General features: G+C 72.2%; 397 protein-coding genes, 8 tRNA genes, 21 pseudogenes and 2 riboswitches (1 of these 428 cut by a window edge). Of the genes and pseudogenes, 177 read left to right on the top strand and 249 right to left on the bottom strand.

All coding sequences use genetic code 11. The features are described 5' to 3' along the window. Positions 1–1312, bottom strand: partial view of a non-ribosomal peptide synthetase gene (locus QP939_RS38750; RefSeq protein WP_285451445.1) — the beginning only. It extends 4076 nt beyond the left edge of the window; only the first 1312 of its 5388 coding nucleotides appear in the window; it begins with the start codon at positions 1310–1312; the stop codon falls past the left edge of the window. Positions 1313–1427: 115 nt separating this feature from the next. After that, positions 1428–13442: pseudogene (locus QP939_RS38745) on the bottom strand (amino acid adenylation domain-containing protein); the annotation flags it as partial. A gap of 727 nt (positions 13443–14169) precedes the next feature. Here QP939_RS38745 and QP939_RS38740 point away from each other — a divergent pair. From QP939_RS38740 to QP939_RS38725, 4 genes are all read left to right on the top strand, one after another. Beyond that, entirely contained in the window at positions 14170–15207 is a 1038-nt protein-coding gene (locus QP939_RS38740) for a FecCD family ABC transporter permease (protein WP_285451444.1), read from the top strand. A 1-nt stretch (position 15208) separates the two neighbouring features. Continuing rightward, positions 15209–16252, top strand: a complete 1044-nt coding sequence (locus tag QP939_RS38735) for a FecCD family ABC transporter permease (protein ID WP_285451442.1) — start codon at positions 15209–15211, stop codon at positions 16250–16252. 2 nt (positions 16253–16254) lie between these two features. Beyond that, positions 16255–17058, top strand: coding sequence for an ABC transporter ATP-binding protein (locus QP939_RS38730; RefSeq protein WP_285451441.1), 804 nt, complete (start codon positions 16255–16257; stop codon positions 17056–17058). Positions 17059–17136: 78 nt separating this feature from the next. Then, on the top strand, positions 17137–17622 hold the full coding sequence (locus tag QP939_RS38725; RefSeq protein ID WP_285451439.1) for a DinB family protein: 486 nt from the start codon (positions 17137–17139) through the stop codon (positions 17620–17622). On the opposite strand, the gene QP939_RS38720 is transcribed toward QP939_RS38725, so the two are convergent. Continuing rightward, positions 17609–18907 (bottom strand): lysine N(6)-hydroxylase/L-ornithine N(5)-oxygenase family protein, encoded by a 1299-nt coding sequence (locus QP939_RS38720; RefSeq protein ID WP_285451438.1) that lies wholly within the window; start codon positions 18905–18907, stop codon positions 17609–17611. The two genes, QP939_RS38725 and QP939_RS38720, sit on opposite strands and share 14 nt — an antisense overlap. Before the next feature lie 113 nt (positions 18908–19020). On the opposite strand from QP939_RS38720, the pseudogene QP939_RS38715 reads away from it, so the two are divergent. After that, a pseudogene (locus tag QP939_RS38715) lies at positions 19021–19966 on the top strand (methionyl-tRNA formyltransferase). A 555-nt stretch (positions 19967–20521) separates the two neighbouring features. Here the strand turns inward: QP939_RS38715 and QP939_RS38710 are convergent. Then, the gene (locus QP939_RS38710; protein WP_285451437.1) at positions 20522–22159 is read right to left on the bottom strand and encodes an ABC-F family ATP-binding cassette domain-containing protein; all 1638 of its coding nucleotides are present in this window, start codon (positions 22157–22159) and stop codon (positions 20522–20524) included. Positions 22160–22304: 145 nt separating this feature from the next. Here QP939_RS38710 and QP939_RS38705 point away from each other — a divergent pair, with 145 nt between their 5' ends. The 5 genes from QP939_RS38705 (at position 22305) to QP939_RS38685 (ending at position 27914) form a co-directional block, all read left to right on the top strand. Further along, a complete protein-coding gene (locus QP939_RS38705) occupies positions 22305–23216 on the top strand; it encodes a PaaX family transcriptional regulator (RefSeq protein ID WP_285451435.1) in 912 nt (303 codons plus the stop codon). Positions 23217–23218: 2 nt separating this feature from the next. Continuing rightward, on the top strand, positions 23219–23998 hold the full coding sequence (locus QP939_RS38700; RefSeq protein WP_285451434.1) for an enoyl-CoA hydratase/isomerase family protein: 780 nt from the start codon (positions 23219–23221) through the stop codon (positions 23996–23998). Between the two features lie 160 nt (positions 23999–24158). Further along, on the top strand, positions 24159–26372 hold the full coding sequence (locus tag QP939_RS38695) for a glycosyl hydrolase family 18 protein (RefSeq protein ID WP_434219687.1): 2214 nt from the start codon (positions 24159–24161) through the stop codon (positions 26370–26372). 178 nt (positions 26373–26550) lie between these two features. Beyond that, positions 26551–27723: an alginate lyase family protein gene (locus QP939_RS38690; protein ID WP_285451432.1), complete on the top strand. Its 1173-nt coding sequence runs from the start codon at positions 26551–26553 to the stop codon at positions 27721–27723. A 117-nt stretch (positions 27724–27840) separates the two neighbouring features. Then, positions 27841–27914: transfer RNA gene (locus QP939_RS38685), tRNA-Pro, on the top strand. Between the two features lie 77 nt (positions 27915–27991). Here the strand turns inward: QP939_RS38685 and QP939_RS38680 are convergent. The 5 genes and pseudogenes from QP939_RS38680 to QP939_RS38660 form a co-directional block, all read right to left on the bottom strand. Further along, positions 27992–28519 carry a DUF4142 domain-containing protein gene (locus tag QP939_RS38680; RefSeq protein WP_285451431.1) on the bottom strand — a complete coding sequence of 176 codons (528 nt, stop codon included), beginning with the start codon at positions 28517–28519 and terminating at the stop codon, positions 27992–27994. A 96-nt stretch (positions 28520–28615) separates the two neighbouring features. Further along, a complete protein-coding gene (locus QP939_RS38675; protein ID WP_285459946.1) occupies positions 28616–29194 on the bottom strand; it encodes an aminotransferase class III-fold pyridoxal phosphate-dependent enzyme in 579 nt (192 codons plus the stop codon). A gap of 67 nt (positions 29195–29261) precedes the next feature. Further along, positions 29262–29816 (bottom strand): annotated as a pseudogene (locus QP939_RS38670) (aminotransferase class III-fold pyridoxal phosphate-dependent enzyme); the annotation flags it as partial. Positions 29817–29956: 140 nt separating this feature from the next. Then, a complete protein-coding gene (locus QP939_RS38665; protein WP_285451430.1) occupies positions 29957–33973 on the bottom strand; it encodes a Pls/PosA family non-ribosomal peptide synthetase in 4017 nt (1338 codons plus the stop codon). Further along, entirely contained in the window at positions 33970–35175 is a 1206-nt protein-coding gene (locus QP939_RS38660) for an aspartate kinase (protein ID WP_285451429.1), read from the bottom strand. The genes QP939_RS38665 and QP939_RS38660 overlap by 4 nt, the downstream gene beginning before the upstream one ends. Positions 35176–35682: 507 nt before the next feature. On the opposite strand from QP939_RS38660, the gene QP939_RS38655 reads away from it, so the two are divergent. Beyond that, positions 35683–36066, top strand: coding sequence for a nuclear transport factor 2 family protein (locus tag QP939_RS38655; RefSeq protein WP_285451427.1), 384 nt, complete (start codon positions 35683–35685; stop codon positions 36064–36066). Then, positions 36063–36698: a ScbR family autoregulator-binding transcription factor gene (locus tag QP939_RS38650; RefSeq protein ID WP_285451426.1), complete on the top strand. Its 636-nt coding sequence runs from the start codon at positions 36063–36065 to the stop codon at positions 36696–36698. The genes QP939_RS38655 and QP939_RS38650 overlap by 4 nt, the downstream gene beginning before the upstream one ends. A 146-nt stretch (positions 36699–36844) precedes the next feature. On the opposite strand, the gene QP939_RS38645 is transcribed toward QP939_RS38650, so the two are convergent. After that, entirely contained in the window at positions 36845–37891 is a 1047-nt protein-coding gene (locus QP939_RS38645) for an alpha/beta hydrolase (RefSeq protein WP_285451424.1), read from the bottom strand. A gap of 264 nt (positions 37892–38155) precedes the next feature. Beyond that, positions 38156–39763: an AMP-binding protein gene (locus QP939_RS38640; RefSeq protein WP_285451423.1), complete on the bottom strand. Its 1608-nt coding sequence runs from the start codon at positions 39761–39763 to the stop codon at positions 38156–38158. Between the two features lie 134 nt (positions 39764–39897). Between QP939_RS38640 and QP939_RS52290 the strand changes: the two genes are divergently transcribed. The 8 genes from QP939_RS52290 (at position 39898) to QP939_RS38595 (ending at position 49865) form a co-directional block, all read left to right on the top strand. Then, positions 39898–40770 carry a GAF domain-containing protein gene (locus QP939_RS52290; protein WP_434219600.1) on the top strand — a complete coding sequence of 291 codons (873 nt, stop codon included), beginning with the start codon at positions 39898–39900 and terminating at the stop codon, positions 40768–40770. A gap of 106 nt (positions 40771–40876) precedes the next feature. Then, on the top strand, positions 40877–41449 hold the full coding sequence (locus QP939_RS38625) for a TetR/AcrR family transcriptional regulator (protein WP_285451422.1): 573 nt from the start codon (positions 40877–40879) through the stop codon (positions 41447–41449). A gap of 118 nt (positions 41450–41567) precedes the next feature. After that, a complete protein-coding gene (locus tag QP939_RS38620; protein WP_285451420.1) occupies positions 41568–43433 on the top strand; it encodes a CocE/NonD family hydrolase in 1866 nt (621 codons plus the stop codon). Between the two features lie 33 nt (positions 43434–43466). Beyond that, the gene (locus QP939_RS38615; protein WP_285451419.1) at positions 43467–45008 is read left to right on the top strand and encodes an ABC transporter substrate-binding protein; all 1542 of its coding nucleotides are present in this window, start codon (positions 43467–43469) and stop codon (positions 45006–45008) included. 1 nt (position 45009) lies between these two features. Beyond that, a complete protein-coding gene (locus QP939_RS38610; RefSeq protein ID WP_285451417.1) occupies positions 45010–46362 on the top strand; it encodes a GH1 family beta-glucosidase in 1353 nt (450 codons plus the stop codon). Then, positions 46350–47291, top strand: a complete 942-nt coding sequence (locus QP939_RS38605; RefSeq protein WP_285451415.1) for an ABC transporter permease — start codon at positions 46350–46352, stop codon at positions 47289–47291. The genes QP939_RS38610 and QP939_RS38605 overlap by 13 nt, the downstream gene beginning before the upstream one ends. After that, positions 47288–49192: a dipeptide/oligopeptide/nickel ABC transporter permease/ATP-binding protein gene (locus QP939_RS38600; RefSeq protein ID WP_285451414.1), complete on the top strand. Its 1905-nt coding sequence runs from the start codon at positions 47288–47290 to the stop codon at positions 49190–49192. Before QP939_RS38605 ends, QP939_RS38600 begins: the two co-directional genes overlap by 4 nt. Next, complete coding sequence (locus QP939_RS38595; protein ID WP_285451413.1) at positions 49179–49865, top strand: ABC transporter ATP-binding protein; 687 nt, start codon at positions 49179–49181, stop codon at positions 49863–49865. The genes QP939_RS38600 and QP939_RS38595 overlap by 14 nt, the downstream gene beginning before the upstream one ends. Before the next feature lie 47 nt (positions 49866–49912). On the opposite strand, the gene QP939_RS38590 is transcribed toward QP939_RS38595, so the two are convergent. The 3 genes and pseudogenes from QP939_RS38590 to QP939_RS52015 all read right to left on the bottom strand — a co-directional run. Next, the gene (locus QP939_RS38590; RefSeq protein ID WP_285451412.1) at positions 49913–51208 is read right to left on the bottom strand and encodes a glycosyltransferase; all 1296 of its coding nucleotides are present in this window, start codon (positions 51206–51208) and stop codon (positions 49913–49915) included. After that, positions 51205–51609: pseudogene (locus tag QP939_RS38585) on the bottom strand (phthiocerol/phthiodiolone dimycocerosyl transferase family protein); the annotation flags it as partial. The gene QP939_RS38590 and the pseudogene QP939_RS38585, both read right to left, overlap by 4 nt. 28 nt (positions 51610–51637) lie before the next feature. Further along, a pseudogene (locus QP939_RS52015) lies at positions 51638–51964 on the bottom strand (phthiocerol/phthiodiolone dimycocerosyl transferase family protein); the annotation flags it as partial. On the opposite strand from QP939_RS52015, the gene QP939_RS38580 reads away from it, so the two are divergent. Next, positions 51948–52277 carry a hypothetical protein gene (locus QP939_RS38580; protein WP_285451409.1) on the top strand — a complete coding sequence of 110 codons (330 nt, stop codon included), beginning with the start codon at positions 51948–51950 and terminating at the stop codon, positions 52275–52277. The pseudogene QP939_RS52015 and the gene QP939_RS38580 sit on opposite strands and share 17 nt — an antisense overlap. 115 nt (positions 52278–52392) lie before the next feature. Here the strand turns inward: QP939_RS38580 and QP939_RS38575 are convergent, their stop codons facing one another. From QP939_RS38575 to QP939_RS38535, 9 genes and pseudogenes are all read right to left on the bottom strand, one after another. Continuing rightward, on the bottom strand, positions 52393–55392 hold the full coding sequence (locus QP939_RS38575; protein WP_285451408.1) for a beta-ketoacyl-ACP synthase 3: 3000 nt from the start codon (positions 55390–55392) through the stop codon (positions 52393–52395). Positions 55393–55414: 22 nt separating this feature from the next. Further along, positions 55415–55633: a DUF5988 family protein gene (locus tag QP939_RS38570; RefSeq protein ID WP_285451407.1), complete on the bottom strand. Its 219-nt coding sequence runs from the start codon at positions 55631–55633 to the stop codon at positions 55415–55417. Positions 55634–55659: 26 nt separating this feature from the next. Then, positions 55660–56439 (bottom strand): ABC transporter permease, encoded by a 780-nt coding sequence (locus QP939_RS38565; protein WP_285451406.1) that lies wholly within the window; start codon positions 56437–56439, stop codon positions 55660–55662. Further along, positions 56436–57401 (bottom strand): annotated as a pseudogene (locus tag QP939_RS38560) (ATP-binding cassette domain-containing protein). Before QP939_RS38560 ends, QP939_RS38565 begins: the two are co-directional and overlap by 4 nt. Positions 57402–57604: 203 nt before the next feature. Beyond that, positions 57605–58510, bottom strand: a complete 906-nt coding sequence (locus tag QP939_RS38555; RefSeq protein WP_285451404.1) for an AraC family transcriptional regulator — start codon at positions 58508–58510, stop codon at positions 57605–57607. Positions 58511–58789: 279 nt separating this feature from the next. After that, positions 58790–59434 (bottom strand): response regulator transcription factor, encoded by a 645-nt coding sequence (locus QP939_RS38550; protein WP_285451402.1) that lies wholly within the window; start codon positions 59432–59434, stop codon positions 58790–58792. Between the two features lie 250 nt (positions 59435–59684). Next, on the bottom strand, positions 59685–60041 hold the full coding sequence (locus QP939_RS38545) for a ClpX C4-type zinc finger protein (RefSeq protein ID WP_285451401.1): 357 nt from the start codon (positions 60039–60041) through the stop codon (positions 59685–59687). 25 nt (positions 60042–60066) lie between these two features. Continuing rightward, a complete protein-coding gene (locus tag QP939_RS38540) occupies positions 60067–60456 on the bottom strand; it encodes a hypothetical protein (RefSeq protein ID WP_285451400.1) in 390 nt (129 codons plus the stop codon). Positions 60457–60509: 53 nt separating this feature from the next. Next, positions 60510–61757, bottom strand: coding sequence for a GDSL-type esterase/lipase family protein (locus QP939_RS38535; RefSeq protein WP_285451399.1), 1248 nt, complete (start codon positions 61755–61757; stop codon positions 60510–60512). 125 nt (positions 61758–61882) lie between these two features. Here QP939_RS38535 and QP939_RS38530 point away from each other — a divergent pair, with 125 nt between their 5' ends. Next, positions 61883–62122: a hypothetical protein gene (locus QP939_RS38530; protein ID WP_285451398.1), complete on the top strand. Its 240-nt coding sequence runs from the start codon at positions 61883–61885 to the stop codon at positions 62120–62122. A 106-nt stretch (positions 62123–62228) separates the two neighbouring features. Here the strand turns inward: QP939_RS38530 and QP939_RS38525 are convergent, their stop codons facing one another. From QP939_RS38525 to QP939_RS38515, 3 genes are all read right to left on the bottom strand, one after another. Continuing rightward, entirely contained in the window at positions 62229–63014 is a 786-nt protein-coding gene (locus tag QP939_RS38525; RefSeq protein ID WP_285459944.1) for a lysozyme, read from the bottom strand. 337 nt (positions 63015–63351) lie between these two features. Then, a complete protein-coding gene (locus QP939_RS38520) occupies positions 63352–64800 on the bottom strand; it encodes a radical SAM protein (RefSeq protein WP_285451397.1) in 1449 nt (482 codons plus the stop codon). Then, positions 64800–67385 (bottom strand): glycosyltransferase, encoded by a 2586-nt coding sequence (locus QP939_RS38515; RefSeq protein ID WP_285451395.1) that lies wholly within the window; start codon positions 67383–67385, stop codon positions 64800–64802. The genes QP939_RS38520 and QP939_RS38515 overlap by 1 nt, the downstream gene beginning before the upstream one ends. Before the next feature lie 137 nt (positions 67386–67522). Between QP939_RS38515 and QP939_RS38510 the strand changes: the two genes are divergently transcribed. The 4 genes from QP939_RS38510 to QP939_RS38495 all read left to right on the top strand — a co-directional run bounded on the left by QP939_RS38510 (position 67523) and on the right by QP939_RS38495 (position 71051). Further along, entirely contained in the window at positions 67523–68617 is a 1095-nt protein-coding gene (locus QP939_RS38510; RefSeq protein ID WP_285451393.1) for a sensor histidine kinase, read from the top strand. Next, a complete protein-coding gene (locus QP939_RS38505; RefSeq protein ID WP_285451392.1) occupies positions 68614–69273 on the top strand; it encodes a response regulator in 660 nt (219 codons plus the stop codon). The genes QP939_RS38510 and QP939_RS38505 overlap by 4 nt, the downstream gene beginning before the upstream one ends. A gap of 147 nt (positions 69274–69420) precedes the next feature. Next, positions 69421–69741, top strand: a complete 321-nt coding sequence (locus tag QP939_RS38500) for a hypothetical protein (protein WP_285451391.1) — start codon at positions 69421–69423, stop codon at positions 69739–69741. 2 nt (positions 69742–69743) lie between these two features. Beyond that, positions 69744–71051: a DJ-1/PfpI family protein gene (locus tag QP939_RS38495; RefSeq protein ID WP_285451389.1), complete on the top strand. Its 1308-nt coding sequence runs from the start codon at positions 69744–69746 to the stop codon at positions 71049–71051. Here the strand turns inward: QP939_RS38495 and QP939_RS38490 are convergent. Further along, positions 71033–72589 (bottom strand): alpha-L-arabinofuranosidase B, encoded by a 1557-nt coding sequence (locus tag QP939_RS38490; RefSeq protein WP_434219599.1) that lies wholly within the window; start codon positions 72587–72589, stop codon positions 71033–71035. The two genes, QP939_RS38495 and QP939_RS38490, sit on opposite strands and share 19 nt — an antisense overlap. A gap of 271 nt (positions 72590–72860) precedes the next feature. Between QP939_RS38490 and QP939_RS38485 the strand changes: the two genes are divergently transcribed. Next, on the top strand, positions 72861–76505 hold the full coding sequence (locus tag QP939_RS38485; RefSeq protein WP_285451388.1) for a family 78 glycoside hydrolase catalytic domain: 3645 nt from the start codon (positions 72861–72863) through the stop codon (positions 76503–76505). Between the two features lie 96 nt (positions 76506–76601). Here QP939_RS38485 and QP939_RS38480 read toward each other — a convergent pair whose 3' ends face one another. Next, positions 76602–77933 carry a cytochrome P450 gene (locus QP939_RS38480; RefSeq protein WP_285451387.1) on the bottom strand — a complete coding sequence of 444 codons (1332 nt, stop codon included), beginning with the start codon at positions 77931–77933 and terminating at the stop codon, positions 76602–76604. A 148-nt stretch (positions 77934–78081) separates the two neighbouring features. Next, positions 78082–78426 (bottom strand): hypothetical protein, encoded by a 345-nt coding sequence (locus QP939_RS38475; RefSeq protein ID WP_285451386.1) that lies wholly within the window; start codon positions 78424–78426, stop codon positions 78082–78084. 146 nt (positions 78427–78572) lie between these two features. Here QP939_RS38475 and QP939_RS38470 point away from each other — a divergent pair, with 146 nt between their 5' ends. The 10 genes from QP939_RS38470 (at position 78573) to QP939_RS38425 (ending at position 85172) form a co-directional block, all read left to right on the top strand. After that, a complete protein-coding gene (locus QP939_RS38470; RefSeq protein ID WP_285451385.1) occupies positions 78573–79832 on the top strand; it encodes a cation:proton antiporter domain-containing protein in 1260 nt (419 codons plus the stop codon). 39 nt (positions 79833–79871) lie between these two features. Continuing rightward, positions 79872–80327, top strand: a complete 456-nt coding sequence (locus QP939_RS38465; RefSeq protein ID WP_285451384.1) for a Na+/H+ antiporter subunit E — start codon at positions 79872–79874, stop codon at positions 80325–80327. Next, complete coding sequence (locus QP939_RS38460) at positions 80324–80578, top strand: hypothetical protein (protein ID WP_285451383.1); 255 nt, start codon at positions 80324–80326, stop codon at positions 80576–80578. Before QP939_RS38465 ends, QP939_RS38460 begins: the two co-directional genes overlap by 4 nt. Then, on the top strand, positions 80575–80868 hold the full coding sequence (locus QP939_RS38455) for a monovalent cation/H(+) antiporter subunit G (RefSeq protein ID WP_285451382.1): 294 nt from the start codon (positions 80575–80577) through the stop codon (positions 80866–80868). Before QP939_RS38460 ends, QP939_RS38455 begins: the two co-directional genes overlap by 4 nt. Next, positions 80865–81101, top strand: coding sequence for a Na(+)/H(+) antiporter subunit B (locus tag QP939_RS38450; RefSeq protein WP_285451380.1), 237 nt, complete (start codon positions 80865–80867; stop codon positions 81099–81101). Before QP939_RS38455 ends, QP939_RS38450 begins: the two co-directional genes overlap by 4 nt. Beyond that, entirely contained in the window at positions 81098–81832 is a 735-nt protein-coding gene (locus tag QP939_RS38445) for an MnhB domain-containing protein (RefSeq protein WP_285451379.1), read from the top strand. Before QP939_RS38450 ends, QP939_RS38445 begins: the two co-directional genes overlap by 4 nt. After that, entirely contained in the window at positions 81829–82179 is a 351-nt protein-coding gene (locus QP939_RS38440; protein ID WP_285451378.1) for a sodium:proton antiporter, read from the top strand. Before QP939_RS38445 ends, QP939_RS38440 begins: the two co-directional genes overlap by 4 nt. 4 nt (positions 82180–82183) lie before the next feature. After that, positions 82184–83983 (top strand): complex I subunit 5 family protein, encoded by a 1800-nt coding sequence (locus QP939_RS38435; protein WP_285451377.1) that lies wholly within the window; start codon positions 82184–82186, stop codon positions 83981–83983. Between the two features lie 60 nt (positions 83984–84043). After that, the gene (locus tag QP939_RS38430) at positions 84044–84226 is read left to right on the top strand and encodes a CsbD family protein (RefSeq protein ID WP_285451376.1); all 183 of its coding nucleotides are present in this window, start codon (positions 84044–84046) and stop codon (positions 84224–84226) included. Positions 84227–84287: 61 nt separating this feature from the next. Continuing rightward, positions 84288–85172: an alpha/beta fold hydrolase gene (locus tag QP939_RS38425; protein ID WP_285459942.1), complete on the top strand. Its 885-nt coding sequence runs from the start codon at positions 84288–84290 to the stop codon at positions 85170–85172. Here the strand turns inward: QP939_RS38425 and nrfD are convergent. From nrfD to QP939_RS38395, 6 genes are all read right to left on the bottom strand, one after another. Beyond that, positions 85150–86064, bottom strand: coding sequence for an NrfD/PsrC family molybdoenzyme membrane anchor subunit (gene nrfD, locus QP939_RS38420; RefSeq protein ID WP_285451375.1), 915 nt, complete (start codon positions 86062–86064; stop codon positions 85150–85152). The genes QP939_RS38425 and nrfD overlap by 23 nt on opposite strands. Further along, positions 86061–86888, bottom strand: coding sequence for a 4Fe-4S dicluster domain-containing protein (locus QP939_RS38415; RefSeq protein ID WP_285451374.1), 828 nt, complete (start codon positions 86886–86888; stop codon positions 86061–86063). The genes nrfD and QP939_RS38415 overlap by 4 nt, the downstream gene beginning before the upstream one ends. Then, complete coding sequence (fdh, locus tag QP939_RS38410) at positions 86881–90105, bottom strand: formate dehydrogenase (protein WP_285451373.1); 3225 nt, start codon at positions 90103–90105, stop codon at positions 86881–86883. Before fdh ends, QP939_RS38415 begins: the two co-directional genes overlap by 8 nt. 153 nt (positions 90106–90258) lie before the next feature. Continuing rightward, complete coding sequence (gene selB / locus QP939_RS38405; protein WP_285451372.1) at positions 90259–91980, bottom strand: selenocysteine-specific translation elongation factor; 1722 nt, start codon at positions 91978–91980, stop codon at positions 90259–90261. Then, positions 91971–93254, bottom strand: coding sequence for an L-seryl-tRNA(Sec) selenium transferase (gene selA / locus QP939_RS38400; RefSeq protein ID WP_285451371.1), 1284 nt, complete (start codon positions 93252–93254; stop codon positions 91971–91973). Before selA ends, selB begins: the two co-directional genes overlap by 10 nt. Next, positions 93254–93348 (bottom strand) — tRNA-Sec (locus QP939_RS38395). Before QP939_RS38395 ends, selA begins: the two co-directional genes overlap by 1 nt. A gap of 54 nt (positions 93349–93402) precedes the next feature. Between QP939_RS38395 and selD the strand changes: the two genes are divergently transcribed. The 3 genes from selD (at position 93403) to QP939_RS38380 (ending at position 95855) form a co-directional block, all read left to right on the top strand. Next, the gene (selD, locus tag QP939_RS38390) at positions 93403–94395 is read left to right on the top strand and encodes a selenide, water dikinase SelD (RefSeq protein ID WP_285451370.1); all 993 of its coding nucleotides are present in this window, start codon (positions 93403–93405) and stop codon (positions 94393–94395) included. Positions 94396–94430: 35 nt separating this feature from the next. Further along, positions 94431–94643, top strand: a complete 213-nt coding sequence (locus QP939_RS38385) for a DUF2795 domain-containing protein (RefSeq protein WP_285451369.1) — start codon at positions 94431–94433, stop codon at positions 94641–94643. 87 nt (positions 94644–94730) lie between these two features. Next, a complete protein-coding gene (locus tag QP939_RS38380; protein WP_434219669.1) occupies positions 94731–95855 on the top strand; it encodes an IS701 family transposase in 1125 nt (374 codons plus the stop codon). A gap of 169 nt (positions 95856–96024) precedes the next feature. On the opposite strand, the gene QP939_RS38375 is transcribed toward QP939_RS38380, so the two are convergent. Next, positions 96025–96306, bottom strand: a complete 282-nt coding sequence (locus QP939_RS38375; protein WP_285451368.1) for a hypothetical protein — start codon at positions 96304–96306, stop codon at positions 96025–96027. A 54-nt stretch (positions 96307–96360) separates the two neighbouring features. On the opposite strand from QP939_RS38375, the gene QP939_RS38370 reads away from it, so the two are divergent. Beyond that, positions 96361–96927, top strand: coding sequence for an isochorismatase family protein (locus QP939_RS38370; RefSeq protein ID WP_285451367.1), 567 nt, complete (start codon positions 96361–96363; stop codon positions 96925–96927). Positions 96928–97446: 519 nt separating this feature from the next. On the opposite strand, the gene QP939_RS38365 is transcribed toward QP939_RS38370, so the two are convergent. Then, positions 97447–98340 carry a serine hydrolase gene (locus QP939_RS38365; protein ID WP_285451365.1) on the bottom strand — a complete coding sequence of 298 codons (894 nt, stop codon included), beginning with the start codon at positions 98338–98340 and terminating at the stop codon, positions 97447–97449. Continuing rightward, positions 98340–99208, bottom strand: a pseudogene (locus QP939_RS38360) (LysR family transcriptional regulator). The gene QP939_RS38365 and the pseudogene QP939_RS38360 overlap by 1 nt, the downstream one beginning before the upstream one ends. 107 nt (positions 99209–99315) lie before the next feature. Here QP939_RS38360 and bla point away from each other — a divergent pair. After that, positions 99316–100221, top strand: a complete 906-nt coding sequence (gene bla / locus QP939_RS38355; RefSeq protein WP_285451364.1) for a class A beta-lactamase — start codon at positions 99316–99318, stop codon at positions 100219–100221. A gap of 31 nt (positions 100222–100252) precedes the next feature. Here the strand turns inward: bla and rimO are convergent, their stop codons facing one another. From rimO to QP939_RS38295, 12 genes are all read right to left on the bottom strand, one after another. After that, positions 100253–101623 (bottom strand): 30S ribosomal protein S12 methylthiotransferase RimO, encoded by a 1371-nt coding sequence (gene rimO, locus QP939_RS38350; RefSeq protein WP_285459941.1) that lies wholly within the window; start codon positions 101621–101623, stop codon positions 100253–100255. Then, a complete protein-coding gene (locus QP939_RS38345; RefSeq protein WP_285460049.1) occupies positions 101620–101937 on the bottom strand; it encodes a hypothetical protein in 318 nt (105 codons plus the stop codon). Before QP939_RS38345 ends, rimO begins: the two co-directional genes overlap by 4 nt. 94 nt (positions 101938–102031) lie before the next feature. Beyond that, a complete protein-coding gene (locus tag QP939_RS38340) occupies positions 102032–102652 on the bottom strand; it encodes an NAD(P)H-dependent oxidoreductase (RefSeq protein ID WP_285451362.1) in 621 nt (206 codons plus the stop codon). Then, a complete protein-coding gene (locus QP939_RS38335) occupies positions 102649–103587 on the bottom strand; it encodes a TauD/TfdA family dioxygenase (protein WP_285451361.1) in 939 nt (312 codons plus the stop codon). Before QP939_RS38335 ends, QP939_RS38340 begins: the two co-directional genes overlap by 4 nt. Then, on the bottom strand, positions 103584–104846 hold the full coding sequence (locus QP939_RS38330) for an ATP-grasp domain-containing protein (RefSeq protein WP_285451360.1): 1263 nt from the start codon (positions 104844–104846) through the stop codon (positions 103584–103586). Before QP939_RS38330 ends, QP939_RS38335 begins: the two co-directional genes overlap by 4 nt. Beyond that, positions 104843–106105, bottom strand: coding sequence for an ATP-grasp domain-containing protein (locus QP939_RS38325; protein WP_285451359.1), 1263 nt, complete (start codon positions 106103–106105; stop codon positions 104843–104845). The genes QP939_RS38330 and QP939_RS38325 overlap by 4 nt, the downstream gene beginning before the upstream one ends. Further along, positions 106102–111513: a non-ribosomal peptide synthetase/MFS transporter gene (locus QP939_RS38320; protein ID WP_285451357.1), complete on the bottom strand. Its 5412-nt coding sequence runs from the start codon at positions 111511–111513 to the stop codon at positions 106102–106104. Before QP939_RS38320 ends, QP939_RS38325 begins: the two co-directional genes overlap by 4 nt. Continuing rightward, entirely contained in the window at positions 111510–114269 is a 2760-nt protein-coding gene (locus QP939_RS38315; RefSeq protein ID WP_285451356.1) for a non-ribosomal peptide synthetase, read from the bottom strand. Before QP939_RS38315 ends, QP939_RS38320 begins: the two co-directional genes overlap by 4 nt. Before the next feature lie 240 nt (positions 114270–114509). Beyond that, on the bottom strand, positions 114510–119819 hold the full coding sequence (locus QP939_RS38310; RefSeq protein WP_285451354.1) for a type I polyketide synthase: 5310 nt from the start codon (positions 119817–119819) through the stop codon (positions 114510–114512). Further along, positions 119816–123268 (bottom strand): amino acid adenylation domain-containing protein, encoded by a 3453-nt coding sequence (locus QP939_RS38305; protein WP_285451353.1) that lies wholly within the window; start codon positions 123266–123268, stop codon positions 119816–119818. The genes QP939_RS38310 and QP939_RS38305 overlap by 4 nt, the downstream gene beginning before the upstream one ends. Before the next feature lie 57 nt (positions 123269–123325). Further along, complete coding sequence (locus QP939_RS38300; protein ID WP_285451352.1) at positions 123326–126760, bottom strand: beta-ketoacyl synthase N-terminal-like domain-containing protein; 3435 nt, start codon at positions 126758–126760, stop codon at positions 123326–123328. A gap of 349 nt (positions 126761–127109) precedes the next feature. After that, entirely contained in the window at positions 127110–127799 is a 690-nt protein-coding gene (locus QP939_RS38295; RefSeq protein WP_285451351.1) for a type 1 glutamine amidotransferase domain-containing protein, read from the bottom strand. A gap of 121 nt (positions 127800–127920) precedes the next feature. Between QP939_RS38295 and QP939_RS38290 the strand changes: the two genes are divergently transcribed. Beyond that, positions 127921–128826 (top strand): LysR family transcriptional regulator, encoded by a 906-nt coding sequence (locus QP939_RS38290; protein ID WP_285451350.1) that lies wholly within the window; start codon positions 127921–127923, stop codon positions 128824–128826. Positions 128827–129017: 191 nt separating this feature from the next. Here QP939_RS38290 and QP939_RS38285 read toward each other — a convergent pair whose 3' ends face one another. Then, complete coding sequence (locus QP939_RS38285) at positions 129018–129266, bottom strand: hypothetical protein (RefSeq protein ID WP_285451349.1); 249 nt, start codon at positions 129264–129266, stop codon at positions 129018–129020. Positions 129267–129351: 85 nt separating this feature from the next. Continuing rightward, on the bottom strand, positions 129352–130617 hold the full coding sequence (locus QP939_RS38280) for an RsbRD N-terminal domain-containing protein (protein ID WP_285451348.1): 1266 nt from the start codon (positions 130615–130617) through the stop codon (positions 129352–129354). Positions 130618–131057: 440 nt separating this feature from the next. Here QP939_RS38280 and QP939_RS38275 point away from each other — a divergent pair, with 440 nt between their 5' ends. Further along, positions 131058–131483 (top strand): DoxX family protein, encoded by a 426-nt coding sequence (locus tag QP939_RS38275; RefSeq protein WP_285451347.1) that lies wholly within the window; start codon positions 131058–131060, stop codon positions 131481–131483. Here the strand turns inward: QP939_RS38275 and QP939_RS38270 are convergent. Together QP939_RS38270 and QP939_RS38265 are read right to left on the bottom strand one after the other, a co-directional pair. Continuing rightward, positions 131480–131995: a VOC family protein gene (locus QP939_RS38270; protein WP_285451345.1), complete on the bottom strand. Its 516-nt coding sequence runs from the start codon at positions 131993–131995 to the stop codon at positions 131480–131482. The genes QP939_RS38275 and QP939_RS38270 overlap by 4 nt on opposite strands. Before the next feature lie 74 nt (positions 131996–132069). After that, entirely contained in the window at positions 132070–132705 is a 636-nt protein-coding gene (locus tag QP939_RS38265; RefSeq protein ID WP_285451344.1) for a TetR/AcrR family transcriptional regulator, read from the bottom strand. A gap of 50 nt (positions 132706–132755) precedes the next feature. On the opposite strand from QP939_RS38265, the gene QP939_RS38260 reads away from it, so the two are divergent. Then, complete coding sequence (locus QP939_RS38260) at positions 132756–133190, top strand: YybH family protein (protein WP_285451343.1); 435 nt, start codon at positions 132756–132758, stop codon at positions 133188–133190. Positions 133191–133386: 196 nt separating this feature from the next. Here QP939_RS38260 and QP939_RS38255 read toward each other — a convergent pair whose 3' ends face one another. Together QP939_RS38255 and QP939_RS38250 are read right to left on the bottom strand one after the other, a co-directional pair. Continuing rightward, on the bottom strand, positions 133387–134154 hold the full coding sequence (locus tag QP939_RS38255; RefSeq protein ID WP_285451342.1) for a D-Ala-D-Ala carboxypeptidase family metallohydrolase: 768 nt from the start codon (positions 134152–134154) through the stop codon (positions 133387–133389). Between the two features lie 119 nt (positions 134155–134273). Next, the gene (locus tag QP939_RS38250) at positions 134274–134672 is read right to left on the bottom strand and encodes a nuclear transport factor 2 family protein (RefSeq protein ID WP_285451340.1); all 399 of its coding nucleotides are present in this window, start codon (positions 134670–134672) and stop codon (positions 134274–134276) included. A 57-nt stretch (positions 134673–134729) separates the two neighbouring features. On the opposite strand from QP939_RS38250, the gene QP939_RS38245 reads away from it, so the two are divergent. After that, complete coding sequence (locus QP939_RS38245; protein ID WP_285451339.1) at positions 134730–135599, top strand: alpha/beta fold hydrolase; 870 nt, start codon at positions 134730–134732, stop codon at positions 135597–135599. A 4-nt stretch (positions 135600–135603) separates the two neighbouring features. After that, positions 135604–136194 (top strand): TetR/AcrR family transcriptional regulator, encoded by a 591-nt coding sequence (locus tag QP939_RS38240; RefSeq protein ID WP_285451338.1) that lies wholly within the window; start codon positions 135604–135606, stop codon positions 136192–136194. Here the strand turns inward: QP939_RS38240 and QP939_RS38235 are convergent. The 6 genes and pseudogenes from QP939_RS38235 to QP939_RS38210 all read right to left on the bottom strand — a co-directional run bounded on the left by QP939_RS38235 (position 136191) and on the right by QP939_RS38210 (position 141966). Next, positions 136191–136739, bottom strand: a complete 549-nt coding sequence (locus QP939_RS38235) for a dihydrofolate reductase family protein (protein WP_285451337.1) — start codon at positions 136737–136739, stop codon at positions 136191–136193. The genes QP939_RS38240 and QP939_RS38235 overlap by 4 nt on opposite strands. Positions 136740–136840: 101 nt before the next feature. Further along, positions 136841–137962 (bottom strand): S1 family peptidase, encoded by a 1122-nt coding sequence (locus tag QP939_RS38230; RefSeq protein ID WP_285451336.1) that lies wholly within the window; start codon positions 137960–137962, stop codon positions 136841–136843. 391 nt (positions 137963–138353) lie between these two features. Beyond that, positions 138354–138683, bottom strand: coding sequence for a hypothetical protein (locus QP939_RS38225; RefSeq protein WP_285451335.1), 330 nt, complete (start codon positions 138681–138683; stop codon positions 138354–138356). 156 nt (positions 138684–138839) lie between these two features. After that, positions 138840–140522: an alkaline phosphatase family protein gene (locus QP939_RS38220; protein ID WP_285451333.1), complete on the bottom strand. Its 1683-nt coding sequence runs from the start codon at positions 140520–140522 to the stop codon at positions 138840–138842. 320 nt (positions 140523–140842) lie between these two features. Then, positions 140843–141037 (bottom strand): annotated as a pseudogene (locus tag QP939_RS38215) (pyridoxamine 5'-phosphate oxidase family protein); the annotation flags it as partial. Continuing rightward, on the bottom strand, positions 141034–141966 hold the full coding sequence (locus QP939_RS38210; protein WP_285451332.1) for an NmrA/HSCARG family protein: 933 nt from the start codon (positions 141964–141966) through the stop codon (positions 141034–141036). The pseudogene QP939_RS38215 and the gene QP939_RS38210, both read right to left, overlap by 4 nt. Before the next feature lie 208 nt (positions 141967–142174). Between QP939_RS38210 and QP939_RS38205 the strand changes: the two genes are divergently transcribed. The 7 genes from QP939_RS38205 (at position 142175) to QP939_RS38175 (ending at position 147667) form a co-directional block, all read left to right on the top strand. Beyond that, positions 142175–142369, top strand: coding sequence for an antitoxin (locus QP939_RS38205; RefSeq protein ID WP_285451331.1), 195 nt, complete (start codon positions 142175–142177; stop codon positions 142367–142369). Between the two features lie 75 nt (positions 142370–142444). Continuing rightward, positions 142445–143608, top strand: coding sequence for a VanZ family protein (locus tag QP939_RS38200; protein ID WP_285451330.1), 1164 nt, complete (start codon positions 142445–142447; stop codon positions 143606–143608). A 101-nt stretch (positions 143609–143709) separates the two neighbouring features. Then, complete coding sequence (locus QP939_RS38195; protein WP_285451329.1) at positions 143710–144096, top strand: STAS domain-containing protein; 387 nt, start codon at positions 143710–143712, stop codon at positions 144094–144096. After that, positions 144093–144515: an ATP-binding protein gene (locus tag QP939_RS38190; protein ID WP_285451328.1), complete on the top strand. Its 423-nt coding sequence runs from the start codon at positions 144093–144095 to the stop codon at positions 144513–144515. The genes QP939_RS38195 and QP939_RS38190 overlap by 4 nt, the downstream gene beginning before the upstream one ends. Beyond that, a complete protein-coding gene (locus tag QP939_RS38185) occupies positions 144508–146277 on the top strand; it encodes a PP2C family protein-serine/threonine phosphatase (protein WP_352248426.1) in 1770 nt (589 codons plus the stop codon). The genes QP939_RS38190 and QP939_RS38185 overlap by 8 nt, the downstream gene beginning before the upstream one ends. Next, the gene (locus QP939_RS38180) at positions 146274–147323 is read left to right on the top strand and encodes a cobalamin B12-binding domain-containing protein (protein ID WP_285451327.1); all 1050 of its coding nucleotides are present in this window, start codon (positions 146274–146276) and stop codon (positions 147321–147323) included. The genes QP939_RS38185 and QP939_RS38180 overlap by 4 nt, the downstream gene beginning before the upstream one ends. Then, entirely contained in the window at positions 147320–147667 is a 348-nt protein-coding gene (locus QP939_RS38175; protein ID WP_285451326.1) for an STAS domain-containing protein, read from the top strand. Before QP939_RS38180 ends, QP939_RS38175 begins: the two co-directional genes overlap by 4 nt. On the opposite strand, the gene QP939_RS38170 is transcribed toward QP939_RS38175, so the two are convergent. After that, on the bottom strand, positions 147664–149727 hold the full coding sequence (locus QP939_RS38170) for an MMPL family transporter (protein ID WP_285451325.1): 2064 nt from the start codon (positions 149725–149727) through the stop codon (positions 147664–147666). The genes QP939_RS38175 and QP939_RS38170 overlap by 4 nt on opposite strands. Before the next feature lie 73 nt (positions 149728–149800). Here QP939_RS38170 and QP939_RS38165 point away from each other — a divergent pair, with 73 nt between their 5' ends. Further along, a complete protein-coding gene (locus QP939_RS38165) occupies positions 149801–150235 on the top strand; it encodes a MarR family winged helix-turn-helix transcriptional regulator (protein WP_285451324.1) in 435 nt (144 codons plus the stop codon). Between the two features lie 289 nt (positions 150236–150524). Here the strand turns inward: QP939_RS38165 and QP939_RS38160 are convergent, their stop codons facing one another. The 6 genes from QP939_RS38160 to QP939_RS38135 form a co-directional block, all read right to left on the bottom strand. Further along, complete coding sequence (locus QP939_RS38160; RefSeq protein ID WP_285451323.1) at positions 150525–151151, bottom strand: DUF4360 domain-containing protein; 627 nt, start codon at positions 151149–151151, stop codon at positions 150525–150527. Between the two features lie 184 nt (positions 151152–151335). Then, a complete protein-coding gene (locus tag QP939_RS38155; protein ID WP_285451322.1) occupies positions 151336–152199 on the bottom strand; it encodes a spermine/spermidine synthase domain-containing protein in 864 nt (287 codons plus the stop codon). Further along, positions 152199–152558 carry an adenosylmethionine decarboxylase gene (gene speD / locus QP939_RS38150; RefSeq protein ID WP_285451321.1) on the bottom strand — a complete coding sequence of 120 codons (360 nt, stop codon included), beginning with the start codon at positions 152556–152558 and terminating at the stop codon, positions 152199–152201. Before speD ends, QP939_RS38155 begins: the two co-directional genes overlap by 1 nt. Next, complete coding sequence (locus QP939_RS38145) at positions 152551–153690, bottom strand: type III PLP-dependent enzyme (RefSeq protein WP_285451319.1); 1140 nt, start codon at positions 153688–153690, stop codon at positions 152551–152553. Before QP939_RS38145 ends, speD begins: the two co-directional genes overlap by 8 nt. Positions 153691–153712: 22 nt before the next feature. Beyond that, positions 153713–156244, bottom strand: a complete 2532-nt coding sequence (locus QP939_RS38140) for a glutaminase domain-containing protein (RefSeq protein ID WP_285451318.1) — start codon at positions 156242–156244, stop codon at positions 153713–153715. 269 nt (positions 156245–156513) lie between these two features. Beyond that, positions 156514–156990 carry an MSMEG_6728 family protein gene (locus tag QP939_RS38135; RefSeq protein ID WP_285451317.1) on the bottom strand — a complete coding sequence of 159 codons (477 nt, stop codon included), beginning with the start codon at positions 156988–156990 and terminating at the stop codon, positions 156514–156516. Positions 156991–157040: 50 nt separating this feature from the next. Between QP939_RS38135 and QP939_RS38130 the strand changes: the two genes are divergently transcribed. Beyond that, positions 157041–158630 carry an amidohydrolase gene (locus tag QP939_RS38130; protein WP_285451315.1) on the top strand — a complete coding sequence of 530 codons (1590 nt, stop codon included), beginning with the start codon at positions 157041–157043 and terminating at the stop codon, positions 158628–158630. Here the strand turns inward: QP939_RS38130 and QP939_RS38125 are convergent. The 3 genes from QP939_RS38125 to QP939_RS38115 all read right to left on the bottom strand — a co-directional run bounded on the left by QP939_RS38125 (position 158599) and on the right by QP939_RS38115 (position 160812). Further along, positions 158599–158904 carry a DUF1883 domain-containing protein gene (locus tag QP939_RS38125; protein ID WP_285451314.1) on the bottom strand — a complete coding sequence of 102 codons (306 nt, stop codon included), beginning with the start codon at positions 158902–158904 and terminating at the stop codon, positions 158599–158601. The genes QP939_RS38130 and QP939_RS38125 overlap by 32 nt on opposite strands. Positions 158905–159006: 102 nt before the next feature. Continuing rightward, entirely contained in the window at positions 159007–160146 is a 1140-nt protein-coding gene (locus QP939_RS38120; protein ID WP_285451313.1) for a hypothetical protein, read from the bottom strand. A 177-nt stretch (positions 160147–160323) separates the two neighbouring features. After that, a complete protein-coding gene (locus tag QP939_RS38115) occupies positions 160324–160812 on the bottom strand; it encodes a MarR family winged helix-turn-helix transcriptional regulator (protein ID WP_285451312.1) in 489 nt (162 codons plus the stop codon). A gap of 28 nt (positions 160813–160840) precedes the next feature. Here QP939_RS38115 and QP939_RS38110 point away from each other — a divergent pair, with 28 nt between their 5' ends. Then, positions 160841–162286, top strand: coding sequence for a phenylacetate--CoA ligase family protein (locus QP939_RS38110; protein WP_285451311.1), 1446 nt, complete (start codon positions 160841–160843; stop codon positions 162284–162286). Here the strand turns inward: QP939_RS38110 and QP939_RS38105 are convergent. The 3 genes from QP939_RS38105 to QP939_RS38095 are packed head-to-tail and all read right to left on the bottom strand — an operon-like array spanning position 162283 to position 165558. Beyond that, complete coding sequence (locus tag QP939_RS38105) at positions 162283–164841, bottom strand: tetratricopeptide repeat protein (protein ID WP_285451310.1); 2559 nt, start codon at positions 164839–164841, stop codon at positions 162283–162285. The two genes, QP939_RS38110 and QP939_RS38105, sit on opposite strands and share 4 nt — an antisense overlap. A gap of 52 nt (positions 164842–164893) precedes the next feature. Next, a complete protein-coding gene (locus QP939_RS38100) occupies positions 164894–165202 on the bottom strand; it encodes a DUF4326 domain-containing protein (protein WP_285451309.1) in 309 nt (102 codons plus the stop codon). Between the two features lie 59 nt (positions 165203–165261). Continuing rightward, positions 165262–165558 (bottom strand): putative quinol monooxygenase, encoded by a 297-nt coding sequence (locus tag QP939_RS38095; protein WP_285451308.1) that lies wholly within the window; start codon positions 165556–165558, stop codon positions 165262–165264. Positions 165559–165653: 95 nt separating this feature from the next. Here QP939_RS38095 and QP939_RS38090 point away from each other — a divergent pair, with 95 nt between their 5' ends. Together QP939_RS38090 and QP939_RS38085 are read left to right on the top strand one after the other, a co-directional pair. Beyond that, positions 165654–166610: a GlxA family transcriptional regulator gene (locus QP939_RS38090; protein WP_285451307.1), complete on the top strand. Its 957-nt coding sequence runs from the start codon at positions 165654–165656 to the stop codon at positions 166608–166610. 163 nt (positions 166611–166773) lie between these two features. Beyond that, a complete protein-coding gene (locus QP939_RS38085) occupies positions 166774–167160 on the top strand; it encodes an STAS domain-containing protein (protein WP_331661216.1) in 387 nt (128 codons plus the stop codon). 44 nt (positions 167161–167204) lie between these two features. On the opposite strand, the pseudogene QP939_RS38080 reads toward QP939_RS38085, so the two are convergent. From QP939_RS38080 to QP939_RS38025, 12 genes and pseudogenes are all read right to left on the bottom strand, one after another. Next, positions 167205–167531: pseudogene (locus tag QP939_RS38080) on the bottom strand (response regulator); the annotation flags it as partial. 11 nt (positions 167532–167542) lie between these two features. Continuing rightward, positions 167543–168982 carry a PAS domain-containing sensor histidine kinase gene (locus tag QP939_RS38075; protein WP_285451306.1) on the bottom strand — a complete coding sequence of 480 codons (1440 nt, stop codon included), beginning with the start codon at positions 168980–168982 and terminating at the stop codon, positions 167543–167545. Positions 168983–169034: 52 nt separating this feature from the next. After that, on the bottom strand, positions 169035–169433 hold the full coding sequence (locus tag QP939_RS38070; protein ID WP_285451305.1) for an ATP-binding protein: 399 nt from the start codon (positions 169431–169433) through the stop codon (positions 169035–169037). Positions 169434–169505: 72 nt separating this feature from the next. After that, positions 169506–170153 (bottom strand): response regulator transcription factor, encoded by a 648-nt coding sequence (locus tag QP939_RS38065; protein ID WP_285451304.1) that lies wholly within the window; start codon positions 170151–170153, stop codon positions 169506–169508. Between the two features lie 68 nt (positions 170154–170221). Further along, entirely contained in the window at positions 170222–170674 is a 453-nt protein-coding gene (locus QP939_RS38060; RefSeq protein ID WP_285451302.1) for a DUF6292 family protein, read from the bottom strand. 48 nt (positions 170675–170722) lie between these two features. Then, positions 170723–171424 carry an RraA family protein gene (locus tag QP939_RS38055; RefSeq protein ID WP_285451301.1) on the bottom strand — a complete coding sequence of 234 codons (702 nt, stop codon included), beginning with the start codon at positions 171422–171424 and terminating at the stop codon, positions 170723–170725. A 17-nt stretch (positions 171425–171441) separates the two neighbouring features. Beyond that, entirely contained in the window at positions 171442–171765 is a 324-nt protein-coding gene (gene cutA, locus QP939_RS38050) for a divalent-cation tolerance protein CutA (RefSeq protein WP_285451300.1), read from the bottom strand. 300 nt (positions 171766–172065) lie between these two features. Next, entirely contained in the window at positions 172066–173607 is a 1542-nt protein-coding gene (locus QP939_RS38045) for an Hsp70 family protein (protein WP_285451299.1), read from the bottom strand. 1 nt (position 173608) lies between these two features. After that, positions 173609–174799, bottom strand: a complete 1191-nt coding sequence (locus QP939_RS38040; protein WP_285451298.1) for a hypothetical protein — start codon at positions 174797–174799, stop codon at positions 173609–173611. Continuing rightward, entirely contained in the window at positions 174796–178101 is a 3306-nt protein-coding gene (locus tag QP939_RS38035; protein WP_285451297.1) for a dynamin family protein, read from the bottom strand. The genes QP939_RS38040 and QP939_RS38035 overlap by 4 nt, the downstream gene beginning before the upstream one ends. Positions 178102–178127: 26 nt before the next feature. Beyond that, the gene (locus QP939_RS38030) at positions 178128–179192 is read right to left on the bottom strand and encodes a glycoprotein (RefSeq protein WP_285451296.1); all 1065 of its coding nucleotides are present in this window, start codon (positions 179190–179192) and stop codon (positions 178128–178130) included. Between the two features lie 129 nt (positions 179193–179321). Then, positions 179322–181895, bottom strand: coding sequence for an AAA family ATPase (locus QP939_RS38025; RefSeq protein WP_285451295.1), 2574 nt, complete (start codon positions 181893–181895; stop codon positions 179322–179324). Positions 181896–182186: 291 nt separating this feature from the next. Here QP939_RS38025 and QP939_RS38020 point away from each other — a divergent pair, with 291 nt between their 5' ends. Together QP939_RS38020 and QP939_RS38015 are read left to right on the top strand one after the other, a co-directional pair. After that, positions 182187–183593, top strand: coding sequence for a PI-PLC domain-containing protein (locus QP939_RS38020; protein ID WP_285451294.1), 1407 nt, complete (start codon positions 182187–182189; stop codon positions 183591–183593). Positions 183594–183645: 52 nt separating this feature from the next. After that, a complete protein-coding gene (locus tag QP939_RS38015; protein WP_285451293.1) occupies positions 183646–184797 on the top strand; it encodes an FAD-dependent monooxygenase in 1152 nt (383 codons plus the stop codon). Here the strand turns inward: QP939_RS38015 and metH are convergent. Beyond that, entirely contained in the window at positions 184779–188417 is a 3639-nt protein-coding gene (metH, locus tag QP939_RS38010) for a methionine synthase (protein WP_285451292.1), read from the bottom strand. The genes QP939_RS38015 and metH overlap by 19 nt on opposite strands. A 14-nt stretch (positions 188418–188431) precedes the next feature. Further along, a riboswitch (S-adenosyl-L-homocysteine riboswitch) is annotated at positions 188432–188510 on the bottom strand. Positions 188511–189059: 549 nt separating this feature from the next. On the opposite strand from metH, the gene QP939_RS38005 reads away from it, so the two are divergent. Beyond that, positions 189060–189932, top strand: coding sequence for a TIGR03619 family F420-dependent LLM class oxidoreductase (locus QP939_RS38005; RefSeq protein ID WP_285451291.1), 873 nt, complete (start codon positions 189060–189062; stop codon positions 189930–189932). Here QP939_RS38005 and QP939_RS38000 read toward each other — a convergent pair. The 5 genes from QP939_RS38000 to QP939_RS37980 form a co-directional block, all read right to left on the bottom strand. Continuing rightward, on the bottom strand, positions 189922–191307 hold the full coding sequence (locus tag QP939_RS38000; protein WP_285451290.1) for a sugar porter family MFS transporter: 1386 nt from the start codon (positions 191305–191307) through the stop codon (positions 189922–189924). The genes QP939_RS38005 and QP939_RS38000 overlap by 11 nt on opposite strands. A 762-nt stretch (positions 191308–192069) precedes the next feature. Beyond that, positions 192070–193800: a zinc-binding dehydrogenase gene (locus tag QP939_RS37995; RefSeq protein WP_285451288.1), complete on the bottom strand. Its 1731-nt coding sequence runs from the start codon at positions 193798–193800 to the stop codon at positions 192070–192072. Further along, the gene (locus tag QP939_RS37990) at positions 193797–194600 is read right to left on the bottom strand and encodes a carboxymuconolactone decarboxylase family protein (protein WP_285451286.1); all 804 of its coding nucleotides are present in this window, start codon (positions 194598–194600) and stop codon (positions 193797–193799) included. The genes QP939_RS37995 and QP939_RS37990 overlap by 4 nt, the downstream gene beginning before the upstream one ends. Before the next feature lie 34 nt (positions 194601–194634). Further along, positions 194635–195474, bottom strand: coding sequence for an AfsA-related hotdog domain-containing protein (locus QP939_RS37985; protein WP_285451284.1), 840 nt, complete (start codon positions 195472–195474; stop codon positions 194635–194637). Then, positions 195471–196928 carry a hypothetical protein gene (locus QP939_RS37980; RefSeq protein WP_285451282.1) on the bottom strand — a complete coding sequence of 486 codons (1458 nt, stop codon included), beginning with the start codon at positions 196926–196928 and terminating at the stop codon, positions 195471–195473. The genes QP939_RS37985 and QP939_RS37980 overlap by 4 nt, the downstream gene beginning before the upstream one ends. Before the next feature lie 572 nt (positions 196929–197500). On the opposite strand from QP939_RS37980, the gene QP939_RS37975 reads away from it, so the two are divergent. Beyond that, a complete protein-coding gene (locus QP939_RS37975) occupies positions 197501–198637 on the top strand; it encodes a cellulose-binding domain-containing protein (RefSeq protein ID WP_285451280.1) in 1137 nt (378 codons plus the stop codon). A 6-nt stretch (positions 198638–198643) separates the two neighbouring features. Here QP939_RS37975 and mgrA read toward each other — a convergent pair whose 3' ends face one another. Both mgrA and QP939_RS37965 read right to left on the bottom strand, forming a co-directional pair. Further along, positions 198644–199636, bottom strand: a complete 993-nt coding sequence (gene mgrA / locus QP939_RS37970) for an L-glyceraldehyde 3-phosphate reductase (protein ID WP_285451279.1) — start codon at positions 199634–199636, stop codon at positions 198644–198646. 33 nt (positions 199637–199669) lie between these two features. Further along, on the bottom strand, positions 199670–200833 hold the full coding sequence (locus tag QP939_RS37965) for an AGE family epimerase/isomerase (RefSeq protein ID WP_414641956.1): 1164 nt from the start codon (positions 200831–200833) through the stop codon (positions 199670–199672). 174 nt (positions 200834–201007) lie between these two features. Between QP939_RS37965 and QP939_RS37960 the strand changes: the two genes are divergently transcribed. Beyond that, the gene (locus QP939_RS37960) at positions 201008–202096 is read left to right on the top strand and encodes a lytic polysaccharide monooxygenase (RefSeq protein WP_285451275.1); all 1089 of its coding nucleotides are present in this window, start codon (positions 201008–201010) and stop codon (positions 202094–202096) included. Positions 202097–202126: 30 nt separating this feature from the next. Here QP939_RS37960 and QP939_RS37955 read toward each other — a convergent pair whose 3' ends face one another. Beyond that, on the bottom strand, positions 202127–203200 hold the full coding sequence (locus QP939_RS37955) for a LacI family DNA-binding transcriptional regulator (RefSeq protein WP_285451273.1): 1074 nt from the start codon (positions 203198–203200) through the stop codon (positions 202127–202129). A 128-nt stretch (positions 203201–203328) separates the two neighbouring features. Here QP939_RS37955 and QP939_RS37950 point away from each other — a divergent pair, with 128 nt between their 5' ends. Together QP939_RS37950 and QP939_RS37945 are read left to right on the top strand one after the other, a co-directional pair. Further along, a complete protein-coding gene (locus tag QP939_RS37950; RefSeq protein WP_285451271.1) occupies positions 203329–204600 on the top strand; it encodes an ABC transporter substrate-binding protein in 1272 nt (423 codons plus the stop codon). A 48-nt stretch (positions 204601–204648) separates the two neighbouring features. After that, positions 204649–205167: a GNAT family N-acetyltransferase gene (locus tag QP939_RS37945; protein ID WP_285451270.1), complete on the top strand. Its 519-nt coding sequence runs from the start codon at positions 204649–204651 to the stop codon at positions 205165–205167. Positions 205168–205218: 51 nt separating this feature from the next. On the opposite strand, the gene QP939_RS37940 is transcribed toward QP939_RS37945, so the two are convergent. From QP939_RS37940 to QP939_RS37925, 4 genes are all read right to left on the bottom strand, one after another. Further along, positions 205219–207024: a glycoside hydrolase family 6 protein gene (locus tag QP939_RS37940; protein ID WP_285451269.1), complete on the bottom strand. Its 1806-nt coding sequence runs from the start codon at positions 207022–207024 to the stop codon at positions 205219–205221. Between the two features lie 26 nt (positions 207025–207050). Further along, the gene (locus tag QP939_RS37935) at positions 207051–208595 is read right to left on the bottom strand and encodes a cellulase family glycosylhydrolase (RefSeq protein ID WP_285451267.1); all 1545 of its coding nucleotides are present in this window, start codon (positions 208593–208595) and stop codon (positions 207051–207053) included. Between the two features lie 10 nt (positions 208596–208605). Continuing rightward, positions 208606–211533, bottom strand: coding sequence for a glycoside hydrolase family 48 protein (locus QP939_RS37930; RefSeq protein ID WP_285451266.1), 2928 nt, complete (start codon positions 211531–211533; stop codon positions 208606–208608). A gap of 364 nt (positions 211534–211897) precedes the next feature. Then, positions 211898–212893 carry a LacI family DNA-binding transcriptional regulator gene (locus QP939_RS37925; protein ID WP_285451265.1) on the bottom strand — a complete coding sequence of 332 codons (996 nt, stop codon included), beginning with the start codon at positions 212891–212893 and terminating at the stop codon, positions 211898–211900. 250 nt (positions 212894–213143) lie between these two features. Between QP939_RS37925 and QP939_RS37920 the strand changes: the two genes are divergently transcribed. The 6 genes and pseudogenes from QP939_RS37920 (at position 213144) to QP939_RS37895 (ending at position 220489) form a co-directional block, all read left to right on the top strand. Further along, positions 213144–214448, top strand: coding sequence for an ABC transporter substrate-binding protein (locus QP939_RS37920; protein WP_285451264.1), 1305 nt, complete (start codon positions 213144–213146; stop codon positions 214446–214448). A 4-nt stretch (positions 214449–214452) separates the two neighbouring features. Continuing rightward, positions 214453–215443 (top strand): annotated as a pseudogene (locus QP939_RS37915) (carbohydrate ABC transporter permease). After that, complete coding sequence (locus QP939_RS37910) at positions 215440–216297, top strand: carbohydrate ABC transporter permease (RefSeq protein ID WP_285451263.1); 858 nt, start codon at positions 215440–215442, stop codon at positions 216295–216297. Before QP939_RS37915 ends, QP939_RS37910 begins: the two are co-directional and overlap by 4 nt. Further along, positions 216294–217706 carry a GH1 family beta-glucosidase gene (locus QP939_RS37905; protein WP_285451262.1) on the top strand — a complete coding sequence of 471 codons (1413 nt, stop codon included), beginning with the start codon at positions 216294–216296 and terminating at the stop codon, positions 217704–217706. Before QP939_RS37910 ends, QP939_RS37905 begins: the two co-directional genes overlap by 4 nt. A 636-nt stretch (positions 217707–218342) precedes the next feature. Next, positions 218343–220277 carry an IlvD/Edd family dehydratase gene (locus QP939_RS37900; RefSeq protein ID WP_285451260.1) on the top strand — a complete coding sequence of 645 codons (1935 nt, stop codon included), beginning with the start codon at positions 218343–218345 and terminating at the stop codon, positions 220275–220277. After that, complete coding sequence (locus QP939_RS37895) at positions 220193–220489, top strand: DUF3040 domain-containing protein (protein ID WP_285451259.1); 297 nt, start codon at positions 220193–220195, stop codon at positions 220487–220489. The genes QP939_RS37900 and QP939_RS37895 overlap by 85 nt, the downstream gene beginning before the upstream one ends. Here the strand turns inward: QP939_RS37895 and QP939_RS37890 are convergent. Both QP939_RS37890 and QP939_RS37885 read right to left on the bottom strand, forming a co-directional pair. After that, complete coding sequence (locus QP939_RS37890) at positions 220486–221613, bottom strand: NAD(P)-dependent malic enzyme (protein WP_285451258.1); 1128 nt, start codon at positions 221611–221613, stop codon at positions 220486–220488. The genes QP939_RS37895 and QP939_RS37890 overlap by 4 nt on opposite strands. Before the next feature lie 44 nt (positions 221614–221657). Further along, entirely contained in the window at positions 221658–222074 is a 417-nt protein-coding gene (locus QP939_RS37885) for a CBS domain-containing protein (RefSeq protein WP_285451257.1), read from the bottom strand. 89 nt (positions 222075–222163) lie between these two features. On the opposite strand from QP939_RS37885, the gene QP939_RS37880 reads away from it, so the two are divergent. Then, positions 222164–222796: a UdgX family uracil-DNA binding protein gene (locus tag QP939_RS37880; protein WP_285451256.1), complete on the top strand. Its 633-nt coding sequence runs from the start codon at positions 222164–222166 to the stop codon at positions 222794–222796. Here QP939_RS37880 and ligD (QP939_RS37875) read toward each other — a convergent pair. The 4 genes from ligD (QP939_RS37875) to QP939_RS37860 are packed head-to-tail and all read right to left on the bottom strand — an operon-like array spanning position 222789 to position 225792. Further along, entirely contained in the window at positions 222789–223652 is an 864-nt protein-coding gene (ligD, locus tag QP939_RS37875; protein ID WP_285451255.1) for a non-homologous end-joining DNA ligase, read from the bottom strand. The two genes, QP939_RS37880 and ligD (QP939_RS37875), sit on opposite strands and share 8 nt — an antisense overlap. A 2-nt stretch (positions 223653–223654) precedes the next feature. Further along, positions 223655–224599: a non-homologous end-joining DNA ligase gene (ligD, locus tag QP939_RS37870; protein ID WP_285459938.1), complete on the bottom strand. Its 945-nt coding sequence runs from the start codon at positions 224597–224599 to the stop codon at positions 223655–223657. 44 nt (positions 224600–224643) lie between these two features. Further along, the gene (gene ku / locus QP939_RS37865) at positions 224644–225570 is read right to left on the bottom strand and encodes a non-homologous end joining protein Ku (protein ID WP_285451254.1); all 927 of its coding nucleotides are present in this window, start codon (positions 225568–225570) and stop codon (positions 224644–224646) included. 24 nt (positions 225571–225594) lie between these two features. Continuing rightward, positions 225595–225792, bottom strand: coding sequence for a hypothetical protein (locus QP939_RS37860; protein WP_285451253.1), 198 nt, complete (start codon positions 225790–225792; stop codon positions 225595–225597). A gap of 187 nt (positions 225793–225979) precedes the next feature. Here QP939_RS37860 and QP939_RS37855 point away from each other — a divergent pair, with 187 nt between their 5' ends. Then, entirely contained in the window at positions 225980–226189 is a 210-nt protein-coding gene (locus tag QP939_RS37855) for a hypothetical protein (RefSeq protein WP_285451251.1), read from the top strand. A gap of 79 nt (positions 226190–226268) precedes the next feature. Here the strand turns inward: QP939_RS37855 and QP939_RS37850 are convergent, their stop codons facing one another. After that, complete coding sequence (locus tag QP939_RS37850) at positions 226269–226994, bottom strand: ANTAR domain-containing response regulator (protein WP_285451250.1); 726 nt, start codon at positions 226992–226994, stop codon at positions 226269–226271. Positions 226995–227291: 297 nt separating this feature from the next. Here QP939_RS37850 and QP939_RS37845 point away from each other — a divergent pair, with 297 nt between their 5' ends. Then, complete coding sequence (locus QP939_RS37845; protein ID WP_285451249.1) at positions 227292–227657, top strand: STAS domain-containing protein; 366 nt, start codon at positions 227292–227294, stop codon at positions 227655–227657. A gap of 231 nt (positions 227658–227888) precedes the next feature. Here QP939_RS37845 and ctaD read toward each other — a convergent pair whose 3' ends face one another. Next, positions 227889–229649 carry an aa3-type cytochrome oxidase subunit I gene (ctaD, locus tag QP939_RS37840; RefSeq protein ID WP_285451248.1) on the bottom strand — a complete coding sequence of 587 codons (1761 nt, stop codon included), beginning with the start codon at positions 229647–229649 and terminating at the stop codon, positions 227889–227891. An 83-nt stretch (positions 229650–229732) separates the two neighbouring features. Beyond that, the gene (locus tag QP939_RS37835) at positions 229733–230695 is read right to left on the bottom strand and encodes a TIGR03557 family F420-dependent LLM class oxidoreductase (RefSeq protein ID WP_285451246.1); all 963 of its coding nucleotides are present in this window, start codon (positions 230693–230695) and stop codon (positions 229733–229735) included. A gap of 62 nt (positions 230696–230757) precedes the next feature. Here QP939_RS37835 and QP939_RS37830 point away from each other — a divergent pair, with 62 nt between their 5' ends. From QP939_RS37830 to QP939_RS37815, 4 genes are all read left to right on the top strand, one after another. After that, the gene (locus tag QP939_RS37830) at positions 230758–232698 is read left to right on the top strand and encodes an aconitate hydratase (protein WP_285451245.1); all 1941 of its coding nucleotides are present in this window, start codon (positions 230758–230760) and stop codon (positions 232696–232698) included. Positions 232699–232749: 51 nt separating this feature from the next. After that, entirely contained in the window at positions 232750–233079 is a 330-nt protein-coding gene (locus QP939_RS37825) for a plasmid stabilization protein (RefSeq protein ID WP_285451244.1), read from the top strand. Between the two features lie 62 nt (positions 233080–233141). Then, on the top strand, positions 233142–233591 hold the full coding sequence (locus tag QP939_RS37820; RefSeq protein WP_285451243.1) for an ATP-binding protein: 450 nt from the start codon (positions 233142–233144) through the stop codon (positions 233589–233591). After that, positions 233588–234379 carry a SigB/SigF/SigG family RNA polymerase sigma factor gene (locus QP939_RS37815; RefSeq protein ID WP_285451242.1) on the top strand — a complete coding sequence of 264 codons (792 nt, stop codon included), beginning with the start codon at positions 233588–233590 and terminating at the stop codon, positions 234377–234379. The genes QP939_RS37820 and QP939_RS37815 overlap by 4 nt, the downstream gene beginning before the upstream one ends. 36 nt (positions 234380–234415) lie before the next feature. On the opposite strand, the gene QP939_RS37810 is transcribed toward QP939_RS37815, so the two are convergent. Beyond that, positions 234416–235930, bottom strand: coding sequence for a CYTH and CHAD domain-containing protein (locus QP939_RS37810; protein WP_285451241.1), 1515 nt, complete (start codon positions 235928–235930; stop codon positions 234416–234418). A gap of 125 nt (positions 235931–236055) precedes the next feature. Here QP939_RS37810 and QP939_RS37805 point away from each other — a divergent pair, with 125 nt between their 5' ends. Both QP939_RS37805 and QP939_RS37800 read left to right on the top strand, forming a co-directional pair. Then, entirely contained in the window at positions 236056–236592 is a 537-nt protein-coding gene (locus tag QP939_RS37805) for a hemerythrin domain-containing protein (protein WP_285451240.1), read from the top strand. 27 nt (positions 236593–236619) lie between these two features. Further along, positions 236620–237441 carry a GAF and ANTAR domain-containing protein gene (locus tag QP939_RS37800; RefSeq protein ID WP_285451239.1) on the top strand — a complete coding sequence of 274 codons (822 nt, stop codon included), beginning with the start codon at positions 236620–236622 and terminating at the stop codon, positions 237439–237441. On the opposite strand, the gene QP939_RS37795 is transcribed toward QP939_RS37800, so the two are convergent. The 3 genes from QP939_RS37795 to QP939_RS37785 all read right to left on the bottom strand — a co-directional run bounded on the left by QP939_RS37795 (position 237398) and on the right by QP939_RS37785 (position 239320). Then, on the bottom strand, positions 237398–237871 hold the full coding sequence (locus QP939_RS37795; RefSeq protein WP_285451238.1) for a hypothetical protein: 474 nt from the start codon (positions 237869–237871) through the stop codon (positions 237398–237400). The genes QP939_RS37800 and QP939_RS37795 overlap by 44 nt on opposite strands. A gap of 70 nt (positions 237872–237941) precedes the next feature. Then, positions 237942–238778: an aldo/keto reductase gene (locus QP939_RS37790; protein WP_285451236.1), complete on the bottom strand. Its 837-nt coding sequence runs from the start codon at positions 238776–238778 to the stop codon at positions 237942–237944. 80 nt (positions 238779–238858) lie between these two features. After that, positions 238859–239320 carry an SRPBCC family protein gene (locus QP939_RS37785; protein ID WP_285451234.1) on the bottom strand — a complete coding sequence of 154 codons (462 nt, stop codon included), beginning with the start codon at positions 239318–239320 and terminating at the stop codon, positions 238859–238861. A 119-nt stretch (positions 239321–239439) separates the two neighbouring features. On the opposite strand from QP939_RS37785, the gene QP939_RS37780 reads away from it, so the two are divergent. Genes QP939_RS37780 through QP939_RS37770 form a run of 3 tightly spaced genes read left to right on the top strand, consistent with a single transcriptional unit; the run spans position 239440 to position 240418 of the window. Further along, positions 239440–239853, top strand: a complete 414-nt coding sequence (locus QP939_RS37780) for a phage holin family protein (RefSeq protein WP_285451232.1) — start codon at positions 239440–239442, stop codon at positions 239851–239853. Then, positions 239850–240155 (top strand): DUF3618 domain-containing protein, encoded by a 306-nt coding sequence (locus QP939_RS37775; RefSeq protein ID WP_285451231.1) that lies wholly within the window; start codon positions 239850–239852, stop codon positions 240153–240155. The genes QP939_RS37780 and QP939_RS37775 overlap by 4 nt, the downstream gene beginning before the upstream one ends. Continuing rightward, positions 240152–240418, top strand: a complete 267-nt coding sequence (locus QP939_RS37770; protein WP_285451229.1) for a DUF4235 domain-containing protein — start codon at positions 240152–240154, stop codon at positions 240416–240418. Before QP939_RS37775 ends, QP939_RS37770 begins: the two co-directional genes overlap by 4 nt. Before the next feature lie 101 nt (positions 240419–240519). Here the strand turns inward: QP939_RS37770 and QP939_RS37765 are convergent, their stop codons facing one another. Next, entirely contained in the window at positions 240520–240894 is a 375-nt protein-coding gene (locus tag QP939_RS37765) for an STAS domain-containing protein (protein WP_285451228.1), read from the bottom strand. Between the two features lie 166 nt (positions 240895–241060). On the opposite strand from QP939_RS37765, the gene QP939_RS37760 reads away from it, so the two are divergent. Genes QP939_RS37760 through QP939_RS37745 form a run of 4 tightly spaced genes read left to right on the top strand, consistent with a single transcriptional unit; the run spans position 241061 to position 245833 of the window. Beyond that, on the top strand, positions 241061–242350 hold the full coding sequence (locus QP939_RS37760) for an NAD(P)/FAD-dependent oxidoreductase (protein WP_285451227.1): 1290 nt from the start codon (positions 241061–241063) through the stop codon (positions 242348–242350). 5 nt (positions 242351–242355) lie between these two features. Then, complete coding sequence (locus QP939_RS37755) at positions 242356–242910, top strand: hypothetical protein (protein ID WP_285451226.1); 555 nt, start codon at positions 242356–242358, stop codon at positions 242908–242910. A 29-nt stretch (positions 242911–242939) separates the two neighbouring features. Beyond that, positions 242940–244907 carry a thiamine pyrophosphate-requiring protein gene (locus QP939_RS37750; RefSeq protein ID WP_285451224.1) on the top strand — a complete coding sequence of 656 codons (1968 nt, stop codon included), beginning with the start codon at positions 242940–242942 and terminating at the stop codon, positions 244905–244907. Then, on the top strand, positions 244796–245833 hold the full coding sequence (locus QP939_RS37745) for an Rv2629 family ribosome hibernation factor (RefSeq protein WP_285459937.1): 1038 nt from the start codon (positions 244796–244798) through the stop codon (positions 245831–245833). Before QP939_RS37750 ends, QP939_RS37745 begins: the two co-directional genes overlap by 112 nt. 10 nt (positions 245834–245843) lie before the next feature. Here the strand turns inward: QP939_RS37745 and QP939_RS37740 are convergent, their stop codons facing one another. From QP939_RS37740 to QP939_RS37720, 5 genes and pseudogenes are all read right to left on the bottom strand, one after another. After that, positions 245844–246119 (bottom strand): muconolactone Delta-isomerase, encoded by a 276-nt coding sequence (locus QP939_RS37740; protein ID WP_285451223.1) that lies wholly within the window; start codon positions 246117–246119, stop codon positions 245844–245846. A 1-nt stretch (position 246120) separates the two neighbouring features. Beyond that, on the bottom strand, positions 246121–247242 hold the full coding sequence (locus tag QP939_RS37735; RefSeq protein ID WP_285451221.1) for a muconate/chloromuconate family cycloisomerase: 1122 nt from the start codon (positions 247240–247242) through the stop codon (positions 246121–246123). After that, positions 247239–248087, bottom strand: coding sequence for a catechol 1,2-dioxygenase (catA, locus tag QP939_RS37730; protein WP_285451220.1), 849 nt, complete (start codon positions 248085–248087; stop codon positions 247239–247241). The genes QP939_RS37735 and catA overlap by 4 nt, the downstream gene beginning before the upstream one ends. A 13-nt stretch (positions 248088–248100) precedes the next feature. Continuing rightward, positions 248101–249658, bottom strand: a pseudogene (locus QP939_RS37725) (4-hydroxyphenylacetate 3-hydroxylase family protein). Between the two features lie 34 nt (positions 249659–249692). Further along, the gene (locus QP939_RS37720) at positions 249693–250253 is read right to left on the bottom strand and encodes a flavin reductase family protein (protein WP_285451219.1); all 561 of its coding nucleotides are present in this window, start codon (positions 250251–250253) and stop codon (positions 249693–249695) included. 110 nt (positions 250254–250363) lie between these two features. On the opposite strand from QP939_RS37720, the gene QP939_RS37715 reads away from it, so the two are divergent. Then, on the top strand, positions 250364–251158 hold the full coding sequence (locus QP939_RS37715) for an IclR family transcriptional regulator domain-containing protein (RefSeq protein ID WP_285451217.1): 795 nt from the start codon (positions 250364–250366) through the stop codon (positions 251156–251158). 9 nt (positions 251159–251167) lie between these two features. Here QP939_RS37715 and QP939_RS37710 read toward each other — a convergent pair whose 3' ends face one another. Beyond that, positions 251168–251362 (bottom strand): DUF2630 family protein, encoded by a 195-nt coding sequence (locus tag QP939_RS37710; protein ID WP_285451215.1) that lies wholly within the window; start codon positions 251360–251362, stop codon positions 251168–251170. An 85-nt stretch (positions 251363–251447) separates the two neighbouring features. Here QP939_RS37710 and QP939_RS37705 point away from each other — a divergent pair, with 85 nt between their 5' ends. Then, the gene (locus tag QP939_RS37705) at positions 251448–252944 is read left to right on the top strand and encodes an amidohydrolase family protein (RefSeq protein WP_285451214.1); all 1497 of its coding nucleotides are present in this window, start codon (positions 251448–251450) and stop codon (positions 252942–252944) included. A gap of 3 nt (positions 252945–252947) precedes the next feature. On the opposite strand, the gene QP939_RS37700 is transcribed toward QP939_RS37705, so the two are convergent. Then, entirely contained in the window at positions 252948–253823 is an 876-nt protein-coding gene (locus tag QP939_RS37700; RefSeq protein ID WP_285451212.1) for a LysR family transcriptional regulator, read from the bottom strand. An 81-nt stretch (positions 253824–253904) separates the two neighbouring features. Here QP939_RS37700 and QP939_RS37695 point away from each other — a divergent pair, with 81 nt between their 5' ends. The 3 genes from QP939_RS37695 to QP939_RS37685 all read left to right on the top strand — a co-directional run bounded on the left by QP939_RS37695 (position 253905) and on the right by QP939_RS37685 (position 258035). Beyond that, entirely contained in the window at positions 253905–255218 is a 1314-nt protein-coding gene (locus QP939_RS37695) for a type III PLP-dependent enzyme domain-containing protein (RefSeq protein WP_285451210.1), read from the top strand. Positions 255219–255384: 166 nt separating this feature from the next. Further along, positions 255385–256818, top strand: a complete 1434-nt coding sequence (locus tag QP939_RS37690) for a glycosyltransferase family 39 protein (RefSeq protein WP_285451209.1) — start codon at positions 255385–255387, stop codon at positions 256816–256818. Between the two features lie 32 nt (positions 256819–256850). Continuing rightward, positions 256851–258035, top strand: a complete 1185-nt coding sequence (locus QP939_RS37685) for a 4-hydroxybenzoate 3-monooxygenase (protein ID WP_285451208.1) — start codon at positions 256851–256853, stop codon at positions 258033–258035. Here QP939_RS37685 and QP939_RS37680 read toward each other — a convergent pair. Further along, on the bottom strand, positions 258032–260383 hold the full coding sequence (locus QP939_RS37680) for an alpha-L-fucosidase (protein WP_285451206.1): 2352 nt from the start codon (positions 260381–260383) through the stop codon (positions 258032–258034). The genes QP939_RS37685 and QP939_RS37680 overlap by 4 nt on opposite strands. Positions 260384–260613: 230 nt before the next feature. Here QP939_RS37680 and QP939_RS37675 point away from each other — a divergent pair, with 230 nt between their 5' ends. Beyond that, positions 260614–260877 (top strand): hypothetical protein, encoded by a 264-nt coding sequence (locus tag QP939_RS37675; protein ID WP_285451205.1) that lies wholly within the window; start codon positions 260614–260616, stop codon positions 260875–260877. 304 nt (positions 260878–261181) lie between these two features. Next, the gene (locus QP939_RS37670; RefSeq protein ID WP_285451204.1) at positions 261182–262402 is read left to right on the top strand and encodes an SGNH/GDSL hydrolase family protein; all 1221 of its coding nucleotides are present in this window, start codon (positions 261182–261184) and stop codon (positions 262400–262402) included. On the opposite strand, the pseudogene QP939_RS37665 reads toward QP939_RS37670, so the two are convergent. From QP939_RS37665 to QP939_RS37630, 8 genes and pseudogenes are all read right to left on the bottom strand, one after another. Continuing rightward, a pseudogene (locus tag QP939_RS37665) lies at positions 262360–263686 on the bottom strand (MFS transporter). The gene QP939_RS37670 and the pseudogene QP939_RS37665 overlap by 43 nt on opposite strands. Next, positions 263683–264234 carry a GNAT family N-acetyltransferase gene (locus QP939_RS37660; RefSeq protein WP_285451203.1) on the bottom strand — a complete coding sequence of 184 codons (552 nt, stop codon included), beginning with the start codon at positions 264232–264234 and terminating at the stop codon, positions 263683–263685. The pseudogene QP939_RS37665 and the gene QP939_RS37660 overlap by 4 nt, the downstream one beginning before the upstream one ends. 40 nt (positions 264235–264274) lie before the next feature. Continuing rightward, the gene (locus tag QP939_RS37655; protein WP_285451202.1) at positions 264275–264790 is read right to left on the bottom strand and encodes a YbaB/EbfC family nucleoid-associated protein; all 516 of its coding nucleotides are present in this window, start codon (positions 264788–264790) and stop codon (positions 264275–264277) included. Next, positions 264787–265137 (bottom strand): type VII secretion target, encoded by a 351-nt coding sequence (locus QP939_RS37650; RefSeq protein WP_285451201.1) that lies wholly within the window; start codon positions 265135–265137, stop codon positions 264787–264789. The genes QP939_RS37655 and QP939_RS37650 overlap by 4 nt, the downstream gene beginning before the upstream one ends. A 4-nt stretch (positions 265138–265141) precedes the next feature. Beyond that, complete coding sequence (locus QP939_RS37645; protein ID WP_285451200.1) at positions 265142–267067, bottom strand: WXG100 family type VII secretion target; 1926 nt, start codon at positions 267065–267067, stop codon at positions 265142–265144. An 8-nt stretch (positions 267068–267075) separates the two neighbouring features. Further along, positions 267076–267498, bottom strand: a complete 423-nt coding sequence (locus QP939_RS37640; protein ID WP_285451199.1) for a hypothetical protein — start codon at positions 267496–267498, stop codon at positions 267076–267078. A gap of 20 nt (positions 267499–267518) precedes the next feature. Then, complete coding sequence (locus QP939_RS37635; RefSeq protein WP_285451198.1) at positions 267519–268361, bottom strand: ESX secretion-associated protein EspG; 843 nt, start codon at positions 268359–268361, stop codon at positions 267519–267521. A gap of 153 nt (positions 268362–268514) precedes the next feature. Continuing rightward, positions 268515–269438 (bottom strand): 2-dehydropantoate 2-reductase, encoded by a 924-nt coding sequence (locus QP939_RS37630; protein ID WP_285451196.1) that lies wholly within the window; start codon positions 269436–269438, stop codon positions 268515–268517. A gap of 100 nt (positions 269439–269538) precedes the next feature. Between QP939_RS37630 and QP939_RS37625 the strand changes: the two genes are divergently transcribed. Continuing rightward, positions 269539–270432, top strand: a complete 894-nt coding sequence (locus QP939_RS37625) for a serine hydrolase (protein ID WP_285451195.1) — start codon at positions 269539–269541, stop codon at positions 270430–270432. A gap of 390 nt (positions 270433–270822) precedes the next feature. Here QP939_RS37625 and QP939_RS37620 read toward each other — a convergent pair whose 3' ends face one another. From QP939_RS37620 to QP939_RS37595, 6 genes are all read right to left on the bottom strand, one after another. After that, positions 270823–272052 carry an HNH endonuclease signature motif containing protein gene (locus QP939_RS37620; RefSeq protein WP_285451194.1) on the bottom strand — a complete coding sequence of 410 codons (1230 nt, stop codon included), beginning with the start codon at positions 272050–272052 and terminating at the stop codon, positions 270823–270825. 198 nt (positions 272053–272250) lie between these two features. Then, the gene (locus QP939_RS37615) at positions 272251–272934 is read right to left on the bottom strand and encodes a flavin reductase family protein (RefSeq protein ID WP_285451192.1); all 684 of its coding nucleotides are present in this window, start codon (positions 272932–272934) and stop codon (positions 272251–272253) included. Between the two features lie 100 nt (positions 272935–273034). Beyond that, the gene (locus tag QP939_RS37610; protein ID WP_285451190.1) at positions 273035–273844 is read right to left on the bottom strand and encodes an FAD binding domain-containing protein; all 810 of its coding nucleotides are present in this window, start codon (positions 273842–273844) and stop codon (positions 273035–273037) included. Then, positions 273841–274311 carry a (2Fe-2S)-binding protein gene (locus QP939_RS37605; RefSeq protein WP_285451188.1) on the bottom strand — a complete coding sequence of 157 codons (471 nt, stop codon included), beginning with the start codon at positions 274309–274311 and terminating at the stop codon, positions 273841–273843. Before QP939_RS37605 ends, QP939_RS37610 begins: the two co-directional genes overlap by 4 nt. Continuing rightward, complete coding sequence (locus QP939_RS37600) at positions 274308–276563, bottom strand: xanthine dehydrogenase family protein molybdopterin-binding subunit (protein WP_285451187.1); 2256 nt, start codon at positions 276561–276563, stop codon at positions 274308–274310. Before QP939_RS37600 ends, QP939_RS37605 begins: the two co-directional genes overlap by 4 nt. 55 nt (positions 276564–276618) lie before the next feature. Beyond that, positions 276619–277383, bottom strand: coding sequence for a sulfite exporter TauE/SafE family protein (locus QP939_RS37595; protein ID WP_285451186.1), 765 nt, complete (start codon positions 277381–277383; stop codon positions 276619–276621). A 108-nt stretch (positions 277384–277491) separates the two neighbouring features. On the opposite strand from QP939_RS37595, the gene QP939_RS37590 reads away from it, so the two are divergent. The 3 genes from QP939_RS37590 to QP939_RS37580 all read left to right on the top strand — a co-directional run bounded on the left by QP939_RS37590 (position 277492) and on the right by QP939_RS37580 (position 282356). Beyond that, the gene (locus QP939_RS37590; protein WP_285451185.1) at positions 277492–278076 is read left to right on the top strand and encodes a dihydrofolate reductase family protein; all 585 of its coding nucleotides are present in this window, start codon (positions 277492–277494) and stop codon (positions 278074–278076) included. A gap of 116 nt (positions 278077–278192) precedes the next feature. Continuing rightward, positions 278193–281276: a discoidin domain-containing protein gene (locus QP939_RS37585; protein WP_285451184.1), complete on the top strand. Its 3084-nt coding sequence runs from the start codon at positions 278193–278195 to the stop codon at positions 281274–281276. Positions 281277–281351: 75 nt separating this feature from the next. Continuing rightward, positions 281352–282356 carry a LacI family DNA-binding transcriptional regulator gene (locus QP939_RS37580; protein ID WP_285451182.1) on the top strand — a complete coding sequence of 335 codons (1005 nt, stop codon included), beginning with the start codon at positions 281352–281354 and terminating at the stop codon, positions 282354–282356. On the opposite strand, the gene QP939_RS37575 is transcribed toward QP939_RS37580, so the two are convergent. Further along, a complete protein-coding gene (locus QP939_RS37575) occupies positions 282347–284053 on the bottom strand; it encodes a discoidin domain-containing protein (protein ID WP_285451181.1) in 1707 nt (568 codons plus the stop codon). The genes QP939_RS37580 and QP939_RS37575 overlap by 10 nt on opposite strands. A gap of 471 nt (positions 284054–284524) precedes the next feature. On the opposite strand from QP939_RS37575, the gene QP939_RS37570 reads away from it, so the two are divergent. After that, on the top strand, positions 284525–286738 hold the full coding sequence (locus tag QP939_RS37570) for a discoidin domain-containing protein (protein ID WP_285451180.1): 2214 nt from the start codon (positions 284525–284527) through the stop codon (positions 286736–286738). Between the two features lie 42 nt (positions 286739–286780). Here QP939_RS37570 and QP939_RS37565 read toward each other — a convergent pair whose 3' ends face one another. Together QP939_RS37565 and QP939_RS37560 are read right to left on the bottom strand one after the other, a co-directional pair. Beyond that, on the bottom strand, positions 286781–288277 hold the full coding sequence (locus QP939_RS37565) for an FAD-dependent monooxygenase (RefSeq protein ID WP_285451179.1): 1497 nt from the start codon (positions 288275–288277) through the stop codon (positions 286781–286783). After that, entirely contained in the window at positions 288274–289236 is a 963-nt protein-coding gene (locus tag QP939_RS37560) for an MBL fold metallo-hydrolase (RefSeq protein ID WP_285451178.1), read from the bottom strand. Before QP939_RS37560 ends, QP939_RS37565 begins: the two co-directional genes overlap by 4 nt. A 285-nt stretch (positions 289237–289521) precedes the next feature. On the opposite strand from QP939_RS37560, the gene QP939_RS37555 reads away from it, so the two are divergent. Continuing rightward, the gene (locus QP939_RS37555; protein ID WP_434219686.1) at positions 289522–290001 is read left to right on the top strand and encodes a MarR family winged helix-turn-helix transcriptional regulator; all 480 of its coding nucleotides are present in this window, start codon (positions 289522–289524) and stop codon (positions 289999–290001) included. Here QP939_RS37555 and QP939_RS37550 read toward each other — a convergent pair. Continuing rightward, complete coding sequence (locus QP939_RS37550; RefSeq protein ID WP_285451174.1) at positions 289998–290609, bottom strand: GTP cyclohydrolase II; 612 nt, start codon at positions 290607–290609, stop codon at positions 289998–290000. The genes QP939_RS37555 and QP939_RS37550 overlap by 4 nt on opposite strands. Before the next feature lie 159 nt (positions 290610–290768). Here QP939_RS37550 and QP939_RS37545 point away from each other — a divergent pair, with 159 nt between their 5' ends. After that, entirely contained in the window at positions 290769–291401 is a 633-nt protein-coding gene (locus QP939_RS37545; RefSeq protein WP_285451172.1) for a LysE family translocator, read from the top strand. A 3-nt stretch (positions 291402–291404) separates the two neighbouring features. Here the strand turns inward: QP939_RS37545 and QP939_RS37540 are convergent, their stop codons facing one another. After that, positions 291405–292466 (bottom strand): cobalamin-independent methionine synthase II family protein, encoded by a 1062-nt coding sequence (locus tag QP939_RS37540; protein WP_285451170.1) that lies wholly within the window; start codon positions 292464–292466, stop codon positions 291405–291407. A gap of 288 nt (positions 292467–292754) precedes the next feature. Between QP939_RS37540 and QP939_RS37535 the strand changes: the two genes are divergently transcribed. Continuing rightward, complete coding sequence (locus QP939_RS37535) at positions 292755–293018, top strand: DUF3040 domain-containing protein (protein WP_285451169.1); 264 nt, start codon at positions 292755–292757, stop codon at positions 293016–293018. Between the two features lie 23 nt (positions 293019–293041). Beyond that, positions 293042–294070, top strand: coding sequence for a DNA polymerase IV (locus QP939_RS37530; protein ID WP_285451168.1), 1029 nt, complete (start codon positions 293042–293044; stop codon positions 294068–294070). 43 nt (positions 294071–294113) lie between these two features. Here QP939_RS37530 and QP939_RS37525 read toward each other — a convergent pair whose 3' ends face one another. Continuing rightward, entirely contained in the window at positions 294114–294776 is a 663-nt protein-coding gene (locus tag QP939_RS37525) for a TetR/AcrR family transcriptional regulator (protein WP_285451167.1), read from the bottom strand. Between the two features lie 86 nt (positions 294777–294862). Here QP939_RS37525 and QP939_RS37520 point away from each other — a divergent pair, with 86 nt between their 5' ends. From QP939_RS37520 to QP939_RS37505, 4 genes and pseudogenes are all read left to right on the top strand, one after another. Beyond that, positions 294863–295753, top strand: coding sequence for an AurF N-oxygenase family protein (locus tag QP939_RS37520; protein ID WP_285451166.1), 891 nt, complete (start codon positions 294863–294865; stop codon positions 295751–295753). A 41-nt stretch (positions 295754–295794) separates the two neighbouring features. Continuing rightward, entirely contained in the window at positions 295795–296277 is a 483-nt protein-coding gene (locus tag QP939_RS37515; RefSeq protein WP_285451165.1) for a GNAT family N-acetyltransferase, read from the top strand. A gap of 32 nt (positions 296278–296309) precedes the next feature. Further along, positions 296310–296387: riboswitch (S-adenosyl-L-homocysteine riboswitch) on the top strand. 83 nt (positions 296388–296470) lie between these two features. Continuing rightward, positions 296471–297932 (top strand): annotated as a pseudogene (gene ahcY / locus QP939_RS37510) (adenosylhomocysteinase). 118 nt (positions 297933–298050) lie between these two features. Beyond that, a complete protein-coding gene (locus QP939_RS37505; RefSeq protein WP_143168636.1) occupies positions 298051–298206 on the top strand; it encodes a hypothetical protein in 156 nt (51 codons plus the stop codon). Positions 298207–298237: 31 nt separating this feature from the next. Here QP939_RS37505 and QP939_RS37500 read toward each other — a convergent pair whose 3' ends face one another. The 9 genes from QP939_RS37500 to QP939_RS37460 all read right to left on the bottom strand — a co-directional run bounded on the left by QP939_RS37500 (position 298238) and on the right by QP939_RS37460 (position 304660). Beyond that, positions 298238–298891 carry a cation efflux transmembrane domain-containing protein gene (locus QP939_RS37500; RefSeq protein WP_285451160.1) on the bottom strand — a complete coding sequence of 218 codons (654 nt, stop codon included), beginning with the start codon at positions 298889–298891 and terminating at the stop codon, positions 298238–298240. Then, on the bottom strand, positions 298888–299223 hold the full coding sequence (gene cmtR / locus QP939_RS37495) for a Cd(II)/Pb(II)-sensing metalloregulatory transcriptional regulator CmtR (protein WP_285451158.1): 336 nt from the start codon (positions 299221–299223) through the stop codon (positions 298888–298890). Before cmtR ends, QP939_RS37500 begins: the two co-directional genes overlap by 4 nt. Positions 299224–299469: 246 nt before the next feature. Then, a complete protein-coding gene (locus QP939_RS37490) occupies positions 299470–299679 on the bottom strand; it encodes a hypothetical protein (protein ID WP_285451157.1) in 210 nt (69 codons plus the stop codon). 80 nt (positions 299680–299759) lie between these two features. Next, positions 299760–300635: a non-homologous end joining protein Ku gene (gene ku, locus QP939_RS37485; protein ID WP_285459936.1), complete on the bottom strand. Its 876-nt coding sequence runs from the start codon at positions 300633–300635 to the stop codon at positions 299760–299762. 85 nt (positions 300636–300720) lie between these two features. Beyond that, a complete protein-coding gene (locus QP939_RS37480) occupies positions 300721–301947 on the bottom strand; it encodes a styrene monooxygenase/indole monooxygenase family protein (RefSeq protein WP_285451156.1) in 1227 nt (408 codons plus the stop codon). Between the two features lie 23 nt (positions 301948–301970). After that, complete coding sequence (locus QP939_RS37475) at positions 301971–302591, bottom strand: GTP-binding protein (RefSeq protein WP_285451155.1); 621 nt, start codon at positions 302589–302591, stop codon at positions 301971–301973. Next, positions 302566–302940: a DUF742 domain-containing protein gene (locus QP939_RS37470; protein WP_285451154.1), complete on the bottom strand. Its 375-nt coding sequence runs from the start codon at positions 302938–302940 to the stop codon at positions 302566–302568. The genes QP939_RS37475 and QP939_RS37470 overlap by 26 nt, the downstream gene beginning before the upstream one ends. 23 nt (positions 302941–302963) lie before the next feature. Then, complete coding sequence (locus QP939_RS37465; RefSeq protein ID WP_285451153.1) at positions 302964–303401, bottom strand: roadblock/LC7 domain-containing protein; 438 nt, start codon at positions 303399–303401, stop codon at positions 302964–302966. Continuing rightward, positions 303398–304660 (bottom strand): sensor histidine kinase, encoded by a 1263-nt coding sequence (locus tag QP939_RS37460; protein ID WP_285451152.1) that lies wholly within the window; start codon positions 304658–304660, stop codon positions 303398–303400. Before QP939_RS37460 ends, QP939_RS37465 begins: the two co-directional genes overlap by 4 nt. Before the next feature lie 529 nt (positions 304661–305189). Here QP939_RS37460 and QP939_RS37455 point away from each other — a divergent pair. The 4 genes from QP939_RS37455 (at position 305190) to QP939_RS37440 (ending at position 310771) form a co-directional block, all read left to right on the top strand. Continuing rightward, entirely contained in the window at positions 305190–305858 is a 669-nt protein-coding gene (locus QP939_RS37455; protein ID WP_285451151.1) for a TetR/AcrR family transcriptional regulator, read from the top strand. After that, positions 305852–307585 carry an ABC transporter ATP-binding protein gene (locus QP939_RS37450; RefSeq protein ID WP_285451150.1) on the top strand — a complete coding sequence of 578 codons (1734 nt, stop codon included), beginning with the start codon at positions 305852–305854 and terminating at the stop codon, positions 307583–307585. Before QP939_RS37455 ends, QP939_RS37450 begins: the two co-directional genes overlap by 7 nt. Further along, positions 307582–309591 (top strand): ABC transporter ATP-binding protein, encoded by a 2010-nt coding sequence (locus QP939_RS37445; protein WP_285451149.1) that lies wholly within the window; start codon positions 307582–307584, stop codon positions 309589–309591. The genes QP939_RS37450 and QP939_RS37445 overlap by 4 nt, the downstream gene beginning before the upstream one ends. 103 nt (positions 309592–309694) lie before the next feature. Further along, positions 309695–310771, top strand: coding sequence for a DNA polymerase ligase N-terminal domain-containing protein (locus QP939_RS37440; protein WP_285451148.1), 1077 nt, complete (start codon positions 309695–309697; stop codon positions 310769–310771). A 47-nt stretch (positions 310772–310818) separates the two neighbouring features. Here the strand turns inward: QP939_RS37440 and QP939_RS37435 are convergent, their stop codons facing one another. The 6 genes from QP939_RS37435 to QP939_RS37410 all read right to left on the bottom strand — a co-directional run bounded on the left by QP939_RS37435 (position 310819) and on the right by QP939_RS37410 (position 318356). Continuing rightward, positions 310819–312285, bottom strand: coding sequence for an MFS transporter (locus tag QP939_RS37435; protein WP_285451147.1), 1467 nt, complete (start codon positions 312283–312285; stop codon positions 310819–310821). Between the two features lie 126 nt (positions 312286–312411). Then, positions 312412–313296, bottom strand: coding sequence for a non-homologous end-joining DNA ligase (gene ligD / locus QP939_RS37430; protein ID WP_285451146.1), 885 nt, complete (start codon positions 313294–313296; stop codon positions 312412–312414). A 205-nt stretch (positions 313297–313501) separates the two neighbouring features. Then, positions 313502–313891, bottom strand: coding sequence for an SPW repeat domain-containing protein (locus QP939_RS37425; protein ID WP_285451144.1), 390 nt, complete (start codon positions 313889–313891; stop codon positions 313502–313504). Positions 313892–313980: 89 nt separating this feature from the next. Further along, the gene (locus QP939_RS37420; protein WP_285451142.1) at positions 313981–314490 is read right to left on the bottom strand and encodes a hypothetical protein; all 510 of its coding nucleotides are present in this window, start codon (positions 314488–314490) and stop codon (positions 313981–313983) included. A 100-nt stretch (positions 314491–314590) separates the two neighbouring features. Further along, positions 314591–317551 (bottom strand): AfsR/SARP family transcriptional regulator, encoded by a 2961-nt coding sequence (locus tag QP939_RS37415; RefSeq protein WP_285451141.1) that lies wholly within the window; start codon positions 317549–317551, stop codon positions 314591–314593. Positions 317552–317651: 100 nt separating this feature from the next. Then, positions 317652–318356 (bottom strand): DJ-1/PfpI family protein, encoded by a 705-nt coding sequence (locus QP939_RS37410; RefSeq protein ID WP_285451139.1) that lies wholly within the window; start codon positions 318354–318356, stop codon positions 317652–317654. 98 nt (positions 318357–318454) lie between these two features. Between QP939_RS37410 and QP939_RS37405 the strand changes: the two genes are divergently transcribed. The 3 genes from QP939_RS37405 to QP939_RS37395 all read left to right on the top strand — a co-directional run bounded on the left by QP939_RS37405 (position 318455) and on the right by QP939_RS37395 (position 321657). Next, the gene (locus QP939_RS37405; protein ID WP_285451137.1) at positions 318455–319432 is read left to right on the top strand and encodes a GlxA family transcriptional regulator; all 978 of its coding nucleotides are present in this window, start codon (positions 318455–318457) and stop codon (positions 319430–319432) included. Positions 319433–319506: 74 nt separating this feature from the next. After that, on the top strand, positions 319507–321345 hold the full coding sequence (locus QP939_RS37400; protein ID WP_285451136.1) for a YibE/F family protein: 1839 nt from the start codon (positions 319507–319509) through the stop codon (positions 321343–321345). A 72-nt stretch (positions 321346–321417) separates the two neighbouring features. Continuing rightward, positions 321418–321657: a hypothetical protein gene (locus QP939_RS37395; RefSeq protein WP_285451135.1), complete on the top strand. Its 240-nt coding sequence runs from the start codon at positions 321418–321420 to the stop codon at positions 321655–321657. Here QP939_RS37395 and QP939_RS37390 read toward each other — a convergent pair. Together QP939_RS37390 and QP939_RS37385 are read right to left on the bottom strand one after the other, a co-directional pair. Next, positions 321629–322277: pseudogene (locus tag QP939_RS37390) on the bottom strand (hypothetical protein). The gene QP939_RS37395 and the pseudogene QP939_RS37390 sit on opposite strands and share 29 nt — an antisense overlap. Next, the gene (locus QP939_RS37385) at positions 322274–322840 is read right to left on the bottom strand and encodes an MBL fold metallo-hydrolase (RefSeq protein WP_285459935.1); all 567 of its coding nucleotides are present in this window, start codon (positions 322838–322840) and stop codon (positions 322274–322276) included. The pseudogene QP939_RS37390 and the gene QP939_RS37385 overlap by 4 nt, the downstream one beginning before the upstream one ends. Before the next feature lie 147 nt (positions 322841–322987). Between QP939_RS37385 and QP939_RS37380 the strand changes: the two genes are divergently transcribed. From QP939_RS37380 to QP939_RS37365, 4 genes are all read left to right on the top strand, one after another. After that, positions 322988–323860 (top strand): peptidylprolyl isomerase, encoded by an 873-nt coding sequence (locus tag QP939_RS37380; protein WP_285451133.1) that lies wholly within the window; start codon positions 322988–322990, stop codon positions 323858–323860. A gap of 189 nt (positions 323861–324049) precedes the next feature. Then, entirely contained in the window at positions 324050–324640 is a 591-nt protein-coding gene (locus tag QP939_RS37375; protein ID WP_285451131.1) for an aminotransferase class IV, read from the top strand. 74 nt (positions 324641–324714) lie between these two features. Next, the gene (locus tag QP939_RS37370; RefSeq protein WP_285451130.1) at positions 324715–325491 is read left to right on the top strand and encodes a LysM peptidoglycan-binding domain-containing protein; all 777 of its coding nucleotides are present in this window, start codon (positions 324715–324717) and stop codon (positions 325489–325491) included. Between the two features lie 95 nt (positions 325492–325586). Then, positions 325587–326183 (top strand): cytidylate kinase family protein, encoded by a 597-nt coding sequence (locus QP939_RS37365; protein WP_285451129.1) that lies wholly within the window; start codon positions 325587–325589, stop codon positions 326181–326183. Here QP939_RS37365 and QP939_RS37360 read toward each other — a convergent pair. Next, positions 326170–326949, bottom strand: coding sequence for an enoyl-CoA hydratase/isomerase family protein (locus QP939_RS37360; RefSeq protein ID WP_285451128.1), 780 nt, complete (start codon positions 326947–326949; stop codon positions 326170–326172). The genes QP939_RS37365 and QP939_RS37360 overlap by 14 nt on opposite strands. Positions 326950–327022: 73 nt before the next feature. On the opposite strand from QP939_RS37360, the gene QP939_RS37355 reads away from it, so the two are divergent. Then, positions 327023–327877: an alpha/beta fold hydrolase gene (locus tag QP939_RS37355; RefSeq protein WP_285451127.1), complete on the top strand. Its 855-nt coding sequence runs from the start codon at positions 327023–327025 to the stop codon at positions 327875–327877. A gap of 62 nt (positions 327878–327939) precedes the next feature. Here QP939_RS37355 and QP939_RS37350 read toward each other — a convergent pair whose 3' ends face one another. Beyond that, positions 327940–328959, bottom strand: a complete 1020-nt coding sequence (locus tag QP939_RS37350; protein WP_285451126.1) for a helix-turn-helix transcriptional regulator — start codon at positions 328957–328959, stop codon at positions 327940–327942. 88 nt (positions 328960–329047) lie between these two features. On the opposite strand from QP939_RS37350, the gene QP939_RS37345 reads away from it, so the two are divergent. Together QP939_RS37345 and QP939_RS37340 are read left to right on the top strand one after the other, a co-directional pair. Beyond that, a complete protein-coding gene (locus QP939_RS37345; RefSeq protein WP_285451125.1) occupies positions 329048–329461 on the top strand; it encodes a cupin domain-containing protein in 414 nt (137 codons plus the stop codon). Then, positions 329458–329859: a DUF1304 domain-containing protein gene (locus QP939_RS37340; protein ID WP_285451123.1), complete on the top strand. Its 402-nt coding sequence runs from the start codon at positions 329458–329460 to the stop codon at positions 329857–329859. The genes QP939_RS37345 and QP939_RS37340 overlap by 4 nt, the downstream gene beginning before the upstream one ends. Here QP939_RS37340 and QP939_RS37335 read toward each other — a convergent pair. Then, entirely contained in the window at positions 329856–330152 is a 297-nt protein-coding gene (locus tag QP939_RS37335) for a MarR family winged helix-turn-helix transcriptional regulator (protein ID WP_285459934.1), read from the bottom strand. The two genes, QP939_RS37340 and QP939_RS37335, sit on opposite strands and share 4 nt — an antisense overlap. 185 nt (positions 330153–330337) lie before the next feature. Here QP939_RS37335 and QP939_RS37330 point away from each other — a divergent pair, with 185 nt between their 5' ends. After that, entirely contained in the window at positions 330338–331585 is a 1248-nt protein-coding gene (locus QP939_RS37330; protein ID WP_285451122.1) for an amidohydrolase family protein, read from the top strand. Here the strand turns inward: QP939_RS37330 and QP939_RS37325 are convergent. The 8 genes and pseudogenes from QP939_RS37325 to ruvC all read right to left on the bottom strand — a co-directional run bounded on the left by QP939_RS37325 (position 331582) and on the right by ruvC (position 340642). Further along, positions 331582–333912: a RelA/SpoT family protein gene (locus tag QP939_RS37325; protein WP_285451121.1), complete on the bottom strand. Its 2331-nt coding sequence runs from the start codon at positions 333910–333912 to the stop codon at positions 331582–331584. The two genes, QP939_RS37330 and QP939_RS37325, sit on opposite strands and share 4 nt — an antisense overlap. A 202-nt stretch (positions 333913–334114) precedes the next feature. Then, positions 334115–334634: pseudogene (locus QP939_RS37320) on the bottom strand (adenine phosphoribosyltransferase). Between the two features lies 1 nt (position 334635). Next, the gene (secF, locus tag QP939_RS37315) at positions 334636–335862 is read right to left on the bottom strand and encodes a protein translocase subunit SecF (RefSeq protein WP_285451120.1); all 1227 of its coding nucleotides are present in this window, start codon (positions 335860–335862) and stop codon (positions 334636–334638) included. 1 nt (position 335863) lies between these two features. Continuing rightward, on the bottom strand, positions 335864–337645 hold the full coding sequence (gene secD / locus QP939_RS37310; RefSeq protein ID WP_285451118.1) for a protein translocase subunit SecD: 1782 nt from the start codon (positions 337643–337645) through the stop codon (positions 335864–335866). A 218-nt stretch (positions 337646–337863) separates the two neighbouring features. Continuing rightward, complete coding sequence (gene yajC / locus QP939_RS37305; RefSeq protein WP_285451117.1) at positions 337864–338268, bottom strand: preprotein translocase subunit YajC; 405 nt, start codon at positions 338266–338268, stop codon at positions 337864–337866. A 119-nt stretch (positions 338269–338387) separates the two neighbouring features. Then, entirely contained in the window at positions 338388–339455 is a 1068-nt protein-coding gene (gene ruvB / locus QP939_RS37300; protein ID WP_285451116.1) for a Holliday junction branch migration DNA helicase RuvB, read from the bottom strand. A 9-nt stretch (positions 339456–339464) separates the two neighbouring features. After that, entirely contained in the window at positions 339465–340061 is a 597-nt protein-coding gene (gene ruvA / locus QP939_RS37295; RefSeq protein ID WP_285451115.1) for a Holliday junction branch migration protein RuvA, read from the bottom strand. Further along, a complete protein-coding gene (ruvC, locus tag QP939_RS37290) occupies positions 340058–340642 on the bottom strand; it encodes a crossover junction endodeoxyribonuclease RuvC (RefSeq protein ID WP_285451113.1) in 585 nt (194 codons plus the stop codon). The genes ruvA and ruvC overlap by 4 nt, the downstream gene beginning before the upstream one ends. A gap of 75 nt (positions 340643–340717) precedes the next feature. On the opposite strand from ruvC, the gene QP939_RS37285 reads away from it, so the two are divergent. Next, complete coding sequence (locus tag QP939_RS37285; RefSeq protein ID WP_285451111.1) at positions 340718–341158, top strand: cupin domain-containing protein; 441 nt, start codon at positions 340718–340720, stop codon at positions 341156–341158. Here the strand turns inward: QP939_RS37285 and QP939_RS37280 are convergent. The 5 genes from QP939_RS37280 to QP939_RS37260 form a co-directional block, all read right to left on the bottom strand. Then, positions 341155–341706: a DUF4262 domain-containing protein gene (locus QP939_RS37280; protein WP_285451110.1), complete on the bottom strand. Its 552-nt coding sequence runs from the start codon at positions 341704–341706 to the stop codon at positions 341155–341157. The genes QP939_RS37285 and QP939_RS37280 overlap by 4 nt on opposite strands. 86 nt (positions 341707–341792) lie before the next feature. After that, on the bottom strand, positions 341793–342548 hold the full coding sequence (locus QP939_RS37275) for a YebC/PmpR family DNA-binding transcriptional regulator (RefSeq protein ID WP_285451109.1): 756 nt from the start codon (positions 342546–342548) through the stop codon (positions 341793–341795). A gap of 41 nt (positions 342549–342589) precedes the next feature. Further along, positions 342590–343210: a pyridoxal 5'-phosphate synthase glutaminase subunit PdxT gene (pdxT, locus tag QP939_RS37270; protein ID WP_285451108.1), complete on the bottom strand. Its 621-nt coding sequence runs from the start codon at positions 343208–343210 to the stop codon at positions 342590–342592. 189 nt (positions 343211–343399) lie between these two features. After that, complete coding sequence (locus QP939_RS37265) at positions 343400–343720, bottom strand: AzlD domain-containing protein (RefSeq protein WP_285451107.1); 321 nt, start codon at positions 343718–343720, stop codon at positions 343400–343402. After that, positions 343720–344412, bottom strand: a complete 693-nt coding sequence (locus QP939_RS37260; RefSeq protein WP_285451106.1) for an AzlC family ABC transporter permease — start codon at positions 344410–344412, stop codon at positions 343720–343722. The genes QP939_RS37265 and QP939_RS37260 overlap by 1 nt, the downstream gene beginning before the upstream one ends. A 68-nt stretch (positions 344413–344480) precedes the next feature. On the opposite strand from QP939_RS37260, the gene QP939_RS37255 reads away from it, so the two are divergent. After that, positions 344481–345044 (top strand): helix-turn-helix domain-containing protein, encoded by a 564-nt coding sequence (locus QP939_RS37255; protein WP_285451105.1) that lies wholly within the window; start codon positions 344481–344483, stop codon positions 345042–345044. A 74-nt stretch (positions 345045–345118) separates the two neighbouring features. Beyond that, complete coding sequence (locus QP939_RS37250) at positions 345119–345820, top strand: hypothetical protein (RefSeq protein ID WP_285451104.1); 702 nt, start codon at positions 345119–345121, stop codon at positions 345818–345820. Positions 345821–345990: 170 nt separating this feature from the next. Here QP939_RS37250 and pdxS read toward each other — a convergent pair whose 3' ends face one another. From pdxS to QP939_RS37235, 3 genes are all read right to left on the bottom strand, one after another. Continuing rightward, the gene (gene pdxS / locus QP939_RS37245) at positions 345991–346914 is read right to left on the bottom strand and encodes a pyridoxal 5'-phosphate synthase lyase subunit PdxS (protein WP_285451102.1); all 924 of its coding nucleotides are present in this window, start codon (positions 346912–346914) and stop codon (positions 345991–345993) included. A gap of 88 nt (positions 346915–347002) precedes the next feature. Further along, complete coding sequence (locus QP939_RS37240; RefSeq protein WP_285451100.1) at positions 347003–347986, bottom strand: ArsR/SmtB family transcription factor; 984 nt, start codon at positions 347984–347986, stop codon at positions 347003–347005. Between the two features lie 31 nt (positions 347987–348017). Further along, positions 348018–349463, bottom strand: coding sequence for an FAD-binding oxidoreductase (locus QP939_RS37235; protein ID WP_285451099.1), 1446 nt, complete (start codon positions 349461–349463; stop codon positions 348018–348020). A gap of 129 nt (positions 349464–349592) precedes the next feature. Between QP939_RS37235 and QP939_RS37230 the strand changes: the two genes are divergently transcribed. After that, the gene (locus tag QP939_RS37230) at positions 349593–351701 is read left to right on the top strand and encodes an elongation factor G-like protein EF-G2 (protein ID WP_285451098.1); all 2109 of its coding nucleotides are present in this window, start codon (positions 349593–349595) and stop codon (positions 351699–351701) included. 61 nt (positions 351702–351762) lie between these two features. Here QP939_RS37230 and QP939_RS37225 read toward each other — a convergent pair whose 3' ends face one another. From QP939_RS37225 to QP939_RS37160, 14 genes are all read right to left on the bottom strand, one after another. Further along, positions 351763–352266, bottom strand: coding sequence for an XdhC family protein (locus tag QP939_RS37225; RefSeq protein ID WP_285451097.1), 504 nt, complete (start codon positions 352264–352266; stop codon positions 351763–351765). Between the two features lie 12 nt (positions 352267–352278). Next, complete coding sequence (locus QP939_RS37220) at positions 352279–352548, bottom strand: hypothetical protein (RefSeq protein ID WP_285451096.1); 270 nt, start codon at positions 352546–352548, stop codon at positions 352279–352281. Between the two features lie 33 nt (positions 352549–352581). Beyond that, positions 352582–352839: a hypothetical protein gene (locus tag QP939_RS37215; RefSeq protein ID WP_285451095.1), complete on the bottom strand. Its 258-nt coding sequence runs from the start codon at positions 352837–352839 to the stop codon at positions 352582–352584. Between the two features lie 4 nt (positions 352840–352843). Next, entirely contained in the window at positions 352844–353116 is a 273-nt protein-coding gene (locus tag QP939_RS37210; RefSeq protein WP_285451094.1) for a hypothetical protein, read from the bottom strand. 1 nt (position 353117) lies between these two features. Next, complete coding sequence (locus QP939_RS37205; RefSeq protein WP_285451093.1) at positions 353118–353600, bottom strand: NUDIX hydrolase; 483 nt, start codon at positions 353598–353600, stop codon at positions 353118–353120. Further along, entirely contained in the window at positions 353597–354745 is a 1149-nt protein-coding gene (locus QP939_RS37200) for a glycosyltransferase family 4 protein (protein ID WP_285459933.1), read from the bottom strand. Before QP939_RS37200 ends, QP939_RS37205 begins: the two co-directional genes overlap by 4 nt. A gap of 17 nt (positions 354746–354762) precedes the next feature. Next, a complete protein-coding gene (locus QP939_RS37195) occupies positions 354763–355680 on the bottom strand; it encodes a phosphatidylinositol mannoside acyltransferase (RefSeq protein ID WP_285451092.1) in 918 nt (305 codons plus the stop codon). After that, positions 355677–356303 (bottom strand): phosphatidylinositol phosphate synthase, encoded by a 627-nt coding sequence (gene pgsA, locus QP939_RS37190; RefSeq protein WP_285451090.1) that lies wholly within the window; start codon positions 356301–356303, stop codon positions 355677–355679. Before pgsA ends, QP939_RS37195 begins: the two co-directional genes overlap by 4 nt. Before the next feature lie 88 nt (positions 356304–356391). After that, entirely contained in the window at positions 356392–356910 is a 519-nt protein-coding gene (locus QP939_RS37185; RefSeq protein ID WP_285451089.1) for a MarR family winged helix-turn-helix transcriptional regulator, read from the bottom strand. Positions 356911–356973: 63 nt separating this feature from the next. Then, positions 356974–357516, bottom strand: coding sequence for an HIT family protein (locus QP939_RS37180; RefSeq protein WP_285451087.1), 543 nt, complete (start codon positions 357514–357516; stop codon positions 356974–356976). Next, positions 357513–359540: a threonine--tRNA ligase gene (thrS, locus tag QP939_RS37175; protein WP_285451085.1), complete on the bottom strand. Its 2028-nt coding sequence runs from the start codon at positions 359538–359540 to the stop codon at positions 357513–357515. Before thrS ends, QP939_RS37180 begins: the two co-directional genes overlap by 4 nt. Positions 359541–359673: 133 nt before the next feature. Beyond that, positions 359674–360288: a malonic semialdehyde reductase gene (locus tag QP939_RS37170; protein ID WP_285451084.1), complete on the bottom strand. Its 615-nt coding sequence runs from the start codon at positions 360286–360288 to the stop codon at positions 359674–359676. A gap of 178 nt (positions 360289–360466) precedes the next feature. After that, on the bottom strand, positions 360467–361999 hold the full coding sequence (locus QP939_RS37165; protein WP_285451082.1) for a sugar transferase: 1533 nt from the start codon (positions 361997–361999) through the stop codon (positions 360467–360469). A gap of 704 nt (positions 362000–362703) precedes the next feature. Next, positions 362704–362775: transfer RNA gene (locus QP939_RS37160), tRNA-Val, on the bottom strand. A gap of 395 nt (positions 362776–363170) precedes the next feature. Here QP939_RS37160 and QP939_RS37155 point away from each other — a divergent pair. The 4 genes from QP939_RS37155 to QP939_RS37140 all read left to right on the top strand — a co-directional run bounded on the left by QP939_RS37155 (position 363171) and on the right by QP939_RS37140 (position 363976). After that, positions 363171–363596, top strand: coding sequence for an SsgA family sporulation/cell division regulator (locus QP939_RS37155; protein ID WP_033293569.1), 426 nt, complete (start codon positions 363171–363173; stop codon positions 363594–363596). A gap of 136 nt (positions 363597–363732) precedes the next feature. Further along, positions 363733–363805 (top strand) — tRNA-Gly (locus QP939_RS37150). A 24-nt stretch (positions 363806–363829) separates the two neighbouring features. Beyond that, a tRNA-Cys gene (locus QP939_RS37145) sits at positions 363830–363900 on the top strand. Between the two features lies 1 nt (position 363901). Then, a tRNA-Val gene (locus QP939_RS37140) sits at positions 363902–363976 on the top strand. 859 nt (positions 363977–364835) lie between these two features. Here the strand turns inward: QP939_RS37140 and QP939_RS37135 are convergent. Then, entirely contained in the window at positions 364836–365249 is a 414-nt protein-coding gene (locus tag QP939_RS37135) for a RidA family protein (protein WP_285451078.1), read from the bottom strand. 382 nt (positions 365250–365631) lie between these two features. Continuing rightward, positions 365632–366459, bottom strand: a complete 828-nt coding sequence (locus QP939_RS37130) for an LLM class flavin-dependent oxidoreductase (RefSeq protein WP_285451076.1) — start codon at positions 366457–366459, stop codon at positions 365632–365634. 164 nt (positions 366460–366623) lie between these two features. On the opposite strand from QP939_RS37130, the pseudogene QP939_RS52010 reads away from it, so the two are divergent. From QP939_RS52010 to QP939_RS37120, 3 genes and pseudogenes are all read left to right on the top strand, one after another. After that, positions 366624–366704 (top strand): annotated as a pseudogene (locus QP939_RS52010) (ArsR family transcriptional regulator); the annotation flags it as partial. Next, positions 366705–367109 (top strand): hypothetical protein, encoded by a 405-nt coding sequence (locus QP939_RS37125; RefSeq protein ID WP_285451075.1) that lies wholly within the window; start codon positions 366705–366707, stop codon positions 367107–367109. 11 nt (positions 367110–367120) lie between these two features. Continuing rightward, positions 367121–367297, top strand: coding sequence for a hypothetical protein (locus QP939_RS37120; protein ID WP_285451074.1), 177 nt, complete (start codon positions 367121–367123; stop codon positions 367295–367297). 17 nt (positions 367298–367314) lie between these two features. Here the strand turns inward: QP939_RS37120 and QP939_RS37115 are convergent, their stop codons facing one another. From QP939_RS37115 to QP939_RS37100, 4 genes are all read right to left on the bottom strand, one after another. Further along, positions 367315–368250, bottom strand: coding sequence for a hypothetical protein (locus QP939_RS37115; RefSeq protein WP_285451073.1), 936 nt, complete (start codon positions 368248–368250; stop codon positions 367315–367317). A 102-nt stretch (positions 368251–368352) separates the two neighbouring features. Beyond that, entirely contained in the window at positions 368353–369081 is a 729-nt protein-coding gene (locus QP939_RS37110; protein WP_285451071.1) for an SWIM zinc finger family protein, read from the bottom strand. Next, the gene (locus QP939_RS37105; RefSeq protein WP_285451070.1) at positions 369074–372091 is read right to left on the bottom strand and encodes a DEAD/DEAH box helicase; all 3018 of its coding nucleotides are present in this window, start codon (positions 372089–372091) and stop codon (positions 369074–369076) included. The genes QP939_RS37110 and QP939_RS37105 overlap by 8 nt, the downstream gene beginning before the upstream one ends. Before the next feature lie 69 nt (positions 372092–372160). Further along, positions 372161–373156 carry a LacI family DNA-binding transcriptional regulator gene (locus QP939_RS37100; RefSeq protein WP_285451069.1) on the bottom strand — a complete coding sequence of 332 codons (996 nt, stop codon included), beginning with the start codon at positions 373154–373156 and terminating at the stop codon, positions 372161–372163. A gap of 97 nt (positions 373157–373253) precedes the next feature. Between QP939_RS37100 and QP939_RS37095 the strand changes: the two genes are divergently transcribed. The 3 genes from QP939_RS37095 to QP939_RS37085 are packed head-to-tail and all read left to right on the top strand — an operon-like array spanning position 373254 to position 375590. Beyond that, positions 373254–374105 (top strand): phytanoyl-CoA dioxygenase family protein, encoded by an 852-nt coding sequence (locus QP939_RS37095; protein WP_285451067.1) that lies wholly within the window; start codon positions 373254–373256, stop codon positions 374103–374105. Between the two features lie 32 nt (positions 374106–374137). After that, positions 374138–375391 (top strand): hypothetical protein, encoded by a 1254-nt coding sequence (locus tag QP939_RS37090; RefSeq protein WP_285451066.1) that lies wholly within the window; start codon positions 374138–374140, stop codon positions 375389–375391. Between the two features lie 25 nt (positions 375392–375416). Then, positions 375417–375590, top strand: a complete 174-nt coding sequence (locus tag QP939_RS37085) for a hypothetical protein (protein ID WP_285451064.1) — start codon at positions 375417–375419, stop codon at positions 375588–375590. A 9-nt stretch (positions 375591–375599) separates the two neighbouring features. Here QP939_RS37085 and QP939_RS37080 read toward each other — a convergent pair whose 3' ends face one another. Then, positions 375600–376442 carry a helix-turn-helix domain-containing GNAT family N-acetyltransferase gene (locus QP939_RS37080; protein ID WP_285451063.1) on the bottom strand — a complete coding sequence of 281 codons (843 nt, stop codon included), beginning with the start codon at positions 376440–376442 and terminating at the stop codon, positions 375600–375602. A gap of 98 nt (positions 376443–376540) precedes the next feature. On the opposite strand from QP939_RS37080, the gene QP939_RS37075 reads away from it, so the two are divergent. Beyond that, a complete protein-coding gene (locus QP939_RS37075) occupies positions 376541–377857 on the top strand; it encodes an FAD-dependent oxidoreductase (protein WP_285451062.1) in 1317 nt (438 codons plus the stop codon). A 2-nt stretch (positions 377858–377859) separates the two neighbouring features. After that, positions 377860–379095 carry an MFS transporter gene (locus QP939_RS37070; RefSeq protein ID WP_434219598.1) on the top strand — a complete coding sequence of 412 codons (1236 nt, stop codon included), beginning with the start codon at positions 377860–377862 and terminating at the stop codon, positions 379093–379095. Here QP939_RS37070 and QP939_RS37065 read toward each other — a convergent pair. After that, positions 378987–379367, bottom strand: a complete 381-nt coding sequence (locus QP939_RS37065; protein ID WP_285451060.1) for an ArsR/SmtB family transcription factor — start codon at positions 379365–379367, stop codon at positions 378987–378989. The two genes, QP939_RS37070 and QP939_RS37065, sit on opposite strands and share 109 nt — an antisense overlap. Positions 379368–379529: 162 nt before the next feature. Between QP939_RS37065 and QP939_RS37060 the strand changes: the two genes are divergently transcribed. Next, on the top strand, positions 379530–380774 hold the full coding sequence (locus QP939_RS37060; protein WP_285451058.1) for a M28 family metallopeptidase: 1245 nt from the start codon (positions 379530–379532) through the stop codon (positions 380772–380774). 142 nt (positions 380775–380916) lie between these two features. Here QP939_RS37060 and arsB read toward each other — a convergent pair whose 3' ends face one another. Together arsB and QP939_RS37050 are read right to left on the bottom strand one after the other, a co-directional pair. Further along, positions 380917–381987, bottom strand: a complete 1071-nt coding sequence (gene arsB, locus QP939_RS37055) for an ACR3 family arsenite efflux transporter (RefSeq protein WP_285451057.1) — start codon at positions 381985–381987, stop codon at positions 380917–380919. 21 nt (positions 381988–382008) lie between these two features. Then, on the bottom strand, positions 382009–382413 hold the full coding sequence (locus QP939_RS37050) for an arsenate reductase ArsC (RefSeq protein ID WP_285451056.1): 405 nt from the start codon (positions 382411–382413) through the stop codon (positions 382009–382011). A 109-nt stretch (positions 382414–382522) separates the two neighbouring features. On the opposite strand from QP939_RS37050, the gene QP939_RS37045 reads away from it, so the two are divergent. Continuing rightward, positions 382523–382930 carry an ArsR/SmtB family transcription factor gene (locus QP939_RS37045; RefSeq protein WP_285451055.1) on the top strand — a complete coding sequence of 136 codons (408 nt, stop codon included), beginning with the start codon at positions 382523–382525 and terminating at the stop codon, positions 382928–382930. Between the two features lie 52 nt (positions 382931–382982). On the opposite strand, the gene QP939_RS37040 is transcribed toward QP939_RS37045, so the two are convergent. Together QP939_RS37040 and QP939_RS37035 are read right to left on the bottom strand one after the other, a co-directional pair. Beyond that, positions 382983–385892 carry a tetratricopeptide repeat protein gene (locus QP939_RS37040; RefSeq protein WP_285451054.1) on the bottom strand — a complete coding sequence of 970 codons (2910 nt, stop codon included), beginning with the start codon at positions 385890–385892 and terminating at the stop codon, positions 382983–382985. Between the two features lie 761 nt (positions 385893–386653). Then, entirely contained in the window at positions 386654–387664 is a 1011-nt protein-coding gene (locus QP939_RS37035) for a Rieske (2Fe-2S) protein (protein WP_285451053.1), read from the bottom strand. Between the two features lie 170 nt (positions 387665–387834). Between QP939_RS37035 and QP939_RS37030 the strand changes: the two genes are divergently transcribed. From QP939_RS37030 to QP939_RS37000, 7 genes are read left to right on the top strand one after another with little or no spacing between them, the layout of a single operon-like run. Then, on the top strand, positions 387835–388917 hold the full coding sequence (locus tag QP939_RS37030; RefSeq protein ID WP_285451052.1) for a polyprenyl synthetase family protein: 1083 nt from the start codon (positions 387835–387837) through the stop codon (positions 388915–388917). Continuing rightward, on the top strand, positions 388914–390386 hold the full coding sequence (crtI, locus tag QP939_RS37025; protein WP_285451051.1) for a phytoene desaturase family protein: 1473 nt from the start codon (positions 388914–388916) through the stop codon (positions 390384–390386). The genes QP939_RS37030 and crtI overlap by 4 nt, the downstream gene beginning before the upstream one ends. Continuing rightward, positions 390383–391327, top strand: coding sequence for a phytoene/squalene synthase family protein (locus QP939_RS37020; RefSeq protein WP_285451050.1), 945 nt, complete (start codon positions 390383–390385; stop codon positions 391325–391327). Before crtI ends, QP939_RS37020 begins: the two co-directional genes overlap by 4 nt. A gap of 1 nt (position 391328) precedes the next feature. Next, positions 391329–391685, top strand: coding sequence for a lycopene cyclase domain-containing protein (locus QP939_RS37015; RefSeq protein WP_285451049.1), 357 nt, complete (start codon positions 391329–391331; stop codon positions 391683–391685). After that, positions 391685–392002 (top strand): lycopene cyclase domain-containing protein, encoded by a 318-nt coding sequence (locus QP939_RS37010; RefSeq protein WP_434219597.1) that lies wholly within the window; start codon positions 391685–391687, stop codon positions 392000–392002. The genes QP939_RS37015 and QP939_RS37010 overlap by 1 nt, the downstream gene beginning before the upstream one ends. Further along, positions 391999–392700 (top strand): class I SAM-dependent methyltransferase, encoded by a 702-nt coding sequence (locus QP939_RS37005; RefSeq protein ID WP_285451048.1) that lies wholly within the window; start codon positions 391999–392001, stop codon positions 392698–392700. Before QP939_RS37010 ends, QP939_RS37005 begins: the two co-directional genes overlap by 4 nt. After that, positions 392697–394199 (top strand): FAD-dependent oxidoreductase, encoded by a 1503-nt coding sequence (locus QP939_RS37000; RefSeq protein ID WP_285451047.1) that lies wholly within the window; start codon positions 392697–392699, stop codon positions 394197–394199. Before QP939_RS37005 ends, QP939_RS37000 begins: the two co-directional genes overlap by 4 nt. A 5-nt stretch (positions 394200–394204) precedes the next feature. Here QP939_RS37000 and QP939_RS36995 read toward each other — a convergent pair whose 3' ends face one another. From QP939_RS36995 to QP939_RS51995, 8 genes and pseudogenes are all read right to left on the bottom strand, one after another. Then, positions 394205–394690 (bottom strand): hypothetical protein, encoded by a 486-nt coding sequence (locus QP939_RS36995; protein ID WP_285451045.1) that lies wholly within the window; start codon positions 394688–394690, stop codon positions 394205–394207. Then, complete coding sequence (locus QP939_RS36990) at positions 394687–395250, bottom strand: DUF2231 domain-containing protein (protein ID WP_285451044.1); 564 nt, start codon at positions 395248–395250, stop codon at positions 394687–394689. The genes QP939_RS36995 and QP939_RS36990 overlap by 4 nt, the downstream gene beginning before the upstream one ends. 9 nt (positions 395251–395259) lie before the next feature. After that, positions 395260–396123 carry a DUF3553 domain-containing protein gene (locus QP939_RS52005; protein WP_352248295.1) on the bottom strand — a complete coding sequence of 288 codons (864 nt, stop codon included), beginning with the start codon at positions 396121–396123 and terminating at the stop codon, positions 395260–395262. Between the two features lie 313 nt (positions 396124–396436). After that, a pseudogene (locus QP939_RS52000) lies at positions 396437–396823 on the bottom strand (DEAD/DEAH box helicase); the annotation flags it as partial. Positions 396824–396963: 140 nt separating this feature from the next. Beyond that, a complete protein-coding gene (locus tag QP939_RS36980; protein ID WP_285459931.1) occupies positions 396964–397428 on the bottom strand; it encodes a MarR family winged helix-turn-helix transcriptional regulator in 465 nt (154 codons plus the stop codon). 44 nt (positions 397429–397472) lie between these two features. Beyond that, positions 397473–398084, bottom strand: coding sequence for a hypothetical protein (locus tag QP939_RS36975; RefSeq protein WP_285451043.1), 612 nt, complete (start codon positions 398082–398084; stop codon positions 397473–397475). Beyond that, a complete protein-coding gene (locus QP939_RS36970; RefSeq protein ID WP_285451042.1) occupies positions 398081–398380 on the bottom strand; it encodes an alpha/beta hydrolase family protein in 300 nt (99 codons plus the stop codon). Before QP939_RS36970 ends, QP939_RS36975 begins: the two co-directional genes overlap by 4 nt. 266 nt (positions 398381–398646) lie before the next feature. Next, positions 398647–399201 (bottom strand): annotated as a pseudogene (locus QP939_RS51995) (alpha/beta hydrolase family protein); the annotation flags it as partial. 119 nt (positions 399202–399320) lie between these two features. Here QP939_RS51995 and QP939_RS36960 point away from each other — a divergent pair. From QP939_RS36960 to QP939_RS36930, 7 genes and pseudogenes are all read left to right on the top strand, one after another. Next, entirely contained in the window at positions 399321–400253 is a 933-nt protein-coding gene (locus tag QP939_RS36960) for a cupin domain-containing protein (RefSeq protein WP_285451041.1), read from the top strand. 68 nt (positions 400254–400321) lie between these two features. Beyond that, a pseudogene (locus QP939_RS51990) lies at positions 400322–400609 on the top strand (FAD-dependent oxidoreductase); the annotation flags it as partial. Positions 400610–400739: 130 nt separating this feature from the next. After that, on the top strand, positions 400740–401705 hold the full coding sequence (locus QP939_RS36950) for a dihydrolipoyl dehydrogenase family protein (protein ID WP_285451039.1): 966 nt from the start codon (positions 400740–400742) through the stop codon (positions 401703–401705). Positions 401706–401725: 20 nt separating this feature from the next. Further along, positions 401726–402550, top strand: coding sequence for an alpha/beta fold hydrolase (locus QP939_RS36945; RefSeq protein WP_285451038.1), 825 nt, complete (start codon positions 401726–401728; stop codon positions 402548–402550). A 154-nt stretch (positions 402551–402704) separates the two neighbouring features. After that, positions 402705–402884 carry a hypothetical protein gene (locus QP939_RS36940; protein ID WP_285451037.1) on the top strand — a complete coding sequence of 60 codons (180 nt, stop codon included), beginning with the start codon at positions 402705–402707 and terminating at the stop codon, positions 402882–402884. 47 nt (positions 402885–402931) lie between these two features. After that, positions 402932–403867 carry an AraC-like ligand-binding domain-containing protein gene (locus QP939_RS36935; RefSeq protein ID WP_285451036.1) on the top strand — a complete coding sequence of 312 codons (936 nt, stop codon included), beginning with the start codon at positions 402932–402934 and terminating at the stop codon, positions 403865–403867. 40 nt (positions 403868–403907) lie between these two features. Then, positions 403908–404474 (top strand): flavoprotein, encoded by a 567-nt coding sequence (locus QP939_RS36930; protein ID WP_285451035.1) that lies wholly within the window; start codon positions 403908–403910, stop codon positions 404472–404474. Here QP939_RS36930 and QP939_RS36925 read toward each other — a convergent pair. Beyond that, positions 404459–404962 carry a YkgB family protein gene (locus tag QP939_RS36925; protein WP_285451034.1) on the bottom strand — a complete coding sequence of 168 codons (504 nt, stop codon included), beginning with the start codon at positions 404960–404962 and terminating at the stop codon, positions 404459–404461. The two genes, QP939_RS36930 and QP939_RS36925, sit on opposite strands and share 16 nt — an antisense overlap. Before the next feature lie 191 nt (positions 404963–405153). Here QP939_RS36925 and QP939_RS36920 point away from each other — a divergent pair, with 191 nt between their 5' ends. From QP939_RS36920 to QP939_RS36900, 5 genes are all read left to right on the top strand, one after another. Next, positions 405154–405441, top strand: coding sequence for a hypothetical protein (locus QP939_RS36920; RefSeq protein WP_285451033.1), 288 nt, complete (start codon positions 405154–405156; stop codon positions 405439–405441). Between the two features lie 68 nt (positions 405442–405509). After that, positions 405510–406517 (top strand): outer membrane protein assembly factor BamB family protein, encoded by a 1008-nt coding sequence (locus tag QP939_RS36915; RefSeq protein WP_285451032.1) that lies wholly within the window; start codon positions 405510–405512, stop codon positions 406515–406517. A 59-nt stretch (positions 406518–406576) separates the two neighbouring features. Continuing rightward, complete coding sequence (locus QP939_RS36910; RefSeq protein ID WP_285451031.1) at positions 406577–407536, top strand: AraC-like ligand-binding domain-containing protein; 960 nt, start codon at positions 406577–406579, stop codon at positions 407534–407536. An 85-nt stretch (positions 407537–407621) separates the two neighbouring features. Further along, the gene (locus QP939_RS36905) at positions 407622–408629 is read left to right on the top strand and encodes a carbon-nitrogen hydrolase family protein (protein ID WP_285451030.1); all 1008 of its coding nucleotides are present in this window, start codon (positions 407622–407624) and stop codon (positions 408627–408629) included. Continuing rightward, a complete protein-coding gene (locus tag QP939_RS36900; RefSeq protein WP_285451029.1) occupies positions 408626–409651 on the top strand; it encodes a phenylacetaldoxime dehydratase family protein in 1026 nt (341 codons plus the stop codon). The genes QP939_RS36905 and QP939_RS36900 overlap by 4 nt, the downstream gene beginning before the upstream one ends. Positions 409652–409777: 126 nt before the next feature. On the opposite strand, the pseudogene QP939_RS36895 reads toward QP939_RS36900, so the two are convergent. Continuing rightward, positions 409778–410218 (bottom strand): annotated as a pseudogene (locus QP939_RS36895) (lytic polysaccharide monooxygenase auxiliary activity family 9 protein); the annotation flags it as partial. A 274-nt stretch (positions 410219–410492) separates the two neighbouring features. On the opposite strand from QP939_RS36895, the gene lexA reads away from it, so the two are divergent. Further along, on the top strand, positions 410493–411146 hold the full coding sequence (lexA, locus tag QP939_RS36890) for a transcriptional repressor LexA (protein ID WP_285451028.1): 654 nt from the start codon (positions 410493–410495) through the stop codon (positions 411144–411146). A gap of 6 nt (positions 411147–411152) precedes the next feature. On the opposite strand, the gene QP939_RS36885 is transcribed toward lexA, so the two are convergent. Continuing rightward, complete coding sequence (locus tag QP939_RS36885; protein WP_285451027.1) at positions 411153–412358, bottom strand: cytochrome P450; 1206 nt, start codon at positions 412356–412358, stop codon at positions 411153–411155. Between the two features lie 140 nt (positions 412359–412498). On the opposite strand from QP939_RS36885, the gene QP939_RS36880 reads away from it, so the two are divergent. After that, positions 412499–413950, top strand: coding sequence for an MFS transporter (locus tag QP939_RS36880; protein WP_285451026.1), 1452 nt, complete (start codon positions 412499–412501; stop codon positions 413948–413950). A 146-nt stretch (positions 413951–414096) separates the two neighbouring features. On the opposite strand, the gene QP939_RS36875 is transcribed toward QP939_RS36880, so the two are convergent. Then, positions 414097–414348 (bottom strand): DUF4287 domain-containing protein, encoded by a 252-nt coding sequence (locus tag QP939_RS36875; RefSeq protein WP_285451025.1) that lies wholly within the window; start codon positions 414346–414348, stop codon positions 414097–414099. Between the two features lie 59 nt (positions 414349–414407). Next, on the bottom strand, positions 414408–415160 hold the full coding sequence (locus tag QP939_RS36870; RefSeq protein ID WP_285459930.1) for a class I SAM-dependent methyltransferase: 753 nt from the start codon (positions 415158–415160) through the stop codon (positions 414408–414410). A gap of 113 nt (positions 415161–415273) precedes the next feature. Between QP939_RS36870 and QP939_RS36865 the strand changes: the two genes are divergently transcribed. Then, positions 415274–415873 (top strand): TetR/AcrR family transcriptional regulator, encoded by a 600-nt coding sequence (locus tag QP939_RS36865; RefSeq protein ID WP_285451024.1) that lies wholly within the window; start codon positions 415274–415276, stop codon positions 415871–415873. Positions 415874–416046: 173 nt separating this feature from the next. Here the strand turns inward: QP939_RS36865 and QP939_RS36860 are convergent. Together QP939_RS36860 and QP939_RS36855 are read right to left on the bottom strand one after the other, a co-directional pair. Beyond that, positions 416047–416118, bottom strand: a tRNA-Val gene (locus QP939_RS36860). A gap of 37 nt (positions 416119–416155) precedes the next feature. Then, positions 416156–416230: transfer RNA gene (locus QP939_RS36855), tRNA-Val, on the bottom strand. Between the two features lie 174 nt (positions 416231–416404). Here QP939_RS36855 and QP939_RS36850 point away from each other — a divergent pair. Continuing rightward, positions 416405–417859, top strand: coding sequence for a DHA2 family efflux MFS transporter permease subunit (locus tag QP939_RS36850; protein ID WP_285451023.1), 1455 nt, complete (start codon positions 416405–416407; stop codon positions 417857–417859). A gap of 223 nt (positions 417860–418082) precedes the next feature. Here QP939_RS36850 and QP939_RS36845 read toward each other — a convergent pair whose 3' ends face one another. The 15 genes from QP939_RS36845 to QP939_RS36775 form a co-directional block, all read right to left on the bottom strand. Continuing rightward, complete coding sequence (locus QP939_RS36845; protein ID WP_285451022.1) at positions 418083–421424, bottom strand: serine hydrolase; 3342 nt, start codon at positions 421422–421424, stop codon at positions 418083–418085. Positions 421425–421448: 24 nt separating this feature from the next. Beyond that, positions 421449–422381, bottom strand: a complete 933-nt coding sequence (locus QP939_RS36840; RefSeq protein WP_285451021.1) for an ABC transporter ATP-binding protein — start codon at positions 422379–422381, stop codon at positions 421449–421451. Beyond that, positions 422378–424282 carry a dipeptide/oligopeptide/nickel ABC transporter permease/ATP-binding protein gene (locus QP939_RS36835; RefSeq protein ID WP_285451020.1) on the bottom strand — a complete coding sequence of 635 codons (1905 nt, stop codon included), beginning with the start codon at positions 424280–424282 and terminating at the stop codon, positions 422378–422380. Before QP939_RS36835 ends, QP939_RS36840 begins: the two co-directional genes overlap by 4 nt. Further along, the gene (locus QP939_RS36830) at positions 424282–425259 is read right to left on the bottom strand and encodes an ABC transporter permease (RefSeq protein ID WP_285451019.1); all 978 of its coding nucleotides are present in this window, start codon (positions 425257–425259) and stop codon (positions 424282–424284) included. Before QP939_RS36830 ends, QP939_RS36835 begins: the two co-directional genes overlap by 1 nt. Next, positions 425256–426848, bottom strand: a complete 1593-nt coding sequence (locus tag QP939_RS36825) for an ABC transporter substrate-binding protein (RefSeq protein ID WP_285451018.1) — start codon at positions 426846–426848, stop codon at positions 425256–425258. The genes QP939_RS36830 and QP939_RS36825 overlap by 4 nt, the downstream gene beginning before the upstream one ends. Beyond that, positions 426845–427735, bottom strand: coding sequence for a serine hydrolase (locus tag QP939_RS36820; protein ID WP_285451017.1), 891 nt, complete (start codon positions 427733–427735; stop codon positions 426845–426847). The genes QP939_RS36825 and QP939_RS36820 overlap by 4 nt, the downstream gene beginning before the upstream one ends. After that, the gene (locus QP939_RS36815) at positions 427732–429117 is read right to left on the bottom strand and encodes a serine hydrolase domain-containing protein (RefSeq protein ID WP_285451016.1); all 1386 of its coding nucleotides are present in this window, start codon (positions 429115–429117) and stop codon (positions 427732–427734) included. Before QP939_RS36815 ends, QP939_RS36820 begins: the two co-directional genes overlap by 4 nt. Before the next feature lie 102 nt (positions 429118–429219). After that, positions 429220–429429, bottom strand: a complete 210-nt coding sequence (locus QP939_RS36810; RefSeq protein ID WP_285451015.1) for a hypothetical protein — start codon at positions 429427–429429, stop codon at positions 429220–429222. Positions 429430–429458: 29 nt separating this feature from the next. Further along, positions 429459–430565 carry an o-succinylbenzoate synthase gene (gene menC, locus QP939_RS36805; protein WP_285451014.1) on the bottom strand — a complete coding sequence of 369 codons (1107 nt, stop codon included), beginning with the start codon at positions 430563–430565 and terminating at the stop codon, positions 429459–429461. After that, entirely contained in the window at positions 430562–431443 is an 882-nt protein-coding gene (locus QP939_RS36800) for a GNAT family N-acetyltransferase (protein ID WP_285451013.1), read from the bottom strand. The genes menC and QP939_RS36800 overlap by 4 nt, the downstream gene beginning before the upstream one ends. A 32-nt stretch (positions 431444–431475) precedes the next feature. Beyond that, positions 431476–432597 (bottom strand): M20 family metallopeptidase, encoded by a 1122-nt coding sequence (locus tag QP939_RS36795; protein ID WP_285451012.1) that lies wholly within the window; start codon positions 432595–432597, stop codon positions 431476–431478. Then, positions 432594–434066: an amidohydrolase family protein gene (locus QP939_RS36790; RefSeq protein ID WP_285451011.1), complete on the bottom strand. Its 1473-nt coding sequence runs from the start codon at positions 434064–434066 to the stop codon at positions 432594–432596. Before QP939_RS36790 ends, QP939_RS36795 begins: the two co-directional genes overlap by 4 nt. Positions 434067–434278: 212 nt before the next feature. Then, positions 434279–434920, bottom strand: a complete 642-nt coding sequence (locus tag QP939_RS36785) for a TetR/AcrR family transcriptional regulator (protein ID WP_285451010.1) — start codon at positions 434918–434920, stop codon at positions 434279–434281. Positions 434921–434945: 25 nt separating this feature from the next. Next, positions 434946–435128: a hypothetical protein gene (locus QP939_RS36780; RefSeq protein WP_285451009.1), complete on the bottom strand. Its 183-nt coding sequence runs from the start codon at positions 435126–435128 to the stop codon at positions 434946–434948. After that, positions 435119–435949 (bottom strand): SDR family NAD(P)-dependent oxidoreductase, encoded by an 831-nt coding sequence (locus tag QP939_RS36775; RefSeq protein ID WP_285451008.1) that lies wholly within the window; start codon positions 435947–435949, stop codon positions 435119–435121. Before QP939_RS36775 ends, QP939_RS36780 begins: the two co-directional genes overlap by 10 nt. A 121-nt stretch (positions 435950–436070) precedes the next feature. Here QP939_RS36775 and QP939_RS36770 point away from each other — a divergent pair, with 121 nt between their 5' ends. Both QP939_RS36770 and QP939_RS36765 read left to right on the top strand, forming a co-directional pair. Continuing rightward, entirely contained in the window at positions 436071–436475 is a 405-nt protein-coding gene (locus tag QP939_RS36770; RefSeq protein ID WP_285451007.1) for a DUF6010 family protein, read from the top strand. 21 nt (positions 436476–436496) lie between these two features. After that, complete coding sequence (locus QP939_RS36765; RefSeq protein ID WP_285451006.1) at positions 436497–436694, top strand: hypothetical protein; 198 nt, start codon at positions 436497–436499, stop codon at positions 436692–436694. A 78-nt stretch (positions 436695–436772) separates the two neighbouring features. On the opposite strand, the gene groL is transcribed toward QP939_RS36765, so the two are convergent. The 9 genes and pseudogenes from groL to QP939_RS36720 all read right to left on the bottom strand — a co-directional run bounded on the left by groL (position 436773) and on the right by QP939_RS36720 (position 446015). Beyond that, a complete protein-coding gene (gene groL / locus QP939_RS36760; protein ID WP_285451000.1) occupies positions 436773–438464 on the bottom strand; it encodes a chaperonin GroEL in 1692 nt (563 codons plus the stop codon). A 9-nt stretch (positions 438465–438473) separates the two neighbouring features. Then, entirely contained in the window at positions 438474–439499 is a 1026-nt protein-coding gene (locus QP939_RS36755) for an NAD(P)-dependent alcohol dehydrogenase (protein WP_285450999.1), read from the bottom strand. Then, positions 439496–440194, bottom strand: coding sequence for an iron-sulfur cluster assembly protein (locus QP939_RS36750; protein ID WP_285450998.1), 699 nt, complete (start codon positions 440192–440194; stop codon positions 439496–439498). Before QP939_RS36750 ends, QP939_RS36755 begins: the two co-directional genes overlap by 4 nt. A gap of 126 nt (positions 440195–440320) precedes the next feature. After that, positions 440321–441229 (bottom strand): annotated as a pseudogene (locus QP939_RS36745) (amidohydrolase family protein); the annotation flags it as partial. Positions 441230–441369: 140 nt separating this feature from the next. Then, the gene (gene mimD, locus QP939_RS36740) at positions 441370–441741 is read right to left on the bottom strand and encodes a propane 2-monooxygenase effector subunit MimD (protein WP_285450997.1); all 372 of its coding nucleotides are present in this window, start codon (positions 441739–441741) and stop codon (positions 441370–441372) included. Beyond that, positions 441738–442907, bottom strand: coding sequence for a ferritin family protein (locus QP939_RS36735; RefSeq protein WP_285450996.1), 1170 nt, complete (start codon positions 442905–442907; stop codon positions 441738–441740). Before QP939_RS36735 ends, mimD begins: the two co-directional genes overlap by 4 nt. 7 nt (positions 442908–442914) lie before the next feature. Continuing rightward, on the bottom strand, positions 442915–444006 hold the full coding sequence (locus tag QP939_RS36730) for an NADH:ubiquinone reductase (Na(+)-transporting) subunit F (protein WP_285450995.1): 1092 nt from the start codon (positions 444004–444006) through the stop codon (positions 442915–442917). A gap of 13 nt (positions 444007–444019) precedes the next feature. Continuing rightward, complete coding sequence (locus QP939_RS36725) at positions 444020–445672, bottom strand: ferritin family protein (protein WP_285450994.1); 1653 nt, start codon at positions 445670–445672, stop codon at positions 444020–444022. Between the two features lie 103 nt (positions 445673–445775). Further along, positions 445776–446015 (bottom strand): hypothetical protein, encoded by a 240-nt coding sequence (locus QP939_RS36720; RefSeq protein ID WP_285450993.1) that lies wholly within the window; start codon positions 446013–446015, stop codon positions 445776–445778. A gap of 137 nt (positions 446016–446152) precedes the next feature. Between QP939_RS36720 and QP939_RS36715 the strand changes: the two genes are divergently transcribed. Both QP939_RS36715 and QP939_RS36710 read left to right on the top strand, forming a co-directional pair. Next, a complete protein-coding gene (locus tag QP939_RS36715) occupies positions 446153–447946 on the top strand; it encodes a sigma-54-dependent Fis family transcriptional regulator (protein ID WP_285450992.1) in 1794 nt (597 codons plus the stop codon). A gap of 21 nt (positions 447947–447967) precedes the next feature. Next, positions 447968–448459 (top strand): GNAT family N-acetyltransferase, encoded by a 492-nt coding sequence (locus QP939_RS36710; RefSeq protein ID WP_285450991.1) that lies wholly within the window; start codon positions 447968–447970, stop codon positions 448457–448459. A gap of 67 nt (positions 448460–448526) precedes the next feature. Here the strand turns inward: QP939_RS36710 and QP939_RS36705 are convergent, their stop codons facing one another. Further along, a complete protein-coding gene (locus QP939_RS36705) occupies positions 448527–449681 on the bottom strand; it encodes an FAD-dependent monooxygenase (RefSeq protein WP_285450990.1) in 1155 nt (384 codons plus the stop codon). Between the two features lie 134 nt (positions 449682–449815). Here QP939_RS36705 and QP939_RS36700 point away from each other — a divergent pair, with 134 nt between their 5' ends. Next, the gene (locus QP939_RS36700; RefSeq protein WP_285459929.1) at positions 449816–450337 is read left to right on the top strand and encodes a TetR/AcrR family transcriptional regulator; all 522 of its coding nucleotides are present in this window, start codon (positions 449816–449818) and stop codon (positions 450335–450337) included. Here QP939_RS36700 and QP939_RS36695 read toward each other — a convergent pair. After that, positions 450319–450714, bottom strand: coding sequence for an ectoine synthase (locus QP939_RS36695; protein ID WP_285450989.1), 396 nt, complete (start codon positions 450712–450714; stop codon positions 450319–450321). The genes QP939_RS36700 and QP939_RS36695 overlap by 19 nt on opposite strands. A gap of 72 nt (positions 450715–450786) precedes the next feature. Here QP939_RS36695 and QP939_RS36690 point away from each other — a divergent pair, with 72 nt between their 5' ends. After that, positions 450787–451683: a helix-turn-helix domain-containing protein gene (locus tag QP939_RS36690; protein ID WP_285450988.1), complete on the top strand. Its 897-nt coding sequence runs from the start codon at positions 450787–450789 to the stop codon at positions 451681–451683. A gap of 2 nt (positions 451684–451685) precedes the next feature. Here QP939_RS36690 and QP939_RS36685 read toward each other — a convergent pair whose 3' ends face one another. Continuing rightward, a complete protein-coding gene (locus QP939_RS36685) occupies positions 451686–452378 on the bottom strand; it encodes a DUF4142 domain-containing protein (protein ID WP_285450987.1) in 693 nt (230 codons plus the stop codon). Positions 452379–452579: 201 nt separating this feature from the next. Between QP939_RS36685 and QP939_RS36680 the strand changes: the two genes are divergently transcribed. The 4 genes from QP939_RS36680 to QP939_RS52280 are packed head-to-tail and all read left to right on the top strand — an operon-like array spanning position 452580 to position 454428. Then, positions 452580–453044 (top strand): MarR family transcriptional regulator, encoded by a 465-nt coding sequence (locus tag QP939_RS36680; protein ID WP_285450986.1) that lies wholly within the window; start codon positions 452580–452582, stop codon positions 453042–453044. Further along, positions 453041–453475 carry a DUF5655 domain-containing protein gene (locus tag QP939_RS36675; RefSeq protein WP_285450985.1) on the top strand — a complete coding sequence of 145 codons (435 nt, stop codon included), beginning with the start codon at positions 453041–453043 and terminating at the stop codon, positions 453473–453475. The genes QP939_RS36680 and QP939_RS36675 overlap by 4 nt, the downstream gene beginning before the upstream one ends. Positions 453476–453518: 43 nt before the next feature. Continuing rightward, on the top strand, positions 453519–453926 hold the full coding sequence (locus tag QP939_RS52285; RefSeq protein ID WP_414641854.1) for a transposase: 408 nt from the start codon (positions 453519–453521) through the stop codon (positions 453924–453926). 40 nt (positions 453927–453966) lie between these two features. Continuing rightward, entirely contained in the window at positions 453967–454428 is a 462-nt protein-coding gene (locus tag QP939_RS52280) for a transposase (protein ID WP_414641853.1), read from the top strand. 169 nt (positions 454429–454597) lie between these two features. On the opposite strand, the gene QP939_RS36665 is transcribed toward QP939_RS52280, so the two are convergent. The 3 genes from QP939_RS36665 to QP939_RS36655 form a co-directional block, all read right to left on the bottom strand. Further along, positions 454598–455722 (bottom strand): IS701 family transposase, encoded by a 1125-nt coding sequence (locus tag QP939_RS36665; protein ID WP_434219669.1) that lies wholly within the window; start codon positions 455720–455722, stop codon positions 454598–454600. Between the two features lie 87 nt (positions 455723–455809). Further along, positions 455810–457039 (bottom strand): pentapeptide repeat-containing protein, encoded by a 1230-nt coding sequence (locus QP939_RS36660; protein WP_285450984.1) that lies wholly within the window; start codon positions 457037–457039, stop codon positions 455810–455812. Between the two features lie 50 nt (positions 457040–457089). Beyond that, positions 457090–458337 (bottom strand): YncE family protein, encoded by a 1248-nt coding sequence (locus QP939_RS36655; RefSeq protein ID WP_434219596.1) that lies wholly within the window; start codon positions 458335–458337, stop codon positions 457090–457092. A gap of 166 nt (positions 458338–458503) precedes the next feature. Between QP939_RS36655 and QP939_RS36650 the strand changes: the two genes are divergently transcribed. Genes QP939_RS36650 through QP939_RS36640 form a run of 3 tightly spaced genes read left to right on the top strand, consistent with a single transcriptional unit; the run spans position 458504 to position 461281 of the window. Continuing rightward, on the top strand, positions 458504–459628 hold the full coding sequence (locus QP939_RS36650; protein ID WP_285450983.1) for a helix-turn-helix domain-containing protein: 1125 nt from the start codon (positions 458504–458506) through the stop codon (positions 459626–459628). A 22-nt stretch (positions 459629–459650) separates the two neighbouring features. Beyond that, positions 459651–460100 carry an HIT family protein gene (locus QP939_RS36645; protein ID WP_285450982.1) on the top strand — a complete coding sequence of 150 codons (450 nt, stop codon included), beginning with the start codon at positions 459651–459653 and terminating at the stop codon, positions 460098–460100. Then, the gene (locus QP939_RS36640) at positions 460097–461281 is read left to right on the top strand and encodes an FAD-dependent monooxygenase (protein WP_285450980.1); all 1185 of its coding nucleotides are present in this window, start codon (positions 460097–460099) and stop codon (positions 461279–461281) included. The genes QP939_RS36645 and QP939_RS36640 overlap by 4 nt, the downstream gene beginning before the upstream one ends. The last annotated feature ends 92 nt before the right edge of the window (positions 461282–461373 follow it).

The raw sequence follows: 461373 nt of genomic DNA, 5'->3' as shown, positions 1-461373 counted from the left end.
GGAGGCTCGGCACCACGGTGAGCACCTGCGCTCCGGAATCCCGCACAAGTTCGGCGAGCTCGATCGGGTCGGTGGCCGTGGCGTCGTCGGCGAGAACCACCGGGTCGCCCGCGACGAGCCCGCCGAGCAGCTCGGTCGAGCCGTCGATGAACGTCAACGCGCTCTTCGCGACACGCACGCCCGACACGAGGTCACGACCCCAGTGCAGCCGGTTGGCCAGCGCGCGCTGGGTGCCCGCGACCGCCTTCGGCCGCCCGGTCGACCCGGACGTGAAGATGACGTACGCCGGGTGGTCCGGGCCGGTCTCCGGCCACGCGGCCGGTTCCTCGGCTGTCGAATCCGGGCGCACCAGGCGGTCACCGAAGCCGTCCTCGGCGACGACCAGGTGCGGTGCCGCGTCGGTGAGCATCAGCTTGAGGCGTTCGGCCGGGTGGTTGAGGTCCAGCGGCAGGTACGCGGCGCCGGTCTTGAGCACCGCCAGCAGCGCGACGACGAGGTCAGCCGACCGCGGCAACGCGACCGCCACGACCCGCTCGGGTCCCGCACCTCGCGCCAGCAGCGCGCGAGCCAGCGCTGTCGCGCGGGCGTCCAGCTCCGCATAGGTGAGCCGCTCGGTGCCGAACACCAACGCGGTCGCGTCCGGCGTCCGCGCCACCTGCGCCGCGAACAGCTCGGCGGGCGTCTCCGCCGGAAGAGGAGTCGCCGGGTCGGCGGCGAGCTGGTCGTGCTCGGCGTCGGTGAGCAGGTCGACGGCGCCGATCCGGGTGTCCGGGTCGGCGACGACCGCCCGCAGCAGCAGCCGGAGCCGCTCCAGGATCGCGTCGACGCTCGCGCGGTCGAAGACGTCGCTGTTGTACTCGGCCGTGCCGCGGATCCCGGCCTGGTTGCCGGGCCGCTCGCCGACGAAGAACACCAGGTCGGCCCGCGCGGTGCCGGTGCGGACCGGCTCCTCCGCGACGCTCAGGCCGGGCAGCGCGAGGTCGGCGACGGCGTTGTTCTGCCAGGCGAGCATCGTCTGGAACAGGGGGTGGTACGCCAGCGACCGGACCGGGTTGAGCGCCTCCACCAGCCGCTCGAACGGGACGTCCTGGTGGGCGTAGGCGTCGAGGCTGCGGTCCCGCACCCGGGCGACGAGGTCGCGGAACGTCGGGTCCCCGCCGGTGTCCACGCGCAGCACCAGCGTGTTTACGAAGAAGCCGACGAGGTCGTCGAGGGCCTGGTCGGTGCGCCCGGCGATGGACGTGCCGATCGGGATGTCCGTGCCCGCGCCGAGCCGGGTGAGCACCGCGGTGAGCCCGGCGTGCACGACCATGAAGACGCTGGCGCCGCAGGCGCGGGCCAGCTCGACGAGTCCGCTGTGGAGCTTCCGCGTCCCAGCCGAAGGCGAACTGCTCGCCGCGGTAGGACGCCTCCGCCGGGTGCGGCCGGTCGGTCGGCAGCTCGATCCGCTCCGGCAACCCGGCGAGGGCTTCGCGCCAGTAGGCCAGCTGCGGCTCGATCACCGGCTCGCCGAGGACGTCCCGCTGCCACAGCGTGTAGTCCGCGTACTGCACCGGCAGCGGCGTCCACTCGGGAGCCTCGCCGGACCGGCGGGCGGTGTAGGCCGTGGCGAGGTCCCGCCACAGCGGCGCGGTCGACCAGCCGTCCGAGGCGATGTGGTGGAACACGAGCACCAGCACGTGCTCACGGGCCCCCAAGCGCAGGAGTTCCGTGCGCAGCGGGATCTCCGACTCCAGGTGGAACACGGCGCGGGCCGCCTCGGAGACGGCGTCGGCCAGGGTCGCGTCGGTGACCGCGTGCACGGGCAGCGGGATCGTGACGTCGTCGAGGACCAGCTGCCTGGCTTCGCCGTCGACCTCGGGGAAGACCGTGCGCAGGGCCTCGTGGCGGTCGACCACATCGGACAGTGCGGTGCGTAGGGCGTCGACGTCGAGGTCGCCGGTCAGGCGGACCGCCGTCGGCATGTTGTAGGTCGCCGATGGGCCTTCGAGCCGGTGCAGGAACCACAGCCGCTGCTGGGCGAACGACAGCGGCAGCACGTCCGGCCGCGGCTCGGCGCGCACCAGCGCGGGCCGTGCGCCTTCGGAGTCCGCTGTGGACAACAGAGCGGCGAGCCCGGCCACGGTCGGCGTCTCGAACACCGACCGGACCTGGAGCTCGACGCCGAACACCGCGCGCAGCCGCGCCACCAGGCGGGTCGCCATCAAGGAATGGCCGCCCAGGGCGAAGAAGTCGTCGTCGACGCCGATCGAGGGCGCGTCGAGGACTTCGGCGAAGAGTCCGCACAGGACCTCTTCGACCGGGGTCCGCGGTGCCCGGCCGGCGGTGACGGCCTGCTTGTCCGGGCTCGGCAGCGCGCGGCGGTCGAGCTTGCCCGAGGCGAGCAGCGGCAGCCGGTCGAGCACCACGAACGCCGAGGGCACCATGTACTGCGGCAGCCGGTCCCGGACGTGCGCCCGCAAGGCCGTGACCAGGGCACTCGTGTCACGCTGTCCGGCCGGGTGGTTGCCCAGCGCGGCCAGTGCGGCACGCACCGGGCGGGTGCGGTGGATCCGCGTCGGCTCACCCGTGGTGAAGACGACTTCCAGCGAACCCTCGTCGGCGGTCAGCGTCGCGTACACCCGGTAACCCCGGCGGGCGCCCAGTTCCTGCAGCGTCTCGGGATCCACGCCATCCCGGCCCGCCAAAGAGGACAGTGCGGCCTCGGCGTCCCCGTCGGCGAGAGCGCGGACGGCGGCCAGTTCCCCGGACAGCCGGGCGTTCGGCACGCCGGTGACGCGCAGCCGTGCCGGACGCTCGTCGAGCCGCCGCTCCAGGTCGGCCAAGGATTCGAACGCGACGACGTCCTCGGCGGCCGGAGCCGGTTTCGGCGCCTTCCGCAGGACGACGTCGTAGCGGTGACGGGTCAGCTCGTTGTGCGCCTTCCCGCGCTTCACCCAGAGGTCGACGTCGTCGAAGCCGTCCAGCTCGCGGGCCAGTGCCGCGAAGAAGTCCGGGTCGAGCACCAGCTCGCCCTCGCGGGCGATGGCCTGGTCGACCGCGGCCGGATCGCGGCGGCCGTGCCGCAGCTCGGTCGCCGTCCGGAACGCCCGCAGCGAGCGGAGGTTCCGGATGTCGCCCAGGAAGATCACGCCACCCGGCCGGACGTGGGCCGCGGCCGTGCGGACGACCTCGGCGAGGTAGTCGACGCTCGGGAAGTACTGCGCGACCGAGTTGATGATCACGGTGTCGAAGTCGGGCAGCTCACCCAGGTCGTGCGCGGGCCGCGCGGCCAGGTGGACCTTGTCCGCGTACGGCGTCGCCGCGAGTTCGCGACGGAGGTTCGCGATGGCGCGCTCGGACAGGTCGACACCCCAGTACGCCTCGGCGTCCGGGGCGATGCGCGACAGGATCAGGCCACTGCCGACGCCGATTTCCAGCACCCGCTTGGGCTGCAAGGCCTGGATCCGCTCGATCGTCGCCGCGTGCCACTCGCGCATCTCGTCGAGCGGGATTTCGGCGCCGTCGTAGCTGGAGTTCCAGCCCGTGAAGTTCTCTTCCAGACCACCGGAAGCGGCGTCGGTGAAGACGTTCTCGTGCAGCTCCCGCCATTCGCCGACGTGGTCCAGCTCGGCTTCTTCGTCGCGGGCCGCGGCCGGGACGGCGTAGGCGATGAGCCGCCCGTCCTGGGCGAGCACGACGGACTGCCCGACGGCCGGGTGCTCGGCGAGCACGGCTTCGATCTCACCGGGCTCGATGCGGTAGCCGCGGATCTTGACCTGGTCGTCGGCCCGGCCGAGGAACACCAGGCGTCCATCCGGCAGCCATTTGACGAGGTCACCGGTGCGGTAGAGCCGTCCACCCGAACCGAACGGGTCGGCCACGAACCGCTCCGCCGTCAGCCCCGGGCGGCCGAGATACCCGCGCGCCAGCCCGGATCCGGCGAGGTACAGCTCCCCCACCACGCCCGGCGGGACCGGCCGCAGCCCGGCGTCGAGGACGTACGCCCGCGTGCCGGGGTCGGGGATGCCGATCGGGACGACCGTCGCGTCCGCCAGCTCGACCGGGTCGCTCTCGCCGAGCGTCGAGTTGGTGGTCGCCTCGGTCGGGCCGTAGGCGTTGAACATCCGCCGCCCCGGCGCCCACCGCTTGATCAGCTCCGGCGACACGCGTTCGGTCCCGGCCAGCAGCACGCTGTCGCGCGGCAGGTCGCAGTCCTCCGGCATGGCGTCGAGCAACGCGGGCGGCAGGATCATGAAGTCGACGTCGTGGGCGAACGCGTACTCGCTCAGCGCGGGCCCGGCGACGCGGCGCTCGGCCGGGACGACGACCAGGCGGCCGCCGGAGAGCAGGCCGAGGCACAGGTCCCAGAACGCGACGTCGAAGCTCGGCGACGCGAACTGCAGGACCCGGCTGTGCGGGCCGACGCCGAACCGTTCGACCTGTGTGGCGACCAGCTTCGCGACGCCGGAATGCTGCAGGACGACACCCTTCGGCCGTCCGGACGAGCCGGACGTGTAGATGACGTACGCCGCGTTCTCCGGCTTCACCACCACCGACGGGTCCTCAGTGGACATTCCGGCGAGCGCAGGATCGTCGAGGAGCACCCGCGGCACGTCGGCGGGCAGCTTCGCGTCGGTCTCGCGCGTGGTCACCACACAGACCGGGCCCGCGTCCTCCACCATGTAGGCGATGCGGTCGCCCGGGTAGTCGACGTCGACCGGCAGGTAGGCGGCCCCGGCCTTGAGCACGGCCAGCTCCGCGATGATCATGTCGAGCGACCGCGGCACGGCCAGCGCGACCACCCGCTCGGGCCCGGCACCCCGCTCGCGCAGCAGGTGCGCGAGCCGGTTGGCGCGGGCGTTCACCTCGGCGTACGTCAGCTCGACGTTCTCGAACACGAGGGCCACCGCGTCGGGCCGTTCGGCCACTTGACGGGCGAACAGGCCGGGGAACGTCTCCGTGCCGGCCGGTTCGAGCGAACCGGCCCACCGCTCCAGGACCCGCTCGCGCTCGTCCCCCACGAGCAGGTCGAGCGCGCCGACCGGCCGGTCCGGCTCGGCCAGTGCCGCGCGCAGCAGCACCTCCAGGCGGCGCAGGATCGCGTCGGCGCCCGGATGGTCGAAGACGTCGGTGTTGAACTCCAGCACGCCCGCGATCCCGGCTTCGCGCTCGGTCAGCGAGATCGACAGGTCGAACTTCGACGTCCCGGTGGTCACCGGGATCTCGGTGACGGTCAGGCCGGGCAGGGTCACCTCGGCGCGGGCGTTGTTCTGCCCGGCGATCATCACCTGGAACAGCGGGTGGTACGACAGCGACCGCGCCGGGTTGAGCAGCTCGACGAGCCGCTCGAAGGGCACGTCCTGGTGGGCGTACGCGTCGAGGTTGCGCTCGCGGACCCGGGCGACCAGGTCCCGGAACGACGGCTCGCCCGCCGTGTCGACGCGCAGGACGAGCGTGTTCACGAAGAACCCGACGAGGTCGTCCAGCGCCTGGTCGGTGCGGCCGGCGATGGGCGAGCCGATCGGCACGTCGGTGCCCGCGCCCAGCCTCGTGAGCAGGGCGGCCAGTGCCGCGTGCACGACCATGAACACGCTCGCGCCGCACTCGCGGGCCAGCGCGGCCAGCCCGGCGTGGAGGTCGGCGTCCCAGGTGAAGGTGTGCAGCTCGCCGCGGAAGGTCGCGGTCGCCGGGTGTGGCCGGTCCAGCGGCAGCTCGATGCGGTCCGGCAGGCCGTCGAGGGTGTCCCGCCAGTAGTCGAGCTGCGCGTTGAGCACGCTGTCCGGGTCGTCCTCGCTGCCGAGCAGATCCCGTTGCCACAGCGTGTAATCCGCGTACTGCACCGGCAGCGGAGTCCAGTGCGGACGCTCACCCGAGCGGCGGGCGGCGTAGGCCGTGGCGATGTCGCGCCAGAGCGGGGCCATCGACCAGCCGTCGGAGGCGATGTGGTGGAAGACCAAGGCCAGGACGTGTTCGCGCTCCCCGAGGCGCAGCAGCTCTACGCGCATCGGGGCGTGGTTTTCCAGGTCGAACGGACCACGGACGAGGTCGGTAAGCGCACCGTCGAGGTCGCTGACCTCCCGGACGGGCAGCTCGACTTCACCGGCCGGGAGGACGTCCTGGTACGGGACGCCGTCGCGCTGCGGGAACCGCGTGCGCAGGGCTTCGTGCCGGGCGACCACATCGGACAGTGCGGCACGCAGGGCCGCGACGTCGACCTCGCCTTCGAGGCGCATGATCAGCGGCACGTTGTACGTCGCCGACGGGCCTTCGAGGTGGTGCAGGAACCACAGCCGCTGCTGCGCGCCGGACAGCGGCACCAGCTCGGGCCGAGCCATCCGGACCAGCGGCGGGCGCGCGGCCCCGCTGCCGGTGGCGAGCAGCTCGGCGAGCCCGGCGGCGGTCGGCGTCTCGAACACCGACCGGACCTCCACCTCGGCGTCCAGCACCGTGCGGATCCGCGCGATCAGGCGGGTGGCCAGCAGCGAATGCCCGCCGAGGGCGAAGAAGCTGTCGTCCGGACCGACCCGCGGCAGGCCGAGGACGTCGGCGAACAGCTCGCACAGCTGCCGTTCGACGGGCGTGCGCGGCTCCCGGCCGGACGTCGGCACGACCGGGTCCGGGGACGGCAGGGCACGGCGGTCGAGCTTGCCGTTGGCGGTCACCGGCAGAGCGTCGAGCACGACGATCGCCGAGGGCACCATGTGCTCCGGCAGCCGGCCGGCGGCCAGGGCCCGCAGGTCCGCGGTCAGCGTGCTGATCCGGCGGAACCGGCCGGGGTTGCCCGTGTAGGACAGGAGCGGCCCGCTGCCGGGCCGGAACGCCCCGGCGGGGTCGCCGGTGGTGAACACGACGTCGACCGAGCCGTCGCCTTCGGCGGACCAGGTCACGACCGTGCGGTAGCCGTGCGCCTCGCCGAATTCGTACCAGTCTTCGGGATCGACGCCGTCCGGTGCGGTGCGGGCGTTCGGAACCCGCTCGATCCGGCTCGGCCCGGTGACCTCGTCCACAGTGGAGAGATCGGCTCCCCACACGAGCTTGGGGACCTCGGGTGCCGCAGCCGAACCCGCCCGCAGCACCACGTCGTAGCGGAACTGGGTCAGCTCGTTGACCGCCCGGCCGCGCTTGACCCGGATGTCCGCGGTGACGCCGTCGAGTCCCGCGAAGAACTCGGGCGCGACCAGAAGCTCCTTCTCCCGCAGGAGGTTCTGGTCGACGTCGCCCCCGCGGGCGTCGGCCACCGCAGTGTGGAACGCCCGCACCTGACGCAGGTCGCGGACATCACCGACGAACAGCGCCCCGCCCGGCGCGAGCAGGTCGAGTGCCTTCCGCAGGACGTCCAGAAGGTAGGTCCCGCTCGGGAAGTACTGGACGACGGAGTTGAGCACGATGGTGTCGAAGAACCCGGACGGCAGCCCGGAGACGTCCGCGGCATCGCCGGTACGCAGTTCCACCCGATCGGCGAGCCCGGGGTCGGCCGCGACCCGGCGCCCCAGCGCCGCGATGACCTCGGCGGAGAAGTCCGTGCCCCAGTAGGTCTCACAATGCGGCGCCAGTTCCCTGAGCAGCAGGCCGGTGCCGACACCGATCTCGAGCACGCGTTTCGGCTTCAGCGACCGGATCCGCATGACGATCGCGTCCCGCCACTCCCGCATCTCGTCGCGGGGAATGGGTTCTCCGGTGTAGCTGGAGTTCCAGCCCTCGAATTCGTCTTCGGCGCCGGAGTACATCGCGTCGTACAGCTCGCGCCACTCGCCGACCTGCTCGGTCTCGTCCGGGGGTGACAGTTCGGCGGGCACGACGTACCCGACCAGGCGGACGTCCCCCGGCCGGTCCTCGCGGGCCACGACCACGGCGTGGGCGACGTCGTCGTGCGCGGCGAGGGTCGCGGCGATCTCGCCAGGTTCGACGCGGAAGCCGCGGATCTTGATCTGCTCGTCGCCGCGGCCGAGGAACTCGAGCACCCCGTCCGGGCGGAAGCGGGCGAGGTCGCCGGTGCGGTACATCCGGGACCCGGGCGGGCCGTACGGGTCGGCGACGAACCGTACGGCGCTGAGCCCGGGGCGGCCGAGGTAGCCGCGCGCCAGCTGGACCCCGGCCAGGTACAGCTCGCCGGGGGTGCCGGGCGGGACGGGCCGCAGCTCGGCGTCGAGCACGTAAGTCCGGGTGTTCCACACCGGACGTCCGATCGGGACCGAACTCTCTTCCGGCGAGGTGGGCCAGGACGTGACGTCGACCGAGGCTTCCGTGGGGCCGTACAGGTTGTGCAGTTCGGCGTCCAGCACCTGGCCGAACTGAGTCACCGCGTCGGCCGGGAGGGCCTCGCCGCTGCAGAGCACCCGGCGCAGGCTCGTGCACTCCCCCGCCGTCGGCTCCTGCAGGAACACCTGCAGCATCGACGGGACGAAGTGGACGGTCGTGATCCCGCGGTCGCGGATCAGCCGGGCGAGGTAGGCGGGGTCCTTGTGGCCGTCCGGCCGGGCCAGCACCTCGGTGGCCCCGGTGATGAGCGGCCAGAGGAACTCCCACACGGAGACGTCGAAGCTGGACGGCGTCTTCTGCAGCACGCGGTCGTCGCCGGTCAGGCCGTACTCGTCCTGCATCCAGAGCAGCCGGTTGACGATGCCCGCGTGCGGCACGACGACGCCCTTGGGACGCCCCGTCGACCCGGACGTGTAGATGACGTACGCCGGGTTTTCCGGCCGCAGCATGACATCCGGCAGCGGCTCGGCCGGGACTCCGGCGAGCGTGGCGGGGTCGTCGAGCAGCAGCGCGCCCGCCACCGCGGTTTCCGCCGTCGCCAGCACCAAGGCCGGTCGCGCGTCGTCGAGCATGAACGCGATGCGGTCGGCCGGGTAGCCCGGGTCGAGCGGCAGGTAGGCCGCGCCGGTCTTGAGCACCGCGAGGATGGCCGTCACCAGGTGCGTCGAGCGCGGCAAGGCCAGAGCCACCACGCGCTCGGGCCCGGCACCCCGCTCGGCCAGCACGCGGGCGAGGCGGTTCGAGACGGCGTCCAGCTCGGCGTAGGTCAGCTCTTCGTCCTCGAAGACCAGGGCGACCTGGTCCGGCGTCCGCGCGACCTGGGCGGCGAACAGCTCGGGCACGGTGACGGCGGGGACGTCTTCGAGCGCGCCCGACCAGACCGCCTCGAGCCCGGCCCGTTCCGCCGGGGTGAGCACGTCGAGGGAACCGAGCCGACGGTCCGGCGCCGAAACCACTTGGCGCAGCAGGACTTCCAGGCGGTCGAGGAGGCCGGTCACGGTGGCCCGGTCGAACACCTCGGCGTTGAACTCGGCCTGGCCGTCGATGCCGTCGGCGCGCTCGGTGAAGGAGAACCAGAGGTCGAACTTGGCCGTACCGGTGCCGACGGGCCGCTCGGTGGCGGTCAGCCCGGGCAGCTCGACGCCGCTGCCCGGCGTGTTCTGCCAGGCCAGCATCGTCTGGAACAGCGGGTGGTGCGCCAGCGAGCGCACCGGGTTGAGCACCTCCACGAGCCGCTCGAACGGCACGTCCTGGTGGGCGTAGGCGTCGAGGCTGCGCTCGCGCACCCGGGCGACCAGCTCCCGGAAGGACGGGTCGCCGCCGGTGTCCACGCGCAGCACCAGGGTGTTGACGAAGAACCCGACGAGGTCGTCGAGCGCGGGGTCGGTCCGGCCGGCGATCGGCGTGCCGATCGGGATGTCGGTCCCGGCGCCCAGGCGTGACAGCAACGCCGTCAGGCCCGCGTGCACGACCATGAACGGGCTCGCGCCGCACGCGCGCGCGAGGTCGACGAGCCCGGCCTGCAGGCCCGCGTCCCAGCCGAAGGTGAAGAACCCGCCGCGGTAGGCCGACACCGCCGGGTGCGGCCGGTCGAGCGGGAGGGTGATCCGCTCGGGCAGCCCGTCGAGCGCGTCCCGCCAGTAGTCGAGCTGGGACTGCTCTTCGGCGGCCAGGCGGTCCCGCTGCCAGAGCGTGTAGTCGGCGTACTGCACGGGCAGCGGCGTCCACTCGGGAGCGTCACCGCGCAGCCGGGCGCGGTAGGCCGTGGCGACGTCGCGCCACAGCGGGGACAGCGACCAGCCGTCGGCGGCGATGTGGTGCACGACGACGACCAGCACGTGCCGCCGCGGGTCGACGGTCAGCAGCGCGGCCCGCACCGGCACCCCGGCGCCGAGGTCGAAGACGCCCCGGACCAGTCCGTCCACCGCCTCGTCCACTTCGGACTCCGCGACCACGTGGACCGCCAGCTCCACCGTGCCCTCGGGCAGCACCCGCTGGTAGGGCACGCCGTCGGCGGTCGGAAACACCGTCCGCAGCGCCTCGTGCCTGCCGACGACGTCGTTCAGCGCGGCCCGCAACGCCTCGACGTCCAGTTCGCCGGACAGCCGCATGACGAGCGGGACGTTGTAGGTCGCCGACCCGCCCTCCAGGCCGTGCAGGAACCACAGCCGCTGCTGCGCGAACGACAGGGGCAGCCGCTCGGGCCGTTCGGCGACGCGGGTGAGCGGGCGGCGCTCGGTCCCGTCGACGGACCCGGCCACCAGGTCGGCGAGCGCGGCCGGGGTCGGCGCGTCGAACACCGCGCGCACCGGCACCTCGGCGCCGACGGCCGCGCGGATCCGCTGGATCAGCCGGGTCGCCAGCAGCGAATGCCCGCCGAGGGCGAAGAAGTCGTCGTCCGGCCCGGCCTGCGGCAGCCCGAGCACGTCGGCGAACATCTCGCACAGCAGCTGCTCGACCGGGTTGCGGGGCGCGCGGCCCGGCCCGCCGGTGAACCGCTCCGGGCTCGGCAGGGCCTTGCGGTCGAGCTTGCCCGAGGCGAGCACCGGCAGCTTGTCCAGGAGGACGAACGCCGACGGCACCATGTACTGCGGCAGCCGGTCACCCACGTGCGCCCGCAGGGACGCGACCAGCGCGCCGGTTTCCCGCCGGGCCGCCGGGGCGTTGGCGTACGACGCCGGGCTGCCCGCCGGGCGCACCGGGCGGTAGGCGGCCCCACCCGAGCGCCCCAACGTGGCGTTGGGTGCGCTGGACGCACCCAACGCCACATTGGGGCGCATGAAGACGGCCTCCAGCTCGCCGGGCTCGGCGGCCCAGGTCACGGCGACCCGGTAGCCCGCGCGGTCGCCGAGCCGGTGCAGGGCCTCCGGGTCGACGCCGTCACGCTGCTCGAGCGCGGCCTGCGCACCCTCGACGTCGCCCTCGTCGAGGGCGCGAACCGCCGCCAGCTCGCCCGCGAGCCGCGCGTCTGGGATGCCGGTGACCCGAAGCCGCTCCGGCGTCTCGGCGGCCAGGAACCGTTCCACCGCACCGAGATCGTCGAACGCGACCACCTGTTCTGCCGCCGCGGCCGGTTTCGGCGCCCTCCGCAGCACGACGTCGTAGCGGTGCCGGGTCAGCTCGTTGTGCGCCTGACCGCGCTTCACCCACAGGTCGACGTCGTCGAAGCCGTCCAGCTCGCGGGCGAGTGCCGGGAAGAAGTCCGGGTCGAGGAGCAGCTCGCCCTCACGTGCGATCGCCTGGTCCACCGCGGCGACGTCGGCCCGGCCGTGCCGCAGCTCCACCGCGGTGCGGAACGCCCGCAGCGAACGCAGGTTGCGGACGTCGCCGAGGAAGATCGTGCCGCCCGGTGCGAGGTGCCCGGCGACGGTACGGACGACCTCGGCGAGGTAGTCGGCGCTGGGGAAGTACTGCGCGACGGAATTGATGATCACAGTGTCGAAGTCCGGCAGCTCGCCCAGGTCGTGCGCGGGCCGGGCGGCCAGGTGGACCTTGTCCGCGAACGGCGTCCCGACGACCTCGCGGCGGACGTTCTCGATCGCGCTCTCGGAAAGGTCGACACCCCAGTACGCTTCGGCGTCCGGGGCGATCCGCGACAGGATCAGCCCGCTGCCGACACCGATCTCGAGCACGCGCTTCGGCCGCAGCGACCGGATCCGCTCGACCGTCGCCGCGTGCCACTCCCGCATCTCGGGCAGCGGGATGTCGGCGCCGTCGTAGCTGGACGTCCAGCCCGCGAAGTTCTCCTCGATGCCGGTCGTCCCCGCGAGCATCTCCTCGTGGACCGCGTGCCACTCCTCGACGTGCCCCTGCTCGGCCGCCTCGTCGCGGTCGGGCACCGGCACGGCGTAGGCGACGAGCTGCCCGTCCCGCGCCACGACGACCGACTGGCCGACGCGGGGGTGCTCGGCCAGCACCGACTCGATCTCGCCCAGTTCGATGCGGTAGCCGCGGATCTTCACCTGGTCGTCGGCCCGGCCCAGGAACACCAGCCGCCCGTCCGGCAGCCACTTCACCAGGTCACCGGTGCGGTAGAGCCGTCCGCCGGAACCGAACGGGTCCGCCACGAACCGCTCCGCCGTCAGCCCCGGCCGCCCGAGATATCCCCGTGCCAGGCTGGATCCGGCGAGGTACAGCTCCCCCACGACGCCGACCGGGACCGGCGCGAGGTGCGCGTCGAGGACGTAGGCGCGGGTGCCGGGATCGGGGACGCCGATCGGCACGGCCGAGCCCGGCGCGATGTCCGGGTCGCACAGCCCGAGCGTCGAGTTCGTCGTGGCCTCGGTCGGGCCGTAGGCGTTGAACATCCGCCGCCCCGGCGCCCACCGCCGGACCAGTTCCGGCGACACGCGCTCGGTCCCGGCCAGCAGCACACTGTCGCGCGGCAGGTCGCAGTCCTCGGGGAACTCCGCCAGCAACGCGGGCGGCAGGATCATGAAATCGACGCCGTGGGCGTGGGCGTACTCGGCCAGCTCGGGGCCGGGCACGCGCCGCTCGGCGGGGACGATCACCAGCCGTCCGCCCGAAAGCAGGCCGAGGCACAGGTCCCAGAACGCGACGTCGAAGCTCGGCGACGCGAACTGCAGCACGCGGCTGTGCGGGCCGACGCCGAACCGCTGCGACTGGGTCGCGACGAGCTTCGCGACGCCCGCGTGGGAGACGACGACGCCCTTGGGCCGCCCGGTCGAACCGGACGTGTAGATCACGTAAGCCGCGTTGGCCGGGACGATCGCCGCGGCCGGGTCGGTGTCCGGGACGCCGTCCAGGCTCAGCTCGTCGAGGAGCAGCACGTCACCGTCGAAGCGGTCGGCGAGGTCGCTCGTGGTCACCACGCACACCGGGCGCGCGTCGGCCACCATGAAGGCGATCCGCTCGGCCGGGTAGTCCTGGTCCAGCGGCAGGTACGCGGCCCCGGCCTTGAGCACGGCCAGCTCGGCCACGACCATCTCGACCGAGCGCGGAACGGCGAGGGCGACGACGCGCTCCGGCCCCGCGCCCCGGCCGATGAGGACGTGGGCCAGCTGGTTCGCGCGGGCGTCCAGCTCGGCGTAAGTCAGTTCCTCGTCCTCGAAGACGAGAGCGACGGCGTCCGGTGCCTCCCGGACCCGATCGGCGAACAGCTCCGGCAGGGTCGCCAGCGGCGTCGCGAGGTCCGTGTCGTTCCAGTCCTCGAGGAGCTTCCGCAGCTCCGTCTCGCTCATCAGGTCGAGCCGATGCACCGGCCACTGTGGACGGTGCCGCGCGTCGGCCAGCAGGTGCTCGAGGTGGTCCAGCATGCGGTCCACAGTGGACGCGTCGAGGACGTCGGCGCGGTACCGCGCCACCAGCTCGTCGCCGTCGACGCTCAGGTTCAGGTCGAGCGGGAGGTCGGTCTCGGCGCCGAAACCGACGTTGACGAGCACCGATCCCCCGCGTCCGGGCTCCGGATCCACCTCGGCGACCAGCTCGCCGAACGGAACCTGGTGCGCCAGCGCCTCGTCACGGGCTTCGCGCACGCGCGCGACGACGTCCGCGAACCCGGGCGTGCCTCCGAGATCCACCCGGAGCGGCACCAGCGAGCCGATGCCGAGGACGACGTCGGCCGTTCCCGCGTACCGGGACAGCAGGACGGTGAACGCCGCCAGCAGCGTCACCTCGTCGGCCGCGGGGCGCGGCCGGGCGCGCCGGGCCACGACGGGCTCCGCGGCATGCGGCCGGTCGACCGGCAGCGGCAGCTCCTTCGGCGCCGAGGCAAGGCGATCACGCCAGAAACCGAGGTCCGCGACCTGCTGCACAGCGTCACCGTTGCTCACCGGTAGACCAGCCTCCCGCTGCTCACGGCGCCCGGAACCGGGCGCGGACTTAGGCGAACCTAACAAACGGATGGTGAGAATGCACTCCTGTACCATCGGTTAGCCTTACCTAAAATCAGTACCAGTCGGAGGTGCGGTGCGAACAGACCCCGGAGGGATCGCTCTCACGCGACGCCCGCCACATTCGGGCCGCGCACTCGGCCTCCTGGCCGCCCTCGCCGTCCTGGTTTTCCTGTGCCTGCTCAGCGTCTGGCTCGGCTCGAAGGAGATCTCGTTCGGCGCGGTCTGGCAGGTGCTCTGGCACGACGACGGCTCCGCGGACGCGGTCATCATCCACAGCGTCCGGATGCCGAGAACCCTCCTCGCCGTGCTGGTCGGCGCCGGGCTCGGGCTGGCGGGCACGGTGATGCAGGCGCTGACCCGCAACCCGCTGGCCGACCCGGGCCTGCTCGGCGTCAGCGCCGGGGCCGCGTTCGCGATCGTCTTCTCCATCACCGTGCTCGGCGTCAGCTCGCTCTACGGCTACATCTGGTTCGCCTTCGCGGGTGCGCTCGCCGCGACCGCCGTCGTCTACTTCCTCGGCACGCGGGGCCGGGCCGGGTCGAGCCCGGTCAAGCTCGCGCTCGCCGGGGCGGCGGTGACGGCGTTGCTCGCCTCGTTCACCAGCGCGATGGTGCTGGCGGACCCGGTGGCGCTCAACCGCTACCGCTTCTGGTCCGCCGGTTCCCTTTCCGGCGTCGACGGGACGGCGTTGCTGCAGGTCCTGCCGTTCTTCGCGGTCGGCGTCGTACTGGCGATCGCGAGCGGCCCGGCACTGAACAGCCTCGCCCTCGGTGACGACGTCGCCATCGCGCTCGGCCGCAAGCTGGGCCCGCTGCGGTTGCGCGGCGCACTGGCGATCACCCTGCTGACCGGCGCGGCCGTCGCGGTCGCCGGCCCGATCGTGTTCCTGGGCTTGATCGTCCCGCACGCGGTGCGGTTCGTGATCGGCCCGGACCACCGGTGGCTCCTGCCCTACACGGCTGTCCTCGCACCCTGCCTGTTACTCGCCGCGGACATCCTCGGCCGGATCATGGCCCGGCCGGGCGAGATCCGCGCGGGGGTGATCGTGGCGTTCCTCGGCGCGCCCTTCTTCATCTACCTCGTCCGCCGCCGCAAGCTCGTGGAGTCCTGACATGAGCCTGCTGCAGATGCGGCGCGACCGCGTCACCTTCCGCGCCGGTTCGGTGTCCGGCCGGGTCCGGCCCCGGCTGCTGCTCGTCTCGATCGTCCTCGCGGTGCTCGCGTTCGTGCTCTTCTGCGTGGGCATGACGATCGGCGACGTCCCGATGAGCGTGTCCGAGGTCCTCTCGGGGCTCTTCGGCGGCAGCGACAGCTACATCGTGCAGGAACTGCGGTTGCCGCGAGCCCTCACCGGGTTGCTGGCCGGGCTCGCGTTCGGCGCGTCCGGCGCGGTGTTCCAGACGATCACGCGCAATCCCTTGGCCAGCCCGGACATGATCGGCATCAACGCGGGCGCGGCCACGTTCGTCGTCGCCGGGATCGCGTTCGGCTTCGGCGACGGGCTCGGCACCACCACGCTCGGCCTCCTCGGCGGCCTGCTCACCGCGGTGCTGGTGTACGCGCTGGCGTGGCGGCGCGGCACCACGGGCTACCGGATCCTGCTGGTGGGCATCGGGATCTTCGCGATGTGCACCAGCCTCACCGACTACCTGCTGAGCAAGGCGCAGATCACCGAGGCGCAGGCGTCGCTCGGCTGGCTGGTCGGCAACCTCGCCAACCGCGGCTGGGAACACGTCGTGCCGCTGTTCTTCGCGCTCGTCGTGCTGCTGCCGGTGGTGCTGGGCCTGGCCCGGTGGATGAGCACGCTGCTGCTCGGCGACGACGTCGCCGCCGGGCTCGGCACGCCGGTGCAGCCGGTCCGGCTCGGCCTGCTGCTCGCCGGCGCCGGGCTCGTCGCCTTCGCGACGGCGTCCGCGGGCCCGATCTCGTTCGTCGCCCTGACCGCACCGCAGATCGCGCAACGGCTCGCGCGGCTGTCTTCGCCGCCGATCACGGCGTCCGCGCTCACCGGCGCGGTCGTGGTGCTGGGCAGTGACCTCATCGCGCGCTCGCTGACCGCGTCGCCGCTGCCGGTCGGCATCGTGACCGGCGTGCTCGGCGCCCCGCTGTTGCTCTGGCTGCTGGCCAGGGCCAACCGATCCGGCTCCGGAGGCTGAAGATGACACCGTCCCTGCGCGTGCGCGACCTGCGCGTCGCCTACGACGACCGGATCGTCATCGACGGCCTCGACCTCGACGTCCCGGCGGGGCAGATCACCGCGATCGTCGGGCCGAACGCCTGCGGGAAGTCGACGCTGCTGCGCACCCTCGCCCGGCTGCTGACGCCGAAGTCGGGCGGGGTCTACCTGGACGGCCAGTCGATCCACGACCTGCCGACGCGCCAGGTTGCCCAGCGGCTCGGGATCCTGCCGCAGTCGCCGGTGGCCCCGGAAGGCATGACGGTGGCGGACCTCGTCGGCCGCGGCCGCGCCCCGCACCAGAGCTGGTGGCGCCAATGGTCCACTTCGGACGAAGGCGCCGTCGCGTCCGCGTTGGCCGCCACCGAGATGACCGACCTCGCGGACCGCCCGGTGGACGAGCTGTCCGGCGGCCAGCGGCAACGCGCGTGGATCGCGATGGCCGTCGCGCAGGGCACGCCGGTGCTGCTGCTCGACGAGCCGACGACGTACCTCGACCTGGCGCACCAGATCGACGTGCTCGACCTGGTCGTCGACCTCAACCGCGCCGAGGGCCGGACGGTCGTGATGGTGCTGCACGACCTGCCGCAGGCGTGCCGCTACGCCGACCACGTGATCGCGATGAAATCGGGCCGGATCGTCGCTTCGGGCAAGCCGGTCGAGGTGATCACCGAGGACCTGGTGGACGAGGTCTTCGACGTCCGCTGCCAGATCACCCCGGACCCGGTGAGCGGGACACCGCTGGTGATCCCGATCAGCAGGCACCACCCGGCACCGGTCGAGTAGCGCTATCCTGGGCGTGGCCCGCCTCGTGCCGTCCCGAGGTCCGTCCGGCCACCACCCCAAACCCAGGAGAGCAGACCTGTGTTCGTGCTGCCCGAAATCACCACCGGCCCCGAGCGTCACCTGCTGGAGGCCACGATGGACCGCAACCGGCGCGCGGTGATCGACACCGTGCGCGGCCTGTCGGAGACCGACGCCCGCGCGCGGCTGGTGACGTCGCTGACCACGCCGATCGGGCTGGTCAAGCACGCCGCGATGGCCGAGCGCCGGTGGTTCCAGCTCTTCCTGCTCGGCTTGCCCGAGGCCGAGTGCGACGGCCCCACGACCCCGGGCGACCCGAGTTTCGTCGTCGCCGACGGCGAAACCGTCGCCGACGTGATCGCCGACTTCGAGCGGGCCAGCGCGCGCTCCCGCGAGATCGCCGCGGGGTTCGACCTCGACGACACCTGGACCCACGACGTCCTCGGCGAGGTCAACCTCCGGTTCGTCTACCTGCTCCTGGCCGAGGACTTCGCCCGCCACGCCGGCCACGGCGACATCCTGCGGGAGCAGCTCACCGGGCGCTGACCGCGTACTCCCCCGCCGGTTCCGCGACCACCCGGCGCTCCACAATGGACTGGAGGATCTCCCCCACCCGGACGGCGGTGTTCGACAGCAGCGACGACGTGATGCCGTGCGTGTGCTCGGTCCCGCCCTGGAGATAGATCCCGCCGCGCAGGGGCGAGTCCGTCGCGAGGCGGTAGTCGCGCTCGACGCGGAGGCGGCCGGACTCGTCGCGCAGGAAGCGCGCGCCGAGGTCGCCGAGCAGCGGCGTCGGGTCCGCGGGCCGGTAGCCCGTCGCGTAGACGACGGCGTCGGCGTCCAGCACCGTGCGCTCGCCGGTGGTGAGCGACTCGACCGTCACCGTTCCCGAGGACGTGACCTCGACCGGGCGCGAGACGTTGAACAGCCGCAACCGTTCGACGCCGAGCACCTTCTCGCGGTAGACGCGCCGGTAGAGCTCGTCGATCAGGTCGATGTCGACGGCCGAGTAGTTCGTCGCGCCGTGGTAGCGCATCAGGCGGTCCTTGACCGGCTCGCCCGCGCGGTAGAACTGGTCGACGGCGTCGGGGTCGAAGATCCGGTTCGCGAACGAGCTGTCGTCGGCCGGGCTGTAGCCGTAGCGCGCGAAGACAGCACACACCTCGGCGCGCGGGAACTCGTCGTGCAGCAACGCGGCGACCTCCGCGGCGCTCTGCCCGGCGCCGACCACGACGAACCGCTTCGGGTCGGCGTCGCGCAAGGCGTCGACACGGAACAGCAGCTCACTGTTGTGCCAGATCCGCTCGCCCGCGGTGACGCCCTCGGGCAGCTGCGGCCGCAGACCGGTGCCGACCACGAGGTTCCGAGCACGCAGGGACGAGCCGTCGGAGGCCTCGACGTCGAAGTAGGCCACTTCGGAGCCGTCGTGCACCGGCTTCACGGAGACGACTTCGGTGCCGTACGAGACGACGTCGTCGACCTTCGCGGCCGCCCACTCGAAGTAGTCGTGGAACTCGACCCGCAGCGGGAAGAGGTTCTTGTGGTTGATGAAATCGACCAGCCGCCCGGCCGCGTGCAGGTAGTTGAGGAAGCTGAACTCGCTGGTCGGGTTCCGCATGGTGACCAGGTCCTTGAGGAACGACACCTGCATGGTCGCGGTGTCGATCAGCATCCCGCGGTGCCACCCGAAGCGGGGCTGCCGCTCGAGGAAGTGCGCGGTCACCGGCTCGCCAGGGCCGGCGTTGTGCTCGGCGAGGGCGATCGCGAGTGCCAGGTTCGACGGTCCGAAGCCCACACCGACGATGTCGTAGATCGGGACCTCTGCAGTCATGTTGCTCCCTCGCGCGCTCCGGTACCGTTCAGGGAACCCTAACCTAACTTAGGCGAGCCTCGCCTAGTACGTTCGTGGTGATGTTCGTCCCCGATCATGAAAGGCACCTTCGAATGCGCGTGGCGATGTTCGGCTACCAGACCTGGGGGCACCGGACCCTGCGGGCGCTCATCGACGCCGGTCACGAGGTCGCCCTCGTGGTCACGCACCCGAAGAGCGACCACGCGTACGAGCGGATCTGGGCCGACTCGGTCGCCGACCTCGCCGCGGAGAACGGCATCCGGGTGCTGCTGCGCACCCGCCCGGACGACGCGGAACTGCTCGCCGAGCTGAAGGCGGCGGACCTCGACCTGATCGTGGCGAACAACTGGCGAACGTGGCTGCCGCCGGAGATCTTCGAGCTGCCGCGCCACGGGACGCTGAACATCCACGACTCGCTGCTGCCGGCGTACGCGGGCTTCTCGCCGCTGATCTGGGCGATGATCAACGGCGAGCCCGAGGTCGGCGTGACCGCCCACATGATGGACGGCGAGCTTCGACGCGGGTGACATCGTGCTGCAGCGGGCGATCCCGGTCGGACCCACCGACACGACGACGGACCTGTTCCACCGCACGGTGGACCTGATCGCGCCGATCACGGCGGAAGCCATCTCCCTGATCGAGACCGGCTACACGCCGGTGCCGCAGGACCGGTCGAAGGCGAGCTTCTTCCACAAGCGCGCGGCGCGGGACAGCCTGATCGACTGGACGTCGTCGCCGTCGGACATCGAGCGGTTCGTGCGCGCGCTGTCGGACCCGTACCCGAACGCGTTCACCTACCACCGGGGTGAGCAGCTGCGGATCCTTCGGGCGTCCGTGTCCCAAGGCCACTACGGCGGAACGCCGGGCCGCGTCTTCATCCGCGAAGGCGACGGCGTGGTGATCGTGGCCGGACCGGACGCGCGGCGCGGCCAGTCGCCGGGGCTGGTGGTCGAGCGCGTCCGCACGGCCGACGGCACGGACCTGGCCGCGACCGAGTACTTCAAGACGATGGGCGGTTATCTCACCGATCGGCCTTGATCGGTGCGCGGGACATCCCTTGGCCGCCGGGCGGCCCGGCGCCGGGATGTCCCGCCGCCCGACTCGCGCCCGCGAAGCCACCCCACGCGGGCCCCGCCGCCCACTCGCGACGTGCGGCCGCCGCGGAGCCCCTCCAGCCGCTCGCGGAAGAGAGCACCACCCAATACAGAGAGCACTGCTCACTTACTTACTCCGCGGGCACCGTTCCGAATCGAGAGCACCGCTCACAACCGTGAGCAGCATGGCCCACCCGGAGCACCGCTAGCTGACCTTGCCCCCGTCGACCTCGAGCCGCCGCGTCACGTGCACCGCGTCGACCTGGGCGGCTCGGCGGCGGGATGTCCCGTCGCCCACCTCGCGACCGTGAAGCCACCCCGCGCGAGATCCCCGCCGCCCACTCGCGACGTGCAGCCACCACGCGGAGCCCCGCCAACCGCTCGCGTTAGAAAGCACCACCCAACACAGAGAGCACTGCTCACTTAGCCGCCCCGTGGGCGCCGTTCCGAATCGAGAGCACCGCTCACAACCGTGAGCAGCATGGCCCCACGCGGAGGCTCACCGCTCGCTGACCTTCCCCCCGTCGACCTCGAGCCGCCGCGTCACGTGCACCGCGTCCAGCATCCGGCGGTCGTGCGTCACCAGCAGCAGCGTCCCAGGGTACTTGTCCAACGCCGACTCGAGCTGCTCGATCGCGGGCAGATCGAGATGGTTCGTGGGCTCGTCCAGCACCAGCAGGTTCACCCCCCGAGCCTGCAGCAAGGCAAGCGCGGCCCGGGTCCGTTCCCCCGGCGAGAGCGTCGCAGCGGAACGAAGCACATGCGCGGCCTTCAGCCCGAACTTGGCCAGCAGAGTCCGAACCTCGGCGTCGGCAAGCTCCGGCACCTCCCGCGCGAAGGCCTCCGCGAGCGGAACATCCCCGAGGAACAACCGCCGAGCCTGGTCGACCTCACCCACGACGACTCCCGGCCCGAGCGCCGCGGCACCGGAGTCCAACGGGACCCGGCCGAGCAGGGCGGCGAGCAGCGTCGACTTGCCGGAACCATTGGCACCGGTGATGGCGACCTTGTCCGCCCAGTCGATCTGCAGGTCGACCGGCCCGAGCGTGAACCCGCCCCGCCGGACGACCGCGCCGCGCAGGGTCGCGACCACCGCGCCCGCTCGCGGGGCCGCGGCGATCTCCATCCGCAGCTCCCACTCCTTGCGCGGCTCCTCGACCACCTCCAGCCGCTCGATCATCCGGTCCGTCTGGCGCGCCTTCGACGCCTGCTTCTCCGTGGCTTCCGTGCGGAACTTCCGCGCAGCCTTGTCGTTGTCGGGCTGCTTCCGGCGCGCGTTCTTGACGCCCTTCTCCATCCACGCCCGCTGCATCCGCCCCCGAGCCTCCAACGAGGCCTTCGTGTCGGCGTACTCCTCGTACTCCTCGCGCGCGTGCCGCCGCGCGACCTCGCGCTCCTCGAGGTACGCCTCGTACCCACCGCCGTAGACGTTCACCTGCTGCTGCGCCAGGTCCAGCTCGACGACCCGGTCGACCGTGCGCGCCAGGAACTCGCGGTCGTGGCTGACCAGGACCGTCGCCGCCCGGAGGCCGGAGACGAACCGCTCCAGGCGGGCCAGCCCGTCCAGGTCGAGGTCGTTCGTCGGCTCATCCAGCAAAAAGACGTCGTAGCGGCTCAGCAACAGCGACGCGAGCCCGGCGCGCGCCGCCTGGCCGCCCGACAACGACGTCATCGGCTGGTCGAGATCGACCGCGAGCCCCAGGTCGGCGGCCACTTCCGCGGCGCGGTCGTCGAGGTCGGCGCCGCCGAGGGCGAGCCACCGGTCGAGCGCGGCGGCGTACCGGTCGTCCGCGCCGGGTGAGCCCGCCGTGAGCGCCTCGGTCGCCGCGTCGAGGTCCGACTGGGCCGCCGACACGCCGGTGCGCCGTGCCAGGAACGCCCGCACCGACTCGCCTTCGCGCCGCTCGGGCTCCTGCGGCAGGTGGCCGACCGTCGCCGTCGGCGGGTTCAGGCGGATCTCGCCGTCGTCCGGTTTCGCGAGGCCCGCCAGGGTGCGCAGGAGCGTCGACTTGCCCGCGCCGTTGACGCCGACCAGGCCGACGACGTCGCCGGGCGCGACGACCAGATCCAGTCCGGAGAAGAGGGTGCGGTCACCGTGGCCGGCGGCCAGGTCCTTCGCGACGAGAGTTGCGCTCATGAGGTAGCCGAGTCTACGACCCCGTGGTGAACTGTCAGATCATGGTCAAAGACACCGACTGTGTGTGTCCGGTGGCGCTTTGATCACTCAGTGTGGGTAACCTGTTCGGTTGTCAGTCCCGCAGCAGTGAGGTCGGTGAAACAGCATGGGCGAACCCGCTCCCCCGGTCACCCTCGGCCGCAGGCCGAAGCCGAGGGAAGGCCGCCCGTCCGCGCCCCGGCCCACGGTCAGCCGGCGCCGCGAGGTGAGCCACGCCAGCGCGCGATCGTTGCTGATGACCGTGCTCGGCGAGTACGCGTTGCCGCGCGACAAGCCGGTCTGGACGTCGATGCTGGTCGAGGTGCTCGGCATCCTCGACATCGAGGAGAAGTCGGCGCGGCAGGCGCTGGCCCGCTCGGCCGCCGAAGGCTGGGTCGTCTCCGAGCGCGTCGGGCGCCGCGTCCGCTGGTCGCTGACGCCGCCGGGGCGCCGCCTGCTGACCGAGGGCGCCGACCGCATCTACGCGTTCGGCCGCGAAGAACGCCGTTGGAACGGCCAGTGGCTGATGCTCATCGTCTCCGTGCCGGAGGCCAAGCGCGACCTGCGCCACCGCCTGCGCACCCGGCTGACCTGGGCGGGCTTCGGCTCGCCCGTGGCCGGCGTGTGGGTCAGCCCGGACCTCAGCCGCCAGCGCGAGGCCCAGCAGATCGTCAGCGAACTGGGCCTCGACGCCCAGGCGATGTCGTTCACCGCCGCGTACGGCGAGGTCGGCGAGCAGGAGACGATGGTCGCCCGCTCGTGGGACCTCACCGAGCTCAAGGACCGCTACGAAGACTTCATCGACCGCTTCACCGGCCTGCACCCGACCGGCGGCCGCGCGGTGCTGCGCGCGCAGACCGAGCTCGTGCACGAGTGGCGGCGGTTCCCGTTCCTCGACCCGCAGCTGCCCGCCGAGCTCCTGCCGGCGAAGTGGAGCGGCACGAAAGCGGCGGAACTGTTCCATCACAAACACGTCGACTGGCGCCCCGAGGCCCAGCAGTATTGGGACGACATCGTCGCCGCCGAAGAAGCAGGGTGAACATGACGCAGCAGGTCCGCCTCGACCGTGACGGCGGGCTCGCCGTCCTGACCATCGACGCCCCGCCGTTGAACCTCTACACGGCTTCGCTGCAGTCGGACCTCGCCGAGGCCATCGGCTCTCTGGAGGACAACCCCGCGCGAGCGCTGCTGATCCGCGCCGAGGGCAAGATCGTCAGCGGCGGCGTCGACGTCTCGCTGTTCGACGCCCAGGGCTCGCCCGCCGAGGCGAAGGTCCTCTTCGACGAGATGCTGGCGGTGCCGGACCGGATCGCCGCGCTGCCCTTCCCCACCGTCTTCGCCGCGCACGGCCTGTGCCTGACCTGGGCGTTCGAGGTCGCGGTCGCGTGCGACGTCATCCTCGCCGCCGCGCGCGCGAAGTTCGGGCTGGTCGAGAAGGTCGTCGGGCTGACGCCGACCATGGGCGGCACCCAGCGGCTGGCCGCGCGGGCCGGGGTCGGGCGCGCCAAGGAGTTCGTGATGACCGGCGACACCTACGACGCCGCGACCCTCGAACGCTGGAACGTCGTCAACCGCGTCCTGCCGGACGAGGGCTTCGACGCGGCGGCCCGGGAGTTCGCCGCGCGGCTGGCGGAGGGCCCGACGCGCGCCCACGCCGCGACCAAGCGCGTCCTGGACCACTTCGCCGCGGGCGGCGTCCCGGAGGCGAACGCGCACATCACCACGATCGCGGCGGAGCTGTTCGAAACCGAAGATCTCCGGAACGCCGTGAAGTCGTTCCTGGCCGACGGGCCGGGGAAAGCCACCTTCTCGGGGCGTTAACAGTCCGTTCGGACACCCGTTTCCGCCGTTCGGGCGTGCGCGGTTCTCCCGGCACCGGATTACATTCGATGTGGTCTAGACCACATCGTCCCCGCCTCGTGCCGCTTGGAGAACCGCCATGAGACGCACTCCCGCACGACTACGTTCCGCACTCGCCGCCTTGCTGATCGCCACCGGCGGCGTCGCGGCGCTCGCCCCGCCCGCCGCCGCGGCCGGTTCGCTGACCGCCACCCTGGCGATGAACGGCACCACCGGCACCTACACCGTCGCCAACACCGGCACCTCGTCGGTGAGCAACTGGGCGATCACCTTCACCCTGCCCGCCGGCGTCACCGCCAGCACCGGCGAGAACGGCACGGTGACGCAGAACGGCACCCAGGTCACGCTCACCCCGGCCTACTACATCGCGACGCTGGCGCCGGGCCGCACTACGTATCCCTACAGCCCGACGTTCCGGCTCAGCACGGCGGCGACGCCGACGCAGTGCCGCGTCGACAACGCCAACTGCGACGGTTCACCGGACACTCCCCCGAGCGCGCCGACGAACCTGCACCTCGTCGCGAAGACCACCAAGAGCGTCGCACTGGCCTGGAACGCCTCGACCGCCGGTTCGCTGCCGGTGACCGGCTACGACGTCTACCAAGGCGCTTCCCTGACCACGTCGGTGACCGGGACCAGCGCCACGATCAGCGGGCTGACGCCGGGCACGGCGTACTCGTTCACGGTGAAGGCCAAGGACGCCAAGGGAACTACGTCCCCGGCGAGCGCGGCGCTGGCGGTGACCACCAACAACCCGGCCGACGACACGCAGGCGCCCTCGGCGCCCGGTTCCCTGCGCTCGACCGGCGCCGACTCGGGCAGCGTGACGCTGACGTGGGCGGCGTCGACCGACAACACCGGCGTGGTGAGCTACGACGTCTACCGCGGGTCGGCGTTGGCCACCACGGTGACCACGACGTCCGCCGTCGTGACCGGGCTGGCACCGTCCACTTCGTACACGTTCACGGTCCGCGCGCGCGACGGCTACGACAACGTTTCGGCGCCCAGCAACGCCGTCACCGCGAAGACCGGCGACATCGTCTCGGGGTACGCGAAGGTCGGGTACTTCGTGCAGTGGGGCATCTACGGGCGCCAGTACTTCGTGAAGAACCTGGAAACCTCCGGCGCGGCGGCGAAGCTGACGCACCTGCTGTATGCGTTCGAGAACATCGACCCGGTGAACCTGACCTGCCTCTCCGGTGTCACGAAGGGCACCACGGCGAACCCGCAGGACCCCAACCAGGGTGACGGCGCGGGTGACGCCGAAGCCGACTACTCGCGGCCGTTCTCGGCGGCGCAGTCGGTCGACGGCGTGGCCGACACGGGCTGGGAGTCGTTGCGCGGCAACTTCAACCAGCTCAAGAAGCTCAAGGCGAAGCACCCCAACCTGAAGGTGCTGGTCTCGCTGGGCGGCTGGACGTATTCGAAGTACTTCTCGGACGTCGCGGCCACGGACGCGTCGCGCAAGAAGTTCGTCTCGTCGTGCGTCGACACGTGGATCAAGGGCAACATCGCGCCCTACGGCGGCGCGGGCGGGCCGGGCACGGCGGCCGGGATCTTCGACGGCATCGACATCGACTGGGAGTGGCCCGGCAGCCCCGACGGCCACCCCGGCAACCACTGGTCCCCCAATGACAAGGCGAACCTGACGGCGCTGCTGGCCGAGTTCCGCACGCAGCTCGACGCGTACGGCGCGACGACCGGCAAGCGCTACCAGCTGCACGCGTTCACCCCGGCGGACCCGGCGAAGGTCGCGGCCGGCTGGGACGTCCCGCGGATCTTCGACTCCCTGGACGTCGCGAACGTGCAGGGGTACGACTTCCACGGCTCGGGCAGCGACAACTCGTGGGAGCCGAACCGCACGGGCCACCAGGGCAACCTGTACGCCGACGCGGACGACCCGTACAACTTCCACTTCAGCGCCGAAGTGGCGATCAACGCGTACACGAACGCGGGCGTCGACCCGCGGCGGCTCACGCTCGGGCTGGCGTTCTACGGCCGAGGCTGGCAAGGCGTCGCCGACGGCGGGAAGTACGGCGAATGGCAGTCCGCGACCGGCGCGGCGCCTGGCCAGTTCGCCGAGGAGGCGGGCACCCGCGGGTACGCGAACCTCGTGGCCAGCGTGCCGGGCTGCACGGTGCACCACGACACGGCCGCGGTCGCGACGTCGTGTTACACGGGCAACGGCGGCCAGTGGTGGACGTTCGACGACGCGTGGTCGATCGGGCTGAAGACGACGTGGCTCAAGTCGCGCGGCCTGCTCGGCGTGATGGCGTGGGAGATGTCCGGTGACACGGGGGCGTTGCTGAACGCGGTCACCGCCGGGCTCGGCTGAGTTCGTTCAGCCCGCTGAACGGAAAAGGCGCTCCGTTCAGCGGGCTGAACATTTCCGGCGCTATTTCTTCATAACGCGAACAAAGGACTCTCCCAGGGTTGACGCGCGGTGGTCTGGACCATGAAACTGAGCGCAGCGCGCGCAGGTGCCCCAAGACACCGTCGTCTCGAGGAGAGCCATGTCCCGCTTGAGAAAAATCGTCACGCTCGCCGCCATGGTCCCGCTCGCACTGGGCCTGGCGGCCACGCCGGCGCCCGCGGCACCGGCGACGTTCACCCACCCCGGCGTGCTGGTGAGCCGCCCGCAGCTGGACTTCGTGAAGGCCCAGGTGAAGGCGGGCGCCCAGCCGTGGAAGGCGGCGTACGACCAGGCGCTGGCGAGTTCGTACGCGTCGCTTTCCCGCACCCCGAAACCGCGCGCGGTCGTCGAATGCGGGTCCTATTCGAACCCGAACTACGGGTGTACCGACGAGCGGGAAGACGCGATCGCGGCGTACACGGACGCGTTGATCTGGTACATCTCCGGCGACGCCCGCTACGCACAGAAGGCGATCGCGTTGATGGACGCGTGGTCGGCGACGATCACGAGCCACACCAACAGCAACGCCCCGCTGCAAACGGGCTGGGCGGGCTCGTCATGGCCCCGCGCGGCGGAGATCATCAAGTACACCTATTCCAGCTGGCCGAATTCGGGCCGGTTCGCCACGATGCTGCGCAATGTGTACCTGAGCAAGGTGATCAACGGCAGCAACAGCAACGGCAACTGGGAACTGTCCATGATGGAGGCCGCGGTAGGGATTTCGGTGTTCCTGGAGGACAAGACGAGTTACGACAAGGCGGTGGCCCGCTACCGCAACCGCGTCGCGGCGTACGTGTACCTGTCATCGGACGGCGCGCTACCGAAGACGGTGCCGGGCAGCGGCCTCGACACGCGCGACGAGATCGTCGGCTATTGGCAGGGCCAGTCGACGTTCGTGGACGGCCTGTCCCAGGAGACGTGCCGCGACTTCACCCACACGGGCTACGGCATAGCGGCGATAGCGGACGTGGCGGAGACGATGCGCATCCAGGGCGAGGACGTGTACGGAACGGACGTCGGCGAGCGGCTGCGCCAGGCACTGGGATTCCACTCGAAGTACCAGCTGGGCACGGCGCCGCCGTCATGGCTGTGCGGCGGTTCGCTGAAGCTCGGCCTGGGCCCGGTGACGGAGGTGGGGTTCAACGCGATGCACACGCGCCTGGGGATCGCGATGACGAACACGCAGACGTTGACGGAGCGCCAGCGCCCGGCGGGCACGAACAACCTGTTCGTGGCGTGGCAGACGCTGACGCACGCGGGCAACACGGCGTGATCTTCCCGGCCCCATCCGCCTGGCCTGTTTGCGCAGGTCAGGCGGATGTGGGCCCCGGCTGCAGGGGTGGTTCGGGGGCACGCTAGAGTACTCGTACGCACTTACGGAGTGCGGGTCCGGGCTGTGGCGCAGTTTGGTAGCGCACTTGACTGGGGGTCAAGGGGTCGCAGGTTCAAATCCTGTCAGCCCGACGGACAGGCCACGTTTACGCAGGTAGACGTGGCTTTCTTCATGTCTGGGACACGCTGGAGCGCCGCCGAGCGCGTCCTCACCCCGGGGTGCACTCCGCCATCGCGGCCACCACCTCCTCCAGGTGGTGGCGCAACACCGGCGCCGTCCGGGCGGCCAGGTCCTTCACCTCCGGTGACCACCCCGACCGCGTCTCCACCTCGCCCTCCGCGAGCCCCCGCAGGTGTGCCGCCAGCTGGTCGCGCAGCCAGGCCGTGTCGAAGTCGTCGCCCGACCGGGTTGACAGGTCCGCGATTCGCGTCAGCTGGCCGGGATCGGGCACCGAGTACAACGTTGTGTCCGTGCGGGTGGCGACGCCGATCAGCTCGGCGTCCAGTGCTGTGTGGTGCGCGGCGAACCGCGGCCCCAGCTCCCGCACCCTGGCGCAGCCGCCCCGGTCCACCAGATTCCCCGCGACGATCTCGAACAGGTTGTTCTGGTGCGCCTGGTTCAGGTACGCGCGGTCCTGTGCGGACACGTCGACCCGGACCGCGGCCGCCGCGGCGGGCGCCGTCGCCAGCAGGACACCCAGCGCCGCTGCGGTGACCACTGTGGACCGAACATTCATCGCGTTCTCCTCGCTCGGGGTTTCGGGGCAGTCCGATCGTCGGGGATCCGTTGCGGTGCGGGCAATCCATGCCCCGAACCCGCGCGTCCGAACCGGTCACTCCGGTGCGCAGTGGTCGAACGCCTCGACCAGGATCCGGCTCGCCGTCTCGACCACGTCGGCCGTCACGTTCAGCGGTGGCAACAACCGGACTACGGCGTCGTCGCGGCCGCCCAGCTCGAGGATGAGCCCGTTCCGCAGGGCGTGCGCTCGCACCGCGCGGGCGTAGCCGCCCGCCGGACGGCCGTCGTGCGGGGAGGACAGCTCGATCCCCCACATCAAGCCGATTCCGCGGACTTCCCGCACCCACGGCCGGTCCCGCAGCACCTCCAGCAAGCGGGCGAGCTGCTCGCCCCGCCGCCGGACGTTGGCGAGGACGTTGTCGCGCCGCATGATCCGGACCGTCTCCGCGCCGGCCGCGAACGCGGCCTGGTTGCCGCGGAACGTCCCGGTGTGCGCGCCGGGCGTCCACACGTCCAGGCGGCGGTGGTACAGGATGACCGCCACCGGCAGGCCCATCCCGCTCAACGCCTTCGACGCGACGACGACGTCGGGCTCGATGTCGTACCGCTCGAAGGCGAACCAGGTGCCGGTGCGCCCGCCGCCGGTCTGGACTTCGTCGACGACGAGCGGGATGTCGAGCTTCCCGGGTCACCGCGCGGACGCGCCGGACGAACTCGCCGCTCGCCGGGACCACCCCGCCCTCCCCCTGCACCAGCTCCATAACGACAGCGGCGGGCCGGGGCACGCCGCCGAGCGGGTCGCGCAACGCGCGTTCGAGCAACACCGCGCAGTTGGTCTCGCAGCTGTCCGGCGTCAACCCGAGCGGGCAGCGCGCACACGACGAGTACGGGAAGAAGTGCACGCCCGGGACGCCGTTGGCGATCGGCTGCTTCTGCCGGACCAGCCCGGTCAACGCCATCGCCGCGTGGCTCGCGCCGTGGAATCCGCCCTGGAACGACACCACGTCCCCGCGTCCGGTCGCGGTCTTGCAGAGCTTCAGCGCGGCGTCCACCGCGTTCGCCCCGGCCGGGCCGCAGAAGTGGATCTTCATCTCCGACCGCATCGCGGCGGGCAGCATTCCCAGCTGCGCGTCGACGAACGCGCGTTTCGCCGGGGTCGGGAAGTCCAGCCCGTGCGTGAGCCGCTCGAGCTGCTCGCGGGCGGCGCGCAGGACCTCCGGGTGGTTGTGGCCCAGCGCGAGCACCCCGGCGCCGGAGAGGAAGTCGATGAAGACGTTCCCGTCGACGTCCCGCACGTGGCTGCCGTCCCCTTCGGCGAGGGCGATCGGCAGGTTCCGCGGGTAGACGCGGGCGTTGGACTCCCAGCGTTCCTGGTGGGCCAGGTACTCGGCCGAGCGCGGGCCGGGCAGGTCACCCGCGACGCGCGGCCCGGCGATCACGACCGCCTCCCAGGGACCGGCCGGACAGCCGGTTCCGTGGCCGGGTTGCCCCGCCACCGCGTGCGCGGCGGGGTGGCGAAACCCTTCATCAGGAACGCGTCGGCGTCGACGACGCTCTCCTCACCCATCGTGACTCCGTAGTGGACGAACGCGCCGACACCGATCGTGCAGCCGGCGCCGATGCTCGTGCGGTCGGACTTGAACGTGCCGTCCTCGAGCGAGTGGCACTGGATGACGCTGCCCGCGTTGAGGGTGGCGTCGTCGCCGACGGTGACCAGCGACTTCTCCGGGATCGCGCACCCGTCGTCGAAGACGCGGCGGCCGATGCGGACCCCCAGGAGCCGCCACAGGAGCGGCTTGGCCGGCGTGCCGTCGAACAGTCCCAGGTAGCGACCGGGACTCAGCTTCCAGAAGCGCTCGTGCCGCCAGAAGACCGGGTCGTAGATCGAGCAGAACCGCGGCCGCAGCCGCCGGAAGCCCTGCGCCGCGCGCTCGGCCAGCACCAGGAACAGCACCGAGAACACCAGCGCGGCCATGATGCCCCCGGCCGTCGCGGCCGCCCCGAACCGCGGGTGCAGGGCGCCCGCGACGGTCCCGATGCCGACGATGCCGGTCAGGTTCAGCCACTGCGCGGCCACGTACCAGCCGAGGGTGAGCGTGTTGTGGCGCAGCTTGGCGGCCAAGCCGCACCGGCGGGCGGCGCCGGTCCACAGGTGGTCGAAACCCCGGTCCCGCCGGACCGACCGCGGGATCTCGAACGGCGGCGAGCCGAGCAGGCCGACGTCCTCCCGCACCGGCCCGTCGAGCGGCACCAGGACCTTGGTCGCCAGCAGGCAGTTCCGGCCGACGCGGGCGCCCGGCGGGTAAGCGATGTCGTTGCCCAGGAACGCCTCCGGCGCGACGACCGTGCGGCGGAGCCGGAACGACGACCCCGAGAAGTCCGCGTTGAGGAGGGAAAGCCCGTCGGAGACCATGGTCCCGGTGCCGACCGTGCTCAGGAACGGCGTCTCGTGCTTGACTTCGACCCCGAAGTTCGACCCGGTCTGGCGGACCGCGGGCAAGTCGTACCCCAAGGCTTTCAGGTAGTGCACGATGTAGCTGCTGTCGCCGAACAGGTAGGTGAACGTGCGGATGTTCGTCAGCCGCGCGATCGCGCGCTGGACGGCGTGCCGGAACCCGTAGAGCGGGTAGACCCGGTCCGGGACCAGGAACCGCGTCAGCAGCCGCGGCACGGTCACTGCCACGGCGAGGCCGCCGATCAGCCCGCCGAAGTAGAGCACTGTCGATTCGAAGAGCTGGGCCCGGGCGAACGCCCAGCCGGTGAGCTCGGTCGACGGCTCGGCGAAGCGGGCTACCGCGACCGCGACCGCGAGCGTCGCCGGGGCCGTCACCAGCAGGAAAGTCGCCAGCTGCGCCACGGCGAACGCCGCGCGTCGCCACCGGGGGGCGAGCCCGGCGGGCAGCGCCCGGTAGTCCACTGTGGAGGGACGGCCGGGTGAGCCGTGCCAGGACTCGCCGGGCGGCACGGTCTGTCCGGCGGCCAACGACGACGAGTGGCCGAGCTGGGCGTCCGCACCGACCACCGTGTCGACGTCGAGAATGGCTGTCTCACCGACGAACGCGCGGTGTCCCACGGTCACCCGGCCGGTCCGGATGCCGCCCGCTTCGGCGCGGTAGCAGGCGAAGGAGCTGTCCTTCCGGATGACCGCGCCCTCGCCGACGGTCAGGAGGTCGGTACACACCGGCGGCGTCCGCGACAGGATGACCGCGCCCGCGCCGATCTTCGCTCCGAGCAGCCGCAGGTACAGCGAGTACAGCGGAGACCCGGCGAACATGGCCAGCGGGCAGAACCGCATCGCCGTCTTGACGGTCCAGAACCTCAGGTACGCGAGGCTCCAGAGCGGGAACTCCCCCGGTTTCCAGCGGCCGACGAGAAGCCACTTCACGGCGATCGGCGCGACGCAGAGCGCGGCGAACCCGGCCACGGCGGCGGTGACCGCGCGCAGGTACCCGTCGAGCGGGCCGCTCGCCACCGAAACCCACGCGTACGCGGCGTCGGCGAGCACCGCGGACGCGGCCACGTAAGCCAAGAAGAGCAGGAGCTGGTACAGCCCGCACAAGGCGTGGGCCGCGGCGCCAGCCCGGTGCGGAGCCACCGCCGGGGCCGCCGGGACGAGCGCGGGCCCGGCTGCCGAGCACGCCAGTTCGCGGACCGTCGGGTGCAGGTACAGCTGCTTCACCGGCAGCGGGGCCAGCTCGCCGGACTCCCGCACCCGTGCGCAGAACTTCGCCAGCAGCAGGGAATCCGCGGCGAGGTCGGCGAAGAAGTGCGCGGTGACCGAGACCCGATCGAGCCGGAGCACCTCGGCGAGCGCGTCGGCCAGGATCCGCTCGGTCCGCGTCTCCGGCGGCACGTACGCGGCTTCGCCCGCCGAGGCCCGCGGACCGCTCGGCGCCGGGAGGTTCGCCCGGTCCGCCTTGTGGCTCGGCGTCATCGGGATGCGGTCGAGCCGCTCGAAGTACACCGGTACCAGGTAGCCGGGCAGGCACTCGCGCAGGAGACGGCGCAGCTCGCCGACGTCGACCGCGGTCGTGTCCCCGCGCAGGCTGTAGTACGCCACCAGTTCCGTCGTGCCCGGCTCCGGCGAATGCGTACCGACGACCGCCTGCGCGATCCCCGGCGCCCGCAGCAGGACCGACTCGATCTCGGTGAGCTCGACGCGGTAGCCGCGCACCTTGACCTGCGTGTCGGTCCGGCCGTGGTATTCGAGCTCACCGTTCGCGGTGATCCGGCCCAGGTCGCCGGTGCGGTAGATCCGCCCGGACGGGTTGTCCTCGATGCCGAGGAAGTCCGGGACGAACGCCCGCTCGGTCAGGTCCGGCCGGTTCAGGTAGCCCGCCGCCAGCCCGATCCCGGCGATGCCGATCTCGCCGAGCTCACCGGCGGGCAGCGCCCGCGGCGCGTCCGGATCGAGGACGACGACGGAGTACGTCGGCAGCGGCACCCCGATCGTCACCGGCCGGTCCGGGTGCAGGACCGCCCAGGTCGCGGTGACCGTCGTTTCGGTCGGGCCGTAGACATTGAGGAAGCGGCGGTCCGGCCGGTACCACCGGGCGACCAGATCCTCCGGGCACGCCTCGCCGGAGACCAGCAGGAACCGCAGGCCCGGCAGGTCGTCGTCGAGGGTGGCCAGCAGCGTCGGCACGCAGCACAACGCCGTGACGCGCCGGTCGCGCAGGAAGTCCCGCAGCTCGGCACCGGCCAGGGCGGCGCCGCCGGGGCGCGGCACCAGCGTCGCCCCGGACAGCAGGGGCACCCAGATCTCCTCGACCGAGAAGTCGAAGGCGATGGTCATGCCCTGGTAGACGCGGTCCCCCGGCTCGAGGCCGTAGCCGTCGGCTGCCACGCGCGCGAAGTTGGCGATCGCGGCGTGGTGGATCGGCACGCCCTTCGGCCGCCCGGTCGAACCGGACGTGTAGACGACGTAACAGAGGCCGCCCGCCGCGGCACGGCGGTCCGGCCGATCGCCGGAGCGGGCGGCGATCCGGTCCGCCTCCTCGTCGAGGCATAGCAGGTCGACGTTCGCGAACCGGTTCCGCAGCGACGACGTCGTCAGCACCAGGCCGACTCCGGCGTCCCGCACGATGAAGGCCAGCCGGTCGTCGGGGAACGCCGCGTCGAGCGGCACGTACGCCGCGTCGGCCTTCAGCACCGCGAGCATCGCGGCATACGCGCGCACGGGCTCGTCGACCAGCAGGCCGATCCGGTCGCCGGGCCGCACGCCCCGCGCCCGCAGGTACCGGGCGAGCCGGTTGGCTCGCGCGTCCAGCTCGGCGAACGTCAGGCGGAACCCGTCCGCGTCCACGGCGAGCCGGTCGGAATGCCGGTCGCAGCGCTCCTCGAAGAGGCGGTCCAGCCGGTCGCCGTCGGGGGGAAGCGGCGCGGCCCCCGCACACGTGAGGACGCGGCCGTCGGCGGTCAGCACGCCCGTGGGCGTCTCGTGCGGGGTCACGGCCTCGCCTCCACCGGCCGGTCGAGGTGGAACGACCGGTGCAGGGCGCGGACGGCGCCCTCGAGCCGGTCCAGCGGCAGCACGGCGGTGAGCCGGACCGCGGAGATCGCCATCGCCGGCGTCGTCGCGCCGAGCTCGCCCGCGGTGCGCAGGACTTCGGCGAGCAGGTCGGGCCGATCGAGCAGCCCGGTGCCGACCACCGACAGCGCGCCCAGGTCGTCGTCCACCGTCCAGCGGGCACCGAGCTCTTCGACGAGCGCGCGAGCGGGTCCGGTGAACGGCGCCGAGCCGCGCAGGGTGAACCGCAGCTCGCCGGAGTCCGGCCAGCTCAGCGTGTCCGGACGCAGCCCGTGCGCGGCCAGGCCGGCCAGCAGCCGGGCCCCGCGGTCCGCGGACGGCCCCGGCGCCTCGATCCGCAGCAGCCGCACGTCGCGGTCGTGCGCGATGCCGACGACCTCCGCACCGCGCTCCAGCGCCGGCTCGGCGGCCCGCACGCGCGTGCTCGGCCCGGTGCGCGACGAGTGCCGCACGCGCACGGTCATGCCGTGCCGTCCGGCGAGCTCGACCGATCTCGGGTGCAGGACGCGCGCTCCGCCCCTGGCGAGCTCCGCCATGGCTTCGTAGGAGACCGACGGCACCGCCCGGGTGTCCGGCACGATCCGCGGATCCGCGGTGCGGACCCCCGGCACGTCCGTGCAGATCTCGCACTCGGACGCGCCCAGTGCGACGGCGAGGGCGACCGCCGTCGTGTCGGAGCCGCCCCGGCCCAGCGTCCGCAGCTCGCCGCGGCCGTCGCGGCCCTGGAACCCGGCGACCACGACGACGCGCCCCTCGCCCAGCGCGTCGAGGATCCGGTCCGGGGCGACCCGGACGATCGTGCCCGCGCCCGCCTCGCCGGTCACCTCGATGCCCGCCTGGTCACCCGTGAGCGAAACGGCGTCGACCCCGCGCCGGATCAACGCGAGCGCGAGGACCGCGGCCGACACCTGTTCCCCGGTCGCCAGCAGCTGGTCGAGCTCCCGCGGATCCGGCCGCTCGGCGAACTGCCCGGCGAGCGCGACCAGCCGGTCGGTGGCGTCACCCATCGCCGAAACAACGACGACGACGCGGTTTCCCGCCCCAGCCAACGCCGCGACCCGCGCCGCCACCCCGCGCACCAGGTCGGGAGTGGCCAACGACGTCCCGCCGTATTTCCGCACCACGACCCCCGCGGTTCCCGGACTGTTGCCGACGTCCGGAATGCCGGGTTCCGCCGTGCCACATGATTTATTCACCAATCACCCCTCCGCTGACGGCAAATCGTTTTTCACACCCATTCCGCCCGGACGACGAGGGCGGCGGATTTCCGAACGTAGTGCGGGGTTTCCCGGCCGGGTACCCCCGTCTGCGGGAACCGGAACACCGGCGGATATCGGCCCGTCATACCTGCAACCGGCGACTCGGCCGAAATGCCTACGCGTTCCGGACGACGTCTTCGCAATTCGTCGGAATGCCGAGCGCACGACCGCAGGTAACCGATTTCGACCGAGAGGGAACGGCGAATTTCGCGTCGCCTTCCCCTCATCCGGGGGTGGTTTCCCCGAACCATGGCGGCGAACGGCGGAAAGGACGGGTGCGAATGCCGTCGTACACAATGATGAATCACCGTGGGTGAGCGGTTTTTCCGGTATCGTCGCCAGCGGCCATCGCCCCGACTCCGGGAGTGACCCGTGCAGACCGCCACCGCGACCGTGCTCGCGCAACAAGCACTCCTGCGCTTCGGCGCCGGTGACTTCGCCGGTGTCGCGCACCTTCTCGCGCCCCGCGTCGAGTGGCGCGGCCCGACGCCGTCGCGTCCCGATGGCACCTGCGGAACGTGCACGCGTCGGCAGATCGAGTCGTTCCTGTCGGCCTTCGATTCCGCGATGACCGTGGCCGGGCTCAGCGTCGGCCGGTGGGTCTGCGAAGACGACACCGTCGTCGTGCTCGGCCGGGTGCGCTGTCAAAGCCGGGCCGACGGCGCGGAATCGGCCTTCGACTTCGCGGTCTCCCTGACGGCGGGCGCGGACCTCGTCGATTCGTGCTGGCTGCTCGCGCACCGCGCGGGCCCGTGACGGGCACCGCCCGCGGCCGCCGGACGCGGGAAGACCTGGTCGGCGCCGCCGCGGTCATCTTCGACCGGGACGGTTTCGCCGGTACCACGCTGGAGACGGTCTGCGCCGAAGCCGAAGTGACGAAAGGCGCGCTCTACTGCCATTTCCCGTCCAAGGCGGCCTTGGCCGCCGCCGTGGTCGAGCGGTACTGCCCGCTGTGGTGGGAGCTGGCCGGGCGGCTGTCCGCGCGGCACGCCAGCCCGGCACGGGTCCTGGTGGAACTGACGCTCGAAGTCGCCCGCCGGGTGCAGCACGACCCGGCGTACCGCGCGAGCGTCCGGCTGCCGCTGCACGCCGAGCTCGCGGACCAGCTCGCCCCGGCGCAGTTCCTGGGCTGGCTCGCGGTGGTGCGCGAGCTGCTCCGCCGCGCGCGGCGGGCGGGCGAGCTGCGCGAGGGCGTGGACGTGCGGACGGCCGCCGAGAGCACGGTCGCCGAGCTGGCCGGGACGCAGCTGGTCACCAGGGCGGCTTCGGCCGACCACGACCTGGTGGGCCGGGTCCGCGCGATGTGGCGGCTGCGCCTGCCCGAGCTGGTCGTGCCCGAAACCGTGGCGCGGCTGCGCTTCGACCCGCCGGTTCCGGAGCGCGACTGACCGGCGGCCGCCGCGAATGACCCGTCCGGAACCTCGGGAGTCTCGAACGAGTCATCCGCGGCATCCACTGCGCCCTCCCTCGCCTGCGGCAACGTACGAAGCCGCGGGCGGCGCCGACTACCACTCGCCGGGTGATACCCGGGGAACTACCCCACCCCGAGCGCCCCCGTCAGCATCGGGAACGACTCGTGCAGGGACCGCTGCCACCACGGCCAGTTGTGCGTGCCCGGCCCGTAGAAGTCGGTCGTGACGGTCGCGCCCACCTCCCGCAGCCGCCGCGCGAAAGCCGTGTTCATCTCCGCGCACAGCGGCTCGATGAACAGGTCCGGCGGGGTCCCCGGCGGGTCCAGCACGCCGGGCGTCCCGTTGCCGCACGCCAGGTACAGCGGGATCCCCACCAGTTTCGCGGCCAGGTCGTACGGGTTGTGCGCGGCCCACACACCCGCGTTCAGGTTCGGGTCGCCCCACAACGCCGTGGGGTCGTAGCCGTCTTTCACGAGGACGCCCTGGATCAGGCTCGTGCCCCGGGTTCCCTGGTACGTCGTGTGCAGCACGCCGCTGTAGGCCGCCGCCGCGGTGAACAGGCCCGGGTTGCGCCCGGCGTAGGCCATCGCGCCGAGTCCGCCCATCGACAGCCCGGCGATCGAACGGACGGTTCCGGCGCCGTACCCCCGTTCGAGGATCTGGCGCAGCTCGGTCAGGTGGAACGTCTCCCAGCGCGGCGGGCCGCCCGCGCCCCGGTTGAACCAGTCCGAATAGAACCCGTCCCGGCCGCCCGAGGGCATCACCACCAGCATCTCCGTGCCCTTGGTCAGCGCGGCGACGTCGGTCGAGCGGGTCCACGACGTGTAGTCGTCGCCCGCCCCGTGCAGCAGGTACAGGACCGGCCAGGTGCGGGTGGCGCCCGGTGTCCAGTCCGCGGGGTGCAGCAGCCGCACCATCGCCGTGCCGGCCAGTGCCGGTGAGTCGATCGTCAGGTCGAGCATCGTGGGACTCAGCCGGTGTTCCGCGACCACCCGGGCGCCGCTGTCGGACGCCGTGGCGGCACTCGCCGTCCGGGGCATCGCGACGGCCAACGCGGACAGTCCCGCGGCCGCGCCGAGGACGAACTTGCGGCGGGTCACCCGCGAGGGTTCCCGCTCGAGTGCTGCCGCACGGGGCTGGATCTGCCGGTCTTCGACGGGCCTGGGCATCGTTGCCTCCAGGGGTGGTGGGGGGCGGGACCTGGCGTCCCCCGGCGTGCTCGGGCGCGCCGGTGCGACCGGCCGGGGGACGCCAGGCGGACGGGAGAGCGGACGGCTCTCCCGGGCCCGCGCCGGGCGTGGTCCGGCGCGGGAGTCGGGGTCCCTGGCTTCAGGGCAGCCGGGACTCCCCGTCGCGCCGGGCAAGGGCGCGCGGGCAGGGGTGTTCACCCGGGGGCCGGTGAAGGGCCACCCGGGATCGGGGGTGCGGAACGGCTATCGCGACCGGCGCTCGGCGTAGCGCAACGCGGACCGCTGCAGCTTGCCGCTGGGCGTCTTCGGCAGCTCCGGGACGAAGTGGACGATCCGCGGGTAGGCGTGCGCGGCGAACCGGGACTTCACCAGGTCCTGCAGTTCCGCGGCCAGCTCCGGGCCCGCGTCGCGGCCGGGGCGGACGACGACGTGGGCCGCGACCACCTCGCCGCGCAGCTCGTCCGGGACGCCGACGACCGCGGCCTCCGCGACCGCGGGGTGGCCGAGCAGCACGGACTCCACTTCGGACGGTCCGATCCGGTAGCCCGCCATCAGGATGATGTCGTCTTCGCGCGCGGTGAAGGTGAAGTTCCCGTCGGCGTCCTTGGCCGCCGTGTCGCCGGTGAGGTACCAGCGCCGGTCTTCGGTGAACCGCCCGGGCGCGCCCCGGTAGCCGGTGAACCACATCAGCGGGCTGGCGGCCAGGTCGACGGCGAGCCGCCCGCGTTCGCCGGGCGCCGCGGGCTCGGCCGCGTCGGACCGGAGCGCGTCGAGGCGCCAGCCCGGCAGGGCGCGGCCCATCGACCCCGGCCGCCGCGCGGTGCGCAGGTCCGGGTGCCAGGCGTTCGCGATCACCATGCCCAGCTCGGTTTGCCCGTAGTGGTCGAGGATCGGCACGCCGAGGACGCGTTCCGCCCAGTCGCTCACCTCCGGCGGCAGCGGCTCGCCCGCCGACGAGCAGTGCCGGAGCGCGAGGTCCGGCGGCCGCGGATCCGCCGCGGCGCGCAGCGCGCGGTACACCGTCGGGCCCGCGGTGAAGTTCGTGACCCGGAAGGCGGCCAGCACGGCCCAGGTGAGCGCGGCGGAGAATCCACTGTGGAGCAACAGGCTGCGCCGCCCGAGCCCGAGCGGGCCGAGGATCGCGTGGTAGAGACCGTAGGCCCAGCCGGGGTCGGCGGCGTTCCAGAACACGTCGCGGTCCTGGTGGTCCAACCCGAACTCCTGGTAGCCGAGCATCGAGGACACCGCCCACAGCGGCACGGGCACGGCTTTCGGCGCGCCGGTCGTGCCCGAGGTGAACAGCTCGACGAGCGTCGCGTCGCCGCCCAGTGCGAACGGGGACGGTTGCGGCGGCGCTTCCAGCAGCCGCTCGAAGCAGTGGTCGCCGGGGTGGCCGCCGGTGGTGATCACGGTCAGCCGCCAGTGTGCGGGAATGTCTTCGTTGGGGCCGAGTTTGGCGCGCTGCGCGGGTTCGGTGACCACGAACCGCGCGCCGCTGCCGGCGAGCCGGGTCGCGATCGCCGGCGGGGCCAGCGCCGTGAACAGCGGCACGTGGACCGCGCCGATCCGCCAGATCGCCAGCAGCGTCACGACCAGTTCGGCGGACTTGCCGAGCAGGGTCGCGACGCGGTCGCCGGGGCACGCGCCGAGTTCGGCCAGTGCCGTGGCCAGCCGGGCGGACCGGGACCGCAGCTCGCCGAAAGTCCAGTCATGCCAGGACAGATCGGGCTCGACGACGGTGAAGGCCACCGCGTCGGCGGGGTGGCGGTCGCACAGGAGGTCCGCGGCACAGGCCCGCGGCCGGTCGAAAAGCTTCACCAGGTCCTCGACGTGGCGGTGGCTGCTCGTCATGGCGACCTCCTGGAGCTACGCGATACCGCCGCGGTGCCGTACCGTGGACAAAATGTCCCATCGCGGCAAGGACCCAGCTACCCCCGGCTGAGGGGAGCGGTCCCCGTTCGTGACGATTTCCCGAGGAGGCGGGCGTGCACCCGAACGCCGCGGCCGACGACCGGCCGGAGATCTACCGAGCACTGGCCCGGATGCGCGACGCGACGGGGCTGCCGCTGACGTTCGGCGGCGAGGTCGGCGCCGGACGGCAGGTGAAGCTCAGCCAGATCGCGGGCCCGAACACCGGCGCGCTGCGCGGGGTCAGTCTCGAGTACGGGCGCGGGCTGGGCGGGAAGGCGGTGGCGCAGCGGCGGCCCGTCGTCGTCGACGACTACGTGCGCTCCCCCGGCATCAGCCACCACTACGACCACATCATCGTGGCCGAGGGGCTGCGGGCGATGGTGGCCGTGCCGGTGGTGGTGACGCGGACCGTGCGCGGCGTGCTCTACGGCGCCCTGCGCAGCTCGATGCCGCTGGGCGACCGCGTGGTCCAGTCCGTCGTCGAGGCGGCGCGCGAGCTGGAGCAGAGCCTGGCCGTGCGCGACGAGGTGACCCGGCGGCTCGCCTGGCTCGACCGGTACGACGCGACCGACTGCAACCGCCCGCACTGGGAGCTGGTCCGCGAGGCCTACGCCGAGCTGCGGATCCTCACCCAGGACGTCGACGACCCGGTGCTGCGCGACCGGGTCCGCGCGGTGTGCGAGACGCTGTCCGCGGTCACCGGCAGGCCGCGGCGGCGCGACACCGTCCCGGAGCTCTCGGCGCGGGAAGCTCGACGTGCTCGCCTGCGTCGCGCTCGGCTGGACCAACCACCAGATCGGGGAGGACCTCGGGATCACCACCGAAACCGTGAAGAGCTACCTGCGCAGCGCCATGCGCAAGCTCGTGGCCCGCAGCCGGATGGAGGCCGTGGTCGCCGCCCGGCGCTTCGGTCTTCTCCCGTGACGGTACGAATTGGGGTACGGTAGTACCGCGCGCCGCCGCCGACCGGCCGGTGTGCGAGGCTACCGAACCATGACCGCGAAGCCACCTTGGATGACGCCACCGGGAGCGCGCACGGCGCGAAGCCGACGCATGTCCGACGCCAAGCGCGAGGAGCTGATCCTGCGCCTGGAACGGCTCTTCCTCGACGAGGGCTTCGCCCGGCTGACCGTGGACGACCTGGCCGGCCGGCTGCAGTGTTCCAAGTCGACGCTGTACGCGGTGGCCGGCAGCAAGGAGCAGCTCGTCGTCGTGGCCGTCCGGCACTTCTTCCAGGGCGCGGCCGCGCGGGTCGAGGAGAAGGTCGGGCCGATCACGGACCCGTCGCAGCGCATCGCCGAATACCTCGCGGGCCTGGGCGCCGAGCTGCGGCGGATGTCGCCGGAGTGCTACGCGGACCTGCTCACCTTCGAGGCCACCGCGGAGCTCTACGCCCGGCACTCGCTCGCCGCCGCGCACCGGGTCCGGGAGTCCATTCAGGACGGTGTGGCCTCCGGCGCGTTCCGCGCGGTCAACGCGGACTTCGTCGGCGCCGCGGTCAGCATCCTCATCGACGGCATCCAGCACGGCGAGCTGCTCGACCGATCGGGACTGTCCATGGCCGACGCCTACACCGAGCTCGGCGCGCTCGTGCTGGCCGCGCTGGCGAACCCCGCCGAGCAGTAGCTTCCGGTCCGCCGGGTCTTGCGCCGTCGCCGCACGTGTGTCTAACGTACGGAATCCGGTACTGAAGTATTCGATCTCGTACCCACTCGACGCCGACGTCGGCGGAGCGGAGGCCTTGATGCCCGCACGCACGGAGACTGACCGGCACCACGAAGTCGTGCTCCGGCGCGACGTCCGGATCCCCACCCCCGATCCGGGGGTCACCCTGTCCGGCAACCTGTTCCTGCCCACCGGCCCCGGCCCGTTCCCGCTCCTGGTGACCGTCCTGCCCTACCGGCGCGACGTCGCCGCGCTGACCGGGTCGCCGACCGAACGCTGGTTCGCCGAGCGCGGCTACGCGTCCCTGCTCGTCGACCTGCTCGGCACCGGCTCGTCCGACGGCGTCCAGCGGCCGCCGTTCGACCCCGGCGACGCCGACGACGCGATCGACGCCATCCGCTGGGGCGCCGCCCAGTCGTGGTGCACCGGCGCCGTCGGCATGTGGGGTGGTTCCTACGGGGCCATCACGACGTTGCGGGCCGCCGCCCGGCGGCCCGCGGCGCTGCGCGCGGTCATCGCGCTCGAAGGGCCGACCGATCCCGGCCGCGACTTCGTCCACCCCGGCGGCTCGCGCGGCGCGTTCTCGCCGCTGGCGTCGTGGGCGGTGAGCACGCTGTTCAACCAGCTCCTGCCGCCGGTGGACGACTTCACCGACCCGGACGAGCAGGCGCGCTGGCACCGGCGGCTGACGTTCGCGCCGTACCTGCTGGACATGTTCCGCAACGGCCCCGGCTCCCCGGTGTGGGCGCGGCGGCGGATCGACGTCTCGACGGTCGAAGTACCCGCGCTCTGCGTCGCCGGCTGGCGGGACCTCTTCGTGGACGGCGCGATCCGCGCGTACGAAGGCCTGCGCGGGACCAAGCGGCTCATCGCCGGCCCGTGGATGCACGTCATGCCGCAGGAGTGCCCGTTCACGCCGATCGACTTCCTCGAGATCGCCCGGTCCTGGTGGGACCGCTGGCTGCTCGGCGTCGAAGGGACCGACGACGCGCCCGCCGTCCGCGTGTATGTGCAGGGACACCGCCCGCGCTGGCTGGGATTCGCTTCCTGGCCACCGAAAGGCACGGTCCGCACCGAGGACCTGTCCGGCTGGCAGCGGTCCGCGCCACCGGTGCCGGACCCGGCCGCCGGCCTGCAGTCCGGGCTGTGGGCCACCCCGGCCGGCCAGTTCGGGCTGCCGCTGGACCAGCACGGCGACGACAGCCGCGGGCTCAGCTACACCTCGCCGCCGCTGCCGCGCCCGCTGCTCGTCAGCGGCCGTCCCGTGGTGGAGCTCGCCCAGGCGTGGCCGCGGGTGTCGGTGAAGCTGACCGACGTCGACCCCGCCGGCCGGTCCCTGCTGATCTGCGCCGGGCTCGAAAGCCCCGGCGAGGGCGAGGTCGCCGTGCCGCTGACGCCGACCACCTACGAAGTGGCCGCGGGACACCGGCTCCGCGTCGTCGTCGCCCCCGGGGATTTCCCCCGGGTCTGGCCGCAGGAGCCGCCCGAAGGGTGGCCCACCGCGCGGCGGCTCCGGCTGCCGCTCCCCGCCCCCGGCAGCGGCACCGAATGCGCGGTGCCGGAACCGGCCGAGCCCGCGCTCACCGACCTCGAAGAACGGCTCGACGGCGGGTCCGGCGACCAGACCGCGTTCTGGGAGGTCACCGAAGACCTCTTGCGCGACACGGTTTCCCTGCGCCTGGCCGGCGGCAACCGGATCGGCCCGGAGGACGTTCCCGGCGGGCGGCACACCCTGCGGGTCGACCAGGAGCTCGTCGCCACCGCGCACCGGCTCGACGTGGCCGAGTCCACCGTCACCGGGCGCATCACCGGCACGGTCGACACCGCGACCGGCGCCCACGTCACGGTCGAGGTCGCGGTCACGGCGACCGAGACCACGCTCGACGCCTCCGGGAAGGTCACCCAGGACGGCGTCTCCCTGCTCGACCGGCACTGGCGCGGCTGAACGCCCGCCGGTCCCCAGCCCGAAAGGTCTCCCATGTCGTCCGCCGCCGTCCTGTCCCGCCGCGAATTCACCGTCGGCGGCCTGCTGCTCGCGACCGGGCTCGCCGCCGCCGCGTGCGGCGGGCCGTCCGGCTCGCCCGCCGTCGGCCGCACCCTCCGCATCGGCCAGTTCTGGCCGCCGACCAGCCTCGACCCGGGCAAGGCGGGCGGGGAGTCCCAGTTCTTCCTCCAACCCGCCTACGACCCGCTCATCTACCGCTCCGCCGACGGCAGCTACCAGCCGAGACTCGCGACCGCGTGGCGTTACCTCGGCACCGGCAACACCGAGTTCGAAATCACGCTGCGAGACGGCGTGACCTTCGTGGACGGCAGCCCGCTCACCGCCGACGGCCTCAAGGCGAGCATCGAGCACTTCCGCCGCTCGGCCGGGCAGGCGGCCGCCTTCCTCGCCCCGATCGCGACGATGACCCCGCGAGGACGCCTGGTTCTGCGGCTGAAGCTGAACCAGCCGCACCCGCTCCTGCCGTCGCTGTTCACCCAGGACTTCCTGGCGGGAGACGTGATCAGCCCGGCCGGGGTCGCCGCGCCCGCCGAGCTCGCGACCCGCTCCGCCGGGGCCGGGCCGTACGTGCTGCTGCCCGGCGAAACCGTGGCGGGCGACCACTACACCTACGGCCCCAACCCGAAGTACTGGAACCCGGCCGGCCGGTTCTACGACAAGATCACCATCAAGGTGCTGCCCAACGAGAACACCGCCCTCGCCGCGCTCAAGACGGCCCAGGTCGACGTCGTCGCGGGCAGCTACGCCATCGCCGGCGGCGCGAAGGCCGCCGGGTTCAAGGTGGCCTCGAGCCCGGCCATCGTGATGGGCCTGCAGCTCAACGACCGGGCCGGGACGCTCAGCCCGCCGCTGGCCGACGTCCGGGTCCGGCAGGCGCTCAACTACGCGGTCGACCGGGCCAAGATCACCTCGGCGCTGCTCGGCGAGTACGGCGTTCCCGTCGACCAGCCCTCGGCGCCCGGGGAAGACGGCTACAGCGAACAACCCTTCTACACCCACGATCCCGGCAAGGCCCGGCAGCTGCTGGCCGCGGCCGGGGTCGGTGGCGGGTTCGCCCTGCCGGTCGTCGTCCCGTCCACCCCGGCCTTCCCCGGCGAACTGGTCCAGGCGATCGCGTCGGACCTCCAGCAGGTCGGCGTGACGCTCCGGATCACCGCCAAGGAACCGGCCGCCGCCAACAGCTCCCTGACGCAGTTCCCCGCGTCCAGCATGGGCTGGGGCGTGCTGCCCGCCTACTTCATGGGCCGCGGGCTCTGGCTGCGGGACGCCATCGGGATGAACCCCTTCCACAGCAGCGATCCCGAGCTGGAGAGCCTCGACCGCCGGGCCGCGGCCGCCGACGAGCACTCCCGGCCCGCCCTCGACAAGCAAATCGTCCGGCGCGTGGTCGAGCTCGGCTGGTTCCTGCCGGTGTGCCTCAGCCCGGGACTGCTGTTCTACCGCGACACCGTCGGCGTCGACCCGGTACCGGGCAAGCCGTTCCCCAGCATCGCCTCCTGGCACCCGGCCGGCTGACATGAGCGAACCGGATCTCGCGTTCCCGCCCGGCTTCCGGTGGGGGGTGGCCACGGCCGCCTACCAGATCGAAGGCGCGTGGGACGCCGACGGCAAGGGACCGTCCAACTGGGACACCCGGGCGCACCGGCCGGGCGGCCTGGCCGGCGGCGCGACCGGCGACGTCGCCTGCGACCACTACCACCGCTTCGCCGAGGACCTCGACCTGATGGCCGGGCTCGGCGTGGACAGCTACCGGTTCTCCGTGTCGTGGCCCCGGGTGCAGCCCGCCGGGCGCGGCCGGTGGAACAGCCGCGGCGTCGGCTTCTACGACCGGCTCGTCGACCGGCTGCTGGACTTGCGCATCGACCCGATGGTCACGGTCTACCACTGGGACCACCCGCAGCCGATCGAGGACGCCGGTGGCTGGGCCGACCGCGACACCGCCGCCCGCTTCGCCGACTACGCCGAGGGGCTCGCCGTCCGGCTCGGCGACCGCGTCCGGCACTGGATCACGCTCAACGAACCGCTTTCGGTCATGCACGCGGAAATGACCGGGCCGCCGGGGGACCCGGTGCGCCGCCACGGCCTGCGCGTGGCCCACCACCTCCTGCTGGGCCACGGCCTCGCCGTGCCCCGCCTGCGCGCCCGCGTGCCGGACGCGGAGATCGGGATCAGCCTCAACCTCGCCGGGACGACGCCGGCGAGCGAGCGGCCGCAGGACAACACCGCCGCCGCGCGGGCCGACGCGTACGAAGACCGGCTGTTCCTCGATCCCCTGCTGCGCGGCGACTACCCCCACCTCGACGGCGGTCCGGTGATCGAAGCGGACGCGGCCGACCGCGCGATCATCGCCGCGCCGCTCGACTTCCTCGGCGTCAACTGGTACGCCCCCGCGCGCATCGCCGCGTCGCCGTCCGGGGTTTTCGGCTACACCCGCGTCGAGATCCCCGGCGCGAGCACCAATCTCCTCGGCTGGCCGGTGGTGCCGCACGGCTTCGGCGCGCTGCTGACCTGGCTGCGCGCGAACTACCCGGACCTGCCGCCGATCCAGGTCACCGAAAACGGCTACCCCGGCCTGGACGAGCCGGACGTCACCGGCTCGGTCCAGGACCTGCGGCGCATCGCCTACCTGCGTGGCTGCCTGCACGAGGTGCGGGCCGCGCTCGACGCCGGGTCGGACATCCGCGGCTACCACGTCTGGTCGCTGCTGGACAACCTCGAGTGGGAGCACGGCTACCGCCCGCGCTTCGGGCTGGTGCACGTCGACTTCGCGACGCTCGCCCGCACGCCCAAGGCGTCCTACCGGTGGTACCGGCAGTTCCTCTCCGGGCAGCGGCGCGACGGGACGGAGGTGGCGACGTGCTCCGGCTGATCACCCACCGCGTGGTCGTGTCGGTGGCGCTCGTGTTCCTCGTGTCGCTGCTGGCCTTCCTCCTGCAGTCGGCCGCCCCCGGCGACCTCGCGCGCTCGATACTGGGGCAGAACTTCAGCGTCCCGGCCTACGACCAGCTGCGTCACCAGCTCGGCCTCGACCAGCCGGTGCTGACGCAGTACGGCCACTGGCTGCGGGACGCGCTGCGCGGCGACCTCGGGTCGTCGCCGGTCAGCGGGCTGTCGGTGGCGGCCGAGATCGGGAACCGGCTGCCCGTCACGCTTTCGCTGATCGGCTGCGCGACGGCGGTCACCGCGGTCGTCGGCGTCGCGCTCGGCGTCGTCAGCGCCGTCCAGGGTGGCCGGATCGGCCGGGTCGTCGACGTGCTTTCCCTGATCGGGTACGCGCTGCCCAGCTTCTGGTTCGCGCTCACCATGGTGACGCTGTTCGCGGTGACCGTGCCCCTGCTGCCCGCCACCGGGTACGTCGCGCTCGGCGCGTCACCGGCCGGGTGGGCCCGCAGCCTGGTGCTGCCGGTCGCGACGCTGGCGCTCCCCGGCGTCGCCGTGTTCGCCAAGCAGACCCGCGACGCGATGCTGGACGCGCTCTCCCGCGACTACGTCACGGCGTTGCGCGCCCACGGGGTTCCCGAGGTGTCGGTGGTGCTGCGGCACGCGCTGCGCAACGCGGCGATCCCGGTGGTGACCCTGGTCGGGCTGACGTTCATCGGGTTGCTGAGCGGGACCGTGTTCGTCGAGTCCGTGTTCGCCATGCCGGGCCTCGGCGGCCTGGCCGTGCAGGCGACCTCCCTGCACGACATCCGGATGATCCAAGGCGTGGTGGTGGTGTTCACGGTGATCGTCGTCGTGGTCAACCTCGTGGTGGACCTGGCCTACGGCCTGCTCAACCCGAAGGCGCGGGTCCGGTGACCGCGGGCATCGAGGAGTTCGTCGCGCGGGGCGTGCGGCCCGGGCGGCGGTGGCGGGCCGCGCTGCGCCGCCCGCTCGCCCTGCTGCCGCTGGGGTACCTCGCGCTGCTGGTGACCGGTTCGGTGCTGGCCCCGGTCCTCGCGCCGGACAGCCCGGTGGCGACCGACCTCGACGACGTCCTCGCCGGGCCGGGCCCGCGCCACGTGCTCGGCACCGACGCGCTCGGCCGCGACGTGCTCACCCGGCTCATGTACGGCGGGCAGATCAGCCTGCTGCACGCGGGCATCGTCGTCGTCACCGTGGTCGGCGTGGGCGTCACGAGCGGGATCGTCGCGGGCTACCTGGACGGCTGGTTCGACCGGGCGTTCACCTGGGTCGTCGACGTCCTGCTCGCCATCCCGGTGCTGATGACGCTGCTGGTCGTGCTGGCCGTCGTGGGCGAGCACCAGACCGTCGTGATGGTCGCGCTCGGCATCCTCGTCTCGCCCGGGCTGGCGCGGGTCGTCCGGGGCGCGACTTTGGCCGTGCGCAAGGAACTCTACGTCGCCGCCGCGCGGGTGTGCGGGCTGCCGCACCACCGGATCGTGACCGCGCACGTGCTGCCGCGGATCGCCGGGCCGATCATCGTCCAGGTCTCGCTGCTGGCGGGCGGGGCACTGCTCATCGACGCGGGCCTGAGCTACCTCGGCTTCGGCGCGCAGCCGCCGGACCCGACGTGGGGCGACATGATCGCGCAGGCGGCGTCGGTGATCGACCGCCAGCCGTGGCTGCTGGTGCCGCCGGGCGTCGTGCTGGGCCTGGCGATCCTGGCGTTCGGCCTGCTCGGCGACGTCGTCCGCGACGCCACCGCCGAGCGCACCGAGCCGCGCCACCACCTGCCGCGCCCGCCCGCGCCGTCGCTGACCCCGCGGGACGAGCCTTCGACGGCCCTGCTTTCGCTGCGGGACATCGAGGTCACGCTGCCCGGCGACCTCGTCGTGGTGGCGGGCGCCGACCTCGACATCGGGCGCGGCGAGGCCGTCGCGCTGGTCGGTGAATCCGGCTGCGGCAAGTCGATCACCGGCCGCGCGGTACTGGACCTGCTCCCGGCGGGCGGCGCGGTCACCGCCGGGAGCCTCCATTTCGACGGTGAAGACCTCGCCCTCGCCGGGCCGCGGGCGGTGCGGGCCCTGCGCGGCTCGCGGATCGCGCTGATCTCGCAGAACCCCGTGGGCGCGCTCGACCCGGTGTTCACCGTGGGCCACCAGGTGGACGAGCTCGTCCGGCTGCGCCACGGCGGGACCCGCGCGCGGGTCCGGGAACGAACGCTCGCCCTGCTGCGTGACGTGAACCTGCGGGAGGACGTCGCCCGCCGCTACCCGCACGAGCTGTCCGGCGGCATGGCCCAGCGCGTCGCGATCGCGATGGCGCTGGCCGGGGAGCCGAGCCTGCTCATCGCCGACGAGCCGACGACGGCGCTGGACGCATCCGTGCGGGCCGAGGTGCTCGCCCTGCTCCGGCGGCTGCGGGCCGAACGCGGGATGGCGATCCTGCTCATCACCCACGACTGGGCGGTGGTGGCGGACTTCTGCCGCCGCGCCTACGTGATGTACGCCGGGCACATCGTGGAGTCCGGTCCGGTCGGCGAGTTACTGACGCGGCCGCGGCACCCGTACACCGAGGGCCTGCTCGGGGCGATGCCGGGCCGCGCGCCCCGCGGCTCCCGGCTCGCCGCCATCCCCGGGTCGGTCCCCGAGCCCGGGCACTGGCCCCGCGGCTGCCACTTCGCGCCCCGGTGTCCCCTCGCGACCGCCGAATGCACCGCGGCGCCGGTGCCGGTCGCCGAACCCGCCGCCGGGCACCGCACCCGCTGCCTCCACCACGCCAAGCTGTCGCCGGGAGGCGAACGTGCCTCTGCTTGAGATCCGCGACCTCCACGTCGAGCACCGCCCGGTGTCCGGAGTGGACCTCACCGTGCGGGAGGGCGAAACGCTGGGACTGCTCGGCGAATCCGGGTCCGGGAAGTCGACGATCGGACACGCGGTCGTCGGCCTGGTCCGGCCGTCGGCGGGCCGGATCCGGTTCCGCGGCGAGGACATCACGCACGCGACCGCCCGGCGACGGCGGGCGCTGAGCACGCGGCTGCAGATCGTGTTCCAGGACCCGCACGGGTCCCTGAACCCGTCCCGCACGGTCGGCAGCACCCTGGCCGAGCCGCTGCGGGTCGTCCACCGGCTGCCGCGCCGGGCGGCCGAGGCCCGGGTCGCGGACGTCCTGGAGCGGGTCGGGTTGTCCCCCGCCGCGGCACGCCGTCACCCGGCTGCCTTCTCCGGCGGCCAGCTCCAGCGCATCGCGATCGCCCGCGCGCTGGTGCTGGAGCCGGAACTGGTCGTCTGCGACGAGCCGACCAGCGCGCTCGACCTCTCGGTGCAGGCCCAGATCCTCAACCTGCTGCTGGACCTGCAGCAGCAGCTCGGGCTGAGCTACCTGTTCATCTCCCACGACGTCGACGTGGTCCGCTTCCTGTGCCACCGGGTGGTCGCCCTGCACCACGGCCGGATCGTCGAGCAGGGCCCGGTCCCGCAGGCGGGCTGAAAGGCCCTTTCCTGTCATCTGATGACAGGAAAGGGCCCTTCAGCGCGTCAGATGAGACGAACGTCCCCTTCAGCACACGCCTCCAGGACCTTCACCGCGTGGCCGGTCCCGTCCTCCGCGCGGACCAGCTCGCCCAGCTCCCGGGCGCGGGCCGGTGCCGTGCCCGCGACGGCGTCGCCGATCGCCCCGGCCAAGCCGTCCGCCGTCAGCTCCCGCAACGGCTGCGGGTTCGGGGCGACGCCCAAGGCGAACAGCCGCCGGGCGAAGTAGGGCTGGTCGAACATGAACGGGCAGACCACCTGCGGGCGCCCGGCCGCCAGCGCCGCGGCGGTCGTGCCCGCGCCGCCGTGGTGCACCACCGCCGCCATCCGGGGGAAGAGCCAGTCGTGCGGGGCCTCCGTCAGGCAGTACGCGTCCCGGCCGAGGCCGTCCGGGCGGATGCCGCCACGGCCCAGGGCCACCACCGCGCGGATCCCGGCCGCACGCACGGCTTCGGCGACGATCCGCCCGGTCCGGCCCGGGTCGCTGCCGACCATGCTGCCGAACCCGAGGTAGACCGGCGGCTCGCCGGCGGCGAGGAAGGCCGCCAGCTCGGCGGGCGGCGTCCACGGGTGCCGGGGCGGGAGGAAGAAGAACCCGGGTGTGTGCACGGAATCCGGGTACCGCGCGCGCGGCGGCAGCACGTGCCTGCTGAACGCCTGCAGCACCGTGGTCCGCCCGCCACCGGGCCGCCGGAGCGGGTCGTGAGCGAAGCGGCGGCGGGGCAGGCCGAGCCCCTCGCGGCGGAACCGGCCCGGGTTGCCGGTGAGGGCCCGAACGAACGTCCTCGTCGACGCGTACGAAACCCGGTTCAGCACCGTGGGCAGCGGGAACGGGAACAGCGGGTCGGGGAACGACGGCGTCGGCACCCAGAACGGCTGCAAGCACACCGGAACCGCCGGGACGCCGAGCAGCTCGGCGAGCGCGTGCCCGGGCACGTTGACCTGGTGCACGACGACGTCGACGTCGTCCTCCTCGGCGAGCATCCGGCCCAACGCCGCGAGGTCGCCGAACACCCGCGCCATCGCGATCCGGTTGCGGCGCGCCAGCCGCAGCCCGAGCCGTTTGCCGCGCAGGCCGCGGAAGTTGCGCTCGACCGCCTCCCACGCCGCGCGGTCGTCGACCAGCTTGTTGGTCCCGTCGTCGAGCGGGACCAGCCGGCGGCAGAACGGGTCCGCGAGCGCGGCCGACGACGCGGGCGCGGCCAGCACCACCTCGTGCCCGGCGCCGGTCAGGGCCGCGGCCAGCGCGGCGAACGGCTGGACGTCGCCGCGGCTGCCGTGGGTCAGCAAGAGCGCCTTCACGCCGACGCACCGACGATCAGCAGCTGCTCGTGCAGCTCCCGGACGAGCCGGTCGACGTCGCCGCGGGTGAAGAACCGGTCGGTGAACACGTGCAGCACCGTCAGCCGGTCCCGGTAGGTCGAGACGTAATAGCCGGGGAAGAACGTGTCGCCGACGGTGTTGAGGATGTGCAGCTCGGTGAACTCGACCCCGGACGGCGCCGGGAACTCCGCGACCACGCCGAGGTTGCTGATCAGCGCGAAGGAGAGGTTGCGCCCGAGCGCGTCCTCCATCGGCGCCGGATCGCGGACCCCTTCCGCCGCCGAGAGCACCTCGTCCATCCGCGCCTTCACCGCCCGGCCGACGAGGACCGGGCTCAACCGCGGGGAAACGCCCGTCTCGGCGACGTACGACATCATGAAGTTGGTGGTCTCGAGCTTCGCCCACCGGCGGGTCGACCCGGCGCCGGAAGTCGACCGGCGAAACGCAGTACATCGGCACCGGGTCCCGCCCGCCGGCCAGGACGCGCTGGGCGACCAGGATCGCGCCGGCCACCAGGCCGTGCACCGTCGTCTCGTAGCGGCGCGCCGCGCGCTTGAGCCACCGCGTCTCCTCGGCGCCGAGGCGCAGGTAGCCGCTGAGCAGCCCGGCCGTCCCGGCGGCCGGCTCGGGCGGGGTCGCGGAGTGGAACAGCCGCCGGTCGTACGGGATCAGCCCGAGCCGCTCGTGGAAGAGCGCCGCGGGAGGCGCGGGCAGGGCCGTGCCCGGCTCGCTCACCGGCTCCTCCCCCGACGCGAACGCCGTGTACCACCGCAGCAGCTCGCGGAAGGTGCCGAGCCACGCGTTCGCGTCGGTGATCGAGTGGTCGGTGCGCAGCGCCACGAACCCGTGTCCGTTCCCCTGGACGAGCACGAGGTCCGCGACGCCGGCCGTGGCGTCCCACGGCAGCCCGGCGATCTTCGCCAGCGCGTCCGGTTCCTCGTCGAGGACGACCAGCCCCGGTTCGTGCTCGGGCGAAACCGCGAGCAGCGCGTCGGGGGCGCTGCCGCGGACGCGGGCCCGCAGCACCGGGTGCACCGTCCACAAGTGACGGAACGCGCGGGCGAGCACGTCGGCGTCCAGGTCGCCGCGGTACTCCGCGGCCATGATCACGACCCGGTCGAGGTGGGCCAGCTCCAGGTAGTTCAGCGGACGTTCCAGCGTGGTCAGGTCCATTTCCACTCCCGCGTGAAGAACTGGGTGCCGTTGACCAGCACCTCGGCCGTGACGGCCGCGTCCGCGGCCCCCATCTCGATCCCGGCCCGGACGACGACCCGGTCGCCGTCCGGGGTTTCCGCGGTCTTCTCGCCGGTCGCGGTCATGCGCGCCGCCGCCGGGTCGTGCTCGGGCACGCCGAGGTCGACCTGCGTGGTCATGGCGAGGAAGTCCCGGGCGTCGCCCGGGAAGCGGATCCGGTCCCGTTTCTCCACCGTCAGCCGGACGGCCGAGCGCAGGTGGTCGCGGGCGATCTCCCAGCGGTCACGCGGCACCGCCGCCGAACCGCGGCGGCCGGGCGGCACCAGGACGTCGGTCAGCGCCTCCGGATCGGCGGCGGGCAGGCTGAGCGTCGTGGCCTGGTGCCCTTCGTACTCTTCGGCGGCGAGGCCGACGTAGTCACCGGGCCCGCGGATCACCCGGACGCCGAGCAGCCCCGGTTCGGGCGCGGGCCACAGCCGCGGGATGTCCGCCTCGGCCAGCACGAGCCGCACCCGGTGCCCGGCGGCGACCTGGTAGCACGTCGGGTCCAGCCGCACCTGGACGACGTCGTCGCGCCGCACCGGGCCGGTCAGGTCCACCGTGCCCGAGGAGATCAGCAGCGAGCGGTCCTGCTCGTCGACGTCGGTCACCTTGAGCACGCACCGGGTCGCGGTCGTGCCCGGCCCGAGGAGCAGCCGCACGCTCGGGCGCCCGGCGACCAGCAGCGGCTCCGGCAGCGGCGCGCTGGTGAAGGCGAGCGTCCTGGCGTCGTCGTCGTGCTGGTCCAGGGGGTAGCCGAACCGGTCGGTCGGGTGCTTGGTGAGGCCGCTCAGCGCGCCGACGGTCGGGTCGCCCCGGCCGGTCACCGTGGCGGCCGCCGAGGGACGGCCGCCCGGCGCGGACCGGTAGAGGTGCCTGGAGCGGGACGCGACGAAGACGTGCTCGGCCTTCTTCTCCGGCGGCCACTGCTCCGCGCGCACCCAGCGGGCACCGGCGCCCTGGACGAAGAACGTGGCGGTCCGCTCGGAGCTGCCCGCGCGCGGCGCCCGGCCGTGCAGCCACCGGTCCCACCACGCGCAGGCCAGCACGGCCGACGGGAACGGCCCGACCGGGGCGACGTCCGGGAACGTGTGCAGCCACGGCCCGGCGATCAGCTGCTTGGGCGCCCGGATCTGCTGGTACGCCTCGATCATCCCGTCGCAGAACAGGTCCCGCCAGCCCGCGACGCACAGCGACGGCACGGTGATCCGCCGCGCGTCGATCCGGCGCTGTGCCCACACTTCGTGGCCCGGCGGGTGTTCCCAGGCGTCGGCGAACCACGGCTCGAACTTGTCCAGCCGTTCCTTCCACACGTTTTCGTAGGTCTCGCGGTCGTCGCCGCGCAACGGGGGCAGCAGCGCGCAGAAGATCTGGTACAGGCTCAGGTGCCCGAACATCCCGATCCCGCCGCGCTGGCCGGCCGGGTGCACGAGGTCGCGTTCGACGTCCGTCCAGCCCATCACCGGGAAGATCGCCTTCAGCGCGGGCGGGCGCCGCGCCGCGACGGCCAGCGTCGTCATGCCGCCGTGCGAAAGGCCCCACATGCCGACGCGGCCGGTGCACCACGGCTGCGCGGCGGCCCACTCGACGACCGACACACCGTCGGCGACCTCGCCGGGCGACAGCAGCGGCCGCGGCGTCCCCTCGGACGTGCCGATGCCGAAGCAGTCGACGTACAGGACCGCGTAGCCGCGTTCGGCGAAGTAGCGCAGGTAGCGGCTCGCGGCGATCCCGCCGAGCCCGTCCTTCCGTCCTGTGTGGAGGGTCACCAGCGCGGGCACCCGGTGGGCCGCCTTCGGCAGGTAGAGGTCCGCGCCGAGGGTCAGGCCCGGCTCGCTCGACGGGATCCGCACGTCGCCGAGCACCTCGACCTCGTGGGTCGGCGGGCGGGAGTGCGGCACCCGGACCGGGGGCCGGATCACCGGGAGCTCCCCCGGCTTGCGCGGCCGGGTCCAGCGGAGGGTGGCCCCGCCCCAGCTCATCCCGCCGCCGAAGGCCACGAGCAGCACGACGTCGTCGTCGAACAGGAGGCCCGCGCGGACGGCGTCGTCGAGGGTGATCGGGACCGACGCCGCCCCGGTGTTGCCGTACCGCTCGACCGTCAGGTGCAGCTGCCCCGGCCGCAGGTCCAGCGTCTTGGCCAGGTCTTCGAGCATTCGCCCGTTCGCCTGGTGCGGCACGATGAGGTCGATCTCCGGCACCTCGAGCTCCGCCGACTTCGCGACGTCGACCACGAGGTCCGGCAGCACCCGCGACGCGAGGTCCCGGACCTGCCTGCCGCGCATGGCGAAGAAGTGCTCGCCCGCGGCCAGGGTCTCCTCGCTCACCGGCCGCCTGCTCCCGCCGCCGGGCACGGTGACGAAGTCGGCGGTCGTCCCGTCGGACCCGAGCGCGCTCGACAGCAGGCCGCGGCCGTTGCCGCGCTTGCCGAGCACGACGGCGCCCGCCCCGTCGCCGAAGAGCACGCACGTGCGCCGGTCCTCGTAGTTCAGGATGCGGGAGTAGGTGTCCGCGCCGATGACGAGGGCGTTGCGGGGCAACGGATCCGCTTCCAGCAGAGCGTGCGCCGTGACCAGGGCGTAGACGAAGCCGCTGCAGACGGAATCGACGTCGAACGCCGCGGCGCGCATCGCGCCGAGGTTGGCCTGCACGGCGCAGGCCGTGGCCGGGATCGGCTGGTCGGGGGTCGAGGTCGCGACGATCAGCAGGTCGATGTCGGTCGCGGCGAGGTTCGCCGCGCGCAACGCGTGCTCGGCGGCCCGCGTGGCCAGGTCCGACGTCGCCTCCTCCGGGCTCGCGACCCGGCGTTCGGCGATGCCGGTCTTGTCGAAGATCCACTGTTCGCCGACGCCGAGACGGCGGCCGAGCTCGGCACTGGTGAGCACGGTCTCCGGCAGGTACGAGCCGGAGCCGAGAATGGCGGTGTTCATGACGCTGGCGCCTTTCCTCGCGCTATTCCGCGACTTTCGTGCGGTCGCACCAGACGAAGACCGCGCCGTCTTCCGGTACCGACTGGGGACGGGGTTCGGGGACGAAGTGCTCGTAGCCCGCCCGGTACGGGATCTTCAGCCGGTTCGACACGAGGTCGCCGCGGCGGACGAGCACGGTTTCGGGCATTCCGTCGGGTGCTCCCTTCAAGGTCACTTTCACGGTCGGCTCGGCAGAGCCCATGGCCGTTCACCTTTCGGATCGGGGCGTCATCCGACGCGCCGGTGGTAGGCGCGGATCGCCAGGGGGAAGAACACGAAGAGCACGGCGGCCGACCAGGCCAGCGCCCCGGTGAGCGGGCCGGTGACGGGGCCGCCGTCGAGCAGGCCCCGCACGGCGTCGGCGAGCAGGCTCACCGGGTTGACGCCGGACCAGGCCCGCAGCCAGCCGGGCATGGTGGCCGCAGGGACGAAGACGTCGCTCGCGAACACCAGCGGCATGAACAGCGCGACGGCGCTGCCCTGCACGGCGTCCCGGTCGCGCAGCACCATGCCGAGGAACACGGTGACCCAGCAGAAGCACAGCCCGGCGACGACCAGGACCGCCGTCGCCGCCAGCACCTCCGGCACGCCGGTCCGCACGCGGTAGCCGAGGACCGTGCCCGCGCCGAGCAGCACGGCGATCGCGACCAGGTAGCGGACCGCGCCGGCGAGCACCACCCCGGTGAGCGGGGCCGACCGGGCGATCGGCATGCTGCGGAACCGGTCGAACACCCCGCTCCCGGCGTCGCTGTTCAGGCCGACCCCGGCCGACAGCGTCGCCATCAGCACGCTCGGCACCATCAGGCCGGGCACGAGCTGCTGGAGGTACGCGCCGGTGCTGCCCGCGATGGCGCCGCCGAACAGGTACCCGAACATCACGAGGAACAGCAGCGGCTGCACGGTCACGTCCACCAGGTGCTCGGGGTTCCGGCGGATCTTGAGCACCCCGCGCCCGGCGAGGATCAGCCCGTGCCGCAGGGCGGCCGCGGGCGGGACGCGGCCGGTCATCCGGCACTCCCTTCCCGCGCGGGCGTCCCGTCCGGTGCGGCCGGTTTCCCCGTCAGGGCCAGGAAAACCTCGTCGAGGCTCGGCAGCCGCAGGCCCACCTCGGCCACGGCCAGCCCGGCCTGGTCGAGCTTCCGGACCAGGGTGGCCAGCACCATCGGGTCGGCGGCGGGCGCGGTGAGCAGCCCGCTGCCGAAGTCGCGGGCCGGGGTGGTCCCGGTCAGCCTCCCGAGCACGCGCGCGGTCGCGTCCATGTCCCCGGCCACCGCGGGCCGCACCTGCACCGTGCGGCCGCCGACGCGCCTCTTGCAGCTCGCCGGGGCTGCCGTCGGCGACGACGCGGCCCGCGTCGAACACCGTGACGCGGTCGGCGAGCCGGTCGGCCTCCTCCAGGTACTGGGTGGTGAGCAGCACCGTGACGCCTTCGGCCACGAGTCCCGCACCACCTGCCAGAGCTCCCGCCGCACGTGCGGGTCGAGGCCGGTGGTCGGTTCGTCGAGGCAGAGCACCCGCGGCCGGCCGACCAGGCTGGCCGCGAGGTCCAGCCGGCGGCGCATGCCGCCGGAGTAGGTCGACGCGGGCCGGGCGGCGGCCGCCCCGAGCTCGAAGCGCTCGAGCAGGTCCGCCGCCCGGTCCCGCGCCGCGGGCCGGGACAGCCCCAGCAGGCGGCCGAGCAGCACCAGGTTTTCCGTGCCCGTGAGGTCCCCGTCGACGGACGCGTACTGGCCGGTGAGCCCCAGCAGAGCACGAACCCGCGCCGGTTCCCGCTCCACGTCGATGCCCCCGACCCGGACCAGGCCGCTGTCCGGCCGCAGGAGCGTGGCCAGCACGCGGACCATGGTCGTCTTCCCGGCACCGTTCGGCCCGAGCACGCCGACCACCGTGCCCGCCGCGACGGCGAAACTGACGCGGTCGAGCGCTGTGGTCCGCCCGAACCGCTTGACCAGGTTCTCCACCCGGATCATCGGCGGCACTTTTCCTCCTTCACGCGTACCCGTTTCCGGCTGGGCGGGGAACCCCGTTTCCCGCCCGAGGTCCATGATTCCGCGGCGGGCACCCGCGCCGACATCCGAAAAGCGAACAATTCCACCCGTCCGCGGAACTCGGAGCGGGCACGAAAAAAGGTGCCGCCCGCGCACGCGGACGGCACCCTATTTCCGGGCGGAATTCACCGGCGGAGCGTTTCCGACGGCCGTTCCCCGAACCGCTGCTGGTACCGGGCGGCGAAATGCCCCGCGTGCAGGAACCCCCATTCCGCGGCCACCTCGGTCACCGTGACGGCGTCGGACTGGGCCGCGCGCAGCTGGTCGCGCACCCCGCGCAGGCGGATCTCCCGCAGGTACTCCATCGGGCCCATCTTGAGGTGCTTGCGGAACCCCAGCTGCAGCGACCGCTCGGTGACGTCGGCCTCCCTCGCCAGGCTGGCCGTCGTGTGCCGCCACTTCGGGTGGTTGTCGATCCACTCCAGCGCGATGCTCACCGCGCGGGTCGGCGCGGCGGGCACCTCGCCGTCGAGCATCCGGGTGTAGTTGCTGGGGTGGCCCATCAGCAGCGCGGTGACCAGCGTGCGCTCGAACATCTCCGCGACCGCGTGCCGCTCGATCAGCGAGCCGGGACGTTCGAGCTCGGTCACCAGCATCCGCAGGCCCCGCAGCCAGCTCCGGCCGTTCCCCGCGTCGACGGCCATCACCGGGGCGAACCGCAGCGGCTTGCGCAGCGGCGCGCCGAGCAGGTCGCTGAGCCGGGCTTCGAGCCCGGTCCGCTCCAGGCGCACGACCAGCTGCGCGCAGTCGCCGGGCCAGCGCAGGACCACCGGGTCCGCGGGCGAGAGCACCGCGGCGGTCGCCGTCGTCAGCCGCACCCGGTCGCCGCCGCAGCGCGCCTCCGCTTCGCCGGCGATCGGGACGAACACCGCGAAGAACGTTTCGGCCGGCTCGGAGTCGAAACGCACGGACCCGCCGTAGTGCAGCACGCTCATCGACATGTCGCGCAGCCGCACGTAATGCATTCGCGCGTCGAACCGCTCGCCGCCACCGAGCACCCGCAGGGTGTGCGGCGCCAGAACGCGGCTCACCTCGTCGCGCACATGATTCGGATCACAAGAACGGAAGAGCTCGTAACGCGCGAGCGGCAATCCCGACGCGGAGCCGTCTTCCCTGGACAACACCGACCTCCGTCCACTGTTCACGATTTCCGGATCGGAAGCCGCCGCACCGCGTCTTCCTCGGATCTCCGCGCGCACCCGCGCGCGACCACCACCGGGACTCCGAATTCGGAACCGCACCGGCCGCGAATCATGGTATGAGGACCGTCGCCGCGACCGCATCGGTCGAAAGAACGAATATCGACGATTTCACACGATCCCGAGGTCGCGGGCCAGCGCGGCCAGCTGCGTCCGGCTGCGCAGGTCGAGGCGCGCGAGCATGCGGGACACGTGGGTCTTGATCGTCGACTGGCTGAGCCCCAGCTCCGTCGCGACCTCCAGGTTCGAGCACCCCCGGGCGACGAGCCGGAGCACGCTCAGTTCCCGGTCGGTCAACGGGATCCGCGTCCGTTCGGGCATCCCGTGCGGCACCCGGCCGCGGAACTCGTCGAGCAGCTCCCCGGCCGCCGCGGGGGCCAGCCAGCCGCCGCCGGCCGCGACGGCGCGGACGACCTCGGCCCACGCGCAGGGTTCGGCGCCGTCGACGACGTAGCCCCGGACCCCCGCCCGCGCGGCGGGGACGACGTCCTTCGGGTGGTAGGTGTCGGCCAGCAGCACGACGGCGGGTGGCCGTCCGCCGCGGGCGATGTCCCCGGCGACGGTGACGCCTTCGGCGTTCAGCACGGTCCGGTCGAGCACGACGACCGACGGCGAGAACTCCTCGAGCGCGGTCATGATGTCGCTCCAGGTCCGCGGCGCCCGCGACCGCACCTCGATGTCCGCCTCCTCGGCGAGCTGACGCCCGATCCGGCGGGACCGGCGGGCGCAGGACAGGATCAGGAGGACGCGGATCACGGTCGCGGCGACCCGCTTCCACCGCAGTGGTACGGACCAATGACCCCGGACAAACCGCTTCACCTCCGCGCTCGACGACGACTCCGGAACGTAGCGCAGTGACGACGAAGCGCACCAGCGGCACACCGCTGATCTTCGTCCCATTCGCGTACGTCACCGGTTCGCCGCAGCGGGGTGCGCCGTCCGGTTCACCCGGTCGGCGCAGAAGGACGCACGGCGCCGTCGCGACCGTCCTGAGTGGACAGTTGGGTCACTCCTCGCCCGAGAAGCGCTCCCACGCCGACTGGCGGGTCATCCCCAGTGCTTGGCCGATCTGCGCCCACGTGCCACCCAGGGACCGCGCCTTCGCCACCCAGGCCGCCAGGTTCTGCTGGACCTGGCTGGTCGCCGCCGAGACCGGGCCCAGGTTCGACAGCACCTGCTCCAGCGGCAGGTCGTGCTCCCACGGGGCGATGAGGGGCGCGTCCGCGGGCTTGCCCTCGATGGCCGTCACGCACAGCTGCACGCAGCCGTCGCAGATGAAGACGCCCGGGCCGCCGATCAGGGTTTCCACCTCGGTGTTCGGCTTCGCGCAGAACGAACAGCGGGCGATCACAGCGTTGCTCATCACGACCTCCTTGTCAGGCGGGACCTTACAGCCGTAAGGGTTCGCCTGACAAGAGGAACGCCGACGTCCAGTCCGCGAGCTCGGTGAACCGGACCAGCAGGTCCTCGATCTCGGCCCAGCGGCGGTGTTCCCGCTCCAGGTCGGGCACCAGGAAGTCGTCGACGAGCAGCAGCAAGGTCGCGATCTCGTAGGCGACGTCGGCGAGCTGCAGGAACGGCCGGTACTGCGCCTCGGTGCCGGTCCCGTGCCGCGCGGCCCACTCGCGGGCCCCGAGCCCGGCAGTGCGGCAAGCGGACTCGACCGAACGCCGGATCGCGCCGCGCCGGGAGTCGGGCCTGCCCTCGGTGAGCGGGGCGATGTTCCACGCCACCGACAGCAGGCAGCACCCGGCGTCGTCCATCGAGTTGTGCTTCACGCGACGTACTCTGCGGACATGCGGGCACAACCACGCCGTTCCGACTCGCCGGGTCAGCCCATCGAGTGAAGAACCGGCCCGGATCGGGCGAGCATCGGCACCGAGACGAAGTCGGCGAGCGCCTGCTGGCCCGCGGCGTTGGCGTGGATGCCGTCGCCGTTGTCGTAGGCCGGCAGGATGCTGTTGGGCTTCAGCGGGTCCTTGAGCACCTGGTCGAAGTCGACGACACCGGAACACGTGCCGCCGCAGGTGTTCCACCGCGAGACGAACAGGCCGATCTCGTGCCGCGCGAGGTTCGCCTGGTCGTTGTAGCCGGGCCGGGGCGTGCTCGGCGTGACGTAGACGGCGATCCCGGCCGCGCGCAGCCGCTGGAACACGTCCCGGTAGCTGTCCAGGATCGCCTTCGCGTCGCAGCCGTAGGCGAGGTCGTTCGTGCCGTAGTAGTAGATGACGGCCGTGACGCCGTGCAGGGCCAGCACGTCCCGGTCGAGGCGGCTCGCCGCGTCCAGCCCGGCGACCTGCGGCGGCATGCCGGGGCAGGTCTTCGCGCTGGTCGTGCCGGAGACCCCGGCGTTGGCGACGGCCAGCCGCGCCGACTCCGCCACGATCCGCCGGGCCAGGTCGTCGGTCCAGCGGCGGTCCGCGCCGAGCTGCGTGCAGCCGGGGCCGCAGTTGGTGCTGCCGATGCCGTCGACGACGGAGCTGCCGAACGGGACGACGGTGCCCTGCAAGGCGGGGTTGCGCACGTCGACCGCGCTGACGACGTACGTCGAGCCGACGGTGCGGGTGAAGGCGGCGGACCCGGTGTCGGCGGCGTGGTCGCCCGCGCCGGGTTCAGTGAGGTAGTTGTCCCGGAGGGCCGCGCCGTGGCGGCCGGGGACCGCGGTGCCTTCGACGGACAGGCTGACCGCGAGGTTCGTGTCCGGCCGCGTCGCCAGCCGCGTCTCGTCGCTCCAGACCTCGCCGCCCGCCGGGATCGTGACGGCGCGGTTCCCGGCGAACGTCAGGTCGTGGGGTTGGTCGACGGCCGCACCGGCGGTGGTGAGCCCGGCCGTCGCGTGCCCGACGGTCAGCGGGCCGGTGCCGAAGGTGTTCTGCAGCCGGACGCGCACCGCTTCGCCGCCCTGGCTGAGGTGGGTGATCATCCGCAGCGTCTGGCTGGTCACGGGCGCGTCGGCCCGCCCGTCCTGGGACTGCGCCCACGAGGTGAACCAGGCACGCCCGGCACCGGAGGCACCCGGCGCGGAGGCGACGACGGCCGCGGCCACCGAAACCACGGTCAACAGGGCGATCCTGCGCACGGCGCCTCCTCGTCCACAGTGGACATTCGTGGGTGACCCGAGCCGATCGTAAGCAGCCGATCACGGAGACGACAAGCATTTGTCCGATCTTGTCAGCGGCGGCGGCCTTCGGTTCGATGGCGGACATGACCGAACCCCGCCTCTTCGGCGAACCGCACGAGACCTCGGACGGCACGACGGTGATCACGGTGACCAGCCCACCGGGGGTGTTCGTGATCCGCGAGGGAGCGGCGAAGTGGGAACCCGCGGTCGACGCGACCCGCGTCGCGGTGCTCGCGGTGTCGACCGGCCTGGTGGCGGCGACGCTCGGCGCACTCGCCGTCCTGCACCGGCCGCCGTGGCCGGACCTGCGCCGCTCGCGCTAGGACCCGTTCCGGGTAGTCTTGCCCTGGCTGCGATCCCGGCGCCGCAAAGACGGGCGATCGGGTGCCGGACGCCGGGAGTTTCCGTCACTCGCGCCCGTACCACCCGCTAGGCGCCTTTGGCCAGGGCCTGGACCCGGCCGATCGGGCCGTTGTAGTAGTTCTGGTCCCCCGGCAGCCCGCCGCCGCGAGCGAACTGCCAGATGCTGTGCTTGTCCCAGCCCGCAGGCAGCTCCCCCACCTCCGGGCCGTACCGCGCCAGCCACAGCGGGTCGGTGTTCCCGAACTTCGCCGTGTTGCCCGTGCACCGCTTCCACCACGCCGTGCTCGTGTAGATCAGCGCGCTGCGCTTGACCTTCGCGAGGTACGTCCGGGTGAAGTCTGCGATCCAGGCCGTCATGTCGGCGGCGCTCTTGCCGTAGCAGACATCGCCGTACGGGTTGTACTCGATGTCCAGCGCGCCCGGGAGTGTGGTGCCGTCGGGGCTCCAGCCGCCGCCGTGGGCGATGAAGTACTCCGCCTGCGCCGCGCCGCTCGAGACGTCGGGGCGGGCGAAGTGGTAGGCGCCGCGGATGATCCCCGCCGCGTGGGCACCGTCGTACTGGCCGATGAACTGCGGGTTCACGAACCCGGTGCCCTCGGTCGCCTTGACGTAGGTGAACTTCGCCCCCGCGGCAGCCGCGGCGGGCCAGTCGACGGGGCCCTGGTGCCCGCTGACGTCGTGGCCGAGCGTCTGCCCGGCCTGGTCCGCGCGCGGGGTGCCCTCGATGCCCTCGTGCGCCGCGATCTGCGTGCCCGCGAAGTTGGAGTCCGCGCGCGAGTAGTCCGGGGGCGCGGGTTGGGTGGGTGCGGTTTGAGCGGACGCCTCTTGCGTGGGCCCGCCTTGGACCGGCACGGCTTGGGTGGGTGCGGCTTTGCCTCGCGCGGCTTGGGTTGCTTGGGCAGGCGCGCCTTGGGCCAGCGCAGCTTGGCCAGAAGCCGCGGCGGGCGCCTTCTCGAGGGCGGCGTGACCCGGCGTGGCGTGAGCAGGCGTGGCGACCACCGCCATCGCGAGGGCGGCCACCGCACCCGCCCCCGCCAGCCTCACCCGCCACCGGCGCCGCTGTTCGTCGTGTCCGGCAACGGTTCGGCTCATCGGGGCTCCGATCTCGGTACTGGCACGTCCGGGCCCCATGCTGCCTGCCCGCGTCGCTCCCCGCGAGCGATCTGTCACTCGATGTAGTGATCTTGGTTCAGAGTTCGGTGGTGATGATCGCCTCCACCAGCACCTCGCCCGCGGGCGTCAGCTCCACCACGCCCTCCTCCGGCCGCAGCCGGACGAGGCCGCGCGAAGCCAGCGCACTGAACTTGCCCAGCCACGGCGGGGCGAACAGCGAACGTCCCGGGAACCGCGACCGGTGCACGGAGTCCCGCAGCGGCCGCAACGTCGTCAACGCCATCTTCACCGCCCGCGCCTCCTGTGCTTCGGGGGTGAACCGCGTCGCCGAGCCCAGCGGGATCCGGCCGTCCGTCACCGTTTCGGCGTACCGGCGGGAGTTCACGTCGGTGATCGCCTCCGACGCTCGGCAGCTCGAGCTGCCGCCCAGCCCGATCGCGACCTCCGCCTCCTGCTTGTCCTGGTCGACCATGATCGACTTCCACTTCTCGGGGCCGCGGCCGTCTCGCGCGAAGTACATCGTCGGGTGCTCGGTGTACCCCGCCGCCCGCAAGCCCTCCGTCAGCAACTCCCGCATCTGGTACTGCTCGCCGAGCGGCGGCCAGCGGTGGCCGTCGTGGACCAGCTTGTCCCGGTACGACGGCAGCTGCCACGCCGCCGGTTTCTCGCCCGTGACGCCGGTGCGCGTGTCGCTGTAGGACGCCAGGTGCAGCTTCGTGCACACCACCGCCGTGACCTCGTTCTCCAGCACCACGTCCAGGTCCCGCCGGACGCTGTCGACGCTCTGGTCGAGCAGCCCGTACATCAGGTCGATGCTCACCCACTCGAACCCGGCGGCCCGGGCGTCGCGCACGAAGTCGACGCACATCGCGGCCGTGTGCTCGCGCCCGCACAGCTCGAGCACGTGGTCGTCGAACGACTGGACGCCGCTCGACAGCTTGGTGCAGCCCAGCTCCCGCAGCAGCTCGAGCTTCGCCGGGGTGAACGTGCTCGGGTCGCCTTCGAAGCGGATCGTCGTGTCCGCGGTGAACCCGAACTCCGCGCGGTAGAACTCGAGGAGACGGCGGATCTCCCGCTCCGGCAGCAGCGACGGCGTCCCGCCGAAGACGTTGAACTCCCCCACCTCGGCGCCACGCAGGTTGGGCACGGCGTCGAGCCACAGCCGAGCTTCGGCGATGTTCAGGTCGACCCAGTGCCGAGCCTTTTCGTACGCCACTTCGGGTTTCCCCTTCACCAGCACGACCGGGTACTGGCAGAACCGGCAGCGGTAGGCGCACGTCGGGATGTAGGACCACAGGTGGATCGGCCCGGAGGTCGCCAGCTGCGCGTCGAGGTCGCGCAGGAACTCCTCCGGCGAGCCGGGGACGTTGCCCGGGAACACGTGCGCCCCGAACGGATCCTCCTGCACGAAGTCCAGCAGGTGTCGGTTCTCCGGCGCCTCGAGGACGTCGAGCACCGCGGGCCGCGGCCACGCCGGGTCGAGCGCGTGGAGCGAGCCGAGCGCTTCTTCGTAGGCCAGGGTCATCAGAACACCCCTCCGTTGCCGAAGTAGTTGTGGGCCTCGCCCGACTCGCGGTCCTCGCAGTAGTAGCGGACGAATTCGGTGAACCGCTCGGCCGGGACCTCCGCCAGGCACGGCGGCAGCGGTGGCGGGTAGCCGATGTCCTCGCCGACGTGCCGCCGCAGGCACGCGAACAGCTCGTCGGCGAACTCGAAGTACAGCCGGTACGACGGCGTCTTGTACGCGTGGATCGGCGTGAAGTCGACGACGCGCATCTCGTCGCGGATCTCGGCGATCCGTCGCGCGAGCCGGGCGGCCAGGTCCGCGCCGAAGAACGCGATGACCGCGTCGTCCTCCAGCAACGCCGGGGTCAGCAGCACCGGCAGGATGGTGTTCTTCGGCGTGAAGTCCTTGATCGAGAACTCCCACGCCTGCTTCGCCTCCGCCTCGGACAGGTCCGCGGCGACCGCGGGGGCCGACGGCCGGATGTCGCGCATCACGATGATGCCGTCCGAACCGTAGGCGCGGCCGGTGATCACCTCGTCGATGGCGTGGTCGACCCGGCGCGGGTTGATCTCGACGCGCGAACGCGGGACGTAGGTGATGGCGTCGCCGCCGCAGGCGACCTTGATCCCGAAGTCCCAGTCGTCGGAGAGGTGGTTGACGAACTTCCCGTCCTGCAGCTGGTAGAAGATCTCGATGCCGCCGGCGCGCTCGTAGGCGTCGCGCTCGACGGCGAAGCCCTTGCCGTCGGGGAAGCCGCCGAAGAGCGAAAACGTCACCGCTCGGCACCGCAGCGTCCGCTGGATCGCGTCCCACAGCCGCGGCCGCCCGGCGAAGTGCGCGGGATCGTAGTAGTAGTCGCAGACGCCGATGGCGGCCTTGCTCGACTCCATCGCGGCGAACAGCTCGCTCAGCCAGTGCGCGTCGACGTGGCAGTCCGCGTCGGCGGACACGAGGTAGAACCGCGCCCCCGGGTCGGTGTCGGGCCGGTTGCGGCTGCGGGCCGCGGCGAAGTCCATGCCCGCCCGGCGCGCGCACGAAACGCCTTGCTCCGGCTCGTGGATGACGTGGAGGGCCAGGTCCGGGCGCGCGGCCGCGAAGGCGTGCGCGAGGGCGACGGTGTCGTCGGTCGAGTTGTTGTCGACGAGCACGATCTCGTACCGGCTCTTGTCCAGCGGCGCGTCGCCGTCACGCTGGTCGTAGAGGGTCTGCAGGACTTCCCGCAGGGTGGCGGCTTCGTTGTAGACCGGCAGGACGACGCTCAGCCGCGTGCCCGCCCCCATCGGCGGCGGGTACAGCCGGTCGACCAGGTCGTCGACGACCCGCGTGCCGAACCGCGCCCGCCCGAGTTCGGAGTTCACCCGCACCACTTCGGCCCGCTTCCCTTCGTCGGTGATCAGTTCGGCCACTTCCCGCGCGAACGCCGCGTCCGGCAGGTCGCGCGCCCGGATGTCCAGCACCGGCGCCCGGAACCCCTGGCCGCCGTAGACGACGTCGTAGAGCTCGTACGCGCTGGTGATGTACGGCGTGCCGGAGGCGATCGCCTCGCTGACCGGGTTGCCGTAGCTCTCGTAGTCGTACGAGGTCAGGAACGACACGACCGACGCGTGCGCGAGCAGGTCGCGCACGGAGTACCGGCCGGGCAGGGCCGTGTCGTACGGCGTCAGCCAGCCGCCGAAGACGACGCGGTCGCGCACGCCGAGCCGGGTCGCCAGCTCGGTGAGCCGGGCGTGTTCGGCGGGGGCCTCGGCGACGTCGCCCGCGACGAACAACCACACCCCGGGCAGCAGCGTGAGCAGGTGCAGGTCCCGGTCGACGCGCTTCTGCGGGATGATCCGCGTGATCCGGGCCAGCAGCGGGACGCCGTCCGGGATGCCGTGGTCGCGCCGGAAGCCCGCGTTGCGCTCGTCGATCCGCGCCGGGGCGATGGTGAACGCGTTGGGCAGCACGTCGAGGTTCCGCAGCCCGGGCACCCACTCCAGCGTCCGCGCCTTCGCCTGCTCGTGGAGGGCGAAGTAGTGGATGTGCGGCGAGTTCCGCGGCGCGGGGACGCCCGGGTACGGGAACCGGCCGTACTTGGCGATCCCCGGTTCGCTCTGCCACATCAGGTCGTGGTCGCGCCAGAACACGAACCGGCCGAGCCGGTGGCGGGCACCGTAGCGGGCGATCGCGCGGTAGAGCGCTTCGGTGTAGGCGATGTTCTCCGGGAGGGTCCCGTTCTCCACCATCACCATCGTCACGCCGAGGCGTTCCCAGGTGGCCTCGATCCGCCCGGCCAGCTCGAACGCGATCCGGTCGATCTCCGGCCGGAGCGTCTCGTCACCGGCTTGCACGACTTCGGTGAGCACCCGTTCGACGAACGCGCGGTCGTAGCCGCGGATCTCGTCGACGCCCTCGACGCGATCGAGCGTGACCCACGCGGGCAGCAGGCTCGCTTCGTCGCGGTAGGGCCGGAAGAAGGCGCCCTTGTCGGCCTTGATGTCGTAGCCGAGGTCGAGGTGCACGGCCAGGCCGCGGGCGGCCGGGCGGCGCGCCGTCTTGAGGAACTCGACCACGACCCCCGACAGCGGGGTGGCGTCGAAGGACACGCCCCAGAGCACTGACATCGATGTCGGACCCCCGTCTCGGCTTCGCCGTCGAATCCAGCCTAAGCGGCGGGGCGCGCCGCGGCCGCGTGAACGGGAAGCGCTTTCCGCCGGGGAAGGTGGTTGACCGCGGGCGCCGGACACCCCAGAGTGACCGCATGAACCGGGCCCTCGGGGTGCTGACCTGCGGCGCCTTCCTCTCCATCGTGCTCGGGGTCCTCGGTTCCGGGGAGCCCGTGCTCTCCCTCGTGCTGGGCGCGGTGTTCACCGCGCTCGCGACGATCGGCTTCGGCTGGGTCCGCGACCGCGGGCGGCTCGCGTGGTCGGCCGGCTACGTCGCCGTCCAGCTGCCGCTGGCCTTCGTCACCTTCACGATCAACGCCGGGGTCGGCGCGACGCTGTTCCTCGTGGTGCTGGTCAGCCAGTGCGTCCTGGTGCGGTTGCCGCTCCCGGTCGTCGTGCTGGTGATCGCCGTGGTCCCGCTCGTGCACCTGGGCATGTCGGTCGGCGAAGGGCTGCGGGAAGGGCTCGGCACGCTCGTCTCCGTGACGTTCGCGGCCATCATCACCGAGCTGCTGCTGCGGGAACAGCGCTCCCGCACCCAGCTCGCCGAGGCGCACGCGAAGCTGCGCGACTACGCCGCCCAGGCCGAGCGGCTCGCGACGGCGCAGGAGCGCAACCGCGTCGCCCGCGACATCCACGACGGGCTCGGGCACTCGCTCACCGTCGTCCAGATGCAGGTCAAGGCCGCCCGCGCGGTGCTGCCGACCGACCGCGACAAGGCCGACGAGGTCCTCGCGAAGGCCCAGGAGCAGGCGGAGAACGCACTCGCCGAGGTCCGCCGGTCGGTGAAGGCGTTGCGGGAACCGCGCACGATCCCGCCCTTGCCGGAGGCACTGAAAGCCTTGGCCGCGGAGACGTCCGCCACCGGGGTTCCGGTCGAGCTGACCGTGTCCGGGACCGAACGGGCCCTGCCGGACGAGCGGCACGAAGCCCTCTACCGGGCGACGCAGGAGGGCTTGACGAACGTCCGCAAACACGCGGATGCCGGACACGTCGAGATCGTGCTGACCTACGCCGAGACGTCGGTCCGGGTCGAGGTCCGCGACGACGGCACCGGCACCGACGGCGGCCCCGCGACCGGCTTCGGCCTGGTCGGGCTGCGGGAGCGCGCCGAGCACCTCGGCGGCAAGCTCGACTTCACCTCGAACCCTGGCCAGGGCAGCACCTTGAGCATGGAGGTCCCGGGATGAGCCCGGTCCGCGTCCTGCTGGTCGACGACCAGGCCCTCTTCCGCGAAGCGCTCGCCACCCTGCTGGCCACCCACGACGGCATCGACGTCGTCGGCGAGGCGGGCGACGGCGACGAGGCGCTGAGCCGGGCCGCGTCGCTGGCGCCCGACGTCGTCCTGATGGACCTGCGCATGCCCGTACTCGACGGAGTGAGCGCGACCCGGCGGCTGCGGGCGGAGCACCCCGGCGTCCGCGTCATCGCGCTGACCACCTTCGACGACGACGAAGACGTCTTCGCCGCCCTGCGCGCGGGCGCCGTCGGGTACCTGCTCAAGGACGTCTCCTCGGCGCGGCTGGTCGAAGCCGTGCTAGCGGCCGCGCGCGGGGAGTCCGTGCTGCAGCCGTCCGTCGCCGCGAAGGTCGTCGCGCGGTTCGCGCAGCTGCCCGACGCGGCCGAGCCACGACCGCAGCCGCTGGTCGTGCCGCTGTCGGAGCGCGAGCTGGAAGTGCTGCGCCTGCTGGCCGACGGCCGCAGCAACCGGGAGATCGCCGCCGCGTTGTTCCTCGCCGAAGGCACCGTGAAGAACCACGTCACGAACGTGCTGGGCAAGCTCGGGGCGCGGGACCGCACCCAGGCCGCGTTGCGGGCCCGGGATCTCGGCCTGCTGCGACCATGACCCGGGTCATGACTTCCGGCACCTGGCAGCACGCCCGGCACGCGCGATTCTCGTCCAGGAACACACCTGGAGGGAACCATGACCACCACCGCACCGACGCGGACCACCGCTCGTAAACTCGCCCGCTTCACCGGTCACTACGTCGAAATGGTCGCCGCCATGCTCATCGGCATGGTCGCGCTCGGCCCGCTGTGGCCGGCCGCCTGGCTGGTCCGGCCCGACCTCGACGCGCTCGTCATGGCCACGAACATGACCGTCGCCATGGTCGCCGCGATGGCCCTGCGCAAGCACTCGTGGCCGCGGATCACCGAGATGGCCGCCGTGATGTACCTGCCGTTCGTGGTGCTGCTCGTGCCGTACTGGCTGGGCGCGCTCTCGGGCGGCGCCCTGATGGTCGCCGGGCACGTGGTCATGTTCCCGCTGATGCTGGCGGCCATGGTCTGGCGCCGCGCCGAGTACTGGCACTGATCATGCGGACCGTCCTGAAGTGGTTCGCGATCGTCCTGGTGGTGCTGGCGGTTCCCGCCGTCGGCGCGACCGTCTCCGCGCTCTCGGCGTTCGGCGCGCTCTACACGCCGGGACCGGACCGCCCGGCTCCCGCGGCCCCGCCGCTCCCCCACGACCCGGCCAAGCCGACCGCCGTGGTCCTCGTCGGCCAGGAGGGCGCCGTCGTCTCCGATGTGCTGGCACCCTACGAGATCCTCGCGACGACCGGCCGGTTCAACGTCTACACGGTCGCGCCGGAGCGGGCGCCGAAGCCGCTCACCGGCGGGCTCGACCTCGTGCCCGACCTGAGCTTCGCCGACCTCGCCACCCGGCTCGGCCCGAAGGCGCCGGACCTGGTCGTCGTCCCGGCCCTGCCGGACGTCGGCGAGCCGAGCACCGACGTCGTCAAAACGTGGCTGCGGGAACAGGCCGGGCGCGGCGCGAAGCTGCTGAGCGTCTGCAACGGCGCCGGCGTGCTCGCCTCGGCGGGGCTGCTCGACGGCCGCCCGGCCACCGCGCACTGGCTGAAGGTCGACACCTGGGCCGACCAGTACCCGGCCGTGCAGTGGGTGCGCGGGCAGCGGTTCGTCGACGACGGCGACGTCGTCACCACCGCCGGGATCCTCTCCGGCGTCGACGGCACGCTGCACTGGGTCGAACGCCTGGCCGGGTCCGCGGTGGCCGCCGACGCCGCGACGGCCATCGGCTGGCGCCGGTACGGCACCGCGGTGCCGGTGACGCCCGCCGCGTCGATGCCGGACGCGGCCGCGATCGTCAACGCCGCCTTCCGCTGGAACCCGGACGAGATCGGGGTCCTGCTCACCCACGGCGTCGGCGAGATCGAACTCGCGTCGGTGTTCGACACCCAGGGCCAGTCGTTGTCCTCGCGCACCCTGGCCGTGAGCGCCGACGGCGCGCCGGTCCGGTCGCGGCACGGGCTGACGTTCCTGCCCCGCGCGAGCCTCGCCGACGCGCCGGGCCTCGACCGGCTGATCGTGCCCGGCTCGACGCGCGGGATCACCCCGCCGCCGGGCGGACCGGCCCCGGAGTACGTCCACGACCGGCCCGGCTTCGCCTACGACACCGCGGTGAGCGCGCTCTCGCGCCGCACCGACGTGGCGACCGCCCGGTGGACCGCGAAGGTCCTCGAGCTGCCCACCGACGGCGTCGTGTTCGAAGGCCGGGCCTGGCCGTGGCTGCCCACGGTGCTCCCGCTCGCCCTGGTCCTGCTGGGCGCGGCGGCCGTCACCGCGGTCCTGCGGATCCGGCGGCGTCAGGGCGCCCAGGGCTGAGCGACCGCCCAGCTGACGTCGTCGTTGTAGGACGCCGCGCTGTCGAAGGCATGAGTGCCGCTGGTGTCGGCGATGTACACCGTGTTGTTGTAGTGCCGCAGGTACTTCCCGGGGTAGTTGTACGACCGGAACGACGTGCCCTGCCCGCTCTTCCCGGCGACCGGGCAGAACGTCGCGTCCGCGCGGAAGGCCGCGCTGCCGTCCATCGGCTGCCGGTAGACCTGGAAGTTGAAGTGGCGCAGGAAGTCCCCGGGGTAGTTCCGGGACTCGAACGACACGCAGGAGGCGTCCGCGAGTCCCTTCCGGACGATCCAGGTGGCATCGTTCTTGTCCAAAGTGGAGCTGACGGTGGAGATCACCGCGTTGTTGTTCTGGTGCCGCAGGTAGTCACTCGTGCAGCACGCGGTGGTCGCCCGCAGCGAGATCTCCGAACTCGGCGCCAGGGAGCCGGTGACGCCGGTGGGGCCGCCGTAGCCGACCGAGACGACGTTCGCCTGCACCGCGTTGTCCGCCGCGTCGGTGGGCAGCCCGGCGGTCATCACGCCTTCGAAGAACGACCCGATCGAGCCGTTGCTGTTGTCGCCGCCGGTGCCCAGCACGATCGCGCCCTCCTGGTGCATCGGCGAGTACCCGGCCCGCGTCGGCTCCGGCCCGGAATACGTCGTGCGGAGCCCGCCGGACTGGGCGTTGCCGTCCTTGAGCGCGAAGAAGTTCTGCCCGTTGTTCTTCAGCAGGGCCGTGACGAACGGGGCCGAGATCCCGGTGTTCGCCGGGTTCTGGCTGCCGCCGGCACTCGACTGGAACAGCCCGTTCTCCAGGTCGGCCTGCACCCACGGGCCCGGGCCGTAGCAGGGCTGGAACCAGCATTCGGTGCCGAAGTTGAGCGCGTCCATGTGACCGTTGCCGGTGTCCTGGTTGTTCGTTTCGGCGTTGCCGTAGTCGAAGCAGCAGGCCCCGTTGACGTGCGTGCCGGAGGTGATCATGTACATGCCCTCGGGCTGGCCGTTCCTCGCGACGCCGGAGGTCGAGTTGTCGCGGTAGCCCATCCGGCCGGAGAACGAGGCGCCGTAGACCTGGTGGCCGCCCGCGGTCACCGGCAGGGCGTCCGCGGGCACACCGGTGTCCTGCCCGCCCGCGCCGCCGGGACCTTCGATCGTCAGGTCGTTGTGCCGCGGCGACTGGTCGTAGAGCTGGGTGATCAGGCAGGTCGTGCCCGCGCAGAAGGAATCCTGCGCCGCCGCGTTGGCGTAGCCGCCGGTCGCGAGCAGGCCGATGTTCGTCTTCGCGCCGTCGGACGCGCGCTGGACCTGGTAGAGCGGGCCGTTGTAGGCGGCGTAGAGGGCCCGCGTGGTGCTGTGCGCGGCCACGCACGGCGTCCCCGCGGCCCCGTAGATGTCGCACGGCAGCGACGCGGCTGCCGAGGCCGTCGACGCGGTCGTCAAGCTCGTGAGCGCCAGTGCCGCGACACCGGCCAAGGCGAGCAGAATCTTCCGGATATTGTTAGCGCTAACATTCTTGCCGTCTCGGCGTTGAGACATAAAAGCCTCCATGGCTTGGCCGAATGATGTGAGCGTTACCAGCGAGCACTATCCAGATCGGCTCCGGTTTCGTCAACGCTCCCATCAGGCGCAAAACGGACAGCGTCGTGACCTAAAACGATTTAGGAATCAGGGCATCCGTCGCGGCCATTCACCAGCCGTGCGCCCCGGTGGAGTATTGCCAACGTGTGAGTTCGTGATTACAGTCACGTATCACGTTCAGCTTGAAACGTTCAAATCGTCGCCTCATCCCCGCCACCAGGGAGCCCGTATGCTGCCCTCCAAGCTTTGGCGCACGACCACCACGACGCTCGCCGCGATCCTGGTCCTTTCGGCCGCCGCGGTTCCTCCGGCCGGCGCCGCGCCGCCGGTGGAGCTGACCGGCGCGCACTGGATCTGGTACCCGGAAGGCACCGCCGCGGCGGCCACCCGGTACTTCCGCACGACGTTCACCGTCCCCGCCGGAACCGTCAGCGACGCCCGGTTCGTCGTGACCGGCGACGACACCACCGACGTCTGGCTCAACGGGACGCCGCTGGCCTCGTCGGCCCGGACCGCGGACGCGTGGCGCACGGCGTTGTCCGTCGACCTCCGGCCCGCCCTGACCCCGGGCGTCAACACCCTCGCCGTCGCGGTCCGCAACGCCGGTGGCCCGGCCGGGCTGCTCGGGCGGCTGCGGGTCACCACCGGCTCCGGCACCACCGACCTGACCACCGGCAGCGGCTGGAAGAGCGCGGCGACCGCGCCGGAAGGCTGGGAGCAGCCCGGCTTCGCCGACGGGACCTGGGCCGCCGCCGCGGATCTCGGCGCCTACGGCACCGCGCCGTGGGGCACCCGCGTCGGCACGCCGAGCCCGTCGACGCCGACACCGCTTTCGGTCGCGAGCGCCACGGTCGGGAACCGGGTGAACCCCCTCGGCGTCGACCCGGCGCAGCCGCGGTTCGGCTGGAAGCTGGCGTCCTCGGCCCCGCAGCAACGGCAGTCGGCGTACCAGATCGTGGTGTCCGCGGGCGATTCCGACGTCTGGGACAGCGGGCGCGTCACGTCCGCGAAACAGGCCGACGTCGCCTACAGCGGCCCGGCACTCGGCTCGCTCACCGCGTACACCTGGCGCGTGCGCGTCTGGGACGGCGAAGGCCGGATGAGCGGCTGGAGCCCGGTGCAGCGCTTCGAAACCGCGTTGCGCGCCCCGGCGACCGAGTGGACGGGCGCGTTCCTCGGCCGCGCCACCGCCGGGCCCGACCTCGCGGGCGCGAACTGGATCTGGTACCCGGAGGGCGACCCGCTCGGCGGTGTCCCGGCGTCGACGCGGTTCTTCCGGAAGACCTTCGACCTCACCGCGGCGCCGTCCTCGGCGACCTTGGTCGTGACCGGCGACGACACCGCGACCGTGTGGGTCAACGGCACCCGCGTCAGCGACTCCCCGCGCGTCACGGACTCGTGGAAGACGGCCGCCGTCGTCGAGGTCGGCAGCCTGCTGACGGCGGGCGCGAACACCGTCGCGATCAGCACCGAGAACACCTCGCAAAGTCCCGCCGGGACGGTCGCCAAGCTGACTGTCCCGAATGGACCGACCATCGTCACCGACGGCTCGTGGAAGGCGAGCCAGACCGGCCCGGACGGCTGGCAGGAACGTGGCTTCGACGACAGCTCGTGGCCCACGGCGAAGTCGCTGACCGCGTACGGCACCGGTCCGTGGGGCGCGAACGTCGCCGTGAGCGCCCCCGCTCCCCTGCTGCGCAAGAGCTTCACCGTGGCGAAGCCGGTCGCGAGCGCGCGGCTGCTCACCACCGCGCTCGGGCTGCAGGAGACGCACCTCAACGGCGTCAAGGTCGGTGCCGAGGTGCTCGCGCCCGGCTGGACCGACTACGCGAAACGCGTCCAGTACCGGGTTTCCGACGTCACCGGGCAGATCCGGGCCGGGGAGAACGTGCTCGGCGCGCTGGTCGGCAACGGCTGGTACTCCGGCAGCGTCGGCATCGCCGGGAGCCAGAAGTACGGGACCGAACCGTGGTACTCCGCGCAGCTGCGGCTGACCTTCACCGACGGGACGAGCACCACGATCGCGACCGACGGCACCTGGAAGGCGGGCACCGGGCCGATCCGCGCCGACGATCTCTACCAGGGCGAAACCTACGACGCGCGGCTCGCGGTGGCGGGCTGGGACAAGCCCGGTTTCGACGACCGCGGCTGGGCCGCCCCCCGCGTTCGGAGTGGCGCCAAACCGAACCTGGTGTCCCAAGTGGACAACGGCGTCACCGTGCAGCAGGAGTTCAAGCCCGTCGCCTGGACCCAGCCGAAGCCCGGCGTCTGGGTGGCCGACCTCGGCCAGAACTTCAACGGCCGGGACCGGCTGTCGGTGACCGGCCCGGCGGGCACCACGGTGACCGTGCGGCACGCCGAGGTGCTCAACCCGGACGGCACGATCTACACGACGAACCTGCGCGCGGCGCAGGCCACCGACCGGTTCACGCTGGCGGGCACCGGCGGCGCGGAGACGTACGAGCCGCGGTTCACCGTGCACGGCTACCGGTACGTCGAGCTGTCCGGACTGCCCTCGGCCCCGACCGCGGCCACGCTGACCGGCCGGGCGATGTGGACCTCGGGCGCGCAGACGGGCACGTTCACGACGTCGAACGCGCTGGTGAACCAGTTGCAGCACAACATCCTCTGGGGTGAGCGCTCGAACATGCTGTCGGTGCCGAGCGACTGCCCGCAGCGCGACGAGCGGCTCGGCTGGACCGGCGACATCGGCATCTTCGCCGGAACCTCGACGTTCAACCTCGACGTGGCGAACTTCCTCGGCAAGTTCAGCGACGACCTGGTGGACGCGCAGCACGCGGACGGCTCGTTCACCGACGTCGCCCCGGACGTGCTGGGCGGCTCGGGCACGGCGGGCTGGGGCGACGCTGGCGTCATCGTGCCCTACACGCTGTGGCAGCGGTACGGCGACACCGGTGTGATCGACGAGCACTTCGCCGCGATGGTCAAGTGGGTCGAGTACCTGCGCTCGACGTCCGGCGCCGACCTGATCCGGAACCACCAGACCTACGGGGACTGGTTGAACGTCAACGACAACACGGCGCAGGACCTGATCTCGACCGCGTTCTTCGCGTGGTCGTCACGGCTGGTGTCGCGGATGGCGGCGGCGACCGGCCACACGGCCGAAGCGGAGAAGTACGGGACGCTGGCCGACCAGGTCGGGGCGGCGTTCACGAACCGGTTCGTCGCGCCCGACGGCACGATCGGCTCGAACTCCCAGACGGGGTACGTGCTCGCGCTGGCGTTCGGGCTGCTGCCCGCTTCCCTGGTCCAGCCCGCGGCGGACAAGCTGGCCGGGCGGGTCGCGGCGGCGGGCGGGCACCTCAGCGTCGGCTTCCTCGGCGTGGAGAACCTGCTGCCGGTGCTGGCCGCGCACGGCCACGCCGACGTCGCGTACCAGGTGCTGCTGCAGCCGGACTTCCCCGGCTGGGGCTACATGATCGGCCACGGCGCGACGACGATCTGGGAGCGCTGGGACGGCATCAAGCCGGACGGCTCGTTCAACGACCCCGGGATGAACTCGTTCAACCACTACGGTCTCGGTTCGGTGGGCGACTTCCTGTACCGCTCGGTCGGCGGGCTCGCCCCGGCGGCCCCGGGCTACGCGGCCCTGCGGATCGCGCCGAGCCCGGGCGGTGGGTTGACGTCGGCGAAGTCGTCGTACGAAACGCCGTACGGCGGCGCGGTCAGCGACTGGTCGGTCTCGGCCGGGAGGCTGACGCTCCGGGTGACGGTCCCGGCGGGCAGCTCGGCGACGGTCCAGGTGCCGACGGCCCAGCCGGGCTCGGTGGTGGCGCCGCCGGAAGCGGTGCCGTCGTCGCCGGGGACGTACTTCGTCCCGTCGGGTTCGTACGTCTTCACGGCTCCGGCGTGACCTGACCAGCGCGCCCCAATGTGGCCTTGGTTGCGTCTGACGCACCCAAGGCGGCCTTCGGTGCGTCTGACGCACCGAAGGCCACATTGGGGCGCTTCAGGCCGGGAACAGGTGGAACTTCAGGTGGAAGTTGTCCAAGGTAGCGGGCAGCGTCCGGTCCGGGGCCAGCACCGGGCCGGACGCCTGCTCGAAACCGTGGTCGCGCACCAGGTTCGCGAGCAGGGTGCTCACGCAGAACTGCACGAGGTCGCGGCCGGGGCAGACGGCGGGGCCCGCGCTGAACGGGACCAACGCGGGGTTCCCCTCGGCGCGGCCGTCGAGCCAGATGTCGGGCTCGAAGCGGTCGGCGTAGTCGAGGTCGGCGTCGCGGTGGAAGAACGGGGTGAAGATCAGGACGGTCGTGCCGGCCGGACCCCAGGACGTTTCCTCGGTGGTCTCGCGCAGCAGCATCGGCGTGGTCGGCCAGAGCCGGACGGTGTCCAGCACGCACGCGCGCAGGTAGCTCAGCTGGTGCGGTTCGGCGGGGTCGGCGTCGCCGAGGTCGGCGCGGGCGCGGTCCAGTGCCGCCGGGTGGGTGGCCAGCAGGGCCAGGGTGCGGAAGGCGACCATGCCCGCCGCGTCGAAGGCGAACAGCCAGTGCGCCACCTGGTCGGCCGCGGTGCCGTCGTCCCCGGCCTCGGCGATCGCCGCCGCCAGGCTGCCCGGCTCGGCGCGGCCGAGGTGCGCGGTCAGCCGGTCGCGGAAGCGCGCGTGGACGTGCTTGCGCCGCGGGTGCAGGTAGGCCCAGTTCGCGTCGAGCCGCAGGCGCGCGAGGAGGTCGGTGAGTTCGTCGTCGTCGCGGGCGGCGGTGCCGAGCACCAGGCGCCGGACGAGCCGCCACCAGGCGACGTTGAAGGCATCCCAGGTCAGCTCGCCGTCGTGGGTGGCTTCGCTGAGCAGGACGGCGGTTTCGTCCGCGACGACCTTGGCGAACGGCGCGGCGAGCTCGTGCAGCGGACGGCCGGGCTCGAGCACGGCTTCGGTGAACCGGCGGCGCGAGCGCCGATCGGCGGCGTCCGAGATCAGCACCCCGTGTGGCTGGAAGTGGCCGAGCGCGGCGCGTTTCTCCCTTGTGGACGGACTGAACGGCGTCGGCGCCCCGGCCAGCAGGGTCCCGACATCGGCACCGGACAGCGCGAGTTCGACGGACCGGCCGGGAACGCGCAGCTTGAGCGGCCGCCCGTGGTGGCGGGCGCGAAGCTGCCGCAGCAGCTTGACGGCGGGCCGGTCGAACCGCAGCTTCTCGGCGACGGCCATGGCGGCCGGACGGCGCTTGATCACACCCCCGGCCAGCGTAGGCAGCGCCACCTCGACGGCGACCCGCAGGGTTTCGGCGACCGACGCGGTCACCGGCTCGGTCCGCTTGAGGTTCCCGTGCGTGGACGTCATGGCGTCCGGCTACCCCGGGTGGAGTGAGGGGAAACCCCGCCGGTCACGCAGCGCAACGTTCGGCACTTGCTCGCGCAGCCCGGGGCGACGGCGCCCGGTAATGCCCGCGCCTGCCGATCCCGCAGCCTTCACCGCTGCGCAAGCACCCTCAGTGGCGCAGGGCCAGGTTCAGCACATCACCCGCGTGGTCCAGGCAGTCCACGCAGATCACCGCGTCCCGGGCCGCGCAGTCCACCCGCAGCAACGGCCGCCGCAAGCCCAGGAACGTCCGCCTCTCCCGGCGGCCGCAGAACTCGCACACCGCCGCCAAGGGCGATGTCACCGCCGCCAGGACGTCGCCCGCCGTGGTCTGGCGGTCCGCTCCGTCGCGGGCCACCCTCAGGCCCGCCCGGACGCAGTCGAGGCAGATCGGCCCCTCCTTGCCCGGCACCCGCGGGCCGCGCACTCCTCCGCAGAACCGGCACGGCCGACCCGCCCCGTTCGTCGCCGTCACCGCGGCCTCCTCCCGGTTCGCTGGCCTCTCCCGCCACGCTACTCGGCTCCGCGCCCGGCGGCCGATCACGCTGCGCCCGCCCGGACCCCGGCTTACGCTCACCTCCCGCCGATCACGAGACCACGAGCGGGCAGGAGGGAACCCCCTTGTCGTCCTTGACGGTGCTGTTCGGCGTCGCGGGGCTGCTGGCGCTCGCCGCCGCCATCGTCCCGAAGCTCGTCGCCGACCGGCCGTTCTCGGTGCCGCTGGTGATGCTCGGCGCCGGGATCGGGCTCGGCCTGCTGCCGCTGCCCGCGCCCTACGGTGACGGCTGGAGCGACCCCGCCGCCCACCTGCACGGCGTCGAATCCTTCACCCAGCTGGGCATCCTGGTCGCGCTCGCCGGCGCGGGCCTGTCCGTCGACCGGCCGTTCGGCCTGCGCCGCTGGGGCTCGACCTGGCGGCTGCTCGCCCTCACCATGCCCCTGTCGATCCTGCTCGTCGCCGTGCTCGGCCACTGGTGGCTCGCGCTCACACCCGGCGTCGCGCTGCTGCTGGCCGCCGCCCTCGCCCCGACGGACCCCGTGCTGGCCGGCGACATCGGCGTGCCGCACCCCGACGTCGAGCCGGAACTGGCCAGGGACAACGAAATCCGCTTCACCCTGACCACGGAAGCGGGCCTGAACGACGGTCTGACCATGCCGTTCGTCCTGCTCGGTCTCGCGCTGGCGGGCAGTGAACCGAAACTCGACGTCTCCTGGGTGCTCGTGGACCTGCTGCTGCCGATCGCGACCGGCGTCGCGATCGGCGTGGCCGCCGGGTGGCTGCTCGGCTGGGCGATCTTCCGGACGCCGTCGGACCGCCTTCGCCTGGCCGAATACGCCGACGGCCTGGTCCTGCTCGCACTGGCGTTCCTGCCCTACGCGCTCGCGGAGCTGGCCCACGGCAATGGGTTCGTCGCCGTGTTCGTCGCCGCGGTCGCCGTCCGCACGCAGGAACGCTCGCACGAGTACCACGGCGTCCTGCACGCCTTCGGCCGTCAGCTGGAACGTCTTTTCGTGCCGCTCGCCCTGCTCGGGCTCGGGCTGGCCGTGGGCGACGGGCTGCTGCGCGGCCTGCGCGTGATCGAAGTGCTGATCGCCGTGGTGGCGGTGCTCGTCGTCCGGCCGGTGGTCGGCTGGGTCTCGCTGCTCGGTTCGTCCGCGGGGCGGCCGGCCTCGCTCGCGATCGCGTTCTTCGGCGTCCGCGGCATCGGCACGCTCTTCTACCTCGCCTACGCGCTGAACCGGATCCCGGTGCCGCAGCAGGACGTGCTGTGGCGGGTCGGCGCGGTCGCCGTGGCGGTGTCGGTGCTGGTCCACGGCGTCCTGGCGGAACCGGCCATCCAGCGGATCGAGCGGATGGGCGGGCACCTGCCGGACCGGTGACCCCGGTTGGCGGACCCGGCCGCGGGGTATTCGCCCGGCGTGCGCGTGACATCCGAGGTGCTGGTGTGGTGGCTCGGCCTGACCGGCCTGTGGCTGCTGACCTTGGTGACGCCTTCGCTGCCCGAGACCGTGGCCGCGGCCGTGGTGGCGCTACCGTGCGCGTTCGCCGCGCGGGCGGCGCGACGAGCCGTCGGCGAGGTCTGGCGGCCCCGGGCGCGCTGGTTCCGCTGGCTGCTCCGGGTGCCCGGCAACGCCGTCCGGGAGTCCGGGCAGGCCCTGGTCAAGCTGGTGCGGCACCCGCGTGCGGGCCGGTTCGCCACCGTGGACCTGCCCGACGAACCCGAGGCGGTGCACCACGCCCGCGTGGCGGCCGCGGCCGCCGTCGTCGGCAGCACGCCGGGCACGATGGTCGTCGCGACCCCGCCGGACGACCGGGAGCTGGTCGTCCACCGGCTGCTCGGCGACTCCCGCCTGCTCGACGAGGTGCGGCGGTGACGGGCTGGCTGGTCGCCGCCGTGCTGCTCATGGCGGGCGGCCTCGGCCCGGCGCTGTGGCTGGCCGCGCGGGGCGACGCGATCACCCGGCTGGCCGGGCTGCAGCTCGCGGGCCCGGTCACGGTGCTGACGATGCTGCTGTTCGTGCAGGCGTACGGCCCGTCGAGCGCGGTGATCCTCCCGCTCACCCTGACCGTGCTGGCCTTCGCCGGCACTCTCGTCTTCATCCGGCTGCTCGGGACGACGCGGTGATCGCGCACGTCCTCGTCTTCGCCGGGGTCGCCGTGGTCGTGGCCGCGTCCGTCGCGATGCTGCGCGCCGACGGCCTGCTCAACCGGCTGCACCTGCTCGCGCCCGTGACCACTGTCGGCGCTCCCCTGGTCGGCGCGGGCCTGGCCGTGGCCAACGGCTGGAGCCTCGGCTCGGGAGCCATCCTGCTCACCGTCGCGCTGCTCGCGGTGACCGGGCCGGTGCTGTCGTCGGCCGCCGGGCGCATCGAAGCTCGGCGGCGGGGTGTGGTCGACGAGGACCTGCCGTCGTGACGACGGTGGTGCTGCTCGTCGCCCTCGCGTTCGTCGCCGTCGCGGGGTTCGTGGTGGTGGCCACGCCGGATCCGCGGCGGCAGGCGATCACGCTCTCCCTGTTCAGCCTTTGCCTGGCCCTGCTGTTCTTCGCGCTCCAGGCCCCCGACGTCGCCCTTTCCGAGCTGGCCGTCGGCTCGGCCGTCGTCCCGCTGCTGGTGCTGCTGACGATCCGGAAGGTGGGCGGGCGATGACGCTGCGGGCGCGGACGTGGCTGTGCGCGGCGGGCGCGCTCGGGGTGGCCGTGCTGCTGGTGACAGCCTTCCTGCGGATGCCGGAGTTCGGCGGCTCGGCGCACGTCTACCGCGACCTCGCGCTGCCCGCCGCGCTCGCCCACGCGACGCCGAACCTGGTGTCGTCGGTCAACTTCGACCTGCGCGCCCTGGACACGCTCGGCGAAGAGACGATCGTGGCGGCGGCCGTCGTCGGCGCGCTTTCCCTGCTGCAGCCGACCAAAGAGGAGCGACGGCGGATCGAGCCCACCAGCGGCTACGTCATGCCCGTGGTCAAGCTCGGCGGCTACCTGATGCTCCCGGTGACGCTCCTGCTCGGGGCGGACGTCGTGGCGCACGGGCACCTCACCCCGGGCGGCGGCTTCCAGGGCGGGGTCGTGCTGGCCACCGGCTGGCACCTGCTCTACATCTCCGGCAGCTACCCGGCGCTGGCGAAGCTGCGCCCGATCGACTGGTGCGAGTACGCCGAGGCCGCGGCGACCGGGCTGTACGTCGTCACCGGGCTCGCCGGCCTGGTCGCCGGGAGCGCGTTCCTGGCGAACGTCCTGCCGCCGGGCGAGTTCGGCTCGCTGCTGTCGGCGGGCACCGTGCCGGTGCTGAGCGTGCTCATCGGCATCGAGGTGGCGGCCGGGCTGGTGGTGCTGCTGGCCCAGTTCCTCGGCCAGGGCCTGATCCGGGAGGAGCGCGCGTGACCGTCGTCGGACTGGCCTGCTACGGCGTGGCCGCGTGGCTGCTGCTCGCCGGGTCGGTGGGCATCGTGCGCAGCCGCCACCTCGTCCACACCGTCGTCTCGCTCTCGGTCGCGCAGGCCGGGACGTACGTGCTGCTCCTCGGCATCGGCTATCAACGAGGGGCCGGGGCGCCGATCGTCGCCCAGGACCAGCGGCAGCCCGTCGTCGACCCGATGGTGCAGGCGATGACCCTGACCGACATCGTCGTGTCCGCGACGATCACCGCGCTGCTGCTGGCCCTGACCATCCAGATTTCGAAGCGGCACGGCACGGTCGACCCCGACGACCTGCGCGCCCTGCGCGGCTGAGGCGATGACCGCGCTCCCGGCCCTCGTCGTCGCCCTGCCGCTGCTGGCCGCGTGCGTGCTGCTCGGGCTCGGCCTCAAGTTGCCGCGCGTGGTGGCCGACGGCCTCGCGACGGCGACCGCCCTCGCCGTCACCGTCCTGACCGCGGTGCTGCTCGTGGGCGTGCAGCACGGCCGGGTGGTGAGCTGGCTCGGCGGGCACCGGCCGGACGGCACGCGTTCGCTGGGCATCGTCTTGGCCGCCGACGGGCTCAACACCACCCTCGCCCTGCTGGCCTCGTTCCTGACGACGTGCGCGCTGCTCTACAGCTGGCACTACTTCGAGGCGGTCGAAGCCCGCTACCACGCGATGATGCTGCTGTTCCTCACCGGCATGCTCGGCTTCCTGCTCACCGGCGACCTGTTCACCCTCTTCGTGTTCTTCGAGCTGATGAGCGGGGTCGCCTACGCGCTCACCGGGTACCGGGTCGAGGAGGCCGACTCGGTCCAGGGCGCGCTGAACTTCGGCGTGGTGAACTCCCTCGGCGCGTATTTCACGCTGATGGGCATCGGCCTGCTGTACGCGCGCGGCGGGCAGCTCGGGCTCGCCCAGCTCGGCGTCGCGCTCGACGGGCGGCCCGCGGACGCGCTGGTCCTCGCCGCGTTCGTGCTCGTCTGCACCGGCCTGTTGGTCAAGGCGGCGGCCGTGCCGTTCCACTTCTGGCTCGCCGACGCGCACGCCGTCGCCCCGACGCCGGTGTGCGTGCTGTTCTCCGGCGTGATGGTCGAACTGGGGGCCTACGGCGTGCTGCGGGTGCGGCGCACCGTGTTCGGCGGGGTCCTCGACGACGGCGCGTTCGCCCGGGTCCTGCTGGTGCTCGGCATCGCCAGCGCGCTGCTCGGCGCCGTCCTCTGCTTCACCCAGCGCCACCTGAAACGGCTGCTGGCCTACTCGACCATCGCCCACACCGGCTTGTTCCTGTGCGGTCTGGCGGCCACCGGCGGCGAGGCGAGCGCCGGGTTCGTGCTCGCGGTCGCCGGGCACGCCGGCGCCAAAGCGGCGCTGTTCCTGCTCGCCGGGGTCCTGATGGACCGCTACGGCAGTGTCGACGAGGACGAGCTGTTCGGCCGGTGCGGGCATTCGCGGCTGGAAGCCGGGTTGTTCCTGCTGGCGGCGCTCGCGTTGGCCGGGTTGCCGCCGTTCGGCGTCGCGTTCGGCAAGGCCGTCGCCGAACACGCGCTCGAGCGGAGCGGGTACGGCTGGCTGGTGGCCGTGTTCGTCGTCGTGTCCGCGGTGACGGCGGCCGCGGTGCTGCGCGCCGGGCTGGGTGTCTACTTCGGACTCGGCACGCCGCCGCGGCGGGACGACGGCGACCGGACCCCCGGGACGGACGAGGAACCGGAGACGGGCCGTCCGATCGCGCGCACGCCGGTGACCATGACCGCGGCGATCGTCGCCCTCCTGGCGGGCGCGCTGGCCGTGGGCACGCTCCCCTGGGTGGGCGAAGCCGCCACCACGGCCGGACGCCAGGACGCCGACCGCGGCGGGTACCTGCACGACGTGCTGCCCGCCGTCCCCGCGCCCGGCCCGCCCGCGCCCGTGACGGCGGAGTGGTCCGCGTCCGGCGTGTGGTTCGGCCTGCTCACGGTGCTGCTGGCGCTCGGCGTCGCCGCGGCCGCGCTGTGGCCCCGGCGGCTGCCGTCCTGGCCACGGCCGGTGCGGGCGGCCCTCGAAGTGCTGCACCGCGGCCATTCCGGGCACGTCGGCGACTACGTCGCGTGGCTGCTCGCCGGGGTGACCGTGCTCACGGCCCTCGTCTGGTTGTGATGTGTACGGGCGCGTCCAGGGGGTAACCGACCGGCAAGGCCCCTCACGGAAGGTGCACTCATGAACGACAAGTTCGAGAACAAGGGCGAAGAGCTGAAGGGCCGGGCCAAGGAAGCCATCGGCGACGCCACGGACAACGAGCAGTGGCAGGCCGAAGGCAAGTCCGAACAGGCCAAGGGTTCCCTCAAGCAGGCCGCCGACAAGGTGAAGGACGCCGTCAAGGGCGTCAAGGACAAGAACTGATCCGAGATCCGCTGCCGCACCCCGGGCGCCGGGGTGCGGCAGCATCCGTCTGGGGGTGGCCATGTTCGAAGGCTTCACGCTGGACCACGTCGACGTCGGGGATGTGACGCTCCGGGTCCGCCACGGCGGTTCCGGTCCGCCGCTGCTGCTGGTGCACGGGCACCCGCGCACGCACACGACGTGGTACCGGGTCGCGCCGCGGCTCGCGGAGCGGTTCACCGTGGTCTGCCCGGACACGCGCGGGTACGGCGAATCCACCAAACCGCCGACCGACGCCGACCACATGCCCTACAGCAAGCGCGTCATGGCGGCCGACTGCGTCGCGCTGATGCGGGAGCTGGGCCACGAGCGGTTCTTCGTGGCCGGGCACGACCGCGGCGCACTCGTCACGACACGCCTCGCGCTCGATCACCCGGACGTGGTCCGCGGCGCGGCGATCCTCGACTCCATCCCGGTCGGCGAAAGCCTGGCCCGCTGCCACGCCGAGTTCGCGCGGGCGTGGTACCACTGGTTCTTCTTCGCCCAGCCGGAGCGGCCGGAGCGGGCGATCACCGCCGACCCGGACGCCTGGTACAACGTCGCCACCAAGAACACGCCGGAGCGGCTCGGCGAGGAGAACTTCGCCGATTTCCACCGCGCGATCCACGATCCGGCGACGGTGACCGCGATGCTCGAGGACTACCGCGCGGGCCTGGGCGTCGACCGCGCCCACGACGACGCCGACAAAGCCGCCGGGCGGAAGATCACGTGCCCGGTGCTGATCCTCTGGTCCAGCCTCGACGACCTCGAAGAGATGCACGGCGACATCCCGGCCATCTGGCGCGAGTGGACGACCGACCTGCGCGACGCCTACGCCATCGAGTCGGGGCACCACATGGCGGAGGAGAACCCGGAGGCCCTGGCGAAGGCGCTCGACGGCTTCTTCAGCGGCCTGCCCGCTGGCTGACCCGCTCCCGCTGCGGCACCACGACGTACTTCGGGTCCTTTGTGGACGCCACGCCGGCCGCGTAGACGCCGAACCGCGTGCACAGCCCCGAAGCCAGGTACGCGGCTCCGGCGAGCGCTCCGGCCACGCGGCTCCGCCCGGCCACCAGCGACAGCCCGGCACCGGCGGCGGTGAGGGCTTTGGCGGCCTTCAGCAGCTTGCCGGCCCGCCCGGTGCGGTACGGCTCCGACGCCAGGCCCAGCCCGGTCTCCAGGTGGTGCTCGGCCACCAGCTCGGCCGCCGCCCCGGCCAGCCCGGCCCGCACGACCGGCCCGGTTTCCCCCGCAAGCAGGGCCGCCCCCGCGCCGCTGGTCAGCGCGCTGCCCGCGAACAGCACCGGCAGCGTGCCGTGGGCTTCGTGCCACGACGGCGTCGCCGTGTCGGCGAGCAGCACCGCCGTGTACGTGCACATCGCGGGCCCGAGCACCCCCGCCCCGACTCCGGCCAGCCGTCCGATCACCGGCAGTTTCCCGGTGACTTCCGACGCCGCCGCGACGGCGGCCAGGCCCGAAAACGGCGAGAGGATCCACGAGCCCACCGAGAGCGGCGACGTCGGCTTCAGCACCCGCAGCATGTGCAGGAACCGCTCCGGCCGCCCCAGGTCGTGGATCAACGCCCCGACACTGGCGACCGAGCCGCCGGACGCGACCAGCCTGCCGATTCGCGCCAGCCGCGGCCGCCCGGTGACGTCGGCCAGCGCCGCCATCGTCGCCGACGCGCCCGCCGCGCCGCCGAGGAACAGGTACAGCGGCACGTCCGGCTGCTTCCACGCCGGCTCCTTGAGGATCGGCTTGCCGTAGTACGACCGGAACTCGGCGGGCTCGACCATCGCGCGTTCGCGGCGGGGGCTCATCGGCGCCGTCCCAGGAACGACGCGGCGACCGCCACGGCGACCCCGGCCGCGGTCACCGCCGCCCGCTTCCACATCGCGGGCAGGTCGCGCGTGGTGACGACCGGGTCCGGCGGCAGCCCGTAGACCTCGGGTTCGTCCAGCAGCAGGAAGAACGCGCCGTCGCCGCCGACGCCGTCATCGGGGTCGCGGCCGTAGAGCCGTGCCTCCGGCACGCCCTCGTCGTGCAGCGTCTTGACCCGCTCGTCAGCGCGTTCGCGCAGCTCGTCCAGCTCGCCGAACTGGATCGAGTCGGTCGGGCACGCCTTCGCGCACGCCGGTTCGAGCCCCGCGCCGAGCCGGTCGTAGCAGAGGGTGCACTTGAAGGCGCGGCCGTCGGACTCGCGCTTTTCGATGACGCCGTACGGGCACGCCGGGACGCAGTAGCCGCAGCCGTTGCAGATGTCCTGCTGGACCACGACGGTGCCGAACTCGGTGCGGAACAGCGAGCCGGTCGGGCAGACGTCGAGGCACGCGGCGTGCGTGCAGTGCTTGCAGACGTCGCTCGACATCAGCCAGCGCACGCCGGGGTCGTCCTGCCCCGGCGCGCCGACGTCCGGCATCCCGAGGTCCACAGTGGACTTCGGCTGTTCCACGAAGGCGACGTGCCGCCAGGTGTTCGAGCCGAGCGCGCCGGTGTTGTCGTACGACGTGCCGAGCAGGTCGAGCCCGCCCGCTTCGGGCACGCCGTTCCACTCCTTGCACGCGACTTCGCAGGCCTTGCAGCCGATGCACACGGACGTGTCGGTGAAGAACCCCATCCGCGCCTGTGCGCCGTACTCAGCCATCGGCCCGCCTCCGATACTCCTCGACCATGGCCGGCAGCGCGGCACCGCGGGGCCGCCGTCCCGGCCGGATGTCGCAGGTGGCCGCCTTCGACTCCTGGATGTGCACGTTCGGGTCCAGCACGATCGACAGCAGGTCGTTGGCCGCGTCGCCGCGCGAAAGCCCGTTCGGACCCCAGTGGTAGGGCAGCCCGACCTGGTGGATGGTCCGGCCGCGGACCTTGAGCGGCTTCACGCGCTCGGTGACGAGCACTCGCGCCTCGATCGCGGTCCGGGCCGAGATGATCGTGGCCCAGCCGCCGTTTTCGAGGCCGCGCTCGGCCGCCAGCGCCGGGGACACCTCGCAGAAGAACTCCGGCTGCAGCTCGGACAGGTACGGCAGGGTGCGGCTCATCCCGCCGGCGGTGTGGTGCTCGGTGAGCCGGTAGGTCGTGAAGACGTACGGGTAAACCGTGCTCCGCGCCGGGTTGTACGGGTTCGACGGGCTGTCCAGGGTCTGGCGCGTCGGCGACTCCTGCCGGCCGTAGAGCGCGTTCTCCACCGGGCTTTCGAACGGCTCGTAGTGCGTGGGCAGGGGGCCGTCGGCCAGCCCGGCCGGGACGTAGAGCCACGCCTTGCCGTCGGTCTGCATGATGAACGGATCGCGGCCGCTGAGCGCCTCCTGCGCCTGGGCGCCCTCGGGGGGCACGTGGTCCGGCGCCTTCGTCGGCTCGAAGTCCGGGACGTCGGGGCCGACCCACTTGCCTTGCCGCGCGTCCCAGCTGAGCAGCTTCTTGCGCTCGCTCCACGGCTTGCCGTCCGGGTCCGCGGACGCGCGGTTGTAGAGGATCCGCCGGTTCGCCGGCCACGCCCAGGCCCAGCCGTTCGCGATCCAGTCCTGTTCGGCGCCCGGCTGCCGGTTGGCCGCCTGGTTCTTCCCGTCGGCGCGGACCCCGCAGTAGATCCAGCAGCCGCAGGCGGTCGAGCCGTCGTCCTTCAGCTGCGTGTACGCCGAGAGCGGGCCGTCCGGGCCGTGGCCGTTGATCTCGGCGAGCACCGACTCCGCGCTCGGGTCGTCCGTCGGCCCCTCGACCGGGTAGCTCCACGTGAGGTCGCGGATCGGCGCGTCGCGCGGGTCGTCGCCGATCCGCTCCCGGATGAGCCGGCCGAGGTGGTAGTAGAACCACAGGTCGCTGCGGGCGTCGCCGGGCGGCTCGACGGCCTTGTGGTGCCACTGCAGGAGCCGTTGCGTGTTGGTGAAGCTGCCGTCCTTCTCGGTGTGGGCGGCCGCGGGCAGGAAGAAGACCTCGGTGCCGATCTCCTCCGGCGTCAGCTCGCCGGTCTCGACCTCCGGGCCGTCCTTCCAGAACGTCGCGCTCTCGATCAGCTGCAGGTCGCGGACGACGAGCCAGTCGAGGTTGGCCAGGCCGAGCCGCTGGAACTTGCCGTTGGCCGAGCCGACCGCCGGGTTCTCCCCGACCAGGAAGTAGCCCTTGCACTCCCCTTCGATCTGCTTCCGCACGGTGGCGTAGGTGCCGTGGTCGCCGGTCAGCCGCGGCAGGTAGCCGAAGCGGAAGTCGTTGTGCGGCTGGGCCGAGTCGCCCCAGTAGGACTTGAGCAGGCTGACCGTGTAGGAGCGCATGTTGCCCCAGAAGCCGGTCTTGCCGGCGTCGGCCTCGACGAACTCGTCGAGGCTCTGGTGCTGGTGCGCGTGCGGCATCGGGATGTACCCGGGCAGCAGGTTGAACAACGTCGGGATGTCGGTGGAGCCCTGGATGCTGGCGTGCCCGCGCAGCGCGAGGATGCCGCCGCCGGGACGCCCGATGTTGCCGAGCAGGGTCTGCAGGATCGACGCCGTCCGGATGTACTGCGCGCCGACCGTGTGCTGGGTCCAGCCGACCGAGTACACCCACGCGGTCGTCCGGTCGCGGCCCGAGTTCTTCGTGATCGCCTCGGCGATCTCGGCGAACTGCTCGACCGGCAGGCCGCAGACGTCCGCGACGACCTCGGGGGTGTACCGCGCGAAGTGGCGCTTGAGCACCTGGAAGACGCAGCGCGGGTGCTGCAGCGTCTCGTCCGTCTTCGGCTTGCCGCCGATCGCCGCGCCCCCGCTGCCGTAGGTGTCCGCCCTGGCCGACTGCTGGTGCGCCTCGCCGCCGTGCTGTTCGGAGCCCGGTTCGCCCGGCTGCTCCGGGTCGGTGGACCCGGCCGCGGGCAGCGTCGGCGCGCCTTCGTACTCCCACGAGGACATTTCGTAGCGCCGCTTCTCCGGGTCGTAACCGGAGAACAGCCCGTCCAGGTCTTCGGTGTCCTGGAAGTCCTCACGCAGGATCGCGGCCGCGTTCGTGTAGGCCAGCACGTACTCCCGGAAGTCGAGGTCGTTGCTCAGCACGTGGTTGATCAGCCCGCCGAGGAACGCGATGTCCGTCCCGGCGCGCAGGGCCGCGTGGACGTGCGAAACCGCGCTCGTGCGGGTGAACCGCGGGTCGACGTGGATGATCTTGGCGCCGCGGGCCTTCGCCTCCATCACCCACTGGAACCCGACCGGGTGACACTCGGCCATGTTCGAGCCCTGGATGACGATGCAGTCGGCGTTGGCGAGGTCCTGCTGGAACGTCGTGGCGCCCCCACGACCGAAGGAGGTCCCCAGACCGGGAACCGTGGCGGAGTGTCAAATACGGGCCTGGTTTTCGATCTGTATCGCGCCGAGCGCGGTGTACAGCTTCTTCATAAGGTAGTTCTCTTCGTTGTCCAGGGTCGCCCCGCCCAGGCTGGCGAAGCCGAGCGTGCGGTTGAGCACGCGGCCCTGGTCGTCGACGTCCTGCCACGTCTCGGCGCGGGTCTTCAGCACCCGGTCGGCGATCATGTCCATCGCCCGCTCGAGCGGCAGGCGCTCCCACTCCGTGCCGTGCGGGCGGCGGTAGAGGACCTCGGTGACGCGGCTCGGGCTCGTCACGAGCTGCTTGCTCGCCGACCCCTTCGGGCAGAGCCTGCCGCGGGAGATCGGCGAGTCCGGGTCACCTTCGATCTGCGTGACGCGGCCGTCCTTGACGTAGACCTTCTGGCCGCAGCCGACGGCGCAGTACGGGCAGACGGAGCGGACGACGCGGTCGGCGTCTTCGGTGCGCGCGTGCCATTTCTCCGAACCGTCCGATTTGGCCGCGGCGGCGCGGGCGGTCCGGTCGGGTCCGGTCAGCTGCCGGTACACCGGCCAGCCTTCGACCCACCGCCGTACACCCATGCCTGGCACGGTAGTAGCGATACCCCGCCGCCGCAGCTCCAACCACCGCACCGGCGGGCTGAAGGGGCCTTTCCTGGCATCTGATGCGAGGAAAGTCCCCTTCAACGCATCAGACGAGACGAACGTCCCCTTCAGCGCGGCCGGGCCACGTTTTCAGGGTGTCCGCGAGACCCGGCGCGTGCCGTCGCCGAGGGGTTCGGTCCGTCCGGCCGCGTCGAGGCGCTCCAGCAGCGGGACCACGACCCGCCGGGTGCTGTCGAGCGCCTGCCGCGCCTGGGAGACCGTGAACGGCTGGGCCACTCCCCGCAGCACGGCGACGGCCCGTTCTTCGGCGTCCGGGCCGAGCACGACGCCCTCGGCGACCGCGGTCAGCCGGCCGAGCCGGACGGCCGCCGCCAGCTCGCGGCGGCCCAGGCCCAGCGCCCGCAGCTCGTCCGCTTCCGGGGCCCGGAACGGGTGCTCGGCGAGGTGTTTCCCCACCTTCTCGACGGCCCGTTCGACGGCCGGGTCGAGCCCGGCGCCGGGCCGCCGCACGAGCCCGCCCGCCACCTCGAAGCCGGTGCCCGCGAGCACCGGCGCGACGAGTTCCGGCGCGGGCAGGCCGAGCCGCTGCCGCAGTGCCTCCACCGGCACGCCGGCGGCGAGGCTGTCCCACTCGCGCACGATCGTGGCGGCCGCCGCGCGCACCTGCGCGATCCGTTCGGCGTCGGCGAGCCAGTCACCCCAGCGGACGCCCGTCTCCGGCAGGCCCATCGCGGCGAGGTCCCCGGCCTTCGCGAACCCGATGCGGCGCAGGTACGTCGCGGCGAGGTCCGATCCGGCCAGCTCGGCCGCGCGCGCCCGGGCCGCGCCGCGGCGGGGCAACGGCGGCGGGTCGACGTCCAGGACGTCGAACCGGGCGGCGATCCGGTGCTCGCCGGGGTCGCGCAGCAGGCCGCGGTCACCCACGCGCAGCGGCAACGCCGTCGCGGTGGTCAGCCGCGCCGTGTCCGTCCCGAGTGGACGGACCCGCACCGGCACGGCCGCGGTGCCGAAGTGCAGCACCAGGTGCCGGTGCGGGTCGGGGCCGCGCAACCGGACGTCGAACTCGGTGGTGGTGCGCCAGCGGCCGGGCGTGAGCAGGACGTCGCCACGGCCGACGTCGCCGCGGGCGGTGCCGCGCAGGTTCACCGCGACCCTGGCCACGGCTTCGACGCGGTCGCGCGGCTCGCCGAGGGCCTGCAGCCCGCGGACCTTCACCCGCGACTCCCCCAGCCGCAGCTCGTCGCCGACGGCGATCGTCCCCGCGGCGAGGGTGCCGGTGACGACCGTGCCCGCGCCGGAGACGGTGAACGCCCGGTCGATCCAGAACCGGACGTCGGCGTCCGGGTCGGGTGGCGGCAGGCTCTTCGCCAGCTCGGCGATCGCCGCGCGCAGCTCACCGAGGCCCGCGCCCGTGGTGCCGCTGACGGCCACGCTCGGCACGGCACCCAGCGACGTCGCCGCGATCTCGCGCCGCGCGGCCTCCGTCGCGGCGGCCGGATCGGCACGGTCGGCCTTGGTGACGACCAGCAGTCCGCGCGCCACGCCGAACGCGTCGAGGGCGGCGAGGTGCTCGGCTGACTGCGGCATCCAGCCTTCGTCCGCGGCGACGACGAACAGCACCGCGGGCGCGGGTCCGGCGCCGGCCAGCATGTTCGGCACGAACCGTTCGTGGCCGGGCACGTCGACGAACGCGACGTCCTCGTCGCCGATCCGCGTCCAGGCGAACCCGAGGTCGATGGTGAGGCCGCGGCGGCGCTCCTCGGCCCAGCGGTCCGGTTCCATCCCGGTGAGCAGGCGGACGAGCGTGGACTTGCCGTGGTCGACGTGCCCGGCGGTGACGATCACCCGCATCGGCGGACGGCTTCCAGGAGTTTCACGTCCTCTTCCGGCCGCACGGTCCGCAGGTCGAGCAGGCAGCGGTCCTTGACGACGCGGCCGACCACCGCGGGCTCGCCCGTGCGCAGGGCCGTCGCGTACCGGACGGGCAGGCTGACCGCGGCGCTGGGCAGTTCGACGCCCGGCGCACCCCCGCCGCCGACGGCCGCCACGGAGGCGACGAGGTGCGCGTCGACGCCGTCCAGTGCCCTGACCAGTGCTTGTGCGCGATCTCGCAGGCTTTCGACGGACGCTTCGAGCGCGGCGCGCATGGGTGGCAGTGGTCCGCGCACAGTCGCTTCGAGAGCGGCCAGCGTGAGCTTGTCGACGCGCAGGGCTCGTGCGGCCGGGTGGCGCCGCAGCCGTTCGACGACGTCCGCGTCGCCGAAGAGCAGACCGGCCTGCGGGCCGCCGAGCAGCTTGTCCCCGCTGGCCGTGACGACGGTGGCGCCTGCCCGGAGTGCGGTCGCCGCGTCCGGCTCGTCGGGCAGGAGCGGGTGCGGGGCCAGCAATCCCGAACCGATGTCGACGACCAGCGGCACGCCGAGGCTCGCCAGTTCGGTGATCGGCGCTTCCGAGGTGAAGCCGGTGACGCGGTAGTTCGAGGGGTGCACCTTGAGCACGAACCCGGTGTCCGGGCCGAGCGCGGCGGCGTAGTCGCGGGCCGACGTCCGGTTCGTCGTGCCGACCTCGCGCAGCCGGGCACCCGTCGACTCGAGGAGGTCCGGGATGCGGAAGCCGTCGCCGATTTCGACCAGCTCACCGCGGCTGACGACGATCTCCCGGCCCGGCGCCAGGGCGAGCGCGCAGAGCAGCAGGGCGGCCGCGTTGTTGTTGACCACGTGCACCGCGGCGGCATCCGGCACGGCGGCGGCCAGTGCGGCGAGCGCACCGCGGCCGCGGCGAGCCCGGTCACCGGTCCCGAGGTCGAACTCGACGTCGGTGGTGCCGCCCGCCGCGACCAGGGCGTCGAGCGCGGACGGCGAGAGCGGCGCCCGGCCGAGGTTGGTGTGCACGACGACCCCGGTCGCGTTGACCACCGGGCGCAGCGAAGACGCGCCCGCCGGGAGCCGCGCGAGAACCACGTCAACGACGTCGTCCGGCGCGATTTCCCCCGCCCGGGCGACCTGCTGGACGTCCTTGACCACGGATTTCACCAGCTCGCGCCCCAGCACCGCGGCGGCCTTGGCGATCCGGGGCTCGGCCAGCAGGGCGTCCGTGCGCGGGATCGCGCGGCGGGGGTCAGGCATGGCGGAGGCGGACGGGAATCGAACCCGCCAGCGGCAGGACCTGCCGCTCGACGATTTTGAAGACCGTGCCGGTCACCAGGCCGGATACGCCTCCCTGCACCATGGGTGCCATCCTGCCAAGCCCGGGCGCGGCGGGCAGGATGAACCGGTGGGTTACCGGCTGACGCAGTACGCGCACGGCGGCGGCTGTGCGTGCAAGATCCCGCCCGGCGAGCTGGAGGAGGCCGTCCGCGGCCTGACTGGCACCGTGCCCGTCTCCCCGGCGGGCGAGCTGCTCGTGGGGCTGGAGACCGGGGACGACGCGGCCGCGGTCCGCATCTCCGGCTCGACCGCGCTCATCGCGACGACGGACTTCTTCACCCCGGTGGTCGACGACGCGTACGACTGGGGCCGGATCGCCGCGGCCAACGCGCTGTCCGACGTGTACGCGATGGGCGGGACACCGGTCGTGGCGGTCAACCTGCTCGGCTGGCCGCGGGAGGTGCTGCCGTTTTCGCTGGCCGCGGAGGTGCTCCGCGGCGGCCTCGACGTCTGCCGCTCGGCGGGCTGCCACCTCGCGGGCGGGCACAGCATCGACGACCCGGAACCGAAGTACGGCCTCGCGGTGACGGGAGTGGCCGCGCCGGATCGCCTGCTGCGCAACGACGCCGGGCGCGCCGGGCTGCCGCTGACCCTGACGAAGCCGCTCGGCGTCGGCGTGCTCAACTCACGCCACAAGGCGACCGGTGAGCGGTTCGAGCAGGCGATCGACGTGATGACGACGTTGAACGACGACGCGTCCCGCGCGGCGTTGGCGGCCGGAGCGACGTGCGCGACGGACGTGACCGGCTTCGGTTTGCTGGGGCACCTGCACAAGCTGGCCCGGGCGAGCGGCGTGACGGCGCGCCTCGACCCGGCGGCGGTCCCGTACCTCGAGGGCGCGCGGGAGGCGGTGCGCGACGGGTACGTCAGCGGCGGCACCCGGCGCAACCTGGACTGGGTCCGCCCGCACACTGACTTGTCGCGGGTTCCGGAGGAGGAGGCTCTCCTGCTGGCGGACGCGCAGACGTCGGGCGGGCTGCTGGTCGCGGCCGAGCTGCCGGGCCACCCGGTGATCGGCGAGCTGGTGCCGCGCACGGACCACACGATCGTCGTCGGCTGAGTTTCCGCGCGGCCGGCGGCGGGTAAGCCGCAAGCATGTCTGCTCCGGACCGATCAAGCCTCGAAAAGCACTTGGCCGAAGCGGAGTACCCGTGCGGCCGCGAAGAGCTCCTGCGCCGAGCGGCCGCGGCCGGCGGCGGCGACTCCGTGCTCGGCTCGTTGGGTGGCCTGCCCGACACCGACCGGTACCGCGACTTCGACGCCGTGTGGGAAGCCGTGTCGGCGAAGCACATCGGCGGCGCGCCTTAGTACTGCAACGACACTTCGTGATGGATTGATCCGCGTGTCGGTTAGGCTCTGGTTCGTTGGTCGTGTAGTTGATCTTGTGTGCTGGAGATGGTGACGGACTGGTCGGCGCGTTTCGCTGCGTTCGCGGGGCGGTTCGCGACGCGGTTTTCCCGGGTGGAGCCCCGGCGGCAAATGGTGTCCTACCTGCGGGGCCTGCTGGCGGAAGCCGAGCGCAAGAACGGCTGGACCCTGGCCGAGATGGCGGGCGAGGCGGGTCCGCAGGGCATGCAGCGGCTGCTGAACTTCTACGCCTGGGACGCCGAGGGCATGCGTGATGACGTGCGTGATGCGGTGGTCGACGTGCTCGGGGACGCCGAACGCGGCGTGTTGATCGCCGATGAGACCGGATTCGTGAAGAAGGGCACGAAATCCGCCGGCGTGGCGCGCCAGTATTCGGGCACGGCCGGGCGAGTCGAGAATTCGCAGATCGGCGTGTTCTTGGCGTACGCCTCGGATCGGGGACGAGCTTTGATCGATCGCGAGTTGTACCTGCCGAAAGAGTGGATCGCGGATCGGGGCCGGTGCGCTGCGGCCGGCATTCCCGACGACGTCGGATTCGCGACCAAGCCCGAGTTGGCACAACTGATGGTGGAACGCGCGCTCGCCGCGAGAATCCCGTTTGCGTGGTTCACCGCTGATGAAGCCTACGGGCAGGTCGGGCGGCTGCGGCTCTGGCTGGAAGAACACGATATCGCACATGTACTCGCCGTACCCAAGTCCCAAATGGTGATTTCCATGGATCTGCGGCAACGACGCGCCCGCGCCGTCATCGCGGAGGTCGAACCGGCCGCCTGGCAACGTCTGTCCTGCGGCGATGGAGCGCACGGGCAACGGATCTACGATTGGGCGGTGGTCGACATCCGGCCTCTACGCCGACAAGAAGTCGGCCACTGGCTGCTGGCCCGCCGCTCTGTCAGCGATCCCACCGATATCGCCTATTACATTTGCTTCGGCCCCGCCGGCACCGACATCCGCGAACTGGTGCGCGTCGCCGGAAGCCGCTGGGCAATCGAAGAAAGTTTCCAAACCGCGAAAAACGAAACAGGACTCGACCACTACCAGGTCCGCCGATACGAAGCATGGTATCGGCATATCACTCTCTCCATGGCGGCAGCGGCGTTTCTCGTCCTCACTCGAGACGCCGCGAAAAAAGGGGATCCACACCCGGCCTGATACCGCTCACCTCCAACGAAATTCGCAGACTGCTCAACCGCGTCACCGCACCGATCCGCCGCACAAGCCAGCATGCGATGCACTGGTCACGATGGCGACGAGCCAGCCAAGCCCGGGCGCGTGCCAGCCACTACCGACGACGCGGCCATCACGAAGTGTCGTTGCAGTATTAGGCGAGCCGCTCCACGGCGTCGCGGGCTTCCTTGAGGTCCGCGCCGGTGCGTTCGCGGTAGACCTTGATCGCCTGGATCTTCTTGCCTTGCCGCAGCAGGGCGGTCACCTCGGGGATGTCGGGTTCTGCCGTGGTGACGCCGAGGTGCGCGGCGATGGCGTCGAGCTTCCGTTCGACGCGGTCGAGGCGTTTCCCGAGCCTGCGTTCGGTGGCCGAGGAACTCAGCCCCACGACGGCGACGAGCAGGACGATCCCGAGCAGCAGCATGCCGTAGTCCATGGCCGGGCATGCTAGTGCGCGAAAAGTGTCGGTGCCCGCGGTTAGGGTGAGGCCATGACTACGTTGACCGACCGCCCGAACACGGCCCTGCTGGTCGTGGACGTCCAGAACGGCGTCATGCGCGTCGCCCACGAGCGCGATGCCGTCGTCGCCAATATCGCGGCTCTGGTGTCGAAGGCGCGCGCCGCGGGGGTGGATGTCGTGTGGGTGCAGCATTCCAGTGAGGAACTGCCGCGCGACAGTGAGACCTGGCGGTTCGTGCCCGAACTGGAGCTGCGACCGTCGGAACCGGTGGTGCACAAGGAGTACGGGGATTCGTTCGAGGCGACGGACCTCGAGGAGGTCTTGGCGGCGCGCGGGGTCGGGCGGTTGGTCGTGGCCGGTGCGCAGACCGATGCCTGTATCCGGTCGACCCTGCACGGGGCTATCGCTCGGGGTTACGACGCGGCTTTGGTCGCCGATGCGCATACGACGGAGGACCTGACGGCTTATGGGGCGCCGTCGCCTGCCGCGGTTATCGCGCACACGAATCTTTATTGGCAGTTCCAGACGGCTCCGGGGCGGACGGCCGGGACGGTGCCGACGGCCGAGGTGGACTTCTCGGTGAAGGCACCCGCCTGAGGCTTCGCGCGGCGGCTCGGTGAGGTCGGCTCGGTCGGCGGTCGGCCGCCGCGGCGGGTAGGCCGTGCTGCCTGCGGGCGACCCGCGCGGCGCGCGAGCGACCCGCGCAGCTAGCGGGCAGCCCGGCGGAGCGGGCGGTCCGGCCCCGAGCCGGGCTGGCCGGGCCGAGCCGGGCCGAGTCGGGCCGGGCCGAGCCGAGCCGAGCCGGGCCGAGCCGGGCCAGGCCGGGGCGGGCCGAGTCGGGCCAGGCCGGGGCGGGCCGAGCCGGGCCAGGCCGGGGCGGGCCGAGTCGGGCCAGGCCGGGGCGGGCCGAGCCGAGCCGGGCCGAGCCGGGCCGAGCCGGGCCGAGCCGGGCCAGGCCGGGGCGGGCCGGGCCGAGCCGAGCCGAGCCGGGCCGAGTCGTCGGTGCGGCGCGGCCGCAGTACCCCGAGGTCGCGAATGACTCATTCGCGACCTCCAGCGTCCCGAATGAGTCATTCGCGACTCCGTGGGCCCGCGCGAGCCCAGGTCCGCGCCTTCTCACCCGCCGCGCAGGTGGTCCCGCAGTGTCCGGGCCACCCGGGCCATCAACACCTCCGCCTCGGGCTGCAGCACCGCCGGGACCCGGGATTCCGTCAGCGCCACCACCGCGAACACCCCGCCGTCCGCGTGCTCGACCACCCCGGCCTCGTGGCGCATCGTCAGCAACGTCCCCGTTTTCGACGACCACTTCGCCGAGTCGGAAGCGAAGTCGGGCGTCAGCCGATGCCGGATCATGTTGTTCGCCATCAGGTCTCGTACGCCCGCCGCCACCACCGGGTCCATCTTCGACGGCCGCCACAGCTCCTGCAGCAGCTCGAGCATCGCCCGGGCCGACGCCGCGTTCGCTCTCGTCACGTCCAGTTGCGGCAGCCGGTGGCCCTGTCCCGCCGTGCCCGCGCCGATCGCCAGTGCGTGCGCCAGGTCGACCTCGCCGTCCTCGAACCGCTCCGCCGGGGTGTCCACCAGGTCGCGCATCAGGTGGCGCACCGCGATTCCGTGGAGACCCCACTCGGCGAGCATGCGCGTCACCTCGGCCGGGGGCGTCAGGTCGAACAGCACGTCGGCCGCGACGCCGTCGCTCAACGACGTGCTCAGGTAAAGCAAGTCGTCCACCGCGATGCGGGCCGGGTGGCGGAAACGCGTCAGGCCGATCGGGCCCGGCGTCGTCACGCCGCCCGGGGCGACCTCCAGCTGCGTCGCGCCGTCCAGCTCGCCGCGGCGGATGCGCTCCAGGGTCGCGGCCGAGAGGGGGACCTTCACCAGGGACGCGATCGGGTACTCGCGGTCCGGGTCGATCCCGATCTCCACGCCCGTCCGCAAGTCGCGGACCAGGAACGATCCGCGCAACCCGCCTTCGGCCAGCTCGTCTCGCAGGTCCCGGACCAAAGCCATCACCGCGCCACCCCCAAGCAACGCCCGACGGCGTCGTGCAGCACCGTGCGCAACCGGTCGGCGTCCTCGCCCGAACCCGCGGCGACGCCGTAGCCGCGGGCGAGGTCGAGCGCGCCCAGCGGACGCCAGTGCAGCCCCAGGTCCTCCGCCTGGACCGCCGAGCACAGCAGCAGGTCGGCCGAGCCGAACACCGCCGCGGCCGCCGACGTCAGCGACCCGGCCACCGCGACCTGGGCCGGTTGCAGGCCCACCGCGTCGCGCGCCCGCAGCACCCGGTCGCGGACGTGCGGGACGTCGTCCTCGGGCTGGATCCACACGCGCCGCCGGGGCCCGCCGGACCGCCCGGCCCGCAACGTCTCCAAGTGCACGACGCGGGACGGCGGCGACGTCACCCCGGCCAGGCCCAGCGGCACCGACCAGACACCTTCCCCGGCCGGGACGGCCGTGAGCGCGGCCCGCACCTCGTTCGTGCGGACGGCTCGGCCCGCTCCCCCGGCGCCGCCGTCCGGAACTCCAGGTGGACGTCCAGCGCGCGGGCCTCGGCGGCGAGCTCGGCGAGGTCGCGCACCCCGCACGTGTCCGGGACGGCCACGCGCAACGGCCGCAGCCGGGCGCGCTTGGCGTCGTGCTCCATCGCGTCGGCCAGCTGCACGAGCCGCTTGGCCGACGGCAGCACGTCCCGCCCGAACGGCGTGAGCCGCGCACGGCGGGTCGAGCGGTCGAAGAGCCGCTCGCCGAAGTGGCGCTCCAGCGCCGCGATCCGCCGGCTCGCCACCGGCTGCGGGATGCGCGCGACCGCCGCGCCCGCGGTGAAACTCCCCGCCTCGCTCACGCTCACGAACGCCCTGCAGCCGCCGACCAGGTCCACGACCCCACTTTATGCCAGTTCCGCATCGAACCCTCCGATTCCGTCTTGGACAGCATGGACGAACCCGGTGAGACTGCGGATGTCGATCAAGACCGGAAGGATCCACCGTGCCGTTCCCCCACGTCCGGCGGGCCGCGCTCGCCGCGCTCGTCCTCGTGCCGCTCACCGCCTGCGCCGCCGAAGCCCCGGCCCCCGCACCGCCCACTCCGGCGCCGACGTCGTCCGCGACCACCGCCCCGCAGCCGGACTTCGCGCCCCTGGAGCGGGAGTTCGACGCCCGGCTCGGCCTGTACGCCGTCGACACCGGCTCGGGCCGCGAGCTCACCCACCGCGCCGACGAGCGGTTCGGTTACGCCTCGACGCACAAGGCGTTCTCGGCCGCCGCCGTGCTCCAGCGCACCAGCCTCGACGGGCTGGGCAAGGTGCTGAAGTACACCCGCGCCGACGTGCAGGCGAACTCCCCGATCGGCGAGAAGCACGTCGAGACCGGGCTGTCGCTGCGCGAGGCCATGGACGCGGCGCTGCGCTACAGCGACAACACCGCCGCGAACCTGCTGTTCCGCGAGCTCGGCGGGCCGCAGGGGCTCGCCGCCGCGCTACGCGGGATCGGCGACACGACGACCCACGTCGACCGGATCGAGCCCGGCCTCAACGACCTCGCCCCGGGCGACATCCGCGACACGAGCACGCCGCGCGCGATGGCGGCCAGCCTGCGCGCGTTCGCCCTCGGCCCCGCGCTGCCGCCGGAGAAGCGGACGGTGCTCACCGACATGATGCGCGCCAACCTGACGGGCGCGAACGTGATCCGCGCGGGCACACCCGCGGGCTGGGCGGTCGCCGACAAGACGGGCACGGGCGAGTACGCGACGCGCAACGACATCGCGATCGTCTGGCCGCCGGGACGCGCACCGATCGTGCTGGTGGTCATGTCGGACAAGAAGACCGAGGACGCCAAGCCGGACGACCGGCTCATCGCCCGGGCGGCGAAGCTAGCCCTCGACAGCCTCCGCTGAGCGGGCTGCCGCGGAACGGACGCGACCTCGGCTACCCCGGGAGGACCCGCGCCGTCAGATCAACGCCATTCGACCCGGTGACCTCGGCCCGCACCAGCGCGCCCGGCTCCGGCGTCCCGGCCGGGAACGTCACGTGGCCGTCGATCTCCGGTGCCTGGTGCGCCGCCCAGCCGCGGCCGCCGGTTCCGACCAGCACCTCGACCACCGAGCCGACGCGCTCCTGCGCGCGGCGGGCACCCAGCTCGTCGGCGAGGACGGACAGCTCCTCGACGCGCCGCGCGCGCACCGGCGACGGCACCTTGTCCGGCAGGCCCGCGGCCTCCGTGCCGTCCTCGTCCGAGTAGCCGAAGACCCCGGCGACGTCGAGGCGAGCCTCCTCCAGGAACCGCTTCAGCTCGGCGAAGTCCGCGTCGGTCTCGCCCGGGAAACCGGCGATGAAGTTGGAGCGCACCCCGGCTTTCGGGGCCAGTGCGCGGATCCGGTCGAGCAACCCGAGGAACCGTTCGCGGTCGCCGAACCGGCGCATCCGGCGCAGCACCGGACCGCTGGCGTGCTGGAACGACAGGTCGAAGTACGGCACGACCCCGGAGGTCCCGGCGATCGTCTCGACGAGGCTCGGGCGCAGCTCGGCGGGCTGCAGGTAGCTCACGCGGACGCGGTCGACGATCCCGGCGAGCTTCGGCAGCAGCTTCTCCAGTGCTTGGAGGTCACCGAGGTCCTTGCCGTACGACGTCGAATTTTCGCTCACCAGCACCAGTTCCCGCACGCCGTGGCCGGCCAGCCACTCGGCTTCGGCGAGGATCTCCGCGGGCGGCCGGGACACGAACGCGCCGCGGAAGCTCGGGATCGCGCAGAACGTGCAGCGCCGGTCGCAGCCGGAGGCCAGCTTGAGCGGCGCGATCGGGCCGCCGCCGAGCCGGTGCCGCAGCACGCGCGGGCCGCTCGCCGGGCCGTGCCCCGGCACGTGCGCGGCGACCGCGGCGGGCCGCTGGACCGGGGTGAGCGGCAGCAGCGTCCGCCGGTCGCGCGGGGTGTGCGCTTCGGGCGGCTTGCCGTGCAGGACGTCCTGGATGCGGTCGCCGATCTCGGGGTAGTCGTCGAACGACAGCACGGCGTCGGCTTCCGGCAGGGCGTCGGCGAGTTCGCGGCCGTAGCGCTCGGCCATGCAGCCGACGGCGACGACCTTCGCGCCCTTGCCGGAGGCGGCGAGGACGGTGTCGATGGACTCCTTCTTCGCCGCCTCGATGAAGCCGCAGGTGTTCACCACGACGACGTCGGCCTCGGCGCCGGGCTCGGCCAGCCGCCAGCCGGACTCCCCGAGGCGCGCGGCCAGCTCGTCCGAATCGACCTCGTTGCGCGCGCAGCCCAGGGTGACCAGCGAAACGGTGCGCACGACGGTCAGTACGCGACGACGTCGCCGTGGCCCGGCTGGTCGCCGCCGGCGGGCGAGACGAGGATCCCGGTGCCGACGGGCGCGTCCCCGATCGCCTTGGTCTGGACCAGCACGGGCGAGTCGACGGCGGGCGCGAGAACGCCGGCCGGGAGGTAGGCGGTGATCACCATGCCACTGGCGAGCAGCACACGGGCGATCCGGCGGCGCCGGTCGCCGACTTCGCGGACGCTGACGCAGGTCCCCCACTGCTGCCCGGCCGGGGCTTCCGGGGTGGCCCCCTGACGGCGACGACGGTCTTCGGCCATCCGCTCGAGCATGCTCACGGGTCCCCCTCGGTTCCTCCGGTGGCGGTCGGGCCGAGAATCGCACGGTGCCGGAAACCCGATCAAGGTCTGCGCCGGAAGTGGCCGGAACCGGTCAGTGACCACCGAACAGTGTCCGCACTTCGGCTTCGACGTCGTCGAGCCACGCCGCCCGGCGGTCGTCGTCCGCGTCGGCCACCACGCGCAGCACCACCCGGCGCACCTCCGGTTCTCCGAGGTACGGCGCGAGGCAGCGCCGCCAGATCGCGTCGAGCGGGTCGCCGAACAACGTCCGCTCGCGGTCCTCGGTGGTGTCGGAGGTGTTCACGACCAGCAGCCGCCGCAGGGAGAGCAGCGGTTCCGGCGCGCCCCCGGCGTCGTCGAGCCGGTAGGCGACGCCGGGGACGAGGATCCGGTCGAGCCAGCCGCCGAGGATCGCGGGCGGCTTGCCCCACCAGTTCGGGTGCACGGCGACCAGCCCGCCCGCGTCCCGCAGCTCTTCCCGGTGCCGCCGCACCAGCGGATCCGGTTCGGCGGCGAGGAACTCCTCCGCCCGGGTCCCGCTGGTGTAGGCCTCCTCCGCCTTGAGGACCGGGTCGAAGCGTTCGGCGTACAGGTCGTGGAACCGCACCGGCACCCCGGCCCGTTCCAGCGTCCCGACGATCCGCGCCGCGAGGGCGTGGTTGAAGCTGCCGGGCCGCGGGTGGGCGAGGAGCACCACGACGGGTGCGGTCATCCGGTCATCGCCACGAGGATGCGCCGCTTGCCGGTGAACGGCTCGCGGCCGTGGGCCATCAGCATGTTGTTGATCACCATGATGTCGCCGGGCTGCCACGGGAACGCGTAGCTGACCTCATCGTAGACCTCGCGGATCTTCGCCAGGTCGGCGTCCGGGATCGGGCTGCCGTCGGCGAAGTACGCGTTGCGCGGCAGGTCGGCCTCCGGGTACAGCTCCAGCAGCGCCTCGCTGACCTCCTCGCCGAGGCTCGAGACGTGGAACAGGTTGGCCTGGTTGAACCACACGGTCTCGCCGGTGTGCGGTTCCTCCACAAAGGACGGCCGGACGTGCCTGGTGCGCAACCCTTCCTCGGTCCATTCGAAGGTCTGCCCGTTGCGCGCGCAGTAGTGCTCGACGACGGCGCGGTCCTCGGTCTGGAAGGCCTCCTGCCAGGTCAAACCGAGGCCTTCCCGGAACGCGCGCGCGTAGGTGACGCCGCCCGCGAACCGCTCGCGGAGGTCTTCGGGCAGCATCCGGTACACCGCCCGGCTGTCCGCGATCGGCGTCGCCCCGCCGGTCTCCGCGGCGGTGTCGCACAGGAAGAACAGCCGCGCGGGCCAGCTCGCGGAGTAGGAGTTCTCGTTGTGCATCGGGATCGACTCGGCGGGCGGGTACTCGGTCGAGGTGTAGATGTTGCCCGCCACGGCCGAGCGCGGGGTCGACCGCTCGGTGTAGGTGAGCAGGGCCCCGCCGATGGTTTCGGTGACCCGGTTGAACAGCTCGAGGTCGACGGGCAGGCCGCGCAGCAGGACCGCGCCGTGGTCGCGCAGGTGGGCCCGCAGGTGCGGCAGCTGTGCCTCCACCGCCGCGAAGTCCGCGGCCGGGAAGACGGCGATCTGAGTGTGCTCGTTGCCCTGCAGCTGCCCTGAAGGCGCGGCGAGATCGGCGGTCATGCGTTCTCCAGTTCGAATCGGACCAGCTTGGTGGCCTCGGCGTGCAGGGCGGCCAGGTCGTCGGCGTCGGCGAACCCGGCGACGAGGACGTTGACCGCGTAGATCTCCTGGTCGTCGGTCAGAACCTGGCCGGGGGAAACGATGGTGACGACTTCGAGGACCTCGGGCAGGTCCGTGACTTCGGCGGTGCCCTCGACGCGCACCAGCCGCCCGGAGCCTTCGGCGTAGACGATCAGGTAGCCGACCGGCACGGGCAGGCCGGTGCCCCGCGCGGGCGGCGGGGTGCCGAGGGCGAGCGAGACGGCTTCGGCGGTGACGTCGATGCCGGTGGCGAGCTTCAGCAGCGCGGGCTGCGCTCCCCCGGCGGGCCGCCCGGCGTTGACCTCGACGACCACCGGGCCGCGGTCGGCGTCGTCGATCACCTCGACGTGCGCGCACGTCTGGTCGAGGCCGAGGGCGAGCACCGCGGCGGACGCGGCCGACCGAATCGCCGCCGCCCGGTCCTCGGTCAGCCCGAACGGCGGGACGACCATGCCCAGCTCGAACTTCCGCTCGTCGATGAGCGGCTTGCCGACGACGGTGACGGTTTCGGCCATACCGTCGCGGACCAGGACGTCGACCGCGTACTCCGGTCCGCGCAGCAGGCCTTCGACGAGGAACACCCGCCGCGGGTCGAGCCCGTTCGGCAGCGGCCGGTGGTAGCGCGCGTCCGCGTTCTCCGGCAGCCGGGTGGCGAGCAGGTCGTAGGCCGCGGCCAGTTCCTCCACTGTGGACACCGTGCGGACCAGGGTGCTCGCCGCGCCGTTCACCGGCTTGACGATCGCCGGGAGACCGACCTCCTCGGCGATCCGCGCGGCGTCACCCGCGCCGGCGAACAACGCGGCCGGCGGCCCCGGCAGGCCCGCCTCGGCGAGCGCCTGGCGGACGGCGAACTTGTCGTGCGCCAAGGTGAGCGCGTCCGCCGAGCAGCGCGCGACACTGAGCAGTTCGGCGACCCGGGCCGTGCTCGCGATGATTCCCTCGGCCCCCGTCAGCACCGCGGCGGGCGCCCGGTCCCGGAGCGCGTCGGCGACGGCCGGGGCGTCCCGGACGTCGTCGACGACCACGAAGCCCTCGACGACCGAGGCCAGCTCGGCCCGCTCGGCGTCGTCGAGGGGTTCGGTGACCAGCTCAGGCCGCAGCCCCGCGTCGCGAACGGCCTGCGCGAAGTCCCGGATCCAGTGCCCACGTGTCTCGCGGACGATGAAGGCGGTCTTCATTCCACCTCCAGCCGGATCAGCTTGCTCGCCTCGGCGTGCAGGGCGGCGAGGTCGTCGTGGTCGGCGAACCCGGCGACGACCAGGTTGACCGCGTAGGTCTCCTGCTCGTCGGTGAGCACCTGCCCCGGCGACACCGTGGTGACGACGTCGACCACCTCCGGCAGCTCGGCGACCTCGTCCAGCCCGCCGACCTCCTTCAGGCGGCCGGAACCCGAGGCGTACAGGATCAGCATGCCCAGCGGGATCGGCAGTTTCGCCGGTTCCCGTGCCGGTGGCGGCGCGCCGAGAGCGAGGGCGGTCAGCTCGGCGAAGACGTCGATGCCGGTGCGCAGCTTGGCCAGCAGCGGCATGATCGAGCCCGCCGGGCGGCCCGCGTTGACCTCGACGATCGTCGGGCCGCGGTCGGCGTCGTCGATCACCTCGACGTGCGCGACCGTGTTGTCCAGGCCGAGGGCGCGCACCGCGGCCGACGCGGCGTCGGTGACCAGCGCGGCTCGCTCCTCGGACAACCCCGCAGGCGGGCAGGACAGGGCCAGCTCGAACTTGCGCTCGTCGATCAGCGGCTTGTCGAGAATTTCGACCGGCTCGACGACACCGTCCCGGACGAGCACGTCCACCGCGTACTCCGGGCCCCGCAGCAGACCCTCGACGAGGAACGTCTGCGCCGGGTCGAGGGCGCCCAACCGGCGGCGGTAGCGCGGGTCCGGCGACTCGGGCAGCCGCGCGGCCAGCAGCTCGTAGGCCGCTGCCAGTTCCTCCACTGTGGACACCGTCCGGACGAGGTTGCTGCCCGCCCCGTTGACCGGCTTGACGATCGCGGGCAGCCCGACCCGCTCCGCCACGGCGGCAGCTTCCGCAGCCGACGAGATCAGCGCGAACGCGGGCCCCGGCAGCCCGGCCGCCGCGAGGGCTTCGCGGACGGCGGACTTGTCGGCGCACCGGGCGAACACCGAAGCCGGGCAGCGGGCGACGCCGAGCAGCTCCGCGACCCGGGCGGTGCTCACGATGGCCCCGTCCGAGCCGGTCACGACCGCGGCCGGGATCCCGAAAGCCGAGCAGATCTTCGCTGCGACGGCTTCGGCGTCGTAGACGTCCTCGACGGCCACGATCTCGTCCACGACCGTGCTGAGCGACGCGCGTTCGGCCGCGTCGATCGGCGGCGCGAGCAGCACCGCCCGGTGGCCCGCCGCGTGCACGGCGGCAGCCACTTCCCCGACCCAGTGCCCGCGAGCCTCCCTGATCAGCACCACGACGCTCACGCCGCCTCCTTCCCGGCGAGCTTGCGCTCCCGTTCCTGCGCGCCGACCAGGTCGTCCGGCAGCGAGTCGGGCACCTCGGTGTCGAACCGCCGCAGCAGCCGCACCGCGAACCCACCGGCGTTGATCAGCAGCAGGATGAGTGCGTAGACGACGTACGCGAGCCCGACCCCGCGGCCTTCGCCGGTGCCGAGGACCGAGCCGACGGACCCCGCGAGGGCGCCGCCGGGCGCGAGCAGCGGCGAGAACCAGCCGACGGCCAGCGGCGCGAGCACCGCGAACCCGATCGGCAGCGTGGACCAGGTGATCGTCTGGTTGATCGCGAACACCCGGCCGTGGAACCGCTGCGGCACCTTGACCTGCACCAGCGTCGCGTAGATGCCCTGCGACACCGCCATCGCCGCGGCCAGCAGGAACACGCCCGCGGCGACCACGACCAGCGACGGCCGCAGCCCCATCACGAGGCTGCCGAGGGCGATGCCGACGTTGCCGACGAGCACGCCGACCATCCGGCGGTGCCGCGGGCCGCCCCACAGCGCCATGCCGATGCCGCCGGCCACGGCCCCGACCGCCTCGGCCAGCGCGACCTGGGCGACGTCGGTGACCGTGCCGAACGACAGCACCAGCGGCGAGACGAGCACCAGCGCGGGCGCCAGGAAGACGTTGGCCAGCGCGAAGTACAGCAGCATCGTGCGGAACCCGCGGTGGTTCCACGAGTACTTCAGCCCGCCCGCGATCGCCGTCAGCAGCGGCTCGCGCGGGCGCCAGCCGAGCAGGTCGGGGAACCGGACGAACAGCAGGCTGACGATGGCGAACACGTAGCTCGCCATGTCGAGGACCAGGATCCCGGTCAGCTGGATGGCCGCCAGCAGTCCGGCCGCGATCACCGGCATGAGCAGCTGGGCGAAGCCGTTGGACAGCTGGGCGAGGCCCATCGCGTGGCCGAGGTACTGCTTCGGCACCAGCTGCGCCACCGACGACTGGTAAGCGATGCGTTGCAGCGAGCCCGCCACCGACCCCAGCGGGATGAGCAGGTAGATGAACCACAGCTGCGGGGTTCCGGTGGTCAGCAGCAGCGCGAGCACCAGCTGGATGAGCCCGGCGACGGCGCTGGCCGCGATCATGATCTTCCGCCGGTCACCGCGGTCGACCAGCGCGCCCGCGACCGGCAGCACCAGGACCCCGCACAGCAATGCGAGCGCCCAGAGGAGGCCGAGGTCGGTGACCGAGCCCGTCTTCGTGTAGAGCCAGATCGGCACCGCGAACGACGTCAGGGCGGAGCCGGTCGAGGACACCAGCTGGCCGACGGTGACCGTGACGAACCGGGCCAAGCTCGGCTTCACCGCGGGCTTCTCGTCCACTGTGGACGTGTGGGTGTCGTGCACCGCCCAGCCCGCGTCCTCGCCCCGGGCCGAGACGTGCAGCTCGCCGGGGTCGTCCAGCGCGGGATGCACCTTGGTGAGGATCTCGGCCAGCTCGTCCGCGCGGTAGCGCAGGAAGAAGTGCCCGGCCTGGTCGAGCACGACGAGCGCGGTGCGGTCGGTGAGGAACTCCCACTCGCGGTACCGCTCGGCGTAGTAGTCGGTGACCGGGTCCTCCGAGCCGACGACCGAGACGATCGGCGCGCGCAGCTTGGCGACGCGGGCGTCGAGCAGGCCGCTGAAGTACTCCTCGGCGGCGCGGCTGTCGGCCCGCATGGTGCTGATGATCCGGTCGGCCTGCGCCGGGTCGAGGTCGTCGGTGTCGACGCCCATGCCCTTGAGCCAGTTCGCGTAGTACCGGTTGCTGCGCAGCTTCTCCAGCCGGGTCCGCAGCGTGCCGACCGCGCCCTTGATCCGCGCGAACGGGAAGATCGCGCCGATGTGGACGACCTCGAGCGCCCGGCCGCGTTCTTCGAGCCGCCGGGCGACGCCGACGGCGAGGGCGTTGCCGACACCGCAGTGCCCGTAGATGGCCAGCGGGCCGTCGATCCGCTCGAGGACCTCGTCGGCGAGGCGCTCGACCAGTTCGTCGAACGGCACGGCCTCCTCGGACAGGCCGACGTCGTGGCCCGGGATCGCCACCGAGAACAGCGAATACCCGCTGGGCAGCGCGTCCGCGAGGGGCTGGTAGACGATCGCGCTGCCGCCGCCGTACGGGAAGCAGACGTACGTCAACGTCGGCTTCGCGACCGGCTTGGTCAGTTCGTAGAGCAGGTGCCCCGAGTCGTCGCGGTCGCCTTCGAGGAACGTCGCCAGGTCGCGGATCGTCCGGTGCTGGAACAGGTCCATCACGCCCGCTTGGTGCCCGGCCTTCGCGATCCGCGCGACGACCTGGGTGGCGAGCATCGAATGCCCGCCCAGGTCGAAGAAGTCGTCGTCGATGCCCAGCTCGTCGACCTTGAGCACGTCCCGCCAGATGTCGGCGAGCAGCACTTGCAGTGGGGTCGACGGCTCGACGAGGGCCGTGCTCGCGTCCCGCGCGGCGACCGGGGCGGGCAGGGCTTTGCGGTCGAGCTTGCCGTTCGGCGTGAGCGGCAGCTCGTCGAGGGTGACGAACGACGGCGGCACCATGTAGTCCGGCAGCGTCTGCTTCAACGCCGTCCGCAGCGCGGCGGGGTCGGCGTCGCCGACGACGTACCCGACCAGCCGCTTGTCCCCCGGCGTGTCCTCGCGGACGAGCACCGCCGCGTCCCGGACGCCGTCCTGCTCACGCAGCGCCGTCTCGATCTCGCCCAGCTCGATGCGCAGGCCGCGCAGCTTGACCTGATGGTCGAGCCGCCCGAGGAAGCCGAGGGTGCCGTCCGGGCGCCAGTGCGCGAGGTCGCCGGTGCGGTACATCCGGCCGCCGTGGAACGGGTCCGGGACGAACCGCTCGGCCGTCAGCTCCGGCCGGTTGTGGTAGCCCAGCGCCAGGCCCGTGCCCGCGATGTGCAGCTCGCCGGGAACGCCTACCGGGCACGGGTTGCCGCGCTGGTCGAGGACGTAGATCCGGGTGTTGCGGATCGGCGCCCCGATCGGCACCGATGACACCTCGGCCAGCGCCTCGGGCGTGCAGTGCCAGGCGGTGACGTCGATCGCGGCTTCGGTCGGGCCGTAGAGGTTGTGCAGTTCGCAGTGCGGCAGCCGCCGGACGAACTCGCGGGCGGTGTCCAGCGGCAGTTCTTCGCCGCTGCAGACGACCCGCCGCAACGCCGTCACGGCATCGACCCCCGGCTCGGCGAGGAACAACGTCAGCATCGACGGCACGAAGTGCGCCGTCGTGATGCCTTCGGTGACCAGCAGCTCCCGCAGGTAGGCCGCGTCCTTGTGGCCGCCGGGCTCGGCGAGCACCAGCCGGGCACCGGTGAGCAGCGGCCAGAAGAACTCCCACACCGAGACGTCGAAGCTCGCCGGAGTCTTCTGCAGCACCGCGTCCGAGCCGTCGAGCCGGTAGGCGTCCTGCATCCAGCCGAGGCGGTTGACGATGCCGCGGTGCCCGTTCGGGACGCCCTTCGGCCGCCCGGTCGAGCCGGAGGTGTAGATGACGTACGCGGGATCTTCCGCGCTCGCCAGGGGTTCCGGTGCCGTGGCGGGCTGCCCGGCCGTCTCGGCGAGGTCGTCGAGCACGACGACGGTCGCGGTGGTTCCGGGCAGGGTGTCACGCAGGGCGGCCTGGGTCAGCACGACCGGCGCGGCCGCGTCGCCGAGCATGAACGCGAGCCGGTCGGCCGGGTACTCGGGATCGAGCGGCACGTACGCGCCGCCCGCCTTGAGCACGCCGAGCAGCGCGACGACGAGCTCGAACGACCGCTGCGCGAAGACGCCGACCAGCGTGCCCGGCCCGACGCCGAGGTCCCGCAGGCGGTGGGCGAGCCGGTTGGCGCGCTCGTCCACCTCGCGGTAGGTCAGCGACTCGCCGCGGAAGGTCAGCGCGGGGGCGTCCGGAGTCCGCGTGACCTGCGTTTCGACCAGGCCGTGGAGCGTGCCCGGCGGGATCTCCCCCGCCGTGGCGTTCCAGCGGTTCAGCACCAGGTCCCGCTGCGCGCCGAGCAGGTCCAGCTCCGACACCGGCCGGGCCGGGTCGGCGACGATCGAGCGCAGCAGCGTGACCAGGCGGTCCGCCATCCCGGCGACCGTCTCCGCGCCGAACAGCGCGGTGTTGTGCACGAACTTGCCGATCAGCCCGGTGGAGACCTCGATGGCGTGGAACTCGAAGTCGAACCGGGTCGCGGGCAGGTCCATCGGCAGCCACCGGAAGTCCACCGCGGACTTCCCGGCCGCGTCCAGCCGGCCCATTTCGTAGTTCTGCAGCGCGAACATCGCCTGGAACACCGGCGACCGGCTGACGTCACGCGGCACGCCGAGCGCCGTGACCAGCCGCTCGAACGGGACGTCGGCGTGGTCGAACGCGTCGAGCACGTGCCGCCGGGTCCGCGCCAGCAGCTCCGCGAACGTCGGGTCGCCGTCGAGCTGGGCGCGCAGCGGCAGCATGTTGATGAACATGCCGACGACGCCTTCCAGCTCGGGCAGCCCGCGCCCGGCCGACGACGACCCGACCGCGAAGTCCTCCTGCCCGGAGTACCGCGCCAGGAGCACCTGGTAGGCGGCCAGCAGCGTCATGAACAGGGTGACGCCGTGCTCGCGGCTCAGCTCGCCGAGCGCCCGCGCGAGATCCTGCTCGACGAAGAACTCGTGGATCGCGCCGTCGAACGTCTGGGTCGCCGGCCGCGGCCGGTCGGTCGGCAGCTCCAGGGGTTCGACGCCGCGGAGGGTGTGCTGCCAGTGGTCGAGCTGGCGGTCCAGCTCGGTGCCGGTCAGGGTCCGGCGCTGCCAGTGCGCGAAGTCGCCGTAGCCGATGGTCAGCTCCGGCAACGCGCCCGCCGTGCCGTGGTAGTGCGCCGCGAGGTCGCGCAGCAGCAGGTCGACCGACCAGCCGTCACCGACGATGTGGTGGGTGCACACGGCGAGGAGGTGCTCGTCGTCCGAGATCCGGGCGAGGGTCGCGCGCAGCAGCGGGCCGGTGGCCAGGTCGAACGGCTCGGCCGCGGCGGCGTCCACGGCGGCTCGCGCCGCATCCTCGTCCGCGGCATCCACAATGGACAGCGGCATGGTGACCGTCGGTTCAATGTGGATGGTCGGCTGCCCGTCGTCCCCGGCCGGGAACCGCATCCGCAACGCCTCGTGCCGCACCGGCAGGGCGTCGAGGGCCGCTTGCAGCACGCCGACGTCGAGCCGTCCGGTCAGCCGGATCGGCACGGGGATGTTGTAGGACGTGGTGCCGGGCGCGAACTGTTCCATGAACCAGACGCGTTCCTGCTGGTACGACAGCGGAACCGGGTCGCCGTCCGGACGCCGGGTGATGGTCGCGGCGGGTTCGGCGCGCCGCCGCAGCCGCCGTTCCAGCAGGGCGCGGCGGGCGGCCGCGCTGCTGGTCTCGTCGATCGTCGTCACGCCTGCTCACCTTCGGCCAGCTGGGCGCGGACCTCTTCGTCGCTGAGCGCTTCGAGGTCGGCTTCCAGGCGCCGCTCGACCTCGGCGGCCAGCCCGGCCACCGTGGTGAACGAGAACAGGCCGCGGACCGGCAGGTCGACGCCGACCTGCTTGCGGATCCGGGCCATCGCGCGGATGGCCAGCAGCGAGTTGCCGCCGTGGGCGAAGAAGTCGTCGTGCACGCCGAGCTTCTCCACGCCGAGCAGTTCGCCGAGCACCTCGGCGACCAGCTCCTCGGCCGCCGTGCTCGGGGCGACGTATTCGGTGTCCCCGCCGAGCTCGGGGTCGGGCAGCGCGGCCCGGTCGAGCTTGCCGCTCGCCGCCACCGGCAGGGCGTCGAGGGTGACGAACACGGTCGGCACCAGGTACTCCGGCAGGGTGGCGCGCAGGGCTTCGGCCGCGCCGTCGGCGTTCCCGACGACGTACCCGACGAGCGTTTCGTCGCGCACCGCCACCGCCGCGTCGCGGATGTCCGGCAGTTCCCGCAGCGCGGCTTCCACTTCGCCGGGCTCGATCCGGTGGCCGCGCAGCTTGACCTGGTCGTCGGTGCGGCCGAGGTACTCGAGGGTGCCGTCACGGCGCCAGCGCGCGAGGTCGCCGGTGGCGTACATCCGCCCGAACGGGCCGTCCAAGAATCGTTCGGCGGTCAGCTCGGGTCGCCCGAGGTAGCCCTGGGCCAGCTGGATACCGGCGAGGTGCAGCTGCCCGGCGACACCGGGCGGGACCGGCCGCAGCCGGTCGTCGAGGACGTAGACCCGCGTTCCGGGTGTCGGACGGCCGATCGGCACCGGCCCGCTGACGGGCCCCTCGAGCCGGTGGACCACGCAGCCGACGGTCGCCTCGGTCGGGCCGTATTCGTTGGTGACCGCGATCCCGGAGAACGGCCGCACGGCTTCGCCCAGCAGAGCCTCACCGCCGAGCACCAGATCTCCGGTGGGGTAGGACTCCTCCGGCAGCACGGCGAGGTGGGTCGGGGTCGCCTTGACGAAGTCCGGTCGTCCGGTGTCCACAAGGGAACCACCGGCCGTGAGCGGGCCCAGCAGCGTGGTCACCGTCAGGTCGAACGAGGCCGACGTGTGCAGCAGCGCCCGGCCCGCCAGGCTCGGGTACGCCTCGCGGGCCCAGCCGAGGTAGGTGGCGAGCGCGCGGTGCGCGACCTGGACGCCCTTCGGCCGCCCGGTCGAGCCGGAGGTGTAGATCACGTAGGCGAGGTCGTCCGGTCCCGGCCGGGCCGGGTTCTCCGGGGACGAGTCCGCCCACCCCGCCGGGTCGTCGAGGGCGAGGGTCTCCCCCTCGACCGCGACGTCGCCCGCGGTGAGCACCACGCGCGCGCCGGCGTCGGCCAGGAGCAGGGCCCGCCGCGCGGCCGGGTCGGCCGGGTCGAGCGGGAGGTAAGCCGCGCCGCTCTTCAGCGCGCCGAGCACGCCGACGACCAGGTCGGCCGAGTTCGGCGCGCAGATCCCGACGAGGCCACCGGCGCCGAGGCGGTGTGCGACGCGGTTGGCCCGCGCGTTCAGCTCGGCGTAGGTCAGCCGGACCCCGCCGAGGTCGATGGCGACGACGTCGGGCGTCGCGCGCACCTGGTCCTCGAACCGCTCGACGAACAGCGGCGAGTCCTCAGTGGACGAACCGCTCCACTCCTCGAGAACCTGGACGCGCTCGGCGTCCGAGAGCAGCGGCAGGTCGGCCACCGCGACGGCCGGGTCGTCGACCGCGGCCACCAGGAGGCGCAGGAACCGGTCCACCACGGACTCCGCGGTCGCCCGGTCGAACAGGTCGGTGCGGTACAGCAGCCGTCCGCCGGTCGCGGTGAGGTCGATCGCGACGTCGTCCTTGGCCGTGGCGTACCGGACCGGCTCGATGCCGGAGTCGGGGATGAAGTTGAACCCGAGCTGGTACAGCGCCTGCACCGCCGGGTCACGCTCCGGGCGCACCGCGTCGGCGACCAGCTGGAACGGCACGCGCCCGTGCTCGATCGCGTCCAGCACGGCCGTGCGGACGCGGCCGACCAGGTCGGCGAAGGACGGCTCGCCCCCGCAGTCGACGCGGATGGCGAGCTGGTTGACGAACATGCCGATCAGCGGGGCCAGCTCCGGCAGGTCCCGCCCGGCGACCGGCACCCCGACGACGACGTCGTCCGTGCCGGAGAGCCGTGACAGCAATGCGGTGTACGACGCCAGCAGCACCATGAACGGCGACGCCGACAGCCCGCGCCCGACTTCGCCGACTTTGTCCAGGAGTCCGTCGGGCAGGGTGAAGTCGACCTGGTCGCCGTCGAACCCGAACTCGGCGGGCCGCGGCCGGTCGGTCGGCAGGCTGTGCACCGGCGGCACCCCGGCGAGCCGCTCGCGCCAGTAGTCGAGCTGGGCGCGCACGAGCGGCAGCTGCCCGCGCTGCCACGCCGAGTAGTCCGGGTACTGGATGGCCAGCTCGGGCAGCTTCGGCAGCCGTCCTTCGGCGGCCGCGTTGCAGGCCTCGTTCAGCTCGCTGGTCAGCACCGGCACCGAACCGGCGTCGAACACCGTGTGGTGCACGACGAAGGTGAGCAGCCAGTCGGCGTCGCCGAGCCGGGCCAGCTGGGCCCGCCACGGCGGGGCGGCGTCCAGCGGGATCGGGCGCCGCGCGATCGCCTCGGCCAGCCGGGCCGCTTCGGCCTCCCGGTCCGGGTGCGCGCGCAGGTCGTGCACCTCGGGCTCGATCGGGACGTCGGCGTGCACGACCTGGACGAGCGCCGCCGCCGTCCATGCGGAACGCCGTGCGCAGGGCCTCGTGCCGCCCGACGACCACGCCGAGCGCGGCCCGCCACTGGCCTTCGGTGAGCGGCAGGTCCTGCCGGACCTGGCAGGGCAGGTTGTACACCGGGGACGCCGGGTCGAGCTGGTTGGACAGCCAGATCCGCTCTTGCCCGAACGAGGCCGGGAACGTCCATTCCTTAGTGTCGGTCATGGTCTCCTGCTTCAGCGCTCGAGCTTGGGGATGGTGGTGGCGGCCGGTTCTTCCGCGGCGGGCGCGGCACTTTCACGTGAAAGTGCCGCCTGCAGCTCCTCGATCCGCTCGACCAGGGCGGCCACCGTGGAGGATTCGAACAGCGTCTTCATCGCCAGCCGGGCGCCGGTGGTTTTGCGGACCTGCGCGATCAGCTGGATGGCGACCAGCGAGTTGCCGCCGAGCGCGAAGAAGTCGTCGTGGACGCCGATGCGCTCGACGCCCAGCACCTCGGCCCACTGGCGGGCGATCTCCGCCTCGAGGTCGGTGCGCGGGGCGACGTAGCCGTCTTCGGTGAGTGGCTTGGCGACTTCGGCGACTTCTTCGGTCTCCTCGATCAGCTCGGCGGTCACGCGGCGGGCGAACAGCTCGCGCACCGGCCGGGTGCTGATCACGACCTGGCCCCCGAGGCCGGGGGTCAGCGCCCGCAGGAACGCCTCGGCGCCGTCGACCGGCCGGATGCCCGTCGACTCCACAGTGGACTGACGCGGGGTCGCCGCGAGCCCGCCGCTCACCGCGCCTTCGTCGACCTGGCGCAGCACGAAGTCCTCGATCTCGACCAGGACGCGGCCGTCGTCGCCGCACAGCGTCAGGTCGGCGGCCACGACCTGGTCGCCGCCGGAGTCGCGGTACCGCAGGTGGCTGTGGAAGCTCGCCGGGAGCGCGTCGTGCACGACCACCCGGCCGTAGCTCATCGGCAGGTAGGTGCCGCTCCCCCGGCCGCGGCCGAACGCCGTCGCGACGTCGAGCATCGCCGGGTGCAGCCCCCAGCCGGTGTCGGCGGCGGCCGCCTCCGGGGCCACGAGCGACGCGAGTTCCTCGTGCTCGCCGACGTGGTGGGTGCGCAGGGCGGCCCACCGCGGGCCGAAGGTGACCATGCTGGTCCGGCCGGTGCCGAAGGCGTTGCCGTCGTCGAGCACGGTGGTCCGGCCCTTCACCGCGTCGAGGTCCACAGTGGACGTCGACGGCGCCGGGACCCAGCCTGCCGAGCCGCGAACGTGCACCTTGGTCACCCCGGCTACCCGGCTGGTCACCGTGAACTCGCCGCCCTCGAAGCCGACGCGGTACTCCGCGACCGCGCCCTCGGGCACCGAGAACGGCTCCAGGAACGCGACATCCCGCAGTTCGACGACGTGGCCGTCGCCGGGCTTCGGCAGCGCGGCTTCGACCGCGGCCCGCACGGACTCCAGGTGCCCGGTGCCCGGCACGACCGGGACCCCGGCGATGCGGTGCTCGTCGAGCAGCCAGTGCCCGGCGGCCGAAACCAGGCCGTGGCAGGCGTCGCCGGTGCGCGTGCTCAGCACCGGGTGCGCGACCGGGCCGTCCGCCTTCGCGCGGGTCGACCGGATCGTCGTCGGCGCGGCCACCTCGGCGGCCATGCCGACCTCGTCCCAGCCGCCCCAGTCGTGCGAGACCACCCGGGCGCGCCAGCCGTGGTCGCCGCGGGCGTAGGCGTCGAGGAAGGTGTTGGCCGCGCAGTAGTCGACCTGCCCGAAGTCGCCGGAGACCGCGGTGACCGACGAGCACAGCGCGACGAAGTCCATCGGCAGGTCGGCGAACGCCTCGGCCAGGGCCAGGGTGCCGCCGACCTTCGGGCCGAGGACCGCTTCCGCGGCCGCGCGCTCCTTGACTTCGGCGACGCCGCCGCCCGGCAGCCCGGCCGCGTGCACGATGCCGTCGAGCCCGCCGAACTCGCGCTCGGCCAGCTCGCGGACCTCCCGCAGCCGCACCGGGTCGGTGACGTCGGCGGCCAGCACGTGCACCAAGGACCCGGCCGCCTCCATCCGCCGGACGGCGAGCATCGCGCGTCCGGCGCGGTCGGTGCCGCCGTGGGCGGCCAGGTGCGCGTCCCACTCTTCCCGCGGCGGCAGGCCACCGCGGGTCAGCAGGATCAGCTTGGCCCGCACACGCAGGGCGAAGTCCTCGGCGAGCGTGACACCGATGCCCCCGGTGCCGCCGGTGATCAGGTACCGGCCGCCCTCCCGCAGCACCGGCGCAGCCGCGGGAACGGTGACCTGCGAATACTCGAGCACCCAGCGGCGATCGCCGCTCAGCGCCACCTCCGCCGGGGCGTCCGCCGGGCGGAACAGCTCCGCGACGACCGCCGCGCAGACGTCGTCGACGTCGATCCGGCGCACCACCGTGCCGGGGACCTCCAGCGGCAGCACCCGCGCGATGCCCGCGAGGGTCGCGTGTTCGGGCCGGGTCAGGCCGGTGCCGGTGACGTCGGCCGTGCCGGTGCTCAGCACGTCGATCCGCACCGGCTCGCCCCAGGCCTGCACCAGGTTGAGCGCGCTGAAGAACCCGCGGTCCTGAGCGGCCATCCCGGTCTCGACACCGCTGAGCGCCCACGCGTGGACCACGCGCTCGGGGCGGTCGCCGAGCGCGGCGACCAGCTCGTCGTAGTCCTCGCGCACCCCGGGCCGGATGGTGAAGCCGGTGTCGGTGACGGCGAACGCGGGGCCCGGCCGCACCTCGGTGACGGCGACCCCGGCGTCGCGCAGCAGCCCCGGGAGGACGTCGTCGTCGACGAACGCGAGGCACGCGGTGAACGGCTCGCGCCGCAGGTCCGGCCCGGCCTGCCGCCACGACGGCACGGCGAACCACTCGTCGAGGGGCAGCGGCCCGCTCGGCCGCTCGGGCTCGACGTGAGCCCCCTTCGGGTCCGGGTCGACCCAGTACCGCTTGCGCGCGTAGGGATATCCCGGCAGGGGCACGCGGTGCCCGGCCGTCGTGGCCGCCACCGGCACCCCGTCTGTCCACAGCAGACCGGCGGCCGCGAGCAGCGTTTCGACGTCGCCGTCGCGGTCGGTGCGGCCGGGCAGGCTCGGCCGCGGCGCGGGCAGGCCCTTCGGCACCTGGCCGCGGGCGAGCCCGGCCAGCTGGTGGCCCGGCCCGCACTCGACGAGCGCCCACCGCGCGCCGCCGTCGAACAGCGTCCGGACGCAGTCGCCGAACCGGACGGCCTGGCGCAGGTGCGCGGCCCAGTAACCCGGATCGGTCGCCTGGGCGTCGGTGATCCAGTCGCCGGTCAGGTTGGACAGGAACGGCAGCGACGGCGCCGAGCGCGGCACCGCAGCGACGGCTTCGGTGAACTCCGCCAGGATCGGGTCCATCATCGGCGAGTGGAAGGCGTGCGAGGTCACCAGTTCCCGGCACTGCACGTCGCTCGACTTGAGCAGTGCGGCGAAGTCCGCGACGGCTTCGCGCGGCCCGGCCACCACGCAGGTGCCGGGTCCGTTGACCCCGGCGATCGCGAGGTTGTCGGGCAGCCGCTTCGCGACGGCCTCCTCGTCGAGCTGGACCGCGAGCATCGCCCCGGCGGGCATCGCCTGCATCAGCTCGCCACGCCGGACGACCAGCCGCAGCGCGTCGGCCAGGGTGAACACCCCGGCCACGGTCGCGGCGACGTACTCGCCGACGGAGTGGCCGATCATCGCGCCGGGCCGGACACCCCAGCTGCGCCACAGCATCGCCAGGGCGTATTCGACGACGAACAGGGCGGGCTGGGTGAACCGGGTCTCCCGCAGCTTCGCGTCGCCGCCGCGCTCGAAGATCAGCTCCTTCAGCTCCGGGATCCCGGCCAGGTCGCAGCACTCGTCGACGGCCGCGGCGAACACGGGCTCGGTGCGGTAGAGCTCGGCCCCCATCCCCGCGTACTGGGCGCCCTGGCCCGAGAACAGGAACGCCACCTTCAGCTCGTCGGCGTGCCCGGAAACCAGGCGCCGCGGGTCGCGCAGGCCGTCGACCGCGTCCTCGGCGTCGCGGGCCACGAGGACGGCCCGGTGCGGGTGTTCGGTGCGCCCCACCGCGAGGGTGTGCGCGACGTCGGCGAGGTCGAGGTCGACGTCCCCGGCCAGCCGGTCGGCGAGCCGGTCCACCGCGACCGCCAGCGCGTCCGCCGTCTTGGCCGAGACGCGCAGCAGGTGCGCCGGGCGCGGGCGGCGGGTGCGCTGCGGCACCGGCGCCTCCTCCAGCACGACGTGGGCGTTCGTGCCGCCGACGCCGAACGAGCTGACGCCCGCCCGGCGCGGGGTGGGGCCCGCCTCCCACTTCGTCACGGTCCGCGCCGGGTAGAACGGGCTGCTCGGGAAGTCGATGCCCGGGTTGGGGGTCTCGTAGTTGATGGTGGGCGGGATGAGCCCGTGTTCCATCGCCAGCACGGTCTTGATCAGCGCGACGACCCCGGCCGCCTGCGAGAGGTGGCCGATGTTGGACTTGACCGAGCCGATCGCGCACCAGCCGGTGTCCGGCACGCCGTGGCCGTACACAGTAGACAGCGAGGTGATCTCGATCGGGTCGCCCAGCGCGGTCCCGGTGCCGTGCGCCTCGACGTAGCCGATCGTGCGCGGGTCCACCCCGGCCATGCCGACGGCCTGCGCGATCGCCTCGGTCTGCCCGGCGACGCTCGGCGCCGAGAACCCGACCTTGGTCGCGCCGTCGTTGTTGATCGCGTTGCCCAGCACCACCGCGCGGATGTGGTCGCCGTCTTCCAGTGCCTGCGCCAGCCGCTTCACGAGAACCACGCCGACGCCGCTGCTCCACACCGTGCCGTTGGCGCCGGCGTCGAACGCGCGGACGTGCCCGTCCGGCGAGGTGAAGCCCTCGACTCCCATGTAGCCGATGCCGTGCGGCATCTCCAGGTTCACCCCACCGGCCAGCGCCATGTCGCACTCGCCGTTGCGCAGGGCCTCGCACGCCAGGTGCACCGCGACCAGCGACGTCGAGCAGGCAGTGTGGACGGCGAGGCTCGGGCCGCGCAGGTTCAGCTTGTAGGACACCGACGTCGTCAGGTAGCTCGGCTGGTTGCCGGTCGACATCCCGATGCCGCCGTGCTGCGAGGCCATCACGCGCTCGTTGCGCAGGAGGTTTTCGATCAGGTAACCGGTCCGGCCGGTGCCGCCGTAGACGCCGATGGCGCCGGCGTAGCGGGCCGGGTCGTAGCCGCCGTCGGTCAGCGCCGAGTGGCAGGCTTCGAGGAACACGCGGTGCTGCGGGTCGGTGATCTCCGCCTCGCGGCTGGTCATGCCGAACAGGTCGGCGTCGAACTCGTCGAAGCCCTCGACCACCGTCGTCGCGTTGACCCAGCTCGGATCGTCCAAAGTGGCCGGATCGGCGCCGCGGGCCAGCAGTTCCTCGCGGGTGGCGGGCTTGATGGACTCGACACCGTCGACGAGGTTGCGCCAGAACTGCCGGAGGTCACCGGCACCCGGGACGCGGGCGGCCATCCCGACGATGGCGATCGGTTCCGCGCCGGCGTCGGGTTCGAGGTCGTGGGTCACTGGTTCTGCTCCTGTTCCTGGCCGGTCGTGCCGGCACCGCGGCGGGGTCTTCTGGACGGGGTGCGCCCCCGGCGGGCGGCGACGCGCTCGGCGGCGCGGGCGAGCTCCGGGTTGGGCGCGGCCCCCGCGTGGAGGTGGGTGGCGAGGGCGCGGACGGTGGGGTGGGTGAACAGGTCGACCATCGGGATGCGGCGGCCGAGCCGGGCGGTGACCTCGGCGTGCACCTGGACCAGGGCCAGCGAGTGCCCGCCGATGTCGAAGAAGTTGTCGGTCACCCGTACGGAGTCGAGGCCGAGCACGGCGCGCCAGGTCGCCGCGATGAGCGCCTCGGTCGCGGCGAGCGCGGCCGGATCGACCTGCGCCCCCGGGGCCGCCTGAGGTTGCCCGCGGGTGGACGCGCCCGGCGCGGCGGTGCGGACCGACGCGCGCGGAAGCTCCGGCGCGCACGCTCCGGCGGGCCCGTCCGGCTCGGCGACCAGTGCGGCGAGCAAAGCCGTGAAGTCCTCGGCGAGGGCCGCCATCCGGGCCGCGTCGAAGAGGTCCGGGTTGTAGAGCAGCTCGACCCCGCGGTCGAGGACGTAGACGGTCAGGTCGAACGGCGACCCCGGCTTGGCCACCGGCACCCACGCCGACCGGACGCCGGGCAGGTCGAGCGCGGGTTCGGTGAAGTTGAGGACGTTGACCATCACCTGCACCAGCGGTGCCCGCGTGGGGTCGCGGGGCACGCCGAGTGCGTCCACGAGCCGGTCGATCGGAGCCGCCGGGTGTGCGGTCGCCGCCAGCAGCTCCTCGCCGCCCCGCCGCGCGAGCGTGGCGAAGTCTTCGGTCCCGGCCCGCAGCCGCACCGGGACGATGTCGACGAAGAACCCGGCGACGTCCTGGGTTTCGGCGAGCTGCCGGTCCGCGACGACGGTGGCGACCAGGTGGTCGTCGCCGCCGGTGAGCCGGGACAGCAGCTGGCCGAACGCCGCCAGCACCACCCCGGCGCGGGTGGTGCCGGTGCGGGTGGCCAGGTCGCCGACCGCCGCCGCGACGCCGTCGGGGAAAGCCTCGAAGTGGGTCGCGCCGCGGTAGGTCTGCACCGGCGGGCGCGGCCGGTCGCGCGGCAGGTCCACTGTGGACGGCGCACCGGCGAGGTGCTCGGTCCACCAGGCCAGGTCGACGGCCTCCCGGCGGCGGTCCCGGTCGGCACGCCACACCGCGTAGTCCGCATAGGACACCGGAAGGGCGGGCAGCGCTTCCCCGCGGTAGGCCGCGGTGAGGTCGGCGCACAGCAGCTCCTGCGACCAACCGTCGAACACGGCGTGGTGCAGGGTGAAGCCGAGCACGTGCTCGTCGGGGCCGAACTCGTAGAGCCGCACCCGCCACGGCGGTTCCCGGTCGAGGCGGACCGGTGCCGCGGCGTCGGCGGCCAGCCGGTCGGGCAGCGCGGCTTCGGTCACGGGCACGACCGCCAGCGGGACGTCGCCGGGCGGCAGGCACTCCGCCACCGGAACGCCGTCGACCGGCCGGATCCGCCAGCGCAGCACGTCATGCCGCTCGGCCACGGCGCGAAGGGCCGCTCGTAGCGTGCCGACGTCCAGCGGCCCGGAGAGCCGGAACGCCATCGCGATGTTGTACGGCGCCGCGTCGGGCGCGAGCTGGTCGAGGAACCACAGCCGCCGCTGCGGCGGGGACAACGCGGGCGCGTGCCCGGTGGTCAGGCCCGGGCCGGTGAGCGGAGCGGCTGCGGCGACCCGCCGCATGAGCCCGTCGAGAGTTCGCCCGGCGAGCACGTCTTCGACGGACACGTCGGCGGCGAGGTCCTTCCGCAGGGCCGCGACCAGCCGCATCGCCGCGATCGAATCGCCGCCCGACAGCAGGAAGTCGGTCCCGGCGCCCGGGCCGAGCACCTTCCGCCACACTGCCTCGACCGGCGACGCGGGCTCCTCCACGACCTCGGGTTCGCCTTCGGCCAAGGCGCGCAACGCGGGCCGGTCGATCTTTCCGGTGACGGCGTTGACCGGCAACACGGCCAGGCGCCGGATCACCGCCGGGCGCATGGCTTCGGTGAGCCGGGACCCGGCGTGGGCGTGGATGTCCGCATCGGACGGAGCCGACTCCGGGGTGAGGAAGGCGACCAGCCGGGTGCCACCGGGGCCGGGGACCGCTTCGACCGCGACCGCCTCGACGTCCGGGTGCGCGCCCAGCGCGGCCTCGACCTCGCCCAGCTCGATCCGCTGCCCGCGGACCTTCACCTGGCGGTCGGCGCGGCCGGCGAACTCCAGCCTGCCGTCCGGCCGGAGCCGGGCCAGGTCCCCGGTGCGGTAGAGCCGCTCCCCCGGGGTGAACGGGTCCTCGACGAACTTCCGCGCGGTCAGCTCCGGGCTGTTCAGGTAGCCCGCGGCCAGCCCGGGTCCGCCGACGAGCAGCTCGCCGACCTCGCCCGGCGCGACCGGCCGCAGCTGGTCGTCGACGACGTGCGCGCGGTGGTTCGGCGTCGGCGTGCCGAGCGGCAGGGAATCCGACGGCAGGCCGGTGACCTCGTCGGTGACCACGACGACGGTCGTCTCGGTCGGGCCGTAGACGTGGAAGAACCGGCGGCCGGGCAGCCAGCGGGCGGCCAGCTCGGCGGGCACCGGCTCGCCGCCGCAGGCCACGACCCGCCAGCCGGGCACGTCGGCGGGGCCGAGCAGCGACAGCAGCGTCGGGGTGATGAACCCCCAGTTCACGTCGTGCTCGACGAGGAACCGCCGCAGCCGTTCCGGGTCCGCGCGGTCGGCCGTGCTCGCCAGCTGGACCGAACCGCCGACCGCCAGCGGCACGAAGACGTCCATCGTGAACGCGTCGAACCCGAGCGAGGAGATGCCCAGCGTGCGCGTGCCGGGGCCGAGGCCGAGCCGCTCGGCGAACCCGGTAATGAACGCGACGATGTTGCGGTGGGTCGTGCGCACGCCCTTCGGCCGCCCGGTCGAGCCGGAGGTGTAGAGCACGTGCGCGGTGCCGTCCGGCGAGGCCGGGCAGTGCCCGGGCGCGGCGGGTGGCGGCACGTCGAGCGCCGCGATCCCGGCCACCGCACCGAACTCCGCGACCGCGGCGTCGCCGATGACGACGGAAACCCCGGCGTCGGCGGCGATCCCGGTCAGCCGGGCCCGCGGCCCGCCGGGGTCGAGCGGGACGTAGCAGCCACCGGACAGCAGCACGCCGAGCACGGTGGCCACCAGCGCGGGCCGCCGGTGAGCGCACACCCCGACCCGGGTTTCCGGGCCGACGCCGTGCTCGCGCAGCGCGGCCGCGACGCCCCAGGCGGCGGCGACGAGCTCAGCGTAGGTGAGCCGGGTGCCGCCCTGCCGCACGGCGAGCGCGTCCGGCGTCCGCCGGGCCCACGCCAGGACCAGTCCGGCGACCGTCGTGTCCGGATAGGACAGTGGCGGGCCGTGGATGCCCGCGACGGGCAACGTGTCGGTCACGGTGAACTCCCCAGTTCGGCCCGGCCGCGGTGGCGGCCGGGTGGTCGTGCGTGCGGCTCACGGGTGGTGTCCCGGCGCCGGCGGGTCGATCCAGAACCTGGCGCGCTGGAACGGGTAACCGGGCAACGGCACCCGGCCCGGCTCCGCGCCGTCGGGGCGGGCCGCCCAGTCGACGGCGGCGCCACCGGCCCAGCGGACGGCGAGCTCCCTGGCCGCACCGGGTGGTCCGGCGACGTCGCCGTCGCCGGTCAGCAGGGTGCCGAGGGACTCGACCGCTTCAGCGGCGGTCGTCGCGACGACGGCGGCGCGGCAGGCGAACTCCCGGCGTCCGACCGCCAAGGTGTAGGCGACGTCGGCCAGGTCCGGCGGATCGGTGGCAAGCCGGTCCCGCAGCGCGGAAAGCGCCTCGCGCAAGGCATTCCGGTCCCGCGCCGACACGGGCAGGACGTACGGGCCGTCGGCGGTGACGCGCGGCCCGGCGCCGGGCGCCTCCTCGACGACGACGTGGACGTTGGTCCCGCCCATGCCGAACGCGCTGACCCCGGCCACCCGCCGCGGCGCGTCCGGCCAGTCGACGGCCTTGACCGGCACGTAACAGGGCCCGCCGGCCAAGTCGACCTCCGGGTGCGGCGAGGTGAAGTGCAGGTTCGGCGGGATCACGCCGCGGCGCACCGCCAGCACCGCCTTGATCAGGCCGGCCACCCCGGCGGCCGCGTCGAGGTGCCCGATGTTCGTCTTGACCGAGCCGAGCGCGCACGTCCCGGGCGGGACGTCCCGGTACACCCGGTTGAGCGCGGCCACCTCGATGGCGTCGCCCAGCGGCGTGCCGCTGCCGTGCGCCTCGATCAGCCGGACCTCGGCCGGGTCGACCTCGGCGACCGCGAGCGCCTCGGCGACCGCAGCCGCCTGGCCCGCCGGGCTCGGCACGGCGTACCCCGCGCGGTCGGCGCCGTCGTTGGTCATCGCCCAGCCGGGCAGCACGGCGTGGATGTGGTCGCGGTCGGCGAGCGCGTCCGAGAGCCGCCGCAGCACCACGACCCCGGCGCCGGACCCGAAGCCGGCGCCGTCGGCGGCGACGTCGAACGAGCGGCACCGGCCGTCGCGCGAAGCCATGCCGCCGGCCCGGTACCGCGGCCACGTGACGCTCACACCCCCGGCGATCGCCAGGTCGCACCGGTACTCGGCGAGGCTCTGCGCGGCCAGCCCGACCGCGGCCAGCGAGCTGGAGCAGGCGCTTTGGACCGACACCGCGGGCCCGGTCAGGCCGAGCCGGTAGGCGACTTGGCCGGGCAGGTGGTCGGTGAGCTGGCGGCCGAGCAGCCTGCCCTCCCAGTCGTCCGGGTCGACGTCCCCGCCCACGGCCGGGTTCCCGAACAGGTGGAACAGGAAGTACCGGTTCACCCCGGCGGAGGTGAAGACGCCGACCGGGCCGTGTTCCTTCGCCGGGTCGCGGCCCGCGTCCTCCAACGCCCGCCACGCCGTCTCCAGGAAGAGACGGTGCTGCGGATCGGTGCGCGCGGCTTCGTCCGCGGTGAAGCCGAAGAACTCCGCGTCGAAGTCCTCGACACCTTCGAGGCGGCCGCCAGCGCGCACGTGTGCCGGGTCGGCGCGCAGGCCGGGACCGATGCCGAGCGCGGCCAGCTCGTCGTCGGAGTAGTCGTGGACGGCATCGACGCCCGCGCAGAGGTTCCACCAGAACGCGTCCGCGTCCGGCGCGCCGGGGAACCGGCAGGCGAGCCCGACGACGGCGATCAGGTCGCTGCCCGGCTCGTCGTCCGCCCCCTCGGCGACGACCGGCGAATCGTCCGAAGTGGACGAATCGAGGTAGGCCGCCTGCGCCGCGACGGTCGGGTGTTCGAGGAGGCCGAGCAGCGGGACGGCGACGTCGAATTCGGCGGCCAGCCGCTGCTGGACGCGGCCCAGCAGCAGCGAATGCCCGCCGACGTCGAAGAACGCGTCACCGGTGCCGATCCGGTCGTGCCCCAGCACCGCGCACCAGATCGCGTGCACCCGGCGCTCGGCCGAGGTCATCGGCCCGGCCGTGACGGGCGCGGGCGGGCGCGGGTCCGGCAGCGCGTCCTCGTCCAGCTTGCCGGTGACGGTGAGCGGGAACGCCGGGACCGCGGTGACGGCCGAAGGGACCGCGTGCGCGGGCAGCACGGCGGCCAGCGCGTCCCGCAGGGCCTTCCCGTCCGGGCGTTCCGGTCCGGCCGGGACGACGTAGGCGAGCAGCTCGCCGTCGCGGACGATCGCGCGTGCCTCGGCCACTTCCGGCAGGTCGCCGAGCCGCGCCTCGACCTCGGTCAGCTCGACGCGGAAGCCGCGGACCTTGACCTGCCGGTCCAGGCGGCCGAGGCAGACGAGCGTGCCGTCGGGCAGCACCCGGCCGAGGTCCCCGGTGCGGTAGGTGCGGACGCCGCCCGCGCCGGTGCCGAACGCCGGGCTCGGCCGGCCGAGGTAGCCGTCGACGACGTACTCGCCGCTCACTTCGAGCTCGCCGCCGTCGAGCACGGTGAGCGTGTAGCCGGGCAGGGCCGCGCCGATCGGCAGCGGGCCGGTCGCGTCCGGGTCGACGGCGGCGGCGGTGGTCCGGTACTGCGCGGCGAAGGTCACCTCGGTCGCGCCGTAGCCGTTGACGTACACGCAATCCGGGGCGAAACGGCCGCGGCGGACGTCGGCGTAGGTGGCCTGTTCGCCGCCGAGGAGCACGGTCCGCACCGACGGGAGGTCGCCGTCGAGGGCGTCGAGCAGGTAGCGGTAGACCGTCGGCGTCGAGTGGTAGACGGTGACCCGGTGCCGCGCGAGCTCGCGCGCCGCGTGGGCCACGCCGTGGGCGCGGACGTCGATCGGGACGACGGCGGCGCCGGTCAGCAGCGCCGGGTAGAGGTCGGGGATCGCGGCGTCGAAGCCGAAGGAGGCCAGCAGGCTGATCCGGTCGGCGGCGGTGATGCCGAGGGTGGCGATCTGGTTGTCCACCACGTGCAGCAGGTTGCGGTGGGTCTGCGCGACCGCCTTGGGCGTGCCGGTGGACCCGGAGGTGAACAGCACGTAGGCCGTCGCACCGGGGTCCGGATCGGGCACGGGCAGCGGCGCGGTGTCCGATCCGGACCGGACCACCCGCGTGGACCCGGTGCGGCACAACGCTTCCGCGAGGTCCTCGTGGTCGGGATCGGTGAGCACGGCGGTGACGTGGGCCGCCGCGACCTGGTGGGCGAGGCGGTCCCGCGGGAAGGTCGGGTCGAGGGGGACGTAGGCGCAGCCCGCGGCGAGGGTGCCGAGAATGGCGGCGATCGCGGCGGTGCCGTGCCCGGTGACCAGGCCGACGAACTCGCCCGGCCGGACACCGGCGTCGAGCAGCCGGGCGGCGTGCCCGCCGGCCAGTTCGGCCAGGCGGGCGTAGCGCACCAAGGAGTCGTGCTCAACGACGGCGATCCGGTCCGGCGACTGCCGCGCGATTTCCGCGAAACGTCTGATGCAGCCGGCGTGCGTCATCGCTCGGCGTCGGCCCCCGACGGTGAATGGGCGCGCGAAAACCACGGCGGTGACGTCGACTTCATCTCACTCCCCAGTGCGATTCATGACGAAGAATCACGCAACACTAAAGCGCAAGACCGCACTGTGGGATACGCAATCCGCAGAGTTGGGCCGAATGCCCTATCGATCCTGGACCGGACGCAGCAGTTTCCCACGTCATCCTCAGTGCCGACCTGCGGCGTCAACCACTGTGGACACCCGATCGACTACCGGAAGTCACGACGCCGAAATGCCCCGTCCGTCCGGTCGGATATTCACCGACAGGCTTTTGGTCCGCATTTGTTCCCGCACGGAAGTGGTGGCATTTTCACGAAATCGATCCAGTCGCCAAGATCCGCGCGACGCGGACCGCGGTGTCCACACTGGACTGCGGGTTCTGCCCCGTGACGAGGTTCCGGTCCACGACGACCGTGCTCGACCACGCCGCACCCGGCGTCACCGCGGCGCCCTCCTCGCGCAGCCGCGACTCGACGAAGTACGGGCTCTTCTCCCCCAGGCCGCCCTGGCGCTCCTCTTCGTCGCTGAACGAGGTCATCGCGCGGCCGGCGAAGGTGAACGTCCCGTCGGCGCGGCGGGCCGAGAGCAGCCCGGCGGCACCGTGGCAGAGGGCCGCGACGACCTTGCCCGCGTCGTCTGCGGCGGTGAGCAGGCGGCCCAGCGCGGGGTCGACGGCCAGGTCGGTCATCGGCGCGTGGCCGCCCGGCAGGTAGAGCGCGTCGTAGCCGTCGACACCGACGTCCGCGAGCTTCAGCGGCGTGGCCAGGCCCGCGAGCGACTCGAGGTACGCGCGGTACTTCGCGCCCGCGCCGTCGAGGCTGATCGGGTCGGCGGACGGCCGCCGCCCGTCCGGGGTCGCGATGTCGACGTGGTGCCCGGCCTCGGTGAGCACCCGGTGCGACTCGGCGACCTCCTCGGCCCAGTAGCCGGTCGGGTGGTCGGTGCCGTCGGCGAGCCGCAGGTGCCCGGCGGCCGAAACGATCAGGAGAATCCGTGCCATGACTGAGTTTCCTTGTCCGCGGAGCCCGGTGCCCCGCACGCCGGGGTCAACCTCGCGGACCACGGCGGTAGTCCGCGACGGGCGCTACGATCCATAACGTTCCTTATGGAAGGAGACTTGCGTGCCCAGCCTGGATCTGCTGAGTACGTTCCTCGCGGTGTACCGCCGCGGCTCCCTCTCGGCCGCGGCGACGGAGCTGGGCCTGACCCAGCCGGCGGTGACGGGCCAGCTGTCCCGGCTGGAGAAGGAGCTCGGTGAGCCGCTGTTCACCCGCTCCCGCCAGGGAGCCGCCCCGACCGCGCGGGCGGTGGAGCTGGCCACCCGGATCGGCACCCGGATCGACGAGCTGCGGGGCGTGCTGGCCGCGGACCCGGACGACGCGGCGCTGCTCGACCGCGTCGCACTCGGCGGGGCGAGCGACGCGGTGGCGGCCCGGATCCTCCCGGCGCTCACCCCGCTGACGACGCGCGGGCTGCGGCTGGAAGTGACGCTCGGCCTCGCCGACGAGCTGCTGGCGGCGTTGCAGGCGGCGCGCCTCGACCTGGTGGTGTCGTCGGTCCGGCCACGCGACCGCGCCCTGACGGCCACGCCGATGATCGACGAGGAGTTCGTGCTGGTCGCCGCCCCGGCACTGGCCCGCAGCATCGACCCCGCGCGGCTCGCGGCCGAACCGGTGGCGGCGCTGGCCCACCTGCCGCTGGCGGCGTACGCCGACGAGCTGCCGATCATCCGCCGCTACTGGCGCACCGAGTTCGGCAAGCGGCCCCCGAACCGGATCGCGGTGGTGGTCCCGGACCTGCGCGCGATCCTGGCGGCGGTGATCGCGGGAGCGGGCGCGACGGTCCTGCCCCGCTACCTGGCGGCGGCGGCCCTGGAGGCGGGCTCGGTGGAGCTGCTCCACGAACCGGCGGCCCCACCGCTCAACACGTGGTACGTGGTGACGAGGACAGCGGGCCCACCGCGCCCGGCGGTCACGCTGGTCAGGGACCGGCTCCTGGACCGCGCCCGCGCGTGGGGCTCGCTCTAGCCGGACCATCCGAGCGTCTTGAATGAGTCATTCATGTCGCCGGAGGTCCTGAACGACTCATTCACGACGCCACCCGGCGCGCTCAGCAGTGTTGGCCGCGTCCACCACCCGCGCCGCCCGGCCCGCGCGCTGAGCCGCGTTGCTTGCGTCCACCGCGCCTCCGAAGCCCGCTCAACCCGGGCCAGGCGCGGTCAGCCCGCGTTGGCCAGCACGTTCGACCCCGCGGGGGTGCTCTCCATCAGGCACGCGTGGCACGGCATCCCGCGCAGCCCGTCGAGCACCTCGGCCTCGGCCGGGAAGATCGCCTCGCCGCACAGGGCCGTCAAGTGCCCCGATACCGGGCCGGCGGGGACGGGGATCAGGTGGCAGACTCGTCTGCTCTCGCCCACGACGCCTCGGCGCAGCCGCACCAGCGCGAGCATCCCACCGTTGTCACCCATACGCCGAACGTAGGCCGAACGGGCGACCCGCGCTTCGTGCCGTCGACCCAACGATCTTCGGCACCGGTGGTCCCGGACACCAAAGTCACGCCGGGGACAGCACCGCCGCGCCCAGCCGGTGGCACAGGTTCAGCGCCAGCTCGACGTCGAGGCGGCCGTCCGCCAGGCCGCGCGGCAGGACCTCCTGCGCCTTCCGGACGCGGTACTGCACCGAGTTCTTGTGCATCGTCAACTCGGCCGCCGCCGCCGTGTAGCTGCCGCCCGAAGCCAGGAACACCCTCAGGGTGTCGCGCAGCCTCGCGCAGTTCTCGTCGTCGCCCGCCAGCGGGCCGAGCGTGCTCGCGACCCACAGCCGGGCCGCGTTCAGGTCCGTTGTCATCAGCGCCGCCGTGCCCACTTCACGGAACGTCAGCACTCGATCACAGTGCGGGCCCGCGGCCAGCGCCAACGCGTGCACCCGGCGGGCCTGCTGGTGGGTGTCGCGGAAGCCGACGACGCCCGCGCCGGGGTCCCCGACCGTCACCCGGACGCCCGGTTCGGCGCCGGCCAGCGCCGCGTCGAGGTCTTCGCGGCGGACCGACGCTCCCGCCGGCAGGGGGAGCCACACCCACGCGCTGGCCTCGTCCCGCGGCACGAACAGCGGACGGCCCTGGCCCCCGACCCTCTCGAGCACCGCCCCCGCCGCCGACTCCAGCTGCGACAGCACGTCGTCGACGTACGCCTCGGAGGCGTGCCAGACGATCATCCCGACGTGCGTGCCGCGCAGCCGGTAGCCGATCACCGCCTCGGCCGCGTCGACGTCGGGCGGGCCGCCGTTCTCACCGAGCAGGTCGAGCACCTTCGCCGCCCGCGCCGCACTCCGGTTGAGCAGCCACTTGTCGCGTTCGTCCTGGTAGACCCCGACGAGCTGGCGGACCACCCGCGTGATGAACTCGTACCCGATCCGCAGCAGCCGGCGCATCATCTCGCCCAGCAGGGCCGCGTCGTCGACCAGCCGGATGCACTCCTTGAACCCGAAGTCGAGCATCGCCGCCTGGCCGAGGTCGTAGGCCAGGATCAGGTCGAACACGGGCGTGCCCCGCTGCGCCAGCCGCCGCGCGTACTCGACGGCGGCGGCCGGCGGCTCGACGGTCCCGGGGTCGATCCCGTGCCGGAAGATCTGCAGGGCGGTCTCGATGTTCTGGTAGACGCTCGCCGACAGCAGGCTCACCATGCGCTCGTCGTCGTTGACCAGCTGCGGCAGGTCCGTGGCGTACAGCTGCACCAGCTCACCGGTGAGCTCATCGGCGCGGCCGGCGAGGGTGTCGGCGATCTGCCGGATGCGCTCCGACACGACTTCTTCGTCCACCATGGAGCCACCTTACGGGTAATGGCTCAAACCCATCGAGGATCTCCTCGATCTTGTCGAACGTTTTGGCCGGAGCTTGAGGCGCGGACCCGCCGCCCCCTGCCGCGCGACCCCGGGTTCGGGCGCCGTCGCCGCGGCGGTGAACAGCGGGAGCGCCGTCGAAAAGAATCGGAAACATTCGCGAAACCGGACCAATTCTCCAACTGGTCTGGACCACAATGGCGAAGATCACCCGTCCGGCGGTTTTCCCTTGTCCAGCAGAGCAGAAACCACGCCGCGAGGCAAGAACAGCGTTCGCTTTGCCGCCCGTTCGCGATTTCCGCTGAACCGGTTACGCGACTTTAGAGGGGTGCAGACATTCACCACGGGCGGTATATCTGAAAGGGCCGAATCCGGACCGGCCCACCGCACTCCCCGCCCGCCCCCCGTCCCCGGAGGCACCCATGCACCGCCTGGACCCGGCCCGCGAGCACGTCATCGGGCTCTACCGCATCGTCATCGGCTTCCTCTTCGCCTGCCACGGGCTGAAAACCCTGTTCGGCCTGTTCGGCGCGAAGAGCGCCGCCGCCGTCGGGGCGTGGCCCGGCTGGTGGGCGGCGGTCATCCAGCTCGTCTGCGGCGCGCTGGTCTGCCTCGGCCTCGGCACCCGCTGGGCCGCGCTGCTCGGCTCGGGCTCGATGGCCTACGCCTACTTCACCGCGCACCTGCCGGACGGCCTGTTCCCGATCCAGAACGGCGGCGAGGCGGCCACGCTGTTCTGCTGGGCCCTGCTCGTCGTCGCGTTCGTCGGCCCCGGCCGCTTCGCGCTCGGCAACCTGCCTGTGCTGCAACGGGTTTCGGCGCCGTCGCGGCCCCGCGTGACGGCCTAGGAGCGGGAAATCCCGACGCCGCTGCGCGCGTCGGGGCCGTACTTCGCCAGCTCCGCCGCCAGGTCCAGGCGCCCGATCGCGCTGCTCTTCGCCCGGTCTTCGTCGGTCAGCAGGTCCTTCGGGATGATCCAGACCACTTCGAACTCGAGGCCGTTGGGGTCCTTGGCGTACAAGGACTTCGTGGTGCCGTGGTCGGAGGAGCCGACCAGCGCGCCCGCCGCCTCCAGGCGCCCGGCGACGCGCTCGAGGTCGCCGAGCGTGTCGACCTCCCACGCCAGGTGGTACAGCCCCACCGACGTCCGGCCCGCGCCCGAATCCTCGGCGTCGGCACCGATCTCGAAGAGGCCGAGGTCGTGGTCGTTCGTCGAGCCGGGCGCCCGCAGGAAGGCCGCGCCGCGGTGGGCGTCACCGCCGTCGATGTAGTCGAAGCCCAGAACGTCGCGGTAGAACGCCACGCTCTCGGTCAGCTTGCGCACGTACAGCACGGCGTGGTTCAGGCGAAAGATCGACATCGGACTCCCCCGGTGCGGTACCGCGCGAACAGGTTGAAGTTTCAACTTGAGGCTAGGCGCGAAGCCGAGGGCGGTCAAGCGACGAAGGACGTCACCCAGAGCCGCCCGAGCCAGGCGGCGTACCGCTCGTCGGACCAGCCACGGCGTTCGACGAACTGGTGCCAGAGCGTCCCGTCCGTGGTCGACCACAGCACGTCGCGGCACTCCTCCTCGGAAACCGCCAGCCGCCCGGTGGCCGCCGCCTCCCGGGCGTGCTCAGCCATGCTCTCCAGCCGCTGCCGGTCGATCTCCTCGAGCATCGCGGCCGCCGCCGGGTCGCTCGCCGCCGCACCGCGCACGGCGACGTGCAGCCGCGCGGTCCGCCGCATGACGGCGGTGTTGAAGACGGCGAAGGCGGTGAACCGGGCCCGCAGGTCGGGCTCGGCCAGCAGGGCGCGCAGCGCCGGCCGCTCGAGCATCGGCACGTCCTCGTCGTCCCCGCCCACGGTGACGTCCCAGGTGCGGTGCAGCAGCGCCGGCTTGTTCTTGAACGCCGCGTAGACGGTCTCGGGCGCGACCCCGGCCTCGGCGGCGACGTCCGCGATCTTCGTCCGGCCGTAACCCTTCGTGACGAACAGGTCGTGCGCCGCGGCCAGGATCCGCCGCCGGGTCTCCCCGGCCTGCTCCCGGCGACGACTGGAGTCGTAACGGCGCTTGACCGGCCCGCTCATCCGATACATCCTCACTGTATTGAAAACAGTCCGACTGTATTGGAGTCATCATGCCATCACCCACCGAGGAGTTCCTGGCCGACGTGCTGCCGCGGCAGATCGCCGCCGAACGCGCCGTGCACCAGGGCGACGCGGGCCCGCGCACGGCGCTCTGGTCGCACGCGGACCCGGTGAGCCTCTTCGGCGCCTGGCTGCCGGTGCGCACCGGCTGGGCCGACGTCGGCGACGCGTTCAAGCGGGTCGCGGCCCAGTTCTCCGACTCGCGCGAGTACCGCTTCGAAGTCGTCGCGGCCGGTGCGAGCGGGGACCTGGCCTACACGATCGGGTTCGAGCACAACACGGTCTCCGTCAACGGCAGACCGACGACGTACACCCTGCGCGTCACGCACGTGTACCGGCGCGAGGACGGCGAGTGGAAGATCGTCCACCGCCACGGCGACCATCCACCGGACGAGCCCGCGCCGGACGTCGAACTCGGCCCGTGACCCACTCTCGGTAGGTCCGGTGTCCGACCGGGCGACAAACCTTCGACACCGCATCGAGGCCCTGGTCAGGCGAGCGGACGCTGCATAGTGTGGGTCCACCGCAGGACGCCGTGTCAGCCGTCCCGCGGGCGGTGGTGCCCCCGGATCCGACCTTTCCCCGAAGCCAAGTCCCGGGGCACCACCGAGCCATCTCAGCTCAGCTGATGATGCCGCTCTCCCACCACCAGCTCTGCGAGCCGTAGGGGTACTCGACCCGGCTGTCGACGTGCTGGTGCGCGTCCGAGAGCGTGTAGCGCTCCAAGCCGGAGAAGCCGCAGGCCTCGGCGAGCACGTAGACCTGGCGGGTGCTCAGCCCGCTGACGTAGATGTCGGCCGCGACACCGTACAGGTGCATGCTGTTCGACGCGCCGCCCACGGACTGGTTGTGCGCGATGCTGCGGAAGCCCGAGGAGATCGTGACCGCGCGGCCGCCCGCCTTGAGCCGCAACGCTTCCAGTTTGTACATCAGCCGCCGGACGTTCTCCTTGACCGTGGCGGAGCCGACCTTGCCGCCGCCGAAGCCCGAGCCGTCCTTCGAAGTGAACTCGCTCCATTCGAAGTGGGCGGTCGAGCCGTCGGCCGATTCGAGGGCGTTGAGGGCCGAGAAGTCGTCACCGTCGGCGACGCCGGTGGCGGGCAGGTGGTTCGCGGTCTGGAAGCGCGTCAGCGCGGCGGCGGTGGCGGGCCCGAAGTCCCCGTCGACGGCGACGTACGTCTGCTTCGGACTGTCCGCGGCCCAGCCCGCGACGCGGATCTGCAGTTCCGCCACGGCGGCACCGGTCGAGCCGGACCGCAGCGAGGACGGCCAGGTGTAGGCGGCGGCGACCCCGGGGAAAGCGGCGGTCGCGGCCACACCACCGGCGAGGACGACTCCGGTCTTGAGCAGGGTGCGGCGGTCGAAACCGGCGGGACGGGACGGGCGCATCGAAGCCTCCGGGTTCTCGGCGACGGGGGCCCGCAGCAGACACCGGGGGGCCAAAGATCCGCCAACCCGGGCTTCCGGCACGGCGTCACCCGGCGAGGTCCTCGTGAATTCCTGACGACTCAGGCCAGCCCCAGCTCCCGACGGCGGTCCGCGTCGTCCTCGAGCACACTCCAGGCGCGGACCGCGTGCCCCGCCACCTCGGCCGTCCAGATCACCGGCAGGTCCCGCTCGTCCTCGTCCGGGAGGCCGAGGTGCGATCCGACCGTGTAGCCCAGCACCGCGACCCGCTCCCCCGCTTCGGCGATCCGAAGTGGACAGATCCGGTACGCCGGGAAGGACGCGAAGTACCCGCGCCACGCCGCGACGTTGGCGTCGCGGCCGCGCACCGGCGCCTCGTCGTGCACCCGCAGCTCGTGGTCCGCGGTCATCAGGCGCGCGAGCCCGGCGAGGTCGCGGTGGTTCACGCGGTCGACGAAAGCCACGACCACGGCGACGGGAGGTCCTCCACCGGCAACCACGGACGTCAGCCTAGACCGCAGTTACATACATACGCCATGTATGTAACTATGGATCGCATGACGCGACGAAGCGAATCCCTGGGTCAGGAGCACCGGGTCCGGCTGCCCGCCGGTGAGGTGCGGTACTTCGAGCGGGGCTCGGGCGCCCCGGTGGTGTTCGTCCACGGGGTGCTGACGAACGCCGAACTGTGGCGGAAGGTCGTGCCGGACGTCGCCGACGCCGGCTTCCGGTGCCTGGCGCCCGACCTGCCGCTCGGCTCGCACGACCTGCCCATGCGCGCCGACGCCGACCTCTCCCCCACCGGCAACGCCGACGTCATCGCCGACTTCCTCGAGGCCCTGGACCTCCACGACGTCACGCTCGTCGCGAACGACACCGGCGGCGCCCTGACACAGATCCTGCTCAGCCGCCGCCCCGAGCGGGTCGGGCGGGTCGTCTTCACGCCCTCCGACTGCTTCGACTACTTCTTCCCGCCGATCTTCAAGCCGCTGCCGCGCCTCGCGCGGATCCCCGGCTCGATGGCCGTGCTCGGCCAGCTGCTGCGGATCCGCGCCCTCTACCCCTTGCCGATGCTCTTCGGGTGGGTGGTGAAGCGGCCCCTGCCCGACGCCGTCGCGCAGGCCTACCTCTCGCCGCTGCGCAAGTCCGCCGGGGTGCGGCGGGACCTGCGCAAACTCCTGCGGGACGTGCACCCGCGGCACACCCTCGCCGCCGCGGAGGCGCTTCGCCGCTACGACCGGCCGGTGCTGCTCGCCTGGGCACCGGAGGACAAGCTCTTCCCGATCCGGCTCGCCCACCGGCTCGCCGCCCTGCTGCCGGACGCGCGCCTCGTCGAAGTGCCGGACTCCTACACCTTCGTCTCCGAGGACCAGCCCGCGGTGCTGGCCCGCCACGTCGTCGAGTTCGCGGGCGTCATGGCAGATTAGGCGGGTGCGACGTACCCAGCAGGACCGTTCCGCCGGCACGAAGGCTGCCTTGGTCGCCGCCGCGCGCGAACTGTTCGCCGCGCGCGGCTACCAGGCCGTCCCGGCGGACGAGATCACCCGCGCCGCCGGTGTCACCCGCGGCGCGCTGTACCACCACTACGCCGACAAGCAGGGCTTGTTCCGCGCCGTCGTCGAGGAGCTCGAACGCGAGCTGACCGAAGAGGTCGAAGCCGCGTTCGCGGGCGGCACCGACCCGCTGACCGGCATGACGCTGGCCCTCGGCGTCTTCCTCGACGCGTGCCTGCGCGAGGACGTCCGCCGCATCTCGCTCACCGACGCGCCCGCCGTGCTGGGCTGGGAAGTCTGGCGCGAGATCGAGGCGGAGTACGGCCTCGGCCTGCTGGTCACCGTGCTGGAGCGGGCCAGGGCGGACGGGCTGATCGTGGACACACCCGTCCGCGCGCTGGCCCAGCTCGTGCTCAGCGCGGTGATGGAGGCGGCGCGGATGATCGCCGCGGCGGACGATCCCGCGCGGACCCGCGCCGAGGTCCAGCAGGTGCTGGGTGGCTGGCTCGCGAGCCTCCTGCGGACCTAGCGCGTCCGGTAGGTGCTCAGCACGGCGGGCCCGACGACCGTGCTCGACACCAGGTCGAGGTCCGCGGGTGCCGCGCCGTCGAAGAGCCGCCTGCCCGCCCCGGCGACGCTCGGGAACACGAGCAGGCGGTACTCGTCGACCAGGCCGCGGCGGGCCAGGGTCTGCGCGATCCCGACGGACCCGATGACGATCACGTCCCGCTCTTCCCGCGCGACCGTGTCGACGAGATCTCCCCGCAGCAGCACGGAGTTCCGCCACGCGGAGACATCGGACAGCGTCCGCGAGGCGACGAGCTTCGCGGACGCGTTGAGCCGGTCGGGGAACTCGCCCGAGCGGCCCGGCCACAGCTTCGCGAACAGCTCCCACGTCGTGCGGCCGAGCAGCAGCACGCCGGTGTCGAGCCGGTCGCCGAGGCGGAACTTGTCCCCGGCCACCGCCTCCGGCCCGTGCCGGAACGCCCAGCCGCCGGTGGCCGTGCCCCCGGACCCGTCCGGGTCCTCGACGACGCCGTCCAGGGTGACGAACTCGACGACGATCACGCTCATGACTGCTCCCGGTGGTTCCCGCCGCGCCCCGGTGGCGCGGCTCGCCCGGGTACCTACCGGCGGCGGCCGCGGAACTCATCGGCCGCCGCCGGATTTTTTTGCTAGGCCGTGACCAACGAGAGGCCGTAGGTCTGCAGGATCTCGTTCACCGGCTGGAACCACGTCTCGCCACCGGAGCCGCAATTGCCCCAGCCACCGGAGGTGACCCCCTGGGCCTGGTCACCGGTGATGAACGAGCCACCGGAGTCGCCGGGTTCGGCGCAGACGTTGGTGCGGGTCATCTGGTAGACCGCACCCTGGGAGTAGTTGACGGTTTCGTTGAGCCCGAGCACGGTGCCGCAGTGCCAGTGCGTGGTCGAGCCCGAGCGGCACACGGACGTGCCGACCGGCGCGACCCACGACCCGCGGACGAGCGCGTCGCTCACGGTGCCCCAGCCGAGCACGACCGGCGCGGTCCACCAGCCGTTGCCGATCCGGATGAACGAATAGTCGTTGCCGGGGAAGGAAGAGCCCGCGAAGCTGCCCATCGCGGAGCCGTCCCAGCCGACGACCGAGCTGCCCACCCCGCCGCAGTGCCCGGCGCTGACGAAGCCGCCCTGCACGGAGAAGCCGATGGAGCAGCGCGTGTTGCCGTTGATGTAGTAGGGGTCGCCGCCGACGGTGCCCGCCGAGAACGGCTCGGCGGCCGGGGCGGTGGCCACGGTGACCGGTCCGGCTTTCCGCGCCCGGGCCAGGAAGGAGTCGACGTCGGCGCCGTGCGCCCCCGGTCGCAGGGTGACCACGACGCTGCCGGCCCGCGGGTCGGCCCGCCACCCGCTGACGGCGGCGGGCGCGGGGTCCGCCTTGGCCGAGGCGTCGATGGCGGCCTTGGCGGCGTCGAGCTTCGCCGCGCTGATCCGGGCGGTGGTCGGCTCGGCACCGGCCTGCCGGACGGCGTCGGCCGCGGCCGGGTCGGTCACGCCCACGACGAGCTTCCCGCGAGCGGGGTCGAACCAGGCCCCGCCGAAGGCGGCACCGGCCGCCGACTGGGCGGCGGGCAGCACGCGCGCGGCCGTCAGTTCCTGCCCGAGCCGGGCTTCGGCCTGGGTGGCGGTCAGGCCGAAGTCCCGTTGCATGGCGGCGATCAACCCGGGTGAGGCGATGGCCGGGCTGAGCGACGCCGAGGCGAGGCTCGCGGTGAGGACGGCGGCGCCGCCGATGGCCATGGTGATTCTTCGACGCATGAGGTTCTCCTCCAAGGCCGGGGGAAAGAAACACACTGTGCGCCGAGTGTGCGGGCCCGCTCCCGGGTGGTCCAGGTTTGTCCGGTCTTCTGTCCGGAATTCGCGGAGGCGAACGGTTGTCCTCTGTGGATTTCCTTTGTGCGCCAACGGGTTTCGCGCATGCCGAGGAGCCGCGGACGGGGTGCCGCCGTGGCTCGGGGCAGCCCTTCTCGCGGCGTCGCGGAGAGGTCTGGACCAAGTGCAGCACACGTCGGCGGGCGGCGCCCCGAATCGGAGACTGGCGGGCACCAGATCTGCCTGAGTGTCCCTCGGCGCGGCCGCCGCACATTCCGCGGACACGACACCGTCCGGCCACCCGGGGAACGGGTGGCCGGACGGTTCTGCGCACAAATCAGATTTCGTCGACCTCGTAGGCGTAAACGCGGGCCGGAACCAGGAGGGCCCCGGAGCATTCCGCGACCGCCGGACCGAATCCGTACGGCACGAAATCACCGACCACGAACCAGAACGCACTGCCGTTCGAGCAGTGCGCGATCACCCGGTACCCGTAACCCTCGCCGGGGAAGCAGCTGACCGAAACCCCCTGTCCGAACAGGATCCCGTAACGCTCACCGAAGCAGCCGGGTGGCGCGAAGTCGCCGCCGGCCGCGGACGCCGGTGCGACCGACAGACCCAGCAGCGAAAACACAGCGACCGCGAGAACCGCCAATTTCCTTCGCATGAACACTCCTCAACGCGGAAAACCCGACGTCAATGAGCGTAGAAGTGCCGAAGAATTACCGGCAATTCATCGGGCCAGTGAATCCGCGCGCAGCGGAACGTCACGACGCTGCTCCATCCGGGCTAGCCCGCGACCCTGGACGGATGGGCGGCGCGGTCAGCGCGCGAAAGCCGTCAGAAAACGGTCACGGAAAGAATCCATCTTCCACACCGGCGCCCGGGCACCCGGGTGCAGGCCGTCCTGCCAGCCCCAGTCCGCGATCCGGTCCAGCACCTTCGGGTCCTTGGCCACGATCGTGATCGGCACGTCGTGCACCGCGCCCTGCGGGGTGACCACCGGCGGCTGGTGGTCGCCGAGGAACACCAGCACCAGGTCGTCGCCGCCGTAGTGCTGCACGAACGAGATGAGCGTCTTCAGCGAGTAGTCGGTGGCGTCGCGGTAGGCGTCGCGGATCTTCGCGGGGTCCTTCCACACCGACTCCGGTGCCTCGCCGGCCGACGGCATCGGCGCGAACACCGAGCCGTCGCCGACCTGGTTCCAGTCCACCAGCCACGGCCGCGGCGACCACGGCGCGTGGCTCGAGACGAGGTCCACCTCGGCCATCACCGGCCGCTGCCCCGCCTTCGCGAGCTCGGTGCGCTGCAGCATCGAGAACGTGAACTGGTCGGGCATCGTCGCGTAGGCGAACCCGGGCCCGTGGTACCCGATGTTCCGCGCGTCGTAGTAGGCGTCCGGGTGGTAGAACTTCTGCCCCTCGGGCCAGTCCTTCGTGTGCGCGGGCACGTCCCAGACCGTGCGCCAGCCCGCGCGCTGGAACGCCCCGCCGAGGGTGAGCCGGTCGCTGCCGAGCAGGTCGTTGTAGCGCTGCTGGTTGTCGATCCACATGCCGGACTGCACGGTCGAATGCGCCAGCCAGCTCCCGCCGCCGAAGGTCGACGACGACAGGAACGCGCTTCTCGCCCCGATGCCCGCCGCGCGCAGCTGCTCGGTGCCCGCGTCCAGCGTCGCCCCGATCTTCGGGCCGAACGCCGGGTCGTCGAGGGCGATCCGGCCGTAGCTCTCGACGAAGGTGAGCACGACGTTCTTGCCGCGTAACCCGGCGAGCAGCTGGTCACCGGGCGTGCTCCGGAACGCGTCCTCGGCGGCCACCTCGCCGAACGGCCGCTGGTCGCGCAGGTCGGCGCCGACCTGGCGCAGGTCGCCGTAGGCCAGGGCGGCGGCGCTCTGCGCGGCCACCGGCTGCCCCGGCGCGATCTCCACGCCGAACACCGAGCAGACGATCCAGATCACGCCGAGCACGGCCACCACCCGCGTCGCCCCGGTCCGCCTGCCCGCCGCGACGCGGCTCAGCCGCAGCATCGCCAGCACCATCAGCACCACGACGGCGACCGCGAGCAACCCGGCGCCGACGAGCGCCGCGAGGGTCCCCGCCTCACCGATCTGCCCGGCGAGGAACTCGACACCGGCGTGGAAGAAGCTCCAGTCGTAGATCGGGTCGAACGGCTTCTCCAGCGTCGCGTAGAACCCGGTGTCGAGGGCCTTCAGCAGGGTCAGCAGCCCGAGGACCAGCCCGACGGCGACCGCGACGACGCGGCGCGCCCGCGGCGGCAGGACCAGCAGGAACGCCGCGACGACGAGGCCCTCCACCGGCACGCGCACGAGGGCCTCGGCGGAGAAGGCCGTGAGGTCGTCCGGGGCGAGCAGCCCGAACAGCACGAGCAGCGCGGCGAGCACCGTCAGCACGCGGTTCGCGACGACGTGCCGGGTCCGCCCCGGCCGGGGCAGCCCGAAGTCGGGCAGGGACGGGCCGCGGCGCGGCAGTCCGGTGGTTCCAAGCATGCGGGCCTCACGTCGTGGTTCACGGCGGCGACCGCGCGTGCCCCCGCGGCGGGGGTTCGGCGGTCCTCACCCGGTATACGGGCCGCGGCGGCACCCGGTTCAAGGCGCCGCCGCGACCGGTCACGCCGCGGGCGGCCAGACGTAGAGCTTTTCCGGGACGATCCGGACGACCAGCCGGTGCGCGTCCGGTTCCGGCGGCGGCGTCGCCCCGCCCATGTACCGGGCGTACATCTCGTGCAGCAGCAGCTTGTCCGGGTCGGCGGTGGCTCGGCCCGCCCGCGGATCTCGACGTACCGGCCCGGGTTGCTCGACACCAGCAGGCTGACCCGCGGGTCGCAGCGCATGTTGCGGGTCTTGAGCCGCCCTTCGATGGTGCTGAAGACGACAGTGTCGCCGTCGCGCTTGACGAAGATCACCGACGACTGCGGCCTGCCGTCGGCGTTCACCGTCGCGATCACCGCGGTGTGCGGCCCGTCGAGCACCTCGCGGGCGGCTTCGGTCAGCACGACGCTCATCGGGGGTTCCTTTCGGTCAGCCAGCGGCGGAAGGTCAGCAGGCCGGGGTGTAGTTTCCGGACTTCGGCGGGATCGCGCGCCCCCGCGTACGCGGTTTCGAAGTCCTGGGTGAACCGGAACATGTTCGCCAGCTCGGCGGCCTGCGGGATGCCGAGACTTCGGAGCACCTCGAGCGGGACGTCCTCGTACCGCACGGGCTCGCCGAGCACGTCGGCGAACGCGGCCGCGAGCTCGGCGCCGGTGAGGTTTTCGCCGGTGATGCTCACGGTCCGGCCCGCCAGGTCCGGACGGCGCAGGATCGCGTACGCGCACCGGCCGATGTCGGCCACCGCGATCCCCGGCAGCCGCGCGGACCCCAGCGGCAGGGCGAGCCGCCGGACGCCGTCCTCGTCGCGGGCCGGGCCGCCGCCGTCGAGGAGGTTCTCCCAGTAGAACGCCGTGCGCAGGAACGTCGTCGGCACGCCGCGGAACTCCGCGTCCGAGGCGCCTTTCGCGTCGTAGTGCGGGACGCGGTATTCCCCGTGCAGCACCGGCATCCGCTCGTCGCCGGGCGGGAGGAACGCCCGCGTGTCCTCGAACGTCGACCAGACGACGTGCGCGAGCCCGGCGGCCCGCGCGGCCGCGGCCATCGTCGCCGCGTGCGCGCGTTCCCGTTCCGGCGGGTGTTCCTGCGCGGCCGTGACGCAGAAAGCGCCGTACGCGCCCGAAAACGCCGCTTCGACGGAACGGGCGTCGTCGAGATCGGCGACCACCAGTTCCACCCCGAGCGCGGCCAATTCCTTCGCCTGCGGAGATTCCGGGTCCCGGGTGAGCGCGCGGACGGCGAACCCGTCGTCGGCTTCGAGGATCGACCGGACCAGCCCGCCACCTTGCCGCCCGGTGGCGCCGACGACGGCGACCACCCGTTTTTCCTTCGTGGATGTGCTCATGCCCGTACCGACCGGGCCGGACCCGAAAAGGTGTCGCCGTTACCCGAATCCGCCGGGTTCAAACCCGCGACCGGGGCTTTCACCCGGGAAAGGGGCGCGAATACCCACGACAGGTGAGTGCCCGCAGCCATTCGGTTGCACGCCCGCTGCTCCGGTGTTCTCCTCGGAAGGGTCCGAAGATCGGATTCCGAACGGGAGGCCCGAGGCCATGAATCTCTTCGACAAGGCGAAGGAAGCGATCGGCAAGAACCCGGAGAAGGCCGACCAGGGTGTCGACAAGGCCGCCGAAGCCGCCAAGCAGCGGTTCGGCCAGCACGCCGACAAGATCGACCAGGGTTCGGACAAGGTGAAGGACTACCTGCACCAGCAGGGTGGCGGCCAGCAGGACGCCCCGCCGCAGTGACCGGGGACCGGTGATCGCCCGGCCGACCGGGGGAACCACGCTTGGCACCCCCGGCGGCTGGGTACCACCGGCACCGTGGTCGCCACCTACCTCGTCCCCGTCCGGACCGCCCTCATCCTCTTCCCGGTGCTCGTGCTGGCCGTCATGCTGCCGGCGGCGTTCGTCAGCTACCGCCGCCGCGGCCGCGCCGGCGGGTGGCCGACGTTCGTGTTCTACGCTTTTCTCTTCTACCTCTTGGCGATCGCGACGCAGACGGTGCTGCCGCTGCCCGCCGACCCGGACTACTGCGCGGGGCACACGTACGCCAGTTCTCCGCAGCTGCGGCCGTTCTACTTCATCGAAGTCGTATCGCAGCGGGCCCGCGGGCACTGGAGCCCCGGCGCGCTGCTGCACAACCCGGCGGTCTGGACCACCGCGCTGAACGTCGTGATGCTGGCCCCGCTCGGGTTCTACGCCCGGTACGCGCGGCGGATGCGGCTGCTGCCCGCGACGCTGATCGGCTTCGGCGTCTCGCTCTTCTTCGAACTGACGCAGCTGACCGGGCTGTGGTTCGTCTACCCGTGCCCGTACCGGCTCTTCAGCGTGGACGACCTGCTGCTCAACACCACCGGCGTCGTCGTGGGCTGGCTGCTGGCCGGCCCGCTCGGCCGGCTGCTGCCCGCTCTGGAACCGGAGCACGACCGCCGTCGCTACGCCGCGAAGGTCACGTTCACCAGGCGACTGTTCGCGCTGGTCACCGACCTGCTCGGGTTCGCCGCGCTGCTCGGGTTCCTCTTCGGCATCCTGACGCTCTTCGGCGAAGACCTCGCCCACCGCGACACGCCGGTCGTCATCCTCGCCCTCGTCTGGTTCGTGGTGCTGCCCGCGGTGACCGGCTCGACGCCCGGCAAGCGCGCGATGCTGCTGCGCGTCGCGCGGCGCAGCGGGCGGCGGGCGGGGCCGATCGCGCTGCTGGTCCGCAACGGCATCCTGCTCTCGCCGCTGTGGCTCACGTGGCTGGTGCTGGACCTGGACCGCTGGGACCTCGGCCACCACCCCGAGCAGCTGCTCCTGCCGGTCGCGCTGGCGGCGTCGGTGTTCGTGGTGGGCGTCTGGACGCCGCTGGCGGTGCTCCTCGACGACGAGCACCGGGCGCCCTACGAGCGGCTGACCCGCACGGTCGACGTCGCCATCGTGCCGCCGGCCGCCGCGACGCCGGAGCCCGCGGCCGAACCCGATACTGTCCTCAAAGGACAGTGACGGGCGCGCCGCGCTGCCCGCGCGGGACGGCGCTGGTAGATTGCGACGGGAGTAGGTTGAGCCGCCAGCCCGCGACCCCGATCCCCGATCCTGGAGTCGTCATGACCACCGACGCGACGCGGCCACGGCAGCGGTCCTCCGGTGAGGGCTGGTCTCTGGAAGCCGACGAAGCCCCCGAGCTGAGCGTCTACCGCCTGCGCGGCGAGTTCGACTTCGCGGTTTCACCGAAGCTCGCCGACCTGTTCCCCGCCGACCCCGGCGCCCGCCGGGTCGTCGTGGACATGACCGAGGTCCGGTTCTGCGACTCGAGCTGCCTGCAGGCCCTGCTGCGGCTCGCCGGGCGGCTGGCCGAGGCGGGCGGCCGGTTCGCGATCGCCTCGACCGTGCCCGCCGTGGTGCGCCCGATCGAGCTGCTCGGCCTCGGCGCCGTGCTGCCGGTGCACCCGAGCGTCGACGCGGCGCGCGCCTCCTGGGGCGAAGAGACGTGACGGCCTCCGGGACCCGGTGGACCGGACCGTCCGCCGTCCGGCACGAGCTGGGCATCACGGCCGAGCTCACGGAACTGGCCAAGGTCCGCCACTGGGTCCGCGCGGTGCTGAGCACGTTCCCGGCGAACGTCGTCAGCACGGCCGTGATGGTGGTGGACGAGCTGACGTCGAACGCGTTGCGCCACGGCCACGCACCGTTCCACGTGCGCCTGCTGCCGGGCGCGGCCCGCCTGCGCATCGAGGTCGACGACGGCGCCCGCGAACCGGCCCGCCGCCGAGCCCCCTCCGACCAGGGCGGCCGCGGGTTGCTGCTGGTGGAGCGCTGCGCCGCGGCGTGGGGGCAGCTGCGCCGTCCGGGCGGCAAGACGCTGTGGGCCGAGCTGCCGACCGACCCGGGCCCGGCGGGCGCCCGTGGCTGACCCGGCGCACCCCGCGTCGGCGACGCCCCGCACCGGTGCCCCGGGATGGGCCGCCACACCCGCCGCCGACCACGCCGACGCCGATTCGGAGCGCGACACGCTGACCACCTCACACTCCGGCAGCCGCGGTTCGACCACCGACCACGCCAGCCGAACCCCGCAGCCCAATCCGCACACCACCGACCCCAGCTGGACCACCGCGCCCACACCCGCGGTGGTGGCCGACGCATCCGGGCTCCTCCAAGACCTCAACTCAGCCGCCCGCGCGCTCTTCCCCGAAGCCAGCCCCGGCGCGCCCCTGGCCGCGATCGCGAACTGGCTCGGCGAAGCCCACGCGCGCGGCACCAACGACATCGTCCGCGGCGAGGCAGCCGACCGTGCGTTCGCCGCGCACCCGGTGCCGCACGAAGACGGCGTCACCTGGTGGCTGGTCGACGAAACCGACCTCCACTCGGCCCGCGCGGCCCTCGCCGAAGAACAGGAACGGACCGCGTTCCTCAGCGCCGCCTCCGCCGCGCTGCTGGGTTCGCTCAACCTCGACCGCTGCATGGAGGTCGCCGCCCGGCTCGCCGCGCAGCACCTCGCCGACGCCGCGCTCGTCGTCGCGCCGGCCGCCGGGGGTGGCTACCCCGCCGTTTCCTGCGTGCGGGGCGGCGAACCCGTCCGGACCCGGCTGGAAATCGACCCGGACGAGCTGCCGGGCCTCGGCGAGGCCCTCCAGGGGTTCCCGCCCGTGCCCTCGCGCTGGCTCGACCCCGGCTCCGCGCCCGCCTGGGTGCGGCCCGGCGGCTTCGGGCCGCCCGGTTCCGTCGTCGTGACGCCGCTGCCCGGCCACGGTGTCCCGGCAGGCGCGCTGGTCCTGCTGCGCCGCGGCGACCGGGCGTCGTTCAGCGAGCAGGAAGAGCCCTTCGCGCGGCTGTTCGCGGCCCGCGCGGGGGCCGCGATGTCCGCGGCCCGCGTGTTCGCGCTCCAGGCCTCGATCACCGACACCCTGATGCGCGAGCTGCTGCCGCCCGCGCTGGAACAACTCGGCGGCGTCGAGTTCGCCGGCCGGTACCGCCCAGCCCTCGACGGCGAACGGATCGGTGGCGACTTCTACGACGTCCACCCGGCGGTCACGACCGAGGCCGACGAGTCGCTCGCCGTGCTCGGTGACGTCTGCGGCAAGGGCCTCGACGCGGCCGTGCTGACCGGCAAGATCCGCACCACGCTGCGCGCGCTGCTGCCGATGGCCGGTGACCACCACCGGCTGCTCGACCTGCTGAACCGCACCATCGGCGGCAACGCGGACGCCCGCTACGTCACCCTGGTGCTGGCCTCCGCCCGCCGCGAAGGCGCGTCGGTCCGGCTGCGCGTCACCTGTGCCGGCCACCCGCCGCCGCTGGTCGTGCGGGCCGACGGCCGGGTCGAGGAGGCCGACAGCCGCGGCAGCCTGATCGGCGTGCTGCCCGAGATCACCTCGGTGAGCGCCGACATCACGCTCGCGCCGGGCGAGACCTGCCTGCTCTACACCGACGGGATCATCGAGGCCAAGGGCGGCCCGCTCGGCGACGAGATGTTCGGCGAAGACCGGCTCCGCGACGCCGTCGCCGAGTGCGCGAACATGCCGGCCGACGCCGTCGCCGAGCGCGTGCAGATGCTCGCCTCGCAGTGGATCGGGCGCGGCACCCACGACGACATGGCCGTGCTGGCGATCACCGCGCCCCGCGGGCAGCACCTGGCCGCGGTCGGCGGCCACGGCCCCGGGAGGTACACCGCATGAGCACGACCACCGCCACCGGCCGGACCGGCGTGGCCGAGCACGCCGAGCGGCTCTGGCAGGCCGTCACGACCGGCGACGAGTACGCCGCGGGCGACATCGTGGTCCAGGCGCTGGGCGACGGGACCGACCCGGAGAGCGTGCTGCTCGACGTGATCGGCGCCGTGCAGCGGCGGGTCGGGCAGGAGTGGGCGGCCAACCGACTCACCGTCGCGCAGGAGCACACGGCCACGGCGATCAACGACCGCGTGATCGCCGCGTTCGGCTACGTGCTGCCCCGGCCGGAGCCGCGCCTCGGCCGGGTCACGGTCGCCTGCGTCGACGGCGAATGGCACGCGATGCCCGCCCGGCTGCTCGCCGAGGTGCTGCGGCTGCGCGGGTTCCACGTCGACTACCTCGGCGCGCAGGTCCCGGCCCCGCACCTGGTGGCCCACCTGCACCGCACCGGACCGGACGCGGTCGCGCTGTCCGGCTCGATCGCGACCCGGCTGCCGACCGCGCACGCCACGATCACCGCGTGCCAGGCGGCGGCGACCCCGGTCATCGCCGGAGGTGCGGCGTTCGGTCCCGACGGCCGGTACGCGCGGCTGCTCGGCGCCGAGGCGTGGGCGCCCGACGCGCGGTCGGCCGCCGACCGGCTGGCGCGGCCGCTCCCCCGGCCGCAGACCGGGCACCAGCCGCTCGACGACCTGCCGCACCTGGCCGACCAGGAGTACACGCTGGTCACGCGCACGTCCGGGCGACTCGTCAAAGCCGTGCTCGCGGGGCTGGAAGAGCGGATCCCGGCCATGCGGACCTACACCGAACAGCAGCGCCGGCACACGGCCGAGGACGTCGCGCACATCGTCGAGTTCCTGGCGACGGCGCTCTACGTCGGTGACGCCGAGCTGTTCACCGGATTCCTGACCTGGACCGCCGGGATCCTCACCGCCCGCGGCGTCCCGGCGGCCTCGCTGGTGCCCGCGCTCGACCTGCTCGAGGCGGAGCTGCGCGACTTCCCGCGGGCCACGGGCCTGCTCCGCGACGCCCGCGCGGAGCTGACGGCATGACGTGGACGTGCGCCTGGAGCTGCCCCGACGGCGTGACGGCCCGCGTCACGCTCGACGGCGAACTGGAGTTCGCCACGGCCGCGCGACTGCCGCGGCTGGTCACCGACCGGCTGGCCGACCACCCCGGCGTCCGCGAGGTGCGGCTCGACTGCGCCGGGATCGTCTTCTGCGACTCCTCCGGACTGTCGGCCCTCCTGCGGGTCCACCGCGTGGTCACCGCCGCGGGCGCCCGGCTGCACCTGGACAACCGCCCGCCCGCGCTGGACCGGCTGCTCGCCCTCACCGGCACGACGGCCTACCTCACAGGCGAGGACGGCGGCGCACGCGTCCGCCGCGACTCCTAGTCGGTCGCCCTCGCCAGCTTCGACGGCCACCAGACGCGGCGCCCGACGTCGACGGTCAGGGCGGGCACGAGCAGCGAGCGCACCAGCAGCGTGTCCAGCAGGACGCCGAACGCGACGATGAACGCGATCTGGGCGAGGAACAGGATCGGGATCACGGCGAGCGCGGAGAACGTCGCCGCGAGCACGACCCCCGCCGACGTGATCACCCCGCCGGTCAGCGTCAGCCCGCGCAGCGTCCCGTCGCGCGTGCCGCGGGTCAGTGCCTCCTCGCGGACCCGGGTCATCAGGAAGATGTTGTAGTCGATCCCGAGCGCCACCAGGAAGACGAACCCGAACAACGGCACGACCGGGTCCGCGCCCGGGAACCCGAAGACGTGGTTGAACACCAGCGCCGACACGCCCATCGTCGCCGCGAACGACAGCACCACCGTCGCGATCAGCAGCAGCGGTGCGAGCAGCGATCGGAGCAACAGGGCCAGCACCAGGAAGATCACCAGCAGCACGATCGGGATGATCAGGGCGCGGTCGCGTTTCGAGGTTTCCTGCGTGTCGAGCTGGATCGCCGTCGGGCCGCCGACCTTCGCGTTCGCGCCGGGCACCGCGTGGACGGCGTCGCGCAGATCGGCGACCGTCGCCACCGCCGCTTCGGAGTCCGCCGGGTCGGTGAGCACGGACAGGATCTGCACGCGCCCGTTCACCACCTTGGGCTGCCCGTCCGGGCCGGGCAGCGGGAACGACCGCGCCACTCCGTCCATTGTGGACGCCTGGAGCACGGCCGGCAGCGCACCGGCGTCGGCGGTCGTGATCGCGGGCGCGCCCAGCCCGCCCGGGAAGTGCCTGCCGAGGACCTCCTGGCCGGTCGTCGATTCGACCTCGGTGAGGAAGACGTCGGACTGCGCCGTGCCGGACGCCTTGAGCTGCGGCAGGAACGCGACGCCGACCCCCAGCACGAGCGCCGTCACCACCCAGACCGCGCGCGGACGGCGGCCGACCAGCCCGGCCACACGGCCCCAGAGCCCCGACGTCTCCGGGTGCGGCGAGCCCAGCGCGGGCTTGAACGGCCAGAACGCGCCGCGCCCGCACAGGGCCAGCGCGGCGGGCAGGAACGTCGTCGACGCCAGCAGCGCGGCCCCGATGCCGATCGCCGCGACCGGGCCCAGTCCCTTGTTGGAGTTGAGGTCGCTGAACAGCAGGCAGAGCACGCCGAGCACGACGGTGCCCGCCGATGCGGCGATCGGCTCGAGCGTCGCGCGCCAGGCGAGTTTCAGCGCGTCGAACCGGCTCGGGGTGTCGCGAAGCTGCTCCCGAAACCGCGCGACGAGCAGCAGCGCGTAGTCCGTCGCGGCGCCGAAGACGAGGATCGACAGGATGCCCTGGCTCTGGCCGTTGAGCGCGAGGACGTCGTGCTTGGCCAGCAGGTAGACGACGAGGCTGGCGAGCCCGAGCGCGAACACCGCCGACAGCAGCACCAGGAACGGCAGCAGCGGGCTGCGGTAGACCGCGACGAGGATCAGGGCGACCACGCCGCCCGCGACCAGCAGCAGGATGCCGTCGATGCCGCCGAAGGCCTTCACCAGGTCGGCGATCTGCCCGGCCGGGCCGGTGACCAGCACGGTGAGCCCGGCCGGAGCACCCGCCAGGCGCGTGCGGACCTCCTTGACGACGTCGGCCGGGTTGCCGTCGGCGAGGATCGGGACGGCCAGCTGCATGGCCTGGTCGTCACGCGGCGCTTTTTCGGGTTGCCCGAGTGGCCCGGCGACCCCGGGGACGCCGCCCAGCTCGCGTGCCTTGGCGTCGAGGAAGCTCCGGTCTTCGGCGTTCAGCCCGCTGGTGCGCTCGGCGACGACGGTCGCGGGCAGGACCTGGCGCGGGCTGAACGCCTTCTGCTCGTCGGAGACCTCGGTGGCCTCGGCCGAGCGCGGCAGGAAGGCGGCGTTGTCGTTCTTCGCGACTTCGCTGAGCTTTCCGGCGAACGGCCCGCCGAACCCGCCCAGCGCGAGCCAGGCGATCACCAGGAGGGCCGGGATCAGCCAGCGGAGGCGGCGCGGGTTGTCGTTCATGGTCGCTAAGGTCCTTTCGCGTGGGACACGACCAATTGTTCAGCAGGCTGAACATTCTGCACGACGACCCGGAGTGACGGTGAGCACATCCCCCGAACCCGATCTGAGCACGTGGCCGACGGGCCGGTTGCTCTCCGTGGCTGCCCGGCTGGTGGAGCAGCGCTGGGTGACCGTGCTCGCCGACCTCGGGCTCACCCACGCGGGGCTGATCGCGCTGCACACGCTGGGCGACGGGCCGCTCCCCCAGCGGACGCTCGCCCAGCGCTGCCAGGTGACCGACCAGACGATGAGCCGCACCCTCGACCGGCTCGCGAAGGCGGGGTTCGTCACCCGGACGCCGGACCCGGCCGACGCGCGCCGTCACCTGACCCGGTTGACCCCGCACGGCAAGGCGGTCCACGAACGGGCGGTGCGGGCCGAACCCGCCCTGCTCGGCGTGCTCGGCGATGACTCCGCGTTCCGCGCCGGGCTGCTGGAGCTGATCACCCGGTTGTCCGCGAGCGGTTGAGACCGGGCGGGGCTGGGTAGGTCTGTGAACATGTGGATCGCGGTGAGCACCCCAGTGGCCCTCCTGATCGCAACCGTGCTGATGGAGCGGTTCGAGCGACGATGCACGCCGCTGTCCGCCGCGAAGCCCGAAAGTCCGAGGCCGGTGAGCGAGGCACGCTGACGACTCCGCGGGCCGGGCGGGCTGAAGGGGACGTTCATCGCATCCGACGCGGTGAAGGGCCCGTTCCTCGCATCTGACGGGAGGAAAGGGCCCTTCAGCGCACGCCTGGCCGGGCGGGTGGCCCGGTTCAGCAGGTCTTCCACGCGAAGTGGTAAATCGTGTCCACGCTCGCGTGTTCGGAATCCATTTCGATGTAACTCGCGCCGCCCGAGGATCCGGCGTCGGCGCGCAGTTCCGCGTTGATGTTCAGGTTGCGGTCCTCGCCGCACGGCGCGAACACCAGTTCCGCGACTTCGGTCGTGTCGCTCGCCCGCCACACGCCGTGGAACGGGCCGGGGAACGTGTGCCGCACGCGGGCGGTCGGCGCCGTCCCGGTGAAGTAGTAGTTGGCCTGCTCGAGCGCGCTCGCTCCGCTCTCGATGTGCGCGAAGCCGCGGTAGTCGGCCCGTGCGATCGCGTACGTGAACCCCTGCGGGACGTGGACGAGCACGTTGATCTGGCAGTTCTTCCGCGCGTCGAGAGCCGAGGCGCCGCCACCCGCCTTGGCCGTGAAGTTCGTGTAGTGCACCGTGAACGACGTGTTGTCGGACGCGACGTCGGCCGACGCGGTGGCCGTGCCCGCCGGGCAGCCGGACCCGTTGATGGTCTTGATGTCGAGCGTGATCTTTCCGGCCGGAGCCGATTCCGCCGGGGAATCGACGGGCGCGGCGAGGGCGGACAGAACCATTCCGGCGACGACCAGGATACCGAGCATGACACTCCTCCAAATGGGCCACGGTGCCTTTTGCTGAGAATGATCGCGCGCGGAACGGATCGTAGCGCGGGCACCACGTTTTCGACGGCCACTGAACGGAGTAACACCGCCACCCGGCGTGCGGGAAATCCATTTCACGCCATTTCAGGTTTCAACAGTTGAAGTATTCGAAGAATCGAAGACCCTACTGGTCTGAACCAGTATCGTGGCGCAGCGAGAACGGCGGTGTCGAGCCGCCGAGCAGCGCTTCGGCGTCCAGGGTGACCGCGCCGCTCCCCCGTTCCGCGAACCGGCGCGCCACCAGCGGTCCCGGGTCGGCGACGTGGTCGGTGCGGCCGGACAGGAACGCCCATTCGTGCTCGTCGGACCCGAAGTACAGCACCGTCCCGAACACTTCGCGGAACCGCCGCCACGAAGCCAGCAGCGTTTCGTTGCGCCACAACGTCGGGCAGCCCGCCTGGCAGGTCACCACCCCGCCCGGGGCCAGCAGACGCGCGCAGCGGCGCAGGAAGTCCGTGCCGTACAAGCGGTTGTGCTGCGCGTCCGGGTCGGCGTTCTCGTCCGGCAGGTCGATCACGACGACGTCGTAGCTCCCGGCGGGCGCCGCGGCCAGGAACGCCCAGCCGTCCGCAAAGGACACCCGCACCGGGCCGTCGCCGTTCGTGGCCCGGTCGAGGTCCGCGGTCGTGTAGCCGTAGGGCAGGTGTTCGGCGCAGGCGCGGACCGCCTGCTCGTCGATGTCGACGTGGTCCACGTGCGACGCGCCGTGCGCGACCGCCAGTTCCGAGGCGACGCCCTCGCTCGACCCGATGATCAGCACCCGCCGGACCCGCTCGGCCAGCAGCAGCGCGGGCACCATCAACGCCTCGTGGTACACCAGCTGACTCGCTTCGGTGCTCTGGCGCTCGCCGTCGCAGAAGAGGGAAACCCCCTGCGCCGTCTCGCCGATGAGCACCTCCTGGTACGGCGTGCGGGCGTGGTAGCGGACGTCGCCGACCTCCCACGCGCGGGTGAGGCCGGGGCCGACCGGTTCGTGGATGACGGGCATCAGCGTTCTCCCCGGTGGAGGACGGACAGGTGGACCGAAGCGGCGTCCAGCGACTTCGCCAGCAACCGCAGCGCGTGCTCGGGATCGGCGCGCTCGCCGCAGGTGAACACGTCGGCGAACAGCGAGCCGTGCTCGGGGTAGGTGTGCACCGACGCGTGCGACTCGGCCAGCAGTGCGATCACGGTGGCGCCCTGCGGCGCGAACCGCTTGGCCACGACGTCGACGACCGTCGCGCCCGCCTCCGTCACCGCCGCCCGGAGCAGCTCGCCCAGCCGCGCGGCGTCGTCGAGCAGGCCCGGGTCGACGCCGTGCAGCTCGGCCAGGACGTGGCGCCCGGTGAACCGGCCGACCTCAGACATCGCCCCACCGCCCGACGCAGTACGTGCGCAGCGGCTCGATGCCGTTGAACCCGACCGACGCGTAGCTCGCGGTGTACGCGCCGGTGCCGGGCAGGTCGACGCGGTCGCCCGTGCGCAGCGACAGCGGCAGCTCGTACGGCGTCCGCTGGTAGAGGACGTCGTCGCCGTCGCAGGTCGGCCCGGCGAGCACCACGGGCCCGGCCGGTCCGGCCGCGCCGACCGGCTCGAACCGGTAGGCGATCGCCTCGTTCTCGGCCTCGGCGAGCCCGTTGTAGCGGCCGATGTCGAGGTACACCCACCGCCGCCCGCTCCGGTGCGCGACCAGCACGACCTCGGTGCGCAGCAGTCCCGCGTCGGCGACGAGCACGCGGCCCGGCTCCAGCAGCAGCTCGGGCGGGTTCGCCGGGAAGTGCGTCTCGAGGGCCGACGCGATCGTCGCCGCGTAGGCGTCCAGCGACGGCACCGGAACCCGGTGGGTCGTCGCGAAGCCGCCGCCGAGGTTCAGCCGCGTCATCTCGACGCCCTGCGCAGCGGCTTCTTCGAACAACTTCGCCGCGGTCGCGATCCCGATCTCCCACGCGCTGACGTCCGGCTGCTGCGACCCGACGTGGAACGCGAGGCCGGGCCGCAGCCCGAGCGCCGCGGCGCGCAGCACGAGGTCGAACGCCTCGGCCGGGTCGCAGCCGAACTTCCGGCCGAACGGCGTCACCGAGTCGGGCGCGTCGAGCACGACGCGGATCGACACGGCCGAGCCGGGCGCGTACCGGCCCAGGTGGTCGACGTCGCCGGGCGCGTCGGAGGTGAACTCCCGGACGCCGCGCTCGAAGGCGTAGGCGATGTCGCGGGGCTTCTTGATCGGGTTGCCGTACGCGAGGTCGGCCGGGTCCGCGCCGCGCTCGAGGCACAGCGCGAGCTCCGCGGGCCCGGCGACGTCGAAGCCGATCCCGGCCGCCACCAGCGCGTCGAGCACCGGGGGCGCCGGGTTGGCCTTGACGGCGTAGCGGATCAGCGCGCCGGGGAACGCCGAGCGGAACTCGCGCGCCCGGGCCGCGACGACGTCGGTGTCGACGACCAGGCACGGGGTCGGCGGGTTCCGCTCGTCGAGGAACCGGCGGATGGGGTCGGCGCACACGGCGCCAGTGTCGCAAACGGCGTCAGACGAACCGCCAGAGGTGGTCGGGAGTGCCGTTGTCGTCCCACTGGGTCACCTGCGCGCCGTCCGCCGTGGACTGCTGGTCGACGGCCATGACCTTGCCGCTGCGGACGTTGACCAGCTTCGACCAGCCGCCGCCGGCGTCGACGATCCGCCAGTTGTGGTCCGGTGTGCCGTTGTCGCGGTACTGCTGGACGTGGGCGCCGTTGTCGAGGCTCTGGTCGTGCACCGCGAGCACCTTGCCGCTGTTGCGGTTGACGATCCGGACGGTGCCGTCGCCGTTGTCGGCCACGGCCCAGAGGTGGTCGGCGGTGCCGTTGTCCGCCCACTGCGTGACCTCGGCGCTGTCGGCCAGCGACATGTTCGACACGGCGAGCACCTTGCCCGAGCGCTGGTTCTGCAGCTTGCGCCAGACGGTCGTCGACGCGGCCGGGCGGGTCAGCAGGGCCAGGTAGCCGCCGGCGACCGGGCGGGCCTGGAAGCCGCGCTGGGTGGCGTCGGCGACGACGTACCAGTCGCTGAACGGCACGCGCTGCGGCGTGGTGTTCGCGAAGCTGTAGACGCCCTCGACCAGCGTGGTGCGGATATTCGGCTGGTCGGTGAGCCACGCCGCGGTCCACAGCTCCCAGTCGGCCTTCGTGTAGTTGTTGCGCGGGTCGAGCAGGACGCCGTGCGCGCCGGCCCGCGACTGGTACCAGGCCGCCTCCCGCGCCGCGACGCCGAGCGGGACCAGGTCGAGGCCGAGGACGCGGTCGGCGAACCCGTTGTACTTGAGGCTCCAGGTGCCGGGCTGGTCGTAGGCGAGCCGCAGGTGCTGCCCGTCGTCGGCGAGGGTCACCCACTGGCTGACGTAGGCGCGGGACGTCGACCGGTAGCGCTGGGCATCGGCGGTGTTGCCGACCGCGGTGGCGATGATCCCCATCGCGCCGACGCCGATGATGCCCTTCAGCGCGAGGTTGGCGCTGTGCGCGATGAACCCGGTGAAGTCGTCGGTCTGGTTCTGGTAGCCCGGGTCCAGGGTGGTGCCGATGAGGTATTCGGCCCACTGGCGCAGGATCCGGTAGTGGGTGGTGGCGAAGGCGCTCGCCTCGGCCGACGGCAGCCGCTGCACGAGCGCGGCGGCCATGATCAGCAGGTTCGCCGATTCCTCGACAGGCATGCTTTCTTCGTTGCCGTCGTTGTGGCCGGTGGCGTCCGGGTAGTGGGTGCCGAGGTCGTGCTCGGCGAACTGCATCGGCCAGCCGCCGCGCTCGGCGTAGTCGAGCAGCGGTTCCAGCAGCAGCCGCAGGTAGGCGGGCGACAGGTACAGGTAGGCGGGGAACGCCGGGTAAGTGACGTCCACAGTGGACATGTTGCCGTTGGAGGAGATCTCCTTGAGGAACGCCCAGGGCGCGCCACCGCGGTCGACCAGTTCGGTGCCGCCGAAGGCCTGGCGCAGGGCGAGCGCGCAGATCCCGGCGTAGTGCTCACCGGTGCTCCCGCCCCCGGCGGCGGCGACGGCGTCGTCGTGCAGCCGCTGGTCGATCGCGGTCGCGGCGGCCAGCGCGGCGGCGTAGTCGTTCGCGAACCAGACGGCCATGTCCGGCCAGCTGCCCCAGTAGTGCGTCCACCAGGGGTTCAGCGGAGTGCCGAGGTACCGGACGGCGGGGGTGCGGACGTGCCCGATCGAGAGCGTGAACGGGCTCGACGAACCCCCGGCCGCGATGGTGCCGAGGTTCCGGTTGAAGGCGAGGACGGGCCAGCGGTCGTTGATGGCGCGCGGCTGGGCGGAGTCGCTGGTGTTGTTCAGGACGCCCTGGCTCGCCGACGCGGCGCGCACGACGGTGTCCTGGCCGATCTGCCAGGTGGTGCCGGACGTCGGCGCGGCGAGCACGAGCGAGCCCCAGCTGGCCTGGTCGCCGTTCTCCTGCAGCACACCGGGGCTCGCGGGGGTGCAGCTGAGGAGGGTGTAACCGCCGGACTGCTGCCGCGTCCAGGTGACGGGGGTGGCGGTGTTGCCGTGCACCCACTCGGCGGAGGTGTCGAAGTGCAGGTCGACGGCGTGCGCGCGGCCGTCGGCGCTGGCGGCCTGGAGGGTGACGTAGCCGAAGGGGACGCACTGGCGTTGCAGGTTCGCCGGGTCGACGGGCGAGAAGAACGTGACGGTGAGGTTCACGCCGCCGGCGGTGAGGACGTAGGTCGAGCGCGTGCCGGTGACCTGCAGGCTGACCTGCGTCATCGGGGTGAGGGCGGGACTGCCGGGCGCCCCGGCGAAGAGGTAGGCGGCGCCGTCGATGCGGGCGATGCCGCAGAGGGCGGTGGTGTGGCCGGTCCAGAAGCTCGACCAGGTACCGGTGAGGTTGTCGGCGGCCTGCCAGGTGGAGAGGTAGGGAGAGCGGACGACGAGCGGGGTGGCGGGCGGCCGGAGCGGGCTGAAGGTCCCGGCGGAGGCGGACCCGGGCAGCCAGAGAGCGGCGGAGATGGCGGCGGCGGTGCCTCCGGCGAGGCGGAGGAGGTCGCGGCGGGTGAGGTGATCGCGTTCTCGGGAGGACATCGGTGGCCCCTTCCACGGGTGTGCGCGTGGGCCTTTTTTACATCGTTGGTACAACGTTGTAAATCCGCCGTTGGTCGGGGTGTGGTGTGCGGGCGGACCAGTGGAGCCGCAGGTCCGGTGCGGTTTTTGCCGCAGGTGTGCGGGGAGGTGGGCGGGCGGGGCCTGGCGGCTAGGGCGGGCCTCGCCGGGGATGGGCGGCGTGGGCGATTCAACCGCGCCGAGGCGGGCAGGCGAGCCAGGGTCGCCGCCGCGAAGGCGGCCCCACCACCTCAGGCCACCCGACACGGCCGATCCGAGGGCGGCCACACATACGGCAGATCGGGCGGTACCCCCGGGAACTGCGCCCCATAGTGGTCGGGATCCTTCCGCACCAGCGCCGACTGGTGGCTCCGGTGCAAAGCCTCGTCCCCGAGCCACGGCGGCACCTCCCCCGAGGCCACGAGCTCCGCCTGCGTCCGCACGCCTCGCCCGCCGAAAGAGCCCGCGTACTCGTCCACGAGCTTCACCGCGCACGTGTCCGCCCCGCCCGAGGCACACCACACCGCGCACACCTCGAGGCCGTAGCGGGTCAGGGCCTCCTCGTACCCCGTCCACATCTTCGCCGCCGGGTGATGGCGCCAGCCGTAGCCCGGCACCACCAGCGCCCGCAGCACCTGCAGCGCCTCCACGCGCTGCTTGCCGAGCCGGCGCCGGTCGAGCGTCCGGGCGCTGGCCGTGAATTCCGCGCACGGGAGGAACGTCTGCATCCGGGCCGGGTACCCCCGCGGCACCGCGGTGATGCGGGAAGATCGGCTCCATGCCCGCCGACCTCGTGTTCACCGGTGGCCCCGTGCACACCGGTCGCCGCCCGGCCGGGTTCGCCGCCGTCCGCGGGGACCGGATCTCCGCCGTCGGGGATGACCCGCGTCCGGTGATCGGGCCGCGGACCGAGGTCGTCGACCTGGACGGGCGTCTGCTGCTGCCCGGGTTCCAGGACGCGCACGTCCACGCCGTCGGCGCCGGGATCGAACTCGGCCGCTGCGACCTCACCGGTGCCACCACCGTCCGGGAGTGCCTCGACGCCGTCGCCGCGCACCCGGGCTCGGGCTGGCTCGTCGGCAGCGGCTGGTCGATGGAGATCTTCGAGGGCGGCCTGCCGCACCGGCGGCTGCTCGACGACGTCGTCGCGGACCGGCCCGTCGTGCTCGTCAACCGCGACCACCACGGCGCCTGGCTGAACGGCGCCGCCCTCGCCCGCGCCGGGATCACCGCCGCCACCCCCGACCCGAGCGACGGCCGCATCGAGCGCGACACCGACGGCTCCCCCACCGGCGTGCTGCACGAAGGCGCGATGGACCTCGTCACGCGGCTGCTGCCGCCGGTCACCGACGCCGAGAAGTTCGCCGGGCTGCTGCGGGCGCAACGGCTGCTGCACTCCTTCGGCGTCACCGCCTGGCAGGACCCGCTGCTCGGCGACTACGGCGGCATGCCCGACCCCGCCGGCACCTATGCCGACGCCACCGCGCGTGGCCTGCTGACCGCCCGGGTCACCGGCGCGCTCTGGTGGGACCGCGACCGCGGCGCCGACCAGCTCCCGGACCTCCTGGCGCGCCGGGATTCGTTGCGCGACAGCGGTTTCCGCGCCGAGAGCGTGAAGATCATGCTCGACGGCGTCGCCGAGAACCACACCGCGGCGCTGCTCAGCCCGTACCGGTGCACCGGCCGCAGTGGACTGAGCTTCGTCGATCCGGTGGCGCTGCGCGAGTACGTGACGCTGCTGGACGCGCACGGCTTCCAGGTGCACTTCCACGCGCTCGGCGACCGGGCGGTGCGGGACGCGCTCGACGCCGTCGCCGCGGCGCGCGCCACCAACAGCCCGTCGGATCACCGGCACCACCTCGCGCACGTGCAGGTGGTGCACCCGGACGACGTCCCGCGGTTCCGGCGGCTCGGCGCGACGGCGACCGTGCAGCCGCTGTGGGCTGTGCACGAGCCGCAGATGGACGAGCTGACCATCCCCTTCCTCGGCGCCGAACGGGCGGCGTGGCAGTACCCGTTCGGCGCCCTGCTGCGGTCCGGGGCCATGCTGGCGGCCGGCAGCGACTGGCCGGTGAGCAGCCCCGACCCGCTGCAGGGCATCCACGTCGCGGTCAACCGGGTCCCGTACGGCGAGGACGTCCCGCCGTTCTTCCCGGACCAGCGGATCGACCTCGCCGCGGCGATCACCGCGTACACGGCCGGGTCGGCCTACGTGAGTCACTTCGACGACGCGGGCACGATCCGGCCGGGCGCGCGCGCCGACCTCGTCGTGCTCGACCGCGACCCCTTCGACGGCCCCGAACGCGAAATCGGGGCCGCGGGGGCCGCGATGACGTTCACCGGAGGCCGGTGCGTCCACGAGCGGTGACGGCCGGTTCGGGCTCGACGCTCACCCGCGGGCGCAGGGGCAGGTTTTCCAGCCCCTCGACGTCGAGCACCAGGAACCAGTGGGCGTTGGCCGGGATGTGGATCTTGAACATCGGTGCGGTGGCCACCCCGCCGTGCATCCGGTAGTACTGCCGGCGCCGGTAAGCCTGGAAGTTGACCTCCGTCAGGAGCCTGACGTTGGCCATCGCGTCCAGGCGGACGGTGACCACCGCGTCTCTTCGCACCTTCCCGAGGTCGAACACGTTCGCTTCCATTTCGTCCCTCTTCCACGCGTGGGTTTCGGTTCGGTTTCGGCTGGTCGCGGGCAGCGCGGAGCACGCCGCGGACCGCGCGACGAACGGAGGATCGGGACGGGTCTAGCCCGGGCCGGTGCCGGGTTCGCACGCCCGCCAGAGCGGCACGAACTCCCCGTGCGACAGGGTGAAGCCCGCGGTGGCGCGGGGGCCGGGGTCCGGGTTCAGGACGGCGACGGGGGAGCTGAAGGCGGTCCCGAAGGCGGCGTCCGCCGGGGCTGGAGTGTGCCTGGTGGGGGCGGTCGGCGCCGGGGTGTTTTCTTGCCGTGGTGCCGTGGGGTGGTGCGCGGGTGAGGCCCCGCAGTCCGGGACGGTTTCGACGGCGGCTTGGTCTTGGCTGCCCTCGGCGGTGGCGGTCGCTCGCGGCTCAGCTGCGACGGCGGTGAGGGGAAGTTGCGGCTGGGGGTAGATCGCCTCGCCTTGCGGACGATCGTTGACGGGGCTGAAGACCAGGGTGGGGCTGTCGATCGCCGGGTCGGCGACCGGGTTGGCCACGGGGGTGACGATTGGCTCCGCGACCGGGGCGAGTGCGCCGGTCACCGGGGTGAGGATCGGCCGGAGGACGCCATCCACGACGGGCTCGAGGACGGGGGTCAGCGCGCCGGTCACCGGGGCGACGACCGGGCGGACGACACCGTCCACGACCGGCTCGAGCACACCGGCCACGCTCGCTACGACCGGCCGCGCAATTCCGGCGATGGCTCCGGTGACCGGGGCGGCCACCGCCCGAGCGGTCTTCGACAGCGGCGCGGTCGCCCGCACCACAGGCTCGGCCACCGCGGAGGCGACCCCGGCAACCGGCGGGACAACAGCGCGCTCGAACGGCGCGACGACAGCACCCGCGGTCCGAGCCACGGGCGAAACCGCCGCCTCGACCACACGCGACACCGGCTTGACCGCGCGGTCCGGCAGCCGAACGGCCGGGCTCTTCCGCGCCACGGATTCCCGGTGCACCACTCGTGAAGCGATGTCACCAACCGGGTCCGGCACAGGCTCCCCGCGCACGACCCGCGAAACCAGGTCGTCAACAGGGCCCGGCGCCACCCGTGAAACCACCCCACCGACCGGGTCCGGCTCCCCCGCCGCCTCGGCCTGGCCGGACACCAGCCACGACACCAGCCAGAAGCCCGCCACCGCTCCCGCGACCACCAGCAGCCTGCGCGCGGCGACAAGCACGCCGTCCACGTCGCGAGCCCGGGTCACGTCGGCCTACCTCCAATTGTGGGAGCACAGGACTTACCCCTCAACGGCCCTCGTCACACCCGCGCTACGCCTCCCCCGGCGCTTCCACTCGACCGGCCTATCAGCAAGCCTGAGTGAAGACTCCAACCGGGCGATTCGGATACCCCAGGCGCGCCTTTGATGTTCCTCGCCCGGACCTCAGGCTTCCTGCGAACGCCGGTGGTCGGACAACGCTCCCAGCGCCGTCACCCCGTGCTGGAGCCCCTCGCGGAACGTCGCTCGCTGGCCCGGGCTCAGGTCGGCCAGCAGCGCGTCCTCCACCTCCGCCACCGCCGGGGCGCACTCCGCCAGCAACGCACGGCCCGCGTCCGTCAGGCCCGCCAGCAGGACTCGCTTGTTGTCCGGCTTCGGGGTCCGCGCGATCAGTCCGCGCTTTTCCAACGCCAGCACCATCTCGTGCATCGTCTGCGGCCGCAGGAACGACCGGCGCGCCAGCTGCGCCGACGACAGCGCGCCGCTCGCTTCGAGCACCGTCAGCGCCGTGTACTGCAACGTCGTGAGCCCGAGCGGCCTCAGCGCGTCGTCGAGCAGGGCCCGCACCACCAGCTCGAGCCGCTTGACCAAGTACAAGGTCAGCGGCGCGCCCGCGGGCTGCGGCTCGGCAGAGGTGCTCACGCCGCCCATCATGGCACGCGGTGGCCGTTATGCTGCGATCATGGACCTCGGTCGGCGGACCCGTGTGCGGCAGGCGTTCGACACCTTCTTCGCCCCACCCGAGCCGCCGTCCGAAAGTCACCTTCTCGATCTGTTCCACAAGACCGCGGAAACCGTGCCCGCGTACCGGAAGTTCCTGCGGGAACACGGGATCGCCCCCGGCGAAATCACGACCATGGCGGACTTCCGCACCCTGCCGCTGGCCGACAAGGCCTCCTACCACCGCAAGTACCCGCTCCCCGAGCTGTGCCGCGACGGCACCTTCGCCGGCTGCGACATGATCGCCGTCTCCTCCGGGTCGAGCGGGCAGCCGACGATCTGGCCCCGCGCCCTCGAAGACGAGCTGCACGTCGCCCGCCGCTTCGAAACCGTGCTCGTCGATGCCTTCGAAGCCGATCGGCGCAGCACCCTCGCCGTCGTCTGCTTTCCGCTCGGCACCTGGGTCGGCGGCCTCTTCACGACGGCGTGCGTGCGCCACCTCGCCGCCAAGGGCTGCCCGATCACCGTTGTCGCGCCGGGCAACAACAAGGCCGAAATCCTGCGCGTGCTGCCCGAACTCGCGCCGCACTTCGAACAGGTCGTGTTGCTCGGCTACCCGCCGTTCGTCAAGGACGTCGTCGACACCGGGCTCGCCGAGGGCCTCGACTGGCCCGCCTACGCGATCAAGCTCGTGCTCGCCGGCGAGGTCTTCAGCGAGCAGTGGCGGGACCTCGTCGGGCAGCGGGCCGGCGTGACCGACCCGGTCCGGCACATCGCGTCGCTCTACGGCACCGCCGACGCGGGCGTGCTCGGCACCGAAACCCCGCTCTCGGTCGCCATCCGGCGGTTCTTCGCCGACCGCCCCGAGCTGGCGCGGGAGGTCTTCGGCGACGCCCGGCTGCCGACGCTCGTGCAGTACGACCCGGCGAGCCGGTTCTTCGAGGTGCACGAGGGCACGCTGCTCTTCTCCGCGGACGGCGGGATCCCGCTGATCCGCTACCACATCGCCGACGACGGCGGGCTCCTCCCGCACGCCGAACTGCTCGCTCTCTGCGCCCGGCACGGGTTCACGCCGCCGCCCGGCCCCGAGCTGCCGTTCGTGTACGTCTTCGGGCGGTCGCTGTTCACCGTGTCGTTCTTCGGCGCCAACGTCTACCCGGAGAACGTCACCGTCGGCCTCGAGCAGCCCGGCATCAGCGACACCGTCACCGGCAAGTTCGTCATCGAGGCGGTCGAGGACGAAGACCGCGACCGGCGGTTGCGGATCACCGTCGAGACGGCGCCGGGCGCGACCGCCGACGCCGCGGCGATCGCCACCGCCGTCCGCGAACAGCTGGTCCGGCTCAACAGCGAGTTCGCCCACTACGTCCCGGAAGAACGCCAGCAGCCCGACGTCGTGCTGCGCCCGGCGGGCGACCCCGAGTACTTCCCGGTCGGGGTCAAGCACCGCTACACGCGGCCGTCCTAGGCGGGCTGGGCCAGCTTCCGGAACCGCTCGCGCCGCTCGCCCGCCGACGAGCCGTCGGCGATGTCGTCGTCGAACCACGCGCCGAGCGCCGCCCACAGCTCGGCGCACGCCAGGAAGTCGTCGGCGGCGGGCCGCTCGACGATCTCGGCGATGTCGGCCGCGAGGTGGTCGAGCCGCTGGTCGCACAGCCGCACGTACTCGCGCACGACGATGTTCGCGTCGAGCCCGGCCTTCACCCGCGGGCCGGCCGCGCCGCGCAGCTGGGCGTGCAGCCGTTCCTCGCAGTAGAGCGGGAAACCGGCGATCGAACCCGGGTAGCCCGAGTCCGCCGACCACTCGCGGAACGCGCAGATCGCCTGATACCGCGTGTACCAGTCCTGCTTGCCGGTGGCCAGCTGCGCGAGCTTGCGCCAGGCGTCCCGGTCGGCCGAGCGCCAGCGCGCGAGCGTCCGGTCGTCCGGCGCGGCTTCGCGGGTCCGCCAGAAATGCGCGCGGCAGGCGGCGATTTCGCCGACGAGCTGCCGGACGTAGCTCACCTGTTCCCACACGTGCGCGCGTTGCGGCCGCAGCGGGGCCGCGCGGTCCGGGGAGAAGGTGACCATCTCGAAGACGCGGAACAGCTCGTGGCCACGCAGCGCGGCGAGGTCCGGGTCCTCCCCCATCACCCACGACCGGCGCTCCGGCAGCCGCCCGCTGTGGCTGATGGTCGCGGCGTGGTACAGCTCGCGGATCGCGCGGCGGGCCACTTCGTCGCGCGCTTCGCCGGTGAGACGCGGGTTGCGCGCGCGGTCGCGCAAATCGCGTTCGCCGCGCGGGCCGACTTCGAGCATGGCGACGGCGTACACGCTCGCCGCGTTGTAGCACTCTTCCCACGTTTTCCGCGGTCCCGCGGCTTCGACGGTTTCGTCGAGCGCGCGCGGGTCCGGGGGCCAGCGCCGGTCCGGGCAGACGTCGGCCAGCCGCTCGCGGCTGCCCGGGTAGGCGGGCTGGGGCACCGGGACCGCGCCGGTGACCGGCTCGATGTCGGCCATCGCGCGGCGCACCACCGTCCAGACCAGCGACAGGTCGAGCGCGCGGTTCGTCAGCTGCTGCCAGCTGCGCCGCCAGCGCCTGCCGAACCGGCGGTAATCCTCGATGAGCCGCTCGATCTCGTACTGCGACAACGCGCCGAGGTACGAGCGGAGCTCCGCGGCGCGCTGGTTGTACTCGGCCAGCTGCTCCGGCGTCGCCTCGTTGACGACCAGCTCCTTCACCGGCGTCCGCAGCACGCGCCGGTGCAGCTCGAGCCGCTTCTCGCGCGGGATCGCGTACGGCCGCACGCGCACGTCGAGGTCGACGTACCGGCGGAACCGCAGCTCCAGCGCGGCCCGCAGCTCTGCGCGGCGGGCGGCCCGCGCGTCGTCGGGCGCGCCCGCGGTGGTGCGCCGCACCCACCAGGACCCGGCCACGGAGTCGCCGTGACCCATGACGAGCGCGTGCCGGTAGCGGGCGATCAGCAGCGCGACGTCGCGGCCGCGGCCCGCGTGGCGGGGCTGGCGCGCGAAGTCCGGGCCGATCCACCAGCGGGCCAGCGTCGGATGTCCCCTGCTGCACACGGTGATCACGTCGTCGTAGGTGGCGAGCGCGTCCAGGTGCAGGTCGAGTTGTTCTTGCAGCGCCGCGATTTCGAGTCTGATGTAGACGTTCGACGGGTCGAGGCTGACCGCCCGGTAGTACTCGGCGAGCGCCTCGTCGTAGCGGCGGTAGGTGACGAAGTGGTTGGCCCGCTGGTAGGCGTCGAAGAGCTCGTACGGGATCTTCGCGTCGCGCCAGGCGGCCCAGTGGATGTTCGTGCGGACGTAGGCGCTGCGCGGGATGACCAGCGCCGCCACGGCGTTCGCGGCCCGGTGCAGCACGCGCGGCCAGTTCTCGTCCTCGATGACCAGCGGGCTGGCGGCGAACCGCGGGACGCGCACGAGCTCCAGGATGAGCTGGTAGCGGCCGGCGGTGTTGCCGGGCCGGATCGTTCCGGTGACGGTGAACGCGGCGGGCGGCTGGGCGAGCCGGATCAGCTTGGTGGCGGCCTTCCACCAGCCGTCCGCGGAGTCGCCGGCGTGCTCGACGATCTGGATGAAGTCGTAGGAGCTGCCGACGCCGGGAACCGGGGTCGGCGTGTAGAGGCGCGAGTCGTTGAGGAACCGCTTGAAGGTCGCGGTCAGCTCGACGGCGGAGTCGATCTCGCGGTCGTGGCTGTCCGCGGGCCGCTCGTCGACGAACAGGCGGATGTCGATCTGGTTGGCCCGGAACGCGGCGGCTTCGAGCCGTGCCTTGCCGACGAAGTACAGCGTGAGAACGGCGGAGACGATGACGACCGACGTCTGCAGCACGGTCCAGGTGATGACACTGGCGATCTTCGGGTCGCGGACGAACGTCCAGCTCTGGAAGAACGGCAGGTAGGGCACGACGGCGGAGCTGATCGCGACGAGCCCGGCCGTCACCGCCGCCAGCCACCACCTGATCCGGTGAGCCTCCGGCAGTTCGGCTTGGTCGACGCCGCCGTGTCGTCCCGCGGGCACCGGCGATCACCCCCTCGTGTCGCCAGGTTACTCGCGGAGGGGGTGTGCGTCGTTACGGGCCGTGATCCGCGACGTCGGCGATGACCTGGGCGTGGCAGGGCTCGGGGACGCACCAGCAGCCGAGCCGCCGTCCGCGCAGGTCCGGCAGCAGCGCCAGCAGGTCCGGCCGGGACAGCAGGTACTCGCGGTACTTCTCGAGGACCTCTTCGCGGGTGCCGTCCTTCCCGGGCTTGAAGGGGCTGGCGAGCTTCGAGCCTTCGAGGTGCCAGCCGCCCCGGTGCATCGGCCGCCCGACGTAGACGACGTCGGCGTAGTCCGGGTCGCCCCGGTGGCCCTTCAGGTTGACGACGGTGGTGGGCATGCGCGCTCCTTCCTCACCGACCAGCCTGGCGGCCCCGCGCCGGGGCCGCCAGGCGGACGTCACGGCAGCTTGACCCCGAGCAGGTCGATCTCCCGGATGTCCGGCGGCGCGGCGAGCGTCGTCGCGGCGGCCTCGGTCAGTGCCGCGGCGATCCGGCCTTCGAGGTGGGCGCGCCGGCCCGCCTCGTCGCCGAAGGTGTCGAACACGCCGAAGGTCGTCGCGTCGACGCGGAACGCGAACCACGCCTGGGTGTGCTGTTCGGCGTTGGCGAGCTCGACGGCGCCGCCGAGCATGGCCGCCACCTCTTCGGCGTGCTCGGGCTTGGCCTCGATGGTGGCCAGCAGACCGATCTTCATCTTCACTCCTCGGTTCGTTCGGACGTCCTCAAGCTAGGGCCGCGGCGGGGCTCGGCGTCAGTGGCAGAAACGACACGTTTGCTACCGTTTCCGACATGAAGGTCGCGGTCCTCGCCTACGACGGCGTGTTCGACTCCGGGCTGGCGGCGCTGCTCGACGTGCTCGACGCGGCGAACGCCATGCGCGGCGAGCTGGCCCAGCCGCCGCCCGCCTGGGAAGTCACGACGGTCGGGGCGAAACGGCGGGTGCGGACCGGCGTCGGGCACCTCGTCGCCACCGAACCGCTGCGGCAGGCCGCGGACGCCGAGCTGCTGATCGTGCCCGCGCTGGCCGAACGGCGGCCGGAGGAGCTGCTGGCGTACGTGTCCGGCCCGGCTTCCGCGGCGGGACGGCGGACCGTCGCCGCCGCGCGCGCGGCCGGCACGCCGGTCGCGTCCGCGTGCACCGGGACGTTCCTGCTCGCCGAAGCCGGCGTGCTCGACGGGCAGCGGGCGACCACGAGCTGGTGGCTGGCGCCGGTGTTCCGCGCCCGCTACCCCGCCGTCGAGCTCGACCAGACGCGGATGGTGGTCAGCTCCGCCGGGGTGACCACGGCCGGCGCGGCGTTCGGGCACGTGGACCTGGCGCTCGCGATCGTCCGGCACCGCAGCCCCGCGCTCGCCGACCTGATCGCGCGCTACCTGGTCGTCGACGAACGCCCGTCGCAGTCGGCGTACACGATCGCGAGCGCGCTGGCCGGGCACGACCCGACAGTCGCGGCGTTCGAGAGCTGGGTCCGGGCCCACCTCGCCGAGCCGGTCAGCCTCCCGGCGGCGGCGCGGGACCTCGGGGTCAGCGAACGCACGCTGCAGCGCGCGGTGCGGCGCACGCTCGGCACGTCACCGGTGCGGTTCGTGCAGGACCTGCGCGTCGAGCAGGCCGCGCACCTGCTGCGCACGACAGATCTCTCGCTGGAGTCGATCGCCCGGAAGGTCGGCTACGAGCACCCCGGCACGCTCCGGGAGCTCCTGCGCGACCGCACCGGAAAGCCGGTCGCTTCGCTGCGCGGGTGAGGCCCGGTGGTTCACCTAGTGCGAATGCACTATGCTGCGGGGGTTCCACGGTTGAGCCGTCAGCCGACGCCGGACGACTCGCGCCCGGGCAGGCAGGCTGCCGCCTACGGCACTGCGACCCGCGTCCGGCCCACCCCACCGCCCGACGAAAGGGTGTGCCGCGATGGTTCCCGAACCACGCTCGGCCGACCACGAACTCACCGACTGGATGAACGCCGACGGCCACATGTCGCTTCGCGTACTCCGTCCCGGACACCGCACGGTCTCCGTCCGCGTCACCGGGGAGGTCGACCTGTGCACCGCGCGCAGACTCGACGAAGTGCTCCGGTCCCGCATCCGCAGCCAGGTCGAAGAGGTCGTCATCGACCTCTCCGGCGTCACGTTCTTCTCCGTCGCCGGGCTGAACTCGCTGCTGCGCGCCCAGCTGCTCGCCGACGCCGCCGGCGCCCACCTCACCGTGGACCCCGGCCGGTCGCGCGTGGTGCGGCGGCTGTTCGCGCTGCTGCCCGCGGACTTCGACGGCGTCGCCGACGCGCACCGCGTCCGGTGACCGGTCAGTCCGGCGGCTGAGCTCCCCAGCCGCCGGACGGCCTCGACGATCGCCGTGTTCGGCGCGCCCTTCACCAGGTACTCGGTGACCCCGGCCGCGGCGAGCCCGGCGATCGAGACGCGATCGGCGTAGGCCGAGAAGGCCAGGATGGCGGTACCCGGGCTGCGTCGCGCGATCTCGCGCGCGGCCCGCGCCCCACCCCCGCCGGGCATCCGGACGTCCAGGACCGCGACCTCGGGCCGGTGGCGCTCGGCGAGCCGGATCGCCTCGTCGGCGTCGGCGGCGACCGCGACCACGGCGATGCCGGACTCGGAGTCCAGCACCTCCTTGAGGACGTCGCGGATCATCACGTCGTCGTCGGAGATCAGCACCCGCAGCTCGGTCACGACTCCGGTCCCGTCACGTCGGGCAGCATCGGCAGCCAGAACTCGACGGTCGTGCCGCCGCCGGGCGTGCCGGTCACCGAAAGCCAGCCGTGCGCGGCTTCGGCCCGCTCGTGCATCTCGACGAGCCCGAAGTGGCCGGCCCCCGCGTCTTCCCCGGTCGTGCCGACGCCGTCGTCGGTGATCCGCACGCGCGTCCCGTTGTCCACTGTGGACAGGACGACGTCGACCCTGGTGGCCCGGGCGTGCCGGTGGACGTTGCTGAGCGCCTCCTGGCAGATCCGGTAAACCGTGATCGCCGCTTCCGGCGACGGTTCGGCCGTCAGCTCGTCCCGCACCGAATGCGCCAGTCCCCAGTGGCCGGCGACCTCGTCGACGTAGCCGGAGACGGCTTCCACCAGCCCGCTGCGGTCCAGCTCCGGCGGCCGCAGCCGGGAGACCAGCGCCCGCAGCCTGCCGATGGCCGCCTGCACCGACTCGTCGAGCCCGGCGACGGCGGCGGCGTGCGGCTCGGGCAGCCGCGAGGCGAGCAGCTGCAGGCGCATCCCGACGGCGACCATGGATTGGATCGACTCGTCGTGGACGTCCCAGGCGATCCGGCGCCGTTCCACCTCCTGCGCGTCGACGAGGTGCCCGACCAGACGGCGGCGTTCGCGCAGGGCCTGCTCGGCGTTGCGGCGCTCGGTCATGTCGCGGGTGACCTTCCCGAAGCCCCGCAGCCGTCCCTGCTCGTCGAACAACGCCGTGATCACCACGTTCGCCCAGAACCGGGTGCCGTCCTTGCGCACCCGCCACCCCTCGTCCTCCAACCGCCCCTGCTGGACCGCGATTTCCAGCTCGCGCGCGGGTTTGCCGACCGCCACGTCCTCCGGCGGGTAGAACACCGAAAAGTGCTGCCCGATGATCTCCCCCGCCGACCACCCCTTGATCCGCTCCGCGCCCGCGTTCCAGCTCGAAATCCGCCCCTCCGGATCCAGCATGAAGATCCCGTAGTCCAGCACCCCCTGGACCAGCAGCCGGAACCGCTCCTCGCTCTCCCGCAACGCCACTTCGGCGTCGCGGCGCTCGGTCACGTCGCGCGTGACCTTCCCGAACCCCTGCAGCTGCCCGTGTTCGTCGTACAACGCTGTGATCACCACGTTCGCCCAGAACCGGGTGCCGTCCTTGCGCAACCGCCACCCCTCGTCCTCCAACCGCCCCCGCTCGACGGCGATTTCCAGCTCCCGCGCGGGTTTACCGGCCGCCACGTCCTCCGGCGGGTAGAACACCGAAAAGTGCTGCCCGATGATCTCCCCGGCGGACCACCCCTTGATCCGCTCCGCACCGGCGCTCCAGCTCGAAATCCGGCCCTCGGGGTCGAGCATGAAAATCGCGTAGTCCAGCACGCCCTGCACCATCAGGCGGAACCGGTCGTCGGGCGGCCGACGCGCATCGTCCATGCGCCAACTCTGCCGGATCGCCGCCCGCCGGGCACGGCGTGGCGCGCGGCGCTCAGCCCGCGAGTTCGGCGGACGTGGCGGGCAGCGCACACCAGACCACTTTCCCCCGGCCGTGGCTCGCGGTCCCCCAGGCCAGGGAGAGCCGCTCGACCAGGGCCAGACCCCAGCCGCCGTCGGCGCCCGCCTGCCGCCGCACGGGTGGCTTCGGCTCGTCGTCGAAGACTTCGATGCGGACGTGCGCGGCCCCGACGCTCAGCCGCAGCACGGGCGACCCGCGCCCGTGGCGCAGGGCGTTCGTCGCGAGCTCGGTGACGATCAGCAGGGCGTCGTCGATCGCGGCGCCGCACTCCCAAGCCAGCAGGGTGAGGCGGGTGAACCGGCGCACGACGGCCAGTCCGCCCCCCAGGTCGGTGAGGGCGCACTCCGCGGTGAGCGGGGCCGGGATGTCCACGGGCTCAAGGATGCTCCGCGGCGCCGGGCCGCACGAGATGCAAACCGCGACGCCGTGCCTGGTGCACCTGCATCAGCCGATGAGGCCCTCCCGGCGGGCCACCGCAACGGCTTCGAGCTTCGAGCGCGCGCCGAGTTTCTCCAGGACGCGCTGGACGTGGTTGCGCGTGGTGTTGCGGGAGACGCCCAGCCGCTGCCCGATCTCCTCGGTGGTGGCGCCTTCCGCGAGCAGGTCGAGGGTTTCGCGTTCCCGCGCGGTCAGGGCCGCACCGCCGGCCGGCACCCGGCCGGTGAGCCGGTCGAACACGCCGGGCAGCAGCTCCGCGTCGAAGACGACGCCGCCGGCGGCCACGTCCCGCACGGCGTTTTCCAGCACGCCCAGCTGCGACGACTTGAGCAGCAGCCCGGCCCCGCCCGCCTTCGCCACCTGGACCGCGATCGACGGGGTCGCGTCGCCGGTCAGCACCAGCACCCGCGCGCCGCCGGAGCCCAGCTCGGCGATGACCCCGAGGGCGTCACCGTCGGCGAGCCGCCGGTCGAGCACGACGACGTCCGGGGCGTGCTCGCGGGCGTCGGCGACGGCTTCGGCGCGCGAGCGGGCGCGGCCGACCACGGTGATCCCGTCGGCGCGGTCGAGGGCCAGCTGCAGCGCCTCGGCGACCATGTCGTGGTCCTCGACGAGGAGGACGCGGACGGGACTGGATTCCTCGGCGCTGCTCACGGGGTTCCCTCGCTGGACCGGACGGTGCCGGCCCATCCTATGCGCTCGGCGCGGTGCGGTCCCGTCGGTCACCAGGCCGGGGAGCTCGGCCGCAGCAACCCTTCCGGCCCGGTGACCGGCAGCCGCCCGACGAGGTCCTCGTGGTGCCCGGCGGTCCGGAACACCGGCGGGCACTCCGGGCCGGCGTCGTCCAGCGCGTCCAGGAACCGGGCGACCACGGACGGCGACGGCAGGACGTCGTTGCCGCCGAGGTAGGCGAGCACCTCCGCCGCGCCGCCGCACGCGGGCTCGGCGACCGCGGCCCAGCCGTGCACCTCGTCCCAGACGAGGGCCAGGTCCTCGTCCGGCCGGTCGCGGCGGGTCCGGTCGAGCGCCACGTAGGCGGAGCTGGGCAGTCCGAAGTCGAGCGAGCAGGACTCGAACCCGACCCCGGCGGCATGGGCGACGCGGGCGAGGTAGGCCCGCAAGCCGCGGGCGAAGTGGTACTCGACGTCCCGGCCGAAGTCGCTGAGCGTGTTCATCAGTCGCCTCCCACCCCCGCCGGGCGCGGGTACCCGCTGCCGTCGCGGCTACTCCTCGATCGCGCCGCCGACGGCACGCAGGTGCGCGCGGAAGGTCAGGGCCGGGTCCGCCTCGCGGGCGGCGAGGAAGTCGGCGAACCGGACCTGTTCCCGCAGCGGCTCGCCCGCCCGGATCCGGTCGGCCTGGCGGCGCTCGGTGTCGCGAATGGACTCGGCGAGCCCGAACAGCTCGCCCGCCCTGGCCAGCGGGAGGAAGAGGACGCCGTCGTCGTCGCCGGCGACCAGGTCCGACGGCCCGATCCGCCAGGTGCCGACGACGGCTTCGGCGAGCCCGCCCTCGACGCGCGGGCCGAGGCTCAGCGGGCCGGTGGGGAGCGAGCCGAGGCTGAAGACGGGCAGCCCGATGGCCCGGATGTCGGCGGTGTCGCGGTGCAGGCCCCAGATCACCACGCCGGAGAGCCCGGCGGCCCGCGCCTCCAGCACGACGAGGTCGCCGACGCAGCTTTCGTCGAGCCGTCCGCCGTTGTCGACCACGAGCACCCCACCGGGGGTCGCGTTCTCGAAGGCCTCGAGGAAGACGTCGACGCTGCCGACGTGCCGCGCGGGAACAGCGGGACCGAGCAGCCTGCTGCCGGGCACCACGGCACGGGTCGCCGACGGCGCGCAGCGCACCGGAAGCCCGGCGCGGATGCAGGCGTCGGCCAGGTGCGCGGTGGTCAGCGTCGCGAAACGCTGCCTCAGTTCGTCCATTCCCTGACCCTAGTCAGCTAACCCCGGGTTTCGGCAGTCAGCCAGGCCAGGTATTCGGCGCTGCCGCCTTCGATCGGGGTGGCGATGATTTCGGGCAGGTCGTAGCCGTGCAGCTGCTTGAGGTGCACGGCCAGCGCGGCCACCCGGTCGGCGGTCGTCTTGATCTCGACGCGCCACTCCTGATCGGTCCGGACCGCGCCTTCCCAGCGGTAGACGCTGGTGACCGGGCCGACGACCTGGGCACAGGCCCCCAGCCGCGCGTCGATGGCCCGCGCGGCCAGCTCGCGGGCCGCCGCTTCGGAGTCGGTCGTGGACGTCACGATCACGTGCTCTGCCGCCATGCCGCGAAGGCTACCGGCGCGGGCGGTTTGCGTGTGCGGCGCAAGGTGGCGTTGGTTGTGTTGGATGGGCGCGGCGGCGCGAGGCGCCTCCGGTGAGGGTGGCGGTGGGGCACGGGTGGAGCACCCAATGTGGCGTTGGGTGCGTCTGACGCACCCAATGTGGCGTTCGGTGCGTCTGACGCACCCAATGCGGCGTTCGGTGCGTCTAACGCACCCATGGCGGCCTTCGGTGCACCCCACGCACCCAAGGCGGCCTTCGGTGCGTCTTACGCAACCAAGGCCGCCTTGGGGCGCTTGGGGTCAGGTCGTCGGCGTTGTCGTGGTCGTCGGCGTTGTGGTCGTCGTCGTGGGCGTTGTGGTCTTGGTCGGGGTCGTCGTCTTCGGCGGGGTCTTGCGGCGGGTCGTGGGCGGGGGGTTCGTGTGCTGCGGGACGGCCGTCGGCTCCGCCGTCTCCGGGGATGGGAGCGTCACCAGCGTCGGGGTCTCCGTCGCCGAGGTCGGCGGCGGTGTCGTGCCGCCCGTCGGGGTGCCGCCGGAGCTGCTCACCGCCACCGCCACCCCGCCGATCGCCACCACCGCCACCGCGCACAGGCCGACCACCACTCCGCGCCGCGAGGCCCGTCGCGCCGGGCTCGCGCCGTCGGACTTGCTCCGGCCCAGCGTCGGCGGGGGCGATCCTGCGCCGAACCCCGGGCGGGGCTCCTCGCGCGGCGCCGGGACCCGTACCGGCTCGGGCCGCGGCGGTGGCACCGGCTGCGCCCGCGTCGCCTGCACCAGCCCGGACCGGCCGGAAGCGAGCGCGGCGGCGCCGAGCGCGACGCCGTACTTCGGGTGGATGTCCACCGCCGTCGGCCTGCCCAGTTCCGCCGACACCAGCTGGGACACCAGCGGGATCCGGGACGACCCGCCGACCAGCAGCACCGCGCCGAGGTCGGCCGGACGGAGGTTCGCCGACCGCAGCGCCCGGTGCAGCGAGCCGATCGTCGCCGTGATCGACGGGCGGATCATCTCCTCGAACTCGCCGCGCGTCAGCCGCACCTCGGTCTGCACCGACGGCAGCAGCACCGGGATCGCCGTTTCGGTGTCCGCCGACAGGGCTTCCTTCGCCAGCACGCATTCGTGGCGCAGCCGCACGACCGCGGCCACCGCGCCCGCGTCGTCCGGGTCGATCCGCGACAGCTGCCCGTCGAGCGCGCGGTCGACGTGCCCGAAAACGGCCTCGTCGAAGTCGATCCCGCCCAGGCCCTCGATGCCTTCGGGGGTGCCGAGGATTTCGAAGCCGCCGCCGCGTTTGCGCAGCACGGTCGCGTCGAACGTGCCGCCGCCCAGGTCGTACACCGCGACGACGGCACCGTCCTCCAGCCGCTCCTGCGCCGCGTAGTGCGCCGCCGCCGCTTCGGGCTCGGTGATCAGGCCGACGCGGTCGATCCCGGTCAGCCGCGGCACCTGCGCGAACAGCTCCCGCTTGTACGGGCCCCAGTTCGCCGGGTGGGTCAGCGTGATCCGGTCCGGGCGGCCGCCCTGCTGCCCGGCGACCGTCCGCACGACGTACCCGAGCAGGTGCGCCATCAGCGACGCCACCGAGTGCGGGGCGCCGCCGAGCAGCACCGGCGTCGGATCGCCGAGCCGCCGTTTGAACTCGCGCGCCACCCGGTCCGGCTCGACGGCCGCGCGCCGGCTCGCCGCGTCCCCGACCAGCACGCCGCCGTCGGCGCGCAGCAGCACCACCGACGGAATCGCCGCCGTGCGGTCGCCCAGCGACACCATCTCGACGTGGCCGTCGCGGTCGACGGCGGCGGCCGTGAACGTCGTGCCGAGGTCGATGCCCAGTCCGTAGCCCATGTCAGCCTCCGCCGCCCGTGTGCGCGTGGTCCAAAGTCGGGTCCTCGCCGGGCGCCGGTGGCGGCTCCTCGGCCTGGTGTTCTCGGTCTTCTTCCGGTACCGGCGGGCCGGGCGGCTCCACCGGGGGCGGCGGCTCGGGTGGCGGGTCCACCGGGAGGTGCCCCACCTCCGGGTGCGGCTCGGGTTCCGGGTGCCGCGGCGGCTCGAACGGCCGCTCGTCGTGCACCGGCCGGGAGCCGGTGACCTCACCGGCGTCGTGGTGCGGTGGTTCGCGGTCGGTGGCGAAGCTGTGCCGCGCGACCGGGTGCTCCGCGAGCGTGGCCGACGCCGCCAGCGTCGTCTCGACCGCGCCCGGCGTGGCGTCCACAGTGGACGACTGGCGGCTGAACGCGACCACCGGCGCCGAGGGCGGCCCGGGCAGTGACGGCGCCGGGGCGGTGACCGACGCGGTCACGGTGGCGCCGCGGCCCTTGTCGGCGATCACCTCGGTCTGGTGGATGACCGGCCCGGCGGGTTCGCCGAAGGGGTCGTCGGCCTTGGCCTGCTCGTCCACGCTGACGCCGACCTCGATCCCCGGCGGCCCGGTCTCGGCCTCGTCGAGCAGGACCGTCTCCTCCTGGAACACCTCGATGTCGCCGTGGCCCGGCGCGTCGGGGGTCAGCTCGTAGCTGAGCGAGCCCTCGTGCTCGACGGTGATCGTGCCGTCGGGGTTCTCGTGGATGACGATGTCGGCGTCCTGGACGATGTCGATGTCCGTGGCGCCGGGGGTGCCGTCGCCGGGCACGACGAGGTGCTGGTGGTCGACGTACACCTCGTCGTGGCCGTGGTTGTGCACCACGAACCGCTCGGTGGCGTCGATGATGAAGTTGCCGAACTCGTCCTCGCGCACCTCGATCTGCTCGAACTCCTCGACCGTGGGCAGTTCCTCGAGCGGCAGGCCGTCGGCGGTCTCCGGGTGCCAGACCGTACCCGTCTGCGCCTCGACCGAGCCGTCCTCGCCGCGGGTGACGCTGGTGACCTCCACCTCGGGCACGTACTCGTGGTCTGGGGCCTCCTGCGCGGCGGCCGCCGGTTCCGGCTGCCCCTGCGGCGTCGAGCCGGGGGTGAGCGCGTTGCCGACGGCTTCGGACGCGACGGCACCGGCCACGGCCGCCGCGGCCCGCTTGATCTTGGACTTCGGCTGCTCGGTCACGACAGGACCTCCGCCCTGGCTTCGCTGAGCAGGATTCCCTCGCAGGTGCGCACCAGGACGCGGGCCGCGTCGCGGACGTCGCGCGGGGACGCCGGGTGCTCGGCGCGCCGCTGCCACCTCAGCAGCTGCGCGCCGAGCGCCTGCCGGATCGCGGCGCGGCTCGCGTCCGCGGGCAGGCCCAGCCGGCTCGGCACGTCCACCCCGGCCGCGCCGAGCAGCCGTTCGGCGTCGCGGGCTTCGTCGGTGGTGAACAGGACGACGCCGAGCCGGATCGAGTCGATCAGCTGGATCTCGGCGAACTCGTGCGCCCCGGCGACGATCCGCTCCCATTCGTGCAGCAGCCCGCCGGTGCGGTCGGGGTAGGCGCGCAGCACCTGCTCCGCGGCCTGCAGGGCCGAGCGCGCCTTCAGCACGTCGGCGCGCGCGGCGAACTGGGACGTCAGCAGCGAGCGCAGGCGGTGCAGGCCGCTTCGGGCCAGCAGCTCACCCGACAACGCCCGCGCGCCGGTCACCAGGCCGCCGCGCGTCAGGTCGGTCGCCAGCCGGACCCCGAAGAGGCCGTAGCGCGCCAGCAACTCGGCGCGTCCGGCCGCCGGGAGGTCCACTTCGGACTCGCCGCGCGCGAACCGGTCGGCCGACGTCAGCAGCCGCGCGACCTCGGCTTCCGGGGCGGCGGCCAGCAGCCGGAACGCGCGGTACTCGGACTCCGTCAACGACGCGGCGGAGCTGGCCAGCAAACCGGCCACCGGAACGACGGTCTGGCACAGGCCGCGGACGCGGGAGTCACGGGCGTAGCGGTCGGCGATCTTCGCCGCCGAATCGAGCGCGTCCGTGCGGGCGTGCCCGACCTCGTCCGCTTTGGACAGCACGCCGATGGTGTTGACCGGGCGCCGCCCCGCCGGGTCGTCGTGGAAGGCGTCGAGGAACCGGACGTCGTCGCCGTGCACGTGCCGCATCAGGTACACGACGGCGTCCGCGGTGCCCACGCCGTCGCCTTCGGGCACGAGCGCCGCCTCCGTGCGTCCGGAGACCTCGGCCCGCGCCGAGCCCAGCCCGGGCGTGTCGATCAGCGTCATCGCGCGCAGGGCGGGCGACGGCCAGTCGACGACGAGCCGGTCGACGTCGCCGGGCGCCATGCCGAGCTCGAGGCCGAGCGTGCCGCTGAGCCTGCCGAACGGCAGCTGGCGCGGCACGCCGCGGACCGGGTGCAGCGTGATCCGGTACGTCGGCCCGTTGCGGTACCAGGTGACGACGCGGGTGCACTCCCCCGCGTCGGTCGCCGCCAGCTCCTGCCCGACGAGGGCGTTGAGCAGAGTCGACTTCCCGGCCTTGACGCGGCCGGCGATCGCGACGCGCAGCGGCTCGGCGAGCCGTCCGGCGATCTGCCGCAGCGCGGGCTCGGCGGGCGTGCCGGCGTACCCGGCGCAGGCGCGGGCGACGAACCCGCGGACCTGGACGTGGAGCGGGGTCATCGGGTCACCGCCTTCGGCGCGCTGCGCGTGGTGAGCTTCCTCGGCCCGGCGGCCGAGCACTTCGAGGGCTTCGATGTCGGCCTCCAGCCGCTTGAGCTCACCGGCTTCGGACTCGTCGTCGACGACGGCTTTCTTCGCGTTCGCCAATGCCTCGGTCAGGGAGCGCTGGAGTTCTTCGACGCGGGCGCTGTAGGCGTCGCGGAGTTCTCTTTGGACGGTGCGCATGGCGTCGCGGGAGTCCTTGCCGACCTGGAGGTTGAACTCGTCGACGAACCGGCGGACCGCGGTCTTGGCCAGGCCGCGGCGCTTCTCCAGCTGCCGCTTGCGTTCGTCGAGGAAACCGGAGCGGCCCATGAGCAGGCCGGCCGCGACGCCGAACGGGGTCGGGATGGCCAGCGCGGCCATCTTGGTGAGCATGGAGAACATCAGGAACCCGCTGTAGGCCTTCTGGAACGCGGCCATCCCGGTGGCGCCGCGGGTCTTGACGCCGGTGAACGACGAGTCGATGGCGATCTCCTCGACGACCCGCACGGGCGCCTGGACCTCGCGCGGCAGGACCGCCTGGGATTCGGCGAGCTCGAAGTGCTCGGCGACGCGCGTGGCGAGCGCACGCGCCTGCCTCACGAAGGTCGTGTAGTTCTCGAGGGTCTCGTTCGCCAGCCGCTGCCGCAGCCACTTCTCGAACTCGGCCCAGTTCTTGGCGGGATCGCCGTCCTCGATGGCCTCTTCGGCCTCATGCAGCACGCCGCGGGAGCGGGCGCGCAAGTCGTAGTCCACATCGGACGAAATGTCGGCGAAGCCGTCGAACAGCAGCTGCTGCCACTTGGCGGACTGGCTGCGCAGCGCGTCGACGCGGTCGTTGACCCGGCCGAGTTCGGCGATGAGCGCCGCGGACTGCTCGGGGTGGGCGAGCGCGGTGCGGCGGGCGCGCAGGGTCGCGTGCAGCTGCCCGACCGCGGACCCGACGTGCAGGCCGACGGCGTTGAGCGCGGACCGCTCGGCGTCCCCGACCACGCCCTGCAGCCGCTTGACCAGCTGCGGGAAGCCGGATTCGACGTTCATCTCCTGGTCGGCCGACCGGGCGGCGACGGTGCGCAGCTCGGAGGACACGGCGACGGTGTCGATGGTGATCCCGCGGGCCTCGAGGTGGCCGGCGTTGAGCTCGAGGATCCGCCGCCACTGCGGGTAGAGGTCGATCTTGGTGAGGACGAAGAAGACGCTCGGGCACAGTTCCTTGACGGTGCCGAGGAACCGCAGCTCGGCGCCGGTGAGTTCCTGGGAGGCGTCGGAGAGGAAGAGGACGGCGTGCGCCCGCGGCAGCGAGCTGACGGTGACGGCGTTGTGCAGCGAGCCGAGCCCGCCGACCCCGGGGGTGTCGACCAGCACGAGCCCGCCGGAGAGCAGCTGGCGGCTGATCGACGCGGTGACCGACCGGAGCTTCCGGACGTTCCCCGGGTTCCCGGCCTCGCTGACGTGGGCGGGCAGGTCGTCGAGGGAGATCCGCTCGGTCCACGGCGGCGACGACGGGTCGGCCGGTTCGTAGGTCGCCAGAGCCCCGGACTCCGGCGCGTAGCGGACGACGGTCGGCACCGCGGTCGCGATGTCGTCATCGACCGGGCAGATCTTGGCGGTCAGCAGTGCGTTGATGAGAGAACTCTTGCCCTGCTTGAACTCCCCGACGACGTAGACGGTGACGTCCGGTTCCGACAGCAGGCGCCGGGCGTCGGTGAGGCGCTGGACGAGATCGTCCCGCCCGTAGGCCTTCGCCCCCTTGACGGCGAGATCGAGAGTGTCGAGGGCGATGCGCCCCCCGCCGCTCGGCTCCTGCATGACCGCTCCTCGGTGCTTACGCCGCCTCAGTAGTGGTCGACGTCGTGGTGGTGGTCGGCGTGGTGGTGGTCGACGTGGTGACCGTGGTCGTGGTGCTCGTGCTCGTGGTGGTGCTCGGTGGCCGCCTGCTCGTTGAACTGGTTGCCGCCGTGGCCGTGAGCCTGCTCGTTCTGGAAGATGTTGCCGTGGCCGCCCGTGGAGGCCTGCTCGTTGAACTGGTTCCCGCCGTGACCACCCGAGCCCTGCTCGTTCTGGAAGATGCTCCCGTGGCCACCCGTGGAGGCCTGCTCGTTGAACTGGTTCCCACCGTGACCACCCGAGCCCTGCTCGTTCTGGAAGATGTTGCCGTGGCCGCCCGTGGAGGCCTGCTCGTTGAACTGGTTCCCACCGTGACCACCCGAGCCCTGCTCGTTCTGGAAGATGCTCCCGTGGCCACCCGTGGAGGCCTGCTCGTTGAACTGGTTCCCACCGTGACCACCCGAGCCCTGCTCGTTCTGGAAGATGTTGCCGTGGCCGCCCGTGGAGGCCTGCTCGTTGAACTGATTGCCGCCGTGACCACCCGAGCCCTGCTCGTTCTGGAAAATGTCACCGCCGCGGCCGCCCGTGGACGCCTGTTCGTTGAACTGGTTCCCACCCGAGCCACCCGAACCCTGCTGGTTCTGGAAGATGTCGCCACCGTGGACACCGGTCGAAGCCTGCTCGTTGAACTGGTTCCCGCCGGAACCACCCGAACCCTGCTCGTTCTGGAACACGTCGCCGTGGTGGCCCGCCGAGGCTTGTTCGTTGAACTGGTTGCCGCCGCGGCCCGCGCCCTGCTCGTTCTGGAAGATGTCGCCGCCGCGGCCGCCCGTGGACGCCTGCTCGTTGAACTGGTTGCCGCCCGCGCCCCCGGCACCCTGCTCGTTCTGGAAGATGTTCCCCGAGCCGCCGGTGGCGGCCTGCTCGTTGAACTGGTTCCCACCCGAGCCACCCGAGCCCTGCTGGTTCTGGAAGATGTTCCCCGAACCACCCGTCGACGCCTGCTCGTTGAACTGGTTGCCGCCGCCAGAACCCTGTTCGTTCTGGAAGACGTCGCCCGATGAAGTCGTCATCCCTGCACTCCTGACCTTCGGATCGGTGAAGCCCTTGCCCCTCCGTTGTCATCCAGTCTTCGGCCACCCGAGCCGACAGTCATGAGTAGCGGCCTACTCGGCTTTCCCGCCCGCGCCGTCGTGATCTACCTATGGCCCCTCGTCCGGGCTACTCCCCGGCTCCGGCTGCCCCACCACCGACGCCAGTTCACGGCGCCCCGAAATACCCAGCTTCGCGTAGACCCCGTGCAGCACGTTGTCGACCGTCCGCACCGACACCACGAGCCGGTCGGCGACCGCACGGCTCGTCAAGCCCGTCGCCACCAAGCGGGCGATCTCCAGCTCGCGCACCGTCAAGTCCAGTGGCGTGTCCAGCAACGCCAACGCCGGCGTCGCCGCGTCCTCACAGGACACCAGCCACGCCTGGGCCCGCTGCGCCGCGCCGACCGCGCTGCCCAGCTTCCCCGCCGCCCGGTAGGCCCGCGACGCCTGCGCCGCGGCCTCCGCGGCCAGCAAGCGCGCACCCGAGTCGGCGAACGAACGAGCGACGGCGTCCAGGCCCGCCGCGTCCCCCGCCGCCAACGCGCGCGCGTGCTCGACGTACAACGACGACAGCAGCCCACCCGGCGATGGCGGAGGTTCCGCCGGGACGCCGAACCGGACCAGGTCGTGGCGGATCTCGGCCGCCACCGCCGACCGGCCCGCGGCTTCGGCCGCCGAGGCCGCGGCTGCCGCGAGGTCGGCCGCCCGGGTCAGCTCGCCACTGGCCGCCGCCACCCAGGCCGCGTCCCAGTCGCCGACCGGCTCCGCGGGGCGTCCGCTCATCGCCGTCGCCCTCGCCAACGTCGCCGCGATCGCGGGCCGGAACTCGTTCGGGCGGTCGTGCCCTTCCACCGCGAGCGCCTCCCGCAGCCAGCGGACCGCGCCGCGGATGTTGCCGTACGCCAGCGCGACCGTGCCCAGCGACGCCGACGCGCCGGCCAGCGCCGGGCCCCAGCGGTCGCCGACCGCCTCCCGGTAGTCGTCGCCCGCGTGGTCCTCCGCCTCCTCGAGCCGTCCCGCCCGGCACAGCGCGACGACCCGGGCGTGCTCCAGCCGGACTCGCGCCCCCGGCGCCGAAGCGTCGGTGATCCGCGCCGCGATGCCGAGTCCCTCCTCGACGACGCCGAGGCACGCCTCGGTCCGCCCGGACTCGGCCAGCGCCCCGGCCGTGACCGCCAGCGCCGCGAGCCGCAGCGCGTCGCCGCGGCGGTTGCGGTCCAGCACTGGCCCGATCAGGGCGAGCGCCTCGCCGCACTCACCGGCCGCCGCGCGCAGCGCCGCGCGGGCGGTCACCAGGTCGTCGGCCGGGCCCGACACCGCCGTCTCCGCGGTGTCCAGCACCGCTTCGGCCTCCTCGACGCGGTTCAAGCCGAACGCCAGGGTGAGGGCCCGGGTCGCCGCGACGCGCGCGTGCTGCGCGTCCGAGACCGTCTCCCCCGCCAGCTCGGCCAGCAGCGCGTCGGCGTCGGCGTGGCGGCCGCCGGCGATCCGCACCTGGGCGAGCAGGAACTTCGCGCCGAACCCGCCACCCAGCCGGACGGCCTCCGCCGCCAGCTGCTCGGCCTGCGGGAAGTCCTTGCGCAGCACCGTTTCCGCCGCGGTCCGGACGAGCTGCGGGTCGGTCGGCAGCCCGGCGGCCAGCCGCCAGCGCACCAGCCGGGGCTTGTCCTCGGCGCGCCGCGCGCCGGTCAGGTCCAGGGTCTGGGTGAGGATCCGGTAGGTGTCGCGCTGGCGCAGCGGCGACGTCCGGCGCCGGATCACCTCGGCGTAGAGCGGGTGCGCGAGCCGGACGTTCAGCCGCCGCCCGGTGCGTTCGGAGACGACCAGCCCGGCCTGCTCGGTCGACGCGAGGACGCGCGCCGCCCCGAGCCGCACCAGCGGTTCGCTGCCCAGCGGCTCCCCGAAGGCCAGCAGCTCCAGCAGCCGCCGCTCGTCGGCGTCGACGCGGTCGGTGCGGGTCTCGATCAGCTCGACCAGCCGCGGCGTCGCGCTCAGCGCGCCACTCCACCGCCACACGCCGTCGTTCGCCGACAACGCGCCGCTGTCGAGCCCGCCCTGCACGAGTTCGCGCAGGAACAGCGGGTTCCCGAGGGTCAGGTGCCACAGCCGGTGCTCGGCGCCGTCGTCGAGCCGCCCGCCGAGCGCCGCGGTGATCAGCTCGATGGTCTGCGGCCGGGTGAGCTCGGGAACGTCCAGCCGTTCGGCGACGCGGTCCTTCCACATCGCGAACACCGGGTCGGGCACGCTCACCCCGTGCGGCGCGATCACCACCACGAACGCCGACGCGGTCGCGGCGAGCTGGTGCACCAGCGTCGCGGACAGGTCGTCGAGCAGGTGCGCGTCGTCGACGCACAGCACCAGCCGCCGCCCTTCGGCCCCGCGCGTGAGGTGACCGGCGACCTGGTTGAGCCGGTGCGCGCGATCCGCCGTGCCGTCGGCGCTGCCGGGCAGCAGGTGCGCGAAGGCGCCGAACGGGATGGTCGAGGCGGACGACATCGCGCGCACCCAGTGCGTGCGCGCGCCGCCGTCGGCCAGCTCGGCCAGCAGCACCTTGGCCAGCCGGGTCTTGCCCGCCCCGGCGCGCCCGGTCAGCAGCAGCCCGCACACCTCGGCGTCGGCCACCGCCCGGCGCGCGAACGCCAGTTCCTGTTCGCGGCCGACCAGCGGCCAGTCGTTCCCCACACCCACTGCCTCCCCACGTGCGCACAGCCGTTCTCCGGATAATGACGACGGCGGGACCCGCGAAGTACCGGATCCGCACAAGGATTTGGCATGAATCGCCGAACGGCTCGGCAAACCGGACATACCCGGTATCCGATCTTCGATTTCGTGAGCATTTCCCGGCCATTCGGGACACGTCGAGATCATTGCTTTTCCGGTGATTCTTTTGCGCTGTTCACCCGGAATTCGAGACAGCGCAGCCGGCGGACGGCCAAGATGGGGCGCCCGATCCCCGACGTGAGGACTTCGAGGATGACCCGCTTGCCCGCGCTGGCCGTCTCCGCTCTCGTGACCGCCGCGGTCCTGACCCCGGCCACCGCCCACGCCGCGAGCCCGCCGTTCACCGAGTCGGTGTTCCGGGCCACGCACAACAGCTACTCCGGCGACGTCGACGGCGCCAAGAGCTCGCTGACCCACCAGCTCGACCACGGCATCCGCTTCCTCGAGTTCGACGTCCACGACAACGGCTACGCGACGACCCACGACTACGCCGTCGGCCACGACTCGCCCGGCGACGCCGTGGACCACAGCGGCGGCAACCCCGCGTCGAACAACCTCCGCGACTGGCTGACCACGGTGAACACCTGGTCGGCCGCCCACCCGGCCGCCGCGCCGATCGTGGTGATGCTCGACCTCAAGGACGACCTGACCGACAACCCGTCCTACGCCGCGGGCAACCTGACGGCGGTGAACCAGGAACTGGAGTCGGTGTTCGGCGGCCGCCTGCTACGGGCGAAGGACTACCCGGCCGGTCAGCCGTCCGTCGACGCGCTGCGCGGGCGCGTGCTGCCACTGCTGTCCGGCGACGGCAAGAGCCGCGCCGAGTACAAGCGGGACGTCGGCTACCACCCGGCCGTCACGCTGAACGGCCGCGGGCAGGTCGTCGAGGTGCACGACTCCGGGGCAGGCGCCCTCTGGTACTGGACCGGGACCTACGGCGCCGACGGGCGGGTCACCTGGCTGCGGCACGGGAAGTACGACAGCGGCCAGACTCCCGCCGTCGCCCTCAACGACAACGGTGACCTCGTCGAAGTCCACCAGTCGCAGAGCGCCACGACGCTCTGGTACCACGTCGGCAAGCTCGGCGCGGACGGCGAGATCACCTGGCAGGCCAGCCACCAGTACGACAACGGCGTGCTGCCGACCGTCGCCTTCACCGACCCGGCCGGGACGCGCCTGCGCGAGATCCACCGGAGCCAGAGCAGCAGCCAGAACTGGGACTGGGACGGCGTCCTGTCGGGCACGACGGTCTCGTGGACCGGCAACGCCAAGACGTCGGACCCGCGGTTCGCCAAGGCGACGGCCACCAGCGGCACCGCCCGCGTCCGCGTGTGGACGGGCGCGGACGGCCCGACCCCGGCGCAGACCCTGCGCGTCGACACCGACCGCGTCGCCGGTGACCGGATCCGCTATCGGCAGGTCGCGTTCGACGAGTTCCAGAAGGGCGACAGCGCGGAACTGCAGCAAGGCGCGTTGTTCTACGGCGCCCCGGCGACCGAGTCGGCGTTCATCACCTCGGCCCGCCAGGCGGGCAAGCTGGTCCGCGGCTGGGACTTCGACTCGGCGAGCGAAGCCACGACGCCCTTGGCGAACTACCCGGCGACGAACCACCCGTACGACGCCTGGTACCAGACGCTGCTGACGGGCGCCGCCGAGTAGCCGTCAGGGCTTCGTCAGGGACCCGTAAGCGTCCCTGGCGAAGCTCGACGGCATGAAGAACCTGAACGTCCTCATCTCCGGCGCCAGCATCGCCGGACCCGCGCTCGCCCACTGGCTGACCCGCTACGGCTGCACCGTCACCGTCGTCGAACGCGCGCCGTCGGTGCGGCCCGGCGGCCAGGCCGTCGACTTCAAGGGCGCCACCCACCGGACCGTGCTCGAGCGGATGGGCATCCTCGACGACGTCCTGAAGCACCAGACCGGCGGCACCGACCAGACGATCATCGACGCCGAAGGCCGTCCCCGAGCCGTCATCCCGGGTGAGTTCACCGGCGGCGAGATCGAGATCCGCCGCGGCGACCTGGCCGAGATCCTCTACCAGCACACCGACTGCGAGTACCTGTTCGGCGACACCATCATCGCGCTGACCGAGACGGCGGACGGCGTCGACGTCACCTTCGCGAACGCCGCGCCACGCCGGTTCGACCTGGTCGTCGGCGCCGACGGCATCCACTCGAACGTCCGGCGGCTGGCGTTCGGGCCCGAGCGCGACTACGTCCGGTTCCTCGGCCACTACTACGCGCTGGCCGAGCTCGGCGAGGACGTCGCCGACGGCGAGCCGGTGATGTACAACGAGCCCGGCCGGATGGTCGCCGTCGGCGGGCCGAAGGCGTCGGCGTTCTTCGTGTTCGCCTCGCCGGAGCTCGACTACGACCGCACCGACACCGCCCACCAGCGACGGCTCCTGGCCGACGCCTACCGCGGCACGGGCTGGCGGGTACCCGACCTGGTCGCGAAGATCCCGGACGCGCGCGAGTTCTACCTCGACTCGCTCGCCCGGGTCACCATCGACCACTACGCACGCGGCCGCGTCGTGCTGCTCGGCGACGCCGCGTACGGCAACACCCTCGGCGGCTTCGGCACCGGCCTCGCGATCGTCGGCGCGTACGTGCTCGCGGGCGAGCTGCTCGCGGCCGACGGCGACCACCGGGTCGCCTTCGCCCGCTACGAGGAGCTCTTCCGCGGCTACGCCAAGGTCTCGCAGCGCGGCAGCGCGGGCCCGTTCCTCGCGCCGCCGTCGCCGCTGCGGATCAAGCTGCGGGACTGGACGTTCAAGTCCCGCTTCCTGCTCGGCCTGATGCTCAAGGCGACCGACAAGTTCGCCACGGACATCGAGCTGCGGGACTATGCCCCGGGCTCGTAGGCCAGGTTCGGCCGCAGCCACTGCTCGACCTCGGCGACCTCGACGCCCTTGCGGCGCGCGTAGTCCTCGATCTGGTCGCGGCCGAGCCTGCCGACGGTGAAGTACCGGGAGTCCGGGTGGGCGAAGATCAGCCCGGACACGCTCGCCGCCGGCGTCATCGCGAACGACTCCGTCAGGCCCATGCCCAGCTCCCCGGCCGCCAGCAGCTCGAACAGCTCGCCCTTCTGGCTGTGGTCGGGGCTGGCCGGGTAGCCCAGCGCCGGGCGGATCCCGCGGAAGCGCTCCGCGTGCAGGTCCTCGAGCTTCGGCTCGGCGTCCGGCTCGAACCAGTCGCGGCGGGCCTTGAGGTGGATGTGCTCGGCGAACGCTTCGGCGAGCCGGTCGGCCAGCGCCTTGACCATGATCGCGCGGTAGTCGTCGTGCTCGGCCTCGTAGCGCGCGGCGAGGTCTTCGGCGCCGTGGATGGCGACGGCGAAGCCGCCGAGGTGGTCGCCCTCGGGCGCGATGTAGTCGGCGAGGCAGCGGTTCGCGCGGTCCTCGGGCTTCGACGTCTGCTGCCGCAGCATCGGGAACCGGACGTGGGAGAACTCGCGCTCGAGCACGATGTCGTCACCCTCGCTGTGCGCCGGCCAGAACGCGTACGCGCCCTTCGCGGTGAAGCTGCCCTCGGCGATGATCTCGTCGAGCATCGCGTTGGCGTCGTCGAACAGCTCCCGCGCCACCGGCTGCTCGAGGATCGCCGGGTACTTGCCCTTGAGCTCCCAGGCCAGGAACAGGAACTGCCAGTCGATCATCTCGCGCAGGGTGGCGATCGACGGCTCGACCACGCGCACGCCGGTGAACAGCGGCTCGGGCAGGTCCGCGAACGACACGCGCTCCGGGTTCGCCTGCGCCTGCTCCAGGGTGAGCATCGGCCGCCGCTGCTTGCTCTCGTGCTGCTCGCGCAGCACCTCCTGGTCGGCGCGGTTCTTCTCGGCCAGCGCGATCGACCGGTCCGGGTCGAGCAGGTCGGACACGACGCCGACCACGCGGGACGCGTCGAGCACGTGGATCGTCGTGTTGTCGTAGACGGGCGCGATCTTCACCGCCGTGTGCTGGCGGGACGTCGTGGCGCCGCCGATGAGCAGCGGCATCTTCAGCCCGCGCCGCTGCATCTCGGTGGCGACGGCGACCATCTCGTCCAGCGACGGCGTGATCAGCCCGGACAGCCCGACGGCGTCGGCGCCTTCGGTGACCGCCGTGTCGAGGATCTTGCCGGCGGGCACCATCACGCCGAGGTCGATCACCTCGTAGTTGTTGCAGCCCAGCACGACGCCGACGATGTTCTTGCCGATGTCGTGGACGTCGCCCTTCACCGTGGCGAGCACGACCTTGCCCTGGCCGCCGCCGGTCGAGGGCAGCGTGCCCGCCAGGCGCGCCTTCTCCTTCTCCGCCTCCATGAACGGCTCGAGGTAGGCGACGGACCGTTTCATCACGCGGGCGCTCTTGACCACCTGCGGCAGGAACATCTTGCCGGAGCCGAAGAGGTCGCCGACGATCTTCATGCCGTCCATCAGCGGGCCCTCGATCACGTCGAGGGGCCGGGCCAGCTGCTGCCGGGCCTCCTCGGTGTCGTCTTCGATGTAGTCGACGATGCCGTGCACCAGCGCGTGCGACAGCCGTTCGCCGACCGTGCCTTCGCGCCACGAGAGGTCGACGACGCGCTTGGTGCCGCTGCCCTTGACGTTCTCGGCGAAGCTCACCAGCCGGTCGGTGGCGTCCTCGCGGCGGTCGAAGAGCACGTCCTCGACCAGCTCGAGCAGGTCCTTCGGGATGTCCTCGTAGACCGCGAGCTGGCCGGCGTTGACGATGCCCATGTCCAGGCCGGCCTTCACGGCGTGGAACAGGAACGCCGAGTGCATCGCCTCGCGGACGATGTCGTTGCCGCGGAAGGAGAACGACAGGTTCGAGATGCCGCCGCTGATGTGGACGCCGGGACAGCGCTCCTTGATCCGGGGCAGCGCGTCGATGAACGCCTTGGCGTAGCCGTTGTGCTCGGCGATGCCGGTGGCGACGGCCAGGACGTTCGGGTCGAAGATGATGTCTTCGCCCGCGAACCCGGCTTTCTGCGTCAGCAGGTCGTACGCGCGGCCGCAGATTTCGACCTTGCGGTCGGCGGTGTCGGCCTGGCCCTGCTCGTCGAAGGCCATCACGACGACGCCGGCGCCGTAGTCGCGGATCTTGCGGGCCTGGGCGAGGAACGGCTCCTCGCCCTCCTTGAGGCTGATCGAGTTGACCACGCCCTTGCCCTGCAGGCAGCGCAGGCCGGCTTCGAGCACGCTCCACTTGGAGCTGTCGATCATCACCGGGATCCGGGCGACCTCCGGCTCGGTGGCGATGAGGTTGAGGAACGTCGTCATCGCCTGCTCGGACTCGAGCAGGTCGGCGTCCATGTTGACGTCGAGCAGGTTGGCCCCGCCGCGGACCTGTTCGAGTGCGACGTCGACGGCGGCCTGGTGGTCGCCGGACTCGATGAGCCGCCGGAACCGCTTGGAGCCGGTGACGTTGGTGCGCTCGCCGATCATCACGAACCCGGTGTCGGCGCCGATGCCGAACGGCTCGAGCCCGCTGAACCGGGTGTGCGTGCGCGGCGCGGGAACCTCGCGGGGGCTGATGCCCTTCGCCGCGGCGGCGATCTGCGCGATGTGCGCCGGGCTCGTGCCGCAGCAGCCGCCGACGAGGTTGACCAGGCCTTCGCGGGCGAACCCACCGATCAGGCCGGCGGTCTCCTCCGGCGTCTGGTCGTAGCCGCCGAAGGCGTTGGGCAGCCCGGCGTTCGGGTGGCAGGCGACGTAGGCGTCGGCGATGCGCGAGAGCTCCTCGACGTGCGGGCGCATCTCCTCGGCGCCCAGCGAGCAGTTCACGCCGACGACCAGCGGCTTCGCGTGCTCGATCGAGCTCCAGAACGCCTCGACGGTCTGGCCCGAGAGCGTCCGGCCGCTCAGGTCGACGATGGTGACCGAGATCCACAGCGGCAGGTGCGGCGCGACCTCGCGGGCGGCGGCGATCGCGGCCTTGCAGTTGAGCGTGTCGAAGATGGTCTCGATCAGCAGCAGGTCGACGCCGCCCTCGTCGAGGCCGCGGATCTGCTCGGCGTAGGCCGCCTTGACCTGCTCGAACGTGACGGCCCGGTATGCCGGGTCCTCGACCTTCGGCGACAGGCTGAGCGTGACGTTGAGCGGGCCGATCGACCCGGCGACGAACTTGCCGCCCGCCTCGTCGGCGGCCTGGCGGGCGAGCTGCGCGCCGCGGACGTTCATCTCGTGGACGTGGTCCTGCAGCCCGTAGTCGGCCTGGCCGATGCTGGTGGCGGTGAAGGTGTTCGTCGTGGTGATGTCCGCGCCGGCCGCGAGGTACTGGCGGTGCACGTCGAGGATGACGTCCGGGCGGGTGAGGTTCAGCAGGTCCGGGTCGCCGGTGACGTCGTGGGTGTGCTCGCCGAAGCGGTCGCCGCGGTAGTCGGCCGGGGTCAGCCCGGCGCCCTGCAGCATGGTGCCCCAGGCGCCGTCGAGCACCGCCACCCGCTGGTCGAGCAGCGCGCGCAGGCGGGCCTCGGACTCGTGTGGGGTGATCGGGTTCACCGGCAGCCTCCCTCGTTCGGGAGGCGCCCTTGGGTGGTGGTTCCCGGCCGAGCGTGGCGGACCCGCGGGTCCGTTGCAGCGCCTCTCGGCCTGTGGTCCACGGTACTGGAAACGGGCAGGCGAACGCCATCCCGCCCAGCCGAGGCGTCCACTTGCTGGGACACCGTGGGTCCACAATGGATTACCGACTCCACCCTGCCTCCGTGTCTTCCCGGGTCTCGTCCACGGTGGCGCGTCCGGCGCCCCCGCTCTGCTCCCCGGCTGCGCACCCGGGACCCCTCGACCATCGTTCGAGCGGACTTCGACGTTACCCTCCGAGTTCACCTCGCCACTTTTCGCGGCCACGAAGGCCCCGCAGTCGACTCGGGACTGGTATCGCACCGGAGGCTGAACAGCGGGCCGGGCGTGGCTCGCGGCGGGTGAGCCGTTGGACCGCCGGCGGCGGTCTCCGCCGGACCCTCCGGCGCCGAATGCCGTCCCGGCATCGGAAATCCCCCGAACGCCCGCGGCGCGGACCGGTGACGCCGCGCGGTAACTCCGCAGCGTCACCATCGCCCGTTCGGTCGCGCCCGACCTTGGGGGCGACTTTTCCCAACGGACGTGCGCCTTGCGAACTAGAACACGTTCTAATACGCTCCTCGCGTGGACTACGGAATCGTGCTGTTCACCAGCGACCGGGGCATCACCCCGGCCTCCGCGGCGCGCGCCGCGGAGGCCGCCGGGTTCGCCACCTTCTACGTACCCGAGCACACCCACATCCCGGTCAAACGCGAGTCGCCGCACCCGCGCACCGGGGACGCGTCCCTGCCCGACGACCGCTACAGCCGGACCCTCGACCCGTGGGTGGCGCTGGCGACGGCCGCCGCCGTCACGACGCGCATCCGGCTGTCCACCGCCGTCGCGCTGCCGGTGGAGAGCGACCCGATCACGCTCGCCAAGACGATCGCCAGCCTGGACCACCTCTCGGGCGGGCGCGTCACGCTCGGCACCGGGTTCGGCTGGAACGTCGACGAGCTGACCGACCACGGCGTGCCCGGGAACCGGCGCCGCACCGCGCTGCGCGAGTATCTCGAGGCGATGAGTGCACTGTGGACGGAAGAAGAAGCTTCCTACGCCGGGGAGTTCGTCTCCTTCGGCCCGAGCTGGGCCTGGCCGAAACCGGTCCAAGCGCACATCCCCGTACTGCTCGGCGCGGGCCCGACGGTGAAGACGTTCCGCTGGATCGCCCGCCACACCGACGGCTGGATCACCACTCCGGCCGACAGCGACCTGGACGGGCACGTCGCACTGCTGAAGGAAATCTGGCGCGACGAAGGCCGCGAAGGCGCGCCGCGCATCTGCGCACTCGGTGAGCGACCGGACCCGGGCCGGTTGGCCCACCTGGATTCCCTCGGCGTGACCGAGACGATCTTCGGGCTGCCAGACCGCGCGCCCGAGGAGGTCGAAGCGTGGATCGGCCGCCTCGCCGGCAAACTGGGCCTGGGCGAGGCGGCCGTCCAGCCGGTCAGCTCTTGACCGCCGCGCCCTGACGCGCGCGCAGGTCGAGCTCGATCTGCTCCAGCGTGCGGCCCTTGGTCTCCGGCACGAGCCACTTGGTGAGCACGAACAGCACGACGTTGATCCCGGCGAACAGGAACATCGAACCGCCGATGCCGAGCGAGCCGGGGTCGGAGATGAGCGGGAACACCGCGCTCACGATTCCGGTCGCCGCCCACAGCACGACGCTGCTGACGCCCATGCCCGCCGCGCGCACCTTGAGCGGGAACACCTCGGACATCATCACCCAGACGACCGCGCCCCAGCCGAGTTCGTAGCCCACCAGGTACAGCACCATCATCACGAGCATCAGGATGCCGCGCAGCCCGGTGTCGTGGACGTTCAGCACCACCAGCCCGGCCGCGGCGAGCGTGACCACCATGATCACGTTGCCGATGAGCAGCAGCGGCTTGCGGCCCCAGCGGTCGACGACGAACACGACCCACGCGGTGAACAGGAACTTCGTGACGCCCAGCAGCACGCCGGACAGCAAGGCGGCCTGCGTGGCGAAGCCGAGGCCGATCAGCATGGTCGGGAAGTAGGCGTTGATCGCGTTGACCCCGCTGAACTGCTGGCCGATGGCGAGCAGCACGGCGACGACCAGCATCGGCCGGACGAACCCGGAGAACAGGTCGCGGAAGCGTGGCTTTTCTTCGGTGTCCATCCGGATGACCTCGCGGATGGTGCCGATTTCCTCGTCGAGGTTCACGGTGTTGCCGTGCGCACTCGCCAGCACCCGCCGGGCCTCGTCCTCACGGCCGTTCTTGACCAGCCAGCGCGGGGTTTCCGGCAGGAACACCAGGCCGATGAGCAGGATCGTCGCGGGCACGATCGCGCCGGCGAACATCCAGCGCCAGGCCGCCGACGGGCCGAGCCAGTAACTCACCAGGAACGCGATGAGGATGCCGAGCACGATGAAGATCTGGTTCAGCGCGCCCATCGCGCCCCGCAACCGCGCGGGCGCCAGCTCGGACAGGTACGTCGGAACGGTCGACGAAGAAAGGCCGATGCCCAGTCCGATGACCAGGCGCGAAACCACCAGCAACGCGAACGTCGGCGAAAAGCTCGCCGCCAGCGTGCCCACGATGACGATCGCCGCGGCGACCATGATCGCGCGGCGCCGGCCGAGCGCTTCGTTGGTGCGGCTGGAGAACAGTGCGCCGACGATCGCGCCGACCGACAGGCTGGCCGTGATCACCCCCTTGTCCCAGCTGGTCAGCGACCACGCCTTCCCGATGAACGGGAGCACCCCGGAGATCACGCCGAGGTCGTAGCCGAACAGGATGCCGCCGAGGGCGCCGAAGAAGTACAAGGTGGTCCGGCTGATGTGCCGCGCCGGAGCTGTCTGCGTCATGGCCGGGTCGCCTCTTCCATAGGTCCAGTCCAACCAGCGGGCACCACACTCACACGCCGCAAAAAGCCGGGCAAGACAGTTGCCGATAACAATTCAGAAACCTGATCGACGTTCACATATGTGACACGGCGAATCGGTACACAATGGACACGGCGGCCGGTGCCGAACGGTTCGAATTCCTTTGTGGACAGTGCGGGCGGTGAAATCGTCGAACGCTTTCCCGCGCGCCGAGGCCGGGTTTACCTTCCCTATCCGGGAGGGGAGCAGCTCGGCTAGCTTCCGGCCGGACGACGCGGGCGGGACGTGATCATCGGCGAGTCCGGAGGGTGACGTGCCCTCTCAAGGGCCTGGAGCCGAGCGCAGCGCCAGACGCGACGGTGCCGGGCCGGGCCGTCCAGGCTCGATCGCCCACCAAGGTGTCTTGAATGAGTCATTCAGGTCTTGGGAGGTCCTGAATGACTCATTCAAGACCTCCGCCGGGACCGCGCGGCGGGGCGGGAGGGCGAACAGGCGAAGGGGGTTTCAACCCACCCCCAGGCGGTTGAAACCCCCTCCCCGCGCCCCCAGTCCGGGTCGTCGCCCCGAGCGGCCGCGGCCTGCTCGGGCGATGTCCCGGTGACCATCACTCTTCCTGGTGCGGTCATCGGCCGCCATTCCTGCCGAAAGGGGACTTTTTCGCCCCACCTCACCCCCGCTGAGCTGCGGAAACACCCGCCCGCGGCGAGAGATATACCCAGCCGGGACGGCAAAAGTTACCCGGGCTCAGTCGCTCTCCAGGACGACCTTGCCGAGGTGCGTGCCGGACTCCAGGTGCTTGACCGCCTCGGCGACCTCCTCGAAGGCGAACCGCCGGTCGATCACCGGCCGCATCCCGGTCGTCTCCACCGCCCGGTTCATCGACTGGAACGTCTCCCGCGACGCGTTGGTCAGGCCGCGCAGCGTCAGCTGCTTGACCAGCACCAGGATCGGGTCGGCGGCACCCTCGTGGGTCAGCACCCCCGCGACGCTGACGTGCCCGCCGTACCGCGCCGCGATCATCGACTGGCCGATCGTCCCGCCGCCGCCGACGTCGACCACGTGGTCCGCTCCGCCGCCCGTCAGCTCCGCCGCCGCCGCTCCCCACTCCGGGGTCGTCGTGTAGTTGATCGTCTCCGCCGCGCCCAGCTCGCGCAGCCGTTCCAGCTTCTCGTCGCTGCTCGACGTCGCCACCACCCGGGCGCCGCCGAGGACCGCGAACTGCAGCGCGAACGTCGACAGGCCGCCGCTGCCCATCGTCAGCACCGTCTGGCCGGGCACGACCCGCCCCTCCTCGACCACCGCGCGCCACGCCGTCACGCCCGCGCTCGGCAACGTCGCCGCCTCCGCGAAGTCGAGGTGCGCCGGCACGGCGACCAGCGCGTCCGACGGAAACACGCAGTACTCCGCGAGGACGCCGTCGAGCGTGCCCGCGAGGTCGTTCGCCGTCTTCTCCGGTGTGCCCGGGCCGGACTGCCAGTCCGGGAAGTACGTCGCCGCCACGCGGTCGCCCGCCGACCACGCGCTGACGCCGTCGCCGACCGCGACGACTTCGCCCGCGCCGTCGGACAGGGGGACCACGTCCGGCTTCACCGGCTTCGGGTAGAAGCCCTTCAGGATCATCAGGTCGCGGGCGTTGACCGCCCACCCGCGCATCCGGACCAGCACCTCCCCCGGGCCGGGCTCGGGCGTGTCGCGCTCGCCGATGACGAGTCCGGCGCCGGGACGGGGCAGGGAAAAGAACTTCACAGCGGCTCCAAGGGTGCGGGACGTCCTCAACGAGGCCAGTGTGTCGAAGTCGCGAGCTTCTTCGTCGACGATCGCCAGGAGTTCCGGGGTCAGTTCGGGCAGGGACGCCGCGAAGTGCCGGACGCCGTACTCGGCCATGAACTCCCGCTGCCGGGCGTGGGCCGGGCTCGACGGGAACCCGATGAACCCGGCGCCGTGCGCGCGGGCGTCCTCGGCCACCCGGCTCACGTCGTCGACGAAGACGATCTCGTCGAAGCCGACGCCGAGCACCGTCCGGGCGATGTGGTCGACGCCGGGGCGGTGCTCGTTGATGCTCACGTACGGCACCTCGGGGTCGAGCAGGTCGATGAACTCGCCGAGGTACCGGTCGAAGGTGTGCTCACGGGTGCGGCCGCCGTAGCAGACCAGCCGCACCGGGAGCTTCGCCAGCGCCGCCAGGCAGTCCCGGACCCCGTCGGCGACGCGGATCGGGTGCTCGGCCAGGTAGTCCTGCCGTGCCGCCCACAGCTGCTTGAGCGTCTCCTCGGCGGACTGGTCCAGACCGCAGAGCCGGGTGACCTTATCGGCGACGACGATGTCGCGCAGCCCGATCACGTCCCGCTCGGCCGCGGCGTCGTACACCCCGCCGTGGTCGGTGACGAACCGGGCGATCATGGCCAGGTAGGTGTCGTCGATGAGCACGCCGTCGCAGTCGAGCGCGACCGCGCGCAGCTTCCGGAGGCCGGTCACCGCTGCGCGAACACTTCGCGCGCGGCCGCGATGGCGTTGAGCGCGGCCGGGAACCCGCAGTAGAACGCCAGGTGCAGCACGGTCTCCACGACTTCCTGCTCGCTGCCGCCGACGTTGAGCAGGCCGTGGATGTGCACCTTCAGCTGCGGCAGCGCGGTGCCGAGCGCGACGCACGCGGCGATCGTGACGATCTCGCGGCGGCGCAGGCTCAGGTGCGGGCGCGGGTAGATCTCGCCGAAGGTGAAGTCGACGATGTAGGTGGCCAGGTCGGGCGCGATGTCCTGCAGCGCGGCGGCGACCTTCTCCCCCGCCTCGCCGTCGACCGCCTTCATCGCGGCCAGGCCGCGCTCGTGGCGGTCTTCGATGCTCGCCCACGACGGCGCTTCGGCGTCGGGTTCGGGCGACGTCTCTTCCGCGGGCAGCGTCTCGAAGAGGGCCTTCAGCTCCCCCAGCGCGTTGAGCGTCGCCGGGAAGCCCGCGAACGAACTGACGTGGATGACCGCCTCGACCAGCTGGCGGCGGGTGCAGCCGACGTTGAGCGCGGCCTTGGCGTGGAAGCGCAGCTGCGAACCCGCGTACCCGAGCGCGGTGAGCGCCGCGACCGTCGCCAGCTGCCGGTCCGGCAGCGCCAGGCCCGGCCGGTGGTAGACATCGCCGTAGATGAACCCGACGCACCGCTCGCCGAACTCGGCTTCCCCGATGCTCTCGAACAGGTCCAGCACGGCGGGCCGGTCGGCCCCGCCGAGCTGCTGGATGAGTTTCAGGCCCTGGTCGAAGGACGTGTCCCGGACTTCGGACATCGTGGTGTGGTTTCCCTTCCGGAGTGGGTTCGGCTCAGCCGAGGCAGGCCCGGGTGGCTTGGTCGGCCTTGCGGCGTTCGAGCGCGTCGATGCGCCCCTGGCCGATCATCGAGTACTCGATGACGGCGGTGGCGACGGTGCGCCCGTGCTGGCGCACCGCCGTGGTGGCGCGGAACTTCAGGTGGGTCTCCCGGCTGAGGTCGGACTCTTCGATCAGCGACTCGACGGTGGCCGGCAGCGGGAACAGGAAGTCCTGGAACGACAGGTCGATCCGCTTCCACACCCCCGCGTAGGCCGCCGGGCCCAGCCCGGGACGGACGGCGGTTTCGAACTGCGCGATGCAGATCTGCCGCATCGCCTCGACGATCACGATGCCCTGCACGTGCTCGCCGGTGTGGTGGTCGAGGATCAGCTCGTTGTCGCGGTGGATCCGCAGCTCGGCGAGGCAGTGCGTGGCCACCGGGCTGTGCACGCCCGCCAGCAGGACGTTCTCGGCGCGGTCCTTGTGGACGACCCCCGGCCGTTCCGGTGGCCGCCGGAACGTCGCCGGGTCGGCCAGGCGCACCGTGTCCCCGCTCTTCGCGCAGGCCGCTTCGAGCAGCTCGTAGTCGGTGCCGTCGAGGCCCTGGCCGGCGTGCACCACCCAGTGGCAGCCCGCGACGTCGGGGCCGTCGGCGGCGATCAGGGCCAGCAGGCCCGACAGCGTGAGCACCTGGTCGCCGCGGGCGAAGCGGGCGAACCGGTCGGCGACCACGACGACGTGCCGCCGGGTGTGGCCGTCGAGCGCCCAGGCGCCGTCGTCGGGGGTGTCCGGGCGCTCGGCGGCGTCCGGGGCCGCGCGCGGCAGGTCCGTCCCGGTGGGTTCGCCCGTCACGGCCGCGCCGAGGCGTGGGCGTCCAGGACGGCTTCGGCGAGGTTCCTGGCCGTCGCGGCCGACCGCCAGCGCGGGCCGGCCAGCTCGGCGGCCAGGATCTTGAGCATCGCGCGCACCATGTCCGGCTGCTTGCCGACGTCGGTCGCCAGCACCGGCTCGACCTGCGCGGCGGCGCCGTCGAGGTCGTCGAGCCGCAGGTGCGCGCGGCCGGTGTCGATCCGGATCATCGGGTCCATGGCCTCCCAGCGGTGCTCCAGGGACAGCTTCTCGTAAGCCTCCCTGGCGGTGGTGAACTCGCGCAGCGCGGCGGACGCCTGCCCGACCGAGAGCAGCGACGTGCCCGCCATGTAGTGCCGGCGGTCCTTCGTGATGTTGAAGAACGCGTCGTCGCCGCCCGCGCCCAGGTCCGGGTTCTCGATGGTGGTCCAGCGCGCGATGGCGTCGAGCACCTGCGGCTCGGCCTGCACCGACGACCAGCCGCGCGCCTCGGCGAGGATCAGCGGCGCGTCCGTGAGCCGCCCGCCCACGTGGTAGTTGAGCCCGTCGGCCGCGAGTTTCGCCGACTCGACGCCGTTGCCGGCCCAGAACGCCACCCGCGCCTGCGACGTGCGCACCCAGCGCCGGGCGAGGAAGTCGTCGGCGTACTGGGTGTAGAGCCAGGCCGCGGAGCTGAGCTCGCGCGAGAGCCGGTACCGCCCGAGGTCGCCCGCGATCCACGCCATCATGGCCGTGGACTTCGCCCCGATCAGCAGCAGGTCCTGGGCCTGCTTCGGCCGCTGCCTGCCCTTGAGCAGGGCCGAGGCGCGCTCTTCGATGACGGCAAGCTGGCCGAGGATCGACTGGGGCGCGGTGCGCGTGTACGCGCCGCCGAGGAAGTCGAGGTCCGCCCACAGGTCGTCGAGCTGGGCGTCGTCGACGTTGGTCTTGGTCAGCAGAATCGCGTCATCGAGTGCACCTGCCCCGATTTCCTCCTCGGGCCGGGTCTCGACGAGGGCGACCGCGCGGGCCGGTGGCGAGGCGACGGACTCGGGCGCCTGGGCCGCGACCGGCTCGGCCTCGGCGTGGTACTCGGCCAGGTCCTTGGCCGGCAGCTGCTCGAGGTCGCGCAGGCCCAGCAGGGACTTCCAGCTCGTGCCGTACACCTGCGCCAGCACGCGCAGGGCGGCGACGGTGGGCCGGACCCCGCGCTCGGGCCACTGCTCGTACTCCCAGATCCGGGTGCCGCGCATGCCGGCGCGGGGGTCGCCGGTGACGGCGTTGTACTGGTGCGCCGCGACGTCGAGGGACAGCTCGGACGCCAGCCGCCACGCGGTCCGCGGCGGGACCCCGCATTCGACGATCAGGTTCTCCGCCACCTTGGCCGGGATCGCCTCTTCGGGGAAGCCCAGCGCGGCCAGCCGGTCGCGCAGCTGTGCACGGTACGGCTTACTCCCGGGCTTGACCTGTCGACTCATCGTTCATCCAACGATTTCCGGCGTCCTGGTGCACACCGACGACCCTACCTCAGAGGCACCGGGGCGCCCAGATCATCACCGGCGATCGGGATCATGCTTGCCCCCCAAGAGGTTGAGCCCGCAACGAAGACCGGTCCGCGACCGCGTCCACAGAGGACTCCGACGTCGGCCCTTCCGTGAGAGCGCTCCCATTCGGCGGCATGCGGCCCTCCGGAACCCGGGCAGCGACACCCGGCGGCGGATCGCGCCGAGATTCCCGGATTTCACTCCAACGGCCGCATCCTCGGCGCCACGGTGATCGCCCGGCGCGATCACCGGATCCTCAGCCTCCCAACGGGTTCGGCCGTTCAGGAGCGTTAAGCGGCGGCTCGGCGGCGAACGGCCGCGGAAAACGGACCACCGGATCGGCCCGGGTCCGGGTCCCGCTTTACAACGGCGTCACGCCGGGGTTACCTTTCCGGCGGCTGGAAGCGCTCCCATGCCAGGTCGCCTCGACAGAACGCGGCCACCACCCAGGGGCGCCGTGGTGCAGGCCACGGCGCCCCTGTCCGCGCCCCGGGAGGAAACCCCCGATGACCAGGTTCGCCGGCGCCCTCGCCGCCCTCTGCCTCGCCGCGGCGGGCACCACCGCGCTCGTCGCCGGCCCGGCCACCGCCGCGCCCGCCTGCTCGGTCGGCTACCGCGTCAACCAGTGGCAAACCGGGTACACGGCCGAGATCACGGTGACCAACGGCGCCACCCCGCTCTCGTCCTGGACGCTCACCTGGCACTACGCCGGGAACCAGACCGTCACCTCCGCCTGGAACGCCACCGTGCGCCAGACCGGCACCGCCGTCACCGCGGAAAGCCTGTCCTACAACGGCGCCCTGCCCGCCGGCGGCTCGGTCTCCTTCGGCCTCCAGGGCACCTACAGCGGGACCAACGCCGAGCCCGCGGACTTCGCGCTCAACGGCGTCGCCTGCGGGGACACCACTCCCCCGGCCACGACGACGCCCACGACACCCACGACCACGACGTCCGCGCCCCCGCCCGCCGGGTGCACGGGAGCCGTGCTCTGCGACGACTTCGAGCAGCAGACCGGCACCACCCCGGGCGCGCCGTGGACCGTCGGCGCGGCGAACTGCCAGGGCACCGGCACGGTCACCGTCGACGGCTCGGTCGCGCACTCCGGCACGCGGTCGGTGAAGGTCGCCGGTCAAGGCGGCTACTGCAACCACGCGTTCTTCGGCAGCGGCCTGACCACGTCCGGCCCGCTGTTCGGCCGGTTCTGGGTCCGGCACACAACCCCGCTGCCCGCCGGGCACGTCACGTTCCTGGCCATGCGGGACGCCACCGACGGCCGCGACCTGCGGGCCGGCGGGCAGAACCGGGCCCTGCAGTGGAACCGCGAGTCCGACGACGCGACCCTGCCCGCGCAGAGCCCGGCCGGGGTCGCGCTCAGCGCCCCGCTGCCGACCGGTACCTGGTCGTGCTTCGAGTTCCGGCTCGACGGCGCCGCCGGCCAGCTGCGGACGTGGCTCGACGGCACCGAGGTGGCCGGGCTCGTCGTCGACGGCGTGCCGACCGCCGACGTCGACCAGCAGTGGCTCGCCCGGTCCTGGCACCCGTCGGTGACCGACCTGCGGCTCGGCTGGGAGAGCTACGGTGGCGACGCCGACACGCTGTGGTTCGACGACGTCGCCGTGTCCACGTCGCGGATCGGCTGCTGACGAGGGCTAGCCCAGGATCCGGTCGATCTCGGCCAGCTCGTCGTCGGCGAACTCGAGGTTCGCGGTGGCCGCGACGGTGTTCTCGAGCTGGGCGACGCTGCTGGCGCCGATCAGCGCGGACGTGACGCGGCCGCGGCGCAGGACCCACGCGATCGCCAGCTGCGCCAGGGTCTGCCCGCGCCGCTTCGCGACGTCGTTCAGGGCGCGGATCGTCGCCAGGGTCTCCTCGGTGAGGCGGTCCTCGGTGAGGAACGGGCTCGCACCCGCCGCGCGCGAGTCGGCCGGGACGCCGTCGAGGTAGCGGTCCGTCAGCAGGCCCTGGGCCAGCGGCGAGTACGCGATCGAGCCGACGCCGTGCTCGTCGAGGGTGTCCAGGAGGCCGTCCTCGACCCAGCGGTCCAGCATCGAGTACCGCGGCTGGTGGATCAGCAGCGGCGTGCCGAGGTCCTTCAACGCGGCCAGCGCGGCCGCCGTCTGCTCGGGCGAGTAGTTGGAGATGCCCGCGTAGAGCGCTTTGCCCGACCGGACCGCCGTGTCGAGGGCACCCATCGTCTCCTCGATCGGCGTCTCGGGGTCCGGGCGGTGGGAGTAGAAGATGTCGAAGTGGTCCAGACCGGTCCTCGCGAGGCTCTGGTCGAGGCTCGCGAGGAGGTTCTTGCGGGAGCCCCACTCGCCGTACGGGCCGTCCCACATCAGGTACCCGGCCTTGGACGAGACCAGGATTTCGTCGCGGTACGGGCGGAAGTCGGCGGCGAAGTGCCTGCCGAAGTTCGCCTCGGCCGCGCCCGGCGGCGGGCCGTAGTTGTTGGCCAGGTCGAAGTGCGTCACGCCGAGGTCGAACGCCCGCCGCAGCACCGCGCGCTGGACGTCGAGGGGCTTGTCGTCCCCGAAGTTGTGCCACAGGCCGAGCGACACGGCGGGCAGCTTGAGCCCGCTGCGCCCGGCGCGCCGGTACGGCATGCCCGAGTACCGGTCTTCGGCGGCGACGTGAGGCGACATGGTTCTCCTTGTCCGGAAGTGTCCGCGGGCAGTCTAGCGACGCGGGCGCAGCGCGCCGGCGAACGACGCGGACGGCGGCAGCGCGGGCAGGAGCGTCGCCTGGTAGGCGTGGTAGATGTCCGGTTTCCCGGTCCAGACCGTCGCGGCCGGGTGGTTTTCCGGGTCGAGCTCGTGGTGCCACGAGCCCAGTTCCCGGTCGACGAAACACGCCTCGGCGTGGTCGCACCACTCGCGGAACCGCTCGAGGTAGGCCGGGTCGCCGGTCTCCTGGTGCAGCGTCCACGCGGCGGCGATCGCCTCCGCCACCACCCAGTGCAGGCGGGTGCGCACCACCGGCGTCCCGGCGAAGTCGGTGGTGTAGACGAAGCCGGGGCGGCCGTCGACGGCCCAGCCGTCCTCGGTCGCGGTCGCGAACAACGCGGCCGCGTCGGGGACCAGCCACGAGGGCGCGTCGTCGCCGAGCGCGCGCTTGAGGTGCACGGCGAGCCGCGCCCATTCGAAGAGGTGGCCGACGGTGGCGCCGAACGGGCGGAACGGGTGCGCGGGCTCGTCGCGGTTGAACTCGGGGCGCACGTGCCAGCCCGCGTCGTAGTGCTCCGGGAGCCGCCAGCCGTGCGCGCGGGCCTCGCCGTGCACCAGGTGGTCCACAATGGACAGCGCGCGGGTGGTCCAGACCGGGTCGCCGGTGACGTCGGCGGCGGCCAGGAACGCCTCGACGGTGTGCATGTTGGCGTTGGCGCCGCGGTAGTCCTCCAGACTCGTCCAGCCACGGTCCCAGACGTCGGCGACGCGCCCGTGCCCCGGCTCCCAGAACCGGCGTTCGACGACGTCCAGGGCTTCGGCCAGCAGCGGTTCCGCGCCGTCGGCTCCGGCGGCCACCGCGCTGGACGCGGCGAGGACGACGAAGGCATGCTCGTAGGCGCGCTTCTCCGACAACGTTGTCGACGCGTACCAGCCGCCGTGCTCCGGGTCGTGGAGCAGGCCGGTCAGCGCCGCGACGCCGTGGGCGACCTGCTCGCCCGTGTCCGCACCCCGCAGGGACGCCAGCGCGAAGACGTGCGTCATCCGGCAGGTGATCCAGGTTTCGACGGGCCGGTCGAGCACCGGGCGCCCGGCGTCGTCGAGCCAGGCGAACCCGCCGCCGGGGTGCGCGGCGCGGGCGGCGAAGCCCAGCAGCCGGGCGGGTTCGGCGCGCACCCAAGACGGACTTTCCACGCTGTGCCTTTCTCGGTGGTCGACGGCTTCCGCCAAGGTAGGGCAAAGCGGCCGCGGCGGTCACCGCGGGCTGTTCCGGAAGTGACCACCACCGCGTATCCTGACCTTGAGAGCGCTCCCAGTCTTCGACGCACGCTACCCGACGAAGGGACTGACGTGACCAGGAGACGAAGTACGATCCTCGCCGCCGTCACCGTGGTGCTGGCGAGCTTGACCGCCATCCTGCTGAACACCGGCACCGCCGAAGCGCACGGCGCCATGATGAAACCGGGCAGCCGGACCTTCCTGTGCTGGCAGGACGGGCTCAGCTCGACCGGGCAGATCATCCCGCAGAACCCGGCCTGCGCGGCCGCGGTGAACACCAGCGGCGCGAACTCGCTGTACAACTGGTTCGCCGTGCTGCGCTCCGACGGCGCCGGCCGCACGCGCGGCTTCATCCCGGACGGGAAGCTGTGCTCCGGTGGCAACCCGGGGTACGCGGGCTTCGACGGCGTCGGCGACTGGCCGCTGACCCACCTCACCGCCGGGGCGACGTTCGACTTCTCGTACAACGCGTGGGCCGCGCACCCGGGCTGGTTCTACACGTACGTGACGAAGGACGGCTGGGACCCGTCGCAGCCGCTCACCTGGGACTCGCTGGAGGACCAGCCGTTCCTGACCGTCGACCACCCGCCGGTGACCGGCCAGGTGGGCACGGTCGACGGCCAGTACAAGTGGACGGGCGCGCTGCCGTCGAACAAGTCGGGGCGGCACATCATCTACTCGGTGTGGAAGCGCTCCGACAGCGCCGAGACGTTCTACGGCTGCTCGGACGTGGTGTTCGACGGCGGGCACGGCGAAGTCACCGGCCTCAAGGACCCGGGCACGCCGACGACGACCCCGACGACCCCGACCACGCCGACGACGCCCACCACCCCGACCACGCCCACCACCCCGCCCGGCTCGTGCATGGCGATGTACGAGATCACCAACGCCTGGAGCGGCGGGTACCAGGCGACGGTGACGGTGATGAACCATGGGACGACGGCCTACACCGGGTGGCAGGTGGGCTGGACGCTGCCGTCGGGCCAGACGGTGGGCAGCGTCTGGAACGGGACGCTGAGCCAGAGCGGTTCGGCGGTGACGGTCCGCAACGCCGACTGGAACGGCCGGATCGCCCCGGACGGGCAGACGACGTTCGGGCTGGTGGTGAACGCGGCGGGGAGCAACCCGGCCCAGCCGTCGTTGACCTGCCAGGGAACCTGAGCGAGTCCGGTGTGGACAGCACCGGTCCCGTCAGCGGGCGGGGCCGGTGCTGCCGCGCGTGATCAGCCGCGGCCGCGAGGCGCAGACGTCGCCGGGGTCTTCGCGCGCCAGGACGTCACGCAGGAGCGACGCGGCGAGGGCGCCGAGCTCGGCGAGGGGGCGCCGGACCGCGGTGAGGGCCGGGCGGACGAGACGGCAGAGCGGGGTGTCGTCCCAGGAGACGACCGAGAGGTCACGCGGGACGCACAGGCCGAGTTCGTGGGCGGTGGCCACCGCGGCCACGGCGAGGCTGTCGGTGTCGCAGAGCAGGGCGGTCGGCCGGGGGTCGGTGGCCAGGACCCGGCGGATCACCTCGGCCGACGGTTCGCAGTGGACGGTCGGCGGCCGGGAGACCGCGGGAGGCGCCCAAGCCGTGGGCACCACGCCGAGATGACGGACCTCACCCGGCCACCGGCACGCGCGGGCGCTGTCGGCGGACCGCGCGACGAGGTCGTCCGCCGGGACTTCCGCCAGCCCCAGCCGCCGCACCGCGGCGGTGAAGACGTGCTCGCGCTCCCACGAGTCCACAAAGGGCGCCGGGCCCGCGACGCGCGCCACGCGGCGGTGACCCAGCGCGGCGAGGTACTCCAGCGCCTCCGCCGCCCCGGCGACGTCGTCCACCCACACCGACGGCGCGCCCGGCACCCCGCCCGCCCCGCCGAGCACCACCGCGGGCAGGCCGATCGCGGCCAGCTCGGCCGCGCCGTCCGGGCCCGTGAGCAGCACCCCGTCGACCCGCCGCTCCGCGTGCCAGCGCCGGTACACCGCCACCGCCGCGTCGTGGCCCGTAGCGACGCGCACGAGCAGCTCGTCCTCGAAACCTTCGAGCAGGGCCGGGAAGAACGCCTCGGGCGGCCGGTCGAGCACCAGCCCGATCGCCCCGGTCCGGCCACCGGACAACGCCCGCGCCGGGCCGCTGGGCGACCAGCCCAGCTCGCGAGCGATCTCGGTGATCCGCCGCCGCGTCGCCTCGGAAACGCCGGGGCGGCCGTTGAGCGCGTAGGACACGGCCCCTTTGGACACTCCCGCCTCGCGCGCGATGTCCGTGATGGTCGGGCGCTTCACCGCGTCGCTCCCGTGTCCGGGCGGACACCCGCCGTGGCGCCGCTTGACACCCGGCGCACCCGGAAACGAGACTCGCCCCGGGAGCGCTCCCAATCACGAGGGAGTGAGTCGCGAGGGAGTGCGCGCACATGAAGCTGATCCGAAGACGGCTGGCTTTCGCCGTCACCTTCGTCCTGCTCGTCCTGACCGGCGGGTGCGGTCCCGCCACCCCGGAACAGATCACGCTGACCCTGGCGACGTTCGGCCAGTTCGGCTACGAAGACCTGATCCCCGGCTACGAGTTCACCCACCCCGGGATCACCGTGCGGCAGGTGCGCACCGAGCAGGGCGGCCCGTACCACCAGGACCTGCTGGCCAAGCTGGCCGGCGGCCAGGGCCTCGCCGACATCCAGGCCGTCGAGGAGGGCCACCTCGCCGACGTGCTCGCGCAGTCCGGGAAGTTCGCCGACCTGGCGAAGGTCGGGCCCGCCGACGTCAAACCCGGCCGGTGGCTGGAGTGGAAGTACGAAGCGGGCCGCAGCAAGGACGGCAAGCTCGTCGGCTACGGCACGGACATCGGGCCGCTGGCCATGTGCTACCGCAAGGACCTCCTCGAGGCCGCGGGACTGCCCACCGACCCCGGTTCGGTGAAGACGATGTTCGCCAGCTGGGACAGCTACTTCGCGGCGGGCGAGAAGTACGTCAAGCGCTCGCACGGCAAGGCGTGGTTCGACTCCGCGGCGCAGAGCTTCAACGCCATGGTCAACCAGCTCCCGGTCGGCTACCTCGACCGCGAAGACCACTCGACGCTCGAGACGAACACCGCGCTCCGCGACGCCTGGACCAAGGTCACGACGGCGGTGAAGCAGGGCCAGTCGGCCGGGCTCACCGCGTTCGCCGACGACGGCAACAACGGCCTGCGCCTCGGTACCTTCGCGACCAAGGTCTGTCCGGCGTGGATGCTCGGCATCATCGAGCAGCAGGCCGGGCTGGGCAACGCGGGCAAGTGGGCGATCACCGACGCGTTCCCCGACGGCGGCGGCAACTGGGGCGGCTCCTACCTGACCGTCCCCGAAGCGAGCCCGCACCAGAAGGAGGCCGCGGCGCTCGCCGCGTGGCTGACCGCGCCGGAGCAGCAGCTGCACGCGTTCCGGGTCAGCGGGAACTTCCCCAGCCAGGTCGACGCCTTCACCTCGCCCGACCTGCTCAGCGAGATGAACGGCTACTTCGGCGGCGCCTTGAGCGGGCAGGTTTTCGTCGCGCAGGCGCAGAAGGTCGGGAAGCCGCAGTACAAGGGCCCCGGCGACGGCAAGATCCAGGAGACGGTGATCGCACCCGCGCTCAAGTCCGTCGAGCGGGGCGCCGACCCGGCCGCGGTCTGGCAGCAGGTGCTGATCGGCGTGCACCAGGTGGTGCCCTGACCGGAAACCCGCTGGAACGCGACGGCGACCGCGGGCAGGGTGGCCGGTATGAGCACCCTGCCGCCGCTTCTCGGCCACCCCGTCCGGCACCCCGGCCCCGACGACCACCTGCCCGTCCTCGCCGTCCTCGACGAGTGGTGGGGCGGGCTCGGCGGTGAAGAAGGTTCCCGCCAACGCGCCCTCCTGCTCCCGAAGCTGATGTTCCAGCACTTCACCGGCAGCAGCTTCCTGGTGACCGCGGACGAGCGGATCGTCGCGTTCCTGATCGGGTTCCTCTCGCCGTCGCGGCCGGCCGAGAGCTACATCCACTTCGTCGGGGTCGATCCCGCCGAGCGCGGCCGCGGGCTGGGCGCGGCGCTGTACGAGCGCTTCTTCGCCTACAGCCGCGCACACGGGCGCTCGGTGGTGCGGGCGATCACGTCGCCGGTCAACAAGGGTTCGCACGCGTTCCACACCCGGATGGGGTTCGTCACCGAACCAGGGCCGAAGGAGTTCGAGGGCCTGCCGGTCCAGCCCGACTACGACGGGCCGGGCCTGGACCGGCTCAGCTTTCGCAAGGACCTGTGATGGAGCCCGGGCCGGGCGGCGGCTGCGCGGCACCGCCCGGCCCGGGGGCTGTCACTGCACCGGCGGGTAGGCGTTCTGGACCAGCTGCTCGAACTGGGCCTGGAACCACTTGCCGGACAGCGGGGCGTTCGGCAGGGCGCCGGTCAGGTTGCCGCCGTTGGCCTGCTGGCTGCCGTGGAAGGTCGGGTCGCACATCTGGTCGAAACCCTTGCCTTCGTCGTTCGGGATCTGCTGGCTCGCGCCGTCGGACTCACCCGGCGGCTTGATCCAGACGTAGGCGTCGAAGTGCGCCGCCGGCGAGGCGGTCGGACGCTCGCCCAGACCGGCTCCGCTCTGGTTGCACCAGTTGCCGCGGTGCAGCCGCCGGTCGATCCGGCCGGAGTTGACGTAGGCGTCCACAGTGGACCCCGAGGCGCCCGACGGCCGGGCCGAGCCGCCCCAGCCGTTGCGCGAGGTGTCGACCAGCATGCCGATCCCGCTCGGCAGGCCCGCGGAGACGAACGCGTTGTACATCGCCGTCGCGAACGGCACCTCGCTGAAGTACGGGTTCCACTGGTAGAAGGTCGCCGACTTCAGCTGCTGCCCGCCGACGTTCAGGTTCGGGTCGGGCAGGTTCGGCTCGGTGAGCGGGGTGTAGTTCGCCGTGTCGCTGATGAAGCCGTCGACGCTGTTCACCCCGGCCGTCGTGCCCTGCAGCGTCTGCTTGATCAGGTTGACGAACGGGCCGAAGTTGCTGTCCCAGCCCAGCCACGCCGAGTGCGCGATGTCCAGGTAGTTGTAGACGTTGGAAATCGCGTGCAGCTTGTTCAGCGCGTACTGGATGCCCTGCACGTACGCCCCGCTCGACTGCGCCTCCGCGCACTTGGCCGTCGCGGTGTTGGTGATCAGGTTGGGCAGCGAGTCCGGCTCGACGACCGCCACGATCCGCAGCGGCGCGTACTTCGCGTCGGACAGGATCGAGGCGATCGGGTCGATGTACTCGCTCTTGTACCGGGCCAGGCCGTTCTGCGCGACCTGCAGCTCACCGTTGGACGCCAGTGCCGCGCAGTCGCGGTTCGGCAGGTCGTAGACGACGATCTGGATCGTCACCGGCGTGCCGCCGCTCTGCTGAGCCAGCGCCGCGTCGAGGTGCCCGCGCAGGCCGCGCGCGCTCGACGTGCCTTCGATCGCCGCGATCCGGTCGAGCCAGACTGCCGTGGAGGTGTTGGCCACCTTGGCCATCTGGGCGCCGAGCGTGCCGCCCGTGGTCGCGGCCGCCGATGTCACCGACGCCGACCAGTCCGGGTTCACGTAGCCCTTGGCCCCGGCGTACGGGTTCTCCACGTGCGTCCCGGGCTGGGGCGTCGTCGTCGTGGTCGGCCCCGTCGGGGTGGTCGGGGTCGTGGGCGTGGTCGGCGTCGTCGGGGTCGTGCTCGGGCCGCCGGTGCTGCCGTCGCAGTGGACGCCGTTGAGCGAGAACGACGCCGGGATGTCGTTCGTACCCGAGAACGAGCCGTTGAAGCCGAAGCTCGCCGTCGCGTTCGAGCCCAGCGACCCGCCCCACGACGGGTTCTTCGCGCTGACGTGCTTGCCGGACTGGCTGAACGTGGCGCTCCAGCCCTGCTGGACCTGCTGGTTGCCGCCGAAGTCCCATTCGACGTTCCAGGAGGAGACGGCGTCACCGAGGTTCGTCACCGCGACGTTCGCGGTGAACCCGGTGTCCCACTGGTTGACGGTGTAGGTGACCTTGCAGCCGGTGGCGGCGGTCGCCGGGCTGCCGCCGGCCACCAGGAGCCCCGAGACGACCGCGGCGGCCGTCACCGAGGAAGCCGCGGCGAGCCGCACCTTCCTCTTCGGGGACCAGAATTCACTCCTCATCGAGTGTGCTCCTCTTCGTTGTCGGGTTACGAGGTGCAGGAGGTGGCGCCGACGGCGAACCCGGTCGGTGTCCCGCCGGAAGGGCCGGTCGCTTGGAAGCCGATGGCCACCGAGGCCCCGGCGGCCAGGTCGGGCGCCCAGGTCGGTGCCTTGGCCGTGGCCTGCTGGCCGGTCTGGGTGACCGTCGCGTTCCAGCCGCTGGTGATCTGCGTCCCGGACGGCTCGGTCCAGCCGAGCGCCCAGCTCTTGAGCGGCGACGTCCCCGTGTTCTTGAGGGTCACGGAGGCGACGAAGCCGCCTTGCCAGCTGTTGTCGACGTGGTAGGTGACGGCGCACGACACCGCGGGCGGCGGATCCGTGGTACCCCCGCCGCCGACCGGTGGGATCAGGTAGGGCTGCAGGATGGCCTGCTTGGCCTGGTTGACCGTGGTCCAGTCGTCGTTGAGGATGCCGCCGGTGTCCCCGGAGTTCGGGTTCCACGACCAGTACGTGAAGCTCATCCCGGTCGCGCCCGTCCCGGCGTACTTCATCAGCTCCTGCAGCCATGTCTTGTCGCGCGGGTCGGCCAGCGTCGAGCCGAACTCGCCGAGCAGGACGGGTGCGACGTTCTGCTTCTGCAGGTAGCCGAAGAAGTGGTCCCACAACGCGGGCAGGTTGGCCGGGAACGCCGGGTCGGAGAACCACGGCTGGGCGAACACCGACGTCGCGTACTCGTGCGCCGAGTAGACGAGCTTGTCCGGTTCGGACAGCCGCACCGGGAACTGCCGGGCCCCGGAGAGGTTGCCGCCCCACCAGCCGCACTGCGGATCGCCGGTGCCGCTGACGCAGTCGACGCCCTCGACGACGATCAGCCAGTCCGGGTTCGCGGCCAGCACGGCGTTCCCGGCGCGTTCGGCGGCGAGCCGCCAGTCGGTCGCGGTGTCGCCGCAGCCCCAGCACGCGCCGCCGCCACCCTGGATCGAGTGCGGTTCGTTGTGCAGGTCGGCGCCGATCACTGTGGTGTTGCCCCGGTAGTGCTGCGCCAGCATCGTCCAGTCGGAAATCCAGCGGCTCTCCGAGTACGCGCTGGTGTACCAGAGCGGGGACTGCGCGCCGGAGTCCGGCCGGTGCCGGTCGAGGAGCACGCGCATGCCCTTGGTGCCGGCGTAGGCGATGATCTTGTCGAGCACCTGCAGCCCGGACAGCCCCTGCAGGTCCGGGTTCTGGACGGCGTCGATGCTGGTCGGCTTCGACCCGGCGTCGAACAGCTGGTTGGAGTACGGCAGCCGCAGCGTGTTGTAGCCGAGGCTCGCCATCTGGTCGAGCATGTCCTTGTAGTTGCGGCTCCACAGGCCGTGCGGCGAGTAGTTGCCGGTCTCGGCGCCGAACCAGTTGATCCCGGTCATCCGGACCGGCGCACCGGTGGCGTCGACGAGCTGGGAGCCGACGGCGTGCCAGTACCCGGTGCCGGTTCCGGCGAGGCCGGAGCTTTCACGTGAAAGCTCCGGGGCGGGGGCCGCGGTGGCCGGGGACGCCGTGAGAACGGCGCCCCCGACCAGTGCGGCGACCGCCAGTGCGAGCAGTCGCTTCATCGAGTGCCTTTCAGCCGAACAGGGCGACGTGCGCGGCGAACGCCGTGGCGATCTCCGACTGCGCCCAGAACCGGTGGTAGGTGAACGTCGGCGCGGCGCCACCGTCCAGGTAGGACTGGACCTTCGGCCACTGCGGATCGCTCTTGTAGAACGAGCGGATCGACAGGAACGTGGAGCTGGAGCTGATCGCGTCGCCGTTCGGCATCGTGCCGGTCCAGCCGCTCGGGACGTACAGGCCCTGATCGGTGGTGGCGTTGTAGGCGTCGTCGAACCGGTTGTAGTCGCTCCGGGTCTCCGGCACCGCGATGCCCTTGGTGTCCGCGTTCGCCGAAAGCGCGGTCAGCAGCTGCTCGCCCACGCTCTTGGCCTGGGCGTTGGCCGACCCGGACGCGTAGTAGAGCAGCGTCTTGGCCAGCGAAGCGGCGACCCCGACGTCGTTGCTGTAGTTCTTCACCGCGACGTGGAGGCCGGTGTTCGAGCCGGGGCTGGTGGCGTTCCAGGTGTCCGGCGCGCCGCTCCAGGTCAGGTCGGACGGGATCTGGAACGAGCCGCCCGCGCCGACCGTCGTGTTCGCCAGCGCCCACGGGACCCACTTGTCGAGGATCTTCTTGGCGCGGGCGTCGTTGGTCGCCTGGTAGTACTCGGCGATGCGTTCCATGCCCCACGTCTGGAAGCCGAACCACTGGTTGCTCGGCGGGTCGTGCCAGACCGGCTGCCAGTCGTAGAACATCCCGTAGAACGTCGGCGTCCCGCTGGGCGGGGTGCCGTACTGGCCGTCCCAGCTGTTCGTCGCCCCGCCGGCGAGCCCGCCTTCGGACGACTGCAGCCACTGCAGGAACTCGAGCTGGCGGCCGAGGCTGGTCGCCCAGTCCTGCGCGCCGGTCGCCGACGTGACCTTCAGGCCGGGGTCGGCCGACAACGCGTACGCGGCCAGCGGGTTCTGGTAACCCTGGTGCGCCGCACCGTCGCCGATGCGCCACGCCCACGCGCTGGCGGAGTCCATCGAGCCGCCCCAGGCGTAGTACCAGGAAACCAGGTAGTGCTCGCTGTCCTTGCCGGTGCCCGCCGCGCAGCTCGACGCGCCGACGCAGTTGCCGATCTTCTTGAAGTACTTGTCGAACAGCGAGTACCGCAGGTAGTCGCCCATCTTCGACGCCTTCTTGACGACGGCGGCGATGTCGGAGCTCTTGCCCTGTGCCGCGGCCCACTTCTCGGCCTGGAAGGCCACCTGCACCGCGCGGGCGTCCGCGTCGGGCGCGTTGGTGTACTTCCACTGCTTGGCGTAGGACGAGTCGCCGGTGAACAGGTCGAGGTAACCGTTCTTGCCGCCGAACTTCAGGACGTCGCAGCTGGGCTGGGTGACGGTCTCCCAGACCGACTCCTGCGAACCGCGCTGGAAGGTGTTGATGAACGCGGGCGCGGTGTTCGTGCCGTCTTCGCAGTGGCCGAACTGGTAGATGTTGTCCACGTCGAGCAGCCAGTGCATGCCGTAGACGTCCGCCGAGCCGTAGGCCGCCTTGAGCTCGGCCGCGATCGGGTCGGCCCCGACGGACACGCCGCTCTGCAGCTGCGACGGGTACGACTTCGGGCTCGGGTACTCCGCCGCGTAGGTCGCCGGCTTGCTCGCGTTGTAGCCGGAGTTGCCCGGCTGGTCGGCGGCCGACGGGATCGCGTACGTCTCGATCGACGTCCACGCCTGGTTGAACGGGGCCCAGTCACCGGTGATCCGGCCGTAGGACGCCTCCAGCCACAGGTAGTAGCTGAACGCCTCCGACGTCGTCTCGTGGCCGTGGTCCGGCGCCTCGACGATCAGCGTCTCGATCGAGTGGTAGGGCACCAGGATGTTCCCGAACTTGCGGAAGTAGCCGTTGTTCGGGTCCTTGATCTTGTTGTACTGGGTCAGGAACGCGAGCTGGTAGTCCGAAGTGGACGACGAGATCTCGTTGACCGTCACCGTCGCGGCGGCGTAACCGCTGCTGCTCGCGATGAAGGTCGCGCTGCCCAGCTCTCCCCCGTTGTCGGCGCTGGTGACCGTGACGTTCTGGGCCACGTTCCAGTTCGACGGGGTGAAGGTGAGGCTCGCCGGGCTCGCGGTCAGGTCCGTGCTGCCCGCGGTCCGGGCCACGGCGACGGTCACCGGCGCGGTGGGCGCGCCGGCGAGGGTGAGCGCGAACGTCGTCGTCCCGCCCTGCTTGACCTGGGCCGTCGCCGGGGCGGCGACGATCGTGGGTCCGGAAAGGACCTTCACGCTGACCGGCGCGGACGTGGTCGAGGCGTTCTTGTTGTCGTAGGCCTTGGCGGTGACCGAGTACGTCCCGGCCGGGACGTTGGCCCAGCTCCCTTCGAACGGCGCGGCCGTGTCCGTGGCGAGCAGTGTGTCACCGGCGTAGAACTCGACCTTGCTCACGGTGCCGTCGGCGTCGGCGGCGGTCGCCGCCAGCGGGATCGTCGCCGGGGCGTAGTAGGTGCCGGTCGACGCGGGCGAGGTCAGGCTGACGGTCGGGGCTTTGTTGGCCCCGGTGCACGCGGTGCCGTTGACGGAGAAGTCCGTCGGCGGGCGGTTGGCCGACCCCTTCGAGCCGTTGAAGCCGAACGACGTGCTCGCCCCGGTGCCGAGGTGGCCGTTGTACGACATGTTGGTCGCGGTGACCGCCGCGCCGGTCTGGGCGAAGGTGGCGCTCCAGCCCTGCTGGACCTTCTGCCCGTCGAGGAAGGTCCAGCCGACCTGCCAGCTGTCGAGCGGGGCGCCGTCGTTGCGCAGCGAGACGTTGGCGGTGAACCCGGTGTCCCAGTCGTTGGTGGTGTAGGTGACCGAACAGGCGACGTCGGCGCCGAGCGCCGGGGGTGGGGCGACGAGCGCGGCGGCGACCGCCACCGTGGCCGTGGCCAGGGCGAGCGGTCTGCCGCGCAGGCGGCGCATTCGGGGAGAGGAACGCATGGCTGCGGAACTCCTTTGTCCGTAGGGAGCCAGCGATCTGGGAGCGCTTCCAGGCGCAGACGGTAGCCAGCCGGAAACCTGGATGTAAAGAATCGAGTCAGAAGGACACCGCGCCGCCGGACGTCACTTCGGCGCGTCCGGCGAAGGAGGAGGCACTGAACACTCCTGAACAGCCGCCACCGATCGTCGGCAGTTCACTCGAACGGCCTAGCGTGTCGATCACATTGAGTTGCGAAAGAACAGCGTTTAGGGCCGAACGCGTACATCTCACCAGCCCGGGCTGAAGGGGACCTTCAGTGCATGTGGCGCGCTGAAGGGGACTTTCCTCGCATCTAACGCCAGGAAAGTCCCCTTCAGCTCGCGGTCAGCTCGACGCGCGGACCGCCAGCGAGACCGGCAGGATCTGCTGCCGCGGTTTCAGGTTCTGGTCGTCGAGCAGCTGCATCAGCGTCTCGACCATCGCGTGCACCTGCTCCCGCGGGTCCTGGTGGACCGACGTCAGCGGCGGGTCCATGGCCGGGGCAAGCGTCGCGTTGTCGTCGAAGCTGACCACCGCGACGTCGTCCGGGATGCGGCGACCGGCCGCGTCGAGCGTCCGCAGCGCCCCCACCGCCATCATGTCGCTCGCGACGAACACCGCGTCGAGGTCCGGGTGGCGGGCCAGCAGCGCCGACATCGCGTTCGCGCCGCCGGACAGCGTGAAGTCGGCCTCTTCGGCCAGGTCGGCGGGGTCGAGCCCGGCGTCGAGCAGGGTCTTGCGCCAGCCCGCGAGCCGGTCGATCGGGGCGCTCTGGTCCTGGGGGCCGGCGATCGTCGCGATCCGCCGCCGCCCGTTCGCGACCAGGTGCTCCACCGCCAGCCGGGCGCCGCCCTCGTTGTCGAAGTCGACGACGTGCACCCCGCGGCGGATGCCGGCCGCCTGGCCGCCGAACACGACCGGGATGCGCAGCAGCCGCAGCGCCTTGGGCAGCGGGTCGGCGCGGTGCGGGGCGAACACCAGCGCACCGTCGACGTGGCCGCCCTCGAGGAACCGGACCGTCTTGCTCAGGTCCTCGCGCGTGTCGCTGAAGATGAGCACCATCTGGCGGCCGACGTCGGCGAGCTCGCGGTACCCGGCGCGCATGACGGCCGTGCGGTACGGGTCGTCGAGCAGCCGGGCCTCGGGCTCGGAGAGCACCACGGCGATCGCGCCGGTGCGGCGCGTGACCAGCGACCGCGCCGCCTGGTTCGGGGAATAGCCCAGGTCACGGGCCGCGGCGAGGACCTTCTCGCGCGCCGTCGCGCTGACGTACGCGTCGTCGTTCAACGCCCGTGACGCCGTCGACCGCGACACGCCGGCGAACGCCGCGACGTCCTCCAACGTCGGACGTTCCTCATCCCCTGCTCGAGGCCCCACGGCACCGCCCTCGCTCACCCACGACCACCCTGACGTCGACAGCTTAACGGTCACGGACAGCCACGTCCGGGAGCGCTCCTCGCAGGAAACGCTCCGGTTACGACCTCTTGACACCGGTGAAGCCCCCCACCAGACTCTCCGACACCTGGGAGCGCTCCCAGTCGGCCTCCCAGCAGTGAGAGCGCTCATTCCCGTCAACAAGGTGGTTGGACACGTGAGAACGATCCGGAACGGCCTGGTCCTCGCACTGGGCATCACGATGACGGCGCTCGGCGCCACGGCCTGCAGCGGGGGCGGTGACCAGCAGACCCCGGCCGCGGCGGGCCCGAACGAGCACGTCGACCTGACGCTGGCGACGTTCACCGAGTTCGGCTACGAGGCCCTCATCCCGGAGTACGAGCGGCTGCACCCCAACATCAAGATCACCCACCGCAAGACCGGCCAGGGCGGCCCCTACCACGAGGACCTCGTCACCAAGCTCGCCGCCGGCTCGGGCCTCGCGGACGTGACGGCACTCGAAGAGGGCCACCTGTCCGACTTCCTCGACAAGGGCTCGAAGTTCAACGACCTCAGCAAGATCGGGCCGGCCGACGCCTCCCCCGACCGCTGGCTGCCCTGGAAGTACGAAGCCGCCAAGACCAAGGACGGCAAGCTCATCGGCTACGGCACCGACATCGGCCCGCTCGCCATGTGCTACCGCAAGGACATGTTCAAGGCCGCCGGCCTGCCGGACGACCCCGAAGCGGTCAAGCCGCTGTTCGCCACCTGGGACAGCTACTTCGCCGCCGGCGCGGACTTCGTGAAGAAGTCGAACGGCAAGGCCTGGTTCGACTCGGCCGCCCAGAACTTCAACGCCATGGTCAACCAGCTCCCCCAGGGCTACATCGGCAACGACGACAAGCTGGCCGTCGAGAGCAACCAGGGCATCAAGGACGCCTGGACCAAGGTCACCGACGCCGTCGCCAAGGGCGAGTCGGCCAAGCTCACCGCGTTCAGCAACGAGTGGAACACCGGCTTCAAGCAGGGCGCGTTCGCCACGAAGGTCTGCCCGGCCTGGATGCTCGGCGTGATCAAGGAGCAGGCCGGCCCCGAGAACGCCGGCAAGTGGGCGGTCACCGCGGCGTTCCCGGGCGGCGGCGGCAACTGGGGCGGCTCGTACCTGACCGTGCCGACGCAGTCGAAGCACCCGAAGGAGGCCGCCGAGCTCGCGGCCTGGCTGACCGCGCCGGAGCAGCAGATCAAGGCGTTCCAGGCCAAGGGCACCTTCCCGAGCCAGGTCAAGGCCCTCTCCGACCCCGCGCTGCTGAGCAAGACCGACGACTACTTCGGCGGCACGAAGGTCGGCGAGCTGTTCGCCGAGCAGGCCAAGAAGGTCCAGAAGCCGCAGTACAAGGGCCCGGGCGACGGCCAGATCCAGGAGAACGCGTCCAGCCCGGCCCTGCAGGCGGTCGAACAGGGCAAGTCGGCCGCGGACGGCTGGAACCAGATGGTCGAAGCCGCGAAGAAGATCACGCGCTGAGCCGATGACCGTCCTCGACAAGGTCGCGCCGGAAAGGAGCAAGGCCGGGGAGCGCACGTCTCCCCGGCCCACCTTCCGGCACCGGTTGAGCCGGTGGGACGTCAAGGTCTCGCCGTACCTCTACATCGCGCCGTTCTTCATCCTCTTCGGGATCGTCGGCCTGTTCCCGCTGCTGTACACCGCGTACGTCTCGCTGTTCAAGTGGGAGGCGGGGAGCGACGACCCCGACTTCATCGGGCTCGACAACTTCAAGGGAGCTCTTCGCCGACGCGCAGTTCTGGAACGCGCTGACGAACACGATCAGCATCTTCCTGCTCTCCAGCGTCCCGCAGCTCATCATCGCCGTGCTGCTGGCGGCCCTGCTCGGCGCCCGGCTGCGCGGCGCGACCGGCTGGCGGGTGGGCATCCTGCTGCCGTACGCGGCCAGCCTCGTCGCCATCGGCATCATCTTCGCCAACCTCTTCGGCCCCAAGTACGGGCTGATCAACGGCGTGCTGCAGACCATCGGGCTGGACCCGGTCGACTGGCAGGCCAGCCGCTTCGGCAGCCACGTCGCGATCGCGATCATGGTCAACTGGCGCTGGACCGGCTACAACGCCCTGATCGTGCTGGCGGCCATGCAGGCCATCCCGAAGGAGCTGCACGAAGCGGCGCTGATCGACGGCGCCGGCACATGGCGCCGCTTCTTCAACGTCACGCTGCCGCTGCTCAAGCCGACGCTGATCTTCGTCACCATCACCTCGACGATCGGCGGCCTGCAGATCTTCACCGAGCCGAAGCTGTTCGACGCCATGCCGGGGTCGAACAACGGCGGCTCCACCAACCAGTTCCAGACCGTGACGCTGTACCTCTACCAAACGGCTTTCCAGAACGCCGATCTCGGCTACGCCTCGGCGATCGCCTGGGTGCTGTTCGTGATCATCGTGCTCATCGCGCTGGTGAACTTCTTCCTCACCGGCCGGATCGCCCGCACCCCGGCGGTGAAGAAGAAATGACCACACTCCAGAGTGGACTGCGGCGGAAGGTCGCCACGCTCGGCAAGCCGCGCAAGGCGACCTACGTCGTGCTGGCGATCTTCGTGCTCGGTTCGCTGTTCCCGTTCTACTGGTCGTTCCTGGTGGCCAGCCGCGACAACGGGATGCTCACCGAGCGCATCCCGCCGTTCGTGCCCGGCGGCAACTTCTTCGCCAACGCCTCGCGCGTGTTCGACACCGTGCCGTTCTGGAAGGCGCTGGCCAACAGCCTCATCGTGTCCGGCACGGTGACGCTGACGACGGTGCTGTTCTCCTCGCTGGCCGGGTTCGCCTTCGCGAAACTGCGGTTCCGGGGACGCAACAAGCTGTTCGTGTTCATCGTCGTCACGCTCGCGGTGCCCACCCAGCTGGGCATCATCCCGCTGTTCATCGCGATGTCCGAACTGGGCTGGGCGGGCAGCCTGACGGCGGTGATCGTGCCCAACCTGGTCACCGCGTTCGGCGTGTTCTGGATGCGGCAGTACACAGTGGACGCGCTGCCGTACGAGCTGATCGAGGCCGCGCGCGTCGACGGCTGCAGCATGATCCGGATCTTCTGGAACGTCTGCCTGCCCGCGGTGCGCCCGGCCGCCGCGATCCTCGCGATGTTCACGTTCATGATGTCGTGGAACGACTTCCTGTGGCCGCTCGTCGTGCTGGACGCGGGGAACCCGACCGTCCAGGTGGCGCTGGAGAAGCTCCAGAGCGGCTACTACGTCGACTACTCGCTGGTGCTGGCCGGAACGACCCTGGCCACCATCCCGATCCTCATCGTCTTCGTCCTCCTCGGCCGCCAGATCGTGGCCGGGATCATGCAAGGTGCCGTGAAAGGGTGAACATGTCCGTACATCCCGACAGCGTTCGGGCGGAGACCGCGTTGATGTTCCCGCCTGGCTTCGTCTGGGGCGCCGCCACGGCGGCGTTCCAGGTGGAAGGAGCCACCACGGCCGACGGGCGCACCGACTCGGTCTGGGACGTCTTCGCGCGCCGTCCGGGTGCGGTCGTGGGCGGCGACACCGGCGACCCGGCGGCCGACCACTACCGGCGGTACACCGAAGACGTCGCCCTGATGCGGCGCCTCGGCCTCGGCGCCTACCGCTTCTCGCTGGCGTGGCCGCGGGTGCGCCCGGACGGCGGCGAGCCGAACGCGGCCGGGCTGGCGTTCTACGACCGGCTGGTCGACTGCCTCCTCGAGGCGGGCGTCCAGCCGTGGGCGACGCTGTACCACTGGGACCTGCCGCAGGCGCTGGAGGAGAAGGGCGGCTGGACCAACCGCGACACCGCCTACCGGTTCGCCGAGTACACCGAGACGGTGCTGGCCCGGCTCGGCGACCGCGTCGCGAGCTGGTCGACGCTGAACGAGCCGTGGTGCGCGGCGATGCTCGGCTACGCGGGCGGCATCCACGCGCCGGGCCGCACCGAGCACCCGGCGGCCGTCGCGGCCACCCACCACCTGCTGCTCGGGCACGGGCTGGCGATGGACATCATCCGCCGCCACGCCCCGGAGGTCCCGGCGGGCATCACGCTGAACCTCTACCCGGTGGCCCCGCACGACCCGGCGAACGTCGCCGACGTCTCGGCGTGCCGCCGGATCGACGGCCTGCAGAACCGGCTGTTCCTCGACCCGGTCCTGCGCGGCGGCTACCCGGACGACCTGGTGACCGACCTGGCCCCGTTCGGGCTGGAGTCCGTGGTCCGCGACGGCGACGAGGCGACCATCGCGGCGCACGTCGACTGGCTGGGCGTGAACTACTACCGCGACTACCGGGTGGCGGGCCGCCCGGTGCCGGGCAGCGAGCCGGCGGGCCCGGAGTGGGTCGGCGCGGGCGACGTCCACTTCGTCCCGGACCCGGCGGCCCCCCGAACGGACTCCGGCTGGGAGGTCCAGCCGGCCGGCCTGACGGAGTCGCTGCTGCAGGTCCACCGCGGCTACCGCTCGGTACCGCTGTACATCACGGAAAACGGAGCGGCGTACCCGGACGTCATCGGCGACGGAGGCGACATCGTCGACACGGACCGGGTGGCGTTCTTGGATTCCCACCTGAGGGCGGCGCACGACGCGATCCAGGCGGGCGTCGACCTGCGCGGGTACTTCTACTGGTCCCTGCTGGACAACTTCGAGTGGGCGGAGGGGTACGCGAAGCGGTTCGGCTTGGTCCACGTGGACTACCAGACGCAGCGGCGCACGCCGAAGCAGAGCGCGCACTGGTACGCGAGGGTGATCGGGCTGAACGGCCTCGGCTGAGCCCGGCGGTTCCGCGGCGCCGCCCTGACCGGCGCCGCGGCCGCCCGAGGGGTGCGGCCGGACCCGGGTCGCCGGGGCCCGGGCCCGGCCGCCGTCCCGCGCACGTTGGTCGCGCGGCCGAGATTCGCCCGCACGCCGCCGAGGTCGCCCGCGCACGGCCGCCGGTTGCGCCGCGCGGCGGAGGTTCCCCGCTCCGCCGAGGTCGCGAATGACTCATTGGGGACCGCCGAGGTCGCGAATGAGTCATTCGCGACCTCGCTGCCGGGGCGGGCACTCCGCGGGTGACCGGCGCTGGCTCTCCCCCGTGCCGAGCGCGGGCAACCTGCACAGCCCGCCCGCGCCGGGCGCGGGAAGCTCGCATGCCGCACAGCACCCAGCGCGCGGGCGCGACCCGGTCCTGCCCGCATGGCCGCACCGCGCCCCGCGCCCCGTGCGCCCAACCCCGCCTGCACTGCGCGCCCCGCTCGGCGCCGCCGCGCTCACCCGGCGCGCTCCACCCCCGCCCGCAGCGGCGCACGCCCCGCTCGACCGCCGTCCTGAATGAGTCGTTCAAGACCTCCCAAGACCTGAATGACTCATTCACGACGTCTCGGCGGGGGCGTGCATTCCGCGGTCCGCGTTGCCAGACTGGCCGGTATGGGACTGCGCAGCGAAGCTTGGTTCGACAACCCCGCCGACCCCGGGATGACCGCGCTCTACCTCGAGCGGTACATGAACTGGGGTCTCACCCGCGAAGAGCTGCAGTCCGGGAAGCCGATCATCGGGATCGCGCAGACCGGCTCCGACCTCACCCCCTGCAACCGGCACCACCTGCAGCTGGCCGACCGGACCCGGGAGGGCATCCGGGAAGCGGGCGGGATCGCCATCGAGTTTCCCGTCCACCCCATCCAGGAGACCGGCAAGCGCCCCACCGCCGCGCTGGACCGGAACCTCGCCTACCTCGGGCTCGTCGAAACCCTCTACGGCTACCCGATCGACGGCGTCGTGCTCACCACCGGCTGCGACAAGACCACCCCCGCCTGCCTGATGGCCGCCGCGACCGTGGACATCCCCGCCATCGTTCTCTCCGGCGGGCCGATGCTCAACGGGTGGTTCAACGGTGAGCGCACCGGGTCCGGGACCATCGTCTGGAAGGCCCGCGAACTGCTCGCCGCCGGGGAGATCGACGATGCCGGGTTCATGGAGCTCGTCGCGTCCTCCGCGCCGTCGCCGGGGCACTGCAACACCATGGGCACCGCCTCCACCATGAACGCGCTCGCCGAAGCCCTCGGGATGAGCCTGCCCGGCTGCGCGGCCATCCCGGCTCCGCACCGCGACCGGGCCCGGATGGCCTACCGCACCGGGCTGCGGATCGTCGAGATGGTGCGCGAAGACCTCAAGCCGTCGGACATCCTCACCCGCGAAGCGTTCGAGAACGCCATCGTCGTCAGCTCCGCCATCGGCGGCTCCACCAACGCGCCCATCCACATCGGCGCGATCGCCCGGCACATCGGCGTCGACCTGCCGCTCGAGGACTGGCAACGGCTCGGGTACGCCGTTCCGCTGCTGGTCGACCTGCAGCCGGCCGGCAAGTACCTCGGCGAGGAGTTCCACCGGGCGGGCGGGGTCCCGGCCGTGGTGCACGAGCTGATGCGGCACGGCCTCGTCCACGAGGACGCGCCCACCGTCAACGGCCGCACCCTCGGCGAGAACTGCCGCGACGCCGAGGCGGGCGACCGCGACGTCATCCGCACCTTCGACACCGCGCTGACCGAAGACGCCGGGTTCCTCGTGCTGAAGGGCAACCTCTTCGACGCCGCGATCATGAAGTCCAGCGTGATCTCGCCCGAGTTCCGGCGGCGGTACCTGGCCGGTGGCGTGTTCGAGGGCACCGCCGTCGTCTTCGACGGGCCGGAGGACTACCACGCCCGCATCGACGACCCGGACCTCGGCGTCGACGAGCACTCGCTGCTCGTCATGCGCGGCACCGGCCCGCTCGGCTACCCCGGCTCGGCGGAGGTGGTGAACATGCGGCCGCCCGCGGAGCTGATCAAGCGGGGCGTGCACGAGCTGCCGTGCCTCGGCGACGGCCGCCAGTCCGGCACGTCCGGGTCGCCGTCGATCCTCAACGCCTCCCCCGAAGCCGCCGCCGGGGGTGGGCTCGCCGTGCTGCGGACCGGCGACCGGGTCCGGATCGACCTCGGCGCGGGCACCGCGGACGTGCTGATCCCGGACGAAGGCTCGCCCTGCGGCACAAGGAGCTGGCGGAGGCGGGCGGCTACCCGGTGCCCGAGTCGCAGACCCCGTGGCAGGAGATCCAGCGGTCGATGGTCGACCAGCTCTGCGACGGCATGGTGCTGCGCCCGGCCGTGGCCTACCAGCGGATCGCGGCGACCAAGGGCATCCCCCGCGACAACCACTGAAGGCGCGGCACTTTCACGTGAAAGTGCCGCTTCGGACGGGCGTGGAGCGGGTATCCCCGGAGTAGCCGAGGCGAGGAGGATCCCATGTTGCCGGAACGCGAACGCCACGCCCTCCGCGAGATCGAGGCCGAGCTGCAGGCGAGCGACCCCGCGTTCGCCGCCGCGCTGAGCGGCCGCACGCTGCGCGAGAAGTGGCGCGCCAACCTGCTGCTCGTGCTCTGCGACGTCACGGCGGTGGTGATGCTGATCGTCGGCCTGTTCGCCAGGAACGCCGGCCTCGTGCTGTGGGGCACGGTCGCCGCCGGTGCCCTCGTGGCGTGGCACATCGCCCGCGCCGAGTCGGCCCGCAAGTCCACTGCGGACAGCTCCACAGTGGACTAACCGGCCGCCTTCGCCGCGCCGGCGACCGCCTCCGCCACCGACGGCACCAGCTCCTCGTCGAACACACTCGGCACGATGTGCCCCGCGTCCGCGTCCTCGCCGACGACGTCCGCCAGCGCATGCGCGGCCGCCAGCAGCATCGGCGCGGTCACCCGGGGCGCGCCGGAGTCGAGCAGGCCGCGGAACATGCCGGGGAACGCCAGCACGTTGTTGATCTGGTTGGGGAAGTCGCTGCGGCCGGTGGCCACGACCTCCGCGTGCTCGCGCGCGGCTTCGGGGTCGACCTCCGGGTCCGGGTTGGCCAGCGCGAAGACGATCGCCCGGTCGGCCATCGTGGCGACGTCACCCGGGTCGAGCAGGCCGCCGGCGCTGACGCCGATGAACACGTCCGCTTCCCGCACCGCGTCGCGCACGCTGCCGGTGACACCGCCGGAGTTGGTGTTCTCGGCCAGCCAATGCTTCTCCCCCACCAGGTCGCGGCCTTCGTGCAGCACGCCTTCGCTGTCGCAGACGACGAGCCCCTCGGACCGGTACCCGGCGCGCAGCAGCAGCCGCGCGATGGCGCTGCCCGCGGCGCCCGCCCCGGCGATGACCACGGACGTGCCCTCGGGCTCGCGCCCGGTCAGCTTCAGTGCGTTGTGCAGGGCGGCGAGCACGACGACGGCCGTGCCGTGCTGGTCGTCGTGGAACACCGGGATGTCGAGCTCGTCGTGCAGCCGCCGTTCGACGGTGAAACAGCGCGGCGCGGCGATGTCCTCGAGGTTGATCGCCCCGAACGACGTCGCCAGGTCCTTCACGGTCCGCACCAGGTCGTCGGGCTCCCGGCTGACCGGGCAGATCGGCCACGCGTCGACGTCGGCGAAGCGCTTCAGCAGCGCCGCCTTGCCCTCCATCACCGGCAGGGCGGCGGCCGGGCCCTGGTCACCGAGCCCGAGCAGGGCGGACCCGTCGGAGACGATCGCGACGGAGTTCGCCTTGACCGTCTCGCGGGCGAGCACCGACGGGTCGTCGGCGACCCGCCTCGCCTGGTCGGCGACGCCCGGCGTGTAGTGCTCGGCCAGGTCGTCGGGGCCGTCCAGCGCGACGCGGGTCGCGACCTCCACTTTTCCTCGGCTGCGCGTCATACCCTTCGGGTACCCGCGCGGCTCGCCGGGGAATCGGGAACCGATCAGTCGTAGGACAGCGCCTCGACGAGCTCGCCCGCCGTCGGGTTCGACAGGGCGCGGGCCACGTCGGCCTGCGCGACGATGCCGACCAGCTCGTGGCCGTCGATCACCGGCAGCCGGCGGACGCGGTGCTCGGACATGGTCCGCAGGATCTCCTCGGCGTCGTCGTCCGCGCCGATCGTCACGGCCTCGCCCTGGGCCAGCTCACCGACGTGGACCGCGCGCGGGTCCTTGCCCTCGGCCAGCACCTTCACCACGATGTCGCGGTCGGTGATCATGCCCTTCAGCTTGTTGTCCTCGCCGCAGATCGGCAGGGCGCCCACCCCCTTCTGCGCCATGGTGACCGCGGCTTCGTGCACGGTGCCCGACGCCTGGGCGCAGGTCGCGTCCGCCGTCATGATGTCGCGTGCGGTGGTCATCGTGAACTCCTTTCCTTCCGGTCGGTTACGCTTCGGCTACCCCGGACCCGCACGTTTACCCGCACGGCTCGAGGGGAATTTCCCGGCACATGCCGGATTCCCGCGGTGCCGAGCCGCCGGACACCACCGACCTCGACCGGTTGCGGTCGGCGGCGTCCGGCTGTCACGGCTGCCCGCTCTACCAGGACGCGACGCAGACCGTCTTCGGTGAAGGCTCCCCCGAGGCGAAGGTGCTGGTCGTCGGCGAGCAGCCGGGCGACAAGGAGGACGTCGCGGGCGAGCCGTTCGTCGGGCCGGCCGGGAAGCTGCTCGACAAGGCCTTCGCCGAAGCCGGGTTCGACCGGCGGTCGCTGTACGTGACCAACGCGGTCAAGCACTTCAAGTTCAAGCGCGACGAACGCGGCAAGCGCCGGATCCACCAGAAGCCGGGCCGCACCGAGGTGGTCGCGTGCCGCCCGTGGCTGCTGGCGGAGCTGCGCGCGGTGCGCCCGGAGCTCGTGCTGCTGCTGGGCGCGACGGCCGCGCAGTCGCTGCTGGGCCCGAAGTTCCGGCTCACCGCCCACCGCGGCGAGCCGGTGGACCCGCCCGAAGACGTCGCGGACCTGGTGCCCTCCGCGGTGGCGACGGTCCACCCGTCGGCGATCCTGCGGGCCCCCGACCGCGACGAGGCCTACGCGGCCTTCGTCGCCGACCTCAGAGCCGCGGGCAAGACCCTCAAGTGAGCTGCTTCAACGCCGCTTCCGCCGAGGCGGCGTGCTGGTCCAGATCGCGCCACGGATCTTCCTTGCGCGCCATCCGCTGCTTCTCCTTCGCCAGGCCCCAGCCGGCCGGCTCGGCCTTGCCCAGCTCGCGCCAGTCCAGCGGCGTCGCGGCGGCCGCGCCGGGGCGGGCACGCAGCGAATAAGGCGCGACGAACGTCTGCGCGTAGCCGTTGCGGTTGGCGTCCAGGAAGATCCGGTCGCCGCGCTTCTCCTTGCGCTGGGCCGTGGTCAGGCGGTCCGGGTCGTCGGCCGCGACCGCGTCCGCGAGCACGCGGGACAGTTCCAGCACCACCTCGGTGTCCGACTTCGCGTCCAGCGGCGCGAGAACGTGGAACCCGCGGCCGCCGCTCGCCTGGACGAACGCCGTCAACCCGGCCCGTTCGTAGTGGTCGCGGATCCGCCGGGCCACCGCGCGCAGCTCGGCGACCGGCGTGCCGTCCGGCGGGTCGAGGTCCAGCACCATCCGGTCCGGCCGCTCCGGGGCGTCCACGGTGGACAGCCACACGTGGAACTCCAGTGTTCCTTGCCCGGCCAGGTATTCGAGCGTTTCCGCGTCGTCGCAGACCACGTAGTCGTCGGTGCCGCCGCCGCGCCGCGGGACGCTCTCGACGCGGATCGAGTCCGGGAAGTGCTCGCCCGGGTGTTTCTGGAACCAGCCCTGGCCCTCGATGCCGTCCGGGAACCGCCGCAGGGTCAGCGGGCGGCCGCGCAGGTGCGGCAGCATGACGTGGGCGACCGCGCGGTAGTACTCGACGACGTCGCCCTTCGTCAGCCCCTCACCGGGGTAGAACACCTTGTCCGCGTGGGAAATCTCCATGGTCACGCTCGCTCCCGTACGACGTCCGCCGCCTTCTTGTCCTCGCGCAGCCCGGCGAACCGCGGGTGCCGCAGCCGCCCGTCACGCGTCCACTCCGAGAAGTCGATCTGCGCCACCAGTTCCGGCCGGACCCAGTGCGCGCCGCGCTCCTTCACCGGTCCGGCGAACGGCGAGCTCCGCGTCTCCCGCTTCCGCAGCTGCGCGTGCAGCGACGCCAGGAGCTTCTCGTCGAAGCCGGTGCCGACCTTGCCGGCGTACTTCAGGCCGCCGTCCTCGTGATAGCCGAGCAGCAGGGCGCCGAAGCCGTGGCGGGCGCCCTGCGGGTCGGTGAACCCGCCGATGACCAGCTCCTGGCCCTGGGCGCACTTGAACTTCAGCCAGTCGGGTGACCGGCCGTGGTGGTACGGCGCGTCGGCACGTTTGGCGATGACACCCTCCCACCCGCGGCGGCAGGCCTCCTCGTAGAACTTCTCGCCCTCGGCGTTCCGGTGCGCCGACAGCCGGAGCGGGTCTTCGAAGTCGAACGCGTCGCGCAGCAACGCCTTCCGCTGCCGCAGCGGCAGTGCGGTCGTGTCGTGCTCGTCGTAGTAGAGGAGGTCGAACAGGTAGTAGTAGACGCGGACGCCGGTCGCGCGGGCGCGATCCGGGTCACTCACGTGGATCCGCGGCTGCAGCGCGGCGAAGCTGGTGTCGTCACCGTCGAACGCCACGATCTCGCCGTCGGCGACGAACCGCGGTCCACCTTGCGCCGCGAGGGCTTCGACGATCTCCGGGTAGGCGTTGTCCATCACCTTGTGGTTGCGCGAGTAGAGCGTCGGCGTGCCCGAGTCGCGTACGCAGATCGCCCGGACGCCGTCCAGCTTGCGCTCGAAGATCCAGTCCTCGTCGGAGAACCGGCGATCGGTGAGGGTGGCCAGCGTCGGCTCGCGCCAGCCGGGCCCGTTCAGCCGAGGTCCCGGTCGGTGATCCGCCATGGTTCCTCTCACGTCGGTCAGGACGCCTTGAGCGCCTTCTCCAGCTGGGCGCGCGTCATCTTCGACCGCCCCTTCACACCCTGCTCGCGGGCCAGCTTGTCCAAATCGGACTTCGACAGGTCACCGAGGTCCTGCCGCTTCTCCTGCTTCTTCGCCCCGCCGCCGCCCTTGCGGTTCTTCACGCTGCGCGAGAGCGCCTCGAACAGGTCGACGACGTCGGCCGAGGGCTCCGGCTCCTCCTCGTGCGTGATCTCCTTGCCCGCCTTCTTCGCCTTGATCAGCTTTTCGACGCGGCCGGAGTACTCGTCGCGGAAGTCCTCGGGCTTCCACGGCGCGGTCATCTCGTCGACCAGCGCGAGCGCCATGTCGAGCTCCTTCGGCCGCGCTTTCGGCAGCTTCGGCAGCCCGCCCATGACGTCCTTCGGCTTCCGCAGGTCGGCGGCGAAGTGGAGGGTGTTGAGCACCATGACGTCTTCGCCCGCGCGCACCGCGCAGAGGTATTCCTTGCCGCGCAGCACGAACTTGGCGACCCCGGCCTTCTCGCTGCGGTCCATGGCCTGCAGCAGCAGGCCGTACGCCTTGGCGAAGTCCTCTTTGGCCGGCTTCAGCCAGTACGTCTTGTCGAAGAACCACGGGTCGATCTCGTCCAGCTCGACGAACTGCTCGATGTCGATCCGCCGCGACCGCTCGGGCGCGATCTCGTCCAGCTCGTCCGGCTCGACGAGCACGTGGTCGCCGCCACCGAGGTCGTAGCCCTTGACGATCTCGTCCTTGTCCACCTCTTCGCCGGTCCGCTCGTTGACGCGGCGGTTGCGGATCCGGTCCGAGGTCCCGCGTTCGAACTGGTGGAAGTGGATCGTGTGGTCCGCCACCGCCGGGTACAGCTCCACCGGGACGGTGACCAACCCCAGGCTGAGCGCCCCGCTCCAGACGGGCCTGGCCATGTCGACCTCCTCGCCTGCCGCCGGTCAGGCGACTTCGCTGCCGCGGTCGCCGCCGCGGTGCAGGCCCAGCATCTCCAGCAGCTGCGCGCAGTCGTCGGCGTCCGCCGCCCGCGCCGCGACGGCCAGCGCGGCCTTGCGCCGGGTGCGCGCCTGCTCCGGTGAGTCCCCGCCGTCCAGCAGGAGGTCCGCCACCGGCCGCAGGTCGTTCCGCTTGTCTCGCATCTCGGCTCCCCTCCGGTACTCCCCGTGAACCCTTCGACGGCTGGTTACCCCGGATCACTGCACGAAACACAAGAGGCCCCGATGGTGACCAGGAGACGCCGGACGTTAGGCCGAATGAGTGAATTCGGCCGGTTCCGGCCTCGGAACGGGCATGGTAGGTGAGACCCACGTCACACCAGGAGGCCGGATGGGCACCCAGATCCGCATCAGCCGCGAGGACGGCTCGCTGCCGTGCGAGGTCTGCGGCTTCCAGACGATGCACGTCGCCCAGGTCGTCGCCGACGACGGCAAGGTGCTGGGCCGCACGCTGATCTGCACGACGTGCCAGCGCAGCCGGCACCGCCCGGACGCGGTGGCCGAGACCGAGTCACCCCCGGACGAGGTACCGGCCGGCTAACGCGGGCTGAAGGGGACGTTCAGTGCATCTGACGCGAGGAAAGTCCCCTTCAGCGCATGTGATGCCAGGAAAGTCCCCTTCAGGTCGTCGCCACCGCCGCCACGAACTCCGCCGCCACCTCGTGCAGCTTGCGGTTGCCGTCCTGGGAGCGCTTGACCAGGCGCTGGAAGGCCTCCTCGGCCGTGATCCGGTGCGCCGCCATCAGGATCCCCTTGGCCTGGTCGATCACCGCGCGGGTCTCCAGGGCCCGGTTGAGCTGGTCGACCAGCTCGCGCGCGGCGAAGTAGCGGCGGGCGCTGCGGAGGCCGAACACCACCGTCGCGGTGTACAGCTCCAGGATCTTCGTACCCAGTTCGCTGAAGCCGTGCTCGCCGAAGCCGAACAGGTTCACCGCGCCCGACATGTCCTCGTCCACGGTCAGCGGCGCGGCGAGGAAGCTCGCCACGCCCAGCTGCTCGGCCGAGGACACGAACTGCGGCCACAGGTCTCCGACCGCGCCGACGCCGACCCGCACCGGCTGCCCGGTCTCGGCCGCGCGCAGGCAGGGGCCGTCCCCGATCCGGTACTGCTCGCGGTCGAAGTTCACCGCCCGCTGGTCGGTGCTGGCCACCGTTTCCGGGACGCCTTCGCGCACCAGCGTGATGCTCGCCATGTCGGCCCCCGGCACCACCTGCACCACGTGGTCGCACACCGCCTGCAGCATCTGGCCGAGATCGAGCTCGGTGTCGAGCATCGCGGTCAGCGACTCCATCGCGACCGTGACCTCGTCCAGCCGCGCGGTGAGCTGCTCATGGCCGCCCGTCATCCAGAAACGCCCCTCTTCCGTTCCTCAGGGCGCATTGGACCGGGGAAGGACCCAGGGCGCGCGCCCACCAGTGGGCCGCTAGCGCTTTAACGGGTCCGGCGCGAGATTACTGCATCCCGGTCAGGGCGGGCACAAGCGGTCACCACCGCGGCGCGGCGGGCCGCCCATTCGGAGCAACGTCGGTTGCGACCGGTGCGAGCGCGGTTAGGCTCGGGTGACGGTTCAGCCCAGCAGCCGGCCTCGACCCCCTCGAGAGCGCGGTGCCCCGGGCGCCGCACGGAACGGTGGCGAACGGCCATGACCCTCCTCCGCGCACGACACCCCGGCCTCCGGCTGCGCACGACGTGGCCCGCCCCGCACGCGGTCCTGGTCACCGTCCGCGGCGACCTCGACAGCGCGACGGCACCCGACCTGGCGAGGATGGTGTCGGACCGCCTGTGGGCGACGCCGGAGCGGCTCGTCCTCGATCTGTCCGAAGTGGACTTCCTCGGCGTGGCCGGGGTCCGCGTGCTGGTCCACGCGGCGATGCGGGCCGAGCAATGCGGCACCGAGCTGCTGGTGGTCACCGGCCCCAACCCGATGGTCCGGCGCGCGCTCGAGGTGACCGGGGCGGACGAGCGCCTCCGCTGCGCCGAGAAGCGCGCCGAGCCCGCGCCTGCGTGAGGGCGAGGGCAGGTCGGAGCTTGCGAGCGCCGCTGCCGCGCGCGGAAACACGCTAGCCCCGCCCGCCCAGGCTCAGCGAGCGGCCCCCGCCCACCTGAGAGCTGGGCCCCGCGGCCGACGAGCGCCACCGCGCGGCGCCGAGCGCGCACCCGCCTGAGACCGCGACCCACCGAGCCCGCCAAGCACCACTCCCCCGCGCAAGAACCAGGCCGAGCGCCCGCCCGACCTCGCTCAGCGAGCCGAGCCCGCCGTCCCCGCGTGCTTGCCGCGCGAGCGCGGCATGTCCTTCTCCCGCGCCAGTGCCCGCTTGGACCGCACGTACCGCTCCTCCTTCAGCCGGTCGACGACCTCCGGGTGGTGCAGCTCGAACGCCGGGCGCTCGGAGCGGATCCTCGGGAGGTCGAGGAAGTTGTGCCGCGGCGGCGGGCACGTCGTCGCCCATTCGAGGGAGTTGCCGAACCCCCACGGGTCGTCGACCAGCACCTGCTCGCCGTAGCGGTAGCTCTTCACCACGTTCCAGATGAACGGCAGCGTCGACGCGCCCAGGATGAACGCGCCGATCGTCGAGATCGTGTTCAGCACGGTGAACCCGTCCGTGGACAGGTAGTCGGCGTACCGGCGCGGCATGCCCATGTCGCCCAGCCAGTGCTGGATCAGGAACGTCGTGTGGAAGCCGATGAACGTCGTCCAGAAGTGCCACTTGCCGAGGCCCTCGTCGAGCATCCGGCCGGTCATCTTCGGGAACCAGAAGTAGATGCCCGCGAAGGTGGCGAACACGATCGTGCCGAACAGCACGTAGTGGAAGTGCGCGACGACGAAGTACGAATCGGTGACGTGGAAGTCGATCGGCGGGGACGCCAGGAGCACCCCGGTGAGCCCGCCGAACAGGAACGTCACCATGAAGCCGATGGACCACAGCATCGGCGTCTCGAAGGTGAGCTGCCCCTTCCACATCGTGCCGATCCAGTTGAAGAACTTGATCCCGGTCGGCACCGCGATGAGGAACGTCATGATCGAGAAGAACGGCAGCAGCACCGCGCCGGTGGCGAACATGTGGTGCGCCCACACCACCGCCGACAGCCCCGTGATCCCGACCGTCGCGAACACCATCAGCCGGTAGCCGTACAGCGGTTTCCGGCTGAACACCGGCACGATCTCGGTGATGATCCCGAAGTACGGCAGGGCGACGATGTAGACCTCGGGGTGTCCGAAGAACCAGAACAGGTGCTGGAACATGATCGCCCCGCCGTTCTGGGGGTCGAACACGTGCGCCCCGAGCCGCCGGTCCGCCTCGAGGCCGAACAACGCGGCCGTGAGGATCGGGAACGCCAGCAGGATCAGGACGGCGGTGAACAGGATGTTCCAGGTGAACAGCGGCATCCGGAACATCGTCATCCCGGGCGCGCGCAGGCACACGATCGTGGTGATCATGTTGACGCCGCCGAGGATCGTGCCGAGGCCGGACACGATCAGGCCCATGATCCACAGGTCGCCGCCGATGCCCGGCGAGTGGACGGCGTTGGACAGCGGCGTGTAGGCCGTCCAGCCGAAGTCCGGCGCGCCGCCCGGGGTGAGGAACGAGCTGATCACGATCAGCCCGCCGAACAGGTAGAGCCAGTAGGCGAACGCGTTCAGCCGCGGGAAGGCGACGTCGGGCGCGCCGATCTGCAGCGGCAGGATGTAGTTGGCGAACGCGAACAGGTTCGGGGTGGCGTAGAGCAGCAGCATGATCGTGCCGTGCATGGTGAACAGCTGGTTGTACTGCTCCTGGGAGAGGAACTGCAGTCCCGGCCGGGCCAGCTCGCCGCGCATCAGCAGGGCCATCGCGCCGCCGGCCATGAAGAAGCCGAACGACGTCACCAGGTACAGGATGCCGATCTGCTTCGGGTCGGTGGTGCGGAACAGCGCGAGCAGCGTCCCGCCCTTCGGCCCGCGCCGCGCCACGGCCAGTGGCACCGCTCGAAGGGTCGGCTCCGGCTTCACGTCGGTCATCCGCAACTCCCGCCGCTGGATTGTCCCGTACTGCGCGTAATACCCCTGATCGCTCGCGATGGCCCTACCCCGAACGGGTGAAACTACTCCCGCAGGGCCGGGAGCAGCTCCTTTTCGGCGAAGTCCAGGAAGCCGTCCTGCTGGTCACCGCCGATCTGGATCAGCGCGACGTCGGTGAAGCCCGCCTTCTCGAACTCGCGCACGCCCTCGACGATCGGCTCGACGTCCGGGCCGCAGGCGATCGAGCCGGCGACGTCGTCCTCGCGGACGAACTGCGTCGCCCCGGCGAACCCGGACGGCCCCGGCAGCTCGGCGTTGACCTTCCAGCCGCCGGCGAACCAGCGGAACTGCTCGTGCGCCCGCTTCACCGCGGCCTCCCGGTCGGGGCCCCACGACACCGGCAGCTGGGCGATCTTGCGCGACGGCGGGCCGAGCTTCGTCGCGTCCCACTCCTGCGCCAGCTCCACCTTCGGTTCGACGGCGATCATCGCGTCGGCGACCGGCGCGAACCGCTTGACCGACTGCGAACCGGACACGGCGATCCCGATCGGCGTCCGCTTCTCCGGCAGGTCCCACAGCTTCGCGGAGTCGACGCGGAAGTGCTTGCCCTCGTAGTCGAAGTAGCCGCCGTCGAAGAGCCCGCCGATGATCTGGACGGCCTCGGCGAGCATGTCGTGGCGGACGTTCGCCGGCGGCCAGCCGCGGCCGACGACGTGCTCGTTGAGGTTCTCCCCGGCGCCGAGCCCGAGGGTGAACCGGCCGCCCGACAGGGCCTGCACGGTCGCCGCCTTCTGCGCCACCACCGCCGGGTGGTAGCGCATGGTCGGGCAGGTCACGAAGGTCATCAGCTCGGCGCGCTCGGTGCTCTGGGTAACCGCGCCCAGCACGCTCCAGGCGTAGGGCGAGTGGCCCTGCTCGGCCAGCCACGGCGAATAGTGGTCGCTCATCACCTCGAAGTCGAAGCCGGCGTGTTCCGCCTCGGCGGCGAACCGGACGAGGTCGTTCGGGCCCGCCTGCTCGGTCATCAGGGTGTAGCCGATCCGCATCGGCGCCTCCTCTCGCGTCAGCTCCCCGCATACCCGCCCCGCGCCGTGGGTAACCGGCCGTCATGGCCCGGACGCTCGCGCGGAAGCTGATCGACGACCACCTGGTCGACGGCGAGCCGGTGGCCGGTCACGAAATCGGCCTGCGCGTCGACCAGACGCTCACCCAGGACGCCACCGGCACGCTGGTCATGCAGGAGCTGGAGGCGCTCGGCCTGGACCGGGCGAAGACCGAGGTGAGCGTCCAGTACGTCGACCACAACCTGCTCCAGGCCGATGAGAAGAACGCCGAGGACCACGCGTTCCTCCGCTCGGCCTGCCGCCGGTACGGGCTGTGGTTCTCCAAGGCGGGCAACGGCGTTTCGCACCCGACGCACATGCAGCGGTTCGGCAAGCCGGGCCGGACGCTGGCCGGGTCGGACTCGCACACCTGCGCCGGTGGCTCGCTGGGCATGCTGGCGATCGGCGTCGGCGGCCTCGAGGTCGCCCTCGCGATCGCGGGCGAGCCGCTCCACCTGCGGATGCCGGAGATCTGGGGCGTCCGGCTGACCGGGTCGCTGCCGGAGTGGGTGTCGGCGAAGGACGTCATCCTGGAGCTGCTGCGCCGCCACGGCGTGCGCGGCGGGGTGCACCGGATCCTCGAGTACCACGGTCCCGGCCTGGCCGGGCTCACCGCGATGGACCGGCACGTCATCGCGAACATGGGTGCCGAGCTCGGCGCCACCGCGACGGTCTTCCCGGCCGACGACGCCGTCCGCGCCTTCCTGCGGGCCGAGGACCGCGAAGCCGACTTCACCGAGCTGGCCGCCGACGAGGGCGCGACCTACGACGTCGAGGACGAGATCGACCTGGGCTCGCTCGAACCGCTGGTCGCGAAGCCGTCGTCGCCGGGCAACGTCGTCCCGGTCCGCGAAGCCGCCGGGACGCCGGTCGACCAGGTCGTGCTGGGCTCGTCGGCGAACCCCGGCTTCCGCGACTTCGCCGTCGCGGCCGCGATCGTCAAGGGCCGCCAGACCGCGGACTCCGTCAGCTTCGACGTCAACCCGACGTCCCGGCAGATCCTCGTCGACCTGACCCGGGCCGGGCACGTCGCCGACCTCGTCGCCGCGGGCGCCCGGATCCACCAGACCGGGTGCCTCGGCTGCATCGGGATGGGCCAGGCCCCGGCGCCCGGCCAGACGTCGCTGCGGACGTTCCCGCGCAACTTCCCCGGCCGCTCGGGCACCACCGACGACGCCGTCTGGCTGTGCTCGCCGGAGACGGCCGCGGCCTCGGCGCTCACCGGCGTCCTCACCGACCCGCGCGGCTACGCCGCCGACCACGACCTCGCCCACCCGGACCTGACCCCGCCCGCGCGCTCGGCGGTCAACACCGGGATGCTCGCCGAACCGCTGCCGGCCGAGGAGGCGGCCCGCGAGGAGCTGGTGAAGGGGCCGAACATCTCCGGCCTGCCCGAGTTCGACGCCCTGCCCGACCGCCTGGAGGCCCCGGTGCTGCTCGTGGTCGGCGACGACGTCTCCACCGACGAGATCTCCCCCGCCGGGGCCCGCGCCCTGCCGTTCCGGTCGAACATCCCCAAGCTCGCCGAGTTCACCTTCACCCGCATCGACGAGGACTACCCGCGGCGGGCCGCCGAGACCGGCGCGCACTTCGTCGTCGCCGGCTCGAACTACGGACAGGGCTCGTCGCGGGAGCACGCCGCCATCACCACCCGCCACCTCGGCCTGCGCGCGGTCCTCGCGGTGTCCTTCGCCCGGATCCACGGGCAGAACCTGGTGAACTTCGGCGTCCTCCCGCTCGAGTTCGCCGACGAAGGCGACCGGGGGCGGATCTCCGCCGGCGACACGCTGGTCCTCGACGGCCTGCGCGACGCCCTCGGCGGCGGCGAACTGACCGTCCGCAACACCACCAGGGACGAGGAGTACCGCGTGACGCACCGGCTGTCCGAGCGCCAGGTCGAGGCCGTGCTCGCCGGCGGGCGGATCCCGCTGCTCGCCCGGACGTGACGTTTACCCGGTGATCGACCGGGTACCCGGGCCGCGGAGAAGGGAGTGGTCATGCCCCAGTCGTGGAGCACCAAGCGCGAACGACAGTACGAGCACATCAAGGACTCGGCCGAAGACCGCGGCGCGAGCACCAAGCGGGCGAAGGAGATCGCCTCCCGCACGGTGAACAAGAACCGCGCGCAGGCCGGCGAGTCCAAGCAGGCCAGCAAGACGTCGCTGAAGGACAAGTCGCCCCAGCGCCGCGGCGGCGAGCGGTCCGGCAACCGCAAGGGGCCGGGCGGGCCGACCAAGGACCAGCTGTACAACGAGGCCAAGAAGCGGAACATCGACGGCCGGTCGAAGATGACCAAGAAGGAACTCGAACGGGCGCTGGGCCGTTGATCACGCCGGAAATCCCAGATCAGCAAGTGTCGACGTTCGCCCGGTTGGGTAGTACCCCCGGCATGGAAGAAACGCGAAGTGGCGGCCCGTACGGCGGCAAGCCGGCCGCCGACGGGGTGCTGGACGAACTGGTGGAGCTGCGGGTGCCCGCCATGGCGGAGCAGATCCCGCTGGTCCGGATGCTCACGCACGGGATGGTCTCCCGTGCCGACTTCGGCCTGGACGCCATCGCCGACGCCAAGATGGCCGTCGACGAAGCGTGTGCCCAGCTCGTCCAGCTGGCCGAGCTGGGGTCGCAGCTGCACTGCCGGTTCCGGCAGGCCCCCGACGGCCTGCACGTCGTCGTTTCGACCCGCTCCGCCGATCCGCGGCCGCCGAGCGACCGCACCTTCGGCTGGCACGTCCTGACCACCCTCAGCCGGTCGGTGACCGCCCACTGCGACGTCCTCCCCGGTGGAGGCGCGGGAATCGTCACCATCGAGCTGGTGCTCAACCCGGGAACGAGCGCGTGAGCGCCGAGCGGAAGACCCTCCTGCACCGCCCGGACGAGTACGCCCACTGCGAGCCCCTGTTCGACGAGCTGGGCACCCTCGATCCGGACGACCCGCGGCGCGAAGCCGTCCGGAGCGAGCTGGTCACCGAGCTGCTCCCGCTCGCCGAGCACATCGCGACCCGGTTCTCCGGGCGCGGCGAGCCCCGGGAGGACCTGGTCCAGGTGGCGCGGATCGGCCTGATCAACGCCGTCGACCGGTTCGACCCCACCCGGGGCCACGACTTCCTGTCCTTCGCCGTGCCGACGATCATGGGTGAGGTCCGGCGGCACTTCCGGGACACCGGCTGGTCGGTGCGGGTGCCCCGGCGGCTCAAGGAGCTGCACCTGTCCCTGAGCCAGGGCTCGGCCGTGCTGTCGCAGCGCCTCGGCCGCGCGCCGACGCCGACCGAGCTGGCCGAGCACCTCAACCTCGACCCCGACGAGGTGCGCGAAGGCCTGCTGGCCGGCAACGCCTACCAGGCGCTGTCGGTGGACAAGCCCGTCCACGACGACGCCGAGGCCCTGTCGCTCGCGGACACGATGGGCGAGCCCGACCACGAGATGGCCATGGTCGAAAACCACGAGGCGCTCCAGCCGCTGCTGCAGGAGCTGCCCAAGCGGGAGCGCGCGATCCTGGTCATGCGGTTCTTCGGGGGACTGACGCAGACCCAGATCGCCGAGCGCGTCGGCATCTCCCAGATGCACGTCTCCCGGCTGCTGTCGCAGACGCTCGAGCAGCTGCGCGGCAAGCTCACCGGCGACGTCTAGGGGGACCGGCCGGGCACCCGGCCGGTCCCCGTTCCTTCAGAGCCAGCCGGGGCGGGCGCCCTTCCCGAGCCGCCGCCACTGTCCCGCGAACCGCTCGCGCAGCTTCTCCGCCGTCTCGGCGTCCCGGGCGTAGAGCAGCCCGAAGGTGAACGTGTTCTGCCCCTCGCCGTGCCCGGCGATGGTGAGGTGGCGCAGGACCTCCCGGCCGACCACGGTGTCCTGGTGCTCGCCCAGCGTGCTCTGGACGGCCTTGACGTTCTTGCGCCACTTGCGCAGCTTCTTGCCGTAGACCGGCTTCGCCGTGTCGGCCGCGTAGCGGGCCCGCTTCGCCTTCTTGCGGACTTCGTGCAAGGCCCTCTCCAGTTCCTCGCCTTCGCGTCCGCGCGCCGCGGCTTCGGCGCGACGCAGCTTCTTCGCCGCCTTGCGCACCGGCGCCCGCAACCCGGCCTTCGCGGGCTTGCGCGCCTTCTTCGTGAGGGCCGGTTCCGCCAGCACGGCGTCCAGCGCGCGCAGCAGGTTCAAGTACCGCTTGCCGGTCAGCGCCGCCATCGTCCGCGTCCGTGCCTCTTCGGCTTCCCGCGCGAAGTGGCGGGTGAGGTACTGGCGCAGCGGCCCGAGCACCAGCTCCGCCGGTACGTCGTCGAGCCGTTCGCGCAGCCGTTGCTCGGCGACCTCGGTGTCGCGCGCCGGGGCCAGCTGCCGCCCGAGCCACTTCAGCTCGGCCGCCAGCGGCGCGGTCGCGTCTTTGTCCACAATGGACCCGAAGGTGCGGAGCGCGCTGCGCAGCTTCCGCGTCGCGACGCGCAGCTGGTGCACGGAGTCGTCGACGTCCAGCCGGACCCCGATGTCGGCCCGGCGCAACCGGCCGTAGTGCTCGCGCAGCGAAGCCAGCACGACGTCGCCCGCCGTCGGCTTCTTGCCCGCACGAGGCGGCTCGGGGACGCGGTCGCCGATCAGGCGGCGCAGCTTCGACGGCCACGGCGACGCCGAGGCACCGGCGTCGGCCAGCGCGCGGTCGAACTCGTCGAGCCGTCCCGGCTCGGTCCCGGGGTCGAGCTCCAGCTCCAGCTCGCGCCACTCGTCCAGGCGGGCGGTCTCCCCGCCCGCCTCGCCGGTCACGTGGTCGTCGGTCAGGGTCGCGACGGTCCGGCCGTCGCCGTCGGCGAGGCGGTGGGCGAACCGGTCGGTGCGCAGGTGCGCGATCGGCACCAGCTTCTCCCCCAGGGTGTAGGCGCGCACCAGCCGCCGCAGCCGGCCCGGCACCTTGTTCGGGTCACCGCCCAGCGGCAGCTGGATCTCCTGCCGCTCGTCGGCGGAGACGGGCAGCTTGAGGTGCCAGCCCGCGTCGGGCCCGCCGACGCGCCGCCGCAGCGTGATCCCGTTCCCGGCCAGCCGGAACGACTCGGTGTCGTAGTACGAAGCGTCGAGGATCTGCTCCACCGGATCGTCCTGGGTCTCGACGCCCGCGACGCCGACGAGCCGCGGCACGCCGGTGCCCGCGACGATCTCGTACTTGCGCTCGCGCTCGGTCACCGACGACGGCGCTGCCATGGTCATCCTCCTCGAGAGCCGATGTGCCCGACGGGTACCCACAAACCCTCCGGCCGACCCGGGATTCGGCTCCCGAGCAGCGGGTATCCGACCCGGGAACCCCCGAGCCCGGACCAGGAGCGTGCATGAACGGCAGCCAGCCCGCAACCGACCTCACGACCGTGCTCGACGGCGACCACCGCGAACTGGACCGCCTGTGCACCGAGCTGGAGCTCGGCCAGGGCAGTCCGGAGAACCGCCGGGACCTGGCCGACCACCTCATCGCGGAGCTGGTCCGCCACGCCGTCGCCGAAGAGCCCTACCTCGACGGCGAGGGCGATCTCGCCGAGGCCGACCGGCTGATGCGCCGGCTGGAGGGCACCGGACCGCAGGAAACCCGCTTCGAGCGGTTGCTCAGCGGGCTGATCCACGCGGTGCGGCGGCACGTGCGCGACGAAGGCCCGGCCGCGGTGCGGCGGCTGCGGGGCGGCTGGTCCCCGGAACGGCGGGCCGAGCTCGGCAAGCGGGTCCTCGAGGTGCGGGACGCGGCGCCGTCGTTGCCGCACCCCCACCTGGCCGACCGGATGCCGCAGGCCGACCAGCTGTGGCCGGGGCCGGGCTTCGTGGACCGGGCGCGGGCCGCGCTGAACGGGGCGGCCGAGGACACCGGCTCGCCCGGTTGACCCGGAAATCGGGTTGAATGGGGAACCATGACTGTCGGCGAAGACGAGTGGTCCCGCGACCGCGCCCGGTTCGGCTTGGACGGCGAAGCCGTACCGGGTCCGCTGGCTCGGCGGTTCGCCGACCTCACGAAGGCCCTGCTCGACGGGGCGCCGACGGTCGGTGGCGTGCTCGAAGTCGTCGTGGCGGCGGCCGCGGCGATCATCCCGGACGCCGACCTGGTGAGCGTGACGCTGCGCTCCCCCGACGGCCGGTTCCACACCCCGGTCGAGACCGACCCCGTCGCGGTGCGGCTCGACCAGGTGCAGTACGACCACGGCGAAGGCCCCTGCGTGGAGTCGGCCCGCCCGGACGGCCCGGCGCTCGGCCGGTCCCCGGACCTCGGGCACGACCCGCGCTGGCCGTCGTTCGGCCCGGCCGCCGCGGCCGCGGGCTACCACTCCGTGCTGGCGACGGCCCTGCTCCCGGACGCCCGGCCGCCCCGGCTTTCCGGCGCGCTCAACGTCTACGCGAAAAAGCCCGGCGCGTTCGACGGCCGGGCGATCGACACCGCGCTGCTGCTGGCGACGCACGCTTCCCTCGCGCTGGCGCACACCGAAGCCGTCGCCGCGGGTGACCTGGCGGCCGAGCACCTGCGCCGCGCGGTCGACAGCCGCGACGTCATCGGCCAGGCGAAAGGCATCCTGATGCAGCGGCGCGGCATCACCGCCGACGAAGCCTTCGATGTGCTGCGCCGCGCTTCACAGGACCTCAACGTCAAGCTGGCCGAGGTGGCCCGTGCGCTCACCGCGCAGCACACCGAAGGGGTCACGGGGCCGAGTATGGGGACCGGTTCTCCAGCGACGGGCTGACGTCCGGGTACCGGCCTTCCTGGCCGGGCACCGGCGTGACCGTCGGGGCCTGCAGTTCCGGGTCGACCCGCGGCTGCGGCCGGCTGCCGCGCTGGACGACGGCCTCGACCTCCTGCTCGCCGCGGATGCGGGCCAGCGCGCCGAGCGTGATCGCGTGCGCCAGCGCCAGGATCAGCAGCAGCACACCGAGGCGCCCGACGACCCCGGGCAGGTCGCTGCCGCCCAGGTTGATGGTCGAGATGAGCGCCAGCACCCCCAGCGTCGCCAGGTGGAACAGCACCGTGACCAGGCGGGTCATCGACGCGCCCGCCGCCGGGTCGCCGTAGGAGTTCTCCAGGTACCGGCGGCCGCTGCGGTAGATGACCTGCCCGTCTATCAGGACCAGCGCCACTCCGATCGCGAGAAACGACAGGTACGCGTTCGTGGTCATGCCGGACGCTCCTTCCTGGGGGACCTCTCCGGAAGAGGTACCCGGCGGGTTGCGCAGGGAAACGCCGCGGTCACCCCGTGAAAGTGTCGGGGTCCGGGCCGGTGCGCCTGCCGTCGTCGAGCTTCCCGATCGCCGTCATGTCCTCGTCGTCGAGCTCGAAGCCGAACACGTCGATGTTCTCCCGCATCCGCTCCGGCGACGACGACTTGGGGAACACGATGTTCCCGAGCTGCAGGTGCCAGCGCAGCACGACCTGCGCGGCCGTGCGCCCGTGCTTCTCCGCCAGCTCGGCGAGCACCGGGTCGGCGAGGATTTCCGCCTGTGCCAACGGACTCCACGCCTCGGTCGCGACGCCGTGCGCCTGGTGGTACGCCCGCAGCTCGTGCTGCTGCAGCGCGGGGTGCAGCTCGATCTGGTTCACCGCGGGCACCACGGTGCTCTCCTCGGCGAGCCGGTCGAGGTGCGCGGGCTGGAAGTTCGACACACCGATAGCGCGGGCCTTGCCCGCCCGCAGGATGTCTTCGAAGCCCTGCCACGTGCGGACGTAGTTGTCCTTGTGCGGCAACGGCCAGTGGATCAGGTACAGGTCGACGTGGTCGAGGCCGAGGCGCCGCAGGCTGCCTTCGAGCGCGGTGATCGCGTTGTCGTGCCCGTGCGCGTCGTTCGCCAGTTTCGTCGTGACGAACACGTCTTCGCGCGCGCAGCCGGATTCCGCGATGCCGGCGCCGACCCCCTCTTCGTTGCGGTACATCTGCGCCGTGTCGATGTGGCGGTAGCCCGCTTCCAGCGCCGTCCGCACGGCCCGCGCGGTTTCCGCCGGCGGGATCTGGAACACGCCGAACCCGAACTGCGGGATCCGCACGCCGTTGTTCAGCTCCACGGTGGGGACGTCGGCTGTGGTCGTCATGCCCACGGCCTACCCGGGTGCTCCGAACGCGAAACACGGCGGGACGGTGACCGCCCCGCCGTGTTGCTCGCCGGAATCTTCTACGTGCCGGGGCGGTCCACGTCACCGCGCCACGCGCCGGACTCGTGCCCGCGCTGCTCGATGAACTCCTTGAACCGCTTCAGGTCGCCCTTCACCCGGCGGTCGAGGACGCCGAGCTTGTCGGCGACGTTCTCGGCGAAGCCCTCCGGGTCGATGTCCATCTGGGCGGTCACCCGGGTGTGGGCGTCGTCCAGGCGGTGGAACGTGATCACGCCGGCGTGGTCCGGACCGGAGTCGGACGTCCACGCGACCCGTTCGTCGGGGTGCTGCTCGGTGATCGTCGCGTCGAACTCCCGGGTCACGCCACCGAACTTCGTCACCCAGTGGGTGTGCGTGGCGTCCACCTGGCGGATCTCTTCGACGCCTTCCATGAACTTCGGGAACTCCTCGAACTGCGTCCACTGGTTGTAGGCGGTGGACACGGGGACCTCGACGTCCACGATTTCGGTGATCGTGCTCATCCACTCCTCCTCGTCGTGTGGTCGAGTGCTTCGGCTACCCGGTGACGCAACGGTCAAACCCGGCGTGGTTGACGCTGCGTGGTGGCGGGTACACGGCGGCCAGGCAGAGGAGGTGTTCCGTGATCGAAGAAGCAAACAAGAAGCCCGCCGCCGACCGGTCGGTCGGCGAGCTGGTGACGGACCTGACCGACGAGGTCAAGCGGCTGGTCCGGGACGAGATGCGGCTCGCGGTCTTCGAACTGCAGCGCAAGGGCAAGAAGCTGGGCCTCGGCGCCGGCATGTTCGGGGCCGCCGGCCTGTTCGCGTTGTTCGGCGCGGGCACGCTGGTCGCGGCCGCCGTGCTGGCGCTCGCGCTCGTCGTCCCGGCCTGGCTGGCCGCGGTGCTCGTCGCCGTCGCCCTGTTCCTGGTCGCCGGGATCGCCGCGCTGGTCGGCAAGAAGGAAGTCACGCAGGGGGTGCCACCGGTGCCCGAAGAAGCCGTCACCGGCGTCCGGGAAGACGTGGACGTCGTGAAACAGGGAGTGCGCACATGAACGGGGACTTCCCGAAGAACGCCGAAGAGGCGCGGCTCGACCGGGACACGACCCGCGAAGAGCTGACCGAGACCTTGGAAGCGCTCGGGCAGAAGCTCGACGTCAAGACCCGGGTCAAGGAGAACGTCGACGAAAAGCTCGACCAGGCCACGGCGAAGGTCGCCGATGTGACGAACGCGCCGACCGCGCTCCGGTTCCGCCAGGGCGCCGACGCCGTCCGCAGCAACCCGCTGCCGGTCTTCGCCGGCGTGCTGGGCCTGGTGATCCTGATCCGCCTGATCCTGCGCCGGAGGAACCCGTGAACAAGGTCCTGTACAAGCCGTTGAGCTGGGTGGTCGGTGCCCTCGGCGGCATCCTGGCCGGCCAGGTGTTCAAGCAGGTCTGGAAGCGCGTGGCCGGCGAGGACGACGCGCCGGACGCCACCGACCGCGACTACACCTGGCGGCAGGTGCTCATCGCGGCGGCGGTGCAGGGCGCGATCTTCGCCGCCGTCAAGGCCGCCACCGAACGCGCGGGCGCCATCGGTTATGAGAAGGCGACCGGCGACTGGCCGGACAAAGACTGACTGTGACATCAGGGGCTTCGCCCCTGGCCGGGGCTCCGCCACCCGGACCCCCGGACCAAAGTGGACAGTGGACAGCCGGGAGGCGTGCCACCGAATGGCGATCACGCCTCCCGGCCGGGCTCGGGCACCGGGGTCACCCCGGCGACGGCGCCGCCGACGCGGGGGTGGATCTCCAGCAGCAGGTCGGCACCGGTGGCTTGCAGCGACCGGGCGACCGCGTGGCCCCCGACGACCACGGCGAACTCGCCGCGGGCGCTCGCCTGCAGCAGGGCGCGGACGCCGGCGCAGCTGAGGAAGCCGACCCGGCTCAGGTCGGCGACCAGCCGGCCGCCCGGGGCCAGCGCGTCTTCGAGGGTGCCGACCGTGGCGGCGTCGATGTCACCCACCAGAGTGACAACGCGGACGCCGTCCGGGCGTGCGGTCGTGGTGACGGTGAGGCCGGACGGTTCGTCGATCGTGCGGAAACAGTCGTACATGGCGCTCCCTATCGCAGCGTGCAGGGGCGCTGACCGGAGCACGTTTCTGAACAACAGCCAACACACTCGACCGTACGCCCTTGCGGCGGCAGGTCAACCCCGCGGGTTTCCCCGCTCCGGCCTCGGGTAATCGCGCAGGACGTGCACCCGGCCCGGAAGGAGATCCATGCGTGTCGTGATCGTCGGCGGCGGTTTCGCCGGCTACCACACAGCGAAGAGCCTGCGGAAGGCCGCCGGTGAGGACGTCGAAATCGTCGTCGTGAACCCGACGGACTACTTCCTCTACCTGCCGCTGCTGCCGGAGGTCGCGGCCGGGATCCTCGACCCGCGGCGGGTGACGGTCTCGATTCCCGACACACTGCGCGGGGTCCGCCTCGTGCTGGGCGTCGCGACCGGCGTCGACTTCGACGCCCGCCAAGTGGCCTACACCGACCCCGAGGACCGGGAACACCGGATCGGCTACGACCGGCTGGTGCTGGCCGCCGGGAGCGTCAACAAGCTGCTGCCCATCCCGGGCGTCCCGGAGTACGCGCACGGCTTCCGCGGCGTGCCGGAGGCGCTCTACCTGCGTGACCACATCACCCGGCAGATCGAGCTCGCCGCGGCGGCCGAAGACCCCGCCGAGCGCGACGCGCGCTGCACGTTCGTGGTGGTCGGCGCCGGCTACACCGGCACCGAGGTGGCCGCACAGGGCCCGGCGTTCACCGAAGCGCTCGCCCGGCGCCACCCCGAGCTGGCCGGGCAGCGGGTCCGCTGGCTGCTGCTCGACGTCGCCGACCGCGTGCTCCCGGAACTCGACAAACGCCTCGGCAAGACCGCCGACGACGTCCTGCGCTCGCGCGGGGTCGAAGTGCTGATGAAGACCTCCGTCGACCACGCCGACGCCAAGGGCGTCACACTCACCAACGGCGACCCGGTGCCGACGCGCACCCTCGTCTGGTGCGTCGGCGTGCGGCCGGACCCGCTGGTGGCCGACCTCGGCCTGGCGACGGCGAAGGGCAGGCTGGTCGTCACCGAGCAGCTCAACGTCCCCGGCCGCGACGACGTCTTCGCGTGCGGGGACGCGGCCGCCGTGCCCGACCTCACCCGCCCCGGCGAGTACACCGCGATGACCGCGCAGCACGCCGAGCGCCAAGGGAAACTGGCCGGGCGCAACGTCGCCGCGTCGCTGGGCTACGGCCGCAAGGGCACCTACCGCCACCACGACCTCGGCTTCGTCGTCGACCTCGGTGCCGGGGCGGCCGCGGCGAACCCGGTGCACATCCCGCTGTCCGGGCGCCCGGCGAAGGCCGTGACGCGCGGCTACCACCTGCTGGCGATGCCGGGGAACCGGGTGCGCACGGCCGCCGACTGGGCGCTGGAAGCGCTCACCGGCCGCCAGACCGTCCAATTGGGACTCGTCCGCTCCGGCGCCGTGCCGCTGGACACCGACTCCCCCGAACTCCCCCGTCGCTGAAAGGAATGCCCATGGCCCCCGAACCCGTCCGTTCCGAAGGCCCGTCGGTCGTCACCGCGGGCGACCAGGCCGGCCCGAAGGTGGTCGTCCTCGACCCCGCCGGCGCGGCGAAGCACGACGAACTGCCCGCCACCTGGCGGCCGCTGGCGGAACGGCGCGGGGTCGTGTGGTGCCGGGTCCCCGCCGGGGGCGCCCTGACCGACGCCGACGACGTCCTCGGTGACACCGGTCCCACTGACCCCGAGATCGCGGTCGTGGCGAGCGGGCCCTTCGCGGCGGAAGCCTTGCAGCTGGCCGAACGCCACCCGGGCGCGGCCGCTCACCTGCTGCTGGTCGACCCGGCCTCGGACGCCTTCCTGCCCTCCGGTGACGCGCGGAAGGCCAACGAAGCCTGGCTGGCCGAACACGACGACGTCGTCGCGAAGCTGCGCGAAGCGGGCACGGACGTGCGCGTGGTCGCGTCCAGCACCGAAGGGCCGGAAGACCGCGTGCCCCCGCCGCTGCCCCTCGGTCACCCGGACGTGGTCGCCGCGGTCCGGTCGGCGCTCGGCGACGTTTAGCCCACCGGGGCGGGCGGTAACCGCCCGGCATGAGCCACACCGTTGCCGACCACCTGCTGGCCAGACTGCGCGAATGGGACGTCGACCAGGTCTTCGCCTATCCCGGGGACGGGATCAACGGCCTGGTCACGGCCTTCGGCGAGGCGGACAACGTGCCCCGGTTCGTCCAGGCGCGCCACGAAGAGATGGCGGCGTTCGCCGCGGTCGGATACGCGAAGTTCAGCGGCCGTCCGGGCGTCTGCATGGCGACGTCCGGGCCCGGCGCGATCCACCTGCTCAACGGGCTCTACGACGCCAAGCTCGACCACGTCCCGGTGGTCGCGATCGTCGGCCAGACCGCGCGCAGCGCGATGGGCGGCAGCTACCAGCAGGAAGTGGACCTGCAGGCGCTGTTCAAGGACGTCGCGAGCGAATACCTCGTCGAGGTCAACGTGCCCGAACAGCTGCCGAACGCCTTGGACCGGGCCATGCGGACGGCGATCGCGCAGCGCGCGCCGACGGCCGTGATCATCCCGGCCGACCTGCAGGAGCAGGAGTACGAGGCGCCGCAGCACGCGTTCAAGCACGTGCCCTCCAGCCCGCCGGACCACCCGCGGGCGAGCGTCGTGCCGCCCGCGGACGAGCTGGCGAAGGCGGCCGCGGTGCTCAACGCGGGCGAGCGCGTCGCGATCCTCGTCGGGCAAGGCGCCCGCAACGCCGTCACCGAGCTGCGCGAGCTCGCCGAGCTGACCGGCGCCGGGATCGCGAAAGCGCTGCTGGGCAAGGACGTCCTGCCCGACGACCTGCCGTACGTGACCGGCGCGATCGGCCTGCTCGGCACCCGGCCCAGCTATGAGCTGATGCGCGACTGCGACACGCTGCTCATCGTCGGCTCCAGCTTCCCGTACAGCCAGTTCCTGCCGGAGTTCGGCCAGGCGCGGGCGGTGCAGATCGACGTCGACGCGCGCTTCCTCGGCCTGCGCTACCCCACCGAGGTCAACCTGCTCGGCGACGCGAAGGGCACCCTCGAGCGGCTGCTGCCACTGATCGAGCGCAAGGCCGACACGTCGTGGCAGGGCAAGGTGGCGCACAACGTCGCCGAGTGGCACGAAACCGTGACGCGGCAAGCGATGCTGCAAGCCGAGCCGGTGAACCCGATGCGGATCGTGCACGAGCTGTCCGAGCGGGTCCCCGACGACGCGATCATCACCGCCGACTCCGGCTCGGCCACCAACTGGTACGCGCGCAACCTGCGCTTCCGCGGCCGGATGCGCGGCTCGCTGTCCGGGACGCTGGCCACCATGGGCCCGGCCGTGCCGTACGCGATCGGCGCCAAGTTCGCCCACCCGGACCGCCCGGTCGTCGCGCTCACCGGCGACGGCGCCATGCAGATGAACGGCATGGCCGAGCTGCTCACCATCGCGCGCTACCGCGAGCTGTGGGCCGACCGGCGGCTGGTCGTCTGCGTCTTCCACAACGGCGACCTGAACCAGGTCACCTGGGAGCTGCGGGCGATGGGCGGGGCCCCGAAGTTCGAGGAGTCGCAGGCGCTGCCCGAAGTGTCCTATGCGGACTTCGCGCTGAGCATCGGGCTGGGCGGCATCGCGGTCGACGACCCCGACGCGCTCGGCGACGCGTGGAGCACCGCGCTCGCCACCGACGTGCCGACGGTGCTCGACGTCCGCTGCGACCCCGAGGTGCCGCCGATCCCGCCGCACGCCACGACCGAGCAGCTGAAGTCGATGACCGAAGCGGTGCTCAAGGGCGACCCCAACGCCTGGCACCTGTTCACCCAGGGCATGAAGACCAAACTGCAGAGCTCCTGCCCTCCAAGCGCTGAAAGGAGTCCACGATGGACACTTCCGCGTTGCGCGACCTCACCACGGCGGGCGGGCCGTTCGCGTCCGTGCACTTCGACGCCTCGTACGACACCGAGGACGCCGCCAAGCAGCTCGCGCTGCGATCGAAGGAGATCGAAGCCGCGCTCAGCGACCAGCGGGCCGACCGCGAGACGGTGACCGCCGTCCTGCGCGCGATCCGCGACGGCGAACGGCCGGTCGGCAAGGCGGGCCGCAGCATCATCGCCGCGCACGGCTCGGTGCTGCTCGACCGGCACCTGGCCGCGCCGCCGCCGTCGCAGGTGGTGCGCTACTCCGCGCTGCCCTACCTGCTGCCGCTGGCGACCCACGTCGAAGAGACCCCGCGGTACGTCGTGGTCGTGACCGACCGGGTGGGTGCCGAGGTCACCGAGCACGGCCCGGGCGCGCCGCGCACGGAGACCGTCGAGGGCACCGACCACCCGGTGCACAAGGTCCGCGGCGGCGGCTCCGCCCACCACGACATCCAGAACCGGGCCGAGGAGACCGCGCGGCAGAACCTCGAAGAGGTCGCCCGGCACGTCGCCAAGGCGGTCGAGCGGTCGCGCGCCGAGTTCGTGGTCCTCGCCGGCGAGGTGCAGGCCCGCTCGGAGCTGCACGGCCTGCTGCCGGAGGCGGTCCGCCGGATCACCACCGAGGTCGACACGGGCAGCCGCGCGCCCGGCTCGTCCCGGGACGAGCTCGACCGGCGCGTCCACGAGCTGGTCACCGGCCGCCACCTGGCCGACCTCGACGACGTCGCCGAGACGTTCCGGGCCGAGTCGGGCCGCGAGTCGGGCCTGGCGGTCAGCGGCCTCGAAGCCGTGACGACCGCGCTGGCCGAGGCCAACGTCGCCACGCTGCTGGTCGGCTCCCCCGGTGACACGGCCGTGTTCGCGGGGCCGGAACCGGCTCAGGTGGCCGTCGGCAAGGCCGGGCTGCAGGCGCTCGGCGTGGCCGAACCCGAGCAGCGCCGGGCCGACGAAGCCATCCCGTTCGCGGCGGTCGCGACCGGGGCCGAGGTCGTGGTCCTCGACGAGCGCCTCGACCTGTGGGAGGGCTTCGGCGCCCTGCTGCGGCACACCTGAGCCACCGCCCCTACTGGGCGGCCAGGTCCGACGGGTGCGTGGCCAGCGGCGTCACCTCGATCTTCATGAACGGGTACAGCGGCAGCGTCGACAGGATGTCGTGCAGCTCGTCGTTCGTGGCGACGTCGAAGACGCTGAAGTTGCTGTAGCGCCCGACGATCCGCCACAGGTGCACCCACACGCCCGCGCGCTGGAGCTCCAGCGCGCGGGCTTTTTCGGCCGCGACCCGGTCGGTCACGTCGAGGCCCGGCGGGATCGCGACGTCCATCCGCACGTGGAACAACATCTCAGCGCCTTTCCAGGCGGCGCACCGCCGCCATGTCGAGTTCGACGCCCAGCCCCGGCCCGTCCGGCAGGTGCAGCTCGCCGTCGGCGTAGCGCAGGGGCGTCGTCAGCAGTTCTTCGCTCATCAGCAGGGGCCCGAACAGCTCGCTCCCCCACGTCACCGCCGGGGCCGTGCAGGCCAGCTGCAGGGAGGCCGCCGTGCCGATCGGGCTTTCGATGGAAGTGCCCGCGTGGCACGGGATCCCGGCCGCGGCCGCGACCTCCGCGATCGCCCGCGTCGCCCGCAGGCCACCCGACTTGGTGGTCTTCAGGGAGAAGACGTCGGCCGCGCGGGTCCGGGCGAGCCGCAGCGCGTCACCGGGGGTGCGGAGGCTTTCGTCGGCCATCACCGGGATCGGCAGCGCGCGGTTGATCTCGGCGAGGGCCTCGACCTCGGCACCGGGTACCGGCTGTTCGATCAGGTCGACACCCGCGTCCGCCAGCCGCGGCAAGTACGTCAGCGACGTCAGCAGGTCCCAGCGCGCGTTGAGGTCCACGCGGACGCTCGCCACGCCGACCAGCTTTTCGGCGACCGCCCGGATCCGCGCGACGTCGGCCGCGGGCTCCTGGGCACCCATCTTGAGCTTGAAGCTGGTGTGCAGGCCGGAGTCCAGCTTCGCGAGGGCCTCGTCGACGACCACCGGCGCCGGTTCGGTGCCCAGCGCCCACGTCACCGGCACCGACCGCCGCGCGAGCCCGCCCAGCAGGGTGTGCACCGGGACGCCGAGGCTGCGGGCCCAGGCGTCGTGCAGGGCCACCTCGACCGCGGTCTTCGCGTAGAGGTTCGCCGCGACGACGTCGCCGAGGTCGCGCAGGATCCCCGCGATGTCGTCGACGCGCCGTCCGAGCAGCACCGGGGTGAAGTACCGCTCGACGACCAGCCGCATGGTCTCCACCGACTCGCCGCCCCACCACGGCCCGCCCGGCACGACGCCTTCGCCGACGCCGACGGCGCCGCCCCGGGTGTGGACGAACACCAGCAGCACCGGCTGCGCGGACATGCCCGTCCGCGCGAACCGGTGCGGCCGGCGCAGGGGCACGTCGAGCAGCACCGTTTCGACGCGCTCGATCCCCAGCTCGGTCATCCGCGCTCCAGCACGAAGTCGTACGTCGCGCGCAGCCTGCCGTCCTCCTGCGGCCGCGGGTCCAGCACCAGCTCCGGTTTGGTGGCTTCGGCGACGTCGCTGTCGAGCCACTCCCCGCCCTGGAAGTACAGCTGCGTGGTGATCGTGCGGTAGCCGGGCGCGCGCACCATGAGGTGCAGGTGCGCGGGCCGCCACGCGTGCCAGCCCGCCGCCGCGATCAGCTTCCCGGTCGGGCCGTCGGTCGGGATCTGGTACGGCGCGGGCCGCACGGTGGTGATCTCGAACCGGCCCTGGCCGTCGGTCACCACGACGCCGCGCAGGTTGCCGTCGGGGATGTCCGGCGCGAAGCCGGAGTAGTAGCCGTCGTCGTCGGCGTGCCAGATGTCCAGCTCGGCCGCCGCGACCGGGGTGCCGTCGACGTCGCGGACCTGCCCGGCGAACACCAGCGGTGTCCCCTTCTCCCCCGGGCGCATCGGCAGGCTCGCCTGCCACGGCAGCTTCTCCTGGTCCGGCAGGTAGTACGGGCCCTGGATGCTGCCCTTGGTCCCGTCCTGCGTGCGGGCGGCGACCTCTTCGACGACGTGCTCGACGAACACGTCGAGGAACAGCGGCCACTCGCCGCCTTCGCCGACGTCCATCAGCCACTGCTTCGCGGCCTGGAACTCCGGGTAGGTGACGTCGTGCTCGCGGATCGCCTGGTGCACGCCGCGCAGCACGGCGCGGGCGACCGTGTCGACGCGCTCGGGCGGGACGTCCTGGGTGGTGCGGGCGGCCGCGCGGAAGGCGGCGCTGGCGGAGCTGCCCGAGCCCGCCGCGGTGGGTGTGTGGTGTTCGGTGGTGGTCATGGCCGGTCCTTCGTCAGCGGGAAAGGGAGGTGGCGCCGGGGTTGTAGAGGTCGGGGACGGTCCAGCCGCCGAGGTCGTACTCGGCCATGCACTGCTCGGCGAAGCCCTTCATCGCCTCGGCCGAGCCGGACTGCTGGGCGGCGAACAGCAGCTCGGCGCGCACGCCTTCGTGGTTGCCGGAGTAGTTGCGCTCGTAGAGGCTCGTGGCGCCCGCCGAACTCGCTGCCGATCGAGTCCCAGATCAGCTTCATCAGCTTGACGCGCTCGACGGCGCTGTAGCCGTTGGAGCCGCGGACGTACTGGTCGAGGTACGGGCGGATCTCCGGCGAGGAGAAGTCCTTCGCCGACGACGGCAGGTAGATCAGCGCGGACCCGAGGTCCTGCATGATGATCTCGCGGATGCGCGGGTAGCCGAGCGTCATGAACCAGCGGTAGGCGAGGCCGTAGTCCAGGTGCGGCAGGACCGCGCCGTTCTTCCACTCGTCCGGGTTCGCCGCCATCGCGTCCGAGAGCGCCCAGAACAGGTTGCGCCAGCCGATGACCTCGCCGACGCGGGTCTGGATGCCGCGGAAGTCCTTGGTGCCGGTGACCTCCACGCCCTTCATCAGCAGCCCGGCGATGAAGTCGAGCTTGACCGCCAGCCGCGCGACGCCGTGGAAGGTGAAGCGGTGCAGGAAGCCCGAACCCGGGAAGAACGTGCTCGCCTTCTCGGCGTCGCCGTAGATGAAGACGTTCTCCCACGGGATCTTCACCTTGTCGAGGATGAAGATCGTGTCGTTCTCGTCGAACCGGCTCGAGAGCGGGTAGTCGAACGGGCTGGACGTCGCGTCGGCGACGTTCGAGTAGGAGTTGCGGCAGATCAGCTTCATGCCCGGCGCGCCCATCGGCACCGTGCAGACGAGCGCGAACTCGCGCTTCTTGATCGGCAGGCCGTAGTGGGCGATGAAGTTGTAGTTGGTGATCGCCGAGCCGGTCGCGACGACCTTGGCGCCGGAGACGATCAGGCCGTCGTCGCGCTCGTCCTCGACGTGGATGAACAGGTCCTTGACGTCGTCGGGGTTCTGGTCGCGGTCGACCGGCGGGTTGATGATGGCGTGGTTCCAGTACAGGACCTTTTCCTGCGACTCGGTGTACCAGCGCCGGGCGTTGTCGGCGAAGGGCTCGTAGAAGTCGGAGTTCGCGCCGAGCGTGCCGAGGAAGGCGGCCTTGTAGTCGGGGCTGCGGCCCATCCAGCCGTAGGTCATCCGCGCCCAGGCGACGATCGCGTCGCGGTCGGCGAACAGGTCCTCTTTGGACTTCGGGGTGCGGAAGAACGGGTGGGTGAAGCCGCTGCTGCCGGTGTCGGTCGGCGCGGTGAGCACGGACTGCTGGTCGGGGTCGTGGAGCGCGTCGTAGAGCCGAGCGGTCATCCGCACCGAGTTGCGGAACGCGGGGTGCGTGGTGACGTCGTCCACCTTGTCCCCGTAGATGAACACCTCGCGGCCGTCGCGGATGGACTCGATGTACTCGTCGCCGGTCATCGGCCGCGTGGTGCGGGCCTTCGCGGGCGCGTCGTGCTCTTGGATGGTCATCGGTGAACCCTTCGTCGTTGAACGGATTGCACGGTCAGGAAGCTGCGGTGGCGAGCGGGGCGAAGCCCTCGGCCGAGCCGAACCAGCCGAGGTCGGGGCAGTCGACCGAAGCCGACCAGTGGGCGCAGCCGCGCGGGCCGAGTTCGCGGAACCCGCCGGCGAAGAACAGCAACGGGTCGGCGTCGCTGGTTTCGAGGTGCTCGACCTCGCCGATGACGATGAGGTGGTCACCGCCGTCGTAGAGGCGCCACGGACGGCACGAGATGGTGGCCGCGGTGCCGGTCAGCACCGGCGCCACCACGCCTTCGGCCCACTCCGGCGCCCGGTCCTGCGGGCGGCCGGCGAAGTGCCACGCGGTGTCGAGCTGGTCGGCGGCGAGGACGTTGACCGCGAACGGCGCGCCGTCGAGGTACCGGCAGGCCTTCGACTTGCGCGTCAGCGTCACCTGGCACAGGGCCGGGTCCAGCGAGACGGCGGTGAAGGCGTTCACCGTCGCCCCGTGCGGTTCGCCCTGCTCGTTGCGGCACGTCACCACCGTGACTCCGGTGGCGAAGCGGCCGAAGGCGTTGCGGACTTCGCGCTGGTCGAGCGTCATCGCTCCCACTTCCTGTACGCTGTGCGTACATCTTGAACGCTATGCGGACACGGTAGGAGAGTCCCCCGGCGCGTCCGCGTTGTCAAGACGGGATGCGGAAAGATGAGGCGATGGAGACCGACCGCGACCACATCCAGAGCATCGAACGCGGCTTCGCCGTGCTGATGGCGTTCGACGCCGAGCGCGCGAACCCGACGCTCGCCGAGCTGGCGACCGCGACCGGCCTGTCCCGCCCGGCCGTCCGGCGGATCCTCCTGACGCTGCAACGGCTCGGTTACGTCCGCGGCGACGGGCCGCGCTGGTCGCTGACCCCGCGCGTGCTGAGCATCGGCCAGCACTACTCGGCGTCCCACGGCATGATCGAGACGGCCCAGCCGCGGCTGCTGAGCCTCGCCGAGGAGACCGGCGAATCGGCGTCACTGGCCGCGCTGGACGGCGCGGAGGTCGTCTACGTCGCCCGCGTCCCGGTGCGGCGGATCATGAGCATCAACGTCTCGATCGGCACGCGCGTGCCCGCCCACGCGACGTCGATGGGCCGGGTGCTGCTGGCCTGGGCCCCGCCGGCGCTGGTGGACGAGGTCGTCGCGGCCGGGCTGCCGCGGTTCACCGCGCGGACGATCACCGACGAGGCCGACTTCCGGAAGGCGCTGCGGACGGTCCAGGACCAGGGCTGGGCCCTGGTCGACGAGGAGCTGGAGGAAGGGCTGCTCTCGGTGTCGGCGCCGGTGCGCGACGCCAGCGGCGCGGTGGTGGCGGCCCTGGCGTCGTCGACGTCGAGCGGGCGGTCGGACGTCGAGAAGCTGCGCCAGGAGGTGGTGCCGCTGGTGGTGCGCACGGCCGCGCGGATCAGTGCCGACCTCGGGCACCGGGTCCCGCCCGCGAGCGGCCGCGAAGGGTTCTTCTGAGTCGTCGGCTCAGTCGTCGTCGAACACGGACAGGGCCTGGCGGCGGTGCAGCATGGCGACGGCGGCGTCGAGCTGGCGTTCGAGCTCCTTCAGCCGGGTGCGCTCGTCCGGGGTGAGGCCACCGTGGTGCAGCGCGGCGGTGCGCAGCCGGTACTCCTCGTCGATCAGGTCGGCGATGCGGTCGGTGATCTCGTGGCCTGCCATGGGAAACGCCCTTCGCCGGGGACGTCCGCGAGCTTACGCCGCACGGCCGCGCGTGCCATCATGGCGACGGCGAAGGGGGAAGCCGATGGGGGACGTCGACCGCCGGGCCTTTCTCGCGTGGCTCGGGACCGGAGTGCTGGGGGCCACCGCGAGCCTCGCGCTGCCGGGGAAAGCCGAGGCGGCCGGGGAAATCACCGTGCTCACGCACGCGACGCTGATCGACGGCACGGACGCGCCGCCGCTGCGGGACGCGACGATCGTGCTGGCCGGTGACCGGATCGCCGCGGTCGGGCGCGGGGTGCCCGCGCCTGCGTTGGCCGGAGTGCGCGTCGTGGACCTTTCCGGCAAGTTCGTCATCCCCGGTCTGTGGGACACCCACACGCATTACACCGAGCTGGCGCGGACGTTCCCGCCGATGCACCTGGTCAACGGCGTCACGTCGGTCCGCGACATGGACGGCAGGCCCGAGACCCACGACGTGCGGCGCCGGATCGAGCGCGGCGAGCTGACCGGGCCGCGGCTGGTCATCGCGAGCGAGATCCTCGACGGCGGGAACTCGTTCGTCGACGTCCACCGGCTGGTCGCCACGCCCGACGAGGCCGCGGTGGCCGTCCGGGACGCGAAGTGCGTCGGCGCCGACCTCGTCAAGGTGTACTCGTTCATGAGCCCGGCGATCCACGCGGCGATCGCCGCCGAGTCCCGGCGCCACGGCCTGCGCTACGGCGGGCACGTGCCGATCCAGCTGCCGGTCCAGGACGTGCTCGCCCGCGGCCAGCACTCGGTCGAGCACATGTTCGCGTTCCACGCGTCGACGTCGGCGAAGAAGGACGAGTACTACGCGCGGCTGGCTCAGCTGCCCGACACCACCTACGACTGGCCGAGTGCGCTCGGCCGGATCGACCGCGAGGCCGTCGCGACGCACAGCGCGGCGCTGACGCGCGAGCTGGCGGGGCGGTTCCGCGCCCACCGGGCCTGGCACGTGCCGACGCTGGCCGTGCTCGCGCGGACGTCGTCGCCGCCCGCGGACCTGCCGAAGGACCCGGTGCTGCAGGGGCTCGCCGACCGGTACCTGCCGCGGTCCGTGCGCCAGGAGTGGCTGGACTACGCGTCGGCGTGGCCGGTCTGGCCGCCCGACCGGATCGCCCAGGAGGCCGCGTACTTCGAGGCGGTCCTGGCGCTGGTGGGCGAGCTGGCGGCCGCGGGCGCGCCGCTCGCCGCGGGCACGGACAGCGGGTTCTTGTACACGTTCCCGGGTTTCGCCACGCACGACGAGCTGGCGCTGCTGGTGCGGGCCGGGCTCTCGCCGAAGCGGGCGGTGCAGGTGGCGACGCGCGACGCGGCTCGGTGCGCGGGGCGGGCTTCGTCGGGCACGGTGACGGTCGGCGCGGACGCCGACCTGGTCGTCCTCGACGCGGACCCCCTGGCCGCGATCACGAACAGCCGCCGCATCCACGCGGTCGTCAGCCGCGGGAGCTACCTGGGGCCCGCAGAGCGGCAGCGGATCTTCGCCGACATCGAACGCGCGGCCCAGGAGGAGACGACAGCTCCGGCGCTGCGGTCGTCGTGCTGCCTGCCCGGGTGACGGTCACCCCCGCGCCAGCTCCACGAACGCCCGCACCACCGGCGGCACCGACCCCGCCCGCCAGGCCAGCCCGAGATCGATCACCGGCACCGGATCCTCCAGCCGCCGGAGCACCACCCCGCGGCGGCGCAACCCCCGCGCCCGGTGTTCCGGCACCGCCGCGATCCCCGCGCCCTCGGCGACCGCGCGCATCAGCTGCTCGTCCTCGGGTTCCTCGCGCACGATCGGCGGCACCCCGCCCGGCCAGACCTGGCCGCTGATCGCGTCGTACTGGCCGGGCCCGTTGTCGCGCGGCCAGAACACCACCGGCTCGTTCGCGATCCACGCCCGCTTCAGCCGGCCGCGGCGGCGGGCGAGCGCGTGCCCGGACGGCAGCGCGATCAGCACCTCCTCCGAGCCCACCACCGCCACCTCGATACCCGGCGCTCGCACCGGCGGCCGCACGAACCCGGCGTCGATCTCGCCCGCCGCCAGCCGGGTGAGGTTCAGGCTCGTCCAGCCCGTCTCCAGGGCCAGCTCGACGTCCGGGTGGCGGGCCCGGTACGCCGCCACCAGGTCACCGGCCAGCGGGCCGGGCGCCGAGCGCGTGTAGGCGATCCGGAGCTTCCCGGCCTCGCCACGCCCGGCCGCCGCGATGACGCCCCGCGCCCGGTCCAAGCGCTCGAGCAGCTCCCGCGCCTCCGCCGCGGCGACCCGGCCCGCCTCCGTCAACGCGAAGCGCGGGCCAGAGCGGTCGAGCAGCGCGACGCCCAGCTCCGCCTCGAACGCGCGGATCTGCTGGCTCAGCGACGGCTGCGACACGAACAGCCGCGCCGCCGCGCGCGTGAAGTGCATCTCCTCGGCCAGCACGGCGAAGTAGTGCCATCGGCGCAAGTCCACCCAGCCACTATAGGGCGAACCTATGGTTCGAGAAGGACGAAGTCTTGGACGTCCCGCCGCCACCCCTGCTGTCCTGGCCCGGTGACCGACACCCGCACCGAACGCAAGCTGCACGCCCTCGCCGCCGCGGCCCGCCAGGACCTCGTCGCCCCGATGGCCGGGTTCGTCGACCTCGCCGGGGTCCGCGAAGCCGTCGAGGACCTGACGAAGGCGTTCGCCCCGCTCGGGCGCGTCCAGCACACCGTCGCCGCCAAGGCGTGCGGGCTCGCGCCGCTGCTGCGGTTCCTCGGCGACCTCGGGGTCGACGCCGAGGTCGCCAGCCCCGGCGAGACGGCGGTCGCCGAAGCCGCCGGGCTCCGCGGCGCGCGGCTCGTCCTCGACTCCCCCGCCAAGACCACGGCCGAGCTCGCGCACGCCCTCGCCGAGGGCACCGCGGTCAACGCCGACAACTTCCAGGAGCTGGCCCGGCTCGACGCGCTGGTCGGCCCGACACCGCCGCGGTCGGTGCTCGGCGTGCGGGTCAACCCGCAGGTCGGGACCGGCCGGATCGGCGACACGAGCACCGCGACCGCGACGTCCAAGTTCGGCATCCCGTTGCGGGACAACGGAAACCGCGCCCTCCTGCGCGACGCCTTCGCGCGGCGGCCGTGGCTGACGCGGCTGCACGTCCACGTCGGCTCGCAGGGCTGCCCGCCCGAGCTGATGGCCGAAGGCGTCGCGGCGGTGTACGAGCTGGCCGAGGAGATCAACGCCTCGACCGGGCACCGCCAGGTCACCAGCATCGACCTCGGCGGCGGCCTGCCGGTGGACTTCACCTCCGCCGCCGGCGGCCCGACGTACGCCGACTACGTCGCGACGCTGCTCGACCGCGTCCCGGCGCTCGCCGACGGCCGCTACTCCTACGTCACGGAGTTCGGCCGGTCGCTGCTGGCGAAGAACGGCTTCCTGGTCAGCGCGGTCGAGTACACGAAGGTCGCGGGCGGCAGGCACATCGCCGTGACGCACGCGGGCGCCCAGGTGGCGGCCCGCACGGTGCTCCAGCCGGAGCACTGGCCGCTGCGGCTGGGCGCGTTCGACGCGGCGGGCGTGCCGAAGACCGGACCCGAGGTGCCGCAGGACATCGCCGGGCCACTGTGCTTCGCGGGCGACCTCCTCGCCCGCGAACGACCGCTGCCGCTGCTCGCGCCCGGCGACCTCGTCGTCGCGCACGACACCGGCGCGTACTACTTCGGCGCGCACTACGCCTACAACACGCTGCCGCGCCCGGCGGTGCACGGCTTCACCGTGTCCGAACGCGGAGAGGTCCGGTTCACCCCGATCCGCCGCGCGCAGTCGCTGACCGAGCTGGTCGCGGACGCGGGCGCCGAATACGTCGGAGCGCTCCCGCGGGCTTGATCCCCGGCGTACGATCCGCTCACGCCGAGGGGAGACTGCCATGGGGGCCGGTCGCACGCGAGCTTTTCGGGGGTCCGGGTGGCGGAGCCCCCGGCCCGGGCCGGAGGCCCGGACGCCACAGCACCTATCGCCGTTCGCCGCGCTGCCAACCGGGATCGTCGTCGCGGTGCAGGCGGTGGTGCTGACCGCGTTTTCCGGTCGCTACGGCTTCCACCGCGACGAGCTGTACTTCGTCGCCTCCGGACACCGGCCGGACTGGGGCTACGTCGACAACCCGCCGCTCACGCCGTGGCTCGCGCGCGCGTCGACGGCGGTGTTCGGCGAGACCCCGACGGGGCTGCGGGTGGCCGCGACCCTGCTCGGCATGGCGACCGTCGTGGTCGCCGCGCTGCTGGCCCGCGAGTTCGGCGGCGGCCGCGGCGTGCAGCTGTTCACCGCGGTGGTGACGGCGTTGTCGTCGTACGTGCTGGTCGTGTCGCACATGCTCGCCACCAACTCCGCGGATCTGCTGCTGTGGTGCCTGATCGCCTGGTTCGGCCTGCGGCTGCTGCGCACCGGCGACGGCCGGTGGTGGCTCGCGGTCGGCGCCGCCGCCGGACTCGGCTTGGTCAACAAGTGGCTGGTCCTGCTCCTGCTGTCCGGGCTCGGCGTGGGCGTGCTCGCCGCCGGGCCGCGCCGGGTGTTCCGGACCTGGTGGCTCGCGGCCGGAATCGCCGTCGCGGTCGTGCTCGCCGCGCCGGTGGTGCTCTGGCAGGCGTCGCACGGCTGGCCGATGCTCACCGTCGCGGGCGGGATCAGCGAGGACGACGGCGGCGAGAACCGCCTGCTGTTCGTCCCGATGCAGCTGGTCCTGCTGTCGCCGGTGCTGGTGCCGGTGTGGGTGGCCGGGCTCGTCCGGCCGTGGCGCGACCCCGCGGTGCGCTGGGCGCGTGCCTTGGCGATCGCCTACCCGGTGGTCTGCCTCGAACTGCTCGTCGTGGGCGGGAAGCCGTACTACGCTGTCCCGCTGCTCCTGCCGCTGGTCGCGCTCGGGGCCGAACCCGTGCTGCGGTGGCTGCGGCGCGGCCGGGCGACGCGGCGGGTGCTCACCGGCGCGGCCGCCGCCGTCTGCCTGGTGGTGTCCGTCCTCATCGGACTCCCGGTGGTCCCCGCGCCCGCGTTGAACGGCGCACTGCTGGCCATGAACAAGGAACCCGGCGAGCAGGTCGGCTGGCCGGAGTTCGCCGGGAACGTCGCGGGCGCGTGGGCGCGGATCCCGGCCACCGAGCGCGACACCGCGGTGATCCTCGCCGCCAACTACGGCCAAGCGGGCGCCATCGAGCACTACGGGCCGGAGCGCGGGCTGCCCCGGCCGTACTCTCCGCACATGTCCTACGCCGACTGGGGGCCGCCGCCGGACCGCCTGGTCGGCCCGGTGCTGCTCGTCGGCCGGTTCGTGCCCGGGTCGCCCGCGGAGCGCGTGCTCACCGGCTGCCGGGCGGCGGGCGTGCACCACAACGCCGACGGCGTCGACAACGACGAGGAAGGCGTCCGGTTCTCGCTGTGCACGCTCACCGAGCCGTGGTCGACGGCGTGGCCCCTGCTTCGCGAATACTACTGACCGCTTCGTCCGGTTCGGCTACCCTCGGGCCCATGGTGGCGACGCGCACGGCGGTGGTCGTGGTGGGGGCGGGCCCCGCCGGGTTGACGGTGGCGAACCTGCTGCGGCGCGCGGGGATCTCCTGCGTGCTGCTGGAGGCGGAGAGCCGGGCGTTCATCGAACAGCGGCCGCGGGCTGGGTTCATCGAGGAGTGGGCCGTCCGCGGGCTCGAACAGCGTGGGCTCGGCGAGCAGCTCGTCGCGAAGGCGCCCCAGCACGAGAAGTTCGAGTTCCGGTTCGCCGGGCAGCGGCACGCGTTCCGCTACGGCGACGTCACCGGGCAGCGGCATTTCGTGTACCCGCAACAGCTTCTGGTGACCGACCTGGTCGCGCAGTACACCGACGGCGGCGGCGAAGCGGTCTTCGAAGTCTCCGACGTCCGGCTGCACGACCTGACGTCGGACTCCCCCGCCGTCACCTTCACCACTGCCGACGGCGAGCACCGCATCGACTGCGACTTCATCGCCGGCTGCGACGGCGCCCGCGGCGTCACGCAGGGGTACCTGCCACCGGAATCCACCGTGAAGTCCCACCACGACTACGGAATCGGCTGGCTGGCCCTGCTCGCGGAAGCCCCGCCGTCCGCCGACGGGGTGCTGTTCGGCATCCACCCGCGCGGGTTCGCCGCGCACATGGCCCGCACGCCGACCGTGACGCGCTTCTACCTGCAGACTGCGGAAGGCGAGACCGAGGCGGACTGGCCGGACGAGCGCGTCTGGCGGGAGCTGCACGCGCGGCTCACCGTTCCCGACGGAGAAATCATCGAAGGCAGGCTGTTCGAGAAGCGAATCCTCGACATGCACAACTACGTCGTGGAGCCGATGGCGCACGGCCGCCTGTTCCTGGCCGGCGAGTCGGCGCACCTGGTCGCGCCGATCGCGGCGAAGGGCATGAACCTCGCCCTGCACGACGCGTTCCTGCTCGCCGAGGCGTTCCAGGCGCACTACGAGGGCGACAGCTCCCGGCTGGCCGGGTACTCCGACGCGTGCCTGCCGCTGGTCTGGCAGTACCAGGAGTTCTCGCAGTGGCTGTCGGACATCTTCCACAACACCGCGGCCACGGGCGAAAACCCGTTCGCGGCACGCATCGCGGAGGCCCGGATGCGCCGCTTGCTGGGTTCGCCCGCGGCCGCGGCGGCGTTCGCGGAGCTCTACATCGGCAAGAACGCCGACCTCTAGCTCCAGGCGATCTTGAACACCCACGTGTAGCGGCCCGCCTGCCGGGCCGCGGCCGGGACGTCGATCACCAGCGAGCCGTTCTCCACGGTCCAGTGCAGGGTGCCCCGGTAGCCGAGCATCGTCACCCGGTCACCGGCGCGGATCGGCACCGGCGCGTCGACGACCAGGCGGCTGCCCGGCGCGGCGAGCGAGTGCACGTAGAACGCCTCGTTCGGCTTGACGGTGAACCGCAGGTCGCCGAGCTGCGCCATCCGCGACCAGTAGGTCGTGTCGTAGATGGCTTCGCCGTTGACCTTCAGCCACGCGCCCGCGTCGCGCAGGTGCTTCTGCATGACGTCCGGGATGGTTCCGTCGAAGTCCGGGCCGATGTCGAGCAGGAAGTTGCCGTTCTTCGACACGATGTCGACGAGGGTCCGGACCACCTCTTCCGCCGTCATGTACCGGTCGTCGGGGGTCGCGCGGTTGTAGCCGTAGGAGAACGGGTCCAGGCCGCGGCTCGCCTCCCACTTCGCCACGACGGTGTTCGGGTAGGTCGTGTACTCCGGCGTCGTGAAGTCGTGGTCGGGGATGCCGCCGCGGTCGTTGTACGTGACGTCCTTCGGGCGCAAACGGTTCTTCGCGCGGTTGAAGTACTCGGTGAGCACGGTCCGGCTGTCGTTGACGCCGCCGATGTCGAACCACAGCACGTCGGGGTCGAACTCCGAGATCAGCTCGAGCACCTGCGGCGCCTGGTAGTCGCGGACGAAGTCCTTCCCCGCCGTGTAACCGGTGTAGGGCAGCGGCGCGCCGGTGTAGGGGTTGCGCGGCGCGTGCCCCATCCACGGGTTGTCCGGGTTGAACCACTCCGGCAGCGAGAAGTACAGGCCGTTGCGCAGCTGCGGCGTGTACTGGCGGGACGCGGCGAACAGCTCGGCGATGATGTTCCGCTTCGGGCCGAGCTTGACGGAGTTGCGGTCGCTGACCTTGGTGTCCCACAACGCGAAGCCGTCGTGGTGCTTCGAGGTCAGGACGTAGTACTCGGCGCCCGCGTCGGCGATCAGCTTCAGCCAGGTGCGCGGGTCGAACTTCGCCGCGGTGAACATCGGGATGAAGTCGTCGTAGGCGAAGTCCTCGCCGTACTTCTCGCGGTGGTAGGCGTAGGTCGCGCCGTTCGGGTCCTGCTGGTTCTGCCAGTACCACTCCGCGTACTGCTGCCCCACCGGCGCCCACGCGGGCACCGCGTAGACGCCCCAGTGAATGAAGATGCCGAACTTGGCGTCGGTGAACCAGTACGGCGCGCGGTGCGTCGACAGCGACGCGTCGGTCGGCCGGAAGTCCGGGATGCCGAGCGTGATCGGGACCTGCTGGGTCGCCAGCGTGCCGCGCCCGGCGGTGACCCGGATCTGGCCGTTCGTGGTGGTGCCGGGCGGCACGGACGCGTTCGCCGCGAGCCCGAGCCGGACCGTCGCCTGCTCCCCCGGCGCCAGCGCGCGGATGGCAGCGGGCACGGCGGTCCGGCCGCCGGGGACGTCGACGGTGACGCTCACCCGGTCGCCCGCGCCGAGCCACACGGTCCCGGCGTTGACGATGGTCGCCTCCGCGGCCTGCGGACCGCCGTCGGTGAGCAGGTTCGCCGTCGACCGGCCGTCCAGCACCAGCGCCGAGCGGCCGACGGCCACCGGCTGCAGCGTGAGCGCGAAGACGTGCAGGCTGGAGACATTGGGCGCCGGATTCGCCGTGACCGGCAGGGTGAGCGCGACGGCTTCGCGAGCGGGGTCGACCCAGACCTGGCCGGTGGCCAGGGAAACCGGGTTGTTGTCGACGACGCCGCCGGGTGCGTACCGGAACGGCGCGACGAGGGCGCCGGTGCCGGTGTACCAGTCCGGGCCGGACAGCGAGCCGGTGCTCGTGCTGCCGTCGGCGTAGTGCACGGTCGCCGTGCCGCCGGTGGCGCCGTAGCTGGCGGCGACCAGGAAGTACGCGACGAAGTAGCGACCCTTCGGCAGGTCGATCTTCTGCCCGGTGGCGGCGATGTCGTTCTTCGCCCCGGCCGCGGCGGACCCGAGCCGGAACGGGACGCCGCCGACGGTCGCGGTCCGGCCGACCGGCAGGTGCTCGGCCGGGAAGGTGTAGCCCGACCCGTCGAAGTCGCCGCCCGTGGCCGAGGCGCTGTCGATGCCGTCGTTGGAGAACCAGGCGTCCAGCGGGACCGGGACGGGTGGCGGGGGCGGGACGATCGGGGTGTCCGGGCTGTCGGGCGCGGCGTCCACCGGGACGGCGGCACCGGCCGGGGTGAGCCCGGCGGTGCCCAGCGCCACGGCGCCTCCCAGTGCGATGCCGAGGGCTTGACGGCGGGGCAAGGTCGTCACTGAACCTCCAGGGATCGGATGACTACGGCGGAATGACGGCAGAGTCGTCCCCCAGAGGGCGCCTCTGTCATTGGCGAAGCTGATTCATCCGATGACTGACCCTGCTCGTTGCTCCACCCGGTGTCAAGAGGCGATCGAAGTGAACCTGCCTCGCGCCGGGCGCGTGGTCCTCGGTAACGAGCTGCAGCACCTCGCCGCCAGAAGCCCAGCCGCACCGAAAGGCCAGACCGATGCCCGCCTCTCCCGAGGCGTTGAGCCGCCGCGCGATCGCCATGCTCAAGGCGGTCCGCGAGGGCCGCGCCGAACTCCGCCGCAGCTGCGAACCCGACCTCCGCGTGGACGGGTTGTCCTGCTGCGACCAGAACACCGCCCACCACCTCGCCCGCGCCGGCTTGATCCGCGCCGTCGGCACCCCGGCACCCGGCCAGTGGGCATCCGCCGAACTGACCGACGCGGGACACCGCGCCCTGACGGGCCTTCCCGCCGCCGCTTGACGCTCGTCCCGCGAGAAAGCCGAAACCGGTCTGAACCGGGCGGCGCCGGTGGCCGTGCTCTGGGTGAGGGCGTTCTCGCACACGCCCTCCGGGGTCGCCACGACGCAACGATCCGGGCCAGCCTCCGCCCGATCGGGACCGGGCACTCCGGCGAGCGGCCGTCGCGGCAACGGCCACCTCGCGCGGGCCCGTCCGGCATCCCCAGAATCCCGGACGGGCCCGCCCCTCGCTGTCCGGGATCCTGTCCACTCCCTCACCTGATCAGCGGTCGCTGGGTCCCGGCAAAAGCGACACCGTGAAAGCCATGCGACGCTTCCTGGCCGTGAGCGCGGCGATCCTGGCGGGGCTCGGCATCCTCACGACGTCGGGCAGCGCGAATCCGGAAAGCGCTCTCCCGGCCGCCGCGCAGCACGCCGTCGGCGGCTGGGTCGGCACCTGGGCCGCCGCCCCCGCGGCCGCCGTGGCGAACACCCCGGACGGCTACCCGGGTTATTCGATCCGCAACGTCGTGCACACTAGCGCCGGCGGCGGCCGCGCCCGCGTCCACCTCTCCAACGCGTTCGGCGCCACGCCCCTGACCTTCGGGCACGTGACCGTCGCGGTCCAGGGTTCCGGCCCGGACGCCGTGCCCGGCACCCTGCGGTCGCTGGCGTTCGGAGGCGCACCGAGCGTCGTCGTCCCGGCCGGCGGCGAGGCGCTGAGCGACCCGGTGGAGCTGCGCGTGCCCGCCGACGCCAACCTGCTCGTCACGACGTACGTGCCGACGAAGTCCGGTCCGGTCACCTACCACCCGGCGGCGGCGCAGACGTCGTACTTCACCCGCGCCGGCGACTTCGCGGCCAGCGAGTCCGGCGCGCCCTACACCGAGCAAACGTCGGTGTGGCACTACGTTTCCGGCGTCGACGTCCAGGGCGGCGCCGAGGCGTCGATCGTGACGCTGGGCGATTCGATCACCGACGGCGTCGGCTCGGTGGCCGGGGCCAACCACCGCTGGCCCGACTTCCTCGCCGACCGCCTGCACGGCCGCTTCGGCGTGCTCAACGCGGGCATCAGCGCGAACCGGCTGCTGCTCGACGTGCCGGGGTCCGGGGCGGGCCAGAACGCGTTGTCCCGCTTCGACCGCGACGTGCTCAGCGTGGGCGGCGTGCGGACGCTGATCGTGCTGGAGGGCATCAACGACATCCAGCAGGACCCGCACCAGACGGACCCGGCGGCGATCACGTCGGCCTACCGCCAGCTGGTCGCGCAGGCCCACGCGCGCGGCATCCGCGTCCTCGGCGGCACGCTCACGCCGTTCAAGGGCTGGCGCGTCTACGACGAAACCCTCGAAGCGACCCGCCAGGCCGTGAACACGTTCATCCGCACCGGCGGGGTGTTCGACGGCGTCATCGACTTCGACGCCGCCGTCCGCGACCCCGCCGACCCGCTGCGGATGCTTCCGGCCTACGACTCCGGCGACCACCTCCACCCCGGCGACGCGGGCTACGAGCGGATGGCGCAGGCCGTCCGCCTCGACCGGCTGTGATCACTCCCGCGGGATGAACACCACCGCGATCAGGCTGATCAGCGCCACCGCCACCAGGTAGAGCGAAACCGACAACGAGGTCCCGGTCGCGCTCTGCAACGCCGTCGCGATCAGGGGTGCGAAGCCACCGCCCAGGACCGCGCCCACCGCGTACGAGAACGACGCGCCGCTGTAGCGGTAGCGCGGTTCGAACAGCTCCGCGAACAACGCCGACTGCGGCCCGTAGGTCGCGCCGAGCCCGATGTTCAGCACCACCACCGCGACGATCAGCCACGCCGCCTGGCGCGTGTCGACCAGCAGGAAGAACGGCACCGGCCAGACGAGCAGCAGCACGGACCCGGCCAGGTACACCGGTTTCCGGCCGACCCGGTCCGACCACGCGGCCGTGACCAGGATGCTCACCAGCCACGTCACGCTGCCCACGATGACCACCACCAGCAGGGTGGTGCGGTCGATCTTGAGCACCGACGTGCCGTAGGAGAGCAGGTACGCCAGGAAGATGTACCCGATCGCGGTGTTCGCGATGAAGCTGCCCGACGCCACCAGCAACGCGCGCGGCCGCTCGCGGAAGACCTCGAGCATCGGCAGCCTGCTGCGCGCTTCGGCCTGCCGCAGCTCGGCGAACACCGGCGTCTCCTCGATCCGCAGCCGGATCACCAGGCCGACGCCGACGAGCACGATGCTCGCCAGGAACGGCACCCGCCAGCCCCACGCCGCGAACTGCGCGTCGGTCAGCGCCCGGCCGAGGACGAAGAACATCAGCTGCGCCAGGATCAGCCCGGCCGGGACGCCGATCTGCGAGAACGCGCCGTACCGCCCGCGCCGTCCTTCGGGCGCGTGCTCGACGGCCATCAGGGCCGCGCCACCCCATTCGCCGCCCGCGCTGAGACCTTGGAGCAGCCGCAGCACGAGCAGCAGGATCGGCGCCCAGACGCCGATCGCGGAGTACGTCGGCAGCACACCGACACCGACCGTGGCCACGCCCATCAGCAGCAGCGACAGCACCAGCATCGCCTTGCGGCCGACGCGGTCGCCGAAGTGTCCCCACAGGATCCCGCCGACCGGGCGGGCCAGGAACCCGACGCCGAGCGTGGCGAACGCGGCCAGCGTGCCGGACGCGGGCGAGAGCGTGGTGAAGAACAGCTTGCCGAAGACCAGGGCGGTCGCGGTGCTGTAGATGAAGTAGTCGTACCACTCGATCGTGGTGCCGACCGCGCTCGCGACGGCCACCCGCCGCAGCTGCCGGGTCACGACGACCGGGGCCGCCGAGACGTCGGGGTTCATGAGGCGGTCAGTGCGGCCGCGGGAACCAGGTCGTCGGCGAGCAGGTCCATCAGCAGCCCGTCGTGCCACGAGCCGTCGGGGCCGCGCTCGTAGGAGCGCATCCGGCCGACCGGCTGGAAGCCGAGGGACTGGTACAGCTTGATCGCGGACTCGTTGTCCGCGGCGGGGTCGATCACCACCCGGTGGTGCCCGCGCACGGTGAACAGGTGCTCGGCCAGCGTCCGGATGGCGTCCGAACCGAGGCCGCGGCCCTGGAAGTCCGGGTGCACGGCGATGTCGATGCCGGCGTGCCGGTACTGCGGGTCCGCCTCCTCGAAGGCGAGCTCGATGCCCACGACGGTGCCGTCCACGTCATCGAGCTCGATGGCGTAGGTCGTGGTGCCCTCGTCGGGGTCCAGCAGGTAGGACACCTGGGCGGCCACCGGTTCCTCGGCGTCGGCCCACCAGCGGGCGACTTCGGGATGCGACAGGATCTCCTCGAACCGGGCGGCGTCCGGGGCGGCGGCGGGCCGCAGCCGGACACGGCTTCCGGTGATCAGGCCGGTCATCGGCCCAGTGTCGTCCCCCCGGCGCCCGGTGTCGAGCCCCTCACCAGGGGTTGTTGTCCTCGTCGTCCGCGGCGGCGGGCCGCCGGGGCGGCGGCGAGGCCTGCGGGGCCGACGGCGCCTGCGGATCGGCGGGCGGCGGCGGCACATCGGCGGGTTCGTCCGGATCGGGGAACCGGCCGCGCAGCGAGTCGAGCAGCGCGGTGCGGGTCTCGCGGTCCTCGTCGCCGAGCTGCTCGGCCATCACCCCGGCGACGCGCTCGGCGATGCCGGACTGCGCGCGCCGCATCGTCGTCAGGATCTGCCGCGACAGCTCTTCCAGCGGGAACGACTTGACCTTGTTGGTGAAGGTGAGGTCGGTGACCGTGCCGTCCGCGCCGACGGTGACGCTGACCGCGCCGTCGGAGCTGGTCGCGGTCAGCCGCAGCCGTTCGGTCTGCTCCTGCGCCGCCTGGTACCGCTCGGCTTTCGCCGCGAAGCCGGCCGCCCAGTCGTCCATCCGGCGGATCGTCTCGTCCGGATCCCGCATCAGGTCACCGAGGCCGTTCGGGCCCGTCATGCCTTCACCCTCTCCGTGGCCGCTTCCGCGCGCGGCGCGGCCGTGAGCTGCCGTTCGAACGGCTGCGCGTTGCCCTGTTCACCGTCGCGATAGGACTGTGCCGCGGTCCGGACGTTGTCCGAGAGCCCGCGCACGCCCTCGATCGACGCGCTCAGCGTGTCCTTCGCCTTCTCCCCCGTCGGCCGGATGATCGGCGGGAGGAACGCGCAGAGCAACCCGTAGGCGTGGTCCGACATCGCGGTGTCGGCCGCCGCGACGGCCGTGTTCAACCGGTCCACCAGGCTTTCGACGTGACTCGCATGCGCGACCAGGTCGTCCGGTTCGACTTCGAAGCCGCCGGCCGTCATGCGCTCACTTCCAATCCTGGTTCTTCCAGTCGCCGATCACCGGCGGCGCCACGACCTGCTCGCCCGCGAAGAAGTTCGGGTCGTCGCTCTCGAGGTAGTCGGCCGCCTTGTGTTCCTTGTCGTCTTCCTTCTTGCCGCCGCGGGCCCCGGCACCCATGCCGCCCATGCCCGGGGACCCGGCCGCACCGGCCGCCCCGCGGCCCGACATCGCGTTGCGCGCGGCGGCCGCTTCGGCTTCCGCGGCCGCGCCGGACGCGGCGCCACCGCTCAGGTTGCCCGCGCCGCGCATCCCCGCGCCGCCGGCCGCGCCACCGCCGACACCGCCACCACCGATACCGCCGCCGCCCGCGCCGCCGCCGATCCCGCCGAGCCGGCTCGCGATGCTGTCGCCGTTGATGCCGCCGCCGCGGCCGATCGTCGGCATCTTGCCGGTGCCGTTGAGCCCGCCGGTGCCGGTGGGCAGCCCGGTGATCGGGTCGATGCCCGGCGGGGTGAACCCGCTGATCGGGCCGATCCCGCGGCCGGTGCCGCCGCCGCTGTTCGGGATGTCCGGGATCGGGATGTTCGGCGGCGTGTAGCCGGGGCCGCCGGTGTTCGTGCCGCCGATCCCGGAGGGCGTGAAGCCCGACGACGTCGTCGAGTCGTCGAAGTGCGGCATCGAGGACCCAGGGATGCCCGCGCCGCTGAAGTTCCCGCCTTCGGGGATGTCCGGCACCTGGAAGTTCGGCGGGGTGTAGCCCGCGCCGCCCGAGGCCCCGCCGCCCGCACCACTGGCCGCCGGGATGCCCGCGCCGGAGAAGCCGGAGCCACCGGCCCCACCGCCGACTCCGCCGCCGCCCGCGCCTTCGCTGCCCGGGATACCGCTGCCGGAGAACCCGGCGCCGCCACCACCGGGGATCCCGGCGCCGCTGCCGCCCGGGATGCCCGCGCCCGTGCCGTCGAGTCCGGCACCCGCGCCGGCCGCGGTCCGCGCGTCGGCGGCGGTCAGGCCGTTGGCGTCGGTCCGCGCCAGCAGCGGCTTGTCGGGTGTGGCACCCGCACCCGCCGGGCTGACCGCCTGGCGCGCCGTGGCCGTCGGCAGCTTCGGCGGTGCCGGGAACCGCGGGGTCGCGACCGCGCCGCCGATGGTGTCGTCGTACTGCGTCATGATCTGCGCGGCGTGCTCGCGGGCCGCCTGCTGCGCCCGGTAGGTCTGCATCGCCTCGCCCGCCGCGGCCGCGTACTGCACCGGGTCGGTCATCGACATCAGCCGCTGGTTGGTGCTCTGCAGGTCGAACTGCACCGGCGGGTTCGCGGCCATCTGCCGCTGGGTCTCGTTGAGCGCCTGGGAGTGGATCTCCTGCTGCCGCCCGGCGAGCGTCGCGCCCTGCGCGGTCGCGCCCAGCCACTTGCCGACGCCGGCGAGGTGCTCGCGGACGGCGTCGCCCGCGTCGCCCTGCCAGTTGCTGGTGCTGGCGTTGATGGCGTCGGCCAGCGTCTGCTGGTGCGTGCCGAGGTCGTTGCCGACCCGCACCCACTCCTCCGAGGTCTCCGCGACGGTCGCCGGGTTGGCGTCCTGCGTGATGGCCTCGTTCATCTGCTCGTGGGTGGCGTTGTCCCAGAGGGTGCGCGGCGCCCCGCCGTTCTCGCGCATGGCGAGGCCCTCGTCGAGGCCCTTCTTCGCGTCGGCCAGGTGCTGCTCGTACAGGTCCTGGATCTTCTGGTCCCGCAGCACGGGGTCGACGGCGGGGCCGAGCCAGCCGCGCCGGATCTCGTCGTCGATCTGGCGGGTGGCCATCTCGCGGATCTCGTCACCCGAAGGCGAGTTGTCCGCGGTCAGCGGCCCGACGTAGTACTTGGACGACGAATCGGCCGTCACGTCGTAGAGCGGGCTGCGCGGGTCGTAGTCCGGGGACGAGGGGTCCGACACGGAATCGGCGGTGGGTGCCACGGTCTCCCTCAGCTCTGGTCGGCGGTCGGGAGCGAGGTCAGCGTCGCGCGCGTCGTCTCTTCCCGGGACTTGTAGTTCTGCTTCGCCAGCTTGATGGCTTCGATGTAGGTCGGGAACTCCTGCCGCGCCGCCTGCAGCTGGGTGAGCAGGCCGTGCTCGTCCCCGGCGGTGTTCTGCATGTGCGCGGAGACCCACTGGCCGGTCGCGGTCCGGCTCATCGCGGGCGCGTCGTGCAGGCGCTGCAGCGCGGCCCAGCGCGCCTCCAGCGACTCGAGCACGCCTTCGAGGGCCTCGATCAGCTGGTTGCCGGTGGTGTCGTCGACCGCGAAGCCGCCGCTCTGGGCGAGCCGCTTCATCTGGGCGCCGGCCAGGCCGACCCGCGCCATGGTCACCGCCTGGAGCGCGGGCGTCGCCGCCGCGTCGTCGGTCATCGGGACTGGTTCCTTCCGGATCAGTAGACGGCGGCGATCGCGTCGCGGATCGCACGGGCGAGGTCGGCGCGCCCGGCGGGCACGTACTCCGCCGTCAGCTCCCCCGCCTCGCCGGTCTTGGTGTGCACCAGGTAGCGCCCGTCGGCGGTGTCCAGCCAGCTCAGCGGGTCGCCCGCCACGCGCTCGCCCCGCCTGCCCTGCGCGGTGACGGCGATGTGGCCGCCACCGAGCCGCGGCTCGGCGAGCACCCGCTCGAGCACCGCGACGTCGGCCGGCTTGGGGGCGGGCGGACGGCGGCCGGGCCGCACGACGGCCTTGACCTCGATCATGCCGAAGGCGTCGGTCTCTTCTTCGTCGAACTCGGCGTCGGCGATCCGCTTCGCGGTCATGGCCGAGACCTCGCGCCCGGCCGCGCGGTGCACGACGTGGCGGCCGGTGGTCGCGGCCGGGGCGGGCGGCAGCACGCCGGTGACGACCTCGACCAGCTCCTCGTCCGCGAAGAGCGAGAAGAGCAGTTCGTCGGTGTCCGGGGCCTGGGTGATGCCGAGCGCCTGGGCGCCGTCGCTGACCACGAGCACGGCGACGTCGGCGCCGAGTCCGTCGATCCCACTCACCGCAACCGAAACCCGCGGCTCGGCCAGCAGCTCGAACGCCGTCCGCACCCCGGGGTGCAGCTCGCCCGACACCGAAAGCCGCCGTTCCTCGAGCGCGTCGTACACCTGGCGCGCGACCCGGACGAACCGGACCGGGTCCGCCGGGAGGTTCCCGGCGCGCAACGGGTACCGCCGGACGTCGCCGCCGGTCGCCCGGCCGACGACGAGGGCTTCGACGACCTCGAGGACGAACTCGAACCTGTCCGCCATTTCCCCTCGCCGCTTCGTTTCGTCAAACCTTCAAGCAAACTCTCCTGACGAAGATTAGCAGTGCGCGATCGCCCCGCGTCGGCGCCGCCACCCGGATGCCCGAAAGACCACGATTCCTGGACTGCGCGGGCAAAAACGCCCTAGGTGATCATGTCACCCGATGCGGTGCTGGTGCACCCGCAACTGCAGGGTGACGAGGTCGAGAAGGGGAACGGAGACGCCGAGTTCCCGGGCACGCGCGGTGAGATCACCGAAGATCTGCTCACCCTCGACCGAGTGACCGCCGAGCAGATCCCGGTAGAGCGAAGAACCACCCCCGCCGGGGTCGGTGACGGTCTTCCGCGTGGCTTCGAGGTCGGCGGCGGGCACGGGGTACCCGGCGGCCTCGGCTACGGCGGCGGCTTCGGCCACGACGGCCTCGGCGAAGCCGGTCCCTCCGGGCACGGCGACGACGTCCGCGATCGAGCCGCGCATGAGGCTGTTCACGGCCCCGATGGCGGCGATGAACACCCATTTCGCCCACATCGCCTCGGTGATCCGCGCATCGAGGGCGGCGTCGAACCCGGCCCCGGTGAGGGCGGCGTCGACATCGGACAGCCGCGCGGGAGCGGGCTCGGTGCGCGCGCCGTAGCCGAGGCTCTGCAGCGGCCCGAGCCGCCGGATGGCGCCGTCGTCGTCGATGGTGGTCTGCACCTTCGCAACGCCGCCGAGCACGGCGTCCTTGCCGAAGCGCGCGTCGAGGGCGTCGAGGTGCGCGAGGCCGTTGAGGAAGGGCAGGATCAGCGTGCCGGGCCCGACGGCGGGGGCGAAATCGTCGATGGCGGAGGTCAGGCCGGTGGCTTTGACGGCGAGCAGGACGAGGTCGTAGGTCGAGTCGAGGGAACCGGTCTCGACGAGCGAGGGCCGCAGGACGGAGTCTTCCCCGAGCCCGACGATCCGCAGGCCACGATCCCGCAGAAGTTTCGCTCGCCGGGGCCGCACGAGAAAGGTGACATCCCGCCCGGCTCGCGCCAGCCGTCCACCGAAGTACCCACCGGTCGCCCCGGCACCGACCACCAGAATCTTCAAGTCGTTCACGACGCGACGCTACGCCTGCCACAGCATCCGCACAGGAAGACACAGCGAACGGACAGGTAAATCCGGCTGTCGAGGCACGCGTTCCGGCCGTTGACCGGACATGGGAAGACGGGTCCGGTGGACGCTCGCGATCACGGCAGCGGCGGCGACGGCCGGAGTGCTGGTGGCACTCCCCGACCGCCAGGCGACCCCGGTGGTGGCGGCGGTAGCGCCACCGGACGACACGGCGATCAGCCCGACCCCGGTGACATCGGAGGTGCGGTACCCGGACTTGACCGAGGTGGCGAGCAACGTGGCGGCGGCGGTGACATCGGCATCCCCCGGAACGACCACGGGTTTCGTGGTGTACGACCGAGAGTCGAGCCGTGAACTGGCATCCCTGGAGGCGGACCGCCAGTTTTACACGGCATCGGTGGTCAAGCTCCTGATCGCGATCGACGAGGTCCACGACGAGAGGACGGACACGTGGGCCCTGCCGGACGCGGAGTTGACGAACATGCTCGCAGGCAGCAATGACGCGATCGCCTCGGCGTTCTGGGAGCGAAACGGCGGAACCGCGATCGTGACGCGGACGGCGGCGTTGCTCGGACTGTCGAACACAACACCGCCAACGGACCCGACGCAGTGGGGAATGGCGAAGACGAGCGCTTCGGACGTACTGGCGACGTATGAGTACTTGGAGGAGGTGGTCCCGGACGAAGTGGCGGCACCGTTGTTGGCGGCGATGGGCAACGCCCGCAACCCGGCCGACGACGGGTGGGACCAGTACTTCGGGATCCCCGACGGGTTGCCGGGGATGGCTTGGCAGATCAAGCAGGGGTGGATGGTGCTGCGCAACGCTTTGGTCCTCAACACGACGGGGGTGGTGGGTGGGCGGTTTGTGGTGGTGTTGTTGACGCAGCAGCCGCTGGTCAGTTCGGCGAAGGGGCGAGCCGCGGTTACGGCGGGGGTCAAGACGCTGGGGCCGTTGTTGGCTCAGCTGGACGCGACTTAGCGCTGGGGGTTGCCGAATCGGGACGGTTGGAGGCAAAAGGTTCAAGTCGGGCTGGCCTCCGGCGAATACGCTTGGCGGTGCATCCGGAGCGGATACGGGATGTGGCTCCGGCGCGGGAGCGGATCGGGCAAGGCGCGGTTGCGGGAGCGCGGTAGGTCGGGGCACGAATGCGGGAACCCGGCGGCGCGTGCGGGCAAGACCGGGTGGAGTGGCAGCCGCACGCTGCGGCAATGGTCAGTCCATCGCTGCAGAAAGCGGTATCTGGCGGCGTCCTACGGCGTGCCAGGGTCATCTAAGCGGTCGCCGGGGTGGGCGTGATGCAGCGGCTTGTTTGGGGCGTGGGTGTAGGCCCGTAGCCGGTGGCTGCGGGCCTTTCCCGTTGTTCGGTTGTCAGGCTGCGAACGGCAGGGGTTCATGGATGTTGTTGCGGCGGGGTTTTCGGCGTTTGTCCAGGTAGACCGGTGGGAGGAATTCGGGGAGGCCGTCGGCGGCGATGCGGACGTGCCAGCCGGATCGGTGCAGCAGGCGGTGGTGATGGCCGCAGAGCAGGACCATGTTGCCCAGGTTGGTGGGGCCGCCGTCGGCCCAATGCCGGATGTGGTGACCCTGGCAATGCCGCGGTGGACGGTGACAGCCCGGGAACGCACAACCCCGATCCCGCAGGTAGAGGGCTCGGCGAAGCCCGGCCGAGATCAGGCGGCGCAGGCGGCCAAGATCGAGGGGTTCGCTTTTCTCACCCAGCACCGCCGGGATGATCATGCTGTCGCAGGCGTGCACCCGCGCCTCGGCCGCGCTCATCGTCCCGGTGTCGCCCAGGGTGGCGGTGCCGAGACCCGTCTTCAGGTCGTTGAGGGAGACCGCGACCATCACGTGCGCGCGTTCCCCCGCCTGCATCGGCAGCGTCGGACAGTTGAGCGCCAGGTCGATGGCGTCGGAGAACGCATCCCCGTAGCGAGCCTGCGGGGAACGGTGGTCGGGGCCGTCGTCGCTGTGACGGCGTTCGGCGAGGGTGTCGAGCAGGGCGCTGGCTCGGGTGCCGGTTTCGTCGTCGAACCGGCCGGATAGTTCCCAGATCCCGGTTCGTTTGCGGCGCAGGAACAACTCCCGAGTGGGGGTGGCGGGTTCGGTGTCCTCAGGCGCCGGGCCGTCGGGATCCAGGTGCGCCAGGATCCGGGCGCCCAGGGCGGCGACCTGCTTGTGCCCGGCGTCTTCGGCTAAAGCGAGCAGGTGCTGTTCGGCGCCCTCGCGATGTTCGACCGGGATCTGCTGCAGGGTCTCGACGATCACATCGATCATCGGGGCACTCAGGGTGCCGCGGGCGGCGGTGCGGCCGGTGGCGGCAGCGACCGGGGCAAGAGGGGTGCCGTCGAGGTTGCGGCCGGGATTCAACGCCCGGGCCCGCTTCACCACACGTTCGGCGGCAGCTTTCGGGACGTCGGCGAGGTGCTCGTAGAGGCGGGCCACCGAGCGGTAGCCGAACAGGTCCATCACCCCACGCGCCTCGATTTCCACCAGCAGCGCACCGAGTTCGGCATCAGCGGCACGGATGGTGGCGAGCAGCTCACCGACACGGTCGGCCAACGCCACCGCACCCGCCCGCCGCATCGCCATCTCGTCCATGCACCCAACAATACCCAAAGCTCGAACACCTGTTCATCACACAAACAGGTGGCAATAGAACCAAGTGTTCAAGGGAGGTGACACCAGGAGCAAGAGCGGCAGAGGAGATCGTTGCGTGGGGAATCGGCGCTGGCGACCACAAACAGAAAGCAACCAAAGAGAAGCGCCGATTTCCCACGCCCCGGCGAAGCCGTATCTTTAGAAAGCAACCGAGCGAGCCCGCTCAATATCAGGCCCCCGATAAAGCCGTTCAGGGATCCGAGCGAGAGTAGAAGGATGAACCTGCTCCCCCAACCCGTAGAGCTTCTGAAAGCTCATGATCAAAGGCCGCCAGGCATCAGGATCAATATGATCATCGGTCCCGGCAAGCCGAATCGAGTCATGAACGAACACCCGCTGAACCCGAACCTCAATGGCAACAACCCCACCCCGCTGCAAAGGATCATCATCGGCAATGGGATGAACGGCTTCGACAACGGCCTCCATGGCAACAGGACACTCAGCGACCCGAGGCGGAGAAACGGTAGAGGAGGCAACCGGAGTCAACCCAGCCCGCTCGAACTTCTCAGCCACATGGAAGTAACCCCGCTTGACCTTCCCAGGAGGAACAGGGTCAGAACCAGTGGTGAGAGCCAGCCGATCAACAGCGGCGGCAAGAGAGTCCGAAGGCAGGTTCAGAACACATTCGCGAGCACGCAGAAGGTTCTGAGTGGTCTTGGAACGAGCCCCCAGGCCAAGCATGGCCCGCCAACCGAGCCAGAAAGCCGACGACATCGGAGCCAGGTTGGCCGACGAGTCCTCATTGGTGCTGGAAATCAACACGACCGGAGTGCCGAAGTACAGAATACCGGGCTCGATGGCCGTATGCGCAAAGGTCTTCACAACCCCGATCCTGGCGAAGCAGACCCACCCACGCTGGCGGGAATCGGCCGTCGCGATCACCGGCGGCCGAACGGACGCCGGTGATCGCGGAACGACGAACTCAGCCCGCCTGGGTCAACGCCCGACGCGTCAGAACCCGAGCCAGGTGACGGCGGTACGCGGCCGTCGCGTGGGGCTCGTCCGGTGGGTTCGTCCCCTCCGCCGCCAGTTCGGCAGCCGCGGAAACCTCCGCCCCCGACGCCAACGCCTCCTCGGTCGCCGTCGCGCGCAGGGGTACTCCGCCCATGTTCACCAGGCCGACTCGTCCTCCAACCACCGCCACCCCGACCATCGCCCAGTCGATCGCGCGGCGGGTGAACTTCTGGAAACCCCAGCCCTGGCCCGCCTGCGACGGCAGCCGGATCTCCGTCAGCAGCTCCGTCGGCTCCAACGGCGTTGTGAACGGTCCCAAGAAGAACTCCGACGCCGGGATGCGCCGCTCGCCCGACGGACCGCGCGCCACCAGCACCGCGTCCGACGCCAGCACCGCCGCCGGGAGGTCGGCCGCCGCGTCCGCGTGCACCAGGGAGCCGCCGATCGTTCCGCGGTGGCGGACCTGGCGGTCGCCCACCGAGGCCGACACGTGCGCCAGCAGCGGTGCGTGCTCCAGCAGCACCGGGTCCCGCACCAGGTCGCTGTACCTCGACAGCGCCCCGATCGCGACCTCGCCGCCCTCGACCCGGACGTACCTCAGCTCGTCCACCGGCCCGATGTCCACCAGGTACTCCGGGGCGGCCAGGCGCAGCTTCATCAGCGGCAGCAGGGAATGCCCGCCCGCCAGCACCTTGGCGTCGTCGCCCAGCGACGCCAGCCGGGTCAGCGCGTCGTCCACCGTGGACACACGCACGTATTCGAAGGAAGCCGGGATCACCGGTCCACCTCCTGACCCGACGCGTCGATCACGGCGCTCACGATGTTGTGGTACCCCGTGCAGCGGCACAGGTTGCCCTCGAGCCCCGCGCGCACCTCGTCGCGCGTCGGCTTCGGGTTGTCGGCCAGCAGCGACACCGACGCCATGATCATGCCCGGCGTGCAGAACCCGCACTGGAGCCCGTGCTGCTCGCGGAACGCCCGCTGCACCGGGTGCAGCTCACCGTCCGAACCGGACAGTCCCTCCACCGTCGTCACGGCGTGGCCGTCGGCCTGCGCGGCCAGCACCGTGCACGACTTGACCGACTCGCCGTCGAGCAGCACCGTGCACGCGCCGCAGGACGTCGTGTCGCAGCCGATGTTCGTGCCGGTCAGCCCCGCGGTGTCGCGCAGGAAGTGGACCAGCAGCGTCCGGTCCGGCACCTCCTCGTTCACCGGCCGCCCGTTGACCTCGATCGAGACCTTCACTGCGCGTTTCCCTCCGAAAGTGCGGCCCAGACCCGGATCGGGGTCGTGGGCATGTCCAGGTGCGTGACGCCGCGCGCGGACAGCGCGTCGACCACCGCGTTGTGCACCGCCGGGGTCGAGCCGATCGTCGCCGCTTCGCCGATCCCCTTGACGCCCAGCAGGTTCCGGTCGGTCGGGGTGGCCATGTCGACGAGCTCGAAGTCCGGCAGCTCGACCGCCGTGACGAATGAGTAGTCCGCCAGTGTCGCGGTCGTCGGGTTGCCGTCTTCGTCGTAGGTGACGACCTCCATCAGCGCCTGCGCCGCGCCCTGCCCGAGCCCGCCGTGGCGCTGGCCGCGGAAGGTCAGCGGGTTGACGATCGGGCCGGCGTCGTCGACCGCGACGATCCGGCGCAGCTCGACCTTGCCCGTCTCGGTGTCGACCTCGACCACCGCGAGGTGCGCACCGAACGGGAACGTCGGCTTGCCGCCGCCGAACCAGACGTCGGCGGTGAGCTTGCCCTCCGACGCCCGCTCGGCCACCTGCGCCCAGCTGAGCACCGCGCTCGACGGCGCGCCGCGGACCTGCCAGACGCCGCGTTCGGCATCCAGCTCGAGGTCGTCCGGTGCCGCTTCCAGCAGCTCCGCCGCCAGCTCACGGGCCTGCGCGATCACCTCGTCCGCCGCCTGCCGGATCGCCGAGCCGCCGAGCTGCAGCGACCGCGAGCCGAACGTGCCGATCGCCTTCGGCACCTCGTCGGTGTCGCCGTGCCGGACGGTGATCTTCTCCAGCGGCACGCCGAGCTGGTCCGACAGCAGCATCGCCAGCGACGTGTCGAGCCCCTGCCCGTGCGGAGAGCTGCCGGTCCAGGCGACGACCGTGCCGTCGGGGTGGATGTCGACGCGGCCGCTCTCGCCACCGCCGTCGCCGCCGGTGATCTCGACGTACGCCGCGATCCCCAGCCCCAGCTCGACCGGGTCGCCCGCGTCGCGACGCCGCTTCTGCTCGGCGCGCAGCTCCGCGTACCCGGCGGCCTCCAAGGCCTTGTCCAGCGCCGCCGCGTACTCGCCCGTGTCGTAGGACGCGCCGGTCGGCGTCCGGTACGGGAACTCCTCCGGCCGGATGAAGTTGACCTTCCGGACTTCGGCCGGGTCCTTGCCGACGGCGTTCGCGAAGACGTCCATCGCCCGCTCGAGCGCGGCCGTCGCCTCCGGGCGCCCCGCGCCGCGGTAGGCCGCGATCGGCGTCGTGTTCGTGACGACCGCGCGGCTGCGCGTCTCCACCTTCGGGAACCGGTAGACGCCGACGGCCATCAGCTCGGTCAGCGTCGGCAGGAACAGCGTCCGCGGGTACGCGCCGGCGTCCTGGATGACGTCGAGGCGGTACGCCAGCACCGTGCCGTCGTTCTTGCCGCCGATGGTCACGGTGTTCTGCTGCGCGCGCCCGTGCGTCATCGAGGTGAGGTTCTCGCTGCGCGACTCGACCCAGCGCACCGCGCGCCCGAGCCGCTTGGCGGCCCAGCCGAGCACGGTCGCTTCGGGATCCGCGCCGATCTTCGCGCCGAAGCCGCCGCCGACGTCCGGCGCGATCACGCGCACCGACTCCTCGCCGACGCCGAGGCTCGCGGCCAGCTGCGTCCGGGCGATCTGGGCGTTCTGCGTGGAAAGCCAGATCGTCAGGCGGCCGTCTTCGCCCCACACGCACGACGCGCCGCGCACCTCGAGCGGCGCCGGCGCGACGCGCTGGTTGACGATCGTCTGCGACACGACGACGTCGCAGTCCGCGAAGATGTCGTCGTCGAACTTCTCCGCGCCGTTGACCTGCATGACGTTGCTGCCGGTCTCCGGGTACAGCAGCGTCTCGTCCGCCAGCGCGGCGTCGATGCTCGCGACGGCGTCGAGGGGTTCGTAGTCCACGTCGACCAGCTCGGCCGCGTCCGCCAGCTGGTAGCGCTCCTCGGTGAGGACGAGCGCGACGGGCTCGCCGACGTAGCGCACCACGCCGTCGGCCAGCCACGGTTCCTTCACCGGTCCCGCGTCGTGCGGGTCGAGGCCGAGGTCGGCGGCGGTGAACACGCCGAGCACCCCCGGTGCCGCCTTCGCCTCGCTCACGTCGATGCTGCCGATCCGCGCGTGCGCGATCGGACTGCGGACGAACACCGCATGTGCGGCGCCGGAAAGCGCTTCCTCCCGCAGATCGTCCACGTAGGTGCCGCCCGCGGTGATCAGGTTCCGATCCTCCTGGCGGACCACCCTGGTCCCGACAATGCTCATCTGGTCTCCTGCTCGCCGATACCCCGCCGATCATGCCTTGTCCGGCGGGCCGGCGTCACGCGGCGAAGGCTTGCCAGCCCAAGACGATCGCGAGACCGAGCCCGGCGACGCCGATCCCGATGCGCAACGGCGTCGCGGGCAGGTGCCGCACGAGCGTCGACCCCAGCCACGATCCGCCGAGGGAGCCGAGGCACACGGCGAGCGCGGCCGTCCAGACGACTTTGCCGGTGACGGCGAAGACGATCGCCGCGAGCAGGTTCGCCGAGCCGGTGACCAGGTTCTTCGCCGCGTTCGTGCGGGCGAGCGGCTGGGTCCACACCGACACCAGCAGCGCGAGCATGAGCACGCCGGCGGCCGCGCCGAAGTAGCCGCCGTAGATGCCGATGAGGAACGCGGTCACGCCGGTCGCCGGGCTCAGCCCGTGGTGCTCGGCGCCTTCGGCCAGCCGCCGCAGCCGCGGGCCGGCCATGAGCACCAGCGACGCCCCGCCGATCAGCCACGGCACGATGACGGTGAACGCGCCCGACGGGGTCAGCAGCAGGACGAGCCCGCCGCAGGCGCCACCGATGGTGGTGATGACGCAGAGCGGGACGAGCCGGGCCCGCTGCCCGGCCAGTTCGGGGCGCGCCCCGGCGGCCGCGCCCGCGGTGGTGCCGAGCATGGCGACGGTGTTGGTGACGTTCGCGGTCACCGGCGGCAGCCCGGCCGCGAGCAGCGCCGGGTAGGAGACGAGCGAGGCCAGTCCGGCGGTGGCGCCGGTGAGGCCGGCGCCGACCCCGGCGAGCACGAGCAGCAGCAGCACGGCGGGGTCGGTGATCACGTTGTCATCTCAACACGGCCCGGCGCCCGTGCCGCGGTGAGCTTGGTCCCAGTGTCGATCCGGGCGCTCGCCGTTCGTGTGGGCGGTGGAACCGGAAGGAGAAACCCCATGCGTTCGATCAGCGTCACCATGAACGTCACCCTCGACGGCGTCGTGCAGGGCCTCGGCCGTGCCGACGAAGACACCCGCGGCGGCTTCACCCACGGCGGGTGGGGCACCCGCTACCAGGACGACGTCATGGCCGCGGAGATGGCCGCGGGCATGCGCAGGCCCGGCGACCTGCTGCTGGGCCGCCGGACCTGGCAGGACTTCACCACGGCGTGGGGCGGCCGCGAGGACGGGAACCCGTTCACCGCGCACCTGGACGCCGCCACCAAGTACGTCGCCTCGACGACCCTCGACGACGTCGCCACCTGGCAGAACTCGATCCTGCTCCGCGGCGACGCCGAGAAGACCGTGGCCGGGCTGAAGGCGGAACCCGGGCCCGCCCTGTCCGTCATCGGCAGCGCCTCGCTCGTCCGGAGCCTGCACGCCGCCGGGCTCGTCGACCACTACACGCTGCTGATCCACCCCCTGACGCTCGGCGCCGGGGCGCGCCTGTTCGACGCCGCCGCCCCGCTCACAGAGTTCACCCTCACTCGGAGCGTCACGACGACCAAGGGCGTCCTCATCGCGTACTACGACCGCCGCTGAATAGGGCGTTATACGAATTAGCCAGTCGTTGTCCGAAACCGGACGGGTTCGGCCGCCGGTCTTGCCCGGCGGCCCGGCGGCGTCACAGAATCCCGCGATGACAAGGTTGTCAGCGAGTGGAGGCCGAAGCGATGGGTGAGCTGGACCGGCGGCGGGCGATCGGCCTGCTGGGTGGCGGCGCGGCGGCACTGCTGGCGGCGGGCCTGCTGCCCGGGATCGCGCGGGCAGCCACCGCCGACGCACCCGCCGGCGGGCCGCCCGACCCCGTGGCCGCCACCTACCTGCGCGTCCTGCTGCGGCACACCCGGTGGGCCGAGCAGCAGTTCGACCCGGCCGCCGGGATCTACCCGGCCCGCGACTTCACCTTCGCCGTCGTGCTCGGCAACGCCGTCCTGCTGACCCGCGACGGCTACGACGCCGAGATCGCCGGGGTCGACCGCGACACGCTGCGCGCCCACACCCTTGCCACGATCCGGCACTTCGCCGCCTCGAACCTGCTCACCGGCGGCAGCGAGTGGGGCCGCCGGCTGTTCTTCGACACGACGTTCCAGTCGTACTTCCTGCTCGCGGCCCGTCTCTTGTGGACGGACCTGGACGCGGCGACGCGGGCGAACGTCGAGCGGATCACCACGGAACAGGCCGCCTACACGACCGCGCTCGGCACCGGCGACGACCCGACGTCCGGCAGCTGGACGCCCAACGGCCTGCGCGGTGGGCACGTCGGCGACACGAAGCTCGAAGAGATGGGCGTCTACGCCCAGTCGCTCGCCCCCGCTCTCGCGTGGGCACCGGGCGACGCGCGCGCCCAAGCGTGGCGGGACGCCTTCGGGACGTGGAGCCGCAACGAAGGCGGGCTGCCCGCCGCCGACCTGGCCAACCCGCGGCTCGTCGACGGCCACCCGATCAGCGCGAACACCGCGGAGAACCTCTACGACACCTTCCTCGTCGAGAACCACGGCTCGTTCGGCCCGCACTACCAGGAAGAACTCTGGCGCACCTCCGGCCGCAACGCGATGCACTTCCTCGCGGCGGGGACCCCGCTCCCGGAAGTCCTGACCGCGCAGCCGAACGGCGAGCTGCTCTGGCGCACGATGCTGCTGATGACCAGCGACGCCGGTGAGCCGCTGATGCCGATGGTCGCCGACCGCGAGCACCTCTACGGCCGCGACGTCATCCCACTGGCCTTCCGCGCGCAGGTGCTCGGCGACCGCCACGCCGCCCGCGCCGAGGCGCAGCTGGCCGCCCGTCTCGAGCCGTACCAGGCCTACGCGCCCGCCGACCGGATCACGAAGTTCTCGGGTGAGCCCAAATACGAGCCCGAAGCGCGGGCCGAACTCGCCATCAGCTACCTGCTGCACGAATGGCGCGCCGCGCACGGCGGTCCGCTGTCGCCGGTGAGCGTCGCCGAGTTCGACGCCCACGCCGCCGGGGTCGCCGACTTCGGTGCCGGGCCCGGCCTGCTCGCCCACCGCTCCCCCGCCGCCTGGGCCGCGACCGTCAGCAAGGCCGGGTTCGTGAAGTTCGCGTGGCAGCCGCACCACGACGACTGGCTGTTCGTGCTCGGCGGCGCGAACCCGATGCTGCTGCCGACGGCGAACCTGCCCGTGCGCGAGCGGCACACCACGGTCCACCGGCGGGTGCGCGACGGCTTCGACGGCACCGTCGGCGTCCTGCGGTTCGACGCCGGGTACGCCGCACTGGCCACCCTCCCCACCGGCGCCGCCGTCTACGCGAGCACCGGGGTCGCCGAGAGCGAAGGCGTGCTGAACGTCTACAACCTCGTGATGCCGGGCGTTCCCGGCCTCGACGGAGACCGCGCCTACACCGCCGCCGAAGGCACGGTGACGATCAAGGCACAGGCCGCCCCGTCCGGCGCGCGGACCGACGAGCTGACGTTCGCCGCGGTCACCGCCCGGCACGTCCGCATGCTCGGCGTCCAGCCGGATCCGCAGTACGGCTACTCGCTCTGGGCGTTCGAGGTCCGCGAGGGCGACGGCCCCGACCTCGCACGATCCGGGACGGCGTCGGCTTCCTCGGCATCGCCGGGCAAGGAGGCGAAGTACGCCAACGACGGCAACCCGGCCACCCGCTGGGCAGTGTCCACATCGGACCGGCCGCGGGCCGACAGCTGGCTCGCGGTCGACCTCGGCACACCGAAGACCGTCGACCGGGTGCGGCTGAGCTGGGAAGCGGCCGCCGGGCGGAAGTACCGGATCGAGACGTCGGCCGACGGCACCACCTGGACGCCGGTCGCCACCTACCCGCAACCCGCGCTGAGCAGCACGAAGGGCTGGCTCGACATCGACGGCCGCGCCGGGTGCGTCGTCTCCGGGCCGAACCCGGTCACCGTGACCGGCGACCGCGTCACGCTCTCGGACGGCCCGGCCGCGCCCTTCCTCGCGGAGCTGTACCCGGAGCCGGTCGGCGCGCGGCCGTCCGGGCGCGTCACGACCAGCGCGCCGGGTGTCCAGGCGAGCGTGACCGACGGCTTCCTCGTGCTGGTCAACCTTTCCGCCACCGCGGCGCGGGGCACGGCGAACTTGCCCGGGGCACGGCTCTACCGCGGCGAACAGGTCCTGACCGCGACCGGCACCACCTTCACCGTGGACCTCGCGGCCGCCGAAGGCCGCGTCGAACCCCCGCGCTTCACCGTGCGCGGCCCGGCCGGGCTGAAGGCGGTCGTGCGCGACGCGAGCCGCGTCGACCTCACCGCGCCCGGCTTCCTGCCGGTGACGGTCACGGTGACGCCCGACGGCGGCCGCCCGCGGACCGTGGTGCTGCCGCCGCGCCGGAGCGTGCCGGTCGTGTTCGGCGACGTCCGGACGTACCCCTTGGCCGATCTCGCGCTCGGCTCGGTCACCTTCCCCGCCGAGCCACTGCCACCCGGGATGTCGAGCCCCGGCGCGGCCGTCGACGACGATCCCGCGACGGCGTGGCGGCCCGGCCCCGGCGGCCGGATGGTCGTCGATCTCGGGGCGGCGACGGCGGTTTCGGCGGTGGAGCTGGCCTGGACGCCCGGCCGCGTGCCCGAGACGACGGTGGAAACCAGCACCGACGGCCGGACGTACACGACCGCGGCGCGGGCGGGCGATGGCCGCACCACCACGGTCGCCGTCACCGGGACCGCCCGGTACGTCGCGGTCCGCACGGACTGGCGGACCGGCGACGCGAGCCTCGCGCGGTTGTCCGTCCGGACTTGATCGATCTCGGACCGCTCGCGGCGGGCCCGGGTGCGAGTACCTTGGCACCACAGGGCTCGGCTCCCGGGAGGACGGATGCGCGTCACGATCGCCGAGGTCGCCCGCCGCGCGCGGGTGAGCAAGACGACCGTGTCGAGGGTGCTCAACAACAAGTCCGACGTCGACGCGGCGACCGCCATCCGGGTCCGCGAGGTGATCGCGGCGACCGGCTACATCCCCAGCGCCGGCGCGGTCGGGCTGGCACGCGGGGTGACCCGCACGGTCGGAATGCTGGTGCCCGGGCTGACCTGGCCGTGGATGGGTGAAGTGCTGCAAGGCGTCGCGGACGTCGTCGAGTCGAAGGGCTACGGCCTGCTGCTCTCCACGGCCAACCGCGGTGCCGACTCGCTGGACGAGTTCGCCCGGCAGGTGTCGGCGAAGGCGTTCGACGGGCTGCTGCTCGTCGAACCGCCGGACGCGGTGCGGCACCTGCGCGTGCTGCACGACTCGGGGCTGCCGGTGGTGGTGATCGACGACCGCGGCCGCCGTCCCGCGTTCCCGTGGGTGGGCACGGACAACCGGCAGGGCGGCGCGGCCGCGGCCCGCCACCTCCTGCGAACCGGGCGGCGGAACCTCGCGACGGTGACCGGACCTCGCGACTTCGGCTGCACGAGCGATCGCCTCAACGGGTTCCACGCCGCAGTCCTCGAGGCGGGGCTCGACCTCGATCCACGGCTGATCATCGAAGGCGACTTCACGAGCGAGAGCGGCGAGGCGGCGATCCTGCAGCTCCTGGCGACGGGCCCGGAGTTCGACGCGGTCTTCGCGCACAACGACCTCACCGCCGCGGGGGTGCTGGCGGGCCTGCGGAAAGCCGGGCGCACGGTCCCGGATGACGTCGCCGTGGTCGGCTTCGACGACATCCCGCTGGCCGCGCACACCCAGCCGCCGCTGACCACCATCCGCCAGCCGTCGCGGGAAATGGGCGAAGCGGCGGCCCGGCAGCTGCTCGCGCGGCTGGCCGGGTCGCCGCCCCCGGACGATCCCGTGATCGTGCCGACGTCCCTGGTGGTCCGGGAGTCCAGCTCAGCTCACTGGTAGACCCGCACGTAGTCGATCACCATGTCCTGCGGGAGCACGGTGCCCGCGCCCGGCGGGCCGGGGAAGTCGCCGCCGATGGCGTTGTTGAGGATCAGGAGGAACGGGTGGTCGTACACCCACGGCCCGCGCGTGCTTTCGACCGTGGACCGGTTGATCGTCTGGAACGCGGTGCCGTCCACGGAAAACGTCATGTGGTCGGCGTCCCAGTCCAGGCCGAAGCGGTGGAACCCGGCCGAGACGTCCTGGCCGAGGTCGTACGGCGCGCCGACGCCGCCCGCGCCGTTGTAGGCCGGGGCGTGGATCGTCGAGTACGCGAGGTTCGGCGACTTCCCGACGTGCTCCATGATGTCGATCTCGCCGCAGTTCGGCCACGGCGTGCCGCTGAAGAAGTTGGCGCCCAGCAACCAGAACGCGGGCCAGAGCCCCTGCGTGCCGGACACCTTGATGTTCGCCTCGACGTGGCCGTAGGTGAAGCTGAACTTGCCCGCGGTGTTGATCCGGCCCGAGGTGTACTGGCAGGTGGTGCTGCCGCTGATCGGGTCCGGCGGGCAGGCGCTGCCCGGCGTGGCTTCGCGGCGGACCTGGATGACGAGGTTGCCGCGGCCGTCCTGCTTGGCGTTGTTGTTGTTCGTGTAGTACTCGAGCTCGTTGTTGACGCCGGGGCCGGTCTCCGCGGTCCACTTGCTCGCGTCCGGGTTCGCGCCGGCGGCGCCGTTGAACTCGTCGCTCCAGACGAGCGTGCCCGGGAAGTGCGGAGCCGGTGGTGCGGGCGGCGGCGTCGTCGGGTTCCCACCGGTGCCGTAGACGTCGAAGCCCCACAGCGAATAGCCGTAGCCGTTGGACCGCGCGGTGCCGTACATCCGGACGTACCGGCCGGACCCGTTGACGGTCAAGGTTTCCTTGAAGCCCTTGCCGCTCGTGGTCGAGTAGAGCGACGTCCAGTTCGCGTTGTCGTTCGACACCTGGATCTGGTACGCGACGGCGTAGGCCGGGTCCCACTGCAGGACGACCTGGTGCACGGCCGCGGGCGCGCCGAGGTCGACGGTGATCCACCCGGGGTCGACCCAGCCCGTGGTCGAGCTGGTCGCCCAGCGGGTGGCCGGGTCGTGGTCGAACGCCTTCGCCGGGACGCAGCCGGGGCAGGCGCCGTCGTCCTGGTACGAGGACGCCGTGCCGGGCTTGCCGTAGGACAGCAGGACGTCGCCGGGCTGCGTGGTGCCGCCCCCGCCGTAGACCTGCAGCTCCCACAGCGAGTAGCCGTACTGCGTGGCTCGCTGGGTGCCGGTGAGCCGGACGTACCGGCCGCTGCCGGTGACGGTCAGCGTCTGCGTCCCGCCGGTGCCCGTCGTGGTCGAGTAGAGGGACGTCCAGGTGGCGCCGTCGGCGGACGCCTGCAGCGTGAACGCCTTGGCGTAGGCGGCTTCCCAGCTCAGCACGACCTGGGACAGCTGCTGGGTGGCGCCGAGGTCGACCTGCAGCCACTGCGGGTCGGCGAAGGCGCTCGACCAGCGGGTGCCGGGGTCGCCGTCGACGGCCGCCGAGGCGGGGAAGGCGACGGACTCGGTCGAGGACGCCGTCACCGGACGGCCTTGGGAGAGCAGGACGGGCGCGGCCTGGGCGGCCGGCGCGGGGAGCAGGGCGGCCAGGGTCAGGACGAGGACGGCGAGAACCCGGGTTCTCGGCAGGCGGCGTTGCATGGGACCTCCACGGCGAACCGGCACCGGGGCGGCCTTGCCCCGGCGCGGATCGGCTCACGTGGCCCGCGGCGCGGGTGTGGGCCCCGCCGTCGGCACGCTCTTAGTTCAGGATATAAATAAAGAGCCGTAATATGTCAACGGCGGTGCGCCGGACGGTCGGCGGACTGGTCCGGGTGAACGAATCCGCGCCGGATCCTTGACGCCGCCGACGATCGCGCTGTTAACTGCGATCCGCCGGACGGAACCGGTTCCGTGACCGCCACCGGGACGGTTCCGCCGCGACACGCACCTTCTTCGGGCTGACCGGTTCGCGCCGTCGCACCCGTCTCGCACCGCTCCCCGGCTCACGGCGCCGGGCGGGCGCGACCGGGCGCGAACCCGCCGCACCACCCGACACCGGCGCGAGCTGTGGGGCTCGCCCGGCCCGCCGTCACGTCCGTTCCACCCGTCTTCCCCCGATCAGGCAGGCAGATGAGATCAACGACGTTCTCCCCGCTATCCCGCCTCCTCGTCCTCGCGACCACCCTCGTCACCGCGGTGACCACCGCCGCCGTCGTCGGTTCCGCTCCGGCGGCGGCCGCCGCGTGCGGGACCGCGAACCTCGCGCAGGGTCACCCCGCCACCGCGTCGTCCACCGAAAACGGCGGCACCCCCGCGTCCGCCGCCTTCGACGGCAACGCGGGCACGCGGTGGTCCAGCGCGTTCAGCGACCCGCAGTGGGTCCAGGTCGACCTCGGCTCCGCGCAGCAGCTGTGCGACGTCGTGCTCACCTGGGAAGCCGCGTACGCCAAGGCGTTCAGCGTGCAGCTCTCGGCCGACGCGAACACCTGGACCTCGGCCTACTCGACCACCACCGGCACCGGCGGCACGCAGACCGTGTCCCTCGGCGGCACGGCTCGGTACCTGCGGGTCTACGGCACGCAACGGGCCACCGGCTACGGCTACTCCCTGTGGGAAGTGGCGGTGCACGGCACCGGCGGCGGCACCACGATCCCGCCGACCGACCCGCGCAACCCGGACCTCGGGCCGAACGTGTCGGTGTTCGACCCGTCGACCCCGGCCGCGACGATCCAGGACCGGCTGACGCGGATCGCGAACCAGCAGCACACCAACCAGTTCGGCAACGAGCGCTACGCCGTGCTGTTCAAGCCGGGGAACTACGACGCCGACGTCAACCTCGGCTTCTACACCCAGGTCGCCGGGCTCGGCCTCTCCCCCGACGACGTCAACCTCAACGGGCACGTCCGCGTCGAAGCGGACTGGCTGCAGCAGGGCGACAACCCGAACAACAAGGGCAACGCGACGCAGAACTTCTGGCGCTCGGCCGAGAACCTCTCGGTGACCCTGCCCGCCGGGCAGGTCGAACGCTGGGCCGTCGCGCAGGCGGCGCCGTACCGCCGGATGCACCTGCGCGGCAGCCAGATCCAGCTGTGGAACGGCGGCGACGGCTGGGCCAGCGGCGGCCTGATCGCCGACAGCAAGATCGACGGCGTCGCCGTGTCCGGCTCGCAGCAGCAGTTCCTCACCCGCAACAGCGAACTCGGCGGCTGGCAGGGCGGCGTGTGGAACATGGTGTTCGTCGGCTCGACCGGCACCCCGCCGCCGTCGTTCCCGAACCCGCCGGAGACCGTCGTCGGGCAGACGCCGGTGCTGCGGGAGAAGCCGTTCCTCTACGTCGACGGCTCGGGCTCCTACAACGTGTTCGTGCCCGCGCTGCGGCAGAACTCGGTCGGCACGAGCTGGGGCCACGGCGCTCCGGCCGGGCAGTCGATCTCGCTCAGCGAGTTCTACGTCGCGCACCCGTCCGACTCGGCCGCGACGCTCAACGCCGCGCTGGCCGCCGGGAAGAACCTCCTGGTGACGCCGGGGGTCTACCACCTCGACCAGGCGCTGAACGTGACGCGCCCGGACACCGTGGTGCTCGGCCTCGGCCTGGCGACGCTGATGCCGACCAACGGGACGGCGGCGATCACGACGTCCGATGTGGACGGCGTGAAGATCGCGGGGCTGCTGGTCGACGCGGGCGCGGTCAACTCGCCGGTGCTCGTGCAGATCGGCCAGCCGGGCTCGGCCGCGAACCACGCGGCGAACCCGACGTCACTGCACGACGTGTTCTTCCGGATCGGCGGCGCCGCCGTCGGCAAGGCCACGCAGACGCTGGTGGTGAACTCGAACAACGTCATCGGCGACCACATGTGGCTCTGGCGCGGCGACCACTCCTTCGGCGTCGGCTGGAACGTCAACACCGCGGCCAACGGCCTGGTCGTCAACGGCGCCAACGTGACGATGTACGGGTTGTTCGTCGAGCACTACCAGCAGTACGAAGTGCTGTGGAACGGCAACGGCGGGCGGACGTACTTCTTCCAGAACGAGATGCCGTACGACCCGCCGGACCAGGCGTCCTGGTCCAGCGGCGGCGGACGGCAGGGCTGGGCGGCGTACAAGGTGGCCGACTCGGTGACCAGCCACGAAGGCTGGGGCCTCGGCAGCTACTGCTTCTTCAACACGAACCCGTCCATCGTGGCCAGTCACTCGTTCGAGGTCCCGAACACCAGCGGCGTCCGGTTCCACAACCTGGTCTCGGTATCGCTGGGCGGCGTGGGCACGATCGCCCACGTCATCAACGACACGGGCGACGCGGCCAACACCGCGCACCAGGTGAGCCCCCTGGTCGCCTACCCCTGACCCGTCGTGAGTGTTTAGGGCGGTTAGAACCGCCCTGAACACTCACGACCCGGTGGCGCGGCGGAGGGCGGCCTCGACCTCCGCCGCCGACGGGTCGGACAGCACAGCCGCGACGTACGCGTCCGGGCGGACCAGCCAGGCCTCGCCCGGACGCGCGCCGAGCGCCCCGCCCACCGGGATCTCCGCGGACCGGAACCCGCCGGGGTCGACGCCGGGCGTGGTCAGCAGCAGGAACCCCGGCCGGGCGAGGTCGCGCAACCGTCCACTCGCGACGGTCACGTCCGGGAGCAGGATCCCGGGGCCCGGTGGCGGCACCGCACCGCGTGGCGGGCGCCCGGCGAACGGACGGCTCGGATCCGGCGTGGTCAGCGGCGAGCCGGTGTACCAGAACGGCTCGGCCAGCCGTCCGGAGTCGACCTGCTCGCAGGCGGCCGGGTCGGTGGCCGCGCGGGTGAGGACGTCGAGGCGCCGCGCGCGCTGGGCGTCGTCCTGCGGCACCAGGAAGTCCATGGTCGCCGTCGTCACCGCCGCGTTCTCCACGGCCGCCGCGTGCCGCTCGGCGTGATAGCTCTCCAGCAGGCCCTCCCCCGCCTCCCCGCGCAGGACCCAGGCCAGCTTCCACGCCGCGTTCACCGCGTCGGCGACGCCCGAATTGAGGCCGCGGGCGCCGAACGGCGCCACCAGGTGCGCGCAGTCGCCGGCCAGCAGCACGCGCCCGGCCCGCATCCGCGGGACCAGCCGGGTGTGGAACCGGTAGACCGAGCGCCACACGACCTCGTACGGCACGGACCCGATGATCGCCCGGATCCGGGTGTCCAGCGCCCCGCCGGACTCCTCGGCGCTGAGGTCGTAGTCGTCCGGGACCTGCCAGTCGATGCGGAACTGCGAGCCGGGGCACGGGTGGATCAGCACCTGACGGCCCGGGTTCCAGGGCGGGTCGAAGTGGAACCGGCGCTCGGCCGCCCAGCCCGGCAGGTCCGCGCGGATGTCGCAGATCAGGAACAGGTCGCGGAAGGACACCCCGGCCAGGTGCAGCCCGAGGGCCCGCCGCACCGCGTCGCCGCGCGCGCCGGTGCACGCGATCGCGTAGTCGGCCTCGATCCGGCGCGGCCCGTCCGCCGTTGCGCACTCGACGACCACGCGGCCGGGCTGGGTCAGCCCGGTGACGCGGTGGCCGCGGCGGACGTCGATCAGCGGCTGGGCCGCGATGAGCTCGTCGAGCACCTCTTCGACGCGCGCCTGCGAGAGGTTCACGAACGGCGGCAACGCGGACCCGGCGTCGGGCAGCTTCAGCGAGAACAGCTCCTGGCCGCGGTGGTAGGTCCGCGCCGTCGTCCAGGTGAGCCCCTCCTCGACGAGGCAGCCCGCGCCGAGGGACGCCCAGACGTCCAAAGTGTCCCGTTGCTGGCAGATCGCCTTGGACCCCACGGGGTCACGCACCTCGTGCTCGTCGACGAGCACCACCGGCACGCCCCGGCGCGCGAGCAGCAGCGCGGCCGTCTGGCCGACCGGGCCGCTGCCGAGGACCGCGACGCTCATCCTTGGAGCTGGTCCCAGACCTCGCGGTCGCGTTCGGCGGTCCAGATCACCGGCCGCTCCACACCGGACAGTTCGTCCCACAAGCGCGAGACGTCGAAGGGCAGGCAGTGCTCGAAGATCGGCCACTGGCCGTACTGCCCTTCGAGCGCCGCGTGCGTGCGCTCGAAGGCTTCCTTGAGCGTGCCGCCGCGCTCCCGCACCGCCCCGACCTCGCGGATCATCGTGGTGAGGAAGTGGCGGGTCTGCGCGATGGCGGCGTCGACCGCGTCGCGACCGCGGCTCACGCCGCCGCGGCCGCCGATCAGCACCTCGGCCCCGAACGCGGCCACCCGGTCCAAAGTGGACGACGACCAGTCGCGGTGGAAGGCGTCGCCGGTGTACAGCGCGGCTTCGGCTTCGACGAGGTCACCGGCGTAGAGGATCCGCTGCCGCGGCAGCCAGGCCACGATGTCGCCTTCGGTGTGGCCGCGCCCGCAGTACTGCAGCACGAGGTCGCCGCGGTCGCCGCCGAGGTCGATGGTCAGCCGGTCGGAGAAGGTGAGCGTCGGCCAGGTCAGCCCCGGCACCGAGTCCGCGCCCTTCGCCAGCCGCGGCATCCGGCCGAACTCGCTCGCCCAGTCCTCCTTGCCGCGTTCGGCGACCAGGGCGCGGGTGTTCTCGTGCGCGACGATCACGTCCGCGTCGAACGCCGACGCGCCGAGCACGCGCACCGCGTGGTAGTGGCTGAGCACCAGGTAGCGCACGGGTTTGTCGGTGTGCTCGCGGAGTTTCGCCAGCCACTCGGCGGCCGCGACCGGCGTGGCGAGGGCCTCGAAGCAGACGAGGAAGTCCTCCCCTTCGATGGCGCCGATGTTCGGGTCGCCTTCGGCGGTGAGCGCGTAGACGCCGTCCGCGAGGACTTCGAGGGTTTGCGCTTTCTCCGCCAGGTCGGCCGAAGAGGCGAAGGCTTTCTTCGTCACGACGAGCGCTCCTTTGGTCGTCAAAGGTTTGACCAACGTCCCGGCCAGGCTAGTCCGCCGGGCCGCCACGCGGAACCCCTCGTCGCCGGGCACCGGTGGGCTGAAGGGGACGTTCAGTGCATCTGATGCGATAAAAGTCCCCTTCAGCGCATCAGATGCGAGGAAAGTCCCCTTCAGCGCGCCGCGGACCGGCCGTGGGAGGGGCTCGCGTGGCACGGCCTAACCTGGCCGCATGACCGACCGACCGGCCGAAGGCTCGACTACCTCTCGTTCGTCGACTACGCGATCGGCAAGACGCAGGCCGAGCTGCCCGCGACCGATCCGGTGGCGATGCGCCTCGGCCTCACGCTGCACCGGCTGGCCGGCGCGCTGGTCTACGACTGGGAGTCGACGGTGCACCGCCCGCGCGGGCTGAGCTGGGGCGGGTTCCGGGTGCTGTTCGTGCTGTGGCTCGCGGGCCCGCTGGAGTCCCGCCACGCGGCCCGGCTCGCCGGGATGAGCCGCGCGGCGGTGTCGGCACTGGTCAAGACCCTGGAGCGGGACGGGCTGGTGACCCGCACCCAGGTGCCGGAGGACCGCCGAGCGGTCCGGCTGACGTTGACGGAAGCGGGCCACGCGGCGGTGACGGACGCCTACCAGGCGCACAACACCCGCGAACGGGCCTGGGCGGCGTCGCTGACGCCCGAAGAGCAGACGGTCCTCATCGGACTGCTGGAGAAGCTCACCACCGGGCCGGCGGCCGCGGCGGCCCAGCGCCTGGCCTAGCTGGCGAGGCCGGGCAGGGTCAGCGTGTGCCCGGTCTGCTCCACCTTGGCCCGCAGGTACCGGACGTTGTTCTCGGTCGCGAAGACGCCGGTCGCGACGCGCTCGCGCACGGCGATCCCGGCCGCTTCGAGCTGGGCCGCCTTGTCCGGGTTGTTCGACAGCAGATCGACTTCCGCGACCCCGAGCGCCTGCAGCATCTGCGCGGCGACAGTGTAGTCCCGCGCGTCCTCGGGCAGGCCGAGCGCGGCGTTGGCGGCGTAGGTGTCGAGGCCGCCGTCCTGCAGGGCGTAGGCGTCGAGCTTGTTGTAGAGGCCGATCCCCCGGCCCTCCTGCCGCAGGTACAGCAGGTACCCACCGGCCTCGGAGATCCGCGCGACGGCCTCGGCCAGCTGCGGGCCGCAATCGCAGCGCGCGGAGCCGAAGACGTCCCCGGTGAGGCATTCGGAGTGCGGCCGCACGAGCGGCACGTCGCCAGGAGTGCCCAGGACGAAGGCCAGGTGCTCGCCGTCGTCGGCCAGGCCGCGGAAGGTGACGGCTTCGGCGTCGACCGCGACGCCGCCGTCGAGCCGCAGCGGGATCCGCACCCGCGTCCGCACCTCAGCCGTCATGCTCTCTCCCCTGGGATCGCCCACAAGATCGACCCTACCGGAAGTTCGAATTCGAACAGTCTCGATGGGCTCGACACCACGTCCCCAACAGCGGCGGCGCACGGCTTCTTCCCGATGGTGACGAGAAAATCACTGGCGACCGGGTCGTATGCTCGCGGCATGATCCCCGGTGCCACCGCCGCCTCGTTCCTGCTGGTCGTCGTCCTGGGAGCGATGTCGCCCGGGCCGGACTTCGTCGTCGTCACGCGGTCTTCACTCGCCGGGGGCAGGCGGGCCGGGATGGCCGCCGGGGCCGGGATCGCGCTCGGGGTCTTCGCCTGGGTCGTCGCCATCGCGCTCGGCGTCGCCGCCGTGCTCACCGCGTCCGCCGTAGCGTTCACCGTCGTGAAGCTCGTCGGGGCCGCCTACCTCGTCTTCCTCGGGGTCAAGGCCTGGCTCGCCGTGCGCCGCGGCGAATACCGGGACCTCGGGCCCGCCAAGGACACCCAGCCGCTCAAGGCCGGGGCCGCCTTCCGGCAGGGGCTGTTCACCAACCTGCTCAACCCCAAGGTCGCCGTCTACTTCCTCGCCTTGCTCCCGCAGTTCCTGCCCGCCGACGGCTCGACGTTGCAGACGCTCGAACTGGCCGCCATCGCGACCGCCGGCACCGTGCTCTGGTTCGTCACCCTCGCCGCCGTCGTCGGGACCCTGCGCCGGTTCTTCAGCGACGGCCGCGTCCGCCGCGGCCTCGACGCCGTCCTCGGCGGGGTGCTCGTCGCACTCGGCCTGAAGGTCGCCGCCGAGACCGCGTGACGCTCAGCCCAGCTTCTCGGCCGCCAGCTTCGTGCCCTCGACCCGCGCCGTGATCTTCGCGAACGCGATGTCCCGCGACGTCGACGTGTCGTCGGCGAACGGCGAGAACCCGCAGTCGTCGCACGTGCCGAGCCGGTCGGGCGCGATGAACTTCGCCGCGGTGAGCACCCGGTCGCGGACCTCCTCCGCCGTCTCCACCCGCGGGTCGATCGGGTCCGTGACGCCGATGAACAGCCGCTGGTCCGCCTTGAGGTTCTCGGCGATCACGCCCAGCGCGCGCTCCGGGTCGGCCTCGCTCGCCAGCTGCACGAAGAAACGTCCGGCCTTCAGGTCGAACAACGCCGGGAGCAGGCCCGCGTAGTCGACGTCGAGGCTGTGCACCGAGTCCTGGTCGCCGCCCGGGCAGGTGTGGACGCCGATCTTCGCGCGCTCCTCCGCCGTGAACCGGTCGAGCACCGCGTTGTTCAGCTCGACGAACTGCCGCAGCAGCCCGCCGGACGGGTCGAGCTTCAGCGACAGCCGCCCCTCGGTGAAGTCGATCTGGACGCTGTCCGCGCCCGCCTCCAGGCTGCGGCGGATGTCCGCCTCGGCCTCGTTCACCAGGTCGGCGACGAACTGCTCCTGCGAGTACCCCTCGATGCCGTCGGCCGGGTAGATCAGCGACAACGCCGACGCGGCGATCACCGCCTGCTTGACCGGCTTGCCCGTGAGCGCCTTCGCCCGCGTCAGGTACTCGTCCGCGTGGGTCGCGTAGCGGAACGGGCCCGCGGTCAGCCGCGGCAGCTGGCGGGTGTGCCCGTCGGCGAACGGGATGACGACGCCGTCCGGGGCCAATGCGGTCAGCCCGGCCAGCGGGTACGTCGCGAAGCTCGGCTTGCCCTGCTCTCCGTCCGTGACGACCGGCGACCCGGTCTCCTCGAACCGGCTGATCGTGTCGGCCAGCGCCCGGCTCTCCAGCTCGGCCAGCGCGGCGGCGTCGATCCGGCCCTCGGCGAAGTCGCCGAGGCCCGCCACGAGGTAGTCCGGCCGCGGGATGCTGCCGATCGGTTCGGTGGGCAGGGTCATGAAGTCCTCCGGCTGGTTGAAGGGTCCGGCCGGGTGCGCCCGTCGCGCGGAAAGGAAACCGGGCCCCCGACCCCCCACGGCTGCCCTCGCGGGCACCCCCTCCGCCGTCCGGGCCAACCGGCCTCGTCGAAGGGGAACCTAGCGTGCCCGAAACCGGTCACGGAGCGCAGATCACCCGGTCGGAGCAGCGAAAAGCACGAAATGAGAAGACGTTCGGCGGTTCGTCCGGGGGACGATTGGGTATTCGCTCAGGCGATACGGCGGGTTCGGCGCCGAAGGAGTACCCCGATGCTCAGCCACCACGACCGCACCGAGCTCGCGAAGATCGAACGCAGTCTCGAGCTCAGCGACCCCGACCTGGCCACCGCCCTACGTGAAGGGCGGTGCCGGAAGCCGCGTGCCCTCCGCACGGCCCTGCTGGTCGCGCTGGACATCGCCGCCGTCACCCTGCTGGTCGTCGGGCTCGTGCTGCCCGACCCCGGCGTCACCCTCTGCGGGATCATCGCCTTCACCGGGACGGTGTGGACGCACGTCGCCGGCCACCGCCTCTGACGGTTCTGGGGCAGACTGGGCCGGTGAAGTGGGTTCTGCACGTCGACCTCGACCAGTTCATCGCCGCGGTCGAGATCGCCCGCCACCCCGAGCTGCGGGGCAAGCCCGTCGTGGTCGGCGGCAACGGCGACCCCACCGAACGCGCCGTCGTCGCGACCGCGTCGTACGAGGCGCGCGAGTTCGGGGTCCAGTCCGGCATGCCGCTGCGCGTCGCGGCCCGGCGCTGCCCCGACGCCGTCTTCCTGCCCAGCGACCCGCCCGCCTACCTCGAGGTGTCCGAGCACGTGATGGCGACGCTGCGGGAGTTCCCGGTCGTCGTGCAGGTGCTGGGGTGGGACGAGGCGTTCCTCGCCGCTGAGGCCGACGACCCCGAGGCGCTGGCGGAGTCGATCCGGGAGGCCGTCGCCCGCGAGACGGGCCTGTCGTGCGCGGTCGGGATCGGCGACAACAAGCTGCGCGCGAAGCTCGCCACCGGCTTCGGCAAACCGGGCGGGATCTTCCGGCTCACCCAGGAGAACTGGTGGGACGTGATGGCCGCGTGCCCGACCGACGCGCTCTGGGGCATCGGCGGCAAGACCGCGAAGAAGCTCGCGGAGCTGGGCATCCACACCGTCCTCGACCTCGCGGGCGCGGACCCGGCGGAGCTGGCCGCGCGGTTCGGCCCCAAGACCGGCCCGTGGCTGCGGCTGCTCGGCGGCGGCATCAGCGACGCCGACGTCAGCGCGACGCCGTACGTGGCCCGCTCGCGCAGCCGCGAGACGACCTACCAGCGCGACCTGACGGACCCGGCGGAGATGGCCGCGGAGGTGTCGGCGCTGGCCAAGCGCGTCACGCAGGACGTCCTCGACGAGGGCCGCCCGGCGGCACGGGTCGCGGTCAAGGTCCGGTTCGTGCCGTTCCTGACCCACACGCACAGCATCACGCTCCCGGAGCCGACGTCCGACGCCGCCGAGATCGACCGGGCGGCGCGCGAGGTGCTCGGGATGTTCGAGCTGACCCGCGCGGTGCGGCTGCTGGGCGTGCGCGCCGAGTTCCCGCGCGAAGCGTCGTGAGTGTTCAGGGCGGTTAGAACCGCCCTGAACACTCACGACCGGGCTAGAGACCTTCCGGCAGCGGCAACGGCCGGTCCGGGTCCAGCTCCACCCCGCCCTGTTTCAACGTGTGGTCGAGCATCGCCCAGATCGTGCCCGACAGCTGGGCCGTCAGCTGCTCCAGGCTCAGCGCGCCCGGGTGGTCGAGCCAGCGGGTGGTCGCCGACTCGACGTAGCCGACCAGTCCGAACGCGATGGTGTCCGCCGGGGCCGGGTCGAGGCCGAACGCCGTCAAGTAGCCGGTGAACAGCCCGCTGAGGTGCCGGGCGATCGCGCCGCGGACGTCCGGGCGGCCCTCCGGGGTGCTGCTCGGCAGTGCGCGCACGAGGTACCGGTGCAGGTGGGCGTGCTCGGTCAGCCAGCGCAGGTGGGTGGCGATGACCGTCGCGATCATCTCGTTCGGCGACCCCTCCGGGTGCCACAGCGGCGCCAGCTCGGCGGTGACCAGCTCGGCCGCGCGTTCGGCGATCGCGCGCTGGAGGTCGGCCGCGCCGTCGAAGTGGCGGTAGAGCCGGGTGCGGGCCACGCCGGCGCGCTCGGCGATCTGCTCGGTCGAGACGTCCGGGCCGTGCTCGGCGATGGCTTCGAGGGCGGCGTCGACGAACTCCGCGCGCCGCCGTTCCTGCTGCCCGGCCCAGCGCGCCGCCCGTCCGTCGACCTTGGTCACGGCGGAAGCCTACTCAGGGCCCGCGCGCCGGTGTACGCTCCCGAAGTAGCTAGTACAGCGTGTACCCCCTACTTCCGGAGGTCGCCATGGGCGTCGAGGCCCAGGACCGGGACGTCACCGCGGCTCGCCTGCTCAAGAGCTCGGCGAAGAACTCCTACGACCCGTACGTCGACATCGACTGGACGGCGCCGCTCGCCGAGGGCAAGGCGTTCATGCCGCTGGAACGCGTCTCCCTCTACGGCACGGACCTCTGGGCGAAGCTGACGCCCGAGCAGCGCATCGAGCTGTCCAAGCACGAGATCGCCAGCATCATGAGCGTCGGCCTGTGGTTCGAGATCGTCCTGATGCAGCTGCTCGCGCGGTACGTGTTCGACCTGGACGCGCGCAGCGAGCACGCGCAGTACGCGATGACCGAGATCGGCGACGAGACCCGGCATTCGGTGATGTTCGCGCGCACCGCCGAGCGGCTCGGCGTCCCGCGCTACGGCGTCCCGAAGGTCGTGCACCGCGCGGCGAAGGTGTTCGGCGCGACCGCCGCGGGCCCGTCGATGTTCGCCAGCGTGCTGGTCGCCGAGGAGACCACCGACCGGCTGCAGCGGTCGATGATGGACGACGACGGCATCCAGCCGCTGATCCGCTCGGTCAACCGCATCCACGTCGTCGAGGAGGCCCGGCACGTCCGGTTCGCCAAGGAGGAGGTGCTGCGCGAGACGCCGAAGCTGTCGAAGGCGGCGCTGCAGCGGCACCGGGTCCGCACGGCGCTGGTCGCCTTCGGCGTCATCGACAGCATGGTCGACCCGCGGATCTACCGGAGTGTCGGGATCGACCCGCGCGAGGGCCGCGCGGCGGCGCTGGCGAACCCGCACTTCCACGAGACGCGGCGCTGGATGGCCGAGAAGATCGTGCCGTTCCTGCGTGACGCCGGGCTGATCGGCGGCCGCTCCGAGGGCATCTGGCGGCGGGCACACCTGATCTGAAATCACTCGCGCCGCCTCGGGGTTTCGGCCAGGATGCCCCGGTGATCACCATCAGGACGGCCCGCGCCGACGACGAAGCCGCACTGGCCGGGATCGACCAGCGCACCTGGACCGCGGTGGTGTCCCCCGCGCCCGCCCCGCCGCCCGGCACGCCCTTCTTCGACGAGGACGCGCGTCCCGAGGACTTCCTCGTCGCCGAGCACGACGGCGCCGTCGCCGGGTACGTCCGGCTCGCCGCGGGGTTCGGCATCCCCGCCCACCGGCACGTCCTGGTGATCGGCGGCCTCGCCGTCGACCCGGACCGGCAGCGGCTCGGCATCGCCCGGCGGCTCGTCGACGCCGCCGTGGCCGAAGCGCGACGACGCGGGGCCCGCAAGCTCACCCTGCGCGTGCTCGGTCACAACACCGCCGCGCGCCGGGTCTACGAACGCTGCGGATTCGTCGTGGAAGGCGTGCTGCGCGGGGAATTCCGCGTCGACGGCGCCGACGTCGACGACGTTCTCATGGCCTGCGCGCTCGCTTGACAGCCTCCCCGCGGCTTTGCCAATCTGGAGCCCGGGCCGAGAGGCGCTGCGACGGAACTCTTTCCGCCACGCTCGGCCCGGGACCACGACTCCAAGGGCGCCTCCCGCGAGGGAGGTGCTTTTTCTTTGTCCACACGGACTTCCGTCCTGCCTCCCGAGCGTTCCGCCGACGAACTCCGGAGTGCACCGAGCAATGAGTGACAAGCTGCAGAACCGCAACGGCCTCGACTTCGCCGTCGCGGACCTTTCCCTCGCCGACGCCGGCCGCACGCAGCTGCGGCTGGCCGAGCACGAGATGCCCGGCCTGATGGCGATCCGCCGCGAGTACGCCGCCGCCCAGCCGCTGAAGGGCGCCCGCATCGCCGGGTCGCTCCACATGACCGTCCAGACCGCCGTGCTCATCGAAACCCTGGTCGCGCTCGGCGCCGAGGTGCGCTGGGTGTCCTGCAACATCTTCTCCACCCAGGACGAGGCCGCCGCGGCGGTCGTCGTCGGCCCCGAGGGCACGGTGGACGCTCCGGCGGGCACGTCGGTGTTCGCCTGGAAGGGCGAGACGCTCGAGGAGTACTGGTGGTGCACCGACCGGCTCTTCGCCTTCCCCGGCGGCCGAGCGCCGAACATGATCCTCGACGACGGCGGCGACGCCACCCTGCTCGTCCACAAGGGAGTCGAGTTCGAGGCGGCCGGTGCGGTGCCGCAACCGTCCGAAAAGGACCCCGAGGAGTACCGGATCGTCCTGGAGACGCTGCGCGCGAGCCTGGCCGCCGACGGCGACCGGTTCACCCGGATGGCCAAGGAGATCCGCGGCGTCACCGAGGAGACCACCAACGGCGTCAAGCGGCTCTACAAGCTGGCCAAGGACGGCGAGCTGCTCTTCCCGGCGATGAACGTCAACGACTCCGTCACGAAGTCCAAGTTCGACAACAAGTACGGCATCCGGCACTCCCTTGTGGACGGCCTGAACCGGGCCACCGACGTGATGATCGGCGGCAAGCGCGTCGTCGTCTGCGGCTACGGCGACGTCGGCAAGGGCGCGGTCGAAGCGCTGCGGGGCCAGGGCGCCCGGGTCGCGGTCACCGAGATCGACCCGATCTGCGCGCTGCAGGCGGCGATGGACGGCCTCGACGTGGTCGAAGCTCGACGACGTGGTCGCCGACGCCGACATCTTCATCACCACCACCGGGAACTTCGGCATCGTCTCCGCGGACCAGATGAGCCGGATGAAGCACAACGCGATCGTCGCGAACGTCGGGCACTTCGACAACGAGATCGACATGGCCGGGCTGGCGAAGCTGCCCGGCGTCGTGAAGACGGAGATCAAGCCGCAGGTGCACGAGTGGACGTTCCCGGACGGCCACGCGATCATCGTGCTCTCCGAAGGGCGCCTGATGAACCTCGGCAACGCGACCGGGCACCCGTCGTTCGTGATGTCGAACTCGTTCACCAACCAGGCCATCGCGCAGATCGAGCTGTTCACCAAGCCCGGCGAATACGCCACCGACGTCCACCGGCTGCCGAAGCACCTCGACGAAAAGGTGGCCCGGCTGCACCTGGACGCACTCGGTGTGAAACTCACCAAGCTCACGAAGGAACAGGCGGACTACATCGGCGTCGATGTCGCCGGTCCGTACAAGCTCGACCACTACCGGTACTGATGCAGGGTTGCTCCGTTTGACGCAGTTTGGCGCATCGGGAAACTGGCCATCCTCACGGGGAGAGCGCATCCGCCCGGTCGGCAAGGCCGGTCGGGTCCCATGCGAAGGAGTGTGTCAAGTGATCATTCTCGGTGTAATCCTCCTGGTCATCGGGTTCATCGTGGGTATCCCGGTGCTGTACACCATCGGCATCATCCTGGCGGTGGCCGGCATCGCACTCGCCATCCTCGGTGGCACCGGCCGCCGGATCGGTGGCCGTGCGCACTGGTACTGATCCGTGACCCCGGAACGGCCTGGCGGCGGCGTCAGCAGCAATGCTCGCCCCGCCAGGCCGTTCTGCCTTCATTCACCGCCACCGCGGCGATCGCGAGGGCGACCACCGGGTCGGCCCACCACCAGCCGAGCAGCGCGTTGAGCAGCAGCCCGGCCAGCAGCACGCCGGAAAGGTAAGTGCAGAGCAGGGTTTGTCGCGAATCCGCGACGGCGCTGGCCGATCCCAGTTCCCGCCCCGCCCGGCGCTGCGCCGCGGAAAGGGCGGGCATCACCACGAGGGAAACGGCGGCGAGCACGATTCCGGTGCGTGAAGTTTCCGGTGCCTTGCCGCCCAAGAACGTGGTGACGGCTTCGAAAGTGACGTAAACCGCGAGCGCGAAGAATGACGTCGCGATCACTTTCAGCGCCCGCCGTTCCCGGGCTTCCGGGTCGGCGCCGGAAAACTGCCACGCGACCGCCACCGCGGACGCGACCTCGATCACCGAATCGAGCCCGAACCCGATCAGCGCGCCCGACGACGCCGCGGTCCCGGCCGCCAGGGCGACGACGGCCTCGACGACGTTGTAGGTGATGGTCGCGGCCACGAGCAGCCGCACCCGGCGCACCAAGACCGCGCGGCGCTCCGGCGCCACCACCGCGACCGGCCCGCAGCAGCCGTCGGCGCACCCGTCCGGTTCGGCTGTCATCGCACCACCACCGCGTCCTCTTCGGCGCAGTCCTCCCCCGGCTCGACCGCGAGCACGACCTGGACGAGCTCGCGCAACGCCCGCGCGAGGTGCGCGTCGGCGATCTCGTAGCGCACTTGGCGGCCCTCGTAGCCCGCCACGACGAGCCCGCAGCCGCGGAGGCAGGAAAGGTGGTTGGAGACGTTCGACCGGCTCAGGCCGAGCTCCTCCGCCAGCCGTCCGGGGTACCGCGGGCCGTCGAGCAGCGCGGTCAGGATCCGGCAGCGCGTCGGGTCGGCCAGCGCCCGGCCGATTCGGGACAGCGCCGACTCCCGCGTCTCACATGTCACCATGAGGTGAACTGTACAGCGACCGCTGACGTATCCACAACGGACCGGTCCCGGACATGAAAGGGTCCTCCGGCTCCGAGGGGGAGGGAGAGCCGAAGGACCCCGTTAGTGTTAGCACATCGCCCAGCCGCTGTACACAGCTGCATACACGATCGTGTTATGCGCTTGACGCCTTCCACACCCCGAGGAGGCCTCCCCGTCCGGCGGGGACGCCCGGCGGGAAGACCTCCACGGATCCTGGCGGGAGGCTCAGGAAGCTTGGCGCACCAAGGTTTTCCCCGGCGCGGCGGCGCACCCGCAGCCGGCGCCGAGGGCCTGGCAGTCGACGATCAGCCCGTGCCGGACGCGGTCGGCGTCCACACAGGCCGCATCGGTGCACTCGGTGAATCCGCCTTCCGGGTGCACCACCAGCGTGCCGTGGCAGTGGTCGATGCCCGCATCACACGAAGCACATTCCATAAGCCCTTGGTACCACCGGGAAGCGGCCGGTTGTGGTAAAGGGACGGCGTGTCGGGACGACCACCCGTCCGGGGACGCGGTCAGGCGGACTTCGGGGCCCGCTTGCGCGGCGCGGCCTTCTTCTTCGCGGGCGGCTTGGCGTCCTCATCGGACTCCTCCGAAGAGGACTTCGCGTCGCGCGACTTCTTCGCCGCGTCGACGCTGGCCTGCAGGGCGGCCATCAGGTCGACGACGTCGGCCTTGGCGGTCACCGCCGCCGGCTTGGTCGTCTCCTCCCCCGCCACCTTGGCCTCGATCATCTGCTCGAGCGCCTCACGGTAGTGGTCGCGGTACTTGTCCGGCTCGAACACCGGCTCGGCCAGCGAGTCGATCAGCGACCCGGCCATCGACAGCTCCTGCGGGCGGATCTGCGGCGGGTCGTCGCGCAGGAACGGGAAGTCGGGCTCGCGGACCTCGTCCGGCCACAGCATCGTCGTCATCACCAGCACGTCGGCGTGCACCCGCAGCACCGCCATGCTCTCCCGCTGCCGGACGGCGACCTTGGCGATGGCCACCTGGCTCGACTTGTGCAGCGCGTCCCGCAGCACCACGTACGGCTTCACCGCGTTCTTCTGCGGCTCCAGGTAGTACGTCCGGTCGTACTGGATCGGGTCGATCGACTCCAGCGGCACGAACTCCAGCACGTCGATCGTGCGCTGGGTCGGCAGCGGCAGCTCGGCCATCTCGGCGTCGGTGATCACCACCATCTCGCCGTCGGGCAGCTCGTAGCCCTTGGCGATCTCGGCGTACGGCACTTCCTCGCCGTCGATCGTGCAGAACCGCTTGTACTGGATGCGGCCGCCGTCGGCCTCGTGCACCTGGCGGAGCGAGACGTTCTTGTTCTCGGTGGCCGCGTAAAGCTGGATCGGGATCGACACCAGCCCGAAGGACACCGAGCCCTTCCACATCGCCCGCATGCCGCGTACCTCCGAGGTCGTCTTCACGCTACGTAGTTACCGTAGCCCGAAACGTCCCTCCGCGACAGTCTGGCCCGTGCTCGATCTAGAGCTCTGCCAGGTATTTCTCCCAGAGTGCCGGATCCATGAACCAGTGTTGGAAGTCCGTCGGGTCCGTGAACCCGTTCGCGAACCGCTTCGCCACGGCCGGGTTCTCCCCCGCGACGCCGAGGATCTGGAGCACGTGCGGGGGCGGCGGCTGCAGCAGCGCGTTCGTCCATTCGGTGACGTGCCGGGCGTACGCCCAGTAGCGCTCGAACGTCGCGTCCATCCACTCGGCGTCGAACGGCCGGTCGGCGTGCTCGAGGATCGCGTCCAGGTAGGTCGCCGCGCAGTGGCTCGCGTTGTTCGAGCCCTGGCCGGTGATCGGGTCGTTCGCCACCACGACGTCGGCCATGCCCAGCACGATCGCCCCACCCGGCAGCCGGCCGACCGGGTTGCGCACCACCGGCGTGTACCCGCCGGCCAGGGTGGCCTTCGCGTCGGTCAGCTCGGCGTCGCGGCAGCGCTCGTACTCCCACGGCACGAACTGCCGCATCAGGTCGAGGATCCGCACGAAGTGCTCGGCCGGGCCCGGGCGGTCGTCGAAGCAGTCCAGCGGCCCGCCGGGGACGCCCTCGAAGAACAGGATGTCGCAGTTCCCGCTGAGCGTGTACGCGGGGATCATGAACAGTTCGCCGACCCCGGGCACGATGTTGAACCGCACGGCCATCTTGTCCGGGTGCTCCGGGCGCGGGCGCACGCCGTGGGCGTAGGCCAGCGAAAGCGCGCGCATCGGCTGCGTGTACGGCGACCGCTCGGGCACGCGGTCGAACAGCTGGACCAGCTCGCCCTTGCCCGCCGAGATGATCACCAGGTCGTACAGCCGGGCCAGCGCGTCCAGTTCGGACGTCATCACCCCGTGGATGACGAGCTTGCCGCCGCGCTCCTCGAACAGCTCCAGCCAGCCCGCCATCTTCACGCGCTGGTCGACCGACTGCGCGTAGTGGTCCAGCTCGGCGAACCAGTCGAGCGCGCGGCCGCCGTCCGGCGCGGCCACCGACACCCCGAGGCCCTCGACCTTGACGGTGTCGGCCTCCCACTGGTTCAGGCCGAGGTCGCGCTCGTGCTGCAGCGCGTCGTTGAACATGCACTGGGTCGACATCACGCGCCCGGCCCGGATCTCGTCCGGCGTCCGCGCCGACATCACCGTGACGTCGTAGTCCTTCGCCAGCAGTCCCAGGGCCAGCTGGAGCCCGGACTGGCCGGCGCCCACGATCAGGACTCTGCGCATGAAGCTCTTCTCTCCTCGTTCACTCAGACCTGGGGGACGCTGCCGGCCAGCTCGCGCGGACCGGAGAGCACGGCGAGCGACAGCGTGTGGCTGACCAGTTCGGTCAAGGTGGCGATCGTGGACGCGCGGTCGCGCGCGTCGCAGGTGACCAGCGGGACGCTCGGGTCGAGCGCGAGGGCCTCGCGCACCTCGTCGAGGTCGTGCACCGGCTTGCCCTCGAACTGGTTGACCGCGACGACGAACGGCAGCTCCGAGTCGTTCTCGAAGTAGTTGATCGCCGCGAACGACTCGTCGATCCGGCTGGTGTCGACCAGCACCACGGCGCCGAGCGCGCCGCGGCTCAGGTCGTCCCACAGGAACCAGAACCGCGCCTGGCCGGGCGTGCCGAACAGGTACAGCAGCAGGTCCGGGCGCAGCGTGATCCGGCCGAAGTCCATCGCGACGGTCGTGGTCGACTTGCCACCGGGCGGGATCTCGTCGATCCCTTCGCCCGCCTCGGTCATCCACGCCTCGTTGCTCATCGGCGGCACTTCCGACACCGCGCCGACGAAGGTGGTCTTGCCGACACCGAAGCCCCCGGCGACGACGATCTTCGCGGAGATCGTCAGCAGATCGCCCTCAGGCGGGGAGCCGCTTGAGCCCATCAAGGATCCTCTCGAGCACGTTGGTGTCGTGGTGGTAGGCGTGCGCCGTGGGGTGGACGAACACCGCGCCCTGGGACGCGAGGTCGCCGATCAGCACCCGCACCACGCCCAGCGGCAGGTCCAGCCCGACCGACAGCTCGGCGATCGAGCACCGCGTCCGGGCGCGTTCGTAGAGCGAGCGCGACTCGGGCATGAGCGTGTCGCTCAGCGCCGGGTCGTACTGCGGCACCGAGACCAGCGTCTCCACCAGCAGCTGGTGGCGGGTGCTGGTCCGGCCGCCGGTGAGCGCGTACGCCCGGATGCGGCGGCTCCGCCGCGGCAAGGCGGTGTCCTTCTTGGACACTGACATCACTTCCTCGTCGGGCACGACCATCACACCCGCGGGCGGCGCGCGGTGAGCACCTGGCGCAGTTCGGCGCGCACCTCGGGGGTGAGCGCGTGGCCGGCGTTGGTGATGAACTGGGTCATCTCGTAGGCGACCACCTTCATGTCCGCCTCGCCCGAGGTCAGCACCGCGAGCCCGGCACCGGAGCCGATGCCCATGAACAGGAAGTAGCCGTGGGTGAGCCGGATGATGATCTGCTCGCAGGCGCCCTTCCCGAACAGCGCCGCGCTGTTGCCGGCCAGGGAGAGCAGGCCGCTGGCGATGGCCGCGAGCTGCTCGGCCTCGGCTTCGCCCACCGAGTCGGACGCGGTCAGCGGGAAGCCGTCCACGCTCATGATCAGCGCGTGGCTGACGCCGTGGACCTTGCGCACGAAGTCGTCGAGCAGCCAGGCGAAGTTCGCCGGCGTCGGGTGGGGGGCGCTCACGAGGCGGTTCCTCCGGGCGTCTCGTCGTGCCGGGTGCGGTTGTTCTCGTCGAGGGCCGCCCGCTCGCCGTCGGCGAACGCGCCGAGGTCGGCGAGCAGCTGCTCGTGCCCGGACGACGCCTCCGCGGCCGGTGGCGGTGGCGGGGGTGGTTCCGGGGCGGCGCCGCGGATGCTGCCGGGCACGCGGCGCGGGAGGCCGTTGGCCGTCATGCCGCCGTCGACCTGCTCGACCGGCCGGGGCCGGGGGCTGGGCTTGCGCGGCACGGGCGCGGACTCCTCTCGCGGGAAGGCGCCGGGGCGGCGGCGCGGCAGGGTGCCGGCGGCGACCGGCTCGCCGTTGACCTTGACCGGCTCGACGGTCACGGTGCGGGTGCCCGACCAGGCGTTCTCGGACAGCTCGGTGACGACGCCGGTGGGCAGCAGCACCGTGGCCACGGTGCCGTGCGGGCTGCGCCGGTCGAGCTTGACCGTGACGCCGTGGCGCGCGGCGAGGCGGGCGACCACGGCGAGACCCATGTGCCGGGCCGCGGCGTCGTCGAGGTCACCGCCGGCGGCCAGCCGCGCGTTCAGGCCGTCGATGCGGTCGGCCGGGATGCCGATGCCCTCGTCCTCGATCCGGACGAGCACGCTGCCCTGCTCGGTCAGGTGCGCGCTGACGTGCACCGGCGAGCTGGGCGACGACTGGTTGGCGGCGTTGTCGAACAGCTCCGCGAGCACCCGCCCGAGGTCTTCCGCCGCGAAGCCGACGACGCCGAGGTTGACGACCCGGCCGATGGTGATCCGGGCGTAGTGGTCGATCGAGGACATCGCCGCGCGCATCAGGTCGAGCACCGAGGTGGCGCGGGCGGCGTCGTCGGTGGTGTCCTGCCCGGCCAGCACGCGCAGGTTCTCGGCGTTGCGGCGCAGCCGGGTCGCGAGGTGGTCGAGCTGGTAGAGCTCGGCGAGGCGGTGGTGGTCCTCTTCGCCGGCTTCGAGCTCTTCCAGCCGCGAGAGCAGCTGGTCGAGCAGGTTGAGGTCACGCAGGGCGACGCTGGCGCAGATCTCGGCGAGCACAGCCTCGTCGGCGGGCGCGCGTGTCGGCTCGGCGTCCGGAGCCTGCTCCGCCGGCTGGGCGGGCGGCAGCTCGGCGATGGCCGGTCCGGCGGCGGGCGCGTACCCGGGGTGCTTCGGCGGCGCCGTCAGGAACTGCGCCGCGGCGACGCGCGAACGGTCCAGCAGGACGCGTGATCGATCCAGGAGTTCCCGGGCCCGGCTCGCCATGTGTGGTCCCACTTCTTCCTTGCTCAGGTACCGAAACGACAGTGCGCGCCGAACCCCCGGGCGGCGACGCCGGACATGCAAGCAGATGTGTTCGGCAGATGTCCACAACCGGTCCCCGCGCGATCGCGCGTAGTGAGCGTGATTTCGGAGCGTCGCTGCTGGTGAGCGCAGTGCGCTAGGCCAATCGGCTCAATTTCGCAATTTGCACGCCACCACGCAGCGCACACGACCGCCGATACCGCAGGTCGCGCGGGTTCGCACGGCGAATCCCGGGCCGTGAGAACGCGGGCACCAATCGCGCTGGGTCGACCACGGAACGTGTTCGCCCACAGCGTCCGTCCGCCCGCGTGGGCTGAAGGTCCCCTTCATCGCATCTGATGCGCTGAAGGGCCCTTTCCTCCCGTCACATGCCAGGAAAGTCCCCTTCAGCCCACCCGGGCGACACCTCCGCCGACTGTCCGGTTTGCCCCAATTTTGCGTGCCACGCAATTTTTTGCGCGACACGCAAGTTTTTCGCTACACTCCGTTCATGCCGCCGGAAAACCAGCCGAAGCTGACCCTGCGCGAGCGCAAGAAGCGGGAAGCCCGCCGCGCGCTCGCGCAGGCCGCGCTGCGGCTCACGCTGGAACGTGGGCTGGAGAACGTGCGGGTCGAGGACATCGCCAATGAAGTGGGCGTCTCGCCGCGCACGTTCAACAACTACTTCTCCAGCAAGGAGCAGGCGGTCTGCGCCATCGTCGTCGACCGGCACGAGGGGATGCGGGAGGCCCTCCTCGCCCGGCCCGAAGGCGAGCCGCTGTGGGAGTCGGTCAAGCAGGCCGTGATCGAGCAATATTCGCGTGAGGGCGAGCCCGATCGCGCGTATGTTGCGCGTATCCGGGAGCTGATGGGCCAGCTCATGCTGCGCGGCGAGTTCCTCAACGCCCACGCGTCGGTCGAGCGCGTCCTGGCGGAGACGATCGCGAAGCGGGCGGGCGGGGCGGACCACCTGTTGTGCCGGCTGATGGCCTCGTCCGTGGAAAGCGCTGTCCGGGTCGCCTTCTTCAACTGGTTCATGAGCGAAGGCGAACCGTTCCTGCCGACCCTGGTGCGGTTGCTGGACGAGCTCTCCACGGGCCTGCCCTCCCTGACCGGCGGCGCCCCGCCGAAACCCGAACCGAAGAACACCACCACTCCACTGGGGGAACCGTTGTGCTAGTCAAGCTCCTGCGCAGTCACCTGCGCCCGTACCGGAGCACGCTGTGGGTGATCGTCGCCCTGCAGCTCGTGCAGACGATCGCCATGCTCTACCTGCCGACGCTGAACGCCGACATCGTCGACAACGGGCTGATCAAGGGCGACATGCCCTACATCCTGCGCGTCGGCGCGATGATGCTCGCCGTCACGCTGGCCCAGATCGCCGGCTCGATCGGCGCGGTGTACTTCGGCGCCCGCACGGCGATGGCGATCGGCCGCGACATCCGCGCCGGCGTCTTCCACCGGGTGCAGGACTTCTCGGCCCGCGAGGTCGGCCAGTTCGGCACGCCGTCGCTGATCACCCGCACCACCAACGACGTCCAGCAGGTCCAGATGCTGGTGCTGATGACGCTGACGCTGATGGTGTCGGCGCCGATCATGTGCGTCGGCGGCATCATCCTCGCGCTGAACCTCGACGTGCCGCTCTCCTCGCTGCTGCTGGTCATCGTGCCGGTGCTGGCGGTCGCGGTCGGCACGATCATCGCGAAGATGCGGCCGGCGTTCCGGCTGATGCAGGAGCGGATCGACCGGATCAACCAGATCCTGCGCGAGCAGATCATGGGCATCCGGGTGATCCGCGCGTTCGTCCGCGACAAGCACGAGCGCGAGCGCTTCGACGTCGCCAACGACCAGCTGCTCACCGTGTCGCTGCGGGTCGGGCGGCTGATGGCGCTGATGTTCCCGATCGTCATGCTGGTGATGAACGCCTCCAGCGTCGCCGTGCTGTGGTTCGGCGGGCAGCGCATCGACTCCGGCAGCATGCAGATCGGGGCCATGACGGCGTTCCTGTCCTACCTGCTGCAGATCCTGATGGCCGTCATGATGGCCACGTTCATGTTCATGATGGTGCCGCGCGCGGAGGTCAGCGCCGAGCGGATCAGCGAGGTGCTCGACACCGAGTCGAGCGTCCGCCCGCCGGTGTCGCCGATCCGGCCCGGCCAGGTGCACGGGCACCTCGAGCTCACCGGCGTCGAGTTCCGCTACCCCGGCGCGGAAAAGCCGGTGCTGCAGGACATTTCGCTGGTCGGGCGCCCCGGGGAGACCACGGCGGTGATCGGCTCGACGGGCACCGGCAAGACGACGCTGCTGAACCTCATCCCGCGGCTGATGGACGCCACGAAGGGCACGGTCAAGGTCGACGGCGTCGACGTGCGCGACCTCGACCCGGCGGTGCTCGCCCGCGCGGTCGGGCTGGTGCCGCAGAAGCCGTACCTGTTCGCCGGCACGGTGGCGAGCAACCTGCGTTACGGCAACCCGGACGCCACCGACGAAGAGCTGTGGCACGCGCTGGAAGTCGCGCAGGGCAAGGACTTCGTCGAGGCGATGCCCGAAGGCCTGAACGCGCCGATCGCCCAGGGCGGCACCAACGTCTCGGGCGGCCAGCGGCAGCGGCTCGCGATCGCGCGGATGCTGGTGCACAAACCGGAGATCTACCTCTTCGACGACTCGTTCTCGGCGCTCGACTACGCGACCGACGCGGCGCTGCGCCGCGCGCTGGTGTCCGAAACCGCCGACGCCACGGTGGTCATCGTGGCGCAGCGGGTCAGCACCATCCGCAACGCCGACCGGATCATCGTCCTCGACGAGGGCCGCGTCGTCGGCACCGGCACCCACCACGAACTCTTCGACGGCAACGAAACCTACCGGGAGATCGTGCTGTCCCAGCTGACCGAGCAGGAGGCGGCGTGAGCACGACCGAATCGCCCAAGGCCGCCGTCACCGAGGCCGGCGAACGGCCGACCGCCGAGCGGCACAAGAACACCGGGGCCGCCACCGCGGGGCCGGGCCGGTGGATGGCGGGCGGCGCGCCGCCGGAGAAGGCCCTCGACTTCAAGGGATCGCTGAAGCGGCTGCTGCGGCTGCTCAGACCGCAACGGGCCGCCTTGATCGCCGTGCTCGTGTTCGGCGCGGCGAGCGTCGCGCTGACGGTGATCGGGCCGAAGATCCTCGGCCAGGCCACCGACGCGATCCTCGCCGGGGTGCTCGGCAAGCAGGTGCCGCCGGGCGTCACCAAGGAGCAGATCGTCGCCGGGCTCCGCGCCCGCGGCGACAGCACGCTGGCCGACATCTACAGCCGCGTCGACCTCGTGCCGGGCGTCGGCATCGACTTCGACAAGGTCGGGCAGATCCTGCTGACCGTGCTGGCGCTGTTCGTCATCTCGTCGTTCTTCGGGCTGATCCAGGCCCGGCTGACGACCACGCTGGTGCAGCACGCGGTGTACCGGCTGCGCGAGGACGTCGAAGCGAAGTTCGCCCGGCTGCCGCTGAAGTACTTCGACCGCCAGCCGCGCGGCGAGGTGCTTTCCCGCGTCACCAACGACATCGACAACCTCGCCCAGTCGCTGCAGCAGACGCTGTCGCAGATCGTCTCGTCGCTGCTGACCGTCATCGGCGTGCTGATCATGATGTTCCTGATCTCGCCGCTGCTCGCCGTGATCGCGCTGCTCACGGTGCCGCTGTCGGCGGTCATCGCGGCGAAGATCGGGAAGCGGGCGCAGCCGAACTTCATCAAGCAGTGGTCGACGACCGGGAAGCTCAACGCCCACGTCGAGGAGATGTACACCGGGCACTCGCTGGTCAAGGTGTTCGGCCGCCGCGAGGAGTCCGCGGCCATCTTCGACAAGCAGAACGAGACGCTCTACCAGGCGAGCTTCAAGGCGCAGTTCATCTCCGGCATGATCCAGCCGGCGATGATGTTCATCGGCAACCTGAGCTACGTGCTGGTGGCCGTGATCGGCGCGCTGCGCGTCGCGTCGGGCAGCCTGACCCTCGGCGAGGTGCAGGCGTTCATCCAGTACTCGCGCCAGTTCAGCCAGCCGGTCACGCAGATCGCCAGCATGGCGAACCTGCTGCAGTCCGGCGTCGCCTCGGCCGAGCGGGTGTTCGCGCTGCTCGACGCCGAGGAGCAGGCGCCGGAGCCGGAACACCCGGAGCGGCCGTCGGTCATCCGCGGGCGCGTCGAGTTCCAGGACGTCTCGTTCCGCTACCTGCCGGACAAGCCGCTGATCGACGACCTCTCGCTGACCGTGGAACCCGGCCAGACGGTGGCGATCGTCGGGCCGACCGGCGCGGGCAAGACGACGCTGGTCAACCTGCTCATGCGGTTCTACGAGCTGGACGGCGGCCGGATCACGCTCGACGGCGTCGACATCGCGAAGATGAACCGCGAGGAGCTGCGCGACCAGACCGGCATGGTGCTGCAGGACGCGTGGCTGTTCGGCGGCACGATCGCGGAGAACATCGCCTACGGCGCGGACAACCCGAGCCGGGAGGAGATCGTCGAAGCGGCGAAGGCGACGCACGTGGACCGCTTCGTCCGGACGTTGCCGGACGGCTACGAGACGGTGCTCGACGACGAGGGCGGCACGGTCAGCGCCGGTGAAAAGCAGCTGATCACGGTGGCACGGGCGTTCCTGGCCAAGCCGGTCATCCTCATCCTCGACGAGGCGACCAGCTCGGTGGACACCCGCACCGAGGTGCTCATCCAGCGGGCGATGAACTCGCTCCGCAGCGGGCGCACCAGCTTCGTCATCGCGCACCGGCTCTCCACGATCCGCGACGCCGACGTGATCCTGGTGATGGAGCACGGGCGGATCGTCGAGCACGGCGACCACGAAACGCTGCTGCACAGCGGTGGTGCGTACGCGCGGCTGTACGCGGCCCAGTTCGCCGAAGCCATGGCGGAAACGGACTGACCGGTCCCCGGGCTCCCGTCCTGCGCACGACGGGAGTCCGGGCGGCCCGGCCCAGGCGGTAACCTGGTGGCTCACCGAGCGAAGTGGGGGTGCCGGTTCCGCGATGGCCGACCGACTCGACGAGTACCGGCGCAAGCGGCATCGGTCCCGTACTCCCGAACCGTGGCCGGAAGGCCCGCCGGAGCCCGGCAACGACGACCTGTTCGTCATCCAGGAGCACCACGCCACTCGGTTGCACTGGGACTTCCGGCTGGAACGCGACGGCGTCCTCGTGTCGTGGGCGGTGCCGAAGGGCCTGCCGCTCTCCCCCGGCGTCACGCGGCTGGCGGTGCACACCGAAGACCACCCCATGGAGTACCTCGACTTCGAGGGCGAGATCCCGGCCGGCGAGTACGGCGGCGGGTGGATGGCGATCTGGGACACCGGCCGCTACGAAACCCTGCACTGGAACAACCACAAGGTCGAGGTCGTCTTCCACGGCGGCAAGGCGAACGGCAAGTACCTGTTCCTCAACCGGCACAACCCGGAGGACGAGGGCGACTGGACGCTGCGCCGCCTCGACCCGGCCGAGGACGGGCACGAGGACTCCCCCGAGTTCCTCGAGCCGATGGCCGCGGTCGACGGCGAGCTGCCGCCCTCGGCCGACGACGAAGACTGGGCCTACGAGTTCGACTGGGGCGGCGCCCGCACGATGCTGTGCGTGTCCGGCGGCCGCATCGCGGCGCACGACGACACCGGCGCCGACGTCATCGGGCGCTGGCCGGAGCTGCACAAGCTCGGCGAAACCCTGGGCTCGACGGAGGTCCTGCTCGACGGCGAGATGGTCGTCGTCCGCGACGGCCGCCCGGATCCCGAGGGGCTGGTGCAGCGCAACCGCGCCGAAGGCACCGACGCCAAGCGGATGGCCAAGCACTGCCCGGCGTTCTTCTTCGCCTACGACCTGCTGCACTACGAAGGCCGCGCGACGCTGGAGCTGCCGTACGTCGAACGGCGGGACATGCTCGCCGACCTCGGCCTGACCGGCGGCAACTGGCAGGTGCCGCGGTACTTCCGCGGCGGCGGCGAAGCCGTGCTGGCGGCCGCGCGCGAACACGGCCTCGGCGGGATCTACGCGAAACGCGCCGACGCCGAGTACCGCCCCGGCAAGGCCGACGGCGACTGGCTCCGGATCCGGACGTGAAAACGGCCTCCCCGGCCGGAACCGGGGAGGCCGTCACCGACGGAACCTCAGTGCGCCGAAGGCGTCCGCTGCTCCGGAACCACCTGCAGCTGCCCGCCACCGCGCTTGCGCAGCAGGGCCACGGCCAGCACCAGGCCGACGGCCGCGAAGATCACGCACGCCACGAAGCCCTGCGTGAAGCCGTCCATGACCGCCGCCGGGCTGGTCGCCGCCTGCGCCATGTGCGAGGCGATGATCGTCGAGACGATCGCGACGCCGATCGCGCCGCCGACCTGGAACGCCGCGGTGTTGAAGCCGGACGCGATGCCCGCGTCGCGCTTGGCGATGCCGTTCAGCGCCGCCGCCGCGAGGGCGACCGGGCCGCCGCCGAGTCCGAGGCCGAACAGGACCAGGCCCGGGAAGACGTCGGCCCAGTAGGTGCCGGTCGGCGAGATCCCGGTCAGCAGGAAGCACCCGGCGCCGAGCAGCACCACACCGGTGACCGCGACGGCACGGATGCCGATGCGGTTGAGCACGGCCTGCGCGATGTACGCGCCGACCACGGCCGCGATCGGCATCGCTGACTGGCTGAGCCCGAACTCGAGCGCGGTGTAGTGCAGCACGCCCAGCGAGAACTGGGAAATCGCCACGGACATGCCGAACGCGAGCGCCGCGACGATCGCCGTCACGACGTTGCCGCCGACCAGCGCGGGCGAGCGGAACAGCCGCAGCGGCACCAGCGGCGCCGCCGAGCGCTTCTCGATCACCAGCGTCAGCGCGACCAGCACGAGGAACACCACGCCGAGGCCGAGGGTGTGGAAGCTGACCCAGCCCTTCGTGGGCGCCTCGACGAGGATGTAGACGAGCAGGCCCAGCGCGGCGGTGCTGACGACCGCGCCGGCGAGGTCGAACGTCCGCTGCTTGCCGGCGTCCTTGCTCTCGCGCAGCAGCACCGGGCTCAGCACCAGCATGAGCAGCGCGACCGGGACGTTGACGAAGAAGATCGACTGCCAGCCCAGCCAGTCGATGAGCGTGCCGCCGAGCAGCAGGCCGACGGTGGCGCCGATGGAGGCGATCCCGGACCACGCGGCGAACGCCTTGTTGCGCTCCCGGCCTTCGGGGAAGGTGTTGGTCAGGATGGACAGCGCGGTCGGCGCCATCAGCGCGGCCGAGACCCCGTGCAGGGCACGGGCGACCAGCAGGACCTCGGCGTTCCAGGCGAGCCCGGACAGCAGGGACACCAGCAGGAACAGCGCGGTGCCCGCCATGAACACCTTCCGCCTGCCGAGCAGGTCGGCCGCGCGGCCGCCGAGGAGCAGCAACCCGCCGAACGTCAGCAGGTTGGCCGAGAGGGCCCACTGCGCCGCGACGGGCGACAGCTTGAGGTCGGCCGAGATCGACGGCAGGCCCATGATGACGATCTGCGCGTCGAGGATCACCATGAAGTTGGCCGTGCAGAGCAGAATGAGGGCTTTCCAGCGGCGCGGGTCGAGACCCGACGCCACCGATGCGGGTGCTGCTTGGGCGACGTTCACTGCTCTCTCCTTCGAGCGGAGACGGCGTTTCTCCGCGGTCCGTAGGTCTGCGTCGACCGTACGGAGAAGGAGGGGCAGTCACCTTCCTCCGGATTGCACAGCGATTTCTTCCCGCGTGCGGTTTCGCTAAAGCGCCTTCAACAGCTCCATCGCCCGCGCCGGGGAGGCGGCGTGGTCGGCCATCCCCGCCCACGGATCCTGCTTGCGAGCCAAGCGTTCCTTCATCCGCTTCGGCGTCCAGCCGTCCGGCTCCGCCTTGCCGAGTTCGTGCCAGTCCAGCGGGGTGGCGACGCCGGCGGACGGCCGCGCGCGCAGGGAGTAGGGCGCCACGAACGTCGACGTGTAGCCGTTGCGGAGGATGTCGAGGTAGACGCGGTCACCGCGCTGGTTCTTCCGCACGGCCGTGGTGAGCCGGTCGGGGTCGAGCCGGGCGAGCACTTCGGCGGCGACCTTGGCGAGGTCGCGGACCTCTTCGTAGGTGTAGCTGGGTTCCAACGGAGCGACGACGTGGAAGCCGCGCCCGCCGGTGGCCTGCAGGTAGGGGGTGAGCCCGGCGGCGGTGTAGACGTCGCGGACGAGCCTCGCGATCTCGCGAAGGTCCGCGACGGTCACGTGGTCCGGCGGGTCGATGTCGATGAGCACCATGTCCGGGTGCTCCAGGTCGTCCACTGTGGACGACCAGATGTGGTACTCGATGGCCGCCTGGTTGGCCAGGTAGACGAGGGTGGCGGCGTCGTCGCAGATGACGTGCCGGACGTCGCTGGTGGTCCGCTGCGGGATCGCCTCGACCCGGATCCAGGACGGCAGCTTCGGGCTGGCCTCCTTCTGGTACCAGGTCTGGCCGGCGATGCCGCTCGGGTAGCGGCGCAGCGTCAGCGGGCGGCCGCGCAGGTGCGGCACCATCGCCTCGGCGACGGTCCGGTAGTGGCCCACGACGTCGCCCTTGGTGAGCCCGGCCTCGGGGTAGTAGATCTTGTCCGGGTTCGAGGTCGTGATGTCGGCGGGGTCCACCGGTCCTCCCAGGGGTCGGCGGCGGGCCCGTCCACCCGCACGCGCTCCTCGCCGGAGCCTGCCCGGTCGAGGTGCGGCGCGTCCACTCGGAGCGTGCTCAGGCCCGGTCCACCCGGGGGTGGGCTGAAGGGCCCTTTCCTCGCATGTGGCGGGAGGAAAGGGCCCTTCAGCTCATCAGATGCGACGAACGTCCCCTTCAGCGCGCTCAGCTCTCGCGGGCGAGCACCGCGATCCCGGCCACGACGACCACCACACCGGCGACTACGTTGCCGACGAGCGCGGCCGTCGACGGCGGCGTCTCCCCCGCGTGCCGCAGCAGCCACGGCGAGGCGGCCGCCCACGCGCCGAGCACCGGCACGACCCAGCCGAGCAGGCGCACGCGCCGCGTCGCCGCGCGGGCGATCGCCAGTGCGATCAGCACCAGCCCGACGAGGGAGTTGCTGAGGGCGAGCACGCCCGCGCCGCCGAAGCCGGCGATCCACGGGGCGAGCACGAGGTACAGACCGGCCAGCAGCACGAGTCCCGCCGCCGCGCCGATCACCGGGCCGGCGGCGCGGGTCCGCTGCCGTCCGGCCGGGGTGCTGTGCGAAGTCATCTCCTCACCTCCACCCGGAGAGGTACCCCCTCGTCGCAGCCGGTAACCGGGGCCTGCCCGCAGCCCTCGAAGCGGGCAGGCCCCGGCCCTCAGCAGCCGCAGGTGTAATACGTGATGTCCCAATGGTTGCCTTCGTCGCAGTAGAGGTTGCCGGACGCGGCTTTCCACTGCGGGTAGCCGTCGCCGCGCAGGCCGATGTAGCTGAAGTTGTTCTTGATGTAGCCGTCGATGCAGCTGTTGTGCGAGATGTCGACCTTGTAGCCGTTCCAGTGGCTGTAGGTGCCGGACGCGTGCCCGGTCTCGGTGCCGCCGGTGATGTTGATGGCGCAGCCGCTGGCCCGCTTGAGCGTGATCACGCCGCTGACGGTGCTCTGGTTGATCTGCTCGTAGGACGTGCAGGTCGAGTTGTAGCGGTCCGTGCAGCCGCCGCTGGACGAGTGCGTGACCCCGGCCGCGGACAGCTGCGACGCGGCCTGCGCCTGGGTGAGCTTGGTGACCTCGACGCTCGCCGACGCGGTCCCGATGGTGGCGAACACCACCGTCGCGGCCGACGCGGTCAGGCCGACGGCCACCCGCGCCAGCATCCGTTGTCCCGGCATGACTTGCCTCCTCGGTCCGACGATCCGTTGGCCGAGAGCCAAATCGGGACACCCATAACTTCGCCAAACACCGCGCGCGCGGGTAGGGGTGCGGCCGACGTCAGGTCCTGATCTTCGTCAAGACTTCACGAGCCCGGTCCCGCGCCGGCGACTCGCTCGAGACGGCGTTCAGCTCCCGCAGGGCTCGCAGCTCCCACAGCGGGAACCCCAGCTCCCGGAAGAGGTCGGCGGACGTGCGCAGCAGTCGTCCCGCCTCGGCCGCGGCGCCGTCGTCGGCCTGGGTGCGGCCGAGGCTGAGCAGCGCGTACCCCGCGCCGCGGCGGTCCCGCAGCTCGCGGAACACGCCCATGGCGAGCCGCAGGTGCCGCCGTGCGCCCACCGGATCGCCCGCGCGGCGGCGCGCCTCGGCGAGGCTGCGGTGGGTGTAGGCGGCGGCGTGCCGGTGCCCGATCCCCTCGAACAACGCGAGCGACCGCGTCAGGCAGCGTTCGCCGTCGCCGAGTTCCCCGGCCTCGGTGTGCAGGTCGCCGAGGCTGCGCAGGACGTGGGCCTCCCAGTGCCGTTCCCGCGTGCGGACGGCACCGCCGAGCGCGCTGGTGAGCAGGTCGGCCGCCTGGTCGTGGCCACCGTGGCGGCGCAGGACGTCGGCGTAGCGCTTCGCGGCCTGGTCGTGCCAGCGGCCGTCGTCGCATTCGCGGGCGAGCAGCATGCTGACCTCGAAGCTCTCGACGGCGCGCCGCACGTCCCCGACGTCTTCGGCGAGCGAGCCGAGCTGAGCGGCGGCGGCCGCCTGCCCGCGACGGTCACCGCAGTCGCGCAGCAGGTCGAGCGCCTCCCGCAGCTCGGCCTCGGCGGCCCGCGGATCGCCGCCGTCGAGGTGGACGTCGGCGAGTGCGGCCAGCACCGCACCGGTGCCCCGCGGGTCGGCGAGGTTCCGGAACCGGGTTTCGGCCATGACGAAGTAGGTCCGCGCCTGCCGAGCCCGGCCGTGCTGCCAGTGCACGGAGCCGAGGTGGTAGAGCTTCTCGGCTTCGGCACGCGGATCCCGTCGACGCCGGGCGGCGGCCAAGCCGAGCACGGAGACGGCGCGGGCGGCCTGCCCCAGCCACGGCGTGCCCGCGAGCGCGGTGCAGGCGTCGGCGAGCCGTTCGGTGAGTTCGTGCCAGCCGTGCGCCCCGGCCACCCGCACGGTGGCGGCGACGAAGCCGGTCTGCTCGGCTGCCCAGCCGGCCGGGTCGGCCGAAACGCGGCGCAACGCCGCCGGATCCGGTCGGGCCAGGCCGGACACCGGGAGGCCACGGGCGTGTTCGGCGAGGACGAGGGTGACTTCGCAGGCCCGGCGAAGGGCGGCCGGGTCGGGGGCTTGCTCGGCCAGGACGAGCCGGACGAACGGCGGCACGGACCACCGCGCGTGCGGGAGATCCGCGGCCGAGTCGAGCAGGTGCGCGCCCGCCAGGGTCTCGAGCCAGTCATTCGCCTCCGCCAACGGCCGTCCCAGCAACGCCGCGGCGCACCAGTCCGGCACCGCGCCGTCGAATTCCGCCAGCAACCGCAGCAACGACACCTCCGCCGCGGGCCGGTCGCGCAATGCCGACATCACCGCCGCCCGGACCGACAAGTCGCCAGTGGCCAATTCGTCGAGGCGGCGGCGGTCGTCCGCGAGCCGCGCGGCCAGCTCGGCAACCCGCTGCCCCGGCCGAGCCGCGAGCCTCACCCCGGCGATCCGAATCGCCAACGCCAACCCCGCGCACTGACCGAGAAGACGTTGCGCCGCTTCGGGTTCCGCCCGCAACCGCGACTCCCCCGCGATCGCCGCCAGCAACGCCCAGCCGTCCTCTGTGGACAAAGGGAGCACCGGAACCGGATGCGCGCCACACAATCCGGACAGCTCCCGGCGAGCCGTGACCACCACCGCGCAGCCTGGCCCGCTCGGCAGCAACGCCCGCACCTGCGCCTCGGTGACCGCGTCCTCGAGCAGCACCAACAACCGCCGGTCGGCGGTGTAGCTTCGCCACAGTCCCGGCAGGCCGGACCGGTCGGCCAGCTCCGCCGGCGTCGCCCCGAGCAGGCGCAGGAACCCCGTCACCACCGTCGCCGGGTCGGCCGGCGTCCCGTCCTGGCCGCGCAGGGATGCGCACAGCTGCCCGTCCGGGAACCGGCGGCGGGCCCGCCACGCCGCCTGGACCGCGAGCGCGGACTTCCCCGCTCCTGCAGCACCGTGCAACACGACCGGCGCCGGGCCGCGCAACGCCCGGCCCACCTCGGCCAGCTCCGCCGCGCGGCCGGTGAAGTCCGGCACCGCGGGCGGGAGCCCGGCGGGCGGCCCCGGCGTCGTCCACTCCGTCCCCGCGATCCGGCGGTACACCGCGACGAGATCCGCGCCCGGCCAGACCCCGGCCTCTTCCCAGAGCGCCCGCCGCGTCCGGCGGAGCACCTCCAGGGCCGACTCGCGACGGCCGACCGTACCGAGCGCGGCGGCCAGCCGAGCCGCGAAGTGCTCGTCGGCCGGACGGGCCGCGACCACCGGGCCGAGCCGCTCGACCACCGCGCGGCCGTCGCCGTCGGCCAGCTCCAGCTCGACCAGCTGCCGCAGCGCCGCCGACCGGCGGTCCTCCAGCCACAGCTTGTGCGCCTCCAGCAGCGGCCCGCCCGCGACGTCGGCGAACGCGTCGCCCCGCCAGCACTCGAGAGCCCGTTCCAGTGCACGCCGCCGCTGCGCGCGGTCGTCGGCCCCCGATGACAGCAGCGTCAGGAACTCGTCCGCGTCCAGCTCCCCCGGCTCGACGACCAGCGCGTAGCCGCGCGGCCCCGACCGCAGGCGCTGCCCGGCCTCGGCGGCGCCGAGACCGGGCGAGAGCGTCTTGCGCAGCTTCGACACGGTGACCTGCACGATCGCCGCGGCGCTCGACGGCGCGCCGTCCGGCCACAGCTCGTCGACCAGCGTGTCGCGGCCGACGAACTGGCCGGCGCGGGCGAGCAGGACGGCGAGCAGCCGCCGCGGCTGGGCCGCCGACGGCAGCGGGACGGAGGCCGTCATCGGGCCGAGGACCTGGTACCGCACGGCTACACCCCACCCGCGAGATCACCTGATCGAGCGAGCTGAATCTAACCGTCCGCTCCCCGGTCCGAACCCCGATCACCCGGATGGCCGACGACGTCGGTCAGGTGTGCGCGAGCAGCTTGTCCCGCAGCGCCGGGTTGCCGGCCAGCCCTTCCCGCAGCGTGTGCTCACGCAACGGTTTGAGGTCGCCGTACGGCTGGTTCGCCCAGTCCAGGGCACCCTGCGGCGGCTCCGGGTCGTACTCGATGGCGAACTGGACGTTCGTCGCGACCTGCCGCCCGGCCAGCCGCTCCACCAGGTGCAGCGCCAGGTCGATCCCGGCCGAGACGCCCGCCGCGGTGATCACCCGGCCGTCCGCGACCCAGCGCTCGGCGACCGGCGTCGCGCCCACCCCGGGCAGCAGGTCGCGGAACATCCAGTGCGTCGTCGCCCGCTTGCCCTCGAGCAGCCCGGCGGCGCCGAGGACCAGCGAGCCAGTGCACACGGACGTCAGGAGCGCCGCGCTCGCGGCCGCGGTGCGCAGCCAGGCGAGGAGGCGCTCGTCCGCCATCGCGCGCAGCGTCGGCACCGCGCCGCCGGGCACGAGCACCGCGAACGGCGACGGCACCTCGTCGAAGGTGTGGCTCGGGGCGATCCGCAGCGGCGTGTCGGTGTCGAGGGTGTCCTTCGCCGCCCCCACGACGACGGTCCGGTAGGTCGGGTCGATCTGCGCGAGCGCGGCGAGCACCTGCAGCGGGCCCACCAGGTCCAGCGGCGTCAGGCCGGGGTACACGACGAAGGCGATGGTCTTCTGCTCATCGGTCATGGGCCCGACCTTGGCGGGCGGCGCGACCGGCCGGGACGGCGATGTCCGAATTCCTGCGAACCGCGTCCGAGCGCCGGTCCGGCTGCTAGCGTTCGATCATGCCAGGCTCACCCAGACGGGTTGCGATCGTCGGTTACGCCGACGCGGAACTGCTGGACATCGCCTGCCCCGCCGATGTGTTCGACGCCGCCAACCGGCTCGGCGCGCGGCCGCCGTACGACCTGCAGCTCGCCTCCGTCGACGGCCACGGCATCCGCACCTGCGCCGGACTGGTGCTGCAGCCGCACCTGCGGCTCGACCAGGTCGCCGGCGACCTCGACACGCTGGTCGTCGCGGGCGGCTGGGGCAGCACGGCCGCCGCGGCCGACGAGCGCGTCCTGGCCCACGTCCGGCGGCTCGCGCGGACCAGCCGCCGGGTCGCCTCGGTGTGCACCGGCGCGGAGGTGCTGGCCGCGGCCGGGCTGCTCAACGGCCGTCGCGCGACAACGCACTGGCGGTACGCGGCCCGGCTGGCGCGGGACTACCCGTCGGTGACGGTGGACCCGGTGCCGCTGTACGTCCGGCACGGCAACGTCTACACGGCGGCGGGCGTGACGAGCGGCCTGGACCTGACGCTGTCGCTGGTGGAGGAGGACCACGGCCCGACGCTCGCCCGCGAGGCCGCCCGCGCCCTGGTGACCTACCTGCAGCGGCCGGGGAACCAGGCGCAGGTGAGCCTGTTCCTGGCCGGGCCGCCGCCGGAGCACCGCGAGGTCCGCGACCTGACCGCGTACATCGCCGAGCACCTGGACCACGACCTCGGCACCCCGGCCCTCGCGGCCCGCGCCGGGATCAGCACCCGCCAGCTGACGCGGCTGTTCGACGCGCACCTGGGCACGACGCCGGGCCGCTACGTCCGGACGGTCCGCACCGAGCAGGCGGCCCGGCTGCTGTCGGGCACGGACCTCCCGCTGGCCACGATCGCCCGCCGCTGCGGCTTCGGCTCGACGGAGACGCTCCGGCAGGCGTTCCTCGACCACTTCGACACGCCACCGTCGGCGTACCGGCGGGTCCACGTCCGCCAGGCCTACGGCTGAGCCGCGCACGGGACGAACCGGACCGTCGGCGGCCCCTCGCGCGGGGTGGCGGCTCCCGCTGTCAGGATGTGCGGGTGGACCGCCCCGACCTGGACGACGACGAAACCGGCCCGATTCGCCGGATCACGGACGAGGTGTCCCCTTCCCTGGCCCGCGGCGCGTCCGGAACGCCGGGAACGCCCCGGAAACCCGCCCGCCGCACCCCGCCGGAAGGCACCCGGCGCGCGGCGGAGGCACCTCGGCGGCGCGCCGACACAGGACCGCAGCGAGTGCCCGGCGACCGCCGTGGTGAGACCGGCCAGCAGGCGGTGCCCGGCGACCAGCGCCCCGGCGCCGGAAAGCAGCGTGGCCGCCGCGGCGACACGGGGCCGCAGCAAGTCCCCACCGCCGATCGGCGCACGGGCGCCGACCGGCGCAGCGACACCGGACAGCAGCAAGTCCCCGCCACGGGCGACCGCCGCGGCTCCGGCGGCGATCGTCGCGGCGACACCGGCCCGCAGCGGGTGCCCGCCGGCGGAGACCGCCGCGGCGACACCGGCGAGCAGCCCGTGTCCAGCGGCCGCCGAACCGACACCGGCCCCCAGCGCGCCGCACGGCGCGGCGACACCGGCCCCCAGCGGGTCCCGGCCGCGACCAAGCGCCCCGCGAAACCCGATCCCCCCGCCGAAGCCGGCCACGGGCACGGCCATGGACACGGCCACGGCCCCGCCGCCCCCGCGTCGCGGCGCGTCCGGATGCTGCTCATCTGGCTGCTCGCCCCGCTGGCGCTCGCCACCGTCGTCGGGATGATCGTGCTCTACCCGTGGGGCAAGGCGTCGCCGACGAGCGTCGTTCCGCAGGGCACGCCCGTCTCCGCCGACATCACCGCCACCGCCACCGGCCCCTGCCTCGCCCAGGGGCAGGTCCAGGTCGGCGACCAGGCGGACCCGAACGCCAAGCCCTGCCTGACCGTCGACCTCACCATGACCGACGGCCCGGCCTCCGGGAAGCAGTTCAAGCTCACCGTCCCCATCGAGCCGAGCACCCCGCGGTTCGCCGCCGGGGACGCCGTCGTGCTCGCCTACAACGGCGGGAACGCCGCCGATCCCGCGAGCTTCCAGCTGGTCGACTTCCAGCGCGGCACCCCGCTGCTGGTGCTGGCCGCCCTCTTCGCCGTCGCCGTGCTGGTGCTCGGCCGCTGGCAGGGCCTCGCCGCGCTCGTCGCGCTCGGCCTGTCCTTCGTCGTCATCGCCCTGTTCATCCTCCCGGCCATCCTCGCCGGGGAGAACCCGCTGCTCGTGGCGATCGCCGGGGCCGGCGCGATCATGTTCATCGCGCTGTACCTGACCCACGGGCTGTCCGCGAGAACGTCCGCCGCCGTGCTCGGCACGCTCGTCAGCCTCGCCCTGATCGGCGTCCTCTCGGCCATCTTCTCCGCCGCCGCGTCCCTGACCGGCCTCGACGACAGCACGTCGACACTCATCGGCTCGCTCGGCCACGGCATCGACTCGCGCGGGCTGCTGCTCGCCGGGGTCGTCATCGGCGCGCTCGGTGTCCTCGACGACGTCACGGTCACGCAGACCAGCGCCGTGTGGGAGCTGCGCCGCGCCAACCCGGACCTGAGCTGGCAGGAGCTGTACCGCTCGGGCCTGCGGATCGGCCGCGACCACGTCGGCTCGGCGGTGAACACCCTGGTCATGGCCTACGCCGGGGCCGCGCTGCCGGTGCTGCTGTACTCGTCGATCTCCGGGGTCGGGCTGGGCGCGCTGCTCGGCAGCGAGGAGATCGCGCAGGAGATCGTCCGGACACTCGCCGGCAGCGTCGGCATCGTCGCGGCCGTCCCGGTGACGACCGTCCTCGCCGCCCTGATCGCCTCCCGCGAGCCCGCCGCCTACCTCAGCAGCACCACGAAAGCCGTTCCGTCACACCCGTAACACCAGCGCACCCCGACCGCACCGGACCAGGGAGAACGCGGTAGGAAGGCAGCAGCCCACCCGGGAGGCGCCATGTTCGTGCTCGTCGGCCCGCGCCAGGTCGTGCGCGGCGCGCTGCGGGTGGTCACGGCCACCGTCCAGGCCGTCGAATCCCTGCCGCGCATCGCGGCCGCGCTGGAGGACGTCCGGGCCACCCTGCACCAGGTCGAGCGTCTCGCCGCCTACATCGCGCAGGAGGTCCCGGAGCTCGTCTACCAGCTCGAGCAGCTGCGCGAAGAGGACCTCAGCCGAGAGTCGCCACGAACCGGCTGACAGCCTCCATCGTGAACCGCTGGACGTACTTGCCGGAGGGCGCCACCGACGCCAGCCGGTAGAGCGGCCGCTCCGCGACGCCGGAGCCGCGCGCCTCCGCCTTGCAGCTCGGCCACCAGCAGCTCCCCGAACACGAGGCCGTTCGCCTCGGTGTTGTTCATCAGCGCGTTCGCCAGCTTCCGCAGCTGCAGGATGCCCAGCTCGCGCCCGCCGGTGCCGGAGAACACCGCGAGGTCGACCTTCGCGACCTTCCCGCGCTGACCGGCGTTGACCAGGAGGCTCACCGTGCGGGAGCCGCGGACGTCGCCGACGACGAGGTCGAGGCGGGTCGCGGTGACCAGGTCGACCCGGCGCAGGCCCCAGGTGCGCACGAGCAGCGTCGAGCCCTCCAGCCACACGCGGCGCCGGATGCTGACCGCCATGACGTACAGCAGCGGGAGGGCGATCACCACGGCGACGACCAGGCCGGTCACCGTGCCGCCGATCAGGCCGGCGATGCCACCGAAGGCCGCGGCGACGATCACCACGCCGATCAGCCCGGAGATCCCGCGGCGACGGCGGCCCTTCGGGTCTTCTTCGAACAGCGCCAGCCGCTCGGTCGGCTCGTCGGCCACGCTCACGCCCCCGTCCCGGCGAGGAACGGGTTGCCCGCGCGTTCCCGGCCGATCGTCGTCGCCGGGCCGTGGCCCGGCAGCACCACCGTCTCGTCCGGCAGGCTCGCCACCAGCCCGCGCACGGACTCGGCGACGTCGCCGCGGCCGACCGACCCCGCGAAGAGCGTGTCGCCGGTCAGGGCGACCCGCCCGCCCTCGGCTGTCTCCAGTTCCAGCACCACCGACCCCGGTGTGTGCCCCGGCACGTGCCGGACGTCGATCGCCAGCCCGGCGAAGGTGCCCGCCTCGAGCGGCACGCTCTCGCCGTCGTACAGCGGGACATCTGCCGGGTGCAGGTGCAGCCGGACGCCGTGTTCGGCCGCCAGCGAGGCAGCCGAGGCGACGTGGTCGGGGTGCCCGTGGGTGGCCACGAGAGCCGCCGGGACCAGCCGGTGCTCGGCGAGCGCGGCGGCCAGCGGGGCGGCGACCTCCTGCCCCGGATCGACGACCACGCACGGCCCGCCGGCGGCCTCCGCCAGCAGGTAGCAGTTGGCCTGCAGCGGGCCGCTGCCGAACCCGACGACGAGCACCGAACGCCTCCCGGACATCCGCGCCGGATGGCGCCGATCACGATCGGGTTGAGACTAGCGGGCCCTGTACATGGTCCTCACAGGCTGTGCCCATACACTGCCGCTACCTCAGACGTGTGACACGAGCGGAAACCTGGAGGGTACGGGGTGGCGACCAACCAGCAGCGCCGCGAAGCTGCGAAGCGCAAGCTCGAGAGGCAGCTCGAGCGCCGATTGGAGCAGCAGAAGCGACGCCGGAGGATCGGCGCTGGTGTGGTCGGTGTGGCCGTGCTCGTCGTCGCGGGTGTCGTGGTGTGGATCGTGAGCGCGAACGGCGGCGAGAGCACCGACACCGCCGCCTCGTCCTCGGCCGCGCCGCCGCCGACCGACATCCAGATCCCGACGCAGCGCATCGCGATGCCGAAGCGGACCACGCCGCTGCCGAACCCGACGACGTGCGACTTCAAGGCCGACACGACGGGCAAGGCGCCGAAGAAGGTGAACCTGCCCGACGGCAAGAACGTGCCGTCGACCGGCACGGTGAACGTGACGCTGAAGAGCACGGCGGGCGACATCCCGCTGACGCTCGACCGCGCGCTCGCGCCGTGCGCGGTGCAGAGCTTCATCAGCCTGGCGAAGCAGAACTTCTACAACGACACCATGTGCCACCGGCTGGGCACCGAGGGCCTGCAGATGCTGCAGTGCGGTGACCCGTCGGCCACCGGCGACCCGACCCAGGACGGTCAGGGCGGCCCCGGCTACACGATGCCGGACGAGGCGTTCCCGGAGATCAAGTACGGCCGCGGCATCCTCGCCATGGCGAAGACGCAGGCCCCGAACTCCGGCGGCAGCCAGTTCTTCATGGTCTACGGCAACGCCGAGGGCCTGCCGGCGGACTACTCGGTGTTCGGCAGCATCAGCGACGAGGGCCTCAAGGTGCTCGACGCTGTCGCCAAGGCCGGCATCGCGAACCCGAACCCGCAGGACGGCACGGGTGCGCCGACCAAGCAGGTGAAGTTCACGGGCGTCACCGTCTCCTAGTGGCGGTCCGTTCCGAGCTGAACGGGGTCCCGCTCGGCCCGGACGCCTCCGTCGCGGCGATGACCTCCTACGGTCACTTCACCGCGATGCAGGTCCGGGACGGGCGGGTCCGCGGGCTCGCCCACCACCTCGAGCGGCTGAGCGCGAGTACGCGGCTGCTGTTCGGCGCCGAGCTTCGACATCGACCTCGTGCGGGCGTACGTGCGCCAGGCCGTCGGGGACGAACCCGCGCTGTCGGTGCGGGTCCTGGTGCTCACGCGGTCGTTCGACGAGCCGATGACCCCGGAGATCCTGGTCCGCACGCTGCCGCCGCACCCGGCCGATCCGGCGCCGCTGCGGCTGCGCACCGTGCGCTACCAACGGGATCTGCCGCACGTCAAGCACTTCGGCACGTTCGGCCTGATCCACCACGCGCGGCAGGCGCGCCTGGCCGGGTTCGACGACGCGGTGTTCGTCGACCACTCCGGCCGGGTCAGCGAGGCATCGATCTGGAACGTCGGTTTCCTGGCCGGGGACACCGTGGTCTGGCCGGAAGCCGAGGTGCTGCCGGGCATCACGATGCTGGTGCAGCGGGAAGCACTCGCCCGGCTGGGCGTGCCGCAGGAGACCCGCGAAGTCCGCCCGGCCGACCTGCCGGGGTTCGACGCGGTGTTCCTGACGAACTCGGAGACGCCGGGCCGTCCGGTCGCCGCCGTCGACGACGTCGTGCTGCCGCCCGCGGACCGCGCCGTGGAGCTGCTCGCGCGGGCGTACGAAACCGTGCCGTGGGACGAAATCTGAACCACGCCCTCCCCCGCCCCGTGTAGAGGGGCAACACCGGGACCCGCCGGGTCGCCGGGGAGAGGCGGGAGACGATGGGCGGAAACCGGGTTCCCGCGGTGCGCCGCGTGCTCGGGCGGGCCGGTGCCGCCGGGGTCCTGCTCGCCGTGCTCACCGGCGGACCCGCGCTCGCGCAGACCACGCCGCCGCCTCCGCCGTCGGTGAAGTACTACATCGTGCCGCACGCGGACGACCCGGACGACATCACGTTGTTCAAGATCGCCGAACGCGCGCTCGGTGACGGGCGCCGGTTCCCGGAGATCTTCCGGCTCAACCAGGGCAGGCCGCGGCCGGACGGGACGCCGTTCACCGACGCCACCCGGATCGAGCCCGGCCAGGTGCTCCAGCTGCCCGACGACGCGCGCGACCCCGCGGTGCGGTTCGGTCCGCTGCCGCCGGCCCCGCCGCCCGCCGTTCCCCAGGCCGCCCAGGAGACGTCGAGCCTCGGCGTCGGGCTCGCGTCGGCGGTCAGCGGCACCGGGGGCCTGCTGACCGGCCTGATCGCCGGGCTGTGGTGGCGGCGCCGCCCGCGGCTGGTCCCGCCGCCGCCGTTCGAGCCGCCCGCGCCTGAGGAGGACGACGAGCTGTCCGGCTCGGTCAGCGGGACCTTGCCGATTCCGGTCGTGCGGCTCGAGCCGCACGAGGAGCCGATCACGGCCGAGCACTCGATCATCGTGCTCGACACGGCCGACACGCAGGTGATCGCCGCGATCCGGCCCGGCTCGCGGTTCCACTTCAAGCTGGGGGCGCGACCGGACTTCGCGGACAGTTCCACTCTGCTGGTCGTCGACGAGGACGGCGACGGATCGTGACCGCCGTCCGTGCGGGGCGGGTCACTCTGCGCTGAACGGCTCAACCGCCGCCCGAACGCTGGCCATCGGCCCGCCGGTGCCGCGATAGTCGAACGATGACCTGGGATCCGTTCGGCACCCTGCGGAAGGCGCTGTGGATCGGCGGCGCGCCGTGGACCGGGAAGTCCACCGTCGCGCGGCTGCTGGCCGCACGGCACGGCCTGACGACGTACCACCACGACGACCGGGACGCCCGCGGCCCGGCCGTCTTCCCGGACGGCGTCACGGCCGGGGACCTGCTGACCGAGACCATCGCCGAGGCGCAGCTGCGCTTCGACTCGGCGCTGGCGGACCTGAGCGCCCTCACGTCGCCGCGGCCCATCGTCGCCGAGGGCCAAGGGCTGCGCCCGGACCTCGTCGGGCCGCTGGTGGACTCCCCCGGCCGGATGGTCGTGCTCGTGCCGACCGAGCTGTTCCGCCAGCACCAGCTGCGGCACCGGCCGGACGGCCCGGCGATCCCGGAACAGCGCACGCGCCTGACGCGCGACCGGATGCTCGCCGCGCAGGCGGTGCGCGCGGCGCGGGAAGCTCGGCATCCGCGTCATCGAGATCGACGGCAGGCTCGACCCCGCCGGGGTGACCGACGTGGTCGCCGACCACTTCAAGGAGTACCTGGACGCGTGAGTCCGATGTGGATGGTCAGCGGAACGTGAAGCGCGGCGGGCGGCGCTCGAGGAACGCGGCGACGCCCTCCGCGTAGTCCTCGCCGTGCAGGGCTTCGGAGCGGATCTCCTCGACCTCGGCGTCCGAGGTCTCCTGCCCGGCCACGATCTTCTCGATGATCCGGTTCATCCCGCGGACCGACGCCTGCGAGCGCGAGCACAGCGTCGCGGCGAACCCGAGTGTGGCGGATTCCAGGTCCTGGGCCGGGAAGACGTCGTTGAGCAGGCCGATTTCGCGAGCCCGGACGGCGCTGATCAGCTCGCCGGACAGCAGGAAGTACTTGGCGTGCGCCGGGCCGACGAGCGACACCAGCTGGCGCGTCGAGTCGAAGTGGTAGACGATGCCGAGCTTCGCCGGGGTGATGCCGAAGCGGGCGTCCTCGGCGGCGAACCGGAAGTCGCAGGCGACCGACACCTGGCAGCCGCCGCCGATGCAGTTGCCCTGGATCATCGCGACCGACGGCTTCCGCATCGCGGTCAGCGCGGCCACCGCGCCCTCGACGGCCTTGTCGTAGCTCGCCGCGCCTTCCGCCGTGGTGCGCAGCTCGCCGAACTCGCTGATGTCCGCGCCCGCCGAGAAGTGCTTCCCGGCGCCCGTGATCACCAGGACCTTGAGCGCCGGGTCGGCTTCGACCTCGGCCACGACGTCGGGGATCGCCGCCCACATGCCGTAGGTGATGGCGTTCATCTTCTCGGGTCGGGTGAACGTCAGGCGCGCGACTTCGCCGTCGCGGGTGAGGTCGAATCCGTCGGTCATGAACGGCACCATAACGCTCGCCCTCAGCGAAACCGGCGGTGTGTGACGCGGTCGGGTGGCTAGCTTGGGTCCCATGGCGATGATCGAGGTGGGCGGGACGGCGTTCGGCTACGACGAAGCGGGTGAGGGGCCCGCGGTGGTCCTGCTGCACGCCGCGATCGGGGACCGGCGGATGTGGGACCCGCAGTTCACCGCGCTCGCCGCCACGCACCGGGTGATCCGCTACGACCGCCGCGGCTTCGGCGAAACGGCCGACGTCCCCGGCGAGTACGCCCACTACGAGGACCTGCTGGCCCTGCTCGATGCCCGGGGGATCGAGCAGGCCGCGCTGGTCGGGGCGTCGATGGGCGGGGCGTGCGCGCTGGACGCAGCCCTCGCCGCGCCGGAGCGGGTCACCCGGCTCGTGCTGCTCGGCTCGGGCCTGACCGGGCACACCTGGCCGGACCACATGCAGGCGGACATCGCGCGGCTGACGGCGGAGGCCGTCCCGGCCGAGCGGCTGGCCCGCTACGCCGCCCGCGAGGCCGAGGTCGACCCGGCGGACGTGCGGGCCATGGCGGAGGCCAACATCCGCTACCTGGTCGCCGGGCCCGAGCGGGACGTCTCCGTGCTGCCGCCCGCGATGCTCGCGCTGGTGCGGGAAATGTGCGAGCAGGTCTACCGGCACGACTGGACGGCTCCACAGTGGACGGAGCGGATCCCGGACACCCGCCACCGGCTGGCCGAGATCACCACGCCCGCCCGGGTGGTGATCGGCCTGGCGGACGCGCGGGGCCTGGTGGAACTTTCCCGGCACCTGGCGGATTCCCTGCCGGAGGCGGAGCTGGTGGAGCTCGCGGACACCGGCCACCTCCCGGCGATGGAGCGACCGGAGGAGGTCAACGCGATCCTGCGGAAATTCCTCCAGGCGCCCGCGGCGAGGTCTTGAATGACTCATTCAGGTCCTCGGAGGTCCTGAACGACTCATTCAAGACGCCGCCGGGATGCCGGTCAGGCCAGCAGCTTCGCCGTCAGCTCGCCGCGGCTGCGGACGTCCACCTTGCCGAACACCGATTTCAGGTGGTCCTGCACGGTGTGCGCCGAGATGGCCAGCCGCGCCGCGATGTCCGCTGTGGACCGGCCCGCCAGCACCTCGCGGCAGACGTCGCGCTCGCGGGCGGTGAGGCCGTACGCCGCGAGCAGGACGCCGAGCAGCTCGGCGCCCGAGGCCCGGTCGACCGTCACCACCGTCTCGGCGTCGTCCTCGCCCAGCAGCCGGCTCGCGTGCAGCACGATCCAGCCGCCGTGGGCGTCGCGGACCCGGGCGCGGAAACTTCCCGTCGCGGCCGCGCGGGCCCCGACGACCACCGCGCGCAGCAGCACCGCGAACCGGCCGGGGGCGATCTCGTCCAGTTCGGACCGCCACGCCGCGGCCGCCGCCGTGGCCGCGCGCTGCCTGCCGTCCGGGCCGACCACCACGATCGCCGGTTCCGCCCGCTCCCCCTCGCCGCGCGTGCGGGCGGCCACCCGCGTCGCCGAGGCCAGGGCCGGCGCGATCGACGCCAGGAATTCGACCTCGCGGTCGCTGAACTCGCCGCGCCGCACCAGGCCGGCGGCGGCCCAGCACATACCGTCCACCCGGAACACCGCGCGCAGCTCGTGGCCGAGCCCGAGCGGCCGCCAGACCTCGTTGAGCCGTCCGCTGCGCTCGGCGTCGCGGCGGGGCAGGTCCCACAGGCGGGCCACCGGCACCGGGCGGGCGGCCAGCTCGGCGAACGTGTGGGGCTGGGCGCCGTCGTACTCGTAGGTCGCCAGCAGGGGCTCGTACTCGCCCGGGATGCGCGCCCGGCCGCTGGTCATCGAGCTGATCACCGCGGTGTCCGGGTCCAGCGAAGCCCAGCAGGTGAGCTCCGCCGGGACCACGCGGTCGACCAGCTCGATGGCGGCGGCGTGCAGCTCGGCGACGCCGAGGCCCGCCGTCGCGAGTGCGGCGACGTCCCGCCGCACTCCCTGCGCCCGGCCCTCCCACATGGACGCAGTATGCGCCGCCGCCCGGCCGCCCGGGTATCCCAGAATCCGGGGATGCCGGTCCGCTCCCCCGCTGCCTAGCGTCGGCGCCATGACGCACTTCAGCTCCCCGGGCGAAGGCCCGGAACTCGACACCGGCGACGCGCGGATCACCGTCAAGGTGGGCGCGGAGCACACCGGCGACGCCTACGAGGTGTTCGAGGTCGACGCGCCCCGCGGCCCGTCGGTCCCGCCGCACGCCGAGCCGTGGGCGAAGACCTTCTACGTGCTGCACGGGCGCATCACGGTCTACGTCGACGGCGAACTGCACGACCTCGGGCCCGGCGCGTCGATCAGCATCCCGGCGGGCGCGGTCAACACGTTCACCGTGCACACGTCCTCGGCGCAGTTCCTGGCCGTGAGCCTGACCGGCGGGATGGGCCGCTTCTTCCGCGAGGTCGACCAGGGCTCGCCGGAGCAGGCCCCGCTGATCGCCGCCCGGCACGGGATCGAGATGGCGTCGTGAACGCCGTCGCGCAGGTCTTCGCCGGGCTGGCGGTGCTGGTGCACCTGCTGGCGTTCACCTGGGAGGTGCTGCTGTTCGAACGCCGGGGCGTGCACGAGGGCATCTTCAAGATCCCGACGGCGAACCTGCCCGCCACCCGGCTGTGGTCGTTCAACGTCGGGTTCTACAACCTGTTCCTGGCCGCCGGGCCGGTGGTCGGGCTGGTCCTGCTGCACACCGGCGACGCCGGCGCCGGGCGGGTCCTGGTGCTCTACACCTGCGCGTTCATGGCGCTGGCGGGGATCGCCCTCGGTGTGTCGGACGTGCTGGCGCTCAGCCGTCCCCGCGGCGCGGGCCGCGGCGGCGCCCTGGCGCAGACGGTGCCGCCGCTGGCCGCCCTGGTCGCGGCGCTGTTCTAGCCGGACGTCAGCAGGTGCTCGCTCCAGGAGCGGATGGCCGCGGCCTGGTCGGGCGTGAGCCGGTCGAGGGCGAATCGGCGGATGTTGGCGCCGTGCGCCAGGGTGGCGCGCTCCGCCGTACGACGGCCCTCTTCGGTCAGCTCGACACCGGTGCGCCTGCCGGTGGCGCCGGCTTCGGTGCGCGTCACCAGGCCGCGGTTTTCCATGCGCGTGAGCAGGTGCGCGACCCGGCTCTTCTCCCAGTCGAGCGCGTCGGCCAGCTCGCCGACGCGCATCGGCCGTCGCAACGTCATCAGCACGCTGAACTCCGCCTTGGAAATGCCGCAGTCGCGCTGCAGGCCGCGGTCGAGCTTCCCGCGCGAGCAGCCGCTGCGCGCGCATCCAGGTGTCCCAGAACTCCCACTCCGCCGGGTCCAGGGTGTCGCTCATGGCGGTAGTCTACGCTGGAGTTGACACGTCAACTTCTGGAGGGACCTCGATGAAGACACTGGTGCGCGGCGGCGTGGTGGTCAGCATGGATCCGGCGGTCGGGAACCTCCCCCGCGGCGACGTGCTCATCGAAGACGGCCGGATCGCCGCCCTCGGCGCCACGCTCGACGTCGACGCCGAGATCGTCGACGCGACGGGGAAGATCGTGCTGCCCGGCTTCGTCGACACGCACCGGCACACCTGGCAGACCGCGTTCCGCGGGCTCGGCGCGGACTGGACGTTCGACCGGTACCGCACCACCGTGCACGGCACGCTCAAGCCGCACTATCGGCCGGAGGACGTCTACCTGGGCAACCTCTTCGGCCGCCTCGAAGCGCTGAACTCCGGCGTCACCACCATGCTCGACTGGTTCCACTGCGCCCACCACCCGGAGAACGCCGACGCCGCGATCGCCGGGCTGCGCGACGCACCGGGCCACTCGATCTTCTGCTACGGCGCCGACGGGCCGGACATCGCGCCGGAGATCCGGCGGGTGCGGGCCCTGCTGCCGGGCGAGGACATGGCGTTGGGCCTGCGCGGACCCGTGATGTCCACAATGGACGAGACGGCCGCGGATGTCGCGCTGGCGCGGGAACTCGGGCTGCGGGTCAGCGTGCACGTCCACGGCACCGGGGGCTGGCCGCACGGCGACCGGCCGATCGAGGGCATGCGCGAGCGGGGCCTGCTCGACGACCGCACGACCGTCGTGCACGGCAACGACCTGTCCGACGACCAGCTCGTGATGCTGGCCGAGGCGGGGTGTTCGGTGTCGGTCAGCCCGGACGTCGAATTGAAGATGGGCTTCGCGCCGCCGGTGACCGGCCGGGCCCTCGCCGCCGGTATCCGCCCGACGCTGTCGGTCGACGACTGCCTGTCCGCCGGTGGTGACCTGTTCGGCGCGATGCGCACGGCACTGGCCGCCGAGCGCGGCGGCGTCACGGCTCGCGACGTCCTCGAATTCGCCACTGTGGACGGCGCACGGGCCTGCGGACGCAACGGCGGCCGCCTCGCCGTCGGCCGCGACGCCGACCTGGTCCTGCTCGACGCCGAGGACCTCTCGGTCTTCCCCGTCGGCGACCCGGTCCGCACCATCGTCAGCGCTGGTCACCCCGGGCTCGTGGACAGCGTCTTCGTCGCCGGGAAAGCGGTCAAACGGCACGGCCGCCTGCTCGACGTCGACTTGGCGCCGCTGCGTGCGCGGCTCCTGGAGTCACGCGAGCGGATCGCCGCGGCCGCCGGTTTCTCCTGGACTCCCTAGGACGCCGACGTCACGCGGTAGACGTCGTAGACGCCTTCCACGCCGCGGACCACCTTGAGGACGTGGCCGAGGTGCTTCGGGTCGCCCATCTCGAACGAGAACCGGCTGACGGCCACCCGGTCGCGGGACGTGGTCACCGAAGCCGACAGGATGTTGACCTTCTCGTCGGCCAGCACCTTGGTGACGTCCGAGAGCAGGCGGTGCCGGTCGAGCGCCTCGACCTGGATCGCCACCAGGAACACCGAGGACGCCGACGGCGCCCACTCGACCTCGACGAGCCGCTCGGGCTGGGACTTCAGGTCACCGGCGTTCGTGCAGTCCGTGCGGTGCACCGAGACGCCGCCGCCGCGGGTGACGAAGCCGAGGATCTCGTCGCCCGGCACCGGCGTGCAGCAGCGGGCGAGCTTGGCCCAGACGTCGCTGGCGCCCTTGACCACCACGCCGACGTCGTTGGAGCCGCGGCGGCGGGTGACGGTCGAGGGCGTCGCCCGCTCGGCGAGCTCCTCCTCCGCCGCGTCGACGCCGCCGATCAGGGCGACCAGCCGCTGCACGACGTGCTTCGCGCTCGTGTGGCCCTCGCCGACGGCCGCGTACAGCGACGAGATGTCGGCGTGGCGCAGCTCGGTCGCCACCGCGCCCATCGACTCCGCGGAGACCAGCCGCTGGATCGGCAGGCCGACCTTGCGGATCTCCTTGGTGATGGCTTCCTTGCCGCCCTCGATCGCCTCGTCGCGGCGTTCCTTGGCGAACCACTGCCGGATCTTCGCGCGCGCCTTCGGCGAACCCGCGAACTGCAGCCAGTCGCGCGACGGCCCGGCGTTCTCCGCCTTCGACGTGAAGATCTCGACGACTTCGCCGTTCTCCAGCTTGCGTTCGAGCGCGACCAGGCGGCCGTTGACGCGGGCGCCGATGCAGCGATGCCCGACCTCGGTGTGCACGGCGTAGGCGAAGTCGACCGGCGTCGAGTCGACGGGCAGCGTGATGACGTCGCCCTTCGGCGTGAACACGAAGATCTCGCGCGCGGCCAGTTCGTAGCGCAGGGACTCGAGGAAGTCACCCGGGTCCGCCGCTTCCCGCTGCCAGTCGAGGAGCTGGCGCATCCACGCCATCTCGTCGACGTCCATGGCGTTGCCGGTGTGCGTGCCCTTGGTTTCCTTGTACCGCCAGTGCGCGGCGATGCCGTACTCGGCGGTCCTGTGCATCTCGTAGGTGCGGATCTGCACCTCGAGCGGCTTGCCGTCCGGGCCGATCACCGTCGTGTGCAGCGACTGGTAGACGCCGAAGCGCGGCTGCGCGATGTAGTCCTTGAACCGGCCGGGCACCGGCTGCCACAGGGCGTGCACGACACCCATCGCCGCGTAGCAGTCGCGGACGTCCTCGACCAGGATCCGGACGCCGACCAGGTCGTGGATGTCGTCCAGATCGCGGCCGCGGACGATCATCTTCTGGTGGATCGAGTAGTAGTGCTTGGGCCGGCCCTCGACCTTGGCGGTGATCCGCGACGACACGAGGTTGCTGGTCAGGTCCGTGATGACCGACCGCAGGTAGATGTCGCGCGAGGGCGCGCGGTCGGCGACCAGGCGCACGATCTCGTCGTACTTCTTGGGCTGCAGGATGGCGAACGCGAGGTCCTCCAGCTCCCACTTCACCGTGGCCATGCCGAGCCGGTGCGCGAGCGGGGCGAGGACTTCGAGCGTCTCGCGGGCCTTGCGGGCCTGCTTCTCCGGCGGCAGGAAGCGCATGGTGCGCATGTTGTGCAGCCGGTCGGCGAGCTTGATGACCAGGACGCGGGGGTCCTTGGCCATCGCGATGACCATCTTGCGGATCGTCTCGGCCTCGGCGGAGGTGCCGAGCTTGACCTTGTCCAGCTTGGTGACGCCGTCGACGAGCTCGGCGACCTTCTCGCCGAAGTCGGCCTTCAGGCTCTCGACGGCGTAGCCGGTGTCCTCGACCGTGTCGTGGAGCAGGGCCGCGACCAGGGTCGTGGTGTCCATCCCCAGCTCGGCGAGGATGGTCGCGACGGCGAGCGGGTGCGTGATGTACGGGTCGCCGGACTTCCGCCGCTGGTTGCGGTGCAGCTCCTCGGCGACGTCGTAGGCGCGCTGGAGCAGCCCGAGGTCGGCGTTGGGGTGCAGCTCGCGGTGGATGACGGCGAGGGGTTCGAGGACCTGCTTGACCGGGGCGGCGCGCTGCGCGGTGATCCGCCGGGCGAGGCGCGCCCGGACGCGCCGGGTCGCGGACGGGTTCGGCGCCGCGCCGTTCGGCCTCGGCGGCGCGGGCTGTGCCGCCGCCTGCCCGTTCTGCTGGGCGCCCTCTTTCGCGGGCACCGCGGCGTCGAGCTTCCTGGCTCACCCGCACCTCCTGCTGCTCGTGCGGCCTTCGGAACACCAGGGTAGCCGTTGCGCCTCGCGGACCTGTGGGGTGCGCCCGTTCAGGGTGATGCGAAAGCCCCGACCAGCGCGTTCGCGGTCGTGAGTGTTTAGGGCGGTTAGAACCGCCCTAAACACTCACGACAAGGTGAGGGAGAGGTCAGCAGGTGCGCAGGGCGTGGACCTTGCGGTCACCCAGCACCTGGCGGCCGCCCAGGGCGCCCAGCTCCAGGACCACCGACACGCCGTCGACCACCGCGCCCGCGTCCTCCAGGAGCTTGCCCGTGGCCGCCACCGTGCCGCCCGTGGCCAGGACGTCGTCGAGGATCGCGACGCGCTGGCCCGGCCGGACCACGCCCGCCGGGAAGCTCGACCGTCGCCGTGCCGTACTCCAGCGCGTAGTCCACCCGGCCGGCCACCTGCGGCAGTTTGCCCGGCTTGCGGATGAGCACCACGCCGAGGCCGCGGGCGTACCCGACGGCCGCGGCGAGGAGGAACCCGCGGGCCTCCACGCCGGCGAGCGCCTCGACGTTGTCGTCGAGGCCGCCCGCCAGCGCGTCGGTCACCGCTTTGAACGCGCCCGCGTCCGCGAAGAGCGGGCTCAGGTCGCGGAACAGCACGCCGGGCTCGGGGAAGTCCGGCACCTCGGCGATCAGGCCGAGGGCGTCGTCCAGCTCCACGTCAGCGCTTCCGCTTCCCCGACGGCTTGCCCTGCGGACGCTGCTTCTGGATCCGGGCGGGCACGCTGGCCGCGGCCGCGTACGCCTTCTCCTTGCGCAGCTCCTTCGCCAGCGCGTCGTCGTCCGAGGCGTCGAAGTCCTCGCCCGCGGCCTTGCGCTCCTGGCTGACCCGGCGCTGCCGGACCCGCTCGGCCTGCTGCTTGTACTTCGGGTCGCGCATCTTGAAGTCGACCAGCAGCGGGGTGGCCAGCGCGACCGACGACAGCACGCCGACCAGGGTGCCGGTCAGCTGCACCAGCGCCAGGTCCTGCAGCGTGCCCGAGCCGAGCAGCACGTACCCGACGATGAGCAGGCCCAGAATCGGCAGCAGCGCGATGAACGCCGTGTTGAACGACCGCATCAGGGTCTGGTTCAGCGCGAGGTTCGCGGCCTCGCCGTACGTCCGGCGGGTCAGCCCGAGCAGGCCGCGCGTGTTCTCGCGGACCTTGTCGAACACCACGACCGTGTCGTAGAGCGAGAACCCGAGGATCGTCAGCAGACCGATCACGGTCGCCGGGGTGACCTCGAAGCCGACCAGCGAGTACACGCCCGCGGTCACCAGGATGTCGTGCAGCAGCGAGATCAGCGCCGCCGCGGCCATCCGCGCGTCGAAGTAGATCGCCAGGAAGATGACCACCGCGACGAGGAACACCGCGAGCGCGATCAGCGCCTTCTGCGAGATCTCCCCGCCCCAGGACGCGCTCACCGCGCTGTCGCTGATCGCCTGCACGCTCGGCTGGCCGTTGCTGCCCTTCGGGCCCAGGTCGTCGAACAGGCCCTGCTTGACCTTCGCGACCTCGGCGGCGTCGAGGGTGTCGGTGCGGATCTGGATGGTCGACGCGGCACCGGTGCCGACCTTCTGCGCCTCCGCGGCCGGGCGGCCGAGCGCCTTCTGGAAGGACTCCTTCGCCTGCTCCTCGGTGATCACGCCGTGCGTGCCGTTGGCCGGCATCTGGATCTGCGTGCCGCCCTCGAACTCGATGCCGAGGTTGAAGCCGCGGAAGATCATCGACGCGAGGCAGATCAGTACCAGCGCGGCGAAGAACATGTACCAGCGCTTGCGCTTGCCGACGACGTCGAACGCACCCGTGCCGACGTAGAGCCGGTGGAAGACGCTTTCCTTCTTGCCGGGCTTGGCGGCCACCTTCGCGTTGCCTTCGGCGTCCGTGCCCAGTTCTTCGACCCCCACGTCAGGCCTCCTTCACGTTCGCGCGGCCGACCGAGGTCGACTTCTTCCGCGAACCCACTTGCTGCACGGCACCGAGACCCAGATGCCTCGGATTGGACAGGAACGCGTTCTTGGACGTGGACACCATGGCCACCAGGGGGTGCGTCACCAGGTACACGACGACCAGGTCGAGCACCGTGGACATACCCAGGGTGAACGCGAAGCCCTGGACGTCGCCCACCGCGATGACGTACAGGATGGCCGCGGCGAGGAAGCTCACCGCGTCCGAGGCCAGGATGGTGCGCCGGGCGCGGACCCAGCCGCGCGGCACCGCGGACCGGAACGTCCGGCCCTCCCGGATCTCGTCCTTGAGCCGTTCGAAGTAGATGACGAACGAGTCCGCCGTGATGCCGATGGCGATGATCAGGCCGGCGATGCCCGCGAGGTCCAGCGTGTAGCCGATCCAGCGGCCGAGCAGCACCAGCACCGCGAACACCAGTGCGCCGGACAGGGCCAGCGACAGGATGGTGAGCACGCCGAGCAGCCGGTAGTAGAACAGGCAGTAGATGAAGACCACCAGCAGGCCGATGCCGCCGGCGATCAGGCCGGCCTGCAGCGAGGCCAGGCCGAGGGTCGCCGACACCGTGGTCGCGTCCGAAGAGGCGAACGACAGCGGCAGCGAACCGTACTTCAGGATGTCCGAGAGGTCCTTCGCCTCGGACTGGGTGAACTTGCCGGTGATCTGGGTGTTGCCGTCCAGGATGGCCACCTGGATGTTCGGCGCCGACACGACCTGCGTGTCGAGGACGAACGCGGCCTGCTGGTTGACGTTCTTCGAGGTGAAGTCCGCCCAGATCTTGGTGCCCTCGCTCTTGAAGCTGAGGTTCACCACCCACTGGCCGCGCTGCTGGTCGTAGCCCGAGGTCGCGTCGGCGATCTCGGTGCCCGGCAGGAACTCCGGCTCCAGCAGGTACTTGTACGTGTCGTGGTCACCGCAGGCGACCAGCGGCAGCTTCGGGTCGTCGTTGCCCTCGAGCGGGTCCTTGGCGTTCGGCGCGCAGGTGAGCGACGCCATCGCCTTCGCGAGCAGCTCCTGGTTCGGCTGGCCGTCCGGGCCGATCAGGTCCTTGTTCTGCCGCAACGCCTTCGCGGCCTGGATCTCCTGCGCGGTCTTGGCGTCGACCGAGCCGTCGGTGGGTGCGGGCGCCTGGCTCGACGACGGCGGCGGCGTGGTGCTGCTGCTCGGCGGGGCCGGCGTGGAGCTCTGCTGCTGCGCGGGCGCGCCCGCGGCACCGCCACCACCGGCGGCCGGGCTGGACGGCGGCGCGCTCGACGAAGCCGGCGGCGCCGAGCTCGAAGGCGCGCCGGAGGTCGGCGGCGTCGAGGTGGCCGGCGGGGTCGTGGTCTGCGGCGGGACGACCGGCTGCGTCGCGTTCGCGACGACCTTCCGGAAGCCCAGCTTCGCGGTCTTGCCCAGGTTCTTGGCCTGGTCGCCCTGCTCGCCGGGAACGGTGATGACGACGTTGTTGCCGTCCAGGAGGACCTCGGTGCCGCTGACGCCGATCCCGTTGACGCGCCGTTCGATGATCTGGCGCGCCTGGTTCAGGGACTCCCGCGTCGGCTGGCCGCCGTCGGGGGTGCGGGCGGTGAGCGTGACCCGGGTGCCGCCCTGCAGGTCGATGCCCAGCTTCGGGGTCGGCTTGTGGTTGCCGGTGAGGAACACCAGCGCGTACAAGACGATCACGATCAGGGCGAACAGGGCGAGATAGCGTCCCGGGCGGAGATGCCCGGCTGAAGCTGCCACGGTGCTTCGGTCTCCTCGGACGGGGTGGACCCCAACGTTGCGGTGCCCGCCCGGAGGGTTACCGGGAGGGACTGTGTGCGATTCACTCCCGGGCACGGGTATGACGGCGGACACGCACGCAGCACCGAGACACTACTCGGTGCTGCGTGAGCCCGGCGTTGCAGGCCGCACCGACTTTCGTCGGGGCTTTCCGGCCCGGCCCGGTGTGCCCGCGGGGGCTACTTCTTGCCGTGCTCCAGCGGCGGCGCCACCTGGGCGGTGGTCTGCGGCTCGTCGTCCTTGATGCCGGAGGTCGGCTCGATGATCGACTCCTCGGCGGGGGCCTCCGCCTCGTCGACCGAGTCCTCTTCGGTCTCGACGACCGGCTCGACCTTCTCGCGGACCGCCAGCCGCAGCCAGGTCGTGACGACGCCCGGGGCGATCTCGATGTCGATCGTGGTGTCGCCGGACGCGTCGGCGACGGTGCCGTAGAGACCGGAGGTGGTCATCACGCGGTCACCGGGGGCCAGGCTGTTCTGCAGTTCCTGCTGCGCCGCCTGCTGCTTCTTCTGCTTGCGCGTGCTCATCACCAGCGGCACGGCGAGGACGAGCACGAGGAGCAGGGGCAGCAATAGACTTTGCATGATTCTCCGTTCGACGGACACCGACCCATGTCGAAATGTCCGGTTCTTGGGTATGTGCTCCTGTCAAGTGTGCCAGGTACCAGCGCGGACGCCAGCACCCACCCGCCGGTACGAGCCGCTCAGTCCTGCTCGAACAGCGACGGCCCGCCCTGGTCCGGGCGCCCCGGGAGGTCCGCGGGCGGCACCATGCCGAGGTGTTCCCACGCGGCCGCGGTCGCGACCCGGCCGCGCGGGGTGCGGGCGAGCATACCGGCGCGCACGAGGTAGGGCTCACACACCTCTTCCACGGTCGTCGCCTCCTCCCCCACGGCCACCGCGAGCGTCGAGATGCCGACCGGCCCGCCGCCGAACGACCTGGTCAGCGCGGTGAGCACGGCCCGGTCGAGCCGGTCGAGGCCCAGCTCGTCGACGTCGTAGACGGCCAGCGCGGCACGGGCGACGTCGCGGGTCACCTTGCCGTCGGCGCGGACCTCGGCGTAGTCGCGGACGCGCCGCAGCAGCCGGTTCGCGATCCGGGGCGTGCCCCGCGAGCGGCCGGCGATCTCCGCGCAGCCGTCGCGGTCGATCGGGATGTCGAGGATCGTCGCCGCGCGGCGGACGACCAGCTCCAGCTCGGCGTCGGTGTAGAACTCCATCTGGCCGGTGAAGCCGAACCGGTCGCGCAGCGGGCCGGTCAGCGAGCCCGACCGCGTGGTCGCCCCGACCAGCGTGAACGGGGCGATTTCGAGCGGGATGCTGGTCGCGCCCGGCCCCTTGCCGACGACGACGTCGACCCGGAAGTCCTCCATGGCCAGGTACAGCATCTCCTCGGCGGGGCGCGCGATGCGATGGATCTCGTCGATGAACAGGACGTCGCCGGGCGCCAGGTTGGACAGCATCGCGGCGAGGTCGCCTGCGCGCTCGAGGGCCGGGCCGGAGGTGATCCGGATGGCCGCGCCCAGCTCGGCGGCGACGATCATCGCCATCGACGTCTTGCCCAGCCCGGGCGGGCCGGACAGCAGCACGTGATCAGGCGGCACCCCGCGCCGCCGCGCGCTCTCCAGCACCAGCTCGAGCTGCTCGCGCACGCGCGGCTGGCCCACGAACTCGTCGAGCTTGCGGGGCCGCAGCGTGCCCTCGACGTCCCGGTCGCCGGTCTGGGCCCACGCCGAGAGGGCCTCCTCCTCGTCCACGGCTTCATACTCCACGGCCCGCGCCTACCGCTTCCGGCCGAGGGTGGCCAAGGCGGCGCGCAGCACGCTGGACGTCGTGTGGCCGTCGCCGTCGGCGAGCACCTTGTCGACGGCCTGCTCGGCCTGCTTGGCCGGGAAACCGAGCCCGGCCAGCGCTTCGACGACCTCCGAGCGCAGCGCGCCGGGCGCGGTGACCGCGGGCGCGTCGCCGGTGCCGCCGAGCGCGGTGACCTTGTCCCGCAGCTCGAGGGTGAGCCGTTCGGCGCCCTTGCGGCCGATGCCGGGCACCGACGTGAGCACCGTGATGTTGCCTTCGACCAGCGCGGCCCGCAGCTTGTCGGGATCGAGGACGGCGAGGGTGGCCAGCGCGAGCCGCGGCCCGATCCCGGACACCGTCTGCAGCAGCCCGAACAGCTCGCGCGCGTCGGCGTCGGCGAACCCGAACAGCGTCAAGGAGTCCTCGCGCACGACCAGCGCGGTGTGCAGCCGGGCTTCTTCGCCGCGGCGCAGGGTCGCCAGCGTCGCGGGGGTGGCCTGCACGGCGAAGCCGACCCCGCCGACCTCGACCACGACGTGGTCCAGGCCGACCGACAGGACTTCCCCGCGTACCGACGAGATCATCGTGCTGCTCCTGGGTTCTTGGCTTGTTTCGCGGCCGCGGCGAGGCGGGCCTTGTGGGTGCGCGCCATCTCGGCCGCGCGGGCTTCGGCCTCGGCGAGCCGGGCCCGCATCGGCTCCCGCCAGAGGTGGCAGATGGCGAGGGCGAGCGCGTCGGCGGCGTCCGCGGGCTTCGGGGCGACCTCCAGGTTGAGCAGCCGCATCACCATGGCGGTGACCTGCGCCTTGTCGGCGCGGCCCGACCCGCTGACCGCGGCCTTGACCTCGCTCGGGGTGTGGAAGACGACCGGCAGCCCGCGCCGCGCGGCGGCCAGCGCGACCACGCCGCCCGCCTGGGCGGTGCCCATCGCGGTCCGGACGTTGTGCTGGGCGAAGACCCGCTCGACCGCGACGGCGGCGGGCTTGTACTTGTCCATCCACCGCTCGACCTCGTCGGAGATGCCGAGCAGCCGGTGCGCCAGGTCGGCGTCGGGCGGTGTCCGCACCACGTCGACGGCGACGCAGCGGACGGCCCGGCCCTTGCCGCCGTCGACCACGCCGAGGCCGCACCTGGTCAGACCGGGGTCGACCCCGAGCACCCGCACAGTTTTCCCTTCCCGCCGCGAACATCCGTTCGAGCATGCAGGCTACTGGGGCGCTCCTGCGGCAGGATGGAGGACATGCCGCAGCCCTCGGATTTCGTCACCCACCTGGGTCTCCAGCCGCTCCCCGTCGAAGGCGGGCAGTGGGCGCAGAGCTGGCGCTCGGCCGACGGGTCCGCGATCTACTACCTGCTCGTCGCGCCCGAACGTTCCGCGCCGCACCGGCTCGACCGCGTCGAGGTGTACGCGCACCACGCGGGCGCACCGGCGGAGATGTTGCTGCTGCACCCGGACGGCTCGGTCGAGCGGCCGGTGCTCGGCACCGACGTCGCCGCCGGCGAGCGGCCGCAGGTCGTCGTGCCCGCCGGGACCTGGCAGGCGACCGTGACGCGCGGCCCGTGGAGCCTGCTGGGCACCGTCGTCGTCCCGCCCTACACGGAAGACTGCGTCGAGTTCGCGGCGGCCGCCGACCTGGCTCTGCGGTTCCCGGAAGCGGCTGCCGACCTGCGGAAGTTCTAGGGGCCGTCGACGCCGGGGGTCCAGCTCTCGGGGTCGCCGCTGCCGGTGAGCACCGGCTGCCACTGCGCGAAGCCCTCCGGCGCGTCCGGGTGCCAGGGGAACTTGCCCTCGGGCGTCGCGACGATCAGCTGCAGCGCCGGGAAGTCGCCGTCCGGGTAGATGAGGAACGCCGAGCCGAAGTACTGCGGGTAGTGGCCCTTGTGCACGCGCTCGAAGACGACCGGGACGCCGTCGAAGAAGTCGTCGTAGCGCTTGCCGACCTCGAAGATCTCGCCGTTGGCCGCGCGGTCGACGTAGGCGTCGAGCAGGACCGGGCCCATCTGCTCCGGCAGCCCGACGACGACGGCCTCGGGCACGTTGTGCAGCGCCCACGCGCAGGCGGTGAAGCAGTAGTTGGCACCTTCGTCGTCACCGGCGACGGTGATGACGGCGTTGCCGCGTTCCTTCGCCTGCGTCTCGATCCATTCGATGAGGCGCTGTTCGTCCACGGTCAGCTCGGCGGCGAGATCGGCGGAGGAGGCGGGGGTCGTGGAGGTCACGGCGCACATTCTGCCCGACCGGGCCGCCGGAGCCCAGTGCCCGGGCCGGAAAGTTTCCGACCCGGGCACGAAAGCGTTGTGGCACAAGGAAAAACTCAGCCGACTTCGGCGAGCACCTCGTCCGACACATCGAAGTTCGCGTACACGTTCTGGACGTCGTCGCAGTCTTCGAGGGCGTCGATCAGCTTGAAGACCTTCTTCGCGCCGTCCGCGTCGAGCGGGACGCTCACCGACGGCAGGAACGTCAGGTCGGCCGACTCGTACTCGAACCCGGCGTCCTGCAGGGCCTTGCGGACCGGGACCAGGTCGGTCGCCTCGGAGACGATCTCGAAGCTCTCGCCGAGGTCGTTGACCTCCTCGGCACCCGCGTCGAGGACCGCCATGAGGATGTCGTCCTCGCCCGCGTCGGCCTTGGGCATGAGCACGACGCCCTTGCGGTTGAACAGGTACGCCACCGAGCCCGGGTCGGCGAGCGAGCCGCCGTTGCGGGTCAGCGCGGTGCGGACCTCCGACGCCGCGCGGTTGCGGTTGTCGGTGAGGCACTCGATCAGCACGGCGACGCCGTTCGGGCCGTAGCCTTCGTAGGTGATGGTCTGCCAGTCGGCGCCACCGGCCTCTTCGCCGGCACCGCGCTTGCGGGCGCGCTCGATGTTGTCCTGCGGGACCGAGTTCTTCTTGGCCTTCTGGATGGCGTCGTAGAGCGTGGGGTTGCCGTCCGGGTCGCCACCACCGGTGCCCGTGCGGGCGGCCACCTCGATGTTCTTGATCAACCGCGCGAAGAGCTTGCCGCGCTTCGCGTCGAGGTTGGCCTTCTTGTGCTTCGTGGTGGCCCACTTGGAGTGGCCGCTCATCTCTCCTCCATCTGTTCCGTACCCCGGCCGGGCACCGCGTCTCAGGCAGCCTGTCGCACGAGGTCGACGAACAGCCGGTGCACCCGCACGTCGGGCGTCAGTTCCGGGTGGAACGCGGTCGCCAGCACCGCCCCTTGCCGGACCGCGACGATCCTAGCGGTGTCGTCTCCCACACCGGGCACACCGCCGACCGTGGCCAGCACCTCGACGCCGTCACCGGCCTTCTCGACCCACGGGGCCCGGATGAACACCGCGTGCACCGGGCCACCCGGCACCTCGGCGAAGTCGAGGTCCGCCTCGAACGAGTCGACCTGCCTGCCGAAGGCGTTGCGCCGGACGACGACGTCGAGCCCGCCGAGCTGCTGCTGGTCCGGCCGCCCGTCGAGGGCTTGCCGCGCCAGCAGGATCATCCCGGCGCACGAACCGAAGGCGGGCAGCCCGTCGGCGATCCGCGCCCGCAGCGGCTCCAGCAGCTCGAAGCTCTCCAGCAGCCGCGACATGGTGGTCGACTCGCCGCCGGGCAGCACGAGTCCGTCCACTTCGGACAGCTCACCGGGGCGGCGCACCGGCATCGCCCGCGCGCCCGCTTCTTCCAGCATCGCGACGTGCTCCCGCACGGCGCCCTGCATGGCGAGCACCCCGATCACCGGCACTGACGACAACCCGACCTCCCGAAAAACCTTCCCACCAGCCTAGACGCCCTCCCCCGCAGCCTCCCCAGCAGGTCAACCCCGGTCCCGAGCGCCCCAAGGTGGCCTTCGGTGCGTGAGACGCACCGAAGGCGGCCTTGGGTGCGTAAGACGCAACCAAGGCCGCCTTGGGGTGCTGGCGACCGGACAACAGCGGGAGCCTCAGGGCACCCCGGCCAGGCGCAGCAGGGCCGCCGTCGCCGCGGCCGCCACCACCACCAGCACGAACGGTGCCTTCCGCCACGCCAGCACCCCGGCCACCAGGACCCCCGCCGGGCGCGCGAAGCCCGCGAAGCCGTGCCCTTCGGTCAACGCGCTCACCGCGACCAGCGCGGCCAGCAGCACCACCGCGGCCAGCGCCATCAGGCGTTCGGCGCGCGGCGACAGCTTCACCCGGCTGCGCAGCACCGGGCCCGCGAACCGGAAGGCGAACGTCCCCAGGGCCAGCACCACCGTGCCGACCAGCAGCTCCACCCCGTCCATCAGCGCGCCTCCTGCAGTTCGGGTTCCTTCGCCGCGACGCCCGCCAGCACCCCGGCCAGCGCCAGCAACACCGGCAGCCCGGCGGGCAAGAACGGCGTCGCGGCCAGGGCGACCAGCACGCCGATCAGCACCGGCAGCCGGGCCGCCCGGTCGCGCAGCGACGGCAGCACCAGCGCCAGCAGCACCGCCGGGAACGCGGCGTCCAGGCCGAACACGTCCGTGTCGCTGATCGCCGTGCCCGCGAACGCGCCGGCGACGACGCCGATGTTCCAGCAGGCGAACAGGCCGATCCCGCAGGCCCAGTACGCCGCCCGGCGCCGGTGCGCCTCCCGCTGGGCCAGCGCGAACGCCACCGACTCGTCGATCATCAGGTGGCTGCCGGCCAGCCTCGCGGCCCACCGCCGGCCCAAGACGTCGCCGATCGCGAAGCCGAACGGCAGGTGCCGCGCGTTGGCCAGCAGCCCGGCCAGCACGGCCGCGAACGGGTTGCCGCCCGCCGCCACGATGCCGATGAACATGAACTGCGACGCGCCGGCGAAGACCAGGAGCGACATCAGCATCGGCAGCCACAGCGGGAAGCCCGAGCTCACCGCGATGGCGCCGTAGGAGACGCCCACGAGACAATCGGCGAGACAGACCAGGCCGATGTCGCGGGCGAGACCCCGATCGAGTGTTCGCCAAATCGAACGCATGTGTTCTATGGTGAACACAAGCCGCCGTGTTCGTCAAGGCGAACAGAACGACTGATGGAGCGAACGGCATGTCGCAGGAAGCCACGGGCGCGCCGCTGGAGATCATCGCGGCGTCGCTGCGCCGGGAACGCACCCGCGCGGGACTGTCCCTGACCGAGGTCGCGCGCCGCGCGGGCCTGGCCAAGTCGACGCTGTCCCAGCTCGAGTCCGGGACCGGCAACCCGAGCGTCGAGACGCTGTGGGCGCTCGGCGTCGCCCTCGACGTGCCGTTCTCGCGGCTGGTCGAGCCGGAGCGGCCGAAGGTGCGCGTCATCCGGGCGGGCAAGGGCCCGACGGTGTTCGCCGAACACGCCGACTACGCGTGCACGCTGCTGTCGGCCTGCCCCCCGTCCGCGCGGCGGGACATGTACCTCATCCGGGCGGAACCCGGCACACCGCGACGGTCCGACCCGCACATGACCGGCGTGATGGAGCACATCGTGCTGTGCGCGGGACGCGCCCGGGTGGGCGTGCTGGAGGCACCGGAGGAGCTGAACCCCGGCGACTACATCTCCTACCCGGGCGACGTCCCGCACATCTTCGAAGCCCTCGAGCCGGGCACTTACGGCGTCGAGATCTCCGAATACGTCTAGAGGATCACCAGCCGGACTCCCGTGCCGCAAAAAGTACCGCGAACAATCCGTCCACGAGGCCTATTCTCCGGACCATGAGCAACAGCTCCGGCGCCAAGGCACGCCGAGAAGAAGAGATCGCCTTCTTGGCTATGGAGCAGATACTCGGCGTCGACATCCGGCTTGCCGACGCCGGCGCCGGGGACAAGATGCCGGATGGCTCTTGGGTGATGCCCGACGGCCAGGGTCGAGGCATCGTCGAGGTCACTTCGCCCCCGGCCACGAAACTCATGGCTGATTGGGCAAGGGCGAAGAAGGAAGGCCGACCTCAGACGGAGAGCGGGTCGGTCCCGCTACGTATGAACGAACTCGCTGCCGTATGCACTGAACTCCTGGAGACGAGCTGGGCGCTCGAGAACATCAGGAAACTGCAGAACCAGCACGCGAATGAGCGACATCTTTTCCTCTTCGCGCGAGGTCACGACGTGGGTCACTACTTCTATCGCCTGTCCGACTCGTACGGCGACAGGTCCGCGGAGACAGTCGAGGACCTCGTCCTGCCGGACGGGATCTCGGACGTCTGGTTCCGAGGTCGGGCCAGCCGAGAGCCCGACCGGCCGTTGGGAGCGGCCCAGGTCCGGTTGGCGCGTTTCCAAGCCGGGGTCGGCTGGCAGTGCCACGTGGTGGACATCGAAGAGCGGGACCTGCCCTCACCAGCCTCCGGCATAGTGGCCGACCACGTGCCGGCCGACATGCGACATCCCCAAAACCGAAGCCCCCATCGATCGCAACGTTGATGCCTCAGCATCCCTCCGGAACCGACGGCGCGCTCAAGTGCCCAGCACGATGCCGGGCCGGGCATCGGAAAGCAGGGAGCCCTGGAACCGTTCGGCTCCAGGGCTCCCTCGTCTTCACCCGTCGACCGCGGGAAAGACCGGCGTCACCAGGGCGGTAGCCCCGTCCGCACTCACCAGCCGCGCTCGGCGAGGCGGTGCGGCTCCGGGAGCTCCTCGACGTTGATGCCCACCATGGCCTCGCCCAAGCCGCGCGACACCTTCGCCAGGACGTCCGGGTCGTCGTAGAACGTCGTCGCCTTGACGATCGCCTCGGCGCGCTGGGCCGGGTTGCCCGACTTGAAGATGCCCGAGCCGACGAACACGCCCTCGGCGCCGAGCTGCATCATCATCGCCGCGTCGGCCGGGGTCGCGATGCCGCCCGCCGTGAACAGCACCACCGGGAGCTTGCCGGCCTGCGCCACCTCCTTGACCAGCTCGTACGGCGCCTGCAGCTCCTTCGCCGCGACGAACAGCTCGTCCTCGGGCAGCGTCTGCAGCCGCCGGATCTCCTGGCGGATCTTGCGCATGTGCGTGGTGGCGTTGGAGACGTCGCCGGTGCCCGCCTCGCCCTTGGAGCGGATCATCGCCGCGCCCTCGGTGATCCGGCGCAGGGCCTCGCCGAGGTTGGTCGCGCCGCAGACGAAGGGCACCGTGAAGGCCCACTTGTCGATGTGGTTGGCGTAGTCGGCCGGGGTGAGTACCTCGGACTCGTCGATGTAGTCGACGCCGAGGCTCTGCAGGACCTGCGCCTCGACGAAGTGGCCGATGCGGGCCTTGGCCATCACCGGGATCGAGACGGCCTCGATGATGCCGTCGATCAGGTCGGGGTCGCTCATCCGCGCGACGCCGCCCTGGGCGCGGATGTCGGCGGGCACGCGCTCCAGCGCCATCACCGCGACCGCGCCGGCGTCTTCGGCGATCTTGGCCTGCTCGGCGGTGACCACGTCCATGATCACGCCGCCCTTGAGCATCTCGGCCATGCCGCGCTTCACCTTGGCGGTACCGGTGACGGACTGGACCGTGCCGTTGGAGGGGGTGGTCTGCTGCTCGGACACGACGGGGCCTTTCCACACGAAATCGAGGGGTACGCCTCCGAGGGTAGGTCGGTGGTGGACCCTTCAAGCAGGCCAGTACGCGGGTATCTCAGCAGTCCACTTCGCCGGTGCCCGCGACCAGGGCTTCCGCGAGCCGGGTGCGCGCGTAGAGGACGTGACGTCCGGCACGATGCCCGCTGACCAGGCCCGCGGCCTTCAGGGCGCCGAGGTGCTGGGACACCGCGCCGGCGGTGAGGCCACTCCGGCGGGCGAGCTCGGCGGTCGACGCCGGTGCGGCCAGCTCGGCCAGCAGCATCGCCCGGCCGCGGCCCACCACGGCGGCCAGCGCGCCGGGCGCGGCGGCGCTGCCGGTCTCCCACAGCGTGGCGATCCCGCGCGGCGGGTAGCGCAGCACCGGCTGCCAGCGCGGGTCGGTCTTGGAGAACACCCGCGGCCAGACGAACGCCGAAGGCACCAGCACCAGGCCGCGCCCGTCGAGCGGGACGGCGGCGTGCAGGTGCCGGTGCGCCACCGTGAGCGTGCCGCCCTGCCAGCGGACCATCGGGGTGAGGTCGTTGAACAGCTCGGCGGCCCCGCCCTGGGCCAGCAGCCGCGACCGGTGCAGCACGTCGGCTTCGAGCAGCGCGCGGATCCGGGGCCACTCCGGGGCGAGCACCAGCTCCCAGTACCGCTCCATCAGCGTCGCGAGCCGCTCGAGCCCCGCTTCGGGGTCGCGGTGGAACCGGTTCAGCGCGGGCGTGCGCGGCCCGGCCATCGCGTCCAGCTCGCGCCGGACGACGCGGGCGGGCACGTCGCGGAGGTCGGCGAGCTCGTCGGCCAGCTCGGGCAACGGCGTCGAGGGCGTCCCGGCGAGGAAGCCCGGCAGGTGCCGGACGGGGACGAGGTCGCGCAGCAGCGTGATGTCCAGCCCGGCCGCGTCGAGGGCCGCCGTGGCGCGCTTGACCCACGGCAGGTGCAGGGCGTGCTCTCCCGGCAGGTTCAGGACGCGCACGCTCGCGACGATCTCCCACGCCGGGGAGAACGCAAACCGGGTGTGCGCCAGGTCCTCTGTGGAGAATGCCAGGTCGAGCACGCGCTGCCTCTCTGCCGACGTGCCGCGGAGTCTACGTCCCTCCGATGTGGACAGTCGAGCGGGCCGCGGAAAGCCCTTGCGGGAAAGCGAAAATTCCTCGCGGGTCATACTTCCGGGCGACAGCGCGCAGCCGCTCCGCGTTCACCCCGTAGTACGCGTGCGCCCAGTCCGGCATCTCCGGGTCGAGGTAGTTGACGTACCCGGTGGTGCCGAACTCCGGCCCGAGCCCGTCGCGGACCGCGGCGAGCGACCGCCGCGCCCCGGCCAGGCCACCGTCGGCGGGTTCCGCGCCGTGCAGGAACTGGAGGCTCGCCAGTGCCTTCCGGTGCGGGAACGGCGTTTCGCGGACGCCGACGCGGGCGATCGCGCCGCCACCGGAGTCCACGATCGTGCGGACGCCGGGGTCGCGGGTCAGAACCTCGACCACGGCCGCCGGGTCTTCGGCCGGGCGCGTCAGCATCCGCGACGTCCCGGTGTAGGCGTAGCGGGCCGCCGCGGCGGCACCCGGCCGGGAGTCGTGGTCGTCGAAGGTCCGCATGGCGGTCAGGTGGTCCTGGACGGCTTCGTGCCACTCGACGGGCTGGGTGCCGACCCGCCGGACGAGGTCTTCGAGCAGCTCGTGCATCCGGGCTCGCGGGCCGAGAAAGGTGCCGCCGAGCGACGCCTCGTTCCAGGCGAGGCCCATCCCGGACCACAGCTCGTCCGGCGCCGCGGGCTGCCACTCCTGCCAGGCCGCGAACAGCGCGGTCCGCGCGTCCGCCGGGAACTTGAGGTCGAAGGTGGCGACGTCGGCGATCGGCACGGTCCGGAAGGTGAAGCCGGTGACGATGCCGAAGTTCCCGCCGCCCCCGCCGCGCAGCGCCCAGAACAGGTCCGGCTCCGCGGCCGCGGAGACCGTGCGCACCCGGCCGTCGGCCGTGACGATCCGCGCCGCCTCCAGGTGGTCGCAGGTCAGGCCGTACTTCCGGTCGAGGACGCCGACCCCGCCACCGAGGGCGAGCCCGGCGATGCCGACGGTGTCGCAGCTGCCGGCCGGCAGCACGCGCCCCGCCGCGGCGAGCGTCGTGGCGATCGGCCCGAGCTTGGCGCCGGCACCGATCACCGCGCGCCCGTCCGGCCGCACCTCGATCCCCGAAAAGCGGCTCAGGTCCACGACGATCCCGCCGTCCACAGTGGAGTAGCCGGGGTAGCTGTGCCCGCCGCCGCGCGCGGCGACCGGCAGCCGGTGCCGCGCGGCGAACGCGACCGCGAGCTGGACGTCCTCGACGCACGCGGCGCCGACCACGGCCGCCGGCACGCGGTCGTCGTACATCGTGAAGAAGACCAGCTTGGCGTCGGCGTAGCCGGGGTCGCCCGGCCGGAACAGCGGCCCGGCGAGCCGCGCGCGCAGCCGCTCCCAGTCGTCCGGCGGCGGCCAGCCCGCCAGCCCCGCCACCGGCACCGCACCGGAAACCCGCAAGAACGTCCGCCTGTCCATGCTCTCCCCCTGCCCCGTGTCCCCCCGGGCATTCGGCTGGTCCCGGAAGCCCTGCCTTGCCGTGACCAGGGTAGCGGGTGTGTGATCGAGGACACATCCCGTACACCAGCCGTTCGCCGAGGAGTCGTCATGGCAGACAAACAAGCCAGGAACGCCGACACCGGGGCCGCCGTCGCTGTGGACGACCCCGCGAAGGTCCGCAACGTCGTGCTCGTCGGCCCGTCCGGCTCGGGGAAGACGACCCTCACCGAGGCGCTGCTCGCGGCGTCCGGCACCGTCCCGCGCGCGGGCTCGGTGGTGGAGGGGACGACGGTATGCGACCACGACCCCGCGGCGGTGCGCCAGCAGCGTTCGGTCGGCCTCTCGGTCGCGCCGGTGCTGCACCAGGGCCACAAGATCAACCTGATCGACACGCCGGGCTACGCCGACTTCGTCGGGGAGCTGCGGGCCGGGCTGCGCGCGGCCGACGCCGCGTTGTTCGTCGTCTGCGCCGCTGAAGGGGTCGACGCGGCGACGGTCGCGGTGTGGGAGGAGTGCGCGGCGGTCGGGATGCCGCGCGCGGTCGTCGTCTCCCGGCTCGACCACCACCGGGCCGACGCGATGGCCGAGATCGCCGCCTGCCAGGCCGCGTTCGGCGCCGGGGTGCTGCCGCTGTACCTGCCCGCGGGCGACGGCCTGGTCGGGCTGATCACCCAGCGGTACTTCGACTACTCCGGCGGCCACCCGCCGAAGATCGGCGAGCCGGACCCGGCCGACCTGGAACGGATGGCCGAGGCCCGCAACGAGCTCATCGAGGGGATCATCGCCGAGAGCGAGGACGAGACCCTGATGGACCGCTACCTCGCCGGGGAGGAGATCGCCGAGGACACGCTGATCACCGACCTCGAGACGGCCGTCGCGCGCGGGTCCTTCCACCCGGTCATCCCGGTCTGCGCGACCAGCGGGATCGGCTTGGCCGAGGTGCTCGACGGGATCGTCCGCGCCTTCCCCTCCCCGCTCGAGCACCAGCCCCCCGACGTCACCACACCGGACGGCGCGCCGCACGCCGCGCTCTCCGCCGACCCCGCGGGCCCCCTCGCCGCGGAGGTCGTCCGCACGGCCGCCGACTCCTACGTCGGCCGGGTGTCCCTCGTCCGGGTGTTCTCCGGGACGCTGCGGCCGGAGCGGCCGGTGCACGTGTCCGGGCACGGCCTCGCCGAACGCGGCCACGAGGACCACGACGCCGACGAGCGCGTCGCGCACCTCTATTCGCCGCTCGGCGCGAACCTGCGCGAGGTGCCCTACTGCGTCGCGGGTGACCTCTGCGCGCTGACGAAGGTCGGGTCGGCGGAAACCGGCGACACGGTTTCGTCGCCGGACGAGCCGCTGCTGATGGAGCCGTGGGCGATGCCGGAACCGCTGCTGCCGGTGGCCGTGGTCGCGAAGACCCGCAGCGACGAGGACACGTTGGCGCGCAACCTGTCCCGGCTCGTGGCGGGTGACCCGACGCTGCGGCTGGACCGCAACGCCGAGACCAACCAGCTGGTGCTGTGGTGCATGGGCGAGGCCCACGCCGACGTCGTGCTGTCGCGCCTGCGGGCGGGCGGCGCGGACGTCGACACCGAGCCGGTGAAGATCAGCCTGCGCTCGACGTTCACCAAGCCCGCCAAGGGACACGGGCGGCACGTCAAGCAGTCCGGCGGGCACGGCCAGTTCGCCGTCTGCGACATCGAGGTCGAGCCGCTGCCGCGCGGGAGCGGGTTCCAGTTCGTCGACAAGGTGGTCGGCGGCGCGGTGCCGCACCAGTTCATCCCGAGCGTGGAGAAGGGCGTGCGGGCCCAGCTGCAGAAGGGGCTGGCCGACGGCCACCCGGTGGTCGACGTGAAGGTGACCCTGGTCGACGGGAAGGCCCACAGCGTCGACTCGTCGGACGCGGCCTTCCAGACGGCGGGCGCGCTGGCGTTGCGGGAGGCGGCGGCGAACGGCCACATCACGATGCTGGAGCCGCTCGAAGAGGTGGCGATCCGGCTGCCGGACGAGCACCTCGGCACGGTGCTGGGTGACCTGTCGTCCCGGCGCGGCCGGGTGCTGGGCACCGAGGCGGGCGAAGGCGGCCGGACGGTGATCCGGGCGGAGGTCCCGGCGACGGAGCTGGTCCGCTACCTGATCGACCTGCGCTCGATGACCTCGGGCACGGCGACCTTCACCCGCCGCCACGCGAGGTTCGAGCCGATGCCGGAAGGGATGGCGGTCCACTAGCCGCGCGCCCGGTCGTGAGTGTTCAGGGCGGTTCTAACCGCCCTAAACACTCACGACCGGGTCAGAAGTCGAAGCCGCCGGGGCGGTCGTTGCGATCGGCGATCAGCCCGGCCAGGGTGGCCAGCGCGATCTCGGGCGGCGTCCGGGAGCCGATGTTCAGCCCGACCGGCCGGTGCACCCGGGCGATGTCCTCCTCGGCCACGCCGAGGCCCTGCAACGCGGCCACGTGCGGGCCCGGGTGACGCGGGTTGCCGAGCACGCCGACCCACCGCGGCTGCCCGGCCAACGCCGCCTTCAGGACCTCGCCCAGCTCGGGCCGGTGGTGGTCGGTGACGACCACGTCCGCCGCCCCGTCGAGCGGCGGCAGCGCGGTGTCCGCCGCGAAGCCGTCCGGCACGTCGGTGACGCGCGCGGGATCGGGCTCGAACAGGGCCACGTGGTAGCCGAGGTCCTTCGCGAACTTCAGCAGGTACCGCGACACCGGCGACGCGAAGACCGCCACCAGCGTCCGCACGCCGGGGTCGGCCGGAGCCGTGCCGTGGGCGACGTCGCAGCTCTCACTCATCCGCTCAGTCTGTCAGCCGCCGACCTGTTCGCCCAGCGTCACCCGGAACTGCCACACGTCGGTCTTGCCCTTGACGAGCACCAGGTAGCCGTCGCTCACCCGCAGCACCGTCCGGCCCTGCGGCGACCACGGCCGCGGCGGCCGGTGCTGCTTGGCCAGCAGGTACGCCTCGCCCTCGGCGACGTCGCGGCCGGGGTACGGCGCCGCGTCGGCGACCGACCAGCCCCGGCCGTCGCCCGTGCCGCCCTGCTCTTCGATGACCACCCACCACGTCGAACCCATGCCGCTTCCGACGCGGCCGGGGCCCGGGTGGTTTCAGATCTCTTCGAGCACGCTCAACCGGAAGTGGAACGTCGACGTCCGGCCCTCGACGACCACCAGGTAGCCGCCGGGGCCGCGCAGGACCTGCCGCGACTTCGGCGACCACGGGTAGGCGGGCTGGTACTCCCGCGCCAGCCGCAGCGCCTCGGCCTCGGCGGTTTCCCGGTCGGCGAAGGGAAACCGCTCCGACAGCGACCAGTTCCGGTTTTCGCCCATGCCACGCTGCTCTTCGACGACCACCCACCAGCCCACGGCCTCAGTCCTCCGGCTCGGCCAGGGTTTCGCCGAGGGTGACGCGGAAGTGGAACGTCTGCGTGCGGCCGGTCGCGATCACGAGGTAGCCGTCGCCCACCCGCAGCACCTTCCGCTCCTTGACCGACGACGGGTGCACCGGCTCGTGCGCGAACGCCAGCCGTCGGGCGACCTCGTCCGCGTTGGCCCGGTCCCCGCCCGCCGGCTTCGTCTTCGTGACGGCCCAGGTGCGCGCGTCGCCCCCGCCGCGCTGTTCTTCGACGACCACCCACCACATGTCAGACCTCCGGTTCGGCGAACTCGAAGTACTCCGGCTGCGGGGCCGTCCCCGCGAGCCGGAAGTACCGCACCTTGCGACGGCGCCGCAGCCGCAGCGTGTCGCGGACGGCGTCGTTGTGGACGCGGCGGGCGATCACCACGCGGTGCTCCGCGTCGGTCAGCTCCTCGGCCAGCTCGGCGGGCAGCCCCGCCCGGTCGATCCGGCTGAGGTGCAGGGTCAGGTCCCCTTCGAGGGCCTCGCGGTCGGCTCGCGGCGCAGCTTCGGCGCGCTCGGCCGACGTCCGCAACGCCGTGTCGCCCAGCACCGCCGCGACAGCGCGCGCCACGACCGCGCGGCGGGCCAGCGCCGCGTCGAGGGCGGCCCAGCCCGCGTCCATCCGGACGTGCAGCCGGTCGAGCCGGTTCGCGGTCGCCACCAGGAACAGCCCGCCCAGCACGACGAGGAGCGCGAGCAGCGGGAGCAGCCAGCCGAGCACGGTCACCGGGCGAGCTCCCGCTCGGCCGTCGCCGCGACGCGCCGCGGGTCGGCGGCCACGGCCGTCTCGTAAACCCGCAGCACCTGCGTGGCCACCACCGACCAGTCGTACATCGTGACCCGCTCACCCGCCGCCGCGGCCAGCGACGCCCGGCGCGCCGGGTCGCCCAGCAGCTCACGCAGGCCGTCCGCGAGCGCGCCCGGGTCGCCGGTTTCGACGAGCATCCCGGCGCGGCCGTCGTCCAGCACGCGCCGGAACGAGTCGAGGTCGCTGGCCAGCACCGGGGTGCCGGCCGCCATCGCCTCGGTGAGGATCATGCCGAAGCTCTCGCCGCCGGTGTTCGGCGCGCAGTAGACGTCGACGCTGCGCAGCGCCCGCGCCTTGACGTCGTCGTCGACCTGGCCGAGCAGCTCGACGTGCGGTGCCAGCTCGGGCCCGGCCTCGCGCAGCAGCTGCTCGGCGTCGCCCCGGCCCACCACGACCAGCCGCAGGTCCTCGAACTCCGGCAGGATCCGCCGCAGCGCCTCCAGCAGCACGCCCATCCCCTTGCGCGGCTCGCCGAACCGGCCGACGAACCCGAGGGTGCCGCCCGCGCGCGGGTAGCCCGGCAGCGGCGTCGCCGAGGAGAAGAACTCGACGTCGACGCCGTTGGGGATCTCCACCGCGTCGCCGCCCGCGTGCTCCACCTGCACCCGGCGGGCCAGGGCGGACACCGCGATCCGCGCGGTGATCTTCTCCAGCAGCGGCCGCAGCACCGGCTGGAACGCCGAGAGGGTGCGCGAGCGCGTCGTCGCCGTGTGGAACGTCGCCACGATCGGGCCGTCCGCGATGAGCAGCGCCAGCAGCGAAAGGCTCGGCGCGGCCGGCTCGTGCAAGTGCAGGACGTCGAAGTCGCCGTCGCGGATCCAGCGCCGGACGCGCGCGTAGGACACCGGGCCGAACTGCAGCCGCGCGACCGAGCCGTTGTACGGGATGCCGAGCGCCTTGCCCGCCGGGTGGACGAACTCCGGCAGTTCCGCGTCCTCGTCGGCGGGGGCCAGCACGGACACCTGGTGCCCGCGCGCCAGCAGCGCCTTCGTCAGGTCGATGACGTGGCCCTGCACCCCGCCGGGCACGTCGAACGAGTAGGGGCAGACGATCCCGACCCGCATCGGGCGCGTGGCCACGCTCAGCTCGCCTCTTCGAGGCTGACCCGCTCGGCGGCCTCGAGGTCGGCGGGCCAGAACTTCTGCACCATGTGCCAGTCGGCCGGGTGCGCGGCGATGTCGCCGGCGAAGATGTCCGCCAGCGCCTGGGTCGCCGCCGGGACCTCGGCCCGCGCGGTCACCCGGATCCGCGGGTGCAGCCGGATCTGCCAGCCGTCCTCGGTGAACCAGCAGCCCGCCGGGATCAGGGCCGCCCCGGTCGTCGCGGCCAGCCGGGCGGGCCCGCCGGGCATCCGCGCGGGCTCGCCGAAGAACTTCACCGGGATCCCGGTGCTGGTCAGGTCCCGGTCGCCGAGCAGGCAGACGGCCTTGTTCTCCCGCAGCCGCTTCAGCAGCACGCGCATGGCCGAGCTGTCACCGGTCAGCGGGAGGATCTCGAAGCCGAGCGACTCGCGGTAGGCGACGAACCGGCGGTAGAGCGACTCCGGCTTCAGCCGCTCGGCGACGGTCGTGAACCCGCCGAGGTAGTCGGCCAGCCAGACGCCGGCGACGTCCCAGTTCCCGCTGTGCGGCAGCGCCATCACCGCGCCGTTGCCCTCGGCGAGCGCGGCGTCGAGGTTCTCCACGCCGGTGATCGACGCCGCGACCTTGCCGCTGACCTCCTTGTGGTCCATCGACGGCAGCCGGAACGTCTCGTGCCAGTACCGCGCGTACGAGCGCATCGCCCGCCGCGTCAGCTCGTCCAGCTCGGCCGGGTCGGCCTGCGGCACCACGCGGGCGAGGTTCGCGCGCAGCTGCCGCACTCCCCCGCCGTCGCGCCGGACGGCGAGGTCGGCGCCGAGCGAGAAGACCGTGCCGCCGAAGCCCGCGGGCAGCCAGCCGGCCAAGCGCCAGCCGGCCGCGTACCCGAAAGCGCTCAGCCGCTCGGACACCTTGCTCATGCCGAATGCTCCCCGGCGGCGGCCTCGCGGGCCGCCTTCGCTACCGCGAAGAAGCGCTGCAGCAACGTGATGACGGAGCCGATGGCCAGCAGCCAGAGCGTCACGTCCACGGTGTACGGGATGCCGAAGCCGTGCAGGCCGGTGCCGACGAGCGCGATGATCAGCCGCTCCGCGCGCTCGACGAGCCCGCCGTCGACCGGCAGGCCGGAGGCGTCGGCCCGGGCCTTGACGTAGGAGATGACCTGGGCGAGCACCAGGCACAGCAGGGCCGCGGCGGCGGCCGGGTGGTTGTCGTCGACGACGAAGCACCACCAGGCGATCGCGGCGAACAGGGCGCCGTCGACCAGCCGGTCGCAGGTCGCGTCGAGCACCGCGCCGAACGGGGTGCCGTAGCCGCGGGCGCGGGCCATGGCGCCGTCGAGCAGGTCGAGCATGGCGAAGCCCCACACCGTGAAGGTGCCCCACAGCAGGTGGTCGTTCGGGAAGAAGACCAGGGCGCAGACGACCGCGCCGGCGGTGCCGAGCACGGTCATCACGTTCGGGGTCAGCCCGGCCCGGACCAGCGCCTGGCCGATCGGGTCGGTGACGCGGGAGACGGAAGCACGCGCGAAGATATTGAGCATCGGTTCGTCGAGGCACCTGGCTACGAGGGTCGGGTGGGCGATGGCAGCCTATCGACCCGTCGAGGTGATGCCGACGCGCCGCCCCGGGTCAGCCCGATTTCGGCAGCCCGGCGAACTCGCGCGCGTCTTCGGCGGCCTGCGCGGCGGCGCACTTCGGGGAGAGCTGGCGGCGGATCGCGGCGCTGATCTCGCCGAGCGCGGCGATCTGCTCCGGCGTCAGCGGGTCGAACAGGCTCTCTCGGACGGCCTCGACGTGTCCCGGCGCGGCCGCTTCGAGGGCGGCGAACCCGGCGTCGGTCAGCACCGCCCAGGCACCGCGCTTGTCGGTCGGGCAGGCCTCGCGCCGCACCCAGCCGTTCGCCTCCAGCCGCGCTACGGCGTGCGAGAGCCGGCTCCGCGACGCCTGGCGCGCGTCGGCGAGTTCGCTCATCCGCAGCCGGCGGCCGGGCGCTTCGGACAGGGCCACGAGGACTTCGTAGTAGGTGTGCGGCATGCCCGAGTCGTGCTGCAGCTGCCCCTCGAGGTGCGCGCTGAGCATGCGGGTGGCCGTGTTGAACTCACGCCAGACGCGCTGCTCGTCGTCGCTGAGCCATCGGGTTTCGGACATACCCCCATCATACCCCTGGTTGAACACTCAATCAGGCGTTGCCGGTTACGGTTCCGGGGCGGTTCACCAGGCGTCGGCCAGCAGGTCCCGCGTCTCGCCCAGCAGCTGCGGCAGCACCTTCGTCTGGCCGATCACCGGCATGAAGTTCGCGTCCCCGCCCCAGCGCGGCACCAGGTGCTGGTGCAGGTGCGCCGCGATGCCCGCGCCCGCGATCACGCCCTGGTTCAGGCCGATGTTGAACCCGTGGGCGCCGGAGACCGCGCGGATCACCTTCATCGCGTGCTGCGTGAACTCGGCGACCTCGCGCGTCTCCTCGACCGTCAGCTCCGTGTAGTCCGCGACGTGCCGGTACGGCACCACCATCAGGTGGCCCGGGTTGTACGGGTACAGGTTCAGCACCGCGAACACCGTCTCGCCGCGCGCGACGATCAACCCCGTCTTGTCGTCGAGGGACGGGATGCGGCAGAACGGGCAGCCCGTGTCGCCGTCGTCGTCCGGCTTGTCCTGGCCCTTGATGTAGGCCATCCGGTGCGGGGTCCAGAGGCGCTGGAAGGCGTCCTGGACCCCGATGCCCTGCTGCTCGACGAGCTCGGGACCCTCACTCACCGAACGACCGTCTCCAGCGCGTCGGCCGACGGCGACGCGTTCTCGCGCCGTTCGACCCACTCCGCGATGGCCTCGACCGCCTTCTGCACGGGCACGCCGTTGATCTGGCCGCCGTCGCGGAAGCGGAACGACACCGCGCCCGCCTCGACGTCCTTGGCGCCCGCCAGCAGCATGAACGGCACCTTCTGCGTGGTGTGCGTGCGGATCTTCTTCTGCATCCGGTCGTCGCTCGCGTCGACCTCGGCGCGGATCCCCTTGGCGCGCAACGCCTTCTCGACGTCCTGCAGGTACTCCACCTGGTCGGCGGTGATCGGGATGCCGACCACCTGCACCGGCGAGAGCCACGCCGGGAACGCGCCCGCGTAGTGCTCGGTCAGCACGCCGAAGAAGCGCTCGATCGAGCCGAACAGCGCGCGGTGGATCATCACCGGGCGCTGGCGCGAGCCGTCCGGCGCGGTGTACTCGAGCTCGAACCGCTTGTTCTGGTTGAAGTCCAGCTGGATGGTCGACATCTGCCAGGTGCGGCCGATGGCGTCCTTCGCCTGCACCGAGATCTTCGGGCCGTAGAACGCCGCGCCGCCCGGGTCCGGGACCAGCTCGAGGCCGGAGTCGACGGCGGCCTGCCGCAGCGTCTCGGTGGCCTCCTCCCACTCCCAGTCCTCGCCGATGAACTTGTCGGAGTCACCACGCGTGGACAGTTCGAGGTAGAAGTCGGAGAGGCCGTAGTCGGCGAGCAGGTCGAGGACGAACTTGAGCAGCGACCGCAGCTCGCCCGGCATCTGCTCCTTGGTGCAGTAGATGTGCGAGTCGTCCATCGTCAGCCCGCGCACGCGGGTGAGGCCGTGCACCACGCCCGACTTCTCGTAGCGGTAGACGGTGCCGAACTCGAACAGCCGCAGCGGCAGCTCCCGGTAGGACCGCCCGCGCGAGCGGAAGATCAGGTTGTGCATCGGGCAGTTCATGGCCTTGAGGTAGTAGTTCTCCTCGTCGAACTGCACCGGCGGGAACATCGTGTCCGCGTAGTAGGGCAGGTGGCCGGAGGTGTGGAACAGCTCGCCCTTGCTGATGTGCGGGGTGTTCACGAACTCGTAGCCGGCCTCCTCGTGGCGGCGGCGCGAGTAGTTCTCCAGCTCGCGGCGGATGATGCCGCCCTTGGGGTGGAACACCGGCAGGCCGGAGCCGATCTCCTCGGGGAAGGAGAACAGGTCCAGCTCGGCGCCGAGCTTGCGGTGGTCGCGGCGCTCGGCCTCGGCGATGCGCTCGAGGTGGGCGTCCTGCGCCTCGGTGGACTCCCACGCGGTGCCGTAGATCCGCTGCAGCTGCGGGTTCTTCTCGCTCCCCCGCCAGTACGCGGCAGCGACGCGGGTCAGCTTGAACGCCGGGATGAACTTCGTGGTCGGCACGTGCGGACCCCGGCAGAGGTCACTCCAGACACGTTCCTTGGTGCGCGGGTCGAGGTTGTCGTAGATGGTGAGCTCGCCCTCGCCCACCTCCATCACCTCGGAGGTGTCCACTTCGGACTTGAGGTCGACGAGCTCGAGCTTGAACGGCTCGTCCGCGAGCTCCTTCTTGGCCTCGTCCACGGAGTCGAACACACGCCGCGAGAACTGCTGGGCACCCTTGACGATCTGCTTCATGCGCTTTTCGAGCGCCTGCAGGTCTTCCGGGGTGAACGGCTTGTCGACGGCGAAGTCGTAGTAGAAGCCGTCCTTCACCGGCGGGCCGATGCCCAGCTTGGCTTCCGGGAACTGCTGCTGCACCGCCTGCGCGAGCACGTGCGCGGCCGAGTGGCGGATGACGCTGCGGCCGTCCTCGGTGTTCGCGGCGACCGGCTCGACCTCGGCGTCGGCCTCCGGCGCCCAGGCGAGGTCGCGCAGCTTGCCCTCGGCGTCACGCACGACGACGATCGTGTCCTCGCCCTTGGTCGGCAGACCGGCTTCGCGGACCGCCGCGCCCGCCGTAGTGCCCGCCGGTACCACCACGCGGGAGGCGGCCACGGGGGAAACGGGGGGCGACTGGGACACGATCGGCTCCTCAAACTGGAGTGACAAAGATGACCCCGTCGATGCTAGTCGGCGGCCCGGACGTGCCTCACCGCGCGTCCGCGAACGCCGGACGGGCCGCCCCCGGCTCCGGAGGCGGCCCGTCCGATCGCGCTCAGAGGGTCTCGACGACCTGGTCGAAGTCCAGGCGCGGCAGGCGGTCGAACCACGGGTTCTCGCCCGGCTTGCCGATGTTCACGATGACGAGCGAGCGCCACTTCTTGTCGGCGAAGAACTCCTCATCGACACCCTGGGCGTCGAAGCCGGTCATCGGGCCGGCGGCCAGGCCGGCGGCGCGGACGCCGATGATGAAGTAGCCGACCTGCAGCAGCGAGTTCAGCTTCGAAAATTCGACGCGGCCCTGCTCGTCGGCGAAGTTGTCCTTCACCTGCGGGGCGTGCGGGAACACCTGCGGGATGTTTTCGTGGAAGTCGACGTCGGCGGCGAGCACTACGGTCAGCGGCGCGGTCTCGGTCTTGTCCCGGTTGCCCGGGGCCATGTGCGGGAGCAGGCGGGCCTTCGCCTCGGGCGTGCGGAGCACCAGCGCGCGCAGCGGCTGGGTGTTCATCGACGTCGGGGCCCACTTGACGAGGTCGTAGATCGCGCGGACCTGCTCCTCGGTCACCGGCTCGGAGCTGAAACTGTTGGCCGTGCGGGCCTCGCGGAACAGCAGGTTCTGGACGTCCGCGGGGACCTGCAGGCCTTCGGTCTGCTCGGCAAAGGTGGTCATGGGGCGCGTTCCTTCCGTTGGTCGGTTATCCCGTCCAACAAGATTGAGCGTTGAACTATTTCGCTCTCAACCACCTGGGCCGGTGAAGTGGATCACACCGGGTGTTCGCACGAACACGGCCGCCGTCCCCCTGCGGCGGGGATCGGCGGCCGTGTGCGCGGTACGCGGTGGGGCGGGGTCAGTAGGCGCCCTGCCCGCCCATCACCGCGCGGAAGGTCTTCCACAGGATCACCAGGTCGAGCGCCAGCGACCAGTCCTCGACGTAGCGCAGGTCGAGCCGGATGCTCTCGGCCCACGTCAGGTCACTGCGGCCGCTCACCTGCCACAGGCCGGTCAGCCCGGGCTTCACGAGCAGGCGGCGGCGGGCGTCCGGGGCGTACTGCGCGGTCTCCTCCGGCAGCGGCGGCCGCGGGCCGACGAGCGACATGCGCCCGGACACGACGTTGAAGAGCTGGGGCAGCTCGTCGAGCGAATACCGGCGTAGGAGACCACCCACTCGGGTGATACGCGGGTCGCGCTTCATCTTGAACAGCGGGCCCGCGCCCTCGTTGTCCGCCTCCAGGGTCTTCCGGATCTCGTCGGCGTTCGTGACCATCGTGCGGAACTTGAGCATCGTGAACGTCGCGCCGTCGCGGCCGACGCGGCGCTGGCGGTAGATCACCGGGCCGCGGTCGTTCAGCTTGATGGCGAGGGCGATCACCAGCAGCAGCGGGGAAAGCAGGGTCAGCAGGAACGCGGACCCGCAGCGGTCGACGATCTCCTTCACCACGCGGCGGCCGCCGGTGAACATCGGCGCCGTGACGCGCAGCAGCGGCATGCCGAGCACGCCCGTGACGTTGAGCCGCGGGCCGGCGACCTCCATCAGCACGGGCGCGACGACCATCTCGGAGCCGGTGCCCTCCATGTCCCAGGCGAGCCGCTGCAGCCGCTTCGGCGTCCAATACTGGTCGGCAGTGATCGCCACGACGCGGTAGCCGCCGCGCCGCACGTGCCGCGACAGCTCTTCCAGCCGCCCGACCACCGGGACGCCGTCGATCTCGCCGCTGTCGCAGTCGGCGCCGTGCCCGGTGAAGGTGCAGGCGGCTTCGACGCGCCAGCCGACGTGGACCTCGGACCGGGTGCGCGCGATCAGGTCGGCGACGGTCTCCGGGCTGCCCGCGGCCATCACCGGCAGCAGGCAGAGTCCCTTGGCGCGCTTGCGGTGCAGCACCTGGCGCAGCAGGTACCGCTGCGGGAAGGCGACGAGCGCGATGATCGGGACGACGACGAACACCCAGGCCTGGACTTCGAGGGCGCCGAACAGGAGGCCGCCCAGTGCGACGAGGACGGCGGCGGTGAGGAAGCCGCGGCCGAGGGTGCGGTACTCCTCCGCGCCTTCGCCCAGCACGCGGGGGCTCCAGGCGCGGCTGGCGGGCAGCGCGACGAAGACGGCGAGCATGGTGCCGAAGGCGTGCATGTCGTGCGGCGCGTGGCGGTCGATGACGAAGGCGCTGATCACGATCACCAGCAGCGTGATGCAGACGTCGCTGCCGATGACCCAGGCTCTGTATCTGGCTTCCCAGGCCGCGGGCAGCGCCTTGGGGGACGGCGTCGCCGCCTGTCCGGCGTCGTCGACGGCCTCGTCCCGGTTGACGGGACGGGGGATGGCCTGGAGGTCGATGTGCGGCGGTGGCTGGCTCACCGTGTACGAAGGCCGCACCGACTCTTCCATCTGACCTCCCGGGGCAAGGATCGGGTTGATCCGCGGGCACGCAATGTCACCGACCGTGATTTCGGAGAGTCACCACGTCCCGGCTTGCTCGCGACGCCCGCAGAGGCGTCACACGGCAAGGTATCGGCGACTCTCTCAGCATCGTTACAAGGATTTCCAGCCACATGCTGCGGGAGTTCCCCGCCAAGAAATGGCCGGAAGATAACAAGTTTGTGACGATGGGTAATAGCCCGTATCCCCAGGATTATCACGGTGCGTAATCAAAATGGGCGATACCCGCACTCGGGCGGACCACACTCTTCCGAACGGCCGAACGCCCCCGGAATTCCTCTGTGGACACTGCAGTCCACAGTGGACCCCCGCCTCGAGGTCGCCCCGTGGCGGCGGCGACAGCGTGCCGAAGATCACAGACGAGCTGGCGACGGGCCCTCGTTCGACAAAACCGTGTCGAAGCGACAGAGTTTCGAGGTGCTTCGCGGGGGCCTCGCCGACGGTCCGCGGACCGCTGTCGAAGACTGATACGGACACATCGAGCGGAACGTTCACTCCGCTTCGGCGGCGTGAAGGGCGAAGATCTGCCGCCGCTCTCGAAAGCACGGCCCGACCTGGGGATCCGCGGGCACAGCCGCCGGGTTCGAAGCCCGTAAAACAACGAGAGGGCCGCGTTCGCGCTGTTCGCGAACACAACCCTCTCAACCATCTCGTGGGCGATACTGGGATCGAACCAGTGACCTCTTCGGTGTGAACGAAGCGCTCTCCCGCTGAGCTAATCGCCCCCCTGACGTGGTGGAAAGAACTCTAGCGTACGACTTCAGGACGCCTGCAAACGGGTGGTCCTGGCCGACCACACTCCGCTTACCGGCGAGTACGGAACGAACAACCCCGAGCTAGCCGGGGTTGTGCCGGACGGGGGCCGCCCGACGCCACGTTCGACATCCGTGCGACGGTGCTATCGCCCGGCGACTAAACCGCGCAGTATGGAAGGCGTGGGCCCCCGCGGGGCGCGCGGTCACACGCGTGCCGTTGGGGTGGTCACGGGCGACAGGCGGGGGCCGACGGGTCCGGACGGGTGATCTGCGGCGCACCCGCGACGGATCGGGCCTCCCGGTGCGTCCCACTAGGTGACGCCCTCGGCCGGGCCGGGCCGGGAAGGGAGACGAAGGGTAGGACGATGCGCAACGATCACGTGACGCTCCGCTCGACGGCGGTCTTCGACCTGCTGGCGCCGCGGACCCCCGCGGTTCCGGTGAAGGTGGAGCTGCGCTACGACACACGCGACCCGTATGCGGTCGTCGCCGCCTTCCGCACCGGCCGCGCCGGCTGGGTCGAGTGGGTGTACGCGCGTGACCTCCTCGCGGACGGCCTCCTGGCCGACGCGGGTGACGGGGACGTCCGCATCCGCCCTTCGGTCGAGGACCCCGAGTCCGTGCTGATCGAGCTGAACTCGCCGTCCGGGCACGCGATGTTCGAGGCGTCGGCCCAGGAGCTCGCCGACTTCCTCGACCGCACGTACGACGTGGTGCTGCCGGGCAACGAGCACCTGTGGGTCGACGTGGACGACGCGCTGACGCACCTGATCCCGCACGATCTGGCCTGATCACGGCCCCGCTACGGCGAAGTGACACCCCGGTGTCGAAGCCGTTTTCGGGGTCCGATATGGTTTTCACACACCACGGCGACGGGGTGAGGGACAGGGCTCCGGCCCCGGACCTCCCGAACCGCAGCCGGGAAGTGCGGATGTAGCGCAGCTGGTAGCGCATCACCTTGCCAAGGTGAGGGTCGCGGGTTCGAATCCCGTCATCCGCTCGGAAAGGCTCTCGGGCCTGTCACGGTGGAGTGGCCGAGAGGCGAGGCAACGGCCTGCAAAGCCGTGTACACGGGTTCGAATCCCGTCTCCACCTCGCGCGATTAGCTCAGCGGGAGAGCGCTTCCCTGACACGGAAGAGGTCACTGGTTCAATCCCAGTATCGCGCACCACCTGTTTTCACAGGTCAGAAGCCCTGTCCCTCCTCGGAGGGGCGGGGCTTCAGTCGTTCGTCGGCGATGATATGGCGATGGGTCCCGGGCCGGGCTCCAGACCGCGCCGGGACCGCAGGTGCGGGGACCACGCTCCCCCGGAGACAGCGCGGCCAGGGCTCCTCCAGCGCGTCCAGGATCTGGGGTCACGTGGTCGTAGACCGCGCGATCCCCTTCATCTTCTGCCCCAGCCGGGCGCGTGGAAGGTGAACGTTGGCAGGATCGGAGGCCGCCGCTCCCCCGCCCCGGGTCGGCGAGTTCGACTCCGTCCGACACCGGCCGCCAGAACCGGATCCGGAAGTTTGGGCACCGCCACGGATGCCCCTCCGGCGTCCACATGACGAAGGGCTCCCGATGGTGCTCCTTTGTAGACCTTCCCGGCAACCTCCTTCAGCGGCGTCCGGATCTCGATGCCGCGCTTCTCGGAGTCGTACCGCGCCGGGAAAACCGTGAAGCCGGTGCTCGTCCTGCAATAGCCGTCACGCCCGCGTTTGTTTCCCTTTCGATGCCTTGACAAAGGCTGATCGCACAGGTCATCGACGAGGAGTTCAGGCCAACGAGCGGCGGCCGGCCGCGAACGGATTCGTTCGTCGTTCCAGCGGTTCGAGGAGGCCTTGCGGGTCACGATGACCTCTGTGGTGCGGACCTGCGGTTGCTTGCGCTAACAGTCGCTGCACCGCCGAGGATGGTAGGAAGCGCTGCGGGTTTGGCGACCAGGCCCTCGGCTCCGGCGGTCAGGCAACTCGCCGTCGAGGTCTGACCACGGCCGCCCGACGATCGCGGCGTGCGCGGTGATCGGCGGTGTGTTGCTGGCGCTGGCCTAGGTTTCCGGGACGGCGGCGACGGCCTCGACTTCGGCGGTGTAGCCCGGTGCGGCGAGCGCGGCGACGACGGCGAGCGTCTGGGCCGGGAAGTCGCCGTCGGGGAACCACTTCGCGAACGCCTCGGCCTGCGCGGCGCGGTAGCCGGGCAGGTGCTCGACGCCGGCGAGCAGCGTGACGAGCTTGACCAGGTGCCGCGGCCCGGCGCCACGGGCGGCGAGCAGGACTTCGATGTTCGCGAAGATCTGCCGGGCCTGGGTTTCGGCGTCCGGGCCGGCGAGCGTGCCATCCAGGTGGACACCGAGCTGGCCGGCGAGGAACACGACCCGGTGCCCGGGCGGGACTTCGGCGAGGTGGCTGTAGCGGCCGAGCGGCGGCGCGACTCCGTCCGGGTTCCAGCGGCGTGGCTCCATGCCCCCATGATCGCGCACGCCCGGGCGACGCCGTCCTCGACCCGCACCCGCGCGCCGACGTACTGGGCACCGCGAAGGAAGAGCGGGTCGCCCTGCTGGACGAGCCAGTCCAGCGCTTCCTCGAACTCGACCGCGACTTCCACCTCGGCAGTTGGATTCGACGTGCCTTCGTCGAACTGTCAGGGGCCGAACGCATGCGGATCGTCAATGCCGAACTGCCTGATCCCGGACGCCGGAGAACGCCGCGATGTCGACGGTGCGGTCAACACATCGCGCGGCCACATCCGCCGCACGCGGATGATCAGAGTCCGGAACGTCGCCGAGGTTGGACTCGATCCACGGTGAGCCACGCGTGTAGCGCTCCACGCGCATCCGTTCGGGACTACCGTCCCGCCAGCTCGGCGACGACCGGCGCGAGAGCACCGGCAACGTCGGCACCGAACACGAAGTAGGAGAAACTGATCTCCTCGCGCCGCCGTTGGATCTCCTCCGCCGCGGCCGCGGGATCGTCAGGCAGGAACGCCAGCGAGTCCGCGGCTCGGACGGCGGCGGGATCGGTGCCAGGTCCGGACATGTACGCCGCGACCGAGTCGCCGACCACCGGCACGTGCAACGCCAGTTCCACACCGCGACGGTTGTCGAAACCTGCTACCCGTTGCGTCGTCGTGGCCCGCGTCTCGGTCTGCGGCATCACGAAGGTCACCGTGTCGGCCACTTCAGCGGCGAGCGCTTGCGCCTTCGGCCCGCCCACGGCCATGACCACCGGAGTGTGCCGGTCCGGGCCGTCGAGGTCGCGCAGGGCCGCGACGACCTCACGCACCTGGCTCGAGCGTTGGCCCACGGGGACCTCCGGCAGCCCCAGCTCACGGAGCTGGTCCGCGATCCCCGGCCGGCCGGTGCCGATGCCCATGTCGAACCGGCCATCGGTGAGCACCGACAGCGAATGCGCCTCCCACGCGGTGATCCACGCCGGACGAACCGGGGAGGCGTACACCCAGGTACCCACGCGCAGGCCGGTGACGGTCGCCGCCACGGCGAGCGCCGGGCCGGGTGCCGGCTGCCACTGCGGCACGTCGGGCATCAAGATCGTCGAATAGCCGCTGTCGGCCAGACCCCGTAGCTGATCACGCCAGGTCGGCATGTCCGTGCTGATCGGCGCGAGCACTCCGAACCGCAACGGCCTGTTCGCGCTTGCCGGGTGACCCGTCATGGTGAAGCCCCTTCCCTGTGCCCCGGCCTGGTGCCGGGCTCGTAACTTCCACGAACGAGTCCCACGGCATTCGACACGACACGACAAGCAATCTGGCGTGACATCCAAACGGGTCCGCCGGGAGTTTCGTCGGCGGCCACCCGAGTGAGGCAGACGGGCCCGCGACCGCGACCGGACTGGGTAAGCGCGTCGGGGAAAGCTCGGGGACCACCAGCTGGCACCTGCGCCTGCTGGCCGAGGCCGGATTGGTCGAAGAGGACAGCGAGCGGGGGAACAAACGCGAGCGGTGGTGGCGGTCCGCGCAGAAGTCGACCCGGATGCGGGTCGTCGACTTCATCGATGACCCGGATCTGGCCGCTCCGCTGGACGTGTTCCTGCGGTCGGTGATCGAGCAGCGATACCAGGCCGAGTCGCGGTTCGTCAGCGAACTTCCGCGGTGGATGGACCAGTGGTACGACAAGGCCGTTTTCAACGACGCCAGGTTGTCCCTGACTCCCGAAGAAGCGGCGGCGATGAGCGCCGAGGTCGACGCTGTGATCGACCGCTATCGCCGGGACGCGCGACCGGGCGACCACAACGTGATCGCCCACTGGTCGGCGTTCCCCCGGCAACCACAACCGGAGAGACCGGACACCGCGATGTCCGGCTGAGGGGGACGAACATGGTGCACTTTCTCCTGGCGGAGGATCTGGTCCGGGCACGCGAAGCCGAACTGCGGCAGACCGCGAGCCACGCGAAAAGCGGTGGACGGCGGGAAACGCGGCGCCAGCGCCTCGGTTGGCTTCTCATCGAAAGCGGCCTGAAGCTGGTCGCGTCGCCCGCACGCCACACCGCCTGAAAGTCCAGGCGATCCGCCTAGTTCACGACGATGTAGTAGTCGCGGCCGAGGTTCGACTGGGTGCCGTCGGCGTTCCGGCTGTAGACCTGGATCGGGTAGAACCCCGACGCGGCGGGCGTGAAGGTGAAACTCGCCCGGCCGTCGGCGCCGGCCGGGACCACTGTCGGGTTGTCCCAGTCCCAGTAGAGGTAGTACACGTAGTCGACGACGTCCGGCGTGCGGGGGGTCAACGTGAAGGTGCCGGTGACGCCGGGGCCTCCGCTGCCCACGGAGTCCGGATAATCCGTGCTCGCCACCAGGGGCGCGTCGCTGGCCGTGTAGGTGGTGCGAGCGGTACCGGACGTCAACCCCGTGCCGGTCGTACTCCACACTTCGAGCGTGTGCGAACCGATGGCCGCCGTGGTGATGTTCGCGGTCGTGGTCGCCTCGGCCGAGGCCGCCAGGGTGGTCTCCGGCCCGTTGTCGATCCGGTACGTGTAGGAGACGACGTCGGCCATGCCGGGCGAGAAGCGGAACTCGGCAGGCACTCCGACACCGGTTTCCCGGGGGCCGCTGACCCGGGGCTCTGTCGACTGCACGTAGAAGTGGTGGACGTGGTGGGGCGACCGGTTGCCCGCGCTGTCGACGCTCGCCACGTAGAGATCGTTGGGGCCGGACGTCTGCGGCGTGTAGGAAACCGTCGCCGAACCGCCGGGGTGGTCGGCCGCCACGAAGGTGCCCGCCGGATCGGTGGCTCCGTAGAAGAACCCGACGACCGCGTCTTCGCCGTTCGCGCCGAAGGTGAACGAGCCCGGCATTCCGGCGCCGGGGTGCCAGGCTCCGTCATCGGGGTACTCGGCCGACGTCACGGTTGGTTCGGCGAGTGCAGTCGCGGCGCTCGCCTGGCTTGGTGCGGCGACGAACGCCACCACCCCGACGGTCAGCAGCGCGGTGACTCCACGGCGAACTCTCATCTGGACCCCCCAGGCGAATCCGGCTCTCCGCTACAGCTAAGCACAATTCCGGCTCACGGTCCCCAGTTTCGCCGTCGGCTCTCCAGCGAGGCGCGTAGCCGATCACCGGCGCGGGGCGAGCGCACCAGCGAGTGCCTGGTAAACGGGCCGCAGCAAGTCGGTGACCTCTTCGCCGCCCACCTTGATCGCGAACGGTGGTACCTGGCCCAGCAGTTCGTCGAACATCGTCCGCGGACTCGGCAACGGCGCCGCGCCAGCCAAACCCGGGGCCTCGCCGCAGGTGAAGAACGTGTCCATGACTTCCGTCAGGGCCGGAGATCGGTCGTCCGGATCGAGCGGCTCGGCGGACATGAGCCGGTGCTTCAACTCCTCGAGCAGCGCTTCCCGGTCCCGGCCACGCAACGCGAGGATCGTGAACGGATCCTCGCCGACCCGGGCCACGAGCGCGGAAAACACCGCGTTCAAGTGCCCGCACGGCACCTCTTCGTCCGGGCACGTGCAGTCCAGGGACACCTCGCGCGCCGATGATGGGAACAGCGGCAGCCGGAGCGCCTTGAACGTCTCTTCGACATCACGAGGCAACTCGCCGCGAAGCAGCAGGACCGTGGTCGACGCCTTCGCCGCGAGGGCATGCGTGATCGCCGCCCAGTCCTTCTTCCCGAATGCCGTCAGCCCGATCCGCACCCGATGAGGCCCCACCTCGGCGTCGACGCGTCCGGCGCCTATCGCCAACGACTCGACACGCCCGCTGGCCGGTGCGGGCAGGGTGACGCCGATCGCCGTCAGCGCCCGGATGAACCGCGTTGCCCACCACGGCAGTTGCTCAGTCATCGATCGCCTCCTCCCCCAGCGTGAGCACCCCGCGCAGCACGTCCGTGGACAACTCCGTCAGCCAGCTTTCGCCTTCGCCCACCACCATTCCCGCCAGCGCGCGCTTCTTGGTGATCAGCGTGTCGATGCGCTCCTCGATGGTGCCCGGGCAGAGGAACTTCCGGACCTGGACGGTGCGTCCCTGCCCGATCCGGAACGCCCGGTCGGTCGCTTGGTTCTCCACCGCCGGGTTCCACCAGCGGTCCAGGTGCAGCACCTGGCTCGCCGCGGTCAGCGTGAGCCCGGACCCGCCTGCTTTGAGCGACAGCAGCAGGATTCGCGGGCCGTCGTCGGATTGGAAGCGTTCCACCAGCGCGTCTCGCGATCCCTTGGCCATGCCGCCGTGCAGGAACGCGACTTCGGTACCCAGCCGGTCCGACAGGTGGGGCACCAGCAGGTGGCCGAATTCCGTGTACTGCGTGAAACACAACGCCCGATCGCCCGACGCCAGGATTTCCGCCAGGATCTCTTCGAGGCGGGTGACCTTGCCGGATCGCTGTCCGATCGGGGAGCCGTCGTGCAGCAGGTTCGCCGGGTGGTTGCAGACCTGCTTGAGCTTCGTGATCGCGGCGAGGATGTTGCCGCGGCGCTTGATGCCTTCGCTGTTCTCGATCTTCTTCATCATCTCGTCGACGATCGCGCTGTACAACGTGCCCTGTTCGCGCGTGAGCCGGTATTCCTGCCGGATTTCGATCTTTTCCGGCAGCTCCGGCACGATCGCGGGGTCGGTCTTCACCCGGCGCAGCAGGTACGGCTGCGTGAGCCGGCGCAACGCCGCGGCCGTCGCGGTGTCGCCACCGCGCTCGATCGGGGCCGCGAACCGTTGGCGGAACTCGAACCTGGTGCCGAGCAGCCCCGGGTTGAGCAGGTCCAGCACCGACCACAGGTCCGCCAAGCGGTTCTCCACCGGGGTGCCGGTCAGCGCGATCCGGTGCTCCGCTGTGAACCGCCGCACCGCCTTGGCCGTCGCGGTGTCGGCGTTCTTGATCGCGTGCGCTTCGTCGAGCACCAGGCGCCGCCAGGTGAACGTCGCGAGTTCGGCGGCGTCACGGGCGGCCGTGGCGTAGGTCGTGACGACGAGGTCGGCCGCGGCGACCTGCTCGGCGAGCGCGTCCCTGTGCGCGCGGACGACGCCGTGGTGGGCGAGGACACGCAGGCCCGGCGCGAAGTTCGCCGCCTCCCGCTGCCACATGCCGACCAGCGACATCGGGCACAGCACCAACGTCGGCGGGCGCTCGTCTCCGGCCCGCTCGACGGCCTCGAGCGCCAGTGTCTGCACCGTTTTGCCGAGGCCCATGTCATCGGCGAGGCACGCCCCGAGCCCCAGCGCCGACATGAACGCCAGCCAGGCGACACCCCGCTGCTGGTAGGGGCGCAGCGTGGCGCGGAACGACGGCGGCAGCGCGACCGGCCGCAGTGCCTGGTGGACCCGCCCGGCCAGGACGTCTCCGACCCAGCCGTCGGCGCTGACGCCGGTGACCGGGAGCGGCGTCTCCCGCGCGAGGTGGACGAGCTCCAGCAGTTCGGCCGCGCTGGGGCGCCGGGCGGGCCGGTCCGGGTCGCGGCGCAGGAACTCGAGACCGGCGCGGAGCCGGTCGGCGTCGACGCTGATCCACCTGCCCCGCAGCCGGACCAGCGAAGACTTCGCCGCGACGAGCCTGCGCAGCTCCTCCTCGCCGATCTCGTCGTCGCCCACCGCGATCGACCAGCGGAACGCGGCCAGCTCGTCGCGGCCCACCCGGCTGCGGGTGACGACCTGCTCGGCCGGCGTGCTCTTGACGGAAAGCCGCAGCCCGAGCCGTCGCCTGCCGTCCCAGGTGGCCGGGAGCTGCACCTCGAACCCGGCCTCGGTCAGCCGGGTCGCCCCCGAGGTGAGGAACTGCTCGGCTTCCTCGACGGTCAGGTCGTACTCCGACGGCCGGGTCCGGCGCAACGCCAGCGCCAGCATCGGTTCCACCAGCGCGGCCCGGCCCAGTTCGGCGGTGAACAGCCCCCGCGGATCCCGGACCAGCCCGGCCGCCTCCCCCGACCAGATCTGCCCGGCCGACAGCAGCAGGCTCGGATCGGCCGTCGACCGCAGGAGGAACCGCAGCTGCCACTTGGTGCCGTCGCCGGTCTGGTCGTCGGGATCGTCCGCGTCCCGCGGCCGCAGGGTGCTGACTTCGGCCAGCCGGAAGCACGCGCGGCCGTCGACGACGTCGGTGTCGGCGACCTCGTCCCACTTCGCGACGGCTTCGGCCAGGACACCGAGCTCACCGAGCGGCAGCTCGACGCGGGCCACGCCGCCCTGCAGAGCGGACAGCCACTCCCCCGCCGCGCCCTGGTGCCCGAGCAGGTCGACCGGCGGATCCGCCCGCGCCAGCCGGTCCCGGACCGCCGCGTCGACCAGGGTGTGCAGGGCGTCGGTGACGAGCGCGCGCGGCGAGGCCCCGGTGAGCGGCGCGATCTGCTCGGCCCGCCCGACCGGCGGCATGGCCGCGACCAGCGCGTCGAAGGCGACGAAATCCACGCCCTGCAGCACCGGGCGCCAGCGGGCCTCCGCCGCGTCGCCCCGGCGGACCAGCGTCGGCAGCACCCGCCCGCGCCGCACCAGATCCGCGGCCAGGCGGGCCACCGCCCGCAGGTAGGTGACCGAAGCGCCGTAGGACGCCGATTCGTCGAGGTCGTCCAGTTCGCTCGCGTCCACGATCAACGCCGGTACCGACCACGGCCGCAACGACGGCGCACGCCGGTTGCCACCCGTCGCCGACTCGGTGGCGGCGAGCGGCCGGTTCGCCCGCGACGGCAGGAGCAGCGTCGCCGAGGTGGGCTTTCCGGGGTGCAGCGCGGTCAGGTCCGCGCTGGAGACCGCGAACGGGTGCGGGAGCGCGATCCGCGCCGACCGGCTCGACGTGCCCGCGGGGCCTCCGTCGCGCTCCGCCCAGAGCAGCAGCCCCCGGCCCGGGGACCACAGAGCGTGCACCAAGGGCAAGTCTGAGGCTCCTTCGTCCGGTCCGGGTTCTCCCCAGATCGTCGCACGGCCGCCGCTGGGGCTCGGGCATCACGTCGTCTCGCGGACCACCAGCCGGTGTGGCGCGACGAGCGACGTCGCCGGCTGCGGACTCGCCAACCGGGCGGCCAGGCGATCGAGGGCCAGCTCGGCGATCCGCGTCTTGTCCGGGCTCACGGTCGTCAGCGCGGGCACGCTGAACCGCCCGTCCTCGATGTCGTCGAACCCCACCAGGGCGAGCGAGTCCGGCACCGCGACACCGCGGTCGGCCGCCGCGCGCAGCGCGCCGAGGGCCAGCTCGTCGGTGAAGCAGAAGACGGCGTCCGGTGGCCGGGGCAGGTCGAGCAGCCCCAGCATCGCCTGGTGGCCGTCCGCGCGGTGCAGCCGCCGCACCGGCACTTCGAGCGCGGGATCGGACGGCAGCCCCGCGTCGGACAGCGCGGCCCGGTAGCCCGCGAGCCGCTGGCGGGCGGTCGCGTTCAGGGACCGGGGCTGGATGCCCACCGCGGCGATGCGCCGCCGGCCCCGCGAGAGCAGGTGTTCGGTGGCTTCCCGCGCGGCCGCGACGTTGTCGATCGCGACGTGGTCGACGCCCGCCGTGCCGTCGTGCTCGCCGAGCAGCACCAGCGGGACGGTGTCGGTGCGCGCGGCCAGCTCCGCCGGGGGCACCGCCCACGGGCTGAAGAGCACCCCGTCGACCAGCTGGCTGCGCCGGCCGTGCAGCAGCTGCTTCTCCCGTTCGGGGTCGCCGTCGGTCTGGTCGATGAGCACGGTCAGCCCGCGCGCTTCGGCGGTGCGCACGGTCCGCGCGGCGAGGTCGGCGAAGTACGGCGAATCGATCTCCGGGATGACCAGCGCCACCAGCCCGGTCTGGCCGCGGCGCAGGGTCCTGGCGGCCAGGTTCGGCCGGTAGCCGAGGGCGTCGATGCTCGCCTGCACCCGCTCCCGCGTCGCCGGCGCCACGTAGCGGAAGCCGTTGACCACGTTGGACACCGTCCGCACCGACACCCCGGCGTGTTCGGCGACGTCTCGCAGTTTCGCGTTCATCGTGCTCCCTCCGCGCATCCGGAGCATAGCCCTTGCAACGTGGCATGCCACGTTGCAAACTGGGTTCGACACGCTGCCGTGCGACCCGGGAGGCCAAATGACCGTGCCCCACACCGCCCCCGCCCCGCTGTCCGCCGCCGAACTCGCGGAGCTGACCGGCCGCCTGCGGGAGGACGGCATCATCGGCCTGCCGCGCGCCTTCGACCGGGACTGGGTGGGGCGGCTCGGCGAGGACATCGACGCCGCGTTCGCCGAAGCCCGGTCCCGGCCGGGCGGCGCGGTCGGCCGCGGACCGAACCGGTACTACGTCGAAATCCACCCCGAACAGCTGCGGGGCTTCACCGAGCTGGTCTCCCACCCGTGGATCACCGGGGTCGCCGAGGCCGTGCTGGGCCCGGACTACCGGATCGTCGAGGTCGGCTTCGACGTCCCGCTCGCCGGCGCGGTCGACCAGCCGTGGCACCGGGACTTCCCGATGCCCGAGGAGACCGCGCGGCACCACCGGCTGAACTCGCTCGCGATCAATGTGACCGCCGTCGACACCGAACCGGACATGGGCCCGTTCGAGATCGCGCCCGGCACCCACTGGGACGACGGGACAGCGTTCGAGCACGGCATGTTCCCGCCGCGGGAGGCGTATCCGCGCTACCGAGACCTCGCCGTGCGCAAGTTCCCGCGGATGGGCGACATTTCGATCCGCTCCGCGCTGACCGTGCACCGCGGCACCGCCAACCACTCGCCGAAGAGCCGTCCGGTTCTCGTCCTGGGGCTCGACGCGCCGGGTGCGGGCAACGACGAGCGGCACGACCTCGCCGTGACCCGCGGATTCTGGGCGGCTTTGCCGGCGTCGGTGCGTGCCCACCTCGACTGCCCGGTCGTCGACGAGCTGACCCCCATCGTCCAGAAGCACACCATCGAAGGTCTCGTCATGGGCGAAGCCGACTCCTGAACCCACCCGTCCCCCACCACCGGAGGTCAAGGATGACCGAGCACGACTTCGACCGGCGCGACGTGCTGCGCGCCCTCACCGCGCTGGGCGTGACGGGGGTGACGGCGAGCCTGTTCGGCGGGACCGCCGAGGCCTCCGGGACGAGCCCGCTGGACCTGGAGTTCTCCGTGGTGGAGCGGTTCCGGCCGTTCGACCTGATCGCGCCGAAGTTCGTCCAGCTCGACACCCGGGCCCGGGCCGGTGCCCTGGTCGAGACCGGGCTGCGGCCGAGGGCGCCGTTCGCGGCCGTGACCGTCGAGGTCACCGAGGGCGGCGGCCGGGTCGTCGCCGGCCTGGCGGGCGGCGGCGTTTCGGTGCTCGGCACCTACGACGCCGGTACCGGGCAGGCGCGCATCGAGCTCACCACCGCCGCGGGCACGGCCGTGGTCAAGACCGTGACGGCGGAGCTGCGGGGCTCGTTCGGTTTCGCCGTCGTCGTCAACGAAAACGCCGTCACCGTGCTGGCCGACACCGGAGCGGGCTGGCGTCCGCTGCTGACCGAACGGGACCAGGTCCGGGCGCGCGTCGACCTGCGTGATCCCGCGGTGCTCGGCAAGCTCGGCTACGCCTACGGGAGCGGCGCGGGCACCCGGCTGGGCCGGGTCCGCGCGGGCTACTTCGGGCAGGCCGGGGTCCGCGACCCGCACGTCGTGCAGTACGCCGACGGACGGCCCTACATCCGCCACGGCAAGCTGTACCTCACCATGACCAACGCCGGACTGGGGTTCTTCCAGCAGGCGCACTGGGGAGTCTGGACCCTCGACCTGGCGGATCCGACGCAGCTCGAGCAGGTCGCGGCCTTGTTCTTCGAGCGCGACGGCGTCGTGCTCGGCGACCACGCCGGCCAGATCGTCCGCGACGACGACCACGACCGGTTCATCCTGCTCATCGAGCTCGTGGGGCGACTTCGCCTTCAACGGTGTCCACGTCCGCCACACCGTCACCCGGGACGACGTCCTTTCCGGCGTGCACGTGCTGCCGACCCGGCCACTGCCGCTGCCCACCACTGTCAGTTCCTGGGACCCGGCGCTGACCCGGATCGACGGCCGCTGGCACGTCGCGTTCGTCGAAAGCCCGGCGCAGCAACCGTCGTTCGTGTTCCACCCCGCGCTGGCCGCCACGGCGCCCGGGGCCGACTACGACCGCGGCCTGACCCTGCTCGGCGCCGATCTTTCGGTCAGCCAGACCGAAGGAACGATCCTGCAACGCGTCGGCGGGCGCTGGTACCTGTTCGCCAGCGACGGTGACGCGCGCGAATATCCCGTCTACGACTTGACCGTGCGAAAACTGGGCACGCTGAACGCGCCGTACGGCACGAACATCCCGCACCCGATGCTCGTCCGCGTCGGCGACCGGTGGTGGCTGCCGACGTTCGACGGCACGCAGTACGCCGAGGACGTCCTCGGTTACGGCGGGCACGGCGATTTCCTCCTCATGCGCGCCTGACCGGCCGGGCTAGCCGACCGGGCCGCGGCGTTCGAGGAAGACGGTGTCGTGCCAGACGCCGTCGCGCTGGGCGATGCGTTCGCGGACGCCGAGGGTGCGGTAGCCCGCCGTGCGGTGCAGGGCGATCGACGCGCGGTTCTCGTTGAAGATCGACGTCTGCAGCGTCCACAGGCCGGCGGCGTCGGCTTCGGTGACCTGCTTGTGGATCAGGGCCTTGCCGACGCCGCGGCCGCGGTGTCCGTCGGCGACGTAGATCGACGTCTCGGCCACTCCGGCGTAGCACTCGCGGCTGGAGGCCGGCGCGGCGGCGGCCCAGCCGACGACTTCGCCGTCGAGCTCGGCGACCCAGCGGTGCCCGGGCAGCCACTTCTCGTGCAGGTCCTCGCGGCTGGGGACCTCGGTCTCGAAAGTCGCGATGCCAGTGGCCATGCCCTCGGCGTAGATCCGGCGGACCGCGCCCCAGTCGCCGCGGCGCAGCGGGCGGACGGTGACGTCCTCGGGGAGGTTGTCCGGGCAGCACGGGCGTGGCGCCAGCAGCCCCATGACGGCGTCGGCCGCGTGCGGGAGGCCGGTGCAGCAGGCCGGGTTGATCGAGATCACCGTGGCGGTCGCGCGCTTGCGCAGGTGCAGGAAGCCGACATCGGCGAGCTTGCGGACGTGGTGGGACACCGTGGGCTGGCTGATCCCCATGATCTCGGTCAGCCCGCCGATGGTCAGTTCGCGGCCCGCCGTGGCGACGGCGTGCAGGATCTTCACCCGCATCGGCTCGGCCAGGCAGGAGAACCACTCCGCGTAGGTCGCGGCCTCGGCGTCCGGGAGCACGGGTGCCGTCAGCGGGAGCGTCGTCGTCATGGACGCCAGTATCGACTGCGATCGATGGTTGCGTCAATCGACGGCGGTCGATACATTGCTCGGCATTGATAGACCTTCTTCGATGAAAGGTGCTGGGGATGAACGAGCTGCCTGTCGTGGTGGTCGGCGCGGGGCCGGTGGGCCTGGCCGCGGCCGCGCAACTGCGGGAACGCGGACTGCGGCCGCTGGTGCTGGAGCGCGGCGAGCAGGCCGGCGCGGCCGTGGCGGAGTGGAACCACGTCCGCCTGTTCTCGCCGTGGTCGGAACTGGTCGACCCGGCCGCCGCGCGCCTGCTCGAGCCGACCGGCTGGGAGCGGCCCGACGACGGCGCCTACCCGACCGGCCTGGAGTGGGCGCAGCGCTACCTGCGGCCACTCGCCGACGCGCTCGGCGAGCAGGTGCGCTTCGGCGCCGAAGTCGTCGGCGTGGCCCGACGCGGCCGGGACCGGATCGTCGACAGTGGACGCGACGGCGAGCCGTTTTCGGTGCACGTCCGCACTTCCGACGGCAGCGAGGAGCGGGTCCTGGCGCGGGCGGTGATCGACGCGTCCGGCACCTGGTCGACGCCGAACCCGCTCGGCGGCGAAGGGCTCCCGGCGATCGGTGAGCGCGCCGCCGCGGACCGGATCTCCTACCGCGTCCCGGATCTGGCCGCCGAGCGGGCGCGGTACGCGGGCAAGCACGTCGTCGTCGCGGGCAGCGGGCACTCGGCGTTGACCGCCCTGGTGGCGCTCGCCGGCACCGGGGCGCGGATCAGCTGGGTGCTGCGCCGCGGCGGGGTCGGCAACACCTTCGGCGGCGGCGAGGCGGACCAGCTGCCCGCCCGCGGCGCGCTCGGGTTGCGCGCGAAGGAGGCGGTCGACGCCGGGCTCGTCACGGTCGTGACCGGGTTCCGCACCGAGGTCGTGGAGCGAGCCGACGATGGGCGGCTCGCGCTGGTGTCGGCGGACGGCGCCCGGGTCGAGGCGGTCGACGAGGTGATCGCCCTGACCGGGTTCCGGCCGGAGCTGTCGTGGCTGTCGGAGATCCGGCTGGAGCTGGACCCGACGCTGCAGGCGCCGGTCGCGCTGGCGCCGCTGGTGGACCCGAACGTGCACTCGTGCGGCACTGTCTACCCGCACGGCGCGAAGGAGCTTTCCCACCCGGAGCCGGACTTCTACCTGGCTGGGATGAAGAGCTACGGGCGGGCGCCGACGTTCCTCGCCCAGACCGGCTACGAGCAGGTCCGCAGCATCGCCGCCGCGCTGGCCGGCGACCACGAGGCCGCCGCCCGGGTCGAGCTGGTCATGGCCGAGACCGGCGTGTGCGGCGGCGCCGGGCTGTTCGACGAACCGGACGGCGGCGCGTCCGGCTGCTGCGGTCCGGCGGAACCGGAAGTGCTGACGCTCTCGGCGCCCTCGGCCGCGCAGCACTGACCGTGTCGGCGGGCCCGAGCACCGCGGCGCAGTCCCTGAGTACATCGGGGCTGCGCCGGGTGCTCGCGATCTTGTGCGGCACGCAGATCACCAGCTGGGGAATCCTGTACTACGCCTTCCCGGTGCTCGCGCCGGACATCGGCCGCGCCACCGGCTGGCCGGCGACGGCGGTGATCGCGGCACTGTCCGTCGCCCAGCTGGTCACGGCGGTGGCCGGGATCGCGGTCGGGCGGTGGCTGGACCGGCGCGGACCGCGCGCGGTGATGACCGCGGGGTCGGTGCTGGGGGTGCTGGCGCTGGTCGCGGTGGCGACGGCGCCGAACCTCGCCTGGTTCGTCGCGGCGTGGGCGGTGGCCGGGGCGGCGATGAGCGGGGTGCTGTACCCACCGGCGTTCGCCGCGTTGACCCGCTGGTACGGGCCGCGCCGGGTCTCGGCCCTGACCGTGCTCACCTTGGCCGGCGGGCTGGCCAGCACCGTGTTCGCCCCGCTCACCGCGCTCCTCGCCGCGCACCTGGACTGGCGGCACACCTACCTCGTGCTCGCCGTCGTCCTGGCCGCGATCACGATCCCGGCGCACTTCTGGGGCCTGCGCGGCCCGTGGCCCGACGCGCACCCGCCCCACGGCGGCCACCCCGAGCACCACGACCCGCGGCGGATCGCCCGCAGCGGCCCGTTCCTGACACTCGTGGTGGCGCTGAGCCTGGCGACGTTCTCGGTGTTCGCGGTCGTGGTGAACCTGGTCCCGCTGCTGACCGAACGCGGCGTGCGTCCCGGGATCGCCGCCGTCGCGCTCGGCCTGGGCGGGGCCGGTCAGGTGCTCGGGCGGCTCGGCTACGGCACGCTGTCCCGCCGCACCACCGTCCGGGCCCGCACCGGGATCATCCTGCTCGCGACCTCGGCGACCACCGCGCTGCTGAGCGTCCTGACGTCGACGGCCGCGCTCATCGCCGCGGCGGTGGTGGCCGGGATGGCGCGCGGGGTGTTCACGTTGCTGCAGGCGACGGCGATCACCGACCGCTGGGGTGCCGTCCACTATGGACGGCTCAACGGGCTGCTGGCCGCGCCGATGACCATCACGATGGCGCTGGCCCCATTCGCCGGCGCCGCGCTGGCCGAGCTGCTCGGCGGCTACACCCCGGCGTTCCTCACCCTCGCCGCGGTCAACGTCGCGGGGGCGCTGCTGGCCGTGGCGAGCAGGCCGGAGAGCTGGCCCAGCGTTTCCGGCCGGGGCCGGTAGTACACCCAGGTGCCGCGGCGTTCGCTGGCGACCAGGCCCGCCTCGCGCAGCACCTTCAGGTGGTGGGAGATCGTCGGGCCGCTGAGGTCGAACGCGACGGTCAGGTCGCAGACGCAGCTTTCGCCGTCGGCCGAGGTGATCAGCGAGAGCAGGCGCAGCCGCACCGGATCGCCGAGGGCCTTGAACGCCTTCGCCAAGTCCACCGCCTGATCGGCGCTCAACGGCTCGGCCGCCAGCGGCGCGCAGCAGCCGTCCGGGAGCTGTTTAGTCACCCATCTATATTGACATTCATCTAACCCGTCGGCAAACTGAAACCACTGATTAGATATCCGTCTAGATAGTCCACGAAGGAGATCTTCCATGAGCAGCCAGACGACCGGCGGGTTCGCCGGAGACCCCGCCGAAGCGCTCACCCCGCCCGCTACGAGCGGCTGTTGCGGCAGCACGCCCGCCTCGACGTGCTGCGGCACAACGGAAGCCGCCGCCGAAGCCGGTTCCTGCTGCGCCCCGGCGGCGAAGGCGGAGGCTGTGGCTCAGGGTTCCGGTTGCTGCGGATGACGAGCCGTCTCCGGCACACCGTTACGGAGCTGGCAGCCGACCGCTTCACCGGCCGCCGGGTCGGCACGGCGGGCGGCCGCGCGGCGGCGGCCTGGCTGGGTGAGCAGCTCCGGGCGATCGGCGCGACGGTGACCACCGACGAGTTCCCCGTCGTCGTGCGCGAGCTGTACCGGACGCCCTCGCTGCGGCTGGGCGAGCGGGAACTGGTGCACCGCAGGGACTTCGCCGAACACCTCGCGTCGGCGGACCTGCCCGCGCCGCGAACCGGCGAACTGGTGACCGCCACGGCGGACCGCCTCGGTGGCCGTTGGGTGCTCGCGCCGGACCTGGGGGTTTCGGCGCGGGCCACCCGTGACGGCGCGGCCGGGCTGCTGGTGCCGCGCGGGACCGACGAGGCGGGGTGGATGCCGAAGATGATCACCGGGCCGCCGTCCGGCGAGCTGCCGGTCCTGGCGGTGCGCGCCGAGCTGCACCGGCGTCTGACCACAGGCGAGTCGGTCACGGCGTCGACGCCGCTGCGGGCCGTGGAGGTCGTCGGCTCGAACGTCCACGGACGGCTGCGCGAGCCCGGCGAGGTGGACGTACTGCTCACGGCCCACTTCGACGGCGTGGGCGACGATCCCGGGCAGCGGCTGCCCGCGGCCGCGGACAACGCGTCCGGGGTCGCGGTGGTCCTCGAAGCCGCCCGGCAGCTCACCGGCTCGCTGCCCGGCGGGATCGGTTTGGCGGTCGCGTTCCTCGACGCCGAGGAGGCCGGGGCCCGCGGGTCGGCCCACCACGCTCCCACGGTGCCGAGCGGCACGGTGGTCCTGAACGTCGACGGCGCCGCCCGGCTCGGCGAGGCCGCAGCGGTCGAGGCCGGTGGACCGGCGCACGCGCTGCTGGCAGCACTCGACCAGGCCGGACGGACGACCGGCGTGCCGCTGCGCGCCGGGGCGATGCCGTCGGACAACCGCCGCTACGCCGCGGCTGGGCTGGCCGCGGCCGGGATCGGTATGGGCATGCCCGGCTACCAGACTCCCGCCGAGACGCCGGATCGCGTGGAGACGGAAACCCTGGCCGCGGCGACCCGGTTGGTGGTCGCGGCGGTGCAGGAGTTGGCCAGGCGGGCACGCGGGTGAATCGCCCTGCACTACGCGGAAACCGCAACCCCGTCCGCCGCGACCCGGCTGGTGGTCGCGGCGGTACACGGGCTGGGCAGGCGCTCACGCGGGTGATTCGGGTCGCGCCACAAAGACGGGTGCCTGGCCGGTCGCGTGAACGTCACTCCGGCCGGGCCCAGCGTTTGCGCAGCCACAGGCTGACGTAGACCAGCCCGACCAGCACCGGCACCTCGATCAGCGGCCCCACGACCCCGGCCAGCGCCTGCCCCGACGTCACGCCGAACACGCCGATCGCCACCGCGATCGCCAGCTCGAAGTTGTTGCCCGCCGCCGTGAACGCCAGCGTCGTCGTTCGCGCGTACGGCAGCCCCGATGCCTTGCCGAGCGCGTAACCGCCGCCCCACATGATCGCGAAGTAGGCCAGCAGCGGCAGTGCGATCCGCGCGACGTCGAGCGGCCGCGAGGTGATCGTCTCGCCCTGCAACGCGAACAGCACCACGATCGTGAACAGCAGCCCGTACAGCGCGACCGGGCCGATCTTCGGCAGGAACTTCCCCTCGTACCAGGCGCGGCCCTTGCGAGCCTCACCGATGCGGCGGGACAAGTAGCCCGCGGCCAACGGGATCCCGAGGAAGATGACCACCGACAGCGCGATCTCCCACGGCGAGAAGGAAACGCTCGCCGTGTCGAGGCCGAGCCAGCCCGGCAGCAGGTCCAGGTAGAACCAGCCCAGCACGCCGAACATGATCACCTGGAACACCGAGTTCAGCGCGACCAGCACCGCCGCGGCTTCGCGGTCGCCGCAAGCGAGGTCGTTCCAGATGATCACCATCGCGATGCAGCGGGCGAGCCCGACGATGATCAGCCCCGTCCGGTACTCGGGCAGGTCGGGCAGCAGCAGCCAGGCCAGCGCGAACATCAGCGCCGGGCCGATGACCCAGTTCAGCACCAGCGACAGCACCATGGTGCGCGTGTCGCGGGTGACCGTGTCGAGCTTGTCGTAGCGGACCTTGGCCAGCACCGGGTACATCATCAGCAGCAGGCCGAGCGCGATCGGCAGGGAGACCTGCCCGATCTTCACCGCTTCGAGCACCCCCTGCAGCCCGGGGACCACGCTGCCCAGCCCCAGCCCGGCGGCCATCGCGGCGATGATCCACACCGGGAGGAAGCGGTCCAGAAAGGACAGTCTGTGCAGGACGTCGGCGTCGGCCGGGGTGGCGGTCTCGGTCACGGACCGTTCCTCCAGAGGTGGTCAGGCGTCGAGGAGCTCGGCGAGCAGGACACGGACGCGGCGGTCGATCTCGTCGCGGATCGGGCGGACGGCGTCGACGCCCCGGCCCGCCGGGTCGTCCAGCGGCCAGTCCAGGTAGCGCTTGCCGGGGAAGACCGGGCAGGTGTCGCCGCAGCCCATGGCGATCACGACGTCAGCGGCTTCGACGTCCTCTGTGGACAGCTTGGTCGGCACCTCGGCGGTGATGTCCAAACCCCACTCGGCCAGCGCTTCGGCCGCGGCGGGGTTGACCTCGACGGCGGGCTCGGACCCGGCCGAGCGCACGGCGACCCGGCCGAGCGCGTGGTGCTGCAGCAGCGCGGCCGCCATCTGCGAGCGGCCGGCGTTGTGCACGCACACGAACAGCACCTCGGGAGTGCGGGACATGGAGGTCCTTTCGGAGCCTTGGATCGAAGTCTGCCGATGCAATCTAAGACGCTTGGATCGACTCTTGTCAATCCAAGTGCGGTACGCTCGACGCCGACGAGGAGGTGCCATGGCCACGCACAAGGGTCACGCCCGGCCGAGACCGGTCACCTTGCTGCTCGCCGAACCCGCCGCCGTCGTCGGCGACGCCGAGGCCGAGACGGCGGCGAAGCTGTTCAAGGCGCTCTCGGACCCGGTCCGCATCCGGCTCGTCTCGCTCATCCGGCACTCGCCCGGCGGCGAAGCGTGCTTTTGCGACCTCGCCGAGGACTTCGCCATGCCCCAGCCCTCACTCAGCCACCACCTGCGGGTGCTGGTGTCCGCCGGCCTCCTGACGCGCGAGCGCCGCGGCACCTGGAGCTGGTACCGCCTCGTGCCCGAACCGCTCGAAACGCTGGGTCACTTGCTGCGCGAAGGGGGCCCGCTCGCCGACCGGCCCGCTCCCCTGTCGGAAGACGATCGCGCCACTCGCTGCTGATCCGGGCTCGAACCTACGGCGTTCCGAACTCTCACAACTGTCCAGCGACCACTTACCGGGATCGGGATGCGTCCCGGCTGCCTCGTGACGGTGCGGCTATCCACGGCTTAGCAAGCGTCCCCTCGGGCGTTACGCCGTACTTCTGGAACTCGGCGAGCGCAGCATCGTTGCGAGCCATGCTCAACGTCCGCACTATCTTCAGGTAGACGTCACATCCCCGTGCCAGCGCGACAAAGTACTCGTCAAGAGCCTTGGCGAATTGCCCGTGCCTGGCCCAGAAGTCCGCCAGCGCCACGCGCGATTCCAAATCACCAGCGTCTCGTCCACGGATGAGCAGCCGCTCCGCTACATCTGCTCTCGCGTGCTCATGGGTGAGCAGCGCTGTCGCGGTACGGGCCACCGCTGCTGTGTTCGAGCACTCCAGCTGCGACTCCACGAGCGCCACCGCCGTGTCAGCATATTTCTTGTGCGAGTACGCGAGAATTATCGCGGAATGGACCTCGCTGCGGATGCCGTCTCGCCGTTCCGCGTCCTTGAGCCGCCGTTCGGCCGAGTCGAAGCGACCAAGCGACAGCAGAACATCCACTGTGCGCAGCCATGCGGGTTGATATCCCGCGATCGCCGCGGCAGGCAGCCAGTAGTCGACAGCCATGACGATCTTGTCGTTGAATTTCGGCAGGAGGTTCGAACCCGAGTTTATGAGGTGGCTCTGCTGCACTTCCAGTTCTCGGAAGCCCACCTCCAGCAACCTCTCGGCAACCCAGCTCAGAGCCTCACCCTTGCTGACGTGCACCCGTCGCGCGTACTGCTCTGCAGCGGCGTGGAACGGCTCATCCTTCAACAGGAAGTCACTGATCGGGTTCAACACCTCCGGATCCGCCGGATCGACCTCGGCCAGGTACCACTCGACGGCTTCTTTTCCCTTCCCAGACCGGCCCATTGCCACAGCGACACGTTGGCGCAAGCCCGGCGAACCGGCACCAGCTCGTTCAGCGCGTTTGAAAAAGTCACGGGCGGAGTCAACCCACCCGACCCCAGCGGCCGCCACGGCTGCTTGGGCCCACGCCGCGACATATCCCAGATCTGCGGCACGCCGGTATCCTTCGAGCGCTCTCTGCACCAGTCCTTTACGCGCGAAGAGATCAGCGATGTCTGCCAGGACAGCGGGGTTTTCGACGGCTGCAGCCTGCGCATGCTTGAAGGCGGCGTCCAGAAAGCCCGCCTGCGCGTAGATCATCGCCGTCGCGGCTCGGGCGCCATCAACGTCGTACTCGACGGCTGTGTCACACCAGGACAGGGCATCTTCAGCCCGGTCGTGTTCGACGAGCAACCGAGCGCCATAGAGGTAAGCCGCGTAGTCACCGCCCTGCCCTCTGGCGTGCAACCAGTCGATCGCGTTTCCGATACGTCCCTTGTCCCTCATGATCATGAACTCGACGATCTTGCTCCGAGTGTCGAGCTTCTTTTCATCCAGCAGACGGGTGAGCCATTTGAGCGCCGGTTCGTAACGCTGCTCCGAGTGTCCGTTCCACAGGCCGCCTTCAAGCGTGTCGTCTGTCATCATGTCGGCGGCTGTCTCCGCGGCTTCGAGGACGCCGTCCTCCGCCAGCTCGCGATAACGATCGACCGCTGATGCGGGCTTCTTGTCGTCTACCAAAGCCATCGCGGCCAATACCCGAGCCTGATCATTCGAATTGGCGATCGGTTCGAGCCGTGCCATTGCCTCCGATCGGCGCCCCGCGGCGATCAACATCTCGGCTGCCGAGAGGCGAACGTCGGATCTTCCCGCTTCAATGAGTTCATCGCAGACCGCGATGGCATCGTCGATACGCTTACTCTCTCGAAACAGGTCAATCAGGGCTTCTGCCGCTCCCCGCACGTTCTCGTCGGCAGCACGGCGGTAGAATTGGTTGGCTTGAAACAGGAGTCGCCGACGCCTACATTCCTTTGCGAGAGCGATCAAGCTCTTGCTCGAGGCCGATGCCGCCAGCACTGACCAAAGGTGCTCGTCAGCTTCCTCCGCCAGCGGAGGGTTCTTCACCCGACGTCGAACGAGGTCGTCATCGAGTCGGTACCACCGACCCCGATCATCACCAGACTGCCCCGAAGAAGCCCTCTCCGTCAGCAGGCTGGCGCCGCCGGCGCCACGGCGGGTCAGCTCTTCAAGTGCCAGCACGAACCAACCATCGTCGAGCGCCTCCTGTTCCGGCTCGCTGAGGAATCCGACAGCACCTCGCTGCAACAGCGTCTGGGAAATCCACCTGTCGTGGCCCAGTCGTCGAACCGCGATGCAGCATCGCAAGATCGCTCGCGCACCGGGGCTTGCTGCGTCGAACGCAGCGTCGAGCCAAGGCGCGGCGACCAAGTACTGGACAACGCGGCGGCCGACCGCCCGCGCGGCAGCGTCGCCGAGGCGGGGGTCGCCCATCTCGACTGCCTTCTCGACTTCGGCCTCTGTGAAGGTGTCCGGCACCGCTATCTGGGTTTCCGCCAACAGAAGCCGGACCTGACGGAACTGGTCGACGTCACCGCTCGCGGGTACTGCCGTGAGCTCTCTCCAAACCGACGGCGTGAATGTGCAGACGACGAAATTGGGGCCTCGCGTCGGGTCACCGATCATTTCACGCAACGCGAAAGCCACGTCGTTGCCGATCTCCGGCCCCTCTTCGAGGAAATAGCGCCCGGCTCCGGCCAGCCAGTAAACCGTCTTCGGAGGCATTCGCGCGATCTCCGCGAGCAGAGTCACCGGATCACTCGGGCTTGTACCCGGCCACACGTGCCAATCCTGCAGCAGCGGCATACGCTGCGCGTCTTCACGGTACTGGATGGCTTGCCAGGCTGTCCGTTTCTTTCCGGTCGCGACCTCTCCGACCAGGGAAATGATCCGGCTTCCGCCACGATGAGCACGTCTGACGGCCTCCCGCACCGAGGCGTCGTGGACCCGCTCGACGTACGGGGTCAAGCCCGGAAGATCGATTTCACCCGCTTCCCCACGAACAGCGATTATCTCCAACTGCGTCGGAACACAGTCCAGGAGAGGCCGGGCAAGACGGCTGACTGCGACTTCGGGAGCCGGTCTGCGCGCCGAAGCGCGCGTGGGGGCATTCACCTGCAGGTTCACGTTCCTTAAGCGGTCAAGGGTTTCCAGCCAAGCTGACACCCGCTCGTCGCAGCTGTGCGCGTCTACTTGCCGTCGACGATGGCCGCCTGGCCCGCCCGCCGTCCACCGCTTGCTTCTCCGAAGCGCCGAGTGGTCGCACCGGCGCGACGAGAGTCGCGCCGAACTTCGTTACTTCTTGCGGACAACGTTCACCCGATCGTGCACGTCTTTCCGCAGGTCAACGATGTCGACACCAACGCGCCCTGTCCCGCCTTGCTGACAATCTAGCGGCAGCAAGGTCAACTTGAGCGGCACTTTCTCGAGCACCCGTGTCCCAACGTGGGCAGGTCGCGGTCCGGTGGACTTCGCGGAGCCCGGCGAAATCAGTCGTCTTGCCCGTGGTGCCGGCAGTGCGCCAGCTTTCCGTCGTCGCGGCGTCCCGCAGGCCTGCTTGACCCGGCCATGGCCATGACGCTGGGGTTCCTGACCGAGTTTCGGCGAACTCCTGGTTTGCCAAGAGCGGTGCCCGCCCGGACGCCCGGGTTTGCGGAGACCACGGGCTGAGCTCGAACGTGGGCGGGGCACCGCCGCGCGCCGGATACCCCGCGCTCCCCGCAGCAAACTCATCCCGCGCGCAACGCGTACCGCCGCTCGGCGTAGGCCAGGTCGTCGCGCCACAAGCGCGCCGCCGTGTGGCGCATCAGCGGGCGGATCGCCGGGGCCAGCTTCGCCGCCGCCGCGAAACCCGGGCGCTCGGACGCCGCTATCGTCGCCTCGATCACCGCTGTTCGCGGGTGGCCGTCCGGGCCCGGGCCGAGCGGGGTCGCGTGCGTCTCGACGACGCTGCCCACTCCCTCGCCCGCCACGATCCGCATCACCACCGTGCGCGGCTCCGGGCACGTGAACTCCGCGAGCACCGGGACACCCCAGCGGCCGGCGAGCCGGAACGTCACCTCGACCAGGAACCGGTCCTCCTCGTCCGGCACGTCGATCCCCCGCGGCACCTCCAGGACCCGCAGGCGGCTGAACGAATACGGGTGGAACCACGCGCCGTGCCACGGGTCGAGGCGATTCGCCACCACGTCCTCCGGCTCGCACCTCCCCGTCATCGTCGCGACGGCGTCGATGCGGGCCTTGCCTTCCGGGCGCTCCGGCACGGTGGGCGCCGCCGACGGTGGTTCGCCGCCCACCGCGTCCAGCCGCGCCCAGACGAGCACGCCGTCGTCGCAGGCCGGGACCGGGGCCCACGTCCCGCACTTCGTGCCGTCGATGCGCAGGCCGTGCCAGCGGCAGACCAGCCCGCCGCCGTCGACCCTGGCGTCGGCGAGCGGGGCGCCCAGGTGCGGGCACGCGCCGGGACCGATGCGGACTTCGCCGTCCGGCCGGCGCCACGCCACCAGCTCGCGGCCGCCGACCGTGACGCCGAACGGACGGTCCGCGCGCACCTCACGGCTCGCCCCGACGACGAACCAGTTGCCCGACGCGCGGGCCGAGGCGCGTTTGCCCGCCGCCTCGATCACGGCGGGCGAGCAGTCGCCGTAAGTCGGCTCCTGCTTCGCCCAGCGGGGCTCGGAGAACGGCTGGACGGGCCAGCGCCGCGGCCACCGCGCGGCGATCCGGCGGCTGACGTTCATCGGTCCATCGTCGCCGATCCGCATCGGGCCCGCAACGTCACCGGTTTCGGCGCTTCACCGAGCGGGTTCGGGTTTAGCGAGGTAGAACCGGGGTAACAGCCAGAAGTTCCGGCGTGCTCTCGACGCTCGCCGACTTTGTGCATCGTTTGTGCATCGCGAGAGGAGCCCGGATGACCGCGACCGCCTCGGCCGCCGGATCGGCGGGGTGGCTCGACGCGCTGCGCCGCCGGTGCGGGACCGACGTCCACGCCTTCGTCACCGAACGGGTGCGCGAGCACTTCACCGGCCGCGCGGCGGACACCCCCGCCGCCACCGCCCTGCCGGAGTTCGTCACCGGCGGGAAGTTCCTCCGCCCGATGTTCGCCTACACCGGCTGGCGCTGCGGCGGCCCCGAGAACGCCGCCGCCCTGCGCGCCGCGGCCAGCCTGGAACTGCTGCACTGCTTCGCCCTCGTCCAGGACGATGTCATGGACGGCTCGGCGCGCCGCCGCGGCCGGCCATCGATGCACGTCCGTTTCGCCCGCTGGCACGAAGAGCAGGGCCTGAGCGGTTCCGCGACCCGGTTCGGCGAGTCGGCCGCCGTGCTCGTGGGCGACCTGCTCCTCGTCTGGTCCGAGCAGCTGCTGCACGAAAGCGGGCTCGACGCCGACGCCCTCGCCCGCGGCAGGCCCGGGTACAACCGGCTGCGCTCCGAACTGGCCGTCGGTCAGCTCGGCGACCTGGTCAACGACGCCCGCACGCTGCCGTCCTGGGCCGACGTCCTCGACGTCATCCGCCGCAAGTCCGGCAACTACACCGTCCGCCGCCCGCTCGAGTTCGGCGCGGCGCTGGCCGGCTGTCCCGAGGACGTCGTCACCGCGCTCGGCACCTACGGCGGCCTGCTCGGCGAGGCGTTCCAGTTCCGCGACGACCTGCTGGGCGTCTTCGGCGACCCCGCGGTCACCGGCAAACCCGCGGGTGACGACCTGCGCGAGCGCAAGGCGTCCAGCGTGGTCGTGCTCACGCGGGACCTCGCCGACCACCGGCAGCGCGCTGAGCTGGGCGATCTGCTGGCGCTGCCCGAGGTCGACGACGACGCCGTCGCCATGTGGCGGGCACTGATCACCGCGACCGGCGCGCGCGACCAGCTGGAGAAGCTCATCGACGAACGCGTCCGCCGCGCCCTGGAGGCGATCGACCTGGTTTCCCTGCCGCGGCAGGCGTTTTCCGCGCTCACCCTCCTGGCGAGCCGCTGCACCGAGCGCGTCCGATGAGGACGGTCACCGGGCCCACCGGCCACGTCGTGGTCGTCGGCGCCGGACTGGCCGGGCTGTCGGCCGCACTGCACCTGGCGGGCCGCGGCCGCCGGGTCACCGTCGTCGAGCGCGACCCCGGACCGGGCGGGCGCACCGGCCGCGTCGTGACCGGCGGCTACCACCTCGACACCGGGCCGACGGTGCTGACCATGCCGTCGATCCTCGCCGACGTCTTCGCCGCCGCGGGCGCGGACCTCGCCGACCACCTGCAGCTCACCCGGCTCGACCCGGCCTACACGGCTCGCTTCGCCGATGGGTCGGTGCTGCGGGTGCACGCCGACGAGGAGCGCATGACCGACGCCGTCCGCGCCTTCGCCGGGCCGGACGAGGCGGCCGGGTACCGGCGGCTGCGCGAGTGGCTGACCCGGCTGTACGCGGCGGAGTTCGACCGGTTCGTCGCCGCCAACATCGATTCGCCGCTCGGGCTGCTGTCGACCGACCTCGCCCGGCTCGCCGCCCTGGGCGGGTTCCGGCGCCTGGACCGGAAGATCGGCACTTTCCTGCGCGACGAACGCCTCAAGCGGGTCTTCACCTTCCAGGCGCTGTACGCCGGTGAGTCGCCGATGCGGGCGCTCGCGCTGTACGCGGTCATCTCCTACCTGGACACCGTCGGCGGGGTCTACTTCCCCGAGGGCGGGATGGCCGCCGTTCCCCGGGCCATGGCCGCCGTCGCGGAGGCGGCCGGGGTGGAGTTCCGCTACGGCGAGGCGGTGACGGCGCTCGAACGCCGGGGCGCGCGGATCACCGCCGTCCGCACGACCGGCGGCCGGACGCCCTGCGACGCCGTCGTGCTGACCACCGAACCGCACGAGAGCTACCGGCTGCTGGGCCGGGCCCCGCGCCGCCCGATCCCGTTGCGCCCGGCGCCGTCGGCCGTGGTGCTGCACACCGGCGGTCCCGGGGACTGGCCGGTCGGACACCACACGATCTCGTTCGGCCGCGGCTGGGCGTCGACCTTCCGCGAGCTGATCACCGAGGGCAGCCCGATGAGCGACCCGTCCCTGCTGATCACCCGCCCGACGGCCACCGACCCCGGGCTCGCCCCGGCCGGTCGGCAGCTGTTCTCGATCCTGGCACCGGTCCCGAACCTCCGGCGCGGGCCGCGGGATTGGGACGCCGAAGCGGAGCCGTACGCCAAGGAGATCCTCGACCGGGTCCGCGCCGACCTGCTGCCCGGCTTCGAACCGGAGGCGTGGCACGTCCTCGGCCCGAACGACTGGGCGCGGCGCGGGATGGTGGCGGGCACGCCGTTCAGCTACGCGCACTCGTTCGTCCAAACGGGACCGTTCCGGCCGCGCAACCTCCCGCCGGGCACGGAGAACGTCGTGCTCGCGGGCGGCGGGACGGTGCCGGGGGTCGGCGTCCCGACCGTGCTGCTCTCCGGACGGCTCGCCGCCGACCGGATCACCGGGGAGCCCGGCCGATGACCCGCCGCGAACTCGACGCCGCCGGGATCACCGGGGCCGGGCTGCGCGCGGCGTACCGGTACTGCCGCGAGCTCAACGCCCGGCACGGCCGCACCTACTTCCTCGCCACCCGGATGCTCGCGCCCGCCCAGCGCCCCGCCGTCCACGCGCTGTACGGGTTCGCCCGGCGCCTCGACGACCTCGTCGACGAGCCCGAACCCGGCGCCACCCCGGACTCGATCGCCGCGACCCTGCACACCGTCGAAGAGGGGTTCCTCGCGGAACTGGCCGCCGGGACCAGCGAGGACCCGCTGCGCGCCGCCGTCATCGACACCGCGACCCGGTACGCCATCCCCGAAGCGTACTTCCGCGCGTTCTTCGCCTCGATGCGGATGGACCTCACGGTGACCGGCTACCCGACCCGCGCCGCGCTCGACGAGTACGTGCACGGCTCGGCCGAGGTCATCGGGCTGCAGGTGCTGCCCGTCCTCGGCACCGTCGTGCCCCGCGAGGAGGCCGCGCCGCGGGCCGCCGCGCTCGGGAAAGCCTTCCAGCTGACCAACTTCCTGCGCGACGTCGCCGAGGACCTCGAACGCGGCCGCATCTACCTCCCCGCCGACGAGCTGGCCGCCGTCGGCGTCGACCGCGACCGGCTCGCCTGGTGCGCCCGCACGCGGCGGCTCGACCCGAGGGTGCGTCGGGCGCTGGCCGAGCAGGTCGCGGCCACCCGCCGCGTCTACGCCGAGGCCCGGCCGGGCATCGCCCTGCTGCACCCGGCGTCGCGGCCGTGCGTGCGGACCGCGTACGTGCTTTACGGAGGGATTCTGGACCGCATCGAAGCCTTGGGCTACAACGTCTTCGCCGGGCGGGCCCGCGTGCCGCGGTACCGGCGGCTGGCCGCGGCCGGGGACGCGCTCGTCCGGGCGCGGTGGGCCCGGCGACGGCACCCGGCGGTGACGTGACGTGGGCCGGGTGGAGTACCTGCTGGTCCTGGCCGCGTGCGTGGTGGTGACGCTGCCGCTGGAGCTGGCGGGCGCCCGCGTCTACCGCCGTCCGCGGCGGCTGGCGCGCGCGGTGCTGCCGGTGGCCGCGGTGTTCCTGGTGTGGGACGCGCTGGCCATCGCGGCCGCGGTCTGGGACTTCGACCCGGCGTTCGTCACCGGGCTGGGCCTGCCCTTCGGGATCCCGCTCGAAGAGGTGCTGTTCTTCGTCGTGGTCCCGGTCTGCGGGGTCCTGACCTACGAGGCGGTCGGGCTGACCGGGCAGCTGCTGCGCCGCCTGGCCCGGCCCCTGCTCGACCGGCGGCGGGTGCGCCGCTGATGCCCTGGGGTTACACGGTTCCCGCCGTCGCCGCCGTGCTCGTGGTGGTGGCGGCGGAGGTCTGCCTGTTGCGCACCGGGCTGTTCCGGCGACCGGCCTACTGGGTGACGATGGCCATCGTCATCGCCTTCCAGATCCCCGTGGACGGCTGGCTGACCAAGCTGTCCTCGCCGATCGTCCGCTACTCCCCCGCCGGGATCACCGGCTGGCGGTTCCCGTGGGACATCCCGGTGGAGGACTTCCTCTTCGGCTTCGCCCTCGTCACCGCCGTCCTGCTCCTGTGGGAGCGCGGGAAGTCCCGGAAGGACAGTGCATGAAGGGAAACGGCCTGCCGCGCGCCGAGGTGCCCGCGGCGTTCGACGCGGGCGCGGCGGCCTACGACCGGCTCGTCGGGCTGAACCCCGGCTACCACCGGGACCTGCGCCTCTCGGCGCGGCGGCTGCTGAGCGGCGGCGGCATGCGGATCCTCGACGCGGGCTGCGGCACGGGCGCGTCGACGGCCGCGCTGCTGACCGTCGCCCCGGACGCGCAGGTCACCGCGATCGACGCGTCGGGCGCGATGCTCGCCCGCGCACGCGGGAAGTCCTGGCCGTCCACAGTGGAGTTCCGGCACACGCCGGTCGAGGAGCTGAGCGGGGTCGCGGGCCCGTTCGACGCGGTCCTCGCCGCGTACCTGCTGCGCAACGTCGACGACCCCGACGCCACCCTGCGGACGTTGCGCGGGCTGCTGCGGCCCGGCGGCACCCTCGCGTTGCACGAGTACTCCGTGCGGGACTCGCGCCGCGCGCGCTGGGTGTGGAACGCGGTGTGCGGCGCGATCGTCATCCCGCTCGGCCGGGTCACCACCGGTGACGCCACGCTCTACCGGCACCTGCGCCGCAGCGTCCTGGCCTTCGACGGCGTCGCCGACCTCTGCGACCGGCTCTCCCGCGCGGGCTTCACCGACGTCCGCACCGGCACGATGCCGGGCTGGTCGCGCGGGATCGTCCACACGGTACTGGGCACCGCGCCGTGACCGCGGGCCGCGACCGCCGGGCGGAGACCCTCCCCGCGCCCGGCGGGCTCCCCGACGCCGGACGGCTCGGCCGCCGTCCGCGCGCCGCCGTGATCGGGGGCGGCATCGCCGGACTGACCGCGGCGACCGGGCTGACCGAGCGCGGCGTCGAAGTGACGCTGTTCGAGCGCGAGGACTACCTGGGCGGCCGCGCAGGCGGCTGGCCCGAGCGGCTGCCGGACGGCACCGAGGTCACCATGAGCCGCGGGTTCCACGCGTTCTTCCGGCAGTACTACAACCTGCGGGCGCTGCTCGCCCGCACCGATCCCGGCCTCGAGCGGCTCGTCGCGGTGCCCGACTACCCGCTGATCGATCCGCACGGGCGCACCGACACGTTCGCCGGGCTGCCGCGGACCCCGCCGCTGAACGCGCTGGCGTTCGCCTTGCGCAGCCCGACCTTCCGGGCCCGCGACCTGCTCAAGCTGAACGGACGGCGGGCCCTGCCGCTGGCGACGGTCCGCGTGCCCCGGGTCTACGAGCAGCTCGACCACATGGACGCGGCGTCGTTCCTCGGCGCGATCAACTTCCCCGCGGCGGCGCGGCACCTGGCGTTCGAGGTGTTCTCGCGCAGCTTCTTCGCCGACCCGGGCGAGCTTTCGGCGGCCGAGCTCGCGACGATGTTCCACCTGTACTTCCTGGGCTCCTCGGAGGGTTTGCTCTTCGACGTGCCGACCGAGCCGTTCCCGCAGGCGCTGTGGAACCCGCTCGGCGAGCACCTTTCCGGGCGGGGCGCGGACATCCGGCTCGGAACGGCCGTGCGCGAGGTTTCGCGGGAGCCCAGCGGATTCCGCGTCGACGGCCGTCCGTTCGACGCGGTCGTGCTCGCCTGCGATGTCGCGGGGCTGCGCCGGATCGTGGCGGCGTCCCCGGAGCTGGGCACGCGGGCTTGGCGCGCGGCGATCGAGGGCCTGCGCACGGCACCGCCGTTCGTCGTCCGGCGGCTGTGGCTCGACCGGCCGGTCGCCGCGCACCGGCCCGCCTTCCTCGGCACCGGCGGGCTGCCGCCGCTGGACAACATCAGCGTGCTCGACCGGTACGAGGGCGAGGCCCGCCGCTGGGCCGCGCGCACCGGCGGATCGGTCGTGGAAGTGCACGCGTACGCGTCACCCGACGGCGCGGGGCTGGACGGGCGCCTGCACGAGCTGTACCCGGAGACCGCGGCGGCGCGGGTGCTCGGCGAGATCACGGTGACGCGCCAGGACTGCCCGCTGTTCCCGGTCGGCGGGTTCGCCGCCCGCCCGGGCGTGGTCACGCCGGAGCCGGGGCTGGTCCTGGCGGGCGACGCGATCCGCGTGGACCTGCCGGTGGCGTTGATGGAACGCGCGGCGACGACCGGCTGGGCGGCGGCGAACGCGGTGCTGGCGGAGTGGGGTGTGGCCGGGCACCCGCTGCGCTCGGTCCCCAACCGCGGCCGGATCCGGCTGCTCGACCGCCTCGTCAGGGGCCGCCCCACGACGTGACCGGCTCACGCCTTCGCGGCGAACGCCTCCAGCCCGGCCTCACGCCGGAAGGGCTCCAAGGTCTGCCGCTGCCGGGCGGCCCGGCCGAGCAGCTCGTCGAAGTCCGTGTCCGGCAGCCGGTCGCGCAACCCGGCCAGCTCACCCAGCGTGTGCCAGAGGATCTTCTTGCCCTCGATGCCCATCGCGAGGGCTTCCAGCTCCAAGAAGCGGCTCAGCGGCGAGTACGAGACCCACCGGCCGTTGCGCTTGAGCCGCCCGGTCCGCTCCGCGGCCGCCGCCAGGGCGACCTTGACCCGGCTGGGCCGGACCCCGAGCCGGCGCATGATGTCCTCGAACGTCCGCACGTCCTCGGCGATCCCGTCCGCGACCTGGGCGAGCGCCTCGCCGAGTCCGCTGCCTTTGTTGTGGTCGCGGGCCCGGCGCGCGAGCGCCCGCCAGGTGACCCCGAGCGCGTGCTGGTCGCGCAGGTAGATGGCCAGGTAGTCGCTCATCGCGGCGCACTCCCCGGCTGCCAGCGGCCGACCCCGCCGCCCTGGGCGTAGGCCAGGTGACCACCCAACGCGCCGCTCGCGCTGAGCAGCAGCAGCCCGAAGAGGTTCAACGTCTTGCCCGCGCCGGTCAAGCCGAGGCCCCGGGCGCGGTAGGACTGCGCGAACACCACGGCGGCGAGCGCGTTGCCCGCGGCGTGCGTCAGGCCGACGCGGCGCTGGCGGACGTCGAGTCCGCTGTAGTCCGCGGCGCCCAGCAGGGCCGCCGCCGGGGTGGCGAGCAGCCCGATCGCCACCAGGCGCCGGGCGGCGGACTCGGTGCCCGGTGTGAAGTCCAGCAGCGACGAGCACAGCCACGCCCCGATCGGCAGGGTGACCGCGAGCGGGTGCAGCGGGTGCCCGAGCTCGCGCCCCCGCAACGACCGGCCCGCCCGGCCGCCGAAGAGCCGCCGCAACGGCTTCGCGACGGCCTCGGCGGGCGCGTCCAGGATCCGGGCCCGCTCCACCGCCGCGAGCAGGCGGTGGGGTACGGCCACCACGCCGTTGTCCGGGTTGTCGGTCATGGCTCCCGGCTACCCGCGCGGGCCCGGGTCAACCGTGGTGAGTAGGCCGTGTTCGCGGACCGCGGCCGCCGACAGCGTCTTGTAGCCGTGGTCGTCGAACACGACCGTCACCGTGTCGCCGTCGGCGGACATCACCACGCCCCGGCCCCACTCCCCGTGGTCGACCGCGCTGGCGACGGCGAAGTCACCGCCGTCGGACGACCGCGGTTCGGTGGTCCCCGCGATGCACGTGTCGCAGTTGCCGCAGGGTTGCTCGAGCTGTTCGCCGAAGTAGCCGAGCAGGAACTGGCGGCGGCAGCCGGTCGTCTCGGCGTAGCCGCGCATCATGTCGATCCGGGAGCGGATCAGCCGCTGGTGCGCTTCGGCGGCCTCGACGCCCTGCTCGACCGCCCGTTCCGGGGCCAGCTCGGGATCCCGGTACTCGAGGCGGCCGTCGCCGGTGACGCCGACCGCGCCCGTCTGCTCCAGCAGGTTGACCGCCCGGGTGCGCTGGGCCGCCGGGACGTCCACCGCTTTGCCGAGTTCGGCCGGTTTCAGCGGGGTGCCGCGCTCGGCGAGCGTGGTGGCCACCGCCGTCAGCGCCTCCTCGGGTGCCTTGGCCGCGGTGAGGAACTTCTGCCTGCCCAGGTCCCGCGGCCGGTGGTACAGCGTGATCTCCGCCGGTTCGCCGTCGCGGCCGGCGCGGCCGATCTGCTGGTAGTACGTGTCGAGCGAATCGGGTGCCGCCGCGTGCAGCACGAACCGCAGGTCGGCCTTGTCGATCCCCATGCCGAACGCCGACGTCGCGACGACCGCGTCGAGGTCGCCGCGCTGGAACTGCTCGTGCACCCGTTCGCGGTCGGCCGCCTTCATCCCGGCGTGGTAGGCCGCCACGCGGACCCCCTCGGCGGCGAGCTTCTCCGGCGTAGGTTTCGGCGTCCTCGCGGCTGGTGACGTACACGAGCCCGGGCCGCGTCGCGGGATCCGCGGTCAGCGCCCGCGTCCGCGTGATGACGGCCTGGTGCCGGTCGTCGTCGTTCGGCAGCGGGTCGACGCCGAGGCGGAGGTTGGGCCGGTCGAACCCGGCGAGCACTTCCCGGTGGTCGCGCAGCCCCAGGCGGTCGGCGATGTCCGCGCGCACGGGCAGCGCGGCGGTCGCCGTCAGCGCGATCACGCGCGGGTGCCCGAGCCGGTCGATCACCGGTGCCAGCCGCAGGTAGTCCGGCCGGAAGTCGTGGCCCCACGCCGAGACGCAGTGCGCTTCGTCCACCACGAACAGCGAGACGCCGAGCTCGGCGACCGCGTCGAGGACCTCGTCGGAGGCCAGCTGCTCCGGGGACAGGAACAGGTATTCGGCCGCGCCCCGGCGCACAGCCGCCCACGCGTGCTCGCGCTCGGCGGCGCGCTGCGCGGAGTTCAGGGCGACGGCTTCCGGCGCGCCGCTGTCCTCGATGCCCTCGATCTGGTCGTTCTGCAGGGCGATCAGCGGCGACACCACCACCGTCGGGCCGTCCAGCAGCAACGCGGGCACCTGGTAGATCGCGGACTTCCCGGCGCCGGTCGGCAACACGGCGAGCACGTCGTGCCCGGCCATCACGTGCTCCATCGCCGTGAGCTGCTCTGCGGTCAGCTGCGACCAGCCGAACGTCCCGGCCGCGATCCGCTGGAAGCTCCGCGCGTCTTCTCGCCATCCGCCGCAGGTACCCGCGCCCCGCGGGCGGAAACCACGGACGCTCAGTCGTCTCCGGTGCGCGCGCGCTGGTGCTCGGTGATGTCGACGAGCTTGCGCTTGAACGCCTCGTAGTCGTCGCGGCCCAGGCGTTCGGCGTGCCGGCGCTGGATGTCCGCCATGATCGCGTCCGCCGCGCGCATCTGGGCGAGCCCGCGCTCGGTGGGGCAGACGAGCTTCGCCCGGCGGTCACGCGGATCGGGGCTGCGCCGGACGTACCCGAGCGACTCCAGCTCGTCGATCAGGATCCCGATGTTCTGCTTGTGCTGACCGGAAAGCTTCGACAGGTCGGTCGCCCGCACGCCGTCCGGGTCGAGGTAGGCCAGCACGGCGCCGTGGCGGGGCTTCAGGTCGTCGAAGCCCCGCTCGGCGAGGGTGGCGAACAGCTCGCGTTGCACCGCGAAGAGCAGCCTGCCCGCGAGGACGCCCAGATCGGGGTCCGTCGCGTTGCGCTCCGCCCGGGTCACCATCCGCCGCTCCTCGCCGTCGCCTGCCGCCACCTTAACGATCGCCGTCAGCGGCGCACGAGTTCGCGTCCCAGGTCCGCCCGCAGGTGGACTTCGACGAACACCCGCAGGTAGCGGTCGTTCACCAGGTCGTCGAACGCGTCCACCAAGGACTGGTCCCGCTCCTCGGTCAGGTGCACGATGCGCCACCGGTTGAGCGGGGCGTCGTCCGGTCCGGCGACGGAGTGCTCGACGTGGAAGAGCGGCTGCCCGCCCCCGGCGGTGAAGACGCGGCCGTCCGGGGCTTCGAACCGTTCGGCGCCGATGAAGAACGCGCGCCGGTTCTCGTGGTCGAGGCGCACGTGCTCGATGATCGTGGCGAACCGCGCCGGGTCGGCCCACAGGCGCTGCTCGGACACGCGGGTGAAGTCCTCGAACCGGCCGTGGCGCACACTCGGGAACTTCTCGGCGCTGCCCGCCTTCACCACCGTCGGGATGTACTTGTCCGGCGCCGCCGCCTTGCGCACCTCCATGTCCCACAGCTGGGCGCCGGTGTAGGCGAACGGCGGCCGGACGTCGTAGCGCTCGCGCAGGACTTCGTTGACCGGGACCGGCGGCAGTTCCACCGACGTCGCGCCCGGTGCCGCCCACGCCTGCTCGAAGATCTCTTCGTGGTTCACGCCTGCTCCTCGCCGGTGACGGTTTCGTGGATCCAGCCGGTGACTTCCGCCCAGACCGGGTGTCCCGGGTGGACGACGTCGAAGTGGGTGCCGCCCTCGACCTCGACGTACCGGGCGGTGCCGCCCTCGGCGGTGACCTTTTCGACGTACCGGCGGCTCCACTCGGCGGGCACGGCTTCGTCCGCGGTGCCGTGCACGGCGAGGACCGGGACACCGGCGCCCGCCAGCTCCAGCGGCGACGTCCAGGCGTAGTGCTCGGGCCGGTCGGCGACGTGCCCGCCGACCAGCAGCGGCAAAATCCCTTCGCCGACGGTGTCCGCGACGACGGGCCACGCTTCAGGCCGCGCGGGCTCGGGCGCGTCCTTCGGCGGCTCGGCGTCCGGTCGGCGAGGACGGTGCCGAACCGCTCCGCGTCGGCCGCCTTCAGGTCGAGCGCGCCGGCGAGTTCGACGACGCCGATCGGCGTGATCTTCGGGTGGGCGCCGGGCGCTTCGGGCGGGAGCACGGCGCGGTGGGCCGCCCAAGTGGCCAGGTGGCCGCCCGCGGAGTGGCCGAGCACCACGACGCGGCCGGTATCGAGGGCCGGGTCCATGCCGTCGAGCGCGTCGATCGCGGCGGCGACGTCGAGGAAGGTGCCGGGCCAGCCGCCGCCGGGCTCCCCGATCCGCCGGTACTCGACGTTCCACACTGCGTAGCCGCGGGCGACGAGGTCGTCGGCGACGTCGGTGATCTGCCGCCGGTCCCACATCGCCGTCCAGTACCCACCGTGGATGAGCACCACCACGGGGAAGGGCCCGTCGCCCTCGGGCAGGTACAACTCCCCCACCTGCGACGGCTCGGGACCGTAGGCGACGGTCCGCACCCGCCGGGGGCCGTCTTCGGCGTCGTCGTAGCGCACACCGCGTTCGGCGCCGACGAGCGAGCCGATCGTGGCGAAGAAGGCCGCGATCTCGGGCAGGTTGGCGCCTTTGGCCTTCGACTCGTCCCACGCGGCGTCGTCGGTCCACTCGACGAAGTCCAGCCAGGTCCGCTCGTCGAGGCGGACCAGGCGCGCGGAGAGAAAGCCGCGCCGGTCGGCGCGGAAGGCCGCCACCATGCCCGGGCGCGCGGCCAGCATCGCCCGGGTGTTCTCCGGGTGCACGGTGAAGCTGGTCAGCTCGATGACCGACATCGTCGACTCCTCCAGTCGTTAGTCCAGATTTATGATAGTAATAGATCGTGACTAACTTTGGCGCTGTGGCGCGCGACACCCCGGCGAGGGCTGAGCCCACCGACAGCGTGAGCCGCCTCGTCCGGCTGGCCCGGCTGGCGGGCGAGGTCGACGTCCGGTGCCTGCTGGCCGGGAGCTTCACCCTCGACAACCCCGCGGCCGCGCCCGGGATCGTGCCCTTCCACCTGGTGCTCGACGGCCGGTGCACGGTGACGTCCGGCGCCTCGGCCGTCCCCATGGAACCCGGGGACGTCGTGCTGCTCCCCCACGGCGACGCGCACCGAGTGCTGGCGACCGCGGGGCCCCAGCTCCCCGTGACCGAGGAACCGGGCCTGGTGTTCGCGACGCACCGGACGCCGGGCGCCGAACCGCAGCTGGACCTGTTCTGCGGCCACTACCGGTTCGACCAGGGGGCGGGCGCGCTGCTGTTCCGCCTGATGCCGCCGCTGGTGCACGTCTCGCTCGACGCGCCCGCGCGGACGCTGGCCGAGGTGCTGCGCGGGGAGGCGCGCAGCCCGGGCCCCGGGACGTCGGCGATCATCGCGGCCCTGCTCGACGCGCTGCTGGCGATGGTCCTGCGCAGCCGCCCCGAGCAGCGGCCGGAAACCGCCGGCCTGTGGACGGCCCTGGGCGACGACGTGCTCGGCCGGGTGCTGGCGGCCGTGGTCGAGCGGCCCGGCGAGGCGTGGACGATCGACCGGCTCGCCGCCGACGCGGCCGTGTCGCGGGCGACGTTCCTGCGCCGGTTCGCCGCCCGCACCGGGACCACGGTGGCCGCGATGGTGACCGCGATCCGGATGATGGTGGCCGCGGACCTGCTGAGCCGCGGCGAGCACTCGGTGACGCGGGTGGCCAACGACGTCGGCTACCGGTCGGAGTCGGCCTTCGGCCAGGCGTTCCGGGCGGCGCTGGGCACGACCCCGGCGCAGTACCGCCGCGACGCCGTGGCCCGGCGCTGAGCCGATTCCGACGGAAAACGAGCCGATGACGCGTGGCCGGCCCGGGCCGCCCGCCGAATGATGAGCGCATGGTGGACACGCACTTCGACCTGCTCGTGATCGGATTCGGGAAGGGCGGCAAGACGCTCGCCGCGACGATGGGACGGCTCGGCAAGCGGGTGGCCATGGTCGAGCAGTCGGCCCGGATGTACGGCGGGACGTGCATCAACATCGGGTGCGTGCCGACGAAGGCGCTCGTCCACCACGCCGAGCACCCCGGCGCCGGCACGCCGGGCGAGCGCCACCGCAAGGCCGTGGCCGACACCCGCGCCTTGACCAGCACCCTGCGCGGCAAGAACTTCGCCATGCTCGACACGATCGACACGGTCGTGGTGATCACCGGCCGGGCGGAGTTCCTCGACCCCAAGACGGTCCGGGTCACGGCCGGCGACGACGTGCTCGAAGCTCGCCGCCGACACGATCGTCGTCAACACCGGCGCGGTCCCGGTGCTCCCGCCGGTCCCCGGGCTCGACGCGAGCGCGCACGTGCTCACCAGCACGGACCTGATCGACCTCGACCACCTGCCGAAGCGGCTGGCCGTCCTCGGCGGCGGGTACGTCGGCGTGGAGTTCGCGTCGATGTACGCCCAGTTCGGCAGCGCCGTCACGGTGCTCGACGCGGGCCCGCGGATCCTGCCGCGCGAGGACGAGGACGTCGCGGCGGCGGTGACCGGGATCCTGCGCGACGCCGGGGTCGAGTTCGTCCCCGGCGTGCGGGTGACGGCGGTGCGTGACATCGACAACGGCGTCGAACTCAGCTACGAAGCCGACGGCCGGACGCACACGCTGGCGGCCGACGAGCTGCTCGTGGCGACCGGCCGCGTCCCGGCGACCGAGGGCCTGCGCCTCGACCGCGCCGGAGTGCGGACCACGGCGTCCGGCTCGATCGAGGTGGACGAGTACCTGCGCACGAGCCAGCCGCACATCTACGCCGTCGGCGACGTCAACGGCGGCCCGCAGTTCACCTACATCTCCCTCGACGACAGCCGGATCGTCGCCGACCAGCTCACCGGGGGCGGACGGCGGTCTACGCTGGACCGGAAGTTCGTGCCGTACACGGTGTTCACGAGCCCGGCGCTGTCCCGCGCCGGGCTCACCGAACGCGAAGCCGTCGAACGGGGACTGCCCGTGAAGGTCTCCCGGAAGGCGGTGGCGGACATCGCCGGGATGCCCCGGGCGAAGATCGTCGGCGAAACCCGCGGGCTGATGAAGTTCGTGGTCGACAGCGTGACGGACGAGGTGCTGGGCGCGGCGCTGCTGAGCGTCGACTCCCAGGAGCTGATCAACGTCGTCGCGCTGGCGATGCGCCACGGCGTGACCGCGAGCGAGCTGCGGGACGCCATCTACACGCACCCGTCGTCGACGGAGGCGTTCAACGAAGTCCTGGCGGCCCCGCCGGCCCGCCGGGCGTGACCGGACGGAGAAGTCCCGCGATGCCCTTCATCACCACCACCGACGGCGTGGAGATCTTCTACAAGGACTGGGGAACCGGGCAGCCGATCGTGTTCAGCCACGGCTGGCCGCTGTCCTCGGACGACTGGGACACGCAGATGCTGTTCTTCGCGACGAACGGCTACCGCGTCATCGCCCACGACCGCCGGGGCCACGGCCGCTCGTCCGACGTCGCCGACGGCCACGACATGGACCACTACGCGGACGACCTGGCGGCGGTGACGGCCCACCTCGACCTGCGCGACGCGGTCCACATCGGACACTCGACGGGCGGCGGCGAGGTCGTGCACTACCTCGCCCGCCACGGCGAGGACCGGGTCGCCAAGGCGGTCCTCATCGCGGCGGTCCCCCCGCTGATGGTGCAGACGGAGGCCAACCCGGGCGGGCTGCCGAAGAGCGTCTTCGACGACCTGCAGGCCCAGCTGCTGGCGAACCGCTCGGAGTTCTACCTGTCCCTGGCGGCGGGCCCGTTCTACGGCTTCAACCGGCCCGGCGTGGAGACGTCGGAGGCGAAGGTCCGCAACTGGTGGCGCCAGGGGATGATGGGCAGTGCGAAGGCGCACTACGACGGGATCGTCGCTTTTTCGCAGACGGACTTCACGGCCGACCTCGAGAAGATCACGGTGCCGACGTTGGTGATGCACGGTGATGACGACCAGATCGTTCCGTACGCCGACTCGGGGCCGCTGTCGGCTCGGCTGCTGCGCAATGGCACGTTGAAGACGTATTCGGGTTTTCCGCACGGCATGCCGACCACGCACGCCGACACGATCAACGCCGACCTGCTGGAGTTCATCCGGTCGTGACACTGCCGGGACGGCGAAGGTGACGATCCGCGGGCCCGGACCGCGGGCCCGCGGATTGTTCACCTTCCGTTCACCTCCACCGGTCAGCACGTTCAGGTGAGTTGGCGATCGTTCATCCCGCGTGCACTTCTGCTCCACACACCGGGAGGCGATCATGCTCGACAGCGTCGGCATCGTGGGTGCGCTCGCCACCGCGGGCGTGGTCGTCCGGCAGGTGCTCATCCTCGCTATCGCGCTCCGCGGCACGAAACCGGGCGAGCGTCCCGCGATCATCCGCGCCTTGACCGAGTTCACCCACCGGGAGCGACGGCACCGGCCGTATACGCGGTGTTGACGCGCGGCTCGTAGCCTGGTGGCGCCGGCGATGTTCGAGGAGCTGCGGTGCACCACGCCACTTGGTCCACTTCCGACGTCCCCGCGGGACAGGCCGCCGATTACTGGCGGGACCTCGTGTGCGCGACCTTCGTGCGCGTCCGGGTGGATCCGCTGGCGCGTGCCGGGTTCGCGGGCACCGTCAGTCACCGGGACCTCGGCGCCCTCGGCGTCTCGCGGCTGGCCGCCGGGCCGCAACGGGTGCGGCGGGATCCCTCCCTGATCGCCTCCGGTGACGAGTACGTGCTCGCCAACCTGCAGCTCGACGGGCAGGGCCTCGTCACCCAGCACGGCCGGACCGGCGTCCTCACGCCCGGTTCGCTCGTGTTCGTCGACAGCACCGAGCCCTACACCATGGAGTTCACAGACCACTTCGCGCAGCTGGTCGTGCGAGTGCCGCGAGCCCAGCTGCCGCGGCGCGACCTGCACGCCGCGACCGCCGTGACGCTGTCCGGCACCGGTCCGGCCGGGGTCGTCGCGAACTTCCTCGCCGGGCTTTCCCGGCTCGATCCCGCGCCCGCCCGCGACCTCGCCTTCCACGCCGTCGGGCTGCTCGACACCGCACTCGGCTGGGCCGCCCGGCCGGCGTCCCCGGTGGACGGCGGGCTCGGGTTCGTGCGCGAACGGGTCCGGCAGTTCCTGCGGCGGAACTTCACCGACCCCGCGCTGGACGCCGACAGCGTGGCGGCCGCGTGCGGGGTCTCCCGGCGGACGCTGTTCCGGGCGCTGGCCGGCGGTGAGTCGTTCGGGACGCAGCTGCGCCGCCTGCGCGTCACCCGCGCTCAGGAACTGGTGCGGGCGACGCCGTCCCGGCCCCTCGACCTCGTCGCCGGAGAATGCGGGTTCGGGGGTGCCGCCCAGCTGCACCGTGCGTTCAAGGCCCTCACCGGCGTCACGCCCGCGGCCTACCGCGCTGGCACGGACCGTCAGGAACCCGGGCACTGATCGCCGGTCCGCGGCCGCCCCGCGCGGGCATGCTGCGACCATGTCCGAACACCCCGCTTTCGGCGGCCGCCTGCTGATCGGTGCCGCCGGCTCGGCCGCCGTCGCCCTGCTGCCCGTCTTCGTCTCCGCGCTCCGCGGCTCCTTCACCGGCACGGTTTCGGTGCTGATGACCCGCACCGCGACGCGGTTCGTCCCCGCCTCGACCGTCGCGTTGTTCGCCGACCGGGTCGTCACCGGCGACGACCCGGCGACGTGGGCCCGCGCGAACCACCAGAGCCTGGTGGCCGAGCACGACCTGCTCGTCGTCCTCCCGGCGACGGCCAACCTGCTGGCGGCCGCCGCGAGCGGTGCGGCACCCAACCTCCTCGGCGCGGCGATCCTGGCCGCCACCCGGCCCGTGGTGTTCTTCCCGGTCATGTCCGCCGAAATGTGGGCGAACCGGGCGGTGCGGCGCAACGTGGCCCAGCTGCGCGAGGACGGCCACCTCGTCGTCGACCCCGCGACGGCGCCCCGCTACGACGTGGCCGCGGGCGGCTTCGTCGAGAGCCCGGCCCCGCCCGCGCCGCCCGCGTTCGTGGACGTCGTGCGGGATCACCTCTCCCGGTGACCGCCGCGGTTCCGGGCCGCCTGCAAGGACTCGCCGAGCGTCCCGAGCGCGACGCCCATCAGCACGATGTCCTTGAGCAGGAACTGGCCCGGCTGCGCCGAAAGCACCGGGAAGCCGTGGGCGAACGTCACCACCACGCCGGGGGTGGTGACCAGGAAGCTGAGCGTGCCCAGGAACAACACGACGGCCAGCGCGCTGCCCACGGCCGACCAGCGCGGCGCCACCGGCCGCAGCGCGATCAGCACGGCCGCGGCGATCTCCGTCGTGCCCAGCGCGTACGCGACCGCGTGCACGCTGAGGAAGTCGTAGAGCCAGCTCATGAGGAAGCTGTGCTCGATCAGCACCCGGCTGTCCATCTTCACGTACTTGCCGCCGCCGATCCACGCCAGCACGACGACCAGTCCGTATCTGCTCAGGATCCGGCCGGCGGCGAGGAACCTCGCCGCCGCGGTTCCGGTCGACGTGGTCGTGCTGACACCGGTCGTCATGCGGCGGAATCCTTTCGGTGCGCGGAGATGGCACCGCTGACCGTAGCGCCGCGGCCTCGCGCGAAGATCATTTCCCCGGGTTCGTTCACCACTCGGTAAGAACTCACCGGGCGTCAGCCGACGGTAAGGGATTCCCGCCGGATTGTGGCGCAGACTACCCACCAGTCGATCTCCCTCGGAGGTGCGTCACCGTGCAGAAGACAGAAAATCCGCGTGTGTCGAGGTGGGCGAACTGGACGATCCCCGCCGTCGCGGCCGGGTTCGCCCTGCTCGTCGCGGCCGGGGCCCGGGTCGCGGCCTTCTTCGCCGAATCCATGATGAGCGGCGTCGCGCTGGTCGGGTCGTGGCTGATCTTCGCCGTCGGCCTCGCCTACGCGGTCGTCCGGCTGCGGCCGCGGCTCGGCGCCGCCCTGCTCGTCGGGTTCGGTGCCGGTGTGCTGATCGTCGGCTTCTTCACCGGCATGCGGATGCTCGCCTGAACCCGCGGTCAGGATTCCGTAAGGAGCGGAAACCATTGCGGCGGGCCGGGAATCGTTACGTTCGCAGCATGGCAAGCGTCTTCCGGACCGGCGTGACGGTCCTCTTCTCCGCCGTGTTCCTCGCCGCCTGCACGACGTCGCCCGCCCCGCGCGCGGCACCGGGCACCGCCGCCTGGGCGCCGTGGCCGTCGGCGCTGCACGACGCCCGGCATTCCGGTGCGTCCACTTCGGACGGTCCGACGACGGGCCGGGTTCGGTGGCACCGCAAGCTCGAAGGCGCCGTGACACCCGGGCCGGTCGTGGGCGCGGACGGCACGATCTACGCGGCGTCGAACGGCGGAGTGCTGCACGCGCTCGACCCCGCCGACGGCCGGGACCGCTGGACCTACGACTCCGGCACCACCGACGGTGGCGACCTCTCGATCTCGCCGCTGCTCCTGCCCGGCGGCACCGTGCTGTTCCCGGCGGGTGCCCAGCTGGTCGCGCTGTCGCCGACGGGCCGGAAGCTGTGGACGGCGAAGCTGCCGGGCCGGGCGACCTCGCCCGTGACGGCCACCGGCGACCGCGTGTACGTCGGCGACGTGACCGGCACCGTCACCGCGAAGGGCCGCCTCTACACCACCGCCGACAACGCACTCGTCGCCATCGACGACAAGGGCTCTTCGTCCGCGATCGCCTGGCGTGCCGACCCGCACGACGACCTGGTCGAGGTCTCCGCGGGCCTCGCGCCGGACGGGACCGCCCTGCTCGGGACCAACGGCCACGACGAAGGTGCCTACCGCCTGGCCTACGTCGCCGACCACAGCGGGACCGTCCACGTCTTCGACGTCGGCGCGGGCCGGGAAACCGGGACCTTCGGCCGGGTCGGCGCCCAGATCTGGAGCTCGACGGTCGTCGACCGCGCCTACCGCCTCTACTTCGGCGGGCAGAACGGCCACGCCTACGGCTTCGGGGCCGACGGCACCCGCCTGTTCGACGTCGACCTCGGCGGCCCGGTCGACAGCTATCCCGCTCTCACGGCGGACGGCGCGCTGGTCATCGGCAGCCGCGACGGGCTCCTGACCACGATCGGCTGACACCCGGCCGGACGGCCGCGCCTCTTGCACTGCCCGGGCCGCCGACGCATCATGACGCGATGAGCGGCCCGCGGCCCGTCGGACCCGCCGACGTCTGGTCCACGTCGGCGGTCACCGCCGCGCGCGCGTTCGAATACTGGCGGGACCTCATCTGCGACACCTTCGTCCAGCTGTCCGCCACCCCCACCGCGGCGGGCCCGTTCGACGGCCACCTCGTGCACGCCGACCTCGAGTCCTTCGAGATGACGACGGTGGCCGCCGGCGGGCAGCGGGTCCGCCGGACACCGCGGCTGATCGCCCGTGCCGGGGAGGAGTACCTGCTCGCCAGCATCCAGACGCGCGGCCGCGGCCGCGTCGAGCAGGACGGGCGCGTCGCCGAGCTGGTGCCCGGCGCGATGGCGCTCTACGACAGCACCCGGCCCTACACCCTGCACTTCGACGCCGCCTTCGAGCAGGTCGTCGTGCAGGTGCCGCTGCGCGGGCTGCTCGCCGAAGCCGGGCTGCGCGACGCGCGGGGCGTCACCGCGGTCCAGCTGGGCGCGGACAGTCCCGCCGGGGTGGTCGCCCAGTTCTTCCACGGCCTCGCCCGCCTCCAGCGGACCGACCCGCTCGCCGCGTCCGCGCTCGCCGCGCAGGGGCGCGGGCTGATGGCGTCCGCGCTGACCCTCTCCGCCGGCCGGGTGCCGCGCGGTGACGTCCTGACCCGCCACCGCGTCGAGGCCTTCCTGCGCGCGCGGCACGCGGATCCCGACCTCACCGTCGACGACGTCGCCCGCGCGTTCCTGATCTCGCGGCGGACGCTCTACCGGCTGTTCGACGGCACCCCCGGCGGGGTGGGCACGGTCCTGCGGCGGATCCGCGTCGACCACGCGAAGTCGTTGCTGCTGGCCGATCCCGGGCGGCCGCTCGAGGCGATCGCGGGCGCGTGCGGGTTCGGCGGGGAGCGCCAGTTCTACCGGGTGTTCCGGGCCGAGACCGGCCTGACCCCGGGCCGGTTCCGCGGCACGTCCGGTCAGTGAGGCGGCACGCGCTGTCGGTCCGGGAACGGGGCTGAGCGGCCGATAGTGAGCCCGTACCAGTCGTGACTCACTTCGGAGGCTTGCCGTGACCGAGCAGGTTCGTGTTGCCGTCGTCCAAGTTGAACCCCAGTGGCTGGACCTGGCCGCCGGGGTCGAGCAGGTCGTCGAGCTCATCGCCGACGCCGCCGCCGGCGGTGCCCGGCTGATCGCCTTCCCCGAAACTTTCCTCCCCGGCTACCCGTGGTGGATCTGGCTCGGCTCACCCGCCTGGGGCATGCAGTTCGTCCCCCGCTACAGCGCGCACTCGATGACGCGCGACGGCGCCGAGATGACCCGGATCGCGGCCGCCGCGGCCGAGCACGGCGTGCACGTCGTCCTCGGCTTCAGCGAGAACGCCGGCGGCAGCCTCTACATGGCGCAGGCGTTCATCGACGACACCGGGCACGTGCTTTCGGTCCGCCGCAAGCTCAAGCCGACGCACGTCGAGCGCAGCGTGTTCGGTGAGGGTGACGGCAGCGACCTGCAGGTGCACGACACGAAGCTGGGCCGCCTCGGCGGGCTGAACTGCTGGGAGCACTTCCAGCCGCTGACCAAGTACACGATGTACAGCCTGGGCGAGCAGATCCACGTCGGCTCGTGGCCGAGCTTCTCGGTGTACCGCGGCGGCGCCAAGGCACTGGGCCCGGAGGTCAACACCGCGGCGAGCCTCGTCTACGCCGTGGAGGGCCAGACTTTCGTGCTCGCGCCGTGCGGCGTGGTCGGCGACGCGGCCATCGAGACGTTCTGCGACGACGACGTCAAGAAGCAGCTGCTGCTCAAGGGCGGCGGGTTCGCACGGATCTACGGGCCCGAAGGCAGCGAGCTGGCGGCACCGCTGGCCGAGACCGAGGAAGGGCTGCTGTTCGCGGACCTGGACTTCTCGCTGATCGCGATCGCCAAGTCCGCCGCCGACCCGGTGGGCCACTACTCGCGCCCGGACGTGTTCCGGCTGCGGGTCAACCTCGGCGCCAACCCCCGGATCGTCCACAGTGGAGCGGAGCAGCCGGAGCCGGAGTTCGAGGACGTCGAGCTCGTCGCGGCGGACGGGGCGTGACAAGCGTGGAGTCCGCGATCCCGGCGCACCTGAGGGCCGACCGGACCCGGCCGACGCGCAAGTCGGCCGCGTTCCGGCCCCCGTACCCGTCGTTCTCGGCCCGGTTCGCCCCTTCGGTGCGGCAGGTCGTCATGGCGTACTTCGGGGTGCAGCACCCTTCGGAGACGCCGCCCCCGGTCGCCGAGAAGGCGTTGGCGCGCCTGGCCGGGGCCGCGGGTTCCGCGCACCGCGAGCGCGCGCGATACGTCGACGAAGCCGGCTACCACACCACTGTGGAGATCCGGTACTGGACGGACCCCGCCGAGTTCTCGGCGTGGCTGGCCGACCACGACTTCTGGACCGCGGGCCCGGCGAGCCCGGACGCCGGGTTCTTCCTGGAGGTCGTCCAGCCGACCGTCCGGCGGTTCGAGACGCTGTTCTCCAACGACCGGCGGGAAGGCATCGGCGTCGCGGCCGAGGGACTGAGCGGCGAGATCCGGGAACACGGGTACTGGGGCGGGGCGCGCGACCGGCTGCCGCTGGCGCAGACGGACCCGCTGGACGCGGCCGGGACGGTGTCGGCGGGCTTCTCCGGCGACCTGGTGACGGTGGTCCCGAACGGCAACCTGTGCCTGATCCGCTCGGGTCAGGAGTGGACGGAGACCGACGGCGACGAACGCCGGATGTACCTGGCGGAGGTCGAGCCGGTGCTGCGCGCGGGCATGGACTTCCTCCGCGACGACGGCCGGTCGGTCGGCTGCTACGCGAACCGGTACCTGCGGGTGCTGGCCGAGGACGGCGGCGAGACGGACAAGACGTTCGGCCTGAGCTGGTGGCGGAGTCTCGAGGACCTCGAAACCTGGGCCGAGTCGCACCCGACGCACGTCGCCATCTTCCGGGCCGCGCTGAAGTACCTGTCGACGATGGGCCCGGCCGCGCGGCTGCGGCTCTACCACGAGGTGACGGTCGCCGAGCAGGGTCAGACGCGCTTCGAGTACCTGGGCTGCCACCCCGGGACCGGGTTGCTGCGCGCGGTGGCGTGACCGCGCCGGGCCCCGTTCCCCGCGCCGGGGAACGGGGCCACTGTGGACGGCAGCGCAGCTCACCTGCAGGTCGATGCAGGAGTAGAACGCGTTGGCCGTGTCGGCGATGTTCCACACCGCCAGCACCTTCTGGCGTCCCGTGTGGCCGCCCAGGTTCACCTGGTGCGAAACGGTTTCCGGCGGCTGCTGGTTGTTGCCGCTGATGTCGGCGACCTTCTCGTTGCCGATGTAGTACTCGTAGTTCGCCGTGCGGTGGCGGGCGGTGAACGTCCAGGTGAAGGTCACCGTGCGGCCGACCGGCGTCGCGTGCCAGCCCTTGTTGTCGTCGTTGAGCTCGGCGAACTGGGACAGCCCCGCGTTGCAGGACTTGAGGCCCTTCGGCCCTTCGACGCTCTGGGGCTCGTACTTGATGTTGCCGCAGGGCACGGTGCCCTGGGCGCACTGCGCCTGGCGGCTGGCCGGGGAGTTGACGTAGCCGTGCGCGCTCGCGATGCCGGCGGGGTTCACCACCACCAGGACCGGGGCCAGGAGTGCGCCTGCCGCGGCGGCGACCAGTTTCCGGTTCATTCCAGCTCCTTCGGGGACAGGCTCGCTTCCCGCCGCCGGGCACGGCGAAGCCGCGGCCCGTGCCTCGGTGGAGGCCCGCCGCGTCGGGAAGGGGTTTCGAGCGAAGGAAAATTGTGGTCTAGACCATACGTCGGATCGTTACGCAGGTCAACAGATGGCAAAGTCTTCGTCGATGTTGGTAAGACGCCAACCGTCACCCGGTGTTCCGGTCAGCGGGACCGGTTGGGCCGGACCGGTCGCCGGCCGGTGCGCGCCTGCCTCTAGGATTCCGCCGGTGACCACCTACGACGACACGTTCGAGCACCTGGACGCCGCCGCCCTGCCGCCGCGGCAGCAGCAGATCCTCGTGGCGATCCGGGACTGGGTGGTCCGCCACGGCTACTCCCCCAGCACCCGCGAACTCGGCGAGGCCGTCGGCCTGCAGTCGACGTCTTCGGTGTCGAAGCACCTGGCGAGCCTGGAGGACAAGGGCTTCCTGCGCCGCGGCGCGACCGTCTCGCGGCCGATCGACGTGCGCGCGTTCCTGCACGGCACCGCCGCGCCCGAAGACGGCGACTCGGTCCCGGTGCCCGTGGTCGGCGACATCGCCGCCGGCTCGCCGATCTCCGCGGTCGAGCACGTCGACGACGTCCTCAAGCTGCCGCGCGACCTCACCGGCCGCGGGAACGTGTTCGGGCTGCGCGTGCGCGGGGACTCGATGATCGACGCCGCCATCTGCGACGGCGACATCGTCGTGGTGAAGCAGCAGACCGAGGCCCATTCGGGCCAGATCGTCGCGGCGATGATCGACGAGGAGGCGACGGTCAAGGTGTACCGCCGCCGGTACGGCCACGTGTACCTGGAGCCGCGCAACCCCGCCTACGACGTCATCGACGGCGACCGCGCGACGATCCTCGGCACGGTCGTGTCGGTGCTGCGCAGCGTCTGACCCGCGTCACCAGGTGACGGGCAGTTCGTACACCCCGTAGACCGACCCGTCGTGCTTGAACGGCACCTTCTCGAGGTCGGTGGCCAGCGCGAGCGTCGGGATCCGCCGGTAGAGCGTGCGGTAGACGACCTGGAGCTCGAGCCGGGCCAGCGGCTGGCCGAGGCACTGGTGCACGCCGAAGCCGAAGGCGACGTGCCGGTGCGCGTCGCGGCCGAGGTCGAGGCTGTCGCCGTCGGGGAAGACCGCGGGGTCGCGGTTGGCGATGTCGTTGGCCAGGATCAGGCCTTCGCCGGCGCGGATGGTCTGCCCGGCGATCTCGATGTCCTCGATCGCGACGCGGCGGCGGCCGTTGTGCGTGATGTTCAGGTACCGCAACAGCTCCTCGACCGCCGACGCGACCAGCGCCGGGTCGTCGGTGTCGCGCAGCCGCGCCAGCTGGTCCGGGTGCTCGAGCAGGGCCAGGGTACCGAGCGCGATCATGTTCGCCGTCGTCTCGTGCCCGGCGATCAGCAGCAGCACGCCCATCTGCGCGGCTTCGGTCCGGGTCAGCTCGCCGGCGTGCACGCGGACGGCCAGCCCGGAAAGCAGGTCGTCGGCGGGCGCGGCGAGCTTCTCCCCCATCAGCCGATCCAGGTAGCCGACGAGCGCCTGGTGCCCGGCGGCCCGCTCCTCGGGCTTCGCGTCGCGCCGGATGATGACCTTGCTGTTCTCCTGGAAGAAGTCGTGGTCGGCGTAGGGCACGCCGAGCAGCTCGCAGATCACCAGTGACGGCACCGGCAGCGCGAAGGCCTCGACGAGGTCGACCGGCTTCGGGCCGGCCAGGAGCTCGTCGATCAGGTCGTCGACGATCTCCTGCACGGCCGGGCGCATCGCGGCGACGCGGCGGATCGTGAACGGCGCGGTGACCATCTTGCGCAGCCGCGCGTGCTCGGGGTTGTCCATCAGGATGAAGCTGATGCCGGTGCCGCCCTTCGGCAGCGGCGCCGGGCTCGGGTAGCCGGGCCGGGTGATGTCGGCGCTGACCCGGGGATCGGCGAGCAGCGCCCGCTGTTCGGCGTAGCGGGTGACCAGCCACGGCGTGCTGCCGTCCCACAGCCGGACGCGGGCCAGCGGCGCCTGTTCCTGCAACGCGCGGGCGGCGGGCGGCGGGTCGAACGGGCAGCCCGCGGCGCGGGGCATCGGGAACTCGGGCGTCTCGACGGTGCTCGTCATGCGTTCCTCCACAACGGACGGATCGGGGTGCCGCGTGCCTTCTCGCCGGGACGCGCCGGGATCTCGTGATCAGTCAACCGAGACTGCTACGCTAAGTCAAGCGACTGATTTAATTCAGACTTTCCCGACGGAGGACCGCCGTGCCCCACCCATCCACCCCGGCCGGGGAGGCGTCGCCGCGCGCGAACCTCGTCGTCGGGATCCTGGCCTTCGCGGGCATCGTGGTCTCGCTGATGCAGACCCTGGTCATCCCGCTGATCCCGGCGCTGCCCGGGCTGCTGCACGCGTCCGCGGCTGACGCCACGTGGGCCATCACGGCCACGCTCCTGGCCGGCGCGGTGGCGACGCCGACGATGGGGCGACTCGGCGACATGTACGGCAAGCGGCGGATGCTGCTGATCAGCCTCGGCGCACTGGTCGTGGGTTCGGCGATCGGCGCGCTCTCGGACAGCCTGGTGCCGATGGTCGCGGGCCGGACGCTGCAGGGTCTCGCCGCGGGCGTCATCCCGCTCGGGATCAGCATCATGCGCGACGAGCTGCCGGTCGAGCGGCTCGGTTCGGCGACGGCGTTGATGAGCGCGTCGCTCGGCGTGGGTGGTGCGCTGGGCCTGCCCGCGGCGGCGCTGCTGGCCGAAAACGCCGACTGGCACGTGCTGTTCTGGACAGCGGCCGGGCTCGGCCTGGTCGCGACGGCGCTGGTCGTCACCCTGGTCCCGGAGTCACCGGTGCGCACGGGCGGCCGGTTCGACGTCCTCGGCGCGGCCGGGCTTTCGGTCGCCTTGGTGTGCCTGCTGCTGGCGATCTCGAAGGGCGCGGACTGGGGCTGGGGCAGCGCGGCGACGCTCGGCTTGTTCGCGGCGGCGCTGGTCGTCCTGCTGTTGTGGGGCCGCTGGGAGTTGCGGACCCGGCAGCCGCTGGTCGACCTGCGCACGACCGCGCGGCGGCAGGTGCTGCTGACCAACATCGCGTCGGCGGTGTTCGGTTTCGCGATGTTCGCGATGTCGCTGGTGTTGCCGCAGTTGCTGCAGCTGCCCGCGGCGACCGGTTACGGCCTCGGCAAGTCGATGCTGGCGGTGGGCTTGGTGATGGCGCCGTCCGGGCTGGTGATGATGGCGCTGGCCCCGGTGTCGGCCCGGATTTCCCGCACGCGCGGGCCGAAGACGACGTTGATGCTGGGCGCGGTGGTGGTGGCGACGGGGTACGGCCTCGGCATCGGGCTGATGAGCGCGACGTGGCATCTGGTGCTGGTGTCGAGCATCATCGGCGCGGGCATCGGGCTGGCGTACGGCGCGATGCCCGCGTTGGTGATGGGGGCCGTGCCGGTCTCCGAGACGGCGGCGGCGAACAGCCTGAACACGTTGATGAGGTCGATCGGCACGTCGGTGTCGAGCGCGACGGCGGGGCTGGTGCTGGCCCGGCTGACGATCCGGTTCGGGCCGGCGGAGCTGCCGTCGGAGAACGGCTTCCGGCTGGTACTGGGCATGGGTTCCGCGGCGGCTTTGATCGCACTGGCGGTCGCGGCGTTTCTGCCGAGGCGTGCGCGGGCGGTGGCGGAGCCGGGGCTGGAACCGGCTGGCGCCTTGCGCGGCTGACCTGCGCCGACCGCTGCTCGGCGGCGACACAGACCCGCCCGGAATCCGCACGGCCGCCTCGGCCCGCGGCCGCCCGACTCAGGTCCGGGCGGCCGCGTGGTCTCGACTGCGCACCCGCCGAGTTCGCCCGTCACCACCGAACCCGATCAGCTCCGAGCTGCCAAGCCGTCGAGGTGGAGCACCCCATCCCCGTGGTGCTCGGCGACGAACTCCGGCCCCTTCGTCACCAGCCGGGCAATCGCCGTCGCGTGGCCGTGGCCCAAGCCGTGCTCCGTCTTCAGCCACGTCACCACCTCGCCGTGCTTTGTCAGCTTCTTCGCCGCGGCCAACTCCAAAAATCCGCGCGGGGTGATGCCCGTCTGCTTCTCCGCGTTGTCGAGGTAGGCCTGGAAAGACATCTGCACGCTCCAATGGGATCAACTGGGTGAGCCCACCGTCGCACCGACAACTTTTTTTGTCAAGACCTCCGGGCGACCACCGCCAGCGTCGCGTACGGCAGCACGAAGCCGCCGCCGAGCCGGTCGATGGCCGCCCCCACACCCGCGAGCACCTCCGCCAGCGCGTCCGGTGGCAGCCTCGTCAAGCCGCCCGTCGTGGGCAGGAAGTCCAGCCACTCCTCGCGTGTGTACGCGCGCTCCCACTCGAACCGCCACCGCTCCGGCTCACCCAGCCCGGCCGCCGCCCGGATCCCGTCGGCGAACCCCGTGAACATCACCTCGTAGATCTCCGCCGCACTCCTCGACTCCCCCGCGAACGGCGAGTCAGGCAACACAGCCCGGATGCCCGCCGCGAGTGCGTCCGCCACCTCGGCCGGCGGCTGGAACACGTGCGCGAACACCGCGAGCAAACCACCGGGCCGCAACACGGCCGCGGCCTTCGCCGGGCCCGCGACCGGGTCCACCCAGTGCCACGCCTGCCCCGCGACGACCGCGTCGAACACCCGCCCGGCCGGGTCCCACTCCTCGAACGTCGCGACCTCGACGTCGATCCCGCCGCGCCGCGCGAACTCGGCCATCCGCGCGTCCGGATCGACCCCGAGCACCCGGCATCCGGCGTCGCGGAACTGCCGGGCTTCGATCCCGGTACCGCAGCCGACGTCGAGGAAATCGGGCCCGGGACTTTCGGCGACGACCCGGGCCACCAGCTCGGCCGGGTAAGCCGGACGGGCGCGGTCGTAGCGTTCGACGTCGGTTCCGAAGGACTCGGCCATCTGGCGGGCCTGGTGGGGACGTTCTTGAGTGGGCATGTGCCCACTTTAATGGGCGCTTGCCCACTCAGGCAACCGCATGGGCGTTCGCGCTCGGCGTACCGGAGAATGGCCGCATGCCGACCGGGGTCCACCTGCGCGACGTGCGCCAGCAGCTGTTCCACGCGGCCGAGCGGGTCCTGCTCCGCGACGGCCCGAACGCGCTGACGAGCCGCGCGGTCACGGCCGAGGCCGACGTCGCGAAGGGCGTGCTGCACCGGCACTTCACCGACTTCGACGACTTCCTGGCGGAACTGGTGCGCGACCGCATCGCCCGGCTCGCCGACCAAGCAGCGCTCCTGCAAGCTTCGGCGGGCACGCGCACGGTCGCGGACAACCTCGTCGCCGCGCTGGAGGAGGTGTTCGACCCGGTTTCGGTCGCGCTGGTCAGCCTCGTGTTCTTCCGCGACGAACTGCGCCGCCGGTTACGTCGTCCGGGTGACGGCCTGCCCCTGCTGGCCGAAGCCCGCGCGATGCTGGCGGGCTACCTGAAGGCGGAGCGCGCCCAGGGCCGCATCGCGGCCGACGCGGACGTCGATTCCCTGTCGCTGTCCCTCATCGGCGCGGGCCACCTGCTGTTCGCCGGCCGCCGCAAAGACACCCTGCCCGACAACGACGAACTGACGAAGGTGGTGCACACGACGATCGCGGACGTGGTGCAGCGACGCCTGTTGTGACCATCCACAGTGGACGGACCACACCCAGCGACCGCACCTCACCACCCGACGCAACCAAACGCGGGGGTCCGGGGGCGTGCCCCCGGCGGGGGTGTGGGGGCTCGGCCCCCACAGGACACAGAACGAGAGAGCCCTGTTCGCGCATTCCGCGAACAGGGCTCTCCTCGATCGAGTGGGCGATACTGGGATCGAACCAGTGACCTCTTCGGTGTGAACGAAGCGCTCTCCCCCTGAGCTAATCGCCCTCGTACGAACTTCACGAGATCCATGGGGGTGGACTCGTGGTGCGCGATACTGGGATTGAACCAGTGACCTCTTCCGTGTCAGGGAAGCGCTCTCCCGCTGAGCTAATCGCGCGCTGCGGAACTTCGTACTGGCGGAAAGCATATCGGACCGCTTCCGGGCGTTCACAGGGGGTCCCGTGTGACCGGCCGCACGTGGAAAACCGCCGTGACACGCGGGTGCGGAAACGGGCAGACTGCAGGAGACAGCACGTTCTTCGCCGCCGTCGCGGCCGAGCAGGAAGCCCTGATGACCGACACCGTGTCCACCGCGCCCGACCCCCACCTGGACCGCCCGCCGGCGCGGTCGGGACTCCTCATCGGGGTCCTCGTGCTGTCCGCCTTCGTGATGATCCTCAACGAGACGATCCTGAGCGTCGCGCTGCGGGACCTGACCGTCGACCTGCGCGTGCCCACCACCACCGTGCAGTGGCTGACCAGCGGGTTCCTGCTGACGATGGCCGTGGTCATCCCGACGACCGGGTTCCTGCTCGAACGCTTCTCGCCGCGGCAGGTCTTCCTCTTCTCGCTCTCGGCGTTCAGCCTCGGCACGCTGCTGTGCGCGCTCGCGCCCGGCTTCGGGATGCTGATGGCCGGCCGGGTGGTGCAGGCGTGCGGCACGGCCGTGATGCTGCCGCTGCTGATGACGACCGTGATGCGGCTGGTGCCGCCCGAGCGGCGCGGCGCGACGATGGGGACGATCACGATCGTCATCGCGGTCGCGCCCGCGATCGGGCCGACGATCGGCGGCGCGGTGCTCTCGTCGCTGGGCTGGCGGTGGATGTTCTGGATCGTGCTGCCGCTGTCGATCGCCGCGCTGGTGACCGGCGCGCTGCGGCTGCGCCTGGACAGCGAGCGGCGGCGGGTGCCGCTGGACGTGCCGTCGGTGCTGCTGTCCGCGATCGGGTTCGGCGGGGTGCTGTACGGCCTGTCCGCGACCGGTGAGCAGGCCGGCGCGGAGCCGCTGCTGCCGGCGTGGGTGCCGATCGTCGTCGGCGTCGTCGCGCTCGTCGTCTTCACCTGGCGCCAGCTGCGGCTGCAGCGGCGGGACCGGGCGCTGCTCGACCTGCGGCCGTTCACCCACCGGAGTTTCGTCGTCGCCTTGGTGCTGACGGCGCTGCTGTTCGTCTGCCTGATCGGCGCGGCGGCGATCCTCCTGCCGCTCTACCTGCAGACGGTGCTGCACACGACGACGTTCGTCAGTGGCCTGGCCGTGCTGCCGGGCGGGCTGGTGCTGGGCCTGCTGGGCCGCCCGGTCGGGGCGTTGTTCGACCGCGTCGGCGCGCGTCCGCTGGTCATCCCCGGCGCGGCCGCCATGGCCGTGGCGCTGTGGCTGTTCGCGACGCTGGGGCCGGGCTCGCCGCTGATCGCGGTGATCGGCATCCACGTGCTGCTGATGGCCGGCCTCGGGCTGATGATGACGCCGCTGTTCACCGAGTCGCTCGGCGTGCTGCCCGACCACCTGTACTCGCACGGTAGCGCGATCCTCTCGACGCTGCAGCAGGTGGCCGGCGCGCTCGGCACGGCCGTGTTCGTCAGCGTGGCGACGCTCGGCAGTGCCGACGCGGCGGCGGGCAGCCCGGACGCTTCCGGGTTGCGCGCGGCGTTCGTGGTCGCCGGGGTCGTCGGGCTGGTCGCCTTCGCGGGCACCTGGCTGATCCGCCGCTCCACCGCGGCCGCCAAGCCGGGGCCGTCCGTCCACTGAGGACAAGAAAGTCCCGCTTCCGCTCAGCGAAGGCTGGGGGGAGACCTGCGAGCGGAAGCGGGAGTTCGGGGCCGGTACGGGGGTCGCCTCGCGGCGAGTGGCTCAACGCGGCTCCAGCCTGACTGGTATTCCGTGAAGGCGAGGGGTGAGGCCCGGGGACTCCTCCGTACCGACACCCGTTACAACGCTCCGCGCGCTCGGGTGTTCCCCGACGTGATCCGGCTCATTCCTTCACCTTCGGGGTCGCGCGGACGCCGGTGTGGAGGTACTTCTCCCCCGTCGGCAGCGTGTAGAACGTCACCGACACCCAGCCCCGCATGCCCGCCGGGCTGTGCGCGAAGTGCGCCGGTCCGATGGCCACCAGGTCGTCCTCGGTCGTCGGGTCCGGCACCAGGGACGCCAGCGAACCCGTCACCGTCTGGCGGATCCGGAGCTTGTCCTCCCGGGTGAGGATCTCGATGCGCATCGACTCCCGTTCGTACACCCCGAGGAACTCCTCGAAGTCCACCGCGGGCGGCGCCGCGGCCGGTTCCAGCGGCCGCGGCATCGCGACCCCGGCCAGCTCGGCGAAGATTTCCGCGTACAGCTCTTCGTAGAGGTCGTGCGCGCTGCCGCCGTTGGTGAGGAGCGTGACCGCCATTCCCTGCTCCGGCAGCACTCGCAGGAACGCCGACTGGCCGATCGTGTTGCCGTCGTGGCCGATCAGGCGGTGGCCGTCCCAGCCGAAGCGGATCCAGCCGAGGCCCCACGAGTCGCCGAGCGTGTGCTTGTCCGGCATCTCGACCTGCTCCTCGGTCATCGCCGCGGCCGACTCCGCCGACAGCAGCCGCGTGCCGTCCGGGCCGAGGCCGCCGGTCAGGTGCAGCCGGGCGAACGCCAGCACGTCCGACGCCGACGCCGTGATCAGCCCGGCCGGGCCCGCCGAGCGCGGCAAGCCCCACACCGGGGCCGGCTCCGGGTCCTCGTCGCCGGTGGCCACGTGGCCCATCGCCGCGCGGAACAGCAGCGCCTCCTCCGGCAACGTGCCCGTGCGGGTCAGCCCCAGCGGCGTGAACAGCCGCTCGCGCAGGGCCGCGTCCCACGTCTTGCCGGTGAGCTTCTCGATCACGCGGCCGATGAGGATGAATCCGGAGTTGCAGTACGACAGGGTCGCGCCCAGCGGGTGGGTCTGCGCGGCCTGGTCGAGCACCGCGACGTACTTCTCGACGCAGTCGTCACCGCGGCCGGTGTCGGTGAAGACGTCGCCGTCGATGCCACTCGTGTGCGTCAGCAGGTGCCGCAGCGTCACCTTCTTCGTGACGTCGGGGTCGGCCAACCGCAGCTCGGGCAGCACGTCGGCGATCGGGGCGTCGAGGCTCAGCAGGCCCTCGTCGACCAGCTGCATGGCCACGGTGGCCGTCCACACCTTGCTGATCGAGCCGATCTGGAACACCGAGTCGTCGGTGACCTCGACGCCGGTGGCCTTGTTGAGCACCCCGAAGCTCGCGACGACCTCGTCGTCCCCGCGCAGGATGCCCAGCGTCGCCCCGGGCACGCGGTGCTTGCGCGCGAGCTCGGCCAGTCGCCGCCGCCAGTGCGCGGTGTCCAGCGGCACGCGCACCGGCTTGCCCGGCTCACCCGCGTGCTGCTCGACCCAGTCGACGACGCGGCGGTTGAAGTCCAGCCGGTGCGACGGCCGCCCGTCGAGGATGAACAGGTGCGACGCGCCCGGGTAGAGCACCATCCGGGTGGGCACGCCCTGTTCGCGCAGCGCGGTGAACCACTGCTCGGCCTGCCCCACCGGGCACCGCTCGTCTTCGGCGCCGTGCACCACCAGCGTCGGCGTGCGCACCTTTTCCACCTGCGCCAGCGGGGAAACCGCGGTGTAGTGCGCGCGGTTCTCCGCCGGGACGGCCCCGAGTTCGGCGACGCCGAGGTAGTGCCCGCTGTCGGACGTCCCGGCCATGCTCACGACGTCGCTGACGACGCCGCCCGCGACGGCCGCGGCGAACCGGTCGTCGCGGCTGGTGAGGTAGCACGTCATGTAGCCGCCGTAGCTGTAGCCGGACACGGCGAGCCGCCGCGGGTCGGCCACACCTTCGGCGACCAGGTCGTCCAGCGGCTCGAGGAAGTCCTTGGCGTCGGCCAGGCCCCAGGATCCGATGGCGCCGGTGAAGAACGCTTCGCCGTAGCCGTCGCTGCCGCGCGGGTTGAGCAGCAGCACCACCCAGCCGCGGGCGGCGAGCTGCTGGTGGTAGAGGTGCACGGCATCGGCGGTGCCGTTCCACGCGTTGTGCGGGCCGCCGTGGATGTCGAGCAGCAGCGGCCGCGGGCCGGTGCGGGCGGGGTCGCGCAGCAGCCAGCCGTGCACGACCGTGCCGTCGGAGACGGTGAACTCCCGCTCTTCGTGGGTGAAGGGCTCGAGGTCGTCGTCGCCGTGCGCGGTGAGGACGTGCGCCGCTCCCCCGCCGACGTCGACGGTCGCGATCTCGCCGTACGACGTCGGCGTGCCCAGCACCACCGCCGCTTTGTCCCCGGCAATGCTCAGGCCGGACACGGCGTTCCCGGTGCCGCCGAGGACCAGCCGCGGCTCGCCGCCGTCGGCGCCGACGGCGTACAGGTGCGTGTAGCCGCGGTCGCGGACGCAGAAGACCACGGTCGAGCCGTCCCCGGCGAGCTGCGGGAGGGCACCGGGGTAGCCGGGGCCGCCCGGCATCACGTTGCGGTCGAGCGACGCCGCGAGGTCGGTGGTCTCACCGCCGTCGAGCGGAACCCGCAGCAGCCCGAGGTGCCCGGACGCGGTGTCGCGGCGGCCGACGACGAGCAGCGCGGCGCCGTCGGCGGTCCACGTGACCGTGCCGCTCATGCCTTCGCCGGACCCGGTCAGCCGCGGCTCGGTGGTGCGGTCGCCGGGGTCGAGAACGTAGACGCCCGAACGGAAAGTCAGGTCGGCGTCGGCGTCGCGGGCGGCCGGGAACGCGAGCCGCTCGCCGTCCGGCGACCACGCGGGGTCGCCCGCGTGCCAGTTGCCGGACGTCACCCGGCGGACCTCGCCGGTGGCGAGGTCGAGGACGTGGACGTGCTTGCGCAGCGTGCTCAGCAGTCCGGCGCCGTCGGCCTTGAAGTCGAGCCGGTCGGCGACCACCGGGGCGTGCGCGCGACGGCCCTGAGCGCCGGAGTCTTCGCCTTCGTCGGCGGCGAGGTCGATCGGGGCGCTGAAGGCGATCTCGGCGCCGTCCGGGCGCCACACCGGGGTTCCGGCGCCCAGGGGCAACGTCGTGACCTGCTCGGGCTCGCCGCCGTCGGCGGGCAGCAGCCACAGCTGCGCCGGGCCGTCCTGGGCGCGCAGGAACGCGATCCGCGTGCCGTCCGGCGAAAACACGGGGGCCACGTCGGCGGTGCCGCGGGTGAGCCGGCGCGCCTCGCCGCCGCCGGTGGCGACCTGCCAGAGCGACCGGGTGTCCTCGTCCTTGTCGCGGTCGGCCGTGCGCACGACGTACACGACCGTGGTGCCGTCGGGCGAAATCGCGGGCTGCTCGGGGAACTCGAGGGCGTACAGGTCGTCGAGGCCGGGACGTCGGGTCATGCGGATCTCCTTGTGGGAAGTGGCTCAGGCGGCGAAGTGGCAGGCCGCGCGGTGCGGCCGGGGTGCGGCGTCGGCGGCCGGGTCGGCGGTGACGCAGACGGAACGGTCGGCGTGCACGAGCGGGCCGATCGGGCACCGCGGGTGGTAGCGGCAGCCGGCCGGCGGGTGGTGCGGGTCGGCGGGTTCGGTGTCGGCGAGCGCGTCGTCGCCGGTCGTGTCGAGCAGGCCGCGGTGCGCGGACGGCGCGGCGGCCAGCAGGTCCCGCGTGTACGGGTGCCGCGGGTCGGTCAGCACCTGCTCGGCGGGCCCGGCTTCGACGATCCGGCCGAGGTACATGACGGCGACGACGTCGCTGACGTACCGCACCACGGCCAGGTTGTGCGAGATGAACAGCATCGACAGGGAAAGCCGCCGCTGGACCTCGCGGACCAGGTTCAGCACGGCGCCCTGCACCGAGACGTCGAGCGCCGAGGTGATCTCGTCGGCGATGAGCACCTCCGGCTGCCCGGCGAGCGCACGGGCGAGGGCGACGCGCTGGCGTTGCCCGCCCGAGAGCTGCCCGGGCAGCATCGCGGCGCGTTCCGGGTCGAGGTTGACCAGGTCGAGCAGCCGCGCGACCTCCTCGCGCCGGGCGCGGCGGGACGTGCCCTTCGGCATCGCCTCGGTGATCGACTCGCCGACGGCCATCCGCGGGTCGAGCGAGGAGTAGGGGTCCTGGAAGACCATCTGCAGCGGGCGCCGCCGGGGCAGCCGCCGCACGTCGGTGCCGCCGAGCAGGACCCGGCCCGCGCTCACCGGCGCGAGCCCGACCGCGGCCCTGGCCAGGGTCGACTTGCCCGAGCCGGACTCGCCGACCAGGCCGACGACCTGTCCGGACGGGACGGTCAGGCTGACCCCGTCGACCGCGGTCAGCCCGCCGTAGCGGACGCTGACGCGGTCGAACTCGAGCACACTCATGCGGCACCTTCCTCACGGGACTGTCCGGAAAGGACACCCACGGCGGGCTCGTGCGGGTGCCAGCAGGCGACCCGGTGGCCGTCGGGTGTCGGCTCGAGCTGCGGGTCCTCTTCCCGGCAGCGGTCGGTGGCCAGCGGGCAGCGGGCGGCGAACGCGCACCCGGCCGGCACCCGGTCCGGCTCCGGCGGGCGGCCGGGGATGACGGCCAGCGGCTCGTCGCGGTCGGTTTCCAGGTCGACGGTCGTGGCCAGCAGCGCCCGCGTGTACGGGTGCCGGGCCGCGCCGGGCAGGCCCGCGGTCGGCAGGTCCTCGACGACGCGCCCGGCGTACATCACCAGCATCCGTTCGCACGTCTGGGAAACGACGGCGATGTCGTGGCTGATGAGCAGGATCGCCGCGCCCTCGGCTTCGCGGGTGCGGGCCAGCAGGCGCAGCACCTGCCGCTGCACGGTGACGTCGAGCGCGGTCGTCGGCTCGTCCGCGATGACGAGCTTCGGCTCGCCCATCAGGCCCATGCCGATCATCGCCCGCTGCCGCATGCCGCCGGAGAACTCGTGCGGGTACTGGCGGGCGCGGCGCGCGGCGGCCGGGACGCGCACCGCGGCCAGCCGGTCGATCGCCCGCGCGAACGCCGCGCGCCGGGACAGGCCGTGGTGCCGTTCGGACACCTCGGCCAGCTGCCTGCCGACGCGCCGGGCGGGGTTGAACGACGTCATCGGGTCCTGGAACACCATCGCCAGCGACGTCCCCAGCTCGCGGTCGCTCGCGTCCGCCAAGGGTTTCCCGGCGAACTCCAGGCGGTCGGCGGTCACGACGCCGGGGCGTTCGATCAGGCGGGACACCGCCAGCGCGGTCAGGCTCTTGCCCGACCCGGACTCGCCGACGACGCCGACGGCCTCGCCCGCGCGGACGCTGAAGCTGACCCCGCGCACGGGCACGGTCCACCCGTGCGGGCCCGGGAACGCCACCTGCAGGTTCTCCACGACGAGTACCGCGTCGTCCGCGGGCGGCTCGGCGGCCGCCGGTCGCGGGGCCGGGAGCGGGCCCGCCGCGCGCTTGCCCGGCCGGGTCCGGACGCCGACCACCGCCGCGACTGTCTCGCCGACGAGGTTGAACGCCAGTCCGGCCAGGACCACGGCGGCGCCCGGCGCGAGCGCGGCGGCCGGGTTGACGTAGATGCCGTCGAGGCCTTCGCGCAGCAGTCGTCCCCAGTCGTAGTCCGGTGCCTGTACGCCGATGCCGAGGAACGACAGCCCGGCGAAGGCGAGCAACGCCGCCCCGGCCTGGATCGTCGCGTTCACCAGCAGCGGCTCGCCGATGTTGGGCAGCACGTGCCGGACGAGCAGCCGGGTCCGGCCGACGCCGGAAATCCGGGCGGCGTCGACGAAGTCGCGGCCGGCCACCGACGCGGACAGCGTCTGGACGAGCCGCGCGAACGCCGGCGCCATCGCGAACGCGATCGCCAGCACCGCGCCGTGCGTGCCCACGCCGAAGATCACCGCGAAGAACAGGGCCAGCAACAGGCCGGGGAACGCGACCGCGATGTTGACCACCGCGGTCAGCAGCCGCCCCGCCCACCGCGGCAGCACCGACGGCAGTGCGCCGAGCACGACCCCGGCGCCGACGCCGATCGCGGTGGCGAGCACTGCGAGCCCGATCGAAAACCGGGTCGCCACCAGCGTTCGGAGCAGGATGTCGCGGCCGAGGGAGTCGGTGCCGAACGGATGCGCCCCCGACGGGGCCTGGCCGATCGCGTCGGTGTCGATCGCGGCAGCGACGTCACCCCACAGCAGGGGCGCGAGCACCGCCAGCGCGACGACCAAGCCCAGCAACACCGCCGAGCACGCGCCCACCGGCGTGCGCACCGCCGCCACCCAAACCGAACCGCGTCGTCGCGCCATCAGCTCTCCCGGATCGTCGAACGGGGGTCCAGCAGGCCGAGCACGACGTCGACCAGCAGGTTCACCAGCAGCACGCCGACGCCGTAGACCAGCACGATCCCCTGCACCAGCGGGTAGTCCTTGGTCACGATCGACTGCACGATGGTCGAGCCGAGGCCGGGCCAGGCGAAGACGTTCTCCACCAGCACCGTGCCCGCGACCATCGAGGTCAGCATCAGCCCGCCGAGGGTGAGGGTCGCGGTCAGCGCGTTCGGCAGCGCGTGCCGGACGTAGACCAGCCGGGCGGGGAGCCGCTTCGCCCGCGCGGTGCGGACGAAGTCGGCGCCCAGCACGGCGAGCAGCTCGACCCGGATGATCCGGGCCAGCACGGCCGCCGGTCCGAGCGCCAGTGCCGCCACCGGCAGCACGTACGAGCTCGCGTCGTCCGCGCCCGCCACCGGGAACCAGCCGAAGCCGACGGCGAGCAGCGCGACCAGGCCGACGCCCACCAGGAACTCGGGGACGGCGGCGAGGAGCACGCTCACCGACGTGAACGCCAGCTCCCCGCCCCGGCGGCGGCCGCCGCGGGTCAGCACCGCGAAGCAGACGCCGACCGGGACCGCGACGGCCACCACGACCGCGAAGGCCAGCACCGCCAGCTGCAACGTCGACGGCAGCCGGTCGCCGATCACCTGCGTGACCGCCTGCCCGCTGACCATCGACGTCCCGAGGTCCCCGGTCACCAGTCCGCGCAGGTAGTGCCCGTACTGCACCCACAGCGGGTCGTCGAGGCCGAGCGCGGCCCGCTTCGCCGCGACCAGGTCGGCGGGCGCGGTCATGCCGAGCGCGGCCCGCACCGGGTCGCCGGGCACCAGGTGGATCATCAGGAACGCCGCGGTGAGCAGCGCCCACAGCGAGACGGCGAACCGGACCAGCCGCCGCGCGGCGAACGACGGCCACGGGCCGCCGCGGACGCGGGGTGCCGCCGCGGTGGTCACTTCGCGAGCATCCGGATCGAGGACGGCATCAGGCTGCCCTGGCTGAAGGTGAACTTCGCGCCGCTGCCGTAGGTCGGGACGACGGAGTCGAAGTACGGCACCGCGTCGACCCGCTTGACGAGCGCGGTCTCCGCCTCGTTCCAGGCCGGGCAGCTGGCCTCGCCGGGCAACGACCCGGCCCGCTGCACCGCCGCGTCGTAGGCGGGGTTGGCGACGTGGGCGAAGTTCGTCCCGTCCGGGGCGGCCGGGCCGGACACGAACGGCACCAGCTGGCTCGGCAGCGCGAAGCCGACCGGGCCGAGCGAGACCTCCCACTCGCCGGTGCCGAAGAGCGCCTGGTTGAGGCCCGGGCTGTCGACGCCCTTGAGCGTGACGTCGGCGCCGAGCGACTTCCAGGTCTGCTGCAGCAGTTCGGCGGTCGGGGCCATCGTCGGGCCGAGCTGCGTGCCGTAGAGGACGGTCAGCGTCAGGCGCTTGCCGTTCTTGGCGCGCACGCCGTCGGCGCCCTTCGTCCAGCCCGCCGCGTCCAGCGCGGACGCCGCCGCGGCCGGGTCGTGGGCGGGCAGGTTGCCGGTGACGGTGTCGCCCGAGCAGACCTTCGGCTCGGCGGTGATCATGCCCTGCGACGGCTTGCCGGCGCCGTTGGTCAGCACCTTGCCCAGCTGCGGCAGGTCGAGGGCCTGGGTGAGCGCGCGGCGGACGGACTCGTCCTGGCCCGGCCGTCCGGCGGCCTGGTTGTAGAAGATCTCGCCCAGCGGGGCGAGGTAGTCCGCGTGGAACAGCTTCCGCGCTTCCAGGCGCTGCCGGTCGGGCCCGTTGATGGCGGCCGCGTTCAACTCCCCGGACAGCAGCAGGTTCGCGGCCGTCGTCGTGTTCGGGACGACCCGGACGACGACCTTGTCCGGCAGGCCCGGCTCGGCCTTCCAGTCGCCGGGGCCCCACGCGTAGTCCTTGCGCCGGGTGAGCGTGTAGTGGTCGTTGGGCACGACCTCGGAGATCGCGAACATGCCCGTGCCGCTTTCGCCCTTGGCGGGCAGCTTCCGGTCGCTCAGGCCCTTGGCGCAGACGATCGGCAGCGAACCGACGTTGCGGAGCAGGAACGCGTCCGGCTTGCCGCTGGTGACGGTGATCGTGCGGGTCGCCTCGTCGGCGGCCGCCTTGGTGCCGGGCGCGATCGTCAGCCCGGCGATCGGCGACTTGTTGGCCGGGTCGCCGACGAAGTTGACGTTCGCCGCGACGTCGGCGGCGGTCAGCGGGGCGCCGTCCGAGCACGTGATGCCCTGGCGCAGGGTGAAGGTCGCGCTCGTCGTCGTGGGCGCGTCCCACTTCGCCGCCAGCCCCGCGACCGGCTTGCCGTCGGCGGACTGGCCGAGCAGCGAATCGTAGAGGAACAGGTCGAGCTGGATCGCCACCGAGAACACCGTCATGTGCGGGTCGATGGTGCCGGGGTCGGAGCCGATGCCGAGGGTGAAGGTCTTGCCGTCCACCGGCGTCCCGTCCCCCGCGGCGGTGCCGCCCGATCCCCCGCAGGCGGTCGCGGTGAGGGCGAGCACGCCGAGCACGACTCCCGCCGTCCGTGTCCTGGTCATGGCGTTTCCTTCCGCAGGTGGTCCACGGCGAGGCGGGCGGCCTCGCCGATGGCGGCGTCGACGGCGGGCTGCCGCTCGGCGAGCGAGTCCGCGCGGGTGAAGACGGCGACGGCGAACCGGCGGCCGTCGGGGTACGTCACGACCCCGGCTTCGTTGCGGACCGCGGGCAGCGTGCCGGTCTTGGCCGCGATCGCGACGTCCGAGCCGAACCCGGAGGAGATCCGGTGCGGCCAGATCTGCCGCGCCATGATCCGGCGCACCCGCTCGCAGGCGGCGGGCTCGGCCGCGCGGTCGGTCCACACGGCTTCCAGCAGGGTGGTGATCTCGCGGGGCGTGGACGACGTCGTGCGCTCCGGGTCGAGCACCGCGAGTTTCCACGTCCGTTCCGGCGTGGCTCCGGCGAAAACGGCGTCGAGGTCGTCGTCTTCGGCGGCGCCGAGGTCGGCCAGCACCGAGGCGAAGAGGTCTTCGCAGCAGCCGATCAGCCGGGTGCGGCGCAGGTCCAGGTCGGCGAGGACGCGGTCGACGGCGTCCTGCCCGACCCGGTGGTAGATGACGTCGGTCGCGGCGTTGTCGCTCATGGTCAGCATGAACAGCGCGAGGTCCCGCCAGCTCATCTCGACGTCGTCGGCGCACCCCGCGGTGCCGATCCCGCCGATGCGGTAGCGCTTCCCGACGCGGGTCCGCTCGGTTTCGTCGAGCCGTCCCGCGACGACTTCCCGTGCGTAGGCGACGGCGACCGGGATCTTGAACACCGACGCGAGCACGACCGGGTCGTCCGCGCCGACGGCGACCTCGGCCCGCCCGCCGATCTCCCGCGCGTGCAGGAAACCCCGGGCGCCCGCGCTCGCGAAGACGTCTTCGATTTCGGTGGCGACGCCGCTCACGCGCTGACCCTTCGATCGGCGCGGCCGGTGTGCAGGTAGAGCGCCCGCCCGGTGCCGTCGTCGCCGACGAAGGCGTGCGGCAGGTACATGCCCTGCATCGGCTCGGCGAGGATCAGCGTGTCGCCATTCAGCGCGACCAGCTCGGTCTTCTCCGGACCGGACAGCTCGGCGAAGATCCCCTTCGGGACGCGCTCGACCCAGATCCGGCCGTCGGCGTCCTGGCTGACCTTGATGTCCGCGACCGACGACGCGTAGTCGCCGACGTACCGGCTCGCGTCGATCCGCGGCGGGGCCGGGTCGGGCACCGGCGGCTGGGCGAGCTCGATCCCGGCGAGCTCCTCGAGCAGGTGCCCGACGACCTCGGTGTAGAGCGGGATCGGGTTGCCGCCGTTGGTCAGCAGCGCCACCGCGACGTCGTGCTCCGGCGCGACCCGCAGGAACGCCGACTGGCCGATCGTGCCGCCGTCGTGCCCGACGACCGCCCCGCCGGGCCAGTCGAACAGCGACCAGCCGAGCCCCCACGCGTCGCCCATCAGCCCGAGGTCGGGCAGCTCCACCACGCGCTCCCGCATCGCGCGGGCGCTTTCCGCGCTCAGCACGCGGGTGCCGTCGGGGCCTTCGCCGTCCTTGAGGTGCATCGCGGCGAACGCCACCAGGTCACGCGGGCGCATCGCGAGCATCGAGCCCGCCGGGGCGTTCGACGGCGTCAGCGCCCAGATGCCCGCGGGTTCGGGGTCGGCGTCGGGCTTCGGCGAGAGGTGCCCGATCGCGGCGCGGAACCGGATCGCCTCGTACGGGCTCGCCGCGGCGTGCGTCAGGCCGAGCGGGGTGAACAGGTGGTCGTTCAGGCAGTCGCCGAAGCTCTTGCCCCGCAGCACCTCGATCACCCGGCCGAGCACGCAGAAGGCGGCGTTGTTGTAGGAGAACATCTCGCCGGGCGCGAACAGCTGCGGAACGTCGCCGAGGGTGGCGACGAGCTTCTCGACGCAGTCGTCGCCGCGGCCGGTGTCGGTGAAGATGTCGCCCTCGAAGCCGGAGGTGTGGCACATCAGCTGCCGCACGGTGATCCGCGCGGCCGCGTCCTCGTCGGCGAGCTTGAACTCCGGCAGGTGCTTGCGGACCGGGTCGTCGAGGTGCAGCACGCCTTCGTCGACCAGCTGCATCGCCAGTGTCGTCGTCCAGACCTTCGTGATGGAGCCGATCTGGAAGAGCGAGTTCACGTCCGCGTCGACGCCGGTGCCCTTGTTGAGCACCCCGGCCGCGCGGTCGACGACCTCGCCACCGGCGTACACGGCGACGGACGCGCCGGGGACCCGGTGTTCGGCGAGCAGGGCCGGGAGCCGGCTCGCGAGCCAGGCATCGAGTTCGGTGAGTTTCGACATGGTTGCCTCTCGTCCGACGATGGGGGAACCGGCGATGCCGGGATGCTAGGACGGCGGCCGGGGCGCACGGTTCGTCGAATCCGACGAGCCCCGGCGAAACTTTCATCGTGGCGGACGAACCGCCTCGCGCGGCTTCTCGGCGGAGGGCCGCGACCACAGCCGGCGCGCCAGCACCGCCCGGATCTCCGCGCAGCGCACCGCGATCAGGACCTTGCCGCTCGAGACCGCCACCGCGGCCCCGGCCGCGCACCGGCGGACCCGGGCACCCGCTTCCGCCACGCGGCGGGTGATCACCTGTTCGGCTGTCTCCATGGGACACTCCGTCCGTCAGTCCACTGTGGTCAGTCCGTCAGCCAGGACTTCGCGACGGTCACCTCGGCCAGCCGCTCCGCGATCGGCGTGACGCCGAGGCCGGGCCCCGACGGCACCGGCAGCCGCCCGCCTTCGAGCACGAACGGCTCGGTGATGTCGGTGCGGTAGAACCGGTCCGAAGCCGAGGTGTCGCCGGGCAGGGTGAACCCGGGCAGCGACGCCAGCGCGACGTTGGCCGCCCGGCCCAGCCCGGTCTCGATCATCCCGCCGCACCACACCGGGACGCCGTGCGCGGCACAGACGTCGTGCACCCGCCGCGCCTCGAGGTACCCGCCGACCCGGCTCGGCTTGATGTTGACGATCCGGCAGGCGCCGAGCCGGATCGCGTCCGCGGCCGAGCGGGCGGACACCACGGACTCGTCGAGGCAGATCGGCGTCCGGATGTGCTTGGCCAGCTCCGCGTGGCCGAGTACGTCCTCCTCTTCCAGCGGCTGCTCGATCAGCAGCAGCTCGAAGGGGTCCAGCCGGCGCAGCTGCGGCACGTCCGAGAGGGTGTACGCCGTGTTGGCGTCGACCTGCAGCAGGACGTCGTCGCCGAAGCGCTCCCGGACCGCCCGCACCGGCTCGACGTCCCAGCCGGGCTCGATCTTCAGCTTGATGCGCAGGTAGCCGGCGTCGAGGTAGCCGCCGACGGCGTCGAGCAGCTGCGGGATCGAGTCCATGATGCCGACCGAGACCCCGCACGCCACGGAGTCCGATGTGGACCCCAGCGCGGTGGCGAAGGAGACGCCGTGCGCGCGCAGCTCCGCGTCGAGCACGGCCATCTCCAGCGCGGCCTTGGCCATCCGGTGGCCCTTGAACTTCGCCAGCAGCGGCGCGACCTTGTTCGCCGTCAGGTCGTCGGCCGCCAGCAGCGCCGGGACGAGGAAGGTCCGCAGCACGTGCTCGACGCCGTCGACGTACTCCGAGGAGTAGAGCGGGTCGACCATCGCGCCGCACTCGCCCCAGCCCTCGCCTTCGGAGGTCACCGCGCGCAGGACCAGCAGCTCGCGCTCGGCCTGGGTGCCGAACGACGTCCGAAACGGGGAGACCAGCGGCATGCGGACGCGCAGCAGGTCCACACCGGTGAGTTTCACGACTGCTCCTTCGCGACCACGTACCAGCCGGCACGATCGAATCCGATGACGGAGGCGCCGCCGGTCATCAGGCCGCCGAGCACCTCCCGCAGGGCGACCCGCCACGCGCGGCCCCGGCCGGGGTCGGCGCGCCGGAGCGCCTCGATGTCCGGCGGCACGGCGACGAGCACGACCGGCGCGTCGGCGGGCCCGGTGACCGGCGCGCCGCCGTCGTCCGCCGCCAACGCCACGGCGGCGCCCTGGTTCCGCAACGCCGCCGCGTCGAACCGGGCGGGTTCGGCCCTGGCCGCGGCGCGCACCGGCGGGCTCGCCAGGTCCCAGGCCACCATCAGCCGGTCGGTGTCGCCCGCGCCGTTGATGCCGTCGTGCATCGGGCCGTAGAAGTCGGGCAGGTAGTGCTCGGGGCGGGCGGCGAGCTTGGTCAGGTTGAAGTGGGCGTTGCGCCGCACCAGCGGGTCGAACGTCCACGAGACCACCGGGACGTCCTGGCCCAGTGCCCAGGCGCGCTGGTGCAGCTTGAGCGCGAACCCGATGCCGCGGCCGTGCCCGGCGGTCGCGACCCCGGCGATGTGGCTGTGCAGTCCCCCTTTCGCGGGCCCGCCGAAGAACCCGAAGCAGGCGCCGAGGAGCTCGGTGCCGTCGAAGGCGCCCGCGACGTAGTTGCCCGCGGACACCATGGCCCGCAGCAGTTCGGACGTCACGGGCTGGTTTCCGGGAGCCGGGCGCCAGATCGCCTCGAAGAGCCGGGTCACGGCGGTCAGGTCGGCGACCTCGGCGAGTGTCCGGACCTGGACCCCCGAGGCCGTCGCGGCGGCGGTGGCGGCCGCGGCCGCCTCGTCCCGCAGGAGCGGGGCTGTGTTCGTCACGACTTCTGTCACACCGACCACCTTTCCGCCACGGCCGGGCCGGGTCACCGTTGTCCCGCACCGGATTCACCCGGCGCGTTCGTCGTGGCGGACGAACTCCCTTGCGCCAGCACGGTTTCCGCCAGCGCGGTCAGTAACGCGAGCCGGTTCGGCAGCTCGGCGACCACGACGTGTTCGTCGTCGGCGTGGGCACCGCCGCCGACCGCACCGAGGCCGTCGAGGGTCGGGATCCCCAGTCCGGCGGTGAAGTTGCCGTCGGACGCGCCGCCGACCGCGGCTTCGGTGAGCGTGCCGCCCGCGAGTTCGTTCGCCAGCGCGAAGAGGTCCGCCGACGCCGCCGCGTCCAGTGGTGGCCGGTTGATGCCCCCGGTGATGCGGATCCCCGCACCGGGCAGGTGCGGCCGGAGACTCCGGATGGCCTGGTCGACGCGGAGTTGTTCGGCCGCGTCCCACACCCGCACGTCGACCGCGACGCTCGCCGCGCCGGGCACGGTGTTGGTCGTCGTTCCGGCGCTGAGCGCGGTCGGGACGACGGTCGTGCCGCGTTCGGGGTCGGCGAGAGCGGCTACCGCGAGGATCTGGTGGGCGACCTCGATCCCGGCGTTGACGCCCTTTTCCGGTTCGAGCCCGGCGTGCGCGGCGCGGCCGTCGACTTCGATCCGGTACAGGGAAACGCCTTTGCGGCGGGTTTTCAGCGCGCCACCGTCGGCCGAGGCTTCGAGCACGAAGACCGCGTCGCAGCTCTTGGCCTCCTCCTCGATGAGCGCGCGGGACGACGGCGAGCCGATTTCCTCGTCGCCGGTGACGAGGATCGAGAGCCCGTCCCGATCGGGCAGCGCCGCGGCGGCGTGCAGGGCCAGCACCACCCCGGCCTTCATGTCGAAGCAGCCGGGGCCGCGCAGGACGCCGTCGCGGACTTCGAAGGGGTGCGTGCGCAGGGAACCCAGCGGCCACACGGTGTCGTGGTGCCCGAGCAGCAGGACCCGCGGCGGGCCGTCGCCGAACCGCCAGCGCAGGTGCGGACACCCGTCGACGTCGAGGCGCTCGGGTTCGGCGCCGAGCAGGCGACGGCCGATCGCGGCGACGGCTTCGGCGCTGCGGGCGACGGCTTCGTGGTCGGCCGACGGTGACTCGCACCGGACGAGCGCCTCGATGTCGTCGATCACTTCGGCTCACCCCGCAGCGGCTGTCCCGGAAAGGCTTCCGTGTCCAGGGCTCCGTCCCTGACCACGGGAACTCCGGCGACGAACAGGTGCCGGACCCCCTTCGACGGCCGGGTGGGGTCGGTGTAGGTCGCGGTGTCGGTGACCGCGGCCGGGTCGAGGACCACGACGTCGGCGTCGGCGCCCACACCGAGGTGGCCCTTGCGGCGGGCCGCGGGCGCGACGTCGTCGAGGATCCGCGACGGCAGGTAGGAGCAGCGGCGGAACGCCTCGAGCCAGCTCCAGGCCCCGCTTTCGCGGACCATCAGGCGCAGGGTCTTGGCGTAGGTGCCCGCGGTGCGCGGGTGCGTGGTGCCGCCCGGCGGCAGCGGCCACTCGGTGGTCTCGCTGTGACCGTCCTTCCAGGACACGGGCATGGCGTCGCTGGCGACGACGGCGTCGGGGAAGGCGAGGGCTTGGTGCAGCAGCGCGCGTTCCCGGGGGTTTTCTTCGTCGAGGAACTCCAGGATGCACGGCGCGGCCGGGTCGTCCCGCCGGATCTGGCGCAGCCGGGCTTCGTCGCGAACCCGCTCCCCCGTCTCCAGGATCACGACGCTCGAGGGCCGGAGTCCCTTCATCCGCAGGCGGTCCGGCTCGATGAAGGCGGCCCCGACGGCGGTGCTGCCCGCGCCGTACGGGTAGGCCTCGACGGTGACACGCGAGCCTTCGCGGCGCGCGGTGTCGAGGGTGGCGAGGACGCGGTCGATGTGGTGGCCGGAGGTGCTGTTGACGTGGCAGTGGTGCATCGCGGCGCCCGTTTCCCCGGCGGCGGCGACGATCTCGACCGAGCCGTCGACCGGGATCGCCGGGTCGACCTCGACCAGCTCCCGGACGTGGGTGTAGGTGGGGACGCCGGCGTTCGCGGCGAGCCGCGCGACGGCGAGGAACTCCCCCGGCTCGGTCGCGGGCGCATAGCCCATCAGAATGCCGATGCCGAGTGCGCCATCCGCCAGTTCGCCCTCGAGCAGCGACAGCCACGCGGCCAATTCGGTCTTGGACGAACTCCGTTGCCACCGCGGGTTTCCGAGGACGGCGAGCCCGCTGTCGATGCTCGCGTCGGGCGCGATGTTCGCGAGGACCTGCGCCCGCGCGGCGCCCCAGGAGGCGGAGAAGCCGTAGTGCAACGGCCGCCCGGCCTTGGCGGCCTCGGCGTAGGCGCGTTCGATCGGCATCAGCCCGGCTTCGAGGTCGAGGGCGGCGGTGACCCCGTCCATGGCCTGCAGCCGCTGTCCGGCGATCGAGTGCACGTGGCTGTGCAGGTCGACGAACCCCGGCCCGACGACGAGCCCGCTGACGTCGACTTCCGTGGCGTCCGGCGCGTCGAGCGCGGTGCCGACGGCTTCGACGGTGTCGCCGTCGAGGAGCACGTCGGCGATGCCGTCGAACCCGCTGCCGGGGTCCACCACCCGGCCGCCCCGCAAGAGTGTCCGCACCCGTCCGCCTCCTCGTCGTCGCCGATCGAGGTGACGTTAGGAGGTCGGGCGGCGCGGGCGTTCGTCCCGCACGACGAATCGCGGCGGGCTGGTTCAGCCGCGGCGACGAACTCAAGCGCCCCAATGTGGCCTTGGTTGCGTCTGACGCACCGAAGGCCGCCTTGGGTGCGTCTCACGCACCGAAGGCCACATTGGGGCGCTCGGGGCCGGGGTCAGCGAACCGGGGTCACCGGTGCGAGGAGCAGGCCGGTGATCGCGTCGATCAGGCCCGACGCCGCGTCGTCCCAGCTCGCCCGCGGCGTCGCCGTTCCCTCGGCCAGCGCCCGCTCGCGCTCGGCCGTCATGTGGATCATCAGCTGGCGGGCCATGTCTCCCCGCTCGGCGCGCACGTCCGGCGGCAGGCCGTCCAGGCTGCGGTTCCAGCCCTCGACCGCGCGGACCAGCGTCGGCGAGGACAGCGACTCCTCGACGATGATCGCCCGCAGGGCCGGGTCCGTCATGATCTGGGCGCTGAACCGGGCGAACCAGGTCGGGGCGCCCAGCTCGCGCAGGTACGTCGTCGTCGGGCGGACCAGGCAGGCCACCCAGTCGCGCAGGTCGCCGTCGCCCTCGATCGCGTCGACCAGCTCCGCGCGCAGGCGCTCGATGCGCTCGGAATGGCGGCGGACGATCGCGCGGACCAGGTCGACCTTCGTGCCGAAGTGGTAGTTGACCGCCGCGTTGTTGCCCTGCCCGGCCGCCTCGCTGATGTGCCGGTTGGACACGACCTGGACCCCGTGCTCGGCGAACAGCCGCTCCGCCGTGACGAGGATGCTCTCCCGCGTCGCGTTCGCGCGGTCCGCCTTCACGTTCATCCGGCCCACCTTACGAGGCCCGCGCTCACTGCACCGACCACCCGCCGTCCGAGGGCAGCACCGCGCCGTTGACGTTCACCCCGTCGTCGCTCAGCAGGAAGGTGATCGACGCCGCCAGCTGCTCCGCCGTCGCGATCGGCGGGATGGCCGAGAGGAACTCGCCGAGCCGGCGCTGCCCGAACTCCGACGGCTCGGCGCTCAGCCCCATGCCCGTCGCGACGCCGCCCGGGCGACCGCGTTGACGCGGATCCCGTGCGGCCCGTACATCACCGCGCAGCTGCGGGTGATCCCGACGACGGCGTGCTTCGACGCGGTGTAGGCGATCCCGGCGGCCGACCCGCGCAAGGCCGCCTCCGACGCGATGTTCACGATCGCGCCCGCGCCGGCCTCGAGCATCGCCGGGACGACCGCGCGGATGAGCCGGAACGTCCCGTCGACGTTGACCGCGAACACGCGCCGCCACTGCTCGTCGCTCGTCTCGTGGGCCGGGCTGAAGTCGTCGACGATGCCCGCGATGTTCGCCAGCCCGTCGACGCCCGGGCCCGCGGCGGTGACGATCCGCGCCACGCCCGCCTCGTCGGTGATGTCGGCGGTCACCGTGACCACGTCCGCCGCGTCGAGGCCGGCGGCGAGCGTGGCCAGCCCGTCCGCCGCGACGTCGACCGCGACGACCCGGCCACCCTCGCGGGCGATGCGCGTCGCGGTGGCCCGGCCGATGCCGGACGCGGCGCCGGTCACCACGACCGTCCGGCCGTCGAACCGGCCGGGCACGATCCGCTCGCGCCGGGCCGCGGGCGCCGGGGTGACGCCGTCGTTCACGCGCGCCACCAGGTCGTCGACGACGTCCTGGACCAGTCGCCCCTGGCTCAGCTCGGCCAGCTGCCGCAGCGGCAGCCGCCGGACCGGCGCCAGGACGGACTCGTCGAAGCCCGCCTCGGCGAGCAGCGCGCGGATGAGCGGGCCGCCTTCGGGGTGCGCGACCCACTCGCCGACCGGGCTGTCCGCCGTGAGCGGTTCCGTGGTGGTCATGCCGCCAGCGTATCCCGAGTTTAAATCAACTGCTTGACATCATAGGGGTGGCGAGAACCCGGTGGAGACTGGCAGAACAGCCACTGGCCGTCGGCGGGGGCCGTTTCTACCGTGGTCGATCATGATCGCTGTGCTGGCGCCGATCCTGATCGGCCTCCTCTACGTCGTCCTCAACTCCCTCATCGCCGAGCCGCACCGGCGGAAGTTCAACGCCGTCATGGTCGCGGGCGCGGGCGCCGCCTACCTCTCGGGTGGCGCGCTCGGGCCGTGGGAGATCGTGTTCTGCGCGGTGCTCGCCTACGTCGGCTTCCGCGGCCTCGACTCGTGGACGTTCATCGGCATCGGCTGGCTGCTGCACACCGCCTGGGACGTCGTCCACCACCTGAAGGGCCAGCCGATCCTGCCGTTCGCGCACGACTCGTCGTTCGGCTGCGCGATCTGCGACCCGGTCATCGCGATCTGGTGCTTCACCGGCGGCCGCTCGGTGCCGCGGGTTGGCGCGCGGGCGGCCCGGGTACCCCGGTGAGCGCCAACCCGAGGAGCACCCATGAGCACCGACGTCGAACGCGCCGCGCACGCCTACTGCCCCCGGTGCCACCCCGACCCGCGGCCGGGCGAGGTGCTCACCGCGTTGTGCGGGGCGAAGTACCCGTACTGGGGCCGCCGTGACCGGCCGGTGAACCAGTGCCCCGCCTGCGTGCGGCTGGCTTCGGCGCCGGTGTTCGCCTGCGGCCACTCCGGATGAGCCGGAGGTCTCCTCGCCGGGGCTCAGGACACCGGCGAGGAGACCTCCCTTTCTCCGCGGGCTGGTCGGACGTGGGGCTCAGCCGACGGAGGGGCCCATCCCGAGGGACTGCGGCGTGCTCGCGTCGGGCGAAGGCTGGTGCAGGCCTTCGTCCAGCGGGCCGAACTCGGTCATCAGCGCCGGGCTGCCACCCCACGGGGTCTGTTCCTCGGCGATCAGCGAGTTCGTGGTGAGCAGCAGGCCCGCCACAGACGCGCCGTTCTGCACCGCCGAGCGGCACACCCGCAGCGGGTCGACGACCCCCATCGAGATCATGTCGCCGTAGCGGTCGTGCAGCGCGTCGAATCCCTCGTCGTCGCCCAGCTCCCTTGTCCGCGCGACGATTTCGTGGGCCGGGTGCCCGGCGTTGTGGGCGATGAGGAACGCCGGTTCGGCCAGCGCCCGCCGGACGATCTCGACGCCGATCGCCTGGTCACCGTCCAAACCCAGGCCCTCCAACGCCTTCTCGGCGTGCAGGAGCGCCGCTCCCCCGCCGGCCACGATGCCCTCGGCCATCGCCGCCCGCGTCGCCGACAACGCGTCCTCGACCCGGTGCTGCAGTTCCTTCAGCTCGGCCGGGGTGGCCGCGCCGACCCGGACGACCGCGACCTTGCCGGTGAGGGCCCCGATCCGCTCGGTCAGGACGTCTTCGTCGACGCCGAACTGCGCGCGCTCCAGCTCCGCCCGCAGCTGCCCGACCCGGAACTCCACGGCGTCGGAAGAACCCGCACCGCCGACGATCGTGGTGCGGTTCTCGGTGACCCGGACCTGCTTGGCCCGGCCGAGGTGCTCCAGCGTCATCGTCTCCATCGTGAACCCGGACTGGCGCGAGAGCACCGCGCCGCCGACGATCGCGGCGAGGTCCTCCAGTTTGTGCAGCCGCCGGTCGCCGAACCCCGGCGCGCGGACGGCCACCGACTGGAAGGTGCCGTTCATGTGGTTGTGCACCAGCATGGACAACGCCGTGCCTTCGACGGTCTCGCCGATGACCACCAATGGCCGGGGCGCCCGCATCACCTTGTCCAGCAACGGCATCAGCTGCTGCACCTTGGTGATCTTCTCCGCGCACATCAGGATGTACGGGTCGTCGAGCACCGCCTCCAGCCGTCCCGGGTCGGTGACCAGGTACGGCGAGAGGTAGCCGTTGTCGAACTCGAAGCCTTCGACGAACTCGACGCTCATCCCGATCGACGGTGACTCCTCGACCGTCACCACCCCGCCGTCGCCGACGGTGTGCAGCGCCTTGGCGATCACCGCGCCGACGGCGTCGTCGTCGTTGGCCGAGATCGCCGCCACCCGCGCGTAGTCCTGTTCGGACACCACCGGGTGCGCCTGCTTCTCCAGGTGGGACACGAGCAGCCCGACGGCGTGGTCGATGCCCCGTTTGACGAGCACCGGGTTCCCGCCGCGCTCGATCGCCCGCATGCCTTCGCGGACGATCGCCTGGGCGAGCACGGTGGCCGTGGTGGTGCCGTCGCCGACGACGTCGTTGGTCTTGATCGCCGCTTCCTTGACCAGCTGCGCGCCCATGTTCTCGAACTGGTTCTTGAGGTGGATCTCGCGGGCGATGGTGACGCCGTCGTTGGTGACCACCGGCGAGCCGGTGATCTTCTCGATGATCACGTTGCGGCCCTTGGGGCCGAGGGTGGACTTGACCGCTTCGGCGAGCTTGTCGACGCCCGACAGCAGCAGGTCGCGGGCGTCCGAGCCGAACCGCAGTTCCTTCGCCATGACTTGCTCCTAGGGGGTGAGGATGGCCCGGCCGCGCACGCGCCCGGCGTCGAGGTCGGCCAGCGCGTCGAGCGCGGCGTCCAACGGGTACTTCTTCGTGTGCAGGGTGACCTTCCCGGCCTGGGCGAGCACCATCAGCTCCGCCAGGTCGTTGTAGGTGCCCACGAGGTTGCCGATGATGTTGCGCTCGGTGGAGATGATGTCGATCGTCGGGATGTCGATGTTGGAGCCGTAGCCGATCACGAAGTGCGACCCGGCACGCCGCGTCATCGCGAAGGCGTCCTGCTGAGCGCCCTGCTCGGCGACGAAGTCGAGGACGACCTCGGCGCCGTTGCCGCCGGTCAGGTCCAGCACGGCCTCGACCTGCTTGCCGCCGGCCAGCACGGTTTCGTCGGCACCGAGGGCCGACGCCAGCTCCAGCGCGTCGGCGTTGCGGTCGACCACGATCACGCGGGTCGCGCTCAGCGCCTTCAGCGACTGGATGCCGATGTGCCCGAGGCCGCCGGCGCCGTTGACGACGCAGGTCGTGCCCGGGTACAGCTGCGGGACGGCCTTGCGCACCGCGTGGTAGGCGGTGATGCCCGCGTCGGCGAGGGCGGCGACGTCTTCCGGCTGGGTCGAGGGATCGAGCTTGATGCACGCCCGCGCCGACGTCAGCAGGTACTCGGCCATCCCGCCGTCGGTGTTGATGCCCGGGAAGCTCCCGTTCGGGCAGTGCATGTCGTCGCCCGCGCGGCAGGCGTGGCACAGCCCGCACGTCGGCGTCGGGTGCAGGATGACGGTGTCGCCGACCTCGACGTTGGTGACCGCGGGGCCGACTTCGTGCACCCAGCCCGCGTTTTCGTGCCCGATCGTGTAGGGCAGTGCGACGCCGGATTTCTCCGCCCACTGCTCCTCGATGATGTGCAGGTCGGTGCGGCACACGCCGGCGCCGCCGATCTTCACGACGACGTCGAAGGGTCCGGTCGCGCGCGGCTCCGGGACGTCTTCGATCACCGGTTGCTGGTGGTACTTCTGCAGCCGCACGGCCTTCATCCCGTGCCCTCCTCTTCACTGGTCAGCGAGTACCGCGCGCGCAGCATGCCGCGGCAGACGCCGGAATTGGCCTCCATGCTCGTGCGGGTCAGCCGCGCGAAGGCCAGGTGCCGCTTCGCGTCGGCGGGGGCCACCGCCTGGCCGGTGGCCGGGTCGAGCAGCAGCGGGTCGCCGTCGCCCGCGGGCAGGCCCAGCTCGCGACGGCGGGCCCGCAGCCGGTCGAGGTCCGGGCTCGCTGGGACGTCGCCGAGGGTCAACGCCCGCGGGTCCCGGCCACCCAGTGACCGGCAGACGCGGTCGGTTCCCGCCAGCACCGCCTTGCGGACGAAGTCGTACCGCAGGGTGTCCAGCTCGTCGACGGCCTCGCCTTCGAACGACGCGACGAACCCCTGCCGGGCCGCCACCCCGCGGTTGATGACGTCGGCCGCGAAGTGGTCCTCCAGCCGGATGTCGAGCCCGGTCAGGCCGGGCACCCCGGCGACGGCGTCGTAGGCGTCGGCCACCATCAGGAACGCGAAGTTCGGCGCGCAGAAGTACGTCGGCAGCCGCAGCCGGATGACGGCGTGGCCCGCGTCGCTCACCTCGCAGCGGGCCACGAACCCGAGGTCGGTGAGGGGCTCGTCCAGCTCGGGATCGCGGACGGTGCCCAGCGCCGCCCACACGGCGGCGCGGGCCCCGAGCACCAGCGTCGTCATGAGTTCGGCACGCCGACGGGCTCGACGTTCTCCGGGTCCTTCGACCGGAAGCTCTTCCGGGACGTCGATGTCGTAGAGCCGGGCGGCGTTCAGCCCGAGGATCTTCTTCTTCTGGTCGACGGTGAGCGGCGGGAAGTCCGACAGCTCGTCGTCGCCCGGCATGTTCCAGTCGACGAAGCCCTCGACCTGCCACTTCGGTTCCCAGATGGCGTAGTCGGCGCCGAAGATCAGCTTGTCTTCGCCGAGCCAGAACATCAGCTCGCCCATGACCTTGGCGAAGAACTTCGGCCGGGCGTGCATCAGGCCGCCGATCACCACGGCGAGCCCCGCGTAGACGTTCCGCTCCTGGGTGGCCATGAAGCAGAAGTCCTCGATGCGCGGCAGGCCGACGTGCTCGACGACGAAGTTGAGGCCCTGGAAGTTCGTCGCCACGTGGTCCACATCGGACACGTCGAAGGCGTCCTTGTCGAGCGGCCAGATCGTCGGGCCCTTGTGGATGTGGATGTTCTTGACGCCCAGCGCCTCGCACTTTTCCAGGTACCGCGCGGCTTCCGGGTCCTTCAGGCTCCAGCCGCGGGAGTCACCGCGCCACTCGGCGGTGTAGAGCTTGACGCCCTTGCAGTTGTACCGCTTCACGCGCTCCTCGAAGGCCTTCATGCCCGCGTCGCCTTCCCGCGGGTCGAAGGTGGTGTTCACGAGGAACTTGTCCGGGTGCTTCTCGGCGAGCGCGCCGTCGTTCTCGGTGGTGTTGAAGCCGTTCTTGTACCACTGCCGCAGGTTCGTCGGCTGGAAGATGGCCTTGTCGACGTGCCCGGCCTCGAAGAGGTCGTGCATCATCAGCTCCTCGGAGTACTTCTGGAACCGGTCGAGCGGCCAGTGCGTCTCCTTCGGGCCGAGTCCCTGGTAGGCGTGGAAGCACTCGATCCAGCCCTTGGCGTATTCCTCCTGGCCCTCGACCCAGTTGTCCGGGCTGGCGTCCCAGAAGTGGGTGTGGCCGTCCACCACGAAGTATTTTTCGCCGTCTTTTTCGTACATGGTGATCCTTCCTGAGCGGATCGAGTGCTGCTGGGTGAAGCGCCCCAATGTGGCCTTGGTTGCGTCAGACGCACCGAAGGCCGCCTTGGGTGCGTCTGACGCACCGAAGGCCACATTGGGGCGGTCGGGCCGGGACCGGGTTACTTGATCGGCTTGAGGTCGAAGTCGAGGTACTCGGCCGCGTCCTCCGGGTTGGCGAACATGATCGTGCGGTCGTCTTCGTGGATCATCCGCCCGTAGTGGGTGGACATGCTCTCCTCGAACTCGGCCGCGTTGAACCAGCCCTCTTCCTCGCCCGCGGCCTCGTCGACCTCGGCGTAGACGACGTCCATGCGGCCGACCGCGTCGACCCGGATCATCGAGGGCAGCGGCGTGATGGTGACGTTGTCCTTCGTCCCCATGACCTCCGCGACGATGGCGCCCACCTGGTTGTTCATCAGGGTGAAGCCGCACATGTTGGACGCGCTGTTGTCGGCCTTGAACGGGCTTTCCGCGGTCTTGAAAACAGTCACTGGCCCAGCTCCTCAGGTGCCTTGAGGCCCAATTCGGACAGGATTCCGGCGAACCGGCTCTTCACCCGGTCGAGTCCGTCCTCGAACCGGATCGGCTTGGCGTCGGGCTGCGACCACAGCGGCTGCAGCGCCCGGGCGGCGGCGATGCAGCGCGGCACCCAGTCCTGCAGCCACTTCTGCAGCAGGGCCTTGTTGTGGTCGGCGAACTCCTTGTCGTTGACCAGCAGGTCGAACATCGGTTTCGTGTAGCGGAGGTCGCGTTCGGAGAAGTCGAACTCCTCGGCACCGATCAGCGTCGGCGTCACGAAGTCGCCGTTGGCCGGCGCGGCCTGCTGGACGAGGTTGCTGCGGAACAGCTCGCCGACGAGGGGCTCGAAGACGATGTTGGCGGCGAAGATCGCTTCGCCCCAGTCCCAGATCCCGGTCAGCTGCTCGGCGGTCTCGCGCACGCCCTGCCAGGCCGGGTCCTCGTTCCAGGTGGTCAGGTGGGCCGTGCCGTCGAAGCCGTCGATCTCCTCGGTCAGCGTCAGGTTGTACAGCGCCAGGTCCTGTGCCGCGCGGATCCGGTGCATGCTGTTCACCGAGATCGCGTTGTTGTGCATGTTCGTCGGCGCGCGGCGGTTCGCGTTGGCGAACAAGTACAGCCCCAGGCCGTGGTCGACGTGCATCCACGCGCCGACGTGCTTGGCGACGAACTCGACCCAGTTGCGGTTCCACTGCTCGAACGCCTTGGCCTGGCGGGCGGCGTCGATGTTCTGGTTCAGCTGGCGCACGACGTTCGCGTTGTAGCGGTAGAGGGTGAGCTCCCACTCTTCGTTGGGGTCGCGGAACTCGTGCCAGCCGTGGGCGGGCCAGTCGTAGCCCTTGCCGCCGGAGCCGGGGCTGCGTTCGGGCACCGGGCGGTCCGAGCCCCACGCCTTCAGCGCGGTCCACTCCAGCGGGTACCCGGCCTTGCCGTCGGCGAAGGCGTAGAGCCAGCCCTGGGACAGGTAGTGCCGCGGGTCGGGCTGGACCTCGACGGTGACGTCTTCGTAGTGGCTCTGCTTGCGCTTGGCCGGGGTGAAGTAGTTGTACTGGCGGGCATTGGAGTCCGGGAAGACCTTCGCGCCCGCTTCGGCGTCGGTGAACGCCGGCTTCGGCACGCTGCGTTCTTGGGTGGCTGTCATGGGTTCCTTACCCTTCGCCCGTGGTGGTGAACTTGTCGTAGAAGACGCGCTTGTCGGCGACGCCGAGCGCGGGCAGCAGTTCCAGCGCGGCTTCCACCATCGGCGGCGGGCCGCAGACGTAGGCGTCGGCTCCCGTCAGGTCGAGGCCCCCATCCTTCGGGGGTCCGGGTGGCGGAGCCCCCGGCCCGGGGCGAAGCCCCGGAACAGACGCAGCCCGGCGCAGGACGTCGGTGATCAGGCCGGCCTCGCCGTCCCAGCCGTCGTCTCCCGGCTCGGAAAGCGCTGGTACGTAACGGAAGTTCGGCAGCTTCTCCTCGAGCGCCCGCAGCTCCGCCTCGAAGCAGAGGTCGTGGCGGCGGCGGGCGCCGTAGTAGAAGACCGCCTTCCGGTCGAGGCCGCGCTCGGCCATGGACCGCAGCAGCGACAGGATCGGGGCCATCCCGGCGCCGCCGCCGACGAAGACCAGGTCCGCGCCCGGGTTGTCCCGGAGGGTGAACACCCCGAACGGGCCGGTCACCCGGAGCCGGTCGCCGACCGCGACTTCGGTGGCCAGGAACCGGGAGAACAACCCGTCGGGGTAGACCTTGATGACGAACTCCAGCAGCCCGTCGCGCGCCGAGGTGTTGGCCATCGAGAACGACCGCGTCTCCCCCGTCCCGGGCACCTCGAAGTCCAGGTACTGGCCGGGGAAGAACTTCAGCTCCCGGTCCAGCCGGACGACGAGGTGCCGCAGGTCGTGGGTGACGGGGTCGTTGGCGACGACCTCGGCTTCGGCCTCCTGGATCGGCAGCCCGGACTGGATCATCTCCTCGTCGTAGTTGAGGAGCTCGATCGTCAGGTCCTCGTAGGCGTGCGCCCGGCACAGCAGGGTGAACCCTTCCTCCTTTTCGTAGTCCGGGAGCGCGAAGGTCGAATACCGGTCGTGTTCGACGTCGTCGCCGTCGAGGATGAACGACTTGCACGCCGCGCACTGCCCTTCCTTGCAGCCGTGCATGAGCATGACGCCCTGCTCGGCGGCGGCGCGCAGGATCGTGGTGTCCTCGGCGACGTCGATCTCGATGCCGACCGGTTCGAACCGGACGCGGTGCTTCTCGGCCATGCCGGGCCCCGTCTCAGGCCTGCTGCGGTGCCGGGCGCCCGGCCGGGCCCTGGCGGTTGTAGTCGGCGACGAACGCGGCGCGCTCGGCGTCGGTCATCTGGTTGAGCAGCACGTTCGGCGACTGCACCTCGGGCATCCGGCGCAGGTGGTCGAGCGTCCACATCTTCTTCGGGTCCAGGTTCAGGTGCGGCTGGGCGACCATGGTCTTGCCGTCGTCGCGGACGAAGCCCATGTCGGAGACGACGTCGGCCCAGTTCCAGCCGTGGTAGAGCGTCTCCCACTCGCGGGCGCCGACCAGCTGGCCCATGTTCGGGGTGTTGCGGCCCTGGTAGGTGGGCCGGAACGCCTCGGCGTCGGTCCAGCGGCACGTCTCCGAGCAGTACGTGCGGTGCTGGCCGTCGACCTCGTCGACCACCATGTCCTCGCGGATGAGGCACGGCACCATGCACGTCCAGCAGCGGTGCGGGTACACGTAGTCGACGTCTTCGGCGACGATCGGGTGGTGCCCGTTCGGCGTCGCGAGGCGGGCGTAGTTCTCCCACCACTTGCCGTACTTGTCGTACCAGCCCGGGTACTTGTACTCGAACCACTCGAAGTCCTCGTCGGTCATCGGGTCGATGCGCCAGTAGTTGGCGAGCCACCCGGTGGCGAAGAACTGCGCGACCTCGTGGACGTAGCCCTTGTTCCAGATCCGGTTCCAGGCTTCCTCGATGAGGTCGTGCGGGATGACGAGGCCGTACTTCTCGAGCGGTACCAGGTACGAGCGGTAGTAGTCGTCGTAGATCCAGCGGCGCCACATCTCCGCGTAGCTTTCGCGGTCCTTGCGGCGGTCCTTCGTGCCGTACTCGATGAACGTGCCGATCGCGGCGTCGACGACGGCGTGGTTGTTCCACCACGCGTACCGCAGGTCGCGTTCGAGCAGCTGGTGGTTGCTCTCGTCCGACAGGGCCATCAGCAGGGTCGCGTACCCGTTGCTGATGTGGCGGGACTCGTCGGACTGCACCGAGTGGAACACCGTGGGCAGCAGGTAGTCGCCGTTGGCGGCGGCTTCGGCGGGCATGGCGACGAACAGCGTGTTGGTGAACGCCGTTTCCGCCACGATGGTCAGGTAGATGCTCGCCGCGGTGATGGCGTCACCGGTGATGAAGCCTTCGGCGAACTGGCGGCCGATGGTGCCGCAGTAGTCGTTCTGGAAGTTGCGCAGGCTCGAGTTGAAGCCCGCCGGGTCGATGTAGTTCTGCATGTACAGGCGCTTGAGGTTCTGCTGGATCGTCGAGTGGCGGACCTCGTCGATCATCTGGATGGCCTGGCCGTTGTGCAGTTCCGGGTTGGGGACCGTGCGGAACAGCAGCGGCATCGCCCGCGCGGCCGAGATCTCCGGCAGCGGGATGATGCTCAGGAACAGCTTCTGCCACTCCAGCCAGCGTTCCTGGACCTGGCGGAACATGTTGCCGCGGATCGCGCCGTCCTCGGCGCCGTAGACCCGGTGGTCCTTCTCCTCCTGCATCGGGAAGTACGAGCGGAGGACCTGCTTGAGCGGGTCCTTCTTCTTGGCCTTCTGGAAGGTGTAGTCGGTCCCGTAGTGCGAAACCGGGGTGTGGTACGCCGGTTCCCACGACAGTTCCTGGATCTTCTGGTGGGCTTTCGCCACACTCTGGCGACTCATGGATCACTCCTTCTCCGTGGCTCGCCGCCCGGGGCGTCCTGCGTTGACCATTGAAGGGGCGCGCGAGAGTGACGCGGGTCTCAATCTGAGACAGAACCGCTGCTCAGGGCGTTTCGCCCGAGCCGAGCATCCGGGCCCGCAGCGCGGCGAGCTCGTCGTGGATCCCGGCTTGCACGCGCGCGTCGCCCTCGACGGTCGGCGTGATCCCGAGGGCCCGCAGCAGTGCCGCGGCGGGCTCACCGGGATGACCCTCCCCGCCAAGGGTCGGGTGCAGTCCCTGCTCCGCCAGGTGGGTGAAGACCAGGTTGACGATCGTCCACGGGTTGTACGTTTCGGCGGCCATGACCTCATCGCACCGCCGCCGCGGGAGCGGGAGCGTCTCAATTTGAGACACCGCGGCGGAGCGGGCGGTTCTAGGCTGGACGGGCGGCACAACGGGTGTGCCCGCACCCACGTGGGCCGCGGGAAGCTGGAGGTCACGTGGACGACATCGCGCCCGGAGCCCTGCTCGCCGACGACGAGCTCGCCCGCACCCGGGTGCGCTTCCTGACCGCCGAACCGGTCCCGCCCGGATCGGTCCGCCAGACGATCCTGGCCTCGTGGCGGCGCTCGCGCGAGTTCCAGGTCCAGGCCGAGCGGATCGACCCGCTCTACCTCGGCGACCAGAACCTCGACATCCCGCTGATGCGCGGCGCGGAACCGGTGCTGCACAAGCTGGGCGAGCAGTTCGAGGGCCAGCCGATCAGCCTCATCCTCACCGACCCGAACGGCGTCGTGCTGACCCAGCGGACCGGCGACGCCGACCTGCGCCGCCACCTCGAGCGCGTCGAGCTCGTGCCCGGGTTCAGCTACGGCGAGCAGTCCGTCGGGACCAACGGCATCGGCACGGCACTGGAGGACGGCCGCGCGACGGCAGTGTTCGGCCACGAGCACTACGCCGAGCACCTGGAGAACCTGGCCTGCGCCGGCGTCCCGATCCACCACCCGATCTCCGGCAAGAAGATCGGCGCGGTCGACCTCACCTGCTGGTACCGGGACGCCGGCGGGCTGCTCATCGCGCTGGCCCGCTCGACGGCCGAGCAGATCCGCCAAGCCCTGCTGCGGCACAGCGATCTGCGGGAGATGATCCTCTTCCAGGCCTACCTGCAGACCTGCCGCCGCTGGACGGGCATCGTGCTGGCGTTCAACGACGACATCGTGATGATGAACGACCGGGCCCGGCAGCTGCTCGACCCGGCCGACCAGTCGGTGCTGCTCGGGCACGCCACCGAGGCACTGGCGGAGGGACGGCGGACCCCGGCGACGCTCGCGCTGTCGAGCGGGCTGCGCGTACGCGTGTTCTGCCGCCGCGTCCCCGGCCAGCGCGAGTCCGACACGGCGGGCGGCGTGCTGTCGGTGAAGCTGATCGAGGCGGACGAGACCCTCGCGGCACCGACGCCGATGCTGCCGATGTACCTGCCGGGCGTGGTCGGCTCGGCGCCGCTGTGGCTGCGCAGCGGGTACGACCTCGACACCGGTCACCAGCGCGGCGAGTGGATCGCGCTGGAGGGCGAGCCGGGCACCGGCAAGCTGACCCTGGCGAAGGGCCTGCACCAGCGCCACCACCCGGCGGCCCGGCTGCTGACCGTGGACGCCCCGGGCACCCAGGACTGGGACGTGCTGCTGCGCGAACACGCCGAAGCCCCGATCCGCACCCTGGTGATCCGCCACGCGGACCGGCTTTCGGCGCCGGCGGCGAACACGCTGGCCGGGGTGCTGCGCCAGCTGCGGGAGCGCGCCGACGCGCCGTGGGTGGTGCTCACGCTCGTGCCGGAAGCCGAGACCGAGCCCGCGCTGGCCGAGCTGCTGAAGGCGTTCCCGCGCACGGTCCGGGTGCCGCCGCTGCGCCACCACGTCGAGGACCTCGCGGAGCTGGTCCCGCTGGTGCTGAGCAAGCTCGGCTACGGCGGCAGGCTCACCTGTTCGGCCGCGGCACTGCACCTGCTGATGCGGGCGGAGTGGCCGGGCAACACCGGACAGCTCTACCGGGTCCTCAAGGCGGTGGCCCAGCGCCGCCGGGCGGGCACGATCCGGCCGGGCGACCTTCCGGCGGAGTTCCACGCGGTGACGCGCCGCCCGCTGAACCGCTTCGAGTCGATCGAGCGCGACGCGATCGTGCGGTGCCTGGAGGACGCCGACGGCAACAAGGTCCGGGCGGCGAAGCTGCTGGGGATCTCGCGGGCGACGATCTACCGCAAGATCCACGAGTACGGGATCGTGCCCCCGGCCCGCTGACCGTGCGCTAGGTTGGCCGGCGTGACCTGGCCGCCCGCCCCGATCCGGACCGAGCGGCTCGTGCTGCGCGAGTCCGAAGCCCGCGACCGCGCCACCTACGTCGAGCTGTTCGCCTCGCCGGAAGTGGGCACGTACATCGGTGGGTCCCGGCCGCGTGCCGAGGTCGAAGCCGCGGTGCCCGAGGTGCCGGGCCGCCGGTTCGGGTCGTTCGCGGTGGAGCTCGACGGCGCGATGATCGGCATGGTCACCCTCGACCGGAGCGAGGACGGGGAGACCGGGATCGGCTACCTGTTCCTGCCTGCGGCGTGGGGGCACGGGTACGCGGCGGAGGCGTGCGCGGCGGCGCTGGACTGGTTCGCGTCCGCCCGGCCCGGCGAGCCGGTGGCGCTGCGCACCCAGACGGCGAACACGGCGTCGCTGCGGCTCGCCGCGAAGCTGGGGTTCGCCGAGGTGAGGCGGTACGAGGAGTACGGCGCCGAGCAGTGGCTCGGCATCCGGCACCCCGCCCGCTGACGTCTTGAATGACTCATTCAGGTCTTCGGAGGTCCTGAATGACTCATTCACGACCTCCGGTGGGCGGTCAGCGGGCGGCCAGCTCCGCCAGCCGGTACGCCAGCTTCGCCCGCACCGGCGGCAGCGAGAACGCCAGCTTCATCACCGAGTTGCGCAGCACCCGGGCGACGCGCGGGCGCAGCGTCGCCATCCGCGTCATGCGGTCGGTGAACGCCACCACCTCGGTGGCCACCGGACGCCGCTTGGCCTCGTAGGTGTCCAGGAGCGCGTCCGGCTCCCCCGCGACCACCCTGGCCAGCAGGCGGCCCAGCTCGACGGCGTCCTGGATGCCCGTGTTCATGCCCTGGCCGCCGGCCGGGCTGTGGACGTGGGCCGCGTCGCCCGCCAGCAGGACGCGACCGGCGCGGTAGTGGTCGGCGACCCGGTGGTGCACGCGGAACCGCGAGCTCCACAGGACTTCGGTGACCCGCGTCCGGGCGCCCTCCGGGCCGCGCGCGTCCACAATGGACTGGATGTCGGCGACGCCGGGGCGTTCGGGGGCCTCGGCGACCGTGGCGACCACGCGGTAGCGGTCGGCCGCGCCGGGCAGCGGCGCGACCACCGTGACGCCCTCCGGCGACAGGTGCAGGCTGACCTCTTCGCGGTCCAGCGGCCAGCTCATCCGGACGTCGGCCAGCACGAACGACTCGGCGTAGGTGGCGCCGGTGAACCCGATGCCCGCTTCGTCGCGCACGCGGCTGTGCATGCCGTCGGCACCGATGACGTACTTCGCGCGCACGGTGCCGGCTGACGTCGTGACGGTGACCCCGGTCGCGTCCCCGGCGACGGCCGTCACCTCGACCGGGCGGTGGACGTCGCCGCCCGCCTCGCGCAGCCGCGCCAGCAGCACGGCCTCGGTGCGGTCCTGCGGCACCATCAGCGTGTACGGGTAGTCGGTGGGCAGCCCGGCGAAGGGCACTCGGGCGAGGACCGCGGCGCCGTCGCGGACGGTGAACGTCGGAACCACGACACCCAGCTCCTTCAGGCGGTCGGTGACGCCGAGCTCGGCCAGCACCTCCAGCGTGCGGGCGTGCACCACGCAGGCCCGCGAGGTGTTCGCACCTTCGGCCTGGCGGTCGACCAGCACGAAGTCGACCCCGGCGTCGGCCAGCGCGATCGCGGCGGCGAGCCCGGCGGGACCGGCTCCGACGACGAGCACATCGGTACGGGCGGGCAGGGACATGGCGGCACCTCCGAGTTTGCCAACAACTGTTGGCATCGACTGTAGGCATCGCCGGGCTGGCCTGTCAACAAGTGTTGGCCTACACTTGTTGACATGGCTGAGTCCCCCGCCGCTCCGACGCCACCCGGGCGGCCATCCTCGAAGCCGCCCGCCGCCGCTTCGCCGCCGACGGCTTCCGCCGCGCGACGATCCGCTCGATCGCCGCCGACGCGGACATCGACCCGTCGATGGTGATGCGCTACTACGGCAGCAAGGACGGCCTGTTCGCGGCGGCCGTGGACGTCGAGCTCGAGCTGCCGGACCTCGGCGCGGCCGACCCGGCCACCGTCGGCGAGCTGCTGACCCGCCAGTTCCTCGCGTTGTGGGAACGGCCGCCGACCGACGAGATCCTCCTGACGCTGCTGCGGTCGGCGGTGGCGGACGACGCGGTCGTCGAGAAGATCCGGGAGGTGTTCGCGCGCCAGGTGACCCCGGCGGTGCTGCGCTTCGGCGACCCGGCCGACGCCCCGCGCCGTGCCGGGCTGATCGTCAGCCAGCTGTTCGGCCTGGCGCTGACGCGGTACGTGCTGCGCCTGCCGCCGGTCGTCGCGCTGACCCCGGCCGAGATCGTCGAGGAGGTCGGCCCGACGGTGCAGCGCTACCTCGCGGGCGCCTGACCCGGCGGCGGGAACGCGCCGCGTTCGTCGTGGACTTCGCGGCCGGTGAGGGGCGGGTCGAAGACGCAGAGCGCGCGGAACTCGGTGTGGGCGTGCAAGGTGTGGCGCTGGTGGGCGTCGGCCAGGTACAGCACGCCGGGCTCGAGGGGGTGGGTCTGCCCGGTCTCGTCGACCAGCTCGCCCCGGCCCTCGACGACGTAGACCGCTTCGACGTGGTTGAGGTACTGCATCTCCAGCTCCGCGCCCGCGTGCACCACGGTGTCGTTGAGCGAGAATCCGACGCCGTCCCCGGCGAGCAGCAGACGGCGGCTGGTCCACAGAGGACCGCGCACTTCCCGTTCGGTGCCGGTGACTTCGGCCAGCGAGTGAATGATCATGCCTCCGATCCTGGTAGCCGGTCGGCGTCCCGGACAGGGGCGGGAACGCCCCGTGACCGCTAAGATTCCGCCATGCCGTCCGGCCGCCCTCACACCGTCGCGGTGGCGGCTTTCGACGGGCTGGCGTCCTACGAATTCGGCACCGTGGTCGAGGTGTTCGGGAGGCCGGAGTACGACCTGCGGGTGTGCGCACCGGGGCAGGAGGACGTGTTCGCGGCGGCCGACACGCAGATCGTCGTGGCGGTACCGGACGTCGAGGGCGAAGTCCCGCCCCGGCTCGTGGCCGCCCTGCGGGACGGGCACGAACGTGGCGCCCGCGTCGTCTCGATCTGTTCGGGGGTGTTCGCGCTGGCCGCGGCCGGGCTGCTCGACGGCCGCGAGGCGACGACGCACTGGCAGTACACGGAGCTGTTGCGCCGACGCCACCCGCGGATCCTGGTCCGGCCCGACGTGCTGTACGTGGATGGCGGAGACGTCCTCACGGGCGCGGGCAACGCCGCGGCGCTGGACCTGTGCCTGCACCTCGTGCGCGCGGACCACGGAGCCGCGGTCGCCAACGCGGTGGCGCGGCACTTGCTGGTCCCGGCGCACCGGGAGGGCGACCAGGCTCAGGTCGCCGTGGCGGCGGTGCGCGAACCGGCGGCGGGCGACGGGGTGGAGCGCGCGATGGCGTGGGCGCTGGACCACCTCGCCTCGCCGATCACGGTGGCCGAACTGGCGCGCCGGGCGCACCTCGCGCCGCGGACGTTCCTGCGGCACTTCGCTCAGCGGACCGGGACCAGCCCGCTGAGGTGGGTGGTCGCCCAGCGGATCGCGGCCAGCTTGCCACTGCTGGCCCACGGTGCGCTGCCGGTGGAGGAGGTGGGTGCCGCCGTGGGTATCGCCAGCCCGGCGACCTTTCGGCACCACTTCACGCGAGCGATGAAGATGTCGCCATCGGCGTACCGGCGGGCTGCCCGCGACGGTTGAGGTCACTTGGGCGGTGGGTTCACCGCCGCCGCGACGTCGGCCAGTGTCTTCTCGTCCACCAACCCCGTGTCCTCCAGCACCTCCATGTGGTCGAGGACCGTCTGGTTCGCCTGGCGCGCGTGCCGCCGGATCACGTCGTTCCGCGTGCCCGCGCGGACTTCGGCGATCGTGGCGAAGATCTTGCCGTGCGATGCTCGCAGCAGGTTCACGAACAGCTTGTCGAACTCGAGGCCCTGCGCCGCCGTCAGCTGCCGGACCCAGCCCTGCTGTTCCGCGCTGGCCTGGTCGGGCAGCGTCACCCCCAGCATCTTCGCGTCCTCGCGGACCAGCTGGTCGAGGTGGGAGTGCCCGTCCAGCAGGTGCAGCCCGGCGCGTTTCACCGCCTCGCTGCTGGCGTGGGTCTGCGCGAGGTCGCCCGCGGGCATCTCCCACAGCCCGGCCTGGCGCACCTTGACCAGGAACGTCTTGTCCAGCTCGGTGACCGGCCCCGCCCCGCCGATGTCGCCGGCCGCCGCGGAGCCCGGCCGCATCGCCGCCATGTCGTGCGCGTACGCCGGGACCTGCGCCGCGGCGGGCTGTTCGGCGCTGGCCCGCAGCACCATGACCGATCCCACGCCGACCACGGCGAGGGTGGCCACGACGACCAGCACGGCCCGGGCCCTGACCTTGGCCGTCATGCCACGGTGATCCGGCATCGTTCCTCCTTCTGACGGGTGCCTGCACGGGGTACACGGCTCCGGTCGCCACGGAGTTCACCGGAATTTCGAAAGATTTCCCTTGCGGGTCAACGGGTTTCGCGCGACAAAGAGTCCATTGTGGGCGCGCGGAAGACCGGCCGGTCGAGTGCCGGGGTCCCCATCTTGACCGAAGCTCTTGCGATTGGCAAGTATTGCGGCATGCAAATCCTCGAAGACGCCGACCCGGACGTGGTGGCCCTGGACGGCCTCACGCTGGTCCTGGTCGGGATCGCGTGGGAGTGCGCGCACGCCGCCCCGCCCGAGGTCACCTTCCCGCAGACGCGCCTGCTGCTCATCCTCGACCGCCTGGGCCGGGTCCCGAGCTCGCGCCTGGCGGCGGCGATGGGGGTCAACGCGTCGTCGGTGACGCGGCTGGCCGACCGCCTGGAAGGCCTCGGCTACGTCGCCCGCGGCCGCGACGAGCGCAACCGCAGCGTCGTCACCCTGGAGGTCACCGAAGCGGGCCGCGAGCTGGTGGCGCAGGTCCTCGACCGGCGGCACGCCGCATTGGGTGCCCTGCTGGACCGCCTGCCGGCGACGCAGCGCAAGGCCGCGGCGACGGCGGCCCGCAGGCTGGTGCACGCGGCCGAGACGGTCCCGGCGCTGGGCCCGGTCCCGCTGTGAGTGCCATCCTGGACGGCATGCCGACCCGCTGGACCTGCCCCCGCTGCGACCGCGAGTTCGCGCGCGCCGGCCAGGGCCACACGTGCGTGCCGGGCTGCACGGTCGAGGACACGTTCGCGGGCAAGCCGCCGTGGCAGCGCGAGGTGTACGACGCGGTCCTCGAGCACGTGCACACCCTCGGCGACGTCCACGAGGACGCCGTCAAGGTCGGGGTGTTCCTGAAGCGGGAGCACAAGCTCGCCGAGCTGCGCCCCCGCTCCCGCGACGTGCTGGTGTACCTGTGGTTGCCACATCCGGTGACGACGGCCCGCATCGCCCCGGCCGGCTGGGCCAAAGGGGCTCGGGTCGGGCACAAGCTCAGCCTGCGCGGGGTGTCCGATGTGGACGACGAGGTGCGGGACTGGTTCACGCTCGCCTTCGAGACGTCCTGAACCGCTAGGGCGTGTCTGACAAACATTCTGGATGGTGGCTGGGATGCTGTTGGTCGTGTCGCGGTTTCAGTTGCTCTCGGATGCTCAGTGGGCGTTGATCGAGGATCTACTGCCGGCCCGCACCGGTAAGCGTGGGCGGCCGTTCTCGGATGCACGGGCGATGGTCGAGGGGATCATCTATCGGTATCGGTGCGGACTGGCGTGGCGGGATGTGCCGGCGGTGTTCGGTCCGTGGCAGACAATCTGGACCTGGCATCGCCGGATGGCCGGTGACGGCACCTGGGACACCGTCCTGCAGCGCCTGCTCACCGAAGCCGACGCCGCGGGCATGGTGGACTGGTCGGTGTCGGTGGATTCCACGATCGCCCGAGCGCATCAGCACGCCACCAACATCACCCGCCCCACAGGGGGCTGGGTCGAACTACACGGATCTGCTCGCCGAGCCGCCTGATCATGCGATCGGCCGATCCCGCGGCGGGTGGAGCACCAAGGTGCACCACCTCGTCGACGGGAACGGCCGGCCGCTGGTGATGTTGGTCGGGCCGGGCCAGGCCGGGGACGCGCCGATGTTCCCGCATCTGATGCGGCACCTGCGGATCCCTCGAACTGGACACGGTCGGGCTCGTACCCGGCCCGACAGGGTCCGCGGTGACAAGGCTTACTCCTCGCGAGCGATCCGCAGTCATCTGCGCGGCCGCGGCATCACCGCCGTGATCCCGGAGCCTGCTGATCAGGCCGGGCACCGCAAACGCCGCGGTTCCCGCGGCGGGCGGCCGCCCGCCTTCGACCCGGTGGACTACCGCGGCCGCAACGTTGCCGAACGCCGGTTCAACCTGCTCAAACAATGGCGAGGCCTGGCCACCCGCTATGACAAGCTCGCCATCGTCTACCGCTCAGCAGTCGTCCTCCACGCCGTGATCACCTGGACCAAAACATTGTCAGACACGCCCTAGTACTGCAACGACACTTCGTGATGGCCGCGTCGTCGGTAGTGGCTGGCACGCGCCCGGGCTTGGCTGGCTCGTCGCCATCGTGACCAGTGCATCGCATGCTGGCTTGTGCGGCGGATCGGTGCGGTGACGCGGTTGAGCAGTCTGCGAATTTCGTTGGAGGTGAGCGGTATCAGGCCGGGTGTGGATCCCCTTTTTTCGCGGCGTCTCGAGTGAGGACGAGAAACGCCGCTGCCGCCATGGAGAGGGTGATATGCCGATACCATGCTTCGTATCGGCGGACCTGGTAGTGGTCGAGTCCTGTTTCGTTTTTCGCGGTTTGGAAACTTTCTTCGATTGCCCAGCGGCTTCCGGCGACGCGCACCAGTTCGCGGATGTCGGTGCCGGCGGGGCCGAAGCAAATGTAATAGGCGATATCGGTGGGATCGCTGACAGAGCGGCGGGCCAGCAGCCAGTGGCCGACTTCTTGTCGGCGTAGAGGCCGGATGTCGACCACCGCCCAATCGTAGATCCGTTGCCCGTGCGCTCCATCGCCGCAGGACAGACGTTGCCAGGCGGCCGGTTCGACCTCCGCGATGACGGCGCGGGCGCGTCGTTGCCGCAGATCCATGGAAATCACCATTTGGGACTTGGGTACGGCGAGTACATGTGCGATATCGTGTTCTTCCAGCCAGAGCCGCAGCCGCCCGACCTGCCCGTAGGCTTCATCAGCGGTGAACCACGCAAACGGGATTCTCGCGGCGAGCGCGCGTTCCACCATCAGTTGTGCCAACTCGGGCTTGGTCGCGAATCCGACGTCGTCGGGAATGCCGGCCGCAGCGCACCGGCCCCGATCCGCGATCCACTCTTTCGGCAGGTACAACTCGCGATCGATCAAAGCTCGTCCCCGATCCGAGGCGTACGCCAAGAACACGCCGATCTGCGAATTCTCGACTCGCCCGGCCGTGCCCGAATACTGGCGCGCCACGCCGGCGGATTTCGTGCCCTTCTTCACGAATCCGGTCTCATCGGCGATCAACACGCCGCGTTCGGCGTCCCCGAGCACGTCGACCACCGCATCACGCACGTCATCACGCATGCCCTCGGCGTCCCAGGCGTAGAAGTTCAGCAGCCGCTGCATGCCCTGCGGACCCGCCTCGCCCGCCATCTCGGCCAGGGTCCAGCCGTTCTTGCGCTCGGCTTCCGCCAGCAGGCCCCGCAGGTAGGACACCATTTGCCGCCGGGGCTCCACCCGGGAAAACCGCGTCGCGAACCGCCCCGCGAACGCAGCGAAACGCGCCGACCAGTCCGTCACCATCTCCAGCACACAAGATCAACTACACGACCAACGAACCAGAGCCTAACCGACACGCGGATCAATCCATCACGAAGTGTCGTTGCAGTACTAGTCCGCTGACGCCAGGTGACCCCAGCGTCCCGGGCGTCCGGGCAGCGAGGCATCGTTCTCCGCGGGCGGATCGACGACGACCAGCGCGCCGGGAAAATCGTGGTCGGCTTCCTCCGGGTAGGCGTCCTCGTCGACCACTTCGCCGCCCAGCCGCACCGTCGTCGGCCGCCGGGGCGGGTCGAGCCGGACCCGCACCCCGCCGAACTCGGCGTTCGCGCCGAACTCGGCTCCGGTGAACTTCGCGACACCGCCGAACGTGGCCCGGGTGAACCAGGCCTCCCGGAAACGAGCGCCTCGGAACCCCGCGGCCCCGGCGAAGTCGGCGCCGTCGAAGGCCGCGAGCCAGCCGAACCCGGCCTCGGCGAAGGCGGCGTCCGCGCCGAACCGCACCTCGGAAAACCGCGCCCACTCGCGGAACCCGGCGCCCCCGAACGCGGCGGAATCCGCGAACTCCGCTTCCCCGAAGTCGGCCACGCCGGTGAAGGTGGCCAGTCCGAACCCGGCCACCCCGTCGAACCGGGCCTCGGCGAAGTCGGCCCGCCCGGCGAACTCGGCCCGGTGGAACCGCGCGGCCCGCACCCGGCACCGGCCGAGGTCGAACTCGACGAGCGTCGCGTCGGTCAGGTCGAGGTCGATGTCCCGCCAGAACTCCGCCGCGTCGTCAGGGCGGAGGTGGGCGCCGAGGATCCGCTGAGCGGTCAGGCGGACCTGCAGCTCCTGCCGGCGGCGTTCGTTCTCCTCCCCCGCGGATTCGGACTCGTCCGGCGGCGCATACGGCATCCGCAGGTAGGCGCAGAGCACGTTGACGATCGTCTGGCGCTGGGCGGGCGTGCCGCGGGCGAGATCCTCCAAGGCGTACAGGCCGGCGAGGCGGACCGGGGCCTTCTCCGCGCCCAGCTGGTCCGAAGCCTTGGTGAACCGTTCGGCGAAGAGCTTGATCTCTTCGCGCTGCTCGGCCGCTTCGCCGAGCTGCTGCCTGCGGTAGGCCACGACCAGCGCCACGACCGCGCCCGCCCCGCCGACCACCGCGAGCACGATCTTGGCGAAGTCGAAGCTCTCCCCGGGCGTCCACCGGCCGGCCGCGCGGATCGGCGGACGGCCCAGCAACCACCACGCCACGGCGCCGACGCCGACCGCGGCGACGACGGCGACGGCGAGCAGGACGGCGATGTTGAGGCCCAGCGAGATGCGGAGGCGGGGCCGGTCGTGCGGCGCGCGGGACGGCATGACCCAGCGTCATACCGTCCCGGCGGAGGTGCGCACAACCTCGAGCCGCGTCAGGAGTTAGCCGGACCCGTCCAGCCTTCGGGCACGTGGCCGATGCGAACCCGCTGCGGGTGGTCGCCCACCGGGACCGACACCCGCTTCTGCCCTGTCGCGAAGTCGATCGCGGTGACCCGGTCGGCGCCCGCCTCCGAGATCACGCACGCGCTCCCGTCCCCGCTCACCGTCGCCCAGTACGGCTTCACCGCCGGCACCAACGGCCCCTGCTGCAGGGTCGCGCGGTCGACCACCGTCGCGTAGTCGTCCATCGTCCCGGCGATGCACAGCTTGTCGCCCGCCGGGCTCATCGACATCCCGTGGTGGCGCGAGTCGTTGACGAACGTCGTGCGATCGTCGCTCGTGGCCGGGTTCTTCGGCAGCTCCTTGAGCCGCGTGATCTTGTCGGTCGCGACGTCGTACTCCAGGAAGCCGTTGAAGAACGACACCTGGAAGTACAGCTTCGACTCGTCCGGGGTGAACGCGACCGGGCGCACGGCGTCCGACAGGTCGCGGCGCCCGAACGCGTCGAGCCGCTGCCGCATGTCGATCACCTTCACCTGGCGGAACGTCGCGGCGTCGACGACCGTGATCCGCCGGTCCCCCTTGGTGAAGTCCCAGCCCGGGTCGTCGAGGTCGGTGTTCACCTCGCCGATCGACATGTTCCACAGGTAGCGGCCGCCGTCGGTGAAGACGTTTTCGTGCGGCTTGTCGCCGGTGGCGAACGAGCCGACCTGCTGTCCCGTCACGATGTCCAGCACGTGCACCGTGTTGGACGTCGACGCCGACACCGCGACGCGGCGGCCGTCCGGCGACACCGCCATGTGGTCGGACCGGAAGCCCGACACCGGGAAGCGCCAGTTGATCCGGCCGGTCGCGAGGTTGACCGACACGACGTCGGCGAAGCTCGGCCGCGACGCCACCACCGACGAGCCGTCCGGGGTGGTGTACATGTCGTCGACGAACTGGTCGTGGCCCTCGCCGGGCCCGTTGCGGATGCCGAGGAAGAACGCGAGCTTGACCGGGTTCAGGTAGATCTCCGCCAGCCGCGCGTCCTTGTCCGGGATGATGTTCACCCGCCCGATGCGGGCGAAGCTGCCCCGTGACTCGATGACGTCCGCCGTGCCTTCCCAGTTGTTGCCGACGAACATCACCTCCCGCAGCGCGGCCGGGGCGCCGATCGCCGGCACCGCCGCCCCGGTCGCCAGCACGGCCGCCGCGGAGAAGAGGGACGCCACTCGGGAGAGGTAGGACCGTTTGCGCACGGGAGACACCTTTCGACGGTGAAGAGGTGCGGCTATCGCGAGGTAACGCGGTTACTGTCCGGTATCGTCACGATAACCGGCGACCGGAAGGGGTCCGGTAGGTCCGTTCGGCCAACAACGCGGGCAGCTGGTTGTGCCCCTGCCACAACGGGTTCGGGGAGGTGCCGTGTCGCTGCCGCTGCTCCGGCGGGTGCTCGACGAGATGGCCGCGGACGAGCACGTCGTGGACGACCTGGTGAAGGCCGCGCGGAGCCAGTCCCCCGAGGTCGCGCGGCTGCCGGAGGCGGAAAACCGGCGGCACGTCCAGTTCCTGCTCACCGCGGCACTGCGGGCCACGACGAACCCCGACACGGCCGACTACACGACGGCCGAGGCGCTGGGGGCCGACCGCGCCGCCCAGGGTGTCCCGCTCACCGACCTGCTGCGCGGCGTCCAGGCGGGACGCACCCTCGCGGCACGCGTCGCCGTCGACCGCTGCCGGGCCGCGGGCCTGCCCGACGACGTCATCCTCCAGACGGTCCTCGACGCCGAGCGCTACACCGGCGCGCTGGAACGCCACATCGTCAAGGGCTACCACGCCGCCGAACTCCAGCTTTCGCGCACGGTGCGGGACGCGCGCACCCAGCTGCTGCGGAACCTCCTGCTCGCCGGGCCGCCGCCGGCCCCCGAAGAGCTCCGGCGGGCGGGACTGCGTCCCGATGGCCGGTACCACTGCGTCGTGTCCGACGTCAGCGACCCGGCGCACGCTCGCACGCTCGAACAGGCGCTGCTCGAGTTCGGCGGGGTCTACGGCCTGGTCGAAGGCAGGCTCACCGGCCTGGCGGCCCGGTCGCCCGCGGGCGTCGCGCTCGCCGGCGACGTGCTGCTGATCGCCGCGCCCGGCGCGGCTTTGCCCGCGCTGCCGGAAATCCACCGGCTGTGCACGGCCGCGTCGCGCCTCGCGGCGGCCCGCGACCGGCGCGGGTACCACGACCTCACGTCCCTCGCGGGCGAGCTCGCGGTGTCGGCCCAGCCGCTGCTCGGCGACCTCCTCACCGCGGACCTGCTCGGCGCGCTGGACCCCGTGAACCCGTTCCACCGCGAGCTGGCGGCCACCGCGCTGTCCTACCTCGACCACGGGCAGCGGCTGCGGCCCACGGCCGAAGCACTGCACCTGCACCCGAACACGGTCCGCTACCGCCTCGACCGGCTGGCCGAGCTGACCCCGCTGGCGCTGGCGGAAAACTCCGGCGCGAGCGTCCTCGACGCCGTGCGGTCCTGGTGGGCGCTGAACCACTGGCTCACCCGGTGATCACCCGGATAGGGTCATGCGCATGGCTGAACCCCAGCGCCTGCCCGCGACCACGTCCGGCGGGGAATGCGTTTTCTGCGCGATCGGCACCGGCCGCGCCCCCGCGGCCCTGGTCCACGAAGACGACGAGTTCGTCGGCATCGTCGACCTCCGCCCGGTGACCACCGGCCACCTGCTGGTGCTCCCCCGCGCGCACTACGCGGACCTGGCCGAGCTGCCGCCCGAGACGGGCACCCGGATGTTCGGCGTCGCCCAGGAACTGGCGGCGGCCTTGCGCCGCACGGACCTGCCGTGCGACGGCATCAACCTCTTCCTGGCCGACGGCAAGGCCGCGGGCCAGGAGATCCCGCACGTCCACCTGCACGTGATTCCCCGCCACGCGGACGACGGCTTCGTCATGCAGGCCGACTGGCGGGTGCGCGACCGGGAAGAACTGGCCGAAGTGGCGGCGAAGGTGCGGGCCGCGCGGTGAGCGGCGCGAAGGTCCTGGTCGCCGGGGCGAGCATCGCGGGCCCCGCCTTGGCCCACTGGCTGCGGCGCCGGGGCGCCGAGGTGACCGTGATCGAGCGGGCTCCCGGCGTGCGTCCGGGCGGCCAGGCGGTGGACGCGCGCGGGGTGACCAAGGAGGTCATCCGGCGGATGGGGCTGGACGCGGCGGTGCGCGCGGCCCGCACCGAAACCGCCGGCGCGCACATGGTGGACGCCGACGGGACCATCCTGGAGACCCACCGCGCCGACGACGACGGCGGCGACGGGTTCATCGCGGACATCGAGATCCTGCGCGGGGACTTGTCCCAGGTCCTGCACGACGACACGGCCGACGGCGTCGAATACGTCTTCGGCGACCGGATCGCCGAGCTCACCCAGGACGCGGACGGCGTCGACGTCACGTTCGCGAGCGGCGGCAGGCGGCGCTTCGACCTGGTGGTCGGCGCCGACGGGCTGCACTCGGCGCTGCGCGCGATGGTCTTCGGGCCGCACGAGCAGTTCGTCCGGCACCTCGGGCTCGTGCTGGCCTTCTACAGCGTGCCCAACGAGTTCGGGCTGGACCGGTGGTACCTCGAGTACCAGGACCCGGAGTCCGGGCGCTCGGCGGCGCTGCGGCCCATCCGGGACGCCACCCGGGGCATGGCCATGTTTTCCTTCCCCGCCGCGGAGTTCGACGTCGATCACCGCGACGTCGAGGGGCAGAAGCACCTGCTGCGCGAGCGGCTGGCGGGCTTCGGCTGGCTGACCCCGCGCATCCTCGCGCACCTGGACGACACCCCGGACTTCTACCTCGACCAGGTCGCGCAGGTGGTGCTGGACCGCTGGTCGGACGGGCGCGTCGGGCTGCTCGGCGACGCGGCGTTCTGCGCGTCGCCGATGTCCGGGCAGGGCACCGGCCTGGCCCTGGTCGGCGCCTACCTGCTGGCCGGCGAACTGGCCGCCGCCGGCTGGGACCCGGCGGCCGGGTTCGCCGCGTACGAGGCGCGGATGCGCTCGTTCGTCGAGGCCAACCAGGAGATGGGCCGGTGGCACGTGCGGATCCGCGGCGCGACCGGGCCGGACGCCGAGCCCGACATGGACGTGCTCATGCCGCTGATCGAGCGCGCGCTCGACGGCGTCGACCTGCCGGACTACGCCGGGGTGCCGGACTCCGGGGCGCCGTAGCGGTTCAGGCCTCGTGCAGCTTGTCCGGGTGGTGCACGGCGGTCTTCCGGACTTCTCGCTGCGCACCAGGTACTGCGGCTCCTCCGCGACCG

Source organism: Amycolatopsis nalaikhensis (assembly GCF_030264295.1).
Taxonomy (GTDB): Bacteria; Actinomycetota; Actinomycetes; order Mycobacteriales; family Pseudonocardiaceae; genus Amycolatopsis; species Amycolatopsis nalaikhensis.
The sequence above is the reverse complement of the archived record's forward strand: the minus strand, read 5'-3'. Positions and strand labels throughout refer to the sequence as shown.

Bases quoted from the DNA above. Each gene is read 5' to 3' on its own strand.
- QP939_RS36690 (WP_285450988.1), top strand. From the start codon at position 450,787: ATGCCGTCCGGCCGCCCTCACACCGTCGCGGTGGCGGCTTTCGACGGG.
- cmtR (WP_285451158.1), bottom strand. From the start codon at position 299,223: ATGGTGACATGTGAGACGCGGGAGTCGGCGCTGTCCCGAATCGGCCGG.
- QP939_RS37130 (WP_285451076.1), bottom strand. From the start codon at position 366,459: ATGACGGGTCACCCGGCAAGCGCGAACAGGCCGTTGCGGTTCGGAGTG.
- QP939_RS37170 (WP_285451084.1), bottom strand. From the start codon at position 360,288: ATGACCACCTTTGCCGAGCAGACCGAAGGCCTGCAGGTCCCCGCGGAC.
- QP939_RS36850 (WP_285451023.1), top strand. From the start codon at position 416,405: ATGACCGACACCGTGTCCACCGCGCCCGACCCCCACCTGGACCGCCCG.
- QP939_RS38515 (WP_285451395.1), bottom strand. From the start codon at position 67,385: ATGTCAGTGCTCTGGGGCGTGTCCTTCGACGCCACCCCGCTGTCGGGG.
- QP939_RS37275 (WP_285451109.1), bottom strand. From the start codon at position 342,548: ATGAGCGGCCACTCCAAGTGGGCCACCACGAAGCACAAGAAGGCCAAC.
- selA (WP_285451371.1), bottom strand. From the start codon at position 93,254: ATGCCTGACCCCCGCCGCGCGATCCCGCGCACGGACGCCCTGCTGGCC.
- QP939_RS37545 (WP_285451172.1), top strand. From the start codon at position 290,769: ATGATCCCCGGTGCCACCGCCGCCTCGTTCCTGCTGGTCGTCGTCCTG.
- QP939_RS37550 (WP_285451174.1), bottom strand. From the start codon at position 290,609: ATGACGGCTGAGGTGCGGACGCGGGTGCGGATCCCGCTGCGGCTCGAC.
- QP939_RS38300 (WP_285451352.1), bottom strand. From the start codon at position 126,760: ATGACGCACGCCGGCTGCATCAGACGTTTCGCGGAAATCGCGCGGCAG.
- QP939_RS38690 (WP_285451432.1), top strand. From the start codon at position 26,551: ATGTCCCGCTTGAGAAAAATCGTCACGCTCGCCGCCATGGTCCCGCTC.
- QP939_RS36770 (WP_285451007.1), top strand. From the start codon at position 436,071: ATGATCGCTGTGCTGGCGCCGATCCTGATCGGCCTCCTCTACGTCGTC.
- QP939_RS37810 (WP_285451241.1), bottom strand. From the start codon at position 235,930: ATGGCAGCGCCGTCGTCGGTGACCGAGCGCGAGCGCAAGTACGAGATC.
- QP939_RS37675 (WP_285451205.1), top strand. From the start codon at position 260,614: ATGCCCGCCTCTCCCGAGGCGTTGAGCCGCCGCGCGATCGCCATGCTC.
- QP939_RS36930 (WP_285451035.1), top strand. From the start codon at position 403,908: ATGTCCGAACACCCCGCTTTCGGCGGCCGCCTGCTGATCGGTGCCGCC.
- QP939_RS36925 (WP_285451034.1), bottom strand. From the start codon at position 404,962: ATGACGACCGGTGTCAGCACGACCACGTCGACCGGAACCGCGGCGGCG.
- QP939_RS37365 (WP_285451129.1), top strand. From the start codon at position 325,587: ATGACCTGGGATCCGTTCGGCACCCTGCGGAAGGCGCTGTGGATCGGC.
- QP939_RS38435 (WP_285451377.1), top strand. From the start codon at position 82,184: ATGACCGCGCTCCCGGCCCTCGTCGTCGCCCTGCCGCTGCTGGCCGCG.
- QP939_RS36840 (WP_285451021.1), bottom strand. From the start codon at position 422,381: ATGAGTGTGCTCGAGTTCGACCGCGTCAGCGTCCGCTACGGCGGGCTG.
- QP939_RS37330 (WP_285451122.1), top strand. From the start codon at position 330,338: ATGAAGACACTGGTGCGCGGCGGCGTGGTGGTCAGCATGGATCCGGCG.
- QP939_RS37110 (WP_285451071.1), bottom strand. From the start codon at position 369,081: ATGACTGAGCAACTGCCGTGGTGGGCAACGCGGTTCATCCGGGCGCTG.
- QP939_RS38085 (WP_331661216.1), top strand. From the start codon at position 166,774: ATGGTTCCCGAACCACGCTCGGCCGACCACGAACTCACCGACTGGATG.
- QP939_RS38220 (WP_285451333.1), bottom strand. From the start codon at position 140,522: ATGCTTGGAACCACCGGACTGCCGCGCCGCGGCCCGTCCCTGCCCGAC.
- QP939_RS38055 (WP_285451301.1), bottom strand. From the start codon at position 171,424: ATGGACGAACTGAGGCAGCGTTTCGCGACGCTGACCACCGCGCACCTG.
- QP939_RS36990 (WP_285451044.1), bottom strand. From the start codon at position 395,250: ATGACCGACAACCCGGACAACGGCGTGGTGGCCGTACCCCACCGCCTG.
- QP939_RS37895 (WP_285451259.1), top strand. From the start codon at position 220,193: ATGTTGCCGGAACGCGAACGCCACGCCCTCCGCGAGATCGAGGCCGAG.
- QP939_RS37250 (WP_285451104.1), top strand. From the start codon at position 345,119: ATGAGCAACAGCTCCGGCGCCAAGGCACGCCGAGAAGAAGAGATCGCC.
- QP939_RS38620 (WP_285451420.1), top strand. From the start codon at position 41,568: ATGCCCGCACGCACGGAGACTGACCGGCACCACGAAGTCGTGCTCCGG.
- QP939_RS36695 (WP_285450989.1), bottom strand. From the start codon at position 450,714: ATGATCATTCACTCGCTGGCCGAAGTCACCGGCACCGAACGGGAAGTG.
- QP939_RS38020 (WP_285451294.1), top strand. From the start codon at position 182,187: ATGACCCGCTTGCCCGCGCTGGCCGTCTCCGCTCTCGTGACCGCCGCG.
- QP939_RS37850 (WP_285451250.1), bottom strand. From the start codon at position 226,994: ATGACGGGCGGCCATGAGCAGCTCACCGCGCGGCTGGACGAGGTCACG.
- QP939_RS37280 (WP_285451110.1), bottom strand. From the start codon at position 341,706: ATGTGCGCCGTGACCTCCACGACCCCCGCCTCCTCCGCCGATCTCGCC.
- QP939_RS38135 (WP_285451317.1), bottom strand. From the start codon at position 156,990: ATGCAGACGTTCCTCCCGTGCGCGGAATTCACGGCCAGCGCCCGGACG.
- QP939_RS37335 (WP_285459934.1), bottom strand. From the start codon at position 330,152: ATGACGTTGCGACGGCCGATGCGCGTCGGCGAGCTGGCCGACGCGCTC.
- QP939_RS37370 (WP_285451130.1), top strand. From the start codon at position 324,715: ATGGGCGGAAACCGGGTTCCCGCGGTGCGCCGCGTGCTCGGGCGGGCC.
- QP939_RS37020 (WP_285451050.1), top strand. From the start codon at position 390,383: ATGACCCGCCGCGAACTCGACGCCGCCGGGATCACCGGGGCCGGGCTG.
- QP939_RS38000 (WP_285451290.1), bottom strand. From the start codon at position 191,307: ATGACGCAGACAGCTCCGGCGCGGCACATCAGCCGGACCACCTTGTAC.
- QP939_RS37625 (WP_285451195.1), top strand. From the start codon at position 269,539: ATGGGAAGACGGGTCCGGTGGACGCTCGCGATCACGGCAGCGGCGGCG.
- QP939_RS38175 (WP_285451326.1), top strand. From the start codon at position 147,320: ATGACGTGGACGTGCGCCTGGAGCTGCCCCGACGGCGTGACGGCCCGC.
- QP939_RS37830 (WP_285451245.1), top strand. From the start codon at position 230,758: ATGGCCCGGACGCTCGCGCGGAAGCTGATCGACGACCACCTGGTCGAC.
- QP939_RS37715 (WP_285451217.1), top strand. From the start codon at position 250,364: ATGGAGACCGACCGCGACCACATCCAGAGCATCGAACGCGGCTTCGCC.
- QP939_RS36915 (WP_285451032.1), top strand. From the start codon at position 405,510: ATGGCAAGCGTCTTCCGGACCGGCGTGACGGTCCTCTTCTCCGCCGTG.
- QP939_RS37135 (WP_285451078.1), bottom strand. From the start codon at position 365,249: ATGGAGCCACGCCGCTGGAACCCGGACGGAGTCGCGCCGCCGCTCGGC.
- QP939_RS36815 (WP_285451016.1), bottom strand. From the start codon at position 429,117: ATGTCGAAACTCACCGAACTCGATGCCTGGCTCGCGAGCCGGCTCCCG.
- QP939_RS38645 (WP_285451424.1), bottom strand. From the start codon at position 37,891: ATGCCCAGGCCCGTCGAAGACCGGCAGATCCAGCCCCGTGCGGCAGCA.
- QP939_RS38280 (WP_285451348.1), bottom strand. From the start codon at position 130,617: ATGGTGGACGAAGAAGTCGTGTCGGAGCGCATCCGGCAGATCGCCGAC.
- QP939_RS37535 (WP_285451169.1), top strand. From the start codon at position 292,755: ATGCTCAGCCACCACGACCGCACCGAGCTCGCGAAGATCGAACGCAGT.
- QP939_RS38415 (WP_285451374.1), bottom strand. From the start codon at position 86,888: ATGGCTGAGTACGGCGCACAGGCGCGGATGGGGTTCTTCACCGACACG.
- QP939_RS36945 (WP_285451038.1), top strand. From the start codon at position 401,726: ATGCCCTTCATCACCACCACCGACGGCGTGGAGATCTTCTACAAGGAC.
- QP939_RS38140 (WP_285451318.1), bottom strand. From the start codon at position 156,244: ATGTCCTCCCGAGAACGCGATCACCTCACCCGCCGCGACCTCCTCCGC.
- QP939_RS37950 (WP_285451271.1), top strand. From the start codon at position 203,329: ATGAAGCTGATCCGAAGACGGCTGGCTTTCGCCGTCACCTTCGTCCTG.
- QP939_RS37660 (WP_285451203.1), bottom strand. From the start codon at position 264,234: ATGACCGGCCTGATCACCGGAAGCCGTGTCCGGCTGCGGCCCGCCGCC.
- QP939_RS38375 (WP_285451368.1), bottom strand. From the start codon at position 96,306: ATGGACTACGGCATGCTGCTGCTCGGGATCGTCCTGCTCGTCGCCGTC.
- QP939_RS37355 (WP_285451127.1), top strand. From the start codon at position 327,023: ATGGCGATGATCGAGGTGGGCGGGACGGCGTTCGGCTACGACGAAGCG.
- groL (WP_285451000.1), bottom strand. From the start codon at position 438,464: ATGGCGAAGGAACTGCGGTTCGGCTCGGACGCCCGCGACCTGCTGCTG.
- QP939_RS37230 (WP_285451098.1), top strand. From the start codon at position 349,593: ATGGCAGACAAACAAGCCAGGAACGCCGACACCGGGGCCGCCGTCGCT.
- QP939_RS38115 (WP_285451312.1), bottom strand. From the start codon at position 160,812: ATGATGGGCGGCGTGAGCACCTCTGCCGAGCCGCAGCCCGCGGGCGCG.
- QP939_RS37090 (WP_285451066.1), top strand. From the start codon at position 374,138: ATGACCGAGCACGACTTCGACCGGCGCGACGTGCTGCGCGCCCTCACC.
- QP939_RS38445 (WP_285451379.1), top strand. From the start codon at position 81,098: ATGACGCTGCGGGCGCGGACGTGGCTGTGCGCGGCGGGCGCGCTCGGG.
- ligD (WP_285451255.1), bottom strand. From the start codon at position 223,652: ATGGAGATTTCCCACGCGGACAAGGTGTTCTACCCCGGTGAGGGGCTG.
- QP939_RS38035 (WP_285451297.1), bottom strand. From the start codon at position 178,101: ATGCAGGAGCCGAGCGGCGGGGGGCGCATCGCCCTCGACACTCTCGAT.
- QP939_RS37580 (WP_285451182.1), top strand. From the start codon at position 281,352: ATGCGCGTCACGATCGCCGAGGTCGCCCGCCGCGCGCGGGTGAGCAAG.
- QP939_RS38430 (WP_285451376.1), top strand. From the start codon at position 84,044: ATGAACGACAAGTTCGAGAACAAGGGCGAAGAGCTGAAGGGCCGGGCC.
- QP939_RS38510 (WP_285451393.1), top strand. From the start codon at position 67,523: ATGAACCGGGCCCTCGGGGTGCTGACCTGCGGCGCCTTCCTCTCCATC.
- QP939_RS37475 (WP_285451155.1), bottom strand. From the start codon at position 302,591: ATGGGCTCAAGCGGCTCCCCGCCTGAGGGCGATCTGCTGACGATCTCC.
- QP939_RS37260 (WP_285451106.1), bottom strand. From the start codon at position 344,412: ATGCGTTCGATTTGGCGAACACTCGATCGGGGTCTCGCCCGCGACATC.
- QP939_RS37470 (WP_285451154.1), bottom strand. From the start codon at position 302,940: ATGTCAGTGTCCAAGAAGGACACCGCCTTGCCGCGGCGGAGCCGCCGC.
- QP939_RS38530 (WP_285451398.1), top strand. From the start codon at position 61,883: ATGACCGAACCCCGCCTCTTCGGCGAACCGCACGAGACCTCGGACGGC.
- QP939_RS37350 (WP_285451126.1), bottom strand. From the start codon at position 328,959: ATGTGGGAGGGCCGGGCGCAGGGAGTGCGGCGGGACGTCGCCGCACTC.
- QP939_RS36785 (WP_285451010.1), bottom strand. From the start codon at position 434,920: ATGAACGTGAAGGCGGACCGCGCGAACGCGACGCGGGAGAGCATCCTC.
- yajC (WP_285451117.1), bottom strand. From the start codon at position 338,268: ATGCAAAGTCTATTGCTGCCCCTGCTCCTCGTGCTCGTCCTCGCCGTG.
- QP939_RS38265 (WP_285451344.1), bottom strand. From the start codon at position 132,705: ATGAGCGGGCCGGTCAAGCGCCGTTACGACTCCAGTCGTCGCCGGGAG.
- QP939_RS37805 (WP_285451240.1), top strand. From the start codon at position 236,056: ATGAACGGCAGCCAGCCCGCAACCGACCTCACGACCGTGCTCGACGGC.
- QP939_RS36730 (WP_285450995.1), bottom strand. From the start codon at position 444,006: ATGGCCGAGAAGCACCGCGTCCGGTTCGAACCGGTCGGCATCGAGATC.
- QP939_RS38270 (WP_285451345.1), bottom strand. From the start codon at position 131,995: ATGTCGATCTTTCGCCTGAACCACGCCGTGCTGTACGTGCGCAAGCTG.
- QP939_RS37220 (WP_285451096.1), bottom strand. From the start codon at position 352,548: ATGGGTTCGACGTGGTGGGTGGTCATCGAAGAGCAGGGCGGCACGGGC.
- QP939_RS38045 (WP_285451299.1), bottom strand. From the start codon at position 173,607: ATGGGCTACGGACTGGGCATCGACCTCGGCACGACGTTCACGGCCGCC.
- QP939_RS38615 (WP_285451419.1), top strand. From the start codon at position 43,467: ATGTCGTCCGCCGCCGTCCTGTCCCGCCGCGAATTCACCGTCGGCGGC.
- QP939_RS37425 (WP_285451144.1), bottom strand. From the start codon at position 313,891: ATGACTTCGCACAGCACCCCGGCCGGACGGCAGCGGACCCGCGCCGCC.
- QP939_RS37760 (WP_285451227.1), top strand. From the start codon at position 241,061: ATGCGTGTCGTGATCGTCGGCGGCGGTTTCGCCGGCTACCACACAGCG.
- QP939_RS38700 (WP_285451434.1), top strand. From the start codon at position 23,219: ATGACGCAGCAGGTCCGCCTCGACCGTGACGGCGGGCTCGCCGTCCTG.
- QP939_RS38225 (WP_285451335.1), bottom strand. From the start codon at position 138,683: ATGCGAAGGAAATTGGCGGTTCTCGCGGTCGCTGTGTTTTCGCTGCTG.
- speD (WP_285451321.1), bottom strand. From the start codon at position 152,558: ATGTCTGAGGTCGGCCGGTTCACCGGGCGCCACGTCCTGGCCGAGCTG.
- QP939_RS37050 (WP_285451056.1), bottom strand. From the start codon at position 382,413: ATGTCCCGCACTCCCGAGGTGCTGTTCGTGTGCGTGCACAACGCCGGC.
- QP939_RS37285 (WP_285451111.1), top strand. From the start codon at position 340,718: ATGCCGCAGCCCTCGGATTTCGTCACCCACCTGGGTCTCCAGCCGCTC.
- QP939_RS37685 (WP_285451208.1), top strand. From the start codon at position 256,851: ATGGTGGCGACGCGCACGGCGGTGGTCGTGGTGGGGGCGGGCCCCGCC.
- QP939_RS38565 (WP_285451406.1), bottom strand. From the start codon at position 56,439: ATGACCGGCCGCGTCCCGCCCGCGGCCGCCCTGCGGCACGGGCTGATC.
- QP939_RS38235 (WP_285451337.1), bottom strand. From the start codon at position 136,739: ATGAGCGTGATCGTCGTCGAGTTCGTCACCCTGGACGGCGTCGTCGAG.
- QP939_RS37795 (WP_285451238.1), bottom strand. From the start codon at position 237,871: ATGACCACGAACGCGTACCTGTCGTTTCTCGCGATCGGAGTGGCGCTG.
- QP939_RS38210 (WP_285451332.1), bottom strand. From the start codon at position 141,966: ATGAGCACATCCACGAAGGAAAAACGGGTGGTCGCCGTCGTCGGCGCC.
- QP939_RS36735 (WP_285450996.1), bottom strand. From the start codon at position 442,907: ATGACAGCCACCCAAGAACGCAGCGTGCCGAAGCCGGCGTTCACCGAC.
- QP939_RS37720 (WP_285451219.1), bottom strand. From the start codon at position 250,253: ATGACGCTCGACCAGCGCGAAGTCCGCAACGCCTTCGGCCGCTTCGCC.
- QP939_RS37095 (WP_285451067.1), top strand. From the start codon at position 373,254: ATGACCGTGCCCCACACCGCCCCCGCCCCGCTGTCCGCCGCCGAACTC.
- QP939_RS36685 (WP_285450987.1), bottom strand. From the start codon at position 452,378: ATGCCGGATCACCGTGGCATGACGGCCAAGGTCAGGGCCCGGGCCGTG.
- QP939_RS38230 (WP_285451336.1), bottom strand. From the start codon at position 137,962: ATGCGTCGAAGAATCACCATGGCCATCGGCGGCGCCGCCGTCCTCACC.
- QP939_RS38335 (WP_285451361.1), bottom strand. From the start codon at position 103,587: ATGACCGCCGATCTCGCCGCGCCTTCAGGGCAGCTGCAGGGCAACGAG.
- QP939_RS36750 (WP_285450998.1), bottom strand. From the start codon at position 440,194: ATGACGACGCTGGTGCTCGGGGCCCGCGCCGCCGTGTGGGCGGCGCTG.
- QP939_RS36980 (WP_285459931.1), bottom strand. From the start codon at position 397,428: ATGGTGACCCGGGCGGAGCGCAACGCGACGGACCCCGATCTGGGCGTC.
- QP939_RS36875 (WP_285451025.1), bottom strand. From the start codon at position 414,348: ATGTCTTTCCAGGCCTACCTCGACAACGCGGAGAAGCAGACGGGCATC.
- QP939_RS37405 (WP_285451137.1), top strand. From the start codon at position 318,455: ATGCCAGGCTCACCCAGACGGGTTGCGATCGTCGGTTACGCCGACGCG.
- QP939_RS37075 (WP_285451062.1), top strand. From the start codon at position 376,541: ATGAACGAGCTGCCTGTCGTGGTGGTCGGCGCGGGGCCGGTGGGCCTG.
- QP939_RS38380 (WP_434219669.1), top strand. From the start codon at position 94,731: ATGGTGACGGACTGGTCGGCGCGTTTCGCTGCGTTCGCGGGGCGGTTC.
- QP939_RS37890 (WP_285451258.1), bottom strand. From the start codon at position 221,613: ATGACGCGCAGCCGAGGAAAAGTGGAGGTCGCGACCCGCGTCGCGCTG.
- QP939_RS37835 (WP_285451246.1), bottom strand. From the start codon at position 230,695: ATGCGGATCGGCTACACCCTGATGACCGAGCAGGCGGGCCCGAACGAC.
- QP939_RS38480 (WP_285451387.1), bottom strand. From the start codon at position 77,933: ATGACGTCCACGCACGGGAACCTCAAGCGGACCGAGCCGGTGACCGCG.
- QP939_RS38125 (WP_285451314.1), bottom strand. From the start codon at position 158,904: ATGGAAGCGAACGTGTTCGACCTCGGGAAGGTGCGAAGAGACGCGGTG.
- QP939_RS38180 (WP_285451327.1), top strand. From the start codon at position 146,274: ATGAGCACGACCACCGCCACCGGCCGGACCGGCGTGGCCGAGCACGCC.
- QP939_RS38095 (WP_285451308.1), bottom strand. From the start codon at position 165,558: ATGAAGATCGGTCTGCTGGCCACCATCGAGGCCAAGCCCGAGCACGCC.
- mgrA (WP_285451279.1), bottom strand. From the start codon at position 199,636: ATGTCGCCTCACGTCGCCGCCGAAGACCGGTACTCGGGCATGCCGTAC.
- QP939_RS37010 (WP_434219597.1), top strand. From the start codon at position 391,685: ATGCCCTGGGGTTACACGGTTCCCGCCGTCGCCGCCGTGCTCGTGGTG.
- QP939_RS37255 (WP_285451105.1), top strand. From the start codon at position 344,481: ATGTCGCAGGAAGCCACGGGCGCGCCGCTGGAGATCATCGCGGCGTCG.
- QP939_RS38260 (WP_285451343.1), top strand. From the start codon at position 132,756: ATGCCATCACCCACCGAGGAGTTCCTGGCCGACGTGCTGCCGCGGCAG.
- QP939_RS38195 (WP_285451329.1), top strand. From the start codon at position 143,710: ATGACCACCGACGCGACGCGGCCACGGCAGCGGTCCTCCGGTGAGGGC.
- QP939_RS37735 (WP_285451221.1), bottom strand. From the start codon at position 247,242: ATGACCGAGCTGGGGATCGAGCGCGTCGAAACGGTGCTGCTCGACGTG.
- QP939_RS37005 (WP_285451048.1), top strand. From the start codon at position 391,999: ATGAAGGGAAACGGCCTGCCGCGCGCCGAGGTGCCCGCGGCGTTCGAC.
- QP939_RS37115 (WP_285451073.1), bottom strand. From the start codon at position 368,250: ATGAGAGTTCGCCGTGGAGTCACCGCGCTGCTGACCGTCGGGGTGGTG.
- ruvA (WP_285451115.1), bottom strand. From the start codon at position 340,061: ATGATCTCGTCGGTACGCGGGGAAGTCCTGTCGGTCGGCCTGGACCAC.
- QP939_RS37590 (WP_285451185.1), top strand. From the start codon at position 277,492: ATGCGTTCGATCAGCGTCACCATGAACGTCACCCTCGACGGCGTCGTG.
- QP939_RS38015 (WP_285451293.1), top strand. From the start codon at position 183,646: ATGAAGAACCTGAACGTCCTCATCTCCGGCGCCAGCATCGCCGGACCC.
- pgsA (WP_285451090.1), bottom strand. From the start codon at position 356,303: ATGCTCAATATCTTCGCGCGTGCTTCCGTCTCCCGCGTCACCGACCCG.
- QP939_RS38545 (WP_285451401.1), bottom strand. From the start codon at position 60,041: ATGAGCAACGCTGTGATCGCCCGCTGTTCGTTCTGCGCGAAGCCGAAC.
- QP939_RS37845 (WP_285451249.1), top strand. From the start codon at position 227,292: ATGACCCTCCTCCGCGCACGACACCCCGGCCTCCGGCTGCGCACGACG.
- QP939_RS36810 (WP_285451015.1), bottom strand. From the start codon at position 429,429: ATGGAGACAGCCGAACAGGTGATCACCCGCCGCGTGGCGGAAGCGGGT.
- QP939_RS38680 (WP_285451431.1), bottom strand. From the start codon at position 28,519: ATGAATGTTCGGTCCACAGTGGTCACCGCAGCGGCGCTGGGTGTCCTG.
- QP939_RS36725 (WP_285450994.1), bottom strand. From the start codon at position 445,672: ATGAGTCGCCAGAGTGTGGCGAAAGCCCACCAGAAGATCCAGGAACTG.
- QP939_RS37940 (WP_285451269.1), bottom strand. From the start codon at position 207,024: ATGAGGAGTGAATTCTGGTCCCCGAAGAGGAAGGTGCGGCTCGCCGCG.
- QP939_RS37420 (WP_285451142.1), bottom strand. From the start codon at position 314,490: ATGCCGGGACAACGGATGCTGGCGCGGGTGGCCGTCGGCCTGACCGCG.
- selB (WP_285451372.1), bottom strand. From the start codon at position 91,980: ATGCGGGTGATCGTCACCGCCGGGCACGTCGACCACGGCAAGTCCACG.
- QP939_RS38505 (WP_285451392.1), top strand. From the start codon at position 68,614: ATGAGCCCGGTCCGCGTCCTGCTGGTCGACGACCAGGCCCTCTTCCGC.
- QP939_RS37575 (WP_285451181.1), bottom strand. From the start codon at position 284,053: ATGCAACGCCGCCTGCCGAGAACCCGGGTTCTCGCCGTCCTCGTCCTG.
- QP939_RS37670 (WP_285451204.1), top strand. From the start codon at position 261,182: ATGCGACGCTTCCTGGCCGTGAGCGCGGCGATCCTGGCGGGGCTCGGC.
- QP939_RS36765 (WP_285451006.1), top strand. From the start codon at position 436,497: ATGAGCACCGACGTCGAACGCGCCGCGCACGCCTACTGCCCCCGGTGC.
- QP939_RS36720 (WP_285450993.1), bottom strand. From the start codon at position 446,015: ATGGCCGCCGAAACGTACAACCCGTGGACGATCGTCAACCTGGTCTTC.
- QP939_RS38495 (WP_285451389.1), top strand. From the start codon at position 69,744: ATGCGGACCGTCCTGAAGTGGTTCGCGATCGTCCTGGTGGTGCTGGCG.
- QP939_RS37800 (WP_285451239.1), top strand. From the start codon at position 236,620: ATGACTGTCGGCGAAGACGAGTGGTCCCGCGACCGCGCCCGGTTCGGC.
- QP939_RS37045 (WP_285451055.1), top strand. From the start codon at position 382,523: ATGGCCACGCACAAGGGTCACGCCCGGCCGAGACCGGTCACCTTGCTG.
- QP939_RS38720 (WP_285451438.1), bottom strand. From the start codon at position 18,907: ATGACTGCAGAGGTCCCGATCTACGACATCGTCGGTGTGGGCTTCGGA.
- QP939_RS37195 (WP_285451092.1), bottom strand. From the start codon at position 355,680: ATGAGCAAGGTGTCCGAGCGGCTGAGCGCTTTCGGGTACGCGGCCGGC.
- QP939_RS37755 (WP_285451226.1), top strand. From the start codon at position 242,356: ATGCCCATGGCCCCCGAACCCGTCCGTTCCGAAGGCCCGTCGGTCGTC.
- QP939_RS38710 (WP_285451437.1), bottom strand. From the start codon at position 22,159: ATGAGCGCAACTCTCGTCGCGAAGGACCTGGCCGCCGGCCACGGTGAC.
- QP939_RS37650 (WP_285451201.1), bottom strand. From the start codon at position 265,137: ATGACGGCCGGCGGCTTCGAAGTCGAACCGGACGACCTGGTCGCGCAT.
- QP939_RS38365 (WP_285451365.1), bottom strand. From the start codon at position 98,340: ATGGCTTTGGTCCGGGACCTGCGAGACGAGCTGGCCGAAGGCGGGTTG.
- QP939_RS38160 (WP_285451323.1), bottom strand. From the start codon at position 151,151: ATGCTCGGTATCCTGGTCGTCGCCGGAATGGTTCTGTCCGCCCTCGCC.
- QP939_RS37100 (WP_285451069.1), bottom strand. From the start codon at position 373,156: ATGAACGCGAAACTGCGAGACGTCGCCGAACACGCCGGGGTGTCGGTG.
- QP939_RS38100 (WP_285451309.1), bottom strand. From the start codon at position 165,202: ATGCCCACCACCGTCGTCAACCTGAAGGGCCACCGGGGCGACCCGGAC.
- QP939_RS36865 (WP_285451024.1), top strand. From the start codon at position 415,274: ATGCCGACCGGGGTCCACCTGCGCGACGTGCGCCAGCAGCTGTTCCAC.
- QP939_RS37035 (WP_285451053.1), bottom strand. From the start codon at position 387,664: ATGAACGTCAGCCGCCGGATCGCCGCGCGGTGGCCGCGGCGCTGGCCC.
- QP939_RS38640 (WP_285451423.1), bottom strand. From the start codon at position 39,763: ATGACGAGCAGCCACCGCCACGTCGAGGACCTGGTGAAGCTTTTCGAC.
- QP939_RS38520 (WP_285451397.1), bottom strand. From the start codon at position 64,800: ATGACCCTGGCCTACGAAGAAGCGCTCGGCTCGCTCCACGCGCTCGAC.
- QP939_RS37570 (WP_285451180.1), top strand. From the start codon at position 284,525: ATGAGATCAACGACGTTCTCCCCGCTATCCCGCCTCCTCGTCCTCGCG.
- QP939_RS38575 (WP_285451408.1), bottom strand. From the start codon at position 55,392: ATGAACACCGCCATTCTCGGCTCCGGCTCGTACCTGCCGGAGACCGTG.
- QP939_RS37185 (WP_285451089.1), bottom strand. From the start codon at position 356,910: ATGTCCGAAACCCGATGGCTCAGCGACGACGAGCAGCGCGTCTGGCGT.
- QP939_RS37210 (WP_285451094.1), bottom strand. From the start codon at position 353,116: ATGTGGTGGGTGGTCGTCGAAGAACAGCGCGGCGGGGGCGACGCGCGC.
- QP939_RS37490 (WP_285451157.1), bottom strand. From the start codon at position 299,679: ATGGAATGTGCTTCGTGTGATGCGGGCATCGACCACTGCCACGGCACG.
- QP939_RS36870 (WP_285459930.1), bottom strand. From the start codon at position 415,160: ATGGCCGAGTCCTTCGGAACCGACGTCGAACGCTACGACCGCGCCCGT.
- QP939_RS37765 (WP_285451228.1), bottom strand. From the start codon at position 240,894: ATGTACGACTGTTTCCGCACGATCGACGAACCGTCCGGCCTCACCGTC.
- QP939_RS37225 (WP_285451097.1), bottom strand. From the start codon at position 352,266: ATGAGTGAGAGCTGCGACGTCGCCCACGGCACGGCTCCGGCCGACCCC.
- QP939_RS36835 (WP_285451020.1), bottom strand. From the start codon at position 424,282: ATGGCGCGACGACGCGGTTCGGTTTGGGTGGCGGCGGTGCGCACGCCG.
- QP939_RS38255 (WP_285451342.1), bottom strand. From the start codon at position 134,154: ATGCGCCCGTCCCGTCCCGCCGGTTTCGACCGCCGCACCCTGCTCAAG.
- QP939_RS36780 (WP_285451009.1), bottom strand. From the start codon at position 435,128: ATGGGGCTGAGCGCCGAGCCGTCGGAGTTCGGGCAGCGCCGGCTCGGC.
- QP939_RS37785 (WP_285451234.1), bottom strand. From the start codon at position 239,320: ATGAGCACGATCACCGAAATCGTGGACGTCGAGGTCCCCGTGTCCACC.
- QP939_RS37600 (WP_285451187.1), bottom strand. From the start codon at position 276,563: ATGAGCATTGTCGGGACCAGGGTGGTCCGCCAGGAGGATCGGAACCTG.
- QP939_RS37080 (WP_285451063.1), bottom strand. From the start codon at position 376,442: ATGACGACGACGCTCCCGCTGACGGCACCCGTGCTCCCGGACGCCGAG.
- QP939_RS37980 (WP_285451282.1), bottom strand. From the start codon at position 196,928: ATGAGTCGACAGGTCAAGCCCGGGAGTAAGCCGTACCGTGCACAGCTG.
- QP939_RS36995 (WP_285451045.1), bottom strand. From the start codon at position 394,690: ATGAGCGACTACCTGGCCATCTACCTGCGCGACCAGCACGCGCTCGGG.
- QP939_RS36660 (WP_285450984.1), bottom strand. From the start codon at position 457,039: ATGCCGTCCCGCGCGCCGCACGACCGGCCCCGCCTCCGCATCTCGCTG.
- QP939_RS37880 (WP_285451256.1), top strand. From the start codon at position 222,164: ATGCCGGATTCCCGCGGTGCCGAGCCGCCGGACACCACCGACCTCGAC.
- crtI (WP_285451051.1), top strand. From the start codon at position 388,914: ATGAGGACGGTCACCGGGCCCACCGGCCACGTCGTGGTCGTCGGCGCC.
- QP939_RS37120 (WP_285451074.1), top strand. From the start codon at position 367,121: ATGGTGCACTTTCTCCTGGCGGAGGATCTGGTCCGGGCACGCGAAGCC.
- QP939_RS36940 (WP_285451037.1), top strand. From the start codon at position 402,705: ATGCTCGACAGCGTCGGCATCGTGGGTGCGCTCGCCACCGCGGGCGTG.
- QP939_RS36775 (WP_285451008.1), bottom strand. From the start codon at position 435,949: ATGACCACCACGGAACCGCTCACGGCGGACAGCCCGGTCGGCGAGTGG.
- QP939_RS37460 (WP_285451152.1), bottom strand. From the start codon at position 304,660: ATGGCGAGCCGGGCCCGGGAACTCCTGGATCGATCACGCGTCCTGCTG.
- ku (WP_285459936.1), bottom strand. From the start codon at position 300,635: ATGCGGGCGATGTGGAAGGGCTCGGTGTCCTTCGGGCTGGTGTCGATC.
- QP939_RS38205 (WP_285451331.1), top strand. From the start codon at position 142,175: ATGAATCTCTTCGACAAGGCGAAGGAAGCGATCGGCAAGAACCCGGAG.
- QP939_RS37860 (WP_285451253.1), bottom strand. From the start codon at position 225,792: ATGCGAGACAAGCGGAACGACCTGCGGCCGGTGGCGGACCTCCTGCTG.
- QP939_RS36910 (WP_285451031.1), top strand. From the start codon at position 406,577: ATGAGCGGCCCGCGGCCCGTCGGACCCGCCGACGTCTGGTCCACGTCG.
- cutA (WP_285451300.1), bottom strand. From the start codon at position 171,765: ATGGCGGCAGAGCACGTGATCGTGACGTCCACGACCGACTCCGAAGCG.
- QP939_RS38500 (WP_285451391.1), top strand. From the start codon at position 69,421: ATGGTCGCCGCCATGCTCATCGGCATGGTCGCGCTCGGCCCGCTGTGG.
- QP939_RS38090 (WP_285451307.1), top strand. From the start codon at position 165,654: ATGAAGGTCGCGGTCCTCGCCTACGACGGCGTGTTCGACTCCGGGCTG.
- QP939_RS37820 (WP_285451243.1), top strand. From the start codon at position 233,142: ATGGAAGAAACGCGAAGTGGCGGCCCGTACGGCGGCAAGCCGGCCGCC.
- QP939_RS37030 (WP_285451052.1), top strand. From the start codon at position 387,835: ATGACCGCGACCGCCTCGGCCGCCGGATCGGCGGGGTGGCTCGACGCG.
- QP939_RS36845 (WP_285451022.1), bottom strand. From the start codon at position 421,424: ATGACCCGACGTCCCGGCCTCGACGACCTGTACGCCCTCGAGTTCCCC.
- QP939_RS37750 (WP_285451224.1), top strand. From the start codon at position 242,940: ATGAGCCACACCGTTGCCGACCACCTGCTGGCCAGACTGCGCGAATGG.
- nrfD (WP_285451375.1), bottom strand. From the start codon at position 86,064: ATGAGCCCCCGCCGCGAACGCGCGATGGTCGAGCCCGCCGAGTTCCGG.
- QP939_RS36705 (WP_285450990.1), bottom strand. From the start codon at position 449,681: ATGTCCCTGCCCGCCCGTACCGATGTGCTCGTCGTCGGAGCCGGTCCC.
- QP939_RS38295 (WP_285451351.1), bottom strand. From the start codon at position 127,799: ATGGCACGGATTCTCCTGATCGTTTCGGCCGCCGGGCACCTGCGGCTC.
- QP939_RS37945 (WP_285451270.1), top strand. From the start codon at position 204,649: ATGAGCACCCTGCCGCCGCTTCTCGGCCACCCCGTCCGGCACCCCGGC.
- QP939_RS37935 (WP_285451267.1), bottom strand. From the start codon at position 208,595: ATGAAGCGACTGCTCGCACTGGCGGTCGCCGCACTGGTCGGGGGCGCC.
- QP939_RS37200 (WP_285459933.1), bottom strand. From the start codon at position 354,745: ATGCGGGTCGGGATCGTCTGCCCCTACTCGTTCGACGTGCCCGGCGGG.
- QP939_RS37655 (WP_285451202.1), bottom strand. From the start codon at position 264,790: ATGACGGGCCCGAACGGCCTCGGTGACCTGATGCGGGATCCGGACGAG.
- QP939_RS37710 (WP_285451215.1), bottom strand. From the start codon at position 251,362: ATGGCAGGCCACGAGATCACCGACCGCATCGCCGACCTGATCGACGAG.
- QP939_RS37640 (WP_285451199.1), bottom strand. From the start codon at position 267,498: ATGACCGACGACGCGGCGGCGACGCCCGCGCTCCAGGCGGTGACCATG.
- QP939_RS36665 (WP_434219669.1), bottom strand. From the start codon at position 455,722: ATGGTGACGGACTGGTCGGCGCGTTTCGCTGCGTTCGCGGGGCGGTTC.
- QP939_RS37410 (WP_285451139.1), bottom strand. From the start codon at position 318,356: ATGACCGATGAGCAGAAGACCATCGCCTTCGTCGTGTACCCCGGCCTG.
- QP939_RS38285 (WP_285451349.1), bottom strand. From the start codon at position 129,266: ATGGGTGACAACGGTGGGATGCTCGCGCTGGTGCGGCTGCGCCGAGGC.
- QP939_RS38155 (WP_285451322.1), bottom strand. From the start codon at position 152,199: ATGCCCGTCATCCACGAACCGGTCGGCCCCGGCCTCACCCGCGCGTGG.
- QP939_RS38625 (WP_285451422.1), top strand. From the start codon at position 40,877: ATGTCCGACGCCAAGCGCGAGGAGCTGATCCTGCGCCTGGAACGGCTC.
- QP939_RS37775 (WP_285451231.1), top strand. From the start codon at position 239,850: ATGAACGGGGACTTCCCGAAGAACGCCGAAGAGGCGCGGCTCGACCGG.
- catA (WP_285451220.1), bottom strand. From the start codon at position 248,087: ATGACCACCACCGAACACCACACACCCACCGCGGCGGGCTCGGGCAGC.
- QP939_RS38110 (WP_285451311.1), top strand. From the start codon at position 160,841: ATGGACCTCGGTCGGCGGACCCGTGTGCGGCAGGCGTTCGACACCTTC.
- QP939_RS37635 (WP_285451198.1), bottom strand. From the start codon at position 268,361: ATGGCGGACAGGTTCGAGTTCGTCCTCGAGGTCGTCGAAGCCCTCGTC.
- QP939_RS37565 (WP_285451179.1), bottom strand. From the start codon at position 288,277: ATGAGCGTCGCGGTCCTCGGCAGCGGCCCGGTCGGCCAGACGGCCGCG.
- QP939_RS36885 (WP_285451027.1), bottom strand. From the start codon at position 412,358: ATGACGAGCACCGTCGAGACGCCCGAGTTCCCGATGCCCCGCGCCGCG.
- QP939_RS37345 (WP_285451125.1), top strand. From the start codon at position 329,048: ATGACGCACTTCAGCTCCCCGGGCGAAGGCCCGGAACTCGACACCGGC.
- QP939_RS36755 (WP_285450999.1), bottom strand. From the start codon at position 439,499: ATGAAGGCCGTGCGGCTGCAGAAGTACCACCAGCAACCGGTGATCGAA.
- QP939_RS37165 (WP_285451082.1), bottom strand. From the start codon at position 361,999: ATGGAAGAGTCGGTGCGGCCTTCGTACACGGTGAGCCAGCCACCGCCG.
- QP939_RS37930 (WP_285451266.1), bottom strand. From the start codon at position 211,533: ATGCGTTCCTCTCCCCGAATGCGCCGCCTGCGCGGCAGACCGCTCGCC.
- QP939_RS37740 (WP_285451223.1), bottom strand. From the start codon at position 246,119: ATGTTGTTCCACGTGCGGATGGACGTCGCGATCCCGCCGGGCCTCGAC.
- QP939_RS38570 (WP_285451407.1), bottom strand. From the start codon at position 55,633: ATGGGCTCTGCCGAGCCGACCGTGAAAGTGACCTTGAAGGGAGCACCC.
- QP939_RS38340 (WP_285451362.1), bottom strand. From the start codon at position 102,652: ATGACCGCACCCGTCGTGGTGCTCCTCGCCCACCCGCGGCCCGGCAGC.
- QP939_RS38370 (WP_285451367.1), top strand. From the start codon at position 96,361: ATGACTACGTTGACCGACCGCCCGAACACGGCCCTGCTGGTCGTGGAC.
- QP939_RS37620 (WP_285451194.1), bottom strand. From the start codon at position 272,052: ATGGACGAGATGGCGATGCGGCGGGCGGGTGCGGTGGCGTTGGCCGAC.
- QP939_RS37455 (WP_285451151.1), top strand. From the start codon at position 305,190: ATGCCGCCGGAAAACCAGCCGAAGCTGACCCTGCGCGAGCGCAAGAAG.
- QP939_RS36680 (WP_285450986.1), top strand. From the start codon at position 452,580: ATGCAAATCCTCGAAGACGCCGACCCGGACGTGGTGGCCCTGGACGGC.
- QP939_RS37825 (WP_285451244.1), top strand. From the start codon at position 232,750: ATGCCCCAGTCGTGGAGCACCAAGCGCGAACGACAGTACGAGCACATC.
- QP939_RS38490 (WP_434219599.1), bottom strand. From the start codon at position 72,589: ATGTCTCAACGCCGAGACGGCAAGAATGTTAGCGCTAACAATATCCGG.
- QP939_RS37440 (WP_285451148.1), top strand. From the start codon at position 309,695: ATGGCCGACCGACTCGACGAGTACCGGCGCAAGCGGCATCGGTCCCGT.
- QP939_RS37500 (WP_285451160.1), bottom strand. From the start codon at position 298,891: ATGACAGCCGAACCGGACGGGTGCGCCGACGGCTGCTGCGGGCCGGTC.
- QP939_RS38705 (WP_285451435.1), top strand. From the start codon at position 22,305: ATGGGCGAACCCGCTCCCCCGGTCACCCTCGGCCGCAGGCCGAAGCCG.
- QP939_RS38030 (WP_285451296.1), bottom strand. From the start codon at position 179,192: ATGACGACTTCATCGGGCGACGTCTTCCAGAACGAACAGGGTTCTGGC.
- QP939_RS38075 (WP_285451306.1), bottom strand. From the start codon at position 168,982: ATGGACGATGCGCGTCGGCCGCCCGACGACCGGTTCCGCCTGATGGTG.
- QP939_RS37480 (WP_285451156.1), bottom strand. From the start codon at position 301,947: ATGCGCAGAGTCCTGATCGTGGGCGCCGGCCAGTCCGGGCTCCAGCTG.
- QP939_RS38330 (WP_285451360.1), bottom strand. From the start codon at position 104,846: ATGAAGACCGCCTTCATCGTCCGCGAGACACGTGGGCACTGGATCCGG.
- QP939_RS38170 (WP_285451325.1), bottom strand. From the start codon at position 149,727: ATGAACGACAACCCGCGCCGCCTCCGCTGGCTGATCCCGGCCCTCCTG.
- QP939_RS37790 (WP_285451236.1), bottom strand. From the start codon at position 238,778: ATGACGACCACAGCCGACGTCCCCACCGTGGAGCTGAACAACGGCGTG.
- QP939_RS37990 (WP_285451286.1), bottom strand. From the start codon at position 194,600: ATGTCCGAAGTCCGGGACACGTCCTTCGACCAGGGCCTGAAACTCATC.
- QP939_RS38730 (WP_285451441.1), top strand. From the start codon at position 16,255: ATGACACCGTCCCTGCGCGTGCGCGACCTGCGCGTCGCCTACGACGAC.
- QP939_RS38275 (WP_285451347.1), top strand. From the start codon at position 131,058: ATGCACCGCCTGGACCCGGCCCGCGAGCACGTCATCGGGCTCTACCGC.
- QP939_RS38485 (WP_285451388.1), top strand. From the start codon at position 72,861: ATGCTGCCCTCCAAGCTTTGGCGCACGACCACCACGACGCTCGCCGCG.
- QP939_RS38385 (WP_285451369.1), top strand. From the start codon at position 94,431: ATGTCTGCTCCGGACCGATCAAGCCTCGAAAAGCACTTGGCCGAAGCG.
- QP939_RS37520 (WP_285451166.1), top strand. From the start codon at position 294,863: ATGGGCGTCGAGGCCCAGGACCGGGACGTCACCGCGGCTCGCCTGCTC.
- QP939_RS37265 (WP_285451107.1), bottom strand. From the start codon at position 343,720: ATGGACGGGGTGGAGCTGCTGGTCGGCACGGTGGTGCTGGCCCTGGGG.
- QP939_RS38735 (WP_285451442.1), top strand. From the start codon at position 15,209: ATGAGCCTGCTGCAGATGCGGCGCGACCGCGTCACCTTCCGCGCCGGT.
- QP939_RS37235 (WP_285451099.1), bottom strand. From the start codon at position 349,463: ATGGACAGGCGGACGTTCTTGCGGGTTTCCGGTGCGGTGCCGGTGGCG.
- QP939_RS37705 (WP_285451214.1), top strand. From the start codon at position 251,448: ATGGGGGACGTCGACCGCCGGGCCTTTCTCGCGTGGCTCGGGACCGGA.
- QP939_RS38610 (WP_285451417.1), top strand. From the start codon at position 45,010: ATGAGCGAACCGGATCTCGCGTTCCCGCCCGGCTTCCGGTGGGGGGTG.
- ku (WP_285451254.1), bottom strand. From the start codon at position 225,570: ATGGCCAGGCCCGTCTGGAGCGGGGCGCTCAGCCTGGGGTTGGTCACC.
- QP939_RS37395 (WP_285451135.1), top strand. From the start codon at position 321,418: ATGTTCGTGCTCGTCGGCCCGCGCCAGGTCGTGCGCGGCGCGCTGCGG.
- QP939_RS52285 (WP_414641854.1), top strand. From the start codon at position 453,519: ATGCTGTTGGTCGTGTCGCGGTTTCAGTTGCTCTCGGATGCTCAGTGG.
- QP939_RS38060 (WP_285451302.1), bottom strand. From the start codon at position 170,674: ATGAACACGCTCAGCGACTTCGGCCGGGACGTCGAGTACCACTTCGCC.
- QP939_RS37910 (WP_285451263.1), top strand. From the start codon at position 215,440: ATGACCACACTCCAGAGTGGACTGCGGCGGAAGGTCGCCACGCTCGGC.
- QP939_RS38245 (WP_285451339.1), top strand. From the start codon at position 134,730: ATGACGCGACGAAGCGAATCCCTGGGTCAGGAGCACCGGGTCCGGCTG.
- QP939_RS37885 (WP_285451257.1), bottom strand. From the start codon at position 222,074: ATGACCACCGCACGCGACATCATGACGGCGGACGCGACCTGCGCCCAG.
- QP939_RS37155 (WP_033293569.1), top strand. From the start codon at position 363,171: ATGCGCAACGATCACGTGACGCTCCGCTCGACGGCGGTCTTCGACCTG.
- QP939_RS38130 (WP_285451315.1), top strand. From the start codon at position 157,041: ATGCCCGCCGACCTCGTGTTCACCGGTGGCCCCGTGCACACCGGTCGC.
- QP939_RS37900 (WP_285451260.1), top strand. From the start codon at position 218,343: ATGGGACTGCGCAGCGAAGCTTGGTTCGACAACCCCGCCGACCCCGGG.
- ctaD (WP_285451248.1), bottom strand. From the start codon at position 229,649: ATGACCGACGTGAAGCCGGAGCCGACCCTTCGAGCGGTGCCACTGGCC.
- QP939_RS37855 (WP_285451251.1), top strand. From the start codon at position 225,980: ATGGGCACCCAGATCCGCATCAGCCGCGAGGACGGCTCGCTGCCGTGC.
- QP939_RS37360 (WP_285451128.1), bottom strand. From the start codon at position 326,949: ATGACCGACGGATTCGACCTCACCCGCGACGGCGAAGTCGCGCGCCTG.
- QP939_RS37540 (WP_285451170.1), bottom strand. From the start codon at position 292,466: ATGACCCTGCCCACCGAACCGATCGGCAGCATCCCGCGGCCGGACTAC.
- QP939_RS38425 (WP_285459942.1), top strand. From the start codon at position 84,288: ATGTTCGAAGGCTTCACGCTGGACCACGTCGACGTCGGGGATGTGACG.
- QP939_RS36825 (WP_285451018.1), bottom strand. From the start codon at position 426,848: ATGACCAGGACACGGACGGCGGGAGTCGTGCTCGGCGTGCTCGCCCTC.
- QP939_RS37975 (WP_285451280.1), top strand. From the start codon at position 197,501: ATGACCAGGTTCGCCGGCGCCCTCGCCGCCCTCTGCCTCGCCGCGGCG.
- QP939_RS36645 (WP_285450982.1), top strand. From the start codon at position 459,651: ATGGCTGAACCCCAGCGCCTGCCCGCGACCACGTCCGGCGGGGAATGC.